The organism is Kribbella deserti (assembly GCF_042434725.1).
GTDB lineage: Bacteria > Actinomycetota > Actinomycetes > Propionibacteriales > Kribbellaceae > Kribbella > Kribbella deserti.
The window spans coordinates 1-374,145 of the sequence record NZ_JBHLTC010000006.1; the positions used below are offsets into that span (position 1 = coordinate 1).

353 protein-coding genes, 3 tRNA genes, 3 pseudogenes and 1 riboswitch are annotated in these 374,145 nt (G+C 67.4%); of the genes and pseudogenes, 172 read left to right on the forward strand and 187 right to left on the reverse strand.

Annotation, left to right across the window (positions count from 1 at the left end):
* The first annotated feature begins 670 nt into the window (after positions 1-670).
* From ACFFGN_RS05430 to ACFFGN_RS05445, 4 genes are all read left to right on the forward strand, one after another.
* Positions 671-1,141: a DUF4395 domain-containing protein gene (locus ACFFGN_RS05430; protein ID WP_380044199.1), complete on the forward strand. Its 471-nt coding sequence runs from the start codon at positions 671-673 to the stop codon at positions 1,139-1,141.
* 10 nt (positions 1,142-1,151) lie between these two features.
* The gene (locus tag ACFFGN_RS05435; protein WP_380044200.1) at positions 1,152-2,000 is read left to right on the forward strand and encodes a sulfurtransferase; all 849 of its coding nucleotides are present in this window, start codon (positions 1,152-1,154) and stop codon (positions 1,998-2,000) included.
* 1 nt (position 2,001) lies between these two features.
* Complete coding sequence (locus tag ACFFGN_RS05440) at positions 2,002-2,298, forward strand: DUF1416 domain-containing protein (RefSeq protein ID WP_380044201.1); 297 nt, start codon at positions 2,002-2,004, stop codon at positions 2,296-2,298.
* Between the two features lie 593 nt (positions 2,299-2,891).
* The gene (locus ACFFGN_RS05445) at positions 2,892-4,130 is read left to right on the forward strand and encodes a choice-of-anchor P domain-containing protein (protein ID WP_380044202.1); all 1,239 of its coding nucleotides are present in this window, start codon (positions 2,892-2,894) and stop codon (positions 4,128-4,130) included.
* Between the two features lie 161 nt (positions 4,131-4,291).
* Here the strand turns inward: ACFFGN_RS05445 and dtd are convergent, their stop codons facing one another.
* Positions 4,292-4,717 carry a D-aminoacyl-tRNA deacylase gene (dtd, locus tag ACFFGN_RS05450; RefSeq protein ID WP_380044203.1) on the reverse strand — a complete coding sequence of 142 codons (426 nt, stop codon included), beginning with the start codon at positions 4,715-4,717 and terminating at the stop codon, positions 4,292-4,294.
* A gap of 94 nt (positions 4,718-4,811) precedes the next feature.
* On the opposite strand from dtd, the gene ACFFGN_RS05455 reads away from it, so the two are divergent.
* The gene (locus ACFFGN_RS05455) at positions 4,812-5,636 is read left to right on the forward strand and encodes a beta-keto acid cleavage family enzyme (RefSeq protein ID WP_380044204.1); all 825 of its coding nucleotides are present in this window, start codon (positions 4,812-4,814) and stop codon (positions 5,634-5,636) included.
* On the opposite strand, the gene ACFFGN_RS05460 is transcribed toward ACFFGN_RS05455, so the two are convergent.
* Complete coding sequence (locus tag ACFFGN_RS05460) at positions 5,637-6,005, reverse strand: hypothetical protein (RefSeq protein WP_380044205.1); 369 nt, start codon at positions 6,003-6,005, stop codon at positions 5,637-5,639.
* Between the two features lie 245 nt (positions 6,006-6,250).
* On the reverse strand, positions 6,251-7,348 hold the full coding sequence (locus tag ACFFGN_RS05465) for a molybdopterin-dependent oxidoreductase (protein WP_380044206.1): 1,098 nt from the start codon (positions 7,346-7,348) through the stop codon (positions 6,251-6,253).
* A 362-nt stretch (positions 7,349-7,710) separates the two neighbouring features.
* Here ACFFGN_RS05465 and ACFFGN_RS05470 point away from each other — a divergent pair, with 362 nt between their 5' ends.
* On the forward strand, positions 7,711-8,295 hold the full coding sequence (locus tag ACFFGN_RS05470; protein WP_380044207.1) for a hypothetical protein: 585 nt from the start codon (positions 7,711-7,713) through the stop codon (positions 8,293-8,295).
* Positions 8,292-10,040, forward strand: a complete 1,749-nt coding sequence (locus tag ACFFGN_RS05475; protein WP_380044208.1) for a hypothetical protein — start codon at positions 8,292-8,294, stop codon at positions 10,038-10,040. The genes ACFFGN_RS05470 and ACFFGN_RS05475 overlap by 4 nt, the downstream gene beginning before the upstream one ends.
* Before the next feature lie 23 nt (positions 10,041-10,063).
* Here the strand turns inward: ACFFGN_RS05475 and ACFFGN_RS05480 are convergent, their stop codons facing one another.
* Complete coding sequence (locus ACFFGN_RS05480) at positions 10,064-10,426, reverse strand: DsrE family protein (protein ID WP_380044209.1); 363 nt, start codon at positions 10,424-10,426, stop codon at positions 10,064-10,066.
* 163 nt (positions 10,427-10,589) lie between these two features.
* Here ACFFGN_RS05480 and ACFFGN_RS05485 point away from each other — a divergent pair, with 163 nt between their 5' ends.
* Positions 10,590-11,084 carry a heme-binding beta-barrel domain-containing protein gene (locus ACFFGN_RS05485; protein WP_380044210.1) on the forward strand — a complete coding sequence of 165 codons (495 nt, stop codon included), beginning with the start codon at positions 10,590-10,592 and terminating at the stop codon, positions 11,082-11,084.
* Between the two features lie 108 nt (positions 11,085-11,192).
* On the opposite strand, the gene ACFFGN_RS05490 is transcribed toward ACFFGN_RS05485, so the two are convergent.
* Entirely contained in the window at positions 11,193-11,885 is a 693-nt protein-coding gene (locus tag ACFFGN_RS05490; protein ID WP_380044211.1) for a response regulator, read from the reverse strand.
* Positions 11,878-13,137: a sensor histidine kinase gene (locus ACFFGN_RS05495; protein WP_380044546.1), complete on the reverse strand. Its 1,260-nt coding sequence runs from the start codon at positions 13,135-13,137 to the stop codon at positions 11,878-11,880. The genes ACFFGN_RS05490 and ACFFGN_RS05495 overlap by 8 nt, the downstream gene beginning before the upstream one ends.
* A gap of 159 nt (positions 13,138-13,296) precedes the next feature.
* Here ACFFGN_RS05495 and ACFFGN_RS05500 point away from each other — a divergent pair, with 159 nt between their 5' ends.
* The 9 genes from ACFFGN_RS05500 to ACFFGN_RS05540 all read left to right on the forward strand — a co-directional run bounded on the left by ACFFGN_RS05500 (position 13,297) and on the right by ACFFGN_RS05540 (position 21,728).
* Positions 13,297-14,664, forward strand: a complete 1,368-nt coding sequence (locus tag ACFFGN_RS05500) for a cation:dicarboxylate symporter family transporter (RefSeq protein ID WP_380044212.1) — start codon at positions 13,297-13,299, stop codon at positions 14,662-14,664.
* A 109-nt stretch (positions 14,665-14,773) separates the two neighbouring features.
* On the forward strand, positions 14,774-15,589 hold the full coding sequence (locus ACFFGN_RS05505; protein WP_380044213.1) for a hypothetical protein: 816 nt from the start codon (positions 14,774-14,776) through the stop codon (positions 15,587-15,589).
* Positions 15,586-17,178, forward strand: a complete 1,593-nt coding sequence (locus tag ACFFGN_RS05510) for a hypothetical protein (protein WP_380044214.1) — start codon at positions 15,586-15,588, stop codon at positions 17,176-17,178. Before ACFFGN_RS05505 ends, ACFFGN_RS05510 begins: the two co-directional genes overlap by 4 nt.
* Before the next feature lie 55 nt (positions 17,179-17,233).
* Positions 17,234-18,229 carry a CAF17-like 4Fe-4S cluster assembly/insertion protein YgfZ gene (gene ygfZ / locus ACFFGN_RS05515; protein WP_380044215.1) on the forward strand — a complete coding sequence of 332 codons (996 nt, stop codon included), beginning with the start codon at positions 17,234-17,236 and terminating at the stop codon, positions 18,227-18,229.
* Between the two features lie 101 nt (positions 18,230-18,330).
* A complete protein-coding gene (locus ACFFGN_RS05520) occupies positions 18,331-19,287 on the forward strand; it encodes an asparaginase (RefSeq protein ID WP_380044216.1) in 957 nt (318 codons plus the stop codon).
* Positions 19,288-19,394: 107 nt separating this feature from the next.
* Positions 19,395-19,946: a helix-turn-helix domain-containing protein gene (locus tag ACFFGN_RS05525; RefSeq protein WP_380044217.1), complete on the forward strand. Its 552-nt coding sequence runs from the start codon at positions 19,395-19,397 to the stop codon at positions 19,944-19,946.
* Positions 19,947-20,000: 54 nt separating this feature from the next.
* Entirely contained in the window at positions 20,001-20,564 is a 564-nt protein-coding gene (locus ACFFGN_RS05530) for a hypothetical protein (protein ID WP_380044218.1), read from the forward strand.
* Between the two features lie 278 nt (positions 20,565-20,842).
* A complete protein-coding gene (locus ACFFGN_RS05535) occupies positions 20,843-21,193 on the forward strand; it encodes a DUF2516 family protein (protein WP_380044219.1) in 351 nt (116 codons plus the stop codon).
* 247 nt (positions 21,194-21,440) lie between these two features.
* A complete protein-coding gene (locus ACFFGN_RS05540; protein WP_380044220.1) occupies positions 21,441-21,728 on the forward strand; it encodes a hypothetical protein in 288 nt (95 codons plus the stop codon).
* A gap of 144 nt (positions 21,729-21,872) precedes the next feature.
* On the opposite strand, the gene ACFFGN_RS05545 is transcribed toward ACFFGN_RS05540, so the two are convergent.
* Positions 21,873-22,721, reverse strand: coding sequence for a L,D-transpeptidase family protein (locus ACFFGN_RS05545; protein ID WP_380044222.1), 849 nt, complete (start codon positions 22,719-22,721; stop codon positions 21,873-21,875).
* Between the two features lie 336 nt (positions 22,722-23,057).
* On the opposite strand from ACFFGN_RS05545, the gene ACFFGN_RS05550 reads away from it, so the two are divergent.
* On the forward strand, positions 23,058-23,582 hold the full coding sequence (locus ACFFGN_RS05550) for an O-acetyl-ADP-ribose deacetylase (RefSeq protein WP_380044224.1): 525 nt from the start codon (positions 23,058-23,060) through the stop codon (positions 23,580-23,582).
* A gap of 16 nt (positions 23,583-23,598) precedes the next feature.
* Here the strand turns inward: ACFFGN_RS05550 and ACFFGN_RS05555 are convergent, their stop codons facing one another.
* The 3 genes from ACFFGN_RS05555 to ACFFGN_RS05565 form a co-directional block, all read right to left on the reverse strand.
* Positions 23,599-24,150 carry a L,D-transpeptidase gene (locus ACFFGN_RS05555; protein ID WP_380044225.1) on the reverse strand — a complete coding sequence of 184 codons (552 nt, stop codon included), beginning with the start codon at positions 24,148-24,150 and terminating at the stop codon, positions 23,599-23,601.
* Between the two features lie 144 nt (positions 24,151-24,294).
* On the reverse strand, positions 24,295-26,160 hold the full coding sequence (gene typA / locus ACFFGN_RS05560; RefSeq protein WP_380044226.1) for a translational GTPase TypA: 1,866 nt from the start codon (positions 26,158-26,160) through the stop codon (positions 24,295-24,297).
* A gap of 184 nt (positions 26,161-26,344) precedes the next feature.
* Positions 26,345-27,094 (reverse strand): SDR family NAD(P)-dependent oxidoreductase, encoded by a 750-nt coding sequence (locus ACFFGN_RS05565; RefSeq protein WP_380044227.1) that lies wholly within the window; start codon positions 27,092-27,094, stop codon positions 26,345-26,347.
* Between the two features lie 129 nt (positions 27,095-27,223).
* On the opposite strand from ACFFGN_RS05565, the gene mshA reads away from it, so the two are divergent.
* From mshA to ACFFGN_RS05580, 3 genes are read left to right on the forward strand one after another with little or no spacing between them, the layout of a single operon-like run.
* On the forward strand, positions 27,224-28,477 hold the full coding sequence (gene mshA, locus ACFFGN_RS05570; protein ID WP_380044547.1) for a D-inositol-3-phosphate glycosyltransferase: 1,254 nt from the start codon (positions 27,224-27,226) through the stop codon (positions 28,475-28,477).
* Between the two features lie 25 nt (positions 28,478-28,502).
* The gene (locus ACFFGN_RS05575) at positions 28,503-29,009 is read left to right on the forward strand and encodes a type III secretion system chaperone family protein (protein WP_380044228.1); all 507 of its coding nucleotides are present in this window, start codon (positions 28,503-28,505) and stop codon (positions 29,007-29,009) included.
* A gap of 9 nt (positions 29,010-29,018) precedes the next feature.
* Complete coding sequence (locus ACFFGN_RS05580) at positions 29,019-29,765, forward strand: phosphoglyceromutase (protein WP_380044229.1); 747 nt, start codon at positions 29,019-29,021, stop codon at positions 29,763-29,765.
* On the opposite strand, the gene ACFFGN_RS05585 is transcribed toward ACFFGN_RS05580, so the two are convergent.
* The gene (locus ACFFGN_RS05585; RefSeq protein ID WP_380044230.1) at positions 29,746-29,961 is read right to left on the reverse strand and encodes a hypothetical protein; all 216 of its coding nucleotides are present in this window, start codon (positions 29,959-29,961) and stop codon (positions 29,746-29,748) included. The two genes, ACFFGN_RS05580 and ACFFGN_RS05585, sit on opposite strands and share 20 nt — an antisense overlap.
* Positions 29,962-30,064: 103 nt before the next feature.
* On the reverse strand, positions 30,065-30,775 hold the full coding sequence (phoU, locus tag ACFFGN_RS05590; protein ID WP_380044231.1) for a phosphate signaling complex protein PhoU: 711 nt from the start codon (positions 30,773-30,775) through the stop codon (positions 30,065-30,067).
* Positions 30,776-30,967: 192 nt separating this feature from the next.
* Here phoU and ACFFGN_RS05595 point away from each other — a divergent pair, with 192 nt between their 5' ends.
* The 3 genes from ACFFGN_RS05595 to ACFFGN_RS05605 all read left to right on the forward strand — a co-directional run bounded on the left by ACFFGN_RS05595 (position 30,968) and on the right by ACFFGN_RS05605 (position 34,672).
* Positions 30,968-32,185, forward strand: coding sequence for a sensor histidine kinase (locus ACFFGN_RS05595; RefSeq protein WP_380044232.1), 1,218 nt, complete (start codon positions 30,968-30,970; stop codon positions 32,183-32,185).
* Positions 32,182-32,859: a winged helix-turn-helix domain-containing protein gene (locus ACFFGN_RS05600; protein WP_380044233.1), complete on the forward strand. Its 678-nt coding sequence runs from the start codon at positions 32,182-32,184 to the stop codon at positions 32,857-32,859. Before ACFFGN_RS05595 ends, ACFFGN_RS05600 begins: the two co-directional genes overlap by 4 nt.
* A 775-nt stretch (positions 32,860-33,634) precedes the next feature.
* Entirely contained in the window at positions 33,635-34,672 is a 1,038-nt protein-coding gene (locus tag ACFFGN_RS05605; RefSeq protein ID WP_380044234.1) for an iron-siderophore ABC transporter substrate-binding protein, read from the forward strand.
* A gap of 145 nt (positions 34,673-34,817) precedes the next feature.
* Here ACFFGN_RS05605 and ACFFGN_RS05610 read toward each other — a convergent pair whose 3' ends face one another.
* Complete coding sequence (locus ACFFGN_RS05610; protein ID WP_380044235.1) at positions 34,818-35,330, reverse strand: copper chaperone PCu(A)C; 513 nt, start codon at positions 35,328-35,330, stop codon at positions 34,818-34,820.
* Between the two features lie 234 nt (positions 35,331-35,564).
* Here ACFFGN_RS05610 and ACFFGN_RS05615 point away from each other — a divergent pair, with 234 nt between their 5' ends.
* Genes ACFFGN_RS05615 through ispF form a run of 3 tightly spaced genes read left to right on the forward strand, consistent with a single transcriptional unit; the run spans position 35,565 to position 37,252 of the window.
* The gene (locus ACFFGN_RS05615; protein ID WP_380044236.1) at positions 35,565-36,050 is read left to right on the forward strand and encodes a CarD family transcriptional regulator; all 486 of its coding nucleotides are present in this window, start codon (positions 35,565-35,567) and stop codon (positions 36,048-36,050) included.
* 42 nt (positions 36,051-36,092) lie between these two features.
* Positions 36,093-36,788 carry a 2-C-methyl-D-erythritol 4-phosphate cytidylyltransferase gene (gene ispD / locus ACFFGN_RS05620; RefSeq protein WP_380044237.1) on the forward strand — a complete coding sequence of 232 codons (696 nt, stop codon included), beginning with the start codon at positions 36,093-36,095 and terminating at the stop codon, positions 36,786-36,788.
* Positions 36,785-37,252, forward strand: coding sequence for a 2-C-methyl-D-erythritol 2,4-cyclodiphosphate synthase (gene ispF, locus ACFFGN_RS05625; protein WP_380044238.1), 468 nt, complete (start codon positions 36,785-36,787; stop codon positions 37,250-37,252). The genes ispD and ispF overlap by 4 nt, the downstream gene beginning before the upstream one ends.
* Here ispF and ACFFGN_RS05630 read toward each other — a convergent pair.
* The 3 genes from ACFFGN_RS05630 to ACFFGN_RS05640 all read right to left on the reverse strand — a co-directional run bounded on the left by ACFFGN_RS05630 (position 37,249) and on the right by ACFFGN_RS05640 (position 43,672).
* Positions 37,249-38,577, reverse strand: a complete 1,329-nt coding sequence (locus tag ACFFGN_RS05630; RefSeq protein WP_380044239.1) for a M1 family metallopeptidase — start codon at positions 38,575-38,577, stop codon at positions 37,249-37,251. The two genes, ispF and ACFFGN_RS05630, sit on opposite strands and share 4 nt — an antisense overlap.
* Positions 38,577-42,419, reverse strand: coding sequence for a Pls/PosA family non-ribosomal peptide synthetase (locus ACFFGN_RS05635; protein WP_380044240.1), 3,843 nt, complete (start codon positions 42,417-42,419; stop codon positions 38,577-38,579). The genes ACFFGN_RS05630 and ACFFGN_RS05635 overlap by 1 nt, the downstream gene beginning before the upstream one ends.
* Before the next feature lie 89 nt (positions 42,420-42,508).
* Complete coding sequence (locus ACFFGN_RS05640; protein WP_380044241.1) at positions 42,509-43,672, reverse strand: neutral zinc metallopeptidase; 1,164 nt, start codon at positions 43,670-43,672, stop codon at positions 42,509-42,511.
* 53 nt (positions 43,673-43,725) lie between these two features.
* On the opposite strand from ACFFGN_RS05640, the gene ACFFGN_RS05645 reads away from it, so the two are divergent.
* Positions 43,726-45,423 carry a DUF2207 domain-containing protein gene (locus ACFFGN_RS05645; protein ID WP_380044242.1) on the forward strand — a complete coding sequence of 566 codons (1,698 nt, stop codon included), beginning with the start codon at positions 43,726-43,728 and terminating at the stop codon, positions 45,421-45,423.
* A gap of 346 nt (positions 45,424-45,769) precedes the next feature.
* On the opposite strand, the gene ACFFGN_RS05650 is transcribed toward ACFFGN_RS05645, so the two are convergent.
* From ACFFGN_RS05650 to ACFFGN_RS05670, 5 genes are all read right to left on the reverse strand, one after another.
* The gene (locus tag ACFFGN_RS05650) at positions 45,770-46,723 is read right to left on the reverse strand and encodes a neutral zinc metallopeptidase (RefSeq protein WP_380044243.1); all 954 of its coding nucleotides are present in this window, start codon (positions 46,721-46,723) and stop codon (positions 45,770-45,772) included.
* 263 nt (positions 46,724-46,986) lie between these two features.
* Positions 46,987-47,946: a neutral zinc metallopeptidase gene (locus tag ACFFGN_RS05655; RefSeq protein WP_380044244.1), complete on the reverse strand. Its 960-nt coding sequence runs from the start codon at positions 47,944-47,946 to the stop codon at positions 46,987-46,989.
* Between the two features lie 74 nt (positions 47,947-48,020).
* Positions 48,021-49,439, reverse strand: a complete 1,419-nt coding sequence (locus ACFFGN_RS05660; RefSeq protein ID WP_380044245.1) for a neutral zinc metallopeptidase — start codon at positions 49,437-49,439, stop codon at positions 48,021-48,023.
* Positions 49,440-49,448: 9 nt separating this feature from the next.
* Complete coding sequence (locus ACFFGN_RS05665) at positions 49,449-50,669, reverse strand: neutral zinc metallopeptidase (RefSeq protein ID WP_380044246.1); 1,221 nt, start codon at positions 50,667-50,669, stop codon at positions 49,449-49,451.
* A gap of 127 nt (positions 50,670-50,796) precedes the next feature.
* Complete coding sequence (locus ACFFGN_RS05670) at positions 50,797-52,110, reverse strand: neutral zinc metallopeptidase (protein ID WP_380044247.1); 1,314 nt, start codon at positions 52,108-52,110, stop codon at positions 50,797-50,799.
* A gap of 217 nt (positions 52,111-52,327) precedes the next feature.
* Between ACFFGN_RS05670 and ACFFGN_RS05675 the strand changes: the two genes are divergently transcribed.
* Positions 52,328-54,016 carry a DUF2207 domain-containing protein gene (locus ACFFGN_RS05675; RefSeq protein ID WP_380044248.1) on the forward strand — a complete coding sequence of 563 codons (1,689 nt, stop codon included), beginning with the start codon at positions 52,328-52,330 and terminating at the stop codon, positions 54,014-54,016.
* A 252-nt stretch (positions 54,017-54,268) separates the two neighbouring features.
* Here the strand turns inward: ACFFGN_RS05675 and ACFFGN_RS05680 are convergent, their stop codons facing one another.
* From ACFFGN_RS05680 to ACFFGN_RS05695, 4 genes are all read right to left on the reverse strand, one after another.
* Positions 54,269-55,615, reverse strand: a complete 1,347-nt coding sequence (locus ACFFGN_RS05680) for a C39 family peptidase (RefSeq protein WP_380044249.1) — start codon at positions 55,613-55,615, stop codon at positions 54,269-54,271.
* Positions 55,616-55,670: 55 nt separating this feature from the next.
* A complete protein-coding gene (locus ACFFGN_RS05685) occupies positions 55,671-56,225 on the reverse strand; it encodes a GNAT family N-acetyltransferase (protein ID WP_380044250.1) in 555 nt (184 codons plus the stop codon).
* 43 nt (positions 56,226-56,268) lie between these two features.
* A complete protein-coding gene (locus tag ACFFGN_RS05690; RefSeq protein ID WP_380044251.1) occupies positions 56,269-57,099 on the reverse strand; it encodes a lysozyme in 831 nt (276 codons plus the stop codon).
* Positions 57,100-57,283: 184 nt separating this feature from the next.
* A complete protein-coding gene (locus ACFFGN_RS05695) occupies positions 57,284-58,501 on the reverse strand; it encodes a neutral zinc metallopeptidase (RefSeq protein ID WP_380044252.1) in 1,218 nt (405 codons plus the stop codon).
* 198 nt (positions 58,502-58,699) lie between these two features.
* Between ACFFGN_RS05695 and cysS the strand changes: the two genes are divergently transcribed.
* The 10 genes from cysS to ACFFGN_RS05745 all read left to right on the forward strand — a co-directional run bounded on the left by cysS (position 58,700) and on the right by ACFFGN_RS05745 (position 69,376).
* Positions 58,700-60,133, forward strand: a complete 1,434-nt coding sequence (gene cysS / locus ACFFGN_RS05700) for a cysteine--tRNA ligase (RefSeq protein WP_380044253.1) — start codon at positions 58,700-58,702, stop codon at positions 60,131-60,133.
* A gap of 1 nt (position 60,134) precedes the next feature.
* On the forward strand, positions 60,135-61,106 hold the full coding sequence (gene rlmB / locus ACFFGN_RS05705) for a 23S rRNA (guanosine(2251)-2'-O)-methyltransferase RlmB (RefSeq protein WP_380044254.1): 972 nt from the start codon (positions 60,135-60,137) through the stop codon (positions 61,104-61,106).
* A gap of 239 nt (positions 61,107-61,345) precedes the next feature.
* Complete coding sequence (locus tag ACFFGN_RS05710) at positions 61,346-62,662, forward strand: MFS transporter (RefSeq protein WP_380044255.1); 1,317 nt, start codon at positions 61,346-61,348, stop codon at positions 62,660-62,662.
* Positions 62,635-63,810, forward strand: a complete 1,176-nt coding sequence (locus ACFFGN_RS05715) for a radical SAM protein (protein ID WP_380044256.1) — start codon at positions 62,635-62,637, stop codon at positions 63,808-63,810. Before ACFFGN_RS05710 ends, ACFFGN_RS05715 begins: the two co-directional genes overlap by 28 nt.
* Positions 63,811-63,815: 5 nt before the next feature.
* Positions 63,816-64,070, forward strand: a complete 255-nt coding sequence (locus tag ACFFGN_RS05720; RefSeq protein WP_380044257.1) for an acyl carrier protein — start codon at positions 63,816-63,818, stop codon at positions 64,068-64,070.
* Positions 64,071-64,075: 5 nt separating this feature from the next.
* Positions 64,076-65,293 (forward strand): hypothetical protein, encoded by a 1,218-nt coding sequence (locus ACFFGN_RS05725; protein ID WP_380044258.1) that lies wholly within the window; start codon positions 64,076-64,078, stop codon positions 65,291-65,293.
* On the forward strand, positions 65,283-66,266 hold the full coding sequence (locus tag ACFFGN_RS05730) for a Gfo/Idh/MocA family protein (protein ID WP_380044259.1): 984 nt from the start codon (positions 65,283-65,285) through the stop codon (positions 66,264-66,266). The genes ACFFGN_RS05725 and ACFFGN_RS05730 overlap by 11 nt, the downstream gene beginning before the upstream one ends.
* Positions 66,259-67,170 (forward strand): phosphotransferase family protein, encoded by a 912-nt coding sequence (locus tag ACFFGN_RS05735; RefSeq protein WP_380044260.1) that lies wholly within the window; start codon positions 66,259-66,261, stop codon positions 67,168-67,170. The genes ACFFGN_RS05730 and ACFFGN_RS05735 overlap by 8 nt, the downstream gene beginning before the upstream one ends.
* Positions 67,167-68,213, forward strand: a complete 1,047-nt coding sequence (locus ACFFGN_RS05740) for a hypothetical protein (protein WP_380044261.1) — start codon at positions 67,167-67,169, stop codon at positions 68,211-68,213. Before ACFFGN_RS05735 ends, ACFFGN_RS05740 begins: the two co-directional genes overlap by 4 nt.
* A complete protein-coding gene (locus ACFFGN_RS05745) occupies positions 68,210-69,376 on the forward strand; it encodes a condensation domain-containing protein (RefSeq protein ID WP_380044262.1) in 1,167 nt (388 codons plus the stop codon). The genes ACFFGN_RS05740 and ACFFGN_RS05745 overlap by 4 nt, the downstream gene beginning before the upstream one ends.
* Positions 69,377-69,514: 138 nt before the next feature.
* On the opposite strand, the gene ACFFGN_RS05750 is transcribed toward ACFFGN_RS05745, so the two are convergent.
* The 4 genes from ACFFGN_RS05750 to ACFFGN_RS05765 all read right to left on the reverse strand — a co-directional run bounded on the left by ACFFGN_RS05750 (position 69,515) and on the right by ACFFGN_RS05765 (position 74,364).
* Entirely contained in the window at positions 69,515-70,615 is a 1,101-nt protein-coding gene (locus tag ACFFGN_RS05750; RefSeq protein WP_380044263.1) for a trypsin-like serine peptidase, read from the reverse strand.
* 185 nt (positions 70,616-70,800) lie between these two features.
* On the reverse strand, positions 70,801-72,465 hold the full coding sequence (locus ACFFGN_RS05755) for a DUF7800 domain-containing protein (protein ID WP_380044264.1): 1,665 nt from the start codon (positions 72,463-72,465) through the stop codon (positions 70,801-70,803).
* 90 nt (positions 72,466-72,555) lie between these two features.
* On the reverse strand, positions 72,556-73,440 hold the full coding sequence (locus ACFFGN_RS05760) for a S1 family peptidase (RefSeq protein WP_380044265.1): 885 nt from the start codon (positions 73,438-73,440) through the stop codon (positions 72,556-72,558).
* Positions 73,441-73,779: 339 nt separating this feature from the next.
* Positions 73,780-74,364: a TetR/AcrR family transcriptional regulator gene (locus ACFFGN_RS05765; RefSeq protein WP_380044266.1), complete on the reverse strand. Its 585-nt coding sequence runs from the start codon at positions 74,362-74,364 to the stop codon at positions 73,780-73,782.
* Positions 74,365-74,446: 82 nt separating this feature from the next.
* Between ACFFGN_RS05765 and ACFFGN_RS05770 the strand changes: the two genes are divergently transcribed.
* The gene (locus ACFFGN_RS05770) at positions 74,447-75,598 is read left to right on the forward strand and encodes an acyl-CoA dehydrogenase family protein (protein ID WP_380044267.1); all 1,152 of its coding nucleotides are present in this window, start codon (positions 74,447-74,449) and stop codon (positions 75,596-75,598) included.
* Positions 75,595-76,356: a 3-hydroxyacyl-CoA dehydrogenase gene (locus ACFFGN_RS05775; protein ID WP_380044268.1), complete on the forward strand. Its 762-nt coding sequence runs from the start codon at positions 75,595-75,597 to the stop codon at positions 76,354-76,356. The genes ACFFGN_RS05770 and ACFFGN_RS05775 overlap by 4 nt, the downstream gene beginning before the upstream one ends.
* 48 nt (positions 76,357-76,404) lie before the next feature.
* Here ACFFGN_RS05775 and ACFFGN_RS05780 read toward each other — a convergent pair whose 3' ends face one another.
* Together ACFFGN_RS05780 and ACFFGN_RS05785 are read right to left on the reverse strand one after the other, a co-directional pair.
* Positions 76,405-77,484: a hypothetical protein gene (locus ACFFGN_RS05780; RefSeq protein ID WP_380044269.1), complete on the reverse strand. Its 1,080-nt coding sequence runs from the start codon at positions 77,482-77,484 to the stop codon at positions 76,405-76,407.
* Positions 77,481-77,990, reverse strand: coding sequence for a SigE family RNA polymerase sigma factor (locus ACFFGN_RS05785; RefSeq protein ID WP_380044270.1), 510 nt, complete (start codon positions 77,988-77,990; stop codon positions 77,481-77,483). Before ACFFGN_RS05785 ends, ACFFGN_RS05780 begins: the two co-directional genes overlap by 4 nt.
* Between ACFFGN_RS05785 and ACFFGN_RS05790 the strand changes: the two are divergent.
* Positions 77,932-78,162 (forward strand): annotated as a pseudogene (locus tag ACFFGN_RS05790) (type II toxin-antitoxin system Phd/YefM family antitoxin); the annotation flags it as partial. The gene ACFFGN_RS05785 and the pseudogene ACFFGN_RS05790 overlap by 59 nt on opposite strands.
* A 65-nt stretch (positions 78,163-78,227) precedes the next feature.
* On the opposite strand, the gene ACFFGN_RS05795 reads toward ACFFGN_RS05790, so the two are convergent.
* Positions 78,228-79,448, reverse strand: a complete 1,221-nt coding sequence (locus ACFFGN_RS05795; protein WP_380044271.1) for a DUF4032 domain-containing protein — start codon at positions 79,446-79,448, stop codon at positions 78,228-78,230.
* 205 nt (positions 79,449-79,653) lie between these two features.
* Between ACFFGN_RS05795 and ACFFGN_RS05800 the strand changes: the two genes are divergently transcribed.
* The 5 genes from ACFFGN_RS05800 (at position 79,654) to ACFFGN_RS05820 (ending at position 85,733) form a co-directional block, all read left to right on the forward strand.
* Positions 79,654-80,655, forward strand: a complete 1,002-nt coding sequence (locus ACFFGN_RS05800; protein WP_380044272.1) for a LacI family DNA-binding transcriptional regulator — start codon at positions 79,654-79,656, stop codon at positions 80,653-80,655.
* Between the two features lie 195 nt (positions 80,656-80,850).
* On the forward strand, positions 80,851-82,227 hold the full coding sequence (locus tag ACFFGN_RS05805) for an ABC transporter substrate-binding protein (protein ID WP_380044273.1): 1,377 nt from the start codon (positions 80,851-80,853) through the stop codon (positions 82,225-82,227).
* A complete protein-coding gene (locus ACFFGN_RS05810; protein ID WP_380044274.1) occupies positions 82,227-83,144 on the forward strand; it encodes a carbohydrate ABC transporter permease in 918 nt (305 codons plus the stop codon). Before ACFFGN_RS05805 ends, ACFFGN_RS05810 begins: the two co-directional genes overlap by 1 nt.
* A 12-nt stretch (positions 83,145-83,156) precedes the next feature.
* Positions 83,157-84,146: a carbohydrate ABC transporter permease gene (locus ACFFGN_RS05815; RefSeq protein WP_380044275.1), complete on the forward strand. Its 990-nt coding sequence runs from the start codon at positions 83,157-83,159 to the stop codon at positions 84,144-84,146.
* A 27-nt stretch (positions 84,147-84,173) separates the two neighbouring features.
* Positions 84,174-85,733: a glycoside hydrolase family 13 protein gene (locus ACFFGN_RS05820; RefSeq protein ID WP_380044276.1), complete on the forward strand. Its 1,560-nt coding sequence runs from the start codon at positions 84,174-84,176 to the stop codon at positions 85,731-85,733.
* Positions 85,734-86,175: 442 nt separating this feature from the next.
* Here the strand turns inward: ACFFGN_RS05820 and ACFFGN_RS05825 are convergent, their stop codons facing one another.
* From ACFFGN_RS05825 to ACFFGN_RS05840, 4 genes are all read right to left on the reverse strand, one after another.
* Positions 86,176-88,470 (reverse strand): heavy metal translocating P-type ATPase, encoded by a 2,295-nt coding sequence (locus tag ACFFGN_RS05825; protein ID WP_380044277.1) that lies wholly within the window; start codon positions 88,468-88,470, stop codon positions 86,176-86,178.
* A 24-nt stretch (positions 88,471-88,494) separates the two neighbouring features.
* A complete protein-coding gene (locus ACFFGN_RS05830; RefSeq protein WP_380044278.1) occupies positions 88,495-89,478 on the reverse strand; it encodes a DUF8832 domain-containing protein in 984 nt (327 codons plus the stop codon).
* Complete coding sequence (locus ACFFGN_RS05835; protein ID WP_380044279.1) at positions 89,475-89,693, reverse strand: heavy-metal-associated domain-containing protein; 219 nt, start codon at positions 89,691-89,693, stop codon at positions 89,475-89,477. Before ACFFGN_RS05835 ends, ACFFGN_RS05830 begins: the two co-directional genes overlap by 4 nt.
* A 78-nt stretch (positions 89,694-89,771) precedes the next feature.
* Positions 89,772-90,068, reverse strand: a complete 297-nt coding sequence (locus ACFFGN_RS05840) for a metal-sensitive transcriptional regulator (protein ID WP_380044280.1) — start codon at positions 90,066-90,068, stop codon at positions 89,772-89,774.
* 185 nt (positions 90,069-90,253) lie between these two features.
* Here ACFFGN_RS05840 and ACFFGN_RS05845 point away from each other — a divergent pair, with 185 nt between their 5' ends.
* The 6 genes from ACFFGN_RS05845 to ACFFGN_RS05870 all read left to right on the forward strand — a co-directional run bounded on the left by ACFFGN_RS05845 (position 90,254) and on the right by ACFFGN_RS05870 (position 95,405).
* The gene (locus ACFFGN_RS05845) at positions 90,254-90,856 is read left to right on the forward strand and encodes an RNA polymerase sigma factor (RefSeq protein ID WP_380044281.1); all 603 of its coding nucleotides are present in this window, start codon (positions 90,254-90,256) and stop codon (positions 90,854-90,856) included.
* Positions 90,850-91,812, forward strand: coding sequence for a hypothetical protein (locus ACFFGN_RS05850; protein ID WP_380044282.1), 963 nt, complete (start codon positions 90,850-90,852; stop codon positions 91,810-91,812). The genes ACFFGN_RS05845 and ACFFGN_RS05850 overlap by 7 nt, the downstream gene beginning before the upstream one ends.
* Positions 91,813-91,911: 99 nt before the next feature.
* Positions 91,912-92,388: a hypothetical protein gene (locus tag ACFFGN_RS05855; RefSeq protein WP_380044283.1), complete on the forward strand. Its 477-nt coding sequence runs from the start codon at positions 91,912-91,914 to the stop codon at positions 92,386-92,388.
* Between the two features lie 74 nt (positions 92,389-92,462).
* Positions 92,463-93,320, forward strand: coding sequence for a CU044_5270 family protein (locus ACFFGN_RS05860; protein WP_380044284.1), 858 nt, complete (start codon positions 92,463-92,465; stop codon positions 93,318-93,320).
* A 139-nt stretch (positions 93,321-93,459) separates the two neighbouring features.
* Positions 93,460-94,428 carry an ABC transporter ATP-binding protein gene (locus ACFFGN_RS05865; protein WP_380044285.1) on the forward strand — a complete coding sequence of 323 codons (969 nt, stop codon included), beginning with the start codon at positions 93,460-93,462 and terminating at the stop codon, positions 94,426-94,428.
* Complete coding sequence (locus ACFFGN_RS05870) at positions 94,425-95,405, forward strand: DUF2705 family protein (RefSeq protein ID WP_380044286.1); 981 nt, start codon at positions 94,425-94,427, stop codon at positions 95,403-95,405. Before ACFFGN_RS05865 ends, ACFFGN_RS05870 begins: the two co-directional genes overlap by 4 nt.
* A gap of 183 nt (positions 95,406-95,588) precedes the next feature.
* Here ACFFGN_RS05870 and ACFFGN_RS05875 read toward each other — a convergent pair whose 3' ends face one another.
* The gene (locus ACFFGN_RS05875; protein ID WP_380044287.1) at positions 95,589-96,668 is read right to left on the reverse strand and encodes an ABC transporter ATP-binding protein; all 1,080 of its coding nucleotides are present in this window, start codon (positions 96,666-96,668) and stop codon (positions 95,589-95,591) included.
* 745 nt (positions 96,669-97,413) lie between these two features.
* On the opposite strand from ACFFGN_RS05875, the gene ACFFGN_RS05880 reads away from it, so the two are divergent.
* On the forward strand, positions 97,414-98,436 hold the full coding sequence (locus tag ACFFGN_RS05880; protein WP_380044288.1) for a LacI family DNA-binding transcriptional regulator: 1,023 nt from the start codon (positions 97,414-97,416) through the stop codon (positions 98,434-98,436).
* Between the two features lie 139 nt (positions 98,437-98,575).
* Here the strand turns inward: ACFFGN_RS05880 and snpA (ACFFGN_RS05885) are convergent, their stop codons facing one another.
* Entirely contained in the window at positions 98,576-99,286 is a 711-nt protein-coding gene (snpA, locus tag ACFFGN_RS05885; RefSeq protein ID WP_380044289.1) for a snapalysin, read from the reverse strand.
* Between the two features lie 151 nt (positions 99,287-99,437).
* On the reverse strand, positions 99,438-99,914 hold the full coding sequence (gene soxR, locus ACFFGN_RS05890) for a redox-sensitive transcriptional activator SoxR (protein ID WP_380044290.1): 477 nt from the start codon (positions 99,912-99,914) through the stop codon (positions 99,438-99,440).
* Positions 99,915-100,368: 454 nt separating this feature from the next.
* Between soxR and ACFFGN_RS05895 the strand changes: the two genes are divergently transcribed.
* Positions 100,369-102,468, forward strand: a complete 2,100-nt coding sequence (locus tag ACFFGN_RS05895; protein WP_380044291.1) for a DEAD/DEAH box helicase — start codon at positions 100,369-100,371, stop codon at positions 102,466-102,468.
* A gap of 67 nt (positions 102,469-102,535) precedes the next feature.
* Here the strand turns inward: ACFFGN_RS05895 and ACFFGN_RS05900 are convergent, their stop codons facing one another.
* Positions 102,536-102,973 (reverse strand): hypothetical protein, encoded by a 438-nt coding sequence (locus ACFFGN_RS05900; protein WP_380044292.1) that lies wholly within the window; start codon positions 102,971-102,973, stop codon positions 102,536-102,538.
* Positions 102,974-103,095: 122 nt separating this feature from the next.
* Entirely contained in the window at positions 103,096-103,707 is a 612-nt protein-coding gene (locus ACFFGN_RS05905) for a TetR/AcrR family transcriptional regulator (protein ID WP_380044293.1), read from the reverse strand.
* 146 nt (positions 103,708-103,853) lie between these two features.
* Here ACFFGN_RS05905 and ACFFGN_RS05910 point away from each other — a divergent pair, with 146 nt between their 5' ends.
* The 7 genes from ACFFGN_RS05910 (at position 103,854) to ACFFGN_RS05940 (ending at position 112,392) form a co-directional block, all read left to right on the forward strand.
* Positions 103,854-107,141, forward strand: a complete 3,288-nt coding sequence (locus tag ACFFGN_RS05910) for a penicillin acylase family protein (RefSeq protein ID WP_380044294.1) — start codon at positions 103,854-103,856, stop codon at positions 107,139-107,141.
* A 21-nt stretch (positions 107,142-107,162) separates the two neighbouring features.
* Positions 107,163-107,747 carry a YbjQ family protein gene (locus tag ACFFGN_RS05915; protein WP_380044295.1) on the forward strand — a complete coding sequence of 195 codons (585 nt, stop codon included), beginning with the start codon at positions 107,163-107,165 and terminating at the stop codon, positions 107,745-107,747.
* Positions 107,737-109,104 carry a GH1 family beta-glucosidase gene (locus ACFFGN_RS05920; protein ID WP_380044296.1) on the forward strand — a complete coding sequence of 456 codons (1,368 nt, stop codon included), beginning with the start codon at positions 107,737-107,739 and terminating at the stop codon, positions 109,102-109,104. Before ACFFGN_RS05915 ends, ACFFGN_RS05920 begins: the two co-directional genes overlap by 11 nt.
* Positions 109,105-110,328 carry an MFS transporter gene (locus tag ACFFGN_RS05925; RefSeq protein WP_380044297.1) on the forward strand — a complete coding sequence of 408 codons (1,224 nt, stop codon included), beginning with the start codon at positions 109,105-109,107 and terminating at the stop codon, positions 110,326-110,328.
* A 21-nt stretch (positions 110,329-110,349) separates the two neighbouring features.
* The gene (locus tag ACFFGN_RS05930) at positions 110,350-110,874 is read left to right on the forward strand and encodes a gamma carbonic anhydrase family protein (protein WP_380044298.1); all 525 of its coding nucleotides are present in this window, start codon (positions 110,350-110,352) and stop codon (positions 110,872-110,874) included.
* A gap of 524 nt (positions 110,875-111,398) precedes the next feature.
* Positions 111,399-111,824: a VOC family protein gene (locus ACFFGN_RS05935; RefSeq protein WP_380044299.1), complete on the forward strand. Its 426-nt coding sequence runs from the start codon at positions 111,399-111,401 to the stop codon at positions 111,822-111,824.
* A gap of 1 nt (position 111,825) precedes the next feature.
* Positions 111,826-112,392 (forward strand): YdeI/OmpD-associated family protein, encoded by a 567-nt coding sequence (locus ACFFGN_RS05940; protein ID WP_380044300.1) that lies wholly within the window; start codon positions 111,826-111,828, stop codon positions 112,390-112,392.
* A gap of 16 nt (positions 112,393-112,408) precedes the next feature.
* On the opposite strand, the gene ACFFGN_RS05945 is transcribed toward ACFFGN_RS05940, so the two are convergent.
* The 3 genes from ACFFGN_RS05945 to ACFFGN_RS05955 are packed head-to-tail and all read right to left on the reverse strand — an operon-like array spanning position 112,409 to position 116,586.
* Entirely contained in the window at positions 112,409-113,788 is a 1,380-nt protein-coding gene (locus ACFFGN_RS05945; RefSeq protein ID WP_380044301.1) for an amino acid deaminase/aldolase, read from the reverse strand.
* 3 nt (positions 113,789-113,791) lie between these two features.
* Positions 113,792-115,276: an aldehyde dehydrogenase family protein gene (locus ACFFGN_RS05950; RefSeq protein WP_380044302.1), complete on the reverse strand. Its 1,485-nt coding sequence runs from the start codon at positions 115,274-115,276 to the stop codon at positions 113,792-113,794.
* Positions 115,273-116,586, reverse strand: a complete 1,314-nt coding sequence (locus ACFFGN_RS05955; protein WP_380044303.1) for a D-arabinono-1,4-lactone oxidase — start codon at positions 116,584-116,586, stop codon at positions 115,273-115,275. Before ACFFGN_RS05955 ends, ACFFGN_RS05950 begins: the two co-directional genes overlap by 4 nt.
* 100 nt (positions 116,587-116,686) lie before the next feature.
* Here ACFFGN_RS05955 and ACFFGN_RS05960 point away from each other — a divergent pair, with 100 nt between their 5' ends.
* Positions 116,687-117,604 (forward strand): LysR family transcriptional regulator, encoded by a 918-nt coding sequence (locus ACFFGN_RS05960; protein ID WP_380044304.1) that lies wholly within the window; start codon positions 116,687-116,689, stop codon positions 117,602-117,604.
* A 105-nt stretch (positions 117,605-117,709) separates the two neighbouring features.
* The gene (locus tag ACFFGN_RS05965) at positions 117,710-118,888 is read left to right on the forward strand and encodes an MFS transporter (RefSeq protein ID WP_380044305.1); all 1,179 of its coding nucleotides are present in this window, start codon (positions 117,710-117,712) and stop codon (positions 118,886-118,888) included.
* 146 nt (positions 118,889-119,034) lie between these two features.
* Here ACFFGN_RS05965 and ACFFGN_RS05970 read toward each other — a convergent pair whose 3' ends face one another.
* The gene (locus tag ACFFGN_RS05970; protein WP_380044306.1) at positions 119,035-119,616 is read right to left on the reverse strand and encodes a TetR/AcrR family transcriptional regulator; all 582 of its coding nucleotides are present in this window, start codon (positions 119,614-119,616) and stop codon (positions 119,035-119,037) included.
* A gap of 151 nt (positions 119,617-119,767) precedes the next feature.
* Between ACFFGN_RS05970 and ACFFGN_RS05975 the strand changes: the two genes are divergently transcribed.
* On the forward strand, positions 119,768-120,211 hold the full coding sequence (locus tag ACFFGN_RS05975) for a VOC family protein (RefSeq protein WP_380044307.1): 444 nt from the start codon (positions 119,768-119,770) through the stop codon (positions 120,209-120,211).
* Positions 120,212-120,234: 23 nt separating this feature from the next.
* Complete coding sequence (locus ACFFGN_RS05980) at positions 120,235-121,653, forward strand: dihydrolipoyl dehydrogenase family protein (RefSeq protein WP_380044308.1); 1,419 nt, start codon at positions 120,235-120,237, stop codon at positions 121,651-121,653.
* A gap of 87 nt (positions 121,654-121,740) precedes the next feature.
* Here ACFFGN_RS05980 and ACFFGN_RS05985 read toward each other — a convergent pair whose 3' ends face one another.
* The 4 genes from ACFFGN_RS05985 to ACFFGN_RS06000 form a co-directional block, all read right to left on the reverse strand.
* Complete coding sequence (locus tag ACFFGN_RS05985) at positions 121,741-123,183, reverse strand: tannase/feruloyl esterase family alpha/beta hydrolase (protein WP_380044309.1); 1,443 nt, start codon at positions 123,181-123,183, stop codon at positions 121,741-121,743.
* A 568-nt stretch (positions 123,184-123,751) separates the two neighbouring features.
* On the reverse strand, positions 123,752-124,072 hold the full coding sequence (locus ACFFGN_RS05990) for a MerR family transcriptional regulator (RefSeq protein WP_380044310.1): 321 nt from the start codon (positions 124,070-124,072) through the stop codon (positions 123,752-123,754).
* 759 nt (positions 124,073-124,831) lie between these two features.
* A complete protein-coding gene (locus ACFFGN_RS05995) occupies positions 124,832-125,206 on the reverse strand; it encodes a DUF1304 family protein (protein ID WP_380044311.1) in 375 nt (124 codons plus the stop codon).
* Positions 125,203-125,652, reverse strand: a complete 450-nt coding sequence (locus ACFFGN_RS06000; protein ID WP_380044312.1) for a cupin domain-containing protein — start codon at positions 125,650-125,652, stop codon at positions 125,203-125,205. The genes ACFFGN_RS05995 and ACFFGN_RS06000 overlap by 4 nt, the downstream gene beginning before the upstream one ends.
* 105 nt (positions 125,653-125,757) lie before the next feature.
* Between ACFFGN_RS06000 and ACFFGN_RS06005 the strand changes: the two genes are divergently transcribed.
* The gene (locus ACFFGN_RS06005; RefSeq protein WP_380044313.1) at positions 125,758-126,849 is read left to right on the forward strand and encodes a helix-turn-helix transcriptional regulator; all 1,092 of its coding nucleotides are present in this window, start codon (positions 125,758-125,760) and stop codon (positions 126,847-126,849) included.
* 36 nt (positions 126,850-126,885) lie between these two features.
* Here the strand turns inward: ACFFGN_RS06005 and ACFFGN_RS06010 are convergent, their stop codons facing one another.
* Entirely contained in the window at positions 126,886-127,092 is a 207-nt protein-coding gene (locus ACFFGN_RS06010; protein WP_380044548.1) for a VOC family protein, read from the reverse strand.
* A pseudogene (locus ACFFGN_RS06015) lies at positions 127,065-127,154 on the reverse strand (VOC family protein); the annotation flags it as partial. The pseudogene ACFFGN_RS06015 and the gene ACFFGN_RS06010, both read right to left, overlap by 28 nt.
* 91 nt (positions 127,155-127,245) lie before the next feature.
* On the opposite strand from ACFFGN_RS06015, the gene ACFFGN_RS06020 reads away from it, so the two are divergent.
* Positions 127,246-128,073, forward strand: coding sequence for a histidinol-phosphatase HisJ family protein (locus ACFFGN_RS06020; RefSeq protein ID WP_380044314.1), 828 nt, complete (start codon positions 127,246-127,248; stop codon positions 128,071-128,073).
* A gap of 71 nt (positions 128,074-128,144) precedes the next feature.
* Here the strand turns inward: ACFFGN_RS06020 and ACFFGN_RS06025 are convergent, their stop codons facing one another.
* The 3 genes from ACFFGN_RS06025 to ACFFGN_RS06035 all read right to left on the reverse strand — a co-directional run bounded on the left by ACFFGN_RS06025 (position 128,145) and on the right by ACFFGN_RS06035 (position 130,693).
* A complete protein-coding gene (locus ACFFGN_RS06025; RefSeq protein WP_380044315.1) occupies positions 128,145-128,579 on the reverse strand; it encodes a hypothetical protein in 435 nt (144 codons plus the stop codon).
* The gene (locus ACFFGN_RS06030; protein ID WP_380044316.1) at positions 128,576-129,421 is read right to left on the reverse strand and encodes an MFS transporter; all 846 of its coding nucleotides are present in this window, start codon (positions 129,419-129,421) and stop codon (positions 128,576-128,578) included. The genes ACFFGN_RS06025 and ACFFGN_RS06030 overlap by 4 nt, the downstream gene beginning before the upstream one ends.
* 111 nt (positions 129,422-129,532) lie before the next feature.
* Positions 129,533-130,693 carry a GDSL-type esterase/lipase family protein gene (locus ACFFGN_RS06035; RefSeq protein ID WP_380044317.1) on the reverse strand — a complete coding sequence of 387 codons (1,161 nt, stop codon included), beginning with the start codon at positions 130,691-130,693 and terminating at the stop codon, positions 129,533-129,535.
* Positions 130,694-131,003: 310 nt separating this feature from the next.
* Between ACFFGN_RS06035 and ACFFGN_RS06040 the strand changes: the two genes are divergently transcribed.
* The 5 genes from ACFFGN_RS06040 (at position 131,004) to ACFFGN_RS06060 (ending at position 135,053) form a co-directional block, all read left to right on the forward strand.
* Complete coding sequence (locus tag ACFFGN_RS06040) at positions 131,004-131,531, forward strand: hypothetical protein (protein WP_380044318.1); 528 nt, start codon at positions 131,004-131,006, stop codon at positions 131,529-131,531.
* 21 nt (positions 131,532-131,552) lie between these two features.
* Entirely contained in the window at positions 131,553-132,404 is an 852-nt protein-coding gene (locus tag ACFFGN_RS06045; RefSeq protein ID WP_380044319.1) for a helix-turn-helix transcriptional regulator, read from the forward strand.
* Positions 132,405-132,491: 87 nt separating this feature from the next.
* Positions 132,492-133,253, forward strand: coding sequence for a glucose 1-dehydrogenase (locus tag ACFFGN_RS06050; RefSeq protein WP_380044320.1), 762 nt, complete (start codon positions 132,492-132,494; stop codon positions 133,251-133,253).
* A gap of 733 nt (positions 133,254-133,986) precedes the next feature.
* Positions 133,987-134,520, forward strand: a complete 534-nt coding sequence (locus tag ACFFGN_RS06055; protein ID WP_380044321.1) for a hypothetical protein — start codon at positions 133,987-133,989, stop codon at positions 134,518-134,520.
* 47 nt (positions 134,521-134,567) lie between these two features.
* Positions 134,568-135,053 (forward strand): hypothetical protein, encoded by a 486-nt coding sequence (locus tag ACFFGN_RS06060; protein WP_380044322.1) that lies wholly within the window; start codon positions 134,568-134,570, stop codon positions 135,051-135,053.
* Between the two features lie 40 nt (positions 135,054-135,093).
* Here ACFFGN_RS06060 and ACFFGN_RS06065 read toward each other — a convergent pair whose 3' ends face one another.
* The 3 genes from ACFFGN_RS06065 to ACFFGN_RS06075 form a co-directional block, all read right to left on the reverse strand.
* On the reverse strand, positions 135,094-136,326 hold the full coding sequence (locus ACFFGN_RS06065) for a GNAT family N-acetyltransferase (protein WP_380044323.1): 1,233 nt from the start codon (positions 136,324-136,326) through the stop codon (positions 135,094-135,096).
* 132 nt (positions 136,327-136,458) lie between these two features.
* Complete coding sequence (locus ACFFGN_RS06070; protein ID WP_380044324.1) at positions 136,459-136,941, reverse strand: CinA family protein; 483 nt, start codon at positions 136,939-136,941, stop codon at positions 136,459-136,461.
* 46 nt (positions 136,942-136,987) lie between these two features.
* Positions 136,988-137,935 (reverse strand): helix-turn-helix domain-containing protein, encoded by a 948-nt coding sequence (locus ACFFGN_RS06075; protein WP_380044325.1) that lies wholly within the window; start codon positions 137,933-137,935, stop codon positions 136,988-136,990.
* 99 nt (positions 137,936-138,034) lie between these two features.
* Between ACFFGN_RS06075 and ACFFGN_RS06080 the strand changes: the two genes are divergently transcribed.
* Positions 138,035-139,057, forward strand: a complete 1,023-nt coding sequence (locus tag ACFFGN_RS06080; protein WP_380044326.1) for a saccharopine dehydrogenase family protein — start codon at positions 138,035-138,037, stop codon at positions 139,055-139,057.
* 134 nt (positions 139,058-139,191) lie between these two features.
* Positions 139,192-140,403, forward strand: coding sequence for a DUF418 domain-containing protein (locus ACFFGN_RS06085; protein ID WP_380044327.1), 1,212 nt, complete (start codon positions 139,192-139,194; stop codon positions 140,401-140,403).
* A gap of 55 nt (positions 140,404-140,458) precedes the next feature.
* On the opposite strand, the gene ACFFGN_RS06090 is transcribed toward ACFFGN_RS06085, so the two are convergent.
* Complete coding sequence (locus ACFFGN_RS06090) at positions 140,459-140,854, reverse strand: RidA family protein (RefSeq protein ID WP_380044549.1); 396 nt, start codon at positions 140,852-140,854, stop codon at positions 140,459-140,461.
* A gap of 134 nt (positions 140,855-140,988) precedes the next feature.
* On the opposite strand from ACFFGN_RS06090, the gene ACFFGN_RS06095 reads away from it, so the two are divergent.
* The 3 genes from ACFFGN_RS06095 to ACFFGN_RS06105 all read left to right on the forward strand — a co-directional run bounded on the left by ACFFGN_RS06095 (position 140,989) and on the right by ACFFGN_RS06105 (position 144,217).
* Positions 140,989-141,954: a helix-turn-helix transcriptional regulator gene (locus ACFFGN_RS06095; RefSeq protein ID WP_380044328.1), complete on the forward strand. Its 966-nt coding sequence runs from the start codon at positions 140,989-140,991 to the stop codon at positions 141,952-141,954.
* Positions 141,955-142,062: 108 nt separating this feature from the next.
* Complete coding sequence (locus ACFFGN_RS06100) at positions 142,063-142,869, forward strand: TIGR02569 family protein (RefSeq protein WP_380044329.1); 807 nt, start codon at positions 142,063-142,065, stop codon at positions 142,867-142,869.
* 361 nt (positions 142,870-143,230) lie between these two features.
* Positions 143,231-144,217, forward strand: a complete 987-nt coding sequence (locus ACFFGN_RS06105) for a threonine ammonia-lyase (RefSeq protein ID WP_380044330.1) — start codon at positions 143,231-143,233, stop codon at positions 144,215-144,217.
* Positions 144,218-144,465: 248 nt separating this feature from the next.
* Here the strand turns inward: ACFFGN_RS06105 and ACFFGN_RS06115 are convergent, their stop codons facing one another.
* On the reverse strand, positions 144,466-144,603 hold the full coding sequence (locus tag ACFFGN_RS06115) for a hypothetical protein (RefSeq protein ID WP_380044552.1): 138 nt from the start codon (positions 144,601-144,603) through the stop codon (positions 144,466-144,468).
* 4 nt (positions 144,604-144,607) lie between these two features.
* Between ACFFGN_RS06115 and ACFFGN_RS06120 the strand changes: the two genes are divergently transcribed.
* From ACFFGN_RS06120 to ACFFGN_RS06130, 3 genes are all read left to right on the forward strand, one after another.
* Positions 144,608-144,811: a hypothetical protein gene (locus tag ACFFGN_RS06120; RefSeq protein ID WP_380044553.1), complete on the forward strand. Its 204-nt coding sequence runs from the start codon at positions 144,608-144,610 to the stop codon at positions 144,809-144,811.
* A 276-nt stretch (positions 144,812-145,087) separates the two neighbouring features.
* Positions 145,088-145,885 carry an alpha/beta fold hydrolase gene (locus ACFFGN_RS06125; protein WP_380044331.1) on the forward strand — a complete coding sequence of 266 codons (798 nt, stop codon included), beginning with the start codon at positions 145,088-145,090 and terminating at the stop codon, positions 145,883-145,885.
* A 75-nt stretch (positions 145,886-145,960) separates the two neighbouring features.
* The gene (locus ACFFGN_RS06130; RefSeq protein ID WP_380044332.1) at positions 145,961-146,527 is read left to right on the forward strand and encodes a dihydrofolate reductase family protein; all 567 of its coding nucleotides are present in this window, start codon (positions 145,961-145,963) and stop codon (positions 146,525-146,527) included.
* Here the strand turns inward: ACFFGN_RS06130 and ACFFGN_RS06135 are convergent.
* Together ACFFGN_RS06135 and ACFFGN_RS06140 are read right to left on the reverse strand one after the other, a co-directional pair.
* On the reverse strand, positions 146,524-147,159 hold the full coding sequence (locus ACFFGN_RS06135) for a TetR/AcrR family transcriptional regulator (protein ID WP_380044333.1): 636 nt from the start codon (positions 147,157-147,159) through the stop codon (positions 146,524-146,526). The genes ACFFGN_RS06130 and ACFFGN_RS06135 overlap by 4 nt on opposite strands.
* Complete coding sequence (locus ACFFGN_RS06140; RefSeq protein ID WP_380044334.1) at positions 147,156-148,649, reverse strand: FAD-dependent oxidoreductase; 1,494 nt, start codon at positions 148,647-148,649, stop codon at positions 147,156-147,158. The genes ACFFGN_RS06135 and ACFFGN_RS06140 overlap by 4 nt, the downstream gene beginning before the upstream one ends.
* 245 nt (positions 148,650-148,894) lie before the next feature.
* Here ACFFGN_RS06140 and ACFFGN_RS06145 point away from each other — a divergent pair, with 245 nt between their 5' ends.
* Positions 148,895-149,563: a molybdopterin-dependent oxidoreductase gene (locus ACFFGN_RS06145; protein WP_380044335.1), complete on the forward strand. Its 669-nt coding sequence runs from the start codon at positions 148,895-148,897 to the stop codon at positions 149,561-149,563.
* A 23-nt stretch (positions 149,564-149,586) separates the two neighbouring features.
* On the opposite strand, the gene ACFFGN_RS06150 is transcribed toward ACFFGN_RS06145, so the two are convergent.
* Together ACFFGN_RS06150 and ACFFGN_RS06155 are read right to left on the reverse strand one after the other, a co-directional pair.
* Positions 149,587-149,949, reverse strand: coding sequence for a hypothetical protein (locus ACFFGN_RS06150; RefSeq protein WP_380044336.1), 363 nt, complete (start codon positions 149,947-149,949; stop codon positions 149,587-149,589).
* A gap of 121 nt (positions 149,950-150,070) precedes the next feature.
* Positions 150,071-152,167 carry a transglycosylase domain-containing protein gene (locus ACFFGN_RS06155; RefSeq protein WP_380044337.1) on the reverse strand — a complete coding sequence of 699 codons (2,097 nt, stop codon included), beginning with the start codon at positions 152,165-152,167 and terminating at the stop codon, positions 150,071-150,073.
* Between the two features lie 287 nt (positions 152,168-152,454).
* On the opposite strand from ACFFGN_RS06155, the gene ACFFGN_RS06160 reads away from it, so the two are divergent.
* The 7 genes from ACFFGN_RS06160 to ACFFGN_RS06190 all read left to right on the forward strand — a co-directional run bounded on the left by ACFFGN_RS06160 (position 152,455) and on the right by ACFFGN_RS06190 (position 166,153).
* Entirely contained in the window at positions 152,455-153,720 is a 1,266-nt protein-coding gene (locus ACFFGN_RS06160) for a hypothetical protein (protein ID WP_380044338.1), read from the forward strand.
* A 309-nt stretch (positions 153,721-154,029) separates the two neighbouring features.
* Entirely contained in the window at positions 154,030-155,226 is a 1,197-nt protein-coding gene (locus ACFFGN_RS06165; RefSeq protein ID WP_380044339.1) for an SNIPE associated domain-containing protein, read from the forward strand.
* Between the two features lie 501 nt (positions 155,227-155,727).
* Positions 155,728-157,884, forward strand: a complete 2,157-nt coding sequence (locus ACFFGN_RS06170) for a GmrSD restriction endonuclease domain-containing protein (protein ID WP_380044340.1) — start codon at positions 155,728-155,730, stop codon at positions 157,882-157,884.
* Between the two features lie 613 nt (positions 157,885-158,497).
* Positions 158,498-160,243: a type I restriction-modification system subunit M gene (locus ACFFGN_RS06175; protein WP_380044341.1), complete on the forward strand. Its 1,746-nt coding sequence runs from the start codon at positions 158,498-158,500 to the stop codon at positions 160,241-160,243.
* On the forward strand, positions 160,240-161,502 hold the full coding sequence (locus ACFFGN_RS06180; protein ID WP_380044342.1) for a restriction endonuclease subunit S: 1,263 nt from the start codon (positions 160,240-160,242) through the stop codon (positions 161,500-161,502). Before ACFFGN_RS06175 ends, ACFFGN_RS06180 begins: the two co-directional genes overlap by 4 nt.
* Positions 161,502-164,633, forward strand: a complete 3,132-nt coding sequence (locus tag ACFFGN_RS06185) for a type I restriction endonuclease subunit R (protein WP_380044550.1) — start codon at positions 161,502-161,504, stop codon at positions 164,631-164,633. Before ACFFGN_RS06180 ends, ACFFGN_RS06185 begins: the two co-directional genes overlap by 1 nt.
* Before the next feature lie 188 nt (positions 164,634-164,821).
* Positions 164,822-166,153, forward strand: coding sequence for a Shedu anti-phage system protein SduA domain-containing protein (locus ACFFGN_RS06190; protein ID WP_380044343.1), 1,332 nt, complete (start codon positions 164,822-164,824; stop codon positions 166,151-166,153).
* Between the two features lie 696 nt (positions 166,154-166,849).
* On the opposite strand, the gene ACFFGN_RS06195 is transcribed toward ACFFGN_RS06190, so the two are convergent.
* Positions 166,850-167,281 carry an NUDIX hydrolase gene (locus ACFFGN_RS06195; RefSeq protein ID WP_380044344.1) on the reverse strand — a complete coding sequence of 144 codons (432 nt, stop codon included), beginning with the start codon at positions 167,279-167,281 and terminating at the stop codon, positions 166,850-166,852.
* 829 nt (positions 167,282-168,110) lie between these two features.
* Complete coding sequence (locus tag ACFFGN_RS06200) at positions 168,111-168,884, reverse strand: GntR family transcriptional regulator (protein ID WP_380044345.1); 774 nt, start codon at positions 168,882-168,884, stop codon at positions 168,111-168,113.
* 614 nt (positions 168,885-169,498) lie between these two features.
* Here ACFFGN_RS06200 and ACFFGN_RS06205 point away from each other — a divergent pair.
* Genes ACFFGN_RS06205 through ACFFGN_RS06220 form a run of 4 tightly spaced genes read left to right on the forward strand, consistent with a single transcriptional unit; the run spans position 169,499 to position 173,226 of the window.
* The gene (locus tag ACFFGN_RS06205; RefSeq protein WP_380044346.1) at positions 169,499-171,367 is read left to right on the forward strand and encodes an albusnodin/ikarugamycin family macrolactam cyclase; all 1,869 of its coding nucleotides are present in this window, start codon (positions 169,499-169,501) and stop codon (positions 171,365-171,367) included.
* A complete protein-coding gene (locus ACFFGN_RS06210) occupies positions 171,360-171,659 on the forward strand; it encodes a PqqD family peptide modification chaperone (RefSeq protein ID WP_380044347.1) in 300 nt (99 codons plus the stop codon). The genes ACFFGN_RS06205 and ACFFGN_RS06210 overlap by 8 nt, the downstream gene beginning before the upstream one ends.
* Entirely contained in the window at positions 171,656-172,081 is a 426-nt protein-coding gene (locus ACFFGN_RS06215; RefSeq protein ID WP_380044348.1) for a lasso peptide biosynthesis B2 protein, read from the forward strand. Before ACFFGN_RS06210 ends, ACFFGN_RS06215 begins: the two co-directional genes overlap by 4 nt.
* A 2-nt stretch (positions 172,082-172,083) precedes the next feature.
* Entirely contained in the window at positions 172,084-173,226 is a 1,143-nt protein-coding gene (locus ACFFGN_RS06220; RefSeq protein ID WP_380044349.1) for a protein-L-isoaspartate O-methyltransferase family protein, read from the forward strand.
* 108 nt (positions 173,227-173,334) lie between these two features.
* On the opposite strand, the gene ACFFGN_RS06225 is transcribed toward ACFFGN_RS06220, so the two are convergent.
* On the reverse strand, positions 173,335-175,440 hold the full coding sequence (locus tag ACFFGN_RS06225; protein ID WP_380044350.1) for a catalase: 2,106 nt from the start codon (positions 175,438-175,440) through the stop codon (positions 173,335-173,337).
* Positions 175,441-176,055: 615 nt separating this feature from the next.
* On the opposite strand from ACFFGN_RS06225, the gene ACFFGN_RS06230 reads away from it, so the two are divergent.
* Positions 176,056-176,571, forward strand: a complete 516-nt coding sequence (locus ACFFGN_RS06230) for an RICIN domain-containing protein (RefSeq protein ID WP_380044351.1) — start codon at positions 176,056-176,058, stop codon at positions 176,569-176,571.
* A 157-nt stretch (positions 176,572-176,728) separates the two neighbouring features.
* On the opposite strand, the gene ACFFGN_RS06235 is transcribed toward ACFFGN_RS06230, so the two are convergent.
* From ACFFGN_RS06235 to ACFFGN_RS06255, 5 genes are all read right to left on the reverse strand, one after another.
* On the reverse strand, positions 176,729-176,968 hold the full coding sequence (locus tag ACFFGN_RS06235) for a hypothetical protein (RefSeq protein WP_380044352.1): 240 nt from the start codon (positions 176,966-176,968) through the stop codon (positions 176,729-176,731).
* 626 nt (positions 176,969-177,594) lie between these two features.
* Positions 177,595-178,317 (reverse strand): hypothetical protein, encoded by a 723-nt coding sequence (locus tag ACFFGN_RS06240; protein WP_380044353.1) that lies wholly within the window; start codon positions 178,315-178,317, stop codon positions 177,595-177,597.
* Positions 178,318-178,775: 458 nt separating this feature from the next.
* On the reverse strand, positions 178,776-179,462 hold the full coding sequence (locus ACFFGN_RS06245) for a uridine kinase family protein (RefSeq protein ID WP_380044354.1): 687 nt from the start codon (positions 179,460-179,462) through the stop codon (positions 178,776-178,778).
* A 208-nt stretch (positions 179,463-179,670) separates the two neighbouring features.
* On the reverse strand, positions 179,671-180,912 hold the full coding sequence (locus ACFFGN_RS06250; protein ID WP_380044355.1) for a HAMP domain-containing sensor histidine kinase: 1,242 nt from the start codon (positions 180,910-180,912) through the stop codon (positions 179,671-179,673).
* A complete protein-coding gene (locus ACFFGN_RS06255; RefSeq protein ID WP_380044356.1) occupies positions 180,909-181,586 on the reverse strand; it encodes a response regulator transcription factor in 678 nt (225 codons plus the stop codon). Before ACFFGN_RS06255 ends, ACFFGN_RS06250 begins: the two co-directional genes overlap by 4 nt.
* 101 nt (positions 181,587-181,687) lie before the next feature.
* Here ACFFGN_RS06255 and ACFFGN_RS06260 point away from each other — a divergent pair, with 101 nt between their 5' ends.
* Positions 181,688-182,287: a hypothetical protein gene (locus ACFFGN_RS06260; protein WP_380044357.1), complete on the forward strand. Its 600-nt coding sequence runs from the start codon at positions 181,688-181,690 to the stop codon at positions 182,285-182,287.
* A gap of 52 nt (positions 182,288-182,339) precedes the next feature.
* Here ACFFGN_RS06260 and ACFFGN_RS06265 read toward each other — a convergent pair whose 3' ends face one another.
* The 4 genes and pseudogenes from ACFFGN_RS06265 to ACFFGN_RS06280 all read right to left on the reverse strand — a co-directional run bounded on the left by ACFFGN_RS06265 (position 182,340) and on the right by ACFFGN_RS06280 (position 187,793).
* Entirely contained in the window at positions 182,340-186,020 is a 3,681-nt protein-coding gene (locus tag ACFFGN_RS06265; protein ID WP_380044358.1) for a S8 family serine peptidase, read from the reverse strand.
* A 208-nt stretch (positions 186,021-186,228) separates the two neighbouring features.
* Positions 186,229-186,300, reverse strand: a pseudogene (locus tag ACFFGN_RS06270) (hypothetical protein); the annotation flags it as partial.
* A 160-nt stretch (positions 186,301-186,460) separates the two neighbouring features.
* Positions 186,461-186,533 (reverse strand) — tRNA-Thr (locus ACFFGN_RS06275).
* Between the two features lie 321 nt (positions 186,534-186,854).
* Positions 186,855-187,793 (reverse strand): phosphotransferase family protein, encoded by a 939-nt coding sequence (locus ACFFGN_RS06280; RefSeq protein WP_380044359.1) that lies wholly within the window; start codon positions 187,791-187,793, stop codon positions 186,855-186,857.
* A 430-nt stretch (positions 187,794-188,223) separates the two neighbouring features.
* Between ACFFGN_RS06280 and snpA (ACFFGN_RS06285) the strand changes: the two genes are divergently transcribed.
* The 4 genes from snpA (ACFFGN_RS06285) to ACFFGN_RS06300 all read left to right on the forward strand — a co-directional run bounded on the left by snpA (ACFFGN_RS06285) (position 188,224) and on the right by ACFFGN_RS06300 (position 191,679).
* Positions 188,224-188,892, forward strand: coding sequence for a snapalysin (gene snpA / locus ACFFGN_RS06285; protein WP_380044360.1), 669 nt, complete (start codon positions 188,224-188,226; stop codon positions 188,890-188,892).
* 567 nt (positions 188,893-189,459) lie between these two features.
* Positions 189,460-189,864, forward strand: a complete 405-nt coding sequence (locus ACFFGN_RS06290; protein WP_380044361.1) for an Hsp20/alpha crystallin family protein — start codon at positions 189,460-189,462, stop codon at positions 189,862-189,864.
* A gap of 559 nt (positions 189,865-190,423) precedes the next feature.
* Complete coding sequence (locus tag ACFFGN_RS06295; protein WP_380044362.1) at positions 190,424-191,029, forward strand: hypothetical protein; 606 nt, start codon at positions 190,424-190,426, stop codon at positions 191,027-191,029.
* A 335-nt stretch (positions 191,030-191,364) separates the two neighbouring features.
* A complete protein-coding gene (locus tag ACFFGN_RS06300; protein WP_380044363.1) occupies positions 191,365-191,679 on the forward strand; it encodes an ANTAR domain-containing protein in 315 nt (104 codons plus the stop codon).
* Here ACFFGN_RS06300 and ACFFGN_RS06305 read toward each other — a convergent pair.
* Genes ACFFGN_RS06305 through ACFFGN_RS06315 form a run of 3 tightly spaced genes read right to left on the reverse strand, consistent with a single transcriptional unit; the run spans position 191,667 to position 193,242 of the window.
* Positions 191,667-192,509: a cytochrome c oxidase assembly protein gene (locus ACFFGN_RS06305; protein ID WP_380044364.1), complete on the reverse strand. Its 843-nt coding sequence runs from the start codon at positions 192,507-192,509 to the stop codon at positions 191,667-191,669. The two genes, ACFFGN_RS06300 and ACFFGN_RS06305, sit on opposite strands and share 13 nt — an antisense overlap.
* The gene (locus ACFFGN_RS06310) at positions 192,506-192,955 is read right to left on the reverse strand and encodes a DUF2243 domain-containing protein (RefSeq protein WP_380044365.1); all 450 of its coding nucleotides are present in this window, start codon (positions 192,953-192,955) and stop codon (positions 192,506-192,508) included. Before ACFFGN_RS06310 ends, ACFFGN_RS06305 begins: the two co-directional genes overlap by 4 nt.
* A gap of 23 nt (positions 192,956-192,978) precedes the next feature.
* Positions 192,979-193,242, reverse strand: coding sequence for a hypothetical protein (locus ACFFGN_RS06315; protein WP_380044366.1), 264 nt, complete (start codon positions 193,240-193,242; stop codon positions 192,979-192,981).
* 322 nt (positions 193,243-193,564) lie between these two features.
* On the opposite strand from ACFFGN_RS06315, the gene ACFFGN_RS06320 reads away from it, so the two are divergent.
* Positions 193,565-194,131, forward strand: coding sequence for a hemerythrin domain-containing protein (locus ACFFGN_RS06320; RefSeq protein WP_380044367.1), 567 nt, complete (start codon positions 193,565-193,567; stop codon positions 194,129-194,131).
* Between the two features lie 30 nt (positions 194,132-194,161).
* Here ACFFGN_RS06320 and ACFFGN_RS06325 read toward each other — a convergent pair whose 3' ends face one another.
* A complete protein-coding gene (locus tag ACFFGN_RS06325; protein WP_380044368.1) occupies positions 194,162-195,358 on the reverse strand; it encodes an MFS transporter in 1,197 nt (398 codons plus the stop codon).
* A 409-nt stretch (positions 195,359-195,767) separates the two neighbouring features.
* Here ACFFGN_RS06325 and ACFFGN_RS06330 point away from each other — a divergent pair, with 409 nt between their 5' ends.
* From ACFFGN_RS06330 to ACFFGN_RS06365, 8 genes are all read left to right on the forward strand, one after another.
* Positions 195,768-196,412: a GAF and ANTAR domain-containing protein gene (locus ACFFGN_RS06330; RefSeq protein WP_380044369.1), complete on the forward strand. Its 645-nt coding sequence runs from the start codon at positions 195,768-195,770 to the stop codon at positions 196,410-196,412.
* Positions 196,413-197,014: 602 nt separating this feature from the next.
* Positions 197,015-199,816, forward strand: a complete 2,802-nt coding sequence (locus ACFFGN_RS06335) for a TIGR03773 family transporter-associated surface protein (RefSeq protein ID WP_380044370.1) — start codon at positions 197,015-197,017, stop codon at positions 199,814-199,816.
* On the forward strand, positions 199,813-201,369 hold the full coding sequence (locus ACFFGN_RS06340; protein WP_380044371.1) for an anchored repeat ABC transporter, substrate-binding protein: 1,557 nt from the start codon (positions 199,813-199,815) through the stop codon (positions 201,367-201,369). The genes ACFFGN_RS06335 and ACFFGN_RS06340 overlap by 4 nt, the downstream gene beginning before the upstream one ends.
* Positions 201,366-202,190 (forward strand): choice-of-anchor M domain-containing protein, encoded by an 825-nt coding sequence (locus ACFFGN_RS06345; RefSeq protein ID WP_380044372.1) that lies wholly within the window; start codon positions 201,366-201,368, stop codon positions 202,188-202,190. Before ACFFGN_RS06340 ends, ACFFGN_RS06345 begins: the two co-directional genes overlap by 4 nt.
* Positions 202,187-202,939, forward strand: a complete 753-nt coding sequence (locus tag ACFFGN_RS06350) for an anchored repeat-type ABC transporter ATP-binding subunit (protein WP_380044373.1) — start codon at positions 202,187-202,189, stop codon at positions 202,937-202,939. Before ACFFGN_RS06345 ends, ACFFGN_RS06350 begins: the two co-directional genes overlap by 4 nt.
* Positions 202,936-203,808 (forward strand): anchored repeat-type ABC transporter permease subunit, encoded by an 873-nt coding sequence (locus ACFFGN_RS06355; RefSeq protein WP_380044374.1) that lies wholly within the window; start codon positions 202,936-202,938, stop codon positions 203,806-203,808. The genes ACFFGN_RS06350 and ACFFGN_RS06355 overlap by 4 nt, the downstream gene beginning before the upstream one ends.
* A gap of 10 nt (positions 203,809-203,818) precedes the next feature.
* Positions 203,819-204,466 carry a choice-of-anchor M domain-containing protein gene (locus ACFFGN_RS06360; protein ID WP_380044375.1) on the forward strand — a complete coding sequence of 216 codons (648 nt, stop codon included), beginning with the start codon at positions 203,819-203,821 and terminating at the stop codon, positions 204,464-204,466.
* Positions 204,463-205,101, forward strand: a complete 639-nt coding sequence (locus ACFFGN_RS06365; RefSeq protein ID WP_380044376.1) for a choice-of-anchor M domain-containing protein — start codon at positions 204,463-204,465, stop codon at positions 205,099-205,101. The genes ACFFGN_RS06360 and ACFFGN_RS06365 overlap by 4 nt, the downstream gene beginning before the upstream one ends.
* On the opposite strand, the gene ACFFGN_RS06370 is transcribed toward ACFFGN_RS06365, so the two are convergent.
* Positions 205,085-205,570 carry an MBL fold metallo-hydrolase gene (locus tag ACFFGN_RS06370; RefSeq protein ID WP_380044377.1) on the reverse strand — a complete coding sequence of 162 codons (486 nt, stop codon included), beginning with the start codon at positions 205,568-205,570 and terminating at the stop codon, positions 205,085-205,087. The genes ACFFGN_RS06365 and ACFFGN_RS06370 overlap by 17 nt on opposite strands.
* Positions 205,571-205,574: 4 nt before the next feature.
* Here ACFFGN_RS06370 and ACFFGN_RS06375 point away from each other — a divergent pair, with 4 nt between their 5' ends.
* Positions 205,575-205,709, forward strand: a complete 135-nt coding sequence (locus tag ACFFGN_RS06375; RefSeq protein ID WP_380044378.1) for a hypothetical protein — start codon at positions 205,575-205,577, stop codon at positions 205,707-205,709.
* A 319-nt stretch (positions 205,710-206,028) separates the two neighbouring features.
* Here the strand turns inward: ACFFGN_RS06375 and ACFFGN_RS06380 are convergent, their stop codons facing one another.
* Positions 206,029-207,453, reverse strand: a complete 1,425-nt coding sequence (locus ACFFGN_RS06380) for an erythromycin esterase family protein (protein ID WP_380044379.1) — start codon at positions 207,451-207,453, stop codon at positions 206,029-206,031.
* Positions 207,454-207,619: 166 nt separating this feature from the next.
* Here ACFFGN_RS06380 and ACFFGN_RS06385 point away from each other — a divergent pair, with 166 nt between their 5' ends.
* Positions 207,620-208,078: a pyridoxamine 5'-phosphate oxidase family protein gene (locus ACFFGN_RS06385; protein ID WP_380044380.1), complete on the forward strand. Its 459-nt coding sequence runs from the start codon at positions 207,620-207,622 to the stop codon at positions 208,076-208,078.
* Positions 208,079-208,197: 119 nt separating this feature from the next.
* Here the strand turns inward: ACFFGN_RS06385 and ACFFGN_RS06390 are convergent, their stop codons facing one another.
* Positions 208,198-208,704 carry a GNAT family N-acetyltransferase gene (locus ACFFGN_RS06390; RefSeq protein WP_380044381.1) on the reverse strand — a complete coding sequence of 169 codons (507 nt, stop codon included), beginning with the start codon at positions 208,702-208,704 and terminating at the stop codon, positions 208,198-208,200.
* A gap of 40 nt (positions 208,705-208,744) precedes the next feature.
* Entirely contained in the window at positions 208,745-209,488 is a 744-nt protein-coding gene (locus tag ACFFGN_RS06395; protein ID WP_380044382.1) for a TioE family transcriptional regulator, read from the reverse strand.
* Between the two features lie 80 nt (positions 209,489-209,568).
* Here ACFFGN_RS06395 and ACFFGN_RS06400 point away from each other — a divergent pair, with 80 nt between their 5' ends.
* Positions 209,569-210,717 (forward strand): erythromycin esterase family protein, encoded by a 1,149-nt coding sequence (locus ACFFGN_RS06400; RefSeq protein ID WP_380044383.1) that lies wholly within the window; start codon positions 209,569-209,571, stop codon positions 210,715-210,717.
* 44 nt (positions 210,718-210,761) lie between these two features.
* Here ACFFGN_RS06400 and ACFFGN_RS06405 read toward each other — a convergent pair whose 3' ends face one another.
* Together ACFFGN_RS06405 and ACFFGN_RS06410 are read right to left on the reverse strand one after the other, a co-directional pair.
* Entirely contained in the window at positions 210,762-211,013 is a 252-nt protein-coding gene (locus ACFFGN_RS06405) for an amphi-Trp domain-containing protein (protein WP_380044384.1), read from the reverse strand.
* Positions 211,006-211,908 carry a sigma-70 family RNA polymerase sigma factor gene (locus ACFFGN_RS06410; protein WP_380044385.1) on the reverse strand — a complete coding sequence of 301 codons (903 nt, stop codon included), beginning with the start codon at positions 211,906-211,908 and terminating at the stop codon, positions 211,006-211,008. The genes ACFFGN_RS06405 and ACFFGN_RS06410 overlap by 8 nt, the downstream gene beginning before the upstream one ends.
* Before the next feature lie 90 nt (positions 211,909-211,998).
* On the opposite strand from ACFFGN_RS06410, the gene ACFFGN_RS06415 reads away from it, so the two are divergent.
* From ACFFGN_RS06415 to ACFFGN_RS06425, 3 genes are all read left to right on the forward strand, one after another.
* On the forward strand, positions 211,999-212,760 hold the full coding sequence (locus ACFFGN_RS06415; protein ID WP_380044386.1) for an SDR family oxidoreductase: 762 nt from the start codon (positions 211,999-212,001) through the stop codon (positions 212,758-212,760).
* A gap of 114 nt (positions 212,761-212,874) precedes the next feature.
* Entirely contained in the window at positions 212,875-213,663 is a 789-nt protein-coding gene (locus tag ACFFGN_RS06420) for a GAF and ANTAR domain-containing protein (protein ID WP_380044387.1), read from the forward strand.
* A 278-nt stretch (positions 213,664-213,941) separates the two neighbouring features.
* Positions 213,942-214,733 (forward strand): class I SAM-dependent methyltransferase, encoded by a 792-nt coding sequence (locus tag ACFFGN_RS06425; RefSeq protein WP_380044388.1) that lies wholly within the window; start codon positions 213,942-213,944, stop codon positions 214,731-214,733.
* Here ACFFGN_RS06425 and ACFFGN_RS06430 read toward each other — a convergent pair.
* Both ACFFGN_RS06430 and ACFFGN_RS06435 read right to left on the reverse strand, forming a co-directional pair.
* Positions 214,730-215,896 (reverse strand): serine hydrolase domain-containing protein, encoded by a 1,167-nt coding sequence (locus ACFFGN_RS06430; RefSeq protein WP_380044389.1) that lies wholly within the window; start codon positions 215,894-215,896, stop codon positions 214,730-214,732. The two genes, ACFFGN_RS06425 and ACFFGN_RS06430, sit on opposite strands and share 4 nt — an antisense overlap.
* 36 nt (positions 215,897-215,932) lie before the next feature.
* Positions 215,933-216,883 carry an aldo/keto reductase gene (locus tag ACFFGN_RS06435; protein WP_380044390.1) on the reverse strand — a complete coding sequence of 317 codons (951 nt, stop codon included), beginning with the start codon at positions 216,881-216,883 and terminating at the stop codon, positions 215,933-215,935.
* Between the two features lie 320 nt (positions 216,884-217,203).
* Between ACFFGN_RS06435 and ACFFGN_RS06440 the strand changes: the two genes are divergently transcribed.
* On the forward strand, positions 217,204-217,719 hold the full coding sequence (locus ACFFGN_RS06440) for a class E sortase (RefSeq protein ID WP_380044391.1): 516 nt from the start codon (positions 217,204-217,206) through the stop codon (positions 217,717-217,719).
* A 26-nt stretch (positions 217,720-217,745) separates the two neighbouring features.
* Here the strand turns inward: ACFFGN_RS06440 and ACFFGN_RS06445 are convergent, their stop codons facing one another.
* Both ACFFGN_RS06445 and ACFFGN_RS06450 read right to left on the reverse strand, forming a co-directional pair.
* Positions 217,746-218,168: a hypothetical protein gene (locus ACFFGN_RS06445; RefSeq protein WP_380044392.1), complete on the reverse strand. Its 423-nt coding sequence runs from the start codon at positions 218,166-218,168 to the stop codon at positions 217,746-217,748.
* Between the two features lie 282 nt (positions 218,169-218,450).
* On the reverse strand, positions 218,451-218,753 hold the full coding sequence (locus ACFFGN_RS06450; RefSeq protein ID WP_380044393.1) for a hypothetical protein: 303 nt from the start codon (positions 218,751-218,753) through the stop codon (positions 218,451-218,453).
* A gap of 238 nt (positions 218,754-218,991) precedes the next feature.
* Between ACFFGN_RS06450 and ACFFGN_RS06455 the strand changes: the two genes are divergently transcribed.
* The 3 genes from ACFFGN_RS06455 (at position 218,992) to ACFFGN_RS06465 (ending at position 220,834) form a co-directional block, all read left to right on the forward strand.
* A complete protein-coding gene (locus tag ACFFGN_RS06455; RefSeq protein ID WP_380044394.1) occupies positions 218,992-219,657 on the forward strand; it encodes a hypothetical protein in 666 nt (221 codons plus the stop codon).
* Between the two features lie 92 nt (positions 219,658-219,749).
* Complete coding sequence (locus tag ACFFGN_RS06460; protein ID WP_380044395.1) at positions 219,750-220,250, forward strand: hypothetical protein; 501 nt, start codon at positions 219,750-219,752, stop codon at positions 220,248-220,250.
* A gap of 137 nt (positions 220,251-220,387) precedes the next feature.
* Positions 220,388-220,834, forward strand: coding sequence for a hypothetical protein (locus ACFFGN_RS06465; protein WP_380044396.1), 447 nt, complete (start codon positions 220,388-220,390; stop codon positions 220,832-220,834).
* Between the two features lie 118 nt (positions 220,835-220,952).
* Here the strand turns inward: ACFFGN_RS06465 and ACFFGN_RS06470 are convergent, their stop codons facing one another.
* Positions 220,953-221,705 (reverse strand): SAM-dependent methyltransferase, encoded by a 753-nt coding sequence (locus tag ACFFGN_RS06470; protein ID WP_380044397.1) that lies wholly within the window; start codon positions 221,703-221,705, stop codon positions 220,953-220,955.
* 829 nt (positions 221,706-222,534) lie between these two features.
* Here ACFFGN_RS06470 and ACFFGN_RS06475 point away from each other — a divergent pair.
* Entirely contained in the window at positions 222,535-223,509 is a 975-nt protein-coding gene (locus ACFFGN_RS06475) for a neutral zinc metallopeptidase (RefSeq protein WP_380044398.1), read from the forward strand.
* A gap of 141 nt (positions 223,510-223,650) precedes the next feature.
* Here the strand turns inward: ACFFGN_RS06475 and ACFFGN_RS06480 are convergent, their stop codons facing one another.
* On the reverse strand, positions 223,651-224,106 hold the full coding sequence (locus tag ACFFGN_RS06480; protein ID WP_380044399.1) for a GNAT family N-acetyltransferase: 456 nt from the start codon (positions 224,104-224,106) through the stop codon (positions 223,651-223,653).
* Between the two features lie 226 nt (positions 224,107-224,332).
* On the opposite strand from ACFFGN_RS06480, the gene ACFFGN_RS06485 reads away from it, so the two are divergent.
* Together ACFFGN_RS06485 and ACFFGN_RS06490 are read left to right on the forward strand one after the other, a co-directional pair.
* Positions 224,333-225,268, forward strand: coding sequence for a mechanosensitive ion channel family protein (locus ACFFGN_RS06485; RefSeq protein WP_380044400.1), 936 nt, complete (start codon positions 224,333-224,335; stop codon positions 225,266-225,268).
* Positions 225,269-225,352: 84 nt separating this feature from the next.
* Positions 225,353-226,684: a hypothetical protein gene (locus ACFFGN_RS06490; RefSeq protein WP_380044401.1), complete on the forward strand. Its 1,332-nt coding sequence runs from the start codon at positions 225,353-225,355 to the stop codon at positions 226,682-226,684.
* A gap of 72 nt (positions 226,685-226,756) precedes the next feature.
* Here ACFFGN_RS06490 and abmR read toward each other — a convergent pair whose 3' ends face one another.
* The 7 genes from abmR to ACFFGN_RS06525 form a co-directional block, all read right to left on the reverse strand.
* A complete protein-coding gene (gene abmR / locus ACFFGN_RS06495) occupies positions 226,757-227,278 on the reverse strand; it encodes an ATP-binding transcription factor AbmR (RefSeq protein ID WP_380044402.1) in 522 nt (173 codons plus the stop codon).
* A 187-nt stretch (positions 227,279-227,465) separates the two neighbouring features.
* Positions 227,466-228,485 (reverse strand): N-acetylglucosamine kinase, encoded by a 1,020-nt coding sequence (locus ACFFGN_RS06500; protein ID WP_380044403.1) that lies wholly within the window; start codon positions 228,483-228,485, stop codon positions 227,466-227,468.
* Positions 228,482-229,735 carry a 6-phospho-beta-glucosidase gene (locus tag ACFFGN_RS06505; RefSeq protein ID WP_380044404.1) on the reverse strand — a complete coding sequence of 418 codons (1,254 nt, stop codon included), beginning with the start codon at positions 229,733-229,735 and terminating at the stop codon, positions 228,482-228,484. The genes ACFFGN_RS06500 and ACFFGN_RS06505 overlap by 4 nt, the downstream gene beginning before the upstream one ends.
* Complete coding sequence (locus ACFFGN_RS06510; protein ID WP_380044405.1) at positions 229,732-230,562, reverse strand: carbohydrate ABC transporter permease; 831 nt, start codon at positions 230,560-230,562, stop codon at positions 229,732-229,734. The genes ACFFGN_RS06505 and ACFFGN_RS06510 overlap by 4 nt, the downstream gene beginning before the upstream one ends.
* Before the next feature lies 1 nt (position 230,563).
* Positions 230,564-231,553: a carbohydrate ABC transporter permease gene (locus ACFFGN_RS06515; RefSeq protein ID WP_380044406.1), complete on the reverse strand. Its 990-nt coding sequence runs from the start codon at positions 231,551-231,553 to the stop codon at positions 230,564-230,566.
* Positions 231,554-231,555: 2 nt separating this feature from the next.
* The gene (locus ACFFGN_RS06520; RefSeq protein WP_380044407.1) at positions 231,556-232,887 is read right to left on the reverse strand and encodes an ABC transporter substrate-binding protein; all 1,332 of its coding nucleotides are present in this window, start codon (positions 232,885-232,887) and stop codon (positions 231,556-231,558) included.
* Positions 232,888-232,950: 63 nt separating this feature from the next.
* The gene (locus ACFFGN_RS06525; RefSeq protein ID WP_380044408.1) at positions 232,951-234,150 is read right to left on the reverse strand and encodes an ROK family transcriptional regulator; all 1,200 of its coding nucleotides are present in this window, start codon (positions 234,148-234,150) and stop codon (positions 232,951-232,953) included.
* A 201-nt stretch (positions 234,151-234,351) separates the two neighbouring features.
* On the opposite strand from ACFFGN_RS06525, the gene ACFFGN_RS06530 reads away from it, so the two are divergent.
* The 3 genes from ACFFGN_RS06530 (at position 234,352) to ACFFGN_RS06540 (ending at position 238,648) form a co-directional block, all read left to right on the forward strand.
* Positions 234,352-236,034, forward strand: coding sequence for an ABC transporter transmembrane domain-containing protein (locus tag ACFFGN_RS06530; RefSeq protein WP_380044409.1), 1,683 nt, complete (start codon positions 234,352-234,354; stop codon positions 236,032-236,034).
* Complete coding sequence (locus tag ACFFGN_RS06535) at positions 236,031-237,794, forward strand: ABC transporter ATP-binding protein (protein ID WP_380044410.1); 1,764 nt, start codon at positions 236,031-236,033, stop codon at positions 237,792-237,794. Before ACFFGN_RS06530 ends, ACFFGN_RS06535 begins: the two co-directional genes overlap by 4 nt.
* Positions 237,795-237,886: 92 nt before the next feature.
* Complete coding sequence (locus tag ACFFGN_RS06540) at positions 237,887-238,648, forward strand: MerR family transcriptional regulator (protein WP_380044411.1); 762 nt, start codon at positions 237,887-237,889, stop codon at positions 238,646-238,648.
* Here the strand turns inward: ACFFGN_RS06540 and ACFFGN_RS06545 are convergent.
* Positions 238,645-239,322, reverse strand: coding sequence for a uracil-DNA glycosylase (locus tag ACFFGN_RS06545; protein WP_380044412.1), 678 nt, complete (start codon positions 239,320-239,322; stop codon positions 238,645-238,647). The two genes, ACFFGN_RS06540 and ACFFGN_RS06545, sit on opposite strands and share 4 nt — an antisense overlap.
* Positions 239,323-239,458: 136 nt before the next feature.
* On the opposite strand from ACFFGN_RS06545, the gene ACFFGN_RS06550 reads away from it, so the two are divergent.
* Positions 239,459-239,980, forward strand: a complete 522-nt coding sequence (locus tag ACFFGN_RS06550) for a hypothetical protein (RefSeq protein WP_380044413.1) — start codon at positions 239,459-239,461, stop codon at positions 239,978-239,980.
* Between the two features lie 127 nt (positions 239,981-240,107).
* On the opposite strand, the gene ACFFGN_RS06555 is transcribed toward ACFFGN_RS06550, so the two are convergent.
* Both ACFFGN_RS06555 and ACFFGN_RS06560 read right to left on the reverse strand, forming a co-directional pair.
* Positions 240,108-240,632: a DUF1990 domain-containing protein gene (locus ACFFGN_RS06555; RefSeq protein ID WP_380044414.1), complete on the reverse strand. Its 525-nt coding sequence runs from the start codon at positions 240,630-240,632 to the stop codon at positions 240,108-240,110.
* Positions 240,633-240,659: 27 nt separating this feature from the next.
* Positions 240,660-242,789: a M6 family metalloprotease domain-containing protein gene (locus ACFFGN_RS06560; RefSeq protein WP_380044415.1), complete on the reverse strand. Its 2,130-nt coding sequence runs from the start codon at positions 242,787-242,789 to the stop codon at positions 240,660-240,662.
* A gap of 235 nt (positions 242,790-243,024) precedes the next feature.
* Here ACFFGN_RS06560 and ACFFGN_RS06565 point away from each other — a divergent pair, with 235 nt between their 5' ends.
* Positions 243,025-244,383: an NAD-dependent succinate-semialdehyde dehydrogenase gene (locus ACFFGN_RS06565; RefSeq protein ID WP_380044416.1), complete on the forward strand. Its 1,359-nt coding sequence runs from the start codon at positions 243,025-243,027 to the stop codon at positions 244,381-244,383.
* A gap of 221 nt (positions 244,384-244,604) precedes the next feature.
* Here the strand turns inward: ACFFGN_RS06565 and ACFFGN_RS06570 are convergent, their stop codons facing one another.
* On the reverse strand, positions 244,605-245,615 hold the full coding sequence (locus ACFFGN_RS06570; protein WP_380044417.1) for an LCP family protein: 1,011 nt from the start codon (positions 245,613-245,615) through the stop codon (positions 244,605-244,607).
* 193 nt (positions 245,616-245,808) lie between these two features.
* Between ACFFGN_RS06570 and ACFFGN_RS06575 the strand changes: the two genes are divergently transcribed.
* Positions 245,809-246,108, forward strand: a complete 300-nt coding sequence (locus ACFFGN_RS06575; RefSeq protein WP_380044418.1) for an HU family DNA-binding protein — start codon at positions 245,809-245,811, stop codon at positions 246,106-246,108.
* 108 nt (positions 246,109-246,216) lie between these two features.
* Here ACFFGN_RS06575 and ACFFGN_RS06580 read toward each other — a convergent pair whose 3' ends face one another.
* From ACFFGN_RS06580 to ACFFGN_RS06625, 10 genes are all read right to left on the reverse strand, one after another.
* Positions 246,217-247,164 carry an SMP-30/gluconolactonase/LRE family protein gene (locus ACFFGN_RS06580; RefSeq protein WP_380044419.1) on the reverse strand — a complete coding sequence of 316 codons (948 nt, stop codon included), beginning with the start codon at positions 247,162-247,164 and terminating at the stop codon, positions 246,217-246,219.
* 162 nt (positions 247,165-247,326) lie between these two features.
* Positions 247,327-248,748 (reverse strand): aminopeptidase P family protein, encoded by a 1,422-nt coding sequence (locus tag ACFFGN_RS06585; protein ID WP_380044420.1) that lies wholly within the window; start codon positions 248,746-248,748, stop codon positions 247,327-247,329.
* Between the two features lie 42 nt (positions 248,749-248,790).
* Positions 248,791-249,210 (reverse strand): aspartate 1-decarboxylase, encoded by a 420-nt coding sequence (gene panD, locus ACFFGN_RS06590; protein ID WP_380044421.1) that lies wholly within the window; start codon positions 249,208-249,210, stop codon positions 248,791-248,793.
* A 165-nt stretch (positions 249,211-249,375) separates the two neighbouring features.
* Positions 249,376-251,547: an MMPL family transporter gene (locus tag ACFFGN_RS06595; protein ID WP_380044422.1), complete on the reverse strand. Its 2,172-nt coding sequence runs from the start codon at positions 251,545-251,547 to the stop codon at positions 249,376-249,378.
* Between the two features lie 135 nt (positions 251,548-251,682).
* Positions 251,683-252,354 carry a response regulator transcription factor gene (locus tag ACFFGN_RS06600; protein ID WP_380044423.1) on the reverse strand — a complete coding sequence of 224 codons (672 nt, stop codon included), beginning with the start codon at positions 252,352-252,354 and terminating at the stop codon, positions 251,683-251,685.
* On the reverse strand, positions 252,275-253,561 hold the full coding sequence (locus ACFFGN_RS06605) for a sensor histidine kinase (protein WP_380044424.1): 1,287 nt from the start codon (positions 253,559-253,561) through the stop codon (positions 252,275-252,277). The genes ACFFGN_RS06600 and ACFFGN_RS06605 overlap by 80 nt, the downstream gene beginning before the upstream one ends.
* Before the next feature lie 289 nt (positions 253,562-253,850).
* Positions 253,851-255,275, reverse strand: a complete 1,425-nt coding sequence (locus ACFFGN_RS06610; RefSeq protein ID WP_380044425.1) for an FGGY family carbohydrate kinase — start codon at positions 255,273-255,275, stop codon at positions 253,851-253,853.
* Positions 255,262-256,659, reverse strand: a complete 1,398-nt coding sequence (locus ACFFGN_RS06615; protein ID WP_380044426.1) for an alpha,alpha-trehalose-phosphate synthase (UDP-forming) — start codon at positions 256,657-256,659, stop codon at positions 255,262-255,264. The genes ACFFGN_RS06610 and ACFFGN_RS06615 overlap by 14 nt, the downstream gene beginning before the upstream one ends.
* Positions 256,660-256,665: 6 nt before the next feature.
* Entirely contained in the window at positions 256,666-257,655 is a 990-nt protein-coding gene (locus ACFFGN_RS06620) for a Gfo/Idh/MocA family protein (protein ID WP_380044427.1), read from the reverse strand.
* Positions 257,646-259,073 (reverse strand): amidase, encoded by a 1,428-nt coding sequence (locus tag ACFFGN_RS06625; protein WP_380044428.1) that lies wholly within the window; start codon positions 259,071-259,073, stop codon positions 257,646-257,648. The genes ACFFGN_RS06620 and ACFFGN_RS06625 overlap by 10 nt, the downstream gene beginning before the upstream one ends.
* A gap of 194 nt (positions 259,074-259,267) precedes the next feature.
* On the opposite strand from ACFFGN_RS06625, the gene napA reads away from it, so the two are divergent.
* The 3 genes from napA to otsB are packed head-to-tail and all read left to right on the forward strand — an operon-like array spanning position 259,268 to position 260,962.
* On the forward strand, positions 259,268-259,570 hold the full coding sequence (gene napA, locus ACFFGN_RS06630; protein WP_380044429.1) for a nucleoid-associated protein NapA: 303 nt from the start codon (positions 259,268-259,270) through the stop codon (positions 259,568-259,570).
* Positions 259,571-259,578: 8 nt separating this feature from the next.
* The gene (locus ACFFGN_RS06635) at positions 259,579-260,121 is read left to right on the forward strand and encodes a LytR C-terminal domain-containing protein (RefSeq protein ID WP_380044430.1); all 543 of its coding nucleotides are present in this window, start codon (positions 259,579-259,581) and stop codon (positions 260,119-260,121) included.
* A gap of 4 nt (positions 260,122-260,125) precedes the next feature.
* The gene (gene otsB, locus ACFFGN_RS06640; protein WP_380044431.1) at positions 260,126-260,962 is read left to right on the forward strand and encodes a trehalose-phosphatase; all 837 of its coding nucleotides are present in this window, start codon (positions 260,126-260,128) and stop codon (positions 260,960-260,962) included.
* Positions 260,963-261,171: 209 nt separating this feature from the next.
* On the opposite strand, the gene ACFFGN_RS06645 is transcribed toward otsB, so the two are convergent.
* Entirely contained in the window at positions 261,172-261,600 is a 429-nt protein-coding gene (locus ACFFGN_RS06645) for a hypothetical protein (RefSeq protein WP_380044432.1), read from the reverse strand.
* Positions 261,601-261,680: 80 nt separating this feature from the next.
* Here ACFFGN_RS06645 and ACFFGN_RS06650 point away from each other — a divergent pair, with 80 nt between their 5' ends.
* From ACFFGN_RS06650 to ACFFGN_RS06660, 3 genes are all read left to right on the forward strand, one after another.
* Complete coding sequence (locus ACFFGN_RS06650) at positions 261,681-262,613, forward strand: DNA-3-methyladenine glycosylase family protein (RefSeq protein WP_380044433.1); 933 nt, start codon at positions 261,681-261,683, stop codon at positions 262,611-262,613.
* A gap of 397 nt (positions 262,614-263,010) precedes the next feature.
* A riboswitch (SAM riboswitch) is annotated at positions 263,011-263,152 on the forward strand.
* An 11-nt stretch (positions 263,153-263,163) separates the two neighbouring features.
* Positions 263,164-264,432: a threonine synthase gene (thrC, locus tag ACFFGN_RS06655; protein WP_380044434.1), complete on the forward strand. Its 1,269-nt coding sequence runs from the start codon at positions 263,164-263,166 to the stop codon at positions 264,430-264,432.
* Positions 264,429-264,704 (forward strand): ubiquitin-like small modifier protein 1, encoded by a 276-nt coding sequence (locus ACFFGN_RS06660; RefSeq protein WP_380044435.1) that lies wholly within the window; start codon positions 264,429-264,431, stop codon positions 264,702-264,704. Before thrC ends, ACFFGN_RS06660 begins: the two co-directional genes overlap by 4 nt.
* Before the next feature lie 114 nt (positions 264,705-264,818).
* Here ACFFGN_RS06660 and bla read toward each other — a convergent pair whose 3' ends face one another.
* Positions 264,819-265,727 (reverse strand): class A beta-lactamase, encoded by a 909-nt coding sequence (gene bla, locus ACFFGN_RS06665; RefSeq protein ID WP_380044436.1) that lies wholly within the window; start codon positions 265,725-265,727, stop codon positions 264,819-264,821.
* Between the two features lie 109 nt (positions 265,728-265,836).
* Between bla and ACFFGN_RS06670 the strand changes: the two genes are divergently transcribed.
* From ACFFGN_RS06670 to ACFFGN_RS06680, 3 genes are read left to right on the forward strand one after another with little or no spacing between them, the layout of a single operon-like run.
* On the forward strand, positions 265,837-266,775 hold the full coding sequence (locus ACFFGN_RS06670) for a LysR family transcriptional regulator (protein ID WP_380044437.1): 939 nt from the start codon (positions 265,837-265,839) through the stop codon (positions 266,773-266,775).
* Entirely contained in the window at positions 266,775-267,695 is a 921-nt protein-coding gene (locus ACFFGN_RS06675) for a serine hydrolase (RefSeq protein WP_380044438.1), read from the forward strand. The genes ACFFGN_RS06670 and ACFFGN_RS06675 overlap by 1 nt, the downstream gene beginning before the upstream one ends.
* Positions 267,696-267,734: 39 nt before the next feature.
* A complete protein-coding gene (locus tag ACFFGN_RS06680) occupies positions 267,735-268,754 on the forward strand; it encodes a zinc-binding dehydrogenase (protein WP_380044439.1) in 1,020 nt (339 codons plus the stop codon).
* A gap of 109 nt (positions 268,755-268,863) precedes the next feature.
* On the opposite strand, the gene ACFFGN_RS06685 is transcribed toward ACFFGN_RS06680, so the two are convergent.
* The 5 genes from ACFFGN_RS06685 to ACFFGN_RS06705 form a co-directional block, all read right to left on the reverse strand.
* Complete coding sequence (locus tag ACFFGN_RS06685) at positions 268,864-269,439, reverse strand: hypothetical protein (protein ID WP_380044440.1); 576 nt, start codon at positions 269,437-269,439, stop codon at positions 268,864-268,866.
* A 1-nt stretch (position 269,440) separates the two neighbouring features.
* Positions 269,441-270,592 (reverse strand): L-histidine N(alpha)-methyltransferase, encoded by a 1,152-nt coding sequence (locus tag ACFFGN_RS06690; RefSeq protein ID WP_380044441.1) that lies wholly within the window; start codon positions 270,590-270,592, stop codon positions 269,441-269,443.
* A gap of 569 nt (positions 270,593-271,161) precedes the next feature.
* Positions 271,162-271,362: a cold-shock protein gene (locus ACFFGN_RS06695; RefSeq protein WP_380044442.1), complete on the reverse strand. Its 201-nt coding sequence runs from the start codon at positions 271,360-271,362 to the stop codon at positions 271,162-271,164.
* Between the two features lie 50 nt (positions 271,363-271,412).
* Positions 271,413-271,601 (reverse strand): hypothetical protein, encoded by a 189-nt coding sequence (locus tag ACFFGN_RS06700; RefSeq protein ID WP_380044443.1) that lies wholly within the window; start codon positions 271,599-271,601, stop codon positions 271,413-271,415.
* Complete coding sequence (locus ACFFGN_RS06705; RefSeq protein WP_380044444.1) at positions 271,598-272,956, reverse strand: PspC domain-containing protein; 1,359 nt, start codon at positions 272,954-272,956, stop codon at positions 271,598-271,600. The genes ACFFGN_RS06700 and ACFFGN_RS06705 overlap by 4 nt, the downstream gene beginning before the upstream one ends.
* Before the next feature lie 183 nt (positions 272,957-273,139).
* On the opposite strand from ACFFGN_RS06705, the gene ACFFGN_RS06710 reads away from it, so the two are divergent.
* The gene (locus ACFFGN_RS06710; protein WP_380044445.1) at positions 273,140-274,504 is read left to right on the forward strand and encodes an ATP-binding protein; all 1,365 of its coding nucleotides are present in this window, start codon (positions 273,140-273,142) and stop codon (positions 274,502-274,504) included.
* Positions 274,501-275,148: a response regulator gene (locus ACFFGN_RS06715; protein WP_380044446.1), complete on the forward strand. Its 648-nt coding sequence runs from the start codon at positions 274,501-274,503 to the stop codon at positions 275,146-275,148. The genes ACFFGN_RS06710 and ACFFGN_RS06715 overlap by 4 nt, the downstream gene beginning before the upstream one ends.
* Positions 275,149-275,274: 126 nt before the next feature.
* Here ACFFGN_RS06715 and rpsR read toward each other — a convergent pair whose 3' ends face one another.
* Positions 275,275-275,466, reverse strand: a complete 192-nt coding sequence (gene rpsR / locus ACFFGN_RS06720) for a 30S ribosomal protein S18 (protein ID WP_446685170.1) — start codon at positions 275,464-275,466, stop codon at positions 275,275-275,277.
* A gap of 236 nt (positions 275,467-275,702) precedes the next feature.
* Here rpsR and rpmF point away from each other — a divergent pair, with 236 nt between their 5' ends.
* Entirely contained in the window at positions 275,703-275,864 is a 162-nt protein-coding gene (gene rpmF / locus ACFFGN_RS06725) for a 50S ribosomal protein L32 (RefSeq protein WP_380044448.1), read from the forward strand.
* Positions 275,865-275,956: 92 nt separating this feature from the next.
* Entirely contained in the window at positions 275,957-277,282 is a 1,326-nt protein-coding gene (locus tag ACFFGN_RS06730; protein WP_380044449.1) for a C1 family peptidase, read from the forward strand.
* Between the two features lie 94 nt (positions 277,283-277,376).
* Here ACFFGN_RS06730 and ACFFGN_RS06735 read toward each other — a convergent pair whose 3' ends face one another.
* The gene (locus ACFFGN_RS06735; RefSeq protein ID WP_380044450.1) at positions 277,377-278,120 is read right to left on the reverse strand and encodes an alpha/beta fold hydrolase; all 744 of its coding nucleotides are present in this window, start codon (positions 278,118-278,120) and stop codon (positions 277,377-277,379) included.
* A gap of 104 nt (positions 278,121-278,224) precedes the next feature.
* Here ACFFGN_RS06735 and ACFFGN_RS06740 point away from each other — a divergent pair, with 104 nt between their 5' ends.
* Entirely contained in the window at positions 278,225-278,575 is a 351-nt protein-coding gene (locus tag ACFFGN_RS06740; protein ID WP_380044451.1) for a GntR family transcriptional regulator, read from the forward strand.
* The gene (locus ACFFGN_RS06745) at positions 278,572-279,477 is read left to right on the forward strand and encodes a DUF1648 domain-containing protein (RefSeq protein ID WP_380044452.1); all 906 of its coding nucleotides are present in this window, start codon (positions 278,572-278,574) and stop codon (positions 279,475-279,477) included. The genes ACFFGN_RS06740 and ACFFGN_RS06745 overlap by 4 nt, the downstream gene beginning before the upstream one ends.
* A gap of 298 nt (positions 279,478-279,775) precedes the next feature.
* Here the strand turns inward: ACFFGN_RS06745 and ACFFGN_RS06750 are convergent, their stop codons facing one another.
* Complete coding sequence (locus ACFFGN_RS06750; protein ID WP_380044453.1) at positions 279,776-280,501, reverse strand: PIG-L deacetylase family protein; 726 nt, start codon at positions 280,499-280,501, stop codon at positions 279,776-279,778.
* Positions 280,502-280,557: 56 nt separating this feature from the next.
* Between ACFFGN_RS06750 and pcrA the strand changes: the two genes are divergently transcribed.
* Both pcrA and ACFFGN_RS06760 read left to right on the forward strand, forming a co-directional pair.
* On the forward strand, positions 280,558-282,900 hold the full coding sequence (pcrA, locus tag ACFFGN_RS06755) for a DNA helicase PcrA (RefSeq protein ID WP_380044454.1): 2,343 nt from the start codon (positions 280,558-280,560) through the stop codon (positions 282,898-282,900).
* Between the two features lie 105 nt (positions 282,901-283,005).
* The gene (locus ACFFGN_RS06760) at positions 283,006-283,557 is read left to right on the forward strand and encodes a hypothetical protein (RefSeq protein ID WP_380044455.1); all 552 of its coding nucleotides are present in this window, start codon (positions 283,006-283,008) and stop codon (positions 283,555-283,557) included.
* A gap of 134 nt (positions 283,558-283,691) precedes the next feature.
* Here ACFFGN_RS06760 and ACFFGN_RS06765 read toward each other — a convergent pair whose 3' ends face one another.
* From ACFFGN_RS06765 to ACFFGN_RS06775, 3 genes are all read right to left on the reverse strand, one after another.
* The gene (locus ACFFGN_RS06765) at positions 283,692-284,225 is read right to left on the reverse strand and encodes a DUF6886 family protein (RefSeq protein WP_380044456.1); all 534 of its coding nucleotides are present in this window, start codon (positions 284,223-284,225) and stop codon (positions 283,692-283,694) included.
* Between the two features lie 42 nt (positions 284,226-284,267).
* Positions 284,268-285,029, reverse strand: coding sequence for a M23 family metallopeptidase (locus ACFFGN_RS06770; RefSeq protein ID WP_380044457.1), 762 nt, complete (start codon positions 285,027-285,029; stop codon positions 284,268-284,270).
* A 272-nt stretch (positions 285,030-285,301) separates the two neighbouring features.
* Entirely contained in the window at positions 285,302-286,168 is an 867-nt protein-coding gene (locus tag ACFFGN_RS06775; protein WP_380044458.1) for a lipase family alpha/beta hydrolase, read from the reverse strand.
* Between the two features lie 190 nt (positions 286,169-286,358).
* Between ACFFGN_RS06775 and ACFFGN_RS06780 the strand changes: the two genes are divergently transcribed.
* From ACFFGN_RS06780 to ACFFGN_RS06810, 7 genes are all read left to right on the forward strand, one after another.
* Positions 286,359-286,814: a cobalamin B12-binding domain-containing protein gene (locus ACFFGN_RS06780; RefSeq protein ID WP_380044459.1), complete on the forward strand. Its 456-nt coding sequence runs from the start codon at positions 286,359-286,361 to the stop codon at positions 286,812-286,814.
* A 494-nt stretch (positions 286,815-287,308) separates the two neighbouring features.
* A complete protein-coding gene (locus ACFFGN_RS06785) occupies positions 287,309-288,577 on the forward strand; it encodes an ABC transporter substrate-binding protein (RefSeq protein WP_380044460.1) in 1,269 nt (422 codons plus the stop codon).
* 94 nt (positions 288,578-288,671) lie between these two features.
* On the forward strand, positions 288,672-289,730 hold the full coding sequence (locus ACFFGN_RS06790) for a carbohydrate ABC transporter permease (protein WP_380044461.1): 1,059 nt from the start codon (positions 288,672-288,674) through the stop codon (positions 289,728-289,730).
* Positions 289,727-290,566, forward strand: a complete 840-nt coding sequence (locus ACFFGN_RS06795; protein ID WP_380044462.1) for a carbohydrate ABC transporter permease — start codon at positions 289,727-289,729, stop codon at positions 290,564-290,566. Before ACFFGN_RS06790 ends, ACFFGN_RS06795 begins: the two co-directional genes overlap by 4 nt.
* 151 nt (positions 290,567-290,717) lie before the next feature.
* Positions 290,718-291,155, forward strand: coding sequence for a hypothetical protein (locus ACFFGN_RS06800; RefSeq protein ID WP_380044463.1), 438 nt, complete (start codon positions 290,718-290,720; stop codon positions 291,153-291,155).
* A gap of 92 nt (positions 291,156-291,247) precedes the next feature.
* On the forward strand, positions 291,248-292,222 hold the full coding sequence (locus ACFFGN_RS06805) for a LysR family transcriptional regulator (RefSeq protein WP_380044464.1): 975 nt from the start codon (positions 291,248-291,250) through the stop codon (positions 292,220-292,222).
* 84 nt (positions 292,223-292,306) lie between these two features.
* Complete coding sequence (locus tag ACFFGN_RS06810) at positions 292,307-293,773, forward strand: S1 family peptidase (RefSeq protein WP_380044465.1); 1,467 nt, start codon at positions 292,307-292,309, stop codon at positions 293,771-293,773.
* 306 nt (positions 293,774-294,079) lie between these two features.
* Here ACFFGN_RS06810 and ACFFGN_RS06815 read toward each other — a convergent pair whose 3' ends face one another.
* From ACFFGN_RS06815 to ACFFGN_RS06825, 3 genes are read right to left on the reverse strand one after another with little or no spacing between them, the layout of a single operon-like run.
* Positions 294,080-294,568: a hypothetical protein gene (locus ACFFGN_RS06815; RefSeq protein WP_380044466.1), complete on the reverse strand. Its 489-nt coding sequence runs from the start codon at positions 294,566-294,568 to the stop codon at positions 294,080-294,082.
* Positions 294,537-301,358, reverse strand: a complete 6,822-nt coding sequence (locus ACFFGN_RS06820) for a polymorphic toxin-type HINT domain-containing protein (RefSeq protein ID WP_380044467.1) — start codon at positions 301,356-301,358, stop codon at positions 294,537-294,539. Before ACFFGN_RS06820 ends, ACFFGN_RS06815 begins: the two co-directional genes overlap by 32 nt.
* Positions 301,355-304,045 (reverse strand): DNRLRE domain-containing protein, encoded by a 2,691-nt coding sequence (locus ACFFGN_RS06825; RefSeq protein ID WP_380044468.1) that lies wholly within the window; start codon positions 304,043-304,045, stop codon positions 301,355-301,357. Before ACFFGN_RS06825 ends, ACFFGN_RS06820 begins: the two co-directional genes overlap by 4 nt.
* A gap of 430 nt (positions 304,046-304,475) precedes the next feature.
* On the opposite strand from ACFFGN_RS06825, the gene ACFFGN_RS06830 reads away from it, so the two are divergent.
* The gene (locus ACFFGN_RS06830) at positions 304,476-305,579 is read left to right on the forward strand and encodes an MFS transporter (RefSeq protein ID WP_380044469.1); all 1,104 of its coding nucleotides are present in this window, start codon (positions 304,476-304,478) and stop codon (positions 305,577-305,579) included.
* A 45-nt stretch (positions 305,580-305,624) separates the two neighbouring features.
* Here ACFFGN_RS06830 and ACFFGN_RS06835 read toward each other — a convergent pair whose 3' ends face one another.
* Entirely contained in the window at positions 305,625-307,289 is a 1,665-nt protein-coding gene (locus tag ACFFGN_RS06835) for a glycoside hydrolase family 13 protein (RefSeq protein ID WP_380044470.1), read from the reverse strand.
* Between the two features lie 187 nt (positions 307,290-307,476).
* Between ACFFGN_RS06835 and sucC the strand changes: the two genes are divergently transcribed.
* Both sucC and sucD read left to right on the forward strand, forming a co-directional pair.
* Positions 307,477-308,649, forward strand: a complete 1,173-nt coding sequence (gene sucC / locus ACFFGN_RS06840) for an ADP-forming succinate--CoA ligase subunit beta (protein ID WP_380044471.1) — start codon at positions 307,477-307,479, stop codon at positions 308,647-308,649.
* A 12-nt stretch (positions 308,650-308,661) separates the two neighbouring features.
* On the forward strand, positions 308,662-309,552 hold the full coding sequence (sucD, locus tag ACFFGN_RS06845) for a succinate--CoA ligase subunit alpha (RefSeq protein WP_380044472.1): 891 nt from the start codon (positions 308,662-308,664) through the stop codon (positions 309,550-309,552).
* Between the two features lie 72 nt (positions 309,553-309,624).
* Here sucD and ACFFGN_RS06850 read toward each other — a convergent pair whose 3' ends face one another.
* Positions 309,625-310,962, reverse strand: a complete 1,338-nt coding sequence (locus tag ACFFGN_RS06850) for a hypothetical protein (RefSeq protein ID WP_380044473.1) — start codon at positions 310,960-310,962, stop codon at positions 309,625-309,627.
* 134 nt (positions 310,963-311,096) lie between these two features.
* On the opposite strand from ACFFGN_RS06850, the gene ACFFGN_RS06855 reads away from it, so the two are divergent.
* Genes ACFFGN_RS06855 through purH form a run of 3 tightly spaced genes read left to right on the forward strand, consistent with a single transcriptional unit; the run spans position 311,097 to position 314,554 of the window.
* Complete coding sequence (locus ACFFGN_RS06855) at positions 311,097-312,311, forward strand: cell division protein PerM (protein ID WP_380044474.1); 1,215 nt, start codon at positions 311,097-311,099, stop codon at positions 312,309-312,311.
* A gap of 60 nt (positions 312,312-312,371) precedes the next feature.
* Complete coding sequence (gene purN / locus ACFFGN_RS06860; protein WP_380044551.1) at positions 312,372-312,989, forward strand: phosphoribosylglycinamide formyltransferase; 618 nt, start codon at positions 312,372-312,374, stop codon at positions 312,987-312,989.
* Positions 312,986-314,554, forward strand: a complete 1,569-nt coding sequence (purH, locus tag ACFFGN_RS06865; protein ID WP_380044475.1) for a bifunctional phosphoribosylaminoimidazolecarboxamide formyltransferase/IMP cyclohydrolase — start codon at positions 312,986-312,988, stop codon at positions 314,552-314,554. Before purN ends, purH begins: the two co-directional genes overlap by 4 nt.
* 60 nt (positions 314,555-314,614) lie before the next feature.
* On the opposite strand, the gene ACFFGN_RS06870 is transcribed toward purH, so the two are convergent.
* Positions 314,615-315,304 (reverse strand): hypothetical protein, encoded by a 690-nt coding sequence (locus tag ACFFGN_RS06870; RefSeq protein ID WP_380044476.1) that lies wholly within the window; start codon positions 315,302-315,304, stop codon positions 314,615-314,617.
* Between the two features lie 136 nt (positions 315,305-315,440).
* Here ACFFGN_RS06870 and ACFFGN_RS06875 point away from each other — a divergent pair, with 136 nt between their 5' ends.
* From ACFFGN_RS06875 to ACFFGN_RS06885, 3 genes are all read left to right on the forward strand, one after another.
* Positions 315,441-316,022 (forward strand): TetR/AcrR family transcriptional regulator, encoded by a 582-nt coding sequence (locus ACFFGN_RS06875; RefSeq protein ID WP_380044477.1) that lies wholly within the window; start codon positions 315,441-315,443, stop codon positions 316,020-316,022.
* Positions 316,023-316,111: 89 nt separating this feature from the next.
* On the forward strand, positions 316,112-317,401 hold the full coding sequence (locus ACFFGN_RS06880) for a glycoside hydrolase family 18 protein (protein WP_380044478.1): 1,290 nt from the start codon (positions 316,112-316,114) through the stop codon (positions 317,399-317,401).
* Between the two features lie 92 nt (positions 317,402-317,493).
* On the forward strand, positions 317,494-318,129 hold the full coding sequence (locus ACFFGN_RS06885) for a phosphotransferase (protein WP_380044479.1): 636 nt from the start codon (positions 317,494-317,496) through the stop codon (positions 318,127-318,129).
* Positions 318,130-318,178: 49 nt separating this feature from the next.
* Here ACFFGN_RS06885 and ACFFGN_RS06890 read toward each other — a convergent pair whose 3' ends face one another.
* The 5 genes from ACFFGN_RS06890 to ACFFGN_RS06910 all read right to left on the reverse strand — a co-directional run bounded on the left by ACFFGN_RS06890 (position 318,179) and on the right by ACFFGN_RS06910 (position 323,046).
* Positions 318,179-319,336, reverse strand: a complete 1,158-nt coding sequence (locus tag ACFFGN_RS06890) for a serine hydrolase domain-containing protein (RefSeq protein ID WP_380044480.1) — start codon at positions 319,334-319,336, stop codon at positions 318,179-318,181.
* Positions 319,337-319,500: 164 nt separating this feature from the next.
* Positions 319,501-320,265 carry a class I SAM-dependent methyltransferase gene (locus ACFFGN_RS06895; protein WP_380044481.1) on the reverse strand — a complete coding sequence of 255 codons (765 nt, stop codon included), beginning with the start codon at positions 320,263-320,265 and terminating at the stop codon, positions 319,501-319,503.
* An 18-nt stretch (positions 320,266-320,283) separates the two neighbouring features.
* Positions 320,284-320,919, reverse strand: coding sequence for a pirin family protein (locus tag ACFFGN_RS06900; RefSeq protein ID WP_380044482.1), 636 nt, complete (start codon positions 320,917-320,919; stop codon positions 320,284-320,286).
* A 270-nt stretch (positions 320,920-321,189) separates the two neighbouring features.
* The gene (locus tag ACFFGN_RS06905; protein WP_380044483.1) at positions 321,190-321,741 is read right to left on the reverse strand and encodes a GNAT family N-acetyltransferase; all 552 of its coding nucleotides are present in this window, start codon (positions 321,739-321,741) and stop codon (positions 321,190-321,192) included.
* Positions 321,742-323,046 carry an NsdA family TPR-like regulatory protein gene (locus ACFFGN_RS06910; RefSeq protein WP_380044484.1) on the reverse strand — a complete coding sequence of 435 codons (1,305 nt, stop codon included), beginning with the start codon at positions 323,044-323,046 and terminating at the stop codon, positions 321,742-321,744. It lies immediately after the preceding gene.
* Between the two features lie 127 nt (positions 323,047-323,173).
* Between ACFFGN_RS06910 and ACFFGN_RS06915 the strand changes: the two genes are divergently transcribed.
* From ACFFGN_RS06915 to ACFFGN_RS06930, 4 genes are all read left to right on the forward strand, one after another.
* Complete coding sequence (locus ACFFGN_RS06915; protein ID WP_380044485.1) at positions 323,174-323,506, forward strand: hypothetical protein; 333 nt, start codon at positions 323,174-323,176, stop codon at positions 323,504-323,506.
* Positions 323,507-323,748: 242 nt separating this feature from the next.
* Positions 323,749-324,168: a recombinase family protein gene (locus ACFFGN_RS06920; RefSeq protein WP_380044486.1), complete on the forward strand. Its 420-nt coding sequence runs from the start codon at positions 323,749-323,751 to the stop codon at positions 324,166-324,168.
* A 161-nt stretch (positions 324,169-324,329) separates the two neighbouring features.
* Complete coding sequence (locus tag ACFFGN_RS06925; protein ID WP_380044487.1) at positions 324,330-325,175, forward strand: class I SAM-dependent methyltransferase; 846 nt, start codon at positions 324,330-324,332, stop codon at positions 325,173-325,175.
* Between the two features lie 238 nt (positions 325,176-325,413).
* Complete coding sequence (locus ACFFGN_RS06930; RefSeq protein WP_380044488.1) at positions 325,414-325,788, forward strand: hypothetical protein; 375 nt, start codon at positions 325,414-325,416, stop codon at positions 325,786-325,788.
* Between the two features lie 506 nt (positions 325,789-326,294).
* Here ACFFGN_RS06930 and ACFFGN_RS06935 read toward each other — a convergent pair.
* Positions 326,295-326,522: a hypothetical protein gene (locus tag ACFFGN_RS06935; RefSeq protein WP_380044489.1), complete on the reverse strand. Its 228-nt coding sequence runs from the start codon at positions 326,520-326,522 to the stop codon at positions 326,295-326,297.
* 65 nt (positions 326,523-326,587) lie between these two features.
* On the opposite strand from ACFFGN_RS06935, the gene ACFFGN_RS06940 reads away from it, so the two are divergent.
* The gene (locus ACFFGN_RS06940) at positions 326,588-326,842 is read left to right on the forward strand and encodes a hypothetical protein (protein WP_380044490.1); all 255 of its coding nucleotides are present in this window, start codon (positions 326,588-326,590) and stop codon (positions 326,840-326,842) included.
* A 66-nt stretch (positions 326,843-326,908) separates the two neighbouring features.
* Here the strand turns inward: ACFFGN_RS06940 and ACFFGN_RS06945 are convergent, their stop codons facing one another.
* The 46 genes from ACFFGN_RS06945 to ACFFGN_RS07170 all read right to left on the reverse strand — a co-directional run bounded on the left by ACFFGN_RS06945 (position 326,909) and on the right by ACFFGN_RS07170 (position 362,134).
* Positions 326,909-327,463: a hypothetical protein gene (locus tag ACFFGN_RS06945; RefSeq protein WP_380044491.1), complete on the reverse strand. Its 555-nt coding sequence runs from the start codon at positions 327,461-327,463 to the stop codon at positions 326,909-326,911.
* Between the two features lie 89 nt (positions 327,464-327,552).
* Entirely contained in the window at positions 327,553-328,335 is a 783-nt protein-coding gene (locus ACFFGN_RS06950) for a DUF2637 domain-containing protein (protein ID WP_380044492.1), read from the reverse strand.
* On the reverse strand, positions 328,332-328,565 hold the full coding sequence (locus ACFFGN_RS06955) for a hypothetical protein (RefSeq protein ID WP_380044493.1): 234 nt from the start codon (positions 328,563-328,565) through the stop codon (positions 328,332-328,334). The genes ACFFGN_RS06950 and ACFFGN_RS06955 overlap by 4 nt, the downstream gene beginning before the upstream one ends.
* Positions 328,562-329,158: a transcription elongation protein SprT gene (locus ACFFGN_RS06960; protein WP_380044494.1), complete on the reverse strand. Its 597-nt coding sequence runs from the start codon at positions 329,156-329,158 to the stop codon at positions 328,562-328,564. The genes ACFFGN_RS06955 and ACFFGN_RS06960 overlap by 4 nt, the downstream gene beginning before the upstream one ends.
* A gap of 93 nt (positions 329,159-329,251) precedes the next feature.
* Positions 329,252-329,716, reverse strand: a complete 465-nt coding sequence (locus tag ACFFGN_RS06965) for a hypothetical protein (protein WP_380044495.1) — start codon at positions 329,714-329,716, stop codon at positions 329,252-329,254.
* A 33-nt stretch (positions 329,717-329,749) separates the two neighbouring features.
* The gene (locus tag ACFFGN_RS06970) at positions 329,750-330,871 is read right to left on the reverse strand and encodes a DNA cytosine methyltransferase (RefSeq protein WP_380044496.1); all 1,122 of its coding nucleotides are present in this window, start codon (positions 330,869-330,871) and stop codon (positions 329,750-329,752) included.
* A gap of 70 nt (positions 330,872-330,941) precedes the next feature.
* Positions 330,942-331,349, reverse strand: coding sequence for a hypothetical protein (locus ACFFGN_RS06975; protein ID WP_380044497.1), 408 nt, complete (start codon positions 331,347-331,349; stop codon positions 330,942-330,944).
* A gap of 23 nt (positions 331,350-331,372) precedes the next feature.
* Positions 331,373-331,555 carry a hypothetical protein gene (locus ACFFGN_RS06980; RefSeq protein WP_380044498.1) on the reverse strand — a complete coding sequence of 61 codons (183 nt, stop codon included), beginning with the start codon at positions 331,553-331,555 and terminating at the stop codon, positions 331,373-331,375.
* Positions 331,552-331,761, reverse strand: a complete 210-nt coding sequence (locus tag ACFFGN_RS06985; protein WP_380044499.1) for a hypothetical protein — start codon at positions 331,759-331,761, stop codon at positions 331,552-331,554. The genes ACFFGN_RS06980 and ACFFGN_RS06985 overlap by 4 nt, the downstream gene beginning before the upstream one ends.
* A complete protein-coding gene (locus ACFFGN_RS06990) occupies positions 331,758-332,069 on the reverse strand; it encodes a hypothetical protein (protein ID WP_380044500.1) in 312 nt (103 codons plus the stop codon). Before ACFFGN_RS06990 ends, ACFFGN_RS06985 begins: the two co-directional genes overlap by 4 nt.
* 554 nt (positions 332,070-332,623) lie before the next feature.
* Entirely contained in the window at positions 332,624-332,890 is a 267-nt protein-coding gene (locus ACFFGN_RS06995) for a hypothetical protein (protein ID WP_380044501.1), read from the reverse strand.
* Positions 332,887-333,270: a DUF7296 family protein gene (locus ACFFGN_RS07000; RefSeq protein WP_380044502.1), complete on the reverse strand. Its 384-nt coding sequence runs from the start codon at positions 333,268-333,270 to the stop codon at positions 332,887-332,889. The genes ACFFGN_RS06995 and ACFFGN_RS07000 overlap by 4 nt, the downstream gene beginning before the upstream one ends.
* The gene (locus ACFFGN_RS07005) at positions 333,267-334,139 is read right to left on the reverse strand and encodes a hypothetical protein (protein WP_380044503.1); all 873 of its coding nucleotides are present in this window, start codon (positions 334,137-334,139) and stop codon (positions 333,267-333,269) included. Before ACFFGN_RS07005 ends, ACFFGN_RS07000 begins: the two co-directional genes overlap by 4 nt.
* A gap of 148 nt (positions 334,140-334,287) precedes the next feature.
* Entirely contained in the window at positions 334,288-334,455 is a 168-nt protein-coding gene (locus ACFFGN_RS07010; RefSeq protein ID WP_380044504.1) for a hypothetical protein, read from the reverse strand.
* 541 nt (positions 334,456-334,996) lie between these two features.
* Positions 334,997-336,865, reverse strand: coding sequence for a DNA polymerase (locus ACFFGN_RS07015; protein WP_380044505.1), 1,869 nt, complete (start codon positions 336,863-336,865; stop codon positions 334,997-334,999).
* A 76-nt stretch (positions 336,866-336,941) separates the two neighbouring features.
* A complete protein-coding gene (locus tag ACFFGN_RS07020; protein ID WP_380044506.1) occupies positions 336,942-337,202 on the reverse strand; it encodes a hypothetical protein in 261 nt (86 codons plus the stop codon).
* Positions 337,203-337,213: 11 nt separating this feature from the next.
* A complete protein-coding gene (locus ACFFGN_RS07025) occupies positions 337,214-339,772 on the reverse strand; it encodes a phage/plasmid primase, P4 family (RefSeq protein WP_380044507.1) in 2,559 nt (852 codons plus the stop codon).
* 236 nt (positions 339,773-340,008) lie between these two features.
* Positions 340,009-340,257: a lipoprotein gene (locus ACFFGN_RS07030; RefSeq protein WP_380044508.1), complete on the reverse strand. Its 249-nt coding sequence runs from the start codon at positions 340,255-340,257 to the stop codon at positions 340,009-340,011.
* Positions 340,257-340,505, reverse strand: a complete 249-nt coding sequence (locus ACFFGN_RS07035) for a hypothetical protein (RefSeq protein ID WP_380044509.1) — start codon at positions 340,503-340,505, stop codon at positions 340,257-340,259. The genes ACFFGN_RS07030 and ACFFGN_RS07035 overlap by 1 nt, the downstream gene beginning before the upstream one ends.
* Entirely contained in the window at positions 340,502-340,630 is a 129-nt protein-coding gene (locus ACFFGN_RS07040; RefSeq protein WP_380044510.1) for a hypothetical protein, read from the reverse strand. Before ACFFGN_RS07040 ends, ACFFGN_RS07035 begins: the two co-directional genes overlap by 4 nt.
* On the reverse strand, positions 340,627-340,977 hold the full coding sequence (locus ACFFGN_RS07045; protein ID WP_380044511.1) for a hypothetical protein: 351 nt from the start codon (positions 340,975-340,977) through the stop codon (positions 340,627-340,629). The genes ACFFGN_RS07040 and ACFFGN_RS07045 overlap by 4 nt, the downstream gene beginning before the upstream one ends.
* Positions 340,970-341,284 carry a DUF7574 domain-containing protein gene (locus ACFFGN_RS07050; RefSeq protein ID WP_380044512.1) on the reverse strand — a complete coding sequence of 105 codons (315 nt, stop codon included), beginning with the start codon at positions 341,282-341,284 and terminating at the stop codon, positions 340,970-340,972. Before ACFFGN_RS07050 ends, ACFFGN_RS07045 begins: the two co-directional genes overlap by 8 nt.
* Entirely contained in the window at positions 341,281-341,622 is a 342-nt protein-coding gene (locus ACFFGN_RS07055; protein WP_380044513.1) for a hypothetical protein, read from the reverse strand. Before ACFFGN_RS07055 ends, ACFFGN_RS07050 begins: the two co-directional genes overlap by 4 nt.
* A 31-nt stretch (positions 341,623-341,653) precedes the next feature.
* Entirely contained in the window at positions 341,654-341,893 is a 240-nt protein-coding gene (locus tag ACFFGN_RS07060) for a hypothetical protein (protein ID WP_380044514.1), read from the reverse strand.
* A gap of 219 nt (positions 341,894-342,112) precedes the next feature.
* Complete coding sequence (locus ACFFGN_RS07065; RefSeq protein WP_380044515.1) at positions 342,113-342,490, reverse strand: hypothetical protein; 378 nt, start codon at positions 342,488-342,490, stop codon at positions 342,113-342,115.
* A 156-nt stretch (positions 342,491-342,646) separates the two neighbouring features.
* Entirely contained in the window at positions 342,647-343,696 is a 1,050-nt protein-coding gene (locus ACFFGN_RS07070) for a hypothetical protein (protein ID WP_380044516.1), read from the reverse strand.
* A 224-nt stretch (positions 343,697-343,920) separates the two neighbouring features.
* A complete protein-coding gene (locus ACFFGN_RS07075; protein ID WP_380044517.1) occupies positions 343,921-344,517 on the reverse strand; it encodes a hypothetical protein in 597 nt (198 codons plus the stop codon).
* A 147-nt stretch (positions 344,518-344,664) separates the two neighbouring features.
* Positions 344,665-345,270: a deoxynucleotide monophosphate kinase family protein gene (locus ACFFGN_RS07080; RefSeq protein ID WP_380044518.1), complete on the reverse strand. Its 606-nt coding sequence runs from the start codon at positions 345,268-345,270 to the stop codon at positions 344,665-344,667.
* 64 nt (positions 345,271-345,334) lie between these two features.
* Positions 345,335-345,697 (reverse strand): hypothetical protein, encoded by a 363-nt coding sequence (locus ACFFGN_RS07085; RefSeq protein WP_380044519.1) that lies wholly within the window; start codon positions 345,695-345,697, stop codon positions 345,335-345,337.
* The gene (locus ACFFGN_RS07090) at positions 345,697-345,951 is read right to left on the reverse strand and encodes a hypothetical protein (protein WP_380044520.1); all 255 of its coding nucleotides are present in this window, start codon (positions 345,949-345,951) and stop codon (positions 345,697-345,699) included. The genes ACFFGN_RS07085 and ACFFGN_RS07090 overlap by 1 nt, the downstream gene beginning before the upstream one ends.
* Before the next feature lie 14 nt (positions 345,952-345,965).
* Entirely contained in the window at positions 345,966-346,781 is an 816-nt protein-coding gene (locus ACFFGN_RS07095) for a M15 family metallopeptidase (RefSeq protein ID WP_380044521.1), read from the reverse strand.
* A gap of 31 nt (positions 346,782-346,812) precedes the next feature.
* Positions 346,813-347,427, reverse strand: coding sequence for a hypothetical protein (locus tag ACFFGN_RS07100; RefSeq protein ID WP_380044522.1), 615 nt, complete (start codon positions 347,425-347,427; stop codon positions 346,813-346,815).
* Between the two features lie 11 nt (positions 347,428-347,438).
* Entirely contained in the window at positions 347,439-349,634 is a 2,196-nt protein-coding gene (locus ACFFGN_RS07105) for a carbohydrate binding domain-containing protein (protein ID WP_380044523.1), read from the reverse strand.
* Between the two features lies 1 nt (position 349,635).
* On the reverse strand, positions 349,636-352,242 hold the full coding sequence (locus ACFFGN_RS07110; RefSeq protein WP_380044524.1) for a phage tail tape measure protein: 2,607 nt from the start codon (positions 352,240-352,242) through the stop codon (positions 349,636-349,638).
* Between the two features lie 133 nt (positions 352,243-352,375).
* Positions 352,376-352,672: a hypothetical protein gene (locus tag ACFFGN_RS07115; RefSeq protein WP_380044525.1), complete on the reverse strand. Its 297-nt coding sequence runs from the start codon at positions 352,670-352,672 to the stop codon at positions 352,376-352,378.
* 2 nt (positions 352,673-352,674) lie between these two features.
* Positions 352,675-353,094 carry a hypothetical protein gene (locus ACFFGN_RS07120; RefSeq protein WP_380044526.1) on the reverse strand — a complete coding sequence of 140 codons (420 nt, stop codon included), beginning with the start codon at positions 353,092-353,094 and terminating at the stop codon, positions 352,675-352,677.
* Entirely contained in the window at positions 353,055-353,477 is a 423-nt protein-coding gene (locus ACFFGN_RS07125) for a hypothetical protein (RefSeq protein WP_380044527.1), read from the reverse strand. Before ACFFGN_RS07125 ends, ACFFGN_RS07120 begins: the two co-directional genes overlap by 40 nt.
* Positions 353,478-353,482: 5 nt before the next feature.
* Entirely contained in the window at positions 353,483-353,824 is a 342-nt protein-coding gene (locus ACFFGN_RS07130; protein WP_380044528.1) for a hypothetical protein, read from the reverse strand.
* Positions 353,821-354,141: a hypothetical protein gene (locus ACFFGN_RS07135; RefSeq protein WP_380044529.1), complete on the reverse strand. Its 321-nt coding sequence runs from the start codon at positions 354,139-354,141 to the stop codon at positions 353,821-353,823. The genes ACFFGN_RS07130 and ACFFGN_RS07135 overlap by 4 nt, the downstream gene beginning before the upstream one ends.
* A gap of 3 nt (positions 354,142-354,144) precedes the next feature.
* The gene (locus ACFFGN_RS07140) at positions 354,145-357,090 is read right to left on the reverse strand and encodes a phage portal protein (RefSeq protein WP_380044530.1); all 2,946 of its coding nucleotides are present in this window, start codon (positions 357,088-357,090) and stop codon (positions 354,145-354,147) included.
* An 11-nt stretch (positions 357,091-357,101) separates the two neighbouring features.
* Positions 357,102-358,586 carry a terminase large subunit domain-containing protein gene (locus tag ACFFGN_RS07145; RefSeq protein ID WP_380044531.1) on the reverse strand — a complete coding sequence of 495 codons (1,485 nt, stop codon included), beginning with the start codon at positions 358,584-358,586 and terminating at the stop codon, positions 357,102-357,104.
* Entirely contained in the window at positions 358,528-358,845 is a 318-nt protein-coding gene (locus ACFFGN_RS07150; protein ID WP_380044532.1) for a terminase small subunit, read from the reverse strand. The genes ACFFGN_RS07145 and ACFFGN_RS07150 overlap by 59 nt, the downstream gene beginning before the upstream one ends.
* Positions 358,846-359,235: 390 nt before the next feature.
* Positions 359,236-359,308 (reverse strand) — tRNA-Lys (locus ACFFGN_RS07155).
* A gap of 270 nt (positions 359,309-359,578) precedes the next feature.
* Positions 359,579-359,650: transfer RNA gene (locus ACFFGN_RS07160), tRNA-Glu, on the reverse strand.
* Positions 359,651-360,111: 461 nt separating this feature from the next.
* On the reverse strand, positions 360,112-361,650 hold the full coding sequence (locus tag ACFFGN_RS07165) for a recombinase family protein (protein ID WP_380044533.1): 1,539 nt from the start codon (positions 361,648-361,650) through the stop codon (positions 360,112-360,114).
* 85 nt (positions 361,651-361,735) lie between these two features.
* On the reverse strand, positions 361,736-362,134 hold the full coding sequence (locus ACFFGN_RS07170; protein WP_380044534.1) for a pirin family protein: 399 nt from the start codon (positions 362,132-362,134) through the stop codon (positions 361,736-361,738).
* A 159-nt stretch (positions 362,135-362,293) separates the two neighbouring features.
* On the opposite strand from ACFFGN_RS07170, the gene ACFFGN_RS07175 reads away from it, so the two are divergent.
* Both ACFFGN_RS07175 and ACFFGN_RS07180 read left to right on the forward strand, forming a co-directional pair.
* Positions 362,294-362,788, forward strand: coding sequence for a SigE family RNA polymerase sigma factor (locus ACFFGN_RS07175; RefSeq protein ID WP_380044535.1), 495 nt, complete (start codon positions 362,294-362,296; stop codon positions 362,786-362,788).
* A 10-nt stretch (positions 362,789-362,798) separates the two neighbouring features.
* Positions 362,799-363,662 carry a hypothetical protein gene (locus ACFFGN_RS07180; protein ID WP_380044536.1) on the forward strand — a complete coding sequence of 288 codons (864 nt, stop codon included), beginning with the start codon at positions 362,799-362,801 and terminating at the stop codon, positions 363,660-363,662.
* Between the two features lie 53 nt (positions 363,663-363,715).
* Here the strand turns inward: ACFFGN_RS07180 and ACFFGN_RS07185 are convergent, their stop codons facing one another.
* Complete coding sequence (locus ACFFGN_RS07185) at positions 363,716-365,890, reverse strand: MMPL family transporter (RefSeq protein ID WP_380044537.1); 2,175 nt, start codon at positions 365,888-365,890, stop codon at positions 363,716-363,718.
* 27 nt (positions 365,891-365,917) lie between these two features.
* Positions 365,918-366,466 (reverse strand): TetR/AcrR family transcriptional regulator, encoded by a 549-nt coding sequence (locus ACFFGN_RS07190; RefSeq protein ID WP_380044538.1) that lies wholly within the window; start codon positions 366,464-366,466, stop codon positions 365,918-365,920.
* Positions 366,467-366,585: 119 nt separating this feature from the next.
* Between ACFFGN_RS07190 and ACFFGN_RS07195 the strand changes: the two genes are divergently transcribed.
* Both ACFFGN_RS07195 and ACFFGN_RS07200 read left to right on the forward strand, forming a co-directional pair.
* Positions 366,586-367,440 carry a bifunctional methylenetetrahydrofolate dehydrogenase/methenyltetrahydrofolate cyclohydrolase gene (locus ACFFGN_RS07195; protein WP_380044539.1) on the forward strand — a complete coding sequence of 285 codons (855 nt, stop codon included), beginning with the start codon at positions 366,586-366,588 and terminating at the stop codon, positions 367,438-367,440.
* Positions 367,440-367,712 carry a DUF3017 domain-containing protein gene (locus ACFFGN_RS07200; protein ID WP_380044540.1) on the forward strand — a complete coding sequence of 91 codons (273 nt, stop codon included), beginning with the start codon at positions 367,440-367,442 and terminating at the stop codon, positions 367,710-367,712. The genes ACFFGN_RS07195 and ACFFGN_RS07200 overlap by 1 nt, the downstream gene beginning before the upstream one ends.
* A gap of 87 nt (positions 367,713-367,799) precedes the next feature.
* On the opposite strand, the gene ACFFGN_RS07205 is transcribed toward ACFFGN_RS07200, so the two are convergent.
* On the reverse strand, positions 367,800-368,792 hold the full coding sequence (locus tag ACFFGN_RS07205; RefSeq protein ID WP_380044541.1) for a malate dehydrogenase: 993 nt from the start codon (positions 368,790-368,792) through the stop codon (positions 367,800-367,802).
* Positions 368,793-368,948: 156 nt separating this feature from the next.
* The gene (locus ACFFGN_RS07210; RefSeq protein ID WP_380044542.1) at positions 368,949-370,013 is read right to left on the reverse strand and encodes a hypothetical protein; all 1,065 of its coding nucleotides are present in this window, start codon (positions 370,011-370,013) and stop codon (positions 368,949-368,951) included.
* A 95-nt stretch (positions 370,014-370,108) separates the two neighbouring features.
* On the opposite strand from ACFFGN_RS07210, the gene ACFFGN_RS07215 reads away from it, so the two are divergent.
* From ACFFGN_RS07215 to ACFFGN_RS07225, 3 genes are all read left to right on the forward strand, one after another.
* Positions 370,109-370,912 (forward strand): spermidine synthase, encoded by an 804-nt coding sequence (locus ACFFGN_RS07215; RefSeq protein WP_380044543.1) that lies wholly within the window; start codon positions 370,109-370,111, stop codon positions 370,910-370,912.
* Positions 370,913-371,005: 93 nt separating this feature from the next.
* Positions 371,006-371,866 (forward strand): MOSC domain-containing protein, encoded by an 861-nt coding sequence (locus tag ACFFGN_RS07220; RefSeq protein WP_380044544.1) that lies wholly within the window; start codon positions 371,006-371,008, stop codon positions 371,864-371,866.
* A gap of 79 nt (positions 371,867-371,945) precedes the next feature.
* Entirely contained in the window at positions 371,946-373,172 is a 1,227-nt protein-coding gene (locus ACFFGN_RS07225) for a glycerophosphodiester phosphodiesterase (RefSeq protein WP_380044545.1), read from the forward strand.
* Positions 373,173-374,145 lie beyond the last annotated feature (973 nt).

Consider the following 374,145-nt stretch of genomic DNA (forward strand, 5'->3'; position numbering starts at 1 on the left):
CCCTACCCCACCACCACCCGAACCCATTCCTCAACAGGCTCTGCAGCCGGGTAGTCGTACCAAAAGTCGGCAGCCGGCTCGTCTGGACGCCCGCCGCCAACCACCCGGCCAAAGTGACGGCAAACCAACGCGGCAACCCGACGCCGAACCCGGACGGCGCAACCCGACGCGCAGCGCACGGAACGTCCTCCAATCCCGGCCAGACCTCACCCGTCCCCCTGATAGCTGCCGCCTTTGGTCGGTTCGGGCCGGGTCAAGGGCGCGAACGCGTCGGCGCAGCCGATTCCCAACCCTTGACGCGGCTCGAACCGACCTGACAATTCGAAAGACTCCGGGGGACGGGTGCCCACCAGCTCCCCCACCACGGGGGACCAACCCCCTCCACCTCGGCGTGTCGTCCCAACCTATGATCAGTTGTCTCACTCAGTGGGACATGGGATAGCAAGGGTGTACTGGCTTCCGTACTCTCAATGCGTGGCTTACACGACGTGGTTGACGAAGCGCAGGGCAGTGGACAACTGCCGCATGCGCTCGTCCCTGTGTCGTATGCCCTGACCAGGCGGCGTCCCGAGCGCTCCGGAACCGGTCGCTGAGCACGGTTCCCAGTACGTCGCCTCCCGCCCGTTCACGGTGGCGGAACAGCTCGAAACCCTCTCCACCGGGGAGTCGCATGTCCAGTCAGCCGGCTGACCAGCAGGCACAGGTCGATCCACGCGGTCTGCGGTTCGCCGCGGCCGTGACGACCGTGGTGCTGGCGCTGACCCTCGTCCTGAACAACCCCTGGCCGCTCGCGATCCAGGCCGCCGTCTTCGCGATCGCCGTCGCGTTCGGCGTCCAGGCCTCGCCGTACGGCCTGATCTTCAAACGCCTGGTCCGGCCCCGGCTCGGCCCGCCGAAGGAACTGGAGTCCGCGGTACCGCCGCGGTTCGCCCAGCTCGTCGGTCTGGTCTTCGCCTTGGCCGGCCTGGCGGGCTATTTGAGCGGTGCCGTCACTGGCACCGTACTCGGCGTCGTCGCCACCGGTTTCGCCCTCGTCGCCGCGTTCGTGAACGCGGCGGTCGGGCTGTGCCTCGGCTGTGAGGCATACCTGCTGATCCAGAGGATCCGCGCGCCGCATTCCACCCACGCAACCACCACCTGAGGAGTAGTACATGAGCAGGGAATCAGCGCTCGTCTCGGCCGACTGGGTCGAGGAGCACAAGGCCGACCCGAACGTCGTCCTGATCGAGGTCGACGAGGACGTCTCGGCGTACGACGCCGGGCACATCGCCGGCGCCATCAAGCTGGACTGGAAGGACGACCTCCAGGACCCGGTCCGCCGCGACTTCGTGAACCAGGACCAGTTCGAGGCACTGCTCTCCGAGCGTGGCGTGAGCAACGACGACACCGTCGTGCTCTACGGCGGTAACAACAACTGGTTCGCGGCCTACGCCTACTGGTACTTCAAGCTCTACGGGCACGGGGACGTCCGCCTGCTCGACGGCGGCCGCAAGCGCTGGGAGCTGGACAGCCGCGAGCTGACCGACGAGACGGTCAAGCGCGAGCCGACCCAGTACAAGGCCCAGGAGCCGGACCTCAACATCCGCGCCTTCCGCGACGAGGTGCTCGACGCGATCAACGTGAAGAACCTGGTCGACGTGCGCAGCCCCGACGAGTACGCCGGCCGGCTGCTCGCCCCGGCCCACCTGCCGCAGGAGCAGGCCCAGCGTGCGGGTCACATCCCGACCGCGGTCAGCATCCCGTGGAGCAAGGCGGCCAACGACGACGGCACCTTCCGCGCCGACGACGAGCTGAAGGCGCTGTACGCCGACGCGGGCGTCGACTTCGGCAAGGACACGATCGCGTACTGCCGCATCGGTGAGCGCTCGGCGCACACCTGGTTCGTGCTGCACGAGATCCTGGGCCAGGAGAACGTCAAGAACTACGACGGCTCCTGGACCGAGTGGGGCTCGCTGGTCGGCGTACCGGTAGCCCTCGGCGACGAGCCCGGGCAGGCCTGACATGTGCGGAGCAACCAAGGGCGGCCTGTCCCTCAAGGGCGTAGACGTTGACAAGGAAGCCGTGATCCAGGGCCAGGTCCTGCGCGGCGACGAGCCGGTCGGTGGCGCGTACGTGCGCCTGCTGGACAGCACTGGCGAGTTCACCGCCGAGGTCCCGACCTCGGCCACCGGGCACTTCCGCTTCTTCGCGGCACCGGGCAGCTGGACGCTGCGCACGCTGGCGCCCAAGGCCGAGCCGGTCGACCGCCAGGTGGTCGCCCAGTACGGCGAGGTGGCGGAGGTCTCCGTCGCCGTCTGACCTAGTTCGAAGCGTTGGGCCCGGACCGCTTTGGTCCGGGCCCTTCGTCGTTCGGAGTCCGTCGGTCCTGGAGCGCGGGCTTGTCCACGTGGAAGCAGACGTCGTCGAGACGGCCGGGCCACGTTGATCCACGCGCCGTACGCGAAATCGAGCGTGCCCGGATTGAGCGACGCCTCGGCGGGAGTGGCGATCATCGCCTTCGGGCAGCCTGTGCCGGTACACAGCGCCGGGAACCGCACGGCCTGGCCGGTTCCGTCGCGGCCGGAAGTACTCGTCTCATTCCGGGTCCCCCGCTGGATGGAAACGCGCGCGGGCGGAACGTAACAACCTTCGCCGTCAACCACATCGGCTCGCTGTGAGGTTGCATCAACGGGCAAAGGCCGAAGTCCGAAAGCGCTTGCTGGCAAGGCGACTCGCCGATGTGATGCAGGCGGGAAGGTTACGCGCAAGACCTGGTTTCTCACAGGATGAGGTCGAATGTCACGGTTAGGTCTCGGTGTGCATCGGTCTCGTTACCTACGGCAACCCCGCGAGTTGTCCCTTCTGTCCTGACCCGAACGCGGGTCGAGTCATTACTCAGGGAGGAGGGGTCAATGCGACCCCGCATCGGATACAAGAAGCTGGTCGCCGCCGGCGCAGTTGCCGTCGTTGGCGTAGCTTCGACGATCGCCTTGACGTCGGGTTCCGCTACCGCCGCGCAGACGTTCGGTTACGCAGGATTCGCGCACGGCACCTACATCTACACGGGTCTCGCGAACAGCGGCCCGCAGGTCTCGTCGCAGCTCGCGTGCACCAGCAAGGTCGGCCTTCGTTCCACGAACGACCTCGCGACCGCGAACGTTAACCGTCAGGCGATCGCGCGCACCGTGAAGACCGAAACGATCACGGTGAACGACAAGCGGGGCAACGGTAACCTCAGCAAGGCGACCGCTGTCGACGTGAAGCTGGGCAACCTGCTCACGCTGAAGGGCGTCGAGAACTGGTCGACGGCCGTCAACAAGAACGGCAAGTTCGAGGCGACCGCCGGCACCAAGATCGTTTCGATCAAGATCGGCAACCTGGTTGTGCCGAAGCTGATCGACGCCAGCCCGAACACCAAGGTTGCGGTTCCGGGCCTCGGCTTCATCGTGCTGAACTACCAGAAGCTGTCGACGACGTCGACCAGCGCTGTCGCGAACTCCGCGGCCGTTCTGATCCACTCGACGATCAAGAACAACTTCATCCCGAAGGGCGCGACGGTCGCCGTTCTGCTCACCAAGGCCGAGGTCGGTGGCCCGGTCAGTGGTGTGCTGCGCGCGAAGGGCTTCGGCACCGAGGTTCGCGTTGGCGACCTGGTGAAGTCGAGCCCGACCTCGCTGCAGACGATGTGCATCAACACCGGCGGCAAGGCTGTGACGCAGGGCGTCGCCGAGGTTCACATCCCGAACTTGATCTACGTCGGCGCGGTGACCACCACCAAGCGTGGCACCACCACCGCTGACAGCGCCGTCGCGGAGATGTCCGCCAAGACGGGCCGCGTCACCATCGGCAGCGGCAAGAACAAGATCGTCGTCGAGGCTGTCACCTCCTGGGCCAAGGCCAGCAAGACCGTTGGCACCAACACCCAGCTGAGCGGTGGCTCGAAGGTTCTGTCGATCCGCGTTGGTGACAAGGTCATCCCGGTTCCGCAGGGCGTCAACAAGACGGTCAACGTGCTGGACATCGCTTCGCTGACCTTCAACAAGGTCGAGAAGCGCGGCAGCGTCATCGCCGTCACGGCCCTCGAGGTCCGCGTCAAGGCGCTGAACACCGTCGTGAAGATCGCCTACTCCGAGGCCGGCGTCATCGGCTGATAGCCCGCTGACTCGAACCTCACCGGTTCAGCAGGGTTGTAGGTAGCAGTACCGAAACACCACCGGACCCTCCGGTCCCGGATCCTCGTGATCCCGGGACCGGAGGGTCCGGTCTCGCGTTGCGCCGTTGGTTATCGCCTTCGGCCGTGTTGCGAGTGATTTCAGCTGTCGAGGATCAGCGTGACCGGGCCATCGTTGACCAGGGCAACTTCCATGTGAGCGCCGAAGCGGCCGCGCGCCACCTCCGCGCCGAGGGCCTTCAGCGCATCGCAGAACGCGTCGTACAGCGGTTCGGAGACGGGCCCCGGTGCGGCGTCGGACCAGGACGGCCGACGGCCCTTGCGCGTATCGGCGTACAAGGTGAACTGGCTGATCGCCAGGATCGGGGCCCGCTCGTCGGCGCATGAACGTTCTCCGGCCAGGATCCGCAAGGTCCAGATCTTCGCGGCGAGCGAGGCCGCGATCTCCGGGGTGTCGCCGTGAGTCACCCCGAGCAGAACGACGAGGCCGGACCGGTCGATCGCGCCGACCACCTCGCCCTCGACCGTGACCGATGCCTGGCTCACTCGCTGTATGACTGCTCTCATGCCACCAGTCTGCCGTGAGACAGATCGTCCGGTGATCGGGCAGTTTAGCCGTGAAATATCCCGTTTCAGCTGCCCATCTGGCACGATTCGTCCTATGACGACGCTGATCACCGTGGCGCCCACCGGCGCCGAGACGGCCAAGGCCGACTGCCCGGCGCTGCCGACCACGCTGGACGAGCTGGTGGAGACCGCCAAGCGCTGCGAGGCGGCCGGGGCGGCGATGATCCACATCCACATCCGCGACGCCGAGCACCGGCCGACACTGGACCTGGCCCGGCTGACCGAGACCGTGGTGGCAGTCCGGGAGAACAGCTCGCTGATCGTGCAGCTGTCCACCGGCGGTGCCGTCACCGATCCGCTGGAGCACCGCCTTCGCGTGCTCGACGCCGCGCCGGACTCGTGCTCGCTGACCATGGGCACGGTGAACTTCGGCGAGGACGTGTTCATGAACCCGTGGCCGTTCGTGACCGAGCTCTACCGGCTCACCCAAGAGCGCGAGATCGTGCCGGAGTTCGAGCTGTTCGACCTCGGCCACGTCGCGGCGTTGAACCGCCTGCTGGACAAATTCGGCCTGCCGTACGGCGGCAAGGTGCACTGCGACCTCGTGATGGGCGTACCCGGCGGCATGCCCGGTACGACACAGGCCTTGGTTGCCGCGGTCAACGGCCTGCCGGCCGCGGTCACCTCGTGGTCCGCGACGGGCGTCGGCCGAACCACCCTGCCCGTGGCACTCGCGGCCTTGTCCCTGGGCGGCCACCTCCGCGTCGGCATGGAGGACACTCTCACGCTGGCCAAGGGCCAACCCGTCACCCACAACGCCGAGCTGGTCGAACGCGCCGCCAAACTCGCCACCCTCGCCCAGCGCCCGCCGATGACCCCGGACGAGGCCCGGTCCCTGCTCAACACTCGCGCGGCCTAACTACTGCCCGTCCGGGCGTGGACCCCGGCGCCGGCGGTGCAAACGGTAGGCGATCACCGCACTCAGGGCGATAGTCGCTTCTAGCAAAAACCAGTCGCGGACGTAGTCGCGCGGCAGCACCGTCGGGTTCGCGCCCTTGCCCTGGCGAAGTAGCAGGGCAATGGCGATCAGGCTGGTGAGACCGCCATAAAGCAAGCCCGTACGGACAAAGCCGAGTGCCGCCGACCCGCCAAGCCTCCGGTTGAGCACCCAGCCCACTAGGAACACGACGGGAACGATCACCAGATCGTCCACCAGTACGGCGCCGCCGAGCCACACCGGCAGCCACACCAGCGCGGCCGGCTCAAGCCCCACCACCAACAGCCACACGCCGTACACCCCGCCAAGCAACCCAGCCCCAACCAAAATCCCCCGAACCACCCCAAGCCCACCAGGGCGGGACGCGAAGTGCGGGCCACTGCCTTCTTCCTGACGGTCGGACGCGAAATGCGAGCCACTGCCTACTTTCCGACGGTCGGACGCGGAATGCGAGCCTTGTCCCTCCTTCCCGCGGCGGGATGCGGCATCGACTTTCCGACGGTCGGACGCGAAATGCGGGTTGCGCGGGTGGTTGGTCACAGGAGCTCCAAGCGGTGGACCCACTTTGTTTGCAGTACGCCGGGCCGGTTCGGCGCGATGATCCGGGCGGGAAATCCGTGATCCAGGTCAAGGTTTTCGCCGTTCACTCGCAGCGCGAGCAGGGTGAGGGGATCGGCGGCGAATTGCGGCGGGAGTTCGCTGGTGCCGTAGAAGCCGTCGCGTTCGAGCGAGACCACCCGCACCCGGGCCGTATCGCCCGCGCCGCATAGCCGCAGCAAATCCCGCACGCGAATGCCTTCCCAGCGTGCGCTCTGGCTCCACCCTTCAACACAAGCGATCGGAAGGTCCGCGCGGCTCTGCGGAAGAGCCCGGAGCTGTTCGAGGCTGAACGTCAGCTCGCGTGGTCCCACGACAGTCAGCCGCCATTCGTCCGATAGTGCCTGGGCGACGACTCCGGCGTCCGAGGCAGTCCGGTTGACCGGTAGGCCTTGCGGGCCGACGCCCGGCCGGCGTGGCGCGAGTACGGCGATTGGCGCGAGGGCCGGTACGGATTGACCGGCGGCGGTGATTGCCACCAGCGCTCCGGCGCCCGCCACCGTCCGGAACAGTGTTCGCCGGCTCATTCCACCAGTTGCCTCAGGCAAGGATGCGGACTCCGATGAAGGCAACGGCCGGGTCCAGTGGGCGAGGATCAGCGGCAGCTTGACCGCGAGGTGGATCAGCAGTGCGCCGACGATGACCCACGCCAAGGCGTAGTGCGTTTCGCGGAATGGGAAGGGCCACGGATACCACTGCAGCGTATTGAGAAACCCGATGAACACCTCGAGTGCCAGGGCGGCGACGAGTATGGCGATGGAGAGGCGTTCGAGGAGTTCCGCGAAGGCCCTACGGCTTGGTGGCCAAGGCAGTTTGGCGAACAGTTTCGGGTAGACGGTCCACAATTTCGCGAGCAGCAGTGGCACGGATACCAAGCCGGACAGGACGTGCAGCCCTTGCGTTACGCGATAGAGGGACGCCGGGCGACTTGGAATCGTCAACCAGGCGGGCGTTTCCTGCTGCCAGTGGCTCAGCAGTCCGGTGAGGAAGCAGATCAGCACCGCGATGCCGAGCCACCGGCCGAGAACCGTAGCCACGCGCGGGTGATGCAGTGGCGAGCGGAACGAATCCTCACTCGGGAGAGCCGGCAACTTCATGCTCTCCATCACAACTCACGCAGGCCCGCTGCGGACCACCCTCGCGCTTACTGCTCGCGAACGTCCCTCCAGTCGCGCGAGCGGCTCGGACGAATCCCGGCGCTTGAAGAGCCGACAGACCAGCCCAGGCCGTGGGGGGCCGGTCTTTGCGCCGGACCAGGCGCGGCAGAACGGCGGTCACGTGTCGCCTCGCCGTACGACTCAGGCCGCACGGTTGTCCACAGGTTCCTGCAACGGAGCCACGAATGCGCCTGGAACGTCCTAGGCTGAGGGTTCGCTGGTTGAGACGGTGGAGGAGTTCGGTGAAGACGCAGGACCGGTCGCTGGATGACGACGATCGCGCGATGGCGGATCTGGCCGATGTGCCGGACTGGACCCGGGTCTGGGGTCCGGAGGCGCTGGGTCGTGCGGGTGTTGTCGCGCTGGCCCAGCGGGTTTCGGCTGCCACCGGGTGGTTGCCCTGGCCGATCGACGACTCGACCGAGGTGGATCCGGCCCAGAGTTCGTGGGGCCTGATGACCCGGCGCGAAACGCTCATGCAGGTTTATCCCGGCGCGGTGTTACCGGAGAGTCCGCGCAGCGGCTGGTCGGCGTACCAGATCAGCGCGGCGGAGGTCCCGCTCGCTGAGCAAGGCCTCGACCACTACTGGCCGCGCCATCTCGAATTGGCCCGCCGCCATTGGGGCCCACCGGCGTACGTCGGAATGCTCGGCCAGCCGAACTATCCGGGTGGTCCCGGTCAGGTGGCCGACGGACGACGGCACCTCGCGGTCTGGTTGCGGCGCGGCGCCGAGTTCCACCTGTATGCCCTGCAGCCGGAGGCCACTTCGCCGACGCGGGCGGTCAGTATCAACTACTCCGTCTACGCCGCCGAGGTGACGTCATGAGTGCCGAGCAGGAGATCTTCAACGAGTTCAAAGCTTTCGGCCGCGGCATGGGGCAGCTCGTCAAGGCGCTGCACCAGCGGAGCCAGGCCCGGCAGCGAGCCGCTGCGCGCGACGCGCACCTGCGGGCGATCATCGAGCACATCGTGCGGGAGCAACTGCGCGACGGGCGGCGCGGTGACCCCGATCTGGACCGCACGATCGACCGGCACAACCCGCCCGGGCCCGGGCATGACCGGCAGTTCGGCGATCACGCCCGCGACGGCCTCGGCCGCGACGGTGCCGACGGCCCACAGGGTCCCCAGGGCCCGGAGGCGGATCGCGACCGGGAGCGGGAGGAGCGCGACCGCGACGAACAGCGCGAGGACCGCGATGAGCAGCGGGAAGACCGGGACGAAGATCGCGACGAACAACGTGACGAGGACCGCGACGACCGGAACGAAGATCGCGATGAAGAGCGGGATGAGGACCGCGACGAGGACCGGGACGATCGCGGCGAGGACCAGAACCAGGACCAGAACCGCGATCAGAACCGCGATCAGAACCAGGACGAGGAGCGCGGGCAGGACAGCGACAACCAGAACGGCGACCGGAACAGTCCCGAGGTCGATCCCGAACTCGACCCGCAGCAGGACCTCGACCCCGGCCGGGACCCCGAGCACGATCGCGAGAAGGCCAAGGAGCGGGAGCGCGATCGCGAGCGGGACGACGTCGCGCCGAACGCGGTAGACCCGGTCCTGGCGGCAGGCGCGGCAGGGGCGGCGGCGGGTGCCGCGGCGCTTGCGGAGGACGAGCTGGACAAGCAGGACCGCGGCCAGGACGAATCCCCCCAGGAGAGTTCCGGTCCCGAGGCCGAGGCGCCCACGCAGGCCGAGCGCGACATCGTGGCCGGGCCGGAGGCGGGACCGAACGCCGGGCCCGACGCGGAAGCCGCCGAGGAACTACGCGACGCCAAGGCCGAAGAGGTCCACAGCGACCAGCAGCCTTCGGGGCCTGACCTGGAGACCGACGGCAACGAGCCGGAGACCACGGAAGAGGCGCGCTCCGAGGCGGACGAGACGATCGACCGTACGGAAGAGAACGAGCGGGACGAGCGCGAAACCGGCCCCGAGGCCGAGCGCGAGACCGAGCAGGAGACCGAGCGCGAGCGGGATGAGCAGCAGACCGAGCGCGAGACCGGTCCGAACGCGGAGACCGACGCGGAAAAGCAGACCGACAACCGTCAGCCCGACGTGTCCGAGAACCAGCAGAACCAGCCCGGTCAGCAGAATCCCGGGCAGCAGGTGCCGACCCAGCAAGCCACCACCCAGCAGGCCGGACCGCAGCAGACCGCAACCCAGCAGAACCCCTCGCAGCAAAACCCCTCGCAGCAAAACCCCTCGCAGCAGAACCCGAACCAGCAGCACCCGAACCAGCAGCACCCGAGCCGGCAGACCACCAGCCAGCAGACCGCAAACCAGCAGAACCCGAATCAGCAGGGCCCCGGCGGTGCCAATCAGGCCGGGCGGCAGGGGCAGCAGGATCAGCAAGGTCAGCAGGCGTCGACTCAGCAGGCGCAGCCCGCGCGCTCAGCCGAGATGAACAGGATGCACGAGATGGGCGTTGGCGGGGTCGCCCCGGCGGCGGGCGCCGCTCAGCGTCCTTCGGCGGCTCCAGCGGCTCAGTCCCACGCCGGGGCCACCGCGGGCGCCCACCACCAGCGCGCTCAGCAGACCGCCAAGCAGCAACAAGCCGGCAAGGAGGTCTGACCCGCGCGTCGCAAGGGCGCAGGCTAATAGACGATGGCCTGCGCGTCGGGAGCCAGGATCTCCTCGGTGAACGCGGGTGCGCCCGCGATCCGTACGCCGTCGAGCAGGTCGGCCCCGGTGAGATCCCGGCGCTTGGCGCACTGCGTGCAAACGGTGAGAGTCCCGGCCGCAAGCACCGCGGCGAGGAGGTCCTGCAGCGGAGCCGCGTGCGGCAGGTCGAACGATTCCGCCCGCCCCGGTACGGCGAACCAGACGGCCTCACCCGTGAGCCACAGCGAGACGGGTGCTCCGGCGGCGATGGCGGCGGCGGCGACGGTGAAGGCCTGGTTGGTCCGCTCCGCCTCGTCCGAACCGGCTGTCAGTTTGATCACCAGGGTGCGCGACATCACCACAGCGTAGTTCCGGGCCGCGCGGCGCCATCCCCTAGACTGGCCTCGTGCTGCATGTCGTATTCACCTCGCTGCTGGTCCTGGTCACCCTGTTCATGGGGTGGTTCTCGGCCTTCGTCGTCTACCGCCTGTATCGCGGCCGGTCCTGATCGGCGGATTGATGGCCTTCGAGATCCCGCAGGACCTGCACCCCGACCTGATGCCGCTTGCCTGGCTGCTCGGCCGGTGGGAGGGCCGCGGGCATGGGGACTACCCGACCATCGAGAAGTTCGAGTTCGGGCAGCAGATCGACTTCAGCCACAACGGCAAGCCCTATCTGCACTACGTCAGCCAGACCTACGTGGTCGGCGAGGACGGTAAGAAGGAGCGCGCGCTCGCGGTCGAGACCGGTTTCTGGCGGCCGAAGCCCGACGGCAAGCTTGAGGTCGTGCTGGCGCATCCGACCGGCTTCGCCGAGATCTGGTACGGCGAGATCGACAACGCCAAGATCGAGATGCGCACCGATGTGGTCGCCCGGACGACCACCGCCAAAGAGGTCAGCGCCGGCCACCGGCTGTACGGCCTGGTCAAGGGCGAACTGATGTGGGCCTACGACATGGCTGCCGAAGGCCAGCCGTTGCAGCCGCACCTCTGGGCCACCCTGATCCGCGCCTGACCTCCAGCCGCGTTCGACCCAGCAGCTCAGCCGCCGACCCCAGCAGCTCACCGGTAGCAGCAGCTCACCGACCCAGCCGTCAGCCTGAGCTTGCGCCAGCCGCCGCGGTCAGCTCTCCGAAACCCAGGAGTACTCCACCTTCGGCCGTCCACTGCGGCCCTCGTAGCGCTGCGTGCGCAAGGCCTGCCCCTGGTCCGCCAGGTGTTCCAAGTAGCGCCGAGCGGTAATACGCGACGTACCCAGCTCACCCGCGATCTCCTCGGCAGTCCAGCCTTCGCGGTCTCCAAGCAGCCGCACCACCCGTTCCAGCACAGACCCGGCTAGCCCCTTCGGAACGCTCGAGTCCTCCGGACGCACCACCGGCCGGAACAGGCGGTCCACCTCGTCCTGGTCGGCCACAGTCCGTCCAGCCGTGGCAGAACGCCGTTGCCGGGCGTAGGCGGTCAACCGGTCGCGGAGCGTTTCGAAAGCGAAGGGCTTCAGGACGTACTGCACGACGCCGATCCGCGCCGCGGCTTGTACGGATGCCACCTCGCGTGCGGACGTCACCGCCACCACATCCGTACCAAGGCCCGCCGCTCGCATTCGCCGTACGACGTCGAGGCCGTGGCCGTCGGGCAGGTTCATGTCGAGGAGAACCAGGTCGATCTGGCCCTGCGCGAGAGTTTGAATCGCCCGGGCGGCCGTACCGACGATGCCGACGCAGGTGAAACCGGGCAGCCGGTCGACGTACGTGCGATGGGCCTCGGCGGCGATCGGATCGTCCTCGACCACGAGTACGCGCAAGTCCTCGTCAGGCATCGCGCACCGCCCTCGGCAGCCGGACCCGAACGGTCAAAGCGGGCAGATCGTCGATCTCCGAGTCCGGGTCGACCATTAGTTGCCCTTGCCAACGTTCGACCGTACTGCGAACCAGGGCAAGGCCCAGACCGTGACCCGGCTCGGCCTTCGTACTCCAGCCCCGGTCGAACATCCGGGCTAGATCGGTCGCACCCAGTTCCGCGCCGGTGTTCGTGACGGCCAGATCGACGTAGTCGTGGGTGGTTCGCGCGACCAGCTCCACCCGACGAGGTGCCGTGCCGCCACGGGCTGCCTCGACCGCGTTGTCGAGCAGGTTGCCGACCACGGTCACCACGTCCTGGGCCGGCAGTCGTACGTCGAGCGGCTCCGAACCGAGGTCCAGCCCGAGCAGTACGCCGCGTTCCTGCGCCTGGGCGAGTTTGGCCAGCAGCAGGGAGGCCAGCACCGGATCGCCCACTGTGCCGACCACTCGATCGGTCATCGCCTGGGCCAGCTGCAGCTCGGAGACGGCGAACTCGCGGGCCCGGTCCGGCTGGCCGATCTCGATCAGGCTGACCACGGTGTGCAACCGGTTCGAGGCCTCGTGGTTTTGCGCCTGCAGGGATTCGGCCAGGCTGCGCACGGCATCCAGCTCGCCCAGGAGCCGCTGGAGCTGGGTGTGGTCGCGCAACGTGACGATCCGGCCGCCGTCGGCCGACTGGGCCGGGAGTTGGTTGACCACGAGTACGCCGTTCGCGCCCAGGTGCAGTTCGTCGTACGCCGTGCGGCCTCCGGTGAGCAGGTCCGCCAGGGTGCTCGGCAGACCCAGCTCGGCGACGCTGGATCCAGGCGGTACGTCGTGCAGACGCAGCAGCCGGCGAGCCTCGTCGTTCACCAGCTGGACCCGGCCGTCGCCGTCGAGCAGCAACAGCCCTTCGCGAGCGGCATGCAGCACACCTTGGTAGAAGTCGAGCATCCACGCCAGGGTCTGCGTACCCAGGCCGCGAGTGGCGCGGCGCACCCGCCACGAGACCAGCGCGTTGCCCGCGATCGAGATACCGAGCATCAGGCAGGCGAGGCCGAGCAGCGACCGCAGTTCGGGCCGGACCAGCTCCCACCAGCCGGGCGCGGCAACACCGTTCACCGCGGCGGCTCGATCGGCCTGGCCCTTCGCGAGCACTACCGAGGTGCTGCAGACCACCAGGATCAGGAGCGTGACGGTCCACGCCTGGAGCCAGAGCACCTGGCGTCGCAGCTCACTCGGGCGGCGCATCACGTAAGTCATTGTGCCGCTCGGGCGGCGGAGTGGTGCCCACCACGGTTCCGGCGCGAACGATATGAACGAAATCTGCACTTCGCCTGTGCGTCACGTCACAGTTACCAAAGCATGTCCCCAGGCCGCCTGCCCGCGCCGCCCCCGAGGAGAGTTCATATGTCCAGTACCACCGCCCCACGACCGACACCGGTCCGCAACGACCGGACGCACTTCCTCTACATCGCTGTCATCGTCGCCGTGATTCTCGGTATCGGCATCGGACTGTTGTTCCGCGACTTCGCGGTCGAGCTGAAGCCGCTCGGCACCGGTTTCGTCAACCTGATCAAGATGATGATCAGCCCGATCATCTTCTGCACGCTGGTGCTCGGCATCGGCTCGGTGCGCAAGGCAGCCAGCGTCGGCAAGGTCGGTGGCCTTGCGCTGGCGTACTTCCTGACCATGTCGACCGTTGCCCTCGGCATCGGTCTGGTGGTCGGCAACCTGGTGAAGCCGGGCAGCGGACTGGACCTGACCCCGGAAGCGGCCAAGGCCGGTCGTAGCGAGGCGACCGGTTCCGAGAGCACGACCGAGTTCCTGCTGCACATCATTCCGAAGACGATCGTGTCGTCGCTGACCGAAGGCTCGGTGCTGCAGACCGTCTTCGTCGCCTTGCTGGTCGGCTTCGCCCTGCAGGCCCTCGGCACCGCCGGTGATCCGATCATTCGCGGCATCACGCACATCCAGCGGCTGGTCTTCAAGATCCTGTCGATGATCATGTGGGTCGCCCCGGTCGGTGCGTTCGGCGCGATCGCGGCCGTGGTCGGAGCCACCGGTACCGACGCGCTGGTCAGCCTGGCCAAGATCATGATCGCCTTCTACGCGACCTGCCTGATCTTCGTGGTGGTGGTGCTCGGGGCCATCCTCCGCGCGGTCACCGGGCTGAACATCTTCCAGCTGCTGAAGTACCTCGGCCGGGAGTTCCTGCTGATCGTCTCGACCTCGTCGTCGGAGACCGCGCTGCCGCGCCTGATCGGCAAGATGGAACACCTCGGCGTCGACAAGGGCGTGGTCGGTATCACCGTGCCGACCGGCTACTCGTTCAACCTGGACGGTACGGCGATCTACCTGACGATGGCCTCGCTGTTCATCGCCGAGGCGATGGGCCAGCCGTTCTCGCTCGGTCAGCAGGTGTCACTGCTCGTGTTCATGATCGTGGCCTCCAAGGGTGCCGCCGGTGTCACCGGCGCGGGCCTGGCCACGTTGGCCGGCGGTCTGCAGTCGCACCGCCCGGACCTGGTCGACGGTGTCGGCCTGATCGTCGGGATCGACCGGTTCATGTCCGAGGCGCGGGCGCTGACCAACTTCGCCGGTAACGCCGTCGCGACCGTGCTGGTCGGTCACTGGGTCGGCTTGTTCGACAAGGACCAGGCCCTGCAGGTGTTCGCCGGGGAGGACCCGTTCGACGAAGCGGCCTTCGCGGCCGGTGACACCCACGCGGGCGACGTACCGGAGCAGCAGCCCAAGGCATCCGTAGACGTGTCGTAACGGAAGTAAAACGGCGTGGGTGGCGACAGGCGGCATGTCGCCACCCTTTCGCCTTCTAGAATGCTTTGGTGTTTCTAACCCCTCGGCTCGTTCCGGCAGGCTGCTGCTGATGGACTCGAGCAACCACTGGTACGGACATGCGCACATCCTGTCGGCCTACTGCGGGTTTGATCCCGCGAAGCCGCCACGGATCGCCGGCGTGCTCCAGCACGGCTGGAACGTGCTGCACGGCTTCGGGCCGGGTCATGAGCCGCCACTGGGCTTCGTGAAGTTCGTGTGGTCGGACGTCGCCAGGCGTCGGGGCCATGCGATCGGCTGGCGTGACTTCTCCGTCATCGGATCGCCCTGGGCCTACCTCCTGCAACAGGAGACCGAGCAGCCCACCAAGCGCGAGGGCACCATCTTCTACCCGTTCCATACCTGGGAGCAGGGCAGTGTCGAGGGCGACCACAAGGAGCTGATTGCGGCCATCCGGGCCACGGAGACCGGCCCGGTGACGATCTGCCTGTACTGGATCGAGTACGACATGGCGGACGTTCGCGGCGCCTACGAGGACGCGGGCTTCCGGGTCATCTGCCACGGCCAGCGCGGCACGCTCTGGCAGGGCACCAATACGCGTTTCCTGCACGGCCAGCTGGCCGAGCTGCGCAAGCACGAGCGAGTCGCCTCGAACCGGCTGTCGACCGCACTGTTCTACGGTGCCTCGGTCGGCTGTGAGGTCGGCATCTACGGCCCGGCCATGGACTTCGTCGAGGACCGGGGCGGCTTCGACGCCAAGGACTACGTGCAGCGGTTGTTCCCGGACCTGCACAAGCCGTTCGTCGACCGTGACCTGATGACCGCGCTGACGCGCGAGGAGCTGGGGCTCGACAACATCCTGAGCCCGGCCGAGCTGACTTTCGAACTGGGGTGGAGTACTCGATGAGTGACCAAGACGTTCCGGCTTCCGTGCAGCTGATCGGTGGCGAGCTGCCGACCTGGTCGGACTTCGACTCGCCCTGGCCGGTTCCGCAGCCCGGTGCGCAGTTCCCCGTCGTCGCCGAGGCTCTGCTGGGGCGCAGCCGCATCCTGCTGGCCGGCCCGCACGGGCCCGAGCTGGTCGGTGCGGTGCTCTCCACCGGCGTGGAGGTCACCTGCCTGGTTCGGTCCATCCCGGACGCCATCACCCTTGCCGAGCGGTTCGACGGCCAGAAGGTCTCTGTGGCCTGCGGAAGCCTCGAGCGGTTCAAGGACGGCCAGTTCGACGCTGTAGTCGCCCTAGACGACGTACGGCGCCTCTACTCACCCGAAGGCCCTGAGCCGACTTTCGCCAACGGTACGGCGGACCTGCGGAGGTTGTTGGCCACGGACGGCGTACTGGTTCTGGCCGTTGAGAACGAGCTAGGCGCCCACCGGCTCTCGGCGAAGACCCAGCCGGAGACGGACCACTCGACGCCTGCGTGGGATCGGCCCTCCTCTGCGGACGAGACCCGTCCGCAGAGCGCGAACGAGCTAATGGCGTTCGTTGGTGCTCCCGCCGCCTGGCCGCTCTACCCGACCTTGTCCGCGCCCACGGTGGCTTGGGGCCCTGCGGCGGCTACCGTCGACCGGAACGCCTACGCCGGCGTACTCGCGGCACTGTCGGCCCGGGCCGCAGAGGTGCTCGAGCACCGTCCGATGGCCCGCGATCCGTACTTGCTGCTGAGGCGGATCTGGCGCGCCGGGCGGTTCGAGGAACTGGCAAGCGGCTGGCTCGTCGTAGCCGGTGCAACCGCGCCGATCGTTCCGCCGCACGACCTGATCGCTCACGTGGCCGGTGTCGCCGAGCCGATCTGGTGCATCGACGGCGTCCCGCGGTACGGCGGGGGACAGCCCTTGCCGTCCGGCGCGCTCGTCTCGGACCTGCTTCTGCAGGCGGTTGTCGCCCCGGACCAGCAGCGCCTGCGCGCCGAGATCGCGTCGTACGCCGCCTGGCTGGGCACGCTCGCCGCGCCGGGTCATGCCCGCGCGGACCAGGTTGTACGGACCCCGGACGGCGCGTATGCGTTCCTGGCGCTCGCACCTGGGCACGGGCATGCGTACACCGCTGACGAACAACTCGTCGCGAGTGTCGCCGTACTGGTGGATCAGGCCGAGCGGCACGGGTATCGCCGTACCTGGCCGTCATACCTGACCGCGCCCGAGGCGGTGGCCTGGGTGGCCGCGATGCGCGGTGCGCCGGTGGACCAGGCGGTGCTCGACCGGTTGACCGCCGGGCTGGTTGCCACGCCCGCGGAGGCCGGCGCCCGTCAGCACGAGGAGTCGAACGCGTCCCGCGCCCGCTGGTTCGAGAACAAGCTGGCCACGGCGGAGAAGCAGCTCGAACCGTTGCGCAAGGAGATCGCCAAGCTCAAGGGCGAGGTGGCCACCGCCAAGGCGCAGAAGGCCAAGGTCGAGAAGGACCTGAAGGCGCTGCGGAACTCGCGCACGGTACGGATCGGCCGGGTCGTCGGCGCTCCGATGCGCAAAGTCCGCAAGGCGCTGCGCGGCAAGTAGCCGCTTTCGGTCCGCAGGTCCGGGCCGGGTTCGGCACCGGCCTACTATTGGTGACATGTCCAGCTATCGCAGTCCCCTGCTCGATCTGCCCGGCGCGGTTCAGGCCGACGGCCTCGACGCGGGAGTGGCGGCGCATTACGGATCCGACCTGCGGGAGCAGCGCGCGCTGGCGGCGGGTTCGGGATTCGTGGACCTCTCGCACCGAGACGTGCTGACCGTCGCCGGGCCGGACCGCCTCACCTGGTTGCACGCGATCACCACTCAGTACTTCGAGGGCCTCAAGCCGGGTACGTCGACGACCGCGCTGGTGCTGTCGCCGACAGGCCGGGTCGAGCACGCGATGTACGGCGTGGACGACAGCGAGACCTTCTGGTTGCACACCGAGCCCGGTGCCGGCGCGGCCCTGATGACGTGGCTCAACTCGATGGTCTTCATGTCTCGCGTCGTGATCACCGATGTCACCGCGGAGTACGCGATCGTCTGGCGACCGGGCAATGCCGTCGCCGGTGGACCGGTGACCCGCGCCGCGGCCGATTCGCTTGGTGGGCACGAGGTCTTCCTGCCGCGTGCGGAACTAGCCGGCCAGGAAGGACCCGCGGCAGGCGTCTGGGCGTACGAGGCGCTCCGGATCGAAGCGGGCGCTCCACGGCTCGGCCTCGACACCGACGACAAGTCCATTCCGAACGAGCTCGGCTGGCTCAACGTGGCCGTTCATCTGGAGAAGGGCTGCTACCGCGGCCAGGAGACCGTGGCCCGGGTGCACAACCTCGGCCGGCCGCCGCGTCGGCTGGTTCGGTTGCACCTCGACGGTTCGGTGGACCACCTTCCCGTGCATGGCAATGCCGTTCAGCTGGACGGGAAGACCGTCGGGTTCATCGGATCGGCCGCGCGGCACCACGAGTTCGGGCCGATCGCGCTCGCGCTGGTGAAGCGTTCCACGGCCACGGACGCCGTACTCCAGGTCGTTGCGGAGGACCAGCCGACGGTGATGGCGACCCAGGAGGCCCTCGTTGATCCCGAGGTCGGCCTGCACGTCCGCGCTCGCCTCTGAGCACGCTCGGCCTGGCTGGTCGCGCGCGTTTCTAGGCGGTTGTGAGCTGAACCACTGACCACGGTGGTCTGAGATGTAAGGCGATCACCTATCGTTTGCTCGTGACCGAACCTGTGATCGTGGCCGAGATCGTCCGCAACGACTTCGTTGAGGGCCATCACTACGGCTCTGTGGTGGTGACCGCCCCGGACGGAACCGTCGAGTGGTCCGTGGGCGTGGTGGACCGGCCGATGTTCCCCCGGTCGTCGAACAAGCCGATGCAGGCGCTTGGCATGCTCCGGCTCGGGCTCCAGCTCGAAGGGCGCCTGCTCGCCCTGGCCGGCGCGTCCCACTCGGGTGAGCAGATCCACCTGGACGGTGTCCGCGAGATCCTCGCGAGCGTGGACCTGAACGAGTCGGCGCTGCAGACCCCGCCGGCGTACCCGGTCGACGATGAGACCCGCGACGAGTGGGTTCGCGCCGGCGGCGTGAAGGACCCGATCACGATGAACTGCTCGGGCAAGCATGCCGCGATGCTGGCGACCGCCGCCACGAACGGCTGGGACCTCACGACGTACCGGGACGCTGATCACCCGGTCCAGCAGGGGATTCGTACCGCGATCGAGGACAGCGCCGGCGAGAAGGTCGCCGCCGTCGCGATCGACGGTTGTGGCGCGCCTTTGCTCGCGATCAGCCTGGCCGGGCTGGCGCGCTCGTTCGGCCTGTTCGCCGCGGCCGCGCCCGACAGTCACGAAGGCCGGATCGCCGACGCCTTCCGGGCCTTTCCCGAGTACGCGAGCGGAACCCGGCGCGACGAGGCTGAGCTGATGCGCGCCGTACCGGGCCTGTTCTGCAAGGTCGGCGCCGAGGCGGTGTACGCCGTGGGCCTGCCCGATGGCCGGGGGATCGCGCTGAAGATCGACGACGGTGGCGTCCGCGCGCGCAAGGTGGTGATGGCCGCCACGCTGCAGCGCCTCGGCATCAGCAACCCGGTGATCGAGTCCCAGCTGCGCGAGCCTTTGCTGGGTGGCGGTAAGCCGGTGGGTTCCGTGCACGCTGTCGGCAGTGTGAGGGGCTGACGTTTTCCCCTTATTTCGTTGCGGTTTCAGCTAGTCGCAGGCTGAGGTGACTCAGTTCACGGCGGGTTTGCTTGCAATTGCAAGCAGCTTGCAAGCATGATGGGGCTATGGCCTCGTTGGGTGATCGTGTTGTCGGGTCGGTGGGGGAGTACCTCGCTGAGCAGCGTCGGCACGCGCAACTGACCCTGCGTCAGTTGTCCGACTTGGCCGGGGTTTCGAACCCGTACCTGAGCCAGATCGAGCGCGGCCTGCGCAAGCCGTCGGCCGACGTACTGCAGCAGCTCGCGAAGGCGCTGCGGATCTCCGCGGAAACGCTGTACGTCCGGGCCGGCATTCTCGACCCGGACGACGACACCGACCCGGCCACCCGCCGGATCGACGTGGTCGAGTCCGTACTGCTCGACCCGGCGCTGAACGAGCGCCAGAAGCGGGTCCTGCTCGATGTATATGCCTCCTTCGTCCGTGAGAACGAAGCCGGCGAGACACCCGCACCCGCTGCAAAGCCAACGCCGGCCACCAAGCCGGCGGCCGCTGCCAAGCCTGAGGCCGCTGGGAAGCCGGCGGCCGGTAAGAAGCCGGCGGCTCGCAAGGCCGCTGCCAAAACGCCTCGTCAAACCGTCGCGGCACCGAAGACCGGCCGAACCTCACCCCGCGTCTAACCACCGGGTCGGCCGTGCACTGCCATCGTTTCAGCTCTTAGAGGAGAACGCCTGATGCCCACCACGACCAAGTCCAACGTCACCCCGCTGTACGCGCTGGCCGGCGCCGGCGATCTCGCCGTCGAGAAGCTGCGCGAGGTGAGCGCTGACGCCAGCGTTCGCATCGCCGCGCTCGCGGACCAGAAGACCGTGCAGACCGAGATCTCCAAGGTTCAGACCGAGCTGGTCAAGGCCCAGGCCGAGCTGACCAAGCGGTTCGAGTCCATCGTCGGCACCCTGACCGCCGAGGCCAAGACCGTGCCGGCCCAGCTCAAGGAGCTGCCCGCCGTCGTCCAGGCCAACCTGACCACCGTGCTCGGCCAGGCCGAGGAGGCGTACGACGAGCTGGCCGGCCGTGGCAAGGACCTCGTCACCCGGATCCGCAGCCAGAAGGCCACCGAGGACCTCGAGGCCCAGGCCAAGTCCACCGTGAGCAAGGCCAAGGCCACCCGTACCACCGCCCGCAAGGCCACCGACTCGGCCACCCGCAGCGCCAAGGGCACCGTCACCAGCGCCCGCAAGACCGCCAAGACCGCTGGCAAGGCCGCCACCGACGCCGCCACCAAGATCGGCGACTGACCCACCGCCCAACCCCAGCGCCAGACCTTCAGCGCGCCCGACCAGCGATCGGTATCAACCGGTCGCTGGTCACTGGTCACTGGTCGCCGCGTCCCGGCGTGGTGGCCTAGTGCTGCTGCCCGGTTGCCGCGTGGCGGTTGCTGAAAGCCGTGTTCCGGTTGCGGACGGTGGTTTGGGTGGCTGGTTCGCCACGCTGATCCTGGCCGGACAGTGGAGAGGACCGCCCGCCTGTCAGCTGACAGGAGTGGGCGGTCCTTTCCTTGCGTTAGGCTCGGGGCATGATCTCCCTCGCGACCTTCCCGACCCTGTTCCCGGGCTTCGGCGGACCGATCGAGATCATCTGGTGGGCACTGCTCGGTCTGAAGCTCGTCGCCCTTCTCGATGCGGCCCTTCGCCCCCGCGGCGTATTCCTGCGTGCGGACAAACTCACCAAGCCCGGCTGGGTACTGATCCTCGCCGCCTTCAGCCTGTCGCACATCTTCCAAGGCGTGCTCAGCTTCTTCGGTCTGTTCGGCATCGTCGCCGCCGCGGTCTACCTCGTCGACGCCCGCCCCGCCCTACGCCAAGCCACCGGCCGAGGCCGAGGCGGCTGGGGCATCCGCCGCCGCCGCGGCCCCCGCCCCCTCTAACGCGCACCACCCGCTCCGACAAGCTGTCCTCAGTTGTCGCTGACCGACGACTGCCGCGCCTGCCCCAGGCCGCGGCAGGGCGTGGAAGCGCGACTCGTGCTGCCGACACGGCCTGCTCCGTTACGGGGAGTTCGCCGCTGCGCCGGTGCGACATCGCGGTGTTAGACCGTCCGGTCGTCTGCATCCCTCGCCTGGTTCTATGGCAGCATCCAGGGCGCGGCGGTCCGGTTGGCGATTGGTGGTTTCGGTGCAAGAGGTTGAGCCCTTTGTGAACCACTGGTGGTTCTTTGTGCTGATGGCCGCGGCCCTTGTGACCCACTCGGCTCTATACGGCCGGCGCCATCGCATCGGGAACTGGTACGAGCTTGCCGTCTGCGGAGCGCTCGGGCTGACGTTGCTCGGCGTGATCGCGAGGATTCCGCTCGCCTCGGTCGCCGGATTGTGGGCGTATATAGTGGCGGCGGCTGCCGGTCTGGTCGTGTGGCGACGGACCAGACGCGGCCAGAACAAGCGCGCCGGCACTTCGAAACCATAGCCCCGCAGTCGCCCAGCCATGCGGCCAGGGGCGACTGCGCCGGCTGACGTCGGAAGGCCACCCGCGACTACGCCACCCGACTGCCGGAAGGCCGCTTGCAGCCTGGCACTCGACCGATGGTGGTGGTCACCTGCGATCGCGTGGTCAGGACCAGTAGACGACTACTTTGTCGCCTACCTTGATTCGGTCGAAGAGCCAGGCGATTTTTTGGCGGTCGCGGACGTTGACGCAGCCGTGGGAGCCGCCGTTGTAACCACGTGCGGCGAAGTCGGATGAGTAGTGCACGGCTTGGCCGCCGCTGAAGAACATGGCGAACGGCATCTCCGAGTCGTACAGCTTCGAGACGTGGTTCCGGCTCTTCCAGCTCACGCTGAACAGGCCCTCGCGGGTGCGGGTGGTTTTGGCGCCGAAGCGCACGTCCATGCTGGAGACGACCTTGCCGTTGACGACGTACCGCAGTTGACGGGTGGACTTGTCGATGCAAAGCACCCGGCCGGTCGCGCAGCGCTGGTCGAGCTTTTTGCCGTTGACCACCGGCGCGGGCGGATACAACTCCTGCTGCGTCGGCTCGTGCGTCGCGGACTTGAGCTGGTCCCACGTGTTCTGGTCGACGTAGCCGAGGGTGGGAATGCCCTTGGAGGACTGGAACTTCTTGACCGCGCTGCGGGTCATCGTGCCGAAGGCGTCGTCGAGGTACTGCGCGTCGAGCAGCCGTAGCTGGACCAGCCGGGCTTCCAGTTTGCGCACGGCCGGGCCGGTGGAGTCGACCTCCCAGAGTGCTTTCGGGTAGATCGGGAGCTCGCCGCTGACCTCGAACGGCACGGTTTTGATCCCGCCGGCGCGAGGCACCTGCTGGTTGTACGACGCCGACTGGCCGCCGGCTTGTGCCTGCTCGGCGTCGACCCGCTCGGCCACGACGATTCCCGCCCCCACGAGACCAAGCGCGCCGGTGATCACCGCCGCCGTCGTCAGCACCTTCCCGAAGAACCGCATTTCCTGCCCCCAAGTATTCGAAATACCACCGCTACATCAGGTAAGACGCCAGCTCAGCCCATCCGGTTTGCCCCGCACCCGAACAGAATTCCCGCACCTTCCCCAACACCCCCGCCGCCACGCCGAACGGAGCGAAACCGGCACCACCCCGGGCAGATCGTTGTGCTGGATTAGCGTCGATTCGCCCGGATTTGACCGCATGACCCTTTGGAGAGTGCGTGCCGCGGGAGCGGGGCAAATCCAGGCGAATCGACGCAGGCTTGGGTGGCTGGGGTTGTGCGGGCGGCTCCGGTGCTGGGGCTTGCCTTGTGAGGGCGGGGTTGGTGGGGTGGGGGGATGCGGATCTTGGTGCGGGAAGGGGATATCACTCGGGTTGAGGCGGATGCGGTGGTCAATGCGGCGCATCACTCGTTGCGGGGTGGAGGTGGCGTCGATGGGGCGATCCACCGGGCCGGTGGGCCGAGCATTCTGGCCGAGTGCATCGAGAAGTACCCGCGGGGGATCGAGCCCGGCGAGGCCGCGTGGACCACGGCGGGGGAGTTGCGTGCGTCGTACGTCATCCACGTAGTCGGCCCCAACTACACCGCGGGCCAGCGGGATCCCGAGACACTCGCGTCGTGTTACCGCAACGCCCTTCGGGTCGCCGATGAACTCGGACTGAAGACCCTCGCATTGCCGGCCGTATCCGCGGGGATCTTCGGCTGGCCCGTGCAGTCGGCGGCCGATATCGCCGTACGGACGATGAGCAGTACGCCGACCCAGGTGGAGCAGGCGACGTTCTGCCTGATCGAGCCGCGGGTGCTCAAGGCCTTCGAGAAAAGCCTGAAGGGTGGTCCCCCAACGGGGAACCACCCTTCATGACGGCCGAACTACCAGGTCAAGAGCGGTAGACGATGACCTTGTCGTTGATCTTGGCACGGGCGAACATCCAGGCCGCGATCTCCCGGCTGCGCAGGTTGGCGCAACCGTGCGAGGAGCCGTTGTAGCCGCGGGCGCGGAAGTCGGCCGAGTAGTGAATGGCCTGGCCGCCGCTGAAGAACATCGCGTAGGGCATGGCCGAGCCGTACAGGCGCGAGACGTGGTTCTTGGACTTGCGGTAGACCTTGAACGTGCCCTCCCGGGTCGGCGTACGCGGACCACCGAAGCGCGCGTCGGCAGTCTTCAGCACCTTGCCGTTCAGCATGAAGACGACCTTGCGGGTGGTCTTGTTGACGCACAGGATGCGCCCCGCGGCCAGGCAGCGCCGGTCGATCTGCAGCTTGCCCTTGACGATGGCAGACGATGACGTCGTCGCGGACGGAGCAGTTTTCACCGCAGGCACAGCGCCCGTGGCCGGCGCGGCATGGGCCTGCGTGCTGGCGGTCGTGAGACCGACGCCCAATACCGCCGCTGCAACCGCCGCGGCGCCGAACTTACGAAAAATGCTCATGGTCCGTTCCTTCCCCCAAAGTGAATGTTCAACAGGTAGACGTCATGGCTGTCGCGTGGGTTCGACCCGTTAGGTCACGAAACCGAAACTTTCCCCCGCCGGTTTCGTGACCTAGGTCAGGATCCACCCAAAGTGACCGGCCGATCAGGACTTGTTGCGGCTGCGGCCCAGCTTCGCGCGCTCGACCTGGGACAGCGCGACCTTGCGAATCCGGATCGCGGTCGGGGTGACCTCGACGCACTCGTCCTCGCGGCAGAACTCCAGCGACTGCTCCAGCGACAGGTTGCGCGCCGGGATCAGCTTCTCGAACTCGTCGGCGTTGGACCGCACGTTGGTCATCTTCTTCTCACGGGTGATGTTCACGTCCATGTCGTCGGCGCGCGAGTTCTCACCCACGATCATGCCCTCGTACACATCGGTGCCGGGCTCGCAGAACATCGTGCCGCGCTCCTGCAGGTTGACCATCGCGTACGACGTGGTGACGCCGGTACGGTCGGACACCAGCGAGCCGGACGGACGCGTGCGCAGGTCGCCGAACCAGGGCTCGTAACCCTCGAAGACGTGGTGCGCGATACCGGTACCGCGGGTGTCGGTGAGGAACTCGGTCCGGAAGCCGATCAGGCCACGCGCCGGTACCAGGAACTCCATCCGGACCCAGCCGGTGCCGTGGTTCGTCATCTGCTCCATCCGGCCCTTACGGACGGCGAGCAGCTGCGTCACGGTACCGAGGTACTCCTCGGGGCAGTCGATGGTGAGGCGCTCGACCGGCTCGTGCTTCTTGCCGTTGATCTCGCGGGTGACCACCTGCGGCTTGCCGACGGTCAGCTCGTAACCCTCGCGGCGCATCTGCTCGACCAGGATGGCCAGCGCCAGCTCACCACGGCCCTGCACCTCCCAGGCGTCGGGACGCTCGGTCGGCAGGACCTTGATCGACACGTTGCCGACCAGTTCCTTGTCCAGCCGGTCCTTGACCAGGCGGGCGGTGACCTTGGTGCCCTTGACCCGGCCGGCCAGCGGCGAGGTGTTGGTGCCGATGGTCATCGAGATGGCCGGCTCGTCGACCGTGATCAGCGGCAGCGGCTTCGGGTTCTCCGGGTCGGTCAGGGTGTCGCCGATCATGATCTCGGGGATACCCGCGATCGCGCAGATGTCGCCCGGTCCGGCCGATTCCGCCGGGACCCGCTCGAGGGCCTCGGTGATCAGCAGTTCGGTGATCTTGACCCGCTGGATCGAGCCGTCGTGGCGGCACCAGGCGACCTGGGCGCCCTTCTTCAGCGTGCCCTCGTGCACCCGGACCAGCGCGAGCCGGCCGAGGAACGGCGAGGCGTCCAGGTTGGTGACGTGGGCCTGCAGCGGCGCGTCCTCGGTGTACGTCGGGGCGGGCACGTTCGCCATGATCGTCTCGAACAGCGGCTCAAGGTCCTCGGAGTCCGGCAGGCCACCGTCGGCGGGCTTGTTCAGCGAGGCGCGGCCGGCCCGGGCCGAGGCGTACACGACCGGGAAGTCGAGGGCGCTCTGGTCGGCGTCGTGGTCGAGCAGATCCATGAACAGCTCGTAGGTCTCGTCGACGACCTCGGAAATCCGCGAGTCCGGCCGGTCGACCTTGTTCACGACCAGGATCACCGGCATCTTGCGGGCCAGCGCCTTGCGCAGCACGAACCGGGTCTGCGGCAGCGGGCCCTCGGAGGCGTCCACCAGCAGCACGATCGCGTCGACCATGGACAGGCCGCGCTCGACCTCACCACCGAAGTCGGCGTGACCGGGGGTGTCGATGATGTTGACCGTGACGGTCTCGCCACTGGCCATCTTGTGCCGGACGGCGGTGTTCTTCGCGAGAATGGTGATGCCCTTCTCGCGCTCGAGGTCGCCGGAGTCCATCGCGCGCTCGTCGACGTGCTGGTGCGCGCCGAAGGCACCGGACTGCCACAGCATCGCGTCGACGAGGGTGGTCTTCCCATGGTCGACGTGGGCCACGATGGCCACGTTGCGCAGATCATTACGGGTGGGCATGCGAAAGCACTCCAGGCAACTCGGGGGTCAGACGGCGTTAGACGGCGGGCCCCTGAAAAGTGCGGGCGCAGCCGTTCCATCCTACGGCGAGTAAGCGGCAACCGGCGAATCGCCGCCTCGGCGCGTGTGTTATTGCACGTGTACGGACACGCTCCGCACACGCTAAGTGGTCGGTTCCGACCACTTAGTTCACCCGATGCACCTTGTGCTGGGCGGCCTGGGCGCGCGGCCGGACGGTGAGCCGGTCGATGTTGACGTGCTCCGGGCGGGTGGCGACCCAGCCGACGATGTCCGCGATGTCCTCGGCCGTGAGTGGTGCGGCCACTCCGGCGTACACCGCCTCCGCCTTGGCCTCGTCACCCTCGAACCGGGTCAGCGCGAAGCCCTCGCTGCGGACCATGCCGGGGGCGATCTCGCAGACCCGCACGGGCTGGTCGAACAGCTCCAGCCGCAGGGTGTCCACGACGGCCTTCGCGCCGTGCTTGGCCGCGACGTAACCACCGCCACCTTCGTACGCCACCTGGCCGGCGGTCGAACCCATCACGATGATCTGGCCGCGCGCCGCGATCAGGGCGGGCAGGAGCGCCTTGGTGACTGCCGCGACGGCGATCACGTTCACCTCGAACATCCGCCGCCAGGCATCGAGATCCGCCTCGGCGACCGGCTCCAGGCCGAACGCGCCACCGGCGTTGTTCAGCAGTACGGCGACTTCGTTGCCCGCGGCAACCGCCAGGGCCGCGACGTCCTCGGCGGAGGTGACGTCGCAGCGCACCGCGCGGCCGTCGATCTCCTTGGCCAGCGCCTCGATCCGGTCCACCCTGCGGGCCGCGCAGATGACCTCGAACCCCTCGGCGGCGAGACGCCGGGCGGAGGCCGCCCCGATCCCGCTGCTCGCGCCCGTGACTACCGCGATCGGCCTGGTGTCGTTGCTCATGATCCCAGTCTGCCTGCTGCCGCGGCGCCGCCCGCGCCCGCCTCGGCATCCGGACGAAACGGGCGGGCATACCCTGGAGGGGTGACCTTGGAGCCCCGGTTGGACCGCCCTCCGCTTCGGCGGGTCGCGATGATCAGCCTGCACACCTCACCGCTGGATCAACCCGGCACCGGTGACGCCGGCGGCATGAACGTCTACGTGGTGGAGCTGTCCAAACAGCTCGCGGGCCTCGGCATCGAGGTCGACGTCTTCACCCGGGCCACCTCCTCGGCCCTGCCGCCCCGGGTGGAGGTGGTGCCCGGCGTGACCGTGCGCAACGTCGCCGCAGGGCCGTTCGAAGGCCTCGGCAAGAACGATCTGCCCGCCCAGCTGTGTACGTTCGCCCGTTCCGTGCTGCGCGCCGAGGCCGTTCGCGAGCCCGGTCACTACGACGTGATCCACTCGCACTACTGGCTTTCGGGCCAGGTCGGGCTGCTCGCGCGCGACCGGTGGGCCGTACCGCTCGTCCACACGATGCACACGATGGCGAAGGTGAAGAACGCCAGCCTCGCCGAGGACGACAGCCCGGAACCGCCCGCGCGGCTGATCGGCGAGGAGCAGGTCGTCGAGTCCGCCGACCGCCTGATCGCCAATACCGACGACGAGGCCGAACAACTGATCAAGTTGTACGGCGCCGATCCGGCCAAGGTGGGCGTGGTCAATCCCGGGGTCGATCTGGAGATCTTCCAGCCGGGCGATCAGCTGCTGGCCAGGGAGGCCGTCGGTGTTCCGGCGGACGCGATCGTGCTGGCGTTCGTCGGGCGGATCCAGCCGCTGAAGGCGCCGGACATGTTGATCCGGGCCGCCGCGAAGCTGCTGGCGGACGACCCGGGCCTGCGCGAGCGACTCGTCGTCGCGGTGATCGGTGGTCCGTCCGGCAACGGCCTGGAACACCCCGAGGCCTACGCGGACCTGGCCCGTCGCCTCGGCGTGGACGACGTGACCCGGTTCGTGAAGCCGATGGCCCGCGAAGGCCTCGCCGACTGGTATCGCGCGGCCACGGTGGTGTGCGTGCCGTCGTACTCGGAATCGTTCGGGCTGGTCGCGCTGGAGGCGCAGGCCTGCGGTACGCCGGTGGTCGCGGCAGCCGTCGGCGGCCTGACCACCGCGGTTCGGAATGGCCTAACCGGGTTACTGGTCGAGGGACATGCCGTGGCGGACTTCGCCGACGCGCTGCACCGGATCGCGACCGACCCGGGCGTACGCGACAAGATGAGCCGGGCGGCGGTCGAACACGCTCGCGGGTTCGGCTGGGAGCTGACCGCGGAACGGACCTTGGCGGCGTACGGCGTGGCACAGCAGGCGCTCGCCACCGAGGTCGCGGCCGAACTGGCGAGTTCTTGATGGAGTTCCGACGAGAGGTGGCGGTATGAGGGTGTCGGCGGCGGATGTGATCCGCCAGGTGCTGACCGAGAACGAATTGGTCTTCACCGAGGTGAAACCAGGCGAGTTCAGCGCGGAGCTGCCCGGTGAGAAGAAGCTGAAGACCTCCGTCGCGCTGATCGTCGGCACGCAGGCGCTGTCCGTACGGGCGTTTGTCGTGCGGCGCCCGGACGAGAACCACGAGGCCGTCTACCGCTGGCTGCTGGAACGCAACCTGAAGATGTACGGCGTGGCCTTCGCGGTGGACCACCTCGGGGACATCTACCTGGACGGGCGGATCCCGCTGCAGGCGATCAACCCGGTGGAGGTGGACCGGCTGCTCGGTTCGGTGCTGGAGTACGCCGACTCCTCGTTCAACCCGATCCTGGAACTCGGGTTCGCCTCGTCGATCCGCAAGGAGTACGAGTGGCGGATCTCCCGGGGTGAGTCCACTCGCAATCTGGACGCGTTCAAGGGTTGGCTGGAGTCCGAGGGCTCCGCGGACACTCGATAGAGTGCGGGTATGACCTACCGCCTGATCCTGCTCCGTCACGGCCACAGCGAGTGGAACGCCAAGAACCTCTTCACGGGCTGGGTCGATGTCGACCTGAACGCCCAGGGGGTCGAGGAGGCACACCGCGGCGGCCAGTTGCTGCGTGACCGCGACCTGCTGCCGGACGTGCTGCACACCTCGCTCCTGCACCGGGCCATCCGGACCGCGAACATCGCGCTGGAGGTGGCGGGCCGGTCCTGGATCGACGTTCGCCGGTCCTGGCGGCTGAACGAGCGGCACTACGGCGCTCTGCAGGGCAAGGACAAGAAGCAGACGCTCGAGGAGCTCGGCGAGCAGCAGTTCATGCTTTTCCGCCGCTCGTACGACACCCCGCCGCCGGCGATCGAGCGCGGCAGCGAGTTCGACCAGTCGGGCGACCCGCGCTACGCCGGACTGCCGAGCGAGATCCTGCCGGCCACCGAGTGCCTCAAGGACGTCGTCGAGCGCATGCTGCCGTACTGGTACGACTCGATCGTGCCGGACCTGCGCGACGGCAAGACCGTACTGGTCACCGCGCACGGCAACTCGCTGCGCGCCCTGGTCAAGCACCTGGACGACCTGGACGAGGCGACCGTGGTCGGCCTGAACGTGCCCACCGGCATTCCGCTGTACTACGAGCTGGACGAGGACTTCCGCCCGTTGAAGAAGGGCGGCGAATACCTCGACCCGGCCGCGGCACAGGCGGCGATCGAGGCCGTCAAGAACCAGGGCCGCTGATAGCTGCGAATACGGCCTCCTCCGCGTCGTAGTAGTCGAGCCGGCCCTCAAGCTCGGGTAATCGCTCCTGCAGGTCCGGGTGATCCGCGATGATTTCGCGCAGATCCGCCCGGGCTTGCGCGAGTCCCACCCCGGCCTCGGCCAGTTCGGTCAGTAACCTGGCATGACTGAGAGCGTACAGCTCATCTTCGAACATGTGTTCGAGCCTACTGTGTGGACGACTCCCGGCCAAGTCTTTCCAGCAACAAAAAACGAGCCGCCCATCCCTTGGGGACGGGCGGCTCGTTCGGTGTCGTAGGTCAGTCGCGCGCGTTGACGGTCGGGGCCGAGGCGCCTGCGCCCGAGCCGGCCGCCGTACCGCCGACGGCGACGGGCAGCTCGCCCGTGACCAGGTAGACGACCCGGCGGGCCATCGAGACGGCGTGGTCGGCGATGCGCTCGTAGTACCGGCCGAGCAGCGCGATGTCGACGGCCACCTCGACGCCGTGCGGCCAGGTGTCGTCCATCATCAGCCGGAACTGGCTGCTGCGGAGCTTGTCCATCTCGTCGTCGGTGGCCTCGAGCCGTGCGGCCGCCTCGACGTCGCGGGAGCGGATCACGTCACCGGCGGCGTCGACCATCTTGCCGGCCACCGAGCCCATCTCCTCGATCACGCCGTGCAGCTCGGCCGGGATCGCGGGGTGCGGGTAGCGCAGCCGGGCGATCTTCGACACGTGGGCGGCGAGATCGCCCATCCGCTCCAGGTCGGCCACCATGCGCAGCGCGGCGACCAGCATCCGCAGCTCGTTCGCGACCGGCGCCTGCAGGGCCATCAGGTCGAACACCTTGTCCTCGACCTGCTCACCGCTGGCGTCGAGCTCGACATCGGAGGCGATGACCTCCTCGGCCTGCCGGATGTCGGCCTGCAGCAGGGCGGTGGTGGAGCGCCGGACGGCGGTCGACACCGTTCGCGTCATGCGTTCGAGCTCGGCGAGGATGTCGTCGAGCTGCTCGTGATAGGTGTCGCGCATCGTGTCTGCTTCCGATCTGTGGTGTCTGGAACGGCCCTGGCGCCACGCACGGGCCGCCATCGTGGACCGTAGGCCGTCCAGGTTGCCGCCTGGCGACGAGCGGTGAACGGCCGGTGAACAGTTGGAACTGGCCAGGCGCGGAGCTGGCCAAAACGGCCTCGACCTGGTCACTGTCCGCGTACGATCACTGATGTGGACTCCACGCTGGCAGCAGTGCTGGGGGGCGTCGCCGGCGTCGCCCTGGGTGCGTTATCGGTCGCCGCGGTCGTCTTCAGTGAACGATCTCAGCGCCGGGTGCCTATTTCCCCCGATCCGGCCGTACCGCCCGGTGTCGCCACCGTCTTGTCGGTACTGCGCAGCTCTGCGGTTGTGATGGGTCCTGAGGACCAGGTCCTCCAGGCCAGTGCCCCGGCCCATGTACTCGGCATCGTGCGCGGTAATCGGCTGGTTGTCGAGGACCTGCTCGACATGGTCCGGCAGGTACGGCGCGACGGGCAGATCCGGCAGCAGGAACTCGAGATCGTGCGCGGCCGCCTCGGCGCCACGCAGTACGTCAGCGCCCGGGTGGCTCCGCTGGGCAGCCAGCTGGTGCTCGTACTCGCGGAGGACCGGACCCGGGAGAAGCGGCTGGACGCGATCCGCCGCGACTTCGTCGTCAACGTCAGCCACGAACTCAAGACCCCGATCGGCGCGCTCACCCTGCTGGCCGACGCCGTCTCCGAAGCCTCGGACGATCCGGACGCGGTGCAGCGGTTCTCGCGCCGGATGCGGGTCGAGGCCTCGCGGCTGAGCCGGCTGGTCAAGGAGATCATCGAGCTTTCCCGCCTGCAGGGCGACGACCCGCTGGAGAACCCCGGCCCGATCGACATCGGCGCCGTGATCGAGCAGGCCGTTGACCGCTGCCGCGTGGATGCCGAGAACCGGGACATCGACCTGGTCGTGCGCGTCGATCCCGGCCTGGAGGTGCTCGGCAGTTCCGATCAGCTGGCCATCGCGGTCGGCAACCTGGTCGAGAACGCGGTCAACTACAGCCCCGACGGGACCCGCGTGGCCGTCGCCGCCCAGCCGATCGGGGACCTGGTGGAGATCACCGTCCGCGACCAGGGCGTCGGTATCCCGAGCAGCGACCTGGAGCGCATCTTCGAGCGCTTCTACCGGGTCGACCGGGCCCGCAGCCGTGAGACCGGCGGTACCGGTCTCGGCCTGTCCATCGTCAAGCACATCGCCTCCATTCACGGTGGCGATGTGCGGGTGTGGAGCGTCGAGGGCCAGGGCTCCACCTTCACCATCAGACTCCCGCTGCGGCTCGACCCCGCAACCGGGCACCCAGCCGGCGCCACCCTCGCGGTGGAAGCCGGCCAGACCAAGACGCCGACCCCGTCGTCAGTTCCCAAGGAGGCAGCTTCGTGACCCGAGTGCTGGTCGTCGAAGACGAAGAGAGCTACAGCGACGCGCTGTCCTATGTACTGCGCAAGGAGGGCTTCGAGGTCGCCGTGGCCGAGACCGGCCCCGACGCCCTGGCGGAGTACGACCGCGCGGGTGCCGACATCGTGTTGCTGGACCTGATGCTGCCGGGCCTGTCCGGAACCGAGGTCTGCCGCGCATTGCGCAGCCGGGGCAACGTGCCCGTGATCATCGTCAGCGCCAAGGATACCGAGGTCGACAAGGTCGTCGGTCTCGAACTGGGCGCCGACGACTACGTCACCAAGCCGTACAGCCCGCGCGAGCTGCTCGCCCGGATAAGAGCCGTCCTCCGTCGCGGCGCCGACGTCGAACTGCTGCCCGACACCCTCGAGGCCGGCCCGGTCCGAATGGACGTCGAACGGCACGTGGTCACCGTCGCGGGTACCGAGATCCGGCTACCGCTGAAGGAATTCGAGTTGCTCGAAATGCTGCTGCGCAATACCGGCCGCGTCCTCACCCGAGGCCAGCTGATCGACCGTATCTGGGGCGCCGACTACGTGGGCGACACCAAAACCCTCGACGTCCACGTAAAACGCCTCCGCAGCAAACTGGAAAAAGACCCCTCAAACCCCCACCACCTAGTCACAGTCCGAGGTTTGGGCTACAAATTCGAAGCCTGATCCCCCGGCCGACGGCGCTCACCGGTAGGGCCTCGGCGGGTCGAACCACTGCCCGTACTGCGGACGCCAACACCGGTAGACGTTGACGGGTCGAATCACTCTCCGTGCTGCGTCGATTGGGCTGGATTTGACTCGCTGCCGCGGCGGCCAACTGTGGGAGCGGACGGTCATGCGGTCAAATCCAGCCGAATCGTCGCTAATCCCGGACGACGTATTGCTTTCGCCATGAGGTTTCCCCGTGGCAGAAAGTCTTCCGTGAGCAGGGAATCCCGGCCAGGGCGTTAGCGACGCACCCTTTCCCACGGTCGGACGCGGAATGCGGCGGTCGAGACGGGTCGGCTGCCGACTTTTGTTGCGACTACCTGGCTTCAACCGGGTAGTGGCCCAACAACTCGGCAGCGGGGACACCAAAAGCCGGTAGCCGCGCAACTACCCGGTATCCGGCGCCTCCAGGCCATCAAAACTCGACGTGACCAACCGTCGACGCGTCCTGCGCGGGGTCAACCTGCGAAAAGGGAGGTCAACCCGTCAGATCTCGGAGGTTGACCTGCCATCTCGCAGGTGAACCTCCGCGATGGCTGCCGTGTCGGTACGGGGGTGGCGTTGCGTCGTACGGGGTGGGCTGGGCGCTGGGTCTCCGCGTGAGGTCGAGGTGGCCGGGGCGGGAGCGGGAAAAGGGGCGGGATGTGGGGGATCTGACAGCCCGGGCGGGGTGGGGCGGGAGAGATGAGGTTAGGCTGGCCTTAGTTGTTTCAGCTATTAAGGAGAACCGCCCATGTCCTGGTCCCGTCTTCGTGTGGCTGGTGGCCGCACTCGACCGGTGGCTGCCTTGCTGGTTGGCCTGTTGGCCACCGGCTCGTTGGTTGCTTGCGGTAGCGACGAGAAGCCCGCGGGCGATCAAGCGGGTGCGCCGGCCGCTGCCGGGTTCCCGGTCACGATCAAGAACACCTTTGGTGAGACCACCCTCGAGAAGAAGCCCGAGCGCATCGTGACGCTGGGCTGGAACGCGCAGGACGTCGTCTACGCGCTGGGTGAGACGCCGGTCGGCATGCCGAAGGTGACGTATGGCCAGACCGCCGCGGGCACGACCGCCTGGAACGAGAGCCACTTCGACCCGGCGAAGACCACGCTGCTGGAGACCACCGACAGCATTCCGTTCGAGAAGATCGCGGCCCTCACGCCGGACGTGATTCTCGCGCCGTACGAGGGCTTCGACAAGGCGACGTACGACAAGCTGACCGAGATCGCGCCGACCGTGGCGTACCCGGGGGCGCCGTGGCAGACCACCTGGCAGGACCAGACCAAGCTCGTCGGTCAGGCGCTGGGCAAGTCCGCCGAGGCGCAGAAGCTGATCGACGGGGTCAAGGAGCTGACGACCAAGGCCGCGGCGGACCACCCGGAGTTCAAGGGCAAGACGATCACCGTGGCCTCGTTCGGCGCGGAGAACTACGTCTACATGCCGAACGATCCGCGCGTGCAGATCCTGAACGAGATGGGCTTCGTGAACTCGCCCGGCGTCGAGACGCTGGAGAAGGCCAACGCGCAGAAGCAGTTCTACATGACCGTCAGCAAGGAGAAGGTCGCCGATGTCGACGCCGACGTCGTGGTGGCGTACGTCGACGACCTGACCGCGGCGAAGTTCAAGGCGGACCCGGTCTACGCGGCGATGGGCGCCTCGAAGAAGGGCTCGGTCTATCTAATGGAGGACAAGCAGGTCGTCTCCGGTATGAGCGCGGTCAGCGTGCTCAGCGTGCCGTGGGTGCTCGAGCGGATCCTCCCGGGCCTCACCAAGGCAGCCGAGGCCGCCAAGTAAAGGCCTCGCCTCCGCGCCGCGCACCCAGGTAACCGGCCCCGAAACCGGAACGGCCGGCCTCCCGCTGAGGGGAGGCCGGCCGTTTCCGTTCTGCCGATGGCGCGGGCCCAGGCCAGCTGGCCCAAGCCCGGCGAAGGCTGTGAACTCAGCCGTGGTGCTCGTCGGGGGTTTCGGTCGGCGGGGTCGGCGAGTAGTGGTCCTCGGGCAGGACCGGCACCTGGGTGGTGATCGGGCCGGCCACGCCGAAGGTGAAGGTCATCTTCAGCATCGTGCCGGGCTTCACGCCGTCGATCACGATCGGCTTGCCACCGGCCGGCGGCAACGTCAGCAACGCGCCCGGGCGCAGCGTGAACGCGCGCATCCCGGTGATCTCGATGCCCTGGTGCGACGGGTCCAGCTCGACCTTGGTCAGGTAGTCGTTCTTCGCGCCGTCGTTGAGGAAGGCGCCGTTCAGCTCGCCCTTGCCTTCGGCGTCGGCCAGAACCAGCACGTTGCGGGCCAGGATCTCGCCGGACTGCGCGTTGGTGCCTTCGGCGGCCTGGTAGGGCTGGAGCGTCTGGGCGCCGAAGCCCGCGCCGCAGCCGGTGAGGGCGGTCACCGCGAGTGCGGCTGCCCCGAGCAGGCTGGTCCGCCGTACGGTGCGCGAGGTCAACGTCATGGGCACTGGTGTTCCCTCTCCTACACAGCGATGAATGCCATGGAGCAAAGGCTCCGGGCGGGCACAGCCTAGCGATCGCCGCGGGCGGGCCCGTCACCAGGTACCTCGATTTTCGTGCGCGTGGCACGACCCAGATCGTTTGTCAAGGCGGGAAATGGCCTCTGACCAGCACAAACGCCCGAAGCCGAGCAGCGGCCGCGTGGTACTCTAGAGGAGGAAAGGGGCACGTGACATATGACTTTCACAGTCGGCGAGACGGTTGTTTACCCCAACCACGGTGCGGCCGTCATCGAGGACATCGAGACCCGTAAGATCAAAGGTGAGGACAAGACCTATCTGGTCTTGAGGATCGTCGCTCAGAACGACCTGGTGGTCCGGGTCCCCGCGTGCAACCTCGATCTCGTCGGCGTTCGCGACGTCGTGGATCAGGCTGGTCTGGAGCGCGTCTTCGACGTGCTGCGGGCGCCGCACACCGAGGAGCCGACCAACTGGTCGCGTCGTTACAAGGCGAACCTGGAGAAGCTGCATTCCGGTGACGTGATGAAGGTGGCAGAGGTCGTTCGCGACCTGTGGCGCCGCGAGCGTGACCGTGGCCTCTCCGCTGGTGAGAAGCGGATGCTGGCGAAGGCTCGCCAGATCCTCGTCTCCGAGCTGGCCCTGGCCGAACACACGAATGAGGACAAGGCGGAAGCCATCCTCGACGAGGTCCTCGCTTCCTGATCCGGAGTCGCGAGACCGTTCCGCCCTGCGTAGGTTCATTGCATGAGCACTGCGGCGATCATTCCGGCGGCCGGTCTCGGGCTACGGCTCGGCGGTGAGGCACCAAAAGCATTTCGAGAGGTCGGTGGCGACTCTCTGCTGGTCCACGCGGTTCGTGGGCTGTTAGCAGCGAGCGCCATCGACCTTCGCTGTCTGGTGGTGGCGGTTCCGGCCGGCACCGAACAGGACATGCATGCCCGGCTCGAGCCCTTCGTGGGTTCCGCCGAGCTGCACTGTGTTGCCGGCGGCAAGGAGCGAACGGACTCGGTCCGGAACGCCCTCGAGGTCATCGATGCCCCCGGCATCGACTGCGTGCTGGTGCACGACGCGGCCCGGCCGTTCGTACCGCCGGACATGATCGAGCGGGTCGTGTTCGCGATCCGGGCCGGCGCGAGCGCGGTGGTTCCGGTACTGCCGGTCACCGACACGATCAAGCGGGTTGATGCCGACGGCAAGGTCGTCGACACGCCCGAGCGAAGCAGCCTTGTTGCCGTGCAGACCCCACAGGGGTTCGAGCCCGGCTTGTTGCGCAAGGCCCATTCCGGTCCGGCCGACGGGGCAACCGACGACGCGATGTTGTGCGAGCGTCTGGGCGTCACCGTGCAGACCGTGCTGGGCTCCGAGGACGCCTTCAAGATCACCCGGCCGCGGGATCTCCTGCTCGCCGAGGCACTGCTGAACGAAAGGCAGGCCCGATGAGGCCTAGGGTCGGCAACGGTATCGACGTACATCCGCTGGAGGCGGGCCGCGAGATGTGGCTGGCCGGGTTGCACTGGCCCGGGGAGACGAGCGGGCCGAGCGGGCATTCCGACGGCGACGTCGCCGCGCATGCGGCCTGTGACGCGATCCTGTCGGCCGCGGGCCTGGGCGATCTCGGTTCCAACTTCGGTACGGCGGAGCCCGAGTGGGCCGGGGCGTCGGGTGCGACGCTGCTGGCCGAGGCGGCTCGCCGGGTCCGGGCAGCCGGCTTCGAGATCGGCAACATCGCCGTACAGGTGGTCTGCAATCGCCCAAGGTTCGCGCCCCGCCGTGAAGAGGCCGAGAAGGCCCTCAGCGCGGCCTGCGGCGCCGACGTCTCCGTCAGCGCCACCACCACCGACGGCCTAGGCCTCACCGGCCGCGGCGAAGGCATCGCCGCCATCGCCACCGCCCTGGTTTTCTAACGCCGGGGTTTCGGGGGCAGGGCGGGGCGGTCGAGCCAGCGGGGGAAGAGGGCCGCGGGTACTCCGGCGGCGCGGGCCAGGGTGATGAAGTCGGTGGCGGTCACGCTGCCGTGGCGGTAGCGGGCGGTCCAGTCGCGTAACAACCCGAAGAACGCCTCGTCGCCCAGCGACAGCCGTACGGCGTGCAAGGTGATCGCTCCGCGCTTGTACAACCGGTCGTCGAACATCTTCTCCGGCCCTGGATCCGAGATCACCAGGTCCTGCGGTAGCGCGGCCAACCGCCCATGCCACTTCGCCACGTGCTGGTTGGCCGTCTGGCCGCCGGAGAACTCCGACCACAGCCACTCGGCGTAACAGGCGAATCCCTCGTTCAGCCAGATGTCCCGCCAGGCCGACGGCGTCAGGCTGTTACCGAACCACTGGTGCGCAAGCTCGTGGGCCACCAGCCGTTCCGAGCCGCGATGACCGTCCAGGTGGTTGCTGCCGAACACCGAGATGCCCTGCGCCTCGAGCGGAATCTCCAGCGGGTCATCGGTCACGACCAGCGTGTACGACCCGAAGGGGTAGGGCCCGAACAGGCGGACGAACAACTCCATCATTTCCTGCTGCCGCCCGAAGTCCGACCGGAACGCCCGGACCAGCTGCCGCGGCAATACCGCCCGGGTGGCGACCGGATTCGCGGCCACCTCGAGCACGTCGTACCGGCCGATCTGCACGGTCGCCAGGTACGTCGCCATCGGGGCCTGCTGGTCGAAGGTCCAGGTGGTTCGGCTGGCCTTGGTCCGGCAGGAGACGAGCCGCCCGTTCGCGACCACGTGGTACGGCGAATCGGTGCTGATGGTGATCAGGTAGCGGGCCTTGTCCGACGGATGGTCGTTGCACGGGAACCAGGTGGCCGCGCCGCTCGGCTGGCTGGCCACGATCACGCCCTCGGTGAGCTCCTCCCAGCCGAGTTCACCCCACGGGCTGTCGGACGGCTTGGGATTACCGCCGTACGCGATCTCGACCTGGAACGGCTTGTCCGCGGGCAGATCCGCCGCCGGCCAGACGTGCAACTTGCCGCCGCGCTGGGTGAACCGCACCGGGCGGCGGCCGTTGACCGTGACCTTGGAGACGCGCAGTCCGACCAGGTCGAGGCTGAACCGCATCAACGCGTGGGTACTGACCGCGCTGACTTTCGCCTTGCCGGTCAGGCGGTTGCTGTTGACCCTGTAGTCCAGCTCCAGCTCGTACGACTCGACGCGGTAGCCGCCGTTGCCGTGGTCCGGTACGTAGGGGTCACCGGCCGAGGTGGCACCCTGCTGGGCGCCGTCGCGCGAGACCATCAGCGTGCGGACCAGGGCGCGATCGGGTTACCGGCCCAGCGGGTTCCGGCGGGCACACGCTCGCCGCGCATCACCAGGGAGACCGGGCCGATCGTGGCGCCCGCCCCGACCGAGGCCGCGGGCAGGATGATGCCGTGCGGGCCCAGCGTCGATCCCGGCGCGAAGGTGACCGTGTCCATGGCCATCACCCTGTCATGGAACAGGTGCGTCTGGAGCACGCACCCACGGTTGATGCTGACGCCGTCGCCGAGCTCGATCAGGTCGGCCTCCGGCAGCCAGTACGTCTCGCACCACACACCCCGGCCGATCTTGGCGCCGAGCGTGCGCAGCCACAGCGCCAGTACGGGCGTACCAGCGGCCGCGTTCGCGAACCAGGGCGCGGCCACCATCTCGACGAAGGTGTCGACCACCTCGTTGCGCCAGACGAACGAACTCCACAGCGGGTACTCGACGGCCCGGGTCCGTCCGACGATCGTCCACTTCGCGATCGTGGCGAGTGCTCCCGCGACCGCGCCGGCGGCGAGGATGACCGCGCCCGACAGCACGAACGTCCACCACGGGCCGATCGTGATCACCATGGCCTGCAGGGCGGCGAGTACGCCGAGGGCGATCGCGACCGTGCACATCATCGGTACGAACCGGCACAGCTCGACCAGCGCCCGGGCGATCTTGAGCCGCGTGGGCGGGTGGAACGTGCGGGTCTGATCCCCGCTGACGGCCTGCCGGCGCAGCTTGACCGGCGGACTACCCAGCCACGACGTACCGGCCTTGGACTTCTTCGGCGCGGCCGACAACACCGCCACCAGGCCGTTCTTCGGTACGGAACGCCCCGGCGCGGTCATACCCGAGTTGCCGAGGAAAGCGCGTTTGCCGACCTTCGCCCCGGCAACGTGCAACCAGCCGCCACCCAGCTCGTACGACGCGATCATGGTGTCGTCCGCAAGGAAGGCGCCGTCGCCTACCGTCGTCATCTTCGGCAGCAGCAGAACGGTCGAGGCCTCGACGTCCTTGCCGATCTTGGCGCCGAGCGCGCGCAACCACCACGGCGTCAGCAAGCTTGCGTACAAGGGGAAAAGCAGCGTGCGGGCCGAGTCGAGCAAGCGCTCGGTGGCCCAGACCTGCCAGCCGATCCGGCTGCGCACGGGGTAGTGCCCGGGCTTGATCCCCAGGCCGAGCAGTCGGACGCCGATCAGGGTCAGAACCGCGAGCGTACTGAAACCGATGACCGTCATGAGCGGTACGGCGGCCAGCGCCGCGAGGGCCGCCTCGCCGAGTGAGCCGGCGTCGCGCACGGCCCGGTCGAGCACCAGTACGGCGGCGCCGGCGGCCGCGAGCGGCAGCAACGACATCAACGCGGAGGCGGCGCCGTACGCGATGACCCACCACGGTGCCCGCGCGGGCCGTTCGTCCGGCCAGGGCTTGCGGGCGCGGCCGATCCGGGTGGCGGGTGAGCCGGACCAGCGTTCGTCGGCCGGGACCGTGCCGGAGACGGCTGAGCCCGCGGCGATTTCGGCGCCACGGCCGATCTCGGCGCCGGGCAGCAGCGTGCTGCGGGAGCCGACAACGGCTTCGGCGCCGATCGTGACCGTGCCGAGCAGGAGGCGGTCGCCGTCGATCCAGTAGCCCGACAGATCGACCTCGGGTTCGACCGAGGCCTCGCGGCCGAGAGTGAGGAACCCGGTGACGGGCGGCAGCGTGTGCAGGTCGACGCCCCGACCGACCTTCGCGCCGAGGGCCCTTGCGTAGTAGGCGATCCAGGGCGCGCCGGCGAGGTTCGCGGCTCCGGCGGCGTCGGCCAGGTTCTCCGCGGCCCAGAGCCGGACGTGGACCGTACCGCCGCGGGGGTAGGAGCCAGGTTTGACCCCGTTCAGCAGGATTCGCGCGCCGACGACGGCAATACCCATCCGGCCCGCAGGGCTGATCAGCAGCAGCCAGCCGGCCAGGATCCACCACCACGAAACGGTTCGGACCCACGGGTGTTCGCCGCTGAGGCCGAGCAGGTTGTTCAGGGTGAAGAGCCAGACCAGCCAGCGCACGCCTACCACTGTCTGCAGGATCAACGTCAGCGCGGTCTGGAACAGCTGGGTGGATCGCGGCGTCGGCTTGACCGTGCGGATCTCCACCGGCTCGGTCGAGGCGACAAACGAGTCGAGCCGTTCGGCCAGCGCGCCCAACCGCGGATAGTCGTAGATGTCCCCGACGGTCGCGGCGGAGTAGCGCTCGCGCAGTACGGAGACAAGCTGGGCCGCCGCGAGACTGCCGCCGCCGTGCACGAAGAAGTCGTCATCTGGTCCCGCTACGCGCGAGCCGAGGATCTGCGTCCACTTCTCCGCGAGCCACGCGGCCGTACCTTCGAGATCAACCGGCTCTTCCGTGCCCGAGGCTCCCGCCAACGGCCAGGGCAGCGCGGCTCGATCGACCTTGCCGGAGGTACGAGTGGGCAGCGTGTCGACCGTGGCGAGCAGCGGCACCAGTGCGGCCGGAAGAGCCTCGCGCAGGCGGGCGGTCGCGGCCTTCTGGTCGAAGGCGTCCGGCTCGGCGGGTACGACGTACCCGACCAGGACCTGGTTACCGGCCGCGGTGATCTTCACGGCGGCCGCAGCGCCCGTTACGCCGGGAACCGCCTGCAGGGCGGCGTCGACCTCGCCGAGCTCGATCCGGCGACCGCCCAGCTTGATCTGCTCGTCGGCCCGGCCCACGAACAGCAGGCCCGCCTCATCGCGCCGTACGACGTCGCCGCTGCGGTAGGCGCGGGACCAGCCGAGGCTCGGCATCGGGGCGAACTTCTCGGCGTCCTTGGCGGGATCGAGATACCGGGCCAGCCCGACTCCGCCGATGATCAGCTCACCGGCCTCGCCTTCGGGCACCTCGTTGCCCTCGGCATCCACTACCGCGAGATCCCAGCCGGCCAAGGGCAAACCGATGCGGACCGGGCCCTCGCCGGTCAATTGGGCGCCGCAGGCAACCACTGTCGCCTCGGTCGGGCCGTACGTGTTCCAGACCTCTCGGCCGTCGATCGCGAGCCGCTCGGCCAGCTCCGGCGGACAGGCCTCGCCGCCGAAGATCAGCAGCCGCACCTGGTCCAGCGCGTCCGCGGGCCACAGTGCCGCAAGGGTTGGCACGGTCGATACCACCGTGATGCCCTGGGCAACGAGCCATGGCCCGAGGTCCATCCCGCTGCGAACGAGCGAGCGCGGCGCCGGCACCAGGCACGCGCCGTACCGCCAGGCGAGCCACATCTCCTCGCACGAGGCGTCGAACGCGACCGACAACCCGGCCAGGACACGGTCCTCGGGCCCGATCGGCTCGCGCTGCAGGAACAACCGGGCCTCGGCGTCCACGAAGGCGGCCGCGGATCGATGGGAGACCGCCACGCCTTTCGGTACGCCGGTTGAGCCCGAGGTGAAGATGATCCAGGCGTCGTGATGCAACTCCGGCCCGGCCGGTTCGACCGGAGCCGCTTCGGACGTGCTGGTGATCGTCAGGCCTTCGGTGACCACGGCCCGGACGGCGGCTTCGCCGAATACCAGGGCGGCGCGTTCCTCGGGGTCGTCGGCGTCCACCGGTACGTAGGCCGCGCCTGCTTCGAGCGTGCCGAGGATCGCGACGTACAGGTCGTTGTGGCCGGAGGGGATCCGCACGCCGACCCGGTCGCCCGGACCGACCCCGGCCGCGTGCAACCGGTCGGCGAAAGCCCTGACGTGCTGGAGCAATTGCCGATAGCTCAGCGTCACGCTGCCGTCGTCGAGCGCGGGTTCGTCCGGGAACTCGGCGGCCGTGACGTGCAGAATGTCGACGAGAGTACGGGCCGGTGGGGCCTGGTCTGCCCGTCGCAAAGTCACCGTCGCATCGTACGGCGACCGGCACCGAACAGCCGGATCATCCTTGCTTCGTGGACGATCCGGCCATCAGATGTTCATCGAATTGTGGCTCAGCGGACGATGTCCGCCGGGGCGGCGAAGGTGTTACAGGCTTTGGTCTCGCCGACGTTGAAGCCGTTCATGATCCAGAAGCCCTGGCTCTTGGCCTGGCCGTGGGTGCGTTCTTCCTGCGGAGTCTCCGGCGAATCACCGAAGCTGTTACTGGCCTGGAAGTCGAACTCCGGAATCCGGCCGCGCAGCGGATAGCTCTTCTCGATCGACCGGCTGAACACTCCGGCGAAGCAGGAGGCCTGCAGTTCGTTACGCCGCGAGCTGTCGAGCTTCTCGGTCGGGTGTTCCTGCAGGTACGAGGCCCGGGCGTAGAACAGGCCACTGACGCCCTGGATGTGGTGGCCGTACTCGTGCGCGATCACCATCAAGAAGGCGAGGTCTTCCTTCGGGCCGAAGGCCTGCTGCATCTGCAGCACGTCGGTGTACATCACGTTGTTGCCGTAGCAGTAGAACGCGAGCACCCGGCCGGACTTCGGCTTGAAGTTGCCGCAGGCCGTGACGACGGGCTTGTCGAACACGATCAGGCCCGGGTCGGGCTGGTTGATGCCGGCCTTGCTCAGCACCGGGCGCCAGCCGTCGTTCAGGCACTTGAACAGCTTCTCGTAGTACCGCTTCTGGGCCGCCAGGGAGCCGTCGCCGAGCGGTTCGGCCTTGCAGTTGATCTCGCCGAGGCCGCCCGCGCCGAAGATCGGGCTGTTCTGCATGATGTCCTCGGCCGACCCCTCGGGGGCATTCGTTTTCGGCGTCGGTACCACGGAGGGACCGATCTGCCCGGGGCGTCCGCCGGCCACGTCGTCGCTCGACGGCCTCAGCGCCGTACCGACGACAACGGCGAGTGCCACGCCCACGAACAGGAAGACGGCCAGACCGATGAGGGTGAGCCGCATCCCGTTGGACTTGCGCGGAGGCGGCCCGAACGAGTTGAACTGGTTGTGCCCGCCGTACTGCTGCGGCCACTGCTGCCCGGCGTACTGCTGGCCCGGGAACTGCTGCGGCACGTACGGCTGCTGACCGGGGTATTGCGGTTGCCCGCCGTACGGCTGCTGGACGCCCTGAGGCGCGCCGTACTGCTGGGGCCAGGGGGCGGCCTGCGGTGGCGGCAGTACAGCTGGGCGCTGGCCCGGCTGCTCCTGGGGTCCGCCATACCCGTAGGTGTTGCTCACGTGTCGATGCCCTCCTCGCACTGGACGAACCCGCACGAGACTACTCTCGGGGCATGTCACTGAAGAGCCGCCTGGTCCCGGCAGCCCTGATCTTGTCCCTGATCTCACTGGTCCCCGCGGCCTCTGCGATGGCCGCTGCCGTCCCGGACGGGCGTATCTCGGCATACAAGGCCGAGGCCACCCTGGACGGCTCTGGGGTGTTGAAGGTCAAGGAGACCGTCAAGGTCATGCCCGAGTCGGGCAAGGTCGTTCGCACGCTGCAGACGCGAGTGCGCTCTGACGCCGACGAGGACCGGAACTACGAGATCAAGAACCTGACGGCCACGGTGAACGGCAAGCCGGCCGAAGGCTTCGAGAACGCCGAGAGCGACAACGGCCGCGAGATCTCGGTCAACGCCTCCGGCGAGTCGGAGATCGTGTACGTCTACGAGGTGGGCGGCGTTGTCGCCGACTCCGTCGACGGCCGTGAGGTGAGCTGGCCGATCGTCCAGGGCTTCAGTGCCTCGATCTCGCGTGCCAAGATCTCGCTGAACGTGCCTTTCGCCTCCTGGATCGTCTGCTTCGCCGGCCGCCCGGGCTCCAGCATGCCGTGTACGTCGTCCCAGCTGGGCGAGTCTGCCGCCATCGAGATCGAGCAGCTCGGCGTGCCCGCGGGCGGACGCCTGACCTTCCTGGCCGGGCTCAACGACCAGGCCACCGTGCCGGCCAACGCCGACTTCTCCACCCGCTGGAGCCTCGGCCGGGCCTTCACCGCCGACTCCTCGACGCTCGGCCTGAGCGCGCTGCTGCTCGGCCTGGGCGTGCTGGCCGCCGCCGCGCTCTGGTTCGTCCGCGGCCGGGACGCCGCCAAGGTCGACCCCGCCGCCGGGATGCCCGCGCGGCCGGTGCTCGACCGCGATGGTGGTCCGCAGTTCGCCGCGCCGGACGGCATCCGCCCGGGCCAGGTCGGCACCGTGGTGGACGAGACGGCCGACGTGGTGGACATCACCGCGACCGTGCTGGACCTTGCCGTACGCAACTACCTCACCATCGTCGAACTGCCGCGGGAAACCGAGTTCGGCCGGCTGGACTGGCGGCTGGAGCGCCTGAACGCGGGCGGATCCGAGCTGCTGCCGTACGAGAAGGCCGTGCTCGACGCCGTCTTCGCCGAATCCGACACCGTGGTGGTCTCCGATCTCGGCCCGACGCTGCGGCCCCGGCTCGGCGCGATCCGCGAACACCTCTACACCGACGTGGTCACCCAGGGCTGGTTCGCCCAGCGCCCGGACGCCGTGCGCAACCGCTGGACCACCGCCGGCCTGGCCCTGATCGTGGCCGGCGGCGTACTCACGCTGATCCTGGCCATCGCGACCAAGTTCGCCCTGGGCGGTCTCGCGGTGATGCTCGCGGGCCTCGCGCTCGCCCTGGCCGGCCAAGCTGCTCCGGCCCGTACGGCGCGTGGCTCCGCCGTACTCGGGCGCATCTCGGGTCTGCGGGCCTACCTGCGCGACGAGTCGTCGGCGGATCTGCCCGAGCACCACCGCCTGGAGTTCGCCTCGAGGTGCCTGCCCTACGCGGCCGTGCTCGGCCTGACGGACAAGTGGGCCCTGGAAATCGCCAACACCGATGACGACGACGACCCCGACGCCGGCATCGGCTGGTACTCCGGCCCGGAGAACTGGCACCTCTCCGACATCGGCCAGTCCCTCTCCAACTTCGTAACCGCCCTAAGCGGCGCCCTAACCACCTCCCGCCGCCTCTTCGCCGACTAACACGTCCCCGGCGGACCACTAATGCCGGGACCACTGACGCGATTCGTACCGACGCGCGAATCGTCGCTGAACCCGGACCACGACACCACCCGGCCCACGGAGACCACCCGGAAAGACTCCGTGGCGAAGCAAGTTCGTCGTACGGGATCAGCGTCGATTGGGCTGGATTTGACCGCATGATCGTTGGCGACCACGGTGGGCCGTCGCGGTAGCGGGTCAAATCCAGCCCAATCGACGCAGCACGGATAGTGGTCCACCCCGCGAAGGCCCTACCGGTGTTGGCGCCTCGGGAAAGCCAAACCGCCCGGGCCGAAAGGCCCGGGCGGTTTGGTGGTGCTGGGGATGGTTAGGCCACGATGGAGGAGGAGCCGTTCCAGGTGGCGCAGGAGCCGGCGTTCATGTAATTGAAGCCGTTGGTGGCCCACCAGTTGTTGTTGACGCGGGTGCCGTGGGTGCGCGGCGCGCCGGGCGGGTTGTAGTCGTCGCCGATGTGGGAGATGACCCACTTGTAGTCGTTCAGGCGACCGCCGGGGGTGACGCCCAAGTAGCCACGGTTGGTACCGACGTACACGGAGGCCCAGCAGGTGGCCTGGAGCTCCATGCGGCGGTTCTCTTCGAGGTCCTTGGCCGACGTGTTCAGCACGTACTGCTGGCGGTAGTACTGCGCGTTCAGGATGCCGGTCATGGCCTGGACGTGGTGCGCGTACTCGTGCGCCGCGGTCTGCATGACGGCCACCAGGTTGTGGCGCGCGTTGATCTTGTAGCGGTCGATGATCGGCTTCACCGGGATGTAGATGCCGCGCGAGGCCGAGCAGTAGAACGCCCGGGTGCCGTTCGCGTAACCACACGGCGTCTGGAACGGCTTGGAGTAGATGACCCACGTCGGGGCGACGAACTTGTAGCCGGCGGCCTGCACCTTGCCGACCCAGCTCTTGTTCAGGCAGTAGCCGTAGGACAGGTGCCACGCGCGGATGTTCGCCGAACCGTTCAGGGCGTACTTCGGCTGGCCGCACTTGCTCGGGTAGACGCGACCGGTCTTGTAGATCTTGTTGTACTTGACGGTGTTCCACGCGCTGGTGGGCGTGAGGGCCGTCTTGTAGGTCAGCCCGGTGGACTTGCCGAGCATGTTCCAGTCGCCGTCACCATGGGTCGGCGTGGTGGGCCGGATGAACGGGTCGGGGGCCTGGGACGGCGGGGCGGTGGTCGCGGCGTTGCTGGCAACACCGGACATCGCGGTGACCGCGGTCAGGGCGAGAGCGGCCGCCGCAACCAGGCCGCGCCGAATGATGGAGGAGGACATCAGAAATGTACTGCCTTTCGTGCAGGGACGGGTTGTCTGTCGAGACGAACCGTTGTTCGGCTCCGACTCTTACATCTCAGAGGGTCTTCGAAGCGGCATGGTTCCCATCGCACCGGGAAAAAATTCCCTTGCCAGGAGCAACTAAAACAGAAACCGCACGGTAGTCGGTCGCCGGCTGTTGACAGCCGGCCGGCGACCGGCAACTACCGTGCGGTAAGGGGATTCCCCGGTGGTCGTACCGGGGGATCGGCCCAGTCAGGAAATCAGTCGACGATCGACGAGGCGCCGGTCCACGTGTTGCAGGACGCGGACGTCATGTTGTTGTAGCCGCGCAGCGACCACCAGTTGTGGCTGGACTTCGAGCCGTGGTCGCGAGGTCCGCCCGCCACCGCGTCGTCGCCCATGTTCGCGACCATCCAGCGCCAGTTGGTGTAGATGGACCCGGTCATCGGGAAGTACGCGCGGTCCGCGCCGAGGTAGGCGGCGCTGAAGCACGAGGCCTGCAGCTCCATCCGGCGGTTCTCCTCGAGCTTCTTCGCGCTCGTCTTGTGCACGTACACCTGGCGGTAGTGCGACGCCTGCAGGATGCCGGTCATCGCCTGCACGTGGTGGCCGTACTCGTGGGCGATGATCTGCATCGCGTAGGCGCGCGCGTAGCCCGCACCGTTGTTCTTCCACATGTTCAGGTAGCGCTTCCACGGAATGTAGATGCCGCGCGATCCCGAGCAGTAGTAGGCGTTGTTGGCCGGAATGAAGCCACAGGCGGAGTTGACGCCCTTCTCGTGCACGACCAGCGTCGGCTTCGTGAAGGTCTTACCCGCGGCGCGGATCTTGCCGACCCACACGTTGTTCAGGCAGTACAGGAACGAAAGGTGGTACGCCTTCACGTTGCCCGCGGTGGTGAGCGGGTAGGCCGGCATCTTGCACTTCGAGGCGCCGAGGCGGCCGGTCTGGTAGAGCTTGTTGTACCGAACGATGTTGTAGCTCGACGCCGCCGACGCGGTGCCAGGGCCGGTGCTGACCATCTTCGGCTCGGCGTGCTCACCGGTCACCGACGGGGAAACCGGGGCCGGGACATCCGGGCCGTGCGCGGCCGCGCTCTGAACGCCCGTGAGGGCGACAACGGCTGACGCGGTGGAGACAGCCAGCAGGGCCAGCAATCCCCGCTTGGCCGTGGACCGAGTGGAGCGGGCCGTGGTGGTCGGGCTGGCAAATTTCGTCATTCGTTCACTTTCGTGATCGGGGACTTGCTACCGCCGCGATCCTGCCACGAGCCCGGTCCACTCCAGACCAGGGGTCAGCTGGTCACCTTCGCCGAAGCGGTGAAGGTGTTGCACATCCCAGGGTTCTTGGAGTTGTAGCCACGCAGCGACCAGAAACCGTGGTTGTTCTTGTTGCCGTGGTCCCGCACCTTGGCCGGGTTGAACTCGTCCCCGGAGTTGCGAACCGCGAACTGCCACGCGGTGAGCAGCTCGCCCTGCATCGGGAACCACTGCTTGTCGGCGCCCAGGTACACCGAACCGAGGCATGACGCCTGCAGCTCGCGGCGGCGGCTCTCCTGCAGCCGGGCCTCACGGTTCGGCATCGTCCGCTCACGCTGGAACGACGCCGCCAGGATGCCGGTCACCAGCTGGACGTGGTGCCCGTACTCGTGGGCGAAGGTGTTGGCCATCAGCGCCCGCGCGTAGACCGGGTTGGCCTTGAAGTTCTTGTTGTCCGCGGCGTACGGCATGTAGATGGTCTCGACGCTGCCGCAGTAGTAGGCGCGGTTCCCGGCCTGGATGCCGCAGGGCGACTTGAGCCGGCCGGCGTAGACGACGACCTTCGGCGCCCGGTAGCGGTAGCCGGCCTTCTTGATGGTCGGGTACCACGACTTGTTCAGGCAGGGCAGCATCCGGTTGTAGTACGCCTTGGTGGCGGCCGGGGTGGTCGGCCGGAACGGCGGCTCCGGGCACCGCGAGGCCAGGATCAGGCCGGTCACGTAGAGCTTGTTCTGCGTGACGATCTGAGCGGGCGTCGGCGGTTTGGGCGTCGGCTTCGGCGTGGGCTTGGGCGTCGGGGTGGGCGTGGGAGTCGGCGTTGGGGTAGGCGTCGGCGTCGGGGTGGGAGTCGGCGTCGGCGTCGGGCTCGTCGTCACGTCCGGACCGGCGGTCGGGGTGTCATCGCCCGAGGTCACGAACCAGGTGACTCCACCGGCGATGGCGATCACCGCGAGCACGACCAGGCCGATCACCAGCGCCTTGCCGCCACGACGCGGCTTGCGCCGGCGGCCCGGACCGGGCGGCCGCGGAATCTGGATCTGCGCCATCATCGGCGGTACGGGCTGGCCGGGCTGACCCTGCGGCGGGTACTGCCACCCCTGCGGTACCTCGCCACCCGGGCCCTGCGGGCCGCCGTACGGGAACTGCTGTTGCTGGGACGGGTACTGCTGCCAGGGGGACTGACCCGGACCCTGAGGTGCCTGACCCGGCTGGCCGGGCTGGCCGGGCATCGGACCGGCGGGCTGACCGGGGGGAGGTCCCTGCGGAGGCTGGCCCTGTGACGGGTACGGCGGCTGTTGCCCGCCCGGACCCGACTGGTGGTACGGGTGCGGCTGGCCGGGCGACAGGAAGTCGTCCGGCTCCTCGCTGGGCTGGGTCCACCACTGCTGGGTCGGCTCTTCCCGCCCCGGCTCGTGCGGGGGGCGGCCCGGCGGTGGGTTCCAGTTCTCCGACATCGAAACTCCTCACGAAACCTTGCTGGCCGAAGCCGTGAACGTGTTGCAGTAGGCGTTGTTGCGGGTGGCGAATCCCTGTCGCATGAACGCCGAGTTGCTGGCCCTGCTGCCGTGGTCGCGCTCGCCACCCGGTTTGTTCTCGTCACCGGTGCCGTCCTGGATGAAGCGCCAGGCCTGCAACTTGGCCCCGGTGAGGCCGTACGACGAGCGGTTGGCGCCGACGAAGACCGCGGCCAGGCAGGAGGCCTGGATCTCGATCCGACGGCTGATGGCGAGCATTTGTTCCCTTGGCGCGTAGTTGTCGTAACCCAGCTCGTACGACGCCGGCAGGATGCCGCTGACCTGCTGCAGGTGGTGCCCGTACTCGTGGGCGGCGGTGAAGGTCACCCACAGCCGGGTGATGCGCCGGTTCAGCGCGTCCGGCCGATCGCGCCACAGCGCCATGTCGTCGTTGTACTTGATGTAGATGGTCTCACTGACGCCGCAGTAAAACGACACGGTTGCCCCACCGCTGCACGGCGACTGGACCCGGCTCGACCAGAACACCAGTTTCGGCGGCCGGAAGGTGTCCCGCCCGGCGGTCACTTGGCGCGGCCAGGCCTTGTTCAGGCACTGGATCACCAGGGCGTAGTAGTTCTGGGTGTTGCGCTGGTTGTTGATCGGCAGGCCCGGGTCCTTGCAGCCCACGCTCGCCTGCAGACCGGTGAAGTAGAACCCGTCCCGGGTGACGACGGTCTGCGGCGACGGCTTGCGCGGTGTCGGCTTGGCCGTCGGCTGGGTCGCGGGCGGACGGCTCGTCGCCTGGGTGGCGGTCGGCGCAGTCGGTGGCGGGACAGGCGTGGTCGCGGTCTCGGGTGGCAGATCAGGTGACGGCAGAGTCGCCTGCGGGCTCGGCTGGGTCGTTGGCCCGTCGTCGGGGCTCTGGGCGGCTAGGCCGACCATGACCGCGCCGACCAGCACTACGGCGCCGACCACGCCGACCAGCGCCAGGCCGATGAACAGGCCCTTGCGGCTACTCCGGCGTGGCGGCCGGCCAGGCGGCATGAGGTACTGCGGGCCGCCCTGGCCCTGACCCGATCCTGGACCCGGCCCGAACTGTGGTCCCCAGCCGAAACCCGGCGCGGGCTGCACCGGGTAGTTGCCGTACGCCGGCTGCGGTGGGCCGCTGACCGGCGGGCCGGGCGGCGGCGGGTACTGCCCCGGCGCCGGCCCCCACTGGTTGTTCGCCACTTCTGCTCCTTGTCCCCCCGGACTCCCCGTGATCCCCATCGCGCCACCGGTGGTGGCACGACCGTCAGGCTATCCAGCCGGCGGTTCGCCCGCCCGCCGGCCGGCCTTGGTGAATCGGCTCACGCCGCTACTCAACCAACGACGAGCCGGCCACATAGGTATTGCACAAGCCCGGGTTCCTGCTGTTCCAGCCTCGTTCCGCCCAGTATTTGTGGTTCTTGCCGTCGCCGTGATCGTTCCCGTAGTCGGTGACGGTGCCGATCAGGTGCCGCCACTGCCGCAGCGCCTCGCCCTTGATCGGGTAGGTGTTCTTGTTCGAACCGAGGAACACGTCGCCGAAACAGGAGGCCTGCAGCTCCTTGCGCCGGTTGATCTCGAGCGCGCTTTCCCGGTTGGGCGCCTCGTACTGCAGTTCGACGTCGGCGCGCAGCACCCCGATCATCGCCTGGACGTGATGGCCGTACTCATGGGCGACCTGGTGCGTGGTCCACATCCGGGCCCAGATCTTGCCCTGCGGGTTGTCCCGGTACTTGTTGTACCAACCGGTGTCCTCGCCGAGGTTCATGTAGATGGTCTCGTTCGCCCCGCAGTAGAAGGGCGGGTAGTTCGCGTTCGAGACGGTGCCGCACGGTGTCACCACCGAACCGGCCCAGGTCAGCAGCCGCGGCTGGCGGAAGGTGAACCCGCCGGCGCGGATCTGCCGTGGCCAGGCCCGGTCCAGGCAGAACTTCAGCCGCGCGTAGTACGCCGTGGCGCCGGCCTGGTTCGACGGGCGGGCGGACGACTCGCGGCAGCCGACCGAGGCCTGGCGGCCGGTGGAGTACAGCCGGCTGCGGCTCACGATCTGCGAAGGCGTGAGCGTCTGCGGCGGCTTGGTGGTTTTCGTCTGGCTCGGCCGCGGCGCCGTCGGGCGGGTGCTGACCGGCCGGGTCGTCGGCGCGAGAGTCGCCACCGTGGCCGGGGTCTCGCTCGGCGTCACCGGCGGCGGCGTCGGGCCGGTGTCCTCCGCGGTCGGCGTGAAGCTCGGCTGGTACGTCGGATTGGGCCGGGCCACGCTGGAGTCCGTGTTCTTGATCACGATCGAGACGATGGCGCCGACCAGCACCACCCCGATCAGCGCGGCGCCGATCACCGCGAGCGTGGTGACCGCCTGCTTGTTCCGGCGTCGCGGCCGCCCGGGGCGCATCCCGGGATGGCCTGGGCCGCCCAGACCACCGGGGCCGCCGTATTGACCAGGACCTGCGGGTCCGCCTGGCGCGCCGTACGGGCCGGGGGCGCCTGGGCCGCCGTACTGCTGGGGGCCCCAGCCGATGCCGTGTGGCAGCTGCTGATTCGGGCCGGGTGGGCCCTGCGGAACGCCGTACTGCGCGGGGTTCGGATGCCAGGGGGGAGGCTGCTGGGGATACTGCCCGGCGGGATTGCCCCACTGGTTGTTCGACACGTGCACTCCTGGCGGTCTGCGTACGCTGCGGGCTAGACCGTATCCGACGCCGCCGACAAGATCTCGGGGTGGCGCTGTGGGCCCGGCCGGGGCGCACAGTAGTCTCTGCTCGCAGACCCATCGCCGGGGCGTTCCGTTCCGGAGCGTGGCGCCCGTCCGGATGACGGCCCGCGCGGGCTGATTTTCCACTGACCCCTCGATACGGTGTGATTGAGCGATGCGTCTACGACTGCTCGGGGCCTCCCTGTGCGCACTCGGTTCCCTCACCTTCGCGATCGGCCTCGCGGCCGGCCCGGTGCTGCCCGCGGGCGCCGCAGCGACGGCCCCGACCATCACGTCGTACGACAGTGAGGTCCGGGTCGAGCGGGACGGCCTGCTGCGGGTGGCGGAGACCTGGAAGCTGACCGGTCACACCGGCACCTTCACCCGGCACATCGTCACTCGCGAGCACCTGCCCGCGGACGTCGATCACGTGCAGAAGGTCGAGGACCTCGAGGTCAAGGCGGGTGACCAGGTCAAGGACGCCGAGGTCAACACCTCCGGCGACGTCACGTCGATTGCCGTCGGCAACGTCGACGGCGTGGCCGAACTGTCCTTCAACTACGTCGTGCGCGGCGCGGTCGCCAAAACGCTGAACGGTACGGAGCTGCGCTGGTCGCCGCTGCACGGCCTGAACGCGGAGGTACAGACCGCGAACGTCACCTTCAGCGTGCCGCAGGTCTCACACGTGCAGTGCTCCGCCGGTGCCATCGACGCGAACACGCCTTGCACGCTGGCGCAGATCTCGGAGACCTCCGCGCCGGTCTTCAAGCAGTTCGCGCTGCCGCCGGGCAACACGATGCGGATCACCATCGGTTTCCCCGACGGCCAGATCGCGGCCAACGAGATCGTCGAGTACCGCAAGTCGTTCCGCCGTTCGTTCAGCGCGGACCCGGCCCAGCTGCTGACGGCTCTGGCCGTGCTGCTCGTGGGTGCCGCCGCGCTGTACTTCCTGTACCGCACGCGCGGGCGGGACCAGGTCGACGCCCGTCGCGTCGTACCGGCCTCGCTGTTCAGCCTCGGTACGGACACCAAGATCGTCTTCTCGCCGCCGTCGGACCTGCGGCCCGGTGAGGTCGGCACGCTGATCGACGAGCGGATCGACCCGGTCGACGTGACCGCGACGATCGTCGACCTCGCGGTCCGCGGCCACCTGATCATCACCGAGCTGGACCACGAGAACGAGTTCGCCCGGCCCGACTGGGAACTCAAGCGGGTCGCGAACGCGCCGTCCGAGCAGCTGCACCGCTACGAGAACGTGCTGGTCCGGGCCCTGTTCGGGGACAACGACACGGTTCGCGTCTCCGAGCTGGGCAAGCAGGTCCGCGCCGCGCTCGGCGAGGTCCAGGACGCGTTGTACGACGACGTCGTGAAGCGCGGGTGGTTCGTCGAGCGGCCGGACCGGACTCGCTCGTTGTGGAACACCCTGGGTATCGCCGCGACCGTGCTCGGCGTGATCCTGACCGTGCTGCTGGCGGTCTTCTCGGCCTGGGGCCTGCTCGGCCTCGCGGTGACGGCGGTCGGCGTCGGTCTGCTGGTCCTCGGGCGGCACATGCCGGCCAAGGCCCCCGCGGCCGGCCGGGTGCTGGGCCAGATCGCGTCCATCCGGGGCGAACTGCTCGAGATGGACATCCGGGAACTACCGGACGACCAGCACGCGGAGCTGTGCTCCCGAGCCCTGCCGTACGCCGTGGTCCTGGGCGGGTCCGACCGCTGGATCGACGCCCTGGTAGCCACCGACGACGACGCCGACGAAGACGAAGGCTTCAACTGGTACCGAGGCCCCCAGGGCTGGCACCTCCAGTACCTCCCCGACTCCCTCCGCAACCTGACCACCAACCTAACCGGCGCCCTCTTCACCCGCTGAAGACGCCAACACCGCCAGCCCTGCGCGGCGCGAACCACTGTCCGTGCCCCCGGTTTCAGTGGCTCCAGCCCAATCGTCGCTAATGGCTGAACGGGTGGTGTCGTGGCCGGACTTTAGCGACGATTCGCCCGGATTCGACCGCATGACCGTCGCGGTGAAATCTGACCCGCCGCGCAAGCGGGTCGAATCCAGGCGAATCGACGCAGCACTTGGGCCATACGAATCGCGCCAGTCGCCCCGGTTTTAGTGGACCTACCAGTTCGACTGGGGCGGGGCGGGGGGAAGTGGGCGGGTGGTGGGGTGGATTACGTAGGTTAGGCCGCCGGAGTGGGGGAGCCAGGCGTTTTCGAATTGGGCTCGGTTGTAGGTGAAGCGGACCTGGTCGTTGCTCGGGATCAAATGACTGGCCGGGTCGTTCACGATGACGTCGCCGTTCGGGGCGAAGCCGACGATGACCATCAGATGCCCGTTCGTGCCATACCCAGCGCCGTCCAAATCCTTCGACTCAAAGGAAAGCGACGCGATCAACGGAATTCCCGCACGAATGAACGCCTCCGCCTCCGTCAGTGAACGAAGACGCGTCACAAACGCATCCAGCCCTCGCGTTCCGGCGTACGCCGTATTGAACGGCCAGTTGCCCGCGCCGTCGTACGCGTAGTCGAAGACCATCCGCGCGGCGTGATCCACCTGCGGATCCGCATCGGCCGGATCCACCCAAGCGGTCTCAGCCGCCGTGGGTCCAGCTCCGAAGTAGTCCAGCACCATCGCGGTCGACGTGGCCGAGCACCAGGCCTCGCCGCCGTTGTCCCACTGCGGGTAGTGGCCGATGTGCGTCTCCTGGGAGTACGTCGGCACGTTCAGCGTTTGTCCCCAGGCTCCGCCCGAACCGCTGACCGGCACGGTGCTGGTGCTGGGCAGCCGCGACGCCACCGCGCCGACCGAACGAACCACCGGCGCGGCTGTCGTTCCAGCCAGCCGGTACAACGTCACCCGCAATCGCCAGTCCGTCAGCGATCGGCCGGAGGCGGCAACAAAGGTGTCGACGGCAACCGTTCCGTTGGTGTCGCGCTGACCGGGCAGCGAGGTGCGGTGGATATCGCCCTTGCTGGTGTCGTCCCCGGCGCCCCACCGGCCGAGCACGTACCACTTCGAGGTGTTGCCCTGGTTGGTTTGGCCCGAGGCCGCGACCTCGATCCAGGTCCCGGCCGGGGTGTCGGCGGTCCAGGAGGCGATCAACTCGGTCAGGCCGAACCCGGGCCGGACCGTCGGCGAGATCCAGCTCGCCTGGTCATACGTTCGGGCCCGGCCGTCGCCGAACGGATCGACGTACGACGTGGTGCCGGTGGCCCGGGCCAGGATCAATCCGCCTTGGGAAGCGGCGGTGCCCTGGTGGGCCCCGGTGGCGAAATCGGCCGTACTGGTCCAGGACCGGTAGGCGATATCGCGGGCCAGTTTGGCGACGGGCCGTGCGGCGGAACCGGGGCCGGCTGAGATCGCGCCGGCGCGAGTGGTCTCGAGGGGAGCGGCCAGGGCGGTGGCGCTGGTGAGGCTCAGCGCCATCGCACCTGACAGCAGGGCGGCGAGCAGGCGTGTGGTCATACCTGCCGACGATAGCCCGCGAAAGGCGTGCCGCACAGAGCTGGAATCCCTTGTTTTAAAGGGCTTTCCACTCCACATCGAGCATGGCGAAAACGGCCTCGTCGGTCCATTCGCCCTTGACCTTCTCGTTGCGGACGAAGTGCGCCTCCTTGCGCATGCCCAGTCGTTCGAGCAGGGCCGCGGAGGCGGTGTTGCTGGCGTCGAGGCGGCCGATCATCCGGTACAGCCCGAGCGTCTCGAACGCGTAGCGCAGTACGGCGGTCGAGGCCTCGGCGGCGTACCCCTTGCCTTGTGCTGACGGGTGGAAGACGAAACCGATCTCGCCGAGGCGGTGCTCCGTGTTCACCAGGAAGAGCACCACCTCGCCGAGATGTTCACCGGTCTCCCGAAGCTCCACCGCGAACGAGTGGTCCTGGCCGTTCGTGTCCATCGGCGGAATGTCCATCCGCTTCGCCAGGGAGGCCCGCACCTCCTCGGGGCTCTTCGGCCCGTGCAGCAGATAGCGGCAGACCTCCTCGCTGGACAGCAGCTTGAGCAGGTCGTCGTAGTCGGTTTCGCGGTAGGGACGGAGGATCAGGCGGTCGGTCTCGATCGGCTCGGTAAGGGTCACCGAACGACCTTATGCGGCTCCTTTCGCCGCCACGCAACTGGTTTTAGCCGTTGGCCAGGGCGACCAGGCGATCCTGTGATCCGTTGAAGCTGTTCTGGTCGATCGGGTTGTCGCTGTACTGCCAGAAGGTGTGGAATCCCCAGCCGCCAGGCAGCGTGCCGGGAGCGGAGGCGTACCGCGCGACCCACAGCGGGTTGGTCTGGTTGAAGGCCGTGCTGTTGCCGGTGCAGCGGCTCCACCAGTCGAGATTGGTGTAGATCACCGGATAGCGGCCCGTGCGGGACCGGTAGGTGTTCACGAAGTCGCGGATCCAGCTCACCATCGCGGACTGGCTCAGGCCGTAACAGGTCGCGCCGTACGGGTTGTACTCGATGTCGAGCGCACCCGGCAGCGTCCGGCCGTCGCGAGACCACGCGCCGCCGCGATCGACGAAGTAGTTGGCCTGGTTGGCGCCGCTGGAGTCGTTCGGCGTGGCGAAGTGGTAGGCGCCGCGGATCATGCCGACGTTGTACGACCCGTTGTACTGCTGGGCGAAGTACGGATTGCGGTAGTAGTTGCCTTCGGTCGCCTTCACGTAGGCGAACCGCTTGCCCTGGCCCCACCAATAGGACCAGTTCACGTTGCCCTGATGGCTGGCAACGTCGATGCCGTACACAACGGCGGAGGGCGCGAACCCCTGCGTCGTACGGACCGGCGCCGAGGCGGCGGTCGAGTCGGTCAGGCGCCACCCAAGGTGGGCGTCACCGGCCTTCGTGATGCCGTGGGCGCGAGCCTCGGCAGTGGGCTCATGAGCGGGCGATGGAGCTGCGGCGCCGGCGGTCGGAACCAGCGCCAGGCCAAGAACGGCCAAAGCAGTACTGAAGAGGGGCTTCACAAGAACCTCCAGGGCGGGCGGAGTGTCCTGATGGTTCTACCCGCCCACTGCCAACAAATAACCTCACTCAGGCAAACTCCGTGATTATCTTTCGAGAACCCCGCGCCTCGATATCGCCGGGGCGGCCGGTGAGAGTGTGCGGACGTGGGGCAGGCGGGGCGGTAGGGCTTGCTGAGCCTGCGAGTCAGCGGACCAGGGATGAGCCGGCGGTGAAGGTGTTGCAGAGGTTGGTGTTGCGGGAGGCGAAGCCGCGCTGGGACCAGTAGTTGTGCACGATGCGGCTGCCGTGGGTCCGCTCGGTGTCGTACTCGTCGCCGCTGTGGATGACGAGCCAGTTCCATTCGGAGCGGGCGCGGCCGGTGACGGGGAAGGTGGTCCGGTTGGCGCCCATGAAGACCGCGCCGAGGCAGCTGGCCTGGAGTTCCATTCGCCGGTTGACCTCGAGCCGGCGAGAGTAGTTGCTCTCGTCGTACCAGATCCGGTCGAACGCCGAACTGATGCCGGTGAGCTCCTGTAGGTGGTGGCCGTACTCATGAGCCATCGTCTGGGACAGTGCCATCCGGTTGAACAGCCGGATCTGGGAGGCGTTGCTGTAGCGGCCGGCCTGGTTGTAGTTCCGGATGCGGGTCAGAGCGTCCATGTAGATCGTCTGGTTGCTGCCGCAGTAGAACGAGCGGAAGGCGCTACCGCCACCGCAGGGCGTTGTGCCGACTGTGCCGTTCATGACGACGAGACTCGGGGCCCGGAAGGTGTCGCGGCCCTTGCGGACCTGGGCCGGCCAAGCCCGGTCGAGGCAGGTCTTCATGGTGCGGAGGTACACGGTGGCCGCGGAGATGTTGCTGGGCCGCGCGCGGGATTCCCGGCAGCCGACGGAGTTGTGCAGCCCGGTGAAGTAGAACCCGTCCTTGCGTACGACCTCCCAGTCGGTCGGCACATCCGGCGGCGGAGTCGTCGGGCGGCTCGTGGCGCGGGTTGGAACCGGACGCGTTGTGGTCGGGCGGGTCGACGGCGGCGGAGCCGTCGGGTAGGCCGATGGATCGGCAGACGGCGTGTACGACGTACTGGAGGTTGAGGTCGGCTGGCTGACCGTGGGGTCGTCGCCGCCCTTGTTGCTCAGTGCGACGCCTACGACTGTGATGAGCGCTACAACCGCCAGAACGCCGAGTAGGCCCAGGGAGAGGATCAAGCCGGTGTTGCGGCGCTTGGGCGGCCGAGGCGGCTGCCAGCCGGGAGGGCCTGGAGGCATGCCGGGAGGCCCGAACTGCGGTCCCCACCCGTAGCCGGACTGCGGCGGCGGGCCGGCGTACTGCTGTCCGTACTGGTGTTGCGGGAAGGCAGGCGGCAGCGGCTGCTGCGGCTGGCCCGGGTACTGGGGTGGGCCGTACTGCTGGTAGTTCGACAAGGTTCCTCCTGAGCGGAAACGCTAGCGCCCAGCCGGTCCAGACCGCGCCAGGCATGCCCGCGCTGGACGCGTGTGAGCGGCCCAACACCCCGGACGCCCCCAGATAGGTGGTCAGGACAAGTCCGGGAATGGGCCCTGATACCAGATGCTGAGTGGGAACTGTCCATCGCACCCACTCCGCACCGTTACCCTTGATCGGTGACACTTCGCTTGTATGACACCGCGACAGCAGCAGTGAGGGATTTCGAACCGGTCCATCCGGGCAAGGTCGGGATCTATCACTGCGGGCTGACGGTGCAGGGTGCGCCCCATGTCGGGCACATCTACAAGGAGGTCGTGTTCGACGTTCTGCGGCGCTGGCTCGAGCGCTCGGGCTTCGAGGTCACCGTGATCGCGAACGTGACCGATATCGAGGACAAGATCCTCACCAAGTCCGCCGAACGAGGCGTGCCGTGGTGGGCCCACGCGTATGAGTTCGAGCGCGAACTGCACTGGGCGTACGACGTGCTGGGCTGCCGCCCGCCGACTTACGAGCCGCGTGCGACCGGGCACATTCCCGAGATGCTCGAGATGATCGCCGACTTGATCGAGCGCGGGCATGCCTACGTCGCGCCGGACGGTTCCGGCGACGTGTACTTCGACGTGAAGTCCTGGCCGGCGTACGGCGAGCTGTCGAACCAGCGCATCGACGACATGGAGGCCGCGCCGGACGCGGACCCCCGGGGCAAGCGTGACCCGCGGGACTTCGCGCTCTGGAAGGGCCACGTCGACGGCGTGCCGTTGACGGCGTCCTGGCCGACCCCGTGGGGCCGCGGCCGCCCGGGCTGGCACCTGGAGTGCTCCGCGATGGCCGGCAAGTACCTCGGCGAGGAGTTCGACATCCACGGCGGTGGTCTGGACCTGCGGTTCCCGCACCACGAGAACGAGCTGGCCCAGTCCACGGCCGTCGGGCAGAAGTTCGCCCGGTTCTGGATGCACAACGCGCTTGTCACCGCGGCCGGCGAGAAGATGTCGAAGTCGCTCGGCAACGGCGCCATCGTGCGCAGCGTGGTCGAGCGGGTCCGGCCGATCGAGCTGCGGTACTACCTGGTCCAATCGCACTACCGCTCCGTGGTCGAGTTCTCGTTCGGTGCGCTGGAGGAGGCCGCGACCGGCTTCCAGCGGATCGAGGGCTTTGTCACCCGGGCCACCGAGGTCACCGGCGGAGCGGCCCCCGCGGCCGAGCTGCCGGAGGCGTTTGTCGCCGCGATGAACGACGACCTGGGTACGCCGGCCGCGATGGCCGCGCTGCACCTGACCGTGCGGGACGGCAACAAGCTGCTCGGCGACGGCGATTCGCCCGCGTTGCGGGAGAACCTGGCCGCCGTCCGGGCGATGCTCGACGTGCTCGGCCTCGACCCGCTCGCTGAGCCCTGGGTCTCCCGGACCGGCGGCAGCGCGGAACTGACCGAGGTGCTCGATGGACTGGTCAAGGCGCTGCTGGATCAGCGTCAGGCCGCCCGGGCCCGCAAAGACTATGCCGCCGCGGACGAGATCCGTGACCGGCTCAAGGCACTCGGCGTGATCGTCGAGGACACCCCCCAAGGTGCCCGTTGGACGGTCGCCGGATCCACCCCAGCTGAAGGAATCTGAAATGCCAGGCAGTAGCCAGCGCCGCGGTGCAATCCGCAAGAAGCCCAAGGGCAACCCGACCGCCGGATCCGGTGGCCGGGTCCGCCAGGGACTCGAGGGCAGGGGCCCGACGCCGCCTGCCGAGGAGCGCACCAAGCACCCGGCGTACAAGCGTGCCAAGGCCAAGGAGCGAGCGGCGAAGCGTGCGCCCGCCCGCGGTCGTGGCGGCGATCGCAAGGGTACGACCGAGCCGACGCCCGAGTGGGTGTACGGCCGCAACCCGGTGGTCGAGGCGTTGCGGGCGGGCGTTCCGGCCAGCGCGTTGTACGTCGCCGAGGGCACGGAGCGCGATCCGCGGCTGAAGGAAGCCATGCTGATCGCGGTCGAGCACGGCATCGCGCTGCTGGAGGTCACCCGGCTCGAGATGGACCGGCTGACCTCGGGCGGAGCCCACCAGGGCCTCGCCATCCAGATCCCCGCCTATGAGTACGCGCATCCGGACGACCTGCTGCGCCGGGCGCTCGACGCGGGCGACGTGCCGCTGATCGTGGCGCTGGACGGTGTGACCGATCCCCGCAACCTCGGAGCGATCACCCGGTCGGCGGCGGCGTTCGGCGCGCACGGGGTGCTCGTGCCCGAGCGTCGTACGGCGTCCATGAGCGCGTCGGCCTGGAAGACCTCCGCCGGTGCCGCGGCCAGGATCCCGGTGGCGCGAGCCACCAACCTGAACCGGGCTCTGAAGGCCTACCGCGACGCCGGGCTGACCGTGATCGGCCTGGACATGGACGGTGACGTCGAGCTGTCCGAGCTCGAGGTCGCGACCGAGCCGCTGGTCCTCGTGGTCGGTAGTGAGGGCAAGGGCCTCGGCCGGCTCATCCGCGAGAACTGCGACCAGATCGTCAGCATCGCGATGACCAGCTCGACCGAGTCCCTCAACGCGGGCATCGCCGGTGGCGTCGCCCTGTACGAGATCGCCCGCCGCCGTTCGGCCTGATCTCCCGCAGTCCCCAAGCAGTTCCTAGCTGGCCCCGGCGTTTCCACGCCGGGGCCAGCTTCTTTCCGGCGAATGAACGCCAAGAAGGTGAGCGGGACTCAGTAGTAGGTTCCGGAACCGTCCACTGGCTGGGAAGTCCGGACAAACCCTCTTGTGGCATCACGCGGCGAGATGGCACCGTGACGCCCAGCGCGCGTTAATTCAAGCTTTGAACAAAGCGGATCCACGCTGGGGGTCGGATGCGGGTGGTCACGGGCGGCACCGCCGAAGCGGCTGGGGATTTCCGCTGGTACTGGTTCAGCCAGACGCTGAGCTTCACCGGTGATCGGCTGACCGGTTTCGCCGTTCCGAGTATCGCCATCCTGACCTTGGGCGCGAGCGGCGCCGAGGTCGGCGCGCTGGCCGCGACGGGTTGGCTGGCCTATCCCGTGCTCGGCCTGGTCGCCGGTGGGGTGCTGGCCCAGTTGCCGCGCCGCCCGGTGATGATCGCCGGTGAGCTGGTCCGCTTCACCGCTTTCGCCACCATCCCGCTCGCCGCCTTGGCGGGCTGGATCTCCACGACTCAGTTGTTCGTGGTCGTCGCGATCGCCGGAGTCGCCACCGTCTTCGTCGACATCGCCGGGCAGTCGTACCTGCCCGCGCTGGTCAACGGACCAGCCCTCGTCGGCGCTAATTCACGCCTGCAGAGCTCGGACAGCCTCTCCAAACTGGCCGGACCGGCGCTGGCGGGAGCCGCCCTGAAGGTGGCCGGGCCGTACGCCGGCTTGTTCCTGAGCGCCTTGCCGTTCCTCGCCTCAGCCTTCGGGCGTACCCGCATCCGCGCGATCGAGCCGCCGGTCGACCCATCCGTGGAGGCGATGACCACGCGCATTCGCAGCGGACTCGGCTTCGTCTGGCGGCACGACCTGTTGCGTCGGCTGGTTGGCGCCGCGGCGGTTCGAAGTCTCGGGATCGGCATGGTGGACGCCGTACTGCTCCTGTTCGCCTACCGCGCACTCGGGTTGTCGAGCCTGCAGGGTGGTCTGCTGATCGCGGCAGGAGCCGTCGGCGGTTTGATCGGCGCGCTCGTCGCCAATCGGCTGGCCGCGCGTCTGGGGATGCGGCGGGCGTTGCTGCTCACCGGGCTGGAAGGCCTTTGCTGGTTGGCAATTCCGCTGTGCCTGCTCGCGGCGCCGGTGATCGCGCTGGCGCTGATCCGGATCTGCGCCTCGATCTGGATGCCGATGTGGAACATCCTCACCACCAGCCTCCGGCAACACCTCACCCCACCCGGCCGGCAGAGCACCGTGCACGCGACCGCCCGCACGCTCACCTCGGCCACGATCCCGCTCGGCGCGTTGATCGGCGGCCTGGCGGGCGACGTACTCGGTCGTCAGCTTGGTACGTCGGCCGGGCTGGTCGTGGTGCTGGCCGTCGGCGGCGTCCTGGCCGGCTCAAGCGTGCTGCTGGTCGGACCCAGCAGTGGACAGGTCTTCCCGCTCAGCGACGTCCAGGTCGTACCGCGGTCACAAAGGAGGTCGGTTAGCCCATGCGTCCAACCACCACACGAATCCTGAATCCCAAGGAGTTCGCGGACATCAAACACACGGTGTCCATCCGCTCCAAGGCCCGCAAGAACCTGCTGCTGGATCCGGAGTACGCGGCGCCGCTGCCGCAGGAGGTCAGTCTGCAGTTGACGTATCGGTGCAACCTGCGCTGTACGCACTGCTATCAGTGGAACGAGCAGGGATTCTTCCGGGACTTCAGCTCCGAGCGGCAGCGCACCGAGCTCGACGTGTCGATCGTCGAGGACGTGCTGCGGACCACCGCCGCGACCCGGTCGAAGTTGTTCCTGTGGGGTGGTGAGCCGTTGATGCACACCAAGTTCGACCAGGTGGCCGAGCTGCTGCAGAAGTACCCGCGCACGGTGAACATGTGCACGAACGGCCTGCTGTTCAAGCGCAAGCTGGACGACCTGCTGAAGATCGGGGAGAACCTCAACCTGCTGGTGAGCCTGGACGGCCTCGGCGAGGATCACGAGGCTTTGCGCGGGCGGGGCACGTTCAAGCGCACGATGGACAACATCCAGCTCATGCTCGACCTGAAGAAGTCGGGCGAGTGGGACGGCGAGTTGTCGCTGTCCTGCATGGTGTCGCACGTAACCGTCACCAAGATGTACGAGTTCATGGAGTGGGCCGAAGAGCTCGGGGTGAACACGGTCTACTTCCAGTTCCCTTGGTTCATCAGCCCGGAAGTGGCCGAGCAGATGGACAGGCTCTATGAGCAGAGCTTCGCCTGGCTCAAGCCGGAGACGAACACCAAGCGGCCGACCTGGCACTCCTACACCTACCGGCTGCCGGAGGAACTACTGCCGGTTCTACGCGAATCGATGGCCCGACTGGCCTCCCGGCGCTGGAACGTCCGCCTGCGGTACCAGCCGCAGTTGGAGGATGACGAGGTCGCCGACTTCATTCTCGGTACGTCGCGGCCCGCGCAGCACCGCAGCAAGTGCCTGGCCGTGTCCAACCGGATGGAGGTCCACGCGGACGGGGCCGTCAGCTCCTGCAAGTTCTTCCCGGAGTTCGTGGTGGGCAATCTCTACGACCAGCCGGTCCACGAGCTGTGGCAGAGCGAGTCGTTCCGCCAGGTCCGCCGGATCATGTCCGAGAACGGCATGATGCCGGTTTGCTCGAAGTGCATTCTCCTTTACCTGAACGGGGTGTGAGCCAGATGGACATCGAGAACCGCGTGAAAATGGTGCTGGCCAAGGTGCTGGACAACGGCATCGGGCCGGACGAGATCGGACCCGAGGCGGACCTGATCGCCGAGTACGGGCTGGACTCGCTGCAGACGATCACCTTCCTGCTTGCGATCGAGGACGAGTTCGACGTGGAGCTGGACTACCCGTCGCTGCGGCTGGACGATCTGCGCTCGGTGCGGCAGTTCAGCAGCTTCGTCGCGCGACTGGCCGCGCCGGTCCAGTGACCGCGATGCCCGCGGCGCACTTCGGCACCTTCGACGCGGAGGCCTGGTGGCGGCCGGACGACCTGGCCGCCCTGCCGTCGTTCACCGCGGGCGGGGAGACCACCGTGGACGCGATGGACGAACTGCTGGCCGGATTCTGCGCGCCAGGCGATCTGCTCATCACGCGATACCCAATGGCCGCGTGCATCCGGGAACCGCTCGGAATCCCCTTCGAGCCCGTATCCCTGGGTAATTCAGGCCCGATCGAGCCGCACATTCTTGCCGACAGCAACCTCACGCAACGGCTGAAGAACTACAACCTGGAGCCGTACGCCGTCCTGCCCGGCCTCGAAGACGATCGGTTGCCCAAGGCGTCGATCGTCGCCGAGGTCAACTCGAAGACCTGGTCGAACGAGCTCGTCAGAGCGCTCGCACTTCCCGGCGCGGGGCGGGTGGTTCGTTCGGTTGATGAGCTGGTCCAAGCGGTGGAAGCCCTCGACTTGCGGGCCTTGGTCAAGGATCCGTACGGCGTCTCGGGCCGCGCGCTACTCGAAGTGAGCACGCCAGGCGTACTGCGAGCCATCACCAGGGTGCTTCGCAAGCAGGTTGAGGCCGGTCGGCGCATCGAGCTGATCGTCCAGGAGAAGTTCGCCAAGCGGTACGACTTCTCGGGCCACCTGCGGATCGAACGCGACGGCAGCTGGCAGTTCCTCGGCGTGCAGGGTATGACCAATCGCGGCTTCCGCCACCTCGGCTCGGGTCCGCTGCCGCCGGGCGTGGTCGATCCCGGCCAGTACGTCGAGACGCTCGCCCGGGTGGTTCCGGCCCTGACGAAGGCGGGCTACTGGGGTCCGATCGGGGTCGACGCGATGGTCCTCGACGACGGCACGCTCATCCCGGTGCTGGAGATCAACGCCCGGCAGTCGCCAGGCCTACTCGCCGTACTGCTCGATCGTCGGGCCACCGAGCACGGCCTACGCGGACACCTCTGGCAACTCGAACTGAACGTTGCTCCAGGCAAGGGGATCACCGAGGTGGCGAAGGCCATCGAGCCCATCGCCTACCGTGGCGGTTCCCAGCCGGGCGTGTGCCTGCTCAGCGGGAGCACCCTCGCGGCGCCGGGTGGTCGCGTGTACGTCGCGCTGTTCTGTCCCGCCGAGGACATCGCGCAGTGGCGGCACCGGCTCGTCGCTGAGGTAATTGCCGCTGGTCTCACGCCCAGAGGGCTGACGGATGCCGCTTGAGCTCGGGCTGATCGGAGCCACCGGTATCGCGGAGCGGGCGATCCTCGCACCGGCCAGGGAGGTGTCCGGCGTCGCCGTGCGTGCGGTGGCCGCGCGTGATCCCGTCCGTGCCAAGGAGTACGCCGCGACGCACGGCGTATCCGTCGTGCACGAGAACTACGCGGCCCTTCTGGCGGATCCGGACGTGCACGCGGTCTACATCTCGCTGCATACGTCCGGCCATCATCGTTGGGCCGTGCGTGCGGCCCTCGCGGGTAAGCACGTGATCGTCGAGAAGCCCTTGTGCCGTACGGCCAAGGAGGTCGCGGAGATCGAGTTCGCCGCATCCGAAGGTGGGGTCCACGTAATCGAGGCGGTCGCCTCAGCCGGGCAGGAATGGCAGGACGCGGTTCGCGCGATGGTGCTGGACGGGCGGTTCGGCCGGCTCGTCCGGGTGGAGACCGCGATGGCCTTCGCCGTACCGGCGGAGGGCAACTACCGCAACGATCCAGGGCTTGGCGGCGGCATCTTCCTCGACGCTGCGAGCTACTGGCTGGAGGCGTTGCAGTCGACGGTCGGGCTGGACGGCGTCGAGGTGGAAGGGCGCTCGGACTTCGATGGGCCAAATGCGGTGGACTACGTGTTCGATGGTGTGGTGCGGTGGCCCGATGGAGCCGAGGCCACGCTGTCGGGTGAGTTCGGGCCGTCGCATCTGGCGGACCACCTCTTCACGTTCGAGCGGGCTTGGGTCAAACTGCGGCACTTCCTCCGGCCGATGATGGGCGTTCTGCCGCTCAACCTGGTGGTGATCCAGGCGGACGAGCGCAAAGTGGTCGCCTTCCCCGCGGTTTCGTACTACGAACGCCAGCTGACCCGGATCCGCGACCTGCTGACCGGAACCGAGGTTGATTGGCCAGGACAACTATCCGCGGCGGTAGCCCGGATCGAACTGATGGACGACATTCATCGCGACGCTCGGAGCAGGCATGGGTAACAAGCGACACCTGGACCGCGCCGGCCTGGACCGCCTGCTGCACGACGCCGGCCAGGACCCTGCACAGGTCCGGTCCTATGACGAGCTGACCGAGGGGACCTTCAACACCGTCTACCGAATCGGCCTGCCCGACGGGGACCTGATCCTCAAACTCGCGCCGGACCCGGCCGCGCCCGTGTTGTCGTACGAGCACGACCTGATCCGGACCGAAACCGGGTTCTACGCCTCCGCCCAGGGCAAGGCGCCCGTGCCCGAGGTGGTGCACGCGGGCGAGGATTTCCTGCTGATGACGGCGCTTCCCGGCACCAGTTGGCACTCCCAGACCATCAGCGGTGATGACCGCACACGCCTGCGCAAGGAACTCGGCGCCATCGTGGCCGGCCTGCACGAGGTGACCGGTTCCGCCTTCGGCTATCCCCAGCAGGGCCTGACCACCAGTTGGTCGACGGCGTTCCTCGCCATGATCGACGACCTCCTCGCCGACGCCACGGCGTACGACGTACCGCTGCCGAGGCCCGCCGCGGCCATCCGGCAACTGGTGATCGACCGGCTGGACCTGCTGGACACGGTCCGTACTCCCGTGCTGGTGCATTTCGACCTGTGGGAGGGCAACATCCTGGTCGAGAACGGGCGCCTCACCGGCCTGGTCGACGGCGAACGGGCCTTCTGGGGAGACCCGGTCGCGGAGTTCGTGTCGCTCTCGCTGTTCAGCGAGCTGGACGACGAGCTGCTTGCGGGATACGGCGTGACCGGGGTGGACGAGATCCGGCTGGCGATATACCGGGTCTACCTCTACCTGATCATGACGATCGAGGTCGCGCCACGCGGCTACGAGGGGCCCGAGCATGAGCAGCTGGGCCGCTTGGTTCGGCGGCACCTCACGACGGAACTGGCCAAGCTTTGATCGAGATCCTGACCTCCGGGGTCGCCCTCGGCGTACACGTTCCGGGCCTCCTGCTGGCCGATCGCCTTCGCGAACAAGGTGGATCGGCGCACGTGTCGGTGCTGGAGCGGTTGATGCCCGAGCAAACGCTGGTCACGACGGCCCGATCCAAACAGGCCTTCCACCGGGACTTCCGGGTGGCACTCGCCGGGCAGAAGCTCGCCCGCGACGCGTCGATCGCCACGGACGCCCGAGCCGTGGACGACCTGCTGCGGGAATGGCGTGCGCGTAGGGTCAGCCGGTTCGTCGTGTTCTCCGGGTTCTGGCTGCCGATCGTCGAGCGGTACGTCGCCGAGGCAGGCGTGGTTCCGGTTGACGTCTGCCACGTCGATTCGGTCCAGTCGCCGTCGTTCGACAAGGCCGGTCCGACCACGCTGGAGGTCGAACACGTTTGGCTGGCCGACGCGGATGGCGGGCGCGTTCCGTGCAGCATCCCGGTCACTCGCGAGGAGCCGCTGGCGTGGAGCGATCGAGATCACCGGCTGCTCGTCCACGGTGGTGGCTGGGGGATGGGGACGTACCGGGAGCGGGCGCCGGAGCTGCTCGCGGCGGGATTCGCGCTGGACGTGGTCGCGTACGAGGATCGCGATCTGGCCGGGACCGAAGGCGTGCGCTACTTCATGATCGACCCCGACTGGCATCCGTGGCTCGGCGACGGCTATCCGCCATTTGCTGAGGTCGTCGCCGGTCAACCACCCGCGTTCGTGCAGCGAACCGGCCATCACGGGTCGTTCGACCTGGCGCGGCGCGCCCTCGCGACAGTGAGCAAGCCGGGCGGCGGTACGTTGCTCGACTCGCTCTGGTCGGCGACGCCCACGGTGCTGCTCGAGCCGTTCGGCCCGCACGAGCAACACAACGCCGAGCTGTGGCGGCAACTCGGCTTCGGAATCGCCTTCGAGCACTGGGCCGAGAAGGGGCTCGCCGTGGAGGTGCTGGCAGAGCTGCACGAGGCCTTGCTGGCGGCCAGGCCGTTGATCCCGGACTACTCGAAGGCCTTGCTGTGATCGCGCCGACCTCGTTATGGCAGACCTTCGCGCTGGACCTGGACAAGGCTCGGCCGGGGTTCGCGAAAGGCCCTTGGTTCACGATGAACGCCGCGGTCGAACTGGATGGCCCGATCGACGTCGCCGTACTGGCCCGGGCCTTCGACGACCTGCAGCGGCGGCACGACGTACTGCGGACCACGGTCGTTGATGGCGATGATCCGGCGCAGGTGGTTGGCGACGAGCCCGCGTCGGCGCTGGAAGTGCTCGACTCGGAACCGGCTTTGCATGCTCCGGTTTCGCTCGACGCGCCAGTCCGGTTGCGGCTCGGTGGCGGCCGTTTGGCGCTGCACCTGCACCACCTGAACTCGGATCCGGTCACGTTGTGGACGACTCTCGCGGAGCTGGCGGCCGGCTATACCGCTCGTCTGGCTGGTACCGAGCTTCCGCCGGTCGCGGCGCAGTACAGCGAGTACACGATGGATGAGGCCGAGCAGGTACGGCGCAACCGGGACGAGGCCGAACGGTGGTGGCGGGAGGTGGTCGGCCAGACGAAGTTGGCCTTGCCACCCAGCGGGCCGGCGGGAGAAGCGTTCGCCTTCCGGGACGAAGTGCTGACGGCGGGCGAGCTGGCCCGGGTGGAGGAACTGGCCAAGGCCAAACGCAGCACCATGCTGGTGTCGTTGCTCGCCGCCTTGGCCGAGGGCATGTCGCCGTACACCGGGCCGGGGGACACCCTCGTGTTCTCAACGCTCTTCGGGAAGCGGGACCGGCCCGCCTGGCAAACGGTCCTAGGCCCTTGCATCGTGCCGTCGTACCTGGCTGTGCCCACGTCGGGCGCTGAGCTGGCCGCGGTACGCGAGGCCGTGGTCGGGTGCGCCCGGTTCGCGCGTTTCCCGAACCGGGAGATCGTCGAACTGAACGACCTGGGCTCGCGGACGCCGTTCTTCGAGTACGTGCCGCAGCAGTGGCCCGGGGGATACCGGTTCGGCCCGGTTCAGGCTCGGGTGGCCGGCGCGGCCGGGCCGAAGGACACCGGTCGGGCCGGGGCGCTCGGAGTACGGGTACGCAAGACGACCGAAGGTGCGCTCACCGCGCATCTCAGCGCCGACGGTACCGACTGGACCCGGCCGCTGATCGGCCAGGCGTTACGGCGATTCCGTCAGGTGGTTCTTGCCCAATAGGGCAGAAATGATCTTTGATCAAAATGCACGTACGGGCAGAATGACAACTTCAGATATTAATTGTCAGTCGATTGATTGACTGCCCAGAAATGACGGTGGCGGCCCGGTCGTCACCGGGCCGCCAAATGTCGGAGTTATTTACAGGTGGCGAGTTGCGTTGTAGAGGTCGAGCGCGTCATTGTCGAAGTACGGGCTGATCATGATGGTCGGGTTCACGATCCGGTCGATCCGGCTGTTGACCCCGTTCAGCCAGCCCCAGTTGCCGTCCCAGTTGTAGAACCAGCCGCCGCCGGAGCTGCCGCGGGTCATGTCGCACGGGATCTTGATGGTCTGGCCCGAGAACACCGACGAGCCACCCCAGCACTGCCACAGGTTGCCGCCGTCGAACGGAGCCTCCGCCGGGTAGCCGAAGGCGTTGATCCAGACGTTGGTACCGGCGTTCACGATCAGGCCCTGGCCACCGAGGTAGGACACGATGTGGTTGCCGTTCAGCGGGTTCATGATGGCCACGCCGAAGTCCTGGCTGAAGTCCGAGTTGTTCACCCAGGCGGTGCGGGTCCACAGGTTCGCGGCCACCCAGGTGCCGTACGGACGGGGGTTGGCCAGGTCGTCGTCGTAGTTCGGCACGAACTGCCAGTTGCTGGACCAGACACCACCCCGGCCGCTGTGGATGCAGTGCCCGGCGGACCAGACGGTGTCCTGGCCCTCGGAGTTGATGACGGTGGCGGAGCAGACGAAGTTGCCGCCGCCCTGACTGAAGAACACCTTGCCGCTGGTGCGTGCGGTCGGATGACCGACGCCGTAGTTCGGGTTGTGCGCCTGGGTGCCGAAGCCGCTCGGCGGCGCCTTCACCTGGCCCGGAGCCGGGTTGAAGACCTGCTTGCCCGCCGAGGTGTCCGGCTTGGACGCCGGCGAGCCGTCCTGCTGGAACTGGCGGATCGCGGCGAGGTACTGCGGTGAGTCCTCGATCGGTTTGGCGGAGCGCATGCGCTCCGGGGTCCAGTAGGCCCGCACGGCGTCGGCCGCGTTCGCCTTGGCACCGAAGGTGCGCCGGCCGGCGGCCCACGCCTCACTGGTCACCGGTGCCGGTGTGCCGATGCTGGCGGGTGCAGGCGCCGCACCCGGTTGCACCGGACTTGCCGAGGCCGCCGAACCGGTCCCGGCGAGTGTCGCCGCGGCCAGCGCGAGGGCGGAGATGAGGGCAGCGGAAGACCGCTGCCAACGGATGGCAGTACGCATCTGAATTCCCCCCGGAATTCGTCACTCGAGAGGCTGATCCCCTCGATGGGCGGTGTCGGGGGCAGCACTAAAACGCCATGACACAGGCGTGGCACGGCATTACCGACTCAGTGATTCCCCCTGGGCCATAAAGAATTGGCCGCATCACCGATTATGCGGGGCGAATGCGTAAAGTCAATACCCGGCTACGGGCCGGAGTTCGGCAGCGAAGAATGAAGCGTGCGTTTCAGTACCTGCTGATTTCCGGACAATTCGGCGTGCGCGACCTCGATCTCCGCGTCGTCACCGGAAATAACCACCGTCATCACCCCGTTGTCGAACCACGGCCCGTCGGTGGTCCGCCACGACGCCGCCACCTCGCCGACGCCGGCCGACCGGGCCAGCGCCTTGAGCAGGAAGGTCAGCCCGCGGCCGTCGAGCCGCCGGATGGCCAGCTGGATGTGCTTGCCGACCGGATTGCGGAACGGCGACATCGTCAGCTGCCGGATCGCCGTACCCGGGTGGTCGGCGTCGCGCAGCTCGGCGGTGGCCAAATAGCTGCAGTGCACGTCGCCCGACAGCATCAGGATGGTGGTCGGCGGCTCCGGTGCGCGCACCAGGTCCGCGAGCAGGTCCGTCACGTCATCAAAGGACCTGCGAAACGACGCCCAGTGCTCCAGATCCACGCCCTGCCTGAGTTTCTCGCCCAGTTTGGTGAACTTGTTGCCCCAGGCACCGGACGAGATCGCCTCGTCCCAGCCCTCCAGGTGGTGCAGCCCGGGCGGCAGCAGGAACGGCAGGGTCGAGGCCAGCAGTAGATGGTGGATCGGCTGGGTTGCGTCGACCGTGTGCCGCCGGACCCACTCCCACTCATGCGCGTCGACCATCGCCCGCTGGTCCGGTTCGAGATGCCGCGAGCACCGGGAATCGACCGCCATCAGCCGAACGCCCCGGCTCCGCGCGCCGAAGTCGCGGTAGAAGCTCCAGCGGGTCGAGGCCGGATCCGCGTCCGCCTCGGCGGCGAAGGCGTCCAGGTACGCCGTACGCTCCTGGTCGTCACCGATCGACAGCATCGCCTGATACGTCGGGTCCTTCACCAGCTGGTCCGGGCTGAGGTTGCCCAGGTGCTGATAGACCCAGTACGACGCGTAGGCGCCGACGACCCGGTCGTGCCACCAGGGCTGTGACGTCACCCGGCGGCGCCAGGTCAGCGAGGTGTTCCAGTCATCGCGCAGATCGTGGTCATCGAGCAGCATGCACAACGGCACAGTCGAGAAGAGCCAGCGCACCGGCGGATACGTCCACGCGTCGTCGTACAGCCAGGTGTACTCCTCGAAGTTCCCGATCTCGTCCTGGACCTCGGAACCGGGCCGACCGCCGTGAGCCTGGCGGAGCCGTCCAAGTACGGCGTCGCTGGGCAGATCGGCGTACACCTGGTCACCGAGTAGCAGCAGCGCGTCCGGCCAGTGCGCGTGCTCCGGCTCCGCCGCCATCCGCTCGGCCAGGGCCACCAGTGCATCCGGCCCGAACTGCTTGTAGGCCTGCTCGTCGAACGGCGCCGACCGGCGGCACGACCCGAACGTCAGCCGGAAGTTCTCCTCGAGTGCGGGCGTACGGATCACGCTCGGCCCGTAGGGATTGTCCGGAAGTGGCCAGACCAGCTCGCCGTCCAGCCGCACCTCGTACGCCGTTTCGGTCGCCGGGGCCAGGCCTTCGATCAGGACGAGGGCGTAGTGATGGCCATGGACCGACCAGGTGTTCGCCCGATGGCCGAGGATCTCTACCTCGCAAGGTCGCGCGGTCTCCACCCAAACCGTCGCGCACCGCTCGTCGACGAACCGCAGCAGTGGTCCCAGCAGAAGGCCTTCCATGCCCGAACGCTACAGAGCCGCCTCAACTCCGGATAGCGCGACAAGGCCCGGCGCGGAATGTCCCCGCGCCGGGCCGCCGTTCAGCAGGCGTCAGTAGACGTTGACGCCGTATCGGTTGAGGACCTCGATGACCGGCTGGTAGAACGTGGTGCCGCCGACGCTGCAGTTGCCGCTGCCGCCCGAGGTGAGCCCGAGGGCCCGGGTGCCGTCGAAGAGCGCGCCACCGGAGTCGCCGCCTTCGGCGCAGACGTTGGTCCGGATCAGGCCCGTGACGGTGCCTTCGGCGTAGTTGACCGTCGCGTTCAGACCGGTGACCGAGCCGCTGCGCAATCCGGTCGTGCTGCCGCTGCGCCGGACCGGCTCACCGACGTACGCCTCGGCGGCCGTGGTGATGTCCTGGTTGGAGCCGTTGTAGAGGTTGACGCTGCCCGGGTGGGTCCCGGTGAAGTTGCTCGAGTACTTCACGATCGCGTAGTCGTTACCCGGGAAGCTCGAGCCGGTGACGTTGCCGAGGATCTGGGTCCGGGACGAGTTCGCGTACCAGGTTGAGGCGATGTTGCCGCAGTGGCCGGCGGTCAGGAAGTAGTAGGTGGTGCCGCTGCGGACGTTGAACCCGAGCGAACAGCGGGCGCCACCGCCGTAGATCGCGGAGCCACCGTTGATGTGCTTGCTGAGCACACCGGGCAGCTTCTCCAGGGTGACGCGGTCGGCGAACCGCTTGGTGACGGCGGTGAGCGCGGCGAACTTGGCGCCGGTCACGGTGCTGTCGTACGAGACGATCACCCGGCCGTCGGGACCGGTCATCCAGGCGGTACCCGGAATGCTGGCCTCTTCGGCGAGGGCGGCGGTGATGGCGGCCGGCTGAACCGGCGCGGCGGGGCTGGCGGTGGCCGGACCTGAGGTCAAGGTGGCGCCGGCGACAAGGCCGGCGGCGGCCAGGATCGAGGTGATGCGGTGGACGGAACGGAGTTTCACGGTGAGCTCCTCACGATGCGGCAGAGCCGGGCGGACCTGCCGGACTGACACCGTTGCAACTCAGTGTTACCCCACCACTCCACTCCGCACACAAGAGTTGGCGAACCTTACCTCCAACAACGAGGGAAAACCCGCACGCTTCAGTTGCAGTCCCATCTCAACTTCGATCTGTGTGGAGTGGTGCCCGTCGCGCAGGTCGGGTGGACGCTCCTATGGAGGCCCACCGGCGATAACCGGGAGGGTGGATAGACGTGCGGCGGCGCGGGCGGTGGATGGACGAGCAGGGGTGTGGGTGGGGAGACTCGGGCAAGTGGGGGAGGTGCACTCGCCTGATCACTGTTAGTCGGTGCGGAGGGAGTGGAGGACGAAGGAGGCCAGTTCGCGGTAGGCCTCGGCGTCGTTGAGGCCGGTTCGGCGGGCGATGTCGCCGCGCTGGATGGCCTGCATGGTGTGGGCGATCATCTCGGCGGCGAAGTTGATGTCGACCGGGCGGAAGGCGTTGCTGTTGATGCCGTCCTCGATCAGCGCGCGCACCCGGTCGGCGGCGATCCGGGTGTTGCGCTCGTACACCGAACGGGCCGGCGCGAACGTCGATACGTCGTCCAGAAAGATCCGGCTGGCGGGCCGCAACGCGTCCGCGACGGCGTTCAGATACGCCGCGATGCGCCGGTCGTGCCGGGTCTGCCGGGCGACGGTCGCCTCGACCTCCGCGGTCGCGTTCTTGAAGTAGTGCTTGACCACCTCGACCGCGAGTTGCTCCTTGCTCGGAGCGAGCGCGTACAGCGTGGTCTTGCTGCAGCGGAGCTCGGCGGCGAGGTCATCCAGGGTGAACCGGCTGAAGCCCTGGGCGAGGAATAGCGACAGCAGCCGGTCAAGCAGTTCGGACTGCCTCCGGGTACGCCGTCCTGGTACGACCGTTGTCATATCGAGACAGCATAGAACGATACTGAAGTATGGCCGACAGTACTGTTTGCAGTATCATCGCGGCAGGGAGGAAGGTGCCGAGATGAACGTCGATCGTTTGTTGCCCACCGAGGAGTCCGAAGAGCTGCTTGCGCTGGTCAGGGAGCTGTGCGAGCACGAGCTGGCTCCGCACGCCGCCCAGGCGGAAGAGGCGGAGCGGTTCCCCCGGGAGGCGTTCCGCACCTTGGGTAAGGCCGGCCTGCTCGGCCTGCCGTATGACGAGCAGTACGGCGGCGCCGCCCAGCCGTATGAGGTCTACCTGCAGATGCTGGAGGAGATCGCCGCGGCGTGGATGTCGGTCGGCGTCGGGCTCTCGGTGCACACCATGACCTGTTACGCGCTGTCGAAGTTCGGCACCGACGAGCAGAAGACGCGGCTGCTGCCGGACATGATCGGCGGCGAACTGCTCGGAGCCTACGCGTTGTCCGAGCCGCAGGCCGGGTCCGACATCAGCGCGATGACGACCAAGGCGGTCCGCGACGGCGATTCGTATCTGCTGACCGGTACGAAGTCGTGGATCACGCACGGCTCGCACGCCGACTTCTACACCACCTTCGCGCGCACCTCGGCGGACCCGAAGCACGGCATCTCCGCCTTCCACGTGCCGGCCTCGAGCGAAGGCCTCTCGTTCGGAGCGCCTGAGCGCAAGATGGGCCTGACCGGTTCAACCACCACCCTGGTCAACTTCGACGGCGTGCGAATTCCGGCGGAGAACCTGATCGGTGCTGAGGGCAACGGCATGCGCATCGCCTTGTCCGCTTTGGATTCCGGCCGCCTCGGCATCGCCGCGTGCGCGACCGGACTGGCCCAGGCCGCGCTCGCCACCGCCGCGTCGTACAGCCAGGAGCGCAAGCAGTTCGGCCAGGCTATTTCGGACTTCCAGGGCATGCAGTTCCTGCTCGCGGATATGGCCGCCGCGGTGGAGTCGGCCCGGTCGACGTACCTGACCGCGGCCCGGCGGCGTGACCTCGGCCGGCCGTTCACCCAGCAGGCCGCGATCGCCAAGCTGGTCTGCACCGACGCCGCGATGAAGGTCACCACCGACGCCGTGCAGGTGCTCGGTGGCTACGGTTACACCCGGGACTTCCCCGCCGAGCGGTACATGCGTGAGGCGAAGGTGACCCAGATCTTCGAAGGAACCAACCAGATCCAGCGACTGGTGATCAGCCGCGACCTGTTGAGGAGTGCTCGATGAAGTTCAGCCCGTCCGATGTCGCCCTGGTCACCGGCGGTGGCTCTGGTCTCGGTGAGGCGACCGTACGGCGACTCGCCGCCGCGGGACTGGGCGTCGTGATCTGCGATCTGCCCTCGTCCGCGGGCAAGGCCCTCGCGGACGAGCTGGGCGATCGCGTGGTGTTCGTACCGACCGACGTGACCGACGAGGCCGCCGTCAGTGCGGCCCTCGATCAGGCCGACGGACCGCTGCGGCTGGTTGTCACCTGCGCCGGTATCGGTACGCCGGGCCGGGTCATCGGCCGCAAGGGTCCGTTGCCGTTGGCAAGCTTTCGCCAGGTGATCGAGGTCAACCTGATCGGCACGTTCAACGTGCTGCGTCTCGCGGCCGAGCGCATGGCCGCGCTGGAACCGGCCGAAGACGGTGACCGTGGTGTCGTGGTGATGACCGCCTCGATCGCGGCGTACGACGGCCAGGTCGGCCAGGCGGCGTATGCGGCCAGCAAGGGCGGCATCGTCGGCCTCACCCTGACCGCCGCGCGTGACCTTGCGGACAAGGCGATCCGGGTGGTCACGATCGCCCCGGGCACGATGGAGACGCCGATGCTGGCGGGCTTCCCCGAAGAGGTCCGCGAAGCCCTCGCGGCCCAGATCCCGTATCCCTCGCGCCTCGGCCGCCCGGACGAGTTCGCCGCCCTGGTCGAGCACATCGCCGCCAACCAGCTGCTGAACGGCGAGGTCATCCGCCTCGACGGCGCCCTCCGCATGCCCCCACGCTGACCCACCACCACAACGCGCCTCCCCAGAGCGCGTTGTGGTGGCAGTCGATCAGCGTGGCCAGAGCAGTTCGCCGACCGCAGAGGTCGCACTGGACGGCCGATTCGGCATGGCCAGGACGAGTGGCACGTTTTCCTTCGTCAGCTTCCATCGGGTGGCGCCGTCGTCGAAGCCGTTATGCTCGCAGCCCGCGTACCTGACGTACACCTGCTGCGTCCCGGCGTCGCCGCGGACGGTGAGCACTACCGCTTCTTCGCCGTACTTGTACATACACGAGCCGGGTGTGTCCGGCCCGGTTCCGGCCGGGGCCGCCACAATCGACGCGACCGCCGCCGCTGCCTGCTCCGCGCCGAGCTTCGAGCTGGCGAGCAGGGGGTGCTTGATCGGGCTGTCCCTCCGGACCGCGTAGCGGCAGACGCTGATTGATTCGGCCGCGCCGATCGAGGCAAGACCACCGGTGGCGCTCGGACGGAGTGCCGGGTTTTTCGTGAGCGGGTGGTCGACCGCGCAGCCCTGCTGGTCAGTGCCTTCGATCGGCTGGGCGGAGGCGAGGATCCGCTCTCGGAGCGCGGCGTCAGTACTGAAGACGGTGACCGTGGTGCCGGCAACAACTCTGCTCTCTTCAGCCCAGCCGTTGTCGATCGGCTGCAGTCCTGCCTTGCGCCCGAAGGCTCCGAAGGTAAGCGAGTCGGCCCGATAGCGCAGGTCCACGGGGCCGGGGCAGGCGATCGCTGGCACAATCCCCGGCCTGGCCACGTGTGGCTGCTGCTTCGACTTGATCAGGCATGCCGGATAGTCCACGCCGGGGCCATAGCCCCACGTGGCGGGGACTTGGACCTCGATGCCGCCGTACGACTCCCAGCGCCAGTCCGGGATGCCCTCGCTGGCAACAAGAGGCGTGCCGTTCGCGGCAGGTGTTGCGGGGTCGTTGAGGGACGGGATGAACGCGGCCACGGCGGCGATGGTCGCGCCACAGGCGATCGCTCCGGCCAGCACGGCCCTGGTATTGCGACGGGCCTTCACCCGGTGCTGCACCCGGTCCAGCAGGAAGTCGTCGCCAGGGGCGTTGACCGCCTGGTTGTGCAGGCTTCGCTCGAGCAGGGTTTCGGTCGGGTCTTCGTACTTGCTCATGTCTGGACCTCCTCGGCGACGCTCAACCTGGTACGGAGCGTGGCCAACGCGCGGGAAATCTGGGATCGGACCGTTCCGGCGGTGCAGCCGAGGATCTCGGCGATGGCCGCGTCCGGAAGGCCTTCGTAGTAACGCAGTACGACGGCTGCGCGCTGCCGTTTCGGCAAAGTCGCGCACAACGCCCAGACGGCGTCCTGTTCGGCGACGTCACCCGCGTGATCAGGCTGGTCGTACTTGGGCGCGGGTGCGTCCGCCACTGGCGTCTCTCGTCGCCGGAATCGCCGCCAGCCAGAGATATCGGCGTTCACGATCGAACGCCGTACATAAGCCTCTGGATCACCCGCGCGGCAGATCCGGGACCAGCGCGGATACGCCGCGACCAACGCGTCCTGCACGGCCTCCTCGGCGCGGCCCTGATCCCGGGTGACCAGATACCCGAACCTCAGCATGGCGGCCCCCCGCTCCCGCACCCACACCTCGAACCGCGGCACCTCGTCCGCTTCCATTTCCCCACCTCCATGCCCAGAACACGTCACTCACCCCCCAGACGTTGCACCAACCCCAAAAGATGCCCCGCACCCCCACACCGGCAAGGACGCGGCTGCTGTGCTCGCGCGCGTCAAAGACGGCGAGGAGATCGAAATCACCGAACGGGGCGTAGCCATCGCCAGGCTGGTGCCGATCAAGCCGTCGCCAATGCGCGAGGCTGCCGGTGGCGAGTCCTGGTTATATGGGCTGAGGTTTCAGTCCTCGGTGGGGGAGGTGGGGAGGGCCAGCTTTTCGTCGGGTTTGGCGCTGAGCACTTCGTCGACGTACGAGCGGGCAGCCTTCATCGTGTCGACCTCGCGGCCGGCTTGTTCGGACAGGAACCAGCGGTGTTCGAGCACCTCGTGGAACACCTCGGCCGGTTCGAGCTTGCGGTTCAGGTCGCGCGGGACCGAGCGGACGACCGGTTCGAACACCTCGGTCAGCCACTGGTGCGCGACGATCTCCTCGTCCTCGCCCTGCTGGTCGGTCGACGCGGCGAACGAGTCGAGGTCGTTGAGCAGCCGGCGGGCCTGGTTCTCCTCGACGTCCAGACCGGTGAGCCGGAGCAGGCGGCGACTGTGGTGACCGGCGTCGACGACCTTGGGCTGGATCCGGACCTGGCTGCCGTCCCAGTCGGTGATGATGTCGATCTCGGCGACGTCGAAGCCGAGCTCGTTCAGCCGGCGGATCCGTGAGTCGAGGCGATGCAGCTCGTCGGTGTGGAACTCCTCGGGCGCGGTCAGCTCCGACCAGAGCGCCTCGTACCGGTCGTTGATCGACTGGATCGTCTGCATCGGGTCGATCGACTCGTCGAGCAGACCACCGGCCTCCAGGTCGGACAGCTCGCCGAACAGGTTGATCTCGGCGGTGTAGAGGTCGTGCGCACGCTGGCCGTCGGAGATGTCCTGGTGCAGCTCGCCGGTTTCGGCGTCCACCAGGTACGCCGCGAAGGCGCCCGCGTCGCGGCGGAACAACGTGTTCGACAGCGAGCAGTCGCCCCAGAAGAAGCCGTTCAGGTGCATCCGCACGATCAGCGCGACGAGCGCGTCGATCAGCCGGTTGACCGTGTCCGGGCGCAACGTGCTGGAGAACAAGGCGCGGTACGGCAGGGAGAACTGCAGGTGCTTCGTGACCAGGATCGAGTCGAGCGGTTCGCCATTGCGGTCCACCCGGTCGGTGATGACGCCGACTGGTTCGACCGAGGGCGCGTCGAGGCGTTCCAGGTCGCGCAGCAGGCGGTACTCGTGCATCGCGAGATGCTCCAGCACCTCCTTCACGGCGTACACCTGGGTGCCGACGCGAACGAACCGGACGACGTGCCGGGAGATACCCCGCGGCAGCGCGACCAGGCGATCCTCGGGCCAGTCCTCCAGCGGTACGTCCCACGGGAACGAGAGCAGGCCGGTATCAGGGCGGGTGGCGACGAATCGAGGCACGCGCCCAGTCTCGCAGCTCCCGCCGCCGGAAAGGCTGTTCGCTCAGCTTCTGGCCATTCTCTTTGCGTTCGTCGGGCCTCCCCAACTGCGGGCCTGGGCAGCTCAGCGCGCAGGAGAGGGCGGGGTCGGACCGACAAACGCAAAGAAGCGGAGGAAAGCGCAAGTGGGTGCAAGTTCTTGCGTTATGTGGCGTACTGTTTGCGGTATGACTAGACGGCTTGCAGAGGTGGCGAAGAAGGTCGGCGTCTCCGAGGCGACGGTGAGCCGGGTGCTGAACGGTAAGCCCGGTGTCTCCGACGCGACCCGCGAGGCGGTGCTGACGGCGCTGGATGTGCTCGGGTACGAGCGGCCCACGCAGCTGCGCGGCGATCGCGCCCGTCTGGTCGGCCTGGTGCTGCCCGAACTGCAGAACCCGATCTTTCCCGCGTTCGCCGAAGTGGTCGGCGGCGCTCTCGCGCAGCAGGGTTTCACCTCACTGCTGTGCACCCGAACCGTCGGCGGCGTCTCCGAGGCCGACTACGTGGATCTGCTGCTGCAACAGCAGGTGTCGGGCGTTGTGTTCGCCGGTGGTTTCTACGCCCAGGCCGACGCGCCGCACGAGCACTACGAGCTGATCCTGGAGCGCAAGCTCCCGTGCGTCCTCGTCAACGCGGCGGTCGAGCACCTCGGTTTCCCGCAGGTCTCGTCGGACGACGTGGTCGCCGCGGAGATGGCGATCGGCCACCTGCGCGCGCTCGGTCACAGCAAGATCGGCATGGTGCTCGGCCCGCGCGACCACATCCCGTCGCGGCGCAAACTCGACACGTTCATGGCCAGTCCCGAGGCCGACGCGGACCTCATCGAGCACACCATGTTCTCGCTGGAGGGCGGTCATGCGGCGGCGGCCCGGCTGATCCGCAAGGGTGTCACTGGCATCGTCTGCGCGAGCGACATCCTCGCGCTCGGCGTGATCCGCGCGGTCCGCCGGGCCGGCCTGCGGGTGCCGGAGGACGTCTCCGTCATCGGGTACGACGACTCCGCGATGATGAACGCCACCGATCCACCCTTGACCACGGTCCGCCAGCCGATCGACGCGATGGGCCGGGCCGCCGTGGATCTGCTGGTGGCCCGGATCGAGAAGGCCGTCGTACCGGCGGACGAGTTGCTCTTCGAGCCCGAACTGGTGGTTCGCGCCTCGACCGCGAGGATGAATCCGCGCGGCGAGTAATCGCCCGGTCACACCGGGGTGGAGTAGGCGCCAGCCTGCTCCACCCTTTTTGTTTGCCCAGTCACTTCCTGTCTCTAGTCACGTTTTTGCAACTCACCATCGAAGTATTGCGCTATTCCGGTCGAGTTGCCTACGGTGTGCTGCACATCAGGGGCGGGCAGTCGCCCAATGGCGGACGTAAGGAAGGGCAGATCGATGAGGAGATCGGGCTACCGCAGGACAGTGGGCCTGTTGCTGGTGGCGGGACTCGGCCTGACGGCCTCCGCCTGCGGGTCGGACGGTAAGAACGAGGCGCAGGGCTCCGCGGATCCGAACGCGCCGGTGACGATCACCGTCGGCTGCCAGCCGCCGAAGTCGAACGCCAAGGAGCGCGAGGCCTGGGACGCCGACGTCGCGGAGTTCAAGAAGCTGCACCCGAACATCACGATCGAGAGCAAGGACGCCTTTCCCTGCATCAACCCGGACACGTTCCAGGCGAAGCTGGCCGGCGGCTCGGTGGAGGACGTCTTCTACGTCTACTACACCGACGTGCAGAAGATCGTGGCGAACAAGCAGGCCGCGGACATCAGCGAGTACGTCGGCCAGGTGAAGGGCCTCAAGGATCTGCGGCCCGACGTACTGAGCGTCTTCCAGGACGGCGACAAGACGTACGGCCTGCCGCGCAGCAACTACTCCACCGGCCTGGTCTACAACCGCAAGCTTTTCACCCAGGCGGGCCTCGACCCGAACGAGCCGCCGAAGACGTGGGCCGAGGTGCACGCGGCCGCCAAGAAGATCGCGGGCCTCGGCAGTGGTTACGTCGGCTTCGGTGAATACAGCGCGGGTAACACCGGGGGCTGGCACTTCGCGGCATCGCTGTACGGCCGCGGCGGCGAGATGGTCAGCTCCGACGGTAAGACGGCCGCCTTCAACAGCCCTGAAGGCAAGGCCGTATTGGAGAACCTCAAGCAGATGCGCTGGAACGACAACAGCATGGGCACCAAGCAACTCCTGCAGTGGGAGGACCTGATGCGCATGATGGGCGCCGGCAAGCTCGGCATGATGATCGGCGCGCCGGACGTCGTACAGACGGTGAACAACGACTTCCAGGGCAAGTTCGAGGACTACGGCGTGACCGCGCTGCCCGAGTCCGACGGCAAGTTCTCCCTCAGTGGCGGCGACGGCTACATGTTCAACGCCAAGGCCACCCCGGAGAAGATCCGGGCGGGCCTGCTCTGGCTGGAGTTCCACGAGCTGACGCCGGGCAAGGGCCAATTCAACTACGAGCGGGCCAAGGCCCAGGGCCGTCCGGTCGGCCTGCCGATCCCGGACCTGTACGGCAAGACCGCGCCCGGTAACGAGATCGCCGCCCTGCGCAAGAAGCACGCGACGATCCCGGTCGAGCACTTCACGCCGTACGTCGAGGGCAACGCCAACGTGGTCAGCAAGCTGGAGCCGCCGAAGGCCCAGGAGCTGTACGCGATTCTCGACGTGGCGATGTCGGCCGTGCTCACCCGCCAGGACGCGGACATCGACAAGCTGCTCGCCGATGCCGAATCCAAGGCGAACAAGGTTCTCGACAAGTTGAGCTGATGGCCACTTTGACCGCGAAACCGCCGGCGCGCCGCTCCCCTGGGGTGGCGCGCCGGGCGGTCGGACGGAACCTCACGGCGTACGGGTTCCTCTGCGGCGCGCTGATCTGTTTCGCCTTCTTCTCCTGGTATCCGATGGTCCGGGAGTTCCTGCTGTCGTTCCAGCAGACCAACTTCGTCGATCCACCGACGTGGGTGGGCTTCGAGAACTTCCGCACGGTTTTTGCCGACTCCGCGTTCAGGGCCGCCTGGGTGAACACCGCGGCCTTCACCGGATTGGCCTTGCTCTGTGGATACGTGGTGCCGTTCGTGGCGGCGATCGTGCTGAACGAGTTGCGCCACGCGAAGGCCTACTTACGATTTGTCGTCTATCTGCCGGTGATGTTGCCCCCGGCGGTCGGCGTACTGCTGTTCAAGTGGTTCTACGATCCGGGCGCCGGGTTGTTCAACCAGGTACTCGGGTTCGCGCACCTGCCCGCGCTCGGCTGGCTCGACTCGACCGACACGGCGTTGATCTCGCTGGTGATCGTGTCCACCTGGATGAACATGGGCACGGGCACGCTGATCTATCTGGCCGCCTTACAGAGCATCCCGGGCGAGCTGTACGAATCGGCCGAGCTGGACGGCGCCGGGTTGATCCGCCGCGTCTGGCACGTCACCGTGCCGCAGACCAAGTTGATCCTGCTGGTGATGTTGCTGCTCCAGGTCGTCGCGACCATGCAGGTGTTCATCGAGCCGTACCTGCTGACCGGCGGGGGGCCCGAGAACGCGACCGTGACCGTGGCTTACCTGATGTACCAGTACGCGTTCAACTTCGGGGACTTCGGCGCCGGTGGTGCGCTCGGCCTGATGCTGATGCTCGTGCTGATGGTGTTCTCGGCCGTCTACCTGCGGGTCTCGCGGGACAACCAGAGCTAGGGGAAGCGAGCCATGTCCGTCACACTGCAACCCGGCCCGCCCGCGGCCGTACCCCTGCCCGAAACGGCCGAACCCGAGCCTGCGCGTCGTACCAGAGCGAAGCGCCGGCGGGATCGCGCGTTCTCCGCGGAGACCCGCAGCCTGGTCTCGCCGATGTCACTGCTGACCTGGCACGGCCGGTTGATCTACTGGACCGTGCTGGTGGTCGTGATCACCGGCTTCACCCTGGTTTTCGTTTTCCCGTTGTACTGGATGGTGACCGGGGCGATGAAGACACCGGAGGAGCTGGCCCAGATCCCGCCCAGCTTCTTCCCGATGTCCATCGACTTCGGGGTGTACGCCGATGCCTGGGAGCAGCTCGAGCTCGGGTTGTTCCTGCGCAACACCGCGGTGTACGCCGGTGGCGCGTGGCTGTTCACGTTGGCGGTCGACGTGACCGCGGCGTACGCGCTGTCCAAGCTCCGGCCGATGTTCGGCAAGCCGATTTTGGCGTTGATGCTGGCCACGTTGATGATTCCGCCGATGGTGCTGCTGTTGCCGACGTACCTGGTGGCCAAGGACGTACCGATCTTCGGCTGGGACCTGCTGAACACGCCATGGGCGATTTGGTTGCCCGCGGCAGCGAACGGGTTCTTCATCTTCTTGCTGAAGCGGTTCTTCGACTCGATTCCGCGTGAACTGCTGGAGGCCGCCGAGATCGATGGCGCGTCGCCGATGCGAATTCTCTGGTCGATCGTGCTGCCGGTATCCCGGCCGATTCTCGGCGTGGTGTCGATCCTGTCGGTGGTGACCGCCTGGAAGGACTTCGTCTGGCCGCTGCTGGTGTTGCCGGAGACCGAGAAGATGTCGATCAGTATCGGTATCGCCTCGCTGTCCGCGCAGCTGCCGCAGAACGTGCTGATCGCGTCCCTGGTGATCGCGAGTATCCCGACCATCCTTGTTTTCTTCGTGTTCCAGCGCAGCATCATGGCGGGTCTCACCGCCGGCAGCCTCAAGGGCTGATCCCCAACCAACCTCTAAGGAGCAGGCATGTCCCAAGCTTGGTGGCGTGGTGCGGCGATCTACCAGGTCTACCTGCGGAGCTTCGCCGACGGCAACGGGGACGGGATTGGTGACCTCGCGGGCCTGCGGGCAAAACTTCCCTATCTGGCGGATCTTGGTATCGACGCGATCTGGCTGAACCCCTGGTACCCCTCACCGATGGCCGATGGCGGGTACGACGTGGCCGACTACCGCGATATCGAACCGGCCTTCGGCACCCTCGCGGAGGCGGAGAAGTACATCGAGGAAGCGCACGCCCTCGGTATCCGGACCATCATCGACATCGTGCCGAACCATGGCTCGGACCAGCAGGAGTGGTTCCGCCAGGCTCTCGCGGCCGGGCCGGGATCACCCGAGCGGGAGCGCTTCATCTTCCGCCCCGGCCGTTCCTCGGACCTCGGGGAGTTGCCGCCGAACGACTGGCAGTCCATCTTCAACGGCCCGGCCTGGACCCGCGTCGATGATGGCGAGTGGTACCTGCACCTGTTCGCGCCGGAACAACCCGACTTCAACTGGCACAACCCGCAGGTGGTCGAGGAGTTCCACGACGTACTGCGGTTCTGGCTCGACCGTGGCGTCGACGGGATCCGGATCGACTCGGCCGCCGTACTGATCAAGGACCTGGACAGCGTCGAGGAGTCGTACACCGATCACGACCAGGTGCACGACATCTACCGCGACTGGCGCCGCATCACCGACTCGTACGAGGGTCGCTTCCTGGTCGGGGAGATGTGGATGGAGGACCAGGAGCGGTTCGCGATGTACCTGCGGCCGGACGAGATGCACACCGCGTTCAACTTCGACTTCCTCTCGCGGGCGTGGCAGGCCGACGAGCTGCGGGCGTCGATCGACCTGACGCTCGGTACGCACATTCCGATCCAGGCGCCGCCGACCTGGGTGCTCTCGAACCACGACGTGACCCGGCCGGTGACGAAGTACGGCCGGCCGGATACGACGTTCAGCCACGCCGATCGCAAACACGGCATGCGGACCGACCTCGATCTCGGGTTACGCCGGGCCCGGGCCGCGGCCCTGCTCGCGATGGCCTTGCCCGGCAGCGTGTACGTCTACCAGGGCGAGGAACTCGGTCTGCCCGAGGTCGAGGACATCCCGGACGAACTGCTGCAAGACCCGATCTGGCGCCGCTCGGGCGGAACCGATCGCGGCCGCGACGGCTGCCGCGTTCCGCTGCCCTGGTCCGGCGCGGAACCGCCGTTCGGCTTCGGCCCGGGTGGTACGCCGTGGCTGCCGCAACCCGCCGAGTGGAAGAACCTCACCGTCGAGGTACAAGCCGCCGATCCCGGGTCGATGCTCTCCCTCTACCGCGAGGCCCTCCGGATCCGCCGGGCCGAACTCGGCGACGGCGATCTCACCTGGCTCCCCACACCCCCGGACGTCCTCGCCTTCACCCGCGAATCCGGCCTAACCTCCATCACCAACCTCAGCCCGGAGCCCACCCCTCTCCCCACCCACACCACCCTCCTCCTAACCACCACCCCCGTCACAAACGGCCACCTCCCACCCGACACCACCGCCTGGCTCCGCTAATTGCATACCGCTCATCGGACGCTTGTGACGCGGCGTGCCGCCCTTCATCGGACGCTTCTGACCAAGCCTCGGTGTGTCATCGGACGCTTGTGACGCGGCGTGTTGCCGTTCATCGGACGCTTGTGACCAGCACGCGCCGCCGCGGTGGGGAGCCCCGGCGCCCGAGCTTTGTGTTCATTCGTCGGATCCGCCCTCAGCCCTCGCCAGCTGCCTGTGCACGTCCCGGCGCCGAAGGGCGATTCCGACGAATGAACACTCGAAGAATCCGATAGACATCCGTCGGTGGTCACAAGGGTCCGATGAACGGCAACACGCCGCGTCACAAGCGTCCGATGACACACCGAGGCTTGGTCGCAAGGGTCCGATGAACGGCAACACGCCGGGTCACAAGGGTCCGATGAACGGGATACCGGCGTGTTGGACGGCGACGCGTACGTCTTGACTACCGCACGCCAGGGTGAGGGGGGTCAGGGCTAGGGGGTGGGGGGAGGGGGGTGAAGCGGCGGAGGCGGAGGGAGTTGGTGACTACGAAGATGGAGCTGAAGGCCATGGCGGCGCCGGCGAGCATTGGGTTCAGGAGGCCTGCCGCGGCCAGGGGGAGTGCGGCCACGTTGTAGGCGAAGGCCCAGAACAGGTTGCCCTTGATCGTTCGCAGGGTGTTGCGGGACAGCCGGATCGCGTCCGCCGCCGAGCGCAGGTCGCCCCGCACCAAGGTCAGGTCGCTTGCCTCGATCGCCACGTCCGTACCGGTGCCCATGCTCAGCCCGAGATCGGCCTGGGCCAGGGCGGCCGCGTCGTTCACGCCGTCGCCGACCATCGCGACCACTCGGCCTTCGCTCTGCAGCCGCTTGATCACCTCGACCTTGCCGGCCGGCATCACCTCGGCGATGACCTCGTCGATGCCGACCTCGGCCGCCACCGACTGCGCGACGGCTTCGTTGTCGCCGGTCAGCAGGACCGGCCGGAGCCCGAGCGCGCGGAACTGGCGGATGGCCTCGGCGGAGCTGGGTCTCACCGTGTCGGCGACGACCAGAACCGCCCGGGCCTCTCCGTCCCAGCCGACCGCGACCGCCGTACGGCCCTCGGCTTCGGCGTGGGCCTTCGCGTGGGTGAGGGAGTCCGGCAGGTGCTGGCTCCACTCCTCCAGTAGGCGGGTCCGCCCGACCAGCACGGCGTGCCCGTCGACGATGCCTTGTACGCCGAGGCCTTCGACGTTGCCGAAGTCCTCCACGTCGGGCAACGGGCCGACCTCCGCGGTGGCGCCGGTGGCGATGGCCTGGGCGATCGGGTGTTCGCTGCCGTGTTCGAGGGCGCCGGCCAGACGTAGTACCTCGGCGCGGTTCTCGCCGTCCGCGAGCAGTACGTCGACCAGGGCCATCCGGCCGGTGGTCACGGTGCCGGTCTTGTCGAGTACGACGGTGTCGACGCGACGGGTGGACTCCAGCACCTCCGGGCCCTTGATCAGGATGCCGAGCTGGGCGCCACGGCCGGTTCCGACCAGCAGCGCCGTCGGGGTGGCCAGGCCGAGCGCACATGGGCAGGCGATGATCAGTACGGCGACCGCGGCCGTGAACGCCATCTCGGCGGTGCCGCCGTTGCCGAGCCAGAACCCCAGCGTGGCCAGGGCCAGCACGATCACGATCGGCACGAACACGGCCGAAACGCGGTCGGCGAGACGCTGCACGGCGGCCTTGCCGTTCTGGGCGTCCTCGACCAGCCGGGCCATCTGCGCCAGTTGGGTGTCGGCGCCGACCCGGCTGGCGCGAACCACCAATCGGCCACCCGCGTTCACCGTGGCGCCGACGACACCGTCGCCCACGCCGACCTCGACGGGCACGGACTCGCCGGTCAGCATCGACGCGTCGACCGCGCTGGTTCCGGTGACGATCACGCCGTCGGTGGCGATCTTCTCGCCGGGGCGGACCACGAACTCGTCGCCCACCTTCAGCTGATCGACCGGAATCCGGGTCTCGGTCCCGTCCCGGAGAACGGCGACCTCCTTCGCGCCGAGCTCCAGCAACGCCCGCAGGGCCGCGCCGGAACGACGCTTCGCGCGGGCCTCGAAGTACCGCCCGGCGAGAATGAACGTGGTGACACCCGCGGCGACCTCGAGGTAGATCTCCTCCGCGCCGGAACCCCGTGACGGGATCAGCGTGAAGGGCATCGTCATACCCGGTTCACCGGCGCCGCCCAGGAACAAGGCGTAGACCGACCAGGTGAAGGCGCTGATGACGCCGAGCGAGATCAGCGTGTCCATCGTGGCGGCGCCGTGGCGCAGGTTCGTCCAGGCGGCTCTGTGGAACGGCCAGGCCGCCCAGGTGACCACCGGCGCCGCCAGGGTGAGCGACGCCCACTGCCAGAAGTTGAACTGCAGGGCCGGGATCATGCCGAAGGCGATCACCGGTACGGCGAGCACGATCGACGTGATCAGCCTGTCCCGCAAGGGTTTCAGCTCATCCGGTTCGGCACCGTCCGTGGCGGCCGCGGCCGCGGTCTCGTCGGCGGTCGGCGGCAACGCGGCGGTGTAGCCGGTGGCTTCGACGGTCGCGACCAGATCGTCGGTGCTGACGCCTTCGGGAAAGCTCACCTTGGCCTTCTCGGTGGCGTAGTTCACCGTGGCGGTGACGCCTTCCATCCGGTTCAGCTTCTTCTCCACCCGGGCCGCGCAGGAGGCACAGGTCATGCCACCGATGATGAGCTCGATGCTTTGGCCGGGACTGGCCGGTGGGTTGGTCATGAGTCCTCCTCTCGCAATGCCTGATCAGTGCCCGTGCGGGGTGGTGGCATCGGTCGGTAGCGGCACCGGGTGGTTGCCCGAGGCCCCTATTGTGACGGTGAACTCCGCGGTGCGGACCACGCCGCCGTGCTTGAAGTCCAGGTACAGCCGGTAGATCCCGTCGGTTGGGAAGGTGGTGCCGAACTTGATCTCGGGCCCACCCTTGCTACCGGCAACGGCTTCCTGGGTCGGGTGGTTGTGCAGGTAGGCCAGATCGCCCGAGCGCAACGAGACCAGGTGGCCGAAGGCACCGAGATAGGGCTCCAGGTCAGTCACGGTCGCGCCGTTGCGCTTGACCGTGAAGGTCAGTTCGGATTCGCGGCCCGCGACGGGATTGCCCGCCAGGGTCACGTCGTACCCCTCGACGTTGGTCGAGGCGGTTGCCCGCGGCAACGGAACCGGCTTGAACGGGCCGGCCACGGTGATGTCGCTGCCCAGGGTGATGGTGCGGCCGAGCGCCGCCGGCGCGAAGTCGGCGAAGACCCGCCAGGTCCCACCCGCGGTGAAGTCGAACGGAATGCTCCAGGTGCCGTCGGCGGCCCGGGCCGGATGCACGTGCTTGAACCCGGCCAGGTCGCGCCGTACGACGATCAGGTGCAGGTCCTTCTCGTGCGTCACCTGGTACGACGTGAGGGGTTTGCCGTCCGGTCCGGTGATCTTGAACCGGAAGTTGGTCGGTCCGGCCGCGGCGAAAGAGCTCTGCGCCGGAACCAGGGTGTAACCGGCCTCGGAGATCGCGAGACCGGGCGGCTGGCCGGTGCCGCCGCCCGTCTCGCTGTGCCCCTCGCCATGAGCCGCGCCCGTGGGCTCCGGCTCGCTGTGCGGCGCGGAGGCCTCGCCGTGTGGCGCGGCGGTGGGAGCGGCGTCCGCGACCGGATCGACGGAACCGCCGAGCGCGAAGGCACCGCCGAAGGCGAGCAGCAGCGCACCGGTGAACCCACCGAGCTTGAGCGCGACGCCGCGGTTCATGACGCGGTCAGCTCGTAGCCGGCCTCGTCCACGGCGGCGCGCACGAGGGATTCGTCCAGGGCGGTCTCGCTGACCACGTGCACCGCGGAGGTGCCGCCCTTGACCAGGTCGATGGTGACGTCCTGCACGCCGGGCAGCTTGGTCAGTTCCTCGGTGACGGCGGAGGTGCAGTGTCCGCAGGTCATCCCGTTCACGGCGTAGGTCGTGGTGGTCATATCAGTCTTCTCCTTGGTGGTGAGGTGAGTCTGTTCTGTTTCCCGCCGCGACCACTCGCGGCGGGAGCCGCGGCTGGATCAGCTGCGGACGAGGCGGGCGATGGCGTCGGAGGCCTCGCGGACCTTCTCCTCGGCCTCGGGCCCGCCACGCTGGGCGGCCGCGACAACACAGTGCTGCAGGTGCTCGTCGAGCAGCTCGAGCGAGAATGACTGCAGGGCCTTCGTCGCCGCCGAGACCTGGGTGAGGATGTCGATGCAGTACTTGTCCTCCTCGACCATCCGCTGCAGGCCACGAACCTGACCCTCGATCCGGCGCAGCCGCTTCAAATGGCTGGTCTTCTCGGCGCTGTAGCCATGTGCTTGCTCGGTGGTCATCGCTGCCTTCCTTCGAAATCGGCCCGCTTCCGGGTCGGGCGCGGGATTTACCCCATGGGGGTATCTTCCACTGCCCGCAACGGTACCCCCTAAGGGTATGTCACGCAAGCCGCGCGACCTCGCCGGGTGGCACCCTGGCCGGAATCGCCCGTGAACGCGGCAACCGGCTCCGGGCAAGGAGGGTTATGACGATGACCCAGCGCGGAGCACCGGAGGCCGAGATCGGCGCGCCTCCCGGCGAAGATCGCCCCGACCTCGGCGGCGCGGATCCAGCCGGTGAGTTCGGCCGGCTGTTCGATACGTACGCCGATCAGCTGTATCGCTACCTGAGCCGCCGGGTGGGCGCCGACACCGCGCACGACCTGGTCAGCGAGACCTTCCTGGCGGCCTTCCGGCAGCGCCGGCGGTACGACCCGCAGGCGGCGGTGGTCCGCGCCTGGCTGTACGGCATCGCCACCAACCTGGCCCGGCGGCATGCGCGGCAGGAGGTCCGGGCGCTACGTGCCCTCGCGAAGGTCGACGCGCGCGCCGGTGGCGCTCAAGCCGGGCATGACGGTCGCGTGGCGGATCGGGTCGACGCCCAGGCGATGGCGCGGCAACTCGCACCGGCCCTGGCGGATCTGAGTGACGGCGATCGCGACGTACTGCTGCTGACCTCGTGGGCCGAGCTCAGTACCGCCGAGGTGGCCGAGGCGCTCGGCATCCCGGCCGGCACGGTCCGGTCCCGGATCGTGCTGCTGGAGAAAGCGGAAAATCTCGGTGGTTCGGCGGCTGGGGTGGCGTGGTAGCCGCCGCAGCCGCGGTTCTGGCCCTGATCGCCGGCGCCGTCGTTGTGCAGCAGGCTGTGTCCGCCAAGGTCGACCTGAGCGGTATGAACACCGAGGCCAGCGAGCGGCTGATGGCCGCCGCCGCCAAGATCGTCGTACCGGGGCCAACGCCCGGACCTGGCCAGTACTCGTACGTGATGCGCAAAGAGCGGCAGATCAGCGTGCAGCAGTCCAAGGACTACAAACGCGTGATGCCTCCGATGATGACGACGCCACCGCCCGGCACCTATGTGACGCCCGAGCCAGGAGATATCAGCACGTCCACGACGACCAGGCTCCTTCATGAGATCGAGACCTGGGCGCCTGCCCGCCGCGATGACGTCTGGCGGAAGACATTGACGACCAGGCGTGCCGTGTATCGCTCGTCCGGTCCGGAAAAGCCGTACGGGCCGCCGGAATCGGAGCACAGGCTGGGCCGGTGCGGCGATTTCGGGGAGCCCGAGTACGTCTGCAAGACAGATGTGAACACCAAGCAGGAGTGGGACCGGCCGACCTCTGAGTTCCTGGCCACTGTGCCCCGGGATCCGGAGCAGATGCTCACCTTGCTGCGACAGCGTGGCTACCCGGACGCCCCGGTCGGCCCTGATGTCGACACGCTGGACTACATCGCCTGGATCCTGAAGCAGCCGAAGATTCCCGCGGATATCCGGCGGACACTGCTCGGCGCCGTCGCGCTGATGCCCAACCTGCGCGTGGTCGATAACGTGAGCGACGAGTCGGGCCGGATCGGAACCGCCTTCGGTCTCGAGACCATGTACGCCTGGCAGGACTTCATCATCGACGAGAAGACGGGCGCCTTTCTCGGCACGCAGGTGACGACCAAGGTTGCTGGCAGCGAGTCCGGTAAGGCCGGCACCGTGGTCGAACGGGACTCGTTCCAGGAGGTCGTCGTGGATCGTTTGGGGCAGCGGCCCTGATTGCGGTGTGAGGCCCGCGTCCCCAGGGCGCGGGCCGTGCGCTTGACCGCAACCATACTGAGTATGCATACTCGGTATGCGCCTAACTCGGAGGGACATATGAGAACGATCGGAAAGAAGAACGTGCTGATCGCCGGTGCGGGATCGCTGGCCACCGCTGCCGCGCTGGCGGCCGGAGCCGCGGAATCGGCAGCCGGGGGAGCTGGAGCCGCGGCGACTGACGTGGCCGATGGCGGACGGCAGGTCGCCGCGCAGAACGCTCAGGGCGTGAAGGTGACGCCTGGCGAGCGGCTGCTGGCGGTCGCGGACAAGGTTGGGCCGACTGTTCTGGTGCCGGCGGGCAAGGTGGCCCGATTCGACGAGCAGTGGCGGTCGTACGGCGACACCGACGGCAAGCCGGGCTATCAGGCCGGGCGTTCGGTGACGTGGATCGAGTTCATCGTCGATCCGGCGACCGGTGCCTACCTGGGTGAGCGCGACGTCGCCGCCCGCGACTTCCCGGAAGACGCCGTGCGGGCTGGTGACGTGTTCGTCCTGTCGAGTCAGCGCGAATCCATCGTCAACAGGATCGGCTAGCTCTGTGCTCACGGCTGTTCGGTCGTGAGTTCTTTTTTGACCCTGACCATACTGAGTATGTAGTGGAGAAGATCATGAGTTCGAGCAAGAGTGGCAAGTTCTGGATCGCCTGCGTTGGTTCAGTGGCGATGCTGGGCGGACTGGGTGCCGCGGCAGTCTCGACTGGTTCAGCCGGGGCAGCGCCGGAGCAGTCCGGGCAATCGTCCCAGCGCCCGACGGCGACGCCCGGGGAGCAACTGACGGCTATCGCGAGCAAGATCGGCCCGGCGGTTCCGGTGCCCGCGGGCAAGGTGAGCTACCTCGACGAGCGAGGGCGGCACATGGCGACAGACGAGAACGGCAAGACGAAGCCCTTCAACCAGCGCTCCGAGGTCTGGGCTCCGTCGAACCAGAAGAAGGTCTGGGAGCTTCGGCAAACCGGGACGTCAGGCCAGGTCGAGCGGAACTTCGGCCGGTGCGGGGACTTCTTCGCGGCACCGAAGGACCAGTGCAAGTACCCGGGCGACTGGCAGTCGCCGAAGCCGGAGTGGCTGGCCGGGCTGCCGCGCGACGGCCAGGCGATGCTCGAGCGGCTCAAGAAGGACCGGGCCGACAATGACCGCAACGACATTCAGTTGATGGTCGAAGTCACCGACATGCTGGGTAATCCGGCGATTCCGGCCGACGTACGGGCTGCGGTGTTCAAGGCCATCGCCAAGATTCCGGGCCTGCGAGCCGTGCCGGCCGTCGACCTGCTCGGACGCAAGGCGATGGCCTTCGGTGTCGCGGACGACTCCGAATGGCACGAGGTGCTGGTCGACCCGGCCACCGGCAATTACCTCGGCGAACGCCAGGTCGCTCGCAAGCCCTTCGCGGGCGTCAAGCCCGGCGAAACCGTGTCGCAGAACGCGTTGGAGGAGTTGCTCGTGAACAAGGTCGGCCAGCGGCCGTGATCCCGGCGGCAGGCCCACGCCGGCTCCTGGCGTGGGCCTTTGCCTGCCGATTCCTGCCGATTCCTGCAAAGTGACGGCGAGTCGGCCGGAAGGAAGAACTAAATGAGCCGTATCGGCGTCTTCACTGAGAAGCGCCGGTATGGCGCTCTCCGGAATCAAGGCGGTGAAAGTGGTCACGTCAGAGCTCGCGATCGATACGCACGGGCTGCGGAAGACGTACCGGACGTTGCGCGGGAAACGCGTCGTCGCGGTACAGGGGCTGGATCTGCAGGTGCCGATTGGTGGTGTGCACGGTTTCCTCGGTCCGAACGGTTCGGGTAAAACGACCTCGATCCGGATGCTGCTCGGCCTGATCCGGGCCGACGCGGGCACGATGTCGGTCTTCGGCCGGCCGGTGCCCGAGCAGCTGCCCGAGGTGGTCGCGCGAGTCGGCGCCATCGTCGAGTCGCCCAAGTTCTTCCCGGCGTTCAGCGGTCGCCGCAACCTGGAGCTGCTCGCCGACGCGATCGGTACGCCGCGCCGCCGCGTCGACGAGGTGCTCGAGGAGACGGCGCTGCGCGATCGCGGTAAGGACCGGTTCAAGACATACTCGCTCGGTATGAAACAGCGCCTCGCGATCGCGGCGACGCTGCTGAAGGAGCCGGATCTGCTCATTTTCGACGAGCCGACGAACGGTCTCGACCCGGCCGGTATCCGGGAGATCCGCGAGACGATGCGCGGTCTCGGCGACCAGGGCAAGACCGTGCTGGTCAGCAGTCACATCCTGGCCGAGGTGGAACAGGTGGCCGACACCGTCTCCATCATCGGCCACGGCCGGCTGCTCGCGTCGGGCACGGTGGCCGAGGTGATCGGTTCGACCGCGGCGTTGACCGTTCGCGTTGGCGTGGCCGATCTCGCCGGCGCGACCCGGGTGCTGACCGAGGGCGGTCTGACCGTCCGGGCCGACGGGCAGCACCTGCTCGTCGAGGGCGCGGCTGAACCGGCCGAAGTGACGAAACGCCTTGCAGAACAGGGTTTGTTCGTCTCCGAGCTGGTGCCGGTCCGGGCCGACCTGGAGTCGGTCTTCCTCGAGCTGACCGCCGGCGAGGGTCTTGGAGGCGACCGATGATCCGCCTGACGAAGGTCGAGATGCGGCGGTTGTTCGCGCGCCGCCTGACCATGATCGGCCTGCTCGGCGCCGTACTCGGCTCCGGGCTGCTGCTGTTCGGGATCTATCAGGACTCCAAGCCGTTGCCCGCCGAGCAGGTGGCCATGGCGCGGGTCGAGTTCGATCGGTATGTGAAGTCCTACCCGGCCGACCTCGAACGGTGCAAGGCCGATGAGGCGAAGGCGCGCGAGACCGATCCGGGCGTCCAGATGGGTTGCGATCAGATGCAGCCGCCGGTTTGGGAACAGTGGATCAAACCCGAGACGGTGTTCTCGGAGGCCCTGCCGTCGTACCTGCTCGGTGGTTCTTACCTGCTGATCTTTGTGGCGTTCCTGCTGGGTGCGGGATTCATCGGGGCGGAGTTCAGCAGCGGCTCGATCGGCAGCTGGCTCACGTTCGAACCACGCCGGCTGCGGGTCTACGCGAGCAAACTGCTTGCCGCGTTCAACGGGGTGATCCCGCTGGCTTTGGGGTTCTTCGCATTGCTGGTCGCCGGGGCCTGGGTGGTCATCGACCGCAACGGCCGTACGGCGGGTATGACCGCCGAGCGCTGGGGTGATTTCGCCGAGGCCGGTCTGCGCATCACCGTGCTGACCGCCGTCGTGGCCGCGCTGGGAGTGGTGGTCGGCGGGTTGTTCCGGCACACCGCCGCGGCGCTCGGCCTCGCGATGGTCTACCTGGTGGTCGTGGAGGGCATGCTCGGCCAGTTACTGACGAACCAGCAGCCCTGGTTGCTGCGCCTGAACCTCGACAGCTGGATCAATCACGGCACCACGTACTACGTGCAGAAGTGCGCGCCGGTCGAGGGTGGCGGTTATGGCTGTGACTCGGTGCTGAAACACCTCTCGTTCGGTCACAGCGCGCTTTACCTGGCCGTGCTGACGGCAGCGCTCGTGGCCCTCGGCGCGATCGTGTTCCGGCGCCGCGACGTCAACTGAATCCGGGTTCGTGAGTCGAGCTGGGGCCGGCTCACGAACCGGCCGGCACCGCGCGGCGGCCGCCGTAGGTGATGACGGCCGAGCAGGTGAAACACTTCGGCCCCGGTCCGCTGCTAGAGCGGGCCGGGGCCGAAGTCAGGTCGTACGCCGGCTGAGTCAGGCTCGGCCGGATCGCCTAGAACATCAGGCGGTGAGGCGGTCCTCGGAAGAGGAGGAGAACAGGTGCAGCTTCTCCGGGTGGGCCGCCAGGTGCACGATCGAGCCCTTCTCGACGGCCATACGGGCGCCGATCTTGGCCACGATCTGCTGGTGCTCGTTGTTGTGCTCGGCGGTGCCGTAGAGGAACGCGTCCGCGCCGAGCTCCTCGATCACGGCCACCTTCACCGGCAGACCCTCGTCGGCCACGACGAACGCCTCCGGGCGAACACCCAGCCAGACGTCCTTGTCGTTACCGGCCTTGGCGAGGATGTCACGCTCGACCGGAATGGTGTAGTCGCCGACCTTGGCGCCACCCTCGGTGATGTCCGCCTTGAGCAGGTTCATCGCGGGCGAGCCGATGAAGCCGGCCACGAACAGGTTCTTCGGGCGGTCGTACAGGTTCAGCGGGGTGTCGACCTGCTGCAGCAGACCGTCCTTCAGCACCGCGACCCGGTCGCCCATCGTCATGGCCTCGACCTGGTCGTGGGTGACGTAGACGGTGGTGACGCCGAGGCGCTGCTGCAGCTCGGCGATCTGGGTACGGGTCTGGACCCGGAGCTTGGCGTCAAGGTTCGACAGCGGCTCGTCCATCAAGAAGACCTGCGGGTTACGCACGATCGCGCGGCCCATGGCGACACGCTGACGCTGACCACCCGAGAGGGCCTTCGGCTTGCGGTCCAGGTACTCCTCCAGGCCGAGCAGCTTCGCCGCCTCCTGGACACGCTTGGCGCGCTCTTCCTTGGCGATGCCCTGCATCTTCAGCGCGAAGCCCATGTTGTCCGCGACCGACATGTGCGGGTACAGCGCGTAGTTCTGGAAGACCATCGCGATGTCGCGGTCTTTCGGCGGACGGTGCGTGACGTCGCGGTCGCCGATGTAGATCGAGCCCTCGTTGACCTCTTCGAGGCCGGCCAGCATGCGCAGCGAGGTCGACTTACCACAACCGGACGGCCCGACCAGCACCATGAACTCGCCGTCCTCGATCTCGAGGTTGAGCTTGTCCACAGCGGGCTTTTCGGAGCCGGGATAGAGCCGGGTGGCTGCCTTGAACGAGACAGTAGCCATGACGAAACCTTCCTTCACCGGCAGGAACGTGCCGGACGATCCGAGTAAAGGCCCCCGGGCGGGGGTGCGCCCATCCTGACTGCCAGAACGCCGTGAGACAACCCATACGGCATGTGAGATATCCGGACTGTTCACCAACCTGACCGTTTCCGGCCACCGCCGGCCCTCTCTTTTCTGGGTTCATCGGCCGGAATCTGCCCTCTCAGCACCCGCGATCCGATCCACGTCCCGGCGGAAAGAGGGCAGATTCGGACCGGTGAATGCCCGAGCGGTCGAGCTGGCGCGGACGGGGGATCCAGGGGTGGTCTGCGGTCGTTCCCGGGTTCCCGCGTCTGGTTCGAGGGGCGGGTCGCCGTTGTTCCGAGGGTGGGTCGTCCGTTATTCCGAGGGCCGACCGCCGGAATCGGGGGTTGACCCGGCAGGTATCGCACGTCGACCCCCAGTTCAACGGTCGGCCCTCGGAACGGGATCCAGACGGCGGTGATCGGTGGTGGCGTGGCCTGGCGGCCTGGCGGCCTGGCGGCCTGGCGGCCTGGCGGCCTGGCGGCCTGGCGGGCTGTAGGGCGGATACCGGGTTTTGGCGGGTCCGCTAGCGGGTTCGTGTGCGGCTACCCGGTTGAAGCCGGGTAGGCGCGCCAAAACTCGGCACCGGAGGTCCGGGAGCATGAGTGCGGACCCGGCGGCAGCCTGCAAGTTCTTGCATGATCTTGCTGCAAATTCACCGGGTGCTGGTTAGAGTTCGCGCGTGAGCAGAGCAAGATTGGCCGATATCGCGGTCAAGGCGGGGGTCAGCGAAGCAACCGTGTCCCGAGTGCTGAACGGGAAGCCCGGCGTCTCGGAGGAAACCCGCCAGGCGGTACTGACGGCGCTGGACGTGCTCGGTTTCGAGCGGCCGTCGCGCTTGCGGCGCCGTTCTGCCGGCCTGGTCGGACTGGTGATGCCCGAGCTGATCAACCCGATCTTCCCGGCGTTCGCCCAGGTGATCGAGTCGACGCTGTCGCAGCGCGGGTACACGCCGGTGCTCTGCACCCAGTCGCCGTCGGGCGCGACCGAGGACGAGTACGTCGAGATGCTGCTCGAGCGCGGGGTCTCCGGGATCATCTTCGTTTCGGGCCTGCATGCCGACACCGGCGCGGACCACACCCGGTACCAGGCGCTGGTCGAGCGCAATCTGCCCGTCGTCTTCCTGAACGGCTTCCTGCCCGGGGTGGACGCGCCGTTCATCTCCTCCGACGAGTTCGCCGCGATGGAACTGGCCGTCAGCCATCTGGTCGACCTCGGCCATCGCCGGATCGGCTTCGCCTCCGGGGCGGCGCGGTTCCTGGTGGTGCAGCGCAAGCTCGCGGGTTACCGAACCACGATGAAGGCGCAGCTCGGGCTGTCCGACGGCCAGGTCGACGAGTTGGTCGAGCTCAGCATGTTCGGCGTCGAAGGTGGCGCCGCCGCGGCCCAGCCGTTGCTCGACAAAGGCGTCAGCGCGGTGGTCTGCGGCTCCGACATGATGGCGCTCGGCGTGATCCGGGCGGCCCGTCAGCGTGGGTTGTCCGTACCGGGTGACCTGTCGGTGGTCGGCTACGACGACGCCCCGATGATGGAGTTCACCGATCCGCCGCTCACCACCGTTCGGCAGCCGGTCGGCGCGATGGGCCTGGCCGCCGTACAGGCTTTGCTGGAGGAGATCCGCGGCCATGTCACGCCGCACACCGAGTTCCTCTTCCGCCCCGAACTCGTCGTTCGCGGCTCCACCGGCCCTCTCAACGGCCGCTAACGGCTACTGCCGGTTGCCGGTCCTGAGACCACAGGAGCCCGGATCCGCTCCCCCGAGGGGCGGGTCCGGACTCCTGCTTCTTGGGCCAACTTGGGCGCGCTGGGGTCAGCTAGACCGCTGGGGTCAAGGGCCGCTGGGGTCAGCGGACGGTGCGGAAGGCGCCGCCGGTGGTGGTGAGGCCGTTGGCCCACAGTTGCTCGACCTTTGAGACCTCGGCGGAGTTCGGGATCGCGTTGGTGCAGGAGGTGCCCGGGCCGCCGCCGGACATCAGCTCGCTGCACGGGCCCGCGTAGTGGTCGGGCAGTCCGAGCACGTGGCCCGTTTCGTGGGCGGTGACCCGGGTGGAGTCGTACTGCTCGTTCTGGGCGTAATCCAGGAAGATGAAGCCGCCGCCGTGACCGTTGGTCGAGGCGTACGAGCCGCGGGGGTCGTTGCCTTCGCTGTAGTAAAAGTCGTAGTCGTTGCCTTCGACCAACGTCACGTTGTTGACGGCGTTGTTCCAGATCTGCGTACTGCGGGCGATCTCGCTCGCGAAGCTCGGCGCGCGCGAGGCGCTGTAGACCACCGTGACGGCCGCGGAGCCGTTGCCCTTCTTGGCCTGCTTCGCCCGGGCCGACCGCATCACCGCGTCGTAGAAGGCTTTGGTGTTCGCCTCGTCCTGTGGCGATCCGGCGTACGACGAAACAAAGGTGGTCGCGTCCGTGCCGGCCTTCGCGGCCTGAGCTTGTGGCGTGGTCACGGAGGCCTGAGCGGCCGGGCCGTTGGTGATCGGGGCGGCGGCGAAGGCGGGAACGGCGAGCGCGGTCGCGGCGATTGCGGCGAGGGTGGACAGCGTACAGCGGCGGGACATGGAGCCTCACTCCCGGTTCAGTGGCGGACTGCGAGCGGCGGGTCACCGTTCGCAACTGACCAGGGATGTTGCCAAGCCGCCGGGAATTCCACAGCAGATTGGGAAAAAGGCAGGGGTTAACCCGCGTTCGGCGCGATGGCGGCTATGCCCGTCATAACTCGCTGGGTATGCCGACGTTGAGAATCCGGGCGCCGGGACCACGCTCGGCCAGCCGGTCGTTCTTGTTGTAGAGATTGCAGCGCTGCAGGCTCAGGCAGCCGCAACCGATACAGCCGTCGAGGTCGTCGCGGAGCCGCTCGAGTTCGGCGATGCGCTCGTCCAGCCGGCTGCGCCAGCTTTTCGACAGCCGGGACCAGTCGGACCTGGTCGGCGTCCGGTCGTCCGGCAGGGAGTCGAGCGCGGCCCTGATCTCGGACAGCGCCAGGCCGACCCGCTGCGCTGCTTGAATAAAGGCGATCCGGCGCAACGTGCTGCGCAGGTACTGCCGCTGGTTTCCGGCCGTACGTCGCGAGGTGATCAGACCCTGGTCCTCGTAGAACCGCAACGCGGAGGAGGCCACGCCGGCCCGGCGGGCGATCTCGCCGATAGAAAGCCAGTGATCCTTGCTCAGTGTGGTTTCCTCGGCCATATCCCTCACTCTAGGCCGCCGATCAACACACTTAAAGCTCACTTGAGCAACCCTTGCGTTCGTTCGCCGGGAGCCGCCGTCTCCGCGCCGCCGGCCGGTGCTGGTCCACTGTGGTCAAGAGGGCGGATTCCGGCGAACGAACGCAAGTTAGGGCAGTGGCAGTGCGTGAGGTCACAGGGCTGGTTTCACAGCGTGGTCAGAGCTGCCGTGGAGATCAGGTACGATAGTCACTGTCGGTTGCGCGAGTCGCGTCACCAAAGCATTTCCCAGGCGCTCCGACCCATCGGTTCAGCACCCGCTGAGCAAACACCGATGACATGGGTGCAACGCGAAGCACCCGCAGGTCGATGCCAATCTCCTGCCCTGTGTCCTACCTGACCAGATTTCTGGCCGGGTACTGACGTGCGCGGGCTGCGAACATGGCATTGAGCCGTGTGTTCGAGAGAGAGATTGCGTGTCCCAGCAGGACCAGACCTACATCCCGGCCGATGGCGATTCAGCGGCCGACCGTAATAAGAAGCCCCGTCACAAGAAGTTCCAGAACCAGTCGTACGGCGAGCGCATGGCCGCTGCCGCCGACTTCACCGCGCCTGCCGAGCGTTCCGCTCCGGCGGCTCGGCCCGCGACGTCGGATCGCCAGGAGCGTTCCAGCGAACGTCCGGCGCGTTCTGCCGGTTCCGACCGGCCGGCGCGTTCGTACGACCGCGGCGACCGTAACGACCGCCCGGCGTACGACCGCAACGACCGTGGCGACCGCCCGGCCCGTTCGTATGACCGCACCGAGGGTTCCGCTAGCCGTTCGGCCGGCTCGGACCGCCCGGCCCGTTCGTACGACCGCAACGAGCGTCCCGCGAATTCGGACCGCAACGAGCGCCCCGCGCGCTCGTTCGACCGCAACGACCGTTCGTTCGACCGCAACGATCGTCCGGCCCGTTCGAACGATCGGCCGCCCGCGCGCTCCGGCGACCGCCCCGAGCGTTCGAACGACCGTCCGGCGTATCAGCAGCGCACCGAGCGCCCGGCCGGCGAGCGTTCGTTCGACCGTGGCGACCGGCCGCAGCGTTCCTTTGACCGCAACGAGGGTTCCTCGTACCGCGGCCGCCGGGACGACCGTGGTGACCGTGGTTACGACCGCGAGGACCGTGGCGGCAGCTACGCCCGGGCCGACCGGGACGAGCGTCCGGTGCGTACCGACGTGGTCGAGGACCTCGGCACGGTTGACCCGGACAACAAGTTCGCCGAGCTCGGCCTCGCGCCGCGGCTGGTGCAGCGTCTGGCCAAGGAAGGCATCACCGCGCCGTTCCCGATCCAGGCCGCGACCATTCCGGACGCGCTGGCCGGCAAGGACGTGCTCGGCCGTGGTCAGACCGGTTCCGGTAAGACCCTCGGTTTCGGCCTGCCGACGCTGATGCGTCTGGCCGGCGGTCACACCGAGTCCCGCCGCCCGCGCGCCGTCATCCTGGTGCCGACGCGTGAGCTCGCCATGCAGGTGCACGACGCGCTCGAGCCGCTCGCCCACGTGATGAACGTGTCGGTGAAGCTGATCGCCGGTGGACTGCCCTACCCCAAGCAGATCGACGCGCTGCGTCGTGGTGTCGACCTGCTGATCGCCACCCCCGGCCGGCTGATCGACCTGTGCGAGCAGGGCGCTGCCGACCTCGGCGCGGTCGAGGTGATGGTGCTGGACGAGGCCGACCACATGTGCGACATGGGCTTCATGCCGGCCGTCACCACGCTGCTGGACATGACCCCGGCCACCGGCCAGCGGTTGCTGTTCTCGGCGACGCTCGACAACGACGTCGACAAGATCGTGCGCAAGTACCTGAAGGACCCGGTCACGCATCAGACCGACTCCGCCCAGGCCGCGGTGACCACGATGGAGCACCACCTGCTCGTCATCGAGCCCGGTCACAAGCAGTCGCTGACGGCCGAGCTGGCCAGCCGCGACGGCAAGACCATCGTCTTCGTTCGCACCAAGCTGGGCGCCGACCGCGTCGCCACCCAGCTGCGCGACCGTGGCGTGATGGCCGCCGCGCTGCACGGCGGTCTGACCCAGGGCGCGCGTAACCGCACCCTGGACCAGTTCAAGGACGGTTCCGTACCGGTCCTGGTGGCCACGGACGTCGCGGCTCGCGGCATCCACGTCGACGACGTCGGCCTGATCGTTCAGGCAGACCCGGCGGCGGACCACAAGGACTACCTGCACCGTGCCGGTCGTACGGCGCGTGCCGGTGGCAAGGGTTCGGTCGTCACGCTGGTTCTTCCGCACCAGCGTCGCGGCATGATGCGCCTGGCCGAGTCGGCCGGTGTCGAGACCGAGCCGGTTCGCGCCCGTCCGGGCGACGGCCTCGTGACCGAGCTGACCGGTGGCGCCAAGCCGTCGGGCTTCCCGGTCAAGCTGCCCGAGCCCAAGTCGGCCAAGCGTGGTCCCGGCGGCTTCAAGGGTGGCAAGCGCTTCGGCGGCGGCAACCGGTTCGACGACCGCCGAGGTGGCGGCCGCGGCCCGAGCCGTTCCGGCGGCCCCCGTCGCGAGTCGAACCGCAGCTCGTACTGACAGCACCAAAAGCAGTACGGAAAGCCCCGGCGGATCCATCCGCCGGGGCTTTCCCCTGTCCCGGGCGTTATGACGGGTGGGCTTGCCGCACTGGCGGACGGGCGAGCCAGGTGTGGAGGCAGGCGATGGCCAGGGGGAGTTCGATCAGGGCGGCCATGGCGAGGGCGGCGAGGTGTTCGCGGCCGTCGGTGGTCGCGATATCGAGGCAGGCGTCGATCACCAGCAGCGCCGCGGTGGGCAATCCGAAGGCGGCGGCGCGGGGACTACGACGGCGGTAGAGCAGCCCGGTCAGAATCAGGCCGACGGCCTCGCAGGCATCCAGCAGCACCCAGACGTACACCCAGGCATCGTTATTCGTTGCGGACGGCAACTGAAACGCGAGCAACGTCAGCCAGGGCAGCTCGATCAGCCCAGCGGCGAGCAGCAGGTACGGAAGCAGTCGCCGAGCGCGCGACGGCCGCGATCCCGGCGCCGCCGGTTCCTTGCCCACGGCCCCTTTGAGCACCTTTCCAGCGTACCCAGCCGCCCACGCCACGTCCGGCCACTCGTCCAGTCACTCGTCCGGCCACTCGTCCAGCCGCGACCGGCCGCTTGCTCGACCGCGGTCGGATCAGTCGGTCGCCGGGGTCAGCTTGCGGTGGGAACGGGGTCCAGGGCGAGCGCGATCAGGTGGGTGGTGAAGGCGTCGATGGTCGCGGTGGCGGCGGCGGTGTCGCGGTCGACGAGCCAGCCAAGGGTGACGCCGTCGGTAACCGCCAGGGCCATCCGCGCGAGCAGATCGACCGGGGCGGCGTAGCTGATCCCGGCGGCGGTGGCGATCTCGTCGAGGATCTGGCGAATGCCGGCCAGTTGGCGGTCGCGTTGTTCGCGCGCGAGAGGTTCGGTCTCGGCGTTGCGCAGCGCCCAGCTGGTCAGCTCGTACGTGAGCAGCTGCGCGTCGGGCGTCTGCTCGACCAATCCCCAGAACCCGCGAAAGGCGTTGCGCATGCTGGCCGGTACGTCGCCGCCGGGCGCGATCGCGCGGCGGGCCGCGACCACCTGCGCCTCGGCGATCACCCGGATCGCCTCGTGCAACAGCTCCTCCTTGGAGCGGAAGCAGTAGTGCAGGATGCCGACCGAAATCCCCGCTTCTTCGGCGATGCGCCGGGTGGTCGTCGCGGCCAGGCCTTCGCGGGTGGCGACCCGGATCGCCGCCTCGATCAAGGCGGTTCGGCGTTCGGCTGCGGGGACTCGGGCCATGCTTCACGCTAACCCAGATCTTGACTTGGTCAAGCGTCCAAGTCATTTGACCTGGACTCTTGACCGGGACTCGCCGGTCGGTCATTGTCGATCGGGACATCCCTGCATCGTCATCCCAGCCCGATCGACGCTTTGAGGGAGGACCCGTGACGCGACCGCGCCGCTCCGCTGCCCGCACCACCTCACGCCGCACCACCTCACGCCGTACCCGCTTGATCGCATTGTCCGCGACCGCCGCCGTGCTCACCGCGGGCCTCGCCACCCAGCCCTCTTCCCAGCAGTCCGCGGTCGCGGCGCCCGCCGCTTTGACGGCGCCTGCCACGGCCGCGGCGCCTGCCACGGCCGCGGCGCCTGCCACGGCCGCGGCGCCTGCCGCGGTTGCGGGGTCTGCCGTTGCGGCGCCGCCGGACTACTGCGTCGGGCAGTGCGCCGACATCCTTCCGCCCGGGCAGAACGGCAACGCGACCTTCACGGAACTCCTCGCTTTCAAGGCGCTCGGCGTCCGGCCGCCGCACTTCAGCGACACCAAGAAGGCGTACGAGGACCTGGTCTGGAACTACCAGGGCATCACCGACGAGGGCCTCGATCCGTACTTCGACGAGCAGGGCTTTGGCGTCGCACCGGCGGATGTCGCGAGCACCACGAAGCCGCGCGCGGACGTGACGATCGTGCGGGACAAGTCGCGCGGTATTCCGCACATCACCGGTACCACGCGCGAAGGCACCATGTTCGGCGCGGGTTATGCCGGTGCGCAGGACCGCCTGTTCGTGATGGACGTGTTCCGCCATCTCGGCCGCGGCCAGCTGACGCCGTTCGCGGGTGGCGCGCAGGCCAACCGGGAGTTCGAGCAGCAGTTCTGGAGTACGGCGCCCTACACCGAGGCGGAGCTGCAAGCGCAGTTCGACTCGGCCGACGAGCTGTACGGCGCGGATGGCGTCAAGATGCAGCGGGACATCCAGGCCTGGGTGGATGGCGTGAACCACTACATCAACACCGTCGGGATCGCGTATCCCGGCGAGTACGTCGCCCTCGGCCTGCCCACGCCCCAGCCTTGGAAGGTCACCGACGTGGTCGCGACGGCCGCCGTGGTGGCCGGCATCTTCGGCGGTGGTGGTGGTGGGGAGATGGCGTCGGCGCTCGCGTTGATCGAGGCCCGCGCGCGGTACGGCGTCACGCAGGGCACCAAGGTGTGGGAGGCCTTCCGGTCGCAGAACGACGTGGAGGCCAATACCACCGTGCACAACGGCGCCAGCTTCCCGTACGGCGTGACCGAGGCGAATCCGGCCGGCCGGGCGTTACCAGATCGCGGGTCGGTCACCAAGGAGCCGCTGGTGGTGGATCAGACCACCTCGCGCCAAGTGGCTCCAAAGGTTGCTAGTGGCAACGAAAAGCTGAAGGGCATTCTCAAGGACGGCGTCTTCCCCAAGGGCTTCGGCTCCAAGGGCATGTCGAACGCGTTGCTGGTATCCGGCGCGCACACGCAAAGCGGCAACCCGGTCGCGGTCTACGGCCCGCAAACCGGGTACTTCGCGCCGCAGCTCTGGGTCCGCCAGGAACTACAGGGCCCGGGTATCAGCTCGCGAGGCGTCGCGTTCGCCGGGCTCAACTTCTACACCTTGATCGGTCGTGGCCAGGACTACTCGTGGAGCGCGACGTCTGCCGGCCAGGACATCACCGACACGTACGCCGTGCCGTTGTGCGAGCCCGGTGGCGGTACGCCCACGAAGGCCTCGACGCACTACGTGTTCCGCGGTTCGTGCCTGCCGATCGAGCGGCTCGAACGGCGCAACGAGTGGTACTCCAGCCTCGGTTCGCCCGAGCCCGCCGGGGCGTACACGCTGGTGGCGAATCGGACGAAGCTCGGCCTGATCACGCATCGCGGCACCGTCGGCGGCAAGCCCGTCGCGTTCACGAAGAACCGTTCGACGTACGGCAACGAGTCTGGTTCAGCGCTCGGGTTCATGCTCTTCAACGACCCGAACGCGGTGAAGTCGGCGCAGGACTTCCAGCGCGCGGCGACGAAGGTGGGTTACGCGTTCAACTGGTTCTACGCGGACAAGACCGATATCGCGTACTACAACTCCGGTGACAACCCGGTCCGCCCGGCGGGCGCGGATCCGAACCTGCCGACGTGGGGCCTGCCGTCGTACGAGTGGGTCGGATGGAACCCGGCGACCAACCGCGCGACGTACACGCCGCCCGCGCAGCACCCGCAGGTGATCAACCAGGACTTCCTGACCAGCTGGAACAACAAGCAGGCGCCGGGCTTCTCCGCTGCCGACGGCAACTTCAGCTTTGGATCCGTTCATCGCAGCCAGCCGCTCGACACCCGGATCAAGGCGGTACTCGGGGCCGGCCAGAAGTTCACCCGCGGTCGTCTGGTCGAGGTGATGGAGGACGCGGCAACGGTCGACCTCCGGGCCGAGCAGGTGCTGCCGTACCTGCTGCGCGTGCTGAAGAGTGGTTCGACCGAACCAGCCGTCGCCGACGCGATCGCGAAACTCGAAGCCTGGAAGGCGGCGGGTGGTCAGCGGAAGACGACTGGCCCGAGCGCTACGACGTACCCGCATGCCGACGCCATCCGGATTCTCGACGCGTGGTGGCCGTTGCTGGTGACAACACAGTTCAAGGCAGGACTCGGCACCGAGCTGTACGACGCGCTGGTCGGCACGATCAAGGTCGACGAGCGGGCGAACCCCCAGGGCTCGGCGTACCAGAGCGGCTGGTGGGGATTCGTCCAGCGAGATCTGCGCAAGGTGCTCGGCGATCCGGTCCGGACGCCGCAGCCGGTGACGTACTGCGGTGGTGGCAACCTGACCACCTGCCGGACCCAACTGGCCGACTCGCTGCTCGCGGCGACGAAGGTGCCTGCGGCAACGGTCTACCCGGCCTCGGGTGATTGCGCCGCGGGGGATCAGTTCTGCGCCGACCAGATCATCCACCAGCCGATGGGCGGTATCACCCAGGACAAGACGCACTGGGTCAACCGGCCGACGTACCAGCAGGTGATCGAATTCCCGGCGCGGCGCGGGGATGACGTCAGCAACCGGGCCCTCGGGAAGACCGCGACGGCGAGCAGCCACGAGACCGGCTGGTACAACTCGCCGCCGGCCAATGCGGTCGACGGGAATCCGGGCACGAGGTGGGCCAGTGACTGGTCCGATCCGCAGTGGCTGAAGGTCGATCTCGGCGCCGAGCAGAACGTCGCCCGGGTGGTGCTGCGCTGGGAGTCGGCGCATGCGAAGGCCTATCGGGTCGAGGTCTCGACGGACGGTACGACTTGGCGGCAGGTGTTCGCGACGGCGGCCGGCAATGGTGGTGAGGACGTCGTGCGCTTCGGTGTGACGCCCGCCCGCTATGTCCGGTTGACCGGAACGGCCCGGGCCACGTCGTACGGCTACTCGTTGTACGAACTGGAGGTCTACGGCCATTGACCGGCTGCGAAGATGACCGCCATGACTCAGAACTTCCCACCGAATCCGAACCAGCCCTATCCGCCGGCGGGCGGCTATCCGCAGCCAGGCCCGCACGCGCAGCAGGTCGGGTATCAGCAGCCAGGCGGTCATGCGCAGCAGGGCGGGTATCAGCAGCCGGGTGGTTATGCGCGGCCGCAGGTGCCGCACGTCGCGCCGCCCGGGTCGCCGTACCCGGTGCTGGTGTCGACGATGAACGATCTGCCGGGGTTCGGGGTGGAGACCGTTTTCGGCGAGGTGTTCGGGCTGACCGTGCGCAGTCGCGACTTCGGATCGAACTTCACCGCGGGGTTCCGGTCGCTCGGCGGTGGCGAGGTACCGGAGTACACCCAGATGCTGGCCGAATCGCGGCACGTCGCGGTGATGCGGATGTGCCTGATGGCCCAGCAGATGGGCGCGAACGCCATCTTGGCGATGCGGTTCGACTGTAACGAGATTGCCCAGACGATGAGCGAGGTCGCCGCCTACGGTACGGCGGTGATCGTGCGGCCGGCGGAGTCGCCGCGGCCGCAGGACAAGCCGCGGCCGGAGCCGGCCCGAGCAAGTGAGGACAGCGATGACAGTTGATCAGCCGACGGGGTTCGGGCCGGACTTCCTCTGGGGTGTCTCCACCTCGGCGTACCAGATCGAGGGCGGGGTCACCGAGGGCGGCCGCGGTCCTTCGACCTGGGACACGTTCTGTGCGGAGCCGGGCCGAATCCTGAACGGCGATACCGGCGCGGTCGCCTGCGACCACTACCACCGGTACGCCGAGGACGTCGCGCTGATGAAGGACCTGGGCGTCGGCGCCTACCGGTTCTCCTTCGCGTGGCCGCGGATCCAGCCGGCCGGCAAGGGTCCGGCCAACGCGGAGGGCCTCGCCTTCTACGACCGGCTGATCGACGAACTGCTTGCCCAGGGCATCAAACCGGTGCCGACGTTGTATCACTGGGACACTCCGCAGGCGCTCGAGGACGAAGGCGGCTGGCTCAACCGGGACATCACCGACCGGTTCGCCGAGTACGCGTCGATCCTCGCGGAGCGTTTCGGTGATCGCGTGCCACAGTGGATCACGCTGAACGAGCCGGTTGTACTGACGCTGTTCGCGTACGGCGTCGGAGCGCATGCCCCGGGCAAGCAGTTGATGTTCGAGTCGTTGCCCGTGGCCCATCACCAGTTGCTTGCCCACGGCAAAGCCGTGCAGGCGCTGCGCGCGGGCGGCGCAGGCAATATCGGTATCGCCAGCAACCATGCGCCGACTTGGCCCGCGAGTGATTCCGCTGAGGACCAGGGCGCCGCCGCGGTCTACGACACCTTGTTCAATTGGCTCTTTGCCGACCCGGTCCTGCTCGGGCGTTATCCGAACGACGACCTCGCGGCGGCGATGCCCGGGCCGGTGGCCGAGGATCTTGCTGTCATCGGTACGCCGATCGACTGGTACGGCATCAACCACTACTCGCCGGCCCGGATCGGCGCCGCGATCGGCCAGGCCGATACCGCCGCGTCGGACGGAATCGAGATCCCCTCGGGGTTGCCGTTCGAGCCGCGCGAGCTCGAGGGCTATCCGAAGACGGACTTCGGCTGGCCGGTTGTGCCCGAGGCGTTCGGGGAGATCCTGCGCACGTTCCAGCAGCGGTACGGCGATCGGTTGCCGCCGATCTACATCACCGAGAACGGGTGCGCGATCAACGACGGCCCGGGATCGAACGGCGTGGTGGACGATCAGCGCCGGATCGAGTTTTTGGACGGGTATCTGCGTTCGCTCGCCGAGGTGGTTGCCGAGGGCATCGACGTACGCGGCTACTTCCAGTGGTCCTTGCTGGACAACTTCGAATGGGCCGCGGGCTATTCGCAGCGGTTCGGGCTGGTTCATGTCGACTTCGAGACCCTGGTCCGCACGCCGAAGGCGTCGTACCGCTGGTATCGCGATCTGATCGCCCGGTAGATGCGTACCGAGGTGGCGCTCGCGGAGCCGGTCGTTCCGGTCGGGCGCGGTTGGACCACGGCCGTCGTACTTGCGAACGTCGGGGTGTTCGCGGCCTGGCTCGGGCCGATCCAGGTGTTGCTGGCCAAGCAGTCCGAGGCGGTTGCGCCGGGCAACAAGGAGGCCGTCTTCGGATTGGTCACCGGGATCGGCGCCGCCGTGTCCGTTGCCGCGAATCCCTTGTTTGGTGCGCTTTCCGACCGGACCGGCTCGCGGTTCGGCCGCCGGGTGCCGTGGGTGCTGGGTGGTGCCGTCGGTGGTGCGATCGGCCTGCTGGTGTTGGCGGGCGCGGGCCGGGTGGCGTGGATGCTGCTCGGTTGGTGCCTGGTACAACTGTTCTGCAACGCGTTGCTGGCGGCAATCACCGCCGCCGTACCGGACCGGGTGCCGAAGCTCCAGCGCGGGGTGGTCGGCGGTTGGGTCGCCTTGGCGCAGACCCTCGGCGCGCTCGTCGGCGTCGGCCTCGCGACGGCCATCGGTGGAATCACCGCCGGGTACGTCGCCTGCGCGGTCTTCCTGTTGCTGTCGGTGGTTCCGTATCTGCTGGTGAGCGCGGATCAACGCCTGCCGGTCGGGGAGCGGCCGGCGTTCAGCCTGAAGGCGTTCTGGATCAGCCCGACGCAGCATCCGGATTTCGGCTGGGCCTGGTTGACGCGGTTCCTGATGAACCTCGGCAACGGGCTGGGCACGCTCTATTTGTTTTTCTACCTCCAGGATGCCGTCAGGTATCACAATCCTGATACCGGCGTACTGATGCTCACCGCGGTGTACAGCCTGTGCGTGGTCGGTACCGCGGTGGTGTCCGGCGCCTGGTCGGACCGATTGGCCCGCCGCAAGGTCTTCGTTATCGGCGCGGGCATGGTGATGGCGGTCGCGACGCTCATCCTCGCGGTGTGGCCGACGTGGCCGGGCGCGTTGACCGGCGCGGTTATTCTCGGCGCCGGCTTCGGGGTGTACCTGTCGGTGGACTTCGCCTTGCTCACCGAGGTGTTGCCGAGTGCCCGCGACCGCGCGAAGGACCTGGGCGTGGTCAACATCGCGAACTCCTTGCCGCAGGTGATCGCCCCGGCCATCGCGGCTCCGGTCGTCGCGACGCTCGGGGGATACCCGGTGCTGTACGCGTTGGCTGCCGCCGTGACGCTCCTCGGCGCCGTACTCGTCGGCAAGATCCAGTCGGTGGCATGACACGTTTCGTAAGGTGGGGCCATGCCGCTGTTTGAGTTCGAAGGTGTCAGCCCGACCGTGCATCCCGAGGCCTTTGTCGCACCCACCGCCACCCTGATCGGCGACGTGACCGTCGAGAAGGGCGCCTCGATCTGGTACGGCGCCGTCCTGCGGGCCGACCACGGCCGGATCATCGTGCGCGAAGGCGCGAACATCCAGGATAACTCCGTCCTGCACACCGCCTTCGGTCACACCTGCGAGGTGGGCCGCCTCGCCACGGTCGGCCACCTGTGCCTCGTACACGACTGCACCGTCGGCGAGCAGGCCCTGATCGGCAACGGCGCGACCGTTCTCGACGGCGCCCAGATCGGCAAACGCGCCTTCATCGCCGCCGGCGCCACCGTCACCCCCGGCACCGTCGTACCGCCGGAAACCATCGCAATGGGCAGCCCGGCCAAGAAGTTCGTCCCCCTCGAAGGCAACGCCAAACTCTTCGTCGACCACAACCCCGCCGTCTACCGCGACCTAGCCACCCGCCACGCCACCACAATCCGCCAACTCCCCTGACCCCCACCCCCACCCCCACCCCCACCCCGCCCAAGTCGCGTCCCCGCCGCGCCCGCCGCGCCCGCCGCGCCCGCCGCGCCCGCCGCCCCGCCGCGTGCCCGCCGCCCCCGCCGCCTTCCCACGGTCGGACCCGAAATACGATCCGCCGCGTTCAACCCCTCCACGGTCGGACCCGAAATGCGGGCGCGCCCGCGAGATTCCTGCCGACGGTCGGACCCGAAATACGATCCACTGCCACCTCCCAGCCGACGGTCGGACCCGGAATGCGGTTCATGCACGCGTACGGGCCCGCCCAACGGTGGACCGGGTCGGGCGCAGCGGACCGCATTTCGGGTCCGACCGTCGGCTGGGTGTTGAGCGCGTGGATCGCATCTTGCGTCCGATCGTGGGTTGGGATTGGCGTGTGGCAAGGGCTTACGGGTGTGAGGGAAGAAGGTTTGAGGTCATTTGGAAAAGTGCTCAGTTGGTGAGCACTTTGGGCGAGAAGATGGTCTTAACAGCTGATCGAGAGAAGGACAGGCACCATGTTGCGAGGATTCACCACCATCAACTACTTCGCCTCCGACGTTTCGGCCGCCGTGGCCTGGTACAGCGAGGTGCTGGGGGTGGGGCCGTACTTCGAGAAGTCGTTCGGCGGTCAGCCGGCGTACGTCGAGTTCCGGATCGGCGACTACCAGCACGAGCTCGGCATCCTCGACAGCCGGTACCACCCGGGCGGTCCGGTGGACCCGGCCGACGCGGGCAAGGGTGTTGCGATGTACTGGGCGGTCGACGATGTTGAGGCCGCGTTCCAGCGCCTGCTCGACCTGGGTGCGACGGAGCACGGGAAGCCGACCGAGCATGGTCCGGGCTTTGTCACCGCGTCGGTGGTCGACCCGTTCGGCAACGTGCTCGGCGTGATGTACAACGAGCACTACCTGGACATCCTGAAGTCCCGGACCGGTGAATGACATGCCGGCGCTGATGGAGACCTTCGCCGCCCCGACCACCGCCGAGTGGCGGAACTGGCTCGCAGAATACGGCGAGACGGCTCAGGAAGTGTGGCTGGTGATCTACCACAAGGACAGCGGTACGCCGAGCGTCCGGTACCACGAGGCGATCGAGCACGCGCTGTGCTTCGGGTGGATCGACAGCCACGCGCGCAGCAACGACGGCGAGAGTTCGCTGCTTCGATTCAGCCCGCGCAGTCCCCGTAGTACCTGGAGCGCGGTGAATCGTGAGCGCGCGGCCCGGATGACCGGGCAAGGCCTGATGACGCCGCGTGGGCAGGCGATGATCGACCTCGCCCAGGCGAAAGGCACCTGGGAGGTCAAGCCCGACGACGAGACCGCGGCAGCCTTGAACAGCCTGCTCGACCAGAATCCGGTTGCCCGCGAGAACTTCGAGAAGTTCCCGCCGTCGTCGAAGCGGCTCATCCTCGAGTGGATCGCCGGGGCGAAGAAGGCCGAGACCCGGCAGCGCCGCATCGACCAGACCGTTGAGTTGGCCGCCGCCAACATCCGCGCCAACCACCGCTGAGCTCGGCCGGCGAGCATCACAATCTGACGCTCGCCAGCGGACGGTCACCAAGCGTCCGATGACGCGCCGCGAATTGGTCAGAAGGGTCCGACGAATCGCGACACGCCTGGTAACAAGCGTCCGATGAACCGCGACACGCCGCGTCACAGGCGTCCGATGACACGCCGGGGGCGGGGGCGGGGTGGGCTAGAGGAAGGGGGGGGAGGGTGCCGCGGTAGGTGGGGGTGGTGGTGGTGAGGGTGGGGCCTTCGGCTAGGTGGAGGGTGTCGACGTGTTCGCAGAGTTCGCCTGCCTTTGTATGGCGGAACCAGACTCGCGAGCCGATGGACAACCCGTTCGCGGCCGCGCCGACGAGTGGGGTTTGGACCTCGCCGGCGCCTTCCGCGGCGGTGAGGGTGAGGCCGGTTGGCCAGGACGGGGTTGGTAGGCGGTCCTTGCCTGCGGGGCCGGAGGCGATCCAGCCGCCGCCTAGGACGGTCGCGATGCCCGGGCCGGGGCGGCGTACGACTGGGAGGACGAAGAACGCCGCCGGGCGGGGCTGGAAGTTCCGGTAGGTATCGAACAGCGCCGGGCCGTAGAGACCTGAGCCGGCAGCCGTTTCGGTGATGGCGTCTTCGGCCGAGGTGGTTTCGAGACTGCCGGTGCCGCCGCCGTTGACGAACTCGAGCGGAGCGACTTCCCGCACGGCGGACACGATGGCGGCGCGGCGGTTCGCGAGCTCCGCGCGGGAGGTTCGTTGCATGGCCCGCACCATGGTTCGGCGTACGACCGAGCCGGGGGCGTTGTCGCCGACACCCGCGATCTGGCCCTCGTACGCCATCAGGCCGACCAGGCGGAATCCCGGCCGGGCCTGAACCGCTTCGGCCAACGCGACGGCTGCCGCGGCTTCGCGGATGGGGGAGCGGTACGCGCCGAGGTGGACCAAGCCGTCGAGGAGTTCGAGCGAGGCGTCGAGGTCGATGCAGATGCGCAGCGTGCCTGGTTCGAGCGGTCCGGTCGCCGACTCGATGTAGTCCAGGTGGTCCACCGAGTCGATCATCAACGTGACGCGCGCGGCCCGGACGGGATCACCCGCGAGCTGCTTCAGCGCGTCGCGATCGGCCGTCGGATAGCCCACCACGATGTCGTCGAATTCGTCCGCCAGCCAAAGTGCCTCGGGCAACGTATACGCCAGAATCCCTGCAAAACCAGGCATTTCGAGCACCGAGCTGAGGATCGACCGGCACCGCACCGACTTGCTCGCGACGCGGATCGGCTTGCCGCCGCCACGCCGGACCAGGTCGGCCGCGTTCGCTCGCAGGGCGACGAGATCGATGACGGCGAACGGCGGTTCGAGGTGCGCGGTGGCCCGGGCCAGGTCGTGGAATCCGGCGGGGCGCGCGTACGGCTGGCGCACGAGTCAGCCCTTGCCGTGCAACAGGCGAAGGAGTTTCATCGTGCTGGTCACGTCCTTCGCGGTACGGGTGAAGGTCAGCAAGTTCGCCGGCGGCTTGAACCGCTGCCGGGCAACCGCCTTCGGCCGGGTGAACTCCTTGAGCCCGTCCGGCCCGTGGATCCGCCCGAAGCCGGAATCGCCCGTGCCGCCGAACGGCAGCGACGGCACCATCGCGAACGACTGAACCCCGTTGATCGAGGTCATACCCGTACGCAGCCGGCGGGCCAGCTCCATCGCGTTCTTCCGGCTGCGGCTGAAGATCGCCGAGCCGAGGCCGTAGCGACCCGCGTTGGCCAGGTTCACCGCTTCGTCCAGCGACGCCACCCGGGTGATCGTCAGGGTCGGGCCGAACGTCTCCTCGCGCACCGCCTCGCTGTCCTCCGGTACGTCGACCAGGACGACGGGATGCACGTACGGCGCTTGAACCGACTCGGGCCCACCGACGACGGCCCGGCCGCCCCGGGCCAGCGCGTCCTCGATGTGGCGCTGGATGATCGGTAGTTGCCCGGGCATCGTGATCGGCCCGAGTTGTGCGTCGGCACCGACCTGGATGCCTTCGGCAATGACCTTGACCTTCTCGACGAACGAGTCGAACACGGCGCTTTCGACGTACGCGCGCTCGATCCCGACGCAGGTCTGCCCGGCGTTGCCCATGGCACCAAACGCGATCGCGTCCGCCGCGGCGTCGAGATCGGCGTCCGCCGCCACAATCGCCGCATCCTTGCCACCGGCCTCGATCAGTACCGGGGTCAACGTCTCCGCGCAGGCGGCCATCACCTTCTTGCCCGTGGCGGTGGAACCGGTGAACCCGAGCTTGCCAACACCCGAGCGGCACAACGCGGCGCCGGTCGCGCCGAAGCCGGTGATCACCTGGAAGACCGGCAGTTCCGGCACCGCCTCGGCGAACGTGTCCGCCAGCCATACCCCGACGCCCGGCGAGTGCTCGCTCGGTTTGTAGACCACGCTGTTGCCTGCGGCAAGGGCATACGCGATCGAGCCCATCGGCGTCAGCACCGGGTAGTTCCATGGCCCGATCACGCCCACCACGCCGAGCGGCTGGTACTCCACCGAGGCGGCCAGGTTGATACCGACCAGCCCGGAGGGAACCCGGCGCGGGCCGAGCACCTTCGCGGCGTGCTTGGCGGCCCAGCCGAGATGGTCGATCGCCAGCACGGCCTCGAGCCGGGCGTCGTCGAACGGCTTGCCGGTCTCGTCGTGCATGATCTGAGCGAGGTCGTCGATGCGCCGGACGAGCGTATGCTTCCAGGTCTGCAACCGGCTCCTGCGCCCGTCGAAGCCGAGGTCACGCCACCACTCGGACGCCTCGCGGGCCCGGTCGACCGCAGTCTGCACGCTGGCCGCGTCGTCGACGGGGTACGTCGCGAGCAGTTCTCCCGTGGCCGGATTCCGTGATTCCAGTACGTCGGAGTCGAGCGCGATCGCGGTCATGACGGGTCTCCCAACACCTTGGTGAGGTAGTCGTTGCCGAACACCCCGGACGGATCAAGTTCGTCGCGCAGGGCAACAAACTCGTCGAACAGCGGATACCGGTCGCGCAGTTCCTTCGCGCCGAGGCGATGCATCTTGCCCCAGTGCGGGCGGCCGCCCACGTCGGCGAAGAGGTCCTCCACCGCATCGAAGTATCGCTGGTACGGCAACCGGTGGTACTGGTGGAACGCGATATAGGCCGAGTCGCGCTGGTACGTGGGCGCGAGCGGAATGTCGTCCCCGGCCACGAACCGGATCTCCAGCGGGAACGAGACCCGCTCACCCGAAACCGTCACCCAGCGCCGGATCTGCCGCAGCAGTTCCGGCAACGCCGCCCGCGGTACGGCGTACTCGCCCTCGTTGAAGCGGACGTCCCGGCGCGAGGGAAAGACCCGGTGCGAGAGGTCCGTGTACTTCCGGGAGGACAGCGAACCGCTCACCAGCTTCGTGATGGCGGGGATGGCCCGGGGGAAGGCGGTGCCGACGCGCAGCAGCGCCTCGTATCCGACGTTGACCACGAAGTCGTCGTCGAACCAGCTTCGCATTGGGCTGAGCCGATTCAGTGCCGTGTCGCCCGGCAGCCGGGTCTGGCTTTTTGTCAAAGCGGTCGAGGTGTGCGGGAACCAGAAGAACTCGAAGTGATCGCTGCCGTCGACAAGTTCGTCTAGACGATCGAGGGTTTCGTCCAGTGGCATTGGTTGCTCGACGCAATCAAGTGCGAAAGAAGGCACGCATTGCAAGGTGACTGCGGTGATGATGCCGAGGGCGCCTAGTCCGACTCGGGCCGCGCTGAACAACGCGGGCCGCTCGTTCGCGGAACAGGTCACGATCGAACCGTTGGCCAGTACGAGCTCCAGCCCGCGGACCTGGGTGGCGATACTGCCGAACCGTGCGCCCGTTCCGTGGGTGCCGGTGGAGATGGCGCCGGTGATGGTCTGCTGGTCGATATCGCCCATGTTCTCCAGGGCGAGCCCGTGCTCGGCGAGGATCTCGTTCAGCCGGCGGATCTGGATGCCACCTTGGACCGTGACGAGGCCGGAGGCGGTGTCGATCGAGAGGACCTGGTCGAGGCGATCCAGCCGCAGCTGTACGCCGTCGGTGACGCCGATCGCCGTGAACGAGTGGCGCGAGCCGATCGGTTTCACCCGCTGGCCGCGATCGGTGGCGGCCGTGACCGCGGCGACCACGTCCGCCGTACTGGCGGGGCTGCGCACTTCGGCGGGGTGGCCCTGCACGTGACCGCTCCAGTTCGCCCAGCTGGTGTCGTTCATCAGGCTCCCTCGCTGCCGCGCGTATCGGTGGCACCACGGTAGGCAACGGCGCACCGGCAAAGGAAACACCGGGTTCAGCGCGGATCTACAATCTTTTGTTGTGGACGTGTCCACCCGCAAACTCAGGTATTTTGTCGCGGTCGCCGAGGAGCTCCACTTCAGCCGGGCTGCCGCGAGGCTGTACGTCGCCCAGCAGGCCCTCAGCAAACAGGTCCGCGAACTCGAGCAGGATCTCGGCGTCGAGCTGTTGCACCGCACTACTCGCACGGTCGAGCTGACCCCGGCCGGCGAGGTCTTCCTCGAAACCGCGCGGGATCTGCTGACCAGGCTGGACGCCGGAGTCCTGGCGGCCCAGCGGACCGGGCGCCGCGCGGCCGGCGCGTTGCGGCTCGGCTTCATGATCGGCGCCGCGCTCGAACTGACCGCCCCGATCATCAGCCAGTACGCCGAACGCTTCCCGGGCGTGCGCCTCGACCTCCGGGAGTACGGGTTCGCCGATCCGTCCGCGGGGCTGGCCGACGACTCGTCGGATGTGGCGTTGATCCGCGCGCCGATCCAGGCCAAGGGCATCGACTTCGAACCGCTGTTCGTCGAACCGCTGGTGCTGATGGTTCCGGCCGGGCACCGGTTCGCCACCCGCGCCCGGGTCGGCGTACCGGAGATCCTGGCCGAGCCGCTCGCCATCGGCCGGTCGAACGACCAGGTCTGGCGGTCGTTCTGGACGCTGGAGGACTATCGCGACGGCGTACCGGCAAAGGTGGTGCGCGAGACCAGCTCGCAGACCGAGGAGCTGGAGATCGTCGCGTCGGGCCTGGCCTGCTCGGTCACGTGCGCGAGTGCCGCGCGGTACACCCAGCATCCGCGGGTCCGGTACCTGCCGATCGACGGCGTGCCGGGATCGGCGCTGACGATCGGCTGGCGGCACCGAACGCCGCTGGTGGACGACTTTCTTGCGACCGCCCGGGCCGTGCGGGCGGCAGAGCCGGAGCTGGTGGCGGCGATCGAGCAACCGTTTTGAACCGGCGGCCCGAGGTCTGACAACCGATCGTTGTGAATCGGTTGCCGTTTCGCTGTTTCCCGAAGGCGCTGTCGCTCCCTACCGTGCCTGGGATGAGGGACACAGATGACAGCCACGCGTAGCCGCTGGCCGGTGATCGCGGCGTTCGCCCTGGTCAGCGCCGCCACCCAGGTGCTCTGGCTCAACTTCGCGGGCGTGACGACAGTGGCCGCCGGACACTACGCGGTGTCCGAAACTGCGATCGGCTGGCTCGCTCAGGTCTTTCCGCTGCTCTACATCGTGCTGTCGATTCCGGCCGGGCTGATCCTGGACCGCTGGTTCCGGGCGGGCCTGGGCACGGGCGCCGTACTCACCGCTTTGGGCGCGATCATTCGCCTGGGCGGCGACGGCTACGGCTGGCTGCTGGCGGGGCAACTCGTCGTCGCGGTCGCGCAGCCGCTCGTGCTGAACGCGATCACCGGTATCAGTGGCCGGTACCTGCCCGAGCAGGATCGCCCGACCGGTATCGCCGTCGGTACGGCGAGCACCTTCGCGGGCATGGTGATCGCGTTCGTGCTCTCGGCGATCCTGCCGCGCGGGGATCAGCTCCAGCTGCTGCTGATTCTCAGCGCCGCCTTTGCGGTGGTTGCCGCCGTCATCTTGTTGGTTGCCCTACGCAACGAAGGCGAGCATCGCGGCTCGATCGTGCGCGGCGCGCTCCGGACCACCTGGAACGACCGGTTCATCCGGAAGTTGTGTCTGCTGGTGGTCTTCCCGTTCGGGGTTTTTGTCGCGTTGACCACGTTCTCCCAGGCGCTGCTCGAACCGTCCGGCGTCAGTGGCGGTGTGGCCAGCACGATCCTGCTGCTGAACGTCGTCGCCGGGGTGATCGGTTGCGCGGTCATCCCGATCCTGGTGGTTCGTCATCGGGTGGAGGTCCGGCTGCTCACGACCGCGCTGGTGCTCACGGCGGTGGGCTGTCTCGTGCTCGCGGTGATTCCCGGCACGGTGTCCGGGTTCGTCGCGCTCGCGGCGATCGGCTTCCTGCTGCTGCCGTCGCTGCCGATCGTGCTCGAGCTGGTCGAACGCCGTACGGGCGAGGCCGAGGGCACTGCCGCGGGCCTGATCTGGCTCGCGGGCAACGCCGGTGGCCTGCTCGTGGCGATCCTGACCGGGTTGCTCGTGCACCACCCGTTCACGGCGTTCATCACGCTGGCCGCGGTCGCCCTGATCGCCGTACCCGGCGCCTGGTCGCTGCGCCCCGCCGTCGCTGCCATGCGTCCGCCGGTGCCAGTCGACACCTGATCCGATCCCAGCAGCCGTGCCCGTGTAGGCCGTTCGCGGTGGCGGTTGGTTGCGGGCGGACGAGCTGACCGGGATGGGCAGGCCGGGCGGACATACGTGGTGTCGCGTTGTCGGAGGGGAGACTCGCTGGCTTCACGTCAGCACGGTCAGAGGCGGTTGGTCAGGGCGGTGTGCACGGTCTTGAGGATTTCGTCGGAGATGGGTGCACCGGCTGAGGCGCGGGCGAGGGTGAGGGCGCCGACCATGGTGGCGAGGTACTCGATGCCGCGACGCCGTGCCTCGTCCTGGCCGCGCGTGGCCGGGTCGTGCAGCTCGGTGATCTGCTCGATGGCGGCGCTCAAACCTTCGGCGTACGCCTGGCGCATTGGGCTGTCCGCTCCCGCGCGAGCTGCGTCGGCCGCGAGCCCAGTGTTGACGCATCCGGTGCCGGGCGTATCCCGATGTGTCTTCGACAGGTAGTCGGTGAGTAGGCCCGGAAGCGGATCCGTCGTCTGGTTCAGCCTCACCAGGGAGTCAACGAGTTCGGCGAAGGCTGCCGCCGTCGCAACGCCCAGCAGCTCGTCTTTCGAACCGAAGTGCTTGTAGAAGCCGCCGTGAGTCAGCCCGGCCGAGCTCATCACGTCTCCCACGCTCATGCCGGCCGCGCCGCGCTCGCGGAGCAGTTCCGAGGTCGCGGTGACCACCTGCTCGCGGTGTTTGGCCGCGTCGGCCTGTGAGGCTCTGCTCATTTGCCCGCCTTCGAATCGTGGAGGTTGTGTGCACTGATCTCGCGAGTTAGATTATAAGCATCATCTATCTGGGCGGAAGGGCTTGTCCCTCACCATCGGGACCGGGGTGCAGCCGAGGCCGCGCTCCGATCAAGCCGATCAGGAGCAACGCATGGACATGAAGCTCGAAGTACTCGTCATTCCGGTCGCCGACGTCGACCGGGCCAAGGCCTTCTACCAGCAGCTCGGCTTCCGTCTGGATGCGGACTTCCCTGGTAAGGATGGGTTCCGGGTCGTGCAGGTGACGCCGCCTGGTTCGGAAGCGTCGATCATCTTCGGCACTGGGGTGTCCGCGGGGGAGCCCGGCTCCGCGCAGGGCCTGCACCTGGTCGTCGCGGATATCGAAGCGGCGCGCAAGGAGCTGCTGGCCCGGGGCGCCGAAGTCAGCGAGATCTGGCACGACGCCGACGGCGTTTTCCACCACGCCGGTACGGCGAACCGGGTGGACGGCCCGCATCCGGATCGGGCGGACTACGGTTCTTATCTGTCCTTCAGCGACCCTGACGGCAACGGCTGGACCGTTCAGGAAGTTGTCACCCGCGCGCCCGGCCGCTGATCCACCACCGAAAAGGAGTTCACATGGCAGGGACCGAGTACGACGTCATCGTGCTGGGCGGCGGCGCCGTCGGCGAGAACGTGGCCGATCGCGCGGTACAGGGTGGCCTCACCGCGGTCATCGTGGAGAGCGAGCTGGTCGGCGGCGAGTGCTCGTACTGGGCGTGCATGCCGTCGAAGGCTTTGCTCCGCTCGGCGCAGGTGCTTCGCCAGGCCCAGCGAGTTCCGGGTGCGGCCGAGGCGGTGGCCGGCAAGCTCGACGTTCAGGCCGTGCTGAAGCGTCGGGACTCCTTCACCTCGAACTGGGACGACGCCGGCCAGGTCAGCTGGCTCGACAGCGCCGGCATCGCGCTGGTGCGGGGCCACGGACGCCTCACCGGGCCGAAGCAGGTCGCCGTCACCGCCGAGGACGGCTCGGTGACGACGTTGACCGCGCGGCACGCTGTCGTGGTGTCGACTGGTTCCGACTCGCTGATTCCGGACATCCCCGGGCTGCACGAGGCATCGCCGTGGACGAGCCGGGAGGCGACGAGCGCCCAGACCGTGCCCGCGAGTCTTGCCATCATCGGCGGTGGCGTCGTCGCGAGTGAGATGGCGACCGTCTACGCGGCCTTCGGTACGGAGGTCACGCTGATCTCGCGCGGGCGGTTGCTCGCGAACCTGGAACCGTTCGCCGGTGACCTGGTCACCGAGGCCCTGCGTGAACAGGGCGCGACCGTTCTGCTCGACACCGAGACCACCCGGGTGACCCGGAACGGCGATGCGGTCGAGATCGAACTCGGCGACGGCTCGACCATCACCGCCGAGCAAGTCCTCGTCGCCACGGGCCGTACGCCGCGAACCCAGGACGTCGGGCTGGACTCGATCGGACTCAAGCCCGGTAGCTGGCTGGAAACCGATGACACCTTGCTGGTCAAGGGTTTCGATTGGTTGTACGCGACGGGCGATGTGACGCATCGGGCGCTGCTTACCCACCAGGGCAAGTACCAGGCGCGGGCCGCCGGGGATGTCATCGCCGCTCGCGCCGCGGGCAAGCCGGTCGCGGATCAGCCGTGGGGCGCGCATGTGGCTACGGCCGATCACCAGGCCGTTCCGCAGGTCACCTTCACCGAGCCGGAGGTCGCATCGGTCGGGCTGACGGCCAAGGCCGCCAAGGACGCCGGGTACGACGTACGCGTGGTGGACTACGAGATCGGCAACGTGGCCGGGGCAAGCGTGCGGCTCGACGGGTACAAGGGCACGGCCCGGATGGTCGTCGACGAGCAGCGCAAGGTTCTTCTCGGCGTCACCTTCGCCGGGCCCGAGGTGGGTGACCTGTTGCAGGCGGCAACCGTGGCGGTTGTTGGCGAGGTGCCGATCGACCGGCTCTGGCACGCCGTACCGGCCTATCCGACCGTCAGCGAGATCTGGCTCCGCCTACTCGAAACCTACGGCCGCCCCTGATAGTTCGTGCCGCCTAGTTTGGCCGTTGGGCGGCGAGGGCGATGAGTTCCGGCCCACCACCGCGGTTGGTGGTGGGCCGGAACCGTGTCAGCGGCAGGTGTAGCTGCTGGCCTGCTTCGGATCGCCGGTGCCGTTGTAGTACGACTTCAGTGGATAGCGGCAAAGGTCGCGAGTGGCGCCGGTGAACGTGGCCGCCGCGATCGTTTCCGGCGCCTTGCCCTGCTCCACCCAGTCGACGAGCGGGGCCATCGCATCGATCGGCGCTGCCCCGGCGGCCGGTCCGCAGTGCTCGGCGCCCGGCGCGAGGAAGACCCGGTAGAACCGGTCCACCTTGGCCGCGCCGCCCATACGCCGTTCGACCCGCTCGCGGTAGTTGATCGTGCCGGCGTAGTGGATCAGCGAGTCCTCCGTGCCGTGCCAGGTGAGGACCTTGCCGCCGGCGTTGCGGAAGGCGGTCAGGTCGGCGTCCTCCGTGCCGATGATGTCGTTGTACTCACGGTAGGACTGGCGGAACAGCCGCTCGAACTCGCGATACCCGATGGTCTTGATGTCGAACGACGGGTCCCGCTTGAGGAAGTACTTGACCCAGTTCTCGGAGATCTGGAACGCGGGCCCAGCGGTCGTCGTACCGTCCGGGTGGGTGGTCGTGCTCGCGGTGGCGGTGAAGTCCGTGCTCGGATCGAAGCCGGGCCACAGCTGTGCGCCGTACCAGGTCTTGGCGCCACCCCAGATCTTGCGAACGACGTTCACCTCGGCGCGGGTGATGGTGAATGTCTGGCCCTTGCACTCGACCTGCTTGCCGATCAGGGTGCTCGGGTCGAACCAGCACTCGCCGGGCTCACGGACGATGCCGTCGACCAGGCCGTCGTTCGGATCGCACTTCTTGATCGCGGCCTGGCGGAACGCCTCGAACTCGCACGCGCTCGGATAGACGCGCTCGGTATTCATAACCACCTGTGGCCAGAGATCCGCCATCACGAATCGGCTCCAGTTGATCGCCGGGGCGGCTGCGTTGACGCCGTCGTAGTCGTTGGGGAACCGCTGCACGTTCATCATGCCTTGGCGGCCGCCGGTTGAGCAGCCGTTCCAGTACGAGTAGGCAGGAGCCTTGCCGTAGTGGGCCTTGGTGACCGCTTTGCCCGCGACGGCGAGATCGTGCAGGGACCGGTAGGCGAAGTTCTTCAGCAGTTCGCGGTTGACCTGGCCCTTGGTGGTCAATGCCCAGCTCGACGGGTTCTCGAAATCGAATCCGACCCCACCGTCGGTCGAGGCGGCCGCATAACCCTCCTTGATCGCGACGGCCAGCGCGGGATCGCCCTGATGCATCGAGAAACCGCCACCGCCGGTCGCCTGGAAGCGGCCGTTCCACCCGGTCGCGGGCAGCCACAACCGGATCCAGACGTTGTCGCCGGCGCCGGGATGGGTCAGCGTCACCTGGACCTGGCAGAACGGCGGCACGTCCTTGACCGGTGGAATGCCCCACTCAGGTGGATAGGCGACCTCGCCACCGGGTTTGGCCACCGCGGTCACCGAGAGCACCTTCGCCCCTGGCACGGACGGCTTGGGCACGACAGCACAAGTCGTGGCCTGCCCAGCACCACCTTGCCCGGAAACAGCACCTGCACCGGATTGCCCGGGCAGCGTGGAGCCGCTGACGGCGGAGGCCTGAAGAGGAACAACAAGGGTGGTGAGTGATGCAACGGCGACCACCATGTGTGACAGGCGTTTCATGCTTCTCCCGGGGTCTGGGCGGAGACTGAGCCGACAGAAAGACCCTAGACGCGGCCACCGACAATTCCGGTCGGCACTTCCTGCCATGGCACCTTCCCGTCAGCACCCGCCGCAAAGCTGGCAGCAGGACCGGACGAGGCGCGGCAGAAGGAGCGAACGAGGCATGGCACAAGGAGCGCGAACGAGGCCTGGCGGAAGGAGCGCGAACGAGGCCTGGCGGAAGGACTCAGCGAGGCATAGGAGAAGGCCTGGGCGCCGGCATGGGGAGAACGGCCCGGACGAGCCAAGAGGAAGGGCCCGGGCATGCGTGCGCCTCGCGAGCACAGGGCATGGCGAGGCGTGGTTGGCGAGAAGTTGGTGGAGTTGGCTACTGGTTCTGCTCACGGAGTTCGGCGTTGAGGCGGAGGGCCTCGGCCAGTTGGTCTTCGAGGGCGATGATCCGGCAGGCCGCGTCGAGCGCGGTGCCCTGGTCGACCAGTTCGCGGGCGCGGGCCGCCAGGCGGAGCTGGTAACGGGAGTAGCGGCGGTGGCCACCCTCCGACCGCTGCGGCTGGATCAGTTTCGCCTCGTCGAGACTGCGCAGGAATCCGGGCGTGGTGCCGAGCATCTCGGCGGCCCGTCCCATCGTGTAAGCGGGATAGTCCTCATCATCGAAATGGGCAGCCTCGGGCTCTTGGCCTGAGATCATCGATACCTCCATCTGTCGGGTGCCGGTCCAACGCATTCATGCCGAGGGGCCCCGGCGCAGGTGCGCCGGGGCCCGGGTTTGGATTTTCACCATCTACCGACCGTAAGGCCGGCTTCTCATCCGCGAGCTGCCACTGACGTGTGGCGGGCCCTGCGGGGATCGCTTGAATGCGTAACCGAAGACCACCTGCCAATCTCGATGGGACTGCGGTACCCGCCGGCGAAAACCAGCCGTGGCGGGCGATCCGATGATGTAATCCTCTCCTTCTTTCGTGCGTTCACTGCTACTGCGGTACTGCTTGTTCACTTGCTCGCCCGTCGGTTAAGTCAAACGGGCCTGGGCAGCCGCTGGAGCCCTTTCACTGCTCGGCTCCAGCGGGCCTGCCGTCTTGCCAACCACTAGTTCAACTACAAACAACCACTTCGTACTGCAACTGCACTTACCAACTGCTTACTGCACTTACGTACTGCAACTGCAAACTGCGACTACGGAACTAGGACTGCTGAACTTCTACTGCAAACTACGGAACGCAACTACAGAACTGCGACTACAAAACTTCTACTACGAACTACTAACTGCGGTACCGCTAGGACAGTCGTCGGCTGTCCGCGTCAGCTTGTGCTGTTCATCTCTGGCAACAACAGAAATACTAGCGCCCCTGTCGAGCAATGTCTAATCTCGCCAGCATAGATTTTCCTCCGCCGCCGGAAGAGATACTCTCGGCGACCGCGCAGTATCAATCTGTGCGTGAATCGCCCCTCAGAAGAGGACCAACGCAAGCAGTACGGCGGCCGGCACCCCCTCCAGCACCGAGTTGAGCCAGAGCTTGGGCCGGGTCGCCAGCAGGACGAACGCCAGGAAAACGTGCTGCGCCGCCGTGAACACGACGAGCGCTTCCCCTTGCGGCAGGTGGTCGCCGCGAGCCAGCGCGACTCCGGCGAACATCGCGACGGCCGTGGTCAGGTTGTAGAAGCCCACGTTCACGGTCCACATCCGCACCGCCTCGTACTCGTGCGGCTCGATCAGGAACATCGGATAGAGCCGCGGGTTGCGATAGAGAAAGGCCTCCATCACGAACACCGCGACGAGCATCACCCCGATGGCGACCGCCAGCACCTGCGCCGCCGTACTCATGACGGCTGCTCTGACGGCTCGGTCAGCGTCACGCCATGGCGGCCGATCACCGCGCGCAATGCCTCGAAATCGCCGTCGGGCACGCTGTCCAGGTCGGCGAAGAACCGGCCCATGCCGTCGGTGAGGCTGATCGCGAGGAACTTGGCCGACGGGGTGAGCACCGAGAACGTGTTGGTGGTCCCGGCCGGAATCGTGATCGAGGACCCCGGCCCGAGGTCGTACCCCTTGTCGCCGAGGTGGACGAGCATGCGCCCCTGCAGTACGTAGTACGCCTTGCTCCACGCCTCTTGGTGGGGCGGGCCGGCTGGGCCGCGGGGCGCGTCGACTTCGAAGAGCTCGTACTGCGCGCCGGTGTGTTCGCCGCCGACTTTGACCGTGATCGTGGCGTCGGGCGCGACGTACTCCGCGCCGGTGCCGGGCGGGCTGAAGCTCACGCACTCTGTCATGTGGACCTCCCAGGTTGACTTCAGCTCAAGCTAGGAATCTGGCGAGACGTGAACCATCCCGGCCGGAGGGGGGCCGATCGGCTCGGCGAATCCCAGATTTCTGGGATGGCCAAGGCGCGGAACCCGGCGCACACTGGCCTCATGTGGGAGGGCCGGGCGCGAACCGCGCGGCGTGAGATCGCGGCGCTCGCGACGTCCGGGCTGGGCGTCGCCGACTTACACGCGGCCGCCATCGCGATCGTCGAGCGGGTCATCGCCTGTGAGCTGACCTGCTGGGCCGCGATCGACCCGGAAACCCTGGTGATCAGCTCGATGGTCAGCGGCCGGAACCGGATCCCGCCCGAGTACGAACCACGCCTGGCCGAGACCGAGTACGCCGGCACCGAGCCGAACTCCTTCGCCCAGCTTGCGCGCCGGCCGTTCCCGGTGGCCCGGTTGTCGGATCTGCCGTACCGGGAGGTCGTCGGACATCGCCGGCTCAACGAGGTATGGCGTCCGCTCGGGCTCGACCAGGAGGTCCGGGCGGCGTTCACCGTGGACGGCTCGTGCTGGGGTGCGGCCGGATGGGTGCGCGACACGGCCGAGTTCACCGATCGCGAGGTGGAGTTCCTCGGCGCGGTGTCCCCGGTGATCGCGGCCGCGACCCGGGTCGCCGTACGGACGAACGCCCACGGGAGCCGAGGCGCGCCCGGGTCGTCGATCGTCGTGACGGGACCGCAGGGCGAACCGCGCGCGCTGACCGCGGCCGCTTCCGCCTGGCAGGACGAGCTGGATCAGCTGGCGCCCGGGCGGTTCCTGGTGTTGCTGAGGGCTGTCGTCACCGGTGCGCTCGCAGCCGCGTCGGGCACGTTTCAGGCGCGTGTGCAGGCGCCCGGCGGCTGGGCGATCCTGCAGGCCAGCCGGCTCATCAGTGACGCCGACGAACCAGAACTCGTGGTGACGATCGAGTCCGCCAACGGCCATCAGCTGATGTCGATGCTGCTCACGGCGTACGGGCTGACCGCACGTGAGCGCGAGATCTGCCTCGAGGTGATCTCGGGCCACAGCACCGGCCAGATCGCGGACCGCCTCTCGATCTCCCCGCACACGGTGCAGGACCACCTCAAGGCCACCTTCACCAAGGTCGGCGTACGCAGCCGTGGTGAACTCGTCGCCACCCTCCGCCCCGACAACCTGACCACCCCTCACGACGCCTGAGGCGGCCGAACCCGGCCAGGAGTAGCGGCGTTCGCGTCAGGAGTTGCGGGAGCTCAGGACGCAGAACTCGTTGCCTTCGGGGTCGGCCAGCACGGTCCAAGAGGGGTCGTTGGGCTGTCCGACCTGGGCCCGATCCGTTCCCAGGGCGTCTCCCGCATGGTCTGCTCGTCGACCCAGGACGGCACGATCACGCACTCGTCGTCCGTCTCGTAGATCACCTGCCAGTCCAGGGCCTCCGCCCACCAGGCCGATTGCCGCCGGACGTCCTGGCAATCCACCACTACCGAGTACCACCGCAAAGCCATCGTTGCGCCTCCTCTGATCCGTCCGCTTCACCCTGCCAGCCGCCCTCCGTCACGTCGAGCGCACGCGACGGTGGCCGGGAATACTGGCGGGATGAGGCTTCCTGGGGATGGGCATGTGCACAGTCAGTGGTCGTGGGACGCGGATCTGGGGGATATGGACGCGACGTGCGCACGGGCGATCGGGCTCGGCTTACCGTCGATCGCGTTCACCGAGCATGTGGACTTCGCGCCGTTCCGGGCCGGGTTCCTGGTGGAGAAGTTCGAGCGGCTGGTCACTGACGGATCGCTCAGGCCGACCATGCTCGACGTTGAGGGCTACCTGGAGTCGGTCGAGAAGTGCCGCGCGAAGTACCCCGAGTTGCGGATCCTCACCGGGATGGAGGTCGGCCAGCCGCATCGCCACGTTGGGGAACTCGCGGATTTGCTTGCCCAAGGCACCTTTGACCGGGTGATCGGGTCGTTGCACTGCCTTCCGGACGGCGACGAGTTCGCGGAGCCGTGGGAGCTGTTCCCGCGGTACCCGGCGGACGAGGTCTTCCGGGCGTACCTCGCGGAGATCCCGCGGATGGTGGCCGGGTCCGACGCGTTCGAGACCTTCGGTCATCTCGACTATCCGGTGCGGTCGTGGCCGGATGACCTTGGCCCGTTCGATCCGTACGCCTTCGAAGAGGAACTGCGGTACGCGCTCAAGGCACTGGCCGGTGGTGAACGCGCCCTGGAGATCAACACCCGGTTGCCGCTCGACGAGACGATCCTGGCCTGGTGGCGTGAAGAAGGCGGGCAACGGGTGACCTTCGGTAGCGACGCGCACTTGCCGCAGGCGCTCGGTACCGGTCTTGCCGAGGCCGGCGCGATGGCCGCGCGTCACGGCTTCCGTCCCGACGTACGGCCCGAGAGTCCGTGGATCATCGCCGGGTAGGGACATGCCGGCGCCGGCCTCTGGTGGGCCGGCACCGTCGGTGATCACTTGGTAGTCAGTACATCGTCCGCTCACTTGGTGGTCAGCACATCGTCGGCCTCCTTCGTGGCGGTGGACCGGCCGAACTGCAGTGTGGTGGCGGCCAGTACGGCGCCGACGGCCGCGATGACGGCGGCTCCGAGGAAGGCGGCCGAGTATCCGTTGGTCAACGCGACCTTGTCGCCGAGCCGGTCGGCGCCGGCGGCCGCGGCGACAGCGGTCATGGCGACAGCGGTCATGGCGGCCAGGCCGAGCGCCGAACCGATCTGGTAGCTCGTGTTCACGATGCCCGAGGCCAGTCCACCTTCCTCCGGTCGTGCCGAGGACAGCGCGATACCCAGGCCCGGGATGAACGCGAGCGACATACCGGCGGCCGCGATCAGCGAGGCGGGCAGTACGTCGGTCCAGAACGATCCACCCGGGCGGATCAGCGACAACGCGGCCAGACCGGCGGTGAGTACGGTCATGCCGGTAGTTGTGCCACGTTGGCGGCGGCCAGGTTCGGCGCGCGGAAGATCGCCAGCCGCATCAGCGGTTCGGACCGGCGGGCCTGTACGCCGACAAAGATCACCAGCAGTACGACGGCCGCGAGCCCGGTCAGCAGAGTTTCGGCGCTGGCCCAACCGGCCTCCGGCGCTCGAGCGATCGCATAGACCGCGGCGCCGATGCCACCCGTGGCGGTCAGCGCCCCGGCCAGGTCGATGCTGCCGCGACGGGACTCGACCGCCGGCATGAGCGCGGGGGTGGCCAGCAGTACGGCGATGGCGATCGGCACGTTGAGGTAGAACACCCACGGCCAACTGGCGTACTCGGTGATCACGCCGCCGAGGAAGACGCCCGCCGTACCACCGGCCGGTGCGGCGGCGCCGTACAGGGCGAGTGCTTTGGTGAGTTCCTTCGGCTCCGCGCCGAACAACATCATCAGCAGGGTCAGCGCGGACGGTGCGATCAGGGCCGCGCCGACGCCCTGGATCGCGCGGCCGGCGAGTTCCAGGCCGACCCCGTTCGCCGCGCCGGCGAGCACCGATCCGGCCAGCAGCACGAGCCAGCCGGTGGAGAAGATCCGGCGCGCGCCGAACAGGTCCGACAGGCGTCCGCCGAGCAGAAGCAGTCCGCCGAACGCGACCACGTAGGCGTTGAACACCCACGAGAGGTCCTGTGGCGTGAAGCCGAGCTCTGCCTGAATCTCCGGCAGTGCGACTCCAATGATCGAGGTGTCCATGATGACCATGAACTGAGCGGCGGCGATCAGGCCGAGCGCCCACCAGCGCCGCGTACCGGCACGCGTTCCGGTGTCTGTGACAGTCATTTCCGTTCCCTTCTTGATACCCCCTAGGGGTATGAATAGGGTCAGAACGTAGCACGCCGCCGCATATACCGGAAGGGGGTATATGCGGCGGCGTGGGTACCGCGAGCCGAGTTAGAGCTGAGCGAAGGGTCCGTCAGTGCCGAAGGCCAGCTCGGCGAAGCGCTCGCCCATGCGCCGATGGGTGGCGGCGTCCGGGTGGAGCTGGTCGGGCAAGGGTAGGTCGGCGAAGTCCGCCTCGCCGTACATGGCGCGTCCGTCCAGGTGATACAGGTTCGGGTCGTTGGCCGCTCGCTGCGTGACGATGCGCGACAGCTCGTCGCGGATCACGTTGAGGGTGAGCTTGCCGCTCGCACGTTCCGCCGGATCGCCGAGAGCCAGGAAGCGAACCTTGCCGTCGCTGAAATCGGCGGCTCCCGGCCCTGGGGTGTCCTCGTGGATCGGGCAGAAGATCGGCGAGACGACCAGCAAGGGGGTGGTGGGCCGGCCCTCGCGAATGGTGTGCAGAAAACCGTGCACCGCCGGGCCGAACGCGCGCAGCCGCATCAGGTCGCCACCGACCACGTTGATGCCCAGTTTCAGGCTGATCAGGTCCGCGGGGGTGTCTCGCAGAGCGCGAGCGGTGAACGGATCGAGCAGAGCGCTGCCGCCGAAGCCCAGATTGATCAACTCCACCTCGGCAAGCCGGGCTGTGACCGCGGGCCAGGTTCCGGTGGGGCTTTCGGCGTTGGAGCCGTGGCTGATCGAACTGCCGTGGTGCAGCCACACGCGGCGGCCGGTGTTGGTAGCGGGCTCGATCGGGGCGTTGGTCCGCAGGGCGATCAGCTCCGTGATCTCCCGATGCGGCAGCCAGATCTCGATGTCCTTCAGGTCATCCGGTAGTCCGGTGAAGCTCGCGGTGCCGGGTTCGCCAGCTGTGGTGCTGGTACTTCGCGTGCTGATGTCGATGGTGTGAACGTTGCCGGTGGCAACACTCGCCTGGCCGGCCAGTTGGCCGTCGAGGACCAGATCGTACGACCCGGCCGGCGGAGGTGGTGCGCCTCGATAGGCGATCCTCGTCGGCAGTGCGTCCAGCTCGATCGCCGTGGCCCGGGTGCGAAAGACCAGTCGTACGCCGGAAGGCTGGGCCTCGGCCATGGCCAACTGGTCATCCGGCGCCTGCGCGCGGGCCCACGCCGGCAACCGGTGTGGCAGGACGCCGTACTTGGTGGATTCCAGCTCGAGTGCGCCGCGCAGAAGAGATGGCTCGATGGGCGATGTGATCCAGTCGGTCATAACGTCAGGCTATAGAGGCAAGCTCTGGCCGGCCGGGCCGGTAAGGACGCGCTAGTCGCCTTCGCGAACGCCTCCCGGGACTACACGAGAGAGCACCCTGGTAGGTACTCCGCGATGCAGATCGAGCTAGAGCCGGAAGTACTGGCGGCAAGCGCTGCACGTCGCTCCCGCGACGCGGAGGCGTCCTGGTCTAAGAGCGCTCGACGCCCTTCATGCCGTTTCTGAGTAACTGGCGGCCCGCCTGAGCTCCTAGGCGGGTCTAGCCTTGGCGACGGCAGCACGCTGCTCAATACGTTTGGGAGGGGCCGAGATGGGTGGGATCAACGATGTGCTGATCGCGCCGGGGGCGACGATGAGCGACCGGCTCGTGAGTTACGGCTCTGCCGTCGCGGGGGCGGCTCTGGCGCTCGTACTGGCGATTCGCCAGGAGTGGCCGTGGTGGACGGTTGCCGTCGTCACTGTGGTCGCGTTCGACTTGTTCGGCGGGGCCGTCGTCAACGCGAGTTCGGCCGCCAAGCGCAAGTACCAGGCACCGGGCCGGACGGCGCGGAATCACCTGTTGTTCGTCGCGTTGCACGTCCAGCCGTTTGTTCTGGCGTTGCTCGTTCCGGAGTTCGCGTGGACGACGGCCCTCGCGATCTACGCGATCGCCCTCGGTGGCGCCGTACTCGTCTTGCAGGGGCATCGCCCGACCGCCTTCGCCATCACGGTTCTCGGCCTTACGGTGGCGCCGGCGCCCGAGGCGGTCTTTTGGTTCACTCCGGTGTTGCTGATCAAGCTCTTGTTGTCGTACCTCGATCCGATCCGGCCGGCTGATGAACAACCGGCTCAGGGCTGAACCAGCTCGTTAACATGGCGTATGGCCAGTGAACCCCTGAGCGCGAAGCAACACCGCCGCGACGAGCTGCGGGACTTCCTGCGATCCAGGCGGGCTCGGCTCACGCCGGAGGACGTCGGCATGGCCACGGTCGGCCGTCGCCGTACGCCGGGACTACGGCGGGAAGAGGTCGCCGTACTGGCCGGGGTGGGTGTCTCTTGGTACACCTGGCTAGAGCAGGGGCGCGACATCAACGTCTCCGCCGAGGTGCTCGACGCGATCAGCCGGGCCTTGCGGCTGAGTGACCCCGAGCGCTCCCACTTGTACGTACTCGCCGGGCTCAACCCGCCGCGCCCGGTATCGCGAGAGGCGACGGTCACGCCGGAGCTGCGGCAATTGCTCGACGCGTGGTCGCCACGGCCGGCCATGCTGCTGGACAACTACTGGAACCTGCTGGCCATCAACGACGCGGCCCGGCTGATCTTCGGGTACGACGACGCCGATCACAACTGCCTGGTCTCGTTCTTCACCAATCCCCGGTACCGCGTCATGCACTCGGAGTGGGCGTCGATCGCCCCGGGCGTGGTCGCCGCGTTCCGGGCCGACGCGGCCCATGCTCCCGACGATCCAGAATTCGCCCGGGTGATCAGCGAGCTGAGCGCGATCAGCCCGGAGTTCGTTGCGCACTGGGCGCGCCACGATGTGGGGGACCACTCCCAGTCCACGAAGGCGGTCAAGCATCCCGAAGTGGGCGATCTGATCTTCGACCGTACGACGCTGGTGGTTGCCGACCGCCCGGACTGGCGGCTGGAGCTGTACAACCCTCGCCCGGGCACGGAGTCGCTTGTCCGGCTTGAGCAATTGGCGCAGGTCCGGCTCGCCACATCAGCCTGATCCGACTCAGGACACTAGCCTGGTGGTGGCACTCACAGGTTAGGTGCGCACTGTTTCGGTCGCTGCTCAGTCGGCACGCTTGGCCTCATGACACAGAGCATCTCTCGATTCGAGAACAAGATCGCGCTCATCACCGGCGGTACGAGCGGCATGGGGCTGGCCGCCGCGCGCAGGCTGCTGGACGAAGGTGCGCAGGTGGTCATCACCGGGCGCGACAAGATCCGGCTGGACGCCGCGGCGGAGGAGCTGAATGCCGGCGACCGCGTTTTTGCGGTTCGCAGCGATGTCGCCCGGGTGGTTGAGCTGGACGAGCTGATGACCGCGATTGACAGCCGGTACGGGCGGCTCGACGTGGTGTTCGCCAATGCGGGCGTGGCGACGTTCGGACCGGCTGCCGAGGTGGATGAGGTGGAGTTCGATCGCGTGTTCGGCATCAATGTGAAGGGGGTGTATTTCACGATTCAGAAGGCTTTGCCGCTGCTGGCGGATAACGCGGCGATCGTGATCAATGCGTCTTGGACGTTGCACCGCGGGCTGGCTGGGGGCGCGCTCTACTCGGCGACTAAGGCGGCTGTGCATAACCTGGCGCATACTTTCGCGGCCGAGCTTGGGCCGCGGGGGATCCGGGTGAATTCCGTTAGCCCGGGGTATATCGAGACTCCGATGTTCCATGAGGCGATTCCTGTGGATGCGCATGCGGGCGTGCTGGAGGCCGTCGTCGCGGGGCGCTTCGGTACTGCGGAGGATGTCGCCAACGCGGTCGCCTTTCTCGCTTCGAGTGAGGCGTCGTATGTGAATGGGCAGGATTTGATCATCGATGGTGGGCTGGTTGCGGCGATTCCGGCTTGATTTCTTGAGCCTCGATTCAGTGAGGTCGGTGGGCATTGGTGGGCACCCGTCCCCCTGAGTGGTCGCGATTGTCAGGTCGGTGGTGGGCACTCGTCCCCCTGAGTGGTCGCGATTGTCAGGTCGGTTCGGGCCGCGTCAAGGGTTGGGAATCACCTGCGGTGACGCTGCGCGCCCTTGACCCGGCCCGAACCGACCAAAGGCGGCAGCTATCAGGGGGACGGGTGGGTCTGGCCGGGTTTTGGGAGGTTCCGCACGCTCCGCGCAGGGGTTCCGCACGCTCCGCGAGAGGGGTGCCGCGGGCTCCGCGCAAGGGGTGCCGCGGGGCTCCGCGTGGTTGGCCGGGATGGTGGTCGACACGAGCTGACTGCCGACTTTTGGTACGACTACCCGGCTGCAACCGGGTAGGGGTCAAACAACTCGGCAGCGGGCGCCCCAAAACCCGGTAGTCAGCCCGAAACCCGGTAGTCGCGCAAACCCGGCACCCAGCCGTGCGTGCGGCCCGCCGCCGCGGCCGATCCTGCGTGTGGCTAGCCATTGCGCGGGTGGGTTACCACTCCGGAATCCGAGGTGGTAACCCACCGCGCGCGTGGCCGGCCACGCTCTCGCCTGGCCGTTTCGCGGGGGTTCGGCGGGCCGCGTCGGGGGTGGATCTGGGCGCGGGCGGGGTGTGGGGTGGCGGGGGTGGGCACCTTCGACGGCTTAGGTTTGTCCACGGGGTTTGGAAGGAGTAACCGTGGGATTCCTTGTTATCGCCGTCTGCTGCGTTGCGGCGGGGCTGGTCGGCCGTGCGTTGGCTGGGCCGGAGCGTTGGCAGAAGAAGGTGCGCGCGCACGTACGTCCGGATGCCGCGGAGCCGACGGAGGACGGTTACAGGTGGCTCTTTTGGTGGCACTGGGCCGTCGCGGCGCTGGCGGTGGTGGTCGCGGTTGTCGGCGTGGATCACGTCCGGTTGTCCGAGGAAGAGTTGTACGAGGCCGCCCAGCGTGGGGTTGGCAGTCTGGACGGGACAATCGGCCTGGTGACATCCGACCGGATCGATTCGGCTGTCAGCGGTCTGGTCTACGCCGACCTCCACGTTCGGGAGATCAGCTCGAGCGATTCGAAGGCTCCCCGGCGCTACGAGATCACCCCGCTGCTGTCCAAGGGCGATTACGACGACCATCCGGACCGGATCGCCGTATGCGTCCAGGCCCGGATCAGCGAAGGCACTGACGCGGGCTTCGTGTACTCCTACACGTCTACTTCACCGGGCCGCTGCGAGGGTTGATCGGTCCGATGGCGGTAGTGGTCCGCTGATCCGGCAGGATTCGTCAGATGCGCTTTCTCGATCCACGGCCCTGGTCGGCCACGTCCCTGTTCGGGTGGCAGGTGCACATCGACACCGAGGGCTTGTGCACCTATCGCGACGAATCGGGCCGGCTGCAGGCGTCGTACCGGGTGCTGCCGTGGGTGTATCCGAATCCACGGCTGGGGCTGATGGAGCACCCGATCTCCTTGCCTGAAGGCGAGGTGGTGCTCTTCAACGGCAAGCGCGGCGCGGTCCGGCGGTCGTCCCACAACGGCCACCTGGTGATGCGCGGGCGGCGCTACGAGTTCCGGCACAAGCGCCGGCGACGCTGCGAGCTCTGGTGCGATGGGCTGCTGATCGCCACGCTTCGGCGTCGCTGGCGGACCACCGTCCTGGTCGGTGCTGCTCCGCGTGACGACACCGACCTGCTCGCTGCTGTGCTCTGCGAGTACGCCGTCCGGCCCGGCCGTCCCGGTGTGATGAGCGCGATCATGGACGCGCTCTTCGCCTAAACGCCTGAGCCCACCGGGATCGGCCTCGTTGGAGGCGAGGTCAGAACCAGTGCAGGCAGTGCGGGACGCGCTCTGTACGGAAGAGAGCGTCGGCGAGGGCTGCCGCGCCTTGGTGGTGGGCCGCGATGTGCCCGGCGCGGACGAGCGTGCTGGGCGTCGTACCGCCGAGGTAGATCGAGCCCAGGTCGCTCACGTCCAAGGACAGGTCGGGCGCTGAGTCCGTCGGGACGCAGTCGGCCTTGCCCTCCCGGATCGTCAGCAGGTACCGGTTGTGCTCGCCGAGGAACTGGTCATCGACATCGAGCACCAGTTCGCCGTCCGTCGACCAGCCTCGCGCGGTCAGCGCACGCGGTACGTCCAGCAGCCGGACCCAGAGCCAATCGGTGTCGTCACTCACCTCGCCGGCCCGGTAGTCGGCAAGCTGCCAGCGCAACGGATGACCGAGCGGAACTTGCTTGAAGAGCACCTTCTTGACCAGGTCATGCCCGAGTACGAACTGAGCCAGAGCCATGAAGACCGCGTCGTCGGCGGCGATGGTCTCATCGACCGTCAGGGTGTTGCCCTCGCCCATGGAGTAGCTGGCGTAACCGTCCGGTACCCCGTCGGCGTTCCGGTGTACGGCGATGTAGCGCGCCGCCGGTGCGATCGGGGGCTGGCCCGCGCCCGAGGTCCACCAGCGGTGCGGCCGGGACAGCGCGCCAGGTTGTGCGCGGCGGTACCGGTCGTACACCTGCTCCAGAATCTCGCCGCAGTCCACCCGCCGCAGCACCTCAACGGAGCCAGTGCGAGAGCCGGTATCCAAGCTGGTCGCGGCAGCGCGCGCTCGGCGTGCGGCGAAGGCGCCCTGGTGACGTGGAACTGTCAGCCGCGAGGTGTAGGTCGCCGGTCCGTAGCCGAACCGGCGGTAGATCACTGCTTCGGTGGCAAGCAGGACCGAGATGAACTCGCCGCGGGTGCGCAGATCGGCGAGCTGGTGCCGCATCATCGCGCTGAGCACGCCCTGGCGCCGGTGCGAGGGCACGACGCCTACGGCGGTCACGCCGGCGGCCGGTACGACGATGTCGCCGGGCAGGGTGAGTTCGAAGGAGTACGAGCCGGCCGTGCCGATGGGCCGCCCGTCCGCCGTGACGGCGAGCAGGTTGCGGTCCATTTCGAGGGCCGCCCACCACACGCCGTCGCTATCGGCCGCGCCGCCCGGGAACTGCCCGAACGCCGTATGCATGGTGTTGATGAACACCTCGAGGTCCTCGCCGGTCGTGCCACGGATCTCCATCGCTGCCGCTGCCTTCCCTCGGTACCGGCACCACGACGCGCGGTGTCCCGCGACAGTTCAGCGGTGCCACTTGCCCTGGGTCAAGCGAATTCCTGGCACCCACCACCCGGTGGTTGCCCTAGGCAACTGGAATCAGGGCTTCAGGGCCGCCAGCAACAGCTTGAGTGCTTCGACCGCGGCCGCGCTGACCACCTGGGCCGGGTCACCGTCGAGGTGGTGCTCGGTGACGGTTTCGTCGTGGCCCGTGCTGACGGCGATGAAGACCGTGCCGGCCGGGTGACCCTCTTCCGGGTCTGGCCCACCGACACCGGTGATCGAGACGCCCAGGTCGGAGCCGAGCAGCCGGACGACGCCGCGGGCCATCTCGCCGGCGCACTTGGCGGTGACCACCGGACCTGGTTCGACGTCCAGGACCTGGAACTTGACCTCGGCGGCGTAGGCCACGACCCCACCGGCGAACCACTTGCTCGCGTCCGGCGCGGCGCCGAGATGTGAGGCGAGGTTGCCGCTGGTGAGGGACTCGGCCACCGCCACGGTCTGCCCGCTCTTGAGTACCCGGGTCGCGATCGCGGTGGCGAGCTGCTCGCCCTCTTCGGTCAGGTCAGCAACAGACATACCAGCCATTTTGCCCCACGCGCCCAGTTCCGGCGGCGAGTGCGGCTCAGGCGGAGATGGTGGCGCGGAACGAACGGCGATAGCTGTCGGGTGGCACGCCGACGACGCGTTTGAACTGCCGCCGCAGCGTGGTCGCGGTGCCCATACCGGTGGCCCGGGCGATCGCCTCGATGCTCTCGTCGGTGGCTTCGAGCATCTCCTGGGCGCGCCGTACTCGCTGGGTCAGGAGCCACTGCAGCGGGGTCTGTCCGGTCACCGAGCGGAACTGGCGGCCGAGATGCCGGGGGCTCGTGCTCGCCTGGCGGGCCATGTCGGTCACGGTCAACGGCTGGTCGAGTCGCTCCTGCGCCCAGGCGAGTACCCGGACCAGCAGGTGGTCGCCGCTGACCTTGATCGGCGTGGCCACGAACTGCGCCTGGCCGCCCGGACGATGCGGCGCCATCACCAGGCGCCGGGCCACCGTATTGGCGATGGTGGCGCCGTAGTCGAGGTGGATCAGGTGCAGGCACAGATCGACCGCGGCGGCCTTGCCCGCGGCGGTGAGTACGCTGCCGTTGTCGGTGTACAGCACGTCCGGATCGATGATGGCCTCCGGATGACGCGCGCTCAGCTCATCGGTATGAGCCCAATGCGTAGTGGCTCGCCGCCCATCCAGGAGCCCTGCCGCGCCGAGTACGAACGCGCCGGTGCAGAGCGAAGCCACCCGCGCGCCCGCCTCGTGCGCCGCACGAACCGCGTCCACGAGTTCCGGTGGTGGCGGCTCGTCCACGTCCGCGCAGGCGGGCACGATCACCGTATCGGCGCTGACGAGGCGGTCCAGGCCGTGATCCGGCTCGACCACGAATGGCCCGACCTGGATCGGACCGGGCCCGCACAGCAGTACGTCGTACCAGCCGTGCTCGGCGTTGAGCGGGGGATTGCCGAAGATCTCGTAGGCGACGCCCAGTTCGAAGTGCAGCAGACGGCCGGCGGCGGCGAGCGCGACGGTAGGCATGTCCGAAAGTGTACGCATGGTGGCGTTCCGGACTCTCCCGTTCGAGCCCCGCCGACGGCAAGACTGAGGCAGTCGGAACACCTAGAACGGAGAAACACCATGACTGCAGTGGTCGTCTACGGCGCGACGGGACATACCGGGCGCTTCGTTGTCGCCGAACTGCTCGAACGCGGTCTCACCCCCGTGCTGTCCGGCCGCAACGCGGCTCAGCTGGAGGCCCTCGCGGCCGAGTACGGCGACCTGGCGGTACGGGCGGCCACGATGGACGACCCCGCCTCGCTGGATCGCGCGCTGGCGGGCGCGGCGGCGGTCATCAACACCGCCGGGCCGTTCGCGGTGACGGGCGGACCGGTGGTCGAGGCGGCGCTGCGCGCGGGCATTCCGTACGTCGATGTCGCGGCGGAGATCGAAGCGAACGCGACGATGTTCGCCGATCACGCGGAGGCGGCCCGGAAGTCCGGCACGGCGGTGGTTCCGGCGATGGCCTTCTTCGGTGGGCTGGGCGATCTGCTCGCGACCGCCGCGATGGGCGATTGGGCCGCTGCCGATGAGGTGCAGGTGGCGTACGGATTGAGCAGTTGGCACCCAACGGCCGGCACTCGCGAGGCGGGCAAGGTGTCGCACGAGCGCCGCGAGGGCCGACGCGTTCGGTTCACGGGCGGGGCGCTGGAGTACCACGAGGACCAGCCGTCCGAGCAGGACTGGAACTTCCCCGCGCCGCTGGGCCGCCGTACGGTCATCGCGGGTTTCACGATGGCGGATGTGGTCACGGTGCCGAGCCACGTGGCGGTGCCGGAGGTGCACACCTACATGGCGGTCGAGGCCGCGAAGGACCTGGCCAACCAAGAGACGCCCGCTCCGAAGGCGGTCGATGAGTCCGGGCGGTCGGACCAGACCTTCGTGGTCGACGTTGTGGTCCGCGCGGGTGGTGCCGAGCGACGCGCTTCCGCCCGCGGGCAGGACATCTACGCGATCACCGCGCCGCTGGCGGTCGAGGCCGTGCAGCGAATCCTTGCCGGAAACACCCGGGCCAAGGGCCTTGCGTCGGCCGGTGCCATGTTCGACGCGGCCGACTTCCTCAAGGCGCTGAGCCCGCACCTGACGGTCGACCTGCCGAACTGACGTCGTTCGCCCGTCGAACGGCCAGCACGGTCACGGGCGGCAGGCTCGGCTGGGCCGGGGTCCACCGGTTGGGGGACAGGTGGTGGGTCGCTTGGTGGATACGGGTGGAGGGTGGCGCTGGATAGCTTCGCCAGATGACAGCTACGAGTCCGTCGATCGTGAGTGGACCGGTCTCGACCGGTGGGCGCGCGCTTGGCCCCGACCTTGCCCGCGGCCTGATGTTGTTGTTCATCGCGCTCGCCAACACCCATGGCTTCCTGCACTGGCCCGGCGTGGCGACGATCCGGAACATGCCGGTCGTCTCCTCGACGGCGGACCGGATCGTGGCGATCTTCGAGCTGTGCCTGGTGGACGGCCGTTCGTACACCATGTTCGCCGCGTTGTTCGGCTACGGCATGGTGCAGATCAGGCGCCGCCAGGAGAACGCGGGCGCGACCTGGCCGGCCACCCGGAAGCTGCTGCGCCGACGAGGCTGGTGGCTGCTGGGACTGGGTTTTCTGCACGCCGTTCTGCTCTACTACGGCGACATCCTCGCGGCGTACGCCTTGCTCGCTCTGCTGCTGGTCGCCAGTCTGCGATGGAGTACGCGGCGGCTGCTGATCCACGCGGGCGGCTGGATCGTTGCCGGCGCGTTGCTGTACGGACTGGTGTCGAGTCCGGCCTCGCCGGAATCAGCCGCGTCGATCATGCCGTGGAGCGTGGAGCACAACCCGCTGAAGGCGATGGGGTTCCGCGTGATGGGCATCGTCGTCAGCGCGCCGATTCTGGCGATCACCGCGGCCGGGGCTTTCCTGCTCGGGGTTTGCGCCGCGCGACTGCGCATCCTCGAAGAGCCGGAGAAGTGGTTGCCGCTGCTGCGCCGTGTCGTCTGGATCGGTATCCCGGTGTCCGCGCTGGGCGGTTTACCCCTCGCGCTGTACGTCGCGGGGGTGCTGCCCGATCCGGCGTTCGCGAACGTCGTACCGGCCGCGGTGCTGCACTCGATCACCGGATTCGCGGGCGGACCGGCGTACGCGGCGCTGATCGCGTTGTGGGCCATGCGGCTCCACGGCAATCAGCCGGGCAGGGCGGGCACGGCTCAGCGCCCCGGGCGGATCGTCACCGCGTTGCAGGCGACCGGGCAGCGCTCGCTCACGTGCTACCTGTCGCAGTCGGTGGTTTGGGCGATCGTCTTTCCGCCCTACCTACTGGACCTTGGGCACACGATGACGTTGTGGCAGTCCGCGTTGCTCGCCATCGGCACGTGGATCGCCACCGTCCTGCTCGCCGACTGGATGCGCCGCGCCGGGATCCGCGGCCCCTTCGAGGTCCTGCTCCGCAAACTGACCTATCGCAAACCGGCTTAGGAACCTCCGACGGCCGGATCGCCTTGGTGGTGGCGATCCGGCTGGTCCAAGTGGGCTAGGCGACGGCGGTGGCTTCGAGTTCGACCAGGAGGACGGGGATCGCGAGCCGGGTGACGCCGAGCATCGTGGTGGCGGGTGCTACCCCGGCGGCGCCCAGGCGGGACGCCAGTACGCCGTAGTGCTGGAAGAGCAGGTCCACGTCGGTCGTGTAGACGTTGAGGCGGACGACGTTCGCCAGCGACATACCGGCCTCGCCGAGCACGGCCTCCAGGTTGTCGAGGCTCAGCGCCACCTGCGCCGCCATGTCCCCGGCGTGCTGCGGCTGGCCGTCAGCGCTCATCGCGGTCTGGCCCGCGCAATATAAGGTCCGGGTGTGCCCGGAGACGATCTCGCCCTGGTTGTAGCCCAGCTCCGCCGACCACGCCCACGGGTTGATCGCCGTACGCTCCATCACCACAGTTGCTCCATTCGATTCATCGAGAATTCGTTCGCGCGGCGGCTCGGTCAGGACCGGCCGACGTCGTGCTGAGGAGCCTGTCAGCCATTCACGACATCCTCTGTCGTGTATTTCCGTAGGGTTTTCGCATGCGCGCCGACCGCTTGGTCTCCCTGGTTCTGTTGCTGCGACAGCGCGGTCAGTTGTCCGCGACCGCGCTGGCGAGCGAACTCGAGGTATCCACCCGCACGGTGCTTCGCGATATCGAGGCGCTGTCCGCGGCAGGCGTTCCGGTATACGCCGAGCGCGGCCGGCACGGCGGATTCGCGCTGCTGCCGGGTTTCCGGACCGAGCTCACCGGGCTGAATCACGACGAGGCCCTTGCCCTGCTGGTGGCCGGGTCCCGCCGTGGCGCGCAGGCGTTCGGCCTCGGTTCGGCGCTCGCTTCGGCCATGCTCAAGGTGGTCGACGCGCTGCCCGACAGCTACCGGCACACCGCGGCCGACGTGACCGAGCGGCTGCTCATCGACCCGGAGACCGATCTGCTCTCGCGCCGGCTGGTCACTGAGGAGGTGCCGCATCCGGTGGCGGCCGAGGTACGGCGCGCGGTGTTCGCCGGGCACAAGTTGCGTATCCAGTACGAGGCGATGGACCAGGCTGCGAAATGGCGGGTGGTGGATCCGATCGGCCTGGTCACCGTGCGGGACCAGACGTACTTACTGGCCACTCGATCCGGCGAGGACCGGACCTACCGGCTGTCCCGGATCCAGGCGGCCGAAGAACTCGATGAACCTGCAGAGCGGCCGGATCGGGTGGATCTGGAACGGGCCTGGCAAGAGCGCAGTACGCGGTTCCGGGCTGGCGGCGACCAGGTGACCGTACTGGTCCGGGTGGCTCCAACACGGCGGGAGGAGTTGGTCGGCACCGCGCTGGCGGTTCTCTCCGAAGAGGCCGAGGCGGACGGCTGGCTGCGGATGGAGGTCACCTTCCAGGATTCGCGACATGCCGAATGGGCCCTCTGGCAACTAGCCATGGGCGCCGAAGCCCTCTCCCCACCCTGGCTCCTAACCGCCCTCCACACCCGAGCCACCACCCTCGCCACCCGCTACTCCTAACCGAGCGCGGTTGTGGAAAACTCTGCCGTGGTCGGACGCGAAATGCCGAGCCCGGTGGGCGTACGAAATTGTCCTGCGGGTATTTGGGGATCGGCCTAGTCTCTGGGCGTGAACACTCCTCCGGAAGCGGTGCTGAAGGCGTTCGGGATCACCGATGCCCCGGTCGTACTCCCTGGTGGGCGAGGCGGTACTTGGCGGGCGGGCGAGGTGATCCTCAAGCCGGTCGACTTCCCGGCGGAAACCGTTTGGCGGGCCGACGTACTCGATGCGCTGCCGCCGTCCGAGCACTTCCGGATCGCCCGGCCGGTACGCGCGGTTGATGGCGGGTGGATGGCCGAAGGCTGGGAGGCGGCTCAACTCGTCGCCGGTGAGACGGACGTGAGCCGGCAGGACGACGTACTGCGAGCGGGCATCGAGTTCCACCGGGCTATTGCGAACGTGCCCCGGCCGGATTTCCTGGACCTGCGGGATGATCCGTGGGCCGTGGGGGATCGCGCGGCTTGGGAAGAAGGGCCGCTTCGGGTCGACGCCGCGGCCGATGTGCTGGTGCAGCCGTTGATCGAGGCGCGTCGTCCGGTGGACCTGCCGTCGCAGGTGGTCCATGGCGATCTGCCGGGCAACGTGCTGTTCGCCGAGGGGTTGCCGCCCGCGATCATCGACTGGCCGGTCTATTGGCGTCCGGCGTCGTGGGCCTTGGCCGTTGCGGTAGCCGACGCACTGTGCTGGTACGACGCCACGCCCGATCTCGCCGCCCGCTGGACGCATCTACCCGCCTGGGGCCAAATGCTGATCCGCGCGCTCGTCTACCGCATCGCCACCGACGAAGCCGCCTCCGGCCCAACCTGCTGGACCCCCGCCCGCCTAGCCGCCTACCGCCCCGCCATAACCACCGCCCTAACCCACGCCACGCCCTAACGCCTCCACCCGCGAGTGGACGCGTTCACACGCGACCACTCGCGCCGGGGTAATCACCGCGCCTCGTCCGCCTGTTTGCCCGTCGCCTTGCGCTTGGCCGGTCTTGGTGAGTCCACTCGACATTTTCGCGGCGGAATAACGTCCAGTGGACTCACCAAGACGAAGCTCAAGCGGGAGTGCCGGCCGCCATGTCTGCGCGCCGCGCGACGCGTTCGCACGCGACCACTCGCGGGGGTGTTCGCCGGCCTTGTCCGTGAGTGGACGCGTTTGCACGCGACCGCTCGTGGTGGGGATGGGTGACCTGGGTGGTTCGTAGGGTGGGGTGGACGGGGAGACGGCGAGATGGCCCTGGAGGCTTCTGGTGCGGTTGGACCTTGCGCGCGTTTTGCTGGCTCGTACGCGAATCGATCGGGTCTTTCGGGACACGCCGCAGTACGAATGTGAGCCGTTGAGCGCGGTGCTGGGTTGCCGGGTCATCCTGAAGGTCGAGACGCTGAACCCGACCCGGTCGTTCAAAGGCCGCGGGACCGAGACCGTACTGGCCCGTCTGCAGGACAGCGGAAACGTGAACGCCGTCGTCTGTGCGAGCGCGGGCAACCTCGGCCAGGCACTCGCGTACAGCGGTCGGCTACGGGGGATGCCCGTCACGGTGGTCGCCTCGTCCGCGGCCAACCCGCTGAAGATCGAGCGGATGAAGGCACTCGGGGCCAACGTGATCCTGGTCGACGGCGAGATCGAGCTGGCCCTGGCGATCGCCGAACGATATGCCGACGAAACCGGCGCCTTTTTGGTTGAGGACAGCAAGGATCTCGGTACTTGCGAGGGCGCGGCAACCATCGGCGTCGAGCTCTCGGAATTAGCGGGCGAACTCGATTCGGTCCTCGTAGCGCTCGGCGCTGGTGCGATGGCGACCGGAGTGGCCTTCGCGTTGAAGAGCTTGCGCGAAGGCGTCGAAACCATCTGCGTCCAGCCCGAAAACGCGCCGGCGATGACGTTGGCCTTGCGAGCGGGCAAGCCGGTCGAGGTCGGAAGGCCGTCCACCATCGCCGACGGTGTTGCCGGTCGCTATGTGATTCCCGAGGTGCTGGACGATCTGGCGGCGGTCGCGGACGACGCGGTACTGGTGACCGAAGGTGGCATCGTCGAGGCGATGCGCCTGCTCTACGTACACGCGGGTCTGGTGGTCGAACCAGCAGCGGCTCTCGGCGTCGCCTCGATCCTGGAAAGCGCCGGCCGGTTCGACGGCAAGACCGTCGCGACGATCCTGTGCGGCAGCAACGTGACGCCCACGGACTTCGACCGCTGGATCCAGCACGGCCTGGCCGCTCCGGCGACGGGGTTGCCGTGAGGGCGTTGGCGATCGGTGTTGCCGGTGCGGTTTCGGTGGTGCTCGGTTGGGGCGAGGTTGAGCATTGGCGTGCGTCTAGGCGCCGACTTGGTCAGACGGTCGGCCAGGCGCACCCTGCGGCGGATGGCGTCGAGGCGGTCGTCGTACTCGGGTATCGCAACAAAGGCGACCGGGCCAACGCGGTGAATCGCTGGCGGGTTCGCGCCGGTCTGCGATCCCTCGACCCCCAAGGGAGGAGCCGCCTCGTGCTAAGCGGCGGTCCCACGGCCGGCGAGCGTGCGGAGGCGGAGCTGATGGCGGAGTACGCCCGGGCTCGCGGCTATCGCGGACACCCTGCTGGTCGAAGCCGAAAGCCGCTCGACCTGGGAGAACATCACCAAGGTCATCCCGATGATCGAAAACGCCGCGCGGATCAAGATCGTCTCGCACTCCATGCACGCCGAAAAGGGTCGCGCGTACCTGTGGCGCCAGCGGCCGGACCTCGCCGTACGCCTGGTCCGGGGACGCGACTACCGCCCCGGCGAGTGGATCCTTTTCAAACCAGCGCTCGCGATCCTCGGTTGGCGGAACCTGCGCCGTATCGGTTCGACCTGATGATCGCCAACCTCCAGTGACTCCCAAAGTCTTTACGACTTCGTGAACATTTTCCCGATCTGAGCTGTTCGGTTGAAGTCACCCGGACCGAGCGACTAGCGTTTCGCTTGGCTCGGTGATGGTCGTGCGGGCAGCACTTGATCGGAACTGGTCCTCTTTGAGGACGGGGTGTGATGGCAGTTGCTGAGGGGCGACTGTCATCTCATCCCGGGCTTCTCCGCGACACAGCAGATCTCCTCGGCAAAGCAGATCTCCGCGACACGGCAGACTGGACTCATGCCGGCATCGTCGCTCGCCATCGCTCCGGACGGAACCCGGATCGCCTGCCAGTTACAAGGTGCCGACGGCAACCAACCGCCGTTGCTCCTGCTCGCCGGGCAATCGAACAACCACCACTGGTGGGACCCGGTCCGCGACGACTTCGGCCGCCGTACGATCACCCTCGACTATCGCGGCACCGGCGCGAGCGACAAACCGGACGAGCCGTACTCGACTCCCGGCTTCGCTGCGGACGTGGTCGCGGTCCTGGACCACCTCGGCCTTGACCAGGTGGACGTGTACGGCACGTCGATGGGCGGCAGGGTCGCGCAATGGCTTGCCGTGCTGTACGGCGACCGGGTGCGCGGGCTCGTCCTCGGTTGCACCTCGCCGGGCAAAACCCACGGGTACGAGCGAAGCCAGGAAATACGACGGACTCTCGCGCATCCCGATCAGGCCGTACGCGACGAGGTGCTCGCTGATCTGATGTATACGCCGCAGTGGCGCCGGCAGAACCCAGGCCCGTACCCGGTGCTCGGCGACACCACGATGCCGGCGTACGCGAAGGGGCGGCACCTGGTCGCGAGCAACTCGCACGAGGCGTGGGCGGAGTTGCCGTCGATCAAGGCGCCGACGCTGATCCTGCACGGCACCGACGATGTATTCAGCCCGGCGGCGAACGCGAACCTGCTCGCCGAGCGCATCCCCAGCGCCCGCGCGGAGCTGATCGAGGGCGCGCGCCACGCGTACTTCCACGAGTTCCGGTCCGTCGCGAGCCCGCTGGTCACCAACTTCCTCGCGGGGCTCCAGCTCTAGGTCGCTGCTGATGTCGGGCCCGGTCGACCGGCTCCGTCGTATCGATCACAGGCGCAAACGTGAGAGGAACCCGCGATGAGCAAGGTAGTCATGGATGTCTCGATGTCACTGGACGGATTCTCGGCCGGGCCGAACGTGCGGCCGGAGGCGCCGATGGGCGACGGCGGCGAACTGCTGCACGACTGGTTCCTCGGCACGGGCCAGCACAACGAGGTCGACGTCCGCGTTGGCGAGGAACTGAACGCGATGGTCGGCGCCGCCATCGTCGGCCGGCACACGTTCGAGCTCGGCCGCAAGCTCTGGGGCGGTACGCCGTGGCCGGCCACCCCGACCTTTGTCGTCACCCACCGGCCCAGGGCGGATCTCGCCGGGGACAACGGCGGGACGTTCGCCTTCGACGGGCTGGAGGCCGGGACCCGGCGGGCCAAGGAAGCCGCGGGGGACAAGAACGTGATGGTCCTCGGCGCGAACGTCGGCCAAAGCCTGCTCCGCGCCGGCCTGCTCGACGAGCTGTGGGTCCACCTCATCCCGCGGCTGCTGGGCGAGGGCACCCGGCTGTTCGACGGCTTCCAGGCCGAGCTGATTCCGGCGGGCGACTTCCTAGTCGGCTCCGTCCCACACCTGCGCTACCGCATCGGTTAGGTCTTGGCGGCGGGCTGATCGGAGGTCGGGATCAAGCCCGCTTGGCGGAAGAGGCGGCGCAGGTAGTGGCTGATGTCGTCGGGGCTGGGTTGTCCTGGTTCGAGGAGCAGGTGGTGGATGATCGCGCCGGTCATCATGTCGAGCAGTACGTCGAGGTCGGCGGTCGGGCTGAGTACGCCTTCGTCCTGCGCCCGGCGGAGCAATACGCGCGAGCGTTCGCGGCGGGGCAGCATGTGGTGGTTCCAGTACGCCGCGAGCAGCACCGGGTGGTTGGGCCCCGCGCCGAGCAGCCGGGCCGCGAGGGCGTGGTACCTCGGATCGGCCAGGGCCTGACCCCACTCGGGCAGCAGTGATTCGAGCACCTCGGGCAGATCGCCGCCCGTGGACGCGGCCACGCTCGGAAGGTCGTCGCGAACCTTCTCGATCGCATCCGCGAGCAGATCCTCCTTGCTCTTCCACCGCTTGTAGACGGTGACCTTCGCGACGCCCGCGCGTTTGGCGATGCCCTCCATGCTGGTCTGATCGATGCCTCGTTCAACGAGTAGGTCGACGGCGGCGGACAGGATCGCCGTGTCGGCCTGGGGGTCGCGGGGACGTCCCGGCCCTCGACGGCGCGGCGCTTCAGCGGTCATGCGCCCATCCTCGCGTGCAGCGTGCCGGCGAGCCACCGCCGCAACGCGCCGGGGTCATTGCCGCGCCAGGCGAGATGCCCGTCGGGGCGGATCAGCAGCGGCGACGATGGCGCGGCCTCGTCGTACAAAATGGCAATATCCGGGCCGAGTACCTCCACCAACGCGGTCAGGTCGGTGCCAGGCCGGGCGAGTAGGACCCAGGCGGGCAGCAGTTCCGCGTGCAGCCGGGTGGCGCTGCCGTCGGCGCGGACGCAGGCCCGGTCCGGAACGCGATCGCCCGGTCGCGGACGCGGGCCTCGACCACCGAGTGGGCCGCGCCGGTAGCTCACCCACAGCTGGGACGCCGTACGGGTTGCCTGGCGTTGCACGCGGGACGAGTTGAGGAGCGGTACGAAGATGCGGTCGCGTACGAACCGGGCCAGCGGGCTTTCGCCAACGAGGATCTTGGTGTTCGCCGTAGTGGTGCGAAGGACTTCGGTCGCGAGCGGGCGCCGTTCGGCGGCGTATGTGTCGAGCAGGGCGTGATCCGCCTTGCCGCGGACGACCATCGCGAGTTTCCACGCCAGGTTTTCGGCGTCGCCGATGCCGGTGTTCATGCCTTGGCCACCGATCGGGCTATGGATATGCGCGGCATCCCCGGCCAGCAGAATCCGGCCGCGGCGGTATTCGGCCGCGAGCCTGCGCTGAATACGGAAGACCGAGGTCCAGCTGGTCTCGCGGATGTGTACGTCGTTCTCGCCGGCCCGCTGGGGGAGGAGTTCCTCGAAGCGCGCGACGATATCCGCGTCGTCGAGACGCCGATCGACAGGCGGAACGTCGGCCATCAATCGCCAGAGGTCGTCCTTGCCGTCGGCGGCTCGCATCGGGATTGCCAGCAGCAGGCCGTCGCGGTGGAAGAACCCCGCTGAAACGGTCCTGTCGCGGTCCCAGTCGGCGCGAACGTCGGCCAAGAGAAACTGCTCCACGACCGGTACGCCGGCGAAATCGATCCCGGCGGCCCCGCGCACGGTGCTGCGGGCGCCGTCGCATCCGACGACCCACCCGGCCCGGATCTGCTGGCCGTCGGCAAACGTCACCGTCACCTTGTCGGCGTCCTGCGCTACGCCCGTGACGGTGCGATTCTGACCGACCTGCCCGCCCAGTTCGGCGAAGCGGCGTCGTAGTTGTTCCTCGATCCTGGCCTGCGAGACGAACAAGGCCTGCGTCGGCTCGCGCTCGTCCGGGGCGAACCGCATCGTGGCGATCGGCCGCGACTGAACGTGCATCCGCATCCCGACCGGGGCCAGCGAGTGGTCGCGAAGTTGTCCCATGGCGCCGAGTCGCTCAAGTACCTCGACTCCGCGTGCGTGCAGGATGTTCGCCCGCGAGGTCGTACTCGGCCCGTCGGCGCGATCCACGACCATCACCTCGACCTGCTGCGCGGCCAGTCCGACGGCCAGCGCCAACCCGGTCGGCCCGGCTCCAACGACCAGGACGTCCACAGTCTTCATACCGGCTCCTATTTCCATACGCAGACGACTGCATATTAAAATAGCACCATCAGCTGGGCTTATCAGAAGCGTTGTAAAGAGTGCGGTGGCCCGGGTGTTGTGGCGTCGATCGCATCCGCCGGGCCGCGCCACTCCCGCGAAGGAGCGAGCTCACTCTCACGGGTGAGGTCGTACGGGCCGGTTGGAGGAGAGGGTGAACCCGACCGTGCGATCCGGACGGTGTCGGTGTGAAAGGGGTTCGGCCAATGGGACTTCCACCAGGACAACGGCGTATCGAGGGGTTTCCGCGCTTCGGCACGCATCTCTCCAAGCCTGCCCCGGCCGTTCCGGCAGACCCGGTCATCGAGGTACGCGGTGCGGTGGCGGAGGAGTTCGACCTTCCACTCGCCTCGATCTGGGCCCTGCCGCGCAAGGAGCTCCCGGCCGACTTCCACTGCGTGGCCGGCTGGACGGCAACCGGCCTGCTTTGGGAAGGCGTGCCGTTCGAGACGTTCTACCGTGCTCTGGTCGAACCGGCGCTTTCGCCCGGTACATCGATCACGCACGTCATGTGCGGTGGACTCGACGGTTTCGAAGCTGCGGTGGCGATCGAGGACATCCTCGCCGATGACGTACTCATCGCCCAGAACCTCAACGGCCAGCCGCTGGACAGCGACCACGGAGCCCCAGTCCGCCTGGTCAGCCCCAGCCAGTACGGCTACATGAACGTGAAACACCTATCCCGCATCAACGTCCTCACCACGGCCCCACCCAACACCGACGGCCCCCTGCTCCGCAGCCACCCCCGAGCCCGGGTCTGGCAGGAAGAACGCCACGGCCTCCTCCCCGGCCGCGTCGTCCGCCCCTTCTACCGCCCCCTGATCAACCCCATCCGCCGCCTAAGCGCCCGCGGCTCCTCCACTCCAAACCCCTGATGCTCCTCGGAGCCGGCTTGCGGTCAGCAGGTGGAGTCGAGTCGCCAGCATGCGGGATCAAAGACGTCCGGGCGTTCGCGGCCGCGGTGGTGCAGGGTGCCACCAGGTGGAACCGTAAAGGTTTCCGGGCCTAGAGCAACGACCATCTCCTCATTGGTGATGTTCGTGTAGGTGCGATGCTCGACTTTGATGTCGTGCACTTCGACCAGCTCGTCCTCGGCCAACCGGAGCATCCTGGGCAAGCGCTCGCCGCGGCTGAGATCGACCAGTTGCAACTGCCGATCGCCTACCGAGTTGATCGACACGATCTGTGCTGGCGCCAAGCCCCGCGCATCACTGGAGATCACCTGACCGACCACGAGATCAGCTACCCGGATTTGGCCCATTCGCGCTCTGCTCCTTCTGGATTCGCCCAACGGACGTTTGCGACTGGCCGCTTTCGATATCATCCCGGGTGTTGATGTACTCGGCTTGCGCCGTACCGCCATAAATAGACTTCGTTCGGGATCAGCGCGTCGGAGGCGTTTCGACGGGGTCGGGAGGGCCTGCTGCGGAGGCGGGCGGCGGGTGGAATCGTTCGAGCGGCATGTCGTTCAGCGCGCCCTCCATGGCGGTGCGCCACAGCGGTCCGGCGGTGCCTGAGCCGGTTGGGTCGGTGATGTCGCGGCCGTCCAGCGTATGGCCGTACTGCAGGTTCGTGTACGGCAGGTTCGCGTCGGCCACTACGGCGGCCGCGGCGAGGTTGGGCGCGTATCCGGCGTACCAGACGGCCTCGTTGTCCTGGATGGTTCCAGTCTTACCTGCCAGATCCCACGGGCCGAAGTTCAGGCGGGCGCCGGTGCCACCTGGTTCCATCACGGCGCTGAGAACGCGGTTGACGCTGTCGGCCACCTCGGGCCCGAGTACCTGCCGGCAATCGGTGCCCGGCGTTTGGATCGGTTGACGAGTCTTGTCCTGTACGGACGTGACCAGGTGCGGGCGGCAGTACTTGCCCCGGGCCGCGAAGGTCGCGTAGGCGTTCGCCAGCATCAACGGCGTCACGTAGCCGACGCCGAGCGTGAACGAGATCACCTGGTCGAGCGGCTTGAGCGTCTGGGCGTTGTACATGCCGAGGTTGGCGGCGATCTGGGCCGGCCGGCAGAGACCGGTGCGCTGCGAGAGTTGCAGGAAGTAGGTGTTGGTCGAGTAGCGGGTCGCCTCGGTCAGGGTGAGGTTTCCGCTTCGGGTGGAGTTCCGCGGCTTGTAGTTCGGATCCTCGGTCGTGCCCGTGCAGGTCCTGAACTTCTTGCCGCTGAGGTCGATCTGCTCGGGCGAGTTGATCCGGTAGTTGAAGCCGATGCCCTTCTCCAGCGCGGCCGCGAGCGTGAACGCCTTCATCGTCGACCCGTTCTGGAACCCGCCGTAGCCGCCGGGATAGGACTTCTCCACGTTGTAGTTGTACGAAGTCTGGTTCTTGCCCCGGCCGTGCGGCTTGCTCTGCACCATCGCCTTCACCAGCCCGGTGCCCGGCTCGATGATCGTGATGGCGGCGATCGCGCTGTCGGTGCTCCGGCTGTGCTCCCGGATCGAGGCCTGCGCGGCAGCTTGAATCCTCGGATCGAGCGAAGTCCGGATGAGCAGGCCGCCGGTCTTGAGGTAGTCGGTCCGCTCGCGGACGCTCTTGCCGAGCATCGGGTTCTCCAGCAGCTTCGCGACGACGTACTCGCAGTAGAAGGGGTAACGGGAGCTGGCGCAGCCGTTCCGAACCTTCTGGACCTTGGTCAGGTCGATCACCGGCGCCTTGAGAGCGGCGCTGGCCTGGCTCCCGGAGATCAGGCGTAGTTCGAGCATCCGGTTGATCACGAGGTCGCGACGTTCCTTCGCCCGCTGCAGGTTGTTCGTGGGGTCGTACCCGGTCGGGTTCTTCACCAGGCCGGCCAGCAAGGCGGCCTGCGGCAGCGTGAGCTTCAGGGCCGAAGTCCGGAAGTAGTGCTGAGCCGCGGCCTGGACGCCGTACGTGCCGTCGCCGAAGTTCACCAGATTCAGGTACCGCTCGAGGATCTGGTCCTTCGAGAGTTGGCTCTCGACCGCGATCGCGTAGCGCAATTCGGTCAACTTGCGCTGGTACGTCACGGCGGTGGCCTGCCGTCGTTCCTCGGCCGTCGTGGCCTTGTCGAGAAGACTCTGCTTCACGTACTGCTGGGTGATGCTGGAACCACCCTGCTCGACCGTGCCCTCCACCTGGTTGTTGACCAGCGCACGCAGGGTGCCCTTCAAGTCAGCGGCACCGTGCTCGTAGAACCGCGCGTCCTCGATCGCCACGATCGCCCGCCGCATGATCGGACTGACCTGGCTCAACGCCACGGGAACCCGGTTCTGCTCGTACAAGGTGGCCACCAGACTGCCGTCGTCGGCAAGGATCCTGGTCCGGAGCGCCAGCGGTACGGTCTCCAGCTCAACCGGCAACCCCTGCACCGTCTCCAGCGCCTTGCCCGTACCAACTCCGGCAAGCCCCGCGAACGGCACAACCAAACCGGCCGCCAGCGCGCCCGCCAGCACGCTCAAGCCGAGGAACCCAATCACCGACCGAACCGCCCCACCAAACCCGCCACCAACGGCGCGCATATCCCAATACTAATCCCGCACCCCACCCCACTAACAGCCTGTAACGCGCCCCGATTGAGAGCCGCGGCAGCCTGATGCTGACGGTGACCACGCCGATCCGGATCCACCGCCGACGGCGGTGTGGTTCGGACCGCCACTGGCCGACATCGGGCGCTCCGACTCAGCGAGCGTTCGTTTGAAGGATGGTGTTGGTCACTGAATGCAACTATGGTGCAGGTGCATGGGGCTCACGGAAAGTGAGCTGGGGACGGGAGCGTGTCAGTGACACGCGTGCATCTGGGGTGGATATGGGTCGAAAACGTGGTTTCTTCGCGGAATTGCAACACCAGTCGGCGGTGGCGCAGCGGGATCGGCAGCGGGCACAAGCGGCGGCGGTGCGTGACCAGATTAGGGCGCAACGAGAGGCGGAACGGGCATACGCGGCGGCTCAACGAGCGCACTTGGCTGCGATGCGGGCCGATGAGAAGGCAGCCGCGGAAGCGGCGCGTGAGGCCAAACGACTTCACGTTGAGGCTCAGGAGTCAAAGGTCGCTGCGATGAACGCGAACCTCGAGCTGTCACTGTCAGAGATTGACAACATACTTGAGGCCACGCTGAAGGTTGACGACTATGTGGAGCTTGAGAGGTTGCGGAAGGTCGCTGAACATCCGCCCTTCGAGTCCCAGCATCAGCGCCCCATCCCGCCTCCCGCACCGATCGAGGCGCCGCCACCGCCAGTCTTCCAGGAGCCGGTTGCACCGAAAGGTCTCTCGGCGCTGGTCGGGAAAAAGAAGCACGCCGAGTCCGTAGCCGCTGCGCGGCTGGCCTTCAGTCATCAGTACCACCAATGGCAGACCTACTCTGCATCGATCCCGATGCGTCAGTTGGAACAGTTGACGGCGCATAAGAGCGCCGAGGACGAGCGTATTCGGAGGCTTGCGGCGGATCGCGCCCGGTATGACCAGGAGTGCGGGCGTCGCCAGCGGGAGGTTGATGCGGCCAACGCCGAACTAGACACGTTGATCCGGAATTACGAAGCGAGCACGCCCGAGGCTGTGTCTGAGTACATCGGGATCGTGTTCGGGAATTCCGTGTATCCAGAGGACTTTTCCTGGTCAGTCGACTATGAGTTCGATCCGGACGTCCAAGAGTTGCGGGTCAGCCTTGAATTCCCACCTCCTGGTGGCATACCGACGGCCCGGCAGTACAAGTACGTCAAGGCGACGGACGAGATCACCGAAGCCGTGCAGTCACAGAAGGAGCAGCGGGATCGCTACAAGTCGGTGATCGAGAACATGGTCCTGCGCACTCTGCACGAGGTCTGGGAATCGGATCGCAGCGGCAAGGTCGAGAGCATCTCGCTGGCGGGCGGGGTGCAGCACATTGATCCGGCCACGGGGCAGGACGTCTTTACGCCGCTCATAGCCGTCGCCGTGGATCGGCGGAAATTCTCGAGTATCGATCTGACCCGGGTTACACCCGCCGAGACTTTGAAGTACCTGAAGGCAGTGGTCTCGAAGAACCCGCACGCACTCGTACGTGTAGACACCTCAGCTGGCGTTCGCGGGCACTGATCACTCGGGGAGTGAGAGATGCAAGGTTTCCGGTTCAATGTCCCTCCGGCGTGGCCGGCTCCGCCTGACGGATGGGTGCCGCCAGATGGCTGGACCCCAGACCCATCGTGGCCGATGGCACCGTCTGGTTGGGAGTTCTGGGTTCCAGATGACAAGCCTCAAGAGAACCCGCACGCACCTGACCATCGCGCCGACAACGCGGCAATCGAATCAGGCGGTTCCCCTGCGCGTGGGGACAGGGCTCCCCGAAACGTCGAGGTAGCACCGGCGTTGGAATCTTCACTAGATGTCTCAGTCGATCCCAGCCTATTGGCGAACGAACTCAAGCGCCTGGAGGAGGTTCGGGCCGAAATCGAGACGGAGAAGAAGCGCCTTGCCGAATTGCGCGCGTCAGCGAGCGAGCTTCGGCGTCAAGGTGCTGCAGTCGTCGACGATGAGTCGCGGCATTCTATCGACGAGATTCGGGCGCAGTTGGTAGAGCTGGACGACGCATTGCTACTGCAGCAGGTTGGCATCTATGAGTACCACCACCCGCTGGAAAACGCCGACGCATACCGGGATCGGCTGGCCGATGTGCGCGAGCGGATAAAGACACGAGTACGTTCGAAGGAGGCGGTCCTCGCCTCTGACATGTTCTCGTACAACAACTCCCTGGCGAGGGGGCGGAAGATGACTTCCGATCTCGCCAAGTTGATGCTGCGCGCGTACAACGCAGAGGCGGACAACTGTGTCCGGTCCCTTAGAGCTGGCACCGTGGCAACCGCTAAGAAGCGTCTGGACGCATCGGTTCAGACAATCGCTACGCTCGGAAGCATGATGGAGATGCGGATCTCTCCGGAATATCACTCGCTCAGAGTGGAGGAGATCGAGCTCACCGCCGACTACCTGATGAAAGTTCAAGAGGAACGCGAACAAGCGCGCGAAGAACGCGAGAGGCTGCGAGAGGAACGCAAAGCCGAGCAGGAGCTTGCTGCCGAGCGTGAGCGTCTGAACAAGGAGCGGACGCACTACCTCAACGCGCTTCAATCCTTGAGAACTCAGGGCAAGTCCGCTGAGGCCGCCGATCTCGAGGCGAGACTGGGCGAGATCGACAAGGCCATCGAACTGAACGACTATCGAGCGGCAAATATTCGAGCAGGCTACGTCTACGTCATCAGCAACATTGGCGCTTTCGGCAAGGATGTAGTGAAGATTGGGCTCACGCGGAGGCTTGAACCGCTTGACCGAATCCGCGAGCTTGGCGATGCGTCCGTGCCGTTCCCGTTCGACGTACATGCCTTGTACTTCTCCGACGACGCTGTGACGCTCGAGAACGAGCTGCACACGGCCTTCGGTGATCGCAGGCTGAACCAGGTGAATCTGCGCCGGGAGTTCTTCTTCGCAACGCCAGCAGAGGTTCGGGAGACACTCGCCGTGAAGGTTGGCAACCTACTCGAGTTCGCGGAGGCGCCGGAAGCCACGCAGTACTTCCAAAGCCACGGAAGGTGGCCGGACCGTCTGCAGTGAAGGTGCTGACGACCGGCCTGTATGTCTGCCGACCGAACTTCGCCGTTTCCACCAAAGGTCGGGATTACCGAAGCAAGCACGCGCCGGGACAGCTTCGTGGAACGGTGGCGTAGGCAACCCGCAGATTGGTCAGGTCTCGGACGTCAAGTCTGAACAACCGTTCGAATCGGGCCGGACGGCCGCTCATGCGGAGATGTCGTCCCCGAAGCCGGCCCGCCTTCGGGGACGACCGCTACCGCGGTGGAGAACGGCGTAGTACGGGACAGATTGAGGAGCTCGGAGCGGCAACTATGTCAGTTAGCGCAAACAGCCACTGGCCGATGTCGGCTGGCTTGCCGTCGGCAACGTGAGAATGCGGAGCGCTAGCCCCTCGACGCGCGACCTCCACTCGCTGGCGGGAATCGCAAGAGAGGAACACGCGTCCTGCGCGCAGGCAGGAGTACGGGCGGTTAAGTTGTGGGTGCCGTGTGAGGAGGGATCCACCGGTCAAGGGGAGGCAGCGTGCAGCAGGACATGATCCAGGGCCGGGCGATGACGATCGAAGAGGTCTTCACCGGGCGCCAGTACCAGTTGGACAACTACCAGCGGGATTACACGTGGGGTCGCGATGACGTCCGTCGGTTGATCGATGACCTGCGCAAGAAGTTCATGGCGAACTGGAGCCTGGAGCATGACCGTGAAAAGGTTGCCAGCTACCAGCCGTACTTCCTCGGTCCATATGTCTATCACGATGAGGCTCACACAACCTTTCTCGTGGATGGACAGCAGCGGATCACCACGCTCCATCTCATGCTGATCTACCTGCGCGAGCTCCTCCGGGCGCAAGACCTCGATGACGAGGCCTCGAATCTCAGCGGCTTGATCCAGTCACGCAAGTTCGGCAAGGCGGTGTACACGCTCGATATCGCGGATCGCGGCCGGTTTCTAGCGGAGGTATTCAGCGAGCCGGACTACAGCTTGCCAGATAATGCAGCAGGCGACCTCCACCGACTCTGGGAGGGGGCTCGCGTGCTTCAGGAGGAGTTCCCGGACGAGCTCCGCGGTGACGCCCTGCCGTATTTTGTCGACTGGCTGCTAGACGGCGTCTGCATGGTGGGCATCCGAGCCGCGACCTCGGAGCAGGGCTGGGAGATCTACGAGTCGATGAACGACCGTGGTGTTCGCCTGGGGCCGATCGACCTGCTGAAGAGCTTCCTGCTGTCGCGGATCGAAGGCGAGAAAGGCGGCGCCGACAAGGTTTGGCGGCAGATGGTCTCTGACCTAGCGGGAATCGACGTGAATGCGCCCAGCGAGTTCATCAAGATCTTCCTCATCGGCCGCTACGCGGACGTCACTATGGAGGCAGGCGAGGCTCCGACCGACGTCGAGCGCATTGACGGGTCGTTCCATACCTGGGTCAAGGACAACGCGGAACGCCTCGGCCTGCATAGGTCGTCGGACTTCCAGCGGCTCATCAGCGACCTCTCCGAGTACTCCGATCGTTTTCGCACTGTTGCGGCTGCGGCTGCGGCCTACGACAGTGAACTCCAGAGTATTTTCTTCAACGCATACAACGGCATCAAGGCCCAGGCCGCACCGATCCTTGCCGCTGTCGACCCGAAGGATGACTCCAGTACCTTCAAGGCGAAGGCCAGACTGATCGCTGACTACCTCGATCTCCTGTTCGCCCGCCGCTCTGTGAACGATCTGCCGTCGTCGGGCATCGACAGTAGTGCCGCGCGCCTGGTCGAGAGGGTGCGTGGCGGTGTCAGCGTGGACAAGCTTCGAACGATCCTCGCCGAGGAGGTCGCCGCGCTCAACTATGACTTCAAGAGTATGAAGACCTATGGATTGCGCTCGAACAACAGTGGCCAGGTGCGCTACCTCTTGGCTCGTCTTACCGGGTTCGTCCAGACCGGCTGCAGGTTGAGCGACGACATGGCCGCCTACCTGGATGTCAGTCGCCCTTTCGAGATCGAGCACGTATGGGCCAACCACTTCGAGCGGTACCAGCCGGAGACCGGCACGCGCGCCGCTTTCGACTCCTACCGCAACCGCCTTGGTGCTCTGCTCCTCTTGCGGAAATCGGACAACGCCAGCTACCAGGACCTTCCCTACGAGAAGAAGGTCGATTACTACCAGCGGCAGAACCAGCTCGCCGGCTCGTTGCACACCAGCCACCGAGAGCGAAACCCGACCTTCAATAAATTTGCCAAGCAGCACAATCTCGACAGGCAACTTCGCGCCTTCGCGAAGTTTGACAAGAAGGCGATCGAAGAACGTCAAGTTCTGTACCAACGCCTGTGCGAAATCATCTGGAATCCGATGATGTTCGGCTCTCTCCCGGTGGTCGCCGCCCGCCGCCCGGACCCAACACGCACGCGGACCCGAGCACGCTACGACGTGACAGTCGCTGACCTCGTTACCAAAGGTCTGCTGCCTTCCAATGCCGAGCTGGTGGGCATACGTCGTGGTGAACGTTTCCACGCCCAGGTCCTCGCGGACGGCCGCATCCAAGTAGCCTCCGGGGAGACCTTCCAATCTCTGTCCGGGGCGGGAGAATTCGTGCTCCAGACCAAGGCATGCGCTGGCTGGAACTTCTGGCAGGCAGATGTCAACGGGGGTCTTGTGCGCCTTATCGATGTCCGGCGTGATGCGCTCGAGAAGGGACTTGTCTAACGTGTGCCCCGCCAGTGGCCAGCCAGCGAATCGTGACTATCTACTGTACGCCGATCAGCCGCTCGTCGATCTCAACCGGTCAGCGCCACAGTTTCGGGTGTCAACCTAGCCGCTGGCTATGTATGCCGACGGCTGCACACAGGCGTACGGCTCGCTGCGAAGACAAAGACGGACGGCTACCGTTCATCTTCCAGGCTAGCGGGAGCGAGACCCACTAGCAGCTTCGATCCCCGAGCCGCAGGCTCGACTGATCGTCGATACTCCAACCGAGACGCTGGTTCGGCTACTCCAAGGTGCCGGCGCTGAGTCGAGGGCGCCTATGTGGAGGGCGCAGGTCCCATGGCCACCGGAGTTCGCACGCAGACGCCACCTCCAGAAGCTGGTTTCTGCGGTTGCGCGACCGGCACAGCCTCGAGATGCCTCCCGGCGAGGCCGTCGACCGCGGCTGATGCACTGGATGGCGCCGGTTCGTGGCACTTCCGGTGTCGTGATGCGCAATGATGCACTGTGACGCATCGGCTGCTACAGACCGTGTGCCGTCTGTTCGGACGGCCTACACGGGCTCTTGCTGGCGGCCAACATTCATCGTCGAGTGAGCCTCGTAAGGAGCCTTGTGAGCACCCTCGGTAGTTTCATCTGGTCGATCGCCGACCAGCTTCGGGGACCCTACCGCCCCAACCAGTACGGCAACGTGATTCTCCCGCTCACGATCTTGCGCCGCCTCGACTGCATCCTCGAACCCGACCGTGAGGCGGTGCGCGGGCTGGCGGCTAAGTACGACAACCCCAACCGGCTCAAGAACGAGGTCAAGAAGGTCACTGGGCGGCCGTTCTACAACACTTCGAACTACTCGTTCGTCAACCTGCTCGAAGATGCCGACGGGTTGGCGGACAACCTTTCTGACTACATCGACCGGTTCTCGCCCGATGTTGACGTGTTTGAGTACTTCGACTTTAAGAAAGAGATCCTTGCCCTGGCGAAGGCGGGGCTCCTGCGCGAGGTCGTCACATCCTTCAAGGCCATCGACCTGCATCCGGACGTCGTCTCCAACGCCGACATGGGTGATGCGTTCGAGTACATCATCCGCAAGTTCAACGAGGCCGCGAACGAGACCTCCGGTGACCACTACACCCCGCGGGACGCGATTCGGCTGCTGGTCGACCTACTCTTCGCCGATAAGGACGCCGACCTGACCGAGGCAGGTATCGTCCGCACGCTGTACGACCCCACGGCGGGCACCGGCGGCATGCTCACCTTGGCTGAGGAGCACCTGCTCGCGCAGAACCCCGAAGCGAAGCTGAGCCTGTATGGCCAGGAGTACAACTCGCAGTCGTACGCGATCTGCAAGTCTGACCTGCTGGCCAAGGGCCACGATGCGACCAAGATCGCCTTCGGCAACACGCTCACCGACGACGCGTTCAAGGGCCGACAGTTCGACTTCTGCATGTCCAACCCTCCGTACGGCGTCGACTGGAAGCAGCACGCGAAGGCGATCATGAAGGAGCGCGGCGAAGCCGGTCCCAACGGCCGGTTTGCCCCCGGACTCCCGGCGACATCGGACGGGCAGATGCTTTTCCTGCTCCACCTGGTTCACAAGATGCGTGACCCCGAGGATGGCGGTGGCCGGGTCGGCATCGTAATGAACGGCTCGCCGCTCTTCAGCGGCGCCGCCGAGTCTGGCCCCTCCAACATCCGCAAATGGCTCCTCGAGGAAGACCTGGTCGAGGCGATCGTCGCGTTGCCGGCCAACATGTTCTTCAATACAGGCATCGCCACCTACATCTGGATCCTCGACAACATCAAGCAACCCGACCGTCAGGGCGTCGTCCAGCTCATTGACGGCACCTCGTTCTGGACCAAGATGCGCAAGAACCTAGGCTCCAAGAACCGTGAGCTCGGCGAGGATGATCGGGCCAAGATCGTCCGCTTACACGCCGACTTCACCGACGCCGACCCCGACTACTCCAAGGTGCTGCGCAACGACGAGTTCGGCTACTGGACTATCACCGTCGAGCGGCCCCTCCTCGACGAATCCGGCCACCCGGTCGTCGACCCCAAGGGCAAGCTCAAGCCGGACACCAAGAAGCGTGACACCGAGAACGTTCCGTTCACGTACGGCGGCTCGACCGCCGGTGCGTCCGGCAAGGTCGAGGTCATCAATGCGTACTTCGACGCCGAGGTGAAGCCGCACGTACCCGACGCCTGGATCGACTGGGCCAAGGTCAAGACCGGCTATGAGATCCCCTTCACTCGCCACTTCTACAAGTACATTCCACCCCGCCCCCTCGCCGAGATCGACGCCGACCTGGAGAAGCAGGTCGCCAAGATCCTCGACTTGCTGCGAGAGGTGGAACGGTGACGGGACCGCTCTGGGACGCCTTGCCGGACGGGTGGCGGGCGGGCCAGGTCAAGAACGCTGCGACCGTCACGCTCGGCAAGATGCTGCAGAGTAAGAACTCCGGCAATGATGTGCGTGCCCCGTACATGCGTGCTGCGAACGTGCAGCCCGACGGCGTGCTGGCCCTCGACGACGTGAACGAGATGTGGTTCAGCGACGCCGAGCTGGAACAGTTGAGCATCCGAGCAGGCGATGTTGTCGTCGTCGAGGGCGGCCAAGGCGGTTTCGGTCGTGCAGCGTATGTCGACGAGGATCTGGCGGGTTGGGGATTCCAGAACTCGATCAGCCGACTTCGGCCGATCGGTGACGTCGACGGCCGGTTCATCGCGTTCTATTTGATCGCATTGCGCGCTAGCGGCTTCATTCGCGCCTACTCCAACGTTGTCTCGATGCCGCACCTCACCGCGGAGAAGCTCGGGAGGATGCCGATGCCGATGCCGCGTGTGGAGGAGCAGCGCGCCATTGCCGATTACCTTGATCACGAGACCGCCCGCATCGACACGCTCATCGAGGAGCAGCAGCGCCTGATCGAGATGCTCCGCGAGCGTCGCCGGGCAGCGGTTGAGGAGGCGGTCGCCATCATCGCTACCAGCGGGGCGCGCCTGAAGCACCTCATTCGGTCGGTTCGGCAGGGGTGGAGCCCGCAGTGCTACTCGTGGCCAGCTGATGGTGTCAAGACGTGGGCCGTTCTCAAGGCTGGGGCGGCAAACGGCGGTCGTTTCCGTCCGATGGAGAACAAGGAGTTGCCGAAGGACGAGGTTCCGCGTCCCGACATCGTCGTAGCTCGAGGTGACCTCATCGTGGCGCGTGCCAATACACGTGAACTGGTCGGCAGCGCGGCAGTGGTCGAGGGCGACTTCCCGCGTCTGATGCTCTGTGACAAGCTCTACGCCTTCTCACTCGATGAGAGCCGAGCTGATTCGCGCTTTGTAGCGGCAGTACTCGGAAGCCGCAGATGGCGCGATCTGATCGAGTTGGAGGCGACCGGCGTGAGCCACTCGATGCTCAACATCACGCAGTCCAACATCGTGAACCTTCCGATGCCGTTGCCACCAGTGGATGAGCAGCGCAGCATCGTCGCCCACCTAAACAGTGAGACCGCTAAGACCGATCAGCTCATCGCGGAGACGGAACAGTTCATCCAACTCGCCCGTGAGCGTCGTACAGCGTTGATTACAGCGGTGGTGACGGGGCAGGCCGACGTACGGGAGATGACGTGATGGCTGATCACAATGAGATCGTTTTCGAGTCGGAGATCTGCGCGTACTTAGAGACTCACGGGTGGCTTTACTCGGTCGACGATACCGGCTATGACCGGGAGCGGGCGGTCTTTCCCGAGGACCTGTTTGCCTGGCTGGAGGAGACCCAGCAAGCGGCGTACGGGAAGGCCTTGAAGGCCGCGGGGACGAAGGAGAAATTCCTCGACGTGCTGACTACGGCGCTCGACAAGCCTCTTGAGCATGGTGGCGGGACGTTGAACATCCTGCGGAACGGCGTGCAGTACATCGGCGGTGGCCGCCTGAAGATGGCGCAATTCCGCCCTGAGACCAGCCTGAACGCGATCACCAACGAGCAATACACGGCGATGCGGGTGCGGGTGATGCGGCAGGTGCACTTCTCCACCGCGGACCAGCGCAGCATCGATCTGGTCTTCTTCGTCAACGGGCTCCCGGTCGCCACCGTCGAGCTAAAGACAGACTTTGCCCAGTCGCTCGATGAGGCAATCAAGCAGTACCGCAAGGACCGGCACCCGCAGACCAACGGACGGCCGGAGCCTCTGTTGTCGTTCGGGCATCGGGCGCTGGTGCACTTCGCGGTCTCCAACGACCTGGCCGCGATGACCACCCGGCTCGAGGGCGAGAAGACGCACTTCCTGCCGTTCAACGTCGGCCATGAGGCCGGCGCGGGGAATCCGCCTGGTAGCGAGGGGAGATCGGCGACCGCGTACCTATGGGAGCGGGTCTGGGAGAAGCACGCCTGGCTCAACATCATCGGGCGGCTGATGATCGTCGAGACCAAGGAGGAGTGGGACGTCAGCACGGGCACGTCGGTGCGGCGCACGAGCATGCTCTTCCCTCGGTTTCACCAGTGGGAGGCCGTGACGAACATCGTGGCGGCAGTGCGCGAGGAGGGGGTGGGGCATCGCTACCTGATCGAGCACTCGGCAGGGTCTGGGAAGACGAACACCATCGCCTGGACCGCGCACCGGCTCGCACGCCTGCACGTGAACAATGACAAGGTCTTCGACTCGGTGATCGTGGTCGTGGATCGCACCGTGCTCGACGGGCAGCTCCAGGACGCGATCCGGCAGATCGACGGTTCGACGAAGATCGTGGCCACGATCAGCCCGGAGGACGTTCGCAAGGCGGGGGCGAAGTCGAAATCCGGGCTGCTGGCGACCGCGTTGAAGGACGGCGAGCTGATCATCGCGGTGACTGTGCAGACCTTCCCGTTCGCCCTAGACGAGATCCGGGTCGACTCGTCATTGAAGGGGCGGCGGTTCGCGGTGATCGCGGATGAGGCGCATTCCTCGCAGTCCGGCCAGATCTCCTCCAAGCTCAAAGCTGTGTTGACTGCGGAGGAGGTCAAGGAGATCGAGGAGGGTGGTGCGGTCGATGTCGAGACAATTCTGGCCTCGGAGATGACTGAGCGGGCCGAGTCGCAGAACATCTCCTACTTCGCGTTCACGGCCACGCCGAAGAACAAAACCCTGGAGCTCTTCGGCCGCAAAGGCAATGGCGGGAAGCCGGTCGAGTTCCACCTCTACTCGATGCGACAGGCGATCGAGGAGGGCTACATCCTCGACGTGCTCAGGGGGTATCAGAGCTACGACACCGCCCTAAAGATCGACGGCAACGCCGAGAGCCGCGGCGGCGAGGTTGAGGAAGTCGCAGCGCGTAAGGGCCTGATGCGGTGGGTGAAGCTGCACCCAACCAACATCAGCCAGAAGGTACAGATCATCGTCGAGCACTTCCACATCAACGTTGCCCATCTGCTGGAGGGCAAAGCGAAGGCGATGGTCGTAACCGACTCGCGCAAGGCCGCGGTCAAGTACAAGAAGGCGATCGACGCCTACATCGCCAAAAGGGCGATCGAGGACGCCACATACACGTACCGCACACTGGTGGCCTTCTCCGGCTCGGTGACGATGGCTGAGGACGAGGTGTGGGCGTCGGAATGGGGGCCGCAACCGAGCCAGGATGACGAGTTCACTGAGGCCAACCTCAACCCCGGCGCCGGTTCGGACCTAGCCGCTGCCTTTAAGGGCGCCACGTACAAGATCATGCTGGTCGCCAACAAGTTCCAGACGGGGTTCGACCAGCCGCTGCTCTCGGCGATGTACGTTGACAAGAAGCTTTCGGGGGTCACCGCAGTACAGACGCTCTCTCGGCTGAACCGCACCCATCGCACTGCGGGTGGAGAGCAAAAGCGCAAGACCTTCGTCATCGACTTCGTGAACAAGCCTGAGGACATCCGGACTGCGTTTGAGCCTTATTTCACCAACGCCACCCTAGAGACCGAGACGGACCCGTACGTCGTCATTCACCTGGCCGAAAAGCTTGCACAGCAGGGTATCTACACGCCAGAGCAGGTTCGTGAGGTCGCCGGGCTGTGGGTTGCCCGGAAGGGAAACAACGCGCTCTCGGCTGCAATCAGCCCGGCCAAGAACAACTTCGCGCGCCGGTACGCGGCTGCGATTGAGGCTGACGACAAGCTCACCCTCAACACCCTTGACTTATTCCGCAAAGATGTCTCGACCTACGTTCGGCTCTACGACTTCATGAGCCAGATCATCGACTACAGCGAGCCGTACATGGAGATGTTGTCGATCTTCCTGCGGCTCCTGGAAAAGGTCATCGCAGACTCATCATGGGCGGCCGAGGTCGACCTCTCCGACGTCGTCCTGGTCGGGGTCAAGCACAGCAAGGGCATCGCCGTCGATATCTCGCTGACAGGTGACGGCGAACTTAAGGGCATCGGCGGCGCGGGCACCGGCACTCGGAAGGAGCCGAAGTACGTCGCACTCCAGATCGTCATCGATAAAATGAACGACCTTTTCGGCGCCGAGTCGTTCGCCGAATCTCAAATTCGTGAGTTCGTGCTGGGCCTGGTGCAGCGGCTGTTGGCCTACCCGGACCTGGTCAACCAGACCAAGGTGAACTCGAAGAAGCAGTTTATGGAGTCGCAAGACTTCCAGGCAGCGGTTAGTGAGGCGGTCGTCGACAACCAGGAGGCCCACAACACCATGGCCGACTACTTCTTCAGCGACGGATCTGGCATCAACGCTGTCATCGTCGCGCTAGCGGACGCCTTCTACGAGGCCGCGATCGATCAACAGTCGGATATGTAAGCAGCCTGGTCCCGGACGGGAATCATGCCGCCCGTTCCAGCTCGAAGCAAAGACGGCCCATCGCCTGCCGTCGGCAGGTCCACCCCACGTGACCCCGCGAGCCTGTCGTTAAGTTGCTGGGCCGGGCATCGCAGAATTGAGTCGGGAATCCCCCGGATCAGCTAGGAGCTCGGGTGCCACGAAGAGCTGTGCGAACGATCAAAGAGATCACATCCCGTCTGGAGCGAGGCTTCGAGGGCCCAACGCGTGTCCTTGCTTATCGAGACCTGTTCGATCGCCTGAACGAGGCTGTTGTGGAGGATCTGGCTGAGGCCGGTCTGGATCGAGAGTCGCTGCGAAAGGACCACCGCCCCTGGCCCGCTGACAGTTTTGTATCGAACGCCAGCTTCTCCGACATCGTGCTTCTCAACGACGAGGGGGCGCCGCTTCTCCTGGTGGAAGTCAGCGCTTTGCTAAGTTCGCCGGCCAGGAACATGAGGAATCGGCTGAACGAGGCCGTCGCCAGCGCAACGAGTATTCGATGGTCGTTCGACGGTCCCGGGCGGGCTCCGTTCAAGCCCTGTGTTGCGTTGGTCTTCATTCTCGACGGGACAGCAGTCGATGTCCCACAGACACCAAAGTCGTACGACTCTTTCACCGCTCGGCGTCGTGAAGTTGCTCTGGAGCTTGCGAGATCTACGTTCTCGAGGCTCCTTGCCGACGGGTTGGTCGACGCGGTTTGCTTCTTGCTCGCCGATCGGGAGCGGATGGAGGTCACGGAGCCTTACGAAGCCTTCTCGTTTGAGCAGTTTGTCGGCAGCATCGAGGATGCTTTCCAGGGAGCTCAAGATCGACGGGTCGACCCGCAGTTCGGTGCCTACGGTTTGGGTCGGGCATTCGCCCTGGGGGACGTCGAAGGAGTCGTCTCCGGCCTGACCTCGACTCCCTCCGGGTTGTCAGCTGTCGAGGGCGCGGTCGTTCGGGATCGTCGAAGTGTCGTTGCGCGCCTACAGACGCTGGCCCTGGCGGACGAGGTAAATGAAACGGCGATGCACAAGGCAATCGGCAAACGCTACTGGCTGTTCGGTGGCCAGTACGTTGGAGTGGCAGACCGGCGGTCATTGATGCCCCTCGATCAGTACGACATACCGCTGCTGTGTGCAGACGGCAGCCTTGAGGTGATCGAGCTGAAGGGCCCGGAGGTCGATATCGTTCGCTGGCACCGAAACCATCTGATCGTCACCGACGAAGTACACGAAGCGGTCAGTCAATGCCTTAACTACTTGCGTTCCCTCGATGAGGTGGGCCCCGCACTGACGATGCAGTACAGGTCTGAGCTGGGCATCGATTTCGATCTGCGCAGAGCCAAGGGGACCGTCATCGTGGGACATCCCGACCGCGCCTCACGATCGGGTGCGTCGAAAGTCCAGTTGGAGCAGACGATTCGCTCGTACAACGCGCACCTCAGCCGACTCCAGGTCCTCACTTACGCCGATCTGCTCGACAGCGCCGAACGTACATTGCGGTTCGCCTCTGAATGATCGAACCCAGCCGGAGTAAGCCACGCGTTCTCGGGAACCACTTGGTAGCTGCGGTTGAAAGTCAACATCGGGCACGGTCGCCAAGCCAGAGTCTCGCACCGGAGGAGTCGTCCCCTTGAGCTAACGTCCGCCTCGCGGCCGCTGACTCCTCGGATCCTCGGCGGACACGTAAGTCGTTCGAGCGCCGCGGCCGCCCGGCGGCCGGGGATGGCGGCGCGAGTGACAGTCGTAGTAGAAGCGGCGACATTCGGCTGTCTGAGGTGGTGCGCCGAGCAGACTCGTGGAATCAAGCCACCGACGACGTCAGCGAAGAGGACGCCGTGCCGCTGCTCGCCATCCATCGCAGCAAGTGGCTTGGTACCACACTGTGTTCTCCCTTGGGACGGCCGACGATCAGTGGTGGGCCACGCGAGACACACGATCGAATCAACCAAGACGTTCTTCGTTGGCACGTCCCGCGCGGCTGAGCAATTGATCTTCACAAGGTGATATCGCGGGGCTGCGCGCATGGACGCGGGCGGAGCCGCCAGAGGTCTAGGTGGGCGGGAGCCGGACGTAGCGAGCGCCACAAGGAAGCGACTGCAACACGCGTGGGAAGAAGGCCCGGCAAAGCGGTCGGTTGGCCACCTTGAAGGTGCCCGTGCGGGCATATCTGCTGGTCAGAGAGCCCACGCGGGGACTCGAAATCCCCAACCGCTATAGCAAGTTAACGCCGTCGTGGTGCCTAATCCGGGGCGCCGACGGGTTGTCGAGGGCATCCATGGTTCTGATGGCGAAGGCCTCAATGGGGATGAGGCTGGGCACTTCGTCCTTGGTGACCCAGCGGGTGTCTTTCGTTTCTGGGCCAGTTGTGGGGTCTCCAGAAATCGCTCGTGCTCGGAACACGAAGTTGATCACGCCGAGGGACATGTTCTTGTAGATCCCGGTCAGGTTCTCCAGCTCAACGACGATGCCGGTCTCTTCGAGGACCTCGCGGATGGCACCCTCCTCGATCGTCTCGTTCAACTCGAGGAATCCGCCAGGCGCTTCCCATCGGCCGTTGTCGTTTCGCTGTATTACAAGGCCTCGGCCTTGTTCGTCGATCGCTACCGCGGACACGCCGATCCGGTGGAGGGGGATCTCATTCACCGGGAAACTCCCTCGAGGTAGGCGATTGTGGCGTCGTCGGATTGCTTGATCCTCGGGTAAGTCTGCGTTGTTGGATCGTCTGCCTCGATCCTCCGTATGGACTCCAGCAGAGCGGTCGGCCCTGAGGTGGCTAGCAGGTCGAGGAGACCATGCCAGTCCGTTAGGCGATAGGTGTCGACTGCGGCAGAGGCGCCGTCACTCATCAACGCTGCGCGCCACGTGCTTCCGGCCGGCAGCTTCTCCGTCCCATGGTGAGCTTTGAGCGCAGCTTCGGGATTGGACGCGGCTACCCAGAAACCCTCGTCGACATTGCGGAAGCTTCGTTGAGCGTCAACCAGTGCAGCGATCCGTCGAGGACGGTCTGGGTCGGTTGCGGTTGTCCGGAGCACAGCGTCACGCAGATCGCAGTTGGTTCGGAATAGTCGATCATCAGAAATCGTCGTGAGACCGGCGGGCGTCTCGAGCACCAATGTGGCATCACCTAGGACGAGCCAGTCGACAGCGTCCGTACGGTCGCGAAGCATCACCACCGTTGACGAAGGTGTGCCTGGATGGAGGGGATCGCACGTCGCTCCGTGGGCAGATGCCGTGGACTGAATCGCTTCTCGCAGAACGCCGACAAGGTCAGTCTCAGGCGAGTGGATATGAGCCGCGACGGCTCTGGCGGTTAGTTCCCGTGAGTACCACCGAGGATCATGCACGCAGCCGGTTCCGAGACTCGCCGGAGCAGTGGCGCCGTCGGCAACTATCACCAGGTCGGCCACGGCCGCGAATGAGTCCTCATTGAGCTTCTCGTACGAGCCCGGCCAAGATGCGATGTGAGCGTCGATCACTCAGTTTGGCCTTCCGGCTCGTCGGTCCAGTCGTATCGAAGGCGCCACTGGTGGCCCGGCATCACATGTCTGGTCACCGCGACAGGCCGGTTCTCTTTGTCCGATGCAACGAAGAGGATCTCGAAGACGGGCTGATTCGGCTCGATCTCCAGAAAGCGGGCTTCGCCGCTGGTCGCACCGCGGCACGTCACGTCCTCGGTGAAGTGCACCGGGCCTCGACCAACATCGGCCAAGCGTGAGTACGTTCCGCCTGGGCCAGTGTTCTCTTCGGTGACGCCGGCCTTCTCAGCGAGCTCGCTGGACAGGTAGGTATCAGCGATCTGAACTGGAAGCTCATTCGCGAAGTATCTGCGCCTACGAACGACGAGTTCGCAGCCAACCTCGACATTGAGCAACTCGGCTGTTTGTTCCGATGCCGGCACTCTCTCCACGGACGCGGTCCAGCTGGGATCGAGCCCGAGGCGCCGGAGCTCCACGTCGTACGCACCACGTCCGGCATCGCGGGCGCCGTGTCGACGGGTCGCGACGCGGGTGATCACCGGAACGGAGCGAACGAAGGCTCCTCTACCGCGGCGAACCTGCACGAGCCCTTCGCTGCGAAGGACGCCGACCGCGCGGTTGATCGTCACTCGCGAGACGTCGAACTCGCGCGACAACTCCGGCTCGCTCGGCAGAGGGGAGCCGGGCGCGTGCACTCCGCGCCGGATCCGGTCGCGCAGGATGTCGGCGATCTGAGCGAAACGGGGTCGCGGCGCCTCGATCTGATTCATCCCACTCTCCCTTCAGCCGTAGCGGCCATCGTAACGGCCGCCATCCTTCATCGGATGTCATACGTCCTGTTGACAAGTGATCTCTCAAGACACAGGATGTCTTACATCTTTCATCACAGAAGGTGAGAATCACGATGCAGAGGGTGGATAGATCAGAGCCGGCGGCATGTACGGCCGTCGGAGGGCGCCTGCTGCGGGGTTGTGGGAGCTCGATTCCATCCCCAAGCGACGGTGGGGCGGCGTCGGGGCCTCCTGTTCATTGACCGCGGGTGCGCCTAGCACCCGGTGCGGGACGTTCGCCGCCAGCACTCGCCGGCTGCGAAGCGTGGCCCGTGTGTTCCGAAAAGTCGCCATTGACCTGGGCGCTTTGTCGGCGTCGAGCGCGTTAGCGGACAAGCGCTCCGCAGACACACCCGGTGGTGCCGCTCGGCTGCAGTCGCGCGGCCGATCGCACTGGACGGATCGAAGGAAGGAGGTGAACGCAATGACGAACGAGACGGAGCAGTACGTGTCGCCGCAGCTGGTTGAGCTGGGCGAGACCTCTGAGGTGACGCTCGGCAAGTACGCCGAGGACAGCCAGGACCAGGGCCGGTACTTCTCGTAGATCCAGGTTGGTGGCGGCTCGCCCCTATGCGGGTCGCCACCTTCCTCCAGTTGCGCTGGAGATGGTGGATATGTGGATCGCAGGAAACGTGATCGACGCGGCGCCGGTCGGCTCAACGATGGTTTGGGGCGGCCGGAGACCGGTGTGGTTGGTAGACGAGCAGTCACATCGATGGCGAGTGGTGGACGACGGTGGTTGCCGGCTGCTTGTTGCTGGTGACTGCTACGCAAATGACGTTGACCTACGTGAAGGACTTGAGGCAGTTCGCCGTGAGGACTGGCGAGCGCTCACTATCTGGCCGGGCTCGTACTGGGTGGTGGCTGACAACGGCGAGACCTGCGTCGTTCTCACCGATGTGACGGGATCGCGGCCGGTGTACTTCGCTCCGTGGCGCGGCACGATGGCGTGGGCCACGGCTGTGACGCCGTTGGCCGAGCTGACCGGTGCCGCTTTGGACCTGGTCTCGGTCATTGCGCGGATGGCCTGCGCGACGATTCCGGAGATCACAGGCAACGCAACCAGCCACGAGCGGGTTCAGCGGCTGCCCGGCGGACACGCACTGATCATCAAGGCTGGCCGCCCGGCCCAAGTGCTGAACTACGAACTCGACAGGCAGGAACAATCGTTCGACCAGGCCGCAACCGCGCTACGTGGCGCACTTGTCGACGCGGTGACGGCGCGGACCGCCTCCGTACGTCGGGTGTCCGCAGATCTATCAGGCGGCCTGGATTCGACCAGCCTGGCGTTCCTGGCCGCTGAGAACGTCTCCGAAGTGCTGGCAGTGACGCGGGACGATCCGGCCGCTCCGAGCGATGACATCACCTACGCCACCCGCATCGCGCAGCATCCACACCTGACACATCTGGTGGTGCGCGACGGTGGCAACGGCTTGTTCTTCGACCGACTCGTGCAGGCGCCGCGGACAGATCAGCCGTTCACCGATGCCGCACGCTGGTCGATGCGCCATACCTTTCACTCTCGTGTGCTTGAGCGCGGTACCGACCTGCACCTGACCGGCTCCGGCGGCGACGCCATCTTGACCGCCGCACCGACGTACCTCGCCGACCTAGTGAAACCGTCGTCGCTCCCGGCGCTTCTACGGCATGCGTCGACACGGGCAAGATTGCGGCAACAGTCGATGTCGTCAGTGATTGCTGACGCTGTCCGGTTGTCGCGCACCGGGCACCGCCAGGCGCTCCTCGAGCTGGCCACGTCGATCGAATTCCCGGAACCTGCCTGGGAACGTACCAGCGGCAGAAGCCTCCGCTGGTACACGCCGATGAGTCTGGTGACTTGGATGCCGTTGGAAGTTCGCCGCGAACTGGCGAGCCGGGCACGTGCCGCAGCCGATAGCGGACCGGTCGACGATGTCTCGATGAGTGTCCGGCGAGCCAGGGACGAACTGCGCGAGTTCGGCGCCTATCAAGCTGAGCTGACCGCGCAGCTTGAAGCAACAGGCCTGCCCGCCCATGCGCCGATGCTGGATAACAGCATGGTTCGGGCCTGTCTCTCGGTGGCACCGCACCTTCACCAATCGCCCACTACCCAGAAGCCGCTCCTAGGCGCCGCGCTGCGAGGCGTCGTACCGGAGTATCTGCTGCGTCGGCCGACGAAGGGTGGCTACAACGGCAACGCCTACGCAGGTGTACGTCGCAACGCGGACACCCTCCGAGCATTGCTCGAAAGCTCGACGCTTGCTCGTGCAGGGTTGATCGACCTTAGTCCCGCACGCGCTGAGCTTGGACGAATTGCCGCGGGCGCCCCAGGCCGCTTGGCGAGCCTGGAAGCGTTCATCACCACCGAGTTGTGGCTGAACGCTCTGACCACCACCTCCACTCCACCGGCATGGGAATCGCGGCAGGCGGTGGCTCGTGGCTGATACGCGCATCGGCGAGTACCGGCTTCCGCCGTACGTCTACGCCTCCATCACTGCCGACGGGGCGATGCTGCTCGACACCCGCAGGAGGGGAACATGGTTCACCGTCAATCCCGCTGGGGCGCGCCTACTCCATCTGCTCCGGGACGGGAAAACCCTCGACCAGGCCGTCACCGCGCTCGCCGAGTTCTACCGGGCCGACCGAACCACGCTCTGGATCGACATGGCCGGTCTCGCCGCCGAACTCATCCGACGCGAATTGCTACAGCAATCTGCCCAGGAGAGCCGAACATGACCAGCGTCAAGATGGCCATCGAGCCGACCACGGTCACCGCGCCGCTGCACTACCGGGCTATGGCGCTGCCCGTGCTGTTGGTCGCCAGCCTGCTGGCTCGCCGCTCGCCACTTCGTATCACCCTGGGCTTCGCCAAGGCGGTGAAACGTGTGGTCAGTCGCCGCCCCGCGACACGGGCCAGGGTGGAGCTTGTGCTGGCGGCGCGGGATTGGGCCGCGGCACGATTCCCCGGACGCTCAGCCTGTATGGAAGCTTCCCTGGCAGCTTTCCTGCTCACCGCACTCACCGGCCGCAGCGTCGACTGGTGTATCGGTTGCCGGTTCCAGCCCGCCGAATCCCACGCCTGGATCGAGACCGGGCTGAGGCCTGTCGGCGAGCCAACCACCCCAGACCGCCCGTTCCACGTCACGATCCGAATCTGACCATGACCACCGAAAGGCAAGCCGTGTCCGACCTCATCGCAGCCGCCGTGCAGACGGTGCCCCGCGAGCACTACACCGACCATGCGGAACTCGGCTCGGTACCGCAGTCGACCGCCCAACACGCCATCGAGCGGGACCTTGGCCGTGCCGGCGTCGAGCGTGGCATGCGAGTGATGGAGATCGGCACAGGAACCGGCTACACCGGTGCCCTGCTCGCTGAGATGGTCGGCCCCGAGGGGCACGTTGTGTCCATCGATATCGACCCCGAGCTGTCCGACCGGGCCGCGAAGCTGCACGCGGAGCGCGGTCTATCGAACCTCACGCTAGTGACAGCGGATGGGCGCCAAGGAGCGGCGGACCACGGCCCGTACGACGTGATCCTCGGATGGGCGAGCCCGACCCACATCCCACAAGCGTGGCTTGACCAGACCCGCCCCGGTGGACGAATCGCTACGCCGATCTATCTAGCGCCCGTGGCCCGGGCAGTTGGCCATGTCGTCGTGGCCATCACCGATTCGCATGAACCAGCACAGCCGATCCTCGGGCCTGCGGTGTACGTCGACATGGGTGGCATACCGAACCGGACCCTAGGGCTTCCCATGTTCTATGCCGACGCCAGCAACGGCGACACCGACGCCCCCGCGTACGTGTCGATCGCCTGGCGTGACTCCGCTCGACCAGGCGATGCTCAGGCCACCCTGGCAATGCTGCATCAGCCGAACTTGGTCCAGGCCTCAGTCTTCTCCGACGACGAACGCGAGCAGGCCACCCGTTGGCACGACTTCCGCTCCTACTGCATCGCCCGCAGCAGCGGCGACGGCTCCAACCTCACCGTCTACGGCACCGGCGCCCCGGGCTGGATCCTTTCGATCGGCTTCAGCAGCTCCCGCAACGCCGCGGTACTAACGCAAGACGGCCAGCTGATCGCTAACAGCGAAAACTCCCCAGCCCTCATGAAGCTGCGCGAGTTTATGAGCGACTGGCATAACGCCGGCAAACCAGGTCTCGAGTTACTTCGGGGCCGACTGGTTCGGCAGGACCCAGGCTGGGCAGTCAGTCCCGAATGGCGGGCTGTACCCCCTCCGGCTGGCCAGCTGCGAACAGATGCACTGCCCGGTCTACCCCTCCCCACCGAACAACGGTGACTACCAGCGATGGGACTGAGCAAACGCTGAAGTTGGCGTGCCGGGGCGGATGCGCGAGGTACATGCATCCGCCCCGGCGGCTCGATGATGCGACGCCGGCGAGGATGCTCAGGGCCTGGCTGGTGTGAGGCGGTCCCAGGCGCGGTGCAGGCCGAGGGCGGCGAAGAGCTCGGTGGTGTAGGGCTTGGCGATCGTTTCGCTGAGCAGGATGCCCGGGGCGGTGGTGTCGATACCGGCCGCCGTCAGCACCTGGTCGCCGTCCCCCCAGGCTCCGATCACCTTGCAATGCCTGAACATCTCGCCGAGCAGGACGGTCAGCTTGAGATCCTGCAGCGAAGGGTTGCCCGCGGCAACGAGGATCGCGTCGTACTCGATGGAGCGGGTGGTCAGGAACGTGCGTTCGACGGTCAGCGTCGACCTGGCTCTCCTGATTGTGCCGCCGAAAGGAGCGACCAGCCGCAGTACGGCGCCTTGAGCCTCGACCGATCGACGAAGTTTGCTGATCCCGGGCAGATCGGCTCCATCGGCCGCGACCACACCGATGACTCGGCCGGCGATCGGGCCGGGGACGGTGACGATCTGCGAAAGCGCGGGAGACGGTACGACGTCCGCAGCCGGCATACCTTTGGGCGCGGGCAGGCCGAGTCCGGCAGCGACGGCCGTGCAGAGTTCGGTGTCGACGTTGGCCAGTACGCCGAGCATCCGTTCGCGGATCGGCTGCTCGTAGCACTTGCCGAGTTCGAAGGTGAAGGCCTCGATGATGTGCGCGCGTTCGATTTCGGTCATGCTGGCGTAGAAGAGGGTGGCCTGGGAGAAGTGGTCGGCGAACGATGCCGGGTTCTCGCGTACCTTCGGTCCGTTCACTTCGCGCGGTACGTGCACGAAGGCGCCCTCGCTCACCTCGGCGGGCACCGGCTCGCCCTCAGCGCCGAGACTGTTCGGCAGGTACGGCGCTATGCCCTGGTGCACCGCGGATTGGTGCATCCCGTCGCGCAGGTTGTCGTTCACGGCCGCATGGGGGCAGTTGATCGGCAGCTGGGTGAAGTTGGGTCCGCCGAGCCGGGTCAGCTGGGTGTCGAGGTAGGAGAAGAGCCGGGCCTGCATCAGCGGGTCGTCGGTCACCTCGATGCCGGGGACCAGGTTGCCGGTATGGAAGGCGACCTGTTCGGTCTCGGCGAAGAAGTTGGTCGGGTTGCGGTCGAGGGTGAGCTTGCCGACGAGCTGTACCTCGCAGAGCTCTTCGGGAACGATCTTGGTCGGATCGAGCAGGTCGATGCCTTCGAAGGTCTGGTCCGCGGAGTCGGGCATGATCTGCAGGCCGAGCTCGTACTCCAGTGGTGCTCCTGCATCGATGCCGTCGGCCAGATCGCGGCGGTGGAAGTCCGGGTCTGCTCCGGCCGCGATCTGCGCCTCTTCCCAGACCAGCGAGTGGATGCCGGCCACCGGCTTCCAGTGGAACTTGACCAGGCAGGTCTCGCCCTTGGCGTTGACGAGTCGAAAGGTGTGAACGCCGAAGCCCTCCATCGTGCGATAAGAGCGCGGGATCCCGCGGTCGGACATCGCCCACATCACGTGGTGGGTGGCCTCGGTGTGCAGTGAGACGAAGTCCCAGAAGGTGTCGTGGGCAGTCTGCGCCTGCGGGATCTCGCGGTCCGGGTGCGGCTTGCCGGCGTGGATGATGTCGGGGAACTTGATTCCGTCCTGGATGAAGAAGACCGGCATGTTGTTGCCAACCAGGTCGAAGTTGCCCTCGTCGGTGTAGAACTTCACCGCGAAGCCGCGGACGTCGCGCACGGTGTCGGCCGAGCCGCGGGAACCGAGCACAGTGGAGAACCGGACGAAAACCGGCGTCTCTCGGCCGCGCTGCAGGAAACCGGCCTTGGTCGCCGAACCGGCATTGCCGTACGCGGTGAACGTGCCATGGGCCGCCGCGCCCCGCGCGTGCACGACCCGCTCGGGAATCCGCTCGTGGTCGAAGTGAGTGATCTTCTCCCGCAGATGGAAGTCGTCCATCAGGCTCGGGCCGCGCGGTCCGGCCTTCAGGGAGTGGTCAGTGTCCGGCAGCCGGACGCCTTGCGCGGTGGTGAGCAGCGAACTCGTCTGCAGTCGGCCCTCGGCCGCCTCGACCGGCTGCTGCTCAGTCTGCCGAGCGGGAGCCGCAGGGGCTGCGCTCGCTCGACGAGGAGCACTGGAAGCTTTGCGTTTCGGGGCCATGGTTCTCCAGGTGATCGATGCAGTCGATCCCTGGTACCCACTGCGTACACGTCCACCCCTGGGCCGACTCAGCGACGGACCGGATCGACGGCCCGGTGGTAGGTATCGACGGGCGTGGGGGAACGCTTGCCATCGGCCACCATCTCGGCAAGCTTCTTTTCGAAGAGTTCGACGGCACGAACTTCTCTTGTGCATTGTCGCCGTGACCGACGTCTTGCCTGGGGCCGAGGTCGGTTGACGGTGCTCCGTCACTCACTATTGAGAGCCCCCTGATCAACGTTGAGGTGGACCACGGGCCAGCTCACCCCATCGTCAGCGATCGGCAATCGGCGCTGTGGTGGGGGAGCAAGCTTGCCTCGGTTGGGACGCCCGAGAGCTGCGGTTGTGAACGGGCTCAGGCAACGGTGAACCGCTCGCGCGACTCCGTACGTCAGACGTACACGGTTCGATCGCGTCCACCGCTGGCCCGGCGCGCACCTTTCGTAACTGATCGAAGTGATCGTTCTTCTCCGCTGGGCCCTGCCGGGCGCCTTTCGTATCTGATCGAACTGATTGGCCGGCTTCAGTCGCCTGCCTACGGTTCCCGGGACTGTATTCCCTACCGAGGAGGTTCAGATGCGAATTCATAGAAAGGCTGGCCTCGTCGCCGCCGGGCTTGCCGCGCTGGCTACCGCAGCCGGCGGCGTGTCCGCCGCCCAGGCCGCTGCCCCGGTTCCGGCGCAGGCACCTGCTGCTGCCGGCTACGTTCTCGAGGCGACATCTGCAACTGGGCCGCTGGCCACCTTCCGGCTGCGCAACCGGGCGACCGGGCGATGCCTCACTGCCGAGTGGAACGACCATGTCCACGCCGCGCCGTGCGACGGGCGGTGGAGCCAGGACTGGTTCTGGGTAGCTACCAGCCAGGGCTGGAACGCGCTCAAGAACGATCAGACCAAGCGTTGTCTGGACGGGACGCGGGCGACCGGGGCGGTGTACGCGGGCGGCTGCAACGGTGGCCAGTACCAGAACTGGTCCCGGAACAGCGGCGGTCAGATCATCCAGCATGAGTCGACCCAGCGGCTGGACAGCAACGGTGCCGGCTCGGTCTACCTCTCCCCGCCGAACAACGGTGACTACCAGCGATGGGACTGAGTAAACGCTGAAGTTGGCTGCCGGGGCGGGTGCGCGAGGTGCATGCATCCGCCCCGGCGGTTCTGCGAAGTGACCAGCCTTTCCCCTCGGGTTGAAGGTCAGCATCCCGTGGGTACGGCCGCCACCCGTGGGGGCGTGGCGGCCGGGTGCGGGTCGGTCAGTTCGGGCTGATCTGGATGTAGAGATCCGACCCGTAGCTTTCCAGCCTGCACTGGTAGTCCCACCACTCGCCGTTGCGGATTCCCTGGTTACCGCGCTGAACGCACTGGGAATACGTGTCACCGGTGTAGAAGGTGGTGTAGTAGCGCAGCGGCGACGCCGATGCGACGGGCGCCGTGACGACGCCTCCACCGACGACCACCGCAGTGGCTGCGACCGCCATGAACAGCTTCTTCACTTTCGCTCCCAATTTGCTCGACCAATAGAGGAGCTTCGATTCTCGGCGACGTTTGCGGGTTCGCGGGAAACCGCGGGATGAACGCCGCTGCAATACCGGTCGCCGTGTGATGGCGATCGAATTGTGGGCGTATTCAAGATTTGGTTTCGCGCGGTTCACCTAATGGAGGGTCTGGAGCTACCGCACTGGACAACAGAGCTCGCCGGGTGATCTCCAGTCCTCTGGTTTCCCCGACAATGCGGGTGGTCAATGAAAGTCTCTTGAGGTCGTACGAGCCGCCAACGGGAGCCGTTCCAGCCCTGCAAGCAGTCCCCGGGCTCGAACGCTGTTACCGCAATCCGGCTAATCGGTCGGCGGTGACAAGACATGCCGCTGGTTCAGCCCCTGGACCATCCCCCACGCCAGACCTTCGCCATGGAAGAACCCGCCGCAGCGCCACTGACGTGCGGCTCGCCTGCCCCGTCGCACCAACACCGCTGCACTGACCTCAGAACGGCAAAAGGCCCACCCGAGGCGGGTGGGCCTTTTGCCGTTCTCCAAACGCATAGAAGGTCTCCGCGAGCATACTTCCCGGAACGGTAGTGCTCCGGTCGGCGAATCCGGCTACGCCAGTGGTTCTGGCCGGCCTACTGGGCAGCGCCGATGTTGTTGGCGAAGTTCTGCCATTCCGTACTTGCCTGGCTCTCCATGAAGTCGCGCAACCAGCCCTGCAGATCCGAGGAAGCCTTCGGTCCGGAAACGTGAACGTTGAGGAAGGTTCGGGAAGCGCCGGAAACAACACGGAAGTTCATGACCGCGCCCGTCATGACGCCCTCGATCCCCTTGAAAGAGATCCCATTCGTTCGGGTCTGAACCACCTCCATCCGGCCGGCATGGATGCCGTAGGTCAGGGCGGCGGCGCCGGCGAGGTTCTTTGGACCGCTCACCCAGAATTTCGAGCCACAGGTGGCGTTGTTCATCGCCGTGTTCAGGTTGGTATGGGTGTAAATGACGTCCCCGTTCGGACCTACAACGGCCTGCTGGGTGCTGAAGTTGTAGAGCGGGAACACCTTGCCCAAGCTAGGACTGATGCGTTTCCAGATGTTGTCCTGCACCTTGAGGCCGTAGGGATCATTTGCCAGCAAGCGGGTCCAGCCGGCACTCGAGATGGGGATGTTCTTCTCGAACTGGTAGGTGTATCCCGATCCGCCATAGTGGTAAGAACCGCACTTGGTAGTGCCGAAGGTTGCGTCGGCGCTGGGAGTGGTCATCGCTTGTGCCGGCACCGCGCCGATCAGGACCATACCCGCGGCGAGCGCGGCAACTGCAGCCGATCTCATTGCTTTTCTCATTGCATTCTGCGTGCGCATGAACCGGAATATACCAGATTGACGGTTTCGCCGGACGGCAGTAGACGCCTTGTTGGTTGCTTGGATATGAAATTGACGGAGGTTCTTGACGGTCCGGCCTTTCGGATGGGAGAAAGGCGTCGCGCCCATTCGATGACTGGGCGTCCGAGCGGGAGTTCAGTGCCGGCCCAGCGCAAAAAATAGCCTTGTTTCAGCATGTTGAGAATTCGGCGGTAACGTCACTGCGACCTGAGCAAAAAGGTGAGCGCAAGGACGTTGTGCTCCAGGTAACCGCCGGGCCAGGCGTAACGCGATGATGGCCTCGCCGTGGCTGGGCGCAGGTCGGAGTGGCCGTGCCAACCGCGCCGATAGCGAGTGTCGTCAGCTGCCGATAAGGGCGTGCAGACTGCTGGCGGTAGCCAATCCCGCACGTAGTACATGCGGCCGCTAAGCCGCTTGAGATACCGCTGACCACCAGATCAGGTGGACCGGGACGCAAGAGCAGGTGACGCGATGAGCATCTCGTCCGGCGGCTGAGGAAGTGCCGAGGTGCCGGCGACGATGATATGCGCGCGGTCCCAGGGACGATCCGCCTGGAGGAAAGGGATCTCGGCCGCCATCCACGAATGCCAGAACTCGATCGTGGCCTGGGCATCGCCGTTGACCTCTGAGGCAATGTCGCGGGCCAGGCCCCGGCGCTCGGCCTCGGCGTAGTCGGACTGAACCCAGATGAGGCGGTCAACCAAGCCGGTGAGCTCCCGCCGCCCAGCGCCGACGCCCTCGACGATCACCAGCTTCCGGCCGGACGGTACGGCGATGACGCCCGGGCGGTCATGGACTTCCCAGGCCGGGGGCCGGTACGAGACGGCCTCGCCGCGGCGAAGCGGTTCGAGCACGCCGTCAGCGAGAAGCCCGGCCCAGTCGAACATCGGAGCTTGCCAGGCGACGTCGTCGACGTGAACGATCGCCAAGTCCGGCACGGCCTCGGCCAACCGCCGAGCCAGGGTCGACTTACCTCCACCGCTACGGCCATCAACCGCGACAATCCACGGTGCTCCGGCCGACGCCAGGTCAGCGCCGTCGAGAATCCGCGCCACCAGGTCGGCAACTCGAACGGCTCGCCATTCCGCAACCGGCGGTTCACCAGGCCCCACTCCGAACACCATGCCCACCATTCTGCTTCGCAAGGCTAAGGCGTCGGAACCAGTAGGGCACAGAGGCGAGCCGAGGGCGTTGGTGATGCGGGGAGTGGCGGCAATGTGGCCTCCGTGTAGGTCACGCAGCTCCGCGTACCTGACCGGTCTGCGCTGTACGAGTCCTGGGCTACCGCGGCACCTTCAGCACCGGAAGTCCGTTGGCGGTCGGCAGACCAGGCTAGGTTTCCGCAGCCGTCGGTACTGGGCCGAAGGTCGCGCGAGCTGTGGTACCGGACGGGGTGGGCACGAATTCGAAGCTGCCGCCCGTGCGGGTGGTCAACCGGTCGGCCAGGAGCAGACCGAGGCCGGTGGAGGGGCGGGCTGAGCTGCTCGCTCCGCCCCCGTCGTCTCGTACCGTCAGGGCCGGTGGGTCGACTTCCACCCCGACCTGGAATCCGGTACCGGCAGGGGTATGGGTGAAGACGTTGTCGAGCAGCACGTCGACCAGCGACTCCAGGTCCTCCCTCGCCAGCGGGACCAGGACCGGCACGGACGGCAGGTCGCGGGTCACCGAGCGACCGGTGTCCTCGCCGAGGACCGACCAGAAGTCGAGCCGCGACGTCGCCACCTCGACCAGGTCGGTCGCCGGATTGGCCCCTTCCCGGACTGAGCGAAGCGAGGCGTGCACCACTTCGTCGACCGCGGCCGTCAGGGTGTCCGCGACCGCGCTGAGCCGGGTCCGCTCCGCTGGGTGGGAGATCGACTCGGCCTCTACCCGCAGTGCGGTCAGCGGCGTACGCAACCGGTGCGCCAGGTCGGCCGACTCGGCCCGCTGGTCGGCGAGGAGCCGGCTGATCCGGCCGGCCAGTCCGTTCAGCTCCTGTGCCGCCCAGTGGAACTCGATCGGCCCGCTGGGTGTCACTCGGGCATCGAGATCTCCGCGGGAGAGCCGGTTCGCGCCGGCCCCGAGTGCCCGCGCCGACGCGACCAGCCGGCGGCCGAGTCGATCAGCCAGCAGGACCGACAAGACCAGCAGCGCAAAAGCGACCAGGCCGAGCCGGGTCAGCACCGAGGTGACGTCGGCCCGCAGTTCGGCGGCCGGTACGACGGACCTGATGACCACCGACTGGGTTGTCCCCCGCATCACGGTGGTGAAGGCGACCAGGCCCTCGCTCGTCCGCGTCACGAAGGCCTGACCGCGCGAGGCCAGCACGAACGCGTCGTCACGTGGCGCGGGCCGGCCATGGATCTTGTCACCAGGCAGAAAGACCGTCGTCCCGGCCGGAAGCGGTGGTAACACGTCCGGCTGAGCGGTGAGCAGCACGGCCACAGCCTGGACCCGCAGGCTCGCGGTCGCGATGGCCCGCTGCTCGGCCTCACGATCGAGCACCAGGGCGGCCGGCAGCAGGAAGCAGAGCAGGGTGATTAGGGAGGTCGTGCCCATCACCAGACCGAGCTGGGCCCTGATCCCCCGCTTCATGCCGGTGCCGCCAGCCGCACACCGACTCCGCGAACCGTATGCAGGTAGACCGGTGCCGATGCCGTCTCACCGAGCTTGCGGCGCAGCCAGGACAGATGGACGTCAACGGTCTTGTCCGCACCCCCGTACGGCTGCCGCCAGACTTCCTTCAGCAGTTCCCGCTTGGTCACCACCTCGCCGGCCCGCTCACACAGGTACTCGAGCAGATCGAACTCCCGCGGTGCGAGGTCAAGTTCGGTCGTCCTCAACCGCGCGATCCGTGCGGCCGGATCGACCGTCAGCTCACCGACGCACAGTACGGCCGACTCACGCCCCGGGAGGGTCCGCCGTAGTACCGCTCTGATCCGCGCCTGCAGGTGAGCCGAGGTGAACGGTTTCACCAGGTAGTCGTCCGCACCCAGGTCGAGCAACTGGATCACCGTCTGCTCGTCGCTCTGAGCGGTCACCACCAGGACCGGTACCGCGGTGGCTGCCCGCAGCATTCGAAGTACGTCGGCACCGGACAGGTCCGGTAGGCCGAGATCCAGCAGGACGACGTCCGGGGCGGTTCGCAGCGTCGCCTCGATACCGGTCAGCGCCGTCGGTGCACTGCTCACCGCCCAGCCGGACTGATCGAGCGCGCGCAGCATGGACCTCCGCAGAACCGGATCATCCTCGATCAGCAGTACGTGCACGATGCGACACTAAGCCCGGGACAGGGCCGACCCGACGACTCCGGCACTGTCTTCGGGACCCCTTAGCGTCGCCTTAAGCTCCGAACGGGAAGCCTGCCAGGATGAAGACCGACGAACCTCTCTGGGCCAGAATCCGTGGCCCGCTCGCTCTTGCCGGTATCGGCGCACTTGCGGTGACAGCCGCGGTCGCCGCTGTCGGACTACCGGCCCCCAGTACCGGGGCGAAACCGCTCAGCTCGGCCGAGATCCGTGCTTTGGTAACGCCTACGCCGTCTCAAAGCCCGTCGCGCGCCACCACGTCCAGGAGGGCACAGCCCAAGACCGCCGCGGTGACTCCGACTCCCGTCCGCATCCACCGCAGGCCGCTCATCAAGCCGACGCCGGTGATCACCGAGCAACCGGGTACGGGCTCGGCCAGCTATCTGTCCGGGAATTCACCGGCCGTCGTGCTGGGAAGTTGCACGAAGGACGGGCTGAGCAGGATCCACAACTGGAGCCCGGTGCCCGGCTACAAGGGCGTGCAACTGACCAAGTCACCGGCTCGGGTTTCCATCCTCCGGTTCACCGGTGCACGCGGTGACGCCCCGATGGAAGCCCGGGTCACTTGCCACGCCGGCCAACCCGTTCTGACCAGTGTCCCGACCGGCCCCGGAAGGCTACCGGCCGATCGCTCCATGTTCGGCCCCAGCATCATCGGGTAGTACGCACAGACCAGCCGGCCGCGAGCGTTGTCCTCGCGGCCGGCTGGTCTGCTCAGCGCACCCGGTAGGCGCGGATGACGGTCTGGGTCACCTTGTTTCCGGCCTCGTCGGACGCGGCGGCCCGGAGCGAGACGAATCCCGACCTGGGGTTGTTCACCACGATTTCGCCGGTGCGATGGAGCAGCTGCTTGCGCCAGGTCTTCCCGTCGTCGAACGACACCTCGACGGAGTCGAGCTTCAGCGCCCCACCGGCGGAGTCGTGCTGGCGGCGCACCTCGACCGGGATCGGGAACAGGCGACCGGCTGGGGCGAAGTTGTCCAGGCTCACTTCCGGCTTGAAGCCCACCACGATCAGCGGCAGTGTCGCGGGTGCGTCGGTCCGGCCGGACCTGAAGAGCCACTCGGCCGCGACGTTCGTCGACAACGGCCACTGCGGATCATCGCGCCGGACCGCGGCGACCAACCGGTACGTCGTCTCCTGCTCGGGCACCTCCGCCGTGAGCCGCTGGCCGGGTTCGTCGAGCCCGGCCACCAGTCGCTCACCCTCGAACAGCTTGATCGATCCGCTGCCGCCGAAGATGAAGGCGGTACCCCAACTGGCGTGCCCGTCCGCGTCCGACAGCAGGGGCGGATCCAGTGACAAGCGATCGCCCTCGCGGTAGCCCACGGGCTCCTGAACGTAGGGCCACGGCGGCGGACTCGGCATTCCCGGGCCGATCACCGACTTGTTCCAGGCCAGGACTGCCGTCTTTCCGGCCTCGAGCGGCAACGCGCGCGCCGCGTAGCCTTGATGCGGCCCTTCGATGACACTGGCGACGGCAACCGCGTCGGTCCATGTGACCCCGCCGGCCGAGTAGTACTCCGTCCGGCGCACCGGTACCCGCTCCTGAGTCGACTGCGCGCTCCCTTCCAGGTCGTACTCGCCGTGTCTCGCGAGCACCAGCCGGTCCACGTAGCCCGCTGTCGTGGTGTGGTGGTAGGAGACCTTCAGGGCAGCCAGCTCCCGATCCCGCAGCCGGTAGTCGACCGATGCGGGAACCTTGCCGAACTCGGGAATCGCGAGCTGGTACTGGTAAGGGCTGTCCTTCAGCCAGTGCAGAGTGGCCTCCGCCCCTGCCCGTGCGACCAGCCGTCGTACCTCCGGTCCATCACTCCACGCCACCGGCACGGACATCGTGCCGTAGTAGAAGCCCACCGGCTCCGTCGCATGCCACAGCACCGCGGCCGCACCCGCGGCGGCAAGGGCTTCGACCCGCTCCACGAAGCTGTCCCCCTCGTCCGCCCCCAGGGTGAACAGCGCGAGCTTTCCCCGTACCTCGGCCGCGGCGACCTCGTCGGGTGTGGCGCGCCCGACGTCCACCGTCCGGAGCCGCTGCGTCCCGGTCCGGACGGGCGAGCCCAGCACGTGCCGGATCGGTACCGCCGAGCCGTCGGCCGCCGTCAGCCGCACCTTGGTGCGATTCAGCACCGCCCGGGTGCGATACAGGAAGCCCGGCGTCCGCACCTCGGTCGGCCGGGCGAAGTGCGAGTAGCCCATCCCGACGCTCAGACCGATCGCGTCTCCGCTGGCGAACTGATGCGAGGTCGCCACCTCGCCACGCTCGATCTCCGCGCCGGCCTGGTCGACCCGCAACCTGGTCGGAACGGACGCTCGTGCGTCCAGGTTGATCGTCCGCTGCTCGGTGAGCATGATCTCGGTCTCGGCCATCGAGGTGACGGCCTTAGCAGTCCTGTTCGCCAGTGCGTCGTAGCTCACGACGTAGACCGCATAGCGTCCCTTCGGCAGCCGCAGTCGTTCACTGCCCAGGATCGGGAAGACGTACCGATCGGGGTTGTCGAGATCGACCACCATCGCCGTTCCGTCGTCGGAGCCGGCCGGAATGACGGTGCCCGCTCGGTTGGTCAGGTTCAGGGCGAGCTCGTACGACTCCGCTCCCTTCTCGAGCGCCAGCGGGACCTGGACCACGATCCCGCCCGCGCCGGTTGCGGTCAGCCGGCCACCGAACACGCCGGTGCCACCGTGATCAGGATCCGCCGTGACGGTGACCGACGACTGGCCACCGGCCGGTATCTCCACCGCCTCCGCGCTGGTGCCGAACATTCCGTCTGGCGCCGGACGCCCCTCGGCGTCCTTGACCTCGAGACTCACCGCGAGCCGAACCGCCGTGCTGCCCGGGTTCTTCAGCGTGAGCTGCCTCTGCACCGGCTCGCGATCGAGGTGCGGCCACTGGAAGAAGCCGAAGCCCAGCGACGGCTGTTCGGCGTAAACCTGCTGCTGGACGGCACGAGCCACGTCGAGCCGCCCGGCCCCCTGCTCACCGACCTTGCCGTCGATCGGTTTAGCACTTCCGACCAGTACCGCCTTCAGCCGGTCCGCCGTCCAGTCCGGGTGCTGACCGGCCAGGATCGCCGCGGCGCCGGCCACGTGCGGGGCGGCCATCGACGTGCCCGACAACCTGGCATGGTGCTCGTCCACCAGAGACTCTTCCAGCGTCCCGGCAGCCCGGGCCGCCACGATGTCCTGTCCCGGTGCGGCGATCTCCGGCTTCACCGCCGCATCACCGATCCGCGGGCCGCGGGAGGAGAAGTCGCTGATCCCGTCCTGCTTGGTCGCACTCGCCACGGCCAGCGCGGCGTCGGCACTGGCCGGACTACCGACCCGGCCCTGCTCGCCTCTGTTGCCAGCAGCAACAACAAACAAGGTTCCCGAGGCGGCGGAGATCCTGTTCAGTTCCTGCGAGATCGGATCGGTGCCGTCCGTCGCTTCACCGCCCAGGCTCAGGTTCACCACCCTCGCGCCGCTGTCCGCGGCCCACTGCATGCCGGCCAGGACCGCGTCGTACGGACAGCCGGACACCACACACACCTTGCCGATCAACAGGTCCGCGCCCTTGGCGACACCGGTGTATCTCCCGCCGGACGCGGCACCACGTCCAGCCGCGGTCGCCGCTACGTGCGTACCGTGCCCGACGGTGTCCTGAATGCCTTCGCCGGTGAAGTCCTCGCTCTCCCTGACCGCCCCGGCAAGGTCCGGATGCTGACGGTCGTAACCGGAGTCCAGCACGGCAAGCTTCACCCCAGCGCCGGTGTGCCCTGCCTGCCACGCGGCCGGCGCACCGACCTGGGCGACGCTTTGGTCAAGGACCGGCTTCAGCCGGCCGTTCAGCCAGATCTTCGTCACCCCGGCAGGCATCCTGAGGGCCGAGAGCGCGGCGAAGGTTTCACCGAGCGCGGGCTTGGGCGCGTCGACCGCGGCGATATTTGCCTTGGGCAGCGATCGGATCCGCCGCCCGAGGGCAGCCGCTGAGGCGCCGGCCGACCGCGTCCCGTTGGTCCTGACCAGCAGTGGCAGCGTCTTGGTCTGGCTGTCGTCGAGGCCTTGGTCAATCAGTCCGGTCACGTCGAACAGAGCGCGATCGAGCTGGCCACGTCGTACCAGTGGGGCCACCGACAAGGGGATGACGGTGACCCCAGCCGGGCCGGCCTGGCGCAGGAACCCTTCGCGGCCACCGATCCGCGGAGCCTTGACGATCCGGACCTGCCAGGACTTTCCCACCGGGCGGACGAAGACGCGGTCACCGGTGATCAAGGTGACCGACTTCTCCGCACCTGGCCGTTCGGTTGCTGCCGCCGCCGTGGCATCCGGTCCCCGCGTCGTCAGCGATGTCACCAGCAGTGCCGAAGCAGCGATTGCGCCGACCAGCGCCGTTCTTCCTGGTTTCGACCAGGCCATGGATCCTCAACCTCACCATCGTTTCTCGGAACGCCCGGCGGTAAGCCCGGGCAGATGGCGGCAAGACTCCGGCAGGTGCGGTTAAGGCCACGCTAACGGGACCGAAAGAGCCCGGTGTGAAATCAGTGGTTGCGGTAGTGGGCTGCGAGTAGGTCGAGGCCCAGTCGTTGCGGAGGTCTCGCCAGACCGAGTGGATGTGGTTGGCGTCCTGGGTGTTGTGGTACTCCGCGAGGAACGTCGGCCCGGCGATCGAGTAGTAGTGTCCGCCGCGGCGATCCACCTAGACGCCGCGCTCAGGGCAATCAGTGAGCAGGAGCGAGATGAGGCGCGACGTTCCGAGATCTGATGCGAACTGAGTCGCGCTGTTGGCCAAGACGTGAGTTCTACGTGAGTTGGCCAGCCTGCGAAGATGAGCTCCAGCTCATATTCACAGGTCAGAGAGCCGACGAGGGGACTCGAACCCCTAACCACCGCTTTACAAGAGCGGTGCGCTACCAATTGCGCCACGTCGGCAGTGCCAGAACATCGTAAGGGATGGGCGGGCGGGGAGAAGAACGACGTACGGCGGACGGTGGTCTGCGGTCTGGGGGCCGCCCCCCGGGCGGGTCAGCCGTGAAGCGCGGCCGGTGGCCGGTGATAAGGGGCAACGTCGTGTGGAAGCCGGACCGATCGCGCTACTTGGGACGACTGGCGAGCCGTCGCTCACCGGGTGTGCCGAGCGTCGCAACCTCGAGCGGTCGGGCTGGACTGCCTGGCCAACTCTGCCGACTGGCCGGTGGGGGCAGACGTGACCACTCGTGACCGGAGGGATGGGGTGCGACCGGCGGGGCGCTGCTAAAGCGGGAGGGCGTCGAGGGTGGTGGGGCGGGTTAGGAGGGATAGGGACCAGGTGAAGTGGCCGTCGGTGCCGGTGGGGCTGAAGCAGTTGCTGGTGGTTAGGGCGTAGGCGGCGCGGTAGAGGGCTAGGCGGGCTGGGTCGTACGCGAAGGCGTCCGCTAGGGCCTGGTCTACGCGGGCTTCGTGGATGGCGGCGTGGGGGCCGTACATGTTGTAGATGCTGGCGGTGATGGCGGCGTCGAATGCGGGGTCGCCGGTGGTGGAGAGGAAGCCGAAGTCGAGGACGGCTGTGGGGCGTAGGTCCTCGTCGACCAGGATGTTGGCGGGGATTAGGTCGCCGTGGAGCAGGGCCGATGGGGTTGGTGGGAGGTCTAGTAGGCCTTTGATGACTGCTGCGGCGAGGGCGTCCAGGTTCGGGAGGTGGGCGGCGAGGGGTGTGCGGAACTTCTCGACGCGTCGTTCGACCAGTCGTGCCAGGGAATGCGCGAACGGTACGGCTTCGGTGTCGAATGGGGGTTCGTCTTCGAGGATTGGGAGGACGCCCATGCCTGGCGACGGAGTAACCGCGGCGAGCGCGGTTAGGACCTCGCGGATCGCGGAGATGTGCTCGTCCTCGAGGACGGGTTCGCCGTTGACGGTCGCCGTTTGAAGAGGCTGGCCGGGGAGCAGGGACTCGATGGTGGCGAACTGGCCGTCGAGTTCGATGATCTCGTGGATCTGGGGCGTGCGGAGGCCGCTGAGACCTTGGTCGACGGCGTCGTAGAAGGTCTTGAGGGTTTTGAGGGCGTCGGGCGTACGGCGGTGCCAGATCTTCGCGATGAGGTCGTCGCCTAGGGCGAGGACTGTGCCTTCCATGCCGGCGCCGAGAACCTCGCGCGGGCGGTATCCGGCCGGGCGCAGCGGTTCGGTCCATCGCGTGATCGGGTCGGAGTTCACTGCGTGAGGATCTCACGACCGCTTCCAGGCAAGGGAATGCGTGGACCGTGACCGGGTATGACGGCTCGCCGGGGTAGGCGTCGCCCCGACGGAGCAGTAGGCGCTTGCAGGACGCCCGTACGTCGAGAGAGCGCGACGACGCTCGCGAGGGTAGGCGTGTCTTCGAATGGACACGTGGCGTACGTGAGACGTCGTACAACCCTTTGTGGGTAGGGGTTTCGTGTCTGCGGGCGGGAGTGTGGCCCTTGCAGCGCGGGGCGTAAAGGTCTGGGGACCCCATGAGTGATGTGGAGTGTGGACGTGCACGTGCGTGATTACCCTGGATTTTTCCCGGGCTGATGCGGAATTCCGGGAGCTTTGCTATCAATCGGGTGGTAGCGGTCGGTAGTCCGCCGATCGCTTTCCGCCACGATTCGGAGTGAGGCTCCCCATGTCCCGTCGCAAGCTCTTGCCGACTCTCACCGGACTCGCCGCGATGCTGGTGTTCCCGGCATTCGCCGCACCCACGGCGTCCGCCGCGCCGATTCCGGCTCCCGAGCCGGCCAGTGTGGTCTCGACCTATGCCGGTTCGCCGCAGGAAGCGGCCAACAACAAGGCGTTCTACCAGGCGGTGATGAAGTCCGCGCTCGCCAAGCAGGCCAAGAGCGGTAACAAGCTCGCGGCGGTAACCGTCCGGTACCGGGTCAACGCGCCCACCTTCGCGACCCAGATCGCGCGGTCGACCCAGATCTGGAACTCGTCGGTGACGAACGTGCAGTTGGTCCAGACCACTGGCGCCTACGACTTCTATTACACCGAGGGGAACGACCCGCGCGGTTCGTACGCGTCCACCAACGGCCATGGTCGTGGCTACATCTTCCTCGACTACCGACAGGCGCAGATCTACAACTCGACCCGGATCACGTCCCACGAGACCGGTCACGTGCTCGGTCTGCCGGACCACTACTCAGGTCCGTGCAGCGAGCTGATGTCCGGCGGTGGACCTGGCCCGTCCTGCACTAACGCGTACCCGAACTCGACCGAGCGGTCGCGGGTGAACCGCCTGTGGGCCAACGGCTTCGCGGAGATGGCGGGTACGACGTTCCGCACCATCCGCTGACCGTTCTCGGCCGGCTCGCTGGTTCGAACTGTCGCTCGCTCGTCGTCGCGACTCCGCCCCTCGCGACGAATGGGTGGTCGACGGCTGATCCAGCAATCAGAGAGCAGTGCTCACGCTTATGAGCAGTGATCCGAGAGCAGTGCTCACGTCGTTGAGCAGCGATCTCGCGGTCCGGAGCCCCGCCCGGCTCCGGACCGCGTTGTCGTTCGATCCGCGATGTCCCGAACGGCGAATCACGGCTCGGGGCGCCGGCGTGCAGCGAGTTGTCGGATGGTCGGGGCCGGTCGCGGGACAGGGATGGGGGCAGTGCGTGTCGAGGCGCTCGGCTCAGTCTGGATTGGTCGCGGCGGCTAGACGCGCTTGGCTTGAGCTGGATTGGCTGTGGCGGCTAGACGCGCTTGGCTTGAGCTGGATTGGCCGTGGCGGGCAGATGTGCAGCTGCCAACGCGTGGGCGACGCGGCGAGATGCGACCTGGTCGTCTGGAAGATGACGATCGCACTTGTCGTCGTTGCGATGACGGATCTATACTGTCGGTGGTCAAATCCTTCGAGCGTTGGAGGTAGACGATGATCCGTACCGACCCCTTCCAGGTTCTTGATCGGCTGGTGCGGCTGTCCGGTGGGGCGCAGGCTTCGATGCCGATGGACTCATACCGTTCGGGTGACGAGTTTGTGGTCGCCCTGGACCTGCCCGGTGTGGACCCTGGCCAGATCGACCTCGATGTCGAGCGGCACGTGCTGACCGTGAAGGCGGAACGGCGCCCGCTTGGCGATGACGTTCAGCCGGTGATCTCGGAACGGCCGACGGGTGTGTTCTCGCGGCGATTGTTCCTGGGCGAGGGCCTTGATACCGAGCGGATCGAGGCCGAGTACGCCGAGGGTGTGCTGGTACTGCGCATCCCGGTCGCGGACCAGGCCAAGCCGCGCAAGATCGAGGTCACCACCGCTGATCAGAAGCAGCTCAGCACCTAACCTCACGCGCGGGCCCAGGGATCCGTCTGGGAAACGCTGGATGACAAAGGTCCGCTGAAGAAGCAGCCGTGTGCGGTTCGTGGCGTGGGGTCCCCGATCCCCGCGGCGCGGACCGGACCGGCCTGAACCGACCCGTTGCCGTCGGCCGGCGTAACGGCCCTACCTCCGATCGAGGTGTACGCCGCAGCCCGGCCGATTCACCCGGCCGACGGCACGGGCCTTTCCGGCGACTCCAGTAGCACCGCGAGGCCACCGCGCCGTCGTACGGAGCCACGCCTTGCCGCGACGATCGACGTACGGCGATGGCCTTTGGCCGCAATGGCTGACGTGCGACGTACGACGTGAGGCGGCTCCGCGATGACTGCCGTACGACGCGGGCGGCTCCGCGCTGAGCGTCGTACGACGGGAGGGCGCGGTGGGATGGCGATGCGGCGTGGGAGTGGACGCGATGGCTGTCGTGCGGGGGCGATTCTCCCGGTAGGGAAGGCGGTCTGCGTATCACGAGGTAGAGCGGCGAGGGGGTGATGGGGGCGGTTTGGTGGTGGGCACGGGGTGGTTGGTGGTTGTCGAATTCGAGGAGATGGTGATGGGGTCGTACCCGGACGCGATGCTCGATTCCAGCAGTGTGGTCGCGTCGGCGGATAGCTATGCCGAGGCGCAGGAGACGGTCGACTATCTGTGGACTTGTGGTCTGCGGGGTGGGCTTCAGGTTCTTGGGGCCGGCTTGCGGATGGTGGATAGACCTGGCCGGGAATCGCAGTTGCGGGTGGCCGGCGCTGCGGCGGGGCAAGGTGCGGGGATTGGGTTCATAGCTGCCGTCTTGGTGGCGTTTTTTGCGCAGACCAGCACGCCGGGCGTGATCTTGGTGTTGTGGGGCGTCTTCTACGGCGGGTTGTTCGGCGGGCTTCGCGGACTGTTCCAGGGGCTGGTTCGGTCGCGGCCTGGACAGGTTTCGCCGCAGGTCGTGGCGACTCGCTACGAGGTGTACTGCGCTGCCCGCGACGCCTCCGTAGCGCGGCAGTTGCTGGCCCAGCGCGCGGAGTCCACGGAGGGCGAACCGACCACGGTCGAGGTGACCCAAGCCGATGAGCGCGAGGCGTACAACGATGCCGAGCGCCGCGCGAAGTCCGAAACCGCCAACCGGCGCATCAGCGACGCCGCCTGATTCGCAGCTCCCGTGCGGTGCGACGACGGACCGCGTTGTCATGCGACCGGCCAGCGCGACCTAGGGCGATAGAACCGCGCGGGCATTCGTGCCGGGCAGTCGGGTTGGTTGGCGTACAGACGTGGGCGACGATTGCGCGTAACGTCGGGGATGCTGCGGTTGTCGCTTCGCGATGTCGACCTTGCCGTGATGGCGTGGGTCTGGGTTCGGACACGAGCCCACTCAGTGCCCCCGATCAGAGGGCTGATCCGCACCACCTTTCAGTGTGACCCGCGAGCATTCAGGTGATCCGGGAGGGCCTTGCTGGGTGGTGCCGGAATCCAAAGGCCCGTGCCATGGTCGATGACCAGCATTGCGACGACCCGTTCATCCACTCAGCCGACGAGTTTCCGGACTGGCGGCAGTGGTGGACCGCGCATCACGATGATCCCGCGTTCCGCCAAGAGCTCGAACTGCTGATGTCTCGCCGGGCCGCGATGGTGCGGGACTTGGCGGTGACAGCCCAGGCCACTGGCGTCCTGATGGAGCGGAACCACCTCGATGTCCCAGGGGCAAGGGGGGCGCTGCGCGCGCTCGCCACGTTCCACGGTCGCACCGTGTGGGAAATGTCCCGCTTGGTAGTCCGGGACGCGGCACATCAGGACGACTGAACCGGCCGGGCAACCAAGTCGCGGCGAGAAGACGCCGTGCGGCGGAAAGAGGCGGGGTGGAAGTAGGAGGCGAAAAGGGCTGTTGCTAGTAGGAGTTCGGTTAGGTCGCCGCCGTAGTACATCAGCTGGGCCGCTTGCTGGATCGCCGTCGGGCTCTCGCCCATCGGGAGAGTGGACGCGTGGGCGTAGATGTACTTGGCGAGGATCGAATGGGCCGCGCCGGCCAGGATCAGGACGGCCACCCGGATAGGGATTCGCGGGCGGCGTGGGGCGGGGTCGGGGCCGGCGATTGACCATACGAAGAGGTAGCCCGCTGCCAGGTAGTGGAAGTGAACCGCCTGATGGACTAGCGGATTGCGCTCGGCCACGCCGTACAGGGGAGTGAGCAAGAGCAGTGCCAGCCCGCCGACGCTGAGCACTGCTGCCACGATCGGATGGCCCAGGACGTGGAGCGGCCGTGAACGCAGGAGGCGCGCTAGTGTCCTGAGTCGGGACACTAGGTGCCGTCGGACCGCCGGACCGGATGAGCGCAGCAAAAGAGTCACCGGCGCTGCGAGCACGAGGCCGAGTGGGGCCACCATGCCGAGCAGTAGGTGCTGCGCCATGTGGCCGATCGGGCCCGGCCGTACAGCGACCACCGGTGCGAGAGCAACCACTAGGCAGCCGGATAGCCAGGCCGTCGTACGCCAGGAACTCCACCCGCGTAGTGCGCGTCGGCTAAGCCAGGCGTAGCCAGTAGCCGCTACGGCCACGATTAGGAGCACAAGCAGGTACGACGCTCCGAGGCCCGTCGCGCGCTCGGCGGCGTGGCTGCCGTCGTGAAGCGTCATCGCGCGCGGAGCAACAGGAGCACCCCGGTGACGAGTAGCGCGGCTCCGGCGAGGTTCCAGGTCCAGTCGTACCAGGCGAGGTTGTTGACGCCGTAGCGGATCTGGTGGAGTCGCAGCAGCTTGTGATCCACCAGTCCGTCGAACAGCTGGAAGCCGCCTGCGCCGATCAGGAGTCCTGCCCAGCCCTGGAGACGTCCGAACGCTCCGCGGCGGCGCAGGTCGGACAGCCAGAAGAAGCCAGCTACGAGCCCGACGAGCTCAGCAGTGTGCAGCAGGCCGTCCGATAGCAGGCCGATCGCCGGTGTCGACCGATCGTAGAAGTGGTGCCAGCCGAGTAGCTGGTGGAAGACGACCTCGTCGATCGCCGCCATCAGTGCTACGCCGATCAGACCGGAGGCGAGCAGCGAGGCCCGCCGGTCGATCTCATCGCGACGGGCGGTCGCCATCGAACCCCGATCTGGGAAGGCGGTCAGTTCCCGGCTGCGGCCAGCTCCGCGGGGAGAACGCGCAGGCGGTTCTCGAGCTGCCGGACCAATGCCGGGTCGCACCCGGTGTCACAACCCTGCAGTACCTCCAGCAAGGCACGGCCAACCTCTTCCACGGGTACGTCGTACTGGCCGGACCACTCGGTAAGGAGGGCCATGGCCGCCCGGGTGGTGACGTCGAACCATTCGGTCAGAACGCCGGCCGCCTGAGCCAGGTCGACAGTGCGGGGGGAAAGGATTGAAAACATCGGTGATTGCGCTCTTTCGTACAGTCGGTCGCGGTGGGCGCGGCCGAGGGTCGGTCCCCGGTACCCACCGTTCCGGATCCCATGCATCACGTGTCCGCGATCGCCGGGCGAGGCCGGACCGGCCCCGGTGGACGTCTCACCGAGGCCAGCCGCGCTGGCACCCCGCTGGTCGCGCTACTTTTCCGAACGTCCCCAGACCTGACTTCATGCCGGCGGTTTCCACTCTGCACCGTGGACCCGGCCGGTAGAAGAGACCAGCGTCACGGATGCGGCGAGGTCAGCTGGGTACTGCAGAGCCTCAAGGGATGAAGGAGAGGTTCGCATGACCGAGAACAGTGGCCAGAGCGACCGCGAGGACATCGTCGCGCTGCTCGAGCGGCAGCATCAGGAGATCCGCGAGCTCTTCGCAGAGGTAGAAACGGCGGAGGGCGATCGCAAGCGGGACGCCTTCCGCGAACTCGTCCGGCTGCTCGCGATCCACGAGACAGCCGAGGAGGAAGTGGTCCACCCGGCGGTGCGCTCGGCGGAGGGCGGTGACGCGGTGGTCGACGAACGGCTCGACGAGGAACACCGGGCCAAGGAACTGCTCTCCACCATGACCGACGTGGGTACGGAGGGCGAGGGCTTCGACGCGTTACTGCGGCAGCTGCGTACCGACGTGCTGGCCCACGCGGAGAACGAGGAGCGCGAGGAGTTCCCGAAGCTCCGGGCGCACTACGACGACCAGCAGCTCCGGGGTATGGCGGTCGCGGCCCGCGCGGCCGAGGCGATGGCACCGACGCGGCCGCATCCCGGCGTCGAGTCCGCGAAGGCCAATCTGCTGCTCGGCCCACCCGTGGCGATCATGGACCGCGCCCGCGACGCCATCCGCACCGCCCTCGGCAACTGACCACTTCCTGGCGGAACCCCAGACGGACCGCTAAGCGCGTCCGCGCGGTGAGAGGTGGCGGTCCAGGACGGTAAGAGCTGCGCCTAGTACGACGACCGCGGCCGCCGCCGCGGGTAGGCCGCGGGCGCCGAGCAGAGTGAGTGATCCGGCGGCGGCTGCTCCGGCCGAGGCGGCGGCGACCTTGACCGAGGCCATCGTGACGAAGACCTGCGCACGGGCGGTCGGAGGCGCGTACTGCGAGCGGGCGGCGAACGTTGCCGTCACGAATGGCGCGTTCGACATCCCGTTCAAGACGAACAATGCCAACGCCACGGTGTACGTCGGAGCAACAGCGCACAACGCGGTGGTGAAGCCGACGAGCGCGACGTACCAGGTGGTCAGAATTTCCGGCTCACCCCGCACGGGAAATGCCGTCACAATAAGTGAGCCGATCAAATTTCCGACGCCGAACATCGCCATCAAGGTGGCGCCACCATCGGGGCGGCCGGTCAGTTCGGTCGACAGCAGTACGGCGATGATCGTCGTACCACCGGCGCTGAAGGCGGTCATCATGGTCGCGTAGTTCACCCGGCGCAGCGGCCCATGGCGCAGTAGCAACAGCAACACGCTGCGGACCGTCGCGGCCTCGGCGGAAGCCTCCCCGTCGACCGTCTCCCGCGGCAGCGTGAGGGTGACGACCGCCGCCAGGAAGGCCGAGAGACCAAGCAGTAGCAGTGCCGTCACCGGATTCGTGATCGCGCTCAGCGCGGCAACGCCGGCCGGTCCAGCGGTACCGGCGACGCCGTAGCTGACCGAGTCCCAGCCCTCGCCGCGGCGTCGCGCGCGAAGTTCCGGCCCGCAAATTCCCGCCACCCGGCTACTCAGGCCGCCTGTCAGCAATGGCCCGCAGGCGCCGGCGAGCACGGTCGCCGCCAGCACCACCGGAAGCGGGGCGCGACCGAGCAGCAAGGTCGCACCGGCAAGCGCCAGGCCGAACAGGACGAAGGCGGCGGCCAGGTAGTACCGGCTGTCGCGGGCCTGATCCAGCCTTCGCGCCAGCCACGGTCCGAGCAGGTGAGGTGCCGTTAGGCCGGCTGCCAGCAGACCGCCCACTGCTTCGGGATGGGTGAGCGCCGGCTCGTTCACGGCCAGCAGGACCAGCCCGACCGCCGCGCCGGCGTCCGCCCCGCGCGCGAGACTCGCGGCGGCAAAATATCGGGCGAGCGGCCCGATCCGTCCGTAGTTCATCCTTACCCGTTCTGGTCGAGGCGACCCGCGGAAACAGTGTTTCAGTGTTGCCGAAACGTCGTTTCAGTCGATTCAGAAATGTCCGGTGATGCGCATAGATAATTTTGTGCCGCTGGGGTAGAAAGAAATTCTACAAAAGCTGGGGATTCAGGTTTAGGAATTTCCATAGGGTGAACAGTGCGGCTCAGCAGTGCATCTGGGGCCTGGTCGTGGTGTGATGGTCTCGGCACTCCAGCGGCGTGGGTGTCTTGCTAACGCCACGTTTGGAGTGCCCTTGTCTGTGTCCGAGCTTGCCGAGCCCATAGCGGCTGAGCCTGAAGATGCCGGGCCCATACCGCCTGCTGACTCCGTAGCGGCCGCTGAGTCCATAGCTGAGCCGATAGCGGCGCATACTTTCGCGGAGCTGGCGGTGGAGCTGCATGGTGCCGACGGCATTGAAGAGACCGTTGACGCGGTCCTGCAGTTCGCGCTCCGGGCGGTGAACTGCACCCATGCCGGCCTGGCGCTGGCGGTCCGTGGGCGTCGCGCGGAGGTCGGGGCGGTGACCGACCCGGTGGTCGAGAAGCTGCATCAGTTCCAGATCGACGCCGCCGACGGTCCGTTGCTCGCGTCGCTGACCGCCCAGGTGCCGATCCACATCCCGAACGCCCCGGCCGAGACCCGCTGGCCGAACTGGGCCGCGGCCGCCGGCGCGCTCGGCATCGGCAGCGTGCTCGACGTACCGCTGGCCGTCAGTGTCCAGCTGGTCGGCGTACTCAGCCTGTACAGCACCGAACCCAACGCGTTCAGTGCCGATGACGAAGCGGTCGCGCACATCTTGGCCCGGCACGCGTCCGTGGCGGTCGCTGCCGCCCGCAAGCAGGAGTCGCTGACGCAGGCCGTGGACGCCCGCAAGCTGGTCGGCCAGGCGATGGGCATCCTGATGATGAAGTACGACGTCGACGACGATCGGGCCTTCGCGATTCTCAAGCGGTACTCCCAAGACACCAATACCAAGCTCCGCGACGTCGCTCAGCAGGTCGTGGACGCTCGCAGCCTGCCTGCCATCACCTGATCCGGCGAGTAACCCAGCGAACGCTGATTGCGACTGCCCGCCCAAGGGCACCTGTTGCGGCTAGGACGCCAGGCACTCGAGGGCCTGTGTCGCTCCAGGTCCCGCCGTTCAGAAACCAGCGCCGGGACCGCCCCTGCCCACCTCCGCCGTCGGTGGCGCTTCCCCGGCGGCGCATTCGTCTCAGCCGGTGATCGGTGGTGTTACGCGACGCTCTCGCGGGGTACCTCGGGTGTTCCTCATCTAGGGCGCATGGGACAGGTGAGGAATCGCGGGGAAAAGCGAGGACGGCCGAACCCGCCGAACGGTCACGGGGACGACCGCACGGCGCCCGACCGTCCTCGCCACCTCCCCGTCCCACCAGTCGCCGCATCGACCGGATGTCGGCATGGGCAACCCGGCGGCTCGCTCCCACGCCTGCTTCACCCCGATTGGGGTAGTGGCAGGCGTGACGAATTTCGGCCGGAGTGACGCGGAGTTCTGACCGATCTTACTGAAAATGGTTGTCAGGTCAGATAGAGTGTCGCCTGCTCGCGAACCGCCGTCGGGGGACGGCCGTGCCGCGCAGACCGCTGATCGCTCTACCCCTGGAAAGGGGACCTCCGGTGACCGCCGCGCACCAACGACTTCGCTTTGCCCTGCCCGCACTTCTGGCCGCGTTTTCCCTGCTGTGGTTGAGCGCACTGCCCGCCACCGCCAGCGCACTGCCTGCCACCGCCACCGCCGGCGCGCTGCCCGCCATCGCGCCGGCCGCGTCGCCACCCGGTCCCGAGGTGCTGCGCGCGGTGCACGCCGACGCGTTGCATACGACGTACGACGGCACGGCGCTGCGGTTGTGGACGCGAATCGGCAGCGGCGCGGAAAGCCGCGAGGCGGATCCGGCCGGGCTGATCTTCAACCTGGAAGATCGCGGTTCGGCGCGGGTGGAATTGCCCGATCTGCCGGCCTTCGCCTTCCTGGGTAAACCGGGTGATGCCGTCTGGATCGCGCCGGAATCGCAGGATCCGGAGCTGATCTGGCCCGGCTGGGACACCGAGACGATTCCGCCCGGCGCCTTGCAGGGCGACGCGATCGACCTGACCATGCTGGACAGCACGGGTCCGGGCAATGTTGAGGTCTTCTTCAACTACGACAACACCTCGGTGCCGAGGTTGTTCAGTTCGGCCGATCCGTCGATTCGCACGGTGCGTCAGCCGATCGGGCGGCACGTGCACGCGAACTGGGCCTTCACCGCGCTCGGCACGTACACCATCACCTTCGAAGCGAAGGCCGTCACGGCCGCCGGTGTACCGATCACCTCCGGACCGGTCGCGTACACGTTTGTGGTCGGGCCGTACGACGTAACCGCGGCGACCACCACGACCCTGCAGGCCTCGCCCAATCCCGCCGCCACGACCGATCCCGTCGTACTGACCGCCACCGTCTCGCCGGCCGAGGCCGTCGGCGCTGTGGAGTTCCTCGACGGCGCCAACCTGATCGGCAGTGCGCCGGTGGCCGCCGGGCAGGCCGTTGTCCAGTCGGCCGGTCTTGCCGCCGGAGTCCACTCGCTCACCGCGCGCTTCGTCCCGGCGGATCCGGCCGCCCACGGCCCGTCCGTCTCGCAGCCGGTCCAGCTCACCGTCACGAGCCCAACGCCGACTCCCACCCCAACGCCGACTCCCACCCCAATGCCGACTCCCACGCCAACGCCGACTCCGACGCCCAAGCCGACCCCGCCGCCGTCTTGTGTGACGGCTGTTCTCGGCGCCGGGCATGTCGACGTCGCGGCTCGTACGGTCGACGGGCGCCTCCGGTTCCAGGTGAAGGACGGCACCCAAGGCGGTGCGGTCTGGCGTGATCCCGGCACGGTCGCCTTCCACGTCCGGCCGTCCGGCGACGAGCAGGTACCTGCCTCGCCCAGCTACCGGTTCCTCGGCGCACCCGGCGCCACGATCTGGCAGATCCCGCAGACCCAATCGAACGACTTGCTCTGGGCCGGCTGGAACACCGAATCCGTGGACTACAACGCCTTGGCCGGCCCGGTGACGTGGTCCCTGGACAAGGTGCAAGGGCCGGGAAAGGTCGCGGTCTACCAGTTCGATCAGTTCGGTCAGCCGCTGGTTTCGTTCGACAGTGGCAAGTCGTTGCCGCAGGCAATCAATCTCGCGGCCCCGACGCATGCCCACGGCAACTGGGCGTTCACCCGGCAGGGCATCTACCGCCTGACCTTCACGTATGCCGCGACGACCAAGGCCGGCCAGCGGCTCAGCGATACCGCAACCCTGGCCGTCGCGGTCGGCGCGACCGACCTGTCCGCCCTCTGCCCGGGTGGTCCGCCGCCGACCACTCCGCCGACCGTGCCGCCCACGACACCGCCGACCACCCCGCCGGTCGTACCGACGCCGACGCCGACCCCAACCCAGACGCCGACGTCAACGCCGACCCCGACTCCGACGCCAACCACGGCGCCGACCACCACCGCGCCGACAACACGCGCGCCCTCGCGTGACGCTGGCGGATCGTCGCAGCCGGTCAAGCTGCCGCCTTGTGTGCCAACCACCACGACCCCAACCAGCAGCCCCACGACCAGTACGTCGAGCAGTACCTCCACGAGCACGCCGACCACGACCCGGCCGACCACCTCCACGGACCCGGCGGGCGTCGTGCTGAGTGATGGCCACGCGGACTACGCCGTACGGCTGGAGAACGGTGCGATCGCCTCCCGGCTCAAGGACGGCACCACGGCCGGGGGACCGACCTGGCGAGATCCCGCGCAGGTGAAGTTGCGTTTGACCTCGGCGGCTTCGGCCCAGGCGCCGGGTGGTGCGTTCGGATTCCTCGGTGCCGCTGGTGCGCCGATCTGGCAGATCCCGCAGACGCAGAAGAACGGCGTGGTCTGGCTCGGCTGGAACACCGAGGAGCTGTCCGCGGCCGAGGTTCCGTCGGGAGTCGACTGGCGCCTGGATCGGGTGGAGGGCCCGGGCCGGCTGGCGGTGTTCGAGTTCGACTCGTTCGGGCAGCCGAAGGTGATCTTCAACAGCGGCGACGGTCTCCCGGATACCTACCGGATAGCCCCTGGAACGCATGCCCACGGCAACTGGGCCTTCACCAAGCCCGGCACCTACCGGGTCGGCTTCACCCACACCGCAAAACTCGCGTCCGGCCAATCCTCCAGCGACTCCGCCACCATCACCTTCATCGTCGGCGACTCCTCAGGTGGCGGCGGAGGCTCCGCGGCCGCCGCGCCGCTCGCCGCCGCGCCGCTTGCCGCGCCGAACCAGGCCGACGGTCTCCAGGCCGGCTCGGGCGGATGCACCCTGGCGGCGACCGGTGGCTCGATCGGGTCCGGCTGGATCGCGCTCGGCGCCGTACTGGTTCTGCTCGGCATCGTGGCCCTCGTCGCGACGCGCCAACGGAACGCCGCATGAGGGCCGGAGTGGCTCTCGCCACGGCCGCGCTCGTCGTACCGGTCGCGCTGGCCGGTTGCTCATCCGGAACGGCGAATGGGCCCGACGGGAACCTGCGAGTGGTCGCGACCACCGAGATCCTGGCCGACCTGGCGCAGCGCGTCGGCGGTGACCGAGTCTCGGCCGCCTCGCTCGTACCACCCGGCGGCGATCCGCATTCGTACGAGCCGACCCCGGCTGACGCGAAGCGGGTGGCCAAGGCCGACGTGACGTTCACGAACCACCTGTTGCTCGAACCGCAGGCCCTGATCAAAACGATCGACGCCAACGCCGCCAAGGATGCCCCGAACGTGTCCCTGGCCGAAGCGGCCGAGTCGTACGGCGCGAACGTGATCCCGCTGGTCGAGGACATCGGCCTGGACGTGCTCTGGCTCGGCCTACGCATTCGCGGCGCAGGCAAGGCGCGTGGCGCGACCCGGACGTCCACGGTCCAACTGTCGGCCACGCGGCTCGACGGCCCGGGCAAGCTCGTCGCGTACTTGACCGAGTCGCTCGGACAACCCAGCCGGTACTTCGACTCGACCGACGGCCTCGGCCCGGCCGACCGTACGACGCTGCCGCCCGCGGCGCATACCCACCTGAACTGGGCGTTCACCAAGCCCGGCGTCTACCAGTTGACGCTGGAGGGCAAACTCGACCTTGGTGACGGCAAACCCCTGCAGCCGTTGGGCAAAGGCACTTTCACCTTCGCCGTCGGGGTGGACCCGAACACGGTGAAACCGGCCGACGGTGGTACGGCGACCGTGCTCGGCGAGGGCCATACCGATCTCACGGTGGACCTGGACAAGGGCGAGGTGTACGCGTTCTCCGACGCGAAGAAGGCCGGCGCGGCGCAACTCGCCGTACCGGCCGGGCAGGTGGTCATCGACGTACCGAACCGCGCGATCGAGGCGGTTCCCACCGATCCGCGGTTCTCGTTCCTCGGTGCGCCCGGTGCGCAGATCCACCAGCTCCCGCAGGCGGTGCTCGGCCGGCACGTGCATGGCGAGATCGACCCGCACCTGTGGGAGGACGTCGCGAACGCGAAGGCCTACGTGCAGTTGATGCGCGACACCTTGATCAAGGTGGACCCGGACGGCAAACAGATCTACCAGGACAACACCGCGGCCTATCTGCGGGAGCTCGACGACCTGGACGGGTACGTCCGGGCCAAGCTGGCGACCATTCCGCGGGATCGCCGCCAGCTGATCACCACCCATGACGCCTTCGGCTATCTGGCCGAGGCCTACGACATGACCGTGGCCGGTTTTGTGGTGCCCAATCCAGCGCAGGAGCCCAGTGTGGAGCAGGTGCGGAAGCTGACCGAGACGATCCGCAATCTGAAGGTGCCGGCCGTCTTCATCGAGCCGAACCTGGCCCAGCGCGCGTCCGTGCTGACCCAGGTGGCAACCGATCAGCGCGTGCGGGTGTGCACGATCTACGGCGACTCGTTCGATCAGCACGCCACCACGTACGTCGCGATGATGCGGCACAACGCCGACGAACTGCAGCGGTGCCTGGCGGTGACGAAGTGAAGGCGATCGCGCTTGTCCTGCTGAGTACGACGGGCCTGTCCCTCGCACCGTCGGCCGCGACGCCATCGGTGCCTGCGGCAACGGAGCAAGTGGTGATCGCCACCGGCCACGTTGATCTCGGCCCTCGTTTTGTCGACGGCAAGTGGACCGTCCAGCTTCGCGACGACACCACCGACCCGGAGACCTGGCGACCACTGGAGAACGTCGTACTGCAGGCGACCGGGAAGTCCCAGCTGACCGTTCCGGCTGATCCGGCGTACGCGTTCCTCGGTAAGGCCGGCCAGAAGTTGTGGGTGATCCCGCAGGTTCAGCAGGCCGGCGTCGTATGGCCAGGCTGGAATACCCAGGACGTCGAGGTGGCCACTCGGGTGGATCGCGAGGTGACCTGGTCACTGGAAGGCGTCGAGGGACCTGGCGCGTTCACGCTGTTCCTCAACTCCGACTTCGGCAAGCCCGCGCCGGTGTTCGACAGCCGCAAGCCGTTGCCGCAGACAACTGGTGTGGACGTCAATACGCATGTGCACGGCAACTGGACGTTCGATGCCGAGGGCACCTACCTGCTCGATATCGCGATGACCGCCAAGCTGACCGACGGCAGCACGGTGACGGATCGCCGCCCGCTTCGGCTGTACGCCGGTGACGGCGATGCCCGGACGGCGTTCGCCGTACAGCCGAAGGCCATCGCCCAACCGGCGGCGTCATCCGAGGACGGAACGCCTTGGCCCTTGATCGCCACTGGTGCCGCGGCCCTGGTGGTCGTCGTCGCGGCGGCCTTCTTGCTGACGCGCCGCCGCCGCCGCACCGGGAAGGCCTCAGCATGACCAACGACGTACTGCGAGTTGAGGGCGTCGGCGTCGAGCTGGCCGGCCGGCTGGTCCTGCACGACGTCAACCTGGTGGTATCCGGCTCCGAGCAGGTCGGCTTGATCGGCCCGAACGGCGCGGGCAAAACCACGCTGCTGCGGTCCATGCTCGGCCTGCTGCCGATTCGCGACGGCGCGATCACGATCAGCGGAGCCACGCCTGCCCAGGCGCGCGGCAGCATCGGCTACGTACCTCAGCGGCACGAGTTCGCCTGGGACTACCCGGTCGACGTACGCACCGCGGCGATGACCGGCCGGACCCATCGGATCGGCTGGTTGCGTCGTCCGAAGCAGGACGATCGTGAGGCGGTCGAAGACGCCTTGCGCAGGGTGGACCTGGTGGAGCTGGCCCGTCGGCCTATCGGCGAGCTATCTGGTGGCCAACGGCAACGAGTTCTAGTGGCTCGCGCCCTGGCGTTGCGGCCGCGATTGTTGTTGCTGGACGAACCGTTCACCGGTCTCGACGTACCGACGCAGGAGATTCTCACCGGGTTGTTCCACGACCTGACCAGTGAAGGTACGGCGATTCTGATGACCACCCACGACCTGCCCGCCGCGGCCGATACCTGCAGCCGGTTGTGCCTGCTGAACGAGACGGTCATCGCGGACGGTTCGCCGGAACAGCTGCGTGATCCCGCCATCTGGCTGCGGGCCTTCGGCGTCGCGCGGTCCGAGCAGCTGCTGCACAGCCTGGGGGTGGCCCGATGATCGAGTTCTTGCTCGAGCCCTGGGAACACGTGTTCATGCAGCGCGCGTTCCTGGTCGTGCTGATGTCGGGCGTGGTCTGCGGAGTGATCGGCAGCCACGTCGCGCTGCGCGGAATGGCGTTCATCGGTGACGCCGTGGCCCACGCGGTCTTTCCGGGTATCGCGATCGCGTTCGTCCTGCAGACCAGCCTGGTTGTCGGCGGCATCGTCGCCGGGCTGATCACCGCCTTCTCGGTCGCGGTCGTGTCGCAGAACCGGCGGCTGAAGGAGGACACGGTGATCGGCGTCTTCTTCGCCGCCGCCTTCGGACTCGGCATCGTCGTGATGAGCACCGCGCCCGGGTACGGCGGATCGCTGGAGTCGTTCCTGTTCGGCTCGGTCCTCGGCATCAGCAGCCAGGACGTGATCACCGTGGCCATCGGGGGAGCGCTGCTGCTCGGGGTCACCGGCGCGCTGCACAAGGAGTTCGTCACCGCCGGACTGGATCGGGAGACCGCCCGCGCGGTGGGGCTGCCGATCTTCTGGCTGGACATGGCGTTGTACGCGATGGTGACGATCGCCATCGTCATCTCGATTCAGGCCGTCGGCAACATCCTGGTGCTGGCGCTGCTGATCACGCCCGCCGCGTGCGCTCGGCTGCTGACCGACCGGATCGGCACGATGATGCTGATCGCACCGGCCATCGGAGCACTCTCCGGTATGACCGGCCTCTATCTCTCCTACGCCTTCAACCTCGCCGCCGGCGGGTTGATCGTGCTCACCGCCACCGCGGTCTTCATCGCTTGCTGGGTGTTCGCGCCCCGGCATGGCCTGGTTCCCAACCACCACCGTCGCCGCCGAGCGACGGGAGTAGTTCCCGTCCGCCCATGAAAGGAAAGTCATGCGCAAGTCCTATCGCCTGGCACTGCCCACCGTGGCAGTCCTCGCGCTCGCCGGGCTGAGTCAGCCGGCCAATGCCGCCACCACGCGGGTCGTGCTCGACCAGGGCCACGTCGACGTCGTCGGCATCGCCTTCGAGGACGGCGCGTTCGACGTGCACGTTCACGACGAGAACAGCGGTACCGAGTACGCGCCGTCCGAGGTGCAGCTCGTCGCCAAGTCCGGTTCGAAGGTCAGCGTTCCGGCCGACCCGGCGTACCGGTTCCTCGGTGCGCCCGGTGCGGCTGCCTGGGTGCTTCCCCAGGTCGAGGACCCGGAGCTGCTCTGGCCGGGCATCGGTGCGGAAGAGGTCACGTCCGGCCTCTTCACCAACGACGCGCTGAAGGTCGACATCGTCGGGGTCTCCGGCCCGGCGCAGGTGAGCATCTTCACCACCGACGAGTTCGGTGCTCCGACCGTGCTCGCCGACAGCGGTAACGGCCTGCCCGACCGGATCAACACCACCGCCGGGGCGCACCTGCACGCCAACTGGGCGTTCGAGGCGGCCGGCACGTACCGGATCAAGGTCCGCGTGAGCGGAACCCTGGCCGCCACCGGCCAGCGGGTCACCTCGGCCATCGCCACCTACTGCTTCAAGGTCGTCGCGTGAAGGCCCGGGTCCTCGCGGCGCTGACCGCGGCCACGATGATGACGTTGCTGTCGGTGGCCCCGGCCCACGCGGCCACCACCATCTCGCAGGGCCACGTCGACGCCATCGACGTGGACTGGACCGGGTCTGCCCTGACGCTCGACCTGCGCGACGGCACCGTCACCCCGGCCGTCGACCGCAACCCGGCGGACGTCGTACTCAACGCGGTTTCGGCGAGCAAGACCACCGTGCCGTCGGGCTCCGCCTACGCCTTCCTCGGTACGCCGGGCTCGCCGGTGTGGATCCTGCCGCAGACGCAGAAGAGCAACATCCTCTGGCCGGGTATCAGCACCGAAGGCGTGCCGAGTGGCGCGCTGCAGGGCAACACGGTCAACGTGCGGCTCGTCTCGGTGACCGGGCCCGCCCACGTGAGCCTGTACACCACCAACTCGCTGGGCACCCCGACCGTCTGGTTCGACAGCGGCAACGGCCTGCCGGACAACCGGTCGTTCGCGATCAACACCCACGCCCACGCGAACTGGGCCTTCGAGGCGGCCGGTACCTACACCGTCGTCTTCCAGATCACCGGTACGACGGCCGCGGGTGCCGCGGTCACCTCCGGGCCGAAGACCTACACCTTCACCGTTCAGCCGTGAGGTGAACCGGTCTCCCGGGTAGGCGCCTACCCGGGAGACCGGTTGCGGGTTTCTTTGGGCTTCGACTGCTGGATGCCTGGGAGGGCCGTCGCCTTATCACTGTGTGCGGGCGACCGGGTGCCAGTGGCGCTGGATCCGGCCGAACACCGTGCCGCTGAAGTGGCCGCCCGCGAGGATCGCGTTGGGGGTCGTCCAGCTCCGCGAGCAGCCGATGCCGGGTCTTCAGACTCTCGGCCGGATGAGCGCGGCGGAACGTCAGCCCAGCGGGCATGGCTCCCGCCGGAACGGTGGGCGCGGGCGCGAGGTCCGTCGTCCAGCCGACGTGGTCGTGATACAGGTGCGTGTAGAAGACCGTGTCGACGTCATCCGGCTTAAGCCCTTCTGCCGCAGGGCTTTCGAGCAACTGGCCAGCCCGGAACCCGGCTATCTCCGGTACTTCGAACCCGACCGCGCCGAGGCCTAGATCCACCAGGATGTTCCGGTCCGCCGTACGGATCAGGAACGACCCGATGCTGACGGCGAACCGGCCGCCCGCGCCGAGTGATCCGTCGTACCGCGACCAGTTCGCGGGATCGCTCGCCGGGAAGACGGCCGTCGGGTTGAGATAGCCGTGTCCGTCCGTCCGGCAGGTACGTGACGGTGGTATCGCTCACCGTCAACTGGTCGCGTTCCGCGGCCTCGATCACGGGTCCTCCTCGTGGTGATCTTCTGCTGGTTGCGTAGGGGCGTTAGCCAGGGCCGTCGGGGAGCAGGAGTAACTTGCCGGTGGTGGTTCGGGCCGCCAGGTCGCGATGCGCGCCCCTCCGACAATTTCCGGCGCCCGCGGTAGTGCCCGGCAATGAACCAGCCATCGGCCTGTACGAACGGCTGGGGTTCGGACAGGCCGATGAAGCAGGAGAACTGGTGATGCTCAAACCGCTAGCTGGATCAGGGGAGGCGGTTGGCGGCGGTGATGGTGTTGAGATGGATCATCACGTCGTACGACGAGGCCAGCGCCTGCGAAGCGTCGGGGAAGGGGTAGGAGCTGCCGATCATGCGAGTCGGGCGCTCGACCGAGAGCCACGCGCGGGTGGTCTGCGGTAGCTTGCGCAGGTCCACGTAGTAGTCGCGGAACGGGACCCGGTCGAGGGTGAACTCGTTGCTGGCGGCACCGGCCGAGGCAACGGTGAAACGGCGAAGCGGTGCGCCTGGTTCGTCCGAGGGGAACGCGTTGAACGACCCGCGGTCGAACGAGGTGCCAACGCTCAGGTAGCGATCACCCAGGGTCTCGCGCAGGAACGCGCCCTGCACTTTCTCGTATATCGCCGGCATGCCCGACTCGTAGGCGATATGGCCGTTGTGGGCCGACAGCAACACCTTCGCGCCGGTGGTGTGCGCCCACCACGCGGTGTTGTCCGCCATCGCCTGGTCCCGGAACTTCATTGCCTTGGGCAACACAGTCGGATCGTCGACGTCGAACGCGAACATCGCCGCCACCTGGGCGATCACCCGGGCATGCTGGATCGCCCAGGTCCGTTCGGCGCTCGCGGGGAATTTCGCCAGCAGGGCGAGGGCTTGTTCGGTTTCGGCCTTGATCCGGAGGCGTTCCGCCAGTGACTTGGTGTAGTACGCGTCGGTCCAGGCCTGGACCTCCGCGTCCGAGCGGATACCGGCGTAGTGGCGCGTGAACTCCGCCAGCAAGGCAGGGCGGGTGCGTGCGACGTACTGGGTGACGTTGTCGATCACGTTCGGCCCGGCGTAGCCGACGTCGTTGCCGACAAAGTGCAGCTTGCGCGCGTGGGTCTGGTTGTACGAGCGCATCCACTCGATCAGTTCGGCATACTCCTGCACCTTCCAGAACGTGTACGCGGACTGGAATTCGCGGCGCATGATCTCGCGCGGATTTCCGATGCCGTGTACGACGTACCGGTCGAGGGCGAGGCCGGTGCTCCAGGAGCCTTCGAGGGCAAAGGTGGTGAAGCCCTTCTCCCGGACGAGATACCGGAAGAGCCGGTGTTTCTGGGTGAAGAACTCGTGTGAGTTGTGGGTCGCCTCACCTACGCCGACCACCGTCGCGTCGCCGACCATCCGGCCGAACGCGCGCAGGTCTACGTCGTACCCGACCGGGTCCGTCGACAGCAACGGGTGCGCGTGCCGGGTGATACCCCAGACCGGATCCGCGGTCGCGGCCGTCGACGCCTTGGTCGATTCGGCGCCCGGGGCCAGGGCCGCCGCGTTCGCGGGCAGGGCCGCCGCGTTCGCGGCCTGGGTCGCCGCGTTCGCGGGCAGGATCGCGCCGCTGAGCAGGCTCGCGGTGGCGAGCAGGCCGAACGGAAGAGTCAGTCCGGCGACGAGCCGGCGACGGTGAGTCATGAGAGGGCCTCCAAGATCGATTGCCCTCAGCCTTCCGCGCCGGCCACCTCCGCACGATGCCGTAGGGGCCCGTCTTGAGGGTGGTGCTGACTCCACCTTGGGGTGCTCCTTCGGCCGTCTATCTTGCCCGAGGAATGTCCCTGAAGTAACGAAGGTTGATCCCGTCATGAGCCAAGGTCCAGCACCCCGCGTCCTGTCCGACGAAGCCCTTTCCGAGTTGCTGGGCGGTCAGCAGTTCGGCACGCTCGCCACCAACAAGCGCAGCGGCCACCCCCACCTGACCACCATGCTTTACAAGTGGGACCCCGAGGCCCGCGTACTGCGGTTCTCCACCACGGCCGATCGCATCAAGGTCAAGCAGCTCCGGCGCGATCCGCGCGCGGCCCTGCACGTCTCGGGCGGTGACGTGTGGTCGTTCGCGGTGGCGGAGGGAGAAGCCGAGGTCTCCGAGGTCACGACGGTTCCGGGCGATTCGACCGGGCAGGAGTTGCTGGCGATGGTTCGGGGCTCGGTCGATCCGGCGGACGAAGACGCGTTCTTGCAGCAGCTGGTGGACGAACGCCGGGTGGTCATCCGCCTGAAGGTGCAGCGGTTGTACGGAACGGCGCTGGACGTCAACGGCTGACAGGGCTGACGCGTGGCTGCCCCGGGCACCTGGTGGCGGAGGCCATTCGGTCGCACTTCTAAAGTAGGTGAACTTTGGCTTTAGACCTCCGGCCCGGCTTCGTCAACGCGAGCTGGCACTCACAACGGCCGGCGCATACAGACGCGCGGCCAACGATCCAGGCCAAGGCTGGCTTCGTGCTCGCGGATCTGCCGTAAGCCCGGGGTGAGGTCGGCCTCGGCGAGGACCTCGAACTCGCAGCGCGCGTAGTACGGCGCGTTCCACGGCACCTCGGCGAACGTGGTGAGCGTCAACGCGGGCACTCGAAGGCCCGCGGCGTAAACGGCCAACTCGTCCAGCAGCGAGCGGCCGATACCGCGGCGCCCGTGGGCCGGGTGCACGGATACCTGCTCGACATGCAGGTTGCCGTCGACATGGCCGGCGAGCAGATAGCCGATCGGGTGATCCGCGTCGTCGGCCATCACCCACGCCAGCCCAGTGTCGCGGTAGCGGGCTAGTTCGGCCAGGGTTGGCGGCTCGTCATTGGCGACCTCCGGCATGCCGATGTCTTCGAAGTACCGCCCGGCGGCTCTTTCGATGTCCTGGAGAAGCGGTAGTTCGTCCAGCCGTACGGCGCGGGTTTGCATGAGGTCATTGTCGGAGAACAGCTGGGCAGTGCCACCGGATTTAGGAACCGCCAGATGCGGCCGGTAGGTGGTTGAGCAGGTTGAGGTAGTGGCTGAGCTGCGTGGCCGCGTTGAGCATGGCAAGGCCGCGAGAGGTGAGTTTGTGCTGCCAGTCCGTCAGGGCGGTGGCCAAGGATTCGGTGCCGCCAGCCGTCCGGACCTGCTGTACGACGGTGGAGATCTGGCTGAGGGGATAGCCGCCTCGGCGCAGTAGGTGGGCCAGTTCGGCGTCGCGGATGTCGCTTGGGCCGAACACGCGGTACCCGGTCGCAGGGTCTCGTGCGGGGACGAGGATGCCAACGGCCTCCCACTTGCGCAAAGTCGCCGCAGTCACCCCAAGTTGGTGTGCGAGTTCCCCGACATTCCGGCGCCCCGAAGCTTCCGAGGCCGCCGATGCACTGGAAGGGCTGGAAGTTGTTAAGTGGTTCACGGCTTGCCGTACGGCGTCCAGGGTTTCCCGGTCTCGCAGGAGTTGGTGGTGGCCGCGGTCGATCATCAGCAGGGCGTCGTCGAGACGGTCTCCGTGCACCGCGGTCATGATCTGGCCGCCCGCCGCGTAGCCGTAGGCAGGGATGAGCGCAAGATAGGTACGAAGGGCCGCCGCGTGCAGCTCGCCGTACATCCGGTATCCGCTTTGAGTCCGCTCGGCGGCTGGGAGGAACCCGTCGCGCTCGTAGTTGCGGACCGCCTGGGTCGAGATGCCGTGCTCTCGCGCGAGGTCAGCCGGTCGCAGGGTTCTAACCACGTTTGAGACTTTACCGCTCCACTGGGGGCTACTGGCGGGACAAACTCTCAACAACGCTTGCAACGATACGATTGAGTCTCATGACTCAGGACATTCGCGACCTGCTCACCACGTCCTGCGAGCTGCTGGCGCTCGGCGAGCCCACTCACCAGGAACCAGCATTTCCTCAGCTACGGAACGACCTCTTCGCTCAACTGACCAGCGCGGGTTTTCGGTCTATCGCCCTTGAGACTGATCGTGTGGCGGCGTACGCCGTGGACGCCTTCGTTCAGCACGGCAAGGGCTCCCTCGAGATGGCGATGCGCGAGGGCTTCTCCCACGGCCTTGGGACCTTGGAGGCCAACCGGCAACTAGTCGCATGGATGTGCGACTACAACGACAACAGGCCGGCGAACGAGCGGCTGACGTTCCACGGCTTCGACACTCCCGTCGAGATGATGAGCGCGCCCAGCCCGCGCGCCTACCTCGAGTACGCCCGCGACTTCCTAGGTCTCGATGTCGAGCTAGCGAGCTTGGTCGGCGCCGACGAACTCTGGAGCCGTTCCGAAGCGATCTTGGATCCCGCTGAGTCCATCGGTGCAACCCCTGAGGCCGACCGCCTGCAGATAATCGCGGACGACCTGTTGACCGAGCTCTACGCTCGCGCGCCGGAACGGACGGCCGCGACCTCTCGCGCCGAATGGTTCAAGGCCAAAACCCACCTCACCGCCGGACTGGGCCTGCTGCGGTATCACAGGCAGTCGGCTCAACGGATGGAGCCGAGTACGCGGGTCTCGCGCCTGCTGGCTACCCGGGACGCGCTGATGGCGCAGAACCTGTTCGACATCCGCGCGATCGAATCCCGGCGCGGACCGACCCTGGTGTTCGCCCAAAACCTTCACCTGCAGCGAAATCCGAGCAGATGGCGGTTGGCCGGTATGGACCTCACCTGGTTCCCCGCGGGCGCCATCGTGAGTTCCGTCGTGGGCGACCGATACACCTTCGTCGCCGGCAGCCTCGGTTCCAGTGCGGCCCTCGGGCTGGGAGAACCCTCGCCGGATACGTACGAAGGCCTGCTGCAAAGCCGGATCTCCACTTGGGGCCTTACGGCGGCGTCCACCGTCGCCCCGGCCGACGTACGGACGGACACCAAACCGGAGCAGGGCTATTTCCCGCTCGACCGGGCCACCGTCAACTGCGCCGACGCCATCCTGCACATCAACGCGGCCCAGCAACCGGCCGTGCTCTGACACCGCACTGGGACCACCTCGCGGTGGTCCCAGTGCGAAGGTGGTCAGACCTCGGTGTCTTCTTCGGGCTCCTCGTCGGCGTCGGCGAGGCTCCACTTCAGCTGGAACTCGACCTCTTCCTCACTGTCACCGCGCTCGTGCTCAACGCTGACCTGGGCGTTCTTCGGCACAGTGAAACGCTCACCGGCGATCTGGATCCGGAACGGCTTGCCCGACTCCAGGGCGTCGGCGAGCCGGCGGAGCTTGGCCGCGAAATCCGCGACCGAGTAGTTGCGTTCAACGTCTCTTTCAGTCATGCCGCAATCCTGGCATGTCCGCGAGGTCGTCGAGCACGGCGAGGTCGAGTGCCTGCAGGCGATCCGGCTCCGCGATCACCTCGATACCGCTGATCCGGTCGCCGGTGAACGTGAAGCTGAGCGCCCGCTGCAGCCGGCCGAGCGGCGCCATCACCAGGCCGGCGTGACCGTCGACCAAAGCCGGCTGGCTGACCATGACCCGCTTGGAAGCGAGTATCGCGCCGTTCGCCACATTCCGAACGCCCTGCAGTACGAGCGGCAGATGGCTCGGTCCGGCGGCGGCGTCGGCGCGCAGTACGACGTCCGGGTCGAGCAGCGCGAGCAACGCCTCGAAGTCGCCGCGACGCGCGGCCGCCAGGAACGCGTCGACCACCCGATGCTGGCGGGCCAGATCGGCCTCAGGTACTGCCGGAGTGCCCTTCACCCGGCGGCGGGCCCGGCTCGCGAGCTGCCGTACGGCGGCCGGCGTACGGTCGATCATCGGGGCGATGTCGTCGAACGGTACGGCGAACATGTCGTGCAGCACGAAAGCGACCCGCTCGGCGGGCCCGAGGGTGTCGAGCACGACCAGCATGGCGAGTCCCACCGAATCGGCCAGCACGGCCTCTTGTTCCGGATCGGCCCGCTCGGCGACGGCCGGCAGCCGTTCGTCCTCGGGTTCTTCGCGCCGGGATTCCCTCGCGCGCAGGAGGTTCAGGCACACCCGGGTCAGCACGGTGGTCAACCAGCCGGGCAGGTTCTCCACCTCGCTGGTATCCGTACGTTCGAGCCGCAACCAGGTCTCCTGGACGGCGTCGTCGGCCTCGTGCGCCGAGCCGAGCATCCGGTACGCGAGTGCGCGCAGCCGCGGGCGGTTCTGCTCGAAGTCGTCGGTCCTGGCGTTCAGCTGATCCATCCGGTCACATTCTTCTCGGGCGGCGGGTCATAGCGGTACAGCCTGCTGATCCGGCCGGAGCACGACCCGGCCCAACAATTTGGAGCCACCATGACGTCAACCGTTCTGGTTACCGGCGGTACCGGCACCCTCGGCCGCCATGTCGTACCTCAGCTGGTGGATTCCGGCTTCAAGGTGCGATTGCTGAGCCGGAACAACCACCAGTCCGGCGATGGTATCGAGTACGTCACCGGGGACCTGCTGACGGGCGTAGGTATCGAGGCCGCCGTGGACAACGCCGAGATCGTGCTGCATCTCGCGGGCGCCCCCAAGGGCGATGACGTTGCCACGCGGAACCTGGCGACAGCCGCGGCTCGGACCGGCGTACGGCATCTGGTCTACATCTCCGTGATCGGAGCGGACCGCGTTCCGCTGGCCTGGGTGAGGTCCAAGCTCGACGCCGAACGGGCCATCGCCGAATCCGGTGTGCCGTGGACAACGTTGCGTGCCGCGCAGTTCCACGAGTTGACGACGACGGTGGTGGCGAAGCTGGCGAAGCTGCCGGTGGTTCTCGCGCCGGGCGGTTTGCGCTTGCAGCCGGTGGACTCGCGCGATGTGGCCGCGCGGCTGGTCGAGCTGACCCTTGGCGAACCGGCGGGCCTGGTACCCGATCTGGCCGGGCCGAAGATCTACCCGTTGGCGGAGCTGGTTCAGACGTACCTCAGCGGCCTCGGTAAGCGTCGCCGTCCGGCCTTGCCGATCCGGATCCCGGGCAAAGCCGGACGTGCGTACCGGGCGGGCGAGAACCTCTCGTTCGATGGCGCTGTCGGTGCTCGGACATGGGAGGACTTCCAGGCCGAGCGGCCCCGCTGACGACCGGGGTCGGGCTGGCGCACGCATGAAGTTCACCAGAGGCGGGCACCTGCACTTCGACCCGAACGGTCTATGAACCATCGTCGGGGTGACAACGACAGCGAAGGAGTGACCATGGCAGCAGATCGCACGGTAGACGCGCTCACCACCACACTCCGTTCGCTGGAGTCGGTATTGCTGAGTGGACCGAGCCTGGAGGACTTCCTGCTGACGCTGGCCGGATCGGCGGCGCGGCTGGTCGAGCCGTCGGCGTCGTCCGGTATCACCACCTACTACGACGGCAATCCCCGCACGCTCGTCACCAGCGACCGACGGGCCGCGCAGGTCGACGAGCTGCAGTACGAGACGGGCCTCGGCCCGTGCCTGCACTGTCTCGCGACCGGCGAGATCGTCGACGTACCCGATTTGAGTACGGATCCGCGCTGGGGCGATTACGGCAAGCGGGCGGTGGAGATGGGCGTGCAGTGCTCGCTCAGCGTGCCGCTGATGGTGGACGGGCACACGGTCGCGGCGTTGAACATCTACGGCTACGACCAGCCCCGCAGCATCGGACCGGAACAGCAGCAGCGAGCGCTGGTGCTGGCGGACCAGGCGACCTCGGCGATCGGTTTCGCCGTCCGGTTCGTCAAGCAGACCGAAATGGCCGAACAGCTCGAACAGGCGATGGCCGCCCGGTCCGTGATCGACCAGGCCATCGGGGTGTTGATGGGTCAGCAGCGTTGCGACGCCAATACGGCCTTCGAGCTGCTGCGGACCCACTCGCAGAACAACAACCAGAAGCTGCGCGATGTCGCGGCCGGCATCATCACGCGTATCACCGGCCATCCGCCGACCGCCCCCGCCCAGTTCGAAACCGGCAACCCCCGGGACTCCCTCAGCCGTCGCAGCACCCCGCCCGAGTAGTTCCGCGCATTCGCCGCACCGCTGCTGCAGTCCCGCCTACAGTCCGTTGTTTCGTGGTCGTGGTTTCGCGGTCGCGCGCGGTGCAGGCCCAGCGCTTTGTGCGGTCCCAGCGCTTGTGCGGTGCCAGCGCTCTTGCGGTCCCGCGCTCCTGCAGTCGCGCGCGGTGCGGCACCGGCGGTTTTACGGATCATCACGGGCTTTTCCGTGCTCGAGACCGGGCCGATTTGCCTACGCGTGGTGAGATTCGAGTGTCTGAACGTTTGAGGAGGGGATTCCGAATGGGGCTCGACTGGGGTGCCGGCGAGTACGAGTTGACCGCCGCGAAGCTGGCTCCGGCCGCGACCGCGGTGGTTGAGGCGGCCGAACTGGAAGTCGGCGAGGTGGTGGTTGACGTCGGCTGCGGTACGGGTAACGCCTCCCTGGCGGCGGCCGAACGCGGCGCGCAGGTGCTCGGCGTCGATCCTTCCGAACGGCTGCTGGCGGTGGCGACCGAGCGAGTAGCCAGCCGATTCCCGGGGCAGGCGCGATTCGCCCGCGGCGAGGCTGCCGAACTGCCGGTGCCGGATGGCTCGGCGGACGCGATCGTGTCGGCGTTCGGGCTGATCTTCGCGCCGGATCCCGCCGCCGCGGTCCGCGAGTGCGCGCGCGCAACCGCGCCGCGAGGGCGAGTCGTCTTCAGCGCGTGGACGCCGACCGGCCCTTTGTCCCGGTTCACCGACACCATCGGGCAGTACGTCCGGGAGGCGCTGGGCGCACCCGAATCCGAACCAGGCTTTGGCTGGCACGACCCGGCAGACCTGCGCCCTTTGTTCGCCGAGCATGGTTTCAAAGTGGCGGTCGAACCGGCGAAGCTGATCTTCACCTCCACGTCGATCGACGAGTTCGTCGACGAGCAGAACCGCCATCCGATGGCCCTGTCGGCCAACGCCGCGCTCTCGTCCGTCCCGGATGCGCAAGCCAAGCTCGACGGCCTCAACGCCCTCATTCAAACCACGCTGATGGAGATCAACGAAGACCCGGAAGCCTTCCAGATGACCGCCGACTACGTCATCATCACCGCGACCCGCTAACCAGCCGCCGCTGCAATCCCCGCCTCGAAGGTGGACCAAAAGGTGGTGCTGAGGGGCTCGGGCGGCGGCATGACCTGGGTGAGCAGTACGGCGGTGGCGTTGTGGCGCGGATACACGTACCAGCTGGTACCGAGCCCGCCACCCCAGCCGAACCGCTCGGGTGGGCTGGAGCGCTCGGGGGAGACTGAGACGCCGTATCCCCAGCCGGCGCCGTCGAGAACGATGGCGGCTGGCTCGCTGGTCCGTTGTTCCGGCGTCAGCTGGTCGGTCGTCATCGCCCGGATCGACTCCGCCGACAGCAAAGCGCCCTTCGAGAGCAGGAATTCGCCGAACCGCAGATAGTCCGAGGCCGTCGACACCAACCCGCCGCCGGCATGCGGGAACACCGGCGGTTCGAGCCACGCGCTGCCCTCAGCTGGATCGAACACCGCGAGCCCACCCGAACCGTTCTGCGCGTAGCTCGGAATCAGCCGCGTGGGATCTCGTACGACGAACCTCGTGCTGGTCATCCCGAGTGGCTCCAGTAGGCGTTCCCGCATCAGCTCGGGCAAGGTGGTCCGCCCGGCGCGGGCGAGCAACACCCCGAGCACGAAGTACGCGGCGTCGTACCGCCAGGTGCGTCCTGGCTGATCCATCAACGGCAGTTCGGCGAACCGCGCGAGCCACTCGTCCGGCGTATGCGCAATCGCCGACGGCAACGGTGGCCCCAAGCCGAGGCCTCGCGCGCGGGCCAGGTCCGCGAGCGGGCAGGCGTCGACCTCGAACGCGAAGCCGAACCCCATCCGCATGGTCAGCAGGTCCTCGACCGTGATGGCTCGTTCGGCCGGTTCGGTATCGGTCACGGGCCCGTCGAGCCGTCGCACCACTTGGCGATCGGCCAACTCGGGTAGCCACCGTTCCACCGGGTCCGCCAGCGCGATGGTGCCGTCCTCGACCAGCATCAGGGTCAGTACGGCGGTGAGGGGTTTGGTCATCGAGCTGATCCGCATCACCGCGTCGGGTGACATCGGCGGCCCGTCGATCGAGGCCCGGCCGATCGCCTCCACCCAGGTCTGTCCGTCGCGGCTCACCGCCAGCACGGCTCCTGGTACGGCGTTCGGTCCGAGCTGTCGTGCGACCGCCTCGCGCAGCTCATTTATGGGGGTGTCGGTATCGCGAGTCATGGCGCATCTTCCTCCTTCGGGGCAAGCGTCAGACCCTCACAGTGCGGGGAGGGAGTGCCAGAAATCGGGCGGAATGGGGTGGTCCAGGAGCGCGGTGGTTTCGGTGATCTCCTCTGGGCTGCGGGCGCCGACCAGGATGGCTGGAACGGCGGGGTGGTTGAGCGGGAACTGCATTGCGGCGGCCGGCAGCGGGACGTCGTACAGGTCGCAGAGCCGGCGGAGATCGGCTATTCGCGTGCTGAGCGCGTGGGGGACCTCGCGATAGCCATGTGGAGCGCCGGGTGATGGATCGAGCAGTACGCCGCCTTGGAACACCCCCGCGGCCAGGACCGAGACGCCGAGGTTTTCGCACCGGGGTAGCAGCTCGTCCGCTCCGCTTTGGTCGAGCAGACTGTAGCGCCCGGCGAGCAGCACCAGGTCCGGACCGTCGAGCCCGTGCAAGCGGAGGAAGCGGACCGCCACGTCCGCATGATTCACGCCCAGCGATACCGCGCGGATCGTGCCCTCGGATCGCAACTGGGCAAGGGCTTTGAAGGCCTCGGTCGAGGACCGCTCGAAGTCGAGTTCGGGATCGTGGATGTGCAGCACGTCGATGCGGTCGAGGCCGAGCCGCTCGAGGCTCTCCGTCACCGATCGCATCACTCCCGCATACGAATAGTCCAGGCGTGGGCCGACGCCGGGTGGGGGATCGGCCCAGCTGGGTTGCAGGTCTGGACCGTTGGGCTCGATCAACCGGCCGACCTTGCTGCACAGCACGAACTCATCGCGTGCTTTGTTGCCTAAGGCAACACCTGTGCGTTGCTCGGAGCGGCCGTACCCGTACACCGGGGCGGTGTCGAACAGGCGGATGCCCAGCTCCCAGGCGCGGTCGATCGTCGCGATCGCCTGCTCGGTCGACACGGCCGAGAACATGCCGCCGATTGAGGCCAGGCCAAGCCCCAGACGGGTGACCTGAAGGCCGCTTCGTCCCAACGTGACTGTGTCCATGTTCAGCACCGTAGTGACCGCCACCGACAAAATGGATCGGGCCCGGTTTCCCTTGGCTGGTTTGGATTGTGGGGCTAGTCTTCGGCATGGCAATTGGCCCGGTCTTAGTGCTCGCGGTGGTTCTCACCGCCCTGCTGGGCTGCGCCGATACGACCGAGTCGATCGGTGATCAGCCCGGTGTCGCAACGACCAGACCCAGCCCGTCGGCCGCGCCCGAAACTCGGGTGAAGACGCCTGCGCCAAGTCAGTCGGATCAGCCCAGCGCGAGCCCAACTCGACTACCCAGTGCGTCCCCGAGCAAAACGAAAGACCGTGCTGGGGTGAATACGGCGCCCGCGGTGATGGCCATTCCACGAATCGGCCTGACCGGCTTGCGGGTCACGCCATACCAGGGTTCGGCGGATGACGCCCTCGGGACGAAGATCCAGAACCTCGGCCGTGCCGCGAGTCCCCAAGGCCCGCGCGGTGGGGTCGGCCCGGGCGATGTCGGGAACTACGTCGTGACGGCGCATCGCCTGACTGCTGGTGGGCCGTTCCGGCGATTGCCTTCGCTACGGAACGGCGACCACGTGTACGTGACCGCCGGGGGTACGAGGTACGACTACGTGATCTCGCAGACGATGTGGATCTCGTTCCGAAAACCCGCGGATCTGGTCCGGCAATCGGCGCCCGTGCCGGGGTTTCCGGGCCGCACGGCGACGAAGGCGATGATCACGCTGTCGACCTGCGCGACGATCGAGGACCATGCGGCCGGCAACTTCTGGAAGGACCAGTTCGACAACCCTGAGCATCGAATAGACAAGGTCGGCGTCCTGGTAGGGACCCGACCAGCCTGAACCACCGCCCGGCTTGAGCCGAGGGGTCAGCGCTTGCCGAACTGCCACCACTTGCGCTTGCCCATTTTGAGTTCGTCGTCGTCCAGTGGTGGCGGTACCGGTGGCTTGGAGAACTCGGTCAGCATGTCGCCGGACTCGGTGTCGTAGGCCATCACGCCGAGGTGTTCGGCGATCTTCAACGCGATGGCGACCGATTCGCCGCTGCCATCGAGGTAGAAGGTGATGTCGTGCACGTGCACGCCCTTGCCGATCGACACCTCGACCGAATGGCCCGGCCCGGAGATGCGCAGCCACTTCGGGTTGCTCGCGTCGACGTCCGGTGCCACCTCCCGGATCTGCTCAATGACCTCCGTGGCGGTTCCCAGGGATGGCGGCGCGTAGTCGTCGGCGATGTCGTCCAGGCGGCGTGCGCCCCCGGCGGTTCGCAATGCGTAGATGGCCCAGCTCATGAGCCCCAGCATGTCACCGCCGTCCCAACCCACCACCCGCCAGGTGTGAGAGCGGCGCCCAGCAACCCGCACCCGCCGCTCGCCGCGACGATGCCCGCTCGCCGCCAAGCGTCTTCCGCCGCGCCGCGAGACAGCTTCCGCTGCCGACCAACCGCACCCGCCGCCCGACGGTCAAGGCCCTGCCTGCCAAGTACGGAGACGGCGAACGGGCGAACCTCATCCGCCGTCGGCAGGGTGGCCGACGGCGGATGAGGGGCCGTAGGGCGTAGGGTGGGGCGGTGGTTAGTAGTGGTCGAGGGGTGGGGATTCGGGCAGGGCCTCGCTGCCGGCCAGGCTGCGAAGGCGGTCGAGTACCTCGTGATCCCACATCTCGTGCTTGCGCGCGAGCCGGCGCCACTTGGCCTCGGACTTCTCGAGGGCCTCGATCCGGGCGCCTTGCCGGTCGACCTGTTCCTGCAATGCCTTGTTCAGATCGGCGAAGCCGCGAACCGCTGTCTGGTCCTTGGCCGTGCGCCGGGTCAGTACGGCCACGAACAACGTGCCGAGGGTGATCACCACGCTGCTGAGGAAACCAACCTTGTCCATCAGATACTCCAAGGTCCACGCTCGTTGTCCCCGAGCGACCTGGCCGGGTGTCCGCGCCGAGCCGGCGCGATGACGAGGGATGCAGGGAGGCCCTGGCCGTTGATTGCGCATCTCGCCGGAGATCCGGCGGTATGTACCGAGACTAAGCAGTTTCGGAGGAAGGATCAAGAGGAAATCAGGAAAAACTTTTTCCTTCCCACTGCTCGACTCTGCCGATCACCTCCGGCATGCTGGACGGGTGCAGGAATACGACTCGCATGGCTGGCAGCGCCTCGGGCGGCTGGTTCGCGCTGCCCGGGTGAAGGCCGGGTATGCGGAGAGTCGTGAGTGGGCCGCGCGGGTCGGCCGATCGACCCGGATGCTGCTCGGGCTGGAGCGCGGCGAGCCGGTTGGGGACGCCACGTTGGCCCGGGTGGCCGAGTCCCTGGGCTGGCCGATCGAGCGGATTTACGAGGCGCTCGGCGAGCCTGCCGGCCCGTCGTCCGGTGGCCCGGCGTCGTTGCGCAGCTCAGGCGCGCCGGGGCTCTCGGCTGTGTCCGACATGGTTGATCTCGAGCACGCGCTGGAAAAGGTCACCGAGGAGATCGAGACCCTGAAGACATTGCTCGCCGCGGCGGAGGCCTCCCGTGGCATCCTGGCCAGCCGGATCGAGCAGCAGCGGCACGCCGCCCGGTTGCTGCGCGACGGCCGATCGCCGCAACTGTTCATCGCCGAGCGGGAGCTGCGCTTCCATCAGGAGAGCCTGGTCGGATTCGACCGGCACTTCGGGCCGCCTGGACGGCAGAGCAAGGAGCTTCGCCAGCAGCGCCGCCGGTTCGAGGAAGCGGTGGAGCAAGCTCGCCAGAATTTGGCGGAAATTGTGGCGGCCGAGCAGGCTCCAGATCGTCCCGTTGCCGAACTGTGACCTCTCTCAGGGTAGCCACGAGGTAGCGGACAGCGATATAGCAGACGGCAGGGCCCGGACTTCCGCCTGAGTCCGGAGAAGGTGGGCACCACATGGACCTCGCTGAGCTCGTCCGAAGAAACCTCGGAGACCGCACCCTCGAGCAGCTTGCCGCTGATTGCGGAGGTGAGCCCGATTTAGCGGGGCTGAGACACCTGTCGGACTTGGCCGTGCTCCCAGCCCCTCGCACCATTCGGGGGCTGGCTCGCGGCCTGCGGGTCAGCGAGTCGGCCGTGCTGCTGGCCGCAGGCGAAACCCTCGGTCTGCGGATCGACGAGGGGGTCGCGATCGATCTCACCGGCGGCACTCGCGAGGAGCCGATTCCCGCCGAGGCCTGGACCTCGCCGGAGATCTACATCGCCAAGCGGGAGTTGCGTTTTCACTGCGAAAACCTCGTCGCGGTGGACCGCCGGCTGGCCTCCGGAGAGCTGATCAACACCGCCGCGACGCGGATGTTGCGGCGGCAGTTGGCGGCTGAAGTGACCCAGGCGGAACACAGATTGAAATCGTTACTTGGAGCAATCAAGCGATCCCATTGCGTAACGAACTTGTGATGTAGCACACTGCCAGAACAGAGCAATTCACCCGTCCTACTAACCCCGCTTCCCGGGTCCCTGTCGCACATCCCCTGCCCGGCATCCACCCGGTGGCCTGTCCGTCCACAGCTACCACGCAGGGGAACAGGTAAACGATGGAGAAACGGAGACGGAACCGGTGGTACGACCGGGGCCTGCTGGCGCTCGCCGGCATCGGGCTGACCGTCGACCTCACGCTTCCACAGTCGAGATTGGGCACGATCGCCCTACTGCTCGTGGCGATCTGGTGCGTTCGCCGAGTCCTGGTTCGCATCGACGAGACCTCCGAGCAGTTCGAGCAGGCCTTCCGGCTCGGTCAGGAGATCGAACAGCGGCGCATCGTGCTCGACCGCGAGCTCGCGCCGGTGCGGGAACTCGTTCGTCAGGCCGACGAGTCGGCGCCCGGAACCGCCAGTTGCCGCAACGACCAGGTTGTGGACCTGACGGCCCGTGCCGCCGACCTGCCGGCCCGGGCCAGGCCGGGAGACGCCGAGCCGGGTAGTGCGATCGTGCTGGCGACCGCGCGCGCCCGGCGCCGTAAACGCAACCGCCGTCGTCCCTGACTTCGATCGGCCCCGCCAGCCGACCGAAGCCAGGCCAGCCGACCGAAGCCAGGCCAGCCGACCGAAGCCAGGCCAGCCGACCGAAGCCAGGTCAGCGGATCCGGCGCAGTGGGGTTGCTCAGCCGGGTTTGCGGGCGGTGACCAGTGCGAAGCTCAGGTGTTCGCCCTGATCCGCCGTCAGCATGGTGACGCTGTCCGACGGTCGGCCGGTGTACTCGGCGCAGACCTGGGCCCACAGCAGCCAGTCGTGCCACCCGGTGTCCTGCAGTCGTGCCGAGGTCACCTCGACCAGTTCGGTGATGGCCCAGTGGAAGCGCCACCACTCGGCCGTGTGCCAGGCGACGGCCTCCCAGCCGACACACGCCTTGATATGCGGGGGAATGGCGCCGAGCTCGCGGATCTCCGTCCGCAGTGCTGGAGTCGCGATGCCCAACTGTCCACCCGGCTTGAGGAAATGCGTCAGGTAGGCGAGATAGCCATCCGCCGTACCGAAGTATTCGTAGGCGTCGATGCACACGATCGCGTCGAAGAAGCCGCCAGCGAACGGCAAGGCGTGTGCCTCGGCCTTGAGCGCGGTGACCTGGTCGCCGACGCCCTGCGCCTCGAACGTCGCCGTCGCGTCGTCCGGCGAGATCCACAGATCGACGGCCCAGACCTGTACGCCGTACTCGCGGGCGAGGAAGACCGACGTGGCGCCCCTCCCGGAACCGAGGTCGAGCACTCGCATGCCAGGCCGGAGGTCCAGATCCCGGGCGAGATCCTCCAGCAGCCACAACGGATTTGGGCCCATGTCGGCCTCGACCAGCCACTTGGCGTCGTACGTCGAGGAGCGCGGGTATTCGGGCCGCTTCAGGTCATCCAAGGAAGGCACGGCTCAAGCCAACCGGTTCGCGTGCGACCTCGCAATGGAGTTAAACCGGCGCACGGTTAGACCGTGGGTGGGCACGTACCTGCAGACGATGACGTACTTCGAGTCCTGGGAGATACCAGGAGAGGCGTGAGTGGTCTGCAGCTGCTCGAACGGGCTCGTGAGATAGGTGGTCACCTGAGCCGGTTGCGCCGTACCATTCGGCGGTGAGCCGTGTGGGGATCTCCGGCTCGCAGGCAAGCGGTAAGGGGAGTACCTCTTGTCGGGCCGCCCACCAGACCCGCACGGGAGAGTTATGCCGGACAACGAGTCCATGCCGAAACCAGGTCACTTCCTGCCTGGTGGAGCGGGCGAGACGGCAGAACCCGCCACGCCGGTAAGGCCCGTCTCGGCCGGCAAAATGCCGTCACTGCGCAAGACCGAGCATCTCAGCCTGAGCGGCGAGATCCAGCCCCCGGGCCCTTCGAAGCCCCTAGGCCGTTCGAAGCCCGCAGATCCCTCGAAGACGTTAGGTTCCTCGGAGTCCGCGGGCCTCTCGAAGCCCTTGGGCGCTTCGAACCCGCTGGCGGCTCCGAAGCCAGGTGCCTTCAGCTCCTTCGCCGCCTCGGACGCGACGTCCTCGAAAGACTCTGAGCCGAGTGACGGGACCAATCCGCTTGCGAAGCCCGGAACCCAGCCGCTGGGCTCTGGTAGCTCCACTGGTTCTAGCGGTTTCGGCTGGGCCGGTACGCAGCAGCTCAGTGGGAGCGGTACGACCGGTAAACCGCTCGGCGACCAAGAATTACGCCGCGAGCTTGCCGACGCCACGCAGCCCTTCCCCCGCCCTGGAACGATGGTGCGCCCCGGTGCGCAGTACAGCGCGTCCGACCCGGTGTTGCCGCTGCGGCGGTTCTCCAACACGGTGATTGCCGGGTTCTCGGTACTCGCGCTGCTAGTGGTTGGCGGTGGCGTTGTGGCCGGTATTCAGGTGGCGGACTCGATGAAGGGTGTGAGTAGTCCGCTGGTGAGCCCCTCGCTGCGTCCCAAGGAGGCGCCCGCCCCGCTGCCAGCGCCCCGGCCGACCGTGACGGTTACTGCCAAGACAGTGCCGGATGCGGAGCGGGTCAAGCAGAACAAGCTCTACCGGGTTGGCCGGCTCGCGTCGGCGGGCTGCCAGGAGCCGGCGGTCAAGCCGACCAGCAAGCAAGCCGTGCTGAAGTACTACCAGCGGATGTTGCCGTGTCTGAACAAGTTCTGGGCGCCGGTAGTCCGTAAGGCCGGCTATCCGTTCCGCGCGCCGAAACTCGTTGTCTATGACAACGGCAAGCCCAATTCGCCTTGCAGCGGTCACGCCGACACGGCCTTCTACTGCGGCGGGAACGAGACGATCAGCATGCGCTGGCAGGACGACGTCAAGTCCTACAAGCGCGACCCGCTCTGGGCGCGGGTCGACATGATGAGCACGATGGCGCACGAGTACGGGCACCACGTACAGATGCTCACGAACATTCTGATCTCGTCGACTTCTCGTGAGGGTTGGGCCAAGACCAAGGCCGCGAAGCTCGAGGAGAACCGCCGGATGGAGCTGCAGGCGTCCTGCCTAGGTGCGCTCTTCCTGGGCGCCAACAAGGCTTCGATGGAGTTGACCGGCCGGAAGCTGGCCGAGTGGGAGTACCTGGCCAAGCACAGTGGCGACGAGTACAACCCGAAGAAGGTCCGCGACCACGGTTCGAAGGCCAGTCACTGGTACTGGGAGAGCGGCGCCTTCCGGACCCCGGACCCGGCCAAGTGCAACACCTTCACCGCCCCGGCCAAACGCGTCTCCTGACCTGCCCAGACGGACAAGCCTGCCCAGACGGACAAGCCTGCCCAGGGGGACAGGGCTGGCCTAGACGGGCAGCCCCGGCCCACGCGGGCAGCCCTGCTTAGACGTACGGACGGCCGCGTTCGGAGCGGCTGCAGGTGTCGTTCAGCGGAGGAGGAGTTTGAAGCCTTCGTGGCTGCCGACGAAGCCGAGGCGGTCGTAGAAGCGGTGCGCGTCCACCCGGGTCTTGTCCGAGGTGAGCTGGATGAGGTGGCACTCCCGTCGCTTGGCCTCGTTGATCGACCACTCCATCAAGATGGTGCCCAGGCCGAGACCACGAGCAGCCGCGCCGACCCGGACGCCCTCGACCAGCGCGCGCTTGGCGCCCTTGCGGGACATACCGGGAATGATCGTCAGCTGCAGCGTGCCGACCACCTCGCCGCCACGATCGGCGACCACGAGTACCTGGTTGCTGTCAGCAACGATGTCGGCGAACGCCCGCAGGTACGGCGCGAGGTCGTCGGGCGACTCCCGGGTGGCGCCGATCTCGTCTTCGGCGAGCATGCCGACGATGGTGGGTACATCGGCTTCGGTGGCTGGGCGAATCACAACGTCGGTCATGCCGTCACCTTCTCAAATCGATCCCGGGCAGATGATCCCGGGCCGGTGCCGCCAGGTCCGGATTCGTTGCTTTAGTCAAGGACCTAACAAAATGTGACAGGTTTGGGACGCGGAGTCACGGGCACGGGGCCTGTCAGACACCACTGCATCCGCCCGTGGCCGGGGTCGCGTGATGCCACGTGTGTGCGCGATGCCGGGAACGGGCCCATCCTGGAGAGGAAGCCCGATGTCGGCGTTAGCGATCGACTTCACCCAGCCCTTCGAAGATGCCTTCGGCAAGCTTTTGTCGTTCATCCCCAACCTGCTCGGCGGCATCGTCATCCTGGTCGTCGGCTACATCGTCGCGAAAGTGCTCGGCAGCCTGATCGGCAAGCTGCTCGGCAAGGTCGGCTTCGACCAGTGGATGGATCGCGCCGGCGTGTCCGGCGTACTGCAGCGATCCGGTACCGGTCTGACCGCCTCGGCGATGCTCGGCAAGGTCGTGTTCTGGTTCGTCTTCCTGATCAGCTTCACGATGTTCGCCTCGGCCCTCGGCGTGCCGGAGATCTCGGCGTTCATGAGCGACATGCTCGGCTACATTCCGCGCATCTTCGCCGCCATCGTGATCATCTGCCTGGCCGCGCTGTTCGCGAACTTCCTGTCCGCGGTGATCCGTGGCGCGACCGGGAACGAGACGCTCGCGAAGATCGGCCGGTACGCGATCCTGGTCTACGCCGCCTTCGCCGCGTTGACCCAGCTCGGTATCGCCGTTCAGCTGACCGGTAACACCCTGCTGATCGTTCTCGGTGGCGCGGCCCTGGCCATGGGTCTTGCCTTCGGCCTCGGTGGTCGCGAGATGGCGGGCCAGGCCCTGCAGAAACTCTTCGAGCGCGGTCTCAGCTCGAGCGGCGGTTCGGCCAGCACCAGCAACGGCACGACCGGCGGCAACGGCATGACGAGCAGCAACGGCACGCGGTCCGGCGACAGCGGCTACGGCGACAACGGTCAGTCCGGCTACAGCGGTCAGACCGGTGGGACCGGCTACAGCGGTCAGCCCGGTCAGTCCGGCTACGGCGGTCAGACCCCGCCGACGTCGGCCGACGAGCCGCACCACGCCTCGCACGGCGCGACCAACTGGTCCGGCCAGGCGGACAACGGCTGGAACACCAACCCGCCGCGGTGATGGCAAGCAGCAAGCGCCGGTAGTTCAAGGCGACACCCAGACCGGTGGGCGCAGTCCCTTTGCGCAGGGACTGCGCCCACCGCCATGTCCACCGCCATGTCCACCGCCATGTCCACCGCCATGTCCACCGCCATGTCCACCGCCATGTCCACCGCCATGTCCACCGCCATGTCCACCGCCATGTCCACCGCCATGTCTCCGACCAGCTCGGACGTCGGCTGGGAGCCTCATGCTGAACCCCGGGCGGCGCTAATCTGCGGCGACGCTTGGCCGGTCCGTCCGGACCGGAACCGCCCCGAGGAGGACACCGTGTCTGTCTCGTTCCGAACGTTCCGTCACCGCCGCCACCTGGTTGCCGCCGTCCTTGCCGGTGGTGTGTTGCTGGCCGCTCCCGGAGCCGCGATCGCCGGCTGGGTCGGCCCGTCCGCGGGCGACTCCACAGCGGGCGCCGTACCCGCTGCGGCCGCCGTACCTGCCGCAGGGGCAGGCGCTGCGGCCGCCGCTGAGGCGCCGCGAAGGTCTTATGTGCAGGTTTATACGAACAACGTGGAGAACCTGAAGACCGCCACCGCCGATTGCCCGGGCGACTGGCCGGACCTCATCTACGCGATGAAGCGCACCGATCCCGCGCCTGACATTTTCCTGGTCCAGCAGATCAGCAATCGGAGGGAACTGACCAAGCTGGTCAGCCGGATGGAGGCAAAGCTCGGGCACAAGTACACGGGCCGGATCGCGATCGCCGACCCGCCGGACCAGCTGCGCAAGTGCAACGGTGAGAAGAGGCAGCAGACCACCGCGATCGTCTTCAGAACCGACCGGTTCCGGGTGCTGAAGGCCGACACCTGGCGGGCCGACCGGCACACCGCCAGGGGCTGTCAGAACACCGGCCAGACCCGGGCGGAAGCACTGCGGCTCAAGCTCCGCGACACTCTGGCCGACAAGGACCTCACCGTCGCGACCACGCACTGGCCGACCAACCAGAGCGGCGGCCATGAGTGCGCCGAGGAGAACGCGCGGGAGGCGGCCACGAAGGTCTCCAACTGGGGTGGCGCGCTGATGATCTGGGGCGGCGACGCGAACATCGCCGCCGGAAGCCCCGGCGCCTGGAAGCCCTGGTACCGGCAGACCAACGGTGACCTCGATGGCCGTGCGGGCTTCCGGGACGCGATGTACCACCACTGCGGCAAGGTGACCGCGCCGCGGCAGGAGTGCCTGCGCAACAACTGGACGATCGGCAAGGGCAGCCGGATCGACTATCTGTGGGCCAAGAAGCCGGGCGGTATGCCGGCGATCACGGCCGTGCACACGGTCGGCTTCGAGGAGGCCGGCCAGGCAGCCAAGCACTACACCGGCGATGACGCGGCCGGGCTCCACTACTCCGACCACCGCGCCGTCCGGGCCCGGATCCACTACTAAAACCCGCGCCGGACAACTCCATAGCTCCGAACCCGCACGCGGCGCCCTGGACGGGGCGCCGCGTGCGGTGCGTCAGGCGTCGGGGCCGGACCGGCGAACGTCCTCGACCTTGGCCATGGCCTCGCGCAGGTCGGCGAGCCAGGTTTCGCTGTGCTGCGCGACGAGCTTGACGCACCAGCTCAGCGCATCGCTGCGGGAACGGGCCACGCCCGCGTCGACCAGGGTGTCGAGGACCTGGCGCTCGGGCTGCCGCAACCGGGTCATCACCGGTGACGACAGCGAGGTGAAAATCGTGCGGGTCCCACCGGAGACCACGCCCCACGCGACCTTGCGGCCGGTGGCGTGCTCGAGCTCGCGGGCGATCTCGATGCGCCGCTCGCGGGTGTCCTCACGGAACTGCTTGATGCGCCCGGCCTCTGCCGCCGCCCGGGTCGCGTCGCTGACCTCGCCCTCCAGGGTGGGAGCGGGAATCTTGCCGACCACGAGGATCTCGTCGCGGTCGATGGTGATCTCTGGCTCTGCCTCGAACCAGTCCGAGGGGAGGCGGCCGGTGAGCCAGCCCCGTACTCGGTCCGAACTCTCGTCTGTACTCATGTAATCATGATTACACGCATGCACAAACGCTGCAGTGCCTGCAACCGGGTCAGGCCGTCAAACGTGCGAACGCCCGAAGCGACGAGTGGGCAGGACTCGTCGCTCCGGGCGTCGTGAGGGGCCACAGGGGTTGGCCCCACGGGCGAGCCGCCTCCCCACGGATAGAAGCCGGCCCGCCAGGTCTGGATCAGCTGTAGGCGGCTCGCAGGTTGCTGTGCGCCGACGCGGTGGCGCCGGTCCGGTCGAGGCCGAGCAGCGCCGCGCCCACTACCGGCGGTACGGCGACCACGCGCGGTACGGCCTTCGGCGCCTGGGCCGCGAGCAGGCTCTCGATCGTGTCCATCAGCTGGCGGTGCCCGGACGTGAGTACGCCGCCACCGAGAACGACGTCGGCCGGTTCGTTCAGCAGATCCAGCCGGCGCAGCGCGACGACCGCCATGGCGACAACTTCCTCGGCCTGGCGACGTACGACCGCCGAGGCCACCTCGTCACCGGAGGCGGCGACCTGGAACAACAGCGGCGTGGCCTCCAGCCGGCGGGCGTAGGGAATGTCCCCGAGGTGCAGGGCCTCGATCAGTGCGGAGACCGAGGCGACACCGAAGTGCTCGGGCAGAACGGTGGCCAGGGCGGTGGCGGGGCCCCGGCCGTCGTCGGCGCGCGCGGCCGCGGCGTACGCCTCGTCGGCGAGTTGCTGGCCGCCACCCCAGTCGCCCGAGATGCGCCCGACGGCGGCGAACCGGGCGGTCCGGCCGTCGGGCAGCAGGCCCGCGCAGTTGATGCCCGCGCCGCAGACAACCGCCACGCCACGCGGTTCGTCCACGCCGGCGCGGAGCAGCGCGAAGGTGTCGTTGGCGACATGTACCTCGTCGGCCCAGGCGTGCGAGCGGAACGCCTCGGCCAGGCGTTCCTCCTCGATCGGCAGATCGGCATTCGCCAGGCAGGCCGAGATCTGCTGCACCAGCACCCCGCTGGAGATGTCGAGACCGGCCGCGTCGGCGGCGGCCTCGACCAGCGGTACGAGGGCCTGGACGGCTGCGGTGGGCCCGATGACGTGCGGCTCGAACCCGCCGCCGCGCGCCGTACCGAGCACGCTGCCGTCAGCGGCGACCAGGGCGACGTCGGTTTTGCTGTTACCGGCGTCGAACGCCAGGACGCCACCCGGAACCAGCGGTTGCAGGCCGGTTCGCGCCGTGGCTACCGCGGTCATGCCCAGTCCAAATGATCGCGGTTGTTCGCGAGCAGGCGGTCGGTCAGGCCGTTCGCGTACTCGATCTGGCCGATCAGCGGGTGGGCCAGCAGGGCGTTGAAGACGCGGTCGGCACCGCCGTGCAGGGCCGCCTCGAGGGCGAGGTGCTCGTACGCCGTGACGCCCGCGACGAGTCCGGCGTACAGCGGTTCGAGCGGACGCACCGGCAGCGGCGTCGTACCGCGGGCGTCCACGGTGGCGGGCACCTCGATCACGGCGTCGTCCGGCAGGAACGGCAGCGTGCCGTTGTTCCGGGTGTTCACGACCTGCACGTCGCCGGTGTTGTTGAGCAGGGACGAGGCCAGGTCGACGGCCGCCTCGGAGTAGAACGCGCCACCTCGCTTGCTCAGCAGTTCGGGCTTCTCGTCCAGCGCCGGGTCGGCGTACATGTCGAGCAGTTGCTTCTCGATCGCGGCCACCTCGGCGGCACGGGACGGCTTGGCCTTGAGCTCGCGGACCACCTCGTCGTGCTTGTAGAAGTAGCGCAGGTAGTACGACGGGACGACGCCGAGGCCGAGGATCACCTCACGCGGCAGGCCGATCTCGTCCGCCAGCTCCTGGGCGTGCTCGGCCAGCAGCTTGGGCAGGACCTCCTCGCCGTCGACGCGAACGCCGCGCTCCCAGGTGAGGTGGTTCAGGCCGACGTGGTCGAGACGGACCCGCGAGTGGTCGACGTCCAGCATGGCGGCGAACTTGCGCTGGAAGCCGATCGCCACGTTGCACAGGCCGACCGCCTTGTGGCCTTCCTGCAACAGTGCGCGGGTGACGATGCCGACCGGGTTGGTGAAGTCGATGATCCAGGCGTCCGGGTTGGACGCGCGGACCTTCTCGGCGATGTCGAGTACAACCGGTACCGTGCGCAGGGCCTTCGCGAGGCCCCCGGCCCCGGTGGTCTCCTGGCCGACGCAACCGCATTCGAGCGGCCAGGTCTCGTCCTGGTTGCGCGCCGCCTGCCCGCCGACGCGCAGTTGCAGCAGTACGGCGTCCGCGCCGTCCACGGCCGCCTCGATATCCGAAGTGGTGGTGATCTTGCCGGGATGGCCTTGTTTGGCGAAGATGCGCTCGGCCAGCCCACCGACCAGCTCGAGCCGGTCCGTGGCCGGATCGGCCAGCACCAGCTCGTCGACCGGCAGCGACTCGCGCAGCCGGGCGAAACCGTCGATGAGTTCAGGCGTGTACGTCGAACCGCCGCCAACGACTGTGAGTTTCAACCTTTGACCCCTGTAAGAGTGACGCCTTCGATGAAGGCCTTTTGGGCGAAGAAGAACAAGATGATGACGGGTGCCATCACCAGCACGGTGGCCGCCATGGTGAGGTTCCAGTTGGTGTGATGGGCGCTCTTGAAGGACTCCAGGCCGTAGCTGAGCGTCCAGGCGGCGGGGTTGTCGCTCGCGTAGATCTGCGGTCCGAAGTAGTCGTTCCAGCAGTAGAAGAACTGGAACAACGCGACCGCGGCGATAGCGGGTTTCGCCATCGGCATGATCACCCGGACCATCGCCTTGAAGTCGCTGCAGCCGTCGATCTTGGCCGCCTCGACGTACTCCTTGGGAATCGAGGTGAGGAACTGGCGCAACAGGAAGATCGTGAACGCCTCACCGAAGGCCATCGGAATGATCAACGGCCACAGCGTTCCGGACATGCCGAGCTGCTGGGTCCAGAACAGGTACATCGGCACGATCACGACCTGCGGCGGCAGCATCATCGTCGCGATGACCACCATCAGCGCGACGCCCCGGCCGCGGAACTTGAACTTGGCCAGCGCGTACGCGACCGGAATGCTCGAGGCGACCGCGAGCGTCGTCCCGACGATGGCGTATAACAAGCTGTTCTTCCACCAGGTCAGGAAGCCCGGCGTGTTCAGTACGTCGACCAGGTTGTGCCACTGGAACGGCTTGGGCCACAGGTCCCGGGTGAGGGCCTGCTGGTCGCTCATCAGCGCCGTGAGGAAGACGAACACGAACGGCAGAACGAAGAACAGCGCGGCCGCGATTCCCAGCGAGTGCACCGCGATCCAGTGCAGTGTGTCTTTGCGGCGCATTTCAGTCCTCCGCCGAGAGCAGTCCACCGCGGCGGCGCATCAGCAGCCCGGTGAAGATCATCGAGAGTACGAACAGGACCAGCGCGACCACGGAGGCGGAGCCGATGTCGAAGCGCTGGAAGCCGAGGTTGTAGACCACCTGCGGCAGGGTCAATGTCGACTTGTCGGGATAGCCCGGCTCGAATTGTTGCCCTGAGCCACCAATAACACCGCTGGCGACCTTTCCGGCCACGAGTGGCTGGGTGTAGTACTGCATCGCCTGGATGATGCCGGTGACAACTGCGAACAGGATGATCGGGGAGATGTTCGGCAGCGTGATGTGCTGGAACCTGCGCAACGCGCCCGCACCATCCAGCTCCGAGGCCTCGTACTGCTCTTTCGGTACGTCGAGCAGCGAGGCCATGAAGATGACCATCAGATCGCCGATACCCCAGATCGCCAGCACGGTCAGGGCCGGTTTCGACCACGTCGGGTCGTTGAACCAGCCGGGCTGCGGCAGACCGATCGCGCCGAGGATGTTGTTGACCGGGCCGGTGCCTGGATTGAGCAGGAAGGCGAACGACATGGTCGCGGCCACCGGCGGTGCCAGGTAGGGCAGGTAGAAGGCGGTGCGGAAGAACCCGGCGCCGGTTTTGATCTTGGTGATCAGCAGGCCGATACCGAGGCCGAAGGCGACGCGCAGGCTGACCATGATGATGACCAGCCACAGCGTGTTCTGCATGGCGGGCCAGAAGTTCGGGAAGTCGGTGAAGACGTACTTCCAGTTACGCAGGCCGACCACCTCGGGCGGCGCGTAGCCGTCGTACTTCACGAAGGAGAAGTAGATCGTGGAGAACAACGGGTAGAGGAAGAACAGCCCGACGCCGAGCAGCCAGGGCGACAGGAATGCCACGTTGCGCAGTACCTCGCGCCGCCGCTTCCGGCGCAGGGTGTACTCCTGCGCCGGAGCGGCGGCCCGCACGGCCTGGTCAGTGGCCGAAACCGAGGTCATCGTCACTTGGCCTGAGCGATGTCTTTGTCGATCTGCTCATCGGCCTTCTTCAGGGCCGCCGGCAGGTCGGTGATCTTGCCGGCCTCGTACTGGTAGCCGAGATCCTGCAAGGTGGTCAGGTAGGCGCCGCCGTTGACGCTGGCGGGCGCGCTGTTGCTGTCCTTGTGCTGGGCGATGCCGATGAAGACGTCCATGATCGGGTCTTCGGCCAGCTTCGGCGACTTCAGCGCCTCGAACGTCGAGGGCACGTTGTGAATCGCGTTGGAGAAGTTGACCACCGCGTCGGTGTCGCTGGTGAGGTACTTGGTCAGCTCCCAGGCGGCGTTCTTCTTCTCGCTCTTGTTCGAGATACCGATGATCGTGCCGGACAGGTAGCCCTTGCCGTAGGTGTCCTTCTGGTCATCGGGAACCGGGACCGGTGCGACACCGAACTCGAACTTCACGCCCGCGTCCTTGATCATGCCCGCGCGCCACTCACCGTCGAAGGCCATCGCGACCTGGCCGGTGTGGAAGGGGTTCTTCGCACCCCACTCGTCACCGAAGGTGGTGCGGTACTTCTCCAGCTTGGCGTAACCACCAAGCGCGTCGACGAGCTTCTTCTGGCCCTGGTAGGCCTTGATGAAGTTCGGGTCCCGCGAGGCGTTGGACCTGCCCTCGTCGTCGAAGTACTTCAGGCCCCACAGGGCGCCGTACTGGCTGGTGGTCACCTCGTAGCCGTGATAGTTCGGCATGAAGCCGAGCTGGCTGAAGCTGTCACCCTTGGGCTTGGTGAGCTTCTTGGCGACGGCCTCGAACTCGGACAGCGTCTTCGGCGGCTCGGTGATACCGGCGGCCTTGAAGGCGTCCTTGTTGTAATACAGGCCGTACGCGTCGTTCAGCAGCGGCAGCGCGCACCGCTTGCCCTCGAACTGCGTGTAGTCCAGCAACGGCTTCGGGAACGTCTGCTCCAGGTTGAGGCCGGACTTGTCGATGAACGGCTTCAGGTCGGCGAAGACGTTCGAGCTGCAGAACGCGCCGACGTTGGTGGTGGTGAAGGAGGAGACCACGTCCGGGGAGCTCGCGCCGCCGGTCCGCAGGGCCTGCTTGATCTTGTCGTCGTTGATGTTGCCGACGACCTTCACCTTGATGTTGGGGAACTTCGCCTGGAAGTTCTTGATGCTGGCCTCGATCCCCTTGACCTCGCTCGGCGCGCTCCAGCCGTGCCAGAAGAGGATTTCGACATTCGCGGCGGAGGGGTCGTCACTGGCCTTGGTCGCGGCGGGCGTGCCGGTGCAGGCGGTGCCGAGCAGCGCGATGGCCGCGGCCGCCGCGACTGCTCTGTGAACTCGGGGCATTTCCGGTCTCCTGATCTTCGTGCGGACTTTCTCAGCGGGCTTGGTGCAGGGTGTTCGGCGCGCTCACTCGACGGCAGGGGTTCCAGCGGTGTCGAAGACCTCGTCGCGGGTGGTGCTCAAAGCCGACTGCAGCGCACCGGTGAGCACGGGATCCTCCGTGACAGCGGTGAGCAGCAAGCGGGGTCGTGGTACTGCCAGTACGGCCAGTTCTTCCTGGATGAGGCCGCGCAGGCGCTCCCCGCCGGCGGTGATGACACCACCGGCCAGGACGATCAATTCGGGGTCGACGACCGCCACGATGGCGGCCAGGCCGACGGCCAGCCGGTGCGCGAACTCCGCCAGTACGCGATCTCCCGCGCCGCGCGTGCGCAGCGCCTGGGTGATCGCGTCCTCGGCGGACCGGGCCTGCAGGCCGTGGGCGTGGGCGAGGGCGAGAACCGGTTCGGCACCGGCGAGTTCCTGGAAGCCGCCGGCGTTGTTGCGGCCGACGTTGCGCACCAGGGGAGTGCCGGGCAGGGGGAGGAAGGCGACTTCACCGGCGCCGCCGGTGGCGCCGCGGTGGAGCCGTCCACCGATCACCACCGCGGCGCCGATTCCCTCCTCGCCCCAGAGGAGGACAAAGTTGCCGCTGACGCGAGCGTGCCCGATGCGCTGCTCGGCGACGGCGGCGAGGTTGACGTCGTTCTCGACCTCGAGCGGTACGCCGATCGCGGCCGCGAGGTCTTCCAGCAGGCGCGGGCTGTGCCAGCCGGGCAGGTGGGTCGCGTAGCGCAGGCGGCCGGTCGTCGGATCGAACCCGCCGGGCGTACCGATCACCACCCGGCGCAGGCGATCCTCGGTCAGCGCGGCTTCACCGAGCGCACCGTGAATCGCTTTCAGTACGCGTTCGACCGTGCCGCGGGCGCTGCGTCCGGGGGTGGGCAGTTCGAACCGGCCGACGACCCTACCGCGCAGATCCGCGACCGCGGACAGGATCCGGGCCGGGTTCACGTCGAGCGCGGCGACATGGGCGATGCCGGCGTTGATCTCGTAGAGCTGGGCGTTCGGGCCCGGGCGGCCGGCGCTGGTACCGCTGTGCCGGACCAGGCCGACGGTCTCCAGGCGGCCGAGCAACTGCGAGGCGGTCGGCTTCGACAGACCGGTCAGGCTGCCGAGCGCCGTACGGGACAGCGGGCCCTGCTCGAGCAGCAGGTCGAGGGCGGCGCGGTCGTTCATCGCGCGCAGCAGCCGGGGCGTTCCGGGCGTACTCGGCGTTCCGGCCATCGTGTCCCTCCCATCCGGCTGCTCGGGCCGCGATGGCCTCAAGGGTTAACTGTTAGGAAACCTTCCTATTGATGAGTAGGACGGTAAGGCGGCATCACCGGTGCTGTCAATCGATCGCGCTGGTCACGTTTTGGCCTCGCCGCTGCCGTCGGCTGGGACCGGGTTAGGGTGACCTAACTGAATACGAGCGCGGAGGTCTGTGTGGGGAGCCTGACGGCCGGCCGGTTGTTGCGGCGGTCAGTGCGAAGGCATCGCGGGCGATTGTCGATCGGTATCGCGGTGCTCGCCTTGCACCAGGCGACCGAGGCCGCCGTGCCGGTGCTGATCGGCCTGACCGTGGACCGGGCCATCGCCACCGGCAGCGTCGCGAACCTCGGGTTCTGCGTGCTGTTGCTGGTGCTGTTGTTCCTGTTGCTGTCGAACGCGTGGAAGACCGGCGCGCGGCAGATCGTGCGGGCGATCGAGACCGAGACGCACCAGTTGCGGCTGGAGGTCGCCGCGCGGGTGCTCGACCCTCGCGGTCATCGCAGCGGCCTGCGTTCAGGTGAACTGCTGTCGATCGCGACTTCCGACGCGGAGAAGTCGGCGTTGGCGCTGCGGGCCGTGTCGATGGGCTCGGCGGCGGTCGCGGCCCTGGCTGTGTCCTCGATCGCCTTGCTGACGATCGACGTACCTCTCGGGCTTGGCGTCCTGGTCGGCGTACCGGTGATCGTGGTGGCGTTGCAGGCCTTGTCGCCGTTGCTGACCCGGCGTACCGAAAGCCAGCAGGAGTCGATCGCGAGTACCACGGCCCTGGCCACGGATCTTGTCGCGGGTCTACGCACGCTGCGCGGTATCGGGGCGCAGCACAACGCCGCCGAGCGGTACCGCCGGTCGAGCCAGCAGGCCCTGACCGCGACGCTGCGAGCGGCGGCCACGAACGGAATCCAGGACGGCGTCACTACCGCCGCGAGTGGGTTGTTCCTCGCGGCCGTTGCCGGTGTGGCCGGGTGGTTCGCACTGAACGGCCGGCTGAGCATCGGTGAACTCGTCACGGTTGTCGGCTTGGCCCAGTTCGTGGCCGAACCGGTTGGCACGTTGGGCTATTGCGGTCAGCTCGCGGCGCTGGCGAAGGCTTCGGCCGGACGGCTGGCCTCGGTGCTGGACGCACCGGGTCTGGTCGAATCAGGTTCGGTGACTCAGCTGGATCCGGCCGCTCCCTCGTTGGCGTTGGAGCGCGTGAGTCATCGCGGCCTTGACAAGGTGGACCTGTCGGTCGGAGTCGGTGAACTCGTCGGGGTGCTCTGCTATGACCCGCGCGACGCCGATGCGCTGCTGGCCCTCGTGACCGGTGGCGCTCCCGAACACGATGGCCACCTGCTGATCGGTGGTACGCCGGCCGAGATGCTGGACATCGACCTGATCAGGCGGACCGTGCTGCTCGAACAACACGACACGGACCTCTTCGAAGGCACCATCCGGACCAACCTGCTGGCCGGGTCGCCGGGTGATGACGAGCGGCTTACGCAGGTTGTCGCTTCGGCCGCGGCGACCGATCTTGTTGACTCCGTCGGACTGGACCATCCGGTGACGGATCGCGGCCGGACTTTGTCGGGCGGTCAACGGCAGCGCCTCGGTCTGGCCCGCGCGTTGCTGGCCGATCCGCCCTTGCTGGTGCTGCACGACCCGAGTACGGCGGTGGACGCGGTGACGGAGGAGTTGCTGGCGGAAGGTCTGGTCGCGGAGCGGGCGAACGCCGCCACGCTGGTGCTGACCAGTAGTCCGGCGCTGCTCGGCAAGATGCACCGGGTGGTCGTCCTGGACGACGGCCGGGTGGTTGCCGAAGGCACCCATGGCGAACTGGCCGAACGGGATGAGCGGTATCGGGAGGCGGTGCTGCGATGAGCGAGGTTTCGTCCGCTGGTGGCGGCCACGACTTGTTGCCGATCGCCGGCGCCGGGCAGACGTGGTCGGTGCTGTGGCGGGGAATGCGCAAGGGGCCGACCGCGCTCGCCGGGTTGGTCGTCACGTCGGCGGGTGCGGCCGGGCTGGTGGCGCCCTGGGCACTCGGGCGGCTCGTGGACGACCTCACCGCAGGTGCCGACCGGGCGTCGGTGCTTAGGATCGCGATCGTGATCGCGGGCGCCGCGCTGCTGGCCGGTCTGCTGACCGCGCTCGGCAGCATGCTGGTGTCGCGCGTGGGAGAGGCCGTACTGGCGCGGCTGCGCGAGCAGGTGGTGGACCGGGTTTTGCAGTTGCCCTCGGCAACGATGGAGAAGGTGCGCACCGGTGACCTGCTGTCCCGGGTCGGCGATGACGTCTCCGTGGTCGCGAACGCCATCAGCTCGACCGGGCCGCTCCTGTTGCAGGCCGCGGTGACGGTTGTACTGACCGGCGTCGGCATGTTCGCGCTCGACTGGCGGTTAGGGCTTGCGGGCCTGCTTTGCGTTCCGGTCTACCTGCTGGCGCTCAAGTGGTACCTGCCACGCTCGGCGCCCTTTTACGCTAGCGAACGGGTGGCGATGGGCGAGCGTTCGCAGGTGCTCATCGCCTCGATGCGGGGTAGTGCCACCGTGCGGGCCTACCGGCTGGAAGACGAGCACCTGGCCCGGATCGACGACCGGTCCCGGGTGGCGATGGACCTGTCGCTGGGGGTCTTCCGGTTGTTCAGCCACTTCGCGTCGCGGATCAACCATGCCGAGTTCGTTGGTCTCACCGCCGTACTGGTGACGGGGTTCTTCCTTGTACGCGGTGATCTCACGACGGTTGGCGCGACCACCGCGGCCGCGTTGTACTTCCACCGGCTGTTCAATCCGCTTGGCACGCTGGTGATGGAGTTCGACCAGGTCCAGTCAGCCGGAGCCAGTCTGGCCCGGCTTGCCGGGGTGGCCGAACTACCGCCGCCCGATGCCGCTTCGGATGGGCCAGGGCCTTGGGACAGCTCGATCGAGGTTGTGGGCCTCAGCCACCGGTACGACGAAGGGCCGCTCGTTTTGGCGGACGTGGCCTTCCGTATCGAGCCAGGCGAGCGGGTAGCTCTGGTAGGCGCTAGTGGTGCCGGTAAGACCACCCTGGCGGCGATAGTCGCGGGAATCCTTCAACCCACGCAGGGCTCGGTTCTCCTCGGTGGCGTCGACGTACGGACGCTTGGGGAGGTTCGAACGCGCTCGCAGGTCGCGTTGCTGAGCCAGGAGGTGCACGTCTTCTCGGGACCGCTCGTGGAGGACGTACGGCTTGCGAAAGCCTCAGCCACTGATGCCGAGGTGGAAGCCGCTCTGGAGGTTGCAGGCGCTCTTACCTGGGTTCGGGCTTTGCCGGAGGGCTTGCACAGCCAGGTCGGGGAGAACGCGCACCAGCTGACCGGAGCCCAGGCACAGCAGTTGGCCTTCGCGCGGCTTGTGCTGGCGGATCCGCCCGTTGCTGTGCTGGATGAGGCTACGGCGGAAGCGGGCAGCGCCGGCGCGCGTGAACTCGAACGAGCCAGCGCTGCCGCCACCGAAGGCCGTACGACGTTGATCGTGGCGCATCGACTTACCCAAGCCGAACAGGCCGATCGCATCATCGTGCTCGACCAGGGGCGCATTGTGGAGGTTGGCTCGCACAAAGAGCTCCTGGGCCGCGACGGCCGCTACAGCCACCTCTGGCACAGCTGGACCGGCACCTAAGCCTGAGGCTCGCCCTCGGCCTCATCGTCGTATCTGCTGTCGCTGATCACCTCGGCCCGTCGTCGTACCTGCTGCCGCTACCGTGGTCTCCCATGAGCTGGTCGATCAGTGAGGTCGCACGGGTCTCCGGCGTGACCACCCGCACCCTGCGGCACTACGACGCGATCGGGCTGCTACCGCCGGATCACGTGGGTGCCAACGGTTACCGGTACTACGAACGGCCGCAACTGCTCCGGCTGCAACGGATTCTCCTGCTGCGGGAACTCGGTTTGGGCCTGCCGCAGATCGAGGCGGTGCTGGCCGGCTCGGTCGACGAGCGGGAAGCGTTGCGGCTGCACCGGGAAGAGATGCTCGCGGCCCGCGACCGGCTCGACGACCTGCTGGTCACGATCGACGCCACCATCGCCGAGCTGGACGGTGGGCCCGAGCTCACGGCGGAAGAGCTGTTCGCCGGGTTCGACCAGCGCCGGGCGGAGCTGGAGGAACGCCTGGTTGCCGCACACGGTGAGGGCGTCCGGCAGCACTTCGCGGTAAGCGCCGAGCGGACCCGGGAGTGGACGGCCGAGGACCACCTGGCGGCTCGTGAGCAAGGCGAGGACCTACTCCGTCGGATGGCCCTACTCGCGCGGGCCGACGTGGCGCCGGACAGCCCGGGTGCGCTCGAATTGATAGGCGAGCACCATCTGGGGATCAGGGCGTTCTGGGAACCGGACCGCTCGTCCTACGTCGGTCTGGCCGAGTTCTACCTGAACGATCCGGAGCAGCGCTCGAACCTCGACCGGATCGACCCGCTCCTGGCCCCTTGGCTGCACGAGGCCATGACCGCTTTCGCCGCCTCGCATTGGAGAACTTAGGGGAGGCGCCAGTCGATCGGGTCGCCGCCACGCTCGGCGAGCAGGGCGTTGACCCGGCTGAACGGACGCGACCCGAAGAACCCGCGATCGGCCGACATCGGGCTCGGGTGGGCGCTCTCGACGTACGGGATATCCCCGAGCATCGGCTTGAGCGTCTGCGCGTCACGGCCCCAGAGGATCGCCACGAGCGGTCCGCCCCGTGACACGAGGGCCTTGATCGCCTGCTCGGTAACGGCCTCCCAGCCCTTCCCGCGGTGTGAGCCGGGCTTGCCGGGTTGAACCGTCAGAACTCGGTTCAACATCAGTACGCCGCGATCGGCCCAGGGGGAGAGGTCGCCGTTGCTAGGCGCTGGGACATCCAGATCGGCCATTAGCTCGCGGTAGATGTTCTGCAGGCTGCGAGGGATCGGCCGGACGTCAGGCGCCACCGAGAAGCTCAAGCCAACAGGATGGCCTGGAGTCGGGTACGGGTCTTGACCGACTACTAGCACCTTCACCTCAGCCAAAGGCCTCGTGAACGCGCGCAACACGTTCTCCCCGGCAGGGAGGTACGGACGGCCCGCGGCGATCTCCGCCCGCAGGAACTCGCCCATCCGGCTGACGGTGTCCTCAACCGGCGCAAGCGCTTCGGCCCAGTCCGGCGCAACCAAGTCACTCAGTGATTTCGGGCTCACCCGGGACAGTCTCCCAGGCGCCTTCCGTATCCGGCGCGTGGGTGCCATGTCTTGCGGTGTGGGGCTGAAGGCTTGACGGTGATTCGGCGCTCGGTGGTCTCATGCTGGTAGGACCTCGCGGCGGAGGGAGCACCGGATGGCACCGAGGTCGGATGGCACCCGCGACTTCAAGGTGGCTTTCATCGGCGCCGGCTCAGCCCTGCTGGGCGCCCTCGTTGGTGCGCTCGTCAGCATCCAGATCACCGGTATGCAGCTTGAGGCCGATCGAGCCCAGGAAGCGCGGGAGAAGCGTGCAGTGGTTTACGCCGACTTCCTGGATGCAGCCAATTCCTACCAGCTTGAGGCGGGTTACACGGCCAAGGGCCTCGCCGGGGTCTCCGAGGCCGACCGGCGCAAGCTGCCTTCGGACGCGCCTGTGTTGCGGAACTACCTGAAAGCCCGCGTGCGCTACCAGAACGCGGTCATCCAGGTATACGTCTACGGCAGCGAGGACGCCTGGCGTGCGGCCCAGCAAGTCGGCCAAACCCTGCCGCGAGCCACTGGCGGCCTAGAAGTCCCCAAGATGGACGTAGCCACCTTCACCCGGGCCTACCAGAACTTCCTCCGCATCTTCTGCGCCGAAGCCCCCGCAACCCCCCGCCCCACCTGCACCCGCTGAGTTGGTCTGTCGTTCATCCGGCGGTAGAAGTCTTGGCCTATAAAGGTCGCGGCCTCGCAAGGTATGAGCTTGCGAGGCCATCAGCTTTTGAGGCCTTCAGTGTTGTGGCCCTTAGTCGTTAAGGCCTCTAGCTTCGGGGTGTTTGAGCGAGGCGGCGTAGGGCGGTGGCGTAGCGGCGGGCGGCTAGGGATTGGCCTAGGCGCGCGATGGGGCCTGCGAGGCGGGTGTACCAGGTGCCGGGGCGGCTGTACGCGAGCAGGGTGAACCACACTGAGCCGTCTTCAGCCTGGGAGATGGTGAAAGATTCCTCGCCGGCTTCGGGATGACCTTGCAGGGTCCCGTACGCGAAACCGGTCTCGGCCGGGTCGTTCATTGTTCGGACGATCTTGCAGGGCACGGGGATCGGGCCGAGGCGGCCGAGCGTGAGCGTGCCGACCTCGGCTGATGGGGATGTAGCCGTCATACCGATCCCGGACGCCCGATGCATCTCGAACGTCATCAAGGCAGAAGCGGCTCGGCGAAAGACCTCAGGCCCTTCGCCGAGCCGCTCCCGGTGCTCCAGCCGGTGGTAGCCCGGAGGTGTTGTTGCCGCCTCCGTGCAGCCCACGCAGTCGTAGCTGAACTCAAGTCCTTCAAGGTCTGCAAGCTTCACAAACCCATCATGACCGTTCGACGCGAACTACCGGCCGATCGCGTAGCAGGTGGCCGTGGACTTCTTTGTCGGGTCACTCTCGGAGGTAGCGGTCAGAGTGACCTTGGCGAGCGGTTTGGCCGTCGGACCGGGCTTGGCCTGTACGGCGACCTGGACCTGCTCGCCGACGTTGGCGGTTGCCAACTCGTTGGGGAGCGCCACGGACCAGTTGGCGCCGTCGACCTTTACGGACAGGCGGTAGACGTCACCGCGTAGGTACTGGCTCACGTCCTCTGGGTGCTGTCCTGCGACCGGTGCGGTCTTACCTGTGTTCCGCAGCGGGAACTTGCAGGTGGTCGTTCCGTCGCCGTCAGGACCTGCAGCCGTCGGGAGCAGGCGTACGCCGCGCTGTGCGGGTCCAGCTCCGTCAAGCGACCGGACGGCCACCCGGTACGACAACACGCCAACGCCATCACGTCGTACGTTGGTGACGTAGAAGTGCAGCCGGTTGGCCTGGTCGACGTACTCGAACTCGCTGCCGGAGTTGGTCCCAGCGTGGAACAGGGCGTCCGAGAGCTGGCGGTAGTCCCCGATGGTGATCGGGACCTTAGTGCCGTCTGGGAGCACGTAATCCGTCATCCCGATGTCCTGCGGATTAGCGTCAATTACCCACTCGAACGGCGCTTGGTCCTGGTTCTTCGTCTTGGCGAGCAGTACGCCGGAGTCCGGGGTGAACGAGTCGGTTCCGATCCGGTCGACCACCTCGAGCGTGTAGTTCTGGTAGCCCCGGCCGTCGCACATCGGATCGGTTGCGGGCGCACACGGCGGCGCGAGATCGCCTGTGCCTAGTTCGATGTTGATCCCGGACAAGCCCTTCGGACCTGGTTGAATCGCCCGGGCGGTTACATCCGCGATTACCAGGCCGGACTGGGCTAGAGCCTCGCGGGACAGCCGAAGTACGTTCTGCTCGTCGATCATCTTGAGCTTGATCTTGTTGCGCAGCATGTGTTGAGCGCCCATAGAGGCACCGCCGGTCGCAGGGATCATCCAGCGGCTGTGCGGACCGCCCGGGCCATTGAATGTGCCACGGCTGAGCATCTCCCAGATCCCGCTGTACGCCCGCCGCGGCGGTACGCCGTACGGGTTGTTGTAGTTGTCGCCGATGCCGAGAACGTGGCTGAGCTCGTGGGCGTACACGGCCATGCCCGAGCTTTCGGACTGGGTGGTGGAACCGCCGCCGGCGTTCGGCCAGAGGGTGGAGCCGGAGGCCCAGGACGTCCAGTCGACGTACCGGGTACGCGTCCAGTTCGGTAGAGCCGGGTCCGGCGGGCCGAACTCGTCGGTGACGTCCTCCTTGGTTGGGAACTTCATCGGCCCGAACTCCTGCCAGGTGGCCGATTCGTCCTGCCCGGCGCTCAGATAGAAGATGAAGTCGAAGCCGGCCGGAACCTCTGGACCGACGTCGGCGACCCAGGCCGCCCGGGCGTCCGTGCGCAGATTCTTCGTGCAGGTGTCGCCGGCGGGACAACCCGTGCCGGCCTGGAACTCCATCGCGTACTCGTGCGATTTGCCGGGCATCTTGTACGCGCCGAAGGCGGTCAACTCAACGCCGTACCGGCCGCCCGAGTCCTCCATCCAGTACTCGTGGATCGTATGGCCGCGGTTCAACGCACCCGGCTTGTTCAGGAAGTCCCGGTAGAACTCGGCGACCTGCTCGCGCGGGATGCCGTTCGCCTCCGCGCTCGGATTGCCGAACGGCGTCGAGCCCTTGGGCTGCGTGACCACAAACGGCTGGTTCGGGTAGTCGACGAGGACCAGCGCGCCCTTGAACGTACGCACGGAGCCGGATTTGCCCGGATCGGCCCAGTTCGTACCAGGCGGCAACTTGTAGTCCGACCAGGTCATGTGATCCGGATTGACCCAGTTCTGCGGATCGATCGCGGCGCCGAACCCCGCCGAGGCAATCCGCTTCTCGCCGCGGGATTCCTGCCAGGGCTGAGTCTGCGGCCAATGGTCGAACTGCCAAGGGTTAGGCGGATCCGCGGCCACCGCATCGGCGGATGCCGACGACGGTGCGGACGCGGGGGCGGGCGTGGCGAGGGCGAGGGAGGGGATCGAGACGGCTGCGAGTACGGCGATCAACCGCAGGGCAGGCCGGAATTTCCGTTCGTCGGTCACAGGCGGATTCCGATCGAAGAGGGCGGTACAACGTTGTCCCGGCAGTCTGCCCCCGCAACCCGCCGGCCACAATCGATCACCACGACGGATTCCCCTCGTTTTCCCCGCCATCTCGCGCAACCGGCCGCGTCACTCGTAGGCGAGGCCAGCGGTGAGACGGCATCGACACGCCGTTTCGTCTACTGTATACAGTATGGCTGAAGTGGTTTTCGGTCGACAGGGAGGCTCATTCCCCATGTACACAGTGACGGACCCGGCGACGGGTGAGCTGATCGAGCAAGTGCCGAACGCGACCGATGAGGAGGTGCTGGCCGCGATCGACCGGGTGCATCGCGGGTACGGCTCCTGGCGGCAGCGGTCGGTCGCCGAGCGGGCGGCTATCGTGGCGCGCGCGGCCGACCTGTTCGCCGAACGGACCGACGAGTTGGCCGCGATCATGACGCTGGAGATGGGTAAGCGGATCAACGAGGGCCGGGGTGAGATCGGCATCGTGGTCGACATCTTCCGGTACTACGCCGAGCGTGGGCCAGACCTGCTGAAGGACGAGCCGGTCGCGATCAAGGGCGGCCGGGCTGTCATCACCAAAGGACCGATCGGGCCGCTGCTCGGGGTGATGCCGTGGAACTTCCCGTGTTACCAGGTGGCCCGGTTCGTGGCACCGAATCTCGTACTGGGTAACACGATTCTGCTGAAGCATGCTTCGATCTGCCCGCGGTCCGCCGTGGCGATCGAGGACATCCTGCGCGAGGCCGGAGTGCCTGAGAACGTTTACGTAAACGTTTTTGCGTCCAGTCGGCAGATTCCGTCGGTGCTGGCCGATCCGCGGATCCAAGGAGTGTCGCTGACCGGTAGTGAGCAGGCGGGGATCTCGGTGGCGGTCGAAGCAGGCAGGAACTTGAAGAAGTCGGTGCTGGAACTAGGCGGATCCGACCCGCTCATCCTGCTGGACAGCGATGACCTGGACGAGTCGGTGAACGTCATCGCGACAGCGCGGATGCGTAACTGTGGTCAGTCGTGCAATTCGCCAAAGCGAATGATCGTCATGGCGGAGATCTACGACGAGTTCGTCGATCGGCTGACCAAGCGGGTGGCCGACTTCTATCAACCGGGCGATCCCGCCGATCCGGCGACGAAGTTGCCGCCGTTGGCCTCGGTCGCGGCGGCTGATGAGGTCGCCGCGCAGGTGGAAAAGGCCGTACGGCAAGGCGCGACGCTGCGAACCGGTGGACGGCGGATCGGGCCCGGGGCCTACCTGGAGGCGACGGTCTTGACGGATGTCACTCGCGAGATGGACGCGTTCTACGAGGAGATCTTCGGGCCGGTGGTGGTGGTGTTCAAGGCTGAGACCGAGGCGGAGGCGATCGAACTCGCCAACGATTCGCCGTTCGGTCTGGGCGCCAGCGTGTTCGGTACTGACCCGGAGCGGTCCCGCCGGGTCGCTGACCAGATCGAGGCCGGCATGGTCTATCTCAACAGCGCGGGCGGTTCACAAGCGGATCTGCCGTTCGGCGGCATCAAGCGCTCCGGTATCGGCCGCGAACTCGGCCCAGCCGGCATCGAGGAGTTCATGAACAAGAAGTCCATCCGCCTCTGACTCACACGCCACGTGTTGCATTCATCGGCCCTCAATCCACCGGCCAGTGCAGGTCGGCAAGCAAGCAGAGGGCGGATTCGGACCGATGAATGCAGGCGTGCGGCGGCGGTCCGCCCGCATTCACCGCCGCCCAGTGCTGGCCAGCGGGCGGATGAGGGCAAGTTCGCACCGATGAATGCCACAGCGTGGGCGGTTGGGGCGCCCGCGGCGGGCGAAGGTCTTTAGGAGCCGGTGAGGGTTGAGGTGCGGTCTTCTTTCAGGGCTTTGAAGAGGGCCCGGGCCTTTTCGGTGTCCCACTTCACCGCGGAGCCGGCCGAGGTGTTGAGGTTGGTGTCGGAGATCGGCACGGTGAGCGTGATGCCGCCCTTGCCAGCCGCGACGGCCTTCATGCCGCGGGCGAACCGGAACAGGTCGATCGGTCCGGTGCTCTCGTCGATGGTCAGGGCGTCGGCGCCGGAGGTCAGCACGTTGAAGTACCTGACCGGGTTGAGGAACGTCGCCGGCGAGACGGCCTTGTTCGCGACGGCACCGATCATCTGGCGCTGGCGTTCGACCCGGCCGAGGTCACCCTTGGGGTCGAAGTACCGGGCGCGGACGTAACCGAGCGCCTTCGGCCCGTCGAGGTCCTGGCAGCCCGCGGGCAGGTTGATGTGCGCCTTCGCGTCCTTGATGGCCTTCGGCAGGCAGAGGTTGATCCCGCCGACGCTGTCGATGATGTCCACGAATCCGCCGAAGCCGATCTCGACGTACGCGTCGACGCGTAGGCCGGTCACGCCTTCCACGGTCTGGGTCAGCAGCTTGGGACCACCGATCGAGAAGGCCGCGTTGATCTTGTTCTTGCCGTGGCCCGGGATCGGCACGTAGCTGTCGCGCGGCAGGCTGATCAGCGCGGTCGGGCCACCCGAGGCCGGTACGTGCATGAGCATGATCGTGTCGGTACGGCGCCCGCCGGTGCTGCCGGTTCCGAGCTTGCGCTTGTCCTCGGCGGTGAGGCCTTCGCGGCTGTCCGAACCGACCATCAGGTACGTCGTACCGGGCGTCTCGGCCGGGCGGTCCCCCGACGGCATCGCGTCGACCTTGTTGATCTTGCCCCAGGCGAACAGGGGTACGCAGATCAGCATCAGTACGAACAGCAGCACGAGCAGGCCGATCAGGCGGCCGAGGCCGAAGCGGCGCTTCTTCTTCGGCGGAACGGCGGCATATCGCGGGTCGACCGGCTCTACATAGCTCATGGCATCGACCGTAGCGGGACTGTGCAAAAACTGCGCGTAAGTGGTAGCGAGCTGCTCACTCGGTGTCGCGCGCAGGCGGAAAACCCTCGTTTTTTCGATCCCTCTCGCTAACGACAATCATTTCAGTTAAGGTGCGGGAGTCGGTCCGGCGGGGCGAACCCACCGGGAGGAGCGAGAGTTTTCGAGGAGTGCCGTGAACCGCAGTGAGCTGGTCGCAGGTGTCGCAGAGAAGGCGGGTATCCCGCGCAACCAGGCCGAGAAGGTGCTCGACGCCCTCGGTGACGTGGTCACGGAGGCCGTGCACAAGGGCGACAAGGTCTCGCTGACCGGTCTGCTCAGCATCGAGCGGGTCAAGCGCGCCCCGCGCACCGGCCGGAACCCCCAGACGGGCGAGCCGCTGGCGATCCCGGCCGGTTACTCGGTGCGGCTGTCCTGCGGTAGCCGCCTGAAGGCCGCCGCCCGCGGCGACCTCCGCACGGTCAACCAGGCCTGACCGGCCAACGCGCGGTCAGCCAGGCCTGAGCGACCACCGCGCGGTCAGCCAGGCCTAAGCCTCGCCGGCCACAGCGCGAGGCAGGCCTGGCCGCGCGGTCGAGTGGGGTCAGCGGCGGACGGCGGTTGCCCAGTACGGGGTGTCGGCCGTGGGCGGGGTGGTGAAGCGGGCGTTCGGCAGGTAGAGCCGCGCCCCGAACGCCGCCGCCGTGGTCGGTACGTCGAAGTCGGTGCTGGTGATCTCCTTGACCAGCCGGCCGCGTGTGCCGGCGTGGTTCAGGTCGTATACGCCGATCTTGTTCAGGCGGTTCTGCACGACGTACAGGCGATTGCCGAGCAGCAGCAGCCCGTCGCCGTTCGTCAGCAAGGTGGTGGGCGAGCCGAGATCGACCCGCTGGGTGACGCCCGTGCTCGGGTCGACCTTGAACAGGAAGCCCGTCGCCGACTGCACGATCAGCAGGCTCCGGCCGTCGGGTGTGAGCGAGATGCCGTTCGCGTTGAAGCCCGCGACGTGCTGGTAGTCGCCGGTCAGCGGGATGGTCTGAACGGCCGACTGCGGCGGCAGCCCGTGACGCCCTAGCGGCACCTTGTAGAGCACGGGCTGGTTCGAGTCGGTGAACCAGGCCGCGGTCTTGCTCAGCACCACGTCGTTCACGAACGTCGGGGTGGCCTTGGTGAAGGTGTACGACGCGAGCAGCTTCCCGGTCCGGGTATCGATCACCCGGCCGTCGCCACCGCCGCCACCGGCCACGAAGAGCCGGCCGCGGTTGTCGGCCTTCATGCCGAGTGAGCCGGTGCCGGGGCCCTTGGCGAGGATCCGGCCCTCGCCCGTACGGAGATCGGCGGTGTAGATGTCGCCGTTCAGACGCGAGCCGAAGTAGGCCTGACCGGCCCGGTCGATCGCGATGCCCTCCGGCTGGAACCCGTTAGGCAGCTCGACGCGGGCAGGGAAGGCGCCGCTCGCCGAGGCGGGAGCGGCGGAGAGTACGAGGCCGGACAGCGCGAGCATTCCGGCGACGGCCTGAACGGCTCGGAAAACGGTACGGCGGCGGGACATGGCGGGTCCTCCCTGACGTGGAGCCGGCTCCCCGAGAACCGCACGGCCGACTCATCGGCTGGTGTGATGTTCCCGTCATGAGAACGGGAACATTCCCACCGTAGGCTGCATCGTCAAACGTTCAACCTCGTCCGGAAGAACAACCCGGTCAGCGAGCAATCCTCAGCCCGCCATCCAGTTCTGCACGTCGTCGATCTCGCGCGGCAGCATGTCGGACAGGTTCTCCGTGCCGTCGTTGGTGATCAGGATGTCGTCCTCGATCCGGATGCCGATACCGCGCAGGTCCTCCGGCACGGTCAGGTCCTCGGCCTGGAAGTACAGCCCGGGCTCGACCGTGAGCACGTAGCCCGGCTCGACCGTGCCCTTGTTGTACTTCTCGTCCCGCGCCGCCGCGCAGTCGTGGACGTCGAGACCGAGCATGTGGCTGACACCGTGCAGGGTCCAGCGGCGGTAGATCATGCTGCTCGGGTCGAGGGCCTCCTCGGCCGAGACCGGCAGCAGCTCCATCGCCTCGAGGCCGTTCGCGATGACCTCCATCGAGGCGCGGTGGGCGGCCATGAAGGGCGCACCGGGCTTCAGCGCCGCGATACCGGCCTGCTGCGAGTCCAGCACGAGTTGGTAGAGCTCGCGCTGCCGTGGCGTGAACTCGCCGTTCACCGGCAGCGTGCGGGTGACGTCCGCGGTGTAGAGGTGACGGCCTTCGACACCCATGTCGAGCAGCATCAGCGTGCCGTCGTTGACCGGGCCGTCGTTCTCGATCCAGTGCAGGGTGGTCGTGTGCGGACCGGCGGCCGCGATCGAGGTGTAGCCGACGTCGTTGCCCTCGGCCCGGGCGCGCCGCCAGAAGGTGCCCTCGATCCAGCGCTCGCCGTACTTGCGGACCTTGTCCATCTCGGCCAGTACGTCGGAGAAGCCGCGGTGCGTGATCGCGCAGGCCTCGCGGAGCTGCTCGATCTCGAACGCGTCCTTGACCAGGCGCAGCTCCGACAGGGTCCGGGCCAGCTCGTTGTCGCGGTCGGCGTCGGCGTTGCCGACCAGGGCGGCGATGGTGGCGTCCTCGTCGCGGCGGACCCGGGTCGGTACGTCGTTCTTCAGCGCGCCGGCCAGTTCGTCCACGTGCCGGGTCTCGATGCCGAACTCGCGCGAGGTCTCGGTCAGCGATGGGCGGCGACCGGCCCACAGCTCGCCGTACATCCGGTCGCGCCAGAACTCCTCGCCCTGGCTGCGCTCCGACCGCGGCCGGAAGTACAGCACGGCGTCGTGACCGCTGGTGCCGTGCGGCTCGAGCACGAGTACGGCGTCCGAGGTCTGATCGCCGACCAGCCAGACGTAGTCGGTGTGCGGGCGGAAGACGTAGTCGGTGTCGTTCGAGCGGACCTTGTACGTGCCCGCGGGGATCACCAGCCGCTCGCCCGGGAAGGCCTCGGACAGCCGGTCCCGGCGCTTCGCGGCCCAGGAGCCGACATCACTCAGCGTCACGTCGTGCCGCTCGATGTCACCCCAGCCCTGGTTCATGAACGCCCGCAGCTTTTCGGGGGTGTGCGGGTCGTGCGAGGCGGTCTTCGGGGCCTGTTCGTCGGTCATCGGCGACTGTCCTTCGTCGTTCGGCCGCCGCGGTCGTCACGGTCAGCGGGTGTGCACCTCGTCGCCGCGGAGAGTGGTGCCCTCCGGCAGCGCCTCGGCCGGGTCCGAGCCGATGCGAGTGATCGCGTTCTGCTCGTCTACGAAGACTACGCTCGGTTCGAAGACCTTGGCCTCGGAGTCCTCGAACAGGCCGTACGAAATCAGGATGACCAGATCGCCGGGGTGGATCAGGTGGGCCGCGGCGCCGTTGATGCCGACGATGCCGGAATCGCGCGGACCTTCGATCAGGTACGTGGACAGCCGGTTACCGTTGGTGATGTCGACGATGTCCACCTTCTCGCCCGGCAGCAGGTTCGCCGCGTCCATCAAGGTGGCGTCGAGCGTGCACGACCCCACGTAGTCCAGGTCCGCCTGCGTGACCGTGGCCCGGTGCACCTTCGACTTCATCATCTCGCGCTGCATGGCCCACATGATCCGGTCTCCGGCCCAACCTGTCAGTGGCGGCCGTCACCACCCTTTGGCGTTCATTCGTCGCAATCCACCCCCTCAGCCAGAGCGGACCGGTACCGGCCAGCGGCGGGGAGAGGGCGGATTTGCGACGAAAGAAACGCACCAGGGGCTAGGGCTTCAGCGGGCGGCGGGTTCGAGTTCGCGTTCGGGTATGGCCGGCGCGGGTGGTGGGGTGCGGAGGGACTCGCCTTCGACGTCGACGTTCGGCAGCAGGCGGTCGAGCCAGGCCGGCAGCCACCAGGCGGAGCGGCCGAGCAGGGCCATCACCGCGGGCACGATCGTCATCCGGACCACGAAGGCGTCGATGGCGACGGCGATCGCGAGGCCGAAGCCGATCTCGCGGACGAAGGTCTCCGGCGACAGAATGAACCCGCCGAACACCCCGATCATGATCACCGCGGCGGCGGTCACCACCCGGGCGCCGTGACTGAAGCCGTCCACGACCGCCTCGACCGGTTCAGCACCGTGCACGTGTTCTTCCCGCATCCGGGTGACGAGGAACACCTGGTAGTCCATCGCGAGCCCGAACACGATGCCCACCAGGAAGACCGGCAGCATGCTGATCACCGGCCCGGTCTGGCCTTCGATCCCGAACAGGTCCGCGAACCAGCCCCACTGGAACACCGCGACCACCGCGCCGAAGGTCGAACCGACCGTCAGCAGGAAGCCCAGCGTGGCCTTGAGCGGTACCAGGATCGAGCGGAAGACCAGCATCAACAGCAGAAACGCCAGTCCGACTACCAGCAGCAGGTACGGCGCGAGCGCGGCACCGAGTTTGGCCGACGTATCGATGTTGAAGGCCGTCGCGCCCGTCACTGCGACATCGCTGCGCGGGAGGTCGCGGATGGCCTCCACCAGCTCTTTCGTCTCCGGCGTACTCGGGCCGCTTGAAGGGATTACCGTCAGCAAGGCTGTGTCACCCGCCGGGTTGAACGTCGGCGGCGTTACGGCGGTCACACCTGGCAGGGCCCGTACGGCGGTCCCGACCTCGGCAGCCGTCGCCTTCGGGTCCGAGGCTCCGGCGCCATCTACGACGAGCATGAGGGGTCCGTTGAACCCAGGGCCGAATCCGGCCGTCAGGATCTCGTACGCCTTGCGCTGGCTCGACTCGGGTGCAGCCGTACTGTCGTCGGGCAGACCTAGCTCGAGGTCCAGGACCGGTACTGCGACTACGCCTAGGCCTAGTACGGCGACGAGGAGTACCGGGATCGGGTTGCGCGTAACGAATCCGGCCCACCTACGACCGGCCGTGGGCTTCGTACGTACCTTGCGGGTGGTACGACGGCCCTGCACCCGGTGGCCCGCGAAACCGAACAGGGCGGGTACAAGCGTTAGTGCGATCAGCACGGCGATCACCACGGTGAAGGCGGCAGCTATTCCCATCTGCGCCAGGAACGGGATACCCACGACCAACAGGCCTACCAGCGCGATGACGACGGTAAGTCCCGCGAACAGCACTGCGGATCCAGCCGTGCCTACGGCCTTTCCAGTGGCCTCCTCGGGCTCGAAGCCTTCCGCCAGCTCGTGCCGGTATCGCGACATGATGAACAAGGCGTAGTCGATTCCGACCGCCAGGCCGATCATCAGCGCCAGAATCGGGGTGCCCTCGCCGATATCGATGAAGCCGGTGGTCGCGGTGATCACGGCGACGCCGATAGCGACGCCGATAAGGGCCGAGAGCAACGGAAGACCTGCGGCCACGAGCGAGCCGAAGGTGATCAGCAGAACCACCGCCGCGACCGCGATCCCCAGCACCTCGGTCAGGCTTTGCTCCTCCTGGACCTGCATCGCGTCACCGCCGTACTCGACGGTCAAACCGGCCGCCCTGGCTGGTTCGGCCGCGGCCTTCAACGCGTCTTGCGCCTCGGGGCTCATCTCGTCGACCCCGACGGTGTACGTGACCTGGGAGAACGCGACGAGGCCGTCCGCCGAGACGGACCGGCTCTGGAACGGATCGGCGGCCTGCCCGACCAGCGGCGCGGAGCTCATCCGCTGCACGGTGGACCGGATGACGGCGGTGTTCTCGGGGTCGGTGAGCTTCTCGCCGGGTGGCGCCTGGAAGACGACCCGGGCGGTCGCGCCATCGGCGCCGGACTCGGGGAAACGCTGCTCGAGCAGGTCGATAGCGCGCTGGGATTCGGTGCCAGGAATGGAGAATCCACCGCCGGTCGGGCCGGACAGCGTCGCCGCGCCGGTGACCCCGACGGCGAGTAATCCCAGCCAGACCAGGACAACAAGTCTGCGCCGGCGAAAGGCGAACCGGCCGAGGCGGTACAGGTAGGTAGCCATACCCACGAGCCTCGCGGCTGGACGCCGTAACCCGCGTCGACCGCCCGCGGGCTCTTCGGTCTACCGCAACCGTCGTACGCCGGCCGTCGCCGTACCGCCGCGGTGCTACCAAGGCACTGCGGTGGACGGGGTAGGTCAGCGGCTGCCGGGGCGAACGAGGCCGCTCTGGTACGCGATCACCACGAGCTGGGCACGGTCGCGGGCGCCGAGTTTCACCATCGCGCGGTTGACGTGCGTCTTGGCCGTCATCGGCGAAACCACCAGGCGTTCGGCGATCTCGTCGTTCGACAGGCCCGTCGCGACCAGGCCGAGCACTTCCCGCTCCCGCTCGGTGAGAACCGCGAGTTCCGCCGGAGCCGCCGCCTGGTCCAGTTCGGGCTGTGCCAGGAAGCGGTCGATCAGGCCACGAACCGCCTTAGGGGACAGGAGGGCGTCTCCGCGGGCGACGATCCGGATGGCGTCGATGAGTTCGGCTGGTTCGACGCTCTTGCCGAGGAAACCGCTCGCGCCGGCCCGCAACGCCTGGAACACGTACTCGTCGATCTCGAAGGTGGTCAGGATCAGCACCCGCACACCGGCAAGCGACTCGTCCGCCGCGATCTGCCGGGTGGCCGCGAGCCCGTCCAGGCCGGGCATGCGGATGTCCATCAGGACCACGTCGACCCGTTCGGTACGAGCCAGCTCGACCGCCTCGTGCCCGTTCGCGGCTTCGCCGACGACTTCGAGATCAGGGGCAGAGTCGACCAGGACGCGGAACCCGCGCCGGATCAGTGTCTGGTCGTCGGCCAGCAACACCCGGATCGTCACGTGGTTCTCCTTGGTCGTTGGTGCTCTCACAGATGGGCAGAACGGCCTGCACTTGGAATCCACCCGTCCCGACAGGTAAGGCGTTCACCTGGCCTCCGACGGACTGGACGCGTTCGCGCATACCTAGGAGCCCGTGGCCCGTGCCGCTCGGCGTACTGCTTGGTGCAGCCGTACCGCCGGAGTTGGTGACCGTGACGGTTAGGGCCTTCTTGGCCTGGGTCAACTCGACTCGGGCGGTTGAGCCCGGCGCATGCTTCACCACGTTCGTGAGAGATTCCTGGATCACTCTGTAGGCCGTGAGCTCTACAAGTTCCGGGAGTGGCTGCAGACCGTCTTGGGGCGTCCACTCGACTTGAAGCCCTGCTGCACGGAACGAGTCGATCAAAGCGCCTAGCTCCTGCAGAGTGGGCATGGGCGCTGTAGGCAGTTGGTGGTCCTCGGACCTGCGCAGTACGCCTAGGAGGATCGTCAGCTCGGTCAGGACGGTACGGCCGCCATTACGCACTTCGGCCAGTGCACGTTCTGCTTCCTCCGGCCGATCCCGGAGGAAGTGCGAGGCTACTCCCGCCTGGACGTTCATCAGGGCGATGTGATGCGCGATGACGTCGTGGAGTTCGTGGGCCAGGCGCAGGCGCTCCTGGATGGTCCGGCCGCGTGCCTCTTCCGCCCGTGCCTCTTCCGCCCGCTGCAGGCTCTCGGCCAGCTCGGCCTCGTACGCGCGCCGGTACAGCACGGCCTCACCCATGGCCGCGCCGAGCAGGGTCAGCACGGAGACGCTCAAGTTCTCCAGCACGTCGCCGTCGGTGAAGATCGTGGTGGCCACGACCATCACCACCATGACCACAACCGTCGTGATCGTGCGAGCCACCCGGCGCCCGGACTTGACCACCAGCGTGTAGATCGCGACCGCGATCGCCACCCCGATCGGGCTCTTGACCCCTTCGGCCACGACGTACGCCAGCGCGCAGCCGGTCGTCGCGACGAGGACCAGGAACGGAAGCCTCCGGCGCAGAATCAGCGCGCAAGCCGCGGCCACACTGAGCCCGGCGGCCGTCCGGCTGTCGGGAAAGCCCAGGCCGTGCCGGGGTTCGAGCAGCATGACGAACAGGACCGCCGCCCCGAGCAGAGCGTCCGCGATGAACGGATGCCGGAGGAACCACGGATCCCAGGGCATTTCGGGCCAGTGCCGATTCGATTGTGCAGACACGCCGGCCATCCCCCCACCGTACGGCTTACCACCCCGCGGCCGCGTCGCCTCGCGGTCGTACCCGGCAGGTACCGCGAACGCAGTACCTGCCGGATCCCGGCCACCTTTTCAGGGGTCGACGTGTGAAATCGGGGGTCGACCCGTCAAGGTTCGAACGCCGACCTCCCAGTTGACACGCCGACCCGCGAAACTCCCAAGCGATCCCCAACCCTTAACGCGGCCCGAACCGACCTGACAATCGCGACCACTCAGGGGGACGGGTGCCACAAACCGACCCGACCGATACCCCCTAAACCGACGAAGCCTCCGCAGCCAGCGAGCGGAGCGACTCGTAGCGGGGGCGAAGGCGAGCAACGCGTTCGATGTCGGCGCTGTCGGGCACGAGCCGGTCGCCGCCTGCCGACGGGGACAGTCCGAGTGCGACCGCGGCCGCGCCACGCGCGCCTACCTCGGCTTCCGAGCAGACCTCCGCCTCGCGTCCGAACGTGGCCGTCAGACACCGGCGCCACCAGGACGACGCGTGGATGCCACCCCCGCCGAGTACGACCTCGAGCTCACGCCCGAACAGCGAGTCGAGCATTCGCAATCCCCGGTCGATCTCCAGCGACGTGCCCTGCAACGAAGCCGCGAGTAGGTCCGCCGCCGTGTCGTCGAAGGACAACCCGAAGTACACACCCGAACCACCCGGCACGGTCTCCGGCGGTCTGGTCCCGGCCTGGAAGGGGATCGCGATCACTCGCGACGATCCAACCTCCACGCCTTCCGGCTCGGGCGAGGGCAGATCGAGTACTCCGGTCAACCACGCGTGCATGTTTCCCGCCGCGGAAAAGGCCATCCCGGTCACGGCACGCTCGTCGTCGACGCGGTACCGCCACAACTCCCACGGCAATTCCGGCGCGTCGGCGATCGGGTGGACCACCCGCACCGCGGCCGACGTGCCGATGGTCACCGCGGCCGTGGATTCGTCGTAGGCGCCCGTGCCGACGTTCGACGCGGCGCCGTCGCCAGTTGGCGGATGGACCGGTACGGCGACGAGCGAAGGCCAGCGCATGGCGTACGACGGCGAGAGCCGCCCGGCCCAGCGCGACGGCACGATCGACGGGAGCTGGGACGGCGAGACGCCGGCGATTTCGAGGGCCTCGGCGTCGTACCGGCCGGTGGCGAGATCGAGTACGCCGGTGCCGGAGGCCACCGAGACCGAGGTCAGGCGTTCGCCGGTGAGGCGTTCGATCACGAGATCGGGCAGACCCGCGAAGGCCGTGGCCGACGTACCGAGAACCGAGCGCAGCCAGGGGATCCGGCGCGACCAGTAGAGCCGGTGCAGGTAGGCGCCGGTGCGGGCGTGGAAGACGCGTTCGTCGAAATCGGCCGGCAGCTCCGGTGGGATCGAGCGGGTGTCGACCCACGGGATCACCGGCGTGAGCGGCTTGCCCGAGTTGTCGAGGGCAACGATCGAGTGCCACTGGGACGACAGCACGATGTGCTGGATGTGCTCGAGATGACCGCCCGCGTGCAGTTCGTCGATACACGCGAGCAGGCCGTCGACGTACCCGTCGAGGTCCAGCGTGGCCTCGCCCTGGGCGCCGTACACCGGCTGGACCTTGTGCCGGGCGAGGGCGCCGGGAACGGGCGTGGCGGTCTCGTCGAGGACCAGCGCTCGTCCGGACGACGTACCGAGGTCCAGCGCGAGGACCGGCCCGTCACTCCTCGGCATGAAGTGCCTTGAGGAACGCGGCGGCCCAGACGTTCACGTCGTGCGCGGCCAGGTGCTTGCGCATCGCCTTCATCCGGCGGCCGAGCTGCCGGTCGTCGGTGTGCATGGCCTCGACGATGGTGTCCTTCATACCGTTGATGTCGTGCGGGTTCACCAGGAAGGCCTGGCGGAACTCGTCGGCGGCGCCGGCGAACTCGCTCAGCACCAGCGCGCCGGTGTCGTCGTACCGGCAGGCGACGTACTCCTTGGCGACCAGGTTCATACCGTCGCGCAGCGGCGTGACCACCGCCACGTCGGCCGCCCGGTAGAGCGCGGCCATCTCGTTGCGGGCGAACGAGGTGTGCAGGTAGTTGATCGCGGGCGTGCCGATCCGGCCGTGCTCACCGTTGATCCGGCCGACCAGCAGCTCGATGTCGTCGCGCAGTACCCGGTACTGCTCGACGCGTTCGCGGCTCGGGGTCGCGACCTGGACGAAAACGGCGTCGTCGACGGAGACGCGTTTTTCGTCCAGGAGTTCGCCGAAGGCGCGAATCCGCTGGCGAATGCCCTTGGTGTAGTCGAGCCGGTCGATGCCGAGCAGGATGTGCTCGGGATTGCCGACCTCATCGCGGATCTCCTGCGCGCGGGCCAGCGTCTCGGGCTTGCGCGCGAGTTCCTCGAGTTCACCGACGTCGATCGAGATCGGGAACGACTTGGCCCGCACGATCCGGTCGTCGGGCAGGTGAATGCGATCGCCACGGGTGCGCAGGCCCATCCGGTTGCGCGCCAGCCGGGCGAAGTTCGAGGCGGCCCCCGGTCTTTGGAAGCCGACCAGGTCCGCACCCATCAGCCCATCGAGGATCTGCCGGCGCCACGGCATCTGCGCGAACAGCTCGGTCGGCGGGAACGGGATGTGCAGGAAGAACCCGATCCGCACGTCCGGACGGAGCCGGCGCAGCATCGCGGGGACCAGCTGCAGCTGGTAGTCGTGCACCCAGACCAGGGCGTTGTCGGCGGCCGCGTCGGCGGCGGCCTCGGCGAAGCGGCGGTTGACCGCGACGTACGACTCCCACCATTCGCGGTGGAACTCCGGTGGCGCGATCACGTCGTGGTAGAGCGGCCACAAGGTGGCGTTGGAGAAGCCCTCGTAGTACAGCTCGATGTCCTCGGCCGTCAGTGTCACCGGCACCAGGTGCATGCCTTCGGTGTCGAACGGGTCGAGCTTCTCGTCGGCGGCGCCGGACCATCCGATCCAGGCGCCCTGGTGGCGCTGCATCACCGGGGCCAGGGCGGTCACCAGACCGCCCGGACTGCGCCGCCAGGAGGTGCCTCCCTCCGGAGTCTCGACCCGGTCCACGGGGAGCCGGTTGGCCACCACCACGAAATCGCTACGGCTGGTCTGCATGCAGTGTCATCCACCCAGAAATTCGTCGTCGCCGGGGTAGGTGACCCCGGTCTGTCTGCGAGCCTCGTCGAGCAGGTCGAGGATGTCGATGGTCTCGTCGTGCGGAAACGCCGGGCACTCGGTCAACCCCGCCCGTAGCGATCTCATCACCTCGGCTGCCTCATAGTGGTACCCAAGTCCACTCTTCGGTACGGTGATGCGTTCGTCACCTTTTGCCGTACGGCGAATGTAGTGGTCCGGGTGGTGCCAGCGATGCGGCAGCATCAGACTGCCCTCAGGCCCACTGACAGCGGCGATCCAGGGCAGCTGCGCGGTCATACCGCAGGTCAGCGAGGCCATCGCGCCCGGGTAGCGCCAGATCATCGATGTGACGAGATCCACACCGTCCTCGTTCACTTCGGCCATCGCGGTCATCGCCTCGGGCTTGCCCAGGGCCATATACGTGAAGGTGGCCGGATAGATGCCGAGATCGAGCAACGCGCCGCCGCCGAGGTCCGGCCGGAGCAGCCGCTCGGGTAGTTCAGGTTTGAAGAAGCCGAAGTCCGCGAGCACCTGCTTGGGCGCACCGATCACGCCGCTGCGAAGGTCCTCGAAGTAGGCCTGGATGACCGGGTCCGTTCGCATCCACATCGCCTCGGCGAACAACGTGCCGTTGGCCCGCGACAGATCCGCCAGATCACGGGCCTGCCGCGCGTTGAGCGTGACGGGCTTCTCGCACAGCACCGCCACCCCGGCCTCGAGCGCCGCCCGGGCGACCGCGTAGTGCTGCGGATGCGGCGTACCGATGTAGAGCACGTCGACGACCTTCGAGTCGATCAGCGCTCGGTAGTCGTCGAACCGCTGGGCGATGCCATGGACCTCGGCGAACCGGTCGGCACTGGCCATGCTTCGCGACGCGACGGCCGTCACCTCGGCGTCGGGCAGTTCGGCCAGATCGCGGGTGAACGACCCCGAGATGTTGCCGGTGGCAACGATTCCCCAGCGGATCAGATCCATGCTTTGAACTCCGGTGTCGGGAAGGGGCCTTGGGTCGCGGTGCGGATCGTTTCGAAGGCGTGCGCCAGCCGGATCAGGTTGGCGTCGCTGCCCGCCGTACCGCCGAAGATCAGGCCGACCGGCAGACCCTCGACCAGGCCGGACGGCACGCACAGCAGGGGATAGCCGGCCAGCGCCGCGTGCGTCGATGAGCTTCCGAGCACGTTGTCGCCGTTGATCAGGTCGATCGTCCAGGCCGGGGTGTACGCCGGCATCACCAAGGCGTCGAGCTGGTGCGTCTTCAGCAGGTCGTCGATCCCGTCGCGGCCGGTTCGCAACCCCGCCAGCCGCGCTGCGACGTACGACGGGCTGTCGAGGCCATCGGTCTGCTCAGCCTGCTCGAACAACTCCTGGCCGAAGTACCGCAGTTCTACGTCGGCATGCGCCCGGTTGTAGTGGATCAGGTCTGCCAGCGTTCGAGGCCCGCCCTCGGCTCGGGTGGCCAGGTAAGCCGCCATACCGGTCTTGAGCTCGTGGCAGGGCACAACCAGTTGCTCGTCTTGGCCCGGTGTCGGGAGGCTCAAGCCGTCCACGAGGGTTGCCCCGGCTCGGGACAGTAGTTCGAGGGCCTGTTCGCTGACGCGGTCCAGCCCGGCCGAGTAGCCCCAGGCGGATCCACGCGGTACGCCGATCCGGACGCCCTGCAGGCCGTCATCGGCGCAGGCGGCGGCGTAGTCCTTGCCGTCGGCCGCGAGCACCGAGAGCAGCGCGGCGGCCTCCCGCACGGTTTTGGCCATCGGACCGGCGGTGTCCTGCGAATGCGAAATCGGGATGATGCCCCGCTGCGGGATCAGCCCGACCGTGGGCTTGATGCCGACCACGCCGTTCAGGGCGGCCGGACAAACGATCGACCCGTTCGTTTCGGTACCGATGGCCAGGTCCGCGAGACCGGCCGCGACCGCCGCGCCCGAACCGCTGGAGGATCCACCCGCGGACCGGTTCAGTGCATACGGATTGCGGGTGAGGCCGCCGTACGCGCTCCAGCCCGAGCTCGAACCCGCGCCGCGGAAGTTGGCCCACTCGCTGAGATTGGTCTTGCCCAGAATGACGCAGCCCGCCTCGCGCAGGCGCTGGACCAGGGGAGCGTCGTGCGCGGGCGGTGGTTGGCTCGCGAGCGCGTTCGACCCGGCGGTCGTGGCCAGGCCCGCGGTGTCGATGTTGTCCTTCACCAGCACCGGTACGCCGTGCAGCGCGCCGCGCACGTGGCCCGCGGCGGATTCCTGGTCGAGCCGGGCGGCGTCGGCGCGGGCGGCCGGATTCGGCGTGCAAACGGCTCTGACGAGCGGATCGACCTCGTCCAGCCGGGCCTGTAACGCCTCGACCCGGGCGCTCGCGCTGCCCCGGCCAGCGGGGGTGGGAGACGGTCGGGTCGTGGTCACGTCAACGATCCTGCCAGAGTCCGGGCAAGCGCCTGCCGGACACCGTGTCGGAGAATTGTCGGTGCCGTCCGGCATGCTGGTTCCCGTACCTGACACACGCGCCCGAAGGCCGTTGGTGAATGACATCGCTGTTGTTCGCCACGTACAGTGGGGCGCGGACGGACGATCACCGACCGCACGGGAGTCACCAGCCGATGGACAGCGCGAACGCCGCAGCCGCCGACACCGCCGCTCAGCAGGCCGTTGAGGGGCTGTCCGAGCGTGATGGCGCCATCCTGGGTTTCGAGCGCCACTGGTGGAAGTACGCCGGCGCCAAGGAACAGGCCATTCGCGATCAGTTCCAGATGTCCGCCACCCGCTACTACCAGGTGCTGAACGCCCTGATCGATCGTCCCGAGGCTCTTGCTCACGACCCGTTGCTGGTCAAGCGCCTGCGCCGCCTGCGAGCCGCCCGTCAGCGGGCCCGCTCGGCGCGCCGTCTCGGGATCGACGTCTGAGCCCTCTCATGACACCGGCCGACGGCGCCCGTACCCGCGATGAGCGGGGTCAGGTTCTCTCGTCCCTGGTCGCCGTCGCCGCGGTGGTGGCGATCGTGGCGGGACTGCTCTTCCTCTTCGGCACCCGCGGTAGCGAGAGTGCCGCCAAACCGCCGCCTTCCGTGGTCAAGACCACGACCACGGTCTCGGTTTCCGTCACCCCCGCCCCGACTCCCTCGGCCTCCGCGACCGCGCGGGTGACCCCGGCCGCGACGCCGACGGTGAGCGTGCCCGTCGATCGGCGACCACCCGTCGAGGTGTACAACAACACCCGCCGCAAGGGCCTGGCCCAGCAGGTGGCCGACAAGGCCCGCGCCGACGGCTGGAAGGTGGCCGGCCTCGACAACTGGAAGGGCAAGATCGTCACCAGCACGGTCTACTACCCGCCCGGCATGCAGGCGGAGGCCCAGCAACTGGCGACCACCTTGGGCGTCGCCCGGATCAAGGACTCGCTGGAGAACATGAAGTCCGACCGGCTGACGGTGATCCTCACCGCGGACTACCCGGGCTGACCTGGTGAGCACCTTCGAACTGAAGACCTCGGCCGGACGCGACGGCTGGGAGGCCATCGTCGCCGACCCGGCCTCCGCCGTACTCGGCTCGGACTTCGACGGCACGCTTTCGCCGCTGGTCCCGGATCCGACCATGTCCCGCCCGATCGACGGGGCACTGGACGCCCTGGCCCGGTTGAGCCGCTCGCTGCGCCAAGTCGCGATCGTGACCGGCCGGCCCGCGCTGGTCGCCACCGAACTGTCCGGCGTGACGGCCCACGGTGGGCTCGGCTCCCTCGTCGTCCTCGGGCACTACGGCCTCGAGCGGTGGGACGCGACCACCGGAGCGGTGACGAGCGATCCGGTGCCGCCCGGAGTCGAGACGGCGCGGGCCCAATTGCCCGAATTGCTGCGTTCGCTCGGTCAGCCCGACGCGTTCATCGAGGACAAGGGCAGTTCGCTCGCGGTGCACACCCGGCGGCTGCCGACTCCGGATGAGGCCTTCCAGGCATTGCGCGACCCCCTGGGCGAACTGGCCGAAGGCGTTGGCCTGCGGCTCGAACCGGGCAACCTCGTGCTCGAGCTGCGCCCGCCTGGCGTCGACAAGGGAGTAGCCCTGCGCCGCCTGGTGGCCGAGACCGATGCGAAGGCGGTGCTCTACGCGGGGGATGACCTCGGCGACCTGGCCGCCTTCGCCGCGATCGACGCGATGCGCGCCGACGGCCTGTACGCCGTACTCGTGGCGGCCCGTTCGTCCGGCGCGACCGAGGTGGCCGACGCCGCCGACATCGTGGTGGACGATCCGGCCGGCGTGGTCACGGTTTTCACCGCCCTCGCCGACGCCATCGCCGCTCGCGCCTAGACCACCTCATGTTGTCCGCGCGGCGGGCTTGATACGCGATGGCTTCCCGCGCGGCGGGCTTATGTGCGACGGCTTCCCGCGCGGCGGGCTTATGTGCGACGGCTTCATGCGCGGCGGGCTTATGTGCGACGGCTTCATGCGCGGCGGGCTTATGTGCGACGGCTTCCCGCGCGGCGGGCTTATGTGCGACGACTTCATGCGCGCAGGCTTTAGGCGCGGCGGAAGAGCGGCCGTAAGGGGCGTTCGTTGTAGCCGCCGTCGGCCAGACCCGCGAGCCGTTCGAAGGGGTTGCGCGAGGCCGGGCAGCCCGTGCGCAGGAACGACCAGGCCGCGCCGAGGCCGTAGAGCGGCAGCATCGGCAGGCCGATCAGGCAGAAGTACTGCCAGGAATGCCGTTCCTCGTGGCGGACCAGGGCCGGGCTGTTGTCGAAGTACGAGCGGTCGTGTTTGGTCAGCACCACGTTGCCGAGCGTGAAGGCGCCCGCGACCGGAAAGCCGAGGCGGTACCCCGTCCCGTAGAGCAGACCGCGCGGTCCACGGCTGAGCTTCGCCCGCCCGATGAGCGCCACCAGGAGCCCGGCGAGCGTGGTCAGATTGAGTAAGTTCACCACCACTTTGACCCGCTGCCACCCCGTCATACCCCGAGTATGAGCGCCCCGGATGGCCTTGTCCCGCCCGCGCGCGCGGCTTTGTCGGTGCCGGCAGGCAGACTGGAGCGGTGACTTCGGTGAAGCGGCGATGGGTGCCCGGGCGACCGGCCGATCCGCAGTTGCTGATCGGCGCGTTGCGGCGAGGCGCGGGCGATCCGACGTACCGGTTCGATCGCGACACCCGCACGGTCTGGCGAGCCACTCACACGCCGGACGGCCCGGTCCTGCTCCGCCTCACGCCGTACGACGCGCTCGGGGAGATCGACGCCGAGGCCTGGGGACCGGGCGCGGCCTGGGCGCTGGACGGTGTGCCCGAGCTGCTGGGTGATTCCGACAGCTGGGAGGGGTTCGAGCCGCAGCACGACGTACTGGCCCACGCCGCGCGCCGGTTCGCGTACTTCCGCGTGCCGAAGACCCGGGCCGTCTTCGAGGCGATGGCCGCTGCCGGGATCGAGCAGGTTGTCACCGGCAAGGAGGCCTTCCGCGCCTGGAGGGTCCTCATCAAGACGTACGGCGAACCAGCGCCCGGGCCAGCCGAACTCTTCGTGCCGCCTACCCCCGAGCAGTGGCGGTTGATCCCGTCGTGGATGTGGTTGCGCGCCGGAGTCGACGGGAAGCGCTCGCGCGTCGTCATCACCGCGGCCACCCGTGCGAAGGCTCTCGAACGTACCTTGGCTCTAACCGATTCGACCGAGGTGGAACGGGCCCTGCGGTCCTTGCCGGGCGTCGGGGTCTGGACCGCCGCCGAGGTCCGCCAGCGGGCGCACGGTGATGCCGACGCCTTCTCGTTTGCCGACTATCACGTGTCCCGCAACGTGTCGTATGCGTTGACCGGCGAAGAACTCGACGACGACGCCACCGCCGAACTCATCGAGCCATACCGAGGCCACCGCTACCGAGTCCAGCGCCTCCTCGAACTAGCCGGCCCCGGCCACCCCCGCTACGGCCCCCGCATGTCCCTCCCCACCCACACCCCCGGCGCCACCCACCACCTCCGCTGACCCCTCTGTATCCCGTTCATCGGACGCTAGTTACCCGGCGTGTCGCCGTTCATCGGACCCTTGTGACAGGGCGTGTCGCCGTTCACTGGACCCTTCTGACCAGAGATCCGGCCATGGACTGCCAGCACCAGCGTGCCGGTCAGAACCGCGGCGAAAGGCCGACGAGACGATCCCGGCCGATCGTGGTTCCGGCGGCGGCTCGGGCAAGTTTGGTCACAAGCGTCCGATCAATGCCGACACGCCCTGTCACAAGCGTCCGATGAACGGCGACACGCCGGGTAACTAGCGTCCGATGAACGGGAAGCGCGGCGGGGCGGGGGTGGGGGTGGTGAGATCTGGGGTCTCGGATGGTGGGATCGGGGGACGGAATGTGGGATGGGTTGGGTAATCTCGGTCGTGCTCATCCAGAGGGACTGAGGGAAACGGCCCGTTGAAGTCCCGGCAACCCTCCCCGTTGACGCCTCGATCCGGAGGTGTTCGGCGGCGGAACGGTGCCAAATCCGTCCCGTGCCGAGATCCGGATGCGGGGAAGATGAGGAGGGAACTCCGCATGAGCCTGACCACCGCTCCCGAGACCCACACCATCCGCGAAGGCGCCTTCGGCAATGCCACGCACCTGAGCTGTCGCGCTTGTGGAGCACAGTCGCCGCTCGGCCCGTACTACGCCTGTATGGAGTGTTTCGGTCCTCTCGAGGTCGGCTATTCCTATGGCACGGTCACTCGTGAGCAGATCGAGGCCGGCCCCAAGAACATCTGGCGCTACCAGCCGCTGCTGCCGGTTCCGACCGACGTGGAGAGCTTCCCGAACACCGAGCCCGGCTACACCCGCTTGGTCAAGGCGGACAACCTGGCTCGCGAGCTCGGCCTGAAGACCCTCTGGGTGAAGGACGACTCGGGCAATCCGACCCACTCCTTCAAGGACCGGGTCGTCGCCACCGCCCTGAGCGCCACCCGCGAGCTCGGGCTCAAGGTCTTCGCGTGCCCCTCCACCGGCAACCTGGCGAACGCCGTCGCGGCCGCAGCGGCCCGGGCCGGTATCCGCTCGGTGGTCTTCATTCCGAGCAACCTCGAGCGGGCCAAGATCATCACCACCGCGGTGTACGGCGGAACCCTGGTGGCCGTCGACGGCAACTACGACGACGTGAACAAGCTGGCCTCGGAAATCGCCGGCGAGGAAGAGGGCTGGGCCTTCGTCAACGTCAACGTCCGGCCGTACTACTCCGAGGGTTCCAAGACCTTGGCCTTCGAGATCGCCGAGCAGCTCGGTTGGCGCCTGCCGCAGCAGATCGTCGTGCCGGTCGCTTCGGGCTCACAGCTCACCAAGATCGACAAAGGTTTCACCGAGCTGCAGAACCTCGGCCTGGTCGACACGTGCGACTACAAGGTGTACGGCGCGCAGGCGACGGGTTGTTCTCCGGTCGCGCAGGCCTTCCGCGACGGCCACGACGTGGTGAAGCCGGTCAAGCCCGACACCATCGCGAAGTCCCTGGCGATCGGTAACCCGGCCGACGGGCCGTACGTGCTGGACGTGACCCGCCGTACCGGTGGTGCCGTCGAGGACGTGACCGACGAAGAGGTTGTCGAGGGCATCCAGTTGCTGGCCCGCACCGAGGGCATCTTCGGTGAGACCGCGGGCGGGGTGACCGTCGCGACGCTGAAGAAGCTGCTCGCGACCGGCCAGCTCGATCCCGAGGCCGAAACCGTCATCATCAACTCCGGCGACGGGCTGAAGACGCTCGACGCCGTCGCCGACCGGGTCGGCCCGAAGGTCACCATTCCCGCGACGTACGACGCATTTGTGAAGGCAGGTCTGCAGTGAGTGTGAGTGTGCGCGTTCCGACCATCCTGCGGCCCTACACCCAGGGCGTATCCGAGGTCTCCGTGGACGGCTCGACCCTGAGCGAGGTGCTCGAGTCCCTCGACGCCTCGTACCCGGGCATCAAGTCGCGCGTGCTGGACGAGGCGGGCGAGCTGCGCCGCTTTGTCAACGTCTACGTGGACAACGACGACGTGCGCTTCTCCGAGGGCCTGCAAACCCCGATCAAGGACGGCGGCCAGGTCTCCATCATCCCCGCCGTCGCCGGCGGCTGAGCCACTCACCTTTAGCGTTCGTCGGTCGAATCCGCCCTCGCCCGCAGCGGACCTTCAAGAGGTCCGCGGCGGCACAGAGGGTGGATTCGGACCGATGAACGCCAGTGGTTGGGCCTACTCGCCGGGCGCCAAGGTGCTGGCGAGGATGCGGGCGGTTTTGGCGATCAGGGCGTCGTCCCAGACCGCGTCCTTGGTGTGTTTCGTGGTGTAGACAGCTAGGACGAGCGGAGTGCCTGCAGTCGTCCACGCCACCCCGACATCGTTGGCCGTGCCGTAGTCGCCCGAACCGGTCTTGTCGCCGAGAACCCAGTTGCTAGGCAGACCCGCGCCGAACCGCTTCTTGCTTGTGGTGTTGGCCTTGAGCCACGCAGTCAGCTGTTCCCGGTCACGCTCGTTCAGCGCGTTGCCGAGGACCAGCCGCCTCAAGTTGGCCCCCATCGCACTAGGCGTCGTCGTGTCTCGTACGTCGCCAGGGATGGCCGTGTTCAGCTCTGTCTCGTACCGGTCGAGCCGGCTGTGCAAGTCGCCGATCGAACGGCAGAACCGCGTCACGCCGTACGGACCACCTAGCTGGCGCAGGAGCAGGTTGGCCGCCGTGTTGTCGCTGTAGCAGATCGCAGCGTGGCACAGGTCCGCCACGCGCATGCCCTTGCCGACGTGCTCCTGGGTGATCGGAGAGCCAGCGACGAGGTCCTTCTTCGTGTAGCGGATCACCTTGTTGAGGAACTCGCCGTTGCAGTCCCGGTCCCGCAGGATCGCCGCGGACGCGAGCGTCTTGAACGTCGAGCACATCGGGAACCGCTCGTCAGCCCGGTAGGCCACCGTCGCGCCCGTACGGGTGTTGAGCCCGTACACGCCGAGCCGGGCGTCGTGCTCGCGCTCCAACGTACTGAGCTCGTTGCGAACCGAACCGGTCGCCATCGCGGGCAGGCTGAAACCATTGCCAGCGAGCAAACCGGCGGTCGAAACAGCCAGTCCGGCGCCCAGCAGCGAACGGCGGGAAAGCGGGGTATCGCGGATCATCGGCACTCCATTCGCGAGGTGGAAACTCGCTCTGAGCCAATCAGCGGGCCACCTCCCATGTCCAAGCGATATGGAGCAACCTCCAATAGCTTTTTGATATACAAGACTCGTGGATCTGCTGGCCCATCTCGAGGCGTACGTCGTGATCGCGGAGGAAAACAGCTTCTCCGTGGCAGCCGACGTGCTGCAGGTGGCTCAACCCGTGCTCAGTCGGCGGATCAAAGTGCTCGAGCAGCACCTTGGCGGCGAGTTGTTCGACCGGTCGCGGCGCCAGATCACCACCACCGCGCTCGGGGATCTCCTGTTGCCGCAGGCCAAGGACATCCTGAGCCGGGTGGACCACCTTCGGCAGACCGCGCGTACGGCCCTGACCTCGACCGCGCACGCCCTCGGCGTACCGCCCGACTGCGATCCGGCCGCATTGGCCCGGGCGATCCGGGCCGGCGCCCAGCGCGGCATCACCCTCGCCGTACAGGAACTACCGGCCGAGCAGCGGGCCACCGGGCTGGCCGACGGTTCGCTGGCCTTCGCGTTGGTGCGGGTTCCACCCGAGGCCGCGGCGTACGGCGTACCGCTCGGGCTGGCGTCCGCCGTACCGCTGACGGCCTTGCCGGGGCGGGCGGTTCACCTGGAGGACCTCAGGCCTCGCCGCGGCGCTCCGGCTGGATCGGCGCCGACGATCCTGGTTACGGCCGAAGACGGGATCGCTTTCGCCGCGGAACGGTTCCGCAAGGCCGTCGCGCGGGCGGGACTGCCCGAGGGACGAGTACGCGAAGCCGCCTCGATCGCGGCAGCGGTGGCCGAGGCCCTCGCGGGAGGCGCGCTGCTGGTTTGCGCCGAGTCGGTGGCCGTTCGGCACGGGCTGACCTGGGCGGCCCTGGCGGATCCGGCTTTGCATCGGGGGTACGAGCTGGCCGCCGGGACTCGGCGCCTCGGCGAAACCCCCGAGCTCGACTGGCTCGAACCGCTGCTCGCCGAGACGACCGGCAGCAGGGCAACCACCGCGCAGACCGAAACCGACCTTCGCACCCGATTGGCGGCCCACTGATGAGCCATCCGGCGTACGTCGCCAGCCGGGCGGAACTGCTCGGCGTCGCGGAGGCCATTCACAGCCACTGGCAGCAGGTTGGCGCGGATGGCCATCTGCTCGCGCGCAACCTGGACACCGGTGAGGAGTTCGGTTTCGACGTCGACACGGTGGTTCCGCTGGCTTCGGTGATCAAGGTGCCGCTCGCGCTGGTGGTGCTCGACGCGATCGCGGCCGGCGAGCTCGATCCCGCCCTGCCGATCACCATCGACCCGGCGACCAAGAGCGTCGGGCCGACCGGCCTGGCCGCCTTCCGCTACCCGGTTACCGCCGCGGTCGGCGATCTGCTGCACCAGATGCTGACCCTCAGCGACAACGCCAGCGCGGACGCGTTGCTGGACCTCATCGACGTCCAGGCCATCGACGCCCGCCTGCGGGAGTGGGGGATCACCGGCATTCGCATGCGGCATCGCCTGCAACGGATGTACGAGTGTGTCGCCGGAGTCGCGGGGGATGACTTCGGCCTCGCGATGGAACTGGCCATCCGGGATGACGGCGTCGGCCTCTACTCGATCGAGACCCTTGACCCGGCCCACGCCAACGCCGGAACTGCCGCGGCCCTCGTCGACGTACTGGAGCGGATCTGGCTCGACCACGTCTCCCAGCCTTCGGCCACGGCCGAGTTGCGCCGGTTGATGGGCCTGCAGCTGTTCAACCATCGCCTGTCGAGCGATCTACTGCTCGACACCGTTCGGGTCAGCGGAAAGACCGGCACCTTCCTCCACCTCCGCCACGAGATCGGCGTCGTCACGTCCGACGCGGGGGACCGGATCGCCATCGCGGCCCTGACCCGGTCCCAGCGCCGCGCCGATATCGCCCACGACATCGACCTGGCCATCGGCGCCGCCGCCCGCACCGCCTTCGAAACCCTGCGAACCTAAGCGGTTGTCCGCTCGAGTCGCTTCGATGAGGATGGCCCGATGCGTGCGATCTTGATCGAGCAGTACGGCGTACCGCCCGTGGTGGCGGACGTGGTGGACCCGAAGGTGCCGGACGGCGGAGTGGTGGTGCGGGTCGAGGCGACCGGGTTGTGCCGCAGCGACTGGCACGGCTGGCAGGGGCACGACTCGGATATCGTGCTGCCGCATGTGCCTGGTCACGAACTGGCCGGCACCATCGCGGCGATCGCGCCGGGCGTGACCGGATGGAACGTCGGCGATCGGGTCACCGCGCCGTTCATCTGCGCCTGCGGCCAATGCCGGGAGTGCCTCGACGGCAACCACCAGGTCTGCCCGAACCAGCTCCAGCCGGGCTTCAACTACTGGGGCTCGTTCGCCGAGTACGTCGCGTTGCCGTTCGCCGAGGTCAACCTGGTCCGGCTACCCGACGAACTCGCCTTCGACACGGCGGCAGGCCTCGGCTGCCGGTTCGCCACGTCGTACCGGGCCGTGCACCAGGTCGGCCGGATCCAGGCCGGGGAGAAGCTCATCGTTTTCGGCTGCGGTGGTGTCGGCCTGTCCGCCGTGATGATCGCGGCCGCGCTCGGTGCCGAGGTGGTTGCCGTCGACACCAATCCCGCCGCGCTCGCGTTGGCCACTCGGTACGGCGCCGCGCACGTTGTCGACACGGCAGACGCCGAGCGACTGGTGGACCTGACCGGCGGAGGCGCCGACGTGACGATGGACGCGCTCGGGTCGAACCAGCTGGTCCAGGAGGCCTTGCGAAGCCTTCGGCCGCGAGGCCGTCACCTTCAGGTAGGCCTGCTGCCGTCCGGCGTACAGCTTGATGTGTCGCGGTTGATCGGCCAGGAACTGCAGTGGCTCGGCAGCCACGGGATGGCCGCGCACGCGTACCCGGAGATGCTCGACCTAGTTGCCCAAGGCAACCTCAAGCCCGCGGACCTGGTCACCCGCACGATCGGCCTCCCGGCAGTCCCCGACGCCCTCGCGTCCCTCACCACCCCGAACGCCACCGCCGGAGTCACTGTCATCCACCCGTAAGCCCCGTCTTATTCGTTCATTCGCCGGAATCCGCCCTCCAAAGCTCAGCGAATCCGCGCAGGCAGGCGGCGGTGACGGTGTACTCCGGCCAATGTACGAAAGAGGTAAGTCAGCCAGGGAGCGAGGTGATCAGGGCGGTGAGGCGTTCGCGGGTGGCGGTGAGGTAGCTGTCGGGGCCGCGGAGGGCGCGCTGAAAGTTCTCGAGCTCCTCGTCGGAGATGGTCTCGGCGAACGTACGCAGCTCGGTCAGGTCCAGGCGGCGGTTGAACTCGTGCACGGTGTCGCGCCAGCGGTGCAGCTGATCGGCCAGACCGGCCTCGCGCTGGCGGGCCAGGATTCCCGAGACCAGGGCCGAGTCGACCGCGGATACGATCAGCCGCGGGTAGATCTGCCGCCGCCGCCCGTTCTCCGTGGTGAAGCGTTCGTCGTTCAGCAGCCGCTGGTTCTCGTCCAGCTCGTCGCGCACGGCGCGGAGGATCTCGCTGCGCCGTTCGGCCTCGCTGGTGAGCCGTTCCACGAAGATGCCGGTCAGACCCGCGACCAGCGTGAGCGAGTTGACCGCCGGTTCCCAGCGGCTGTTGTCGGGCCAGAGGAACCACACCACACCTAGTACGAAGGCCAGTGCCAGCAGGCCGTACGTCAGTACCGTGACGGTGGTCCGTCGTACTCCCGCGTCCTTGAACAACTCAGCGAGCCCACATCTCGTCGGCGACGGAGCGCTTGCCGGTGGTCGCCGACTTGGGGGCCAACAGCAACAAATCCAGGCCGAACGGCGTGGGCTTGCGGGTCCGGCGGAACTGCGAGTGCGCGTTCTCCACCAAGGTGAGCTCGCAGGCGGCCATCAACCGGTCCAGCCGCTTCGCCGAGAACTTGCGGGTGGTGTAGAGCCGGATCGTGTCCTTCGGCTTGAGCGCGACCTCGGTGTGATCGGGCAGACCCATCATCAGGTCGTCCGGGCCACTGTTCTGGAACATGATCTTCACCAGCAGCGCGTCGTCGTCCTCGATGAACCCGCAGAACTGGACCATCGCCGGATCGATGGTCAGATCGGTGTTGTAGCGCAGGGCGCTGGTGACGAACTCGGTGAAGGCCCTGGTCTGGTGGTACTCGTCGGCGGCCGCCTTCATCGCCTCAGCGTCGATCCGGGTGGTCGTCGCGACCTCGAGCAGCAACCGGTCCTGCGGCCGGAGCACGCTGCTGATGGTGTCGAGGGCTTCCTCGTCGCTGTCGAAGTTGGCCAGCGTGTTCCCGGTCAGCGTGTACAGCAACGGATCGTCACCGACCAGCCGCGCGAACATCTCCGCCAGTTGTTCCATGTTGTCGGCCAGGGAGAAGTCGAGTTGCACCGACAGCACCTGGGACATCGGGAAGCGGATCCCGCGCACGGCCTCGTGCGTCCCGAGGCGCAGCATCTCCGAGCTCATGTCGACCGGGAGGTAGAACAGATCGGGCTTCGCCGCCCGCAGGTCCTCGAGAATGATCCGGTCCTTCTGACCGGTTCCGACCCCGAGGCTGACGAAGTGGAACCCGTTCTTCGCGACGTGCGGGCGGATCTTGCGCCAGTGCCGGACGAACGACTCCGCGCCCGCCTTCATCACCAGGTAGAACGGGTCGCTGACGGCATGCGCCCAGGCGATGGTCGGGCCGATGCCCAAATAGGAGAAGCCCGAGCTGATCTGCTTGCCGTCACCGGTCTCGGAGTGATCGGCGCGCAGGTCACTGGTGAGCGCGGCGAGTTTGTCCGTCTGGTCCTCGCCGACAAGCAGCAACGACCAGTCGAAATCGTCGTCGGCCAGCGCCTTCTCGAGGTTCCGGATCACGTTGACCGGTTCGTTCACATCCACCCCTCGCCCAACGGTCAGTGTCGGGTCAGGTTATCGGCAAGCACGCCCCGGCGCGCGCCGAACAAGCCCGTCGCCGCCTGCCGTGAGTGGTCGCGTGCGGACGCGTCCACTGGTGGGGGACACCAGCCGTTCTGCCGTGAGTGGTCGCGTGCAGACGCGTCCACTCGTGAGTGGGCGTCAGCCCTTCTGCCGAGAACACTTGTCGCACTACCCCTGCCGTGAGTGGACGCGTCTGCACGCGACCACTTCTCGCAGGACGCCCCGTGGCCCAACTTCTTGGCCGCTGCGCGGGGGCCGTCCACCGCGGCTGCCGGGTTTCAGGACGACTATCGGGTTTCAGTTCGCCGGCTACCAGGTTCTTTGTCCGCTACCCGGTTCCAACCAGGTAGCGGACAAAGAACCTGGTAGCCGGCCTGTCCGGCACCAGTCGGCCAGCCGAACACTGCCCGAAGGTCGTCCACCCGTCAGACGCGAGCACTCGCGCCAGTAGGGGACTTCTCCCACCTCAAGTGGTCACCGCCCTGAACCATCCCGCCCGGCGGTAGCGGGTGGTGGGGAGTGGGTCAGATGGGTTTGACGTCCTGGGCCTCGCGGCCTTTGGGGCCGTCGACAACTTCGAACTCCACCTGCTGGCCGTCTTCGAGGGTCTTGTAACCGTCGGACACGATCTTGCTCCAGTGCACGAACACGTCGTCCTGGCCGTCGATCGCGAGAAAGCCGTAGCCCTTGTCGGCGTTGAACCACTTCACGGTGCCGCGCACCATCTCGAATCTCCCGTTGCCGAGTGAAAATCGGATGCCCCGAGCTTAGAACATCAACTCCGGTTCGAGGCGAACAAACCGATCACACCGGCGACCACCAGCAGCAGGGCGACCCCGATGCCGAGATTCGCGCCGCTGACCACGCCGTACTTGACGAACATCCACAGTCCGGCGGCGCCGGCCAGCAGGGCACCCGCGATCACGCCGGCCGCGTCGGGACGGAACTTGCGCTGCTTGCTCATCGGCGCTCCACCACAATGCTGCCCGTGGTGACGGTGAGTTCGAGTCGTACCGAAGCCGGTCCGGCCTTGGCGTCCACGCCCAGATCCGAGAACTGCTGGTCGAAGTCGTACCCGCCCTTGCTACCGCCGAAGGCCTGGATGGCGCCCATCTGGGCCTTGCCGAGTCCGGTCACGTCAACATCCTTCGGCAGTACGACGACGATCTCCCCGGCCTTGCTGGTCGCGACCACCTTCGCGCCGGGCGAGAACTCCGCCTTGGTCAGGTCGATCCGGATGGTGCCGGCGTCGACCGCGAACGCGGGCAGGTCCGCCGTGATCGGGGTCTGCGGCGAGGCCACGTAGTTGATCTCGCGAACCTTGGGCACGGTCGGGAAGACCTGAGTGGCAGCGACTCCGAGGGCGAGCAGGATGCCGAGCGGCAGCAGGCCGAGCGTGCGCCCGGCGAAACCGCCCAGGATCATGCCGAGACCCAGCGTGGCCAGGCCGATGGCCAGCATCAACGGAAGTGAGGCCTGCGCGATCCAGGCGATCGTGATCGCGAGCAGGGTGGCCGACATGACCAGCGGCTTCACGATCCGCAGTCCGGGATGCGCCGGTACGACGACCGGCGCGGAGGTCTGCCGCGGCGCGGGCGGCTCGTCGACGTACAGGCCGAGCGGGTCGTCCTCCGTCCAGACCGGCTGCACCGACGTGGTGGGAGAGTCCTGAGGCCGCGGGACGTCCTGCGGCCTGCCCAGCGTGGTCCCGTCCTGCGGCTTGCCCAGGGTGCTGCCATCCTGCGGCTTGCCCAGAGGGCTTCCGGTTTGCGGAGTACCAGGGGTGGTCCAGGCCTGCGGTGTACCCGGGGTCGGCATGGGAGGAGCGACCGGCGGGCCCGGCCGGCTGACCGGAGGCGTTTGACCTGGCCGCTGGGAGCGCGGGCCCTTCTTGTAGAAGAAGACGTACCAGATCGCGCCGATAACGAGCAGCGGGCCGAGCTTGAAGGGGCCCGAGTCGACCGAGGACGACACGATGATCGCCACGAACACCCCGATGCCGATCACCGTCGGCCACAGCCACGGGTGATCCGGCCGGACCCGGTCACCGAGTACATCCTGCGCGACGGAGCGGTCCGAACCCGCGGAGGGCATCAACGCCCAGCCCGCGAGGTACAACGGCAGGCCCGGGCCGAGCACGACCAGCACGCCGACGACCACCCGGACCAGGACCGGATCGATGTCGAGCGCGCGACCGACGCCACCGCAGACGCCCGCGATCAACCGGTCCGACCGGCTGCGCCGCCAGTTCTGCACGGCGCGCAGCCGATCCCGGTCGAAACCACCGGCCGGTTCGCGGCCGCTCGAGTTCTGCTCCATGACACCGATAGTGTCGCGTACCCGGCCGGGATGACATCGGGGATGACCCTTCCGTGACCCCGGCTGCCGCCTCGGCTCGGGGTTGACCCTGGGTGCAACCCTGACCCCGTGTGCGCGCGGTTGAGGTGCCGCTCCGGGAGTGCCCGCTGGTTTCGGCCCGTCCGGCGTGTGACGATCGTGGTGATGACACAGCCAGCCCACGCCGCCGCCGCGCCGTCGGAGGACCCCAGCGGTCCCGCCGCCGCGCCGGACGCGCCCCGTACGCCGCCGGTGGAGGACCCGCCGGCGGTTCGGCGCGCGTACCGCCGGAGCTACGACCGCTACATCGGCGGCGTCGCGGGCGGGGTAGCGGACCACCTCGGCATCTCGGCGCACTCGGTCCGGCTGACGTTTGTGCTGGTCACGATCTTCGGCGGTTTCGGCGTGCTGATCTACGCGACGCTGTGGTTCCTGATGCCGCTGGCACCGACCGGCCCGGCTCCGGCCGCGCCCGGTCTGGACGCGGCGACCAAGTTCGGCCTGCGCACGGAACAGCCGAAGCCGAGCGGCCCGGACCCGAGTGCCAAGACCAGCAATCGCGGCCAGCCCGCCGCCATGATCATCTTCGGTGCCGGGCTGCTCCTGCTGCTGCAGGTGATGGGCCTCGGTGTCGCCGGCAAGCTCTTCTGGCCGATGGTGATCGCCGGTACCGGCCTTGCGCTGATCTGGCGGCAGGCCGACGAGAATCAGCGCAACGAGTGGTCGAAGGTCTATCCGCGCGTGCCGTTCCTCGGTCTGCTGGTCGGCAAGCGGGGATTCGGCCCGATCATGCGGCTGACGGTCGGCATGCTGCTGATCGCGGGCGCCGTCACGCTGTACCTGGTTCAGGTCGGCAAGCTGTCCATGCTCGGCGACGTACTGGTCGCGCTGCTGCTGGCCATCGTCGGTGTCGGCCTGATCGCCGGCCCGTGGATCCACGGGCTGAGCCGCGACCTGACCCGGGAACGCAGCGAGCGGATCCGGACCCAGGAGCGAGCCGACATGGCCGCGCACCTGCACGACTCCGTGCTGCAGACGCTCGCGCTGATCCAGAAGCAGGCCCACGACCCGAAGGCCGTCGCCCGGTTGGCCCGGGCCCAGGAGCGGGACCTGCGCTCCTGGCTGTACGACGAGACCGACGATGACGACAAGACCCTGGCGGCCGCGGTGAAACGCGCCGCGGCCGAGGTCGAGGACGCGCACGGCCTGCCGATCGAGGTGGTCACGGTCGGGGACTGCGATCTGACCGAGGGCCTGTCGTCGATGGTGCGGGCGGCGCGCGAGTCGATGGTGAACGCCGGTAAGCACTCCGGCGCGGACAAGATCGACGTGTTCGTCGAGGTGGACGGCGACCGGGCGGAGATCTTCGTTCGCGATCGCGGCAAGGGATTCGACCCCGACCAGGTGCCGGAAGACCGGCTCGGGTTGCGGCACAGTGTGATGGGCCGGATGGAACGGCATGGCGGCCGCGCTACCGTGCGGTCGAATCCGGACACGGGAACCGAAGTACGACTGGAGATGGACAGATGAGCGGCGTGCAGAGGCGGGTCGTCGTGGTCGACGATCACGACATGTTCCGGGCCGGTGTGCGCAGCGAGATCGGCGCCTCGGTCGACATCGTGGGCGAGGGCGCCGACGTGGACTCGGCGGTGAAGGCGATCGTGGCGGGCGAGCCCGACGTCGTACTGCTGGACGTGCACCTGCCCGGCGGTGGTGGTACCGAGGTGATGAAGCAGGTCCACCAGCGTCATCCCGAGGTCAAGTTCCTCGCGCTGTCGGTATCCGACGCCGCCGAGGACGTGATCGGCGTGATCCGGGCCGGCGCCCGCGGTTACGTCACCAAGAACATCAGCGGTACCGAACTGGTGGACGCCATCGGCCGGGTCGCCGACGGGGACGCGGTCTTCTCACCCCGGCTGGCCGGTTTCGTTCTGGACGCGTTCTCCGGCGCGATCGACATCGCGGCGGTCGACGAGGACCTGGACCGGTTGTCCCAGCGCGAGCGCGAGGTGCTTCGCCTGATCGCGCGTGGTTACGCCTACAAGGAGGTCGCGCGCGAGCTGTTCATCTCGGTGAAAACGGTCGAGACCCACGTCTCCAGCGTGCTGCGCAAACTCCAGCTCTCCAACCGCCACGAACTGACCCGCTGGGCCACCGACCGCCGCCTGGTCTGACGCGGCGTGTCGGCGTTCATCGGACCCTTGTGACGCGGCGTGTCGGCGTTCATCGGACTCTTCTGACCATCAGAACGTCCGCAGGCTTTGCGCTGTACGGCAAAGCCCGCGGACGTTTTCGCGGTGCTAGCGGGTGGTCGAGGTGTACGGCAAGAGGGCCATTTCGCGGGCGTTCTTGATCGCGCGGGCCACCTGCTTTTGCTGCTGCACGGTCAATCCGGTCACCCGGCGGGAGCGGATCTTGCCGCGGTCGGAGATGAACTTCCGCAGCAACGCGGTGTCCTTGTAGTCGACGTACTCGATGCCGTCGCGGATCAGGGGATTCGCCTTCGGCTTGCGGGGGCCGGACTTGCGGCCGCCATCCGGCGGGGTGCGTCGTGCCACGGTTCGAACCTCTCAGGAGAGTACGGCGGGCCCGGCGAATTCGTCGTACCAGGCGGGCGAGTACGGCGAACCAGCCGTGGCGGTACGCCGTACGGGCTGTTGGTGTTGAAAGTCGTTTTCATCTAGCATCGGTGATCGGTACCCGAACAGGCAAGTCGAGGGAGATCGCTGTGGCCGTTCCGAAGCGCAAGATGTCGCGTTCCAACACCCGCAAACGCCGGGCCCAGTGGAAGGCGGCGCCGGTCGATCTGGTTCCGATCACCGTCGACGGCAAGCAGATCCGGGTGCCGCGCGCGCTGGTCCGGGCCTACCAGCGCGGTCTGATCAGCTGAAGCCGCAGGGGTGGCGAAGTTACGCCCTGGCACAGATTCGCCACCCCGACAGGAGCGCCAGGGCCTTTGCTGCTGAGATACCGTCGACTCTCATGGAGCGCAACCTCACAGCCGAACAGCTTGAACTCTTCGAGAAAGAGTTCGCGGCCCAGCCCTCGTATCGGGTGATGCAGAACGCCGTCACGCAGACGCCCGTGAACGAGATCGCCCTCGATCGCCGGGTCGTCACCGGTCTCGACCATTCGGTGTCGAACCTGCTGGACGACTGGAAGGTCACCAACCAGAAGAAGAGCGGCCGTTGCTGGCTGTTCGCCGGACTGAACCTGCTGCGGACCGGCGCGGCGAAGAAGCTGAACGTCAAGGACTTCGAGTTCTCGCAGAACTACCTGCTGTTCTGGGACAAGTTCGAACGTTCGAACTTCTTCCTGGAGGCGGCGCTGGAGACCTCCGACCGCGACGTCGATGACCGGACCGTGGCGCATCTGCTGTCCGACCCGATCGGTGACGGCGGCCAGTGGAACATGTTCATCGCGCTGGTGCGCAAGCACGGCCTGGTTCCGAAGACCGCGATGCCGGAGACGGAGAGCTCGTCCTGCACCGCCGCGATGAACGAGACTCTGCGCAAGGTGCTGCGCCAAGGCGCGCGCGATCTGCGCAAGCTCGCCGGCGACGCCGAGGCGCAGCGCACGCGCAAGCAGGAGGTGCTGACGGTTGTGCACCGCGTGCTGAGCATCCACCTGGGTACGCCGCCGCAGAAGTTCCTGTGGCAGTGGAAGGACGTGGACAAGGGCTTCCACCGCGACGGCTGGTTGACGCCGGCCGAGTTCGCCGCCAAGTACGTGACGGTTCCGCTGGAGGACTACGTCTGCGTGGTGCACGACCCGCGCGAGTCGAGCCCGGCCGGCCGGACCTTCACCGTGGAGTACCTGGGCAACGTCATCGACGCGCCGCCGGTGGTCTACCTGAACGTCGAGATGGACCTGATCAAGCAGCTGGCGATGGACGCGATCGTCGGTGGTGAGCCGGTCTGGTTCGGTTGTGACGTCGGCAAGCAGATGTCGTCCGAGCTCGGTTACTGGGACGCGGCGCTGTTCGACTACGAGTCCGTGTACGACACCAAGTTCGACCTGGACAAGGCCGAGCGACTGCTGCACCACGAAACGCTGATGACGCACGCGATGCTGTTCACCGGCGTGGACGTGGTCGACGGCGCGCCGCGGCGCTGGCGGGTCGAGAACAGCTGGGGTGACGAGAAGGCCGACAGCGGTTTCTGGACCATGAACGACTCGTGGTTCGGTGAGCACGTGTTCGAGATCGCGGTTCGGCGTTCGGCGCTGCCGGCCGAGTTGCAGGCCCGTCTCGACGACGAGCCGATCGTGCTGCCCGCGTGGGACCCGATGGGCGCTCTCGCGGACTGAAGTTGTCAAAAGCAAGGGCACCTTGGGCTGATGTCCAAGGTGCCCCTGCTTTGGAATGCCTTGTATTACAAGGGCCGCGCGGAGAATGCCTTGATTACAGGGCCGCGCGGATCAGGGCGGTGGTCTCGTCCGGGCGTTCCAGGGCCGCGAGGTGGCCCGCCCAGGGCAGGGTGACCAGCTCGGCGTTCGGCAGAGCCCCGGCCAGGAACTTCGTGGTGTCGTGGAAGAACTCGAGGTCGTGCGCGCCGTCGTACACCGTGACGGGCACGGTGATGCGCTCAGGCTGCACCTCGTAGTCCGCGTTCTCGATGTCGTCCCCGGCGGCGATCTGGACTCGGAACGCGTGCGCCTGCATTTCGGTCACCAGCGCCCGGGCGTCCTCGCCGGCCTCCGGGCCGAGCCACGTCCGTACGTTGAGCTCGGTGGCGCCGTCGATGTCCCCAGCCTCGAGCAGTGCGTTCTCCTGGCCGGCGAAGGCCCGGAGATCGTCAGTCGCGTCCACCCCGTCTAGAGGGGGCGAGAAGAGCACGAGCCGGTTGAACCGCTCGGGCTTGTGGCTAGCGGCTTGCAGTGCCACGTTCGCGCCGTACGACGCTGCGACGGCGGTGACGGTTTCGAGGCCTAGCGCGTCCAGGACGGCCAGTACGTCGTCCGCGTCGGAGTACTTCGTTCCTGGCGGGAGAGGCGTTTCGCCGTACCCGCGAAGGTCCAGCGTCACCACCTGGTGGTCCTTGGCCAGGTCGTCCCGCTGGGCGGCCCACATGCGGGAATCGCCGACGCCCGCGTGAACGAACAGCAGGGCGGGCCCGGTGCCTTGGACCTGGTGGAAAATCGTCATACACATACCTCTTGGAAGTTGATCATGCCCGGGAGCATGGCTTGTCCGGCGCTGGAGCGGCAACCGGTTATTGTTCTCGGCATTGTTCTAGTACGATACGAACTATGTTGCTGAAGGTGGACCTGACGGCCAAGGAACCGCTGGCCGACCAGATCGCCGGCCAGGTCCGGGCGGCGGTCGCGTCCGGCGCGGTCAAAAGCGGCGATCGGTTACCGCCGGCCCGGGAACTCGCGTCGGGCCTCGGCGTCAACATGCACACGGTACTGCGGGCCTACGCCGCACTTCGCGACGAGGGCTTGATCGAGCTACGCCGTGGCCGGGGTGCCACTGTCAGTCACAACGCCAGTCCTGCCTCCGGCCGGATGGCGGAGCTGGTTCGCGAACTGCTGGCGGAGGGCCGCCGGCTGGGGATGTCGGCCGAGGAAGTCGCCGACCTGTTGAGGAGGACGTCATGATGCGAAAGGTTCTGGCACTGGCGGTGATCTGCCTGCCGGTGCTCGCGGTAGGTCTGGTCCTGCTCACGGCGGATCTCCCTGACCCGCTGCCGAGCCACTGGAACGCCCGCGGCAAGGCTGACCGCACGATGGGCCTGACGGCCTTCACCGTGCTCAACCTGGCCGTGACGGCTGGAGCCACCGCTGCCGCGTTCGGCTTCGCCCGGGTGGAATCGGCCCGCTGGAGCATCACCGCCTGCGCCTTCGCGGCGTACCTGATGGGATCCCTCGCAGTCCTCACAGCCTTTGTAGCGGGCGGTTTCGGCGACAGAGCCGGTACCGACCTGCCGTGGCTGGGCCTACTTATCGCTCTAGTAGTCGCCTTTGCCGGGCCCGCGCTGGTCCGCCTGCTCTGGCCGGTTCCAGTCCGCAGCGACGACGCGGAGCCGGACGCGGACCTGCCACGGCTCGACCTCGCGCCGGGCGAACGCGCCGTCTACGTGACGGAGATCCGCTCCCGCGGTTTCGCCGCCCTGGCGATCAGCTGTGCGGTCATCGGACTGATCCTCGTACTCGCGGTGGACGCCTTCATCGGGATCTGCGTGCTGGCGGTGACGGTCGCGGGCGCGGTCCTGCAACGAGCCACCCTGCGCGTCGACGCAAACGGCCTGCGTGTGGTCTTCGGCCCCGGCGTACGCATCAACATCCCGCTCGCCGAGATCCGCCAAGCCGGCGTCGAGCAGATCAACCCGATGCAGTGGGGCGGCTGGGGCTATCGCGTAACTCCAGGTAAGCGCGGCCTCATCCTGCGAAGCGGCCCAGGCCTAGTCCTCGACCTCACCAACAACACCCGCTTCGCCATCACCCTGGACACCCCCGAACCCCCCGCCGCCCTCCTGAACACCCTCCTAACCCCCCACTAACAGCCTGCGCGGCGTGTCGCATACCGTTCATCGGACCCTTGTTACCCGGCGTGTCGCCCATCATCGGACCCTTCTGACCCACCGGATGACGCCCCCACCGTAGGCATTCATTCGCCGGAAGCCGTGCTCCTCGTAGGCGGACCTGCATCGGCCCACCGTGGCTGTCGGACCCGGCGTTCTGCGTCCGACCGTCGCGGGAGGTTTCTCACGGTCGGACCCGAAATTCCGCGTCCGACCGTCGGGAAGTTTTTGACGGGATCCTAGGCGGATTGTGGCGAATGAATGCCGAATTGGTCGGTTAGAGGCGGATTATGGTGAAGGGTTCGGCTAGGCGGCCGGTGGGGAGGGCGGCGGCTTGGGCGTTGGTGGTCAGCCATTCGCGGATCATGGTTTCGATCTGGGCGGGATCGGCGTGCTGGCTTTCGTGGGAGAGCAGGGCCGCGAGTTTGGCGTCGAAGGTTTCGGTGATGTCGACGTAGTGGTTCTTCTCCGGGTGTTCCATCATCCAGAGCTCGTCGACGGTCCACGCCTCTTCGGCCAGTTCGGGAAACGCGAAGGGATTGCCCGCGGCCGGGAAGAACGCGCGCGCGGTGGCTTCGGCCGTGGCCAGGTGGTCCGGGTGCGAGGTGGCCAGGCGGGACCAGTTGCGCTCGGGGGATTGGCCGAGCAGGCGGTGCGGGCGGACCTGGCGGATCACCTGCACGATGTCGCGGACCAGCTCGTACGACGGTTCCAGCCGGCCGTCGACGTACCCGAGGAACCGGAGGTCCCGGACGCCGACGTGGGCGGCCGCCGTGGTCTGCTCGGCCCGTCGTACGGCGGGCATCTCGGCGCGATCGCGGTCCGGCTCGAAACCGCCCGCCTGGCCGTCGGTGACGATGCAGTAGGTCACCTCGATCCCGGCGCGGGTCCAGGTCGCGACGGTGCCGGCGCCGCCGAAATCGAGGTCGTCGGGGTGCGCGACGATGGCCAGGACACGCTCGATCTCGGTGTCGGGACGGGGGTTCGCGATCGGGATCGTCATCCGAGCATTGTGGACGATAACGGTTCTGTCGGTGGGAGCACCTAGGCTATTGAGTGATGACCACGCTCTTCTCTCCAGACGAACTCCCGATCCCGCTCGAGACGCCGCCGGCGCTGCGCAAGGTGGGCCCCGAAGAGCTGCTCGACGGGCTGAACCCGCAGCAGCGGGCCGCCGTCGTGCACGCGGGCAAGCCGCTGCTGGTGGTGGCCGGTGCCGGCTCGGGCAAGACCCGCGTGCTGACCCGGCGGATCGCCTATCTGCTGGCCGCGCGGGAGGCCCATCCGGGATCGATCCTGGCGATCACGTTCACCAACAAGGCCGCGGCCGAGATGCGTGAACGGGTCACCGAGCTGGTCGGCAACCGCGCGAAGCTGATGTGGGTCTCGACTTTCCACTCCTCGTGCGTGCGGATCCTGCGCCGCGACATCAAGCGGTTCGGGATCAGCTCGACGTTCTCCATCTACGACGACACCGACTCCAAGCGGCTGATGACGCTGGTCTGCCGCGATCTGGATCTGGACGTCAAACGCTATGCGCCACGCGCCGTACTGAACTGGATCTCCACCCAGAAGAACGAGCTGATCGACTACGAGGCGGCCGCCTCGAAGGCGTCGAACCACCTCGAAGAGACGTATGCCGAGTGCTACAAGACGTATCAGGAGCGCCTGGCCCAGGCGAACGCGCTGGACTTCGACGACCTGCTGATGACCACGGTCAATCTGCTGCAGGCCTTTCCCGAGGTCCGGGAGTACTACCGGCGCAGGTTCCGCCACGTGCTCGTCGACGAGTACCAAGACACCAACCACGCGCAGTACACGTTGATCCGCGAGCTCTGCGCCGACTTCGAACCAGGCCCGAATGATGGCCCGATGGCGCCGCCGGCCGAGCTGATGGTGGTGGGCGACGCGGACCAGTCGATCTACGCCTTCCGGGGCGCGACGATCCGCAACATCCTCGCGTTCGAAGAGGACTTCACCAACGCCGAGACGATCCTGCTCGAGCAGAACTACCGCTCCACGCAGAACATTCTCACCGCGGCGAACGCCGTCATCAGCCGCAACGAGGGCCGCAAGGCGAAGAACCTGTGGTCCGATTCCGGCCCCGGCGAGCAGATCGCGGTGTATGTCGCGGACAACGAGCACGACGAGGCACAGTTCGTCGCGGACGAGATCGACCGGCTCACCGACGCGGGTGACGCCAAACCGATGGACGTGGCCGTCTTCTACCGGACGAACGCGCAGTCCCGGGTGTTCGAAGAGGTCTTCATCCGGACCGGCCTGCCGTACAAGGTTGTCGGTGGCGTGCGCTTCTACGAGCGCAAGGAGGTCCGCGACGCGCTGGCCTACCTGCGCGTGCTGGTCAATCCCGAGGACACGGTCTCGCTCCGGCGCATTCTGAACGTACCCAAGCGCGGTATCGGCGATCGGGCCGAGGCGTCGATCGAGGCCCTCGCGCAGCGCGAGCGGATCTCGTTCTCCCAGGCGTTGCGCAAGGCCGAGGACGCTCCGGGCATCGCGAGTCGCTCGCTGAACTCGATCACCTCGTTCCTGGACATTCTCGACGAGCTGCAGGCCATGGTCGACTCGGGCGCTCCGCCGGACGACATCCTGGACGTCGCGTTGCACCGCTCGGGCTATCACGACGAGCTGGAGAAATCGACGGACCCGCAGGACGAGACCCGCCTGGAGAACCTGGCCGAGTTCGTCGCGGTGGCCCGGGAATTCGTCGAGGAGGCCGGCGCCGCAGGCGAACCAGCCGACCTGCAGGCCTTCCTCGAGCGGGTGGCCCTGGTCGCGGACGCCGACTCGATCCCGGACAAGGGCGACGACGGTGGCGTGGTCACGCTGATGACCCTGCATACGGCGAAGGGCCTCGAATTCCCGGTCGTCTTCCTGACCGGGATGGAGGACGGCGTCTTCCCGCACTCACGTTCGCTCAACGACATGAAGGAGCTCGAGGAGGAGCGTCGGCTCGCCTACGTCGGTATCACCCGGGCGCGCCAGCGGTTGCACCTGTCACGAGCGGCGGTCCGCAGCGCGTACGGCGCACCCCAGCACAATCCGCCATCGCGTTTCCTGGACGAGATCCCGGCCGAGCTGCTCGACTGGCGCCGCGACGAGTCCGCGATCACCCGCTGGTCCGGGACGGGTACGTCGTCCGGTGGTTCCGGTGGTGGCGGTTTCACCAGCCGGTTCGAGGCCCCGCGTCGTACCGGGGGAGCGGGCGACAAGCCCGTCATCAGCCTCAAACCGGGCGATCGCGTCGTGCACGACAGCTTCGGTATGGGCAGCGTGGTGGTCGTTCGTGGCGAGGGCCAGCAGGCGCAGGCCGATATCGACTTCGGCTCCGAAGGGGTGAAGCGGCTCCTGCTGCGTTACGCGCCGGTAGAGAAGATCTGACCGCCGTCGCGCAAGGCCTAGGCAAAGAAATCCAGCCAAAACGTTGCACAATGTCTGGATATTGAGACAATCAGGGCTTCGAACCTCCCGTACGAAGGTGTGCCGATGACACAACAGCAACGGCGGATCATCCTGGCGGGGGCGAATCCGGGGCTCAGGCTGTTCGATGCCGATGGCCAGGTGGTCGCGTTCGCCTCGATCTGGACGGTCGACTGGTCCATCCGCGGCGCTGGTACGGCGATCGTGCTCTGGTACGACGGCCAGGTCCGGGTGATCGCCGAAGACGTCGACCTGGCCGCGTGGCTGGAGGGCTACTTCGTCCGGTCGTTCCTCGAAGTCCAGGGGCTGGATTGGCCCGAGCCGGTGATCGAGCGCGACCTGGTCCAGGTCTCGATGAACCTGGCCGACGGGTTGAGCGCAAAAGCCGCGGATATCCAGATCGAGATGTCCGGCGTGCTCGACCGTCGTACCTTCGCCACCGACAACTTCCGCCTCGACGGCATCGACCACAGCCTCAGCCTGGTCATCGCCCCGGTGCGCGCGGCCCGCCTGACCATCGGCGGCGAAACCATTCCAGGCTTCGTCCAGGTGGACGGCACCCCCGAGCGCCCCTCCTCCTCAGCCTTCCTGACCACCGCCGAAGTCTGGCGCCGCTAACCCCCGTCCGCCCTACTCGCGAGTGGACGCGTCATAACGCGACCACTCGCGGTTACACGCGCGACCACTCGCGCAACCACGCGCGACCACTCGCGTGACCACTCGCGGTCGGAGTGTGCGTGGGGCGGAGGTTGTTAGGGCGGGGGAGGTAGGGCGTTGCGGAGGCGGATGGCGCTGTGGGGGAGGGTGCTGGCGGTGACGGCGGACCAGAACGGGTGCAAGTTTGGTAGCACCCGGAGTTGGATACCCGCCTGGGCATGGAGGGTGAAGAGATCGGGAACGCGCTCGGGCGGCCCGAGAGGCAGGATCTCCTCGGCAGTGGAGACCACGGCGGCGTCGTACGGCGTGAAGGTTTCGGCCGGCAGGCGGTAGGCGTACAGCTCGACGGTTCGCATCGCCTCGAGCCAGCCGTACTCGATCGCGTGCACGCGGGTCTCCCCGGGGCCGATCAGGCGCAGGCGGTCGTTCTCAGTACTGGCGGGGCCTACCCAGGCCAGCGCGCGCGGGCATTGCCGCGGAAACCAGTAGTCGGGGGCACGGTCGGCATCGACGGCCCACACGTAAGGAGTTGCCAGCGGCGTCGCGCGTACGGCGACGACGCGCGGGCTGAACCGGGTGATGCCCGGGTCTTCGGAGAAGTGCAGCACTTCTCCGGGAGCAGGACGCATGCGCGGCAGTCTAGGTTGACCGCCAGCGGGTGTCCGGGAGAATTACGGGTTCAGGCCGTGCTTGCGCAGCCAGGGCAGCGGGTTGATCGGGCTCTCGCCGTCCGGCATCACCTCGAAGTGCAGGTGCGGGCCGGTGCTGTTACCGGTGGAACCGACCTCGCCGAGCTTGTCGCCGGCGTAGACCAGGTCACCGACCGAAACCGAGAAGCTGCTCATGTGGCTGTACGAGGTGACGGTGCCGTCCTTGTGCCGGACCTTCACCTGGTTGCCGTAGGCGCCGGCGTACTCGGCCTGGATGACCTCGCCCTTCATGACGGCGCCGATCCGCGTGCCCTGGTCGGCGGCGAAGTCGCAGCCGGTGTGGTTTCGGGACCACCGCTTGCCACCTTGGCCGAACGTCGCCGTGATCCGGTAACCGGTCAGCATCATCTCGGCGCGAGTGGCGGACTGCAGCTTGAGCAGTTCGGCCTTCTCGGCGGCGGCCTTGGCCCGGGCGAGGGCGGCGGCGCGGGTCTGCGTGACCTTGCGGTAGGCGTTGAGCTTGGCGGCGCGGGCCTTGGCGGTCCGGTCGGCGGCGGCCTGCTTCTTGACCTGAGTGGTCTGGGTGAGCTGGACGCGGGAGGAGTCCCGGGTCGCGAGCTGACGGCGCTCGATCCGGGCAGTTGTGACGGCGGAGAGCTCGGCCTTGCCCATGGTGGCGTTCAGCGCGGCGATGTTCACCGCGGAGTTGGCCTGCGTGGGTGAGGCGAGGGAGCTGTGGCTGAAGCCGACCGCTCCGGCCGCGGCGGCGAGCGCTGCGGTCAAACCGACGATCTGGGAACTAGCGGGGGTGGTACGCCGGGCTACACGATGCTTTGCACTGTGACGCGCTGACGCGTTGGGTTTACGCGCAGCGTTGCCTGGCGTGACGCGATTGCTCGCGGCACGGTGCTGGGACACAACGTGGCCTTTCGGTCACAGGGGAGGGGCACTGTCCGCTCCCGGATTCCCGGGGGCTCAAGCACCATAACGGATGGGTCACGAGGCTACAAACCCCGTCCAGGAATATTTTCGTTTCCTTTGCGGTTCGCTTCTGTTCAGGCCACCGCGCCGGCCTCGTCCAGATGGGACAGCGCACCCGAGATCTGGTGCACCACCTGACCGTCGAACGGGAGTGAGAGGTGCCCCACTCCGTTGATGCGCACATTACGCGCGGCGAGGTCGGGATGGTTGATTCTCGCCCGGCGTTGCGGAACTATCAGCTGGTCTACATCGCTGTAGAACGCGAGGAAGCGGGTTTTGCAGCCTGGCGCGGGCTCGTCGAGCTCCGCCATCAGCTCACTGTCGGGGCGTAGTTGCTTCACCAAAGGCCACGGCAGCAGCCGGGCCGCCTGGGTTCCCTGGTGTGGCGTGCCGAGCGTGACGCAGGTGTGCACCCGTTCGTCCCCGCCCAGCCGCTGGACGTAGTACCGGGCGATCAGTCCGCCGAGGCTGTGCCCGATGACGTGGATGCGCTCGTACCCGGCTTCGTCGCACAGCGCCTCGATCTCGGCGCCCATCCGTTCGGCGGTGGCGCGTACGTCGAGGGTGAGCGGGGAGTACGAGAACGTGCGCAGGCGGCTGAACCCCCGACGCTGCAAGTTGCGCCGCATCAGGGCGAACACGGTGTGGTTGTCGACGATGCCGTGGGCCAGCAGGATCGGCGTGGCGGCCGCCTCGACGTCGTTGATCAGCAGGCCGCGCTGGGCCGGGGTCAGGCCGGCCAGGTTCAACCGGTCCGCGCGATGCTCCGCGACGCCGACCAGGCCGAGCGGATACATGGCCAAGTGGGTGGTGAACCAGCCAAGCTCGATCGCGGCACCTTGCAGTACGCGCGGCGACAGGGCGGAGCGGGCGCCGTACTTCAAACCTTCGAGGGCTTCCCGGAGACCGCTCCGGATCACCTCGTCTGCCTCTGGGGCCATGGGCGGCTCCTCACTCATCGAACCCCCCGCGTACTGGTCCGATCTCTTTCGACGGTAACCGATTTCTGGTCCACGTGTGGGCGAACACACGCCTGAGTGTCTTATCTGCAACCGGCTGCTCGGATAGCCTGCGGCCAGGAGCCGGGGCGCAACGATGCGCCCATGGCGCTGGACTATGCGGAGGCCTCACATGCCAGCCACGAGCCCGTTGCGGGTGGTCGTCGCCAAGCCTGGACTCGACGGCCATGACCGGGGTGCCAAGGTAGTCGCGCGAGCGCTGCGCGACGCCGGGATGGAGGTCGTCTACACCGGCCTGCACCAGACTCCGGAGCAGATCGTGGAGACGGCCATCGCCGAGGACGCGGACGCGATCGGCCTGTCGGTGCTCTCGGGCGCCCACATGACCCTGTTCAAGAAGGTCCGAGAGTTGCTGATCGCCCGCGAGGCCGACGACATCGTCGTATTCGGCGGCGGCATCATTCCCGAGGCAGATCTGGAGCCGCTGGCCGAGCTGGGCGTGCACAAGATCTTCACCCCTGGCGCGACCACGACCGAGATCGTCGAGTGGGTCCGCGAGAACGTCGGCGACGCCTCCGCGGCCGACCACACGTCCGGCGACACCGCCGACGCCGCGCCGGTGCAGTAGACAGCGCGAAACGCGCGCGCCGGTGAAGTAAGCGGCGCGAAACGCGCCGGTAGTAGGCGGCCGGATCGGCCGATCTGGCGTCGGTGAAGTGGACGGCGAACGCCGCCGCAACCCGCCGACGCCACCGGCTCAACCCACCGACGCGACCGGCTCAACCCGCCGACGTTACCGCTTCCAGCCGATCGAGCTGGACCGCTGTCCTGAAAGTGACAGTTACCCACGGGTAATACCGAATCGTTAGCCCCTGACTGGTTGTGCGCCGTGCCGAATCGCGGTCGCATACAGCCATGCGCGTCCGTTCGCGATCGCGATTTCCGGGTACGCGTGTGGCTCAGGACACGTTGCCCCGGATCTCGGTTACTGTCCGGACAGAGCCACTCGCGGCCGGGGACCGTGCGTGAGCGCGCGCAAAAGACAGAGTTGTCTTATCTGAAGAGGGCAGGTGCACGATGAGGTTTGAACGATCACAGTCCCGCAGAGCAGCCGTTGTCGCGATGAGCGTCAGCATGGTTCTGCTCGCGTCAGCCTGTGGCAGCGACGACGGGGGTGGCGGGTCGGGCAGCGACAGCACCGCCCTCGAAGGACGCGGCCCGATCACCTTTGCCACCGGCAAGGACACCTCCGGGAACCTGAAGAACCAGGTGGACGCGTGGAACGCGGAACACCCGGACGAAAAGGTCGAGGTCAAGGAACTGCCGGAGTCGGCGGACCAGCAGCGCGCGCAGATGATTCAGAACGCGCAGAGCAAGTCCGACGCCTACAGCGTGCTCAACCTGGACGTCGTGTGGACGGCAGAGTTCGCCGCGAACCGCTGGGTCGTCGAGCTGCCGCCGGACCAGTTCCCGGATCTGGACAAGTTGATCCCGGCAACGGTCGACACCGGCAAGTACCGCGACAAGCTGTACGCCGTACCGGTGACGTCCGATGGTGGTTTGCTCTACTACCGCAAGGATCTGCTCGACAAGGCTGGCGCGCAGCCGCCGAAGACGTGGGACGAGATGACCGCGGCGTGCCTGAAGGTCCAGGCGTTGCCGGAGGCCAAGGGCATGAGTTGCTACGCCGGCCAGTTCGAGAAGTACGAAGGCCTGACGGTGAACTTCTCCGAGGCCGTGAACTCCGCGGGCGGTGTGGTCGTCGGTGAGGACGGTAAGCCGAATGTCGACACCCCGGAGGCCCTCGCGGGTCTGACGCAGCTGGTGAACGGCTTCAAGTCGAAGGCCATCCCCAGCGCCGCGATCACCTACAAGGAAGAGGAAGGCCGTCGCGCCTTCCAGGAGGGCAAGCTGCTCTTCCACCGCAACTGGCCGTATGTCTACGCCCTCGCGGGTAAGACCGACGGTTCGTCGAAGATCGCCGGCAAGTTCGCGGTAGCGCCGCTGCCGGGCAAGGACGGCCCCGGTGTCTCGACGCTGGGTGGCCACAACTACGCCATCAGCGCCTTCACCAAGAACAAGGCGACCGCCGCGGACTTCATCAAGTTCATGTCCAGCGAAGAGCGTCAGAAGGCCAACGTCGAGAAGACCTCGCAGGCGCCGACCTGGGCCGCGCTGTACGAGGACGCCGACCTGCAGAAGCAGTTCCCGTACCTCGCTCCGCTGAAGGCGTCGATCGACTCGGCGAAGTCGCGGCCGAAGGTGGTCAAGTACGGCGATGTCAGCACCGCGATTCAGGAGGCGGCGTACAACGCGCTGACCATGAAGTCCGAGCCGAAAAAGGCGCTGACGGACCTGCAGACCAAGTTGAGTTCGCTCATCACTCAGTGATCGATATGGCCGGGTCGGTGTGCCGTGAAACTCGCGGTACGCCGACCCGTCCTGTCCCCGCGCCGGCCGGGCCGGCGCCACGTTGGAGGCAGAGATGAGTGAATCCAGCCCGGCCGTTTCCCGGCCGGGGAAACCCGAGAAAGTCCGCCGCCACGACGAGGGAACAGGCAAGCTGGCGGCACTGCTGTTGTCGCCGACCCTGATCGTGCTCGCGCTCGTGGTCGTTTACCCGATCCTGTCGGCGCTGCGGGAGTCGCTTTACACCAGTGGCCAGCGGCTGGACGAAGACGGCTTCATCATCGAGGGATCGCAGTTCGTCGGTCTCGACAACTACGCCGCGATCTTCTCCGGTGAGACCGGCGAGCGGTTCTGGAACGCGTTCTACAACACCACCTTCTTCACCGTCACCTGTGTGACGCTGGAGACCATCCTGGGTGTCGCGATGGCCCTGGTGATGCACAAGGCGTTCAAGGGCCGCGGCATCGTGCGGGCCAGCATTCTGGTGCCGTGGGCGATCCCGACCGTGGTGTCAGCCCTGCTGTGGAAGTGGATCTTCCAGTCAGATGGAGCCGCGAATGCCCTGCTCGGCACCGAAATCCTGTGGTCGACCGAAGGCTGGCAGTCGGTGCTGTCGGTCATCGTCGCCGATACCTGGAAGACGGCTCCGTTCATCGGCCTGCTGGTGCTGGCCGGTCTGCAGACCATTCCGGATGAGGTGTACGAGGCGGCCAAGGTCGACGGGGCGAGCCCGTGGCAGCAGTTCGTCCGGATCACCCTGCCGTTGGTCAAGCCCGCGCTGCTGGTCGCCGTACTGTTCCGCATGCTCGACACGCTGCGGATCTTCGACCTGCCGTTCGTACTGGTCGGCCCGAACAAGGAATCGGTCGAGACGCTGTCGATCCTGGCCTACCTGGAAGCCCGGGAGACCAGATACGGGCCTGCTGCCGCCTACGCGACGATCCTGTTCCTGTACGTCGCCGTGGTCGCCTTCATGTTCGTCAAGCTGCTCGGCGCCGACGTGATCGGTGACAAGGCGAACAAGCCCAACAAGCCGGCCAACGGCAGACGAGGCCGCCGTAAAGCGAGTGCGGCCGGTAAGCCGAACGACGCGGTCGAAGGTCTCGTCGGAGCAGTAGGAGGTAAGACCTCATGAGGTCCACTGAGACGAGCGCCTGGCGCCGGTACTTGCCGCTGATCGGTGTCGGGTTGATCGTGTTGTACTGCCTGGCGCCGTTCTACTGGATGGTCGTATCGGCGTTCCGCCGCCCGAACGACCAGTTCGACAACTCGATCATTCCGGCGCCGTTCTCGGTCGAGAACATCAAGGACGTGTTCGACCCGAACAACGGCTTCGGCCGGGCGTTGCTGAACAGCCTGATCGTCGCCGGTGTGACCACCATCCTCACGCTGATGGTCGGCCTGGTGGCGGCGTACACCCTGGCGCGGCTGGAGTTCCGGTTCAAGAACGTGATGCTGGGCATCATCATCACCACCTCGATGTTCCCCGGTATCTCGCTGGTGATCCCGCTGCTGAAGTTGTTCGTCGACATCCGCTGGATCAATACCTATCAGGCGATGATCGTGCCCAGCCTGTCGTTCGCCCTGCCACTGGCGATCTGGACCCTGACAACGTTCTTCCGTCAGATGCCCAGGGAACTCGAGCAGGCGGCGATGGTCGACGGTTGCACGCCGGCGCAGGCCTTTCGCAAGGTCATCCTGCCGCTGGCCGCACCGGGTGTTTTCACCACGGCGATCATCACCTTCATCGCGGCCTGGAACGAGTTCCTGATCGCGGTGAGCATGATCAACAAGAAGGAGCTCCAGACGGCGAACGTGGCGATTCAGCAGTTCACCGGAACCACGGGCCGGGATCAGCCCTTCGGCAGCATCATGGCGGCGGGCGTCATCGTCACCGTTCCGCTGCTGATCGCGGTGCTGATCTTCCAGCGCCGCATCGTCGCCGGTCTGACCGCTGGTGGCGTCAAGTAGTACTCGTTCGATCCGGCGCGCCCCTGCAGCTTCCTGCAGGGGCGCGCCTGTTTGTTGCTAGGGGCAACTGCAGGTAGCTGCAAACGCCTTGTCCGGTACGGCGCCAACCGCGAGGGTGGCCGCGACACCGCCTAGCAAACGAGGAGTGCGCATGCGCATCATCTCCGGACTCGCCTGCCTTGCTGGAGCCGGCCTGCTGGCCGCCGTACCGTCCGCCGCCTTCGCCGGTGGCGGTGACGTCGAAGTCTCGCCGCTGGCCGCGCCACCTGGGACCTGCACCACGACGGCCACTGCCGCCGCGACCACGGCCGCGCTGCGATGGACCACGATGATCGACTGCACGGGCGCCCGCAAGGTCGTGCATGACAACGTCATGCAGCGCCGGAGCAGTACCGATCCGACCGGGTGGAGCTCGATCGGCCTCCGCCGGGCGACCTACGAAACGCTCACCGGTACTCGCATCGACAACGGCACCAGTGCGGTGGCGTGCGGGACGTACCGGATCTTGAGCAAGGTCACCTGGATCAACCCCTCGGGTGCGACCCAGACCGATCAGGACATCAGCTCGGCTGTCACCGCTGGCTGCTGACACTTCGCCGATCTGTTGCGGCGGGCAGTTGGGTTGTGACTGACGGTCGCTGGGCTCTGGCCACAGCGGGAACGGGCCACTAACTTCGGCGCATGGAGCTGGAGCTGCGGCATCTACGGATCGTTGTCGCCATCGCCGAGGCGGGCAGTATCACCAAGGCGTCGGCGGTACTCGGGCTGGCACAGCCCGCGCTGACGGCCCAGCTCCGGAGGATCGAGAAGACCCTGGGCGGCCCGTTGTTCGAACGGGACCGCCGTGGCGTGCGGGCAACTCCACTCGGCGAGCTGGTGGTCGCCCGCGCCCGGGTTCTACTGCCGGCCGTCTCCGGTCTGCGGGCGGAGGCGGCCCGGCTGGCGAACGACCCCGGCGACGTACCGGTCCGGCTGCGGCTCGGCTCGGCCGCGGGGGCGCTACTGGGCGGGTTGATGCACCAGCTGGCCGAGCGCTGCCCCGATCTCGAGGTCACCACCCACGTCTCCTGGTCGGCCGACGAGCTGGCCGAGATGGTTGCCGAGGGCAACCTCGACTACATCCTCGTGGGCGTCTGCGGTGACGCCCGGCCGCCGGTGACGCCCGGGCTGTGCTGGCACGAGGTGGCCGACGATCCGGTTTTTGTGCTGCTCAACGCCGACCATCCGCGGGCCGGTGCCGCCGAGGTCGAGCTGGCGGAGCTGGCCGACGCCCGGTGGGCCGCGAATCCCGGGGACGGCTGCTTCAGCGACTGCTTCGCGGCGGCCTGCGCGCGGGCCGGGTTCTCCCCGCGCACCCTGCACGAAACCGACGTCGTGACGTGTCTGGACCTGGTCGAGACCGGGGACGCGGTGGTGCTCTGCCAGGCGATGTTCCGGCCGCGGCCCGGCATCGTGGCCGTACCGATCGCGGGCGTGCCGCTGCACTGGCGGACCGTGGCCGGCTGGCATCCGGACGGACTCGACACCTCGTTTGTCGAGGCGCTGCACGAATTCACGATGGCGTCGTACCTGGATGCGGTCGCCCGCAGTTCGCCGTACGCCGCCTGGCTGGCCGACCACCCGGGCTCGTACGCCGGTGGTATGACCCGTTCGTGATCTGCCCGGGTAGGGGCATGCGTGGCTAGGTTCCGTGCACCAGCCAGCAATGGCGGGTCCGCCCACGCTGTAAGGAGAAACCCCATGCTCCGACCCATGCTCCGGCCCCTGCCGGTGTTGTTCGGCGCGGCGTTGCTCACTGCCACCGCGGTGATCACCTTCGCGCCACCCGCGTCGTCCGTCCCGGTCACGGGACCGGACGGCCAGATGCTCACAGCTTTGCAACGCGATCTCCAGCTGAGCCCCGACCAGGCCCGGGACCGGCTCGTTCGGGAAGACCAGGCCGCCCTTGCCGATCGGACTGTGCGTAAGGCAGTGCCCGGCGCTCTCGGCGGCACCTGGTACGACGCACGCTCCGGTAAGCTCGTCGCGGGTATCACCGCCGACGGGCAACGGGCGAAGGTCGTCGAGGCTGGTGCCGAACCACGCCGAGTCGCTCGTAGCGAGGCCCAGCTCAACGCCTGGAAGGCCCGTCTCGACGCGCGTCTCGATGGGCGGAAGGCCCCGGCGGGCATTCCCGGCTGGTACGTCGACCTGCCGTCGAACCGGATCGTCGTCTCGGCTCGTACGGAAGCCGTTGGTAAGGCCTTCGTCCGCAGCGCCGGTGTGCCCGCGGGCGTCGTACACGTGGTTCGCTCCAACGAATCGCCCCGCGCCATGATCGACGTGGTCGGCGGCAACGCGTACTACATCGGCAGCGGTACCCGCTGTTCGATCGGCTTCTCCGTCTCCGGCGGATTCGTGACCGCGGGCCACTGTGGCCGGCAGGGCGCGACCACTACCCAGCCCAGCGGGCAGTTCCGCGGTTCGAGCTTCCCGGGCAACGACTACGCCTGGGTCGCGGTCGGCGCCGGCAACACGATGATCGGCGCGGTCAACAACTACTCCGGCGGCCGGGTGGCTGTCGGCGGTTCGCAGGATGCCCCGGTCGGTTCGTCGATCTGCCGTTCGGGTTCGACCACTGGCTGGCGCTGCGGCACGATCCAGGCCCGCAACGCGACGGTCACCTATCCCGAAGGCACGATCACCGGTCTGATCCGGACCAGCGCCTGCGCCGAACCGGGCGACTCCGGCGGCTCGGCCATCTCCGGTAACCAGGCCCAGGGCGTCACCTCCGGCGGCTCGGGCAACTGCCGCACTGGCGGGACGACGTACTTCCAGCCGGTGAACGAGATCCTGCAGGCCTACGGACTCACCCTGATCACCTCGGGCGGCGGCGACCCGACACCTCCGCCGACCGGTTGCACCGGGCTGCCGAACAACTATTCGGGCTCACTGGCCGGTGGCGGCAACAGCTACCAGCCGAACGGCTCCTACTACACGTCCACCGTCTCCGGAACCCACCGGGGCTGCCTCGACGGGCCGACAGGCGCGGACTTCGACCTCTACCTTCAGAAGTGGAACGGCTCCGCCTGGGCCTCGGTGGCGTCTAGCACCAGCCCAGGACCCGACGAAACCGTGACCTACAACGGCACGGCGGGAAGCTACCGCTGGCGCATCCACGCCTACAGCGGCTCCGGCACCTACCGCCTAGGCACCTCCACCCCGTAGTCCCCCCACGGCAGTAGCCGCCTAGGCACTTCTTAGCGGCCTAGGCACTTCCACCCCGTAGCTGCGTGCTGCTCCCACGCAGAACCGGCTGCGGCGGGAAAGGGCGCCCCCGAGCCCCCACCCGCCGCAGCCGTCTCGCGTTCGCCGCCCGCCTCCGCGTTCGTCGAACGGGGTGGGCCGGAGGAGGCCGGACTACATCACCGCGCAGCCCAGGCCTGTCCGCAGATACATCAAGCACTGCAGTCCAAGACCACCTGGGGCCCACCAGACGCCGTCTGGTGGGCTCCAGGTTTGCGAGGCCGACGACTACAGACCTGGATGCCCGTCCAAGAAGTCACGAACTGCCGATACGCTGGTCCGCCATTCAGAGATCGAATTTCCGTCTTCGTCGACGGTCAGTCGCGATCTAACGGAAGACCACGGTTCAAGTGGGTTGAAATCCGTCTTCAACTCATCCAGGAAGATGATCGAATTCTGCACGATTACATCTTCCCCTCGCCGGTAGAGAGGCCAGCAGAAGATGAAGTTGCTCGCCTCCGGATTGGTGATCGACGCGATCAGGCAGGAGTCTCTCTCCTCCGCCTCAAAAATCACCTGAATCGAATTCCGCCAACTATGTTCGTACTCCTCAGTGCGCCAATAAGAGAGGTCCATGTAAAACGACTCGCTGAAGTCGCCAACAACGATCCTGCCGGTCGCCCCGGTTTCATGGTGAGGCAGGGACGCTGGAGGGCGATTTGAGGCGACCTCGACACAGAAGGCGTTAGTTCTTGCGGTAGTTGAGATCTGCATCATAGGTTCCAATTCTTGCACCTCGCCGGTTGAACATTTTCCAGCCTCCAGACACGTTATGTTCATCGGCGTCGGGGCTGATATATCTCTTGCCGTTACTAAACACGTCCTGTCCGTGTGAGTCGAACGGGGCCTTTTGGGGTGGAATTCTAGTTCTATAACCTAGGGCTGCCGCGCGATCCTTCAATGTGGCGGCGTAAAGTTCGTGATTCTTCGCACTGCGCGCCGCGACCGAATCTGGATGGTACGGGTCACCCTTCAATGCAGGTGACGAAGTATATCCCTCAGGGAGATCGCAGTTGCTGTTGTGAACAAGAACCGGCGTCTGGCCCGCCAGGACATAATACGTGTGGACGTCGCGGACCGTGAGGTTGTGGACCTTGGCCGGTGATTCGAAAGGGCGAGCGCTTGCGACAACCAGGATTTGGGTTGAGTTGAGTGCTTGGACGCGGGTGCCGGGGGTGATGTCGCCAGCGTCAACCCAGCGTTTGAGGGCAGGAAGGTAGAACGGGTGGCCCTTGGTGGCGACGATTGTTGAGGTTGAGCCGGCCTTGCCGTTCGCGATGGGGTGAATCCTCAGTTCGACCTGCTTCTTGAGGCCGTCCCCAACGATGGTGGCTGTCACTTCTTCTGTTGACTTCTTGCCGGTGGCCGGGTCAGTGGCGACTACCTTGTCGCCTATCTGGACCTCTTCGATTGGTTTTTGGGTTCCATTGGCGAGCAAGACCAGGGTGCCTGGCACGAATGAGTTGCAGGCGGTTCTTCTGAGGTCGTTTTCGGCTTTTCGCCAGCCCTTCAGGCCGCTGATGGCTTCATCGGCGAGGCCCTTGATGCGGCCGATAAGGGCAGTGGCCTTCTTCCACTTCCAGGGGGCGCCGTACTTGGCGAGCAGCTTTCCGGCGATGCCGCCGGCGAAGGAGGTGAGGATGGTGACACCGGTGGAGGCGCAGGCGCCGACATCGCCATTGGTGAAGCAGTTGAGTGCGTCGGTGATGCCGAGTTCGTCGGCGACGATCTTCACCAGGTCCTTGACGACCCGCTTGACCCTTTCCTTGGCCTCGTGCTTTTCCTTCGTGTACTGAGTGATTGCCCGATTGATGTCGTCAGACGCCGAAGGGTTGGTTGTGTTGGTGTTCGTGTTGCCGGTCGGTGTCGACTTCTGGGGAGGTGGGGGCACGACGATCGGCGTCGGGTTGTTCTGTGAGCTTTGGCCGCCTCCGCCTCCTTCGCCGTGCTTGTAGGCCAGGCCGTCTGGGTCGGTGAAGGTGACCGGCGCGTTGTTGGAGTAGGCGTAGGCGTTCAGTGTTTGGGGATCGCTGGTGTCGACAAGCGGGTCGACACTGATAAACCGGCCCAGGCGCGAGTCATATTCGCGAGCGCCCAGATGGGTCAGCCCGGTCGACTCGTCGTCGATACCGTTGACGAAGCCTCTCGTCTTTGGATCCCAAGTGGTGGACTTGGCTCGGGCGCCACCGAAGGGTGCGTTCCAGCGACGGGAAACGGCACCCGTCTTCGAGTCGATGCTGAGCGCCGCCGTGTTGTGGTGGTCGGTGATGATGACGTCCATCGCCGAGACACCGGTGCGCATGGCGACGGTCTGGCCGTCGAAAGAGTAATAACGCGTGGACGAAGCTGTGTCGGTCGCCTTGTCCCACCGCACTTCGCCGGACGGGAGGTAGAGGGTGGAGCCCTTCGGGTCACGCCTGATCAGACGCTCGCCTTCGGCGTTGTAGACAAACGAGGTCTCGCTGCCCGGCCGGGTGACCGAGGCCAGGTGTCCTTCGGAATCCCAATTGAACGTGTCCGTGTTGCCGTTCAGAAGACGCGTCGCCACATTGCCGACCGCGTCGTAGGTGTACTTCTCGACTGACGTGCCCTTCGGGCCAACTGAACTGACCTGCGCTAGCGCGTGAGGTCTGGCCGCTCCGGCAGCCGGGTAGGTGTAAGTGTCGGTTCGGTCGCCAGTCTCGGGGTTTGTGTCGACACGGGCGTGGTCGACCAGCTTGGTGCGGTTACCGGTCTGGTCGTACGTGTACGAGTGCCAATACGGGTGCGGTCCGCCTAGCGCCGAAGCGCTCGGCGCTGTCGTACAGGTGCCTCCCGACGGTGTCCAGGCCTCGGTCGTACGCCGGAGGTGGTCAGTGTCAAAACACTGCCGGTCGATCGCGACGCCATGCTGCACGTGAGCGATCGCGAAAACGTTGCCGGCCTGGTCGTAGGTGTAGTTGAAGGTGTCATCGGTAGAACCGACCCCTTCACGAGCCACCCGCATCGACGAAATCCGGCGGGTTCCCTCTTCGTAATTGCGGTACTGGAAGACGGACTTGCCCAGGTCCGATCCGAGGAAGAGCTGGTTCGCCTCGCCGTAGGGCGAACGCTCGACGTCATTGACGTAACCGGTCCAGCCGCCGAGAGTCCGGAGATTTCCGGCAGCGTTGTAGCTGAGCTTCAGCGTCTCGTCCGGCAGACCGGGGGTGGTCGGCAGCTTCGACTCCTTGATGCTGCCATCCGGGTTGTACTGCGTGGTGGTCGAATAGCTGCCGGCCAATTTGCCTTCCGAGGCCGGAATCGTGATGCGGGTGCCCGTCGGTCGGTTCAGGGCGTCATACCCGGTGACCGCCGAGACGTAGCTGTTTCCGTTGACGATCCGGGTCGATGAGGTGAGCAGACCCTTGCCCAATGAGTCGTACGCCCAGGTTGCCAGCACCGTGCCTGCGCTTGAACCGCTCCTGACGGCCGTCTTGCGATCAAGGCTGTCGTAGCTGAAGTGCAAGGACTGGTTCCGGTCATCCCGTACCGACGTCAGCCGGTCGGCATCGTCGTACGTCGAGTTCGACTCGCCCTTGTCCGGGTCTGTCGACGTAATGAGGCGGCCGCGAATGTCGTACTTGTAGGTCCAGGTGTTGCCGACCTGATCGCGGACAGTGTTGAGCTCATCCCGAGGCGTGTAGCTGTAAGTCGTCGTGTCATAGGTAGTGCTCGTCGACGCTCCGTGGTGCTGTCGCAGGTGCGTGAGGTTTCCGCGGATATCAAAGATCTCCGCTGTTGTGGTTGCACCCGACGGTGGCCTGGTCCATACGGCGTTGCCGCCGTACGCCTTGATGGTCCGCCAGCGCTCGCTGCCATGGACACTGAAGATCGAGTTGGTCACTCGATCGGCACCGTCGTAGACGTTGGTCGTCAGGGCTGGGATGTTCCCAGGCAGAACCGAGTACACCAGATCCGACGGCGCTTTGGTGTTGTCCCAGTACGGACCGGCAGTCGTCAGTACGTTTCCCCGGGCGTCATAGGTGGTGTCCGCGACGATCCGTCCTACACCGTTGGCCGCCAGAGTCTGTACCTGCCGAGGCCGCAAAGCGGCGTCGAACAGGGTCTTGCTGGTCTTGTAAGTGCCGTTCGGTAGCAGCTCGCGGGTGGTGACGACATTCGGCTCGGCTGGATCAGTCGGTTCGCGGTGAGACAATTTGTAGGCGAACTGGACAGAAGCAGTTGCGCCGCCGGCCTTCGAGCGGTCGGGCATCCAGACTCCGGTCAGGCGCCCGAGCGGATCGTAGGCAAGGTCAGTGCGCTTGCCGTTGGGATCGATTTCGGCCAGCGACGCGCCCCAGGCCGGGCTAATGATCGTGGTGCTCTTGTTTCCAGCAGCATCGAACGACCGTTTCTCTGTCACAGGTCCGCGGTCGACCGGGGTGTATTCGACTCGTCCGCTCAGACGATCGAGGCCGTCGTAGGTACTGGCCACACGGCCCAAGGCGTCGTAGGTGGTCCGCGAACGCTGCTTGTAGACCGGGCCGTTGTCCCAGCCGCTCATTGTATCGACCCGCGTCACCAAGCCGACTGTCGGTGCGGTGGTCAGCCCTGTATGACCGTCGTAATAGCTCAACTCGTCCGAGATGACTTGTGCCGGTCGGGTGGGTTCGCTCGCGCAGCTCAATGACACCAGCTCTTTGCGGCTGACGGTGTTCATGATCCAGCGCGATTCATTGCGGGTGTAGGTCAGCCGCGTGCACCGGTCGTCATTTCCAGCGGCCACATCGCCGAGATCATTGATCGAAGTAGGCATGCCGAGATCGTCGAGCGTGGTGTTCGTGCCAGCGGTTCGATAGGTGCCGTTGGAAAGACGAGTTCTCGTGCGGATTGCCTGGGTTCCTAACAACAGTGCGGTTTTGCCGTCGCCGGTGCCTGTTGCCTTCAACCAGGGGGAGCTGATCGTTCCGCTGACTTCATCGCCGCCGACGCCGTTGTAGGTGATCTCTTCGCGGACGAACCCGTTCAGACGGTCGGTATCGTCGATCTCGCCTTCTCCACGCGAGTCCTTAACGGTCACCGACTTACGGGTGGTCCCTTCCTTGTCCAGGTAGTCCCCGTCCATACCCCGGAAGTAGAGACGTCTGCTCAGGGACTGGGCGCCCGCGACACCCACGCGGGTGTACACGTAGCTGAAGCCACGCCAACTGCCCCAAGTGCGGTACTTCTTCAGGGTCAACTCATTGTCGTCGAAGTGCCAGGCACCGGGACCTTCGTACGAATAGCTCGTCGTTCGGTCAGGGGCATCCGTTGCGTTGTCGGCTTCGACGACCGACTGGACGACGTACTTATGGAACCAATGCAAGGTTGGAGCCGCTCCGCCGTCGATCGTGTAGTACACCGGAAAGCATCGGCTGCCGTTGTTGGCTGGATTCCGGTCGGCTGCAGCGGGGCAACTGGTTGCTGCGTAGTTGACGGTGATGGCCTGGCCTGACTCGGTGTCGACGCCGGCCAAGCGGTCCTTGTACATCGGGAAGGCGCCGCCCGAGAAGCCGTCGACACGGTTGGGAAGCTGGATTCGGGCGAACTTCACGGGCGGGTCGGTCGCTGTGGTGCCACCAACTTCACCGCGGTGGGTGATCGAGTTCAGCCAGAGGGCTGCCGCAGTGGTAGTTCCGTCGCCGGCCCTCGGGAAGGAATGGGACAGGTCCCAGCGGTCGACGGTGTCCATCGCCGTTCCGGTCCACACCTGAGTCACCACGGACGAAAGGCGCTTCCGGCTGAAGAACGACGGCGAGGTCCGGCTCGGGCAAGAGGTTGATGACGTGCAGATCTGGTCGAACGGGACGTCTGGCCAGTTGCTCGCGGTAGAGGCGTTGAGGGGACCGCCGCAGATGGCTGCACTGGCGACGCACCGCTCAGCTGTGTTGAAGACCACCCAGGCCGCGGGCGCTGCTGCACCGGAGTTGGCCGCGCGTTCGCCGTACTCGATCGTCGTCAGGTAGCTGCCACGCTGGTATTCGGAGACCCCAGAGTTGTTGTTGCGGCCGTAGTAATTGTCCTCCTGAACATAGCGATAAGTCATTACATCGCCGTCTTCGAAGTCCTGACCGGCGACCTGCTTGCCATTAGGCTTGATCACATAGTCGAGGCTCCAGCGCCAAGCCTGAGTGCAGAACGAGGTGGCGAATGTCGTTTTGTAGCAGGGCTCGCCCGGGTGATTACCGAAAACCGGCACCGTCGACACGGAGTTTGTCCGCGCTTCGCCGAAACCGACCTTATTGCTACCGAAGTAGTACTTGGTGCCATCGGCAGTCGTGAGCACCCAGTACTCACCGGTGTAGGCGCCGAGGTCCTCCGGAGCGCCGATGCGTTCGATCTTCGAACCGTCGTCGTTGCGGAGCTTCCAGGTCTTCTTCGTGGCGTCCCACAGCAGCTCGCTCGAGTGAGATCCGAGCGAAAGTGTGGCGTTGTCGGACTTCCAGCACAGGTCCGCCGTTTTGACCGTGTTGTTGTTCGTGCCCTCCATGTCATCGGCGCAGGAGACGTACTTGCGCTCGACATAGCCGGTCTCCAGACTGAAGCCTTGGCCCACCCAGGACACCTGATTGTTCGTCGAAGCCGTCTGGCCGTCGACCTGTCCGGAGTTGTAGCTCAGCGAAAGCTCAGGACGTGGGCCTGCCGTACCCGGCGGCACACGGAGTGGATAACTCCAGTTGAAGTCACCTGTCTGCGTACCCACGTTCCAGGTGGAGGACGGCGACAGTGAAGTTGCCTCGTATGAGCCGTTAGGGCCGGACCCGTCTGCCATCAGCGCGAACGTTGCCTGCGGCGCCGCGACCTGCTGGCCTGCCGCCGAGTGTGCAGCAGGAACGGAGACGTCGACCGAATAGATGCCATTGACGGCATCATTTACACCGCCCGGTAGCACCTTCATGGTGTTGCAAGTTGTTGCGGTTGAGCAAGCGAGTTCGGTCACCTGCAGGCGACTGGCCCAGTCGCCGCCGTAAGCGTTCCGGAAGCCGGAATAGTCCAGCTTCATGCGTACGCGGCCTGGCACGGACTGGATCTCGGCCGGCCGGATTCGCGTCACCAGTCCTGCGATGCCGAGTTTGCTGGTCTCCGCCCGGTCGAGTACCGAAAGCTGAAATGACACCGGCGATTGTTTGCCCGCCGCCACCGTCGGTCCTGCAACCGACGTGAGCGTGATCGGCGACGTGCCCAGCTTCTTCTCTTTGCCGGGAAGAAGGTCCGCCGTACTCACTGTCGTCGTTGAGGCCGTAGGCCACACGGGCGGTGCCACGACGTGGTTTTTCGAGGTCGCGGCGGACCGATCCGCCACGGGTTTTGCGGCGAGGTCCTTACCGGGGACTGGTTTCGACTTCTGTGCGGCAGGTGGCGGCTTCCGGATGGGATCCGCATTGGCCTCCGGAACGTACGAGGCGACACCGGCGACGAGGCTGAGCGTCACCGCACCCGCGATGGCGCAAACGCCAAGTTTGGAGCGCCTGCGTGGTCGGCCTTGGCGACTGAATGCTGCGGTCATAGCGGGTTTCCTCCGTTTGCGAGCATGCCGACGGTCGCCGGGGCGATGAAGCCGGGGAAGAGATGGACGTCGTCGATCAGGCCGAGCCAGTAGTGACTGGCCGCACCGGCCTCGATTCCGCGGCCGATACGGAACGGAAGGTTGCCGTCAGATGGAGTCGTGCCGATCTTGATCTCGGGGTAACAGTGCGTATCGACGCAGATCGAGATTGCGCGGGTGTTCTCCGAGTAGCGCCCGGAGATATGTACCCAATCCTGAGGCCGGTACGGCAGTGCGGGCGATTTTGCCACCGCTTCGGTGCCGTCTGGCTTGACGACTGTAAAGGCCCAGATGACCTTCCGACTGTCGTCGGAGTCGAGGTTCTGTTGCTGCCATACGCCAAGCGTGAACGAGCTCCGGCCGGGCCGATCTTCGCTCACGGCGGTCTGCCGAGCTGATTTTGACCCGACACGTACATGTGTTGCGACGCTGAAGTTCTTGCTGGTGTCGACTATGTCCAATGCGGTGCTCGGAGCGGTTCCAGCAGAGCCATTGAGAACCACAGCCCAGTCAGGCTTCTCTACGTACCACTTGTTTCCGTGCGCCCATGAAACCCCGGCCGTCGTGTTGAGCGGCCTGTTCCTGCCGCTGGAATCAGCCAGAATCGTTCCCGACCCCTCCTCGATCATCCATCTTCCAGAGGCTCCGGTCTCATCCAGCAGGATGGTTTCGAGGGCCATCTCCGCACTGGTATGACCGGCGCGATCCACGCTTCTGGCCCGAATCGAGACGTAGCCGAATGTCTGCGGGGTGAAGGTCATGGTCGGAGATGTTCCGTGGAGGATCTCGTTTCCGACCTCATCAGTGCTGATGCTGTATTTGTAACCGACTACGTCGAACGAATTGGCTGTGAACCGTACGGTGATCGGCGATCCGGAACGGTACGGCGGTTTGGTGACGAATTCGATGTTGGGGATTCCAGGTTTGGTGGTGTCCACAAGGAAATAGCAGAAGGATGTCCACGGTGAGGCATTCATGCCATCATCGGCGCGGGCTCGCCAGCCATAGACATGGCCTGGCGTGATGTTCGAAAAGGCTCTGTCTGGAACGAAGTCGCCGGTAACCCGCTGTGCGGCACTGCTCGCCAGCCAAACTCTCTTGTTGGTCTCGACATGCCAGAGTTCGAACTCGGCTGTCAGGGATTGCCCGGCGTCCTGGTCGCTCATCTCGATTGCCGGCAGTGGATTAGTTGCCCCTGTGACCGCAAATTCGGACAAGGTCGTCTCACACCCTGCGGCAGGCTTAGCCATCGATCGCTTCGTAATGGACGGCGGGTGGTTGTAAATGATGGAGAGCTGAGCCTCGGGCTTGAAGCGCTTCCAGGCGAACTGATTGGATTCGTCACCCGCCCGCAACCCGAGGTAGACGTAGTTGCTCTGCTGCCCGACCCGCTCGCTGACAGCATCTGTTACGGGGAACGTCAGCCAGCCGCCGTTCGGTGTGCACTCGTTCCGTCCAAGAGCGGCGGTAACCGACGACTGTCGTTCGAGCCACATGGATGAGCCCGAACCGTTGTTCCAGGTCGTCGTCGCGTCGAACCGAGCCGTCTTCCAGGCTTGCACTTCGGTCGGCGTGCAGCTTCCGGCCCAGGTCTCGTAGGCAGAGAATTTCGCGCCATGGATAACCGCACCGGCGATGTGCCCGACGTGGAACTGGAAGAACAGCCGCTTCCTGCTCCACGGCTCGAACTCCTGGTAGCCGACGCCTTCGGTGTCGGTCCAGTTCCAGGTAACGGTATCGGGATAGTGCTGGTTGATCATCGCCTGACCGGACCGATAACCCGAGAACGGAGGGTCGATATGGAGCGGATAGCGGGTTTTAGGATCGTCGCGCAGGGCAATGGAGGGCGTCAGCGTCACTGTTGCCTGTGTGACCTCTACGGGCATGGCGGCCACGCTGTCGCCTTCGAACGGCGCCTCGGTCCGGTCGGCTTCCTGGGGTTCCACCTTGCCTGATCCGCGCGAGTCCCACATCGTCGGCTTGGGGGAGGTGAACACCGCATGACCGACCTTGTCCACCGCGTCGATACCGCCACCAACGGAACGGCGAAGTGTCAGACCGGGAGCGGAGATCGGCAGTTCGAGAGTCCGCAGCTGCGGCAGTCTGGCTGCCGTGGGCGTCTTCACGACCAGCACTTGTGTGAACGAGACGGTCGAGGCCGTGACGAGCAGGTCGACGTCCGGGTAGACGTTCGGGTAGGTGATTCGATCGCCTTCCACCGTTGGGGTCGGCAATGTGCCCGGCCAAGAGAGTGCCAGCTGCGCACCATCGTCAACGACCGTGACAAGTGGTCCGGTCCCGCCACCGGAGAAGGCCATGTCGATGGAGGTCGCACGAGGCCGGATGATGCCATCCCCGCCGCGTTCCAGAGTCGCATCAAGATGGACCCAGGCGCCGTCCTTCTTAGTGCGCACGGGCACTGTGGACTGGTTCAGCGTGAAGCTGCCATCCGCATTCGCAAAGGTCTGCGATGACTCCGTCGTCTTCTCAGGAATCAGTACTTGCTGACCGCTCTCAGCGGCCATTTCAGCCGCCGTTCGAGGCGGATCAGCCGTCGTAGCCTCGGTCACCGGCCCAGCTCGGACCGGCTCCGAGGCGCCGTAGCCGGTTAATGCCCCTGCTAATGCCAGAGCCGCGAGAACCGCCACCCATCGCCGCCGTCCTTTCGAACACCAGGACGTAGCCATGCTTCGGTACATACCCCACCCCATTTGCTTGCCCCACAGATGCGCATGAGGCTAGGGGGCCAGCGCCCTGGTGAACACATACAACTCATACAACCGACCCATACAATCGGCGGATTTCAGGCCCAGATGGGCTCAGACGACCGTTTCGGGCCCTCCCGCGGTGGTCTGGCCGTCGACCGGCTCGTCCGTGGAGGTCCTCATTCCTGGTCGTGCGGCCGTTGGACGTTGGGGGCGTAAAGGTGCCAGACGGGGTGGCGTTGTCGTTGGTGCAATGAGGCGCGCGGTTTTGCGTGGTGCCTAGGGGATGGATGGATCAGTGACGACGACGACCGAGAAGCCTAGGGTCGCGGGGCGGTCTGGGGTGGGGGCATGGGTTGGGGTGGTGGCGGTGATGCTTGGCATCTTCGCGATCGTCACCACCGAGATTCTGCCGATTGGGTTGCTGACGTCGATCGGGGCGACGTTCACGATTTCCGACGGGCTGGCCGGGTTGACGATGACCATGCCGGGGTTCCTGGCGGCGGCGTCCGCGCCGGTGGTGACCGTGGCGACCGGCCGGGTGGATCGTCGGCTCATGCTGGGGGCGTTCATCCTGTTGCTGGCCTTGGCGAATTTCCTGGCCGCGGTGGCGCCGAGCTACTGGCTTGTGCTGGTTTCGCGAGTGCTGGTTGGTATCACCATCGGGGGCTTCTGGTCCATCGGCGCCGGATTGGCCGGCCGGCTGGTACGGCCCGAGTTGGTCGGACGAGCCACCGCCGTCATCTTCGCCGCGGTGCCGCTCGGGTCGGTGCTCGGCGTACCGCTGGGCACATTCATCGGGGAGATCGCCGGCTGGCGAACCGCCTTTGTGGCCATGGGAATTCTGTCGCTCGGCGTATTCGTCCTGCTGATCGTGGCGATACCGCCCTTGCCGGCCGAGAAGCCGATCCGCCTGCAGGTGCTTACGAATATGCTCCGCAACGTCAACACCCGGTACGCGCTGGTGCTCACGTTCCTTATCGTGCTGGCCCATTTCGGCGCGTATACCTACGTGACGCCGTTCCTGGAGCAGGTGACCCACGTGAGCGCCGGGCTCATCACGATCTACCTACTGGCGTACGGCGCGGCCGGAGTCGCCGGGAACTTCCTGGGCGGAGCCACGGTGGTTCGCCATCCACGAGCCACCTTCGCGGCCGCCGCCACGCTGATGGCCGTCGCGACGTTCCTGCTGCCGGTCCTTGGTACGAACGACCTAGGCGCCGTCGTACTGCTGGTGCTCTGGGGTCTGGCCTACGGCGCCGTACCGGTCTGCTCCCAAACCTGGTTCGCCAAGACGTCCCCCTCATCGGAAGCCTCCTCCGTCCTCTTCACCGCCTCTTTCCAAGCCACCATCTCCCTCGGCGCCCTCGCAGGCGGGCTGGTCCTCGATCGAACCAGCCCGGCCACGCTCCTTACCTGCGCCGCTTTGACCGCCGCGCTGGTCCTTCCGTTTCTGTACCGGACGCGCGAAAGCTGAAGTCCAGCCGATTCGGCGAATCAGCTGGACTTCAGTAACAAAGGGCTACAGGGAGAGCCAGGCGGTGGTGTCTGGGGGCAACTGGCCGTCGGCCAAGGGCTGGCTGGTTAGGAGGATCTCGCCGTCGATGGGGACGGGGGTGTCGGTGAGGTTTACGAGGCAGCGGAAGGTCTCGCCGTCGCCGAAGCGGGTGAAGGAGAGGACGCCGGCGGGGGCGTCGTCGTCCCAGGTGAGGCGGCCTTCGCCGAGGGCGGGGTGGTCGCGGCGGATTCGGAGGGCGGCCTTGTACAGCGCGAGGTGGCTGTCCGGATCGTCCTGCTGGTCTTCCGCGGTGAGGCCGGCCCAGGAGGCGGGTTGGGGCAACCACGGCGGGTTGTCCGGCGTACCGAACCCGAAGGGCGGTTCGCTGCCGCTCCAAGGCATCGGAACCCGGCAGCCGTCGCGACCGCGCACGGTATGGCCGGAACGTTCCCAGGTCGGATCGTCCAGAACCTCTTCGGGCAGGTCTTCCACCTCGGGCAGGCCGAGCTCGTCGCCTTGATAGATGTACGCGCCGCCCGGCAGGGCGAGTTCCAGCAACGCGGCGGCCCGGGCCCGGCGTAGGCCGAGCGCCAGGTCGGTCGGGACGGTGCCGGCGTCGGCGCCCGCGTGCTTCTGGTCCCGGCCGTAGCGGGTGCGGTGACGAATGGTGTCGTGGTTGCTCAGTACCCAGGTCGCGGGCGCTCCGACGGCCCAGAGGTTCTCCGTGGTGTGGTCGATGACCTCACGCAGCTCCTTCGCGTCCCACGGGCAACGCAGTACGTCGAAGTTGAAGGCAGAGTGCAGTTCGTTGGGCCGCACGTACGCCGCGAGGCGCTCCGCGGGGGATAGCCAGGCCTCCGCCACGAAAACGCGCGGGCCTTGCGGGGTATCGGCGTACTCGTCGGCGATCTGGCGCCAGCGCTGGTGGATCTTGTGTACGCCGGGCTGGTCGTAGAACGGATTGCCGACGTACTTGTCTCGCGTGGGCTGACCGTTCTTCAGTGGTACGTCGGGCAGCGCCGGGTCCTTCGCCATCGAGTCGGCCACGTCGATCCGGAAGCCGTCGATGCCACGGTCGAACCAGAAGCGCAGGATCGAGTCGAACTCCGCGATCACGTCCGGGTGGTCCCAGTTGAAGTCCGGCTGGGAGATGTCGAACATGTGCAGGTACCACTGGCCGTCGTCGATCTGCTGCCAGGCGCCTCCACCGAAGGCGGCGGGCCAGTTCGTCGGCGGCTGACCGCCCGGGCTGTCGCGGAACCAGAACCGCTCCCGCTCGGGTGAGCCCCTGCCGGCCGCGAGCGCCGCCTTGAACCAGGGGTGTTCCCAGGAACAGTGGTTCGGCACCAGGTCGATCAGTACCCGGATGCCCAGACTGTGTGCCTCGGCGATCAACGCGTCCGCGTCGGCCAGCGTGCCGAAATCCGGATTGATGTCGCGGTAGTCGGCCACGTCGTAGCCACCGTCCAGCAGCGGCGACGGGTACCACGGGCTGATCCAGATCGCGTCGATGCCCAGGTCCGACAAGTACGGCAGCCGGGCCCGGATCCCGTTCACGTCGCCAGTGCCGTTCTTGTCGGCGTCGGCGAAGGAGCGCGGGTACACCTGGTAGACGACGGCGCTACGCCACCAGTCGTCAGCTGGTCTGGTCGAAGTCTGCCGATCGCCGGCAGCGGGGGCCTCAGTCATGGAATCCACCCTGTCACGACCGGGCAAGCCGCTGTGACGGGTGTCTCAGCCTGTACCCCCGACTGTCCGTGACACTGCGTGGGTGGCTAGTCTCAGGCCGACGGAACCGCGCCGGCGACCGTGACCTGTTTGTGTGCCACAGCCCGCCGCGGCCTAGACACGGACAGGTGAGAGGACCAGGACACTCGTGGACCTGATGGAATACCAGGCGAAGTCAGTCTTCGCCAAACATGGTGTGAGGACGACGGTCGGTGAGGTCGTCACGACTCCCGAGGAAGCGCGCGCGGCGGCCGAGAAGATCGGCGGCCGGGTGGTCGTCAAGGCTCAGGTCAAGACGGGCGGCCGCGGTAAGGCCGGTGGCGTCAAGCTGGCCTCGACCCCGGACGAGGCTCAGGAGGCCGCGGAGGCCATTCTCGGCCTGGACATCAAGGGTCACATCGTCAAGATCCTGAACATCGTCCCGGCCGCGTCGATCGCCGAGGAGTACTACTTCTCCTTCCTGATCGACCGGGCCAACCGCAACTACCTGTGCATCGCCAGCGCCTCGGGCGGGGTGGAGATCGAAGAGGTCGCCCACACCAACCCGGACGCGGTCGCGAAGATCTCGATCGACCCGGCCACCGGTGTCGATGAGGCCAAGGCGCGAGAGATCGCCGTCGCGGCGAAGTTCCCGGCCGACGTGATCGAGGCGGCGACCGCCGAGATCGTCAAGCTGTACGGCGTCTTCATCGCCGAGGACGCGTCGCTGGTCGAGGTGAACCCGCTGGTCAAGCTTACCGACGGCAACGTCGAGGCGCTGGACGGCAAGGTCACCCTGGACGAGAACGCGGACTTCCGGCACCCGGAGCACGCGGACTTCGCGGACGCCTCGGCCGAGGACCCGCTGGAGGCCAAGGCCAAGGAGAAGGGCCTCAACTACGTCAAGCTCGACGGCTCCGTCGGCATCATCGGTAACGGTGCCGGCCTGGTCATGTCGACGCTGGACGTTGTCGCCTACGCGGGCGAGGAGTTCGGTGGCGTCAAGCCCGCGAACTTCCTCGACATCGGTGGTGGCGCGTCGGCCGAGGTGATGGCCAACGGCCTGGAGATCATCATCTCCGACCCGCAGGTGGAGAGCGTCTTCGTCAACGTCTTCGGCGGCATCACCGCCTGTGACGCGGTCGCCAACGGCATCGTGCAGGCGTTCGCGCTGCTCGAGGGCCGCGGCGAGGCCGTGACCAAGCCGCTGGTCGTTCGCCTGGACGGCAACAACGCCGAGGAGGGCCGCCGCATCCTCGACGAGGCCGGCCTGGCCGGTCTCGAGCGCGTGGACACGATGGACGGCGCGGCCAAGCGGGCCGCCGAGCTGGCTGCGAAGTAAGGGACTACGGACATGTCGATCTTCCTCAACAAGGACAGCAAGGTCATCGTCCAGGGCATGACCGGCTCCGAGGGCACCAAGCACACCACCCGGATGCTTGCTTCAGGCACCCAGATCGTGGGCGGCGTGACCCCGGGCAAGGGCGGCCAGACCGTCACCATCGAAGGCCGCGACATCGAGGTCTACGGTTCGGTGGAAGAGGCCGTCAAGGCGACGGGCGCGACCGTGTCGGTCGTTTTCGTACCGCCGAAGTTCACCAAGGGCGCGGTGTTCGAGGCCATCGACGCGGGTATCCCGCTGGTGGTCGTGATCACCGAGGGGGTGCCGGTGCACGACACGGCCGCCTTCTTCGCGCACGCCCAGGCCTCGGGTACCACCCGGATCATCGGGCCGAACTGCCCCGGCATCATCACCCCGGGTGAGTCCAACGCCGGCATCATTCCGGCCGACATCGCGGGCCAGGGCCGGATCGGCCTGGTCTCGAAGTCGGGCACGCTGACCTACCAGATGATGTACGAGCTGCGCGACTTCGGGTTCTCCACCGCCATCGGTATCGGCGGCGACCCGATCATCGGCACCACGCACATCGACGCGCTGGAGGCCTTCGAGGCCGACCCCGACACCGACGCGATCGTGATGATCGGTGAGATCGGCGGCGACGCGGAGGAGCGGGCGGCGGCCTTCATCAAGGACAACGTGAAGAAGCCGGTCGTCGGCTACGTCGCGGGCTTCACCGCCCCCGAGGGCAAGACGATGGGCCACGCGGGCGCGATCGTGTCGGGGTCGTCCGGCACCGCCGTCGCCAAGCAGGAGGCCCTCGAGGCCGTCGGCGTCAAGGTCGGCAAGACGCCGACCGAGACCGCCAACCTGATGCGCGAGATCATGCAGTCGCTGGCCAAGTAGGCAGCCACAACGCCAAAGGCGGCCCTCCCGATCCTGGGAGGGCCGCCTTTGGCGTTGTCAGCGCAAAATACCTCAGCGGAAGTACAGCGAGCGTTCGCCGGCCCGGATCAGCAGGTCGCGGAAAGAGTCGTCGCTGATGTCCAAGCCCTTCAGCACCGGGAACATCACGTACGCCACCTTGTCGCTGGCGCGGACCACGCCGACCCGGTAGGTCAGCTTGCCGCTCGAGCCGGCGTCGTACACGATGCGCCAGGTCTGGCCGCCGATACCGCGGTAGCTGACCGTGTCGGTGCGTTTCACCGTGGCGGTGGAGTACGTCTTCTTGCAGTTGTCGACGGCCTTGCGCAGGTCGTTGACGAACTTGCTGGCGACGCCGAAGTCCTTGAACTGCGCCACCATCGTGTCCATACCGAACTCCGTCGGTACGCCACCCTCGGGGACGACGTACGTCTGCCAGCGGTACTTGAGCGCTTTGCCCTTGCTGAGGTCGATCTTCTCGCAGCCGGTTCCGTCCCGGGCGGCGGACTTCACGCTCACCCACGGCTTCTCCACTTTGCTGATCACCGGCAGGTCGATCGGCGCCATGAAACCGCGCGGTTCGTCCGTCGGCAGCAGCGACTGGGTGAGCGTCGGCGTACCGCAGGTGGAGCCGGTCTCCTCGCAGATCCGCCGCATGGTGACGTTCGCCGCGGCGAGAATGCCCTCCGGCTTCGGTGGTTCCAGGCCGATCCGGTTGTGCTCGAGCACCACCGTGGCCGGACCGGCGGTGGCCAGCACAACGGTCCGGTAGAACCGGTTGCTGTCCTTGCGTGGCTGGGTGAAAACCGCCACCACGCCCTTCTCGCCCAGACCCTTGGCCTGGTAACTGTTGACCAGCCGGACCTGCGGATCGGCGCACTCGCTCAGCCAGCCGGCGATCGTGGCATAGGCCTTCGCCGCGCCGGCCTGGTCCTTGGAGACCTCGACGAACTGCCGGGCAGTGTCCAGGTTGTTCGGGTTGCGAAGGGTCCTGGCCCAGGTCCGGACGCCGGCCGGGTCCGCGAAGCGCTGGGCCTGGCACATGAACGACTGAGCCGGTACGTCGGGACCATCGGCCGTGCCCGAAACCACCCAGGTGCCCTTGGACATCAGATCGGCGTCGGTGTCGTTTATCAGGATCTTCGGATCGGCCAGGACGTTCGACTCGGGATTCTGCTGGTCACCGGAGTCACCGCCCTTGTCGTCACCGCCGCCGGTCGCCACCGCGACGATGCCGCCGCCGACGACCAGCAGGGCCGCAGCCACGCCGCCGGCGATGAGTTGCGTCTGGCGGCGACGCTGTTTGCGCCGTGCCGCGCGCTGGGCGGCACGACTGACCCGGGGGCGGGGGCTACCGCCGGGAAGGCCGCTGGGGCCGGATGGGCCGGTCATGTACTCCTCGTCCTTCTCGCTGATCTACCCGACGGTATCCAGTCGGGCAAGACGGGGACCAAGCGGGGCGAAGTCTTTCATATCCGGCGTGTCAGAACGAGCGCTGCCCGGACAGGCGAGACGATGAGGGTCAGATGACAGACACGGTGAACCGCCCGGGCACCCGAGACGCTGGATCTACACGGTCCGCGAGCGCCTCCTCACAGGCAGTTGTACTGCCAGCGCTGGTCGCGACGGGAGCGTGCCTGCTCAGCGGTCTCGTGACCTGTTCCGTGGTGGCGGTGATCGGCTGGCTCGCGGCGACCTTCGGCGGCGCCTCGGGCGCTATGCGGGCCGGTGCCTCGATGTGGCTTGCGGCACATAAAACAGGTGTCACCGTCGGCAGCGCCTCGATCACGCTGGCGCCGCTCGGCCTCACCTTGCTGCTCGGCTACTTCCTCTACCGCGCCGGCCGCTTCGCTACCCGGATGAGCGGTGCCCAGGAGTCTCGCGAACTCCTGACGCTTAGTGGCGTTCTAGCCGGCGCGTACGGCGTTGGGGCGCTACTGGTCGCCGTACTGACCTCTAGCGGTTCCGTGAAGATCTCGCCGTTCTCGGCCTTGCTAGGCGCTGTCACCCTTGCGGCGTTCGCAGGGACGCTCGGGGTCATGACGGAGTCGGGCGCGCTCATGATGGCTGCGAAGGCCACACCGCACTGGGTCCGCCAGATGATCGCCGGAGCGCTCGCGGCGGCAGCGACGGTACTAACTGCCGCGACCGTGCTGTACGCCGTGATGCTGGTTCTGCACTTCAGCCGGGTCACTTCGATGCTGGAGGCGCTGGACTCGGGTGTAGTCGGCTCGATCGTGCTGTTCGGGATCTGCCTGGTTCTACTGCCCAATGCCATCGTGTACGCCGCTGCCTTCATCGCGGGCCCGGGCTTCCAGCTGGGCGTAGGAACAACCGTGGCGCCTACCGGGGTCGACGTCGGTAGCCTGCCATCCCTGCCACTTCTGGCGGCCGTACCGGCCGACGGCGCCACCCCGACGTACATGCTGTTCCTGACCGGGCTGGTTCCGCTCCTGGCTGGAGTGGCTGCAGGTCTCGTGGTCGCTCGGAGGGTCAGTGGCGGGCCTGACGGCGATCTGATCGGCTGGGACGCGTATGCCGTCCGCGCGGCCTTCTCAGGCCCTCTCACGGGTCTTGTGCTGCTGGTTCTGTTCGTGCTCGCGGGCGGTTCAGCCGGGCCAGGCCGAATGGCCTCGTTCGGCGTGCCTGGAGCGCTTGCGGCCGCTGGAGTGGTCGCGGCCGGGGTGACGATCGGCGCGGCCATCACGGCGGCGATCGTGGGCGCCCGCCGGGCTCCCTGAGGCCAGCCGATAGGGTGACCCCCGTGACAAGGTCCTCTCTGTGATTGGGAACGCCGCGTGATGCAAGCGCCGAAACCCGCGCGTCTGGTCGTGCTCATCTCCGGCTCCGGCTCCAACCTGCAGGCTCTGCTGGACGCCTGCGCGGACCCCGCGTACGGCGCCCAGGTGGTCGCCGTCGGCGCGGACCGGGACGGCGTCGTCGGTCTGGACCGGGCGAAGTCCGCCAACGTGCCGACCTTCGTGCACCGGGTGAAGGACCACACCGAGCGCGCCGACTGGGATGCCGCGCTGACCGCGTCGGTGGCGTCGTACCAGCCGGATCTGGTCATCTCGGCCGGCTTCCTGAAGCTGGTCGGGGAGCAGTTCCTGGCCGCCTTCGGTGACCGCTACATCAACACCCACAACGCCTTGCTGCCGGGCTTCCCCGGTATTCACGGCCCGCGCGACGCCCTCGAGTACGGCGTGAAGGTCGCGGGCGCCACCTTGTTCTTCGTCGACGGTGGCGTCGACACCGGGCCGATCATCGCCCAGGTCGTCGTACCGGTGCTGGACGACGACACCGAAGACACCCTGACCGAACGGATCAAGGACGTCGAGCGCCGCCAGCTGGTGGACTCGGTCGGCCGGCTGGTCCGCGAGGGCTGGACCATCACCGGAAGAAAGGTCACCATTCCGTGAGCACCGCCGCCGAGGACCGCAGGCCGATCCGTCGCGCGCTGATCAGCGTCTACGACAAGACCGGGCTGGAGGAGCTGGCGAAGGCCCTGTCCGACGCGGGCGTTCAGCTCGTCTCTACCGGTTCGACCGCCGCGCGGATCGCCGCCACCGGCGTACCCGTGACGAAGGTCGAGGAGCTGACCGGGTTCCCCGAGTGCCTCGACGGCCGGGTGAAGACCCTGCACCCGAAGGTGCACGCGGGCCTACTGGCCGACGTTCGGCTCGAGACGCACGTCGAGCAGTTGCAGGAGATGCGGGTCGAGCCGTTCGACCTGCTGGTGAGCAACCTCTACCCGTTCATCGAGACGGTCGCCTCGGGCGCGACGGTGGACGAGTGTGTCGAGCAGATCGACATCGGCGGGCCCTCGATGGTTCGCGGCGCCGCGAAGAACCACGCGAACGTGGCCGTCGTGGTCGACCCGGCTCGTTACCCCGAACTGCTGCAGGCCCTCGCGGAAGGCGGCTTCACCCAGGCCCAGCGTCAGCGGCTCGCGGCCGAGGCCTTCGCGCACACCGCGGCGTACGACGTGGCCGTGGCGTCCTGGATGGGCAGCGTGCTGACCGATACCAGCGAGGGCACGGGCTTCCCGGCCTTCGTCGGCGCGACCTGGGACAAGTCGGCCGTGCTGCGCTACGGGGAGAACCCGCACCAGCCGGCCGCGCTCTACCGGAGCTACCGCGGCGGACTCGCGGCCGCCGAGCAGCTGGGCGGTAAGGAGATGTCGTACAACAACTACGTCGACGCGGACTCCGCCCGGCGTACGGCGTACGACTTCGACCGGCCCGCGGTGGCGATCATCAAGCACGCCAACCCGTGTGGCATCGCCGTCGGTGCCGACGTCGCGGAAGCCCACCGCAAGGCGCATGAGTGCGACCCGGTTTCGGCGTACGGCGGCGTGATCGCCACCAACGTGCCGGTCTCGGTCGAGATGGCCAAGCAGGTCGCGGAGATCTTCACCGAGGTGCTGGTCGCGCCCGGATACGAGGACGGCGCGGTCGAGATCCTGCAGGGCCGGAAGAACCTGCGGATCCTGGTCTGCCCGCCGGACGATGACCAGACCGCGGTCGAGTTCCGCGCGATCAGCGGCGGCATCCTGATGCAGCACGCCGACCGTTTCCAGGCCGAGGGCGACGACCCGTCGACCTGGACCCTGGCCAGCGGCGAGGCGCTCACCGGGGACGACCTGGCGGAGCTGGAGTTCGCCTGGAAGGCCTGCCGCGCGGTCAAGTCCAACGCGATCCTGCTGGCCTCGAACGGCGCCTCCGTCGGGGTCGGCATGGGCCAGGTCAACCGGGTCGACTCCTGCCGGCTCGCGGTCTCCCGGGCCGGCGAGCGGGCGGCCGGCTCGGTCGCGGCATCGGACGCGTTCTTCCCGTTCCCCGATGGGCTCGAGGTGCTGATCGAGGCCGGCGTGAAGGCCGTCGTACAGCCGGGTGGCTCGATTCGCGACGACCTCGCGATCGAGGTGGCTCAGAAGGCCGGCATCACCATGTACTTCACCGGCACGCGGCACTTCTTCCACTGATCCCGTAACTACTGGCCTTGGGTGGACCTGATTCGGGTCCACCCAAGGCCGTTTCCATGCTCAGGCCGGTACGCGCACTGAGGGCTTGTGCAGGCCGGGTACCGCATGGGTTCGCCGAGAACTGCGGAACACGCTGATGCTCACGGCAAGCGTCCACAGGCTCCACAGCAATCCCATGCTCGCGGTCGTTCCCCAGCCCTGGGCGCTGTAGAAATTCGCCGGGTCATCTCCGAAGTAGATGGCCGGTACGAACGCCAGGTTGATGACCGCGAGCACATACGCCGAACGCCCCACCCAGCGCGGCATCAGCCGCAGGCGTAGTACGACGCCGGCCAGGGCGATCAGCAGCAAGCCCATCAGCAGGCGGGAGATCAATCCCTGCATCAGGTACTGCGCGGCCGCGAACGGGCCTTCCCGGGTGGTGTCGATATCGCGGTCGACCGAGATGGCGGCTCCGGCCTCCATCGACTGCGGTACGAACACCATCGCCACCCAGAGCAGCCCGGCCGCCTGGATCACCCCGGCGATCCACTCCGAGGCGGCGTCGACCTGATGGATCAGCTGGCGCAGCCCGGTGAAGAACACGATGTAGAACACACAGCCCACGATGCCGATCAGGCTCCGGGTCAGGATGTTCCAGTCCGGCGGAGCACCGGAGTAGAGGAAATAGAGCGGGACCTGGATCACGATCAGCGCGCTGGCAATGATCCCGAACAGGCCGGTGTACCGGCGAACGCTGGTTTCGGACATGGCGGTTCCTTCCCTGACGAGCGTTCCTCCCGGCCGATGCGGGGAGTGAACGAGACGTCTCGTCTCACAACGAGACGGTAGGTCTCGCCAAGAGGGCTGTCAAGACACTCCGTCTCGTCTCGTATAACCTGGCAGCATGATCGTTCCGAATCCTGACCGCCGCAGCGAACGAGCCCGTCGGGCGATTTTGAGCGCCGCCCTCGAGTTGTGTGTCGAGGAGAGTTTCGCGCGGCTCACCATGGAGGGCGTCGCCAAGCGGGCCGGGGTGGGCAAGCAGACGATCTACCGATGGTGGCCGTCGAAATCGGCCGTGCTGCTCGAGGCGATCGATGATCGGGCCGGCGACACCCTGGACTTCCCCGATACCGGTGATCTGGTCGCCGATCTGCGGACTCAGATGATCCAGCTCGCACGAACCCTGACCGATCCGGTTTTCGCCGCGTCGTTGCGGGGCCTGATCGCCGCGGCGCAGAGTGACGCGGATGCCGCTGAGTCGCTCTACCGCACCCTGATGAAGCCCCGCGTGGAGCTTTGTGCTGAGCGTCTGAAGAAGGCCCAGCAAGCCGGCCAGGTGCGGCCCGAAGTGGCCCCCGAGGATCTGATCGAGCTGCTCTACGCCCCGCTCTACTACCGGTTGCTGCTGCAGCACCGGCCTATCGACGAGGCCCAGATCGGCACGATCCTCGACCTGATCTTTCCCAGCCTCGCTCCGGCCTGACGTCTTTCCTTAGGGTCATTGCGTAAGTCGTTGCGCCAGGCCTATGGTGATCGCGCTCGTGTCCCTCAAACCGCCCGTTGGGGAGAACAATGTCGTTGAAGAAGTTCGGCCTGCCCGTAATCGTGGCCAGCGCCGTGATGATCCCGCTGGGGGTGACCGCGCCGGCCGAGGCCGCCGTGGAACACAGCTCCAAGCGCGTGGTCGGCTACTACACCCAGTGGAGTGGCTACGACCGCAATTTCCTGGTCAATGACCTGGTCAAGAACGGCACCGCCGCCAAGCTCACTCACATCAACTACGCCTTCGGGTTCCTCGACGAAACCGGTAAGTGCGTCAGTAGCGATGCCTGGGCCGACTACCAGCGTCCTTTCACCGCCGAGCAGAGTGTCAGCGGCAAGGCCGACGAAGCCGGTCAGGCCCTTGCCGGCAACTTGAACCAGCTCAAGCAGCTCAAGGCGAAATACCCGAGGCTGCGCGTCAACATTTCCCTCGGCGGCTGGACGGGTTCGAAGTACTTCTCGAACGCCGCCCTTACCAAGGAGTCTCGCGCGGCTCATGTGAAGTCCTGCCTCGACATGTGGCTCAAGGGCAACCTGCCGGGTTCACCGGCCGGAGCCGCGAAGGGTGTGTTCGACGGCGTAGACCTGGACTGGGAATGGCCTGCCAGCGAAGGCGCTCCCGGCAACGTCGTACGGCCTGAGGACAAGCAGAACTTCACCGCGCTCGTCCTGGAGTACCGCAAGCAGCTCAACCGGCTCTCGTGGCACACGCACCGGCGGTACGACCTGACGGCGTTCCTGCCGGCGGACCCGGTCCAGATCGATCGAGGCTTCGAGGTCCGCAAGGTCTTCAGTGCGCTCACGTTCGCTACCACCCAGGGGTACGACTACCACGGCGCATGGGACCCGGTTACGAACCAGCAGTCGGCTATCGACGGCCCGGCCGGTGATCCCTCCACTGCCGAGTTCAGCTCGCAGGTGACGATCGACGCCTACCTGAAGCGCGGAGCCCCTCGTAGCAAGCTGGTGATGGGTGTGCCGTTCTACAGCCGTGGCTGGACCGGTGTCGGATCAACCAACAACGGGTTGTTCCAGCCCGCTACGGGTGGCGCGGCGCCTGCGACGTACGAGGCGGGCTACGAGGACTACCGCCTGCTGAAGGCCCAGTTGAGCAAGTTCCAGGTGTTCCGTGACAACAAGGCGGGCTTCGCCTGGCTGTACGACGGAACGACCTTCTGGACCTGGGACGACCCGATCGAAATGAAGCGCAAGGCCCGCTACATCTCCGACCGCCACCTCGGCGGCGCGATGATCTGGTCCCTCGACGGGGACACCTCCGACGGCGAACTGATCACCGCCCTGCACAAGCACCTGCACTGAGCGGTTGCGTCCGGAGAACCCCGAGCCACTGGCGGGTTCTCCGGACGTAAAACGGTTGGTGGAGAGGTGGTTCGGCCCGCGACACTGGTGTGATGACGGTGGCGGAGGTCGTACGCAGGTTCAGCGCCGAAGGCGGGGAGGCCGTCGTGATCGGGTTCTCCGGCGCCACGGTGATCCGGTTGGAGCGGCGGACGGAAACCCTTTATTACAAAGCAGGTTCGGGCATCTCGGCCGAGGCGGATCGGCTCGTCTGGCTGAACGCGACCGGCTTTCCCTGCCCGGTGGTTCGCGACCGGGGCGACGACTGGATGCTGACCTCGAAGCTACCTGGCCGGGACGCGTCGCAGCCTTGGCCGGAAGCGGATCGGCCTCAGGTTCTCAAGGCACTTGCTGGAGGCTTGCGCGCGCTGCACGAGCTTGACGTGCGCGATTGCCCGTTCGACTTGGACTTCCCGGGCGAGCGTACGGTCGTAGCCCATGGCGACTACTGCGCGCCGAATGTCTTCGTTGATCCCGAGACGCTGCGATTCAGTGGTGTGCTCGACGTCGGCTACCTCGGTGCCGGTGATCCGTATGTTGATCTTGCCCTGATGTACAAGAGCCTCTCGAACGGTCTGAACCCGCAGTACGGCGGTCTGGCCGCGTCTGTCGGTTTCGTCGAGGCCTACGGCGGCGATCCAGCGGAGCCACGTATCCAGGCGTACATCGACTTCGCGGACGCCCGCTAGCGTCCCCGAGCCATAAGTGGCTGGAGGACGCTAGCGGCGCCGGGCTAGCTCAGCTGCACAAGGCCTTGTCGACAGTGGCCAGTACGGCGCCGGCGGCCTTCTCGCCGTTGTCGGGCTCGAACGCACCCGGTAGCGAGGTCACCGCGATGGCGGCAGCGCGGCCGGAAGTGGTGACGCCGCCTCGGGTCTCGTAGCCGTGAATATCGCCGCCGTGGCCCCAGTAGACCCCGCCGCACGAGAGCGGCGTACTGACCAGGCCGAGGCCGTAGCGCGCACCGGACCACATCTCGGCCGGGACGGTCTTCTTCATCTGCGCCAGTTCGGCAGCGGGCAGGAGCTTCCCACCCAGCAATGCGCTGAAGAAGCGGTTCAAGTCGCCGGTAGTGCTGATCAGCTGGCCGGCGGCCCATCCCCAGGACGGATCCAGCTCGGTCACGTCGATGATCTTCTTACTGGGAGCGTCCGCGACGTGGTACCCGTGCGGGTGGCGGCCCTGGATCGTCATGTCGCCAACGGCGGGCCAGTAGGTGCCGCGCAGGTTGAGCGGCTTGAGGATGCGGTCGGCGACCTGTTCCGCCACGGGACGGCCCGAGACGCGTTCGATCAGCAGCCCGGCCAGTACGTAGTTGGTGTTGCTGTACTCCCACTTGGCGCCAGGCTTCGAACTAGCCGGCTGCGCCAGTGCGATGTCGAGCAGCTCGCGCGGCTGGTAGTAGCGGTTGCGGAGCTTCTCGAAGTTCTCCAGACCCATATGCGCGGTGTAGTTCGGGAGGCCGCTCGTGTGCTGCAGGAGCTGCCGCACGGTGATGTTGCGGCCGTCGATGCCCTTGCCGCGGACCAGGCCCGGCAGGTAGTCCTCGATCGGTGCGTCCAGCTTTACCTTGCCTTCGGCAACCAGCTGCAGTACGACGACCGCCACGAACGTTTTCGTATTACTGCCGGCCCGGACCCGTCCCTCCCGGGGCGGCGGCTGGTTCCCGCCAAGCTGCGAACGGCCCGCGACGTACGACCGCTGGGTCTTCCCGTTGTCCACCGACGCCAGAGCCGCTGGGAACTTCCAGTCCCGGACCAGCCCGTCGAGCTGTTTCTGTAGGTCGGACCGGTTCGTCGTAGCGCGTTCGGGGGCTACGGCGGTGGCGGCTGGTGCTGCCGCGACACCTACCAGCAGTGTCGCCGCGGCAACTCCGGCCAGCATCTTGTTCCTCATGGCTCCTCCTTCTCTGACAGTGGTTCAATCCTGTCAGCGCCGGCGCCCCGGAACCCGCCCCTCACCACCCCAATCGAAGGTAGAGCCTGCTACACCACGACCGGTCGCCCAAGCCCGTGCGCTCAGCCCCGTGCGCTCAACCCTGTGCGCGCAGCCCTGTGTGGTCAGGCCCGTGCGGTCAGCCAGAACCGATGGCTGACCGCCTGGAAGGGGCCCTGGGCATGGAGTTTCCCGAAGGCCGGTCGCAGGGAATTCCGGTCGAGCTCGGGCACCGACCACGGAATGCCGCGCAGATAGCCGATCAACGCCGCCACGTCGGTGAACGTGCTGGTAGGCCGTTCCTCGCCCGACCCGATCACGGTCAGACCACCCGCCTCCGTCTGCCGGACGGCTTCGGCGAGGTCCCACGACTCCGTGGGATCCGCAGCTAGGCCGCACAGTGCCCGGACCGAGGCCGTTTCGCCGGAACCAACCTGCTGAGTGACAAAAACGCCGCCCGGCTTGAGCACGCGTCGTACCTCGGCGGGATCGAAGGCCTCGTGCCGCGACAGCACCACGTCGTACGACGCGTCGCGAAAAGGCAGACCGTCGCGAGGTGGCAGGTCCGGCTCGGTGTTCTCCTGACCGCCGCCGCAGACCACGAGGTGGATGCCCTTCGGCAGCAGGGTTCGCGCCGCGGCCGGAACGGTGGCGAGCCATTCCTCGGTGGCAACCGTCAGGCGGGGCAGATTCGGCAGTCCGGCCAGTACGCCGCCTTCGCCGGTGCCGAGGTCGAGCAGGGCCTCGGCACCGTCCAGCCAGGGGGTGACGAGGCCCGTCCAGGCCCAGGAGGGTTCGCCCGGGACATATCGCCCAGGCAGGAAACCCGCACCCCACTGGGCCTCGACGTCGAGCCCGAAACCTTCGTCCAGCAGTTCATCCAGGGTCATGGACCCCATTCAAACCGGCTAGTTGGATTCGTGCAGGGTGGTAGGTGCGCCGTGCACGGCGGGAATGGTGCCGAGTTTGCCGGCCTGGAAGTCCTCGAAGGCCTGGATCACCTCGGCGCGGGTGTTCATCACGAACGGCCCGGCCATCGCGATCGGCTCGCGGATCGGGCGGCCGCCGAGTACCAGTACCTCCAGGTTCGGCTCGGCCTGCGGCTGGCTGGTCGAGGCCGCCGTACGCAGGGTGTCGCCGGGGCCGAAGACGGCCAGCTGGCCCTTGCGGACCGAGCGGCGCTCGTTACCGACCGTGCCCTGACCGGCGAGGACGTAGACCAGCGCGTTGTAGTCCGGCTGCCAGGGCAGCACCATCTCGGCGCCGGGGCTCACGGTCGCGTGCACCAAGGTGATCGGCGTATGAGTTGATCCCGGTCCCTGGTGACCACCGACCGAACCGGCGATGACGCGGATCAGCGCGCCGCCGTCGGGGGTCGACAGCAGGGCGGAGTCGCCGCCACGGATGTCCTGGTACCGGGGCTCGGCCCACTTCAGCGCGCGCGGCAGGTTCACCCAGAGCTGGATGCCGTGGAACAGGCCACCGCTGACCACCAGGTGTTCCGGCGGCGTCTCGATGTGCAAGAGCCCGGATCCGGCGGTCATGCCACTAGAAGCACATCATAACGTCACCGGAGTATGAAGGTGTTCTTGTCGATGACCTCAACCCGGGACGCGTCGCCGCCAGAGCGTCGGACCGCTTCCTCCCGCGCGATGGGCGAGAGATGGTTAAGGCCCAGCCGGGTGATAGTCACCGGCTGGGCCTTCGGCTTGCGGGGTGCAGACTTAGCAGAGGTTCGACGGGTTGAAGCCATGTCCTGACCTTACCCAGTGGAGGGGCCTGAAGGCCCCTAAATATCCATGCCAAAGGTGCAGCTAGCCGCGCTTTAGCGGGCGCAGCATCGTCGCATAAATCGGCGCGTCTTCGAATGGTTGCTGGTCCCCGACAGATCGGTAGCCCCAGGACTCGTACAGTGCCCTCACCCTAGGGTGCGTGGACTCAACCAGCAGCGTGACCCGTTCCTCGGCGCGCTCGGTTAGGAGAGTTTCGTGAATCCGGTGAGCTAGGCCAGTGCCTCGCCAGTGCTCACCAACCATCAGCTCATATAGCGCCAGGGTGCGTTTGCCGGTCTCGACTGTGTCAGCTTCGGGTAGAGGTTCGAGCATGTGCGACCACCAACCGGTGCCCGGAGGCAGGGCGGCGGCGTAGGCGTATCCGGCAGCTTCGCCACCGTCGAAGGCCACCACGGCCTCCCAGGCCGGGCGCTTGGAGTGGCCGGTCAAGCGGCCTTGGAAGCGGTCGACTGAAAAGAACGGGTCTTCGGTGATCTCCTTCGCATAGACCTCGGCGTAGAGGCTGACCAAGGTCGGCCGGATGGCTGCGAGTTGATCAACGCCGTAGCGGCGAAGGGTGATCTGGTCAGTCACTCAGGCTCCTTGGTGTGGCGGGGGTGTGTCGACGGTTCGGATGAAGTCTTTCCAGTCGCGGTTCACGGCAGTTCCAGGGGCGGCCTGTTGCAGAGCTGACGTGAACGATTGCAGCAGGTGAGTTACCCGGCCGCCGGGCGCTCCGGACGGAGCCACCACGCTGGCGGCAGTAGCCACGGCCTGTTCCAAGTCACCTTGCGCCACCTGAGTGAGAGCGGCGTGGGCACGGTAGTACGCGCGGTTCCGGTGCTGGTCTTCACGCAGCGCGGCTAGGCATTGGTGGGTGTGTGCCTCCGCCTGGTCGGCAATGCCGAGACGGTAGTGGACGAGGCCGGACAACCCATGTAGCTCACCGGGCGTGTAGAAGGCGACCGAGGAAGGTCGGGGCGCTGCCAGGTCGGCGCGATCGATTGCCGCCGATGCCCGCTCCAGTGCACGCTCCGCGCGGGGGCGGTCGCCTAGATTCGACGCCGCCAACGCAATGCGACTGTGGGTCAGGGACGCATAAAGCGGGTCATTCTTGTTGATTCGTGTGGCGGCGCACGCTTCGGCAGCGGCCATTGCGTCGGTGTAGCGGCCTAGCTGCCCCGAAAGTTGCGCAGCCTGACGCCATGCCTGGTGCTGGACTTGGGTGTCACCAGACATCCCAGCAAGCGTGACCGCCTTCTCAAGGTGCCTCTGAGCCTCCGGGAACCGGCGGGAGTCGAGTGCGGCGAACATTGCCGCTAGCTCAAACGCAGCCGCCAGGGCATACAGGCGAGAACGCACACGCTGGCTGGCCGAGCCGTTCTGTTGCATGCTCAGGGTTCGATGCGCGAGCGCTGAGGCTCGCTGCTCCAGGACGGGTCCGCCACCGTGTTGATCGTCAGCAAGCCACAACTCGGACAGGCGTTCGCGCAGGCGGTTGACGTCCGCAACCCCGAGCGTTGGCCGCGCGCCGGCGGCTGTAGTAGGGGCGGCCGCGGCAAGGGTGGTGGCGGTCGCCAAGGAGATGAACGTGCGACGACGCACGGCGTCCTCCGAGGGAGCGGGTTGGGCGGCGGCCGGTCGGCGCCGTGGAATAAACCCTAGGTCGGTGAACGCCCGACCGGTAACGCTCTCTAGCGCATCCCTGACGCGACGCTGAGGCGATCTGTTCTCACCAGACAACCAACGGAAGACAGATCTCTCAGCGACGTTCCCCGGCTGACCGGTGGCTTGTTGTATGGCCAGGTTCACCCGCTCAGCAAGTTCAGCCGCAGTCACGCCGTTCTCACGCATCCAGGCGGCCAGGGCCGCGTTTCGCTGGATGGACTTCGTCGCCATGCCGCAAAGGTAAGGCGGACAGGGGCGGCAGTGGTAGTCACCCGATCACTTTTCGTCAGTAGGCGCGCGAGTGCACCCCGCCAATTCGTCATACACAGGCCGGTGACGGATGGTGATTACTGGATTCATGAGCAACGGTGACAAGCGCCCGGAATTGTTCGGCTTCTTCCATGAGGAGACGTTCACCACCGCGCGCGAGGCTGCGGACGCCAGGGGCCGCATGACTGAGTTTGCGGTCCGCTGGAACTACCGACTGACCAAGATCTACACGGAGAAGGCTGGCGAAGAACCGCAGGCGTTTGAAGCGCTCCGCGCAGCGGTGAAGCGTGACGGCGCAGCCGTTGTCGTCCCGAGCGGTGCCCACCTTGCGCCATATGGCTCGGTTGCGGACCTGGTCAAGGAACTTGAGCAGGCATCGGGCGTCCCCGTGCTTTGCTCCGAGCCTGTAGAGGCTCAGTAATGCGGCGGGCGGCTGGCATGTGCCTGGCTGCGCGGGGCGGCGTTGCGCTGTGCCGTGTCGGCCGCCCGCTTGAGTCCCTCGGCGCCGCGTGCTCCGACCTCATGGCGCGGTGCCGAGGGCTCCACCCAATCCGGCGCGCGGGTGCACTGCGTGAGGCGTCCACCCGCGCGCCGTTCCACCTCCGAGGTAAGGGCGAGAACACCTCGGACGACGGCTCCCGCCGCCTCCGGCACCCCCACCGCATGGGGGCGGCGGGCAGCCGTTTAAACGTCGACCACAAGAACCAGGAAGAGAGCTTGGTCATGGGGGAAGTCATCGAGCTGCGGCCTCTGGTGCTGGGCTACGCCCGGCTCGCACCGTTTGCGAGCCACAGCCAACACACCACGGTGCAAAAGCGGCTATCCAGCTACGCGCACCGTCAGGGCCTGCAACTCGGGACGATCTACTTCGAACGCACCGGCTCGGCGCCGCACTTTGAGCACTCCGACGAGGCCCCAGCCTTCAACGACCTTGTTGCCGCCATCAACCGTACGCGGGCAACGGGAGTCGTCGTGCCGTCCCTGGATCACTTCGGTGAGCACAAGGACAAGCGCGTCGCTGAACTGGAGGACGCGGTTGGCGTCGTGGTCTACACCGTTGATGTCTACGACCTCCGCGACTAGGTCGCGGCCATGAACGGCGGGGCGGACGTGAGGTCCCTGCGCCTGGCGCCAACCGCACACCTCGCCCCGAGGTGCTGGCGTCGGTACCCCTGGCCCGCGTCCGTCCCGCCCTTGCAATACCGCCTCTGTCCTACCCGTAAACCGTCTGGAGAGTGCCACTCATGACCACCACACTTGAGCGCCCGACCATCGACGTCGACCCGGACGTTCTGGCGTTCTACACCGATCGATGCGACGAGGGCGCCCGGCTGACCTCCACCATCCGGGGGCGACTAGAAGCGATGCGCCTTCGTGAGCTGCTGATGGCCCACCTTCCCGCCAACGGAGGCCGCGTGGCCGATGTCGGCGGAGGCCCCGGCGTCCACGCCACGTGGCTCCAGGCCGAAGGCCACAGCGTCGATCTGCTCGACCCCATCCCGCGCCACATCAACACCGCTCGCAACACCGGAATCAGGTCGGCGGTACTGGGCGACGCACGTTCCCTTCCGTGGGCCGATGCCACCTATGACGCCGTCCTCCTGGCAGGCCCGGTCTACCACCTCCCGCCCGCCGGGCGCGTGCTCGCTCTCCGTGAGGCTGCCCGGGTAGTGCGCCCTGGCGGGGTAATCGCGGCGGTTGCCGTGAACCGCTATGCCAACCTGATGGGAGCGGCGGTGGCGAACCAGCTCGATGAGCGGCGGGAGATCGTGAACGCCATCCTGACGAACGGCTACAGCGCAAATAACGACCGCGTGCCGCACATGTACTACCACTCGCCGGACGAGCTGGCCGCCGAATTCACCGACGCCGGATTGAGCAGGGTTGAGGTCAAGGGCTTGACCGGCCCCGGCGGATGGCTGACGGTCGCGGTGGACCGTCATTTCCTGGAGACCGGGACTCCGTTGCCGTCCACGCTCACGAGGCACGACCCCTTGCAAACAGCGCTGACGGCCGCTCGTCATGCCGATGCCTACCCGGACCTGACAGCCTCTAGTGCTCAGTTGATGGCATTCGGTTACCGTGACTGACGTGCCTGATTCCATCCTGACCCGGATACGTCGGCGCGCGAGACCAGCGCGAACGACGGCCCGGGCAATCGAGTACACAGCCCACGGATGGCCGGTCGCGGCCCTGGCGGTGCCATGGGGAGACTGGTGCCCGTGCGGCGACACCTGCTCCGCACCGCACTTGGTCTCTGAGGAAGTGGTTAGTCCTGCGGAGGCCGCCAGGGTGTGGGCTAGAGGGCACCAGTGGGATATCGCGTTCGTGACCTCCCGGTTCGACGTGGTGGACCTCCCCGGATGGATCGGGGCGGAACTCCACGGCAAGCTCATCACCAGGTGCCCAACAGCCACCGCCGGCTACGCCGCGCGGCAATCCCGGCGGTGGCAATTCATCGTTGAGACCGGTGCCCTGTCGATCAATGAAATGGAGTGGGTGGGAGGGGTCGTTCACTCCGGCCCAGACGACTGGATAGCGGCGTCGCCCACGCGCACCGAAGAAGGCGGGCGCGTTGGGTGGATCGTTGACCCGGTCACCGCCCATTGGCAACCGTGCAGCGCGGCGGTGGTGGTGGACCGGGTCACCGGTCCGAAGGGGATCACCTCCACCATCGCGAATGTCACCGAGGGGCACGGCTAGCAGGTCGCTACAGCTCGGTGAGACGCCCTCTCGTGGAACCCCGAGAGGGCGTCTTGTCATATCGAACGTATGTTCTATCCTGCTGTCATGGGGACCAGAGGCCGCGTTTACACGCCTCCAGAGCCGCCGCCGGATGATCGGCGGCGGCACTGCTGGGTGCGTGCTCGCGTCGGGGAGTCTGAGCGGTGGTGCCCAGGGCTGATCCACGAGTGGCGCCCAGTCAACGGGGGCGGCTGGGCGGCCCGGGTCGTCTACGTTCCCGACCCGAGGCGCGCCGAGTCCGTAGAGGCGTGGTTTGCCAAGGCGCACCTTCGACCGGTGGAGTCGCAGCCGCCGAGTCAGACGAGCCGGGCGGCGGCCCGGTACAACGCGCTCGGCGGCACGAGGCACTAGGGGGCAGGGGGCATGCTCGGGCAGGCTTAAACCTACTAACTCCTAATGCGCGATCGCACAGAGAGAAGTAGGGATAAGCCTGCCCTGTGGTGCCCCCTGCCCCCTCGGGCTCACTAGTTCACCCGGCGTCCGGTGTGGAGCATCGCGCGGAACGTGCTGCCCGGGCGCAGGCCCTCAACGACCTTCACGGTCGCGGACCATGCGATGCCGAATTTCGTCGGCTCGGTGACGATCTCGTACACCGCGTCGCGGAACTTGAACGTCTGGCCGGCGTGGACCTCCTCCGCTGCCAGGAAGTACTCACCCGGCGCGGACCGTACAGCCTGGATCGGCTCGTCCATGCTTCGACGGTACCCCGGTGCGTGGGTACGATTCTCGATCGCAATGCAACCGAGAAGGGGGCGATATGGGGATCATCCGGAACACCAAGGCCAACGACCTGGCGGCCAGCGCGGCGAAGGCACGGGACAACGGGCAGGTGGTGTTCGCGGCGCTGCTGAACCTGCCGAGGACTCAGCCGGACCTGTCCAGCGAGATCGGGGACTGGTCGGCCATGATCGAGGCCGTTCAGAACGAGGGGTGGCAGCTCACGCAGTGGACCGTAGGCCAGGACAACAAGGGCAGGCCGCAAGCATTCCCGGTGTTCCATCGCCAGCCGTAGGCGTGTAAACGACAAAGGCCCCGTTCCTCCGGATCTGGAGGAACGGGGCCTTTGTGGTGGGCGTGGTCAGGATTCGTCGGCTTGCACCACGCGGGCGTCATGGCCCTTGTTGCGCAGGGACCGCGCGTAGCTCTCGGCGGCTTGCTGTGACTCGCTCCAGCGCCAGACGCTGTACGCAATCCTCGGGCCTTCGGTCAGCTCGTCGGCCTGACGCCGCAGGCTCGCAGCGTTGCTCAGGTAGATGCGGGCGGACGCAAGGGCCTCAGTTGGAATGTCCAGCTCGCCGCCCGAGTAGTACTTGTAGAACGTGCCATCGGTGTTGCGGATCTCGTGGCCTACGTACAGCTCGTCTCCGGTGGCGGCGTCGATCAGGAAGAACGACAGGTAACGGGCCTCGCCTTCGTAGCCCCAGCGCTTGGCGGTGACCCGGTAGAACCCCACCGACAAGGCGTCGCGGTACTGCTCGGCCTTGATGGCCTGGTCCAGCGCCTCACGGCGCAGGCGGGCGGCCTTGGCGTGGTTGTCGCAGGTGACCTCTACGGCGTGGGTGTAGTGCTTGGTCTGGCTCTTGTGGGTGGAGATGGTGCCGTCCGGGTGGGTGACGGTGGTCTTGCGGCTCATGCTGTCCTCCAGTTCGTGGGGTGGCCGGGCGGCCGATAGGCCGGACCTGCGGGAGGTCCGGCCGACTGCGGCCCGGGCGCGTGTAAACGTCAGGCAGGGACCAGCTCGGTCTCCCACTCGCGGCGCCAGCGGCGGCCGAGGGAGGCGTCCACGCCCGCGTGCCGGGCGAGTGCGGCGCCGGACGGCTTCTTGCCCTCGGGTGCGTCGTCCCACAAGGCGCGGGCCTTGTCCTTGCCGGTCGAGTCCTCCGGCATGGTTGATGCCGGGACTGGGGTGGGACGGCGTACCGGGACTGGGGCGGGACTCGCAGGCGGGACCGGGACCGGAGCGGGACTGGCGACCGGGACCGGGGCGGGACCGGCCGACGGGACCGGGACTCGTGCGGGACTCGGGACCGGGACCGGGGCGGGACTGACGACCGGGGCCGGGGCGGGACTGGCGACAGGCGCCGGGACCGGAGCGGGACTCGGCTTGGCCTCGTCCTGCGGCCGGGCGGACAACGTCATCAGATGGCCGACCGCCGCGAGAGCAACCGGGGGCACCGCGCCGACGAGGACGGCCAGGGCGACCTTCCACCATGGCGCGTTGTCCAGGGCGACGATGTGCCCAACGGCGTTGCCTGCGACGCTGACGGCCAGGGCGGCCATGCTGGCGGCGCGGGCGAACCGGCGTGCCTCGGAGTCGTAGCGGTTGGACAGCCACACGCGGCCAGCGCCGAGGGCCAGGGCGTCGATGCAGACCGGCAGGAGCCAGGCCGACCGGTCGCCCCAGCCGACGAAGACGGCGAGGGCGGCCAGGGTGGAGAAGGAGGCGACGACGGCGGCCACGCCCACCAGGGCGGTGCACGCGGTCAGGACCTTGTCGCGGTTCACGGGCGGGGACCTTTCGGGTAGCGGGACAGGACGTAGTGGAGGTGGCCGAGGCGGGCGTTTAAACGGCCGGGCCCGCGGAACAGGCGGGACTCGGCCTCGCGGCGGGACGAGCAGTAGAAGCAGCCGCACAAGCGGTCCTGCTGGGCCTTGAACCAGCGCCCGGTGGCGTAGGCCGCGCCCGCGAGGGCGAACGCGGCCAGCCCGGCGAGGCCGACGAGGAGGGCGGTCACGCCTCCTCCATCTCTTCGCCGCATGGGCAGGTGGGGACGCCGATGGCCAGCCACTTGGCGGTAGTGCGGACCTGATAGCCGCACTCGTCGTCCGGGCACTTGACCAGCAGCATTCGGGTGCCCTGCTTCTTGATGGTCAGGACGGCGTCGGTCAGGGCCGCGTGGGGGTACTCGCCCAGCCCTGCGGCGATCTCGCGGAGTTTGGCCTTCAGCTCCTCCGATGCCGGGGACGAGGTCATCGGGGCTTCAAAGCCCAGCTTCTTGGCGATCTTGGCGAACGGGCGGCCGTGGCCGTTGTCGCCGTTGGCGTGGTTGATGGCGTGGACCAGCTCGTGAGCCACGGTCTCTAGTACGTCGATGACGTCACCGAGGATCGGTGAGACGAAGACCTGGCCGAGCCCGTCGGCGGCGGCGGAGCCGTGCCAGCACTGGCCGATGGCCTTGGCCCGGCTGCCCTTGCCGCTCGGGAAGCCGACAGAGATCCGGACCGGAGGCACCTCGTGGCCCAGCTCGGTGAACATCGGGGTAAGGGCTTCGACGGCGGCGATCAGCCAGGACTCGCGGGTGGTGTGGGTGGCGGTGGTGGCGGTCATGCTGTCCTCCGGTTTAGATACAAAGCCTTTGTGTGTTCTGAAGAGAAGTAAACACACAAAGGCTTTGTATGTCAATGTGTAAACGACAGGTGTTCAGTCGTCGCCTTTGGCCACTGACCAGACCCACGAGAACGCGCCGATCGAGTAGTGGCCGTTGCTGTCTGGCTCGATGCGCTCGGGCTCACTGTCCGGGTAGTTCGGCTGCTCATAGACGAGAACGTCACCCTCCCAGGTGAACCGGGCGGACTCCGGGTCCTCGTTCGCCCATGCCGCCACCTTCTCGGCCACGTCGCGGTCAAAGGACGGGCAGAGCCAGCCGTTCCAGCGGACCGCCGGGTCGTAGTGGCCCATGACGGTGATGTAGCCGTCGATCGTCACTGGGCCGTGAGTGAGGGAGGGCCACCCCTCGCTAGTGACCGTGATGTCCCACGGCGCAAGGGCTTTCTCCAGGTCGGCGGCCGTGGTTGTCATGTCAGGGTTGTAGTCGGATTTGCCGGCCAGGTAGAGGTCCATGGCGAAGTCGAATGCTTGCTCGAAGCTCATTTCTCGGTTGGTCATGGGTCCAGTTAAACACACAAAGGCTTTGTGTGTCTACGTGTAAACGACAGCCGCGAGGATGGCGCGGGCAAGCTCCGGCGGGATGGCGTTGCCGACCTGCTGGAACTGCTTGGTTCGTGAGCCGCACCAGGGGTAATCGGCGGGGAAGGACTGGAGAACGGCGGCCTCCTGGACGCTGACCCGGAGACGGGATGACGCGCGGTCGTCCTCGGGCAATCCGGCGTCTTGCCATGTCACGGTGTTGAGGCGCTGCCCGAAGTAGATCGTGGGGGCGGGCTGGACCAGGTCGCGGCGGCCGGGCTTGCCGTGGGTGCCGTTGACGTACTGCCAGCGCTCCCCACTCCGTGCCTTCTCAATCCAGCGGCCTGCGGCGCGCTCGCTGGCGATCGTGGCGCGTGCTCCTGACCCGCCGACCATCTGCGGGTCCTGGCCGCCTGCGGCGGTTCCGGCGGCAACGGTGAGGTACGGCCGGTGGGTCATTCCCCACGACAGCGCCTCTGCCATGGAGATCCATTTCGAGACGCCGTCGTCCAGCCTGTCCGGGGTCCGGCTGTAGTACCTGGAGTGCGTCGGCACCGGTAGCGGCGCGGCGCCGTCCAGGCGGGCAACGAGGATCGCGCGTTTGCGTGTCTGCGGTACGCCGTACTGCTCCGCCTGGAGGTTGCCCGTGGCAACGGTATAGCCAAGGACGCGCAAGCTGTTGGCCATCTCTTCCCACACGGGGAGAACTGTCGGGACCTGCTCCAGGGCGATCCACGCATACGGGCGGCCGAGGTCGAACGCCTCCAGCGCCCACCGCAATGGCTCCAGGACAAGCGCGGTCCGTTCGTCGTCCAGGCCGGACAGGTCGATCAATTCGCGGCGAGCCATCGCGGACATGAGGGACAGGACCGCGTCCAGTGCCTTGCGGCCCGCGCCCTTGCCCGCCATGGAGAACGTCTGGCACGGCGGGGAGGCGATCAGGCCGGTAGCTGTCGGGAAGTCTGCCGGGCGGTAGTGGCGGACGTCGCCCTCTATCGTGTCGTGGCCGACGGCCCGGCGGGTGCAACAGGCGTCCGGGTCGGACTCGATGCCCACGGTCCGGAGGCCGAGGACGCGGGCGGCGACGTCCCAGCCGCCGGGGCCGGCGAATAGGTCAACGGTGTCGTGGGTCATTCATCGCTCCAAGCAAAAGGCCCCGGCACGCTGTCGGTGAGGACAGCGGCCGGGGCCGGGTGAGTGAGGGTCAGAAAGGGGCTGAGGCGTTGACGGCCGGGCGCGGTGCGCGCTGGTGAATGACGTAGCGCGAGACCGCAACGCCCTCGGTGATCTGGCCGGTGCTGAGGCTGATCAGGTCGACGCGGCCCGTGGCGTCCTCGTCGCGGATGACCACATAGCGGGCCGTGTAACTGCCCCGCGGGCGGACCTTGTCACCCCGCCGGAACTTCGCGTCCTCCCTCGCCTTCACGGCGGCGTCGTGGGCCATCACGGCCGAGGTGAGGGACTCGATCACGCGCACGGTGGCCGCGCGGTCCAGCGGACATGAGGAGCTGTCCAAAACGGCGACCTGGCGGCCGTCCCAGCGCGTGGAGGTCGGCGTGGCGTCGATGCTGACGTGGTCGCTGTCCAGGGCTTCGATGTAGGCGGTGGTCATGGGTGTCTCCTTGCTGTTGGTGGTCAGGCGTTCGGGTCAGTCATGACGGCGGGTTCGGATGCACACAGGAACTCGGCCATGCGGATGATCAGGTCACCGCGCTCCCGCAGGGGCGAGGCGCCGTCGGTGTAGCCGCGCGCGTTGGTCGGCGGCGCGAGCTTGTTCACGGTTTCGGTGGCGACGGCCAGGGCCTCTGCCCGGGTCACGCAGGCGTGTCCTTGCGCTCGGCAACCTTCTTGGCGGTGGCGCGCTTGCGCGCGGTGGTTGGTGCAGTGGGCGCGGTGAGTGCCAATGTGGCGAGAAGCTGAGCCTCGGTGAGGATGGCGACGCGCAGCGGGTGGGCGGGTGCGTCAATGGCGTTGGCCTGTCGGTGAAGTTCCAGGGCTTGCGCGTGCAGCCCCTCGCGGGTCACTTCTCCAGCTCCCTGGCCCGGACGATGCGGGCCTGAAGCCACGTGACCAGCTCCTCCATGCCGTCGGCGCTGACCAAGGCGACGCCTGATGGACCATCGGTCTGGATGCCGACCAGGCCGCAGATCTTGCCGTCCTCAACGGTCCGCTCGGCGTACTGAAGGACGAGACTGTCTCCGTCCTCGTCCATGGCGCCGATCACGTCGTCCTCGGCGGCGTAGGTGGATGCGTCCAGGCCGAACAGGTCCTCCAGGCCGGTGGCTTTGGCGAACGCCTCGAAGGCGTCGACCGCAGCGGGCTCGGTGCTCACAGTGGTTGTTCTCCTTGCGGTGGTGGTCAGTGCGGAGGGAAGTTGTGTCAGCGCCAGCCCGCGTGCTCACCGGGCTTGGCGGCTCCGGCCGGGTGGCCGGCGGGGCAGACCCAGCGCGTCGGAAGGGGCGTGTAAACGAGGCGTGCCTTGCACTCGGGGCAGTGGGTCCGGGGCACGGGGCGCGGCAGTGGCAACAGGTGTCACCCGCCCGGATGTTTGAAGTCGGCCCGCCGACGTGCACAGGGCTGGGCACGACCAGCCCATGAGTCCCGGCCGGGATGGGGAAGGTCCAGGCCCCCTGGCGTTCGGCCCGTGTGCGCCGGGGGCTGCCCTTTGTCGTCAGGGCATCTCCGCGGGCGTGTAAACGTCACGGACCCAGTGCGGCGGGAACCACCGGACTTCGCCGGTCTCGAACGAGCGCAGTTGCGGGGCGCGGCCGGACCATCTCAGGACCGGCCCTGTCCACTCGCGGCCCGACAGCGGGTTGATTACCCGGGCGTGCTCGCCTTGACCCTCGCGGGAGTCGCTGGGGATGACAGGGCGACGGGCGGCCATCACCTCACCCCCGCAGCGGTCGCGCGCTCGAACGCCTTGCGGGCGGCCTTCGCGGCGGCCTGCAACACGGTGCGTTTGCCGTTGGCAACGATCGAGAACGTGGCCTTGCCCAGGGCCACCGACCCGGTGAGTTCCCGATCACGGCGGACCTCGATATCAACCAGGTGATCGGAGTACTTCCGCAACCGGACCCGGTACCAGTAGCCGTCCGGTAAGGCGGGCGCGCCTGCGGCCCTGAGCAGGCGGTAGGGCTCCTCGCGGGTCACTGGCCAGCCTCCAGCGCCTTGGCCTCGGCGCGGATGACGAGCTGGGGCGGGACTCGGTCGCCGCTCCACCACTGATCGGACCGGCTGACCTCCGGAACGTCGGCGCTCGCGTCGTACTCCGAGGCCCGGTACCAGCGATCCCCGCAGCAGCCGCAGTCCTGGCCGGAGGCGCAGCCGTCGAAGTACAGGCCACCGCGCGTCACCGCGATGCGGTCGGCCTCCTCGGCGGTGCTCGCCTCGATCACGACGCTGACGGCGGGGGTGTGGAAGACGCCATAGGAGTTGTTCTGCCTGTAGGTGTAGAAGTTCATGCCCTTGTCCCTTGGGTCTGTCGGGGTGAAGTGGCAGCGAGTTGTGTCAGCCGGGGCGGTCGTGCTCATGCGGTCGCGAGAGATTTCTCAGCGGCGCCGCGCATGGTCGCTAGCGCCTTCATCCGGTCGCGCTGGACGGTCGAGCGGGACATGTCCAGGCAGTCGGCCACCTGCATGTCCTCCAAGACGTCGTCCTGGCGATAACCCCTCAACACACGAAGCCTTTGTGTGTTGTGGTCAGTGAAGCCGTACGCGAGGCGGCAGATCTGCTCTTGCCGGCGGGTGGCCTGACCCAGGAGCCATCCCACGTACTCGCGGCGAACGATGGTGTCCGCCGTGGCCTCGGGTGCCTCCAGTTCGGCCTCGTGCACTGCGGCCGACGGCGCGTCCAGCGAGGACGACGAGTTCAGGGCCAGGTGAATCGTCAGGAACGCGTCTTTGGACAGCAGTCCACCGCCCGCACTGTCCCGCCCGGCGGAGGCGGCCTCGTATGCTCGGCGGACGTCGCCGCCGTTGGCGTGCATGAGCCGGTGGTAGCGGGCCACCTGGACCTCCGGAATCGTCAGGCTGGTGGACTCGTCGCGGTCGGACCGGCTCACTGCGTTGCGCATGACGTTGCCGACGATGTGGTGGAACGGTGTGTCCGAGGTCAGGTCGTACTCCCGCACGGCGCGCACGAACGCCTCCAGGGCGACGGCCTCGGCCTCTTCCTCGTTGCCCTTCAGTTTGGTCCGCCGGGCGGCGGCCCTGATCGCGGGCATGAACGCGGCCAGGAGCTGGGCACCGGCCGCCTCCGATGCCGGGGTGACTCCATAGGTGACGTACTCCGAACCGTCGTCCTGGATCGTGACCGTGGTCGGGACGTTCTGGATATCGGTGATCAACGCGTACTGCTCAGAGACACTAAGGCTTTGTGTGTTTTCAACGGTAATGGTCATGGCGGTGCCCTTCAGAGGGTGTGCGGAAGTAGGGGGCCAGCCGAGGGGCTGGTCCCTAGATGCGAAGGCTTTGTGTGTTTAGGGGTTGAATGAAGAGACGAGACGTCGAGCCCTCACCCGGGGGCGGGTGAGGGCTGGGGACGTCAGATCAGGAGGCCAGGCGGGAGATCTCCTGAGGCGGGGCTGGAGTGGCCAGGAGAGCGCGCAGCATGGGCAGTTCCATGCGCGCTTGGTCCTTCAGTTCTTCGGCCAGCCTCAGGCCGGCGGCGACCACGACGGGATCGTCCTCGTCGGTCGCGGTGATGCGGTTAGGCACGCGGTCCTCCTCTTCCCCCTCCCACCGCGTGAGGGCGGCGTGGAGTCAATGCGTGTGCCAACTGGGCGAGGCAGTGCCCAGCTTGAACAAGTGGTCTATGAGGTCTCCTCCGGCAGCGTCGGCCGACTGGGTCGGTCGCATTGTCGAAGGCGGATCGGCATTGACATCCGAGGCCCCCAGCCCTCAGACGGTTTCTGGTCTCGCTGCGTGGCTCCAGGCCGTGAGGCCCCCCCGAACCATGAAGCGCTCTCCCGTTGACGTAGCAGGAATACAGGACTCCTGCTGTCCTCATCGAGAGTCTCCTACCTTAGACAGGCGCACCGACATACGCAGAGGCCCTTGTGGACAACGATGGACGCGTTGCAGCTTCCTGCAACGAGATGAACGTTTCAGCCGGAAAGCGGTTGTTATGGAATCGTTCCGTGCTAGAGGCAACTTCTCGCGGTGGCCCGCTGTGGACGGCATGTGGCAAGCCTCCCGTGACCGGTGTGGACAACTCCAGACAACTTCCGAGATGTCCTGAGATGTCCCTCCGGACAGCTCAGGCGGCGGCGCCATAGCCGTGTCCCCAGCTCGGGCCGTACACCTCGGCTTCGGAGGTGATGGCGACTCCGCCGAACGTGGACTCCATCAGTCGGCCGATGGTGTGGATGACGTCGGCGGCGTCCTCGGCGGGCGCCTGGCAGACCAACTCGTCGTGTACCGGGAGTAGGACGTACTCCGACAGGCCCGCGTCGTCCAGGTCGCACAGCGCCTTGGCCAGCAGGTCGCGGGCCGTGGACTGAACGACGTAGTTCGTCGCGGCGTATGCGCGGTCGCGGTCTAGCGGCAGGTGGCGGCCAAACGGAGTGACGACCTCCTGGCCGCCGTAGGCCGCACTGCGCTGGAGCCTGCGCCCGTAGGCCCGGATGCCGGGGAAAGCCTTGTCGTACTCGGCCACGGCCACCCGGACATCGGCCAGTGGTGCGCCGGTCTGGCGGGACAAGGTGACAGCGCCGCCTCCGTAGACCTTGCCGAAGCCAACGGCCTTGAACAGCTTGCGGGCCTTCTTGCGGGCCTTGTCGTCCATGTGTTCCCACGCCGCGCCGGACACCAGCCGGGCGGTGAAGGTGTGCAGGTCCTCGCCCGAGGCAATCGCGGCCATGAGCGCCTCGTCCCGGGACAGCGCGGCCAGGACGCGCATCTCCACCTGTGAGTAGTCGGCGGCGACGATCAGCTGACCGGGGTCCGCGATGATGCACCGGCGGATGGTCCAGTCCGAGGACGGGAGCTGCTGGAGTGCCGGGTCCGATACCGACATGCGGGCGGTGCGGGCGGCCAGGCTGCGGATGCTCGGGTGGATGCGGCCCTGGTCGTCCACCTTGTCCAAGAACGCCTGCGCGTAGGAGTCGGCCCACTTGCTCGCGCGCTTGGCCCGGACCACGGCGTCGGCCACCGGGTTGGCGGCGCGGGCCTCCAGCCGCTCCCACTGCATCCCCAGGTCGGCCATCGGGAGGAGCACGTCCTTGGATACCGACGGCGCGCCGGAGTCAGTGGTCTCGGTCCACTCCTCGCCCATGCCCTGGAGGGCGGCGATCACCTGGGCGTTGGAGTTGACGTTGGCTACGCCGAACTCGGCGGCCGTCGATCGGTGCCGGGCGGCCTCGTCGTGGAGCTGGGCGACGAGCTGTGACGTGTAAACGGGGTCGATGCGCAGGCCGCGTTTCATCATGGCCGTGGTGAGGAGCTGGACCCGGTGTTCCCAGTGGGCGAGCTTGGACAGGCCGTTGCCCTTGACGAGGGTTCCCAGCTCGCGCAGGAGCCGGGTGGCGTAGATGACGTCCAGGCCGGCGTAGGTCAGGTACAGCGGGTGGGTCAGGTCGATGACGGCCCAGCCGGTGTGCTTGGTGGCCTTGTACTCCTTGCGGAAGACGGCGTGCAGGCCGTCTTGGGTGTCGGCGGCGGCCGGGTCCACGTAGACCTTGGACAGCTCTTTCAGCTTCAGGCCGGTGCCGCCCTGGTGGAGCATGCGCGGGTCACACAGGTGGCCCAACAGGTAGGTGTCGAACACGCGCGGGCCGAGGTCGGCCAGCGGCACCAGGCCGGTGCGGTCCAGGACCAGCAGGTCGTAGGGCGCGTTGTGGACGACGAACTTGCGGTCCGGATCGCGCAGGACACGGGACGCGGACTCGAGGTAGGGGCCGCCCCACTCGACGGGGATGCACCACGCCTCGTCCACGGTTCCGAACTGGACCAGGCGGCCCCGGAACTGGGCGCCGAAGACGTGGAGATCGGTGTTCTCGGTGTCCAGGCCGAGGATCTGGCCGGAGGTGCGGCGGATGAACTCCTCAAACGCGGCCAGCTCGTCGGGGCGCTCGGGGAATCGGATGGTGACGGCGTCGCCGCCGACGCGATAGGGGAAGGTCAGCACGGGGCCTCCAGGAACGACGAAAAGGCCCCGCCCCTCCGAGGTGGAGGAGCGGGGCCAGGTGGCAGAGCGGAGGAGGTCAGCCCAGGAGCGTGCGGACCTTGTCGGCCGAAGTGCGGGCCTTGGCGGCGGCGTTCTCGGCGTTGGCGGCCACGATGCGGTGATAGTCCGCCTCGCGGTGCGCGGTGGTCGCGGTGTCGTCCAGTTCAGAGGCGGCCGACTCAAGATCGGCCACCACGACGGTGAAGGTCGCCAGGGCGGTCTCCGTCTGGGCGATGGCGGCGTTTACACGCTCTGCCGCGGTCGCGGGTGCGGGAGTGTCTCGGGTGAACAGCGGCACGGGTGGTCTCCTCATGCAGGGTCGAAGGCGTCCAGGCTCGGGGCCTGCTCGGTGGTGCTGACCGGTAGTTGTGTCAGCGCGGCCTCCCGTGCTCGCCCTTCTTGGGTATCGGTCGGGCGGGCCTTGCGCACGCCCTTGAAGCCGCGCACGCCCTTACGCTTTGACTGGTCGACGCCACGGTTGACCAGCTCCTGGTAGAGGGTGGTGTTCTGCCAGGGCCGCGAATGGCCCTCGGCCTCGCACCACTCCCGGTACGCCGCGTACAGCTCGGCCCGCGAGATCCAGCCGTCCGGGTCGTTCACGATCGCGCCCGGGTAGAACTCCAGGAGCTTGTCCGCCTCAGCGCGGTGGGACTCCACGGTTTCGGTGACCGAACGCGGTTCGCCCAGTCCGCCGGCGGCGTACCACTCGACCGCGCCGCGCACGGCCCACGCGAGGATGCCGGAGGCTTCAGCGTGGAGCTTGGCCGACAGGCGGGTGTCTTTGCGGGCGCCGGTGAACTGCTGCTTCCACTCCAGGATCTTCACGCGCCGCCAGATCCCGTCGGAGTTGTCGCGGACCTCGGGTACGGCGTTGGTGGACATGAACAGCAGGAACGACGGCATGAACGTGAACGGCTCGCGGTAGAGGAACCGGGCGGTGATCGGGTCGCCGCCGGTGAGGCGCTTCAGCTTGGCCTCAGCCATCCGGGCGCCGGTCTCGGCCTCGGAAGTCAGGACGAGCCGGGCACTGCGAAGCGACGCGACGTCGGACGAAGCTGCCGAACCGTCGTTCTGGTTCCCGGCGGCCAGGAACGTCTCAATGCCCACCGAGGCGGTGATGTTGCCGAACACGTCGTACAGCGCCGAGGTGAAGACGCTTTTGCCGTTGCCTCCGCGCCCGTGGAGCATCACGTAACACTGTTCGGTGGCGTGGCCGGTGATCCCGTAGCCGACGAGGCGGCGGAGGTAACTGGTCATCTCGGATTCATCGGGGAAGCACTCCGAGAGGAACTGTTCCCACCGGGGCGCGGCAGCGTCCGGGTCGTAGTCGACGTCCAGGGCCATGGTCAGCAGGTCGTCCGGGTCGGCGGGCTTCAGCTCGCCCGTCTTCAGGTTGACCGTGCCGTTGCGGCAGGCAAGGAGGTCCGGCTTGGCGTCCAGGTCGGAGGCCGCGACCGCGACGCCGGGCAGCGCCTGGACCTCCTTCATCACCGCTTCGATGCCGCGCGACCTCTGCGAGTCGTGCGCCCAGTGGAGCGCGGCGCGGCGGCGCTTGTCCTCGGGCGACCCCGGTTCGCCGGGCGGCATGGCCAGCGCCTCCGCCATCAGGTCGATGGCCGACTGTTGCGCGGCCTGGCGGACACGGGAGCGGTTGTCCACGGCCCAGGCCGACCCGTTCCAGACGAGGAACCCAAGGGCCGGGGTATGGCGGAGTAGCCCCTTCATCCGGCGGACGAGGCGCTGAGCGTTGGCCAGCTCGGTATGCGGAAGCCGGTCTTCAGCAGGGTTCGGGCGGGGCGCCGGGGTGGAGGCGCTTGGCGTTTCCGCGGGCGGCGTCCACGGGTTGGCTGAGCGGACCGCGCGGGCGAATGCCTGCGGGAACGCCGCCGGGTCCAGCTCGCGCCAGTGCGTGAGATCCTCGGCGGCCTCCGGGAGCTGGAGCACGAACACGGGCAGGCCAGCGTCAGTCATCCGTTGACCCACGCGGGCGTTGAACTTGGAACCGGCTTTGTCGTTGTCCCCGGCGAGGATCACCCGGGCGTCGGGGCGAAGCGCGGCCAGGGCCTGCGCCAGCTCGGCGGAGTCGCCCAGGCCGGCGCCACGGATCAGGAGCGTGTCGTAGCCCAGGCCGACCGAGGTCAGGCCGTCGCCGGGGCCTTCTGTGACGATGACCTCCAGCCAGCCGGTGTCCCCGGGGTACCAGCCGTACCGGCCCCAGACCTCTCCGTCAGGGTTGGCCGGGCCGGACCACTTGGCGGCGCCGGTGTAGGGGTCGGTGATGGCGCGGGCCTGAAGGTAGTGGGCGTGGCCCTGGAAGTCGTACATGGGAACCGTCAGGCGGGGCGCGTCGCGGTACAGGGCGCGGGACAGTCCGTTGATCCGCTTGTCCTGCTTGAGGATCGGGAGATTGCCGTTGCCGCTGTCGAAGCCGAGACGTAGGTTGGCGGCCCGTTCCCGGTTGATCCCAAACCGGCGTTCGGCGTATGCCACGGCATCGTCTGACAGGGCATCGGCGGCGGCGCGGACGTACTGGGCCAGGGCGGCGCGGTGGCCGACGCTGACCGGGGTCTCTTCGGCGCCGGTCAGGCGGACGTCGTCCAGGTCTCCGACCTCCACGTTGAACAGGTCGGACATGCGCAGGCCCATGGCCGACAGGACGTCGGTGGTCTCGCAGCCCGCGCGGCAGTGGGCCATGATCGTCTTGCGCTCGGGGTTGTAGGCGACACGTAGCGACGGGTCGCTGTCCTCGTGGGCCGGGCACAGCGTCAGGTAGCCGTCGCCCTCGGCGTCGACCCCGTCGAGCTGGCCGAGGAACGCGGCAAGGGTCAGGCCGGTGGTGACGGGAGTCGGGTCAGAGAACGGGTCCATGCGAGGCGGCCTCCGGTGGTCGTGTAAACGGCAGAAGCCCCGCCCCTCCGGATTGGAGGAGCGGGGCCAAGGTGATCGGGAGTTGTGTCAGCCGGACGCGACGTGCTCAGTAGACGACCTGGCCGCATGCCGGGCAGTACGCCGCCGGTTCCACGTCGCCGTCGTCGGCAGCGCGGTAGGTCCGGCGGATACGGCCGGTGCAGTGGGCAACGGAGCACCGGTCTGCGTCGACCTCGTCAGTCGCAGTCGTGGTCATCGTGGTGGTAGCCGTAGCCGTGCGGGTTGGTCTTGGTCCTGGTGGTCGACGGCTTGTTGTAGGTCTTCGGCCTGGAGGACCGGGAGGTCCCGGACGGTTTCGGGTTCTTGCCCGCCGGAAGGATCAGGGCATCGTCCACGCAGTACGGCACGTTGTAGGTGGAGGCGCCGCAGGCGGTCAGCCCGGTGACGAGGGCCAGGGCAGCGAACAGGGAGATAGCGTTCCTCATCAGCGGGCCGCCCGCCGGTGCAGGGCGCGGGCGGTGCGTTGGGCTTTGCCGGTCCGCCGGCGGGCGGCTTTCACCCAAGCGGGCACGGTCCCGCTGTAGAGAGAGCCGGTGCGGCCTCGGGCGACGAGCGCGGTCAGGAACGCGAACCGGTGGTCCTGCTTGGCGCGGTGCGCGTCGTGGATCTCGGTCAGGGCGTCGCGTTCCTCGGCGTTGACGCCGGGGAGCTGGACCATGGGAAAAGCGTTCACTTGGTGATCTCCTCTGCGGTGGTCGGTGTGGGGATCTCGTCCCAGAACTGGCCGCCGTAGCGGCGCTGGTCCTCGCGGGCAAGTGGGTCAGCGATGGCCTGCCACTCGTCGTCAGGGCGCGTCATCTGGTCTCGGCTTCGGCCAGGCGGCGGACGAGGTCGCGGAAGGTTGCGGCGGTCATGGCTATGTAGGCGTGTTCGGCGCTCTTGCCGCGACGCTTCACGGCAACGACGCCGTAGGGCTCCTCTGCCCGGACGGCCTGGACCGCCGCGCCCGCCAGGCCGACGTTCAGCGCCTCGGTCACGGACCTGTAGTTCTTGGCCTGGATCACGAACGGCGACAGGTGAATGTCTCCGACGTCTTCGTAGCCCTCCTGATGGGGGCGGCGGACCTGGCGGCCGTGGACCTCTGCCAGGAACCGGGTCAGCTCCAGCTCGAACCGATCGCCCTTGGCCTTGTTGGGGTTAGCCACGCAGCGCCTCTCTGACCGTGGTCATGAAGCGCTCCAGAGCCTCGCGGGTGACGTACCCGCCGTACTGGTCGCGGTAGCGGCTCTCCAGGTGCTCGCGCAGCCGGTCGACCGGGCCGTGTTCCAGGGACTCCGGTGTGTGGGTCTCGAACGGTGAAGGGCAGGAACAGCCGGAGTCGTCGGCCCACTTCAGGTTGCCTTCGGCATCGATCCACACGGCGGTGTAGTCGAATTCGTAGGACCCGCTGGAGAAGTCAAGTTCTCCGACCAGAGTCAGGCCGTGGTCTTCGGGCGAGTAGAACAAGCTCATGCAGCACTCCTCAGGTGACGGGGGCGCGACGCCGGGCGCGCGGCGTAGGCGGTGATGAGTGAGGTGGCCTTTGCGGTGCGGCGGGCGGACAGCAGAGGCAGGACGGCGCGCATGACCGCGACGGCTCGGGCGCCGGTGATCTGGGCGACCATCAGCGGCTTGTAGCCGTTGCGTCCGGGTGGCTCCAGATGGGTGGAGGCGTCCATGAGGTCAGCGGCGCGAATGATGACGTCGTGGTCGGACATCTTCACGCGGATGCGCGGGTTGTTGCGTGGGGCATCGAAACAACCCTCCCCGTCGAGTAGGCCGGCCAGCCATGCGGCTTGCTCCGGCGTCATGGGGTGAGCTGATGGCAGGACAGTCATAGGCTCATCCGCGCGCACCGACGATCACGGCGACGAGGAGGCCGAGTGCGGCGAACACCAGCAATGCAAGGCCGAGTGGGATCAGGGCGGGCAGTAGGACCAGCAGCCAAGGCAGTGATGCGCCTGCGGCTTTGGTCATCGCGGCCAGGACGGACACGATGATGCCCACGGCAACGGCCTTGGCGAGGATGCCGCCCGCGCGGTAGCTGCGGGAGGTGCGGTCCGGGGTGTAGTCGATCTTCACGGGGTGTCCTCCTGAGGGCAGTCAGGACAGGCGCCGAGCGGCGCGTGATAGGTCAGATGGCAGGTGGCGCAAACGACCTCGGACGGGAGGAGGACTGCCGTGTCGGGGTCGTATTCCAGGAACATCGGGAGGTCGTCTCCTCGGCCGGATGGAAGCGGAAGGCCCCCGTCCTCCAGGCGCGGAGGACGGGGGCCTTGGGATGCGTCTAGCGGTGGCCGATCAGAACGGCGCTTCGGTGTTCTTGGCCAGGTAGGCGCGGGCGATGGCCTTGTCCGCCTCGGTGGCGTCGGCCAGCTTCCACGGCTTGCTCTGGCCCTTCTTGGCCTCGCCCTGGCCGAGGCGGCCGAGCACCATGCCGCCGATGCGGCCCTTGATCTGCGACTGGAGCACCTTGGGGAACACCAACGTGTCCACCACCTCGGTGTCGACGTGCTCGCCGTCCAGGACGATGACGTCGGCGCTGACGGCCGAGGTCTCACCATGGACGGTGTTAACCGCGGGCTCGTAGCCCTTGACCTTGAACAACAGAAGGCTTCCCAGGTACTCGCCCCACTGGATGCCTTCGGCGCTGGACGGGCCGCTGAACTGGTCGCTCATGCTTGTGCTTGCTCCTTGCTCGCGCGATGGCCGTTGCGGCCTTGACGAGGAGGAGTTGTGTCAGCAGGGAATCCCAAGCTCAGCGAGGAAGGTTGCACCAAGCAACGAGCGCCGCCGCGTGCGAGTACGCCTTGTAGAACAGGCGTTTACACGCCCTCATGCGGCGCCCAGCTCCTTCTTCCGGGTCGACGCCAAAGCGGTCAGGCCGGGCGTCCAGGAGCTGGCGTTCTGCGCGTACAGGGCAACGAGTGCGTCATACGACGGCGCGGCCCGGATCAGGTCGACCAGCGACGCCTCCGGCGCCTTGGTGACGGTGAGGGATGCGAAGTCGTGGGCCAGGTCTTTGCGCTTGCGCCAGTCGTGGACGCCGCGTGCCAGAGTGGACGCGACGGTCCAGCCCGACGCGATGTCCGCCCACACCAGGCGGGCGGCGCCCGCGCCGGCCGGGAGGTGGACGACCACGCCCCACTCCCTTGACGGGTTGCCGAGCAGCGGAGTCCGGCGGCCTACGGTGTGGTCGTAGTCCTCGGAGTTGGCGTAGGTGCCAAGCTGCATGCAGATCTTGCCCATGCCGAGATCGATGTTGCCGGTTTTGACATCACCGATGAGGGCGTCGCCGGGCTCCACCAAGTCACCATCCGGTGTCATCAGGCGTTTGCCGTGTCTGGCCTCGTAGGCCGCGAGGAACTCCTGTGTGAACCGGTAGATACGGTCATACGAGCCACCCACGCGGAGACCGTCATTCACACAGAAGCCCTCGATACCAACGGACTCCAGACCCTCGGTGATCGCGCGGTAGGCGTTCAGGTCAGGGACGTACTCCTCGGGGACGTTGCCCAGCGGCTCGCCCTTGTCGATGCGCTCGGTGTAGGAGTGCAGCGCGGTGCCGATGGTGGCCTTGGCCGATCCGGCGGCGGCGTCCTTGGCCTGCTTGGCAATGTCGTTGAGGTTGCGCTTGGCGTATCGGTCGTTGGGGTCGGAGATGGCCAGCGCGGCGAGCTGGAGGTCTCGCCGGGCGGCCATCCCCAGGACGACCATTCGCTGAGACCAGAGGTTCAGGTGGTAGGTGTCTTCCAGGGCGCCGACGAACGTCGTCACGCGCTGGTAGGCGACCGGTTCGCCGCCTTCTGGCGGGGTGATGAGCGGACGGCCCCATTGGTCGCGGGGCAGCTCGGACGAGACGGTGGAAAAGGGGTCGGTGGTCACAGGCGGACGGCTCCTCTGTGTCTGCGGGTAGATGTCCGCAGAGGAGTTGTGTCAGCGCTGTGATGCGTGCCTGGACCGCCGCAGGTGGCCAGGACGCGGGGAGGAGGGGGGCAGGGGTCACCCCAGGGCAGGCAAAATCCACCTACTCTCAATGAGCGATCGCATTAAGAGAAAGGTGGAATAAGGCTGTCCCCCGGGTGCCCCCTGCCCCCCGGGTTGTGGCGCTACAGGGCCTTGAGGACTGAGTCCAGGCTCTTGCGGATGTCGGCGGCGAGCGCCTTCACCGCCGCGCGTTCCTTTGCCGTCAAGGGCAGGCTGGTCAGTGTCTCGGCGTGCTCCACGAGGACAGAGGCCAGCGCCATGGCTCGGGGCAAGGTCTCGCGGTTACCTGCCTGGATGCCGACGGCTCCGGCGGTGGCCGCGTTAACGTCGCGCTTTTGCGCGATGCGGTCGTTGGGTGATCCTTCTTGGAAGCCCAATGCCTTGAGGTCTTCGGTGTCTACTTGCTCGCGAAGGGCCACGTTTACATGGTGGCTGAGTAGTGATTGCATTTTCTTGCGCTGCTGATCGCGAATGTTGAGGCGCGAATAGATTTCGCCCATTGCGTGTTGATAATCGCCGGATCGGCCTTGCCAGTCAGGGGCGTCATTGCGGGTGAAGTTCGAGCGCAGTTTGACTACGTCCTTACTTGCCTTCTTGATGAGGTCCGTCCGGGTGGCGCCTTGCTCTAGGTAGTCACGCAACGTTGCGGTGATCTGGTCTATGAGTTTGGCCACGGCTTTGGTCGGCGGTGTGTAGGCACCGGAGGTGGGGCGCGCCACGGTTCCCCCAAGGTGTTCGGCGTCGGGACCACTAGAGACTAGGGCCACCGGCTGGCCGCCGCAACACAGGAAGCCTTTATGTGTTTCTAACGCAAACAGCCCTGCCGCTCTCGTTGGAGAGTGACAGGGCTGTCGTTTACACGGGACCTACGACAGGGCGCAAGCGATCCGGTCGGCGTGGCGGTGGAGGTCTTCGACAGTGCCAGCGTTGGGGACGGTGATGTCTGGAGTGAAGTAGTCGAGAGCGCTCTCAGATACGTGATCCTCGGCAGGGCGCGGAATTCGGGGATTCACGATGCGGACTGTCGATCCTCGTAAATGGTTGCGCACGGCATCTACCTCGTTACTGAACCGCACATCGGTGATGACGACCGGACCGTGGACGGTGGCGGCCTGATCGAGCACGATGCGCAGCCAGAAATCTGGATCGAGATCGCGCACGCCCATTCCCATGTGCTGGAGGGTCCGGCGTACCTCGCGCAGTTCCTTGGCCTTGTCCCAGCCGAGGGCCTGGACGAGGTGGGAGAGGCGGGTCACGTACGGACCCGGGTACGGCAATGCCCAGCCCTCCCGGGCGAGGACGCCGTATTCGTCGGAGGTGACAACGATGAACGGGTCTTGTTTCAGCACTGCCGTGCGGAGGTTGTCTCCGAAAGCCAGCCGGGTGAATCCGTGTTCGCTGCACAGCCGGGCGGCGAAGGTGTCTTTGCCGTGCCGCTTGCGTCCGAGAACGCCGATGATGCGTGATGCCAAGGCTGGTCTCCTGACTGAGGGGATTGGTCAGTCAGGGAGTTGTGTCAGCGGCGCGGTGGCCTGCTCAGGCTTCGCGGTGGCGACGCTTGAATTCCTCCACCTCGTGGAGCACGGCGCGTAGCTTGGCCTCCAGGGTGTCGATTTCGGCGCGCATGCCTGCCTTTTCGCCTGCCCAGACGGCGCGGTCCTCGGCGTGGCGGGCGCGTTCCTCCACGATCTGTTCCCGCAGCCGGCGGTTGTCCTCGGCCAGCTCGTCGCGGGCGTGTGCCACGACGGCAACGGTCAGGTCGGCCTCGCTGAGCAGGGCGGCGCGCTGACCGGCGGGGGTGGCCGCAGCCCGGCGGCGCAGGTACCACCGGGCCACGGACTCCAGGTACCGGAGGACGCCCGCGCCGAGCAGGGCAACGATGACGGGCGTCCACTCCATCAGTCGATGTCCCCCGGGACCGGGACCTCGTCCTCGGGCGGGACCGGGACCGGGTACGGGGTGACCTTGTCCCGCAGGACCGCAGCGGTCGGGACCAGGAGGGCCGCGACCAGGACTCCGCCGATAGCGGTCACGACGGAACCGGTCAGGACTCCGACGGTCCCGAGCAGGACCAGGACTGCGGTGGCGACGCCGTACAGGTAGACGCGGACGGGCTCGTTTTCCTTGGACAGGAACTTGGCAAGGGCGTTCATTCAGGGGTCTCCGATCAGACGATCTTGTAGCCGTACTTGGCCATGACGGCGCCCGTCTTGGGGCCGAAAATGCCGTCAGGAACCAGGCGGTTCTTCTTCTGGACGTTCACGACGACCGGCCGCAGGAGATTGGCCGCGCCCTGCCACAGGCCCTTACTGGCCTTGTCCATCCAGGCCCGCTCAGTGGCCGTGCTGGTGTAGCCCAGGCGCCGTGCCCACGCGAGGAACTGGCGAATGTCCATGTAGGTGGCGTCAGTGGGCCGCATGCCCTTGGCCAGGTAGCCGGGCTTCTGGTTGCAGCCGTACTGAATCGACCAGGTGCTGATCGTGACGTCGCGGGAAGTGGCCGGCGGGACCGGCTTCCCGCGGAGCTTGGCCGCGACGCGGGCAACGGCGGCGGCGGTCCCGATGATCTCGAAGTGCATGCCGTCCTTGCGCCGGGTGTAGTCCTCGCCCCAGCGGATGACGTTCTTCCCGGTGACCGGGTCGACGTAGTCCCGCAAGTGCGCGTGGATCTTGGCCTTCTCCGCTGCCGACCAGGTCCCGGTCACGCCGAGCGGATGCTTGGTGGCGTTGGCGTCCAGCGCGGTCCCGCTCGCGTGGTTGCTCAAGGCAACACCGCCACGGATCGGCCGTTCGGCGTAGCCCCAGTCATCGAAGATGCCGCCGTCGATGTCTTCCACGTACTTGTCGATGAATGCAGCGATGCGGGTCAGGAGGTAGCCGGCGTCACCGGAGCGAAGCCGGACCCTGCGGGTAGTGCCGGGAATGAGCTGGACACTGGTCAGGCGAATGTCATTCGCGGACCAGCCGTTTTGTGAGGTGGGCATGGTGAAGCGATCTCCTGCGGTAGGTGGCTGGTCAGGCCGGGCGGTAGCGGACAGAAACCGTGAGGATGTCGTTGGTTGTCCAGGTGAAGGGCAAGGCCGCGGCGATGCGGGTGCCGGATTGGTCGCCAATGCCGAAGCTGCTTGGGCTGCCGACGGTCCAGGCATCGCGTTGCATGAGGGCTGACGCGGATGCGTCGAAGCATGAGACCTGGCCAACCGGCGCGGTGAATGCCCAATCAGCATGGGCATTGACGGGCAGGCTGAGCAGCCACGCGCCGTTGCCGTACGTGGTGCTCGCGTTCATAGTCACCTTGAAGTAGCCGACGACCATTCCGCCGGCGTAGCGCCAATGGCCAGTGCGGGGCGCGCTTCCGAACGAGGGGCTGGTGGTGCCACCGGTCCACGAAGGCGTCCAGGTCTGCCACTGCGATTCCAGCGGCACCCAGCCGTTGCCGTCGTACTGTGCAAGCACCGTGTCTGCGGTGGTGTACGCGAGCATGCCGTCTGCCTTGACCGCCGTCAGGGCGTTGTCTCGGGCGGCGGCGTTGGCGAACCGCATAACGGATTGCTGCATCAGGTAGCCGTCCAGCTCGTCGCCGGTCAGAACGTTGCCGTTGGCAAAGTCCTTGAATCCGAGGCCAGCCATGTGGAGTGCTCCTAGGAGATAGTCGTTGTCAGGTTCGCGGGCTGCCCCAGCCGATAGGCAGGGTTGAAGGTGCCGATACCGGCGCCGGGGTTGGGGTCTTGCGTGTACTGGACCTGGAACTTGCCTCTGCCGGTGCCGCCGAGCGCGGACACGGGGACGGTGATGGATACGCGAGTGCCGGGCTTCTCTGACTCGGTCACCGGTTCGTTGTGCACAACCTTGAAAAACTGGTCGGCCGGGACCATGCCGCCGTTGAATCCGGCGTCCGGGACGATATGGCGCACCTGGCGGTAGATCGGTACGTCACGCGGGAGCACACGAGGCGAATCCCACGAGATCGTCACGTCCGTTCCCGCGCCACCGGCTTGGGTGACAGCCACATTCCGGGGTGGCGACGGGTCGTAGTCCGACTCTCGCGTCAGCAGGTGAGCCGGGCCGAGTTCATAGTCAATAAGCCAGCGGTCCGGCGTGATCAGGTGCGTGGTCGACAGGATCGCGATTCGCTGGTCCGCGCCGTCAACGTTCAGCGTGGCCAGGCCGGGCACGCGGCCCTGGATCTGGGCCGTGGATTGCATCGGTGCCCGCAGAGTGCGTGTAAACGGCAGCGGCCGGACCTTCAGTGGAAGGGTGCTGACGAAGTTGCGGACGGTGGGGCCGAGCCGGTCGTTGTTCACGTCCAGGACGCCGAGGTCCACGGTGACGTCTTGGCGCCGGGCGGTGCCGGGCGTGGCGAAGGGGCCGAACGTCACGACGGTGTCCGGCGAGCTGGCCAGTGCGGCGGTCACTGTGACCGCCGTGCACCACAAGGCCGAGTCCTCACCAACAGTCCGTTCGGTGTAGGACACGGTCCGGTCGGTGTGGGTCTTTCGGCCCAGGGCGGCGGGCGCCACGCCGGTGACCAGGGCGGGGTCATCGGTGAAGCGCAGTGCGCTGTCCAGCGTCGTACCGCCAGACGCGGGACGGGAGATCGACTCGAAATCGATCAGGCTCAGCCAGGGAGCCAGACGCCAGTACAGGCCGTAGTAGCGGCAGGCCCGCCACAGGGTGTCCAGGATGGTGGCCGGGGTGTCGGTCACGGCGGTCACCGGCAGAAGGCCGGCGGGCATGATGTTGACCATGACGCCGGAGTCCACGTCGGAGTCGGCGGTGAAGACGCCACCTGTGGCGCCGAGTGACAGGTAGGTCCGGGCTCGCTCGGCCAGGTGCTGGTGCTGGTTGAAGTTCTGCGGCGGGGCGTCTTGGGTGGCGAAGTACTCGGTAGAGCTGGACGCGGTCAAGCTGACGCGGTGGGTGCGGGTGGCGGTGTTACCGGGGAGGTGGGGGTCCAGGTCCACGGTTTCCGTCATGGATGCGTCGTTGATCGTGCCCAGGAACAGGGTCTTGACGAACGGTGTTCCGGCGCCGTACTCGATCCACAGCCGCTTGCCCTTGTGGGCCATCAGTCCGGGCAGGGTAGAGGTCAAGGTGGCGGTGGTGACTTCCCGGCGCACGAACAGGCCGTCCTCCACGGTGGAGGGCTCGTTGACCACCAGTGAGGTGAAGTCGGGCGGGATGAGCTGGAACGCCGAGTCATGTCCAAGGGTGCTCTCACCCAGGATTCCCTCACCCAGAACGAAGCCCTGAGACGCGACCTTGAACGACAGCTTGGACACGTCGTAGTTGGCGTTGCCTGCCCAGTCGTTCGGCCCGGCGGAGGTGGTGAATTCGGCGGCGGTCGCCCCGCGGTTGACCATCGCGGCGTCCACGTCGACCGCGTCACCGACGGCGAAGGTCGGGCCGGTGCCGTCCCAGTCGAAGATCATCACTGCCAGGCGAACGGCGCCCGCCGGGGCCGTGCCAGTGACGGTGTAGCGGGTCCAGTCGCCCGTCAGGCTGTGGCCGTGGACGGCCGAGCTGACTTGCACTCCGGTCGAGCTGTAGAACGACATCTGCGGCCAGACCGTCCGGCCGACTCCGCCGTCCACCCCGCGCAGGTACACCGAGAAGGTGAAGACCTCCCCAGGGCTGACGGGGATCTGGCCGGTGGACCCCAGGATGCCGCCGGAGTTGTCCGAGCCGTTCGCGGTGTCGCAGACAGCTCGGACGAACCTGTCCCCGTGCCAGCCGCCAGATGAGGCGAGCGACGCGGTGAAGTCGTCGTCAAGAAGACTCCACCACGTCAGCCCGTCCTCAAACGACGAGTTCGCCAGCAGGTTGAACGCGCTCACGTCAGTGCCTCCAGCGCGACCCGTTGGCGCGCTCGTAGTCGGTGATGGCTTGGACGACCTGGCGGCCGACCTCCGGGCCGCTGGTCAGGGCGTAGACGTTGATGACCGGCGCTGGCGCCGACGCGGAACCGCCACCGCCACCGGCAAGCGATGCCGACAAGGCGACCGACGGTGACGCGGAAATGCCGTTCTCGATGTCAGAGGTGACGCCGCCGAGGAACCGCTTCAGCCGGTCCGTCTCGCCGTCCATGCCCTTGATCAGGGACAGGAGGATGGCTGAGCCGGCGGGCGTGAGGAGGCGCTTGTCCTTGGGCAGAGGCCCCTTCCAGGACTGAATCCAGCCGGTCACGTTGCCCAGGTAGTTCTTCAGGTCCCCGACCTTGGACGAGATGCCGTTGATGAGTCCGCTGATGATGGACCGTCCGGCGTTGTAGAGCGTCGAGCCGACGTTGCCGACCCACCGCAGGACCGATGAGCCGATGCCCCGGAAGAACGAGGCCACGTTGGCCCAGTAGGACACGTAGCCGGTTGCCAGGCTGAGGATGATCTGGCGGCCCTTGGTGTAGAGCAGGCTGGCGGTGTTGCCTACCCACTTGACGACCGCCGAGGCGATGCCCCGGAAGAACGCGGCCACGTTCGCCCAGTAGGACAGGTAGCCGTTCGCCAGGCTGAGGATGATCTGGCGGCCCTTGGTGTAAAGCAGGGCGGCCGTGTTCCCTACCCATTTGAGGACTGCGGAACCGATCCCTGCGAAGAAGCGGCCGATGGTCGTCCAGAACGACAGGTAGCCGTTCGCCAGGCTGACGATGATCTGGCGGCCCTTGGTGTAGAGCAGCTTGGTGACGTTGCCGACCCAGCGCAGGATCGCGGAGCCGATCGACAGGTAGAACCTGCCGATGGTCGCCCAGTAGGACACGTAGCCCTTGGCGAAGCCGACCAGGACGGCGCGGCCCTTGTCGAACAGCCACGAGGCCGCGTTGCCGACGGCGCGGGCGATCTTGCCCGGCAGGTCGCGGAAGAATGACAGCACCGAGGAGAACGCCGAGGCCACGCCCTGGCCGAAGCCGGAGAAGAAGGCGCCAACTCCCTTGACGGCGGCAACGACCGCGTTGACGGCGGCCAGGACGCCGGTCTTGACGGCGCTCCAGGTGGCGAGCAGTCCGCTACGGAAGCGGTCCGAGTTCTTAAAGGCCCATACGAGTCCGGCGACGAGGGCGGCGATCGCGACCACCAGAATGCCCACCGGGTTGGCCGTGAGGACGATGTTCAGCGCGAGCTGAGCGACCGTCCATGCCTTGACGGCGGCAACGACGGTGCCGAGGATCGCGGCGAATGGCGCGAAGAAGTCCTTGTTCTGAAGGACAAACCCGGCCAGCTTGCCCAGGAGCACGACCAGCGGGGCGATCACGGCGGCGAGCGTCTTCAGGACGGCTGCGAGCTGGCCGCCCGGTCCGGTGCCATCTTGCATGCCCGACACGAACGCCATGACGGCGGGCAGAGCCTTGGACAGCGCCGGGACCACCTTGTTTCCAAGGAAGTCCACCAGACCCATCTTCAGGGTGCGTGTAAACGCGGTGATCTTGCTCTTGGCGGTGTCGCCCAGGGTCTTGTTCACCTGATCGGCCGCACCGGCGACCTGGCCGAGGCCCTTGGTCGCGGTCGATGGGTCGAGTTTGAACAGCGCGGCGCCCAGGTCCTCGGCCTGCGTGCCGAACAGGCCGACGGCAATCTGTGCTTGCTTCGCGGGGTCCTTCACGCTGCGGAGGCGATCAAGGACGGTGTCCAGGCCCTTGGCGGCACCAGGGCCACCCTTGGCGAACGTCGCGGTCATCTCAGTGGCACTGAGGCCCAGCGCCTTGAACGCGTCGGCCGAAGTCTTGGAGCCGTCGACAGCGCGAATGCTGAACTCCTTCAGCGCGTCCGCGACGAGGTCGGAGTCCCGGGCACCGCCCTGGAGTCCCTGCTGGATAAGGCCAAGTGCCTGTGTTCCGTCAACGCCGAGCTTGCGGAACTGCGTGGAGTACTCGTTGAACGTGTCCAGCAGATCCTCAGACTTGTTCAGCCCGAGTTGCTGGCCACGCGTGAGGATGTCGAAGGCGGCCTTGGCGTTGGGCGCCATGTTCGTCTTGAGCATCTGACCCACGGCGCGGGTGGAGGAGACAGCGTCCTCGCCGGTGATCTTGGCGTAGTTGAGGACGCTGGCGCCGACGTCCTCAATTGCCTTCTCACTGTCGTTGATCGACACGAGGCCGTTCTGAAAGGCGGCCTTGATGGCATCGCCTGTCTCGGCCACGGACTCGCCGTAGGCGTTCTTGTAGAGGTCACCGGCGGCCTTGCCGACCTTGGCCGATGCCGGGCCGGTGAGGCCGAGCTGGGCGTTGAGAGTGGCGGTCGCGTCCTGGACATCCAAGGCGCCAAGGAGGGCGCCGGACAGTGCCGTTCCGGCGCCAACGCCGACGCCGGCCAGGACGCCGCCGAGCTTGCCCCACTTGCTTTCGGTCTCGCTGACGGCGTCCTCAGCAGCCTTCGGTACGGTCGCGATTTCTTTGCGGGCGGTCGATGCGTCCGCCAGGAGGCCGATCCGCACGGCGGCGTTGGCTGCTGCCATCACTGTCTCCGGAGCTTCGGGGCAAGGCGGACGAAGGCGTCTCGCTCGGCGCGGGTGAGGTTGAGGTACTCAGAGGGCGGGACGCCGGTTGCGAGGCAGAACGCGGCCAGATCGTCCGCGAGACTGCGTGCCCTCAGTCGTCTTTTCCCGAGTCGCTGTCGGGCTCGTCGGCCACGACGTCGGCGTCCTCGGAGGTGAAGTAGTCGGCCACCTGCGACATCGGCATATCCATGGCGCGCCGGTAGGCAATGCGGACGCTGTCGCCGGTCTCGCGGCTGGAGTGGATGGTTACGGCGGCGCGCAGGAACAAGGTCCGGTGGACCTGCGCCAGTTCGGTGATGTCCTTGCCGAAGGCCGCGTGAATAGCAAGCTCGTCGTGGCCGGTCAGCGAGTCGATGACCTCGTCAACGGTGGCGGTGGTCTGTGCCATGCTCAGAGTCCCCTCTTGCGGATGATCTGCTGGAGTGAGTCGGTGATCTCGGAGACGGCTTCAGGTGCCATGACCTGATCGGTCTTCCGGGTGAACTCGGCGGGCGCGATGTTGCGCGCTTTCCAGCCGTAGTTGACGACCGCGGCGTAGGGCCGGGTCGCGCGGCCGACGGTGACGACGGCCTTGTTTTTGGCGCGGTTGCCTCGGACGGTGGCCTTCAGGCGGCCGGTACGTGTGGGCACGAAACCGGCCGCCACGGCGGCGCCTCGCTTGGCAAGGTTGCCGAAGGCATCCTTCAAATCCGCGATGTCCGCGCCGAGGCCCTCCAGCTCGCGGACGAGCTTCTTCAGCCCTTCGACGCGGACACCAGACGCCGCCATCGTCAGGCCGTGACCTTGGTGGGCTTGCCGGTCAGCGGCCATACGCCCTCGAACGTGAACCGGGCAGTGGTGGAGGCGTTGGCCTCGCCGCCCAGAAGGTCGCCGTCGGGCTCGGTGACTACGGCAACGAAGTCGTAGTGCGGCTCGGTCGGGGACGGCGCCACGTTGCCGTAGGGCATCAGCGTGCCGTTGACCTCCGTACCGGCGGCGGTCCAGATCTTGTCCCAGATCGTGCCGGTGGTGGTGTCCTGAACTGCGGTGAACTCCAAGTTGTACTGACGGGCGCCACCATTGGCGGCGTCAGCGAAGGTGACAAAGTCGGAGTCTGCTTCGCCGGAGGTGATGACCGACCGGCTGACCTGTGCGGTCACGGTCTGGCCGTCGATCTCCAGCTTGAGCAGACGAGTGCCGAGAGGACCGGCCATCTGCGTTACTCCATTTCCCGGCGTCCTGCGGCGATGAGGCAGGGCTGACCAGAGCGGTTGTCTTGGGAGGTGGTGCCGAACGTGACGCTGTCCACGGCCATGACCTCGGAGAGGGCGGCGTACAGGAGCGGGATCAGCTCGTCGGCCTTCTTCTGGGCGGACTCGACGTCGACCGGGAGAAGCACGATGACTTCCCACTGGCCGATGCCGCCGAAGATGTTCGGGTAGTCGACGCGGGCGAGGACGACGTTGCCGTGACCGGTCTTGCCGCCTTGGCGGTAGTACGGGTGAACGTTGACTCCGGCAACGGTGTTCGCGGCGTCGGCAAGGGTCTGCCGGGTGCTCACCCGACCACCAACTTGCGGTGCGGCGCTTCCAGGCGGGTGATCTCGTTGTCCATGCCGATGCGGGTCACGGAGACAGTTGCCTCGGACATCGTTGTGGACAGGCCGAGAGGCAGGCCGCGCATCACGAGGTTGCGGTGAACGCGACGGCACAGCGCCTCGGCCAGGTCGGCAGGCCACTCGGCGCCGTCAGCGGGGACGATGCACCGAGCGGCCTGCGCGGCCTTCTCCGCCAGGAGGGCCGCCCCGATCTCCTCGCCGGACCAGGCGCCCTCGTCTCCGAGGTAGACCCGGACCGTGTTCAGATCAGGGGCGGCCACCGGTCACGCAGCCGGGTCGTAGCTCAGCTCACGAACGCCCGCCAGGCGGGTGATCGCGGAAGCCTCGTAACCCCACACGGCCAGGTCGACCTTCTCAACCCGGTAGTCGAAGCTGAAGCGCTTCGGCGCCGAGACCCACTGGGAAACGTCGTTGCGGTTCAGCAGGTAGCTGGACTCCGCGTTGACCTGCGAACCGGAACCGAGCGCCCACGCCGGGCGGCCGACGTAGGAGCCGATCTGGATCGAACCCCAGTCGGCCTCACTGCGGCCCTGCGCGTTGGTCGGGTTGAGGATCGGGAAGATGTTGCGGCCGTCGGTGTACTTCGCGGCGGCCAGCGCCATGAACAGGTTCTCCTCCAGGAACAGGTCACGCATGCGCGCGCCGCCCCGGATGAACTGGAGCTGAGCCAGGCCCGGGAGGATCTTGTTCGCGAGCACCTCGTTGCCGTCAGCAACCGCGAGGGTCGCCAGGGGCGCCGGGGTGGCGGCGTCCAGCAGGGCCGCCACGCGCTCCTCCACGGCCTCGTTGTAGGCGCGGACCATCTCGTTCCAGATCAGGCCGGAGACCTGCGGCGAACCGCCGGCGTCGATCACCTCTCGGGTGATTTCGACCTTGCCGGACAGGGCGCCCGGGGTGACGGTCTGGGACGTCGCGGTGAAGCCACCCGGCGTCGGGGCGGTGCCCTCGACGTGCGCGGCCACCAGGTTGGTGGCGGTGCCGAACTTCGGCAGAACGAACGGCGTCTGGTCGCCCAGGGTGCCCTTGCGGACCGCGTCGGACATCGGGGTGCCGAAGTCCAGGTTGTCCACGTACAGGTCCGGGCGGGGCCGTGCCGGGTTCAGCGCGGCGACGTCGCCGGTCGTCGCGGCAAACGCCACGTTCATGAACTTCTCGACCCGCGAACCGGCCTCGCCGTCGCCCTCGCGGGCGAACGCGAACAGGTCGGTGGAGAAGTCGTGCGAGCCACGCAGGCCGTCGAACCGGTAGGGCAGCGGCTCGGCCTTGACGCCCTCGTCAGCGGCGGCCTTGACCACCTCGGGCTTGTCCTCGGGCTTGGGCAGGTGCGCGGCCAGGGCGGCGCCGATGGCGTCCGCCAGGCCCTCGAACTTGGGCGCCTCCACGGTGATGACCGGCGCTGCGGCCTGCTCGGCCGAGGCGGTCACGGCCGGGGCCTCGGTGCCCTCGGTCTTGGTCTCGTTGTCCACGAGGGACTCCTTCTTGGTGTGGGTCGCCTCGGCGGCGACAGAAGTCACCCGGGCGCTGTCGTACGCCGGGGCGGGGGTGAGGGAGATCTCCACGAGAGGCGCGGAGATGGCGTGATTGACGCCGTCCTTGACGTCGAACCGGCCGCCTGCGGCAACGCCGATGGACAGGCCGTCGTAGACGCCGTCCTCGGCCATCTGAAGGGCAAAGTCACCTTCGGGGCCGCGGGCAACCTTGAACGAGGCAACGAGTCCCTCGTCCGTCTCAGCCAGGCTTGCGGCGTAGCCGACGGCGCGGCTCCAGTCGTGCGAGATCAGGAGCTTGACGCGCTTGGCGTCGGCGTAGGTGAGCGTGCCCTTGGAGAACGACCACGACATGCCGCCGGAATCGGCCACCGTGCCGAAAGGCACAGCCAGGCCGGTGATCGTGCGGGACTCGCGGTTGACCTTGAACGTCACGCCGGGCGGAGTGGCCTCTAGCGCAACCTCCACCTCGGGCGCGTCGAACTTGTGGTTCGTCACGGGTGGGGTTCCTTCGGAATCGGAAGACTCATCCGGCGGCGCGGAAGGCGCGGCCTTGGCCTTCGGGAGCGGGGGTTTGCCCTCCAGCTCGCGGACCTCGCCGTCAGGGCTGATAGCGCCGACGCGGAGACCGATCTCGTACGCCTCGTAGCGCTCCTTGGCGGAGCTGCGGAGGAAGGCGTCCAGATTGATCTTCACGAGGTGGCCGCGCCGGGTGACGTCGGCCATGGACAGCCGCTCCTCAATCGCCACCACGTAAGGGCTCAGGACGAAGTCCGTGAACTCCTTGCGCTTGTCATAGGCGTTGAAGTACGTCCGCGACGTGGTGGAGACGCCGAGGGCCTCGGGCTCGATGCCAGACGCACGGGCGATCTCAACGACCGCGTGCTGACGGGCCTCGTGGAGCTGGAGCTTTTGCGGGTCAAAGCCGCTGACGGTGTACTTGAGCGCGGCCGGGACGTACGCGGTGGACCGCTTGAGACGCGCGGCCTTCCACGCGTCGAGCAACGCCTGAACGTCGTCGTCGCTGATCGGGTCCGCGCCCTCGCGCGGCTCGAAGTAGTCGGCCGGCGGCGTGCCCTCGGCGTAGTTCGCGGCCGAGTTGTCCAGCCGCAGTGAGGTCCGGATTGCGCGGGCTCCTGCGTATAGGAGCGCCTCGTTGGGAGAGTCGAACCGGATCAGGTCCGCGTCCGGGACGTGCTTGCCGTTGACGAAGACCTTGCCGGGCTCGTACTGGTAATCGCGCATCTCTGGCAGCAGCGGCCAGCCGGTGCCGTCGTCAACGTCGAGCGGGTTCAGTCGCTTGACGAACGTCGGCCACCCGGCGCCGTCGCGCTCGATCACCTGCCACCACGCCTTTGCGTAGAACAACAGGTCCTCGACCGTGAGCGTCATCGTGATGACGCGGGCGCGGTAGCGCTCGGGCTGATCGAGTAGCGGGTTGCGGGTGACGGCCTTCTTGCTGTCCAGCACCTCGGCGGGAAGCTGGCCGATCGTCGCGGCGATGAGGTCGCGGGCTCGTTTGACGGCAGGGACCTGAATGGCGATCTCGCGGACGACGGGCGCGGCCTTGGCGATCGGGTCGCCGTATCCCGTCAGGCCGAAGATCTGCGCGGGCACCGAGCTGGCGTCCACTGCGTAGGCCAAGGCGGCCTGTGTCTCCAGGGCAAACGAGGTGACGGGGTCGCGGCCGAACGCTTGCGCAAGACGGGCGAGGATGCCCATTGCGGCGCTCCTTACTTGGCCACGAGCAGACGCGGCCGACCGATGGCGGGAGGGAGGTTGCGCGCGAGATAGGCGGCGCCAGCGGCGGCGTATGCCGCGTCGACGTAGCCGCCTGCGCGGGGACGGGTGAAGCGCCAGCCGTCACCGGAGTAGGTGCGGGTGGCGGAGGTGACCTGCGACGTCAGCAGCGGGTCACCGGGATGGATCAGGCGGCGGGCCTGGACCAGCTCGGAGAACTCCTGGCAGACGACGGCGACATCGGCGCCGGTGATCGGCTCGAAGCCGAGGCCCTTCAGCTCGGTGGCCAGTGCGGCGGCCGGGCCGGTGGGGAAGAACCCACGAGCGCGGGCGTTTACACGCTCCACCCACTCGGCAAGCGAGGGACTGTCCTCGGTGCTCACCCGCATGGCCGAGGGGGAGTCCCACGCGGCCACGACCTCCACCTGTACGGCGCCGGAGTCGCGCTCGGCGGCGGCCAGGAGGCTGACGTGGCGAAGGTCGGGGGATACGTCCAGGACGAGGGCCACGCGCTCGCGGACGTCGTCCATGACGGCGGCGACGTCGGCGCCCTCGGTCCACTGCGCCGGGTCGATGGCGCCGTTGAGGGCCTCGACCCGCTGGCACAGCACCTCGGTGCGGAACACGGCCGGTGGGTCGGTGGCCAGGCTCATCCGGATGGCGTCGGCCGACAGCGTGTAGCCCAGTGAGGGGTTCGCGGCGGCCCATGCCTCGATGTCGTCCAGGGCGGCGCCGTCCGGCGCGCTCCACTCGAAGATTCCGACGCGGTCGTCTCCGCCGGCCAGGGCGATCTCACGTAGCGAGTTGAGGACCAGGGAGTGGTCAGACCCGGCGTTGGAGATGCCGACGATGAGGGCGTTGGGGCGGGCACTGGTCGTCTTGGACAGCGCGGCCCAGGCGCCCCACGTTGCGTGTTCGCGCAGCTCGTCCAAGATCAGCAGATCCACCGACAGGCCACGGCCCGCGCTGGGAGTCGCCGCCGAAATGCGGTAGCGGCCCTTGGCCGTGGCGTCTCGCTTGCCCTTCGCGGCGATCTCGGCGGGGTCCGCAATAGCGAACTCTTGATCACCGTTCGTACGGCGAACGCGGATGATCTCGGCGTCCAGCTCGGGGACCGACTGCGCCAGCTCTACCGCCTTGCCCCACGACTCTTTCGCGATGTCCAGGGACTGGGCAGCGCCGAGGATCAGGCGGGAGTGGCCGAGGTAGAGCAGCGTCAGGGCAAGGATCTTCAGGAGCGTCGTCTTGCCGTTCTGGCGGGCCACCAGAGTCAGGACGGTGCCGAATCGGAACCGGCCATCCTCGGTCAGCTCAAGGGCGTGGAGTGCCCACCAGCGTTGCCACGGAAGCAGTGGCTCACCGAGCATCTCGGCAAAGGCAATGACCGCGTGGCCGAGCGTCGCGTTCGGCTCGGAGAGGTCACGGAGTGGCGGCGTCCACAGGCGCGGCACCGTCTTGCCCAGGACCGAACTGGTCACGGAGCGCCTCCAGGCGGGACGGGGCCGCCGGGGTCGGTGCGGCGTCGGTGGGCTTTGCAGGGCCACCCGCGGCGCGTGCCTTCGGCGTCAGGGCCAGTGACTCCAGAACGCGGAGCAGGCCGGGGCCGAGGTCTTTCAGGGCATCGGCCTTTCCGATCGCGGCGTCCAACTCCTCGGCGTAGGCGAGGGCGAGCGCGGCGGCGGCCTTGTCGGGGTGGTCGTGGGTCTGCTCCTGGACGGCGGCGGTCAGCTTGGACACGGCACCTCCACAGGCAGTGACATCGGGGGGAGAGAAATCAGGCGGCGGTGATCTGGCCGCCAGCCGGGCCGGGAAAAACACGGCCGAGTTGGCGGCGGGGAACTGAGCGGTTCACCACTGCGTGCGTGGGCGCGGCTTCGGCGTCAAGGTCCGTGGGTCGCCGCGCTCCAGGTTGCAGGGCTCGCACGCCGCGCGCAGATCTTCCAGTGACTCGCTCAGGCCACGGCCGAGGATGTGGTCAACGTGAGTGGCCCGCCCCCTGCATTTCGGTCCACGGATCTGACAGCGGTAGCCGTCACGCTGTAGGACGAGCAGGCGCGTGCGGCGCCAGGCAGCGTCCACCGGATGAGTGGCCCACGACAACGGGACTCCTCGGTGGACGCGGATGGGTGGACCGCCTAGGGCTCGAACCTAGGACCCGACGCTTAAGAGGCGCCTGCTCTACCAACTGAGCTAGCGGTCCATGACAGGGGCCAGGCCCCGGGTGTGCGGGCCTGGCAGGGGGGTGGGGCATGCGACAGGACCCCTGCCCACCAAGAGGCGGGGGAGGGGTGGTTGTAGCGCGTGAGGGGGTGGGGGTGTTTACGCGTGCTCGGTGCAGCGGGCCTCTGGCTTGCCGTTGCTGAGAGCAACGTGGGCAGCGGGAGCCAGGCACTTGCGGCCATGGCCGTCCCTGAGCTGGCAGGTGTAGCGATCCCGGCGCAGAGTGCGCAAACGGTCGCGGGGGTTCATGTACTCGGTACGGGACTCGAACCCGTGCGTTCCGCGTGAGAAGCGGAGAGGCTGCCAACTACCCCAACCGAGCGGGGGTCGCGGCGCGCTCAACCTGGGAGCTAGGCCAGTGGGCGGACCACCTCGCCATCCTGGCTCGGAACCGGGGAGCGCGCCGCGACGCGAAACCACCCCTAGTACCGGTAGGCCCGGTGGCTGGGGTGGTAGATCAGAACGTCAGCCGGTGCACACTCGGCACACAGGGACGCGCCCGTCCTCGCTGTCAGCGGAACGGGCGAAGGTGGACAACGTGCGCTCCTCGGAGCAGTGCTCACAGCACTTGGTCAGGGCCACCGGCTCGGAGACGGCTGCGGGCATAGCCGCGTCGTCAGGGGCCGACTGAACGGCCTTGGACCTCGTCACAGCCGATCTCCCCTCAGACATGGGTGACCCCCTGCCTGGCCACCGCATAGTGCGCGTGGGCCACGGTCAGGGGGCCTCATAGATGAGTTGTGTCAGCCGGGTGGGTGGTGCCCGGCTACGGGCGTGTAAACGTCATGCCACAAGGGCGCCCGGAACATACAGTTCCGGCTTGGTAGCGTCGGCCGCGAATGGCGCACTCTCCAAGATCTGAAGACGTGCGGGGTCGATTCCGCGACGCCCCTTCTTGCCTGGAAGCACCCTGACTGAGTACGTCATGGCCAGCATCTCGCGCCGCCCGTGGACGTCCTCAATAGCCCACTGCTCGGCCACCGTACGGCCGGAGGGTACGAGCTCAACCACTAGTTCCTGTGGGATGCCCTCCGCAACCACGCGGGCCGCCTGAGCTGCTTGGAGAGCCTCGAAGTTCTCCGGTGTTGCGGCCTCACCGAGCGCGGCCAATGCGGCGGCCTCCCTGTGCTGGGCCGCCTCAACATCTGCTGCCCCCGACACTTCGGCGCGAAGCACGAAGTACGGGCGATCCCCGAACGCGCCTAGGTACCTGTCCTCGAAGAAGCGTTCCAGCGCCACGGCGGAGACTGAGGGCGGGTGCTCGCAGGTGCCACCCGCGCTGTACGCGTTTTGGCAGCGGTAGGTGATGAAACCACCCGGATAGCGCGGATCATCGCGGCGGGCGACCTGCATGACCTTGTCACACGACCAGCACCATAGAAGGCCCGACAGGAGCCGGGAGGGCTTGCGACCCCCTTTGCCCTTGCGAGCGTCTGGCGTACGCACCTTCAGGGCGCGGCGGAGGGCGGCACGCTGGTCAGGCGTCAAGACGTCCTCAGAGGCGGCAGACGGAGTCACGGTGAGGATCTGCCGAACCGTGACACGAGACCATGCCTCAGCGCGACGAGGCTTCATACCGTCAGGCCCGTTCATGAAGCGAACGACGGACGACAGGTTGGCCTGTCCAGTCTTGGGGTCCACGGAGGCCAGGCAGAGGCGCGCGGCCTCACGAAGGACTGCCGCCTCAGCCTCGCGGATGCCCAAGTAGGCGCCAGTTGGGACTACGCCGGTCACCGGGTTGGCAGGGCCGACGGGGCGGCGGACGATCTCCCAACCGAACGGAGGCTGTCCGCCGGAGAACCGGCCCTGAGCCTTAGCGCGGGCAGCCCGAGCACGGTTGCGGTGCTTGATCCGCTCCAGTTCCTCCCGAGCGAATTCGGCCTTGATCAGGAACTGAATACGGAACGCGACGCCGTTGTTTGAGTCCAAGCCGTTCAGGTCGAGCAGGCGTGCGGGCTGACGCACGATGCTGCCGGTGACAGGGTCCTTGCCCTCGTGAACGTCCAAGATCATGGCGGCGACGTTCAGACCCTCTCGGGTCATCCGGTCGACGTGCCACGCCATCATGTTGGCCGCTCGGCACTCCCGGACGTCATCCAGCCAGGCACCGAATTCCGGGCGGTCGCGTACTGAGCCAGACTTACCGTCGTCCAGGTGCTCCGCAACGACGCGGAACCCTCGCCGCGCGGCCTCGGCGCGAAGGTCGGCCATCATGCCATCACCGGACATGTTGTCTTCGCCGGCGGCGTTGCTGAGTCGGGCGTACAACGTGACGGTGTCTAGCGGGGCCGACGGTAGAACGATGCTGCGACTGCGAGCCACGGAAACTCCCTCAGGTCATAACCACCTCGACCCGGGGAGTTGAGTCAGCGAGACGGTTCAAACCCGCCCGCTGGGACCTTCTTCCCTACGTGAGGTGATGTGCTTCTGAAGGCATGACCGATCCGGCGGTCATCCACTGGGTGTCGCCGTTGGAGATGACGCCGCCACCACCGTTCGAGTCGGAGTGCGCCATGATCCCGTCGAGCATGTAGGTGACGGTCTCGAAACCGCGGTGCGGGTGCCACGGCGTGCCGACCGGCTCACCCGGCGCATACTCCACCTCGCCCATCTGGTCCATGTGGATGAACGGGTCCAGGTCGCGCATGTCCACCCCGGCGAACGCCCGGCGGACGGGAAATCCCTCGCCCTCGAAACCGCTCGGCGCGGTGGTGACGGAACGAACCGCGCGCTCGGTCGCGATCGCCGGGTCCGGCAGATCGACGCGGGGCAGCACGGTGATGTCGGAGACGGTCACGGCGGGCATGGGTGGCTCCTCGGTCTCAGTTAGTTCAAGAATAAACTATCTGATCCAACCGCGCCACCGCCGACCGCATTCCCATGCCCCCGAAAGCCGGCCTCAACCTTTCCGGCCCGGGCATGCTCTTCATTGGGTGTAAGAGGAAGCCAGTCGGGAGGAGCGCCCGTGCCACGGGACGAAGGGTTCGCGGAGTACGCCGCGGTCCGGCAGCAGCGGCTGTATCGCCAGGCCTATCTGCTCTGCGGTGATCGGGACAAGGCCCAGGATCTGGTGCAGAGCACGCTGCTGAAGCTGTACCGGGCCTGGCCGTCGGTCCAGCGGGCCGACAACGTCGACGCCTACAGCTACAAGACGCTGGTCCGCACCTTCGTCGACGGCGAACGGCGCTGGCGCCGGGAGCGGGACTGGTTCCGCCGTCCGGACGCGGCGCGGGCGCCCCGTTCGGACGACCTGCGGATGACGCTGCTGGCCGCGCTGGCGGAACTCCCGGCGAAGGCCCGGGCGGTGGTGGTGCTGCGGTATTGGGAGGACCTCAGTATCGAGCAGACCGCCAGCGCCCTCGGCTGCAGCACCGGAACGGTCAAGTCGCACAGTTCCCGCGCGCTGGCGGTGTTGCGGGACCGGCTCGGCGACGACTTCCACGCTCTCGTTACACCCTGAGGAGAACACCATGACCAACGATTTCGATCTCAAGCGGGCCTTCGATTCTGAACTCGACGGGCTGGAGCCGATGCCCGACGTCGTACCGGCGACCGTTGTCGCTGGGCGGCGCAGTGTGCGGCGGCGCCGGCTGGCCGGTGCCCTGGGCGGCGTGCTGGCCGGTTCCGGCCTGGTGGTGGGGGCAGTCGCGATGATGCCCGGACCGGACACACAAGTCGCCGGACCGGGGATCGCGCCACCGCCACAGTCCCTGCCCAGTACCGCGCCCATCCCCAGCAACGGGTCGACGCCCAGCAACGGACCGTCGGGCACGCCCAGCTCCGGATCGACGGCCAAGTACACCGGGCCCCCGACCTGGTTCCGCAAGAAGATCGCGACCGAGTTGTCCGCCGTACTACCGGACCAGTTCGGTCCGGTGACCGCCGTCATTCCCGAGCGTGAAGGCGCGCGCGGCTACCGGGTGACCGCCGGGGGAAGGACCTTCACGATCACTTTCAACTTCAGCAAGCCGATTCCGGGGCATCCGCCCACCACTTGCGAGCCGCCCGGCCCGCGGAACCGGGTGGTCAGTTGCGCCACCCGGGTCCTGCCCAACGGCGGCCGGGCGATGTCGGATCACCACCCGGACACCGGCTCCACCCTGTCCACGGTCACGCTGACGGCGTTGATCCACGGCCATGCGGTCGAGCTGTACGTCTTCCCCACCAACTCGGTGGAGCCGCCGCTCACTGACCGGGAGATGCTCGACGTGGCCGCGGCGCCACGCTTCGCCGCGCTGGTCCAGGAGTGGGCGTCGCACCCGGAGTGGGTGGTGGACGCGACCTGGCCGGGCGCGAGCCAGACCCAGCCGTCATCCTCCACGCCGTCGAGCTGATCGGCTCGACGCAGGCCGATCGGTCCGTTGCTCCGGACCGATCGGCCCAGTGGTCAGACCTTGGCCAATTCCTTGTCCTCGGTGCCGGTGGTAGTGCGCAGGGTTTCGCCTTCGATGTCGACCTTCGGCGTGATCCGGTCCAGCCAGCGCGGGAATGACCAGGCGCGGTCGCCGATCAGCGTGAGCACGGCCGGTACCAGCGTCATCCGAACCACGAAGGCGTCGATGAGTACGCCGATGGTCAGGCCGAAGCCGATCGTTTTGATCACCGGGTCGTGCACGAAGATGAAGCCCGCGAACACCGCCGCCATGATCAGCGCGGCCGCCGTCACCACCCGGGCGCCATGGCCGACACCCGCGATCGTGGCCTCCCGGGCGTGCAGGCCGTGCACGAACTCCTCCCGCACCCGGGACACGATGAAGACCTCGTAGTCCATCGCCAGGCCGAACAGAATGCCCATCATGATGATCGGCAGGAAGCTGACCATCGGCCCGGGGTGGTCCACGCCGAGCAGTTCGGCGCCCCAGCCGTTCTGGAAGACCGCGACCGTGATGCCGAAGGTGGCACCGATCGTGAGCAGGAAGCCCAGCGTGGCCTTCAGCGGGACCAGTAGCGAGCGGAAGGCCAGCATCAGCAGCAGGAACGACAGCCCGATGACCACTAGCAGGTACTTCGGCAGGGCCGCGGCCAGTTTGGCCGACACGTCCACCCCGACCGCGGTCTGACCGGTCACGGCGACAGAACCGGAACCAGGCTGTACGGCGTCGCGGATGGCCCGAACCAGGTCAGCCGTGGCCTCCGTGTTGGGCCCGCTGGCAGGGAGCACCGTCACCAGCTGCGTCGTACCGGCCTGGCTGGCCGGACCGGGGGCGACCGCCGCCACGTCGGGCAGGCCCTGCACGGTCTTCATCACCTGGCCGGTCAGGGCCTTTGTTGCCTCAGGCGTCGATTCCTTCACCACCACGACGAGCGGCCCGTTCGAGCCCGGGCCGAAGGCGGCCGTCGACAGGTCGTACGCGATTCGCTGGTTCGATCCGGCGGGAGCCGTGGAACCGTCGGGCAGGGCGAGCTGCAGGTCCTGCGTCGGCAGGGCCAGTACGCCGAGGCCGACCACGCCGGCGATGACCACCGGTACGCGGAATCGCGTCACCAGCCGGGCCCAGCGGAAGCCGAAGCCCTCCTTCGCCGCGACCGGAACAGCGGCCGCGGCCGCCGTACGGGCCTTGCGCGACAGGATCCGCGTGCCGAGGAAGCCAAGCATGGCGGGCAGCAAGGTGATGGCAACCAGTACGGCGGTCAGTACGGTGGCTGCCGCGGCGAGGCCCATCGCAGTCAGGAAGGGCACTCCCACGAGGCTCAACCCGGCCAGGGCGATAACAACCGTCGCACCCGCGAACAAGACGGCGGAACCGGCTGTAGCGGTTGCACGTGCTACGGACTCTTCTACGTCCATCCCCTCCGCTAGCTGGCTGCGATGGCGTGAGCTGATGAACAAGGCGTAGTCGATACCAACGGCCAGACCGAGCATCAACGCCAAGATCGGTGCGGTCGAGGAGACGTCGACGAAAGCGGTCAGTGCGAACAGCCCGGCCATACCCGCGATAACCCCGGCGAGCGCGGTCAGCAGCGTCATACCGGCCGCAAGCAGCGAGCCGAACGTGATCACCAGGACAAGAGCCGCGATGGCCACACCAACGGCCTCGGTGGCGCCGATCTCCGGCACACTGCCGACGATGCCGCCACCAGGCGCGACCTGCAGGCCGGCGGCACGACCGGCCGCGCCGACCTCGTCGTACGCCTCCGTGGTTGCCTTGGGCAACTCATCGGCGGTCTTGCCGAACTGGACCGAGATCAGGCCCGTACTGCCGTCCGGGCTGATCGCCTTGGTGGTGTACGGATCCATGGCCATGACCACGTCGGGCACCTTGGTCACCTCGGCCACGGTGGCCATCACGGCGGCCTTCACCGCGGGCGACTGCAGCGTCTGACCGGCCGGCGCCTTGACCACGACCGAGCCGTTCGCGCCGCTCGCCGCGGGCAGGGCCGTCTTCAGGTCGTCCAGTGCGCGCTGCGACTCGGTACCGGGAATGGAGAAGGCGTTCACGGTCTGGCCGCCGAGCGCGAAGGCGGCGACGCCGAGGGCCGCGAGGAGCAGGGCCCAGATCGACGCCACCAGCCGGCGGTGCAGATAGGAGTACCGGCCGAGCCGGTAGAGCAGGTTCGCCATGGGGTTCCGTTCGCAGGGGTCGGGCGGTTAGGAAAGAGCGGGAAGGAGCCGGCTCATCGCCGTACGGCAGATCAGGCGGAGCTCGTCGTCCGGGCGATTGGCCGGATCGCGGCACTCCGCGAGCATGCCGTTCAGCGCGTAGCGGGCCATGGCCAGCTCGAGCTCGTCGTCGGTACCGGCCAGCAGGCCGAGCAGCTGCTCGCCGAGGGCCAGCAGGCCGGAGAACTCCGGCTGCTCGCCGAGAATCGGAATGATCTCGTTCAGCACGGTGATCAGGCCGCGCGCCTGCACCGACAGCTCGATGAACGCCGTCGCCGCGTGCTCCTGCGCCTGGGCGGGCGGCAGCGTGGCGGCTTCCGCGACCAGCGCCGCCAGTTGCTGCGTGGGTGGCTCCAGGACCGAGGCGAGCACGCCCGGCTTGCCGTTGAAGTGGTAGAGCACGGTCGCCTTCGAGCAGCCGACCGCCGAGGCGATGTCCTGCAGGGAGGTGGCCGCATAGCCCTTGGTCCCGAACAGGCGGATCGCCTCGTTCACGATGTCGCGCCGGGTCCGCTCGCGGACGGGAATCGCTGCCATGGCAACGAGCTTAACTGACCGCCTGGCCAGTTTTGAACCAGTCGGTCAGTGAAATGGCCCACAGGCCCCGGTGAGCCCCCGCACCAGCGCGGTCGTGGCCGGTGGCAGACTTCCTCCTTGTGACGGCACAGATTCTGGACGGCAAGGCCACCGCGGCGTCGATCAAGGACGAGCTGACCCAGCGGGTGGCGAAACTGGCCGAGGCGGGCATCGTGCCGGGGCTCGGCACGATCCTGGTCGGCGAGGACCCGGGCAGCCGGGCGTATGTGGCGGGTAAGCACCGCGACTGCGCGGCCGTCGGCATCGCCTCGATCCAGGTCGAGCTGCCCGACACGGTCAGCCAGGCCGAGCTCGAGGCCAAGGTCCGCGAGCTGAACGAGGACCCGGCCTGCACCGGCTTCATCGTGCAACTGCCGCTGCCGAAGCACATCGACACCAACGCGATCCTCGGCCTGATCGACCCGGACAAGGACGCCGACGGCCTGCACCCGGTCAGCCTCGGCAAGCTCGTGCTCGGCCAGGACGGGCCCCTGCCCTGTACGCCGAAGGGCTGCGTCGAGCTGCTCCGCCGGTACGACGTCCCGATCGCCGGCGCGCACGTCGTGGTCGTCGGCCGCGGTGTTACCGCCGGACGCCCGATGGGCCTGCTTTTCACCCGGCGCAGCGAGAACGCCACCGTCACCCAGTGCCACACCGGCACGAAGGACCTGGCCGCGGTGGTCCGGACGGCCGACATCGTCATCGCGGCGGCCGGATCCGCCGGGCTGATCACGGCCGACATGGTCAAGCCGGGCGCCGTACTGATGGATGTCGGTACCAGCCGTGGCGCCGACGGCAAGATCGTCGGCGACATCGAGGGCGCGGCCCGCGAGGTGGCGAGCTGGATCGCCCCGATGCCCGGTGGAGTCGGCCCGATGACCCGCGCGATGCTGCTCAGCAACGTGGTCGAGGCCGCCGAAGCGGCTGCCGGCTGATGCCACCCGCGCAAACCACCGTACGGCGGGAGTGGCCGCTGGCGCTGTCCGTACTGGTCGGGCTGGCGGGCCTGTTCATGCTCACCTTCGACAGCTGGCGCCGGGGGGCCGCCCTGATCGCGGCCGGCGTGCTCCTGGCCGCGTTCCTCCGGCTGGTACTCAGCGACGACCGGGCCGGCCTACTCCGCGTCCGCGGCCGCACTTTCGACATCTTCTTCCTCGGCGGCGCCGGCGCCGTGATCTTCCTGCTCGCCGTCATCATCCCGAACTGATCCACCAGGAGCTGTGCCGGGCTGAAACGACAGCGTCCGGGTCACCCGTGAGGGTGGCCCGGACGCTGGTTGTTCGGTAGCGGCAGGTCAGCCCAGCAGGCCGAGGGCCTGGACGGCGTCGCGCTCTTCGCCGAGTTCGGTGGCGCTGGCGTCGATGCGGGCGCGGGAGAACTCGTTGATCTCGAGGCCCTGGACGATTTCGTAGTTACCGTTCGAGGTGGTGACCGGGAAGGACGAGATCAGGCCCTCCGGTACGCCGTACGAGCCGTCGGAGACGACCGCCATCGAGGTCCAGTCGCCCTCGGCGGTGCCCTTCAGCCAGTCCCGAGCGTGGTCGATCGTGGCGGCCGCGGCGGAGGCGGCGCTGGACGAGCCGCGGGCCTCGATGATGGCGGCGCCGCGCTTCTGCACGGTCGGAATGAAGTCGTTCTCGAGCCACGCCTGGTCGTTGACCAGCTCGGCCGCGTTCTTGCCGGCCACCTCCGCGTGGAAGATGTCCGGGTACTGGGTGGCCGAGTGGTTGCCCCAGATCGTCATCTTGCGCAGGTCGTTGACCGAGGTGCCGGTCTTGCGCGAGAGCTGGGCCAGCGCGCGGTTGTGGTCCAGCCGGGTCAGCGCGGAGAAGCGCTCGGCCGGGATGTCCGGCGCGTTGCTCTTGGCGATCAGCGCGTTGGTGTTGGCCGGGTTACCGGTCACGGTGACGCGGATGTCGTCGGCGGCGTGCTCGTTCAGCGCCTTGCCCTGCACGGTGAAGATCGCGCCGTTGGCCTCGAGCAGGTCACCGCGCTCCATGCCCTTGGTCCGCGGGCGGGCGCCGACCAGCAGGGCCACGTTCGCGCCGTTGAAGATGGTGTTGGCGTCGTCGCCGATCTCGACCCCGGCCAGCGTCGGGAACGCGCAGTCGTCCAGCTCCATCACGACACCCTCGAGCGCCTTCAGCGCCGGGGTGATCTCAAGCAGCCGCAGCTCGACGGGCGTGTCCGGCCCGAGCAGCGCACCACTGGCGATCCGGAACAGCAAGCTGTAGCCGATCTGGCCGGCGGCGCCGGTGACGGCGACCTTCACGGGTGTATTACTCACGACACGCTCCAAACGACAGACTCGAAATGGCGGAGAGGACTCCGTCCGGACGTTAGCAATCCGCGCGAAGCGACACACCCGTGGGTGCCTGTTAGCTCCATTACGCGCGCCGGCCCGAGCGCGCCACGGTGGGGCGCCCGGGCCGGGTGCGGACGGTCAGGCCATCACGCCGATCGCCTTCTGGTGGGCGATCGTCACGCTGTAGAAGCTGGTGCTGCCGCCGACCCGCTGGAACGTGACGCGCCACGGGCCGAAGTACGCCTCCCGGCTCGGGCCGTTGATGCCGGCGACCGCCCAGTCGGAGATCTCCTTCAGCGCCGGGTCGATCGCGCCGATGTGCGGCGTCATCCGGCGCATCGCGTTACTGGTCGACGGCACCTCACCGTGCTCGGCCATCACCACGATTTTGTTGATACCGGCCGGCTCGTCGACGACCGTGAAAGTCGCTCGGGCGTCGAACGGCGGCTCGTTCATGATCGCGTCGAACTTCGAATCCGTGCACTCCAGCCGGTCCGGCTCGGTGCTCAGACCGTCTTCGAAGTGGCACTTCATACCGGTCGCCGTGAGCTTCGGCAGCGCCTGCTCCTTGGTCGTGGTCAGCGGCGCCGAGTTGGGCGCGAACGCGCCGGAGAAGCCCTTCTTGACCAGCACCTTTTCGAGCCGGCTGCCGCGCGGATCGCTGGGCACGTACATGCCCCAGGTAAGTTTCTCGCCGCCGGCCAGGAAGACCTCGACATCGGCCGCGGGCAGGATCTGGGAGACCATCGCGCGACGCAGATCCAGGGTGGTATCACCATGACCCTGCGCCTGCAGCTCGGCGGCGATCACGGTCCCGGCCTGGTCGGCCAGCAGAGTGAGGGCGGCATGGTCGGTCGGCTCGAAGCCCTGCTTGATCGGGTACTTCTTGCCGTACGAGCACAGCCGCAGGTCCATCGCCGTGTCCGAGTGCCGCGTGCACGTGTAGCCCTTGGCGACCAACGCCGCCTGGACCCGTTCCGACTGGCCCGGGTCTGCGGCCCACGGTCCGTTGAGCCCTTCGCTGCCCGGCGTCGGCGTGCCGTCCGTGGCCGGCGTGTCCCCCGTGGACGGTGTCTCGCTCGCGGCGGGCGTATCTGTTGGCGAGGGGTTCGTTGCGACCGGCTCTTCCGATCCACACGCCACCAATGCCAGCGTCAGTAGTACGGCGGCCCCCGCCGCCGTCGCCCTGCGCCCGTGTCCCATCACATTCCTCCCGAAGTCAGACCTACCTCCGGAAGCTACCGCGATTCATACGCGTGTTTGACCGTTTTGCACGAACCTGCAACGACAATGAGGAAATGGAACGACAGGTGGCCGGCGGTCTGGCCGAGATCGAGGCAGCCCCGGACGGAACGTTCGTCCTGCGGGTCGACGGCTCCTTGCAGTCCCAGGTCGACCTGGCCGACCCGGCCAACCTCAGCTTCGAGTACATGCGCCGTATCGGCGACGTGCTGGACGCGGTCGAGGCCCGCCGCCAGCCGATCTCGGTACTGCACATCGGCGGCGCCGCGCTCACCCTGCCAAGGTACGTCGCGACCACCCGGCCCAGGTCGCGCCAGATCGTGCTGGAGCCGGACGAGGATCTGACCGAGTTCGTTCGCGAGGCCCTGCCGGTGCCGAAACGCGCGGGTATCAAGGTCCGCGGCACCACCGGACGAGCCGGGATCGCCGACGTGTACGACGACTCGGTGGACGTGGTGATCGTGGACGCGTTCGTTCGCGAGGCCGTGCCGGCGAACCTGGTCACCACCGAGTTCGCGGCCGAATGCCTGCGGGTGCTGCGGCCCGGGGGAGTCGCGGTCTTCAACCTCATCGATGGTACGGCGGGCCTGGCCTTCGTGCGCCGGGTGGCCGCCACCCTGCAGGCGGATTTCGGCCACGGCGCGGCGCTGGCGGAACGCAAGGTCTTCCGCGGTAAGGCCTTCGGCAACGTCATCCTCGCCGCCTCCCGACAGCCCCTGCCGGATCTCACTTCCGCGGCGCGCAAGGCCCAACCGCCGTACGAGGTGCTGGCTTTGCAGGAACTGGCGGGCAAGGCCGTCCCCTTGACCGACGCCGAACCCTTCACCACCCCAACCGCCCCCGCCGGCACCTTCCGCTAGCCCGCCTCTTCCACCTTCTTGTCCACTCGCGGAGAAGAGGTTCAGACGCGTCCACTCGCGGACAAGAAGGAGGGTGGTCGGTAGGTTGGGGGTGTGGCGGAGATCGTGGAGGTTTGGGTTTATCCCGTGAAAGGGCTGGCGGGGATTTCGCTGCCGGCGGCCGAGGTGGGGTACGCCGGGGTGCGGGGTGACCGCGAGTTCATGCTGGTGGATCCGCGGGACGGGGTTTTCCTCAGCCAGCGCACGGTTCCGGCGATGGCGGCGGTGCGAACGGCGATGGCGGCCGACGGTACCGGGATGCGGTTCAGCGTGGCGGGCGCGGACGACCTCGAGGTCGGCGTAGTTCCGGACGGACCGCGACGCGACGTGAGCCTGTTCGGCAAGTGGTTCGGCCCGGCGGTGGACCAGGACCCGGCCGCCGAGAAGTGGTTCACCGAGGTGCTCGACAGGCCCGCGACCCTCGTCCGGGTGACGCCGGAGCACCAGCGCCCGGGCTGGGGAGTGAACCCGGGCCAAAGCGGTTTCGGAGATGCGCACGCCCTGCTGATCACCTCGCTGGCCTCGCTCGACGAGCTGAACGCGCGCATCGTCGAGACCGGTGGCGAGCCCATCCCGATGAACCGGTTCCGGCCGAACCTGGTGGTGTCCGGCTGGCCCGAACCGCACACCGAGGACAAGGTGCTCAAGGCAACGATCGGCTCGGTGGCGATCGGCTATTCGGCCCGCGCGATCCGTTGCGCCGTACCGACGATCGATCAGGCGACCGGCGTTCGCAGCGGGCCCGAGCCGACGCGGACCCTCGCGACGTACCGGCGCCAACCGGATTACGGCGGCGGCGTCAGCTTCGGCATGAAGGCCGCGGTGCTCGCCCCCGGCGCGATCACGGCCGGCGACGAGTTCGTTGTCACCGAGTGGCTCCCGGAAGGGCCTGACCCGGCTCCCTTCACTCGATAGTGCACGCAGGGTCCGGGATCGAGCGCGTTGCGTGAACGATCCCTAGCCGTTCACGACGCGGACGCCGTACGGTCGCGTGGTGGTCGCGCGATGCTGGTTCACCCGGCTGAAGGTGACCCGGCAGACCCTGACCCGTAAGGAGATCCCGGTGCCCACCGCCCTGACCCGGAAAATCGTCGCCGCCGCGGCGACCACCGTCACCTTCGGAGGCCTCGCGCTGGCCCCCGTCGTGACCACCGCGAAGCCCGCCGCCACCACTCCCACGACCGCGCAGGCCCAGTACGGCGGCGGCGATCCGTCGTTCGTGGTGGTCGGCCATCGCGGCGCCTCGGGGTACCGCCCCGAGCACACCCTCGCGTCGTACGAGCTGGCCGCCCGGATGGGGGCCGACTACATCGAGCCCGATCTGGTCGTCACCAAGGACAAGGTGCTGGTGGCCCGGCACGAGCCGGAGATCGGCGGCACCACCGATGTCGCCGCGCACCCGGAGTTCGCCGCGCGCAAGAAGACCAAGATGCTCGACGGCATCGCGCTGACCGGCTGGTTCACCGAGGACTTCACCCTGGCCGAGCTGCGCACGCTCCGGGCCAAGGAGCGCATCCCGGCGCTTCGCCAGCACAACACCTTGTACGACGGCCGCTACCAGGTACCGACCTTCCAGGAGGTCATCGACCTGTCCAAACGCTTGTCGCGCGAACTCGGCCGGACGGTCGGTATCTACCCGGAGACCAAGCACCCGACGTACTTCCAGCAGCAGGGTCTCGCGCTCGAGCCGCTGCTGGTGAAGGCCCTCACCAAGAACGGGCTGAACCACCGGGGCGCGAAGGTTTTCGTCCAGTCGTTCGAGGTGTCCAACCTGCGCGCGATGAAGCGTGACCTGCGGGTGCCGTTGGTACAGCTGCTCGACTCGCTCGACGCCGCGCCGTACGACTTCGTGGCCAAGGGAGATCCGCGGACCTATGGCGATCTGGTCACTCCGGCCGGTCTTCGCGAGATTTCGTCGTACGCCGCGGGTATTGGGCCGTGGAAGGACACGGTCATTCCGCGGGATGCGGCCGGACGCCTGACCAAGCCGACGACGTTGGTCGCTGACGCGCACCGGGTCGGGCTGAAGGTTCACCCGTACACCTTCCGCGCGGAGAACAACTTCGTGCCGCTGGAGTACCGCAAGAGCACCAACCCGGCCGAGTACGGGGATCTGCTGGGCGAGCTCGACGCATTCCGCAAGGCCGGGGTGGACGGCGTCTTCAGCGACAACCCGGACGTAGCCGTCGCCTACCGCACCGAGGTCCTCAACCCCCGCTGATCCCGCTTCCATTCGGGGCGGACCCTCCTGCCCAGTTGGCGACCACTCACGGCCGGCCTACCGCCGCGAGTGGTCGCCAATGGTCGGGGGTTTGTTCGTCCGCACTCGTAGCCCTGGGTGGGTCTGCGAGTGGTCGGGTGGAGTATGGCCGATTGCGGGAGCGATCCCGTGCGGGCTCGGGCGATCGCGTCGGCTTGGTTCGGTGCGGGCTCGGGTGATCGCGTCGGGTTGGTTCCGTGCGGGGTCGGGTGATCTCGTCGGGCTCGGTTGCGCGGGCGGTTCGCCGTACGGCGTGGCGGTATTCCGTTCATCGGGCCCTTGTGACGCGGCGTGTCGAGGTTCATCGGGCCCTTGTGACCAAGAGGTGGAACCTCTCGCGGAAGCAGGCGCTCATCGGTCCGAATCCGCCCTCTCCGGTAGGCGTGTAGAACCCCGCGCTCGCACCGACGCCGCGAGTGCGCCGAGGCCGCTGATCGAGCGGCCAGGCAGTCGTACGCTGGCCGCCCGCCTCGAAACTCAGGGGTCGACGTGTCAAGCAGGGGGTCGACGTCCGAGATTTGACGGGTCCACCCCCGATCTCACACGTCGACCCCCGAAATTCTCATCGCCCTCCGCATCCACGGACGCGATCCGCCCACGCGGTGCAAAGGGCGCGCTCTGGGGGTGGCTGGCCACTGCCCGCGTGGGTTACCACCCCGGAATCCCAGGTGGTAACCCACCGGCGCGATGGCTGGCCACCCACAGAACCACCGCAGGACAGCCGCGTCCGCGCATGGCGCCTCGAGACCGACGCAGGCCGTCTCCTATGACGTTCATCGGTCCGAATCTGCCCTCGTTGGCGGTTTCGGGCGAGCCGGTGCCGGGTTTTCGCGCGGCTACCGGGTTGGGGTGCGGCCGCTACCGGGTTGTTGTGCCGCTACCCGGTTGCAGAGCCTGTTGAGGAATGGGTTCGGGTGGTGGTGATGGGGTAGGG

Bases quoted from the DNA above. Each gene is read 5' to 3' on its own strand.
- ACFFGN_RS07055 (WP_380044513.1), bottom strand. From the start codon at position 341,622: ATGACGCCGGAGCAAGCCGCATGGCTGGCCGGCCTACTCGACGGGGAG.
- ACFFGN_RS06895 (WP_380044481.1), bottom strand. From the start codon at position 320,265: ATGACCCTGGATGAACTGCTGGACGAAGGTTTCGGGCTCGACGTCGAG.
- ACFFGN_RS05610 (WP_380044235.1), bottom strand. From the start codon at position 35,330: ATGACGTTGACCTCGCGCACCGTACGGCGGACCAGCCTGCTCGGGGCA.
- ACFFGN_RS05720 (WP_380044257.1), top strand. From the start codon at position 63,816: ATGGACATCGAGAACCGCGTGAAAATGGTGCTGGCCAAGGTGCTGGAC.
- ACFFGN_RS05870 (WP_380044286.1), top strand. From the start codon at position 94,425: ATGATCCGCCTGACGAAGGTCGAGATGCGGCGGTTGTTCGCGCGCCGC.
- ACFFGN_RS06960 (WP_380044494.1), bottom strand. From the start codon at position 329,158: ATGACCGCCACCACCGCCACCCACACCACCCGCGAGTCCTGGCTGATC.
- ACFFGN_RS06450 (WP_380044393.1), bottom strand. From the start codon at position 218,753: ATGGACAAGGTTGGTTTCCTCAGCAGCGTGGTGATCACCCTCGGCACG.
- ACFFGN_RS06080 (WP_380044326.1), top strand. From the start codon at position 138,035: ATGACTGCAGTGGTCGTCTACGGCGCGACGGGACATACCGGGCGCTTC.
- ACFFGN_RS05990 (WP_380044310.1), bottom strand. From the start codon at position 124,072: ATGATCTCAGGCCAAGAGCCCGAGGCTGCCCATTTCGATGATGAGGAC.
- ACFFGN_RS06390 (WP_380044381.1), bottom strand. From the start codon at position 208,704: ATGCAAACCCGCGCCGTACGGCTGGACGAACTACCGCTTCTCCAGGAC.
- ACFFGN_RS05805 (WP_380044273.1), top strand. From the start codon at position 80,851: ATGAGGAGATCGGGCTACCGCAGGACAGTGGGCCTGTTGCTGGTGGCG.
- ACFFGN_RS06525 (WP_380044408.1), bottom strand. From the start codon at position 234,150: ATGGCCGGAACGCCGAGTACGCCCGGAACGCCCCGGCTGCTGCGCGCG.
- ACFFGN_RS05550 (WP_380044224.1), top strand. From the start codon at position 23,058: ATGCGGATCTTGGTGCGGGAAGGGGATATCACTCGGGTTGAGGCGGAT.
- ACFFGN_RS05495 (WP_380044546.1), bottom strand. From the start codon at position 13,137: ATGCGCCGCCCGAGTGAGCTGCGACGCCAGGTGCTCTGGCTCCAGGCG.
- ACFFGN_RS05925 (WP_380044297.1), top strand. From the start codon at position 109,105: ATGCGTACCGAGGTGGCGCTCGCGGAGCCGGTCGTTCCGGTCGGGCGC.
- ACFFGN_RS05435 (WP_380044200.1), top strand. From the start codon at position 1,152: ATGAGCAGGGAATCAGCGCTCGTCTCGGCCGACTGGGTCGAGGAGCAC.
- ACFFGN_RS06490 (WP_380044401.1), top strand. From the start codon at position 225,353: ATGTCCACCGCCATGTCCACCGCCATGTCCACCGCCATGTCCACCGCC.
- ACFFGN_RS06115 (WP_380044552.1), bottom strand. From the start codon at position 144,603: ATGACCTTGGTGATGTTCTCCCAGGTCGAGCGGCTTTCGGCTTCGACC.
- ACFFGN_RS06835 (WP_380044470.1), bottom strand. From the start codon at position 307,289: ATGACTGAGGCCCCCGCTGCCGGCGATCGGCAGACTTCGACCAGACCA.
- ACFFGN_RS06155 (WP_380044337.1), bottom strand. From the start codon at position 152,167: ATGCGCGCCGTTGGTGGCGGGTTTGGTGGGGCGGTTCGGTCGGTGATT.
- ACFFGN_RS06870 (WP_380044476.1), bottom strand. From the start codon at position 315,304: ATGTCCGAAACCAGCGTTCGCCGGTACACCGGCCTGTTCGGGATCATT.
- ACFFGN_RS06185 (WP_380044550.1), top strand. From the start codon at position 161,502: ATGGCTGATCACAATGAGATCGTTTTCGAGTCGGAGATCTGCGCGTAC.
- ACFFGN_RS05750 (WP_380044263.1), bottom strand. From the start codon at position 70,615: ATGCGTACTGCCATCCGTTGGCAGCGGTCTTCCGCTGCCCTCATCTCC.
- ACFFGN_RS06500 (WP_380044403.1), bottom strand. From the start codon at position 228,485: ATGACCGCGGTAGCCACGGCGCGAACCGGCCTGCAACCGCTGGTTCCG.
- ACFFGN_RS05810 (WP_380044274.1), top strand. From the start codon at position 82,227: ATGGCCACTTTGACCGCGAAACCGCCGGCGCGCCGCTCCCCTGGGGTG.
- ACFFGN_RS06230 (WP_380044351.1), top strand. From the start codon at position 176,056: ATGCGAATTCATAGAAAGGCTGGCCTCGTCGCCGCCGGGCTTGCCGCG.
- ACFFGN_RS06945 (WP_380044491.1), bottom strand. From the start codon at position 327,463: ATGAGCCGCAAGACCACCGTCACCCACCCGGACGGCACCATCTCCACC.
- ACFFGN_RS05655 (WP_380044244.1), bottom strand. From the start codon at position 47,946: ATGACGAAATTTGCCAGCCCGACCACCACGGCCCGCTCCACTCGGTCC.
- ACFFGN_RS06920 (WP_380044486.1), top strand. From the start codon at position 323,749: ATGGGGGCGGCGGGCAGCCGTTTAAACGTCGACCACAAGAACCAGGAA.
- ACFFGN_RS06260 (WP_380044357.1), top strand. From the start codon at position 181,688: ATGAAGACCGACGAACCTCTCTGGGCCAGAATCCGTGGCCCGCTCGCT.
- ACFFGN_RS05580 (WP_380044229.1), top strand. From the start codon at position 29,019: ATGACCTACCGCCTGATCCTGCTCCGTCACGGCCACAGCGAGTGGAAC.
- panD (WP_380044421.1), bottom strand. From the start codon at position 249,210: ATGCAGCGCGAGATGATGAAGTCGAAGGTGCACCGGGCCACGGTCACG.
- ACFFGN_RS05500 (WP_380044212.1), top strand. From the start codon at position 13,297: ATGTCCAGTACCACCGCCCCACGACCGACACCGGTCCGCAACGACCGG.
- ACFFGN_RS07185 (WP_380044537.1), bottom strand. From the start codon at position 365,890: ATGGCGAACCTGCTCTACCGGCTCGGCCGGTACTCCTATCTGCACCGC.
- ACFFGN_RS06070 (WP_380044324.1), bottom strand. From the start codon at position 136,941: ATGTCTGTTGCTGACCTGACCGAAGAGGGCGAGCAGCTCGCCACCGCG.
- ACFFGN_RS06740 (WP_380044451.1), top strand. From the start codon at position 278,225: ATGTTGCTGAAGGTGGACCTGACGGCCAAGGAACCGCTGGCCGACCAG.
- ACFFGN_RS05725 (WP_380044258.1), top strand. From the start codon at position 64,076: ATGCCCGCGGCGCACTTCGGCACCTTCGACGCGGAGGCCTGGTGGCGG.
- ACFFGN_RS06880 (WP_380044478.1), top strand. From the start codon at position 316,112: ATGTCGTTGAAGAAGTTCGGCCTGCCCGTAATCGTGGCCAGCGCCGTG.
- ACFFGN_RS05765 (WP_380044266.1), bottom strand. From the start codon at position 74,364: ATGACAACGGTCGTACCAGGACGGCGTACCCGGAGGCAGTCCGAACTG.
- ACFFGN_RS05565 (WP_380044227.1), bottom strand. From the start codon at position 27,094: ATGAGCAACGACACCAGGCCGATCGCGGTAGTCACGGGCGCGAGCAGC.
- ACFFGN_RS05545 (WP_380044222.1), bottom strand. From the start codon at position 22,721: ATGCGGTTCTTCGGGAAGGTGCTGACGACGGCGGCGGTGATCACCGGC.
- ACFFGN_RS06580 (WP_380044419.1), bottom strand. From the start codon at position 247,164: ATGTCCCGCCGCCGTACCGTTTTCCGAGCCGTTCAGGCCGTCGCCGGA.
- ACFFGN_RS06475 (WP_380044398.1), top strand. From the start codon at position 222,535: ATGGTGCGCCCCGGTGCGCAGTACAGCGCGTCCGACCCGGTGTTGCCG.
- ACFFGN_RS06160 (WP_380044338.1), top strand. From the start codon at position 152,455: ATGGGTCGAAAACGTGGTTTCTTCGCGGAATTGCAACACCAGTCGGCG.
- ACFFGN_RS05455 (WP_380044204.1), top strand. From the start codon at position 4,812: ATGACGACGCTGATCACCGTGGCGCCCACCGGCGCCGAGACGGCCAAG.
- ispD (WP_380044237.1), top strand. From the start codon at position 36,093: ATGAGCACTGCGGCGATCATTCCGGCGGCCGGTCTCGGGCTACGGCTC.
- ACFFGN_RS06875 (WP_380044477.1), top strand. From the start codon at position 315,441: ATGATCGTTCCGAATCCTGACCGCCGCAGCGAACGAGCCCGTCGGGCG.
- ACFFGN_RS06360 (WP_380044375.1), top strand. From the start codon at position 203,819: ATGCGCAAGTCCTATCGCCTGGCACTGCCCACCGTGGCAGTCCTCGCG.
- ACFFGN_RS06225 (WP_380044350.1), bottom strand. From the start codon at position 175,440: ATGGCCCCGAAACGCAAAGCTTCCAGTGCTCCTCGTCGAGCGAGCGCA.
- ACFFGN_RS05430 (WP_380044199.1), top strand. From the start codon at position 671: ATGTCCAGTCAGCCGGCTGACCAGCAGGCACAGGTCGATCCACGCGGT.
- ACFFGN_RS06730 (WP_380044449.1), top strand. From the start codon at position 275,957: ATGGAGCGCAACCTCACAGCCGAACAGCTTGAACTCTTCGAGAAAGAG.
- ACFFGN_RS06915 (WP_380044485.1), top strand. From the start codon at position 323,174: ATGAGCAACGGTGACAAGCGCCCGGAATTGTTCGGCTTCTTCCATGAG.
- ACFFGN_RS06745 (WP_380044452.1), top strand. From the start codon at position 278,572: ATGATGCGAAAGGTTCTGGCACTGGCGGTGATCTGCCTGCCGGTGCTC.
- ACFFGN_RS06145 (WP_380044335.1), top strand. From the start codon at position 148,895: ATGGGACTTCCACCAGGACAACGGCGTATCGAGGGGTTTCCGCGCTTC.
- ACFFGN_RS06795 (WP_380044462.1), top strand. From the start codon at position 289,727: ATGAGGTCCACTGAGACGAGCGCCTGGCGCCGGTACTTGCCGCTGATC.
- ygfZ (WP_380044215.1), top strand. From the start codon at position 17,234: ATGTCCAGCTATCGCAGTCCCCTGCTCGATCTGCCCGGCGCGGTTCAG.
- ACFFGN_RS06040 (WP_380044318.1), top strand. From the start codon at position 131,004: ATGGGTGGGATCAACGATGTGCTGATCGCGCCGGGGGCGACGATGAGC.
- ACFFGN_RS06700 (WP_380044443.1), bottom strand. From the start codon at position 271,601: ATGAGCAAGCAGCGCAAGTTCCGTCCCGACGCGGCCGGCGTGATCGCG.
- ACFFGN_RS05660 (WP_380044245.1), bottom strand. From the start codon at position 49,439: ATGTCGGAGAACTGGAACCCACCGCCGGGCCGCCCCCCGCACGAGCCG.
- typA (WP_380044226.1), bottom strand. From the start codon at position 26,160: ATGCCCACCCGTAATGATCTGCGCAACGTGGCCATCGTGGCCCACGTC.
- ACFFGN_RS06130 (WP_380044332.1), top strand. From the start codon at position 145,961: ATGAGCAAGGTAGTCATGGATGTCTCGATGTCACTGGACGGATTCTCG.
- ACFFGN_RS05825 (WP_380044277.1), bottom strand. From the start codon at position 88,470: ATGACCAACCCACCGGCCAGTCCCGGCCAAAGCATCGAGCTCATCATC.
- ACFFGN_RS05935 (WP_380044299.1), top strand. From the start codon at position 111,399: ATGTTGCGAGGATTCACCACCATCAACTACTTCGCCTCCGACGTTTCG.
- ACFFGN_RS07125 (WP_380044527.1), bottom strand. From the start codon at position 353,477: ATGGCCGGTCCTCTCGGCACTCGTCTGCTCAAGCTGGAGATCGACGGC.
- ACFFGN_RS06405 (WP_380044384.1), bottom strand. From the start codon at position 211,013: ATGACTGAAAGAGACGTTGAACGCAACTACTCGGTCGCGGATTTCGCG.
- ACFFGN_RS07120 (WP_380044526.1), bottom strand. From the start codon at position 353,094: ATGGCCGCTGACCGGCAAGCCCACCAAGGTCACGGCCTGACGATGGCG.
- ACFFGN_RS06065 (WP_380044323.1), bottom strand. From the start codon at position 136,326: ATGGAGATCCGTGGCACGACCGGCGAGGACCTCGAGGTGTTCATCAAC.
- ACFFGN_RS06220 (WP_380044349.1), top strand. From the start codon at position 172,084: ATGACCACCGAAAGGCAAGCCGTGTCCGACCTCATCGCAGCCGCCGTG.
- ACFFGN_RS05915 (WP_380044295.1), top strand. From the start codon at position 107,163: ATGACTCAGAACTTCCCACCGAATCCGAACCAGCCCTATCCGCCGGCG.
- ACFFGN_RS06855 (WP_380044474.1), top strand. From the start codon at position 311,097: ATGACAGACACGGTGAACCGCCCGGGCACCCGAGACGCTGGATCTACA.
- ACFFGN_RS05950 (WP_380044302.1), bottom strand. From the start codon at position 115,276: ATGACCGCGATCGCGCTCGACTCCGACGTACTGGAATCACGGAATCCG.
- ACFFGN_RS05650 (WP_380044243.1), bottom strand. From the start codon at position 46,723: ATGTCCTCCTCCATCATTCGGCGCGGCCTGGTTGCGGCGGCCGCTCTC.
- bla (WP_380044436.1), bottom strand. From the start codon at position 265,727: ATGATCCGCGATACCCCGCTTTCCCGCCGTTCGCTGCTGGGCGCCGGA.
- ACFFGN_RS07040 (WP_380044510.1), bottom strand. From the start codon at position 340,630: ATGACGCGCCCTGACGACGAGTGGCAGGCCATCGCTGACCCACTTGCC.
- ACFFGN_RS06250 (WP_380044355.1), bottom strand. From the start codon at position 180,912: ATGAAGCGGGGGATCAGGGCCCAGCTCGGTCTGGTGATGGGCACGACC.
- ACFFGN_RS06680 (WP_380044439.1), top strand. From the start codon at position 267,735: ATGCGTGCGATCTTGATCGAGCAGTACGGCGTACCGCCCGTGGTGGCG.
- ACFFGN_RS05490 (WP_380044211.1), bottom strand. From the start codon at position 11,885: ATGCCTGACGAGGACTTGCGCGTACTCGTGGTCGAGGACGATCCGATC.
- abmR (WP_380044402.1), bottom strand. From the start codon at position 227,278: ATGAGTACAGACGAGAGTTCGGACCGAGTACGGGGCTGGCTCACCGGC.
- ACFFGN_RS05735 (WP_380044260.1), top strand. From the start codon at position 66,259: ATGGGTAACAAGCGACACCTGGACCGCGCCGGCCTGGACCGCCTGCTG.
- ACFFGN_RS06705 (WP_380044444.1), bottom strand. From the start codon at position 272,956: ATGGAGCAGAACTCGAGCGGCCGCGAACCGGCCGGTGGTTTCGACCGG.
- ACFFGN_RS07100 (WP_380044522.1), bottom strand. From the start codon at position 347,427: ATGGCTGGCCTCGGATTCAAGGACTTTGCCAACGGCAACGTTCTGACC.
- ACFFGN_RS06975 (WP_380044497.1), bottom strand. From the start codon at position 331,349: ATGACCACCGCCTACATCGAAGCCCTGGACAGCGACCACGTCAGCATC.
- ACFFGN_RS05845 (WP_380044281.1), top strand. From the start codon at position 90,254: ATGACGATGACCCAGCGCGGAGCACCGGAGGCCGAGATCGGCGCGCCT.
- ACFFGN_RS05445 (WP_380044202.1), top strand. From the start codon at position 2,892: ATGCGACCCCGCATCGGATACAAGAAGCTGGTCGCCGCCGGCGCAGTT.
- napA (WP_380044429.1), top strand. From the start codon at position 259,268: ATGGACAGCGCGAACGCCGCAGCCGCCGACACCGCCGCTCAGCAGGCC.
- ACFFGN_RS05865 (WP_380044285.1), top strand. From the start codon at position 93,460: ATGGCGCTCTCCGGAATCAAGGCGGTGAAAGTGGTCACGTCAGAGCTC.
- ACFFGN_RS06535 (WP_380044410.1), top strand. From the start codon at position 236,031: ATGAGCGAGGTTTCGTCCGCTGGTGGCGGCCACGACTTGTTGCCGATC.
- ACFFGN_RS05775 (WP_380044268.1), top strand. From the start codon at position 75,595: ATGAAGTTCAGCCCGTCCGATGTCGCCCTGGTCACCGGCGGTGGCTCT.
- ACFFGN_RS05475 (WP_380044208.1), top strand. From the start codon at position 8,292: ATGAGTGCCGAGCAGGAGATCTTCAACGAGTTCAAAGCTTTCGGCCGC.
- ACFFGN_RS06800 (WP_380044463.1), top strand. From the start codon at position 290,718: ATGCGCATCATCTCCGGACTCGCCTGCCTTGCTGGAGCCGGCCTGCTG.
- ACFFGN_RS06000 (WP_380044312.1), bottom strand. From the start codon at position 125,652: ATGACAGAGTGCGTGAGCTTCAGCCCGCCCGGCACCGGCGCGGAGTAC.
- ACFFGN_RS06200 (WP_380044345.1), bottom strand. From the start codon at position 168,884: ATGAATCAGATCGAGGCGCCGCGACCCCGTTTCGCTCAGATCGCCGAC.
- ACFFGN_RS06925 (WP_380044487.1), top strand. From the start codon at position 324,330: ATGACCACCACACTTGAGCGCCCGACCATCGACGTCGACCCGGACGTT.
- ACFFGN_RS06540 (WP_380044411.1), top strand. From the start codon at position 237,887: ATGAGCTGGTCGATCAGTGAGGTCGCACGGGTCTCCGGCGTGACCACC.
- ACFFGN_RS06245 (WP_380044354.1), bottom strand. From the start codon at position 179,462: ATGGTGTTCGGAGTGGGGCCTGGTGAACCGCCGGTTGCGGAATGGCGA.
- ACFFGN_RS06140 (WP_380044334.1), bottom strand. From the start codon at position 148,649: ATGAAGACTGTGGACGTCCTGGTCGTTGGAGCCGGGCCGACCGGGTTG.
- ACFFGN_RS07190 (WP_380044538.1), bottom strand. From the start codon at position 366,466: ATGGCAGCGATTCCCGTCCGCGAGCGGACCCGGCGCGACATCGTGAAC.
- ACFFGN_RS06695 (WP_380044442.1), bottom strand. From the start codon at position 271,362: ATGGTGCGCGGCACCGTGAAGTGGTTCAACGCCGACAAGGGCTACGGC.
- ACFFGN_RS07210 (WP_380044542.1), bottom strand. From the start codon at position 370,013: ATGGGACACGGGCGCAGGGCGACGGCGGCGGGGGCCGCCGTACTACTG.
- ACFFGN_RS05630 (WP_380044239.1), bottom strand. From the start codon at position 38,577: ATGGTCTCGCGCGACGGCGCCCAGCAGGGTGCCACCTCGGCCGGTGAC.
- ACFFGN_RS05800 (WP_380044272.1), top strand. From the start codon at position 79,654: ATGACTAGACGGCTTGCAGAGGTGGCGAAGAAGGTCGGCGTCTCCGAG.
- ACFFGN_RS06095 (WP_380044328.1), top strand. From the start codon at position 140,989: ATGCGCGCCGACCGCTTGGTCTCCCTGGTTCTGTTGCTGCGACAGCGC.
- ACFFGN_RS05505 (WP_380044213.1), top strand. From the start codon at position 14,774: ATGGACTCGAGCAACCACTGGTACGGACATGCGCACATCCTGTCGGCC.
- ACFFGN_RS06120 (WP_380044553.1), top strand. From the start codon at position 144,608: ATGATCGAAAACGCCGCGCGGATCAAGATCGTCTCGCACTCCATGCAC.
- ACFFGN_RS05780 (WP_380044269.1), bottom strand. From the start codon at position 77,484: ATGAGCAAGTACGAAGACCCGACCGAAACCCTGCTCGAGCGAAGCCTG.
- ACFFGN_RS06850 (WP_380044473.1), bottom strand. From the start codon at position 310,962: ATGACCGGCCCATCCGGCCCCAGCGGCCTTCCCGGCGGTAGCCCCCGC.
- ACFFGN_RS05730 (WP_380044259.1), top strand. From the start codon at position 65,283: ATGCCGCTTGAGCTCGGGCTGATCGGAGCCACCGGTATCGCGGAGCGG.
- ACFFGN_RS07110 (WP_380044524.1), bottom strand. From the start codon at position 352,242: ATGGCAGCAGCCAACGCCGCCGTGCGGATCGGCCTCCTGGCGGACGCA.
- dtd (WP_380044203.1), bottom strand. From the start codon at position 4,717: ATGAGAGCAGTCATACAGCGAGTGAGCCAGGCATCGGTCACGGTCGAG.
- ACFFGN_RS06460 (WP_380044395.1), top strand. From the start codon at position 219,750: ATGGACCTCGCTGAGCTCGTCCGAAGAAACCTCGGAGACCGCACCCTC.
- ACFFGN_RS07000 (WP_380044502.1), bottom strand. From the start codon at position 333,270: ATGAGCACGACCGCCCCGGCTGACACAACTCGCTGCCACTTCACCCCG.
- ACFFGN_RS06885 (WP_380044479.1), top strand. From the start codon at position 317,494: ATGACGGTGGCGGAGGTCGTACGCAGGTTCAGCGCCGAAGGCGGGGAG.
- ACFFGN_RS06085 (WP_380044327.1), top strand. From the start codon at position 139,192: ATGACAGCTACGAGTCCGTCGATCGTGAGTGGACCGGTCTCGACCGGT.
- ACFFGN_RS05875 (WP_380044287.1), bottom strand. From the start codon at position 96,668: ATGGCTACTGTCTCGTTCAAGGCAGCCACCCGGCTCTATCCCGGCTCC.
- ACFFGN_RS05815 (WP_380044275.1), top strand. From the start codon at position 83,157: ATGTCCGTCACACTGCAACCCGGCCCGCCCGCGGCCGTACCCCTGCCC.
- ACFFGN_RS06515 (WP_380044406.1), bottom strand. From the start codon at position 231,553: ATGACCTCGGTTTCGGCCACTGACCAGGCCGTGCGGGCCGCCGCTCCG.
- ACFFGN_RS06620 (WP_380044427.1), bottom strand. From the start codon at position 257,655: ATGGATCTGATCCGCTGGGGAATCGTTGCCACCGGCAACATCTCGGGG.
- ACFFGN_RS05605 (WP_380044234.1), top strand. From the start codon at position 33,635: ATGTCCTGGTCCCGTCTTCGTGTGGCTGGTGGCCGCACTCGACCGGTG.
- ACFFGN_RS06970 (WP_380044496.1), bottom strand. From the start codon at position 330,871: ATGACCCACGACACCGTTGACCTATTCGCCGGCCCCGGCGGCTGGGAC.
- ACFFGN_RS06125 (WP_380044331.1), top strand. From the start codon at position 145,088: ATGCCGGCATCGTCGCTCGCCATCGCTCCGGACGGAACCCGGATCGCC.
- ACFFGN_RS06715 (WP_380044446.1), top strand. From the start codon at position 274,501: ATGAGCGGCGTGCAGAGGCGGGTCGTCGTGGTCGACGATCACGACATG.
- ACFFGN_RS06290 (WP_380044361.1), top strand. From the start codon at position 189,460: ATGATCCGTACCGACCCCTTCCAGGTTCTTGATCGGCTGGTGCGGCTG.
- ACFFGN_RS07030 (WP_380044508.1), bottom strand. From the start codon at position 340,257: ATGAGGAACGCTATCTCCCTGTTCGCTGCCCTGGCCCTCGTCACCGGG.
- ACFFGN_RS05755 (WP_380044264.1), bottom strand. From the start codon at position 72,465: ATGGAAGGCCTTCTGCTGGGACCACTGCTGCGGTTCGTCGACGAGCGG.
- ACFFGN_RS05575 (WP_380044228.1), top strand. From the start codon at position 28,503: ATGAGGGTGTCGGCGGCGGATGTGATCCGCCAGGTGCTGACCGAGAAC.
- ACFFGN_RS05965 (WP_380044305.1), top strand. From the start codon at position 117,710: ATGACAGCCACGCGTAGCCGCTGGCCGGTGATCGCGGCGTTCGCCCTG.
- ACFFGN_RS07140 (WP_380044530.1), bottom strand. From the start codon at position 357,090: ATGGGCATCCTCGCCCGTCTTGCGCAAGCGTTCGGCCGCGACCCCGTC.
- ACFFGN_RS06050 (WP_380044320.1), top strand. From the start codon at position 132,492: ATGACACAGAGCATCTCTCGATTCGAGAACAAGATCGCGCTCATCACC.
- ACFFGN_RS05440 (WP_380044201.1), top strand. From the start codon at position 2,002: ATGTGCGGAGCAACCAAGGGCGGCCTGTCCCTCAAGGGCGTAGACGTT.
- mshA (WP_380044547.1), top strand. From the start codon at position 27,224: ATGATCAGCCTGCACACCTCACCGCTGGATCAACCCGGCACCGGTGAC.
- ACFFGN_RS05905 (WP_380044293.1), bottom strand. From the start codon at position 103,707: ATGGCCCGAGTCCCCGCAGCCGAACGCCGAACCGCCTTGATCGAGGCG.
- ACFFGN_RS06750 (WP_380044453.1), bottom strand. From the start codon at position 280,501: ATGACGATCCCGATCGCGAACCCCCGTCCCGACACCGAGATCGAGCGT.
- phoU (WP_380044231.1), bottom strand. From the start codon at position 30,775: ATGCGCGACACCTATCACGAGCAGCTCGACGACATCCTCGCCGAGCTC.
- ACFFGN_RS06890 (WP_380044480.1), bottom strand. From the start codon at position 319,336: ATGAGGAACAAGATGCTGGCCGGAGTTGCCGCGGCGACACTGCTGGTA.
- ACFFGN_RS06240 (WP_380044353.1), bottom strand. From the start codon at position 178,317: ATGCGCACGCAGAATGCAATGAGAAAAGCAATGAGATCGGCTGCAGTT.
- ACFFGN_RS06420 (WP_380044387.1), top strand. From the start codon at position 212,875: ATGGCAGCAGATCGCACGGTAGACGCGCTCACCACCACACTCCGTTCG.
- ACFFGN_RS06350 (WP_380044373.1), top strand. From the start codon at position 202,187: ATGACCAACGACGTACTGCGAGTTGAGGGCGTCGGCGTCGAGCTGGCC.
- ACFFGN_RS05645 (WP_380044242.1), top strand. From the start codon at position 43,726: ATGTCACTGAAGAGCCGCCTGGTCCCGGCAGCCCTGATCTTGTCCCTG.
- ACFFGN_RS07090 (WP_380044520.1), bottom strand. From the start codon at position 345,951: ATGAACGCCCTTGCCAAGTTCCTGTCCAAGGAAAACGAGCCCGTCCGC.
- ACFFGN_RS06035 (WP_380044317.1), bottom strand. From the start codon at position 130,693: ATGACCGACTGGATCACATCGCCCATCGAGCCATCTCTTCTGCGCGGC.
- ACFFGN_RS05770 (WP_380044267.1), top strand. From the start codon at position 74,447: ATGAACGTCGATCGTTTGTTGCCCACCGAGGAGTCCGAAGAGCTGCTT.
- ACFFGN_RS06150 (WP_380044336.1), bottom strand. From the start codon at position 149,949: ATGGGCCAAATCCGGGTAGCTGATCTCGTGGTCGGTCAGGTGATCTCC.
- ACFFGN_RS06465 (WP_380044396.1), top strand. From the start codon at position 220,388: ATGGAGAAACGGAGACGGAACCGGTGGTACGACCGGGGCCTGCTGGCG.
- ACFFGN_RS06445 (WP_380044392.1), bottom strand. From the start codon at position 218,168: ATGAGCTGGGCCATCTACGCATTGCGAACCGCCGGGGGCGCACGCCGC.
- ACFFGN_RS06030 (WP_380044316.1), bottom strand. From the start codon at position 129,421: ATGACTGTCACAGACACCGGAACGCGTGCCGGTACGCGGCGCTGGTGG.
- ACFFGN_RS05970 (WP_380044306.1), bottom strand. From the start codon at position 119,616: ATGAGCAGAGCCTCACAGGCCGACGCGGCCAAACACCGCGAGCAGGTG.
- thrC (WP_380044434.1), top strand. From the start codon at position 263,164: ATGAGCCTGACCACCGCTCCCGAGACCCACACCATCCGCGAAGGCGCC.
- ACFFGN_RS06565 (WP_380044416.1), top strand. From the start codon at position 243,025: ATGTACACAGTGACGGACCCGGCGACGGGTGAGCTGATCGAGCAAGTG.
- ACFFGN_RS05920 (WP_380044296.1), top strand. From the start codon at position 107,737: ATGACAGTTGATCAGCCGACGGGGTTCGGGCCGGACTTCCTCTGGGGT.
- ACFFGN_RS06315 (WP_380044366.1), bottom strand. From the start codon at position 193,242: ATGTTTTCAATCCTTTCCCCCCGCACTGTCGACCTGGCTCAGGCGGCC.
- snpA (WP_380044289.1), bottom strand. From the start codon at position 99,286: ATGTCCCGCCGCTGTACGCTGTCCACCCTCGCCGCAATCGCCGCGACC.
- ACFFGN_RS07025 (WP_380044507.1), bottom strand. From the start codon at position 339,772: ATGGACCCGTTCTCTGACCCGACTCCCGTCACCACCGGCCTGACCCTT.
- ACFFGN_RS06075 (WP_380044325.1), bottom strand. From the start codon at position 137,935: ATGCCTACCGTCGCGCTCGCCGCCGCCGGCCGTCTGCTGCACTTCGAA.
- sucD (WP_380044472.1), top strand. From the start codon at position 308,662: ATGTCGATCTTCCTCAACAAGGACAGCAAGGTCATCGTCCAGGGCATG.
- ACFFGN_RS05555 (WP_380044225.1), bottom strand. From the start codon at position 24,150: ATGAGCATTTTTCGTAAGTTCGGCGCCGCGGCGGTTGCAGCGGCGGTA.
- ACFFGN_RS06645 (WP_380044432.1), bottom strand. From the start codon at position 261,600: ATGACGGGGTGGCAGCGGGTCAAAGTGGTGGTGAACTTACTCAATCTG.
- ACFFGN_RS06550 (WP_380044413.1), top strand. From the start codon at position 239,459: ATGGCACCGAGGTCGGATGGCACCCGCGACTTCAAGGTGGCTTTCATC.
- ACFFGN_RS05530 (WP_380044218.1), top strand. From the start codon at position 20,001: ATGCCCACCACGACCAAGTCCAACGTCACCCCGCTGTACGCGCTGGCC.
- ACFFGN_RS06830 (WP_380044469.1), top strand. From the start codon at position 304,476: ATGCTTGGCATCTTCGCGATCGTCACCACCGAGATTCTGCCGATTGGG.
- ACFFGN_RS06790 (WP_380044461.1), top strand. From the start codon at position 288,672: ATGAGTGAATCCAGCCCGGCCGTTTCCCGGCCGGGGAAACCCGAGAAA.
- ACFFGN_RS06815 (WP_380044466.1), bottom strand. From the start codon at position 294,568: ATGATGCAGATCTCAACTACCGCAAGAACTAACGCCTTCTGTGTCGAG.
- ACFFGN_RS07005 (WP_380044503.1), bottom strand. From the start codon at position 334,139: ATGACCATTACCGTTGAAAACACACAAAGCCTTAGTGTCTCTGAGCAG.
- ACFFGN_RS05995 (WP_380044311.1), bottom strand. From the start codon at position 125,206: ATGAGTACGGCGGCGCAGGTGCTGGCGGTCGCCATCGGGGTGATGCTC.
- soxR (WP_380044290.1), bottom strand. From the start codon at position 99,914: ATGGCCGAGGAAACCACACTGAGCAAGGATCACTGGCTTTCTATCGGC.
- ACFFGN_RS06410 (WP_380044385.1), bottom strand. From the start codon at position 211,908: ATGGATCAGCTGAACGCCAGGACCGACGACTTCGAGCAGAACCGCCCG.
- ACFFGN_RS06780 (WP_380044459.1), top strand. From the start codon at position 286,359: ATGCCAGCCACGAGCCCGTTGCGGGTGGTCGTCGCCAAGCCTGGACTC.
- ACFFGN_RS06060 (WP_380044322.1), top strand. From the start codon at position 134,568: ATGCGCTTTCTCGATCCACGGCCCTGGTCGGCCACGTCCCTGTTCGGG.
- ACFFGN_RS06710 (WP_380044445.1), top strand. From the start codon at position 273,140: ATGACACAGCCAGCCCACGCCGCCGCCGCGCCGTCGGAGGACCCCAGC.
- ACFFGN_RS06910 (WP_380044484.1), bottom strand. From the start codon at position 323,046: ATGGCGACGAAGTCCATCCAGCGAAACGCGGCCCTGGCCGCCTGGATG.
- ACFFGN_RS06775 (WP_380044458.1), bottom strand. From the start codon at position 286,168: ATGGCCCCAGAGGCAGACGAGGTGATCCGGAGCGGTCTCCGGGAAGCC.
- ACFFGN_RS06635 (WP_380044430.1), top strand. From the start codon at position 259,579: ATGACACCGGCCGACGGCGCCCGTACCCGCGATGAGCGGGGTCAGGTT.
- ACFFGN_RS07095 (WP_380044521.1), bottom strand. From the start codon at position 346,781: ATGCCCACCTCACAAAACGGCTGGTCCGCGAATGACATTCGCCTGACC.
- ACFFGN_RS06570 (WP_380044417.1), bottom strand. From the start codon at position 245,615: ATGAGCTATGTAGAGCCGGTCGACCCGCGATATGCCGCCGTTCCGCCG.
- ACFFGN_RS06385 (WP_380044380.1), top strand. From the start codon at position 207,620: ATGAGCCAAGGTCCAGCACCCCGCGTCCTGTCCGACGAAGCCCTTTCC.
- ACFFGN_RS06425 (WP_380044388.1), top strand. From the start codon at position 213,942: ATGGGGCTCGACTGGGGTGCCGGCGAGTACGAGTTGACCGCCGCGAAG.
- ACFFGN_RS06325 (WP_380044368.1), bottom strand. From the start codon at position 195,358: ATGAACTACGGACGGATCGGGCCGCTCGCCCGATATTTTGCCGCCGCG.
- ACFFGN_RS07215 (WP_380044543.1), top strand. From the start codon at position 370,109: ATGGAACGACAGGTGGCCGGCGGTCTGGCCGAGATCGAGGCAGCCCCG.
- ACFFGN_RS06610 (WP_380044425.1), bottom strand. From the start codon at position 255,275: ATGCCGAGGAGTGACGGGCCGGTCCTCGCGCTGGACCTCGGTACGTCG.
- snpA (WP_380044360.1), top strand. From the start codon at position 188,224: ATGTCCCGTCGCAAGCTCTTGCCGACTCTCACCGGACTCGCCGCGATG.
- ACFFGN_RS06025 (WP_380044315.1), bottom strand. From the start codon at position 128,579: ATGACCGTACTCACCGCCGGTCTGGCCGCGTTGTCGCTGATCCGCCCG.
- ACFFGN_RS05940 (WP_380044300.1), top strand. From the start codon at position 111,826: ATGCCGGCGCTGATGGAGACCTTCGCCGCCCCGACCACCGCCGAGTGG.
- ACFFGN_RS05710 (WP_380044255.1), top strand. From the start codon at position 61,346: ATGCGGGTGGTCACGGGCGGCACCGCCGAAGCGGCTGGGGATTTCCGC.
- ACFFGN_RS06520 (WP_380044407.1), bottom strand. From the start codon at position 232,887: ATGCCCCGAGTTCACAGAGCAGTCGCGGCGGCCGCGGCCATCGCGCTG.
- ACFFGN_RS06485 (WP_380044400.1), top strand. From the start codon at position 224,333: ATGTCGGCGTTAGCGATCGACTTCACCCAGCCCTTCGAAGATGCCTTC.
- rlmB (WP_380044254.1), top strand. From the start codon at position 60,135: ATGCCAGGCAGTAGCCAGCGCCGCGGTGCAATCCGCAAGAAGCCCAAG.
- ACFFGN_RS05785 (WP_380044270.1), bottom strand. From the start codon at position 77,990: ATGGAAGCGGACGAGGTGCCGCGGTTCGAGGTGTGGGTGCGGGAGCGG.
- ACFFGN_RS06810 (WP_380044465.1), top strand. From the start codon at position 292,307: ATGCTCCGACCCATGCTCCGGCCCCTGCCGGTGTTGTTCGGCGCGGCG.
- ACFFGN_RS06675 (WP_380044438.1), top strand. From the start codon at position 266,775: ATGAGCCATCCGGCGTACGTCGCCAGCCGGGCGGAACTGCTCGGCGTC.
- ACFFGN_RS05510 (WP_380044214.1), top strand. From the start codon at position 15,586: ATGAGTGACCAAGACGTTCCGGCTTCCGTGCAGCTGATCGGTGGCGAG.
- ACFFGN_RS05830 (WP_380044278.1), bottom strand. From the start codon at position 89,478: ATGAACCGCGGCGTCGCGCTCAAGCTCGGTGGGTTCACCGGTGCGCTG.
- ACFFGN_RS06400 (WP_380044383.1), top strand. From the start codon at position 209,569: ATGACTCAGGACATTCGCGACCTGCTCACCACGTCCTGCGAGCTGCTG.
- ACFFGN_RS05525 (WP_380044217.1), top strand. From the start codon at position 19,395: ATGGCCTCGTTGGGTGATCGTGTTGTCGGGTCGGTGGGGGAGTACCTC.
- ACFFGN_RS06415 (WP_380044386.1), top strand. From the start codon at position 211,999: ATGACGTCAACCGTTCTGGTTACCGGCGGTACCGGCACCCTCGGCCGC.
- ACFFGN_RS06265 (WP_380044358.1), bottom strand. From the start codon at position 186,020: ATGGCCTGGTCGAAACCAGGAAGAACGGCGCTGGTCGGCGCAATCGCT.
- ACFFGN_RS05485 (WP_380044210.1), top strand. From the start codon at position 10,590: ATGGCCTTCGAGATCCCGCAGGACCTGCACCCCGACCTGATGCCGCTT.
- ACFFGN_RS05820 (WP_380044276.1), top strand. From the start codon at position 84,174: ATGTCCCAAGCTTGGTGGCGTGGTGCGGCGATCTACCAGGTCTACCTG.
- ACFFGN_RS05930 (WP_380044298.1), top strand. From the start codon at position 110,350: ATGCCGCTGTTTGAGTTCGAAGGTGTCAGCCCGACCGTGCATCCCGAG.
- ACFFGN_RS07050 (WP_380044512.1), bottom strand. From the start codon at position 341,284: ATGAGCTTGTTCTACTCGCCCGAAGACCACGGCCTGACTCTGGTCGGA.
- ACFFGN_RS06020 (WP_380044314.1), top strand. From the start codon at position 127,246: ATGAGGCTTCCTGGGGATGGGCATGTGCACAGTCAGTGGTCGTGGGAC.
- purN (WP_380044551.1), top strand. From the start codon at position 312,372: ATGCAAGCGCCGAAACCCGCGCGTCTGGTCGTGCTCATCTCCGGCTCC.
- ACFFGN_RS06380 (WP_380044379.1), bottom strand. From the start codon at position 207,453: ATGACTCACCGTCGCCGGCTCGTCGCCGGACTGACTCTTCCGTTCGGC.
- ACFFGN_RS06585 (WP_380044420.1), bottom strand. From the start codon at position 248,748: ATGACCGACGAACAGGCCCCGAAGACCGCCTCGCACGACCCGCACACC.
- ACFFGN_RS05480 (WP_380044209.1), bottom strand. From the start codon at position 10,426: ATGTCGCGCACCCTGGTGATCAAACTGACAGCCGGTTCGGACGAGGCG.
- ACFFGN_RS07065 (WP_380044515.1), bottom strand. From the start codon at position 342,490: ATGAGCGACCAGTTCAGCGGCCCGTCCAGCGCCGAAGGCATCCAGTGG.
- ACFFGN_RS06215 (WP_380044348.1), top strand. From the start codon at position 171,656: ATGACCAGCGTCAAGATGGCCATCGAGCCGACCACGGTCACCGCGCCG.
- ACFFGN_RS06820 (WP_380044467.1), bottom strand. From the start codon at position 301,358: ATGACCGCAGCATTCAGTCGCCAAGGCCGACCACGCAGGCGCTCCAAA.
- ispF (WP_380044238.1), top strand. From the start codon at position 36,785: ATGAGGCCTAGGGTCGGCAACGGTATCGACGTACATCCGCTGGAGGCG.
- ACFFGN_RS05535 (WP_380044219.1), top strand. From the start codon at position 20,843: ATGATCTCCCTCGCGACCTTCCCGACCCTGTTCCCGGGCTTCGGCGGA.
- ACFFGN_RS06340 (WP_380044371.1), top strand. From the start codon at position 199,813: ATGAGGGCCGGAGTGGCTCTCGCCACGGCCGCGCTCGTCGTACCGGTC.
- ACFFGN_RS06090 (WP_380044549.1), bottom strand. From the start codon at position 140,854: ATGGAGCGTACGGCGATCAACCCGTGGGCGTGGTCGGCGGAGCTGGGC.
- ACFFGN_RS06935 (WP_380044489.1), bottom strand. From the start codon at position 326,522: ATGGACGAGCCGATCCAGGCTGTACGGTCCGCGCCGGGTGAGTACTTC.
- ACFFGN_RS06305 (WP_380044364.1), bottom strand. From the start codon at position 192,509: ATGACGCTTCACGACGGCAGCCACGCCGCCGAGCGCGCGACGGGCCTC.
- ACFFGN_RS06805 (WP_380044464.1), top strand. From the start codon at position 291,248: ATGGAGCTGGAGCTGCGGCATCTACGGATCGTTGTCGCCATCGCCGAG.
- ACFFGN_RS07085 (WP_380044519.1), bottom strand. From the start codon at position 345,697: ATGGAGTGGACGCCCGTCATCGTTGCCCTGCTCGGCGCGGGCGTCCTC.
- ACFFGN_RS06435 (WP_380044390.1), bottom strand. From the start codon at position 216,883: ATGGACACAGTCACGTTGGGACGAAGCGGCCTTCAGGTCACCCGTCTG.
- ACFFGN_RS06355 (WP_380044374.1), top strand. From the start codon at position 202,936: ATGATCGAGTTCTTGCTCGAGCCCTGGGAACACGTGTTCATGCAGCGC.
- ACFFGN_RS06135 (WP_380044333.1), bottom strand. From the start codon at position 147,159: ATGACCGCTGAAGCGCCGCGCCGTCGAGGGCCGGGACGTCCCCGCGAC.
- ACFFGN_RS06765 (WP_380044456.1), bottom strand. From the start codon at position 284,225: ATGCGTCCTGCTCCCGGAGAAGTGCTGCACTTCTCCGAAGACCCGGGC.
- ACFFGN_RS06300 (WP_380044363.1), top strand. From the start codon at position 191,365: ATGGTCGATGACCAGCATTGCGACGACCCGTTCATCCACTCAGCCGAC.
- ACFFGN_RS05680 (WP_380044249.1), bottom strand. From the start codon at position 55,615: ATGACCACACGCCTGCTCGCCGCCCTGCTGTCAGGTGCGATGGCGCTG.
- ACFFGN_RS06375 (WP_380044378.1), top strand. From the start codon at position 205,575: ATGTTCCGGTCCGCCGTACGGATCAGGAACGACCCGATGCTGACGGCG.
- ACFFGN_RS05840 (WP_380044280.1), bottom strand. From the start codon at position 90,068: ATGACCACCGAGCAAGCACATGGCTACAGCGCCGAGAAGACCAGCCAT.
- pcrA (WP_380044454.1), top strand. From the start codon at position 280,558: ATGACCACGCTCTTCTCTCCAGACGAACTCCCGATCCCGCTCGAGACG.
- ACFFGN_RS06615 (WP_380044426.1), bottom strand. From the start codon at position 256,659: ATGCAGACCAGCCGTAGCGATTTCGTGGTGGTGGCCAACCGGCTCCCC.
- ACFFGN_RS05835 (WP_380044279.1), bottom strand. From the start codon at position 89,693: ATGACCACCACGACCTACGCCGTGAACGGGATGACCTGCGGACACTGC.
- ACFFGN_RS06510 (WP_380044405.1), bottom strand. From the start codon at position 230,562: ATGCGCCGCAAAGACACACTGCACTGGATCGCGGTGCACTCGCTGGGA.
- ACFFGN_RS06760 (WP_380044455.1), top strand. From the start codon at position 283,006: ATGACACAACAGCAACGGCGGATCATCCTGGCGGGGGCGAATCCGGGG.
- ACFFGN_RS07200 (WP_380044540.1), top strand. From the start codon at position 367,440: ATGCCACCCGCGCAAACCACCGTACGGCGGGAGTGGCCGCTGGCGCTG.
- ACFFGN_RS05715 (WP_380044256.1), top strand. From the start codon at position 62,635: ATGCGTCCAACCACCACACGAATCCTGAATCCCAAGGAGTTCGCGGAC.
- ACFFGN_RS05585 (WP_380044230.1), bottom strand. From the start codon at position 29,961: ATGTTCGAAGATGAGCTGTACGCTCTCAGTCATGCCAGGTTACTGACC.
- ACFFGN_RS07170 (WP_380044534.1), bottom strand. From the start codon at position 362,134: ATGCCCGCCGTGACCGTCTCCGACATCACCGTGCTGCCCCGCGTCGAT.
- ACFFGN_RS06965 (WP_380044495.1), bottom strand. From the start codon at position 329,716: ATGACCAACCGAGAAATGAGCTTCGAGCAAGCATTCGACTTCGCCATG.
- ACFFGN_RS06480 (WP_380044399.1), bottom strand. From the start codon at position 224,106: ATGACCGACGTTGTGATTCGCCCAGCCACCGAAGCCGATGTACCCACC.
- ACFFGN_RS07115 (WP_380044525.1), bottom strand. From the start codon at position 352,672: ATGGCACAGACCACCGCCACCGTTGACGAGGTCATCGACTCGCTGACC.
- ACFFGN_RS05615 (WP_380044236.1), top strand. From the start codon at position 35,565: ATGACTTTCACAGTCGGCGAGACGGTTGTTTACCCCAACCACGGTGCG.
- ACFFGN_RS06310 (WP_380044365.1), bottom strand. From the start codon at position 192,955: ATGGCGACCGCCCGTCGCGATGAGATCGACCGGCGGGCCTCGCTGCTC.
- ACFFGN_RS06785 (WP_380044460.1), top strand. From the start codon at position 287,309: ATGAGCGTCAGCATGGTTCTGCTCGCGTCAGCCTGTGGCAGCGACGAC.
- ACFFGN_RS05675 (WP_380044248.1), top strand. From the start codon at position 52,328: ATGCGTCTACGACTGCTCGGGGCCTCCCTGTGCGCACTCGGTTCCCTC.
- ACFFGN_RS06735 (WP_380044450.1), bottom strand. From the start codon at position 278,120: ATGACGATTTTCCACCAGGTCCAAGGCACCGGGCCCGCCCTGCTGTTC.
- ACFFGN_RS06005 (WP_380044313.1), top strand. From the start codon at position 125,758: ATGGCCAAGGCGCGGAACCCGGCGCACACTGGCCTCATGTGGGAGGGC.
- ACFFGN_RS06595 (WP_380044422.1), bottom strand. From the start codon at position 251,547: ATGGCTACCTACCTGTACCGCCTCGGCCGGTTCGCCTTTCGCCGGCGC.
- ACFFGN_RS06940 (WP_380044490.1), top strand. From the start codon at position 326,588: ATGGGGATCATCCGGAACACCAAGGCCAACGACCTGGCGGCCAGCGCG.
- ACFFGN_RS05955 (WP_380044303.1), bottom strand. From the start codon at position 116,586: ATGAACGACACCAGCTGGGCGAACTGGAGCGGTCACGTGCAGGGCCAC.
- ACFFGN_RS07180 (WP_380044536.1), top strand. From the start codon at position 362,799: ATGACCAACGATTTCGATCTCAAGCGGGCCTTCGATTCTGAACTCGAC.
- ACFFGN_RS05855 (WP_380044283.1), top strand. From the start codon at position 91,912: ATGAGAACGATCGGAAAGAAGAACGTGCTGATCGCCGGTGCGGGATCG.
- ACFFGN_RS05860 (WP_380044284.1), top strand. From the start codon at position 92,463: ATGAGTTCGAGCAAGAGTGGCAAGTTCTGGATCGCCTGCGTTGGTTCA.
- ACFFGN_RS05980 (WP_380044308.1), top strand. From the start codon at position 120,235: ATGGCAGGGACCGAGTACGACGTCATCGTGCTGGGCGGCGGCGCCGTC.
- ACFFGN_RS06430 (WP_380044389.1), bottom strand. From the start codon at position 215,896: ATGACTCGCGATACCGACACCCCCATAAATGAGCTGCGCGAGGCGGTC.
- ACFFGN_RS06320 (WP_380044367.1), top strand. From the start codon at position 193,565: ATGACCGAGAACAGTGGCCAGAGCGACCGCGAGGACATCGTCGCGCTG.
- ACFFGN_RS06045 (WP_380044319.1), top strand. From the start codon at position 131,553: ATGGCCAGTGAACCCCTGAGCGCGAAGCAACACCGCCGCGACGAGCTG.
- ACFFGN_RS05975 (WP_380044307.1), top strand. From the start codon at position 119,768: ATGGACATGAAGCTCGAAGTACTCGTCATTCCGGTCGCCGACGTCGAC.
- ACFFGN_RS06900 (WP_380044482.1), bottom strand. From the start codon at position 320,919: ATGACCGCCGGATCCGGGCTCTTGCACATCGAGACGCCGCCGGAACAC.